Source organism: Thioalkalivibrio sp. ALE10 (assembly GCF_000381385.1).
Lineage (GTDB): Bacteria > Pseudomonadota > Gammaproteobacteria > Ectothiorhodospirales > Ectothiorhodospiraceae > Thioalkalivibrio.
Map to the genome: position 1 here is coordinate 195,343 of NZ_KB906450.1, position 346,328 is coordinate 541,670.

General features: G+C 68.2%; 346 protein-coding genes, 5 tRNA genes, 1 other RNA gene, 3 pseudogenes and 1 riboswitch (2 of these 356 only partly in view). Of the genes and pseudogenes, 199 read left to right on the plus strand and 156 right to left on the minus strand.

Annotated elements, in window-relative coordinates:
• Positions 1 to 589, plus strand: the end of a protein-coding gene (locus F788_RS0100975) for a CocE/NonD family hydrolase (protein WP_019588980.1). It extends 1,421 nt beyond the left edge of the window; only the last 589 of its 2,010 coding nucleotides appear in the window; the start codon falls outside the window, past its left edge; its stop codon occupies positions 587 to 589.
• A gap of 33 nt (positions 590 to 622) precedes the next feature.
• The gene (locus tag F788_RS0100980) at positions 623 to 1,924 is read left to right on the plus strand and encodes an acetyl-CoA carboxylase biotin carboxylase subunit family protein (protein WP_019588981.1); all 1,302 of its coding nucleotides are present in this window, start codon (positions 623 to 625) and stop codon (positions 1,922 to 1,924) included.
• A 372-nt stretch (positions 1,925 to 2,296) separates the two neighbouring features.
• Here F788_RS0100980 and F788_RS0100985 read toward each other — a convergent pair whose 3' ends face one another.
• On the minus strand, positions 2,297 to 3,310 hold the full coding sequence (locus F788_RS0100985) for a class 1 fructose-bisphosphatase (protein ID WP_018868797.1): 1,014 nt from the start codon (positions 3,308 to 3,310) through the stop codon (positions 2,297 to 2,299).
• Positions 3,311 to 3,501: 191 nt separating this feature from the next.
• On the opposite strand from F788_RS0100985, the gene F788_RS0100990 reads away from it, so the two are divergent.
• From F788_RS0100990 to F788_RS0101000, 3 genes are all read left to right on the plus strand, one after another.
• Positions 3,502 to 4,767, plus strand: coding sequence for a 6-phosphofructokinase (locus F788_RS0100990; RefSeq protein WP_019588982.1), 1,266 nt, complete (start codon positions 3,502 to 3,504; stop codon positions 4,765 to 4,767).
• A 93-nt stretch (positions 4,768 to 4,860) separates the two neighbouring features.
• Entirely contained in the window at positions 4,861 to 5,340 is a 480-nt protein-coding gene (locus F788_RS0100995) for a PA2779 family protein (RefSeq protein ID WP_019588983.1), read from the plus strand.
• A 7-nt stretch (positions 5,341 to 5,347) separates the two neighbouring features.
• A complete protein-coding gene (locus tag F788_RS0101000) occupies positions 5,348 to 6,349 on the plus strand; it encodes a PA2778 family cysteine peptidase (RefSeq protein ID WP_019588984.1) in 1,002 nt (333 codons plus the stop codon).
• 25 nt (positions 6,350 to 6,374) lie between these two features.
• On the opposite strand, the gene F788_RS0101005 is transcribed toward F788_RS0101000, so the two are convergent.
• The 4 genes from F788_RS0101005 to glyQ all read right to left on the minus strand — a co-directional run bounded on the left by F788_RS0101005 (position 6,375) and on the right by glyQ (position 11,006).
• On the minus strand, positions 6,375 to 7,019 hold the full coding sequence (locus F788_RS0101005; protein ID WP_019588985.1) for a hypothetical protein: 645 nt from the start codon (positions 7,017 to 7,019) through the stop codon (positions 6,375 to 6,377).
• Positions 7,020 to 7,133: 114 nt separating this feature from the next.
• Positions 7,134 to 7,874 carry a 1-acyl-sn-glycerol-3-phosphate acyltransferase gene (locus F788_RS0101010; protein ID WP_019588986.1) on the minus strand — a complete coding sequence of 247 codons (741 nt, stop codon included), beginning with the start codon at positions 7,872 to 7,874 and terminating at the stop codon, positions 7,134 to 7,136.
• Positions 7,875 to 7,886: 12 nt separating this feature from the next.
• Positions 7,887 to 9,968, minus strand: coding sequence for a glycine--tRNA ligase subunit beta (gene glyS, locus F788_RS0101015; protein ID WP_019588987.1), 2,082 nt, complete (start codon positions 9,966 to 9,968; stop codon positions 7,887 to 7,889).
• A gap of 90 nt (positions 9,969 to 10,058) precedes the next feature.
• Complete coding sequence (gene glyQ, locus F788_RS0101020) at positions 10,059 to 11,006, minus strand: glycine--tRNA ligase subunit alpha (protein ID WP_018936517.1); 948 nt, start codon at positions 11,004 to 11,006, stop codon at positions 10,059 to 10,061.
• A gap of 140 nt (positions 11,007 to 11,146) precedes the next feature.
• Between glyQ and F788_RS0101025 the strand changes: the two genes are divergently transcribed.
• Positions 11,147 to 12,373, plus strand: coding sequence for a cation diffusion facilitator family transporter (locus tag F788_RS0101025; RefSeq protein WP_019588988.1), 1,227 nt, complete (start codon positions 11,147 to 11,149; stop codon positions 12,371 to 12,373).
• Between the two features lie 218 nt (positions 12,374 to 12,591).
• On the plus strand, positions 12,592 to 14,001 hold the full coding sequence (gene glnA / locus F788_RS0101030) for a glutamate--ammonia ligase (RefSeq protein WP_019569409.1): 1,410 nt from the start codon (positions 12,592 to 12,594) through the stop codon (positions 13,999 to 14,001).
• Between the two features lie 146 nt (positions 14,002 to 14,147).
• Here glnA and F788_RS0101035 read toward each other — a convergent pair whose 3' ends face one another.
• From F788_RS0101035 to F788_RS0101085, 11 genes and pseudogenes are all read right to left on the minus strand, one after another.
• Positions 14,148 to 14,351, minus strand: coding sequence for a cold-shock protein (locus tag F788_RS0101035; protein ID WP_018868787.1), 204 nt, complete (start codon positions 14,349 to 14,351; stop codon positions 14,148 to 14,150).
• A gap of 181 nt (positions 14,352 to 14,532) precedes the next feature.
• On the minus strand, positions 14,533 to 15,288 hold the full coding sequence (locus F788_RS0101040) for an SDR family NAD(P)-dependent oxidoreductase (protein WP_019022625.1): 756 nt from the start codon (positions 15,286 to 15,288) through the stop codon (positions 14,533 to 14,535).
• On the minus strand, positions 15,285 to 17,024 hold the full coding sequence (locus F788_RS0101045) for a fused response regulator/phosphatase (RefSeq protein ID WP_019588989.1): 1,740 nt from the start codon (positions 17,022 to 17,024) through the stop codon (positions 15,285 to 15,287). Before F788_RS0101045 ends, F788_RS0101040 begins: the two co-directional genes overlap by 4 nt.
• Before the next feature lie 5 nt (positions 17,025 to 17,029).
• Entirely contained in the window at positions 17,030 to 17,335 is a 306-nt protein-coding gene (locus F788_RS0101050; protein ID WP_018868784.1) for an STAS domain-containing protein, read from the minus strand.
• A gap of 27 nt (positions 17,336 to 17,362) precedes the next feature.
• Positions 17,363 to 18,565, minus strand: coding sequence for a methyl-accepting chemotaxis protein (locus tag F788_RS14255; RefSeq protein WP_019588990.1), 1,203 nt, complete (start codon positions 18,563 to 18,565; stop codon positions 17,363 to 17,365).
• A complete protein-coding gene (locus F788_RS0101060) occupies positions 18,562 to 19,674 on the minus strand; it encodes a chemotaxis response regulator protein-glutamate methylesterase (protein ID WP_019588991.1) in 1,113 nt (370 codons plus the stop codon). The genes F788_RS14255 and F788_RS0101060 overlap by 4 nt, the downstream gene beginning before the upstream one ends.
• Complete coding sequence (cheD, locus tag F788_RS0101065) at positions 19,671 to 20,234, minus strand: chemoreceptor glutamine deamidase CheD (RefSeq protein WP_019588992.1); 564 nt, start codon at positions 20,232 to 20,234, stop codon at positions 19,671 to 19,673. The genes F788_RS0101060 and cheD overlap by 4 nt, the downstream gene beginning before the upstream one ends.
• 68 nt (positions 20,235 to 20,302) lie before the next feature.
• Entirely contained in the window at positions 20,303 to 21,127 is an 825-nt protein-coding gene (locus F788_RS0101070) for a protein-glutamate O-methyltransferase CheR (RefSeq protein WP_019588993.1), read from the minus strand.
• Between the two features lie 214 nt (positions 21,128 to 21,341).
• Positions 21,342 to 22,359 (minus strand): annotated as a pseudogene (locus F788_RS13295) (Hpt domain-containing protein); the annotation flags it as partial.
• Positions 22,360 to 22,361: 2 nt separating this feature from the next.
• Positions 22,362 to 22,724, minus strand: a complete 363-nt coding sequence (locus tag F788_RS0101080) for a response regulator (protein WP_019588994.1) — start codon at positions 22,722 to 22,724, stop codon at positions 22,362 to 22,364.
• Between the two features lie 261 nt (positions 22,725 to 22,985).
• Positions 22,986 to 23,288, minus strand: coding sequence for an STAS domain-containing protein (locus F788_RS0101085; RefSeq protein WP_019588995.1), 303 nt, complete (start codon positions 23,286 to 23,288; stop codon positions 22,986 to 22,988).
• Between the two features lie 129 nt (positions 23,289 to 23,417).
• Between F788_RS0101085 and F788_RS0101090 the strand changes: the two genes are divergently transcribed.
• Positions 23,418 to 25,475 carry a GNAT family N-acetyltransferase gene (locus F788_RS0101090; protein WP_019588996.1) on the plus strand — a complete coding sequence of 686 codons (2,058 nt, stop codon included), beginning with the start codon at positions 23,418 to 23,420 and terminating at the stop codon, positions 25,473 to 25,475.
• Here F788_RS0101090 and F788_RS0101095 read toward each other — a convergent pair.
• Together F788_RS0101095 and F788_RS0101100 are read right to left on the minus strand one after the other, a co-directional pair.
• Positions 25,472 to 26,896, minus strand: coding sequence for a hypothetical protein (locus F788_RS0101095; protein WP_019588997.1), 1,425 nt, complete (start codon positions 26,894 to 26,896; stop codon positions 25,472 to 25,474). The genes F788_RS0101090 and F788_RS0101095 overlap by 4 nt on opposite strands.
• A 16-nt stretch (positions 26,897 to 26,912) precedes the next feature.
• On the minus strand, positions 26,913 to 27,404 hold the full coding sequence (locus F788_RS0101100) for a universal stress protein (protein WP_019588998.1): 492 nt from the start codon (positions 27,402 to 27,404) through the stop codon (positions 26,913 to 26,915).
• A gap of 287 nt (positions 27,405 to 27,691) precedes the next feature.
• On the opposite strand from F788_RS0101100, the gene F788_RS0101105 reads away from it, so the two are divergent.
• Positions 27,692 to 29,200, plus strand: a complete 1,509-nt coding sequence (locus F788_RS0101105; protein WP_019588999.1) for a SulP family inorganic anion transporter — start codon at positions 27,692 to 27,694, stop codon at positions 29,198 to 29,200.
• A gap of 38 nt (positions 29,201 to 29,238) precedes the next feature.
• Here F788_RS0101105 and F788_RS0101110 read toward each other — a convergent pair whose 3' ends face one another.
• Positions 29,239 to 30,243 (minus strand): hydrolase, encoded by a 1,005-nt coding sequence (locus tag F788_RS0101110; RefSeq protein WP_019589000.1) that lies wholly within the window; start codon positions 30,241 to 30,243, stop codon positions 29,239 to 29,241.
• 237 nt (positions 30,244 to 30,480) lie between these two features.
• Between F788_RS0101110 and F788_RS0101115 the strand changes: the two genes are divergently transcribed.
• Both F788_RS0101115 and F788_RS0101120 read left to right on the plus strand, forming a co-directional pair.
• Positions 30,481 to 30,753 carry a CopG family ribbon-helix-helix protein gene (locus tag F788_RS0101115; protein ID WP_018869633.1) on the plus strand — a complete coding sequence of 91 codons (273 nt, stop codon included), beginning with the start codon at positions 30,481 to 30,483 and terminating at the stop codon, positions 30,751 to 30,753.
• A 26-nt stretch (positions 30,754 to 30,779) separates the two neighbouring features.
• Positions 30,780 to 31,034 carry a type II toxin-antitoxin system RelE/ParE family toxin gene (locus F788_RS0101120; protein ID WP_024329990.1) on the plus strand — a complete coding sequence of 85 codons (255 nt, stop codon included), beginning with the start codon at positions 30,780 to 30,782 and terminating at the stop codon, positions 31,032 to 31,034.
• 170 nt (positions 31,035 to 31,204) lie between these two features.
• On the opposite strand, the gene F788_RS0101125 is transcribed toward F788_RS0101120, so the two are convergent.
• The 3 genes from F788_RS0101125 to F788_RS0101135 all read right to left on the minus strand — a co-directional run bounded on the left by F788_RS0101125 (position 31,205) and on the right by F788_RS0101135 (position 35,387).
• Positions 31,205 to 31,621: an HIRAN domain-containing protein gene (locus F788_RS0101125; protein ID WP_018869635.1), complete on the minus strand. Its 417-nt coding sequence runs from the start codon at positions 31,619 to 31,621 to the stop codon at positions 31,205 to 31,207.
• Between the two features lie 98 nt (positions 31,622 to 31,719).
• Positions 31,720 to 32,685, minus strand: coding sequence for a YafY family protein (locus F788_RS0101130; protein ID WP_019589001.1), 966 nt, complete (start codon positions 32,683 to 32,685; stop codon positions 31,720 to 31,722).
• Between the two features lie 20 nt (positions 32,686 to 32,705).
• Positions 32,706 to 35,387, minus strand: a complete 2,682-nt coding sequence (locus tag F788_RS0101135; protein WP_019589002.1) for a bifunctional acetate--CoA ligase family protein/GNAT family N-acetyltransferase — start codon at positions 35,385 to 35,387, stop codon at positions 32,706 to 32,708.
• 60 nt (positions 35,388 to 35,447) lie between these two features.
• On the opposite strand from F788_RS0101135, the gene F788_RS0101140 reads away from it, so the two are divergent.
• Positions 35,448 to 36,371 (plus strand): histone deacetylase family protein, encoded by a 924-nt coding sequence (locus F788_RS0101140; protein WP_019569428.1) that lies wholly within the window; start codon positions 35,448 to 35,450, stop codon positions 36,369 to 36,371.
• 8 nt (positions 36,372 to 36,379) lie between these two features.
• On the opposite strand, the gene F788_RS0101145 is transcribed toward F788_RS0101140, so the two are convergent.
• The 6 genes from F788_RS0101145 to dksA (F788_RS0101170) all read right to left on the minus strand — a co-directional run bounded on the left by F788_RS0101145 (position 36,380) and on the right by dksA (F788_RS0101170) (position 44,506).
• Positions 36,380 to 39,331, minus strand: a complete 2,952-nt coding sequence (locus tag F788_RS0101145; protein ID WP_019589003.1) for a PAS domain S-box protein — start codon at positions 39,329 to 39,331, stop codon at positions 36,380 to 36,382.
• A gap of 76 nt (positions 39,332 to 39,407) precedes the next feature.
• On the minus strand, positions 39,408 to 41,699 hold the full coding sequence (locus tag F788_RS0101150) for a bifunctional diguanylate cyclase/phosphodiesterase (protein ID WP_019589004.1): 2,292 nt from the start codon (positions 41,697 to 41,699) through the stop codon (positions 39,408 to 39,410).
• Entirely contained in the window at positions 41,659 to 42,084 is a 426-nt protein-coding gene (locus tag F788_RS0101155; RefSeq protein WP_019592827.1) for a hypothetical protein, read from the minus strand. Before F788_RS0101155 ends, F788_RS0101150 begins: the two co-directional genes overlap by 41 nt.
• A gap of 70 nt (positions 42,085 to 42,154) precedes the next feature.
• The gene (locus tag F788_RS0101160) at positions 42,155 to 42,793 is read right to left on the minus strand and encodes a DUF1826 domain-containing protein (protein ID WP_019589006.1); all 639 of its coding nucleotides are present in this window, start codon (positions 42,791 to 42,793) and stop codon (positions 42,155 to 42,157) included.
• Positions 42,790 to 44,049, minus strand: coding sequence for a zinc metallochaperone GTPase ZigA (gene zigA / locus F788_RS0101165; RefSeq protein WP_019022646.1), 1,260 nt, complete (start codon positions 44,047 to 44,049; stop codon positions 42,790 to 42,792). Before zigA ends, F788_RS0101160 begins: the two co-directional genes overlap by 4 nt.
• A gap of 28 nt (positions 44,050 to 44,077) precedes the next feature.
• Positions 44,078 to 44,506, minus strand: a complete 429-nt coding sequence (gene dksA, locus F788_RS0101170) for an RNA polymerase-binding protein DksA (protein WP_019589008.1) — start codon at positions 44,504 to 44,506, stop codon at positions 44,078 to 44,080.
• Positions 44,507 to 44,583: 77 nt separating this feature from the next.
• On the opposite strand from dksA (F788_RS0101170), the gene folE2 reads away from it, so the two are divergent.
• Complete coding sequence (gene folE2 / locus F788_RS0101175; protein ID WP_019589009.1) at positions 44,584 to 45,498, plus strand: GTP cyclohydrolase FolE2; 915 nt, start codon at positions 44,584 to 44,586, stop codon at positions 45,496 to 45,498.
• Positions 45,499 to 45,513: 15 nt separating this feature from the next.
• Here the strand turns inward: folE2 and F788_RS0101180 are convergent, their stop codons facing one another.
• From F788_RS0101180 to F788_RS0101240, 13 genes are all read right to left on the minus strand, one after another.
• The gene (locus tag F788_RS0101180; protein ID WP_019589010.1) at positions 45,514 to 46,374 is read right to left on the minus strand and encodes a class I SAM-dependent methyltransferase; all 861 of its coding nucleotides are present in this window, start codon (positions 46,372 to 46,374) and stop codon (positions 45,514 to 45,516) included.
• A gap of 36 nt (positions 46,375 to 46,410) precedes the next feature.
• A complete protein-coding gene (locus F788_RS0101185; RefSeq protein WP_019589011.1) occupies positions 46,411 to 47,187 on the minus strand; it encodes a hypothetical protein in 777 nt (258 codons plus the stop codon).
• A complete protein-coding gene (locus tag F788_RS0101190; protein ID WP_019589012.1) occupies positions 47,180 to 47,785 on the minus strand; it encodes an ABC transporter ATP-binding protein in 606 nt (201 codons plus the stop codon). Before F788_RS0101190 ends, F788_RS0101185 begins: the two co-directional genes overlap by 8 nt.
• Positions 47,786 to 47,794: 9 nt before the next feature.
• Positions 47,795 to 48,727: a metal ABC transporter substrate-binding protein gene (locus F788_RS0101195; protein WP_019589013.1), complete on the minus strand. Its 933-nt coding sequence runs from the start codon at positions 48,725 to 48,727 to the stop codon at positions 47,795 to 47,797.
• Between the two features lie 70 nt (positions 48,728 to 48,797).
• The gene (locus F788_RS0101200) at positions 48,798 to 50,126 is read right to left on the minus strand and encodes a hypothetical protein (RefSeq protein WP_019589014.1); all 1,329 of its coding nucleotides are present in this window, start codon (positions 50,124 to 50,126) and stop codon (positions 48,798 to 48,800) included.
• Positions 50,127 to 50,489: 363 nt separating this feature from the next.
• Positions 50,490 to 51,014 (minus strand): DNA-deoxyinosine glycosylase, encoded by a 525-nt coding sequence (locus F788_RS0101205; protein WP_019589015.1) that lies wholly within the window; start codon positions 51,012 to 51,014, stop codon positions 50,490 to 50,492.
• 25 nt (positions 51,015 to 51,039) lie between these two features.
• Positions 51,040 to 51,516 carry a Fur family transcriptional regulator gene (locus tag F788_RS0101210; protein ID WP_019589016.1) on the minus strand — a complete coding sequence of 159 codons (477 nt, stop codon included), beginning with the start codon at positions 51,514 to 51,516 and terminating at the stop codon, positions 51,040 to 51,042.
• A gap of 53 nt (positions 51,517 to 51,569) precedes the next feature.
• Positions 51,570 to 52,871: a diguanylate cyclase gene (locus F788_RS0101215; RefSeq protein WP_019589017.1), complete on the minus strand. Its 1,302-nt coding sequence runs from the start codon at positions 52,869 to 52,871 to the stop codon at positions 51,570 to 51,572.
• A complete protein-coding gene (locus F788_RS0101220; protein WP_019589018.1) occupies positions 52,868 to 53,335 on the minus strand; it encodes a response regulator in 468 nt (155 codons plus the stop codon). Before F788_RS0101220 ends, F788_RS0101215 begins: the two co-directional genes overlap by 4 nt.
• A gap of 94 nt (positions 53,336 to 53,429) precedes the next feature.
• A complete protein-coding gene (locus F788_RS0101225; protein WP_019589019.1) occupies positions 53,430 to 57,191 on the minus strand; it encodes a PAS domain S-box protein in 3,762 nt (1,253 codons plus the stop codon).
• 92 nt (positions 57,192 to 57,283) lie between these two features.
• The gene (locus F788_RS0101230) at positions 57,284 to 58,297 is read right to left on the minus strand and encodes an alpha-L-glutamate ligase-like protein (RefSeq protein WP_018869656.1); all 1,014 of its coding nucleotides are present in this window, start codon (positions 58,295 to 58,297) and stop codon (positions 57,284 to 57,286) included.
• On the minus strand, positions 58,297 to 59,832 hold the full coding sequence (locus F788_RS0101235; RefSeq protein ID WP_019589020.1) for an inactive transglutaminase family protein: 1,536 nt from the start codon (positions 59,830 to 59,832) through the stop codon (positions 58,297 to 58,299). Before F788_RS0101235 ends, F788_RS0101230 begins: the two co-directional genes overlap by 1 nt.
• Complete coding sequence (locus tag F788_RS0101240; RefSeq protein ID WP_019569445.1) at positions 59,829 to 60,380, minus strand: RimK/LysX family protein; 552 nt, start codon at positions 60,378 to 60,380, stop codon at positions 59,829 to 59,831. Before F788_RS0101240 ends, F788_RS0101235 begins: the two co-directional genes overlap by 4 nt.
• A 92-nt stretch (positions 60,381 to 60,472) precedes the next feature.
• Here F788_RS0101240 and ppsA point away from each other — a divergent pair, with 92 nt between their 5' ends.
• Positions 60,473 to 62,848, plus strand: a complete 2,376-nt coding sequence (gene ppsA, locus F788_RS0101245; RefSeq protein ID WP_019589021.1) for a phosphoenolpyruvate synthase — start codon at positions 60,473 to 60,475, stop codon at positions 62,846 to 62,848.
• A gap of 5 nt (positions 62,849 to 62,853) precedes the next feature.
• Positions 62,854 to 63,699 carry a pyruvate, water dikinase regulatory protein gene (locus F788_RS0101250; RefSeq protein ID WP_019589022.1) on the plus strand — a complete coding sequence of 282 codons (846 nt, stop codon included), beginning with the start codon at positions 62,854 to 62,856 and terminating at the stop codon, positions 63,697 to 63,699.
• A gap of 5 nt (positions 63,700 to 63,704) precedes the next feature.
• Here the strand turns inward: F788_RS0101250 and cysQ are convergent, their stop codons facing one another.
• From cysQ to F788_RS0101265, 3 genes are read right to left on the minus strand one after another with little or no spacing between them, the layout of a single operon-like run.
• Positions 63,705 to 64,556, minus strand: coding sequence for a 3'(2'),5'-bisphosphate nucleotidase CysQ (cysQ, locus tag F788_RS0101255; protein ID WP_019022663.1), 852 nt, complete (start codon positions 64,554 to 64,556; stop codon positions 63,705 to 63,707).
• Positions 64,553 to 65,104: an ADP compounds hydrolase NudE gene (gene nudE, locus F788_RS0101260; protein WP_018869662.1), complete on the minus strand. Its 552-nt coding sequence runs from the start codon at positions 65,102 to 65,104 to the stop codon at positions 64,553 to 64,555. The genes cysQ and nudE overlap by 4 nt, the downstream gene beginning before the upstream one ends.
• Before the next feature lie 55 nt (positions 65,105 to 65,159).
• The gene (locus F788_RS0101265) at positions 65,160 to 65,921 is read right to left on the minus strand and encodes a hypothetical protein (protein ID WP_019589023.1); all 762 of its coding nucleotides are present in this window, start codon (positions 65,919 to 65,921) and stop codon (positions 65,160 to 65,162) included.
• A gap of 31 nt (positions 65,922 to 65,952) precedes the next feature.
• Between F788_RS0101265 and F788_RS0101270 the strand changes: the two genes are divergently transcribed.
• Positions 65,953 to 66,657, plus strand: coding sequence for an HAD family hydrolase (locus F788_RS0101270; RefSeq protein ID WP_019569448.1), 705 nt, complete (start codon positions 65,953 to 65,955; stop codon positions 66,655 to 66,657).
• Here F788_RS0101270 and F788_RS0101275 read toward each other — a convergent pair.
• Both F788_RS0101275 and F788_RS0101280 read right to left on the minus strand, forming a co-directional pair.
• Positions 66,650 to 66,901, minus strand: coding sequence for a hypothetical protein (locus F788_RS0101275; RefSeq protein WP_018869665.1), 252 nt, complete (start codon positions 66,899 to 66,901; stop codon positions 66,650 to 66,652). The two genes, F788_RS0101270 and F788_RS0101275, sit on opposite strands and share 8 nt — an antisense overlap.
• Positions 66,898 to 67,539, minus strand: a complete 642-nt coding sequence (locus F788_RS0101280; protein ID WP_019589024.1) for a 7-cyano-7-deazaguanine synthase — start codon at positions 67,537 to 67,539, stop codon at positions 66,898 to 66,900. The genes F788_RS0101275 and F788_RS0101280 overlap by 4 nt, the downstream gene beginning before the upstream one ends.
• Before the next feature lie 125 nt (positions 67,540 to 67,664).
• On the opposite strand from F788_RS0101280, the gene F788_RS0101285 reads away from it, so the two are divergent.
• Positions 67,665 to 68,159, plus strand: a complete 495-nt coding sequence (locus F788_RS0101285) for a TerB family tellurite resistance protein (RefSeq protein ID WP_018869667.1) — start codon at positions 67,665 to 67,667, stop codon at positions 68,157 to 68,159.
• Positions 68,160 to 68,174: 15 nt separating this feature from the next.
• Entirely contained in the window at positions 68,175 to 68,840 is a 666-nt protein-coding gene (locus F788_RS0101290) for a sulfite exporter TauE/SafE family protein (RefSeq protein WP_019589025.1), read from the plus strand.
• 78 nt (positions 68,841 to 68,918) lie between these two features.
• Here the strand turns inward: F788_RS0101290 and F788_RS0101295 are convergent, their stop codons facing one another.
• The 4 genes from F788_RS0101295 to F788_RS0101310 all read right to left on the minus strand — a co-directional run bounded on the left by F788_RS0101295 (position 68,919) and on the right by F788_RS0101310 (position 71,700).
• Positions 68,919 to 69,371, minus strand: coding sequence for a DUF4426 domain-containing protein (locus tag F788_RS0101295; protein ID WP_026300892.1), 453 nt, complete (start codon positions 69,369 to 69,371; stop codon positions 68,919 to 68,921).
• 113 nt (positions 69,372 to 69,484) lie between these two features.
• The gene (locus tag F788_RS0101300) at positions 69,485 to 70,054 is read right to left on the minus strand and encodes a YggT family protein (RefSeq protein ID WP_018869670.1); all 570 of its coding nucleotides are present in this window, start codon (positions 70,052 to 70,054) and stop codon (positions 69,485 to 69,487) included.
• A 90-nt stretch (positions 70,055 to 70,144) separates the two neighbouring features.
• Positions 70,145 to 70,966 carry a pyrroline-5-carboxylate reductase gene (gene proC, locus F788_RS0101305; RefSeq protein ID WP_019589026.1) on the minus strand — a complete coding sequence of 274 codons (822 nt, stop codon included), beginning with the start codon at positions 70,964 to 70,966 and terminating at the stop codon, positions 70,145 to 70,147.
• Between the two features lie 26 nt (positions 70,967 to 70,992).
• The gene (locus F788_RS0101310) at positions 70,993 to 71,700 is read right to left on the minus strand and encodes a YggS family pyridoxal phosphate-dependent enzyme (protein WP_019589027.1); all 708 of its coding nucleotides are present in this window, start codon (positions 71,698 to 71,700) and stop codon (positions 70,993 to 70,995) included.
• A gap of 109 nt (positions 71,701 to 71,809) precedes the next feature.
• Here F788_RS0101310 and F788_RS0101315 point away from each other — a divergent pair, with 109 nt between their 5' ends.
• The 3 genes and pseudogenes from F788_RS0101315 (at position 71,810) to F788_RS0101325 (ending at position 75,243) form a co-directional block, all read left to right on the plus strand.
• Entirely contained in the window at positions 71,810 to 72,844 is a 1,035-nt protein-coding gene (locus tag F788_RS0101315) for a type IV pilus twitching motility protein PilT (RefSeq protein ID WP_019022672.1), read from the plus strand.
• 57 nt (positions 72,845 to 72,901) lie between these two features.
• Positions 72,902 to 74,078 (plus strand): annotated as a pseudogene (locus tag F788_RS13300) (PilT/PilU family type 4a pilus ATPase).
• A gap of 55 nt (positions 74,079 to 74,133) precedes the next feature.
• Complete coding sequence (locus F788_RS0101325) at positions 74,134 to 75,243, plus strand: PilT/PilU family type 4a pilus ATPase (protein WP_026300893.1); 1,110 nt, start codon at positions 74,134 to 74,136, stop codon at positions 75,241 to 75,243.
• 4 nt (positions 75,244 to 75,247) lie between these two features.
• On the opposite strand, the gene F788_RS0101330 is transcribed toward F788_RS0101325, so the two are convergent.
• The 11 genes from F788_RS0101330 to gshB form a co-directional block, all read right to left on the minus strand.
• Entirely contained in the window at positions 75,248 to 76,144 is an 897-nt protein-coding gene (locus tag F788_RS0101330; RefSeq protein WP_019589029.1) for a dihydroorotate dehydrogenase electron transfer subunit, read from the minus strand.
• Positions 76,141 to 77,433 (minus strand): dihydroorotase, encoded by a 1,293-nt coding sequence (locus tag F788_RS0101335; RefSeq protein WP_019589030.1) that lies wholly within the window; start codon positions 77,431 to 77,433, stop codon positions 76,141 to 76,143. The genes F788_RS0101330 and F788_RS0101335 overlap by 4 nt, the downstream gene beginning before the upstream one ends.
• Positions 77,430 to 78,440: an aspartate carbamoyltransferase catalytic subunit gene (locus F788_RS0101340; RefSeq protein ID WP_018869678.1), complete on the minus strand. Its 1,011-nt coding sequence runs from the start codon at positions 78,438 to 78,440 to the stop codon at positions 77,430 to 77,432. The genes F788_RS0101335 and F788_RS0101340 overlap by 4 nt, the downstream gene beginning before the upstream one ends.
• Positions 78,437 to 78,958 (minus strand): bifunctional pyr operon transcriptional regulator/uracil phosphoribosyltransferase PyrR, encoded by a 522-nt coding sequence (gene pyrR, locus F788_RS0101345; protein ID WP_019022677.1) that lies wholly within the window; start codon positions 78,956 to 78,958, stop codon positions 78,437 to 78,439. The genes F788_RS0101340 and pyrR overlap by 4 nt, the downstream gene beginning before the upstream one ends.
• On the minus strand, positions 78,948 to 79,349 hold the full coding sequence (gene ruvX / locus F788_RS0101350) for a Holliday junction resolvase RuvX (protein WP_019589031.1): 402 nt from the start codon (positions 79,347 to 79,349) through the stop codon (positions 78,948 to 78,950). The genes pyrR and ruvX overlap by 11 nt, the downstream gene beginning before the upstream one ends.
• Positions 79,350 to 79,353: 4 nt before the next feature.
• Positions 79,354 to 79,932 (minus strand): YqgE/AlgH family protein, encoded by a 579-nt coding sequence (locus F788_RS0101355; RefSeq protein WP_019022679.1) that lies wholly within the window; start codon positions 79,930 to 79,932, stop codon positions 79,354 to 79,356.
• 67 nt (positions 79,933 to 79,999) lie between these two features.
• A complete protein-coding gene (locus tag F788_RS0101360) occupies positions 80,000 to 80,953 on the minus strand; it encodes an energy transducer TonB (protein ID WP_019022680.1) in 954 nt (317 codons plus the stop codon).
• Positions 80,928 to 81,476 carry a Gx transporter family protein gene (locus F788_RS0101365; RefSeq protein WP_018869683.1) on the minus strand — a complete coding sequence of 183 codons (549 nt, stop codon included), beginning with the start codon at positions 81,474 to 81,476 and terminating at the stop codon, positions 80,928 to 80,930. The genes F788_RS0101360 and F788_RS0101365 overlap by 26 nt, the downstream gene beginning before the upstream one ends.
• A 2-nt stretch (positions 81,477 to 81,478) precedes the next feature.
• Positions 81,479 to 81,859 (minus strand): NusG domain II-containing protein, encoded by a 381-nt coding sequence (locus F788_RS0101370; protein ID WP_018869684.1) that lies wholly within the window; start codon positions 81,857 to 81,859, stop codon positions 81,479 to 81,481.
• Entirely contained in the window at positions 81,856 to 82,917 is a 1,062-nt protein-coding gene (locus tag F788_RS0101375; protein ID WP_019589033.1) for an FAD:protein FMN transferase, read from the minus strand. The genes F788_RS0101370 and F788_RS0101375 overlap by 4 nt, the downstream gene beginning before the upstream one ends.
• Positions 82,914 to 83,861: a glutathione synthase gene (gshB, locus tag F788_RS0101380; RefSeq protein WP_019589034.1), complete on the minus strand. Its 948-nt coding sequence runs from the start codon at positions 83,859 to 83,861 to the stop codon at positions 82,914 to 82,916. The genes F788_RS0101375 and gshB overlap by 4 nt, the downstream gene beginning before the upstream one ends.
• Before the next feature lie 129 nt (positions 83,862 to 83,990).
• Here gshB and F788_RS0101385 point away from each other — a divergent pair, with 129 nt between their 5' ends.
• The 6 genes and pseudogenes from F788_RS0101385 to F788_RS0101410 all read left to right on the plus strand — a co-directional run bounded on the left by F788_RS0101385 (position 83,991) and on the right by F788_RS0101410 (position 93,791).
• Positions 83,991 to 84,413: a PleD family two-component system response regulator gene (locus tag F788_RS0101385; RefSeq protein ID WP_026279473.1), complete on the plus strand. Its 423-nt coding sequence runs from the start codon at positions 83,991 to 83,993 to the stop codon at positions 84,411 to 84,413.
• Positions 84,414 to 84,461: 48 nt separating this feature from the next.
• Positions 84,462 to 84,827, plus strand: a complete 366-nt coding sequence (locus tag F788_RS0101390) for a PleD family two-component system response regulator (protein WP_018869688.1) — start codon at positions 84,462 to 84,464, stop codon at positions 84,825 to 84,827.
• Complete coding sequence (locus tag F788_RS0101395; protein ID WP_019569463.1) at positions 84,824 to 85,402, plus strand: chemotaxis protein CheW; 579 nt, start codon at positions 84,824 to 84,826, stop codon at positions 85,400 to 85,402. The genes F788_RS0101390 and F788_RS0101395 overlap by 4 nt, the downstream gene beginning before the upstream one ends.
• A 54-nt stretch (positions 85,403 to 85,456) precedes the next feature.
• A pseudogene (locus F788_RS0101400) lies at positions 85,457 to 87,430 on the plus strand (methyl-accepting chemotaxis protein); the annotation flags it as partial.
• Positions 87,431 to 87,490: 60 nt separating this feature from the next.
• Positions 87,491 to 93,229 carry an Hpt domain-containing protein gene (locus F788_RS0101405; protein ID WP_019589036.1) on the plus strand — a complete coding sequence of 1,913 codons (5,739 nt, stop codon included), beginning with the start codon at positions 87,491 to 87,493 and terminating at the stop codon, positions 93,227 to 93,229.
• 28 nt (positions 93,230 to 93,257) lie between these two features.
• On the plus strand, positions 93,258 to 93,791 hold the full coding sequence (locus F788_RS0101410) for a hypothetical protein (protein WP_019022686.1): 534 nt from the start codon (positions 93,258 to 93,260) through the stop codon (positions 93,789 to 93,791).
• 9 nt (positions 93,792 to 93,800) lie between these two features.
• On the opposite strand, the gene F788_RS0101415 is transcribed toward F788_RS0101410, so the two are convergent.
• From F788_RS0101415 to metK, 4 genes are all read right to left on the minus strand, one after another.
• The gene (locus F788_RS0101415) at positions 93,801 to 94,580 is read right to left on the minus strand and encodes a 16S rRNA (uracil(1498)-N(3))-methyltransferase (RefSeq protein WP_019589037.1); all 780 of its coding nucleotides are present in this window, start codon (positions 94,578 to 94,580) and stop codon (positions 93,801 to 93,803) included.
• A 2-nt stretch (positions 94,581 to 94,582) separates the two neighbouring features.
• Positions 94,583 to 95,437: a methylenetetrahydrofolate reductase [NAD(P)H] gene (gene metF, locus F788_RS0101420; RefSeq protein WP_018869694.1), complete on the minus strand. Its 855-nt coding sequence runs from the start codon at positions 95,435 to 95,437 to the stop codon at positions 94,583 to 94,585.
• Positions 95,438 to 95,531: 94 nt separating this feature from the next.
• Positions 95,532 to 96,944, minus strand: coding sequence for an adenosylhomocysteinase (ahcY, locus tag F788_RS0101425; protein ID WP_019589038.1), 1,413 nt, complete (start codon positions 96,942 to 96,944; stop codon positions 95,532 to 95,534).
• Between the two features lie 19 nt (positions 96,945 to 96,963).
• Positions 96,964 to 97,042: riboswitch (S-adenosyl-L-homocysteine riboswitch) on the minus strand.
• A 30-nt stretch (positions 97,043 to 97,072) separates the two neighbouring features.
• Positions 97,073 to 98,242, minus strand: a complete 1,170-nt coding sequence (gene metK, locus F788_RS0101430; protein ID WP_019022690.1) for a methionine adenosyltransferase — start codon at positions 98,240 to 98,242, stop codon at positions 97,073 to 97,075.
• Positions 98,243 to 98,582: 340 nt separating this feature from the next.
• Between metK and tkt the strand changes: the two genes are divergently transcribed.
• From tkt to F788_RS0101460, 6 genes are all read left to right on the plus strand, one after another.
• On the plus strand, positions 98,583 to 100,583 hold the full coding sequence (tkt, locus tag F788_RS0101435) for a transketolase (RefSeq protein ID WP_018869697.1): 2,001 nt from the start codon (positions 98,583 to 98,585) through the stop codon (positions 100,581 to 100,583).
• A gap of 41 nt (positions 100,584 to 100,624) precedes the next feature.
• The gene (gene gap, locus F788_RS0101440) at positions 100,625 to 101,623 is read left to right on the plus strand and encodes a type I glyceraldehyde-3-phosphate dehydrogenase (protein ID WP_019022692.1); all 999 of its coding nucleotides are present in this window, start codon (positions 100,625 to 100,627) and stop codon (positions 101,621 to 101,623) included.
• A gap of 131 nt (positions 101,624 to 101,754) precedes the next feature.
• Positions 101,755 to 102,933: a phosphoglycerate kinase gene (locus F788_RS0101445; RefSeq protein ID WP_019589039.1), complete on the plus strand. Its 1,179-nt coding sequence runs from the start codon at positions 101,755 to 101,757 to the stop codon at positions 102,931 to 102,933.
• A 42-nt stretch (positions 102,934 to 102,975) separates the two neighbouring features.
• Positions 102,976 to 104,406 (plus strand): pyruvate kinase, encoded by a 1,431-nt coding sequence (gene pyk, locus F788_RS0101450; RefSeq protein WP_018869700.1) that lies wholly within the window; start codon positions 102,976 to 102,978, stop codon positions 104,404 to 104,406.
• A 62-nt stretch (positions 104,407 to 104,468) separates the two neighbouring features.
• On the plus strand, positions 104,469 to 105,533 hold the full coding sequence (fba, locus tag F788_RS0101455) for a class II fructose-bisphosphate aldolase (RefSeq protein ID WP_019569472.1): 1,065 nt from the start codon (positions 104,469 to 104,471) through the stop codon (positions 105,531 to 105,533).
• 105 nt (positions 105,534 to 105,638) lie between these two features.
• Positions 105,639 to 106,427 carry a lipid-binding SYLF domain-containing protein gene (locus tag F788_RS0101460; RefSeq protein WP_019589040.1) on the plus strand — a complete coding sequence of 263 codons (789 nt, stop codon included), beginning with the start codon at positions 105,639 to 105,641 and terminating at the stop codon, positions 106,425 to 106,427.
• Here the strand turns inward: F788_RS0101460 and bioD are convergent.
• Together bioD and F788_RS0101470 are read right to left on the minus strand one after the other, a co-directional pair.
• Positions 106,358 to 107,074 (minus strand): dethiobiotin synthase, encoded by a 717-nt coding sequence (gene bioD / locus F788_RS0101465; RefSeq protein ID WP_019589041.1) that lies wholly within the window; start codon positions 107,072 to 107,074, stop codon positions 106,358 to 106,360. The genes F788_RS0101460 and bioD overlap by 70 nt on opposite strands.
• Positions 107,071 to 107,979, minus strand: a complete 909-nt coding sequence (locus tag F788_RS0101470) for a phosphoribosylaminoimidazolesuccinocarboxamide synthase (RefSeq protein ID WP_019589042.1) — start codon at positions 107,977 to 107,979, stop codon at positions 107,071 to 107,073. Before F788_RS0101470 ends, bioD begins: the two co-directional genes overlap by 4 nt.
• Before the next feature lie 96 nt (positions 107,980 to 108,075).
• Between F788_RS0101470 and purE the strand changes: the two genes are divergently transcribed.
• From purE to trpC, 12 genes are all read left to right on the plus strand, one after another.
• Positions 108,076 to 108,591 carry a 5-(carboxyamino)imidazole ribonucleotide mutase gene (gene purE / locus F788_RS0101475; protein WP_019022698.1) on the plus strand — a complete coding sequence of 172 codons (516 nt, stop codon included), beginning with the start codon at positions 108,076 to 108,078 and terminating at the stop codon, positions 108,589 to 108,591.
• 7 nt (positions 108,592 to 108,598) lie between these two features.
• Positions 108,599 to 109,762 (plus strand): 5-(carboxyamino)imidazole ribonucleotide synthase, encoded by a 1,164-nt coding sequence (locus F788_RS0101480; RefSeq protein ID WP_019589043.1) that lies wholly within the window; start codon positions 108,599 to 108,601, stop codon positions 109,760 to 109,762.
• Positions 109,759 to 110,379 (plus strand): class I SAM-dependent methyltransferase, encoded by a 621-nt coding sequence (locus F788_RS0101485; RefSeq protein WP_018869707.1) that lies wholly within the window; start codon positions 109,759 to 109,761, stop codon positions 110,377 to 110,379. The genes F788_RS0101480 and F788_RS0101485 overlap by 4 nt, the downstream gene beginning before the upstream one ends.
• Positions 110,380 to 110,382: 3 nt before the next feature.
• A complete protein-coding gene (locus F788_RS0101490; protein ID WP_019589044.1) occupies positions 110,383 to 111,048 on the plus strand; it encodes an energy-coupling factor ABC transporter permease in 666 nt (221 codons plus the stop codon).
• Between the two features lie 124 nt (positions 111,049 to 111,172).
• Entirely contained in the window at positions 111,173 to 111,496 is a 324-nt protein-coding gene (locus F788_RS0101495; RefSeq protein ID WP_018869709.1) for a c-type cytochrome, read from the plus strand.
• 150 nt (positions 111,497 to 111,646) lie between these two features.
• Positions 111,647 to 112,336 (plus strand): ribulose-phosphate 3-epimerase, encoded by a 690-nt coding sequence (gene rpe / locus F788_RS0101500; RefSeq protein WP_019589045.1) that lies wholly within the window; start codon positions 111,647 to 111,649, stop codon positions 112,334 to 112,336.
• Positions 112,337 to 112,384: 48 nt separating this feature from the next.
• Positions 112,385 to 113,068, plus strand: a complete 684-nt coding sequence (locus F788_RS0101505) for a phosphoglycolate phosphatase (protein WP_026289027.1) — start codon at positions 112,385 to 112,387, stop codon at positions 113,066 to 113,068.
• A gap of 98 nt (positions 113,069 to 113,166) precedes the next feature.
• Positions 113,167 to 114,654: an anthranilate synthase component I gene (trpE, locus tag F788_RS0101510; protein ID WP_018869712.1), complete on the plus strand. Its 1,488-nt coding sequence runs from the start codon at positions 113,167 to 113,169 to the stop codon at positions 114,652 to 114,654.
• A gap of 111 nt (positions 114,655 to 114,765) precedes the next feature.
• Positions 114,766 to 115,359 carry an aminodeoxychorismate/anthranilate synthase component II gene (locus F788_RS0101515; RefSeq protein WP_019589046.1) on the plus strand — a complete coding sequence of 198 codons (594 nt, stop codon included), beginning with the start codon at positions 114,766 to 114,768 and terminating at the stop codon, positions 115,357 to 115,359.
• Positions 115,360 to 115,444: 85 nt separating this feature from the next.
• Entirely contained in the window at positions 115,445 to 116,662 is a 1,218-nt protein-coding gene (locus F788_RS0101520) for a multidrug effflux MFS transporter (RefSeq protein ID WP_019589047.1), read from the plus strand.
• An 83-nt stretch (positions 116,663 to 116,745) separates the two neighbouring features.
• Entirely contained in the window at positions 116,746 to 117,777 is a 1,032-nt protein-coding gene (trpD, locus tag F788_RS0101525) for an anthranilate phosphoribosyltransferase (RefSeq protein WP_019589048.1), read from the plus strand.
• A 3-nt stretch (positions 117,778 to 117,780) separates the two neighbouring features.
• Positions 117,781 to 118,590, plus strand: a complete 810-nt coding sequence (gene trpC / locus F788_RS0101530; RefSeq protein ID WP_019589049.1) for an indole-3-glycerol phosphate synthase TrpC — start codon at positions 117,781 to 117,783, stop codon at positions 118,588 to 118,590.
• A 15-nt stretch (positions 118,591 to 118,605) separates the two neighbouring features.
• Here trpC and crp read toward each other — a convergent pair whose 3' ends face one another.
• The gene (crp, locus tag F788_RS0101535) at positions 118,606 to 119,250 is read right to left on the minus strand and encodes a cAMP-activated global transcriptional regulator CRP (RefSeq protein WP_026279476.1); all 645 of its coding nucleotides are present in this window, start codon (positions 119,248 to 119,250) and stop codon (positions 118,606 to 118,608) included.
• Positions 119,251 to 119,374: 124 nt separating this feature from the next.
• Here crp and F788_RS0101540 point away from each other — a divergent pair, with 124 nt between their 5' ends.
• Positions 119,375 to 119,803 (plus strand): OsmC family protein, encoded by a 429-nt coding sequence (locus F788_RS0101540; protein WP_018869718.1) that lies wholly within the window; start codon positions 119,375 to 119,377, stop codon positions 119,801 to 119,803.
• Between the two features lie 85 nt (positions 119,804 to 119,888).
• Positions 119,889 to 120,698, plus strand: coding sequence for an adenosylmethionine decarboxylase (gene speD / locus F788_RS0101545; RefSeq protein ID WP_018869719.1), 810 nt, complete (start codon positions 119,889 to 119,891; stop codon positions 120,696 to 120,698).
• Positions 120,699 to 120,734: 36 nt separating this feature from the next.
• Here the strand turns inward: speD and coq7 are convergent, their stop codons facing one another.
• Positions 120,735 to 121,376, minus strand: coding sequence for a 2-polyprenyl-3-methyl-6-methoxy-1,4-benzoquinone monooxygenase (coq7, locus tag F788_RS0101550; protein ID WP_018869720.1), 642 nt, complete (start codon positions 121,374 to 121,376; stop codon positions 120,735 to 120,737).
• A gap of 27 nt (positions 121,377 to 121,403) precedes the next feature.
• On the minus strand, positions 121,404 to 122,591 hold the full coding sequence (locus tag F788_RS0101555) for a (Fe-S)-binding protein (RefSeq protein ID WP_019589050.1): 1,188 nt from the start codon (positions 122,589 to 122,591) through the stop codon (positions 121,404 to 121,406).
• Positions 122,592 to 122,694: 103 nt separating this feature from the next.
• Between F788_RS0101555 and F788_RS0101560 the strand changes: the two genes are divergently transcribed.
• The 5 genes from F788_RS0101560 (at position 122,695) to F788_RS0101580 (ending at position 126,011) form a co-directional block, all read left to right on the plus strand.
• Positions 122,695 to 123,432, plus strand: a complete 738-nt coding sequence (locus F788_RS0101560; RefSeq protein WP_019589051.1) for a YdiY family protein — start codon at positions 122,695 to 122,697, stop codon at positions 123,430 to 123,432.
• 48 nt (positions 123,433 to 123,480) lie between these two features.
• Positions 123,481 to 123,786, plus strand: coding sequence for a ferredoxin (locus F788_RS0101565; protein WP_019589052.1), 306 nt, complete (start codon positions 123,481 to 123,483; stop codon positions 123,784 to 123,786).
• 65 nt (positions 123,787 to 123,851) lie between these two features.
• Positions 123,852 to 123,928: transfer RNA gene (locus F788_RS0101570), tRNA-Met, on the plus strand.
• A gap of 315 nt (positions 123,929 to 124,243) precedes the next feature.
• Positions 124,244 to 125,638 (plus strand): type II toxin-antitoxin system HipA family toxin YjjJ, encoded by a 1,395-nt coding sequence (yjjJ, locus tag F788_RS13305; RefSeq protein WP_019589053.1) that lies wholly within the window; start codon positions 124,244 to 124,246, stop codon positions 125,636 to 125,638.
• Positions 125,639 to 125,801: 163 nt separating this feature from the next.
• On the plus strand, positions 125,802 to 126,011 hold the full coding sequence (locus tag F788_RS0101580) for a hypothetical protein (protein WP_024328285.1): 210 nt from the start codon (positions 125,802 to 125,804) through the stop codon (positions 126,009 to 126,011).
• 15 nt (positions 126,012 to 126,026) lie between these two features.
• Here F788_RS0101580 and F788_RS0101585 read toward each other — a convergent pair whose 3' ends face one another.
• Genes F788_RS0101585 through F788_RS0101595 form a run of 3 tightly spaced genes read right to left on the minus strand, consistent with a single transcriptional unit; the run spans position 126,027 to position 128,985 of the window.
• Positions 126,027 to 127,070, minus strand: a complete 1,044-nt coding sequence (locus tag F788_RS0101585) for a M14 family metallopeptidase (protein WP_019022711.1) — start codon at positions 127,068 to 127,070, stop codon at positions 126,027 to 126,029.
• Positions 127,071 to 127,086: 16 nt separating this feature from the next.
• A complete protein-coding gene (locus F788_RS0101590) occupies positions 127,087 to 128,523 on the minus strand; it encodes a hypothetical protein (RefSeq protein WP_019589054.1) in 1,437 nt (478 codons plus the stop codon).
• Between the two features lie 3 nt (positions 128,524 to 128,526).
• Entirely contained in the window at positions 128,527 to 128,985 is a 459-nt protein-coding gene (locus tag F788_RS0101595) for a hypothetical protein (protein ID WP_018869728.1), read from the minus strand.
• Between the two features lie 147 nt (positions 128,986 to 129,132).
• Here F788_RS0101595 and F788_RS0101600 point away from each other — a divergent pair, with 147 nt between their 5' ends.
• Genes F788_RS0101600 through F788_RS0101610 form a run of 3 tightly spaced genes read left to right on the plus strand, consistent with a single transcriptional unit; the run spans position 129,133 to position 131,135 of the window.
• Positions 129,133 to 129,723: an RNA polymerase sigma factor gene (locus F788_RS0101600; protein WP_018869729.1), complete on the plus strand. Its 591-nt coding sequence runs from the start codon at positions 129,133 to 129,135 to the stop codon at positions 129,721 to 129,723.
• The gene (locus F788_RS0101605) at positions 129,716 to 130,639 is read left to right on the plus strand and encodes a hypothetical protein (protein ID WP_019589055.1); all 924 of its coding nucleotides are present in this window, start codon (positions 129,716 to 129,718) and stop codon (positions 130,637 to 130,639) included. Before F788_RS0101600 ends, F788_RS0101605 begins: the two co-directional genes overlap by 8 nt.
• 19 nt (positions 130,640 to 130,658) lie before the next feature.
• A complete protein-coding gene (locus F788_RS0101610; RefSeq protein WP_019022714.1) occupies positions 130,659 to 131,135 on the plus strand; it encodes a DsrE family protein in 477 nt (158 codons plus the stop codon).
• Here the strand turns inward: F788_RS0101610 and murU are convergent.
• Genes murU through F788_RS0101625 form a run of 3 tightly spaced genes read right to left on the minus strand, consistent with a single transcriptional unit; the run spans position 131,120 to position 133,651 of the window.
• Entirely contained in the window at positions 131,120 to 131,818 is a 699-nt protein-coding gene (gene murU / locus F788_RS0101615; RefSeq protein ID WP_019589056.1) for an N-acetylmuramate alpha-1-phosphate uridylyltransferase MurU, read from the minus strand. The two genes, F788_RS0101610 and murU, sit on opposite strands and share 16 nt — an antisense overlap.
• 8 nt (positions 131,819 to 131,826) lie before the next feature.
• Positions 131,827 to 132,858 carry an aminoglycoside phosphotransferase family protein gene (locus F788_RS0101620; protein WP_019589057.1) on the minus strand — a complete coding sequence of 344 codons (1,032 nt, stop codon included), beginning with the start codon at positions 132,856 to 132,858 and terminating at the stop codon, positions 131,827 to 131,829.
• Between the two features lie 7 nt (positions 132,859 to 132,865).
• The gene (locus F788_RS0101625; protein ID WP_019589058.1) at positions 132,866 to 133,651 is read right to left on the minus strand and encodes a metallophosphoesterase; all 786 of its coding nucleotides are present in this window, start codon (positions 133,649 to 133,651) and stop codon (positions 132,866 to 132,868) included.
• 110 nt (positions 133,652 to 133,761) lie between these two features.
• On the opposite strand from F788_RS0101625, the gene dksA (F788_RS0101630) reads away from it, so the two are divergent.
• The gene (gene dksA, locus F788_RS0101630) at positions 133,762 to 134,163 is read left to right on the plus strand and encodes an RNA polymerase-binding protein DksA (protein ID WP_018869735.1); all 402 of its coding nucleotides are present in this window, start codon (positions 133,762 to 133,764) and stop codon (positions 134,161 to 134,163) included.
• Positions 134,164 to 134,181: 18 nt separating this feature from the next.
• Here dksA (F788_RS0101630) and argA read toward each other — a convergent pair whose 3' ends face one another.
• The 3 genes from argA to F788_RS0101645 form a co-directional block, all read right to left on the minus strand.
• Entirely contained in the window at positions 134,182 to 135,540 is a 1,359-nt protein-coding gene (argA, locus tag F788_RS0101635; RefSeq protein WP_081622814.1) for an amino-acid N-acetyltransferase, read from the minus strand.
• A 129-nt stretch (positions 135,541 to 135,669) separates the two neighbouring features.
• Entirely contained in the window at positions 135,670 to 136,203 is a 534-nt protein-coding gene (locus tag F788_RS0101640; protein WP_019589060.1) for a DUF192 domain-containing protein, read from the minus strand.
• 15 nt (positions 136,204 to 136,218) lie between these two features.
• Positions 136,219 to 136,494, minus strand: a complete 276-nt coding sequence (locus F788_RS0101645; RefSeq protein WP_018869738.1) for a heavy-metal-associated domain-containing protein — start codon at positions 136,492 to 136,494, stop codon at positions 136,219 to 136,221.
• An 84-nt stretch (positions 136,495 to 136,578) separates the two neighbouring features.
• Here F788_RS0101645 and ilvD point away from each other — a divergent pair, with 84 nt between their 5' ends.
• Positions 136,579 to 138,435, plus strand: coding sequence for a dihydroxy-acid dehydratase (ilvD, locus tag F788_RS0101650; protein WP_019589061.1), 1,857 nt, complete (start codon positions 136,579 to 136,581; stop codon positions 138,433 to 138,435).
• Between the two features lie 40 nt (positions 138,436 to 138,475).
• Here ilvD and F788_RS0101655 read toward each other — a convergent pair whose 3' ends face one another.
• Complete coding sequence (locus F788_RS0101655) at positions 138,476 to 139,078, minus strand: DUF502 domain-containing protein (RefSeq protein WP_019589062.1); 603 nt, start codon at positions 139,076 to 139,078, stop codon at positions 138,476 to 138,478.
• 57 nt (positions 139,079 to 139,135) lie between these two features.
• Complete coding sequence (locus F788_RS0101660) at positions 139,136 to 140,173, minus strand: lipid A deacylase LpxR family protein (protein WP_019589063.1); 1,038 nt, start codon at positions 140,171 to 140,173, stop codon at positions 139,136 to 139,138.
• Here F788_RS0101660 and F788_RS0101665 point away from each other — a divergent pair.
• Complete coding sequence (locus F788_RS0101665) at positions 140,172 to 141,899, plus strand: potassium/proton antiporter (protein ID WP_019022720.1); 1,728 nt, start codon at positions 140,172 to 140,174, stop codon at positions 141,897 to 141,899. The two genes, F788_RS0101660 and F788_RS0101665, sit on opposite strands and share 2 nt — an antisense overlap.
• Here the strand turns inward: F788_RS0101665 and F788_RS0101670 are convergent, their stop codons facing one another.
• On the minus strand, positions 141,900 to 143,960 hold the full coding sequence (locus tag F788_RS0101670; RefSeq protein WP_019589065.1) for a UvrD-helicase domain-containing protein: 2,061 nt from the start codon (positions 143,958 to 143,960) through the stop codon (positions 141,900 to 141,902). It abuts the gene before it with no gap.
• Between the two features lie 112 nt (positions 143,961 to 144,072).
• Here F788_RS0101670 and F788_RS0101675 point away from each other — a divergent pair, with 112 nt between their 5' ends.
• From F788_RS0101675 to F788_RS0101685, 3 genes are read left to right on the plus strand one after another with little or no spacing between them, the layout of a single operon-like run.
• Positions 144,073 to 144,453: a co-chaperone YbbN gene (locus F788_RS0101675; RefSeq protein WP_019589066.1), complete on the plus strand. Its 381-nt coding sequence runs from the start codon at positions 144,073 to 144,075 to the stop codon at positions 144,451 to 144,453.
• Positions 144,450 to 145,034: a 1,6-anhydro-N-acetylmuramyl-L-alanine amidase AmpD gene (ampD, locus tag F788_RS0101680; protein WP_019589067.1), complete on the plus strand. Its 585-nt coding sequence runs from the start codon at positions 144,450 to 144,452 to the stop codon at positions 145,032 to 145,034. Before F788_RS0101675 ends, ampD begins: the two co-directional genes overlap by 4 nt.
• A 21-nt stretch (positions 145,035 to 145,055) precedes the next feature.
• Positions 145,056 to 145,655: a histidine phosphatase family protein gene (locus tag F788_RS0101685; RefSeq protein WP_019022724.1), complete on the plus strand. Its 600-nt coding sequence runs from the start codon at positions 145,056 to 145,058 to the stop codon at positions 145,653 to 145,655.
• Position 145,656: 1 nt separating this feature from the next.
• Here the strand turns inward: F788_RS0101685 and F788_RS0101690 are convergent, their stop codons facing one another.
• Positions 145,657 to 145,974, minus strand: a complete 318-nt coding sequence (locus F788_RS0101690; protein WP_019022725.1) for a DUF2322 family protein — start codon at positions 145,972 to 145,974, stop codon at positions 145,657 to 145,659.
• Positions 145,975 to 146,107: 133 nt separating this feature from the next.
• Between F788_RS0101690 and F788_RS0101695 the strand changes: the two genes are divergently transcribed.
• Positions 146,108 to 146,887: an inositol monophosphatase family protein gene (locus F788_RS0101695; RefSeq protein WP_019022726.1), complete on the plus strand. Its 780-nt coding sequence runs from the start codon at positions 146,108 to 146,110 to the stop codon at positions 146,885 to 146,887.
• A gap of 13 nt (positions 146,888 to 146,900) precedes the next feature.
• Here F788_RS0101695 and F788_RS0101700 read toward each other — a convergent pair whose 3' ends face one another.
• The 13 genes from F788_RS0101700 to F788_RS0101760 form a co-directional block, all read right to left on the minus strand.
• A complete protein-coding gene (locus tag F788_RS0101700; RefSeq protein WP_019022727.1) occupies positions 146,901 to 147,221 on the minus strand; it encodes a helix-turn-helix domain-containing protein in 321 nt (106 codons plus the stop codon).
• On the minus strand, positions 147,218 to 148,228 hold the full coding sequence (dusB, locus tag F788_RS0101705) for a tRNA dihydrouridine synthase DusB (RefSeq protein WP_019589068.1): 1,011 nt from the start codon (positions 148,226 to 148,228) through the stop codon (positions 147,218 to 147,220). Before dusB ends, F788_RS0101700 begins: the two co-directional genes overlap by 4 nt.
• A 43-nt stretch (positions 148,229 to 148,271) precedes the next feature.
• A complete protein-coding gene (locus F788_RS0101710) occupies positions 148,272 to 149,123 on the minus strand; it encodes a zinc-ribbon and DUF3426 domain-containing protein (RefSeq protein ID WP_019589069.1) in 852 nt (283 codons plus the stop codon).
• 27 nt (positions 149,124 to 149,150) lie between these two features.
• Entirely contained in the window at positions 149,151 to 150,032 is an 882-nt protein-coding gene (prmA, locus tag F788_RS0101715; protein WP_019569503.1) for a 50S ribosomal protein L11 methyltransferase, read from the minus strand.
• 7 nt (positions 150,033 to 150,039) lie between these two features.
• Positions 150,040 to 151,383 (minus strand): acetyl-CoA carboxylase biotin carboxylase subunit, encoded by a 1,344-nt coding sequence (gene accC, locus F788_RS0101720; protein ID WP_019569504.1) that lies wholly within the window; start codon positions 151,381 to 151,383, stop codon positions 150,040 to 150,042.
• 34 nt (positions 151,384 to 151,417) lie between these two features.
• Positions 151,418 to 151,876, minus strand: coding sequence for an acetyl-CoA carboxylase biotin carboxyl carrier protein (accB, locus tag F788_RS0101725; RefSeq protein WP_019022731.1), 459 nt, complete (start codon positions 151,874 to 151,876; stop codon positions 151,418 to 151,420).
• A 6-nt stretch (positions 151,877 to 151,882) separates the two neighbouring features.
• Positions 151,883 to 152,326, minus strand: coding sequence for a type II 3-dehydroquinate dehydratase (aroQ, locus tag F788_RS0101730; RefSeq protein ID WP_018869755.1), 444 nt, complete (start codon positions 152,324 to 152,326; stop codon positions 151,883 to 151,885).
• Positions 152,327 to 152,465: 139 nt separating this feature from the next.
• Positions 152,466 to 153,038 (minus strand): redoxin domain-containing protein, encoded by a 573-nt coding sequence (locus F788_RS0101735; RefSeq protein WP_019022732.1) that lies wholly within the window; start codon positions 153,036 to 153,038, stop codon positions 152,466 to 152,468.
• Positions 153,035 to 155,356 carry a protein-disulfide reductase DsbD gene (gene dsbD / locus F788_RS0101740; RefSeq protein WP_026332672.1) on the minus strand — a complete coding sequence of 774 codons (2,322 nt, stop codon included), beginning with the start codon at positions 155,354 to 155,356 and terminating at the stop codon, positions 153,035 to 153,037. Before dsbD ends, F788_RS0101735 begins: the two co-directional genes overlap by 4 nt.
• Positions 155,344 to 155,676, minus strand: coding sequence for a divalent-cation tolerance protein CutA (gene cutA, locus F788_RS0101745; protein ID WP_019589071.1), 333 nt, complete (start codon positions 155,674 to 155,676; stop codon positions 155,344 to 155,346). The genes dsbD and cutA overlap by 13 nt, the downstream gene beginning before the upstream one ends.
• Before the next feature lie 34 nt (positions 155,677 to 155,710).
• Positions 155,711 to 156,514: an efflux RND transporter periplasmic adaptor subunit gene (locus F788_RS0101750; protein WP_019589072.1), complete on the minus strand. Its 804-nt coding sequence runs from the start codon at positions 156,512 to 156,514 to the stop codon at positions 155,711 to 155,713.
• Positions 156,511 to 157,815, minus strand: a complete 1,305-nt coding sequence (locus tag F788_RS0101755) for a TolC family protein (protein WP_019589073.1) — start codon at positions 157,813 to 157,815, stop codon at positions 156,511 to 156,513. The genes F788_RS0101750 and F788_RS0101755 overlap by 4 nt, the downstream gene beginning before the upstream one ends.
• A gap of 76 nt (positions 157,816 to 157,891) precedes the next feature.
• Positions 157,892 to 158,446 carry a thioredoxin fold domain-containing protein gene (locus tag F788_RS0101760; RefSeq protein ID WP_019589074.1) on the minus strand — a complete coding sequence of 185 codons (555 nt, stop codon included), beginning with the start codon at positions 158,444 to 158,446 and terminating at the stop codon, positions 157,892 to 157,894.
• 151 nt (positions 158,447 to 158,597) lie between these two features.
• Between F788_RS0101760 and F788_RS0101765 the strand changes: the two genes are divergently transcribed.
• From F788_RS0101765 to F788_RS0101785, 5 genes are all read left to right on the plus strand, one after another.
• The gene (locus F788_RS0101765; protein WP_019589075.1) at positions 158,598 to 159,098 is read left to right on the plus strand and encodes an FxsA family protein; all 501 of its coding nucleotides are present in this window, start codon (positions 158,598 to 158,600) and stop codon (positions 159,096 to 159,098) included.
• 154 nt (positions 159,099 to 159,252) lie between these two features.
• Positions 159,253 to 159,543, plus strand: a complete 291-nt coding sequence (gene groES, locus F788_RS0101770) for a co-chaperone GroES (protein WP_019589076.1) — start codon at positions 159,253 to 159,255, stop codon at positions 159,541 to 159,543.
• Between the two features lie 51 nt (positions 159,544 to 159,594).
• The gene (gene groL / locus F788_RS0101775; protein WP_018869764.1) at positions 159,595 to 161,262 is read left to right on the plus strand and encodes a chaperonin GroEL; all 1,668 of its coding nucleotides are present in this window, start codon (positions 159,595 to 159,597) and stop codon (positions 161,260 to 161,262) included.
• Between the two features lie 285 nt (positions 161,263 to 161,547).
• The gene (locus F788_RS0101780; RefSeq protein ID WP_019569511.1) at positions 161,548 to 162,195 is read left to right on the plus strand and encodes an OmpA family protein; all 648 of its coding nucleotides are present in this window, start codon (positions 161,548 to 161,550) and stop codon (positions 162,193 to 162,195) included.
• Positions 162,196 to 162,325: 130 nt separating this feature from the next.
• On the plus strand, positions 162,326 to 164,767 hold the full coding sequence (locus F788_RS0101785) for a transporter substrate-binding domain-containing protein (protein ID WP_019589077.1): 2,442 nt from the start codon (positions 162,326 to 162,328) through the stop codon (positions 164,765 to 164,767).
• Here the strand turns inward: F788_RS0101785 and F788_RS0101790 are convergent.
• The 6 genes from F788_RS0101790 to F788_RS0101815 form a co-directional block, all read right to left on the minus strand.
• Positions 164,724 to 166,937, minus strand: coding sequence for a bifunctional diguanylate cyclase/phosphodiesterase (locus F788_RS0101790; RefSeq protein ID WP_019589078.1), 2,214 nt, complete (start codon positions 166,935 to 166,937; stop codon positions 164,724 to 164,726). The genes F788_RS0101785 and F788_RS0101790 overlap by 44 nt on opposite strands.
• Positions 166,938 to 167,032: 95 nt before the next feature.
• A complete protein-coding gene (locus tag F788_RS0101795; protein WP_019589079.1) occupies positions 167,033 to 171,217 on the minus strand; it encodes a translocation/assembly module TamB domain-containing protein in 4,185 nt (1,394 codons plus the stop codon).
• Positions 171,214 to 172,974 (minus strand): autotransporter assembly complex family protein, encoded by a 1,761-nt coding sequence (locus F788_RS0101800; RefSeq protein WP_369772464.1) that lies wholly within the window; start codon positions 172,972 to 172,974, stop codon positions 171,214 to 171,216. Before F788_RS0101800 ends, F788_RS0101795 begins: the two co-directional genes overlap by 4 nt.
• Before the next feature lie 120 nt (positions 172,975 to 173,094).
• Positions 173,095 to 174,180, minus strand: coding sequence for an ABC transporter ATP-binding protein (locus tag F788_RS0101805; RefSeq protein ID WP_019022744.1), 1,086 nt, complete (start codon positions 174,178 to 174,180; stop codon positions 173,095 to 173,097).
• A complete protein-coding gene (locus tag F788_RS0101810) occupies positions 174,180 to 175,982 on the minus strand; it encodes an iron ABC transporter permease (RefSeq protein WP_019589081.1) in 1,803 nt (600 codons plus the stop codon). The genes F788_RS0101805 and F788_RS0101810 overlap by 1 nt, the downstream gene beginning before the upstream one ends.
• A 154-nt stretch (positions 175,983 to 176,136) precedes the next feature.
• Positions 176,137 to 177,192, minus strand: a complete 1,056-nt coding sequence (locus F788_RS0101815; RefSeq protein ID WP_019589082.1) for a Fe(3+) ABC transporter substrate-binding protein — start codon at positions 177,190 to 177,192, stop codon at positions 176,137 to 176,139.
• 168 nt (positions 177,193 to 177,360) lie between these two features.
• Here F788_RS0101815 and glnE point away from each other — a divergent pair, with 168 nt between their 5' ends.
• Genes glnE through F788_RS0101840 form a run of 5 tightly spaced genes read left to right on the plus strand, consistent with a single transcriptional unit; the run spans position 177,361 to position 183,841 of the window.
• Positions 177,361 to 180,321 (plus strand): bifunctional [glutamate--ammonia ligase]-adenylyl-L-tyrosine phosphorylase/[glutamate--ammonia-ligase] adenylyltransferase, encoded by a 2,961-nt coding sequence (gene glnE, locus F788_RS0101820; RefSeq protein WP_019589083.1) that lies wholly within the window; start codon positions 177,361 to 177,363, stop codon positions 180,319 to 180,321.
• Positions 180,322 to 180,356: 35 nt separating this feature from the next.
• Entirely contained in the window at positions 180,357 to 181,277 is a 921-nt protein-coding gene (locus tag F788_RS0101825; RefSeq protein ID WP_019589084.1) for a branched-chain amino acid transaminase, read from the plus strand.
• A gap of 35 nt (positions 181,278 to 181,312) precedes the next feature.
• A complete protein-coding gene (locus tag F788_RS0101830) occupies positions 181,313 to 181,540 on the plus strand; it encodes a zinc-finger domain-containing protein (protein WP_019589085.1) in 228 nt (75 codons plus the stop codon).
• Between the two features lie 46 nt (positions 181,541 to 181,586).
• Positions 181,587 to 183,017, plus strand: a complete 1,431-nt coding sequence (gene hldE / locus F788_RS0101835; protein WP_019589086.1) for a bifunctional D-glycero-beta-D-manno-heptose-7-phosphate kinase/D-glycero-beta-D-manno-heptose 1-phosphate adenylyltransferase HldE — start codon at positions 181,587 to 181,589, stop codon at positions 183,015 to 183,017.
• 14 nt (positions 183,018 to 183,031) lie between these two features.
• Complete coding sequence (locus F788_RS0101840) at positions 183,032 to 183,841, plus strand: sulfotransferase (RefSeq protein ID WP_019592832.1); 810 nt, start codon at positions 183,032 to 183,034, stop codon at positions 183,839 to 183,841.
• A gap of 24 nt (positions 183,842 to 183,865) precedes the next feature.
• On the opposite strand, the gene F788_RS0101845 is transcribed toward F788_RS0101840, so the two are convergent.
• The 4 genes from F788_RS0101845 to F788_RS0101860 all read right to left on the minus strand — a co-directional run bounded on the left by F788_RS0101845 (position 183,866) and on the right by F788_RS0101860 (position 187,809).
• The gene (locus tag F788_RS0101845) at positions 183,866 to 185,158 is read right to left on the minus strand and encodes a hypothetical protein (protein WP_019589087.1); all 1,293 of its coding nucleotides are present in this window, start codon (positions 185,156 to 185,158) and stop codon (positions 183,866 to 183,868) included.
• Positions 185,133 to 185,813 carry a sulfotransferase family 2 domain-containing protein gene (locus F788_RS0101850; RefSeq protein ID WP_019589088.1) on the minus strand — a complete coding sequence of 227 codons (681 nt, stop codon included), beginning with the start codon at positions 185,811 to 185,813 and terminating at the stop codon, positions 185,133 to 185,135. Before F788_RS0101850 ends, F788_RS0101845 begins: the two co-directional genes overlap by 26 nt.
• A gap of 66 nt (positions 185,814 to 185,879) precedes the next feature.
• Positions 185,880 to 187,010 carry a glycosyltransferase gene (locus F788_RS0101855; protein ID WP_019589089.1) on the minus strand — a complete coding sequence of 377 codons (1,131 nt, stop codon included), beginning with the start codon at positions 187,008 to 187,010 and terminating at the stop codon, positions 185,880 to 185,882.
• Complete coding sequence (locus tag F788_RS0101860) at positions 187,000 to 187,809, minus strand: 3-deoxy-D-manno-octulosonic acid kinase (RefSeq protein ID WP_018869781.1); 810 nt, start codon at positions 187,807 to 187,809, stop codon at positions 187,000 to 187,002. The genes F788_RS0101855 and F788_RS0101860 overlap by 11 nt, the downstream gene beginning before the upstream one ends.
• Positions 187,810 to 187,833: 24 nt before the next feature.
• On the opposite strand from F788_RS0101860, the gene F788_RS0101865 reads away from it, so the two are divergent.
• Positions 187,834 to 188,760: a glycosyltransferase family 2 protein gene (locus tag F788_RS0101865; protein ID WP_019589091.1), complete on the plus strand. Its 927-nt coding sequence runs from the start codon at positions 187,834 to 187,836 to the stop codon at positions 188,758 to 188,760.
• Positions 188,761 to 188,807: 47 nt separating this feature from the next.
• Here the strand turns inward: F788_RS0101865 and F788_RS0101870 are convergent, their stop codons facing one another.
• Entirely contained in the window at positions 188,808 to 189,206 is a 399-nt protein-coding gene (locus F788_RS0101870) for a hypothetical protein (protein ID WP_019589092.1), read from the minus strand.
• 227 nt (positions 189,207 to 189,433) lie between these two features.
• Between F788_RS0101870 and F788_RS13545 the strand changes: the two genes are divergently transcribed.
• Complete coding sequence (locus F788_RS13545) at positions 189,434 to 190,201, plus strand: sulfotransferase family 2 domain-containing protein (RefSeq protein ID WP_081617413.1); 768 nt, start codon at positions 189,434 to 189,436, stop codon at positions 190,199 to 190,201.
• 2 nt (positions 190,202 to 190,203) lie between these two features.
• Positions 190,204 to 191,481, plus strand: coding sequence for an O-antigen ligase (locus F788_RS0101880; RefSeq protein WP_231372008.1), 1,278 nt, complete (start codon positions 190,204 to 190,206; stop codon positions 191,479 to 191,481).
• Positions 191,482 to 191,512: 31 nt separating this feature from the next.
• Here the strand turns inward: F788_RS0101880 and F788_RS0101885 are convergent, their stop codons facing one another.
• Genes F788_RS0101885 through F788_RS0101895 form a run of 3 tightly spaced genes read right to left on the minus strand, consistent with a single transcriptional unit; the run spans position 191,513 to position 194,416 of the window.
• On the minus strand, positions 191,513 to 192,268 hold the full coding sequence (locus F788_RS0101885) for a sulfotransferase family 2 domain-containing protein (protein WP_019589094.1): 756 nt from the start codon (positions 192,266 to 192,268) through the stop codon (positions 191,513 to 191,515).
• Positions 192,269 to 192,285: 17 nt separating this feature from the next.
• A complete protein-coding gene (locus F788_RS0101890) occupies positions 192,286 to 193,395 on the minus strand; it encodes a glycosyltransferase family 9 protein (protein ID WP_019589095.1) in 1,110 nt (369 codons plus the stop codon).
• Entirely contained in the window at positions 193,385 to 194,416 is a 1,032-nt protein-coding gene (locus F788_RS0101895; RefSeq protein ID WP_019589096.1) for a lysophospholipid acyltransferase family protein, read from the minus strand. The genes F788_RS0101890 and F788_RS0101895 overlap by 11 nt, the downstream gene beginning before the upstream one ends.
• Positions 194,417 to 194,555: 139 nt before the next feature.
• Between F788_RS0101895 and F788_RS0101900 the strand changes: the two genes are divergently transcribed.
• From F788_RS0101900 to F788_RS0101910, 3 genes are read left to right on the plus strand one after another with little or no spacing between them, the layout of a single operon-like run.
• Complete coding sequence (locus F788_RS0101900) at positions 194,556 to 195,131, plus strand: SIS domain-containing protein (protein ID WP_019592834.1); 576 nt, start codon at positions 194,556 to 194,558, stop codon at positions 195,129 to 195,131.
• Positions 195,128 to 195,700, plus strand: coding sequence for a D-glycero-beta-D-manno-heptose 1,7-bisphosphate 7-phosphatase (gmhB, locus tag F788_RS0101905; RefSeq protein WP_018869789.1), 573 nt, complete (start codon positions 195,128 to 195,130; stop codon positions 195,698 to 195,700). The genes F788_RS0101900 and gmhB overlap by 4 nt, the downstream gene beginning before the upstream one ends.
• Positions 195,700 to 196,980, plus strand: a complete 1,281-nt coding sequence (locus F788_RS0101910) for a 3-deoxy-D-manno-octulosonic acid transferase (protein ID WP_019589098.1) — start codon at positions 195,700 to 195,702, stop codon at positions 196,978 to 196,980. The genes gmhB and F788_RS0101910 overlap by 1 nt, the downstream gene beginning before the upstream one ends.
• A 246-nt stretch (positions 196,981 to 197,226) precedes the next feature.
• On the opposite strand, the gene msbA is transcribed toward F788_RS0101910, so the two are convergent.
• On the minus strand, positions 197,227 to 199,020 hold the full coding sequence (gene msbA / locus F788_RS0101915; protein ID WP_019589099.1) for a lipid A export permease/ATP-binding protein MsbA: 1,794 nt from the start codon (positions 199,018 to 199,020) through the stop codon (positions 197,227 to 197,229).
• A 104-nt stretch (positions 199,021 to 199,124) separates the two neighbouring features.
• The gene (locus F788_RS0101920; protein WP_019589100.1) at positions 199,125 to 199,622 is read right to left on the minus strand and encodes a SprT-like domain-containing protein; all 498 of its coding nucleotides are present in this window, start codon (positions 199,620 to 199,622) and stop codon (positions 199,125 to 199,127) included.
• A gap of 140 nt (positions 199,623 to 199,762) precedes the next feature.
• Here F788_RS0101920 and F788_RS0101925 point away from each other — a divergent pair, with 140 nt between their 5' ends.
• Positions 199,763 to 200,209: a hypothetical protein gene (locus F788_RS0101925; RefSeq protein ID WP_026332673.1), complete on the plus strand. Its 447-nt coding sequence runs from the start codon at positions 199,763 to 199,765 to the stop codon at positions 200,207 to 200,209.
• Between the two features lie 62 nt (positions 200,210 to 200,271).
• On the opposite strand, the gene rnd is transcribed toward F788_RS0101925, so the two are convergent.
• The 5 genes from rnd to F788_RS0101950 form a co-directional block, all read right to left on the minus strand.
• Positions 200,272 to 201,432 carry a ribonuclease D gene (gene rnd / locus F788_RS0101930; RefSeq protein ID WP_019589102.1) on the minus strand — a complete coding sequence of 387 codons (1,161 nt, stop codon included), beginning with the start codon at positions 201,430 to 201,432 and terminating at the stop codon, positions 200,272 to 200,274.
• Positions 201,425 to 201,730, minus strand: a complete 306-nt coding sequence (locus F788_RS0101935; RefSeq protein WP_018869795.1) for a DUF1244 domain-containing protein — start codon at positions 201,728 to 201,730, stop codon at positions 201,425 to 201,427. Before F788_RS0101935 ends, rnd begins: the two co-directional genes overlap by 8 nt.
• An 81-nt stretch (positions 201,731 to 201,811) precedes the next feature.
• Entirely contained in the window at positions 201,812 to 202,303 is a 492-nt protein-coding gene (gene mreD / locus F788_RS0101940; protein ID WP_019569544.1) for a rod shape-determining protein MreD, read from the minus strand.
• On the minus strand, positions 202,300 to 203,163 hold the full coding sequence (mreC, locus tag F788_RS0101945) for a rod shape-determining protein MreC (protein WP_369772465.1): 864 nt from the start codon (positions 203,161 to 203,163) through the stop codon (positions 202,300 to 202,302). Before mreC ends, mreD begins: the two co-directional genes overlap by 4 nt.
• A gap of 81 nt (positions 203,164 to 203,244) precedes the next feature.
• Complete coding sequence (locus F788_RS0101950) at positions 203,245 to 204,291, minus strand: rod shape-determining protein (protein ID WP_018869798.1); 1,047 nt, start codon at positions 204,289 to 204,291, stop codon at positions 203,245 to 203,247.
• A gap of 153 nt (positions 204,292 to 204,444) precedes the next feature.
• Between F788_RS0101950 and gatC the strand changes: the two genes are divergently transcribed.
• From gatC to hslO, 4 genes are all read left to right on the plus strand, one after another.
• A complete protein-coding gene (gene gatC, locus F788_RS0101955) occupies positions 204,445 to 204,732 on the plus strand; it encodes an Asp-tRNA(Asn)/Glu-tRNA(Gln) amidotransferase subunit GatC (protein ID WP_019569546.1) in 288 nt (95 codons plus the stop codon).
• Between the two features lie 78 nt (positions 204,733 to 204,810).
• On the plus strand, positions 204,811 to 206,265 hold the full coding sequence (gatA, locus tag F788_RS0101960) for an Asp-tRNA(Asn)/Glu-tRNA(Gln) amidotransferase subunit GatA (protein WP_019569547.1): 1,455 nt from the start codon (positions 204,811 to 204,813) through the stop codon (positions 206,263 to 206,265).
• A gap of 11 nt (positions 206,266 to 206,276) precedes the next feature.
• A complete protein-coding gene (gene gatB, locus F788_RS0101965; RefSeq protein WP_019589104.1) occupies positions 206,277 to 207,713 on the plus strand; it encodes an Asp-tRNA(Asn)/Glu-tRNA(Gln) amidotransferase subunit GatB in 1,437 nt (478 codons plus the stop codon).
• Entirely contained in the window at positions 207,710 to 208,636 is a 927-nt protein-coding gene (hslO, locus tag F788_RS0101970; protein WP_019589105.1) for an Hsp33 family molecular chaperone HslO, read from the plus strand. Before gatB ends, hslO begins: the two co-directional genes overlap by 4 nt.
• Before the next feature lie 167 nt (positions 208,637 to 208,803).
• Here the strand turns inward: hslO and F788_RS0101975 are convergent, their stop codons facing one another.
• Positions 208,804 to 209,550, minus strand: coding sequence for a molybdopterin-synthase adenylyltransferase MoeB (locus F788_RS0101975; RefSeq protein WP_018869803.1), 747 nt, complete (start codon positions 209,548 to 209,550; stop codon positions 208,804 to 208,806).
• 157 nt (positions 209,551 to 209,707) lie between these two features.
• Between F788_RS0101975 and F788_RS0101980 the strand changes: the two genes are divergently transcribed.
• A complete protein-coding gene (locus F788_RS0101980; RefSeq protein ID WP_018869804.1) occupies positions 209,708 to 210,154 on the plus strand; it encodes a hypothetical protein in 447 nt (148 codons plus the stop codon).
• Between the two features lie 84 nt (positions 210,155 to 210,238).
• Here the strand turns inward: F788_RS0101980 and prmC are convergent, their stop codons facing one another.
• From prmC to hemA, 3 genes are read right to left on the minus strand one after another with little or no spacing between them, the layout of a single operon-like run.
• Positions 210,239 to 211,105 carry a peptide chain release factor N(5)-glutamine methyltransferase gene (prmC, locus tag F788_RS0101985; RefSeq protein WP_019589106.1) on the minus strand — a complete coding sequence of 289 codons (867 nt, stop codon included), beginning with the start codon at positions 211,103 to 211,105 and terminating at the stop codon, positions 210,239 to 210,241.
• Positions 211,105 to 212,190: a peptide chain release factor 1 gene (gene prfA / locus F788_RS0101990; protein WP_019021481.1), complete on the minus strand. Its 1,086-nt coding sequence runs from the start codon at positions 212,188 to 212,190 to the stop codon at positions 211,105 to 211,107. The genes prmC and prfA overlap by 1 nt, the downstream gene beginning before the upstream one ends.
• Positions 212,187 to 213,548 carry a glutamyl-tRNA reductase gene (gene hemA, locus F788_RS0101995; RefSeq protein WP_019589107.1) on the minus strand — a complete coding sequence of 454 codons (1,362 nt, stop codon included), beginning with the start codon at positions 213,546 to 213,548 and terminating at the stop codon, positions 212,187 to 212,189. The genes prfA and hemA overlap by 4 nt, the downstream gene beginning before the upstream one ends.
• A gap of 157 nt (positions 213,549 to 213,705) precedes the next feature.
• Here hemA and F788_RS0102000 point away from each other — a divergent pair, with 157 nt between their 5' ends.
• The 9 genes from F788_RS0102000 (at position 213,706) to grxD (ending at position 221,106) form a co-directional block, all read left to right on the plus strand.
• The gene (locus tag F788_RS0102000; RefSeq protein WP_019589108.1) at positions 213,706 to 215,439 is read left to right on the plus strand and encodes a tetratricopeptide repeat protein; all 1,734 of its coding nucleotides are present in this window, start codon (positions 213,706 to 213,708) and stop codon (positions 215,437 to 215,439) included.
• Between the two features lie 5 nt (positions 215,440 to 215,444).
• Positions 215,445 to 216,068, plus strand: a complete 624-nt coding sequence (gene lolB / locus F788_RS0102005; RefSeq protein ID WP_196800557.1) for a lipoprotein insertase outer membrane protein LolB — start codon at positions 215,445 to 215,447, stop codon at positions 216,066 to 216,068.
• On the plus strand, positions 216,068 to 216,943 hold the full coding sequence (gene ispE / locus F788_RS13515) for a 4-(cytidine 5'-diphospho)-2-C-methyl-D-erythritol kinase (protein ID WP_026300785.1): 876 nt from the start codon (positions 216,068 to 216,070) through the stop codon (positions 216,941 to 216,943). The genes lolB and ispE overlap by 1 nt, the downstream gene beginning before the upstream one ends.
• A tRNA-Gln gene (locus F788_RS0102015) sits at positions 216,934 to 217,008 on the plus strand. The genes ispE and F788_RS0102015 overlap by 10 nt, the downstream gene beginning before the upstream one ends.
• A 121-nt stretch (positions 217,009 to 217,129) precedes the next feature.
• The gene (locus F788_RS0102020; RefSeq protein ID WP_018869810.1) at positions 217,130 to 218,086 is read left to right on the plus strand and encodes a ribose-phosphate diphosphokinase; all 957 of its coding nucleotides are present in this window, start codon (positions 217,130 to 217,132) and stop codon (positions 218,084 to 218,086) included.
• Positions 218,087 to 218,215: 129 nt separating this feature from the next.
• The gene (locus F788_RS0102025) at positions 218,216 to 218,914 is read left to right on the plus strand and encodes a 50S ribosomal protein L25/general stress protein Ctc (protein WP_019021477.1); all 699 of its coding nucleotides are present in this window, start codon (positions 218,216 to 218,218) and stop codon (positions 218,912 to 218,914) included.
• Positions 218,915 to 218,937: 23 nt separating this feature from the next.
• The gene (gene pth / locus F788_RS0102030) at positions 218,938 to 219,534 is read left to right on the plus strand and encodes an aminoacyl-tRNA hydrolase (RefSeq protein WP_019589109.1); all 597 of its coding nucleotides are present in this window, start codon (positions 218,938 to 218,940) and stop codon (positions 219,532 to 219,534) included.
• 42 nt (positions 219,535 to 219,576) lie between these two features.
• Positions 219,577 to 220,671: a redox-regulated ATPase YchF gene (ychF, locus tag F788_RS0102035; RefSeq protein WP_019021475.1), complete on the plus strand. Its 1,095-nt coding sequence runs from the start codon at positions 219,577 to 219,579 to the stop codon at positions 220,669 to 220,671.
• 96 nt (positions 220,672 to 220,767) lie between these two features.
• Positions 220,768 to 221,106, plus strand: coding sequence for a Grx4 family monothiol glutaredoxin (gene grxD, locus F788_RS0102040; RefSeq protein ID WP_018869814.1), 339 nt, complete (start codon positions 220,768 to 220,770; stop codon positions 221,104 to 221,106).
• 63 nt (positions 221,107 to 221,169) lie between these two features.
• On the opposite strand, the gene rnt is transcribed toward grxD, so the two are convergent.
• Positions 221,170 to 221,856, minus strand: coding sequence for a ribonuclease T (gene rnt, locus F788_RS0102045; protein ID WP_018869815.1), 687 nt, complete (start codon positions 221,854 to 221,856; stop codon positions 221,170 to 221,172).
• 229 nt (positions 221,857 to 222,085) lie between these two features.
• Here rnt and aceE point away from each other — a divergent pair, with 229 nt between their 5' ends.
• The 12 genes from aceE (at position 222,086) to F788_RS0102105 (ending at position 235,711) form a co-directional block, all read left to right on the plus strand.
• Complete coding sequence (gene aceE / locus F788_RS0102050) at positions 222,086 to 224,749, plus strand: pyruvate dehydrogenase (acetyl-transferring), homodimeric type (protein ID WP_019021474.1); 2,664 nt, start codon at positions 222,086 to 222,088, stop codon at positions 224,747 to 224,749.
• 27 nt (positions 224,750 to 224,776) lie between these two features.
• The gene (aceF, locus tag F788_RS0102055; RefSeq protein WP_019021473.1) at positions 224,777 to 226,141 is read left to right on the plus strand and encodes a dihydrolipoyllysine-residue acetyltransferase; all 1,365 of its coding nucleotides are present in this window, start codon (positions 224,777 to 224,779) and stop codon (positions 226,139 to 226,141) included.
• Between the two features lie 16 nt (positions 226,142 to 226,157).
• The gene (gene lpdA, locus F788_RS0102060; RefSeq protein WP_019021472.1) at positions 226,158 to 227,939 is read left to right on the plus strand and encodes a dihydrolipoyl dehydrogenase; all 1,782 of its coding nucleotides are present in this window, start codon (positions 226,158 to 226,160) and stop codon (positions 227,937 to 227,939) included.
• 30 nt (positions 227,940 to 227,969) lie between these two features.
• Entirely contained in the window at positions 227,970 to 228,962 is a 993-nt protein-coding gene (locus F788_RS0102065; protein WP_019589110.1) for an OmpA family protein, read from the plus strand.
• Between the two features lie 86 nt (positions 228,963 to 229,048).
• Positions 229,049 to 230,272, plus strand: a complete 1,224-nt coding sequence (locus tag F788_RS0102070; protein WP_019021470.1) for an argininosuccinate synthase — start codon at positions 229,049 to 229,051, stop codon at positions 230,270 to 230,272.
• Positions 230,273 to 230,315: 43 nt separating this feature from the next.
• Positions 230,316 to 231,083: a VacJ family lipoprotein gene (locus F788_RS0102075; protein ID WP_019021469.1), complete on the plus strand. Its 768-nt coding sequence runs from the start codon at positions 230,316 to 230,318 to the stop codon at positions 231,081 to 231,083.
• Complete coding sequence (locus F788_RS0102080; protein WP_019021468.1) at positions 231,080 to 231,598, plus strand: hypothetical protein; 519 nt, start codon at positions 231,080 to 231,082, stop codon at positions 231,596 to 231,598. Before F788_RS0102075 ends, F788_RS0102080 begins: the two co-directional genes overlap by 4 nt.
• Positions 231,595 to 232,995: a UDP-N-acetylmuramate:L-alanyl-gamma-D-glutamyl-meso-diaminopimelate ligase gene (mpl, locus tag F788_RS0102085; RefSeq protein WP_019021467.1), complete on the plus strand. Its 1,401-nt coding sequence runs from the start codon at positions 231,595 to 231,597 to the stop codon at positions 232,993 to 232,995. Before F788_RS0102080 ends, mpl begins: the two co-directional genes overlap by 4 nt.
• Positions 232,992 to 233,627 carry a flavin prenyltransferase UbiX gene (locus F788_RS0102090; RefSeq protein ID WP_018869824.1) on the plus strand — a complete coding sequence of 212 codons (636 nt, stop codon included), beginning with the start codon at positions 232,992 to 232,994 and terminating at the stop codon, positions 233,625 to 233,627. Before mpl ends, F788_RS0102090 begins: the two co-directional genes overlap by 4 nt.
• Positions 233,624 to 234,226: an LON peptidase substrate-binding domain-containing protein gene (locus tag F788_RS0102095; RefSeq protein WP_019021466.1), complete on the plus strand. Its 603-nt coding sequence runs from the start codon at positions 233,624 to 233,626 to the stop codon at positions 234,224 to 234,226. Before F788_RS0102090 ends, F788_RS0102095 begins: the two co-directional genes overlap by 4 nt.
• A gap of 56 nt (positions 234,227 to 234,282) precedes the next feature.
• Positions 234,283 to 234,675, plus strand: coding sequence for a thioredoxin (gene trxA / locus F788_RS0102100; protein WP_018869826.1), 393 nt, complete (start codon positions 234,283 to 234,285; stop codon positions 234,673 to 234,675).
• A 103-nt stretch (positions 234,676 to 234,778) separates the two neighbouring features.
• The gene (locus F788_RS0102105) at positions 234,779 to 235,711 is read left to right on the plus strand and encodes an AEC family transporter (RefSeq protein ID WP_019589111.1); all 933 of its coding nucleotides are present in this window, start codon (positions 234,779 to 234,781) and stop codon (positions 235,709 to 235,711) included.
• 3 nt (positions 235,712 to 235,714) lie between these two features.
• On the opposite strand, the gene F788_RS0102110 is transcribed toward F788_RS0102105, so the two are convergent.
• The 15 genes from F788_RS0102110 to F788_RS0102180 all read right to left on the minus strand — a co-directional run bounded on the left by F788_RS0102110 (position 235,715) and on the right by F788_RS0102180 (position 247,135).
• The gene (locus tag F788_RS0102110) at positions 235,715 to 235,987 is read right to left on the minus strand and encodes an HPr family phosphocarrier protein (RefSeq protein WP_019021464.1); all 273 of its coding nucleotides are present in this window, start codon (positions 235,985 to 235,987) and stop codon (positions 235,715 to 235,717) included.
• A complete protein-coding gene (locus tag F788_RS0102115; protein WP_018869829.1) occupies positions 235,959 to 236,384 on the minus strand; it encodes a PTS sugar transporter subunit IIA in 426 nt (141 codons plus the stop codon). Before F788_RS0102115 ends, F788_RS0102110 begins: the two co-directional genes overlap by 29 nt.
• A gap of 4 nt (positions 236,385 to 236,388) precedes the next feature.
• Positions 236,389 to 237,276, minus strand: coding sequence for an RNase adapter RapZ (gene rapZ, locus F788_RS0102120; protein WP_019021463.1), 888 nt, complete (start codon positions 237,274 to 237,276; stop codon positions 236,389 to 236,391).
• 5 nt (positions 237,277 to 237,281) lie between these two features.
• Positions 237,282 to 238,322 (minus strand): HPr(Ser) kinase/phosphatase, encoded by a 1,041-nt coding sequence (gene hprK / locus F788_RS0102125; RefSeq protein WP_019570441.1) that lies wholly within the window; start codon positions 238,320 to 238,322, stop codon positions 237,282 to 237,284.
• A gap of 2 nt (positions 238,323 to 238,324) precedes the next feature.
• Entirely contained in the window at positions 238,325 to 238,789 is a 465-nt protein-coding gene (locus F788_RS0102130; RefSeq protein WP_019589112.1) for a PTS sugar transporter subunit IIA, read from the minus strand.
• A 4-nt stretch (positions 238,790 to 238,793) separates the two neighbouring features.
• Complete coding sequence (gene hpf, locus F788_RS0102135) at positions 238,794 to 239,132, minus strand: ribosome hibernation-promoting factor, HPF/YfiA family (protein ID WP_019589113.1); 339 nt, start codon at positions 239,130 to 239,132, stop codon at positions 238,794 to 238,796.
• A 3-nt stretch (positions 239,133 to 239,135) separates the two neighbouring features.
• Positions 239,136 to 240,665, minus strand: a complete 1,530-nt coding sequence (locus F788_RS0102140; RefSeq protein ID WP_019589114.1) for an RNA polymerase factor sigma-54 — start codon at positions 240,663 to 240,665, stop codon at positions 239,136 to 239,138.
• 84 nt (positions 240,666 to 240,749) lie between these two features.
• Positions 240,750 to 241,490, minus strand: a complete 741-nt coding sequence (lptB, locus tag F788_RS0102145; RefSeq protein WP_019589115.1) for an LPS export ABC transporter ATP-binding protein — start codon at positions 241,488 to 241,490, stop codon at positions 240,750 to 240,752.
• Positions 241,487 to 242,029 carry a lipopolysaccharide transport periplasmic protein LptA gene (gene lptA / locus F788_RS0102150; protein WP_018869836.1) on the minus strand — a complete coding sequence of 181 codons (543 nt, stop codon included), beginning with the start codon at positions 242,027 to 242,029 and terminating at the stop codon, positions 241,487 to 241,489. The genes lptB and lptA overlap by 4 nt, the downstream gene beginning before the upstream one ends.
• The gene (gene lptC, locus F788_RS0102155; protein ID WP_019589116.1) at positions 242,026 to 242,604 is read right to left on the minus strand and encodes an LPS export ABC transporter periplasmic protein LptC; all 579 of its coding nucleotides are present in this window, start codon (positions 242,602 to 242,604) and stop codon (positions 242,026 to 242,028) included. Before lptC ends, lptA begins: the two co-directional genes overlap by 4 nt.
• Positions 242,601 to 243,137 carry an HAD family hydrolase gene (locus tag F788_RS0102160; RefSeq protein ID WP_019589117.1) on the minus strand — a complete coding sequence of 179 codons (537 nt, stop codon included), beginning with the start codon at positions 243,135 to 243,137 and terminating at the stop codon, positions 242,601 to 242,603. The genes lptC and F788_RS0102160 overlap by 4 nt, the downstream gene beginning before the upstream one ends.
• On the minus strand, positions 243,137 to 244,114 hold the full coding sequence (locus F788_RS0102165; protein WP_019589118.1) for a KpsF/GutQ family sugar-phosphate isomerase: 978 nt from the start codon (positions 244,112 to 244,114) through the stop codon (positions 243,137 to 243,139). Before F788_RS0102165 ends, F788_RS0102160 begins: the two co-directional genes overlap by 1 nt.
• Entirely contained in the window at positions 244,105 to 245,079 is a 975-nt protein-coding gene (locus F788_RS0102170) for a calcium/sodium antiporter (RefSeq protein ID WP_019589119.1), read from the minus strand. Before F788_RS0102170 ends, F788_RS0102165 begins: the two co-directional genes overlap by 10 nt.
• 18 nt (positions 245,080 to 245,097) lie before the next feature.
• The gene (locus tag F788_RS0102175; protein ID WP_026332675.1) at positions 245,098 to 246,045 is read right to left on the minus strand and encodes an NAD-dependent epimerase/dehydratase family protein; all 948 of its coding nucleotides are present in this window, start codon (positions 246,043 to 246,045) and stop codon (positions 245,098 to 245,100) included.
• Positions 246,046 to 246,049: 4 nt separating this feature from the next.
• On the minus strand, positions 246,050 to 247,135 hold the full coding sequence (locus F788_RS0102180; protein ID WP_026332676.1) for an LLM class flavin-dependent oxidoreductase: 1,086 nt from the start codon (positions 247,133 to 247,135) through the stop codon (positions 246,050 to 246,052).
• Positions 247,136 to 247,234: 99 nt separating this feature from the next.
• Here F788_RS0102180 and F788_RS0102185 point away from each other — a divergent pair, with 99 nt between their 5' ends.
• The 11 genes from F788_RS0102185 to hisC all read left to right on the plus strand — a co-directional run bounded on the left by F788_RS0102185 (position 247,235) and on the right by hisC (position 256,611).
• Complete coding sequence (locus F788_RS0102185; RefSeq protein WP_019021451.1) at positions 247,235 to 247,855, plus strand: hypothetical protein; 621 nt, start codon at positions 247,235 to 247,237, stop codon at positions 247,853 to 247,855.
• 103 nt (positions 247,856 to 247,958) lie between these two features.
• Positions 247,959 to 248,792: an ABC transporter ATP-binding protein gene (locus tag F788_RS0102190; RefSeq protein WP_019589122.1), complete on the plus strand. Its 834-nt coding sequence runs from the start codon at positions 247,959 to 247,961 to the stop codon at positions 248,790 to 248,792.
• Entirely contained in the window at positions 248,785 to 249,567 is a 783-nt protein-coding gene (gene mlaE, locus F788_RS0102195; protein ID WP_018869845.1) for a lipid asymmetry maintenance ABC transporter permease subunit MlaE, read from the plus strand. The genes F788_RS0102190 and mlaE overlap by 8 nt, the downstream gene beginning before the upstream one ends.
• 17 nt (positions 249,568 to 249,584) lie before the next feature.
• Positions 249,585 to 250,043, plus strand: coding sequence for an outer membrane lipid asymmetry maintenance protein MlaD (mlaD, locus tag F788_RS0102200; RefSeq protein ID WP_018869846.1), 459 nt, complete (start codon positions 249,585 to 249,587; stop codon positions 250,041 to 250,043).
• A 35-nt stretch (positions 250,044 to 250,078) separates the two neighbouring features.
• Positions 250,079 to 250,771: a phospholipid-binding protein MlaC gene (locus F788_RS0102205; protein WP_019021449.1), complete on the plus strand. Its 693-nt coding sequence runs from the start codon at positions 250,079 to 250,081 to the stop codon at positions 250,769 to 250,771.
• Positions 250,768 to 251,100 (plus strand): lipid asymmetry maintenance protein MlaB, encoded by a 333-nt coding sequence (locus tag F788_RS0102210; RefSeq protein ID WP_018869848.1) that lies wholly within the window; start codon positions 250,768 to 250,770, stop codon positions 251,098 to 251,100. The genes F788_RS0102205 and F788_RS0102210 overlap by 4 nt, the downstream gene beginning before the upstream one ends.
• A gap of 99 nt (positions 251,101 to 251,199) precedes the next feature.
• Complete coding sequence (gene murA / locus F788_RS0102215) at positions 251,200 to 252,459, plus strand: UDP-N-acetylglucosamine 1-carboxyvinyltransferase (RefSeq protein ID WP_019589123.1); 1,260 nt, start codon at positions 251,200 to 251,202, stop codon at positions 252,457 to 252,459.
• Between the two features lies 1 nt (position 252,460).
• The gene (hisG, locus tag F788_RS0102220) at positions 252,461 to 253,111 is read left to right on the plus strand and encodes an ATP phosphoribosyltransferase (protein WP_019589124.1); all 651 of its coding nucleotides are present in this window, start codon (positions 252,461 to 252,463) and stop codon (positions 253,109 to 253,111) included.
• 11 nt (positions 253,112 to 253,122) lie between these two features.
• On the plus strand, positions 253,123 to 254,190 hold the full coding sequence (locus F788_RS0102225; protein WP_019589125.1) for a 3-deoxy-7-phosphoheptulonate synthase: 1,068 nt from the start codon (positions 253,123 to 253,125) through the stop codon (positions 254,188 to 254,190).
• 22 nt (positions 254,191 to 254,212) lie between these two features.
• Complete coding sequence (hisD, locus tag F788_RS0102230; protein ID WP_019589126.1) at positions 254,213 to 255,517, plus strand: histidinol dehydrogenase; 1,305 nt, start codon at positions 254,213 to 254,215, stop codon at positions 255,515 to 255,517.
• A gap of 32 nt (positions 255,518 to 255,549) precedes the next feature.
• A complete protein-coding gene (gene hisC / locus F788_RS0102235; RefSeq protein ID WP_051080609.1) occupies positions 255,550 to 256,611 on the plus strand; it encodes a histidinol-phosphate transaminase in 1,062 nt (353 codons plus the stop codon).
• Positions 256,612 to 256,652: 41 nt separating this feature from the next.
• Here hisC and F788_RS0102240 read toward each other — a convergent pair whose 3' ends face one another.
• Entirely contained in the window at positions 256,653 to 257,774 is a 1,122-nt protein-coding gene (locus tag F788_RS0102240; RefSeq protein WP_019592836.1) for a trypsin-like peptidase domain-containing protein, read from the minus strand.
• A gap of 426 nt (positions 257,775 to 258,200) precedes the next feature.
• Here F788_RS0102240 and F788_RS0102245 point away from each other — a divergent pair, with 426 nt between their 5' ends.
• The 6 genes from F788_RS0102245 (at position 258,201) to F788_RS0102270 (ending at position 263,093) form a co-directional block, all read left to right on the plus strand.
• Positions 258,201 to 258,947 (plus strand): Nif3-like dinuclear metal center hexameric protein, encoded by a 747-nt coding sequence (locus F788_RS0102245; RefSeq protein WP_019589129.1) that lies wholly within the window; start codon positions 258,201 to 258,203, stop codon positions 258,945 to 258,947.
• 233 nt (positions 258,948 to 259,180) lie between these two features.
• Positions 259,181 to 259,786: a ubiquinol-cytochrome c reductase iron-sulfur subunit gene (gene petA, locus F788_RS0102250; protein WP_026300780.1), complete on the plus strand. Its 606-nt coding sequence runs from the start codon at positions 259,181 to 259,183 to the stop codon at positions 259,784 to 259,786.
• Positions 259,786 to 261,195 (plus strand): cytochrome bc complex cytochrome b subunit, encoded by a 1,410-nt coding sequence (locus tag F788_RS0102255; RefSeq protein WP_019589130.1) that lies wholly within the window; start codon positions 259,786 to 259,788, stop codon positions 261,193 to 261,195. Before petA ends, F788_RS0102255 begins: the two co-directional genes overlap by 1 nt.
• Positions 261,195 to 261,932 carry a cytochrome c1 gene (locus F788_RS0102260; RefSeq protein WP_018869858.1) on the plus strand — a complete coding sequence of 246 codons (738 nt, stop codon included), beginning with the start codon at positions 261,195 to 261,197 and terminating at the stop codon, positions 261,930 to 261,932. Before F788_RS0102255 ends, F788_RS0102260 begins: the two co-directional genes overlap by 1 nt.
• A gap of 100 nt (positions 261,933 to 262,032) precedes the next feature.
• Positions 262,033 to 262,659: a glutathione S-transferase N-terminal domain-containing protein gene (locus F788_RS0102265; protein WP_019021441.1), complete on the plus strand. Its 627-nt coding sequence runs from the start codon at positions 262,033 to 262,035 to the stop codon at positions 262,657 to 262,659.
• Positions 262,656 to 263,093, plus strand: coding sequence for a ClpXP protease specificity-enhancing factor (locus F788_RS0102270; RefSeq protein ID WP_018869860.1), 438 nt, complete (start codon positions 262,656 to 262,658; stop codon positions 263,091 to 263,093). Before F788_RS0102265 ends, F788_RS0102270 begins: the two co-directional genes overlap by 4 nt.
• 9 nt (positions 263,094 to 263,102) lie before the next feature.
• Here the strand turns inward: F788_RS0102270 and F788_RS0102275 are convergent, their stop codons facing one another.
• From F788_RS0102275 to F788_RS0102285, 3 genes are read right to left on the minus strand one after another with little or no spacing between them, the layout of a single operon-like run.
• On the minus strand, positions 263,103 to 264,476 hold the full coding sequence (locus tag F788_RS0102275; protein ID WP_019589131.1) for an FAD-binding oxidoreductase: 1,374 nt from the start codon (positions 264,474 to 264,476) through the stop codon (positions 263,103 to 263,105).
• On the minus strand, positions 264,473 to 264,829 hold the full coding sequence (locus F788_RS0102280; RefSeq protein WP_019570421.1) for a YraN family protein: 357 nt from the start codon (positions 264,827 to 264,829) through the stop codon (positions 264,473 to 264,475). Before F788_RS0102280 ends, F788_RS0102275 begins: the two co-directional genes overlap by 4 nt.
• Positions 264,829 to 266,652 (minus strand): penicillin-binding protein activator, encoded by a 1,824-nt coding sequence (locus F788_RS0102285; protein WP_019589132.1) that lies wholly within the window; start codon positions 266,650 to 266,652, stop codon positions 264,829 to 264,831. The genes F788_RS0102280 and F788_RS0102285 overlap by 1 nt, the downstream gene beginning before the upstream one ends.
• Positions 266,653 to 266,757: 105 nt before the next feature.
• Between F788_RS0102285 and rsmI the strand changes: the two genes are divergently transcribed.
• The 19 genes from rsmI (at position 266,758) to lpxC (ending at position 286,944) form a co-directional block, all read left to right on the plus strand.
• On the plus strand, positions 266,758 to 267,654 hold the full coding sequence (gene rsmI / locus F788_RS0102290) for a 16S rRNA (cytidine(1402)-2'-O)-methyltransferase (protein WP_019570419.1): 897 nt from the start codon (positions 266,758 to 266,760) through the stop codon (positions 267,652 to 267,654).
• 51 nt (positions 267,655 to 267,705) lie between these two features.
• Positions 267,706 to 268,060, plus strand: an RNA gene (gene rnpB / locus F788_RS13520) — RNase P RNA component class A.
• Positions 268,061 to 268,334: 274 nt separating this feature from the next.
• Complete coding sequence (gene mraZ, locus F788_RS0102295) at positions 268,335 to 268,775, plus strand: division/cell wall cluster transcriptional repressor MraZ (RefSeq protein WP_019021436.1); 441 nt, start codon at positions 268,335 to 268,337, stop codon at positions 268,773 to 268,775.
• Positions 268,775 to 269,710 carry a 16S rRNA (cytosine(1402)-N(4))-methyltransferase RsmH gene (gene rsmH, locus F788_RS0102300; protein WP_019589133.1) on the plus strand — a complete coding sequence of 312 codons (936 nt, stop codon included), beginning with the start codon at positions 268,775 to 268,777 and terminating at the stop codon, positions 269,708 to 269,710. The genes mraZ and rsmH overlap by 1 nt, the downstream gene beginning before the upstream one ends.
• The gene (gene ftsL, locus F788_RS0102305) at positions 269,710 to 269,994 is read left to right on the plus strand and encodes a cell division protein FtsL (RefSeq protein ID WP_018869867.1); all 285 of its coding nucleotides are present in this window, start codon (positions 269,710 to 269,712) and stop codon (positions 269,992 to 269,994) included. Before rsmH ends, ftsL begins: the two co-directional genes overlap by 1 nt.
• Positions 269,982 to 271,694: a penicillin-binding protein 2 gene (locus F788_RS0102310; RefSeq protein ID WP_019589134.1), complete on the plus strand. Its 1,713-nt coding sequence runs from the start codon at positions 269,982 to 269,984 to the stop codon at positions 271,692 to 271,694. The genes ftsL and F788_RS0102310 overlap by 13 nt, the downstream gene beginning before the upstream one ends.
• The gene (locus F788_RS0102315) at positions 271,691 to 273,208 is read left to right on the plus strand and encodes a UDP-N-acetylmuramoyl-L-alanyl-D-glutamate--2,6-diaminopimelate ligase (RefSeq protein WP_019589135.1); all 1,518 of its coding nucleotides are present in this window, start codon (positions 271,691 to 271,693) and stop codon (positions 273,206 to 273,208) included. The genes F788_RS0102310 and F788_RS0102315 overlap by 4 nt, the downstream gene beginning before the upstream one ends.
• Positions 273,205 to 274,578, plus strand: coding sequence for a UDP-N-acetylmuramoyl-tripeptide--D-alanyl-D-alanine ligase (murF, locus tag F788_RS0102320; protein ID WP_019589136.1), 1,374 nt, complete (start codon positions 273,205 to 273,207; stop codon positions 274,576 to 274,578). Before F788_RS0102315 ends, murF begins: the two co-directional genes overlap by 4 nt.
• Complete coding sequence (mraY, locus tag F788_RS0102325) at positions 274,559 to 275,641, plus strand: phospho-N-acetylmuramoyl-pentapeptide-transferase (RefSeq protein ID WP_019021431.1); 1,083 nt, start codon at positions 274,559 to 274,561, stop codon at positions 275,639 to 275,641. The genes murF and mraY overlap by 20 nt, the downstream gene beginning before the upstream one ends.
• Complete coding sequence (gene murD / locus F788_RS0102330; protein WP_019589138.1) at positions 275,641 to 276,993, plus strand: UDP-N-acetylmuramoyl-L-alanine--D-glutamate ligase; 1,353 nt, start codon at positions 275,641 to 275,643, stop codon at positions 276,991 to 276,993. The genes mraY and murD overlap by 1 nt, the downstream gene beginning before the upstream one ends.
• Positions 276,990 to 278,198 carry a putative lipid II flippase FtsW gene (gene ftsW, locus F788_RS0102335; RefSeq protein ID WP_026332678.1) on the plus strand — a complete coding sequence of 403 codons (1,209 nt, stop codon included), beginning with the start codon at positions 276,990 to 276,992 and terminating at the stop codon, positions 278,196 to 278,198. Before murD ends, ftsW begins: the two co-directional genes overlap by 4 nt.
• Positions 278,195 to 279,292 carry an undecaprenyldiphospho-muramoylpentapeptide beta-N-acetylglucosaminyltransferase gene (murG, locus tag F788_RS0102340; protein ID WP_019589140.1) on the plus strand — a complete coding sequence of 366 codons (1,098 nt, stop codon included), beginning with the start codon at positions 278,195 to 278,197 and terminating at the stop codon, positions 279,290 to 279,292. Before ftsW ends, murG begins: the two co-directional genes overlap by 4 nt.
• Positions 279,289 to 280,713 carry a UDP-N-acetylmuramate--L-alanine ligase gene (murC, locus tag F788_RS0102345; protein ID WP_019589141.1) on the plus strand — a complete coding sequence of 475 codons (1,425 nt, stop codon included), beginning with the start codon at positions 279,289 to 279,291 and terminating at the stop codon, positions 280,711 to 280,713. Before murG ends, murC begins: the two co-directional genes overlap by 4 nt.
• Positions 280,710 to 281,684 (plus strand): UDP-N-acetylmuramate dehydrogenase, encoded by a 975-nt coding sequence (gene murB, locus F788_RS0102350; protein WP_019589142.1) that lies wholly within the window; start codon positions 280,710 to 280,712, stop codon positions 281,682 to 281,684. Before murC ends, murB begins: the two co-directional genes overlap by 4 nt.
• Complete coding sequence (locus F788_RS0102355; RefSeq protein WP_019589143.1) at positions 281,681 to 282,631, plus strand: D-alanine--D-alanine ligase; 951 nt, start codon at positions 281,681 to 281,683, stop codon at positions 282,629 to 282,631. The genes murB and F788_RS0102355 overlap by 4 nt, the downstream gene beginning before the upstream one ends.
• Positions 282,628 to 283,407, plus strand: coding sequence for a cell division protein FtsQ/DivIB (locus F788_RS0102360; protein WP_019589144.1), 780 nt, complete (start codon positions 282,628 to 282,630; stop codon positions 283,405 to 283,407). The genes F788_RS0102355 and F788_RS0102360 overlap by 4 nt, the downstream gene beginning before the upstream one ends.
• Before the next feature lie 14 nt (positions 283,408 to 283,421).
• Positions 283,422 to 284,657, plus strand: a complete 1,236-nt coding sequence (gene ftsA / locus F788_RS0102365; RefSeq protein WP_019589145.1) for a cell division protein FtsA — start codon at positions 283,422 to 283,424, stop codon at positions 284,655 to 284,657.
• 77 nt (positions 284,658 to 284,734) lie between these two features.
• Positions 284,735 to 285,904: a cell division protein FtsZ gene (ftsZ, locus tag F788_RS0102370; RefSeq protein ID WP_019021424.1), complete on the plus strand. Its 1,170-nt coding sequence runs from the start codon at positions 284,735 to 284,737 to the stop codon at positions 285,902 to 285,904.
• A 119-nt stretch (positions 285,905 to 286,023) separates the two neighbouring features.
• Positions 286,024 to 286,944: a UDP-3-O-acyl-N-acetylglucosamine deacetylase gene (gene lpxC / locus F788_RS0102375; protein ID WP_081617416.1), complete on the plus strand. Its 921-nt coding sequence runs from the start codon at positions 286,024 to 286,026 to the stop codon at positions 286,942 to 286,944.
• Positions 286,945 to 286,950: 6 nt separating this feature from the next.
• Here lpxC and F788_RS0102380 read toward each other — a convergent pair whose 3' ends face one another.
• The gene (locus tag F788_RS0102380; protein ID WP_018869882.1) at positions 286,951 to 287,394 is read right to left on the minus strand and encodes a DciA family protein; all 444 of its coding nucleotides are present in this window, start codon (positions 287,392 to 287,394) and stop codon (positions 286,951 to 286,953) included.
• Positions 287,395 to 287,445: 51 nt separating this feature from the next.
• On the opposite strand from F788_RS0102380, the gene F788_RS0102385 reads away from it, so the two are divergent.
• The 4 genes from F788_RS0102385 to F788_RS0102400 are packed head-to-tail and all read left to right on the plus strand — an operon-like array spanning position 287,446 to position 293,387.
• A complete protein-coding gene (locus tag F788_RS0102385; RefSeq protein WP_019589147.1) occupies positions 287,446 to 288,315 on the plus strand; it encodes a M23 family metallopeptidase in 870 nt (289 codons plus the stop codon).
• Positions 288,316 to 288,373: 58 nt separating this feature from the next.
• On the plus strand, positions 288,374 to 291,178 hold the full coding sequence (secA, locus tag F788_RS0102390; protein WP_019589148.1) for a preprotein translocase subunit SecA: 2,805 nt from the start codon (positions 288,374 to 288,376) through the stop codon (positions 291,176 to 291,178).
• A gap of 24 nt (positions 291,179 to 291,202) precedes the next feature.
• Entirely contained in the window at positions 291,203 to 292,420 is a 1,218-nt protein-coding gene (gene argJ / locus F788_RS0102395) for a bifunctional glutamate N-acetyltransferase/amino-acid acetyltransferase ArgJ (RefSeq protein WP_019589149.1), read from the plus strand.
• Complete coding sequence (locus tag F788_RS0102400) at positions 292,401 to 293,387, plus strand: Nudix family hydrolase (protein ID WP_026332680.1); 987 nt, start codon at positions 292,401 to 292,403, stop codon at positions 293,385 to 293,387. The genes argJ and F788_RS0102400 overlap by 20 nt, the downstream gene beginning before the upstream one ends.
• Before the next feature lie 28 nt (positions 293,388 to 293,415).
• Here F788_RS0102400 and zapD read toward each other — a convergent pair whose 3' ends face one another.
• From zapD to pilB, 5 genes are read right to left on the minus strand one after another with little or no spacing between them, the layout of a single operon-like run.
• Positions 293,416 to 294,186, minus strand: a complete 771-nt coding sequence (zapD, locus tag F788_RS0102405; protein ID WP_019589151.1) for a cell division protein ZapD — start codon at positions 294,184 to 294,186, stop codon at positions 293,416 to 293,418.
• 55 nt (positions 294,187 to 294,241) lie between these two features.
• Positions 294,242 to 294,853, minus strand: a complete 612-nt coding sequence (gene coaE / locus F788_RS0102410) for a dephospho-CoA kinase (protein ID WP_019589152.1) — start codon at positions 294,851 to 294,853, stop codon at positions 294,242 to 294,244.
• 8 nt (positions 294,854 to 294,861) lie between these two features.
• Positions 294,862 to 295,728 carry an A24 family peptidase gene (locus F788_RS0102415; protein ID WP_019589153.1) on the minus strand — a complete coding sequence of 289 codons (867 nt, stop codon included), beginning with the start codon at positions 295,726 to 295,728 and terminating at the stop codon, positions 294,862 to 294,864.
• Between the two features lie 22 nt (positions 295,729 to 295,750).
• The gene (locus F788_RS0102420) at positions 295,751 to 296,962 is read right to left on the minus strand and encodes a type II secretion system F family protein (protein ID WP_019589154.1); all 1,212 of its coding nucleotides are present in this window, start codon (positions 296,960 to 296,962) and stop codon (positions 295,751 to 295,753) included.
• Positions 296,963 to 296,981: 19 nt separating this feature from the next.
• Complete coding sequence (gene pilB / locus F788_RS0102425; protein WP_018869891.1) at positions 296,982 to 298,697, minus strand: type IV-A pilus assembly ATPase PilB; 1,716 nt, start codon at positions 298,695 to 298,697, stop codon at positions 296,982 to 296,984.
• A gap of 260 nt (positions 298,698 to 298,957) precedes the next feature.
• Here pilB and F788_RS0102430 point away from each other — a divergent pair.
• The 32 genes from F788_RS0102430 (at position 298,958) to rplQ (ending at position 313,979) form a co-directional block, all read left to right on the plus strand.
• A tRNA-Tyr gene (locus F788_RS0102430) sits at positions 298,958 to 299,042 on the plus strand.
• A 53-nt stretch (positions 299,043 to 299,095) separates the two neighbouring features.
• Positions 299,096 to 299,169, plus strand: a tRNA-Gly gene (locus F788_RS0102435).
• Between the two features lie 20 nt (positions 299,170 to 299,189).
• A tRNA-Thr gene (locus F788_RS0102440) sits at positions 299,190 to 299,265 on the plus strand.
• A 70-nt stretch (positions 299,266 to 299,335) separates the two neighbouring features.
• The gene (gene tuf, locus F788_RS0102445) at positions 299,336 to 300,526 is read left to right on the plus strand and encodes an elongation factor Tu (RefSeq protein WP_019021415.1); all 1,191 of its coding nucleotides are present in this window, start codon (positions 299,336 to 299,338) and stop codon (positions 300,524 to 300,526) included.
• Between the two features lie 6 nt (positions 300,527 to 300,532).
• Complete coding sequence (gene rpsJ / locus F788_RS0102450; RefSeq protein ID WP_018870684.1) at positions 300,533 to 300,844, plus strand: 30S ribosomal protein S10; 312 nt, start codon at positions 300,533 to 300,535, stop codon at positions 300,842 to 300,844.
• Positions 300,845 to 300,951: 107 nt separating this feature from the next.
• Positions 300,952 to 301,596 carry a 50S ribosomal protein L3 gene (rplC, locus tag F788_RS0102455; RefSeq protein ID WP_026279564.1) on the plus strand — a complete coding sequence of 215 codons (645 nt, stop codon included), beginning with the start codon at positions 300,952 to 300,954 and terminating at the stop codon, positions 301,594 to 301,596.
• Positions 301,597 to 301,601: 5 nt separating this feature from the next.
• Positions 301,602 to 302,207 (plus strand): 50S ribosomal protein L4, encoded by a 606-nt coding sequence (rplD, locus tag F788_RS0102460; RefSeq protein WP_019589155.1) that lies wholly within the window; start codon positions 301,602 to 301,604, stop codon positions 302,205 to 302,207.
• The gene (gene rplW, locus F788_RS0102465; protein ID WP_018870681.1) at positions 302,204 to 302,500 is read left to right on the plus strand and encodes a 50S ribosomal protein L23; all 297 of its coding nucleotides are present in this window, start codon (positions 302,204 to 302,206) and stop codon (positions 302,498 to 302,500) included. The genes rplD and rplW overlap by 4 nt, the downstream gene beginning before the upstream one ends.
• Before the next feature lie 2 nt (positions 302,501 to 302,502).
• Complete coding sequence (rplB, locus tag F788_RS0102470; protein ID WP_019589156.1) at positions 302,503 to 303,324, plus strand: 50S ribosomal protein L2; 822 nt, start codon at positions 302,503 to 302,505, stop codon at positions 303,322 to 303,324.
• A gap of 12 nt (positions 303,325 to 303,336) precedes the next feature.
• A complete protein-coding gene (rpsS, locus tag F788_RS0102475; RefSeq protein WP_018870679.1) occupies positions 303,337 to 303,609 on the plus strand; it encodes a 30S ribosomal protein S19 in 273 nt (90 codons plus the stop codon).
• Between the two features lie 10 nt (positions 303,610 to 303,619).
• Positions 303,620 to 303,961: a 50S ribosomal protein L22 gene (gene rplV / locus F788_RS0102480; protein ID WP_018870678.1), complete on the plus strand. Its 342-nt coding sequence runs from the start codon at positions 303,620 to 303,622 to the stop codon at positions 303,959 to 303,961.
• A gap of 2 nt (positions 303,962 to 303,963) precedes the next feature.
• A complete protein-coding gene (rpsC, locus tag F788_RS0102485) occupies positions 303,964 to 304,644 on the plus strand; it encodes a 30S ribosomal protein S3 (protein WP_018870677.1) in 681 nt (226 codons plus the stop codon).
• A gap of 10 nt (positions 304,645 to 304,654) precedes the next feature.
• Complete coding sequence (gene rplP, locus F788_RS0102490) at positions 304,655 to 305,068, plus strand: 50S ribosomal protein L16 (RefSeq protein ID WP_018870676.1); 414 nt, start codon at positions 304,655 to 304,657, stop codon at positions 305,066 to 305,068.
• Entirely contained in the window at positions 305,068 to 305,262 is a 195-nt protein-coding gene (rpmC, locus tag F788_RS0102495) for a 50S ribosomal protein L29 (protein ID WP_019589157.1), read from the plus strand. The genes rplP and rpmC overlap by 1 nt, the downstream gene beginning before the upstream one ends.
• 5 nt (positions 305,263 to 305,267) lie before the next feature.
• Entirely contained in the window at positions 305,268 to 305,534 is a 267-nt protein-coding gene (rpsQ, locus tag F788_RS0102500) for a 30S ribosomal protein S17 (RefSeq protein ID WP_018870674.1), read from the plus strand.
• A 22-nt stretch (positions 305,535 to 305,556) separates the two neighbouring features.
• On the plus strand, positions 305,557 to 305,925 hold the full coding sequence (gene rplN, locus F788_RS0102505) for a 50S ribosomal protein L14 (protein WP_018870673.1): 369 nt from the start codon (positions 305,557 to 305,559) through the stop codon (positions 305,923 to 305,925).
• 7 nt (positions 305,926 to 305,932) lie between these two features.
• Positions 305,933 to 306,247 carry a 50S ribosomal protein L24 gene (gene rplX / locus F788_RS0102510; protein ID WP_019589158.1) on the plus strand — a complete coding sequence of 105 codons (315 nt, stop codon included), beginning with the start codon at positions 305,933 to 305,935 and terminating at the stop codon, positions 306,245 to 306,247.
• Between the two features lie 18 nt (positions 306,248 to 306,265).
• Positions 306,266 to 306,805: a 50S ribosomal protein L5 gene (rplE, locus tag F788_RS0102515; RefSeq protein WP_018946630.1), complete on the plus strand. Its 540-nt coding sequence runs from the start codon at positions 306,266 to 306,268 to the stop codon at positions 306,803 to 306,805.
• Positions 306,806 to 306,818: 13 nt separating this feature from the next.
• The gene (gene rpsN, locus F788_RS0102520; RefSeq protein ID WP_018870670.1) at positions 306,819 to 307,124 is read left to right on the plus strand and encodes a 30S ribosomal protein S14; all 306 of its coding nucleotides are present in this window, start codon (positions 306,819 to 306,821) and stop codon (positions 307,122 to 307,124) included.
• 12 nt (positions 307,125 to 307,136) lie between these two features.
• Entirely contained in the window at positions 307,137 to 307,529 is a 393-nt protein-coding gene (gene rpsH, locus F788_RS0102525; protein WP_018870669.1) for a 30S ribosomal protein S8, read from the plus strand.
• Between the two features lie 10 nt (positions 307,530 to 307,539).
• Positions 307,540 to 308,070 carry a 50S ribosomal protein L6 gene (gene rplF / locus F788_RS0102530; RefSeq protein WP_018870668.1) on the plus strand — a complete coding sequence of 177 codons (531 nt, stop codon included), beginning with the start codon at positions 307,540 to 307,542 and terminating at the stop codon, positions 308,068 to 308,070.
• Between the two features lie 10 nt (positions 308,071 to 308,080).
• The gene (gene rplR, locus F788_RS0102535; RefSeq protein WP_018870667.1) at positions 308,081 to 308,434 is read left to right on the plus strand and encodes a 50S ribosomal protein L18; all 354 of its coding nucleotides are present in this window, start codon (positions 308,081 to 308,083) and stop codon (positions 308,432 to 308,434) included.
• Between the two features lie 24 nt (positions 308,435 to 308,458).
• Positions 308,459 to 308,965 carry a 30S ribosomal protein S5 gene (gene rpsE, locus F788_RS0102540; RefSeq protein ID WP_018870666.1) on the plus strand — a complete coding sequence of 169 codons (507 nt, stop codon included), beginning with the start codon at positions 308,459 to 308,461 and terminating at the stop codon, positions 308,963 to 308,965.
• 2 nt (positions 308,966 to 308,967) lie between these two features.
• Positions 308,968 to 309,147: a 50S ribosomal protein L30 gene (gene rpmD / locus F788_RS0102545; protein ID WP_018870665.1), complete on the plus strand. Its 180-nt coding sequence runs from the start codon at positions 308,968 to 308,970 to the stop codon at positions 309,145 to 309,147.
• Position 309,148: 1 nt separating this feature from the next.
• Positions 309,149 to 309,580, plus strand: a complete 432-nt coding sequence (rplO, locus tag F788_RS0102550; protein ID WP_018870664.1) for a 50S ribosomal protein L15 — start codon at positions 309,149 to 309,151, stop codon at positions 309,578 to 309,580.
• A gap of 2 nt (positions 309,581 to 309,582) precedes the next feature.
• A complete protein-coding gene (secY, locus tag F788_RS0102555) occupies positions 309,583 to 310,935 on the plus strand; it encodes a preprotein translocase subunit SecY (protein ID WP_026332681.1) in 1,353 nt (450 codons plus the stop codon).
• Between the two features lie 15 nt (positions 310,936 to 310,950).
• Entirely contained in the window at positions 310,951 to 311,064 is a 114-nt protein-coding gene (rpmJ, locus tag F788_RS13555) for a 50S ribosomal protein L36 (protein ID WP_018935185.1), read from the plus strand.
• 65 nt (positions 311,065 to 311,129) lie between these two features.
• On the plus strand, positions 311,130 to 311,486 hold the full coding sequence (gene rpsM, locus F788_RS0102560; protein WP_019589160.1) for a 30S ribosomal protein S13: 357 nt from the start codon (positions 311,130 to 311,132) through the stop codon (positions 311,484 to 311,486).
• Between the two features lie 21 nt (positions 311,487 to 311,507).
• Positions 311,508 to 311,897, plus strand: coding sequence for a 30S ribosomal protein S11 (gene rpsK / locus F788_RS0102565; protein WP_018870661.1), 390 nt, complete (start codon positions 311,508 to 311,510; stop codon positions 311,895 to 311,897).
• A 15-nt stretch (positions 311,898 to 311,912) separates the two neighbouring features.
• Positions 311,913 to 312,533, plus strand: coding sequence for a 30S ribosomal protein S4 (rpsD, locus tag F788_RS0102570; protein ID WP_018870660.1), 621 nt, complete (start codon positions 311,913 to 311,915; stop codon positions 312,531 to 312,533).
• Between the two features lie 30 nt (positions 312,534 to 312,563).
• Positions 312,564 to 313,553: a DNA-directed RNA polymerase subunit alpha gene (gene rpoA, locus F788_RS0102575; protein ID WP_019589161.1), complete on the plus strand. Its 990-nt coding sequence runs from the start codon at positions 312,564 to 312,566 to the stop codon at positions 313,551 to 313,553.
• A gap of 42 nt (positions 313,554 to 313,595) precedes the next feature.
• On the plus strand, positions 313,596 to 313,979 hold the full coding sequence (gene rplQ / locus F788_RS0102580; protein WP_018870658.1) for a 50S ribosomal protein L17: 384 nt from the start codon (positions 313,596 to 313,598) through the stop codon (positions 313,977 to 313,979).
• A 115-nt stretch (positions 313,980 to 314,094) separates the two neighbouring features.
• Here the strand turns inward: rplQ and uvrA are convergent, their stop codons facing one another.
• Entirely contained in the window at positions 314,095 to 316,947 is a 2,853-nt protein-coding gene (gene uvrA / locus F788_RS0102585; protein ID WP_026332682.1) for an excinuclease ABC subunit UvrA, read from the minus strand.
• Positions 316,948 to 317,104: 157 nt separating this feature from the next.
• Here uvrA and F788_RS0102590 point away from each other — a divergent pair, with 157 nt between their 5' ends.
• The 7 genes from F788_RS0102590 (at position 317,105) to lnt (ending at position 324,361) form a co-directional block, all read left to right on the plus strand.
• On the plus strand, positions 317,105 to 318,475 hold the full coding sequence (locus tag F788_RS0102590) for an MFS transporter (protein ID WP_019589163.1): 1,371 nt from the start codon (positions 317,105 to 317,107) through the stop codon (positions 318,473 to 318,475).
• Between the two features lie 114 nt (positions 318,476 to 318,589).
• The gene (ssb, locus tag F788_RS0102595; RefSeq protein WP_018870655.1) at positions 318,590 to 319,087 is read left to right on the plus strand and encodes a single-stranded DNA-binding protein; all 498 of its coding nucleotides are present in this window, start codon (positions 318,590 to 318,592) and stop codon (positions 319,085 to 319,087) included.
• A gap of 31 nt (positions 319,088 to 319,118) precedes the next feature.
• Positions 319,119 to 320,471: a tRNA (N6-isopentenyl adenosine(37)-C2)-methylthiotransferase MiaB gene (gene miaB / locus F788_RS13310; RefSeq protein ID WP_019021407.1), complete on the plus strand. Its 1,353-nt coding sequence runs from the start codon at positions 319,119 to 319,121 to the stop codon at positions 320,469 to 320,471.
• A 7-nt stretch (positions 320,472 to 320,478) separates the two neighbouring features.
• On the plus strand, positions 320,479 to 321,450 hold the full coding sequence (locus F788_RS0102605; protein ID WP_019021406.1) for a PhoH family protein: 972 nt from the start codon (positions 320,479 to 320,481) through the stop codon (positions 321,448 to 321,450).
• A complete protein-coding gene (ybeY, locus tag F788_RS0102610) occupies positions 321,440 to 321,946 on the plus strand; it encodes an rRNA maturation RNase YbeY (RefSeq protein WP_019589164.1) in 507 nt (168 codons plus the stop codon). Before F788_RS0102605 ends, ybeY begins: the two co-directional genes overlap by 11 nt.
• Positions 321,936 to 322,847, plus strand: a complete 912-nt coding sequence (locus tag F788_RS0102615; RefSeq protein WP_019589165.1) for an HlyC/CorC family transporter — start codon at positions 321,936 to 321,938, stop codon at positions 322,845 to 322,847. The genes ybeY and F788_RS0102615 overlap by 11 nt, the downstream gene beginning before the upstream one ends.
• The gene (gene lnt, locus F788_RS0102620; RefSeq protein WP_019589166.1) at positions 322,847 to 324,361 is read left to right on the plus strand and encodes an apolipoprotein N-acyltransferase; all 1,515 of its coding nucleotides are present in this window, start codon (positions 322,847 to 322,849) and stop codon (positions 324,359 to 324,361) included. Before F788_RS0102615 ends, lnt begins: the two co-directional genes overlap by 1 nt.
• Positions 324,362 to 324,423: 62 nt before the next feature.
• On the opposite strand, the gene F788_RS0102625 is transcribed toward lnt, so the two are convergent.
• Positions 324,424 to 324,993, minus strand: a complete 570-nt coding sequence (locus tag F788_RS0102625) for a zinc ribbon-containing protein (RefSeq protein WP_019589167.1) — start codon at positions 324,991 to 324,993, stop codon at positions 324,424 to 324,426.
• Between the two features lie 190 nt (positions 324,994 to 325,183).
• The gene (locus tag F788_RS0102630) at positions 325,184 to 326,026 is read right to left on the minus strand and encodes a DUF2189 domain-containing protein (protein WP_019021403.1); all 843 of its coding nucleotides are present in this window, start codon (positions 326,024 to 326,026) and stop codon (positions 325,184 to 325,186) included.
• Between the two features lie 189 nt (positions 326,027 to 326,215).
• On the opposite strand from F788_RS0102630, the gene leuS reads away from it, so the two are divergent.
• Genes leuS through F788_RS0102670 form a run of 8 tightly spaced genes read left to right on the plus strand, consistent with a single transcriptional unit; the run spans position 326,216 to position 333,863 of the window.
• Positions 326,216 to 328,807 carry a leucine--tRNA ligase gene (leuS, locus tag F788_RS0102635; protein ID WP_019589168.1) on the plus strand — a complete coding sequence of 864 codons (2,592 nt, stop codon included), beginning with the start codon at positions 326,216 to 326,218 and terminating at the stop codon, positions 328,805 to 328,807.
• Positions 328,804 to 329,316, plus strand: a complete 513-nt coding sequence (gene lptE / locus F788_RS0102640; protein WP_019589169.1) for an LPS assembly lipoprotein LptE — start codon at positions 328,804 to 328,806, stop codon at positions 329,314 to 329,316. The genes leuS and lptE overlap by 4 nt, the downstream gene beginning before the upstream one ends.
• Before the next feature lies 1 nt (position 329,317).
• Complete coding sequence (holA, locus tag F788_RS0102645; protein ID WP_019589170.1) at positions 329,318 to 330,352, plus strand: DNA polymerase III subunit delta; 1,035 nt, start codon at positions 329,318 to 329,320, stop codon at positions 330,350 to 330,352.
• Between the two features lie 3 nt (positions 330,353 to 330,355).
• Positions 330,356 to 331,660, plus strand: coding sequence for a glutamate-5-semialdehyde dehydrogenase (locus F788_RS0102650; RefSeq protein ID WP_019589171.1), 1,305 nt, complete (start codon positions 330,356 to 330,358; stop codon positions 331,658 to 331,660).
• A 21-nt stretch (positions 331,661 to 331,681) separates the two neighbouring features.
• Positions 331,682 to 332,329, plus strand: a complete 648-nt coding sequence (gene nadD / locus F788_RS0102655; protein WP_018870643.1) for a nicotinate-nucleotide adenylyltransferase — start codon at positions 331,682 to 331,684, stop codon at positions 332,327 to 332,329.
• Positions 332,330 to 332,340: 11 nt separating this feature from the next.
• Positions 332,341 to 332,745, plus strand: a complete 405-nt coding sequence (gene rsfS, locus F788_RS0102660) for a ribosome silencing factor (RefSeq protein ID WP_026279561.1) — start codon at positions 332,341 to 332,343, stop codon at positions 332,743 to 332,745.
• A gap of 15 nt (positions 332,746 to 332,760) precedes the next feature.
• A complete protein-coding gene (gene rlmH, locus F788_RS0102665; RefSeq protein WP_019589172.1) occupies positions 332,761 to 333,231 on the plus strand; it encodes a 23S rRNA (pseudouridine(1915)-N(3))-methyltransferase RlmH in 471 nt (156 codons plus the stop codon).
• Between the two features lie 17 nt (positions 333,232 to 333,248).
• Positions 333,249 to 333,863 carry a nucleoside triphosphate pyrophosphatase gene (locus F788_RS0102670; RefSeq protein WP_018870640.1) on the plus strand — a complete coding sequence of 205 codons (615 nt, stop codon included), beginning with the start codon at positions 333,249 to 333,251 and terminating at the stop codon, positions 333,861 to 333,863.
• On the opposite strand, the gene F788_RS0102675 is transcribed toward F788_RS0102670, so the two are convergent.
• From F788_RS0102675 to F788_RS0102685, 3 genes are read right to left on the minus strand one after another with little or no spacing between them, the layout of a single operon-like run.
• Positions 333,864 to 335,318, minus strand: coding sequence for a sigma-54 dependent transcriptional regulator (locus F788_RS0102675; RefSeq protein WP_019589173.1), 1,455 nt, complete (start codon positions 335,316 to 335,318; stop codon positions 333,864 to 333,866).
• Complete coding sequence (locus tag F788_RS0102680; protein ID WP_019589174.1) at positions 335,315 to 336,928, minus strand: PAS domain-containing sensor histidine kinase; 1,614 nt, start codon at positions 336,926 to 336,928, stop codon at positions 335,315 to 335,317. The genes F788_RS0102675 and F788_RS0102680 overlap by 4 nt, the downstream gene beginning before the upstream one ends.
• Before the next feature lie 26 nt (positions 336,929 to 336,954).
• The gene (locus F788_RS0102685; protein WP_019569257.1) at positions 336,955 to 337,203 is read right to left on the minus strand and encodes a PP0621 family protein; all 249 of its coding nucleotides are present in this window, start codon (positions 337,201 to 337,203) and stop codon (positions 336,955 to 336,957) included.
• Positions 337,204 to 337,310: 107 nt separating this feature from the next.
• On the opposite strand from F788_RS0102685, the gene F788_RS0102690 reads away from it, so the two are divergent.
• Together F788_RS0102690 and ptsP are read left to right on the plus strand one after the other, a co-directional pair.
• Entirely contained in the window at positions 337,311 to 337,844 is a 534-nt protein-coding gene (locus F788_RS0102690) for an RNA pyrophosphohydrolase (protein ID WP_196799382.1), read from the plus strand.
• 23 nt (positions 337,845 to 337,867) lie between these two features.
• Positions 337,868 to 340,135 (plus strand): phosphoenolpyruvate--protein phosphotransferase, encoded by a 2,268-nt coding sequence (gene ptsP / locus F788_RS0102695; protein WP_019589175.1) that lies wholly within the window; start codon positions 337,868 to 337,870, stop codon positions 340,133 to 340,135.
• Positions 340,136 to 340,153: 18 nt separating this feature from the next.
• Here the strand turns inward: ptsP and F788_RS0102700 are convergent, their stop codons facing one another.
• Both F788_RS0102700 and F788_RS0102705 read right to left on the minus strand, forming a co-directional pair.
• On the minus strand, positions 340,154 to 340,669 hold the full coding sequence (locus F788_RS0102700; protein WP_018870634.1) for a CopD family protein: 516 nt from the start codon (positions 340,667 to 340,669) through the stop codon (positions 340,154 to 340,156).
• Between the two features lie 62 nt (positions 340,670 to 340,731).
• Entirely contained in the window at positions 340,732 to 341,250 is a 519-nt protein-coding gene (locus tag F788_RS0102705) for a peroxiredoxin (RefSeq protein ID WP_018870633.1), read from the minus strand.
• Between the two features lie 98 nt (positions 341,251 to 341,348).
• Here F788_RS0102705 and argC point away from each other — a divergent pair, with 98 nt between their 5' ends.
• The 4 genes from argC (at position 341,349) to erpA (ending at position 344,017) form a co-directional block, all read left to right on the plus strand.
• Entirely contained in the window at positions 341,349 to 342,401 is a 1,053-nt protein-coding gene (gene argC, locus F788_RS0102710; RefSeq protein WP_019589176.1) for an N-acetyl-gamma-glutamyl-phosphate reductase, read from the plus strand.
• Positions 342,402 to 342,473: 72 nt separating this feature from the next.
• Complete coding sequence (locus tag F788_RS0102715) at positions 342,474 to 343,148, plus strand: DUF6776 family protein (RefSeq protein WP_231372011.1); 675 nt, start codon at positions 342,474 to 342,476, stop codon at positions 343,146 to 343,148.
• Positions 343,145 to 343,579, plus strand: a complete 435-nt coding sequence (locus F788_RS0102720; protein ID WP_019021390.1) for a polymer-forming cytoskeletal protein — start codon at positions 343,145 to 343,147, stop codon at positions 343,577 to 343,579. The genes F788_RS0102715 and F788_RS0102720 overlap by 4 nt, the downstream gene beginning before the upstream one ends.
• A 54-nt stretch (positions 343,580 to 343,633) precedes the next feature.
• Complete coding sequence (gene erpA, locus F788_RS0102725) at positions 343,634 to 344,017, plus strand: iron-sulfur cluster insertion protein ErpA (protein ID WP_018870629.1); 384 nt, start codon at positions 343,634 to 343,636, stop codon at positions 344,015 to 344,017.
• 65 nt (positions 344,018 to 344,082) lie between these two features.
• Here erpA and F788_RS0102730 read toward each other — a convergent pair whose 3' ends face one another.
• Positions 344,083 to 345,195 (minus strand): anhydro-N-acetylmuramic acid kinase, encoded by a 1,113-nt coding sequence (locus F788_RS0102730; RefSeq protein WP_081617425.1) that lies wholly within the window; start codon positions 345,193 to 345,195, stop codon positions 344,083 to 344,085.
• 104 nt (positions 345,196 to 345,299) lie between these two features.
• Between F788_RS0102730 and tyrS the strand changes: the two genes are divergently transcribed.
• Positions 345,300 to 346,328: the 5' portion of a tyrosine--tRNA ligase gene (tyrS, locus tag F788_RS0102735; protein ID WP_019021388.1), read on the plus strand. It continues 171 nt past the right edge of the window; the window shows 1,029 of its 1,200 coding nt (coding positions 1-1,029); the start codon lies at positions 345,300 to 345,302; the stop codon falls past the right edge of the window.

A 346,328-nucleotide genomic window follows, 5' to 3' on the forward strand; every position in this document is an offset into this window, starting at 1 on the left:
CCGGTTCCGGCTGAACGAGGTGGCCCAGCGGTTTCGCCGCGGTCATCGGATTCGCCTGTCAATCTCCAGTTCCTACTGGCCGCTGGCGTGGCCGGCACCGGAACCCGCACGTCTGACGCTGCATCTGGAAGGTTGCTGCCTGCATCTGCCGGAACGCCGGGTCGACGCCGACACCCCCGTCCCGCGGGATCTCGGCGAGCCGCGGCATGCCCCCACCCCGGGGCATACTCTGCTGGCTCCGGCCCACCGGGAATGGAAGACCGAGCACAACCTGGCGACCAACGAGGTCGCCCTGAACGTGATCAACAACGACCCCGTGCTGCAACTGCATGACAATGACCTGGCCTTTGGCCGGGAGGTGCACGAACGCTACAGCTACCGCAGCGAGTCCTACGACACCGTGCGCGGCGAGGTGGTGCAGACCCGGCATTTCCGGCGTGATGACTGGTCGGTGCGCACGGTGACCCGCACCGTGCTCACCTCTACCCCCGACACCTTCCGGATCCGCGCCACCCTGGACGCCTACGAGGGTGACGTGCGCGTCTACGCGCAGAGCTGGGACGAGAGCATCCCGCGCGACCTGGTGTAACCCGACAAATACCGGGAAACCGGGGGGGAGAGCATGAGCGAAAAGAAGCACGTCTTTGTCGTTGGCATGGACGCCTTCAACCAGGCCAAGCTGGAGCGCCTGCCCCAGGCGGCCGAGTGCGAGTTCCACTCGGCCCTGGATTTCAGCGACATCCGCAACGTCGAGTCCTTCGACATGGAGGCGCTGATTGAACGTGCGGCCGGCAACATCGAGGCGGCCGGGGTGCCGGTGGATGCCATCGTCAGCTTCTACGATTTCCCCGGCACCGTGATGGTCCCGTTGCTGGCCGAGCGCTTCGGCGTGCCCGGCCCCTCGCTGGAGGCCGTGCTCAAGTGCGAGCACAAGTACTGGAGCCGGCTCGAGCAGCGCAAGGTGATCCCCGACCATATCCCGCGCTTTCGGGCCTTCGACCCGCATGACGAGAATGCGTGGTCGAAACTCGACATGCTGCCGCCGTTCTGGATCAAGCCGATCAAGTCGTTCCGTTCGTTTCTCGCCTTCCAGATCAACGACGAGCGACAGTTCCGGTCGGTCATGCAGATCTGCCGCGAGAAGGGCGGTTTCATCGGCGGGCCCTTCGCCTGGCTCATGCAGCGCTCCGGCGCCCCGCCGGAAATCGCCGAGATGCCCGAGAGTTTCGTGGCTGAATCGCCGATCGGCGGCTGGCAGTGCACCCTCGAGGGGTACAGCTACAACGGGCAGGTGAATGTCTACGGCGTGGTCGACTCGGTGACCGAACAGGACGGCTCGTCGTTCTCGCGCTACGAATACCCGTCCTCGCTGCCGCTGGAGATCCAGCACCGCATGATGGATCTCGCGCGGCTGGCGGTGCAGCAAACCGGCCTGGACAACTCGCCGTTCAACGCCGAGTTCTACTACGACCAGACCGGCGACCAGGTGTGGCTGCTGGAGATCAACCCGCGGATCTCCCAGGCTCATTCGGACATCTTCGAGAAGGTGCACGGCATCTCGCACCATTCCGTGATGGTGGACCTGGCGCTGGGACGCAAGCCGCGGCCGATGGAGCGTAACGGCGAGTTCAACGTGGCCGCCCATTTCATGTTCCGCACCCATGAAGCCGGCCGCGTGCGGCGTATCCCCAGCCCCGAGGCCATCACCCGGCTGAAGACCCGCCAGCCCGGCACCGAGGTCAAGATCCCGGTGAAGCCGGGTCAGCACCTCAAGGACCTGCAGGGCCAGGACATGTACAGCTTCGAGATCGCCAACGTGTTCATCGGCGGCCGCGACCGGGCGGATCTGCTGGACAAGTACGACGAGGCCCTGTCGGTTCTGCAGTTCGACATCGAGAAGGACAGCGAGGCGGTCATCACCTGATCGTCGGGCCGGATCGGCGAGGGGCTCGCCTCCTGCCGGTTGATGCCTCCCCGGGCCGGATCGGCGAGAGGGCTCGCCTCCTACCGGTTGATGCCTCCCCGGGCCGGATCGGCGAGAGGGCTCGCCTCCTACCGGTTGATGCCTCCCCGGGCCGGATCGGCGAGGGGGCTCGTCTCCTGCCGCGGTTGATGCCTGACCCGTAGGAGGCCGGCCCTCCGGCCGATCGGCGTCACGGGCTGCCAGCCGGCGCTGGCTCTCGCGCGGCCCGAACCTCCGTACGGGCCAGCAAAAAAGGCCCGGTCCCCCGAAGGGGCTGGGCCCTGCAATGCCGGGTCGGCAGGCCGCGAAGTCCTCGCGGCCGCCGGGGCGCGGTCAGCCCTCGTTGTGGTAGCGGGTCACGCGCTCCACGTCGTTCTTCGCGCCCAGCACCACCGGCACGCGCTGATGGATGTCCTTCGGCGGGACGTCCATGATGCGCTGGCGCCCGGTGGTGGAGGCACCGCCGGCCTGCTCGACGATGTAGCTCATCGGGTTGGCCTCGTACATCAGGCGCAGCTTGCCTTCCTGGCCCTTGGCGGTGGTCTTGGAGTCCAGCGGATACATGAAGACACCGCCGCGCGACAGGATGCGGTGCACCTCGGCGACCATGGAGGCGACCCAGCGCATGTTGTAGTCCTTGCCCAGCGCGCCTTCCTTGCCGGCCAGGCACTCGTCGACATAGCGCTTGATCGGGGCTTCCCAGAAACGCATGTTCGACATGTTGATGGCGAACTCCTGGGTGTCCTCGGGGATGTGGATCTTTTCCTTGGTCAGCAGGAACTCGCCGAAATCCTTGTCCAGGGTAAACATGTTCACGCCCTGGCCGGTGGTCAGCACCATCATGGTGGACGGGCCGTACAGGCAGTAGCCGGCGGCCACCTGGGTGGTGCCGGGCTGCAGGAAGTCCTCGGTCTTCGGGTTCTCGACACCCTCCGGTGCCTTCAGGATGGAGAAGATGGTGCCGACGGAGACGTTCACGTCGATGTTGGAGGAGCCGTCCAGCGGGTCGAACAGCACCAGGTAGTGGCCGCGCGGGGCGTCCTTGGGCAGCTCGAGGATCTCGTCCAGCTCCTCGGACGCCAGACCGGCGACATGACCGTTGTGCGACAGCGCCTCGATGAACACCTCGTTGGTGATGATGTCCAGCTTTTTCTGGGTCTCGCCCTGTACGTTCTCCGAACCGGCCGAGCCGAGGACGCCGACCAGGTCGCCCTTGTCGACCAGCGCCGAGATCTTCTTGCACGCGGTGGCGATGTCGTTGAGCAGGCCGGTGAACTCGCCGGTGGCGCCCTGGATCCCGCGCTGGGTTTCGATGATGTAGTTGGTCAGTGTCGTGCCGATATGCATATTGCCGATCCTGATGGTTGTGAGTCCGTGCGACATCGGGGCACTCTTGGGGGCAGGCGGTTGCGCACGCTGCTGGCGCGAACCGCGCCGTTCGGCCCGTGTCCTAACCGGCACAGTGTAGCAAAAGCGGGCGCGGGGGCCGATTCCGGGGCCACGGGGCCCGATGAGCAGGGACATCCAGGGAGAGACACATGCCGCAGAACGCACTGTACGCCCAGTCCGGCGGGGTCACCGCCGTCATCAACGCCAGTGCCTGGGGGGTGATCGAGGCCGTGCGCGGCCACCCGGCCCATTTCGGGCGGATCTATGCCGCGCGCGACGGCATTCTCGGGGTGCTGCGCGAGGAGCTGATCGATCTCGACCATGAGGATCCGCTGACCCTGCAGGCGCTGAGGCACACGCCCGGCGGGGCGTTCGGATCCTGCCGCTTCGACCTGGGCGATCCGGACACCCACCCCGAGCAGTACGAGCGGCTGGTCGAGGTCTTCCGTGCCCACGACATCGGCTATTTCTTCTATAACGGCGGCGGCGGCTCCATGGATACCGCCCTCAAGGTCGCGAAGATGGGTGACCGCATGGGCTACCCGATCACCGCGGTGGGCGTGCCCAAGACCATCGACAACGACCTCGCGATCACCGATACCAGTCCCGGGTTCGGCTCCGCTGCCAAGTTCATCGCCACCACCGTGCGCGAGGCCAGCCTGGACGTGGAGTCCATGCACACCAGCTCGACCAAGGTCTTCATTCTCGAGGTGATGGGGCGGCATGCGGGCTGGCTGGCGGCTGCCGCCGCGCTGGCCCAGGAGTTCGACGGCCAGCCGCCGATGCTGATCCTGTTCGCCGAGACGCCGTTCGACGAGGCGGACTTCATGGATCACCTCAACCGCACCATCGAGCGCCACGGGTACTGCGTGGTGGTGGTCTCCGAGGGCCTGAAGAACCCCGACGGGAGCCTGTTCTCGGTGGCCCAGAGCCACGACGTCTATGCCTACACCCAGCTGGGCGGCGCCGCGCCGCGGCTGTCCGAGCTGATCCGCGAAAAGACCGGGCACAAGCTGCACTGGGCGGTGGTCGACTACATCCAGCGGGCCGCGCGGCATATCGCGTCGAAGGTGGACGTGGACCAGGCCTATGCCTGCGGGCGCGCGGCGGTGGAGGGCGTGGTGGCCGGCGAGCACAGCTTCATGCCGATCATCCGGCGCGATTCCACCCAGCCCTATCGCTGGAGCATCGGGCGTACCTCGCTGGAGAGCGTGGCCGACATCGAGCAGGGCATGCCGCGCGAACTGATCACCCCGGACGGTTACGGCATCACCCAGGAGGCGCGCGACTACCTGCGCCCGCTGATCCAGGGCGAGGAGCAGCCACCGTTCGAGCGTGGCCTGCCGGCCTATCCGCGAATCCGCGGGGAGCTGCTGCCGAAACGCTGTCCGCCGTTCGACGTGGATCACGACTGAGCCTGGCGGATCGTTCGCGGGGCTTGGCGCGCCCCGTAACGAGCGTAAGATAGGAAGCACGTTTCCCCATCCGAGCCTTCGAGGAGGCCGTCCATGTCGATTCCGACCATTTCGCGTTTGCGTCGTACTCCGTCCGTATCCGGCATGCTGGCCGGCTGTTGTGCCCTCGGCCTGGCCCTGCTGCCGGCCACCTCCGTGCTGGCCGAAACGGCCGAGCGCGCGCAGGGGGCATCCGCAAGCGGCGATGACACCGGGCAGATGGTGGGTACCCGCGCCCTGATCGATCAGGTGCAGGCGGAGGACACCCGGGCGCAACTGCTGGAACGTCTGGACGATGCTTCCGTACAGGAGCAGCTGATCGCCATGGGCGTGGATCCGGAACAGGCCCGCGAGCGCGTGGCCCGGTTGACCGACGAGGAGCTGGCGGAGCTGGAAGCGCGCATTGACTCCGAACCGGTGGGGGCCGCCGGCGCCCTGGGCGTGGTCGCCATCGTGTTCCTGGTGTTCGTCATCACCGACGCCCTGGGCGTGACCGACATCTTCGCGTTTGTCCATCCGCCGGGCGAGCGGTGATCCTGGCGTGATCCTCCGGGGACTCGCGGCGCTGCTGCTGGCGGCGCTGCTGGCAGGCTGTGCCACCGCGCCGCAGAGCCGGGACCTGGCGGGTGACCCGGGGGCCCTGCCGGATCTGCCGCCGCGCGTCGAGCTGAGCGACATCCCGTTCCACCCGCAGGAGGACTACCAGTGCGGCCCGGCCGCGCTGGCCACGGTGCTCGAGGGGCGCGGTCTGGAGGTGTCGCTGGAAGGGCTGATCGACGAGGTCTACATCCCCGCCCGCGAGGGCACGCTGCAGGCCGAGATGCGTGCGGCGGTGCGTGCGCGCGATCTGGTGGCGTATCGCCTGGAGCCGGATCTGGAAGCGGTCCTGCGCGAGGTCGCGGCCGGTCATCCGGTGGTGGTGTTCCAGAACCTCGGGCTCGCGATGTTCCCGGAATGGCATTTCGCGGTGGTCATCGGCTACGACCTCGACGCCGGCGAAATCATCCTGCGCAGCGGCCCCCACGAGCGTCACGTGAACGAGTTCGCCCGTTTTGAACGGACCTGGGCGCGCGGCGAGCGCTGGGCCTTCATCCCCGTGGCGCCGGATGAGCTGCCGGCCACCGCGGAGCCGCTGAGCTGGCTGCGCGCGGTCAACGAACTGGAGGTCACCGGCGCACTGGCGGCCGCGGCCACGGGTTACCGCACGGCGATCGACCAATGGCCCGATCACCCGGTGGCCTATGTCGGTCTCGCCAACGTGGCCATGGCGCAGGATGACCCCGAGGCGGCCGAGTCTGTGCTGCGCGAGCTGATCGAGCGTGACCCCGGGGTGGACGCGGCCTGGAACAACCTCGCCCATGTCCTGCTGGCGCGGGACTGTACGGAACCCGCCCGCGCGGCGACCGCCTGCGCGGTGGCGCTGAGCGGGGGCGAGGACGCATCCCCGTATGCCCCGACCCTGCGGACGCTGGAGCGGGCGGCTCCGTCCGGCGGGGCATGCGACCCCGTCCCGGACTGCCCGGCCGGTCCGCGCGCCGACTGATGCGGGCACGCGGCTCGGCGCGGCGTCAGTCCTCGAACAGCGCCTCCACCCCCGCGTGGATGTGCTGGTCGGCATCCGGGCCGATGTACGTGGTCTCCGGATCGTGGCGGTCGCAGAACGCCCAGGCGAATTTCAGGTCCTTGATCCCCAGCGAGCCGAACAGCCGCGCCTCGGCCGAATGGTCGGTGGCCTCGGGGATCACCGTGGGCCAGCCGTCCTCGCCCGGGGTCAGCGCGGGACCGAAGAAGATCGCCCCCGGCAGATTCTTGATCCGCAGGGCGCAGGTGCCCTCGGTGACGCCGCCCATCGGCAGGAAGTCGATGGTGCGCGACAGGCGCTGCTTGCGGTTGAACGGGGTATCCACGGTGCCGCCGGCGGCGCGGATCGCGGGTGCCTCGGCCTCGTAGGCCAGCACCTCCAGTCCGGCCTCGCGCCAGGCCTCCAGGTCGCGCGCGCCGCGGTGGCTGGGCAGGAACAGCCAGCGCGGCTCGGTGAGTGCGCGCAGTTCCTGCAGCAGGGCATCCGAAAACGGCGGGGCGTTCACCAGGATCCCGCCCATCTCGCGGTCGTCGATCAGCCAGACCGCCGGCTCGTCATCGCCGACGCGGTGGATGTTGCGTTCGCGCAGTTCGACCAGTGCCGGACCGATCGTTCCGGGGGAAGCGGACATGCGGGCGTCTCCGGGTTCCTCTGGGGTGTAGCCGGGGAGATTGCGGGCTTGCGGCCCCGTGCGCAATTTTGGCCGGACTCCGGCGGGGGATCGCCGGGCCGCCGGATCACAGGATCACTGCTCCCGCGGGGTGGCCTCGTCGCGGGGTTCCAGCTGCGCCATCTCGCTTTCGATCCAGTCCTCGGTCAGCGCCAGCACCTCGGCGGCCGAACGGCCCTGCGTCTCGATCGGCGGCCCCACCGAGACCTCGATGGTCCCGGGATGGCGCAGGATCCCGCGCCGCGGCCAGTACGTACCGGAGTTCAGCGCCACCGGCAGCACCGGGTAGCCGCCGCGCGCGGCCAGCTGCGCGCCGCCCTGACGATAACGGCCCTTTTCCCCGGGATTCACGCGCGTGCCCTCGGGGAACACGATCACCCACAGCCCCTGGTCCAGGCGCTTCTTGCCTTCCCGCAGCAGGCCCTCCAGCGCCTGGCGACCGGCACCGCGGTCGATCGGTACCGGGTTGAGCATGGCCAGGGTCCAGCCGAACAGCGGGATGCGCATCAGCTCGCGCTTGAGCACCCAGGTCTGGCGCGGGAAGATCGACACGAACGCGAGCGTCTCCCACGCCGACTGGTGCTTGGACATCACTACGTGGGGGCGCGAGGTGTCCACGTGTTCCAGGCCGCGTACCCGGTAGCGCACCCCGCAGGTGACCCGCAGCCACCAGATGTTGAAGCGGCCCCACTGGATCAGGATGCGGTAGCGGCGTTCATGGGACAGTGGCCAGATCAGCAACGGCACGATCAGGCCGTAGATCAGCGAAGAGCTGATCAGCCCGACGTGAAACAGCAGTGAGCGCAGATACAGCATGCTTGCCTGCCCTCAGCCGGTGGCCAGCCGCCCGATGTCCGCCACGGTCTCGAAGGCCTGGCGCAGTTCGCGCAGCAGGGCGAGGCGGTTGCGGCGTTCGGCGGCGTCTTCGGCCATCACCATCACCCCGTCGAAGAAGCGGTCCACGCGCTCGCGCAGCCCGGCGAGTTCGCCCAGGGCGCGCACGTAGTCGCCGTCGGCCACTGCCGCGTCCACCGCCGGGCGCACCGCCAGCAGACCCTGGTGCAGCTGGCGTTCCTCGTCGGCCACCAGGGCGTCGGGCTCGAGCGTGCCGGCGGCCTCGTCGCCGGCCTTGCGCAGCAGGTTGTGGATGCGCTTGTTGGCCGCGGCCAGGGCCTCGGCCTCCGGGCGTTCGCGGAACTGTGAGACCGCGCGCACGCGGCGGGCGAAATCCAGTGGCTGGTCGGGGCCGACCGCGCCCACGGCCTCGATGGTCTCGTGGGCATGGCCCTGTTCCAGCAGGTAGCCGCGCAGGCGCTCGACGATGTATTCGCGCACCGGGTCCACCGCCTGGTCGGCCTCGGCCACGCGTTCGCGGATCGGCTCGGCGGCCGCGGTGAGCAGCGGGGTCAGGGTCAGCGGGAGTTCCCGTTCCACCAGGATGCGCACCAGACCCAGCGCGGCCCGGCGCAGGGCGAACGGGTCCTTGGTGCCGCTGGGCTGCTTGCCGATGGCGAAGATCCCGACCAGGGTGTCGAGGCGGTCGGCCAGCGCCAGGGCCTGGGCCAGCGGGCCGTCCGGCAGCTCCGAGCCCGACTGGCGCGGCCAGTAGTGCTGCTCGATCGCGTCGGCGACGGCCTCGTCCTCGCGGTCGTGCAGCGCGTAGTAGCGCCCCATGGTGCCCTGCAGTTCGGTGAACTCGAACACCATCCGGGTCAGCAGATCGCATTTGCACAGCCGCGCGGCGCGCGCCGCCTGCTGCGCATCCAGATCCATCAGGCCGGCGAGGCGCTGCATCAGCGCTTCCAGGCGCTGCGACTTGTCGCGCAGGGTGCCCAGGCGCTTCTCGAACACCACCGCGCCGAGCTCGTCGAGGCGTTCTTCCAGGCGGTGCTTGTGGTCCTGCTCCCAGAAGAATTCGGCATCCGCGAAGCGCGGGCGCAGCACGCGCTCGTTGCCATCGCGTACTGCTTCGGGATCGCGCGACTCGATGTTGCTGACGACGATGAAATGCGGCTGCAGGCGGCCGGCCTCGTCCACCACCGGGAAGTATTTCTGGTTGTCCTGCATGGTGGAGATCAGCGCCTCCTGCGGGACCTCGAGGAAACGCCGGTCGAAGCTGCCGCCCAGGGCCACCGGCCACTCCACCACCGCGGTGACCTCGTCCAGCATGTCCGGGTCGACCAGCGCGCGCCCGCCCAGCTCGCGGGCAGTGACGTGGACCTGCTCCAGGATGCGCTCGCGACGGGCCTCGAACGAAGGCTCCACACGGCCCTCGGCGCGCAGCCTGTCGGCGTAGTCCGCGGGGCTGGCGAGCTCCAGCGGGGCCGGGTGGTGGAAACGGTGGCCGCGCGTGTGGCGGCCGGCATCCTGTTCCAGCACCGTCATCGGCAGGACGTCGGTGCCGTGCAGCACCACCAGCCAGTGCACCGGGCGCACGAATTCCGTGGTGCTCTCGCCCCAGCGCATGCGCTTGGGCGTGGGCAGGTGTTCCAGGGCGCCGTCCAGCATCTCCGGCAGCAGTTCGCCGAGGGCCTGCCCCGGCTGCATGCGGCGGAAGATCAGGTATTCGCCCTTGCCGGTGTCCTCGCGCTCGAGCTGGTCCACCTCCACCCCGCAGGAGGAGGCGAAGCCCTGCGCCGCGCGGGTCGGCTGGCCCTGGTCGTCGAAGGCGGCGGCCACGGCCGGGCCGCGGCGTTCCTGCAGCTGGTCGGGCTGGCGGCCGGGTACCGCGGGGAAGCGCACGGCCAGGCGCCGGGGTGTGGCGAAGGCCTCGGGCTCGCCGGGTTCCAGCCCGGCCTCGCGCAGGCGGGTGGTCAGGCCCTCGGCGAAGGCGTCGCGCAGGCGTGCCAGCGCGGCCGGCGGCAGTTCTTCGGTGCCGAGTTCGATCAGAAGTTCGCGGGCTTCGTCCATGTTCGGTCCAGTCGGGTTCCGGTGGGCCCGCGCGCCCGTTCGGGGCGGCGGCGGGCACGGGTTCGGGGTATGCCCCGGTATCGGGTGGCGTCAGGCGGCGTCGGACTTGCCGGTGTCGCCCGGGGCGCACAGCGGAAAGCCCAGCGCCTCGCGCGATTCATAGTATTTCTGCGCGACGTTCCTGGAGAGCTCGCGCACGCGCAGGATGTAGCGCTGGCGCTCGGTGACCGAGATCGCCCCGCGCGCATCCAGCAGGTTGAAGCTGTGCGAGGCGCGCAGCATCTGCTCGTAGGCCGGCAGCGGCAGGCCCAGCTCGATCATGCGGTCGCTCTCCGCCGCATGGTGGTCGAACGCGGCGAACAGGGCATCGCGGTCGGCGTGCTCGAAGTTGTACTTCGACTGTTCCACCTCGTTCTGGTGGTAGACGTCGCCGTAGGTGACCGCGCGCCCGTCCGGGCCGACGGTCCAGACCAGGTCGTAGACGCTCTCCACGCCCTGCAGGTACATCGCCAGGCGCTCCAGCCCGTAAGTGATCTCGCCGGAGACGGGGTGGCAGTCGATCCCGCCCACCTGCTGGAAGTAGGTGAACTGCGTCACCTCCATGCCGTTCAGCCAGACCTCCCAGCCCAGCCCCCAGGCGCCCAGCGTCGGCGATTCCCAGTTGTCCTCGACGAAACGGACGTCGTGGGTCAGCGTGTCGAAGCCCAGCGCCTCCAGCGAGCCGAGATACAGGTCCTGGATGTCGGCCGGGGAGGGCTTCAGCAGCACCTGGAACTGATAGTAGTGCTGCAGGCGATTGGGATTGTCGCCGTAGCGGCCGTCGGTCGGGCGCCGGCTGGGCTGCACGTAGGCGGCGCGCCAGGGTTCCGGGCCGATCGAGCGCAGGAAGGTCGCCGGATGGAAAGTCCCGGCGCCCATCTCCATGTCGTAGGGCTGCATCACCACGCAGCCGTGGTCGTTCCAGTAATCCTGCAGTCGGCGGATCAGGTCCTGGAAGGTGGGACTCGCGGTCTCGGTTCGGTCGCTTGCGTTCGCCATGGCTGGGGGTCCGGAGCGGATCAGGGGCGGCAGTATATCGGCCCGCGCCCGGGTGCGGCCACCGCCCGGCCCGGCTGCGGTGGCCGGAGGTCGCGGTGAGGTCCATAATGCTTCGAATCGAGGCATCTCCGGGGGGCACGATGGCCGCGGATCACCAGCAGCAGCCGGACAGGGCGCCCGCCGAACCGCCCGACCCGCTCGAGTCGGGGACCGACGACCGGCGCTACCGCGACACGCGCCGGGTGACCCTTACCGGCGCCGCGGTCAACTCCGGGCTGGCCGTGACCCAGCTGCTCAGCGGCTGGCTGCTCAACTCCCAGGCCCTGATCGCCGATGGCGTGCACACCGTCTCCGACCTGGTGACCGACGCCGTGGTCCTGGTCGCGGCGGGGCAGGCTGCCGCTTCCCCGGATCAGGACCATCCCTACGGTCACGGCCGCATCGAGACGCTCGCGACGGTGGTCGTGGGCCTGTTCCTCGCGCTGGCAGGGCTGGCCATCGCCTGGGGCGCCGGCGGACGCCTGCTGGAGCTGGACGATGCCACCGGGCCGGCACCGCTGGCGATCGCCTTCGCCGTGGTGACCCTCGTGGCCAAGGAAGGCCTGTACCAGTACACCCGCCGGGTCGCGCGGCGGCTGGGCTCGCGCATGCTGGAGGCAAACGCCTGGCACCACCGCACCGATGCGATCTCTTCGGTCATCGTGCTGCTGGGGGTGGCCGGTGCGGTCGCCGGCTGGCCGTGGCTGGACGCGCTGGCGGCGCTGCTGGTGGCCCTGTTCATCCTGCATATCGCCGGGCGCCTGATCCGTCGCAGCGTGGCCGAACTGATCGACACCGCGCTGGAACCGGAAAAGGTCGAGCGCATCCACCGCACCATCCTGGACGTGCCCGGAGTTAAGGATGCCCATATGCTGCGCACGCGCCGCTCCGGCGACGACGCCGTGGCCGACGTGCACGTGCAGGTCGCGCCGATGATTTCGGTGTCCGAGGGGCACCGCATCGCCGATGCCGTGCATCGCGCTGTGACCGAGGATGCGGGCGAGGTCAGCGACATCACCGTGCACGTGGATCCGGAGAACGACGAGGAGCAGGTGGCCAGCTCGCGGCTGCCCCTGCGCCCCGAACTGGTGGCCGGCCTGCGCGAGGCCTGGGCCGGCTTCCCCGAGCTGGAGGCCCTGGAGCACCTTTCCCTGCATTATCTCGGCGGGCGGGTGCATGCCACCGTCACTCTGCGGCTGGATCCCGCGCGGACGGGAGCCGCCCTGCAGGAGCGCGCCGATCTGCTGACCCGGCAGCTGCGGGAACACCCCGTTCTGGGGCCGGTACTGGGACAGGTGACCGTGCTCTATCGGCCTTGCACCGAATGAGGGCGCATGCCGCGCGATAGCACTATAATGGTGCATCCTGTGCACTGCGGGTGTGCGGCATTCGGCCGTGGTGGCGCAGAGATGGGCGCAGGGGCGCCCCGAACCGGGGCTTGCAGGCTGGCACGCCACCTGCATGACCAACGGGCAGACGCCGATCGGCCCCAGGCGACCGCACCGGCATCGACCGTCTCAAACTGAAGACCAGAGGAGTCCTCATTATGTCCGCAGCCGAAGTGCTGAAGCAGATCAAGGAACAGGAAGTCCGTTTCGTTGACCTTCGTTTTACCGATTCCAAGGGCAAGGAACAGCATGTCACCCTGCCGGCCCACGACCTCGACGAAGATTCCTTCGAAGAAGGCAAGATGTTCGACGGGTCCTCCATCTCCGGGTGGAAGGGCATCAACGAATCCGACATGATCCTGATGCCGGATCCGGAGTCCGCGGCCATCGACCCGTTCTTCGAGGACATGACCATGAACATCCGCTGCGATGTCGTGGAACCGGCCACCATGCAGGGCTACGACCGCTGCCCGCGCTCGCTGGCGCGTCGTGCCGAGGCCTATCTGCAGAGCACCGGCATTGCCGACACCGCGCTGTTCGGTCCGGAGAACGAGTTCTTCGTGTTCGACGACGTGAAGTGGGGCTCCGACCTCTCCGGTTCCTATTGCCGCGTGGATTCCCAGGAGGCCTCCTGGAACTCCGAGCGCGTGTATGACGACGGCAACATTGGCCATCGTCCGGGCGTGAAGGGTGGCTACTTCCCGGTCCCGCCGGTCGACAGCCTGCACGACATCCGCTCCACCATGTGTGAAGTGATGACCGAGATGGGGCTGACCACCGAGGTGCATCACCACGAGGTGGCGACGGCCGGCCAGTGCGAGATCGGCGTCGGCGCGGCGACCCTGACCAAGAAGTCCGACGAAGTGCAGATGCTCAAGTACGTGGTGCAGAACGTTGCCCACATGCACGGCAAGACCGCCACCTTCATGCCCAAGCCGATCGTCGGCGACAACGGCTCCGGCATGCACGTGCACCAGTCGCTGTCGAAGGATGGCAAGAACCTGTTCTCCGGTGACCTGTACGGCGGACTGTCCGAGACCGCGCTGTACTACATCGGCGGCATCATCAAGCATGCCCGCGCGCTGAACGCCTTCACCAACCCGTCCACCAATAGCTACAAGCGCCTGGTGCCGGGTTTCGAGGCGCCGGTGATGCTGGCCTACTCCGCGCGCAACCGCTCGGCGTCCATCCGCATCCCGTTCGTGATGAGCCCGAAGGCCCGCCGCATCGAGCTGCGCTTCCCGGACTCCACCGCCAACCCGTATCTGGCGTTCGCCGCGATGCTGATGGCCGGCATCGACGGGATCCAGAACAAGATCCACCCGGGCGAGGCGATGGACAAGAACCTCTACGACCTGCCGCCGGAGGAAGAGAAGGGCATCCCGCAGGTCGCCCATTCGCTGGATCAGGCCCTGGAGGCGCTGGACGCCGACCGCGCGTTCCTGACCCAGGGCGGGGTGTTCACCGACGACATGATCGATGCCTACATCGATCTGAAGATGGAAGACGTCACGCGCATGCGCATGACCACCCATCCGATCGAGTTCGACATGTACTACAGCCTGTAAGCCCTGTGGGCTTTCCGGCCGTCATCGGGCCCCGGCGTTCACGCCGGGGCTTTTTTTGTGCGCGGAGAGCGCGCACAAAAAAGGGCCGCCCGAAGGCGGCCCTCTGCTTCCCGAAGCGCGCCCGGAGGCGCGCCGTGCGGGGAGTCTTACAGCGCGGTCACGTCACCCGCGGCCAGACCCTTGGCGGTTTCCTGAATCTCGAAGGAAACCTTCTGGCCTTCGGCCAGGGTCTTGAAGCCCGAACCGTTGATCGCGGAGAAGTGCACGAACACGTCCTTGCCGCCATCATCGGGGGTGATGAAACCGAAACCCTTGCTCTCGTTGAACCACTTAACAACACCGGTATTCACAACTACTTACCTCATCATGTAACTAAAGAAACGTGATTGCGGAACGCTACCAACAGATCAACGGGAGCACTGGTCCAGAAAACTGGGGACTTCCTTGGAGTTGCTGCTAACCGCGAATCACGTTTCCGACTATACGCTCCTGTGTCGGCAAAAGCCAATGGGGTGCGATGAAGTTTTTCTGTCAGCGCCGGCCGGTCAGGCGCGCATACTCTTCGGGATCGTTGAGTGCACGGATGTCCACGAAGCTTCCGGACGGCTGTTCGCGCAGCCGTGGCAGTACGTCGAGGATGTCGCGTGCCGCGGTTTCCGGTTCCGGCATGGTGCGGGTGCCGCGCGCGGCCTTCAGCCGCTGCAGGGCAGTGAAGGTCTCGCTGTCGGCCTCGTCGCAAAGATAGTCCTGCATCGCGGTGTCGATCAGACCCGGTGCGAGCGAGTGCACGGGCACGCCGGGGAATTCGTGCGAGTAGAGCTGCATCAGCATGTTCAGCGCGGCCTTGGACAGGGAATAGCCGCTCCAGCCGGCATTGCCGAACACCGCCGCCCCCGAGGAGATGGCTACGATCTGGCCGACCGGGATCTCGCGCGTCAGCAGACGATCCAGGATCACCTTGTTGGCGAAGGTGTTCACGTCCATTAGCTGGCGCAGTTCGTCCATCGGGGCGTCCGGCATGCGCTGGATGTGTCCCAGCAGGCCGGCATTCAGGATCACGAGGTCCAGCCGGGTGGCGCCCTGCAGCAGCCGGTCCATGGCCTCCGGGATGGCGTCGAAGTCCGCGAGGTCGACCTGTGCGTCGCCGGCGACTCCGTCGTCAGGGCAGCCGCGGCGGCTCATGCCGTAGACCGCCGCGCCGTCGGCGGCGAGGACCCGGGCGAGTCCGAGGCCCAGGCCGCTGGAATTGCCGGTAATCAGTGCCGATTGCGGAGTGGTCGATGTCATGTCTGCTCCTCGCTGATTGGTTCCATCCAGGCGTACTCGGCCTCCACCACGTTGCCGCTCCCGAGGTGCCGCATCTGCCGGCACAACCGGTGCACCAGGGTCAGGCCGCGCCCCCACAGCCTTTCGTCGCTCTCGCCCTCGAGAGCCCGCCGCACCCGTTGGTGGTCGAAGCCCGCGCCACTGTCGCGCACACGGATGCGCACGCAGTGCCAGTCGTCCGTGCGGCGGTAGCGCAGGTTGATGCCGATGCGCCCTTCCAGGCGCTCGAGTCCTTCCTGGCGCAGGCGATAGTACTCGGCAAAGCCTTCCGCGGTGGCCTTCATCTCGGAAGACAGGCCCAGCACGCCGTGTTCGAAGGCATTGTTGCAGAGCTCGGCGACCACCGTCTGCAGGGCCTGAACGTGTTCGCCGGGCTCCGGGAACCAGCGCCGGAGCTGCTGCCGGGCCTCTTCCGCGACGTCCACGCGGGCCAGCTCGGCCCCGGCGGCCTCCATGGACCAGCGTCGGTTGCCGGTGGTGTCCGGGGGTACCGCGAGGCCGGTTTCCAGCACGACCTCGGGGGCGCAGGTGATCGCGACCGCGGTGATGTCGTCGGCCGGTGACGCATCCCCCATGTGCCGTGACAGGGCATCGCCCAGCCGTTCGATCCGTTCCGGTGGGCGCTCCGGATGGCACAGACAGGCATGCAGGCGTGCCTCGCCGAACGGTTCACCGGCGGTGCCTCCCTCTTCCAGAACCCCGTCGGTGACGATCAGCAGGGTCTCGTCGGCGGCGATGGCGTGACGCCGGGGGCCGCTGTCCAGCTCCAGCCGGGAAAGGATCCCCAGCGGCATCGCCTGCGAGGGCAGGCTGCGCAGTTGTCCGTCGCCGCCGCACAGCAGGGCATCCGGCAGGCCGCCGTTCCAGGCGGTCAGGGTCTGCCCGTCGGGCTCAAAGGTGACCAGCACGGCGCCCATGAACATCGACGGTGGCAGAAAGCCGTGGAGCACGTGGTTGAGCTCGAAGACCAGTTCGGTGTCGCCCACACCCTCGCGCGTCAGTGTATGGAAGGTCTCCGAAACCGGATAGGTGCCGATGGCCGCAGCCAGGCCATGCCCGGTGAAGTCCCCCACCAGTACGCGCAGGCCGCCGTCCGGGGTGAAGTCCGACAGCACCACGTCGCCGCTGAAGGTGGCGGCGGCCCACTGGCGTACGTGAAGCCGTTCGTCGCCCACATTGCGTCCGGTGATGGCGCGCGAGAACACGCTTTCCGCGGTCTCTTCCTCCCATGCCTGGCGCGCCCGGGCGCGGTCCAGGGCCTCGTTGCGCTCGCGCAGCCCGTGGTGCAGATCGCGCAGGCGCTCCATGGCGTGGATCTTGGCGCGCAGCACCGAGAGGTTGAGGGGCTTGTTGAGGAAGTCGTCGGCACCGGCGCGGATGCCGCGCAGCAGGGAGTCCTCGTCATCGAGGGCGGTCAGGATGATTACCGGGACGAAACGGTCGCCGCACTCGTGCTTGATCTGCCGGGTGGACTCGAAGCCGTCCAGCCCCGGCATCATCACGTCCATCAGGATCAGGTCCGGCGGGGCGTTGCGTGCCTGCTCCACGGCCTGGTGGCCGTCGGTCGCCTCCTCGGTGTCGTAGCCGGCGCCGGTCAGCATCATCTTCAGCAGGCGCCGGTTGTGCTTGTCGTCGTCGACGATCAGCACACGCCCCTCGCCGGACGCCAGCGGCACGCTTTCGGGGAAGGCGCTCACGGACGTCACTCGATGGTGAACAGGCGACCGAAATTGGCGATGTCGAGCACCTTGCGCACCCCGCCGGACGCCCCGACGATGCGCACGTCGGCGCCATCGCCGCCGGCGTGTTCCCGCAACAGCAGCAGCATGCCCAGCGCGGAGCTGTCCATGTACTCCGTCTGCGACAGGTCGATGACGTAGCGCATGCCGGCGCCGCGGGTCTCGCGGTAGGCGCTGCGGAAGTCCTGGTGCTGGTCAAAATCAAAGCGACCGTGGATGGCGATGCGCAGTTCGCTGCCGTCCGTCGATGTCCGGGTCTGGATGCTCATGCGGTCTCCGTCGGGAGTTTTCGGGGGTCAGAAGAGTTCAACGTCGCCGGTGTCCAGGTTTTCCTGATTCACGGCGCGATGATGACGGGTCTGGCGATCCTCGCGCCAGGCGCGCACGCGCTCGGCCATCGCGCGGGCATCGTCGGTGGAGCGTGCCTCGTGGAGGATCCCCTGCAGTTCGTGCAGATGGGCCAGGGCGTCTTCGGCGGTGCCCAGAGACTGACGCGCGATGTCCTCGAACTGCAGCGAGCGAACCGCGGTGGCGACCGCCTGGTTCATGCGATCGGTCAGCTCCGCTTCTTCCCGCAGCCGGTTTTCCATGTCCTCGGTGGCCTCGCGGGCGTACTCGAACAGCGAGCCGACGCGTTCCTTTTCTTCCATGCTGTCGCTCATGTCGCGCGAGGCCATGGCGTGGACCGTGTCGTGCACCTGGCGGATGCTGCGGCGTGCCTCCTCGATCTGCTTGCGGATGTCCTCGTGGAAGGTGGCCGAGCGCTTCGACAGGTTGCGGACCTCGTCGGCCACCACCGCGAACCCGCGCCCGGCCTCGCCGGCCCGTGCGGCCTCGATGCTCGCGTTCAGCGCCAGCAGGTTGGTCTGGTCGGCGATCTCGCCGGCACTGTCCAGCAGCTTGAACACCCCGTCCATGTGCTGGTTCATGTCCGACATGTGGTGCGCGCTCTCCACGCTCTGCCGGCTGACCTCCACCAGGGTGTCGATGAACATCTGCAGGGTCTCGTCTGACTGGCGGGTCAGGTCGCGCAGGATCTCCGGCTGGGATCTGCCTTCTTCCCCGGCGCTATTCTGGCTCGCCAGATCGGAGCTCATCAGCTCCTGCTGGCGTTCGGCGATCTGGTGCATGTCGCTGAAGCTGTCGCCCAGTTCCTTCACCGCGTTCTCGATCAGCCCCTTCTGCCGGGTGATCTCCTGATCGATCTGGTCCAGTTCGAAGCGCATCGCCTGGTCGATCTCGTCGGACAGTTCCGCGCCGCCGGCCACCCGCTGGGCAGCCTCCTGTTCGTCGTGGCGGGTGGTGTCCGCGTCCGGGGTGTGCCACAGGGCGACCACCAGCGCGGCCCCCAGCAGCAGGGGCACCACCAGCAGGCTGGCCGCCGCGGCTGCTCCGGCCAGCCAGACGCCGCCAATGCCGGCCAGCAGGGTGGCTACCAGGGCGATCGCCAGGCCCCGCTGCAGCGGCGGCTGCATCAGACGTTGTTTCCAGTCATTCATGTCGTGTCTCCTCCGTTGGCACCCGCGTCGGCCTTATTTTGGTGATCCTCCAGAAGTGCCTGGGCGATCTTGCCGAGTGGGAGCACCTGAGCTGCAGCGTCGGCCTTAACTGCCGCGCCGGGCATGCCCCAGACCAGGCTGGTGGCCTCATCCTGCGCGATGGTGTGGGCACCGGCCTCGCGCAGTGCCAGCAGCCCGCGGGCGCCGTCGTCGCCCATGCCCGTCAACAGCGCGGCCACGGTGTTGGAGCCGGAGGACTGTGCGGCGGATTCGAACAGTACGTCGACGCTGGGGCGGTGCCGGTTCACCGCATTCTGGTCATCCAGCCGGCAGACATAGCGGGCCCCGTCCCGGTCGACACGAAGGTGATAGTCGGTCCCGGGAGCGATGAAGACATGTCCCGGCATGATCACATCCCCGTCCTCCGCCTGTTTCACCCGCAGCGCGGTGCTGCGATTCATGCGCTCGGCAAAGGCCTGGCTAAAGCCCGCCGGGATATGCTGGGTGATCACGATCCCGGGTGAGTCCGGGGGCAGTCCCATCAGCACCTCCTTGAGGGCCTCGACGCCGCCGGTCGATGCGCCCAGTGCGATGACGCGGTCAGTGGTGCGAAAGCGCCGGGTGCCCCCGCCGGCGTTCGTCCTTGTGGCCGGTGTCGCGGTTCCGGCCGGCGTGCTGCTGCGCGCCTGTATGCGAATACCCGAGGCCGCGCGGATCTTGTCGATCAAGGTCCCGCTATAGGCTTCGAGAGCATGCGAGACATCGACTCCGGGCTTGGTTACGAAATCCACCGCGCCGATTTCCAGCGCCTGCAACGTTACGTCAGCCCCGGCCTCGGTCAGCGAGGAGACCATGACCACCGGCATGGGGCGCAGGCGCATCAGATTGCGCAGGAACGTGATGCCGTCCATCTTCGGCATCTCCACGTCCAGGGTGAGCACGTCCGGGTCGTGCTGCTTGATCTTCTCGCGGGCGTCGTACGGATCGGCCGCGGTGTCCACCACCTCGATATCCGGCGCCTGATCGAGGATCCGTGCCAGCAGCTTGCGGATCAGGGCCGAGTCGTCGACCACGATCACACGGATGGGGCGGGCCTGCGTTGTGCTCATTCGAACAGCTCCACGTCGCCGGCCAGGTCCTCGCCTTCGAGGCGGCGGCGGTAGTCCTGCTCGCGTTCGAGCAGGGTGTTGTTGTGCAGGGACACGAGCTTTTTCAGCCGCACCCGTCCGGAGGCGGGGAAGAACACCACCTTGCGCGGCCACGGGCCGCCCACGTCCTCGGCCAGAATCTCGAGCCCTTCCTCGCGCGCGTAACGGCGCAGAAACGCGATGTTGCGCGCGCCCACATCACTCATGCCCGCCATTACGCGCCCGCCCCCGAACATCTTGATGCGCAGGTCGTCGCGCTCGGCGCCGAGCTTGAGCAGCTCGTTCACCAGGAACTCCATCGCGTGGGTGCCGTAACGCGTGGCATTGGAAACCGCCGGGCCCCAGCCGCTGTCGCGTTCGCCTTCCGGGAGCATGAAATGGTTCATGCCACCCACCCCGGCCTCCGGCGACCATACGCAGGCCGACACGCAGGAGCCCAGGACCGTGGTGATCAGCTCGGTCGACGACACCGAAACATAGCATTCCCCGGGCAGCAGTTTGGCCGCCGGGGCATCGTTCATGCGATCCTAGTAGCGGTTGATGTGCGCGAAGGCACCATCATGCAGCTCGGGAATGTCGGGATGGCGGGTCACGGCGGGGTCTTCCGGTAAAGCGTTTTGTCCAGCAGCCGGAAAGTATCCGTTACCTTGTACAGCGATTCCGAATGGCCAATGAACAAATAGCCGCCGGGGCGCAGGATGGTCGAGAAGCGTTTGACCAGCTCTTTCTGTGTCGGCTTGTCGAAATAGATCAGGGTATTGCGGCAGAAGATTGCATCCAGAGGCCCTCGGATGGGCCATTCGTCGAACAGGTTGAGTTTCTGGAATCGGGCCATCGAGCGCAGGTCATCGCGGATCCGGACCTTCCCGTCCTGCGCGCCCTTGCCGCGCAGCAGCCAGCGCCGCTGGCGTTCGCGCGCGATACCGGTGATGCGACTGGCATCGTAGATCCCGGCATCGGCATGCGCGACCACGCGCGAGTCCACGTCGGTCGCGAGGATCCGTGCCGCATCTGTCGAGCCGGCGGCATCGGCCAGGGTCATTGCGATGGACCACGGTTCCTCACCGGTGGAACAGCCGGCTGACCAGATCTTCAGCGGTCCGTCCGGATTGGCCCGGCGCATCTCCTCGAGCACCGATCCCTCCAGCATTTCGAAGTGATGGGGCTCGCGGAAGAATGCCGTGAGGTTCGTTGTGAGTGCATTGACGAATTCCTCCAGTTCCGCGTCATCTCCCTGTTCCAGCCGGTCCAGATAGACGTCGAACCGGTTCAGACTCAGAGCACGCAGCCGCCTCGAAAGCCGTCCGTAGACCAGCTCCCGCTTGCTCTCGTTGAGCATGATTCCGGTGCGTTCGCCGATCAGACGGGCGACGCGTCGGAAATCGCGGTCGCTCAGACTCTCGAAACCGGCCATTCAACAACCGTCTCCCTCAGCCATCAGAACTCTTCCCATTCTTCGTTGCGGTCGTTCTTTGCGCCGGCCTGTGTGCGAGAGGTGGTGGCCGGTTTCTTTTCCGGCGCCGGGGTCTTGCGGCGGCCTGCGGAGGCGGATTGGCGTGCCGGCCGCGCACTTTCCTTGTGAGCGGGTTCGCGGGCCTGATGAGCATCCGCCTCGCTGTGGGAGCTGTTGAAGAAAGCCATGAGCTCCTGCAGTTCGTTGGCCTGATTGTCGAGGGACTCGGAGGAGGAGGCGGCCTCTTCGACCAGGGCGGCGTTCTGCTGGGTGACCTCGTCGAGCTGCGAGATGGCTTTGTTGATTTCCTGGAGGATGGAGCTGGATTCGGTCGGCTTCGAGGCCGCGCGTGCGGGCGCCCCGCCCGCGCCGTCCTCACCGCCGGGCGGCGTGGATTCCGGGCCGGAGCCGTCCGGGGCCGGGTCCGCCGGGGGTTGCGCTCCGGTGCTGTCGCCGGCGGTTTCGAGCGGTTCGATCGTCAGGTCGCATTCGTCCTCGACCCATTCGAAGACTTCCTCGACGTCGGCACGGTCCGCGTCGCCGCGCAGCTCCAGGGTCCAGGCGAGGTAGCTGGCCTCCGGGTCGTAGCCTTCGAGCGTCGGGGGCAGGCCCTCCGCGTCGCAGTGCACCGTCAGCTCGCCCAGCTCCTCCAGTACTTCGAACATGCGCAGCGGGTCGTTGCCGGTGCGCAGCAGGTCGGCATGCGGGCGGAAGTGGATGCGCCAGCCACCCGATTTGCCGTCGTCGCCCCCGTCGGCGTTGCCGGAGTCCGCGTCATCGCTGCCCCCTCCGGTCGCCGGTGCCGGGGTGTCATCGCCCAGCGTGGCCTCGATCAGGGCCCGCACCTCGGCCGCCTCGGCCGGGTCGGCTTCACCACCATCGCGAGCCGCCTGCAGCTGGCCGCGCAGTACGTCCACCGCGCGCAGCAACAGATTCACGATCTCCGGAGTGGTCTCCTGCTGACCGTTGCGCATGCGGTCGAGCAGGGTCTCCATGCCGTGGGTGAATTCGGAGATGGCGCTGAACCCGAACGTCCCGGCGCCGCCCTTGATCGAGTGGGCCGCACGGAAGATCGTGTGCAGGGTTTCCTCGTCGCCGGCGTTGAGCGCCAGCAACTCGGTCTCCATGTGTTCCAGCCCCTCGAAGCTTTCTTCGAGGAAGGCCTCGGTGAACTGGGACATGTCCATGGACATGGCTAGCGCAGGACCTTGTTGACGGTGCTCATCAGCTTTTCCGGATCGAACGGCTTGACCAGCCAGCCGGTGGCGCCGGCGGCCTTGCCTTCCTGCTTCTTCTCCGGGCCGGCCTCGGTGGTCAGCACCAGGATGGGCGTGAACTTGTAGTCGGGCAGCTTGCGCAGCTCGCGGGCCAGCTCCAGGCCGTCCTTGCCGGGCATGTTCACGTCGGTGATGACCAGATCGGCCTTCAGCCCCTGTGCCTTGCTCAGGCCGTCGTTGCCATCCCGGCCCTCGGTCACGTCGTGACCGGCCTGCTTGAGCGCGAAGCTCACCATCTGTCGCATCGAGGGCGAGTCGTCCACCACCAGCACCTTGGCCATTGCGTGCCCCTGTTATCTGATTGTCTTGTTGATGCGGGCGACCCCGGGTTCGGCCGTATGATCTGCTAGCAAGCGGTGTGCCAGGGTCGCCGTCACATTCTCCGAAAAACCTGTACAAGGACTGTACAGCAAACTCGGGGTCCGTCACAGAATGTAACGGGCCCCGGAGGAAAAACTTGAGCCGAGCGGTTCCGCTCCGCGGAAAAACGAAAAATCTTGACCATTCCTGTACAGCCGGAAAGGCTTTGTGTCGTGCTGTCGTCAGGATCCCTGCGGGTTCGCGGAGTCCTGCACGTGGCCCTCCAGCCCCAGGCGCTGCAGGCCGCTTTCCAGGGCGGGGCTGACGGGATCGAGTGCCATGGGCTGGCCGCGGTGGTCGGCTTCCCGGCGCAGCATCGCCAGCAGTTGCAGACCGGCGGTGTCGGTGTCCCGGACGCTGCCACCGTCCAGCCGCAGGGGCTGGCCCTGGTCCAGGGTCTGGCGCGCGGTTTCGGTCAGCGCCTCGACGGCGTCAATGCGCAGGCGTTCCGGCAGTTCGGTGGCGGGCTGTTCGTTGGTATTCATGCGGACTCCTGGTTCATGCTGCGAGATGTCGCGTGAGGGGCGTTCCTGTCTGTGTCGTCATCGGGACGCAGGTTTTGAGGTTTGTCACGTTTTCACAAGTTCCGTTTCTTTTTTCCGGGGGCAGTCGCGATGGTCCGTTCCGGTCCGCCGCATCGACGCATCATCGCCTTGCCGGGGCGGCCGGAGGTCTGCGAGTGCGCGGGCGAATGGCTGCGGCAACAGGCCGGTGGCCACGACGTCCTGTGGGTGGGCCGCAGCGCGCCCCCGGATCTACCCTCGGTGCGTCCGGCCCAGGCCGGAGACTGGCTGGGCCGCGAGCGCGACGTGGTGGTATTCGAGGCGCAGTCCGGTCTCCCCGCCGATGCCCTGGTGATCGTCAGCGGCATCCTGCGCGGGGGTGGGGTGCTGGTGCTGCTCACGGATGCCGGTGGCGCCACGCCGTTCGGCGAGCGCTGGCGGCAGGCGCTGGCGGAAGCGGTGGTTGAGCATCCCGACCCTGGACGGCCGGCGAACTGGCCGCGCCCCGCTGGCGCCGTGCCCGGCGAGGGCTGGACCGACGACCAGCAGCGGGTGCTGGAGCGGCTGCGCGACCCGGGCGAACCGGACGCCCCGGGCGGGCGGCGCTGCGACGTGGTGATCGCCCCGCGCGGGCGCGGCAAGTCCACCGTGCTCGGACAGTGGCTGGGTGAACACCTGCGGCTGTCGGACGCTCCGGACGGGGAGATTGCCGTGACCGCGCCGGCCCCGTCCGCAGCCGAGCGGCTGCTGGCGCAGGCTGCGGAAGGCTCGCCCGTCGTGGATCCCGCGACGCTGTATTGCGCACCGGCGGTCCTGCTGGATACCCCGGCACGGCCCGACCTGCTGACCGTGGACGAGGCCGCGGCCATCCCGGTGGAGCGCCTGCTGGAACTGACCCGGCGCGCCCGGCGGGTGGTGCTGGCGACCACCACCGGAGGATTCGAGGGCAGCGGTCAGGGGTTCCGCCTGCGGGTGCTGCCGGCACTGGAACGGGCCGGCCTGCGACCGCGGATCCTGCGCCTGCACGAGCCCGTGCGCTGGGCGGCGGGCGACCCGCTGGAAGACTGGATCAACCGGCTTTTCCTGCTGGAGGCGGCCAGCCACGAGCCTTCGCCCCAGGCCGTGCGTCTGGCGTGGCGCTCGCCGGCCGACCTCGCGGGTGACGCCGCCCGTCTGCAGGCGCTGACCGGCCTGCTGGCCGACGCCCATTACCGCACCCGGCCCTCCGATCTGCAGCGCTGGCTGGGCGATCCGGACCTGCATGTCCTGTTGCTGGAAGGGGCACGTGATGGCGCCCTGTTCGGGGCGGTGCTGGTGCAGGCCGAGCCGGGGCTGGAGCCCGAGCTGGCGGACGCGGTGTGGGCCGGCGAGCGGCGGCCGCCGGGACGCTTCCTGCCGTGCACCCTGGCCGCAGTAGGTTCCTTTTCACTGGCGCAGCAGACCGCCTGGCGGATCCACCGGATCGCGGTGCATCCCGCCTGGCAGGGGCGCGGGCTGGGCACGCGCCTGCTGCGCGCGGTGGCCGAAAGGGCCGCGCGCGACGGGGTGGGGCTCCTGGGCGCGGCGTTCGGGGTGACCCCGGGCATGCTGCACTTCTGGCGGCGCGAGGGCTTCGCGCCGGTGCGCCTGGGCGTGCGCCCGGATCCGGCCAGCGGACAGGTCACGCTGATCGTGATGCGTGCGCTGGCCGAGGCCGGCGAGGCGTGGCCGGCGCTGGCGCTGGCGGCGGTGCAGGGGGCGTTCGCCCGCGACTGGCCGTTATGGCGCGCGCTGGCCGCAGAGCAGCTGGACAGTGCCACCACCCGGGCCATCGAGCAGAGCCTGCCGGCGCCCGGCGAGCACGGTGAAGTCGAGGCGGAGGATCGCGCCTCGATCGAGGCGTTTGCCCATCGCAGCCGCAGCTTCGAGTGGGCCTTGCCGGCACTGCGCCGCGCCCTGATGGCCGACAACCGGCCGGATCGCGCGCCGGATCAGAACCCGGGCCAGGACTCGGGCCGGGCCCTGCTGCATGCCGCGTGCGTGCAGCAGCAGGACTGGGCGGCCCTGCAAGCGCTGGCCGGGGTCTCCGGCCGGCGCGGGGTCATCCGCCGCCTGCGCGAGGCGGCGGCCCGGTGGCTGGCCGAAACCCGGCCCGAGATTCGGCCCGAGATCCGGCCCGGGACCCGCTAGTCCACCCGCACCAGGCGCGAGCTGACCAGCTCGCCGTGGCGCAGCATCGCGTCGTACAGGGCCTCGCTGCGTTCGGCCAGTTCGGCGTCGTCGTCCCAGGCCCCGGGGCGGTCGAATGCGTCGCCGGCGCGGTAGCCGTTGCCCACGGCCTGCACGAAGGCCGCCGCCGCGCGGGTGGTGACGGTCGGGTCGCTGACCGAGCCGTCGCCATGGTCCAGGCGGGCCGGCACGTAGTCGCCGTCGAGCTGGTATTCGAGCGCGCCGAGGAACATGCGGTCCAGCGCCCGGCCCACTTTCTGCTCCAGTTCGGGGTGGCGTTCACCCATCAGGCCGGACGTGCCGTCGCGCTCGCGCAGGATGGAAAACCCGCCGGTGACCTGATGCACGAAACGCCACTGGCCGCCGACATCCACCTCGTCCGACGCGGCCATGGCCCGGCCGTCGACGAATTCCAGGCGCGCCGGCAGGCCCCAGTCACGCAGCGGCCCGTGTCCGTCCAGCACGGCCGTGGTGATGGCCGCGGCGCGATCCGCCAGGGTTTCCGCCCGTTCCCGGTCGGCATCGTCTCCGTACAGCGCGAGCATTTCATACAGGCCCTTGTGCCCGCGCAGCAGGGCACCGAGCTGGTCGACGGACCACTTGGCACCCTCGTCCAGCACGTAGATCCCGGCGTCCGCGTCCCAGGCCTCGTCGGCCCGGTCCGCGACCGCGCGGGCGACCGCGACCAGGTCGTCGCGCGAATGGCCCAGCCAGCCGGCCAGCGCGTCCAGGTCGAGCTGGCCCATGTCATCGGCGCCACCCGGCTTGTCCTGGCGGACCCAGGCATAGGCCGAGGCGTGCAGCGCATCCATGCCGTAGGCGAAGGCCTCGGCATCGCTGGCGCCGGCACCGTGGATTCGGCCGTCTTCGTGGCGCGTGTTGACCAGATGGTTCTCCAGCTGCGAGATCATCGGACTGGGCTGGTGGGTGAGGTCGTCGTACAGCCCGAGGTCCTCGAACCGGCCCGCGCTGTGGTGCATGTGATAGAGATAACTGGCCTCGGCATAGGCGGCCGGGCCGGCCTCGTCTTCCCCACCGACGTGCGCCCGCAGGCGGCCCTGGTCGAGGAACGCCCCCTGGGCGTAGTCCAGCAGGTCCAGCCAGCGTTCGCCGACCGCCTGCATCGGGTCTCCGGCCAGTTCCGGGCGATAGCCTTCATGGCCCATCTCGCTGTCGCGCATCAGCCGGCCCTTGACCGTCAGGGCCCCGAGGGCGGCGAAGGTGTCCTCTGCCCGTGCGCCGTCGACCGAGACCAGGGGCTGGCCGTCGCGGTCCAGGGTCTGGGCGACGGTGGCGGTGCCGGTGCCCGCATGCGCGGCGCCTCCGGCGAGGCTCAGCGCCGCGATCAGGGTGCTGCCGAATCGAGTCTTTGCAGCCATCATGAAACCTCCTGTGACATCAATCGTGCTGTTCGAAGCCGGGCGGCAGGTGCTCGCGCATCGCGTCGCTGAGCGGGACATCGTGCACCACCATCACCGGCAGACTGGCGTGGCGCACCAGCCACTCGGTGGCCGAGCCCGAGAGCATGCTGGCGAGCTGGCTGCGCCCGCGGGTGCCCATCACGATCAGTTCGCCATCCCACTCCTCGGCCAGGCGGGAGATTTCCTCGGGTGCGCTGCCCACGGCCACCGCGCATTCCTCGTCGTCCCGCGCCCATTCCTTCAGCCGCGCATGGGCCTGATCCTCCGCCGACTGGCGCATGTCTTTCGAATGCAGCGGCGAGGAGCCGGCCCCGGCCATCGCCCCGGCCGCGCTGCCGCGGGCGACATCTGCGGGTTTCATCACGTGCAGCAGGCGGCGCGTGGCACCGGGGCAATGGTGCCGGGCGATGGCCAGGGCCGCGGCCGAGGCGGAAGAAAAATCGATGGCGACGATGACGCGTTGCAGCATGCGGAAATCCTGATTTTCGAGCGTGCGTGGCGGGGGCGACCCCGTTGGACTTTGAGGCTGGCACTTCAGAAAACGCTGATGAGGTGTTAGACTCTCGCGCCTTTCTCACGGGCGGTTCCTGTGACCTGCCCCTCGTCCGTGATCCAGCGCCGTAACTGGTGGCCACGGGATGCCTAGCAGTACCCCACTGACCGGTGCCCGTCAATCCCACCCGTCTTATCACTGCAGTCGCGGTCTGCACCGTGCTCAGGGCCGGCGCGTCAAACCTCTGATCCGGGAGATTTGCCGTGCAGCAGACGCTAAAGGCCTTCTGGCAACGCCAGCGTGACATCTGGTTCTTCAACGTTCGTGGCGACCTTATCGCGGGGATCGTGGTCGCCCTCGCCCTCATTCCCGAGGCGATCGCTTTCTCCATCATCGCCGGGGTGGACCCGTCGGTGGGGCTGTACGCCTCGTTCTCCATGGCGGTGGTGATCGCGTTCACCGGTGGCCGCCCGGGCATGATCTCCGCCGCCACCGGGGCCATGGCCCTGCTGATGGTCACCCTGGTGGCGGAACACGGGCTGCAGTACCTGCTGGCCGCGACCCTGCTGACCGGGGTGATCCAGCTGCTGTTCGCCTGGGCGAAGCTGGGGCGTTACATGATGTTCATCCCGCGTACCGTGATGGTCGGGTTCGTGAACGCGCTGGCGATCCTGATCTTCATGTCCCAGGTGCCGTATCTGGTGGACGGTGACACCACCATGTGGGTGCTGGTCTCCGTCGGCCTGCTGATCCTCTACGGCCTGCCGCTGATCCCGGGTTATCCCAGACTGCTGCCGCCTCCGCTGGTGGCCATCGTGGTCCTGACCATCGTGGTCTACTACATGGGCCTGCCCACCATGGAAGTGGGCGATATGGGCGAGCTGCCCGACGGCCTGCCGGTGTTCCTGTTCCCCGACATCCCGTGGAACCTGGAGACCCTGCAGATCATCTTCCCCACCGCGTTCTCGCTGGCCGTGGTCGGTCTGCTGGAATCGCTGATGACCGCGCAGGTGGTGGACGACCTGACCGACACCCCCTCGGGCAAGAACCGCGAGGCCCAGGGCCAGGGCATCGCCAACATCGTGACCGGCTTCTTCGGCGGCATGGCCGGCTGCGCGATGATCGGGCAGTCGGTCATCAACATCAAATCCGGCGGTCTGGGGCGGCTGTCCACCCTGTCGGCGGGCATCTTCCTGCTGATCCTGATCGTGTTTCTCGGCGACCTGGTCTCCATCATCCCCATGGCCGCACTGGTGGCCGTGATGATCATGGTCTCCATCGCCACCTTCGACTGGAGCTCGCTGACCACCCTGCACAAGCTCCCGCGCACCGATGCCACCGTGCTCATTGTGACCGTGGGCGTGACCGTGGTGACCCACGACCTGTCGCTGGGCGTGTTCGCCGGCGTGCTGCTCAGCGCGGTGTTCTTCGCTCGCAAGATGGTCAACGCCGTCCATGTGGAAAGCGAACGACCGGAAGGAAGCAGGACCCGCACGTACAAGGTCCGCGGGCAGCTGTTCTTCGTGGCCGTGGACAAGTTCATCGACAGCTTCGACTACCGCGAACGCATCCATCACGTGGTCATCGACCTCAGCGAGGCCTCGCTGTGGGACAGCTCCGCGGTGGCCGCCATCGACAAGGTGGTGGCCAAGTTCCGCCGCAATGGCATGGAAGTGGAAGTGAAGGCCCCGCCCGGCCAGAGCGGCGAGCTCCACGACAAGCTCGCGCAGCACGACAAGGAAGGTGGCGCCAGCGAACCCGGCGGGCACTGATCCGCGCCGGCGCGTGACGGGGCGCCCCGGGCGTTCGGCTATCGCCCGGCGCCGGTGTTCAGCGCCGCTTCCAGGTGCGTGATGATGTGGTCGGCTATGCGGGTGTCCAGCCAGTAACGGGGGCGCCCGGGCACGTCTCCGGCCACAAAGCCCACATGCCCGCCGTTCGCCTGCAGCTCCAGCCGGATCCCGGGGCCCAGCTCGCGGGTGGCGGGAACGCTGGTGGCCGGGACGAACGGGTCGTCCGCGGCATGCAGGATCAGGGTCGGCTGGCGGATCGCGCCCAGGCGCGGGCGGCAGCTGGCGCGGGTGTAGTAGTCGGCACTGTCGCGAAAGCCGTGCAGCGGGGCGGTGATGCGCTCGTCGAATTCGCGCAGCCGGCGCATGCGGTGCAGTTCCGCCAGTGGCAGCGGGGCATCGTCGCGCGCCGCGAACTTGCGCAGCGTCACCCGGCGCAGACCGCGCATCAGATGCCACTGGTAGACCCGCGCGAACCCGCGCTCCAGTGCATCGGCGCTGGCGGCCAGATCGAACGGCACCGATACCGCCACCGCCGTGGCCAATGGCGTGTCGCCGCGTTCCCCCAGCCACGACAGCAGCATGGAACCGCTCAGGGAAAACCCGCAGACCGCCATCGGCCGGGCGGGATCGCGCCGTTGCAGGGTCTCCACCACGTGGTTGAGGTCGTCCCATGCCGCCGCGTGATAGCTGCGGCGCAGGCGGTTGGGGTGCGAGCCGGCCCCGCGCGAGATCAGCACCGCGCTGCCGATCCCGCGCCGCCCCAGTGCCGCCACCACCCCCAGCGCATAGCCCGAGGTCTCGTCGCCGCCCAGACCGTGGCCCACCAGCACCAGACCGCGTCCCGGCGGCCCCCAGGCCAGCTCGAGGAAATCCCCGTCCGGCAGTTCCAGGCGTTCGCGCTCCAGCCGCACCGGTGGCGGCGCGCGAAACAGTGCCGGAAAGACCGTTTGCGCATGGCGTCCCGGCAGCCACCAGGCCGGCCGGAACGCCTGATCCGTTTTATCCTCGGGCGGGTCGCTCAACCTCTGGTCTCCAGGATCGCCACCGGATGGTTTTGCGGACAGCGAGCAGGCCATGAAGTGCCCCGAGCGCGCTCGAACCGGGCCACGGCGCCAAAGACGTGGGAAACGATCTTGCCTCCGGATGTCCTGGTGTCGATCGTTTTCGAGACTCCCCGCTCATGGATCGCAGGGATGGACTCGGGGCCGGATGCCGCGCTAACTTAGCACAAGGTAATACCCAGTAATACGAGGTCCACCATGGCAACGTCCCTGAAAATCGATGACGCACTGAAAGCCCGCCTCCAGGATCTCGCCGCTCAACGCCGACGGTCGCCCCACTGGATCATGCTCGAAGCCATCCGCCAATACGTTGATCGCGAGGAAGCTCGAGAGAGTTTCAGGCAGGAAGCCCTGGCGTCCTGGTCGGCCTATCGGGAAACCGGCCAGCACCTGACCGGGCAGGAAGCCCGCGACTGGTTGAGAACATGGGGCACTGACGATGAAGGAGCCGTGCCCGAGTGCCACGAGTAATCGTCACCGCAGGCGCCGCAGAAGGTTTGGAGCGATGCCGGCGCGCTCTCGCCACTAAAGCTCCGGATGCGGCCAGGCGCGCGGGTCAGGTGATCGAGCGGCAATTCCTGCTGCTGGAAACGGCCCCCGATATTGGGCGACCGGACCCTGAAATCCCCGAACTGCGTGAGCTGGTGATTGCCTTCGGCGACTCCGGATTCGTGGCCCTCTACCGTCACGAACCGGCCGACGACGCCGTGTACGTCCTCGCCTTCCGGCATCAGAAAGAGGCGGGTTACTGAATGCGGAGCCCGAGCTTCAATCGCTTGTGCCGTGCATCGGTCACGAACAGCGGAATCCGTAACCGCGCCTTACAGGTTCGGGGCCGGAATTTTCAGATCGTCCGGCGTGAGGCGGTCCGGCAGGAGCGCCTGAACGGCGTCGGGTGCGGCCACTGGACGGCGGGGCGCGCTTACTGGCCCGGCGTCCGTCGACGGTAGACCCCCAGCTCCAGGCGCTCCCACGGATCTTCGCTGTCGCGCTTGTCGATGATGCGGGCCACCAGCTCCTCGTCGCGGTCCAGCAGCTCCGCCGCCATGTCGTTCTCCTCGCGCGGCAGATACCCCAGCTGGTGATCCAGCCAGCACACCGCCACTGCGTTCGGATCGACCGGATTCAGCCGTTCGCGCTGCACCGTCAGCCCCTGCCCGCGGCGCAGATGCGGCCACAGCCGCGGCGCCTCGTGATGCCGATACCCCGCCAGCGGGATCCGCTGCAGGAGCTCCTCCGTGGTCGCCGTGTTCTGAATCCGGTCGCGCCGCGCATAATAACCGCGCAGCACCGGAACGGGACGGGCCTGATCGGGAAAACGGGAACCGTTGCGTTGCATGGGAACCTCCGGGTTCGTGTGGCAGTACCCGTATCCCACCACAGGCGGTGGCTCACACAGTGAGCCACCCCGCACGGGGGTGGTGTGGCGAGGGAGGTTCAGGTGTAACGGGTGGCGGCCTCGCGCAGGGTGTCGGCGACGCGCTGGCGCAGGGATTCGGGGGCGATGACTTCCACGCCGGGGCCGTGGCGCAGGATTTCCTGGATCAGTTCGGTGGGGTCGGAGTAGGGGATCTGCAGTTCCCAGGTGTCGCCGCGGTACTGGCCGATCTGGTCGGGGTGCCAGGTTTCGTCGGCGACCCAGCGGGCGTGTTCGGGGGTGAAGCGCAGTACGGCCCATTCGCGTGCGGGGCCGGTGAAGATGCCGAAGGCGGCGCCGATGTGGCGGTCGAGGTCGGCATCGGCTTCTTCGCGCAGGGGGGTGTCCTGCACGGGGGTGGCGGCGCGGATGCGTTCCAGGGCGAAGGTGCGCAGGGCTTGGGCGTTTTCGCACCAGGCGATCAGGTACCAGTTGTCGCGGTAGTAGAGCAGGCGCTGCGGGTGGATGCGGCGCCGGGTGGCGCTGTCGCGGGCGCGGCCGTGGTAGTCGATGTCCAGCGGGTGGCCGGCGAGGGTGGCTTCGGCGGCGACGCGGAAGGTGTCGGCAGCGCTGGTGCGATGGGCCTGGGGCTGGATCTGGATGCGCCGGCGGAGTTCGGTGGAGTCCTGGCCGCCGGTCTCCAGCAGGCGGCGGATGCGGGTCTTCATCGGGCCGATGACGGGGGCGAGCAGGCCCGGCTGCATGTCTTCCAGAAGCTGTTCCATGGTCAGCAGGGCGAGCAGCTCGGATTCGTTGAACCACAGCCCGGGCAGTTCGAAGGCCGGGGCGTCGGGGTCGTAGCGGTAGCCGTTGGCCTGCGCGTCGTACTCGATGGGCGCCTGCATGAAGTCGCGCATGTATTCGATGTCGCGCTTGAGGGTGGCGCGCGACACCCCGAGCTGCTCCACCAGCTGCGCCAGCGAGGGCGGCTGGCGGCTTTCCTTGAGCCGCCGGTGCAGGTGGAAGATGCGTTCGGCGCGGTTCATGGGGCGGATCGGGCGGCGGATCAGTGCAGCCGGCGGCTGACGCGGATGATTTCGTCGTCGGAGGTGAGGATTTCGCGCTGGAAGCCGTGGCGGCGGGCGAGGGCGAGCATGCCGTCGTTGTGGCGCAGGACCTCGCCGAACAGTTCGCGCAGGCCGTTGCGCCGGGCGGAGTCGACGATGGCTTCCATCAGCAGGGAGCCCACGCCGCGGCCCTGCCAGGCGTCGCTGACGACCACGGCGAATTCGGCACTCTCGCCGTCGGGCTCGGTGGTATAGCGGGCCACGCCCACCTGGACTTCCTGGCCGTCGGCGTGATCCACGGCGATGAAGGCCATCTCGCGGTCGTAGTCGATCTGGGTGAAACGCACCAGCATCTCCGGGGTGAGTTCGTCCAGCGAACGCATGAAGCGCAGGTAGCGGGTCTTTTCCGACAGGCTGCGCACGAAGGCCTGTTCGATGGCGGCGTCTTCGGGGCGGATCGGCCGCAGTTCCAGCTCGTGGCCGTCGCGGGTGGTGACGGTGTGCGCCACGTGCCCGGGATACGGGTGGATGGCCATGTGGGCGTAATGGCGGGTGTCGTGCCCGGGGTCCGCCAGTTCGATACGGGCGTCTACGGCCATGACGCCGTGCTCGCCGGCCTGCAGCGGGTTGATGTCCAGCGAGGCCAGCTCGGGCAGTTCGCAGGCCATCTCCGAGACCCGCAGCAGAACCTGTTCGATGGCCTCCCGCGGTACCGGCGGCGCGCCGCGGAACTCGCCCAGGGTGCGCGCGGCGCGGGTCTGGTCCACCAGCCGTTCGGCCAGCGAGCGGTTCAGCGGCGGCAGGGCGATGGCCTGGTCGCCGATGACTTCCACCGCGGTGCCGCCCAGGCCGAAGGCGATCACCGGGCCGAACACCGGGTCGCGCGAGATCCCGAGCAGCAGCTCGCGGGCGTGGCCGACCTCGGACATGCGTTCCACGGTGACGCCTTCGACGTCGGCGTCGGGGAAGTGCTCGCGGATCTGGTCCAGCATCTCCTGGGTCTGCTGGCGCACGGTCTGCACGCTGCGCAGGTTGAGGCGTACGCCGCCGAAGTCGCTCTTGTGGCTGATCCCGGTTGCGCTGATCTTGAGCGCCACCGGGAAGCCCAGGGTCTCGGCGGCCAGCATCGCGTCGGCCGGGTCGCGCGCGAGGATGCTGGGGTTGGTGGGGATGTGGAAGGCGGCCAGCACGGCCTTGGACTCGCGGATGCTGAGAACTTTGCGGCCATCGTTGCGGGCGTTCTGCAGGATCAGGTGGGCGCCCTCGATGTCGGACGGGGTCTCGTCGCACAGCGGGCCGGGGGTCTGCAGCAGCATGCGCTGGTTGCGGCGGTGTTCGATCAGCCAGGCGAAGGTCTCGATCGCCGCTTCGGGCGTGCGGTACTGCGGGATCCCGGCCTCGTCGAAGCGCCGGCGCGCGCTGGCCACCAGCGGGTCGCCCATCCAGCAGGCGAGCACCGGCTTGCGGCTGTTGCGCGCCTGTTCGATCACGGCCTCGGCGCAGGCGTCCGGGTCGGTCATGGCCTGCGGGGTCAGCAGTACCACCGCCATATCTACGCCGGGGTCGGCCAGCGTGATGCGCAGCGCCTCGCCGTAGCGTTCGGCGGTGGCGTCGCCGAGGATGTCGATCGGGTTGCCGTGCGACCAGTGGCCGGGGAGCAGGTCGTTCAGCGCGTCCATGCTCTTGTCCGCCAGGCTGGCCAGTTCCAGGCCGAGGTCGGCGGCACGGTCCACGGCCATCACCCCGGGTCCGCCGCCGTTGGTCAGGATCGCCAGGTTCTCGCCGCGCAGGCGCATGCCCTGCGCCAGGATGTGCGCCGCGGAGAACCACTGCGAGACGCGCTCCACGCGGACCACGCCGGCGCGTTCCAGCGCGGCATCGAAGACTGCGTCGGAGCCCATCATCGCGCCGGTGTGGGTGGCCGCGGCCTGGGCGGTGGCGGCGTGGCGCGCCGACTTGAGCACCACCACGGGTTTCATGCGGGCGGCCGCGCGCAGCCCGGAGAGGAAACGCCGGGTGTGGCGGATGCCCTCGACGTACAGCAGGATGCCCTGGGTCTCGGGGTCGACCGCGAGGTAGTCCAGCAGCTCGCCGAAGTCGACGTCGGCGGCGTCGCCGGTGGAGGCCACCCCGGAAAAGCCAATGCCGGTGGACTGTGCCCAGTCCAGCACCGCGGTGACCAGCGCGCCCGAGCTGGAGACCAGCCCCAGCTTTCCGGGCAGCGCCTGGTTGTGGCTGAAGGTCGCGTTGAGCCCGATCCGCGGGCGCATGATGCCGAGGCAGTTGGGGCCGATCAGGCGCATGCGGTAGCGCTGCGCGATTTCCACGCATTCCTGCTGCAGGCGCTGGCCCTCGCGCCCGGCCTCGCCGAAGCCGGCCGACAGGATCACCGCGCCGCGCAGGCCGGCCTCGCCACAGTTGCGCAGGATGGCGGGCACGGCCCGCGCGGGCGTGGCGATCAGCGCCAGGTCCACGCGGTGCTCGCCGGGGCGCAGTTCGGGCACGCAGGGCAGCCCCTGCACCGTGTCATGCTTGGGATTGACCGGGACCAGCGTGCCTTCGTAGCCGGCGGTCAGCAGGTTGGCCAGGATCGTCTGGCCCACGGCCCCCTCGCGCTCGGTGGCGCCGAACACGGCGACGCCGCGGGGATTGAAGATCTTGTCGAGGATATGGGTGCCCATGCATGCTTCCTGCTGTGGTGGATCCGATGAATTGGTGCTGCCCGGAGGGGCCTTCATAACATGAATCTTGCCTTTTTATCTCCCGATGCCGGGCTGGAACACGACAACGGGCCCGGGCATCCGGAGTGTCCCGAGCGGCTGACCGCGATCCGCGACCAGCTGGTGGCCGGCGGGCTGGACCCGTGGATCCTGCATCGCGAGGCGCTGCCGGCCGGACGCGCCGACCTGCTGCGGGTTCATACCGAGGCCCACGTGGCACAGGTGCTGCGGCATGTGCCGGCGGGCGAGCGGGTCATGCTCGACGGCGACACCGCGCTGTCCCCCGGCAGCCACGAAGCGGCCCTGCTGGCGGCAGGCGCGGGCATGACCGCGGTGGACTGGGTGATGGGCGCGCAGGGCCGGCGCGCGTTCTGCGCCGTGCGTCCGCCCGGGCACCATGCGCGCGCCGACCGCGCCGCGGGGTTCTGCCTGTTCAACAACGTGGTGATCGCCGCGCGGCACGCGCAGGCCCGCCACGGTATCCGGCGCATCGCCATCGTGGACTTCGACGTGCATCACGGCGACGGCACCGAGGCGCTGGTGGCCGGGGATCCGTCCATCCTGTTCGCGTCGTCGTTCGAACATCCCGCCTACCCCGGGTCGGGCGTAACGCCACTGGGCGACAACTGCCTCAACGTGCCCGTGCCCGGCGGCTCGTCCGGCGGACAGTGGCGCGAGGCGGTGGCCGCGGCCTGGTTCGAGCAGTGGGATGCGTTCGCCCCGGAGCTGGTGCTGGTGTCGGCCGGTTTCGACGCCCACCGCGAGGACGAGCTCTCGCGCCTGGCCCTGAGCGAAGACGACTACGCCTGGATCAGCGCGCGCATCGTGGAGCTGGCCGAGCGCCACGCGCAGGGGCGGGTGGTCTCCATGCTGGAAGGCGGCTACGCCCTGCACGCGCTGGGGCGCAGCGCGGTGGCCCACATGCGCGAGCTCGGAGGGCTGTAACCCCGACGCTATTCGTGCGCGGCCACGCGGTTGCGGCCGCGACGCTTGGCCTCGTACAGGGCCTCATCGGCGCGCTTGAAGGTGTCCTTCAGCGGTTCCCCTGGCTGGTGCTCCGATACCCCGATGCTGACGGTGACATGGCCGGGGCCCGGGAAGACTGCCTTCCCGACCCGCGAGCGCAGGGTTTCGGCGACCTTGCGCGCACGGGGCAGTTCGGTGGCCGGCAGCAGGATCATGAATTCCTCGCCGCCCCAGCGGCCCACTACATCGGACTTGCGCAGGCGTTCCTGAAGGACCCGCACCAGGGTCTGCAGCACCTCGTCGCCAACGTCGTGGCCGAAGGTGTCGTTCACGTCCTTGAACCGGTCCAGATCGAGCAGCAGGATCGAGAACGGTTCGCCGTGGCGGTCGGTGCGGTTGGCCTCCTGTTCCAGCAGGCTTTCCAGGTGGCGCCGGTTGGCCACGCTGGTCAGGCGGTCGTGCAGGGCCTGGCGTTCCAGCTCCGCCTCCAGGTGCTTCTGCCGCGAGATGTCGTGGAACACCGCCACGTAGTGTTCCACCGGCCCGTCGTCCCCGGATCGCAGCGCGGTGATGGACATGTACAGGGGGATCCGCGTCCCGTCCTTGCGTCGGTCCCAGACTTCCCCTTCCCAGTGGCCCTGTTCGTCGAGGCGGCCGAACAGGTCGGAATAGAAAGACCGGTCGTGCTCGCCCGATTTCAGCAGTTCCCGCGGGTTGGCGCCGATCGACTCCGCCGCGCTGTAACCGGTGATCTCCTCGAACGCCGGGTTGGCCCGCAGGATTCGCCCGTCGGCGTCGGTGATGAAGATCGCATGGCTGGCGCGGAAGGTCGCCGCCAGCAGTTCCAGTTCTTCCTCCAGCTCGCGGCGTTCGGTGATGTCGACCAGGTAGCCGTGATAGTGATCAACCGCCCCGAATTCATCGCGTTCGATGGTGGTGAAGTCGAGCATCCAGCGCCACCCGCCGTCACGGTGGCGCATGCGGTAGGGGCTGTGCTGGAAGTTGGCGCTGCGATCATCGGTATGCGCCTGCACTTCCCGGTCCAGGCGTTCGCGATCGTCGGGATGCACCAGATCGTTATGCGGCGTGCGTTCGCCGGCCAGTTCCTGCGGGTCGTAGCCCAGGATCTCGCGTACGTTGGGCGAGACATACTGGATGGGCCAGCCCGGGCCATTGTCCCGGGCAAAGATCAGCGTCGGGCCGGCCATGAACAGGTTGCGCTCGCGTTCCAGCGCCAGGCGCTGTTCGCGCCGGGTCAGTTCATGTCCGATCCACTGCGCCATCAGGTTGATCAGGTCGCGCTCGAAGGGCACGAAGGCTTCGCGCGGTCGCCGCGCGACAAAGCTCAGCACCGCGCGCAGTTCGCCGTTCACGTGCACCGGCATGCCGAAGCACGCACTGGCCCCCGGTGTCTCCGAGATGCTGCAGCCATCCACCCGGGACTCCGGGTGGTGGTAGCCGACCGGGCCCGGGTCCTGCAGGGCGTTGTCACAGAACGGGGCCCCGGTGTCGCCGGGACGCCCCGGGGCCTCGGGCCACTCGCCGGCGGCCTCCAGGATGCGCCGGCTGCCGTCGTCCACCCGCACCAGGCGGCCGTGGTCCATGGCGAATTCGCGCAGGCCGAGTTCCAGCAGCGCGCGCAGCTTGCCGGCGTCTTCGGTGTCCGCAGTGCTGGTGATCCGGTGCAGCTCCTGCAGGGCGTTCTGCCGGCGCTGCTCCAGGGCCTCGCGCGTCTTCTCCGGGCGGATGTCGCGGATGATGGTGGAGTAGTACTCGGGCTCGCCGTCGCCATCGAAGTGCGCAATGATCCTCTGCGACACGGGGATCTCGTGTCCGCCGGCATCCAGCAGTGCGGACTCGCCTTCCCAGAAACCGGTGCGGCGGGCGGTCGGGAGCCCTTCCCGCTGCAGTCGGCGCGTGGCCCATTCGGGGTGAAGCCACTCGCCGGCGCGCTCTCCGGAGAAGTAATCGCGATCCTGCTCCGGGGCCGCGCCACCTTCCGCGCCCGGCAGGCCCAGCATCTCCTTGCCGCCGCGGTTCACGTAGTGGATGCTGCCGTCGGCATCGGCCATGGAGACGAAGTCCGGCGTAGCCTCGAGGATCTGGATCAGGCGTTCGCGGCCGCGCTCGGCCTCGCGCTGCTCGGTCACGTCGATCCCCACCCCCTGGAACCAGGCGGCCCGCCCGTCCGCGTCGAAGAACGCCCGGTTGCTCCACATGATCGTGCGCAGCTCGCCGTCGGCCCGCGGCAGGGTGTTCTCGAAATGTCCCACCGGCCGTTCCGGGGTGAAGCTGTCCAGATGCGCGCGGACCAGAGCGACGTCCGCCTCCGGGGTCCAGTCCAGCCAGCGCTGGCCCAGGACCTCCTCCGACGTGCGTCCCTGGAATTCCAGCATCGCGCGGTTGGCATGCAGCAGCGTGGTGTCCGGGAGGTAGCGGGTGACCAGATGCGGGTGGTCGTCCACCAGGCTGCGGTACAGCGCCTCCTGCTGCGCCAGTTCGCGGCGTGCGCGGTGGCGGGTCACGGCGTAGACCAGGCTGCGCTGGAGCAGGTCTTCGCCCAGCCGGTTCTTGCTGAGGAAATCCTCGGCCCCCGCCTCGATGGCGTGCGCCCCGGTGGCCGCATGGTCGTCGCCGGTGAGGACCACCACGGGGACCTCGCGGGTCGTCGACAGCACCCGCTCCAGGGTGTCGTCCGGGTCCGAATCGGGCAGGTTCAGGTCCAGCAGGACCGCGTCGACCGCGGTGGCGTCGCGTGCCAGGTGCTCCCGGGCCTCCTGCAGCCGGCCGCAGTGTGTGGTGTCGAACCGCGTGGTCCCGGTCGGGATTGTCAGCAGATCCCGTACCAGGGCCGCATCACCCATGTTGTCCTCGATCAGCAGAACGCTGAGGCGAGGGGAGTCCTCGGGGCGGGGGATCTCGGACGCTCGGGGCGGCATCGGTTCCTTCCGTGCATGGTTCACGGTCTGCAGGATAACCCCTGCCTGCCGCCGAATACAGCGACGGTGCCCGGGCTCAGGCGGGGGCGGGTACGGCGGACCACTCCGGCGGCGGCATCCAGTGTTCCAGCCAGCCCTCCAGCGCGTCCGGCGGCAGCGGGCGGGCGATGGCGTAGCCCTGGCCGTTCTCGCAGCCCATGCCGATCAGGATGCGCCCCTGTTCGATCGTTTCCACGCCCTCGGCCAGGACCAGGCGGTCGAACGCGCGGGCCAGGCCCACCACCGCCTCGATGATGGCCCGGTCATCGGCGTCCTCCAGCATGTCGCGGACATAGCTGCGGTCCATCTTCAGCGCGTTGGCGGGCACGCGCTTGATGTAGGTCAGCGACGAGTAGCCGGTGCCGAAGTCGTCGATGCTCATGGACACGCCCAGTTCGCGGACCGCACGCATGTTCGCCTCCGCCGCCGCGGCGTTGTCGAACGCGGTGCTTTCCAGCACCTCGATCTCGAGGTCGCCTCGCGAGATCTCCGGATGGCGATCCAGGATGTTTTCCAGGCGTCGTGGCAGGTCGCCGCTCTCCAGCTGCAGGGCGCCGATATTGACGCTGACCGGCAGATGACGGCCGGCCGCGCGCCAGGCCTCCATCTGGCGCATCGCCTCCTCCAGCATGTACTCGCCGAGCTCGATGGAGACCGGGTCGTTTTCAATGGTCGGCAGGAACTCGCCCGGCGTTAGCAGGCCGTGATCCGGATGCCGCCAGCGCACCAGGGCCTCAACGCCCAGGATGGTGCCGGTGCGCATGTTCACCTTGGGCTGGTATTCCACGCTCAGTTCGTTGCGATGCATCGCCTGGCGGAAGGCGCTGATGGTGCGATGCCGGCTGGCCACCCGCTGGTACTGGCCGTGGTCGAAATATTCCCAGGCCCGGTCGCGGCGCAGCTTGGACTCGTACAGTGCATGGTCGGCCTGGCGCAGGACCGTTTCCGGGTCGAGGCCGCTGCGTGGCGGGCGGATCGAGATCCCGGCGCTGACCGAGACGTTCTCGCTGGCGCCGGCGGGTCCCTTGTCGGACACCGGCAGGTGATGCCCGGCCTCGATCACGGTACCCATGACCTCCTCCAGGCGTTCGATCGCCCCGGAGCTGCGCAGCACCAGGATGAACTCGTCGCCGCCGCGGCGTCCGAGCAGGGCATCTTCATCCAGACGTTCGCGCCAGCGACGGCTCAGTTCGGCCAGGATCCGGTCTCCCGCCGTGGTGCCGAGACGCTGGTTCAATGCGCCGAAATCGTCCACGTCGATGGATATCAGGGCGAGTGCCGTATCGTCGTGCTCGGTGGTGACCTGCTCCAGCGCCTGCATGATCCCGGCCCGGTTGGGCAGGCCCGTCAGCGGATCATTGAACGAACGCCATTGCAGTTCGCGGCGGTGTTCCAGCTCGCGGGTCATGTCCTCGTAGAAGGCGACCCGCAGCCTGCGGCCGTGATCCCGGAGTTCGCCGCCGCGGGTGATGCGGACCGGGACGTCGCGCTGCGTGGCGGTGCGCACCCGGCTGTACAGTGGCGGGTTCTCGTGCCCGGCGGGGGCCTCGGGCGGTGCCGTCAGGTGTGCGGCAATCCGCTCGCGCTCGTCGTCCGGGTGCAGATCGGTGATGGGCCGCTGCTTCAGCTCGTCCTCCGCGTGGCCGGTCATCCTGCAGGCGGCGGGGTTGGCGTCGAGTACGCTGCCGTCTTCGGCATCCAGGATCAGCAGCGGGTGAATGAAGCAGTCGAACAGGGTGCGAAAGCGGTTCTCGGCCTCTTCCTGTCCGCGCGAGGCGAGATGCCTGGCGAACTGCGAGACCTGGCGCTCGATATGTACGTAGGTGTTGAGCAGGGATTCTAGGCTTGCCGATGACTGTTCGCGGAAATGCCGCGCAGCCCGTTCGCGCGCCTCGGCCACCCCGACCCCGGCTTCCAGTGCGTTGATGGCGGCGGCCATCTGCTTGTCGCTGCGCAGGATGTGCAGGGTCAGCCAGCGGACCAGGAACTCCAGCAGGGGCTGCAGGCGATATTCGTCGGGGCCCTCCAGGGCGGCGATGCGGTCCAGTTCGTCGATGAACCCCGCGTGGGCCTGGCAGTGGCGGGCGAACCACTCGTCATCCTGAAACGCCCGCGCCCAGATGCCTTCCTCGGTCTCGAAGTGGTAACGCGCGTAGTCGCGCAGTTCCGCCACGATCCCGTCGGCCGTGGCCTCGTCGGTGCCTTCCAGCACCGTGCGGGCCAGGCGGTTGATGAGGTCCACCAGGTAATGATGCTGGCGGTCCACCTCGGGGATGCGGGTCAGGAATTCATCGCCCCAGGGGAAGATCTCGAATTCGTCCGTGTTCATGGTGCTGTTCCAATTCCCGCTGATTCCTCCGGGTAGAGTGTACGCACCGGAGGGCGGGTTTTCCCACCGGCCGCTTGTGGCAGTCCGGGGCACCGCCGACGGGAGCCGCGGTGCGGCGGGCCACGGTCAGGTCACCGAGACAGGATTCCAGCAGCAGCTCACGGATGATCTCGTGTTCGGCGTCGGCACCGGGGCGCCCGCGGCAGTCTTCCGGGCACAGCCGTCCGGATTCCATGAGATCGGCGAGCTCCCGGCCCTGCCATTCGGCGACCACCCGGCGCGAGTCACGGTCGAGGATGCGGACGCGGGGGGACGGGCATTCCAGCCAGGCATCGAGGGTCAGCATGTGGAACTCCTTCTTGACGTAAATGCGAATCGTTCGCATTCAATAGTCGTCGTTCCGGCGGCTGCCGTCAAGTGACGGATGTCTCGTCTTCCCGGGGCCGGCGTTTCCTTCAGGCGTCCAGCCGCAGGACGAGCCGCGGGTCGCCCGCGGCCGGCTGCGGGGAACGGTGCACCGCGGCCTGTCCGGCGCCGCCGGGAAAGCGTTCGCCCTTCATCAGGATCACGTGCCCGCGGGCGATCCGCAGGGGGTCATGGCCGGTGAGCACGCCGTCGTTGTCGCCGCAGCCCAGGCGGCTGCGGTCGACGTGGCGGTCGTCCACGTATTCGGTGCCGGGGCCGGTATAGCTGCACAGCATGCGCAGCTCCAGCTGGTCCACGTGGAAAAGCGGGCAGGGTTGTTCGTCCAGCACCTCCAGTTGGACGCGCAGGATCACGCGCCGGGTGACCACCGCGAAGTTGCGGGCCAGGTGTTCGATGTCGAGGGCCAGGTGATGGATGTTGAACGGCCGCGTTCCCGCCGCCTCCAGCATGCCGGTGCGGATCTGGTCCGGCCGGCCCCGGAGATCGAGTTTCAGTCCGGGGCTCTGCTCCGCCAGGGTCTGTGCCTGAAGCCGCAGCTCTTCCGTTTCCGTACGACGCCAGATCAGGGCGTTGACGTCCTCGCGCCGGATCCCGTGCAGCTCGGCGGCCCGGTCAATGAAACGATGCCGGGACGCTGCGGTCGCACGGGTGCGGGGACGGGTGCTCACGAGATCACCTCGGTTTCTTCTTCGGTCTCTTCCGCGCCGTTCTGCAGCCGCCACTCGGGGAAGGGGTCGCGATACTCGCGCCAGGCGTCGGCTCCCGCGGCCAGCTCGTCGTCGTCCAGCAGGCAGGCGTCCAGGCGCTGGCGGATGGTGTCGGGATCCATGTCGATGCCGATCACCACGATCTCCTGGCGGCGGTCGCCGTAGCGTTCGTCCCAGTGGGGCGCGACGTGGTCCTGCCACCAGTCGGCGTCCACCGGCCGGCGTTCCGGAGGCACCGAGGCCCACCAGAAGCCGGCGGCGTGATGGGTCAGCGCGCCGCCGGCCTGCGACAGCGTGCCCACCCAGTCCGGTCGCGACGCCAGCCAGAACCAGCCCTTGCTGCGGATCACGCCGGGCCACTCCCGGTGCAGGAGGTCGAAGAAACGCCCGGGGTGGAACGGCCGGGTCGCCCGATAGACGAAGCTGTGGATCCCGTACTCCTCGGTTTCGGGAGTGTGGTTGCCCATCAGTTCCTGCGCCCAGCCGGGGGCCTGGGCCGCGCGGTCGAAATCGAAGCGTCCGGTGCCGAGCAGTTCACGCGGCTGCACTCGACCATGGTCGATCTCGATTACGTGTGCATTCCGGTTCAGGGCCCGCACTACGCGATGCGCCTGGCGGCGCTGTTCGTCGGTGGCGCGGTCGATCTTGTTCAGCAGGATGACGTCGGCGAACTCGATCTGGTCGACCAGCAGGTCGACGACGGTGCGTTCGTCGTCCTCGCCCAGCGACTCGCCGCGGTCGCTCAGGTCGTCGGGGGAGGCGTAGTCCTGCAGCAGGGAGGCGGTGTCCACCACCGTGACCATGGTGTCCAGACGCGCCACGTCATCCAGCGAGGCATCGTTCTCGTCGCGGAAGGCGAAGGTGCTGGCCACCGGCATTGGTTCGGAGATGCCCGTGGACTCGATCAGCAGGTAATCGTACTGGCCGGATTCGGCCAGGCGGCGTACCTCCACCAGCAGGTCGTCGCGCAGGGTGCAGCAGATGCATCCGTTGCTCATCTCCACGGTGCGGGCGTCGGTGCGCGACACGCCGTCCTGATCACCGTGGTCAACGTGGTCGCCACGCACCAGCGCGCCGTCGATGTTGATCTCGCTCATGTCGTTGACGATCACGGCGATCTTGAGCCCCTCCTGATTGTGCAGCAGATGGTTGAGGACGGTGGTCTTGCCGGCGCCGAGGAATCCGGAGAGGACGGTAACGGGCAGACGTTCGGTCATGGCGGGCTCCCGGGGATTGTGATGGATGTCACTCATGGAACAGGTGCTCGGTCGCTTCCATGCGCTCCTTGGCCTCCACGCTCAGCGTGGCGGTGGGGCGGGCCAGGAGTCGGGGCAGGCCGATGGGCTCCCCGGTCTGGTCGCAGAAGCCGTAATCGCCGGTCTCGATGCGATAAAGGGCTTCGTCGATCTTTCTCAGCAGCCGGTTTTCGCGTCCCCGAATCCGCAGTTCGAGCTGGCGGTTCTCCTCTTCGCTGGCGCGGTCCAGTTCGTCCGCGGCCTGACTGCTCTGGCGCAGGTCGGTGCGCACCTGCTCGATATCGTCGAGGACCTGTTCACGCATGGCCTGCAGGCGTGCGCGAAAGAACTCGAGCTGCTGAGGGTTCATGTAAGCCTCCTCGGGCATCGCGAGGAGCTCGTCTTCGGTGCGTGGGATGTTATGGATCGTCTCGCTCATGGCGTTACAATATAACGTTACTGACCCACGGTCACAACGGCCCCGGGCCGATGACCCGAACTCTTGCGGGAGAAACGATGGACGCATACAGCGAGCACCGGAGCACCGACCTGCCGGACGTGGCGACGGGGACATCGCGCCGCGCCTCGACCCTCGACTGGGTGGGCATGGAGCGCATCGCACTGCCCCTGCAGGTGGCCGGGCAGCCGGTCGCCGCGCGCGCCGATGCCGGGGTCAGCCTGGACGATCCGGAGGCCCGCGGCATCCACATGTCGCGGCTGTATCTGGCCCTGCGCATGCTGATCCACCGCGAACTGGACTGCGCGCGGCTGGGCCACGTGCTGGATGCATTCCTCGAGTCGCACGAGGGGCTTTCGGGGCGCGCCGCGCTCTCGCTGGAGGGCGAGGCACTGCTGGAACGGCCGGCCATGGTCAGCCCCCTGGCGGGCTGGAAGGCGTATCCGTTTCGCGTGGATACGGAAAAGGACGACCGCGGTACGCAGATCCGCCTCGGGATCGAGATCGGGTATTCCTCGACCTGTCCCTGCTCGGCGGCACTCGCCCGCCAGGCCATCCAGGAACGCTATGATCAGGACTTCGGGACGGCGCCGCCGGATCCGGACCGGCTGCGTGAATGGCTGGGCAGCGAGGCGGGCATCATGGCGACACCGCACAGCCAGCGCAGCCGGGCGTGGGTGGAGGTGGGCCTGCGGCCGGATGCCGAGACCTTTCCGTTCCGCTTTCTGGTCGATCGGGTCGAGCAGGCGCTGGGCACCGCGCTGCAGACCGCGGTCAAGCGCGCCGACGAGCAGGCGTTTGCGGTGGCCAACGGTGCGAACCCGATGTTCTGCGAGGATGCCGCGCGGCGTCTCGACGAGGCCCTGGAGGCCCCGTTCGGGGCGCGCGGTTACCGCATCCACGTGCGCCACGAGGAGAGCCTGCATGCGCACGATGCGGTGGCGCGGGTCGAGCGGCCGCCGCGCGGGGCCTGAGGCCGGGCAGCAGGGCTATTCCTGTTCTCCGGCCTGTTCTCCGGCCTGACCGTAGAAGCGCTGCAGCGGGTCCTCGAAGCTGCGGTGACGGTCGGCCATGGGCTCCGCCGAGATCAGATAGTCGGCACCGTACTTGAGCCCTTCCTTCTGCCGGGCCATGGGCAGGGCACGGGCGCGTAGCTGCTCGATGTAGCCGCGCATGGACTCGGCGGTGTCCGGATCGGTGAACTGATCCAGCTGGCGCAGCGCGAGGTCGAGCTGCCCGTTCACGAAGCGTTCGCGGTAGCGGATCGGGAAGTAGCGCGTCTCCATCACCCGGAAGCCCGCCTGGCCCAGCTGGCGAAGCACCCAGGGGGAGGGATACTCGCGGTACGGCATGCTGCCGCTCAGCAGCAGGCAGGCGTCGCGGACGCGGCCGATCTCGCGCACCAGGCGTCCGGCCTCGGTGTCGGGCTCGCTGGGCACGTAGGGCTCCACGCCGATGATGTACAGCCGCTGGCCGACATGCGGGCGGATGCGGTGCAGGGCCTGCTCCTGCCAGTAGGGGGAGGAGCCCTCGATGGCACCGATGAAGTAGTCCAGCAGCACGGTGTCGAAGCGCTCGCCGTACAGCAGGTGTTCGGAGTGCCAGTTGCCCACCAGCACGCGGTCCTGTGGCCGGCGCCGGTCGCCCGCGGCCTCCTGCACCGTGCGCGCCATGTTCTGCGAGGCGGTGATGGCGGTCCAGCGTTCGGTGCCGAGTTCGGTGATCCACTCGATGGACTTGCGGCCGGTCCCGGCATCGAGAAAGCTGCCCCAGGGCAGCGATCCCTGCATCTGCTCGATGGCCTGAAAGATCGGCGAGCTGGTACCCGAGCCCTGCGGGTTTTCACTCATGGTTGCATTCCTTGGTTGCAGAGGGAGATCGGAGAATCAGTGTGTGCGCCGCAGGGCGGCGCCCGCCCGGGCCAGCAGAGCCAGAAGCAGCAGCACGACCACCAGCACCGGTGCAAAGGGTTGATCCAGTGGCAGGCTGAGGCTCCACGCGGCGAGGAAGCCCGCGATCGCCAGGCCCTGGGTCCACAGGAGCGCCCCGGTCAGGCCGCGGGCCAGAAAGGCCGCCCCCCAGGCCGGCAGCAGCAGGGTGGCCAGTGCCGCGGGCATGCCCAGCACCATGCTCCCGAGGACGATCACGGCGACCAGCCATGCGGTCTCCAGCCAGCGCGCGACCGCCGGCGGTGCCGGCGCGGCGGAAACGTCCGGGGCGAGCTGGGCGTGCAGCCAGACCCGGCGCAGCCAGGGCCACAGGATCCCACTGGCTACCCCGGCGACCACCACCGTGATCAGCTCGTTCGGGCCGGCGAAATACAGCTGCCCCTCGGCCCACGCGGCCGCTGCGATGCTTGCCTGCGAGAAATTGGCCGCCAGCAGGGTGACCGCGGCCAGTCCGCCCAGGAACAGCGCCAGCGGCAGGCGTTCGGCATCGCGGACGCGCTGCAGCAGGGCCATCACCCCGGCCCCCAGGGCCAGCGCGACCGGCAGCACCGGCCAGTGCAGGACCGAGGCCAGCACCCCACCGGCGGCGGCCCACTGGCCCAGCGCCAGCGCCTGCCAGACCGAGCCGCGCAGGAACAGGCCGCTGCCCGCCAGCGCCAGCACCAGCGTGATCAGGAATCCCGCCACGAAAGGCGTCAGCAGCAGATCAGTCATGGGCGTCGAGGTAGTCCTGCAGGGGGTGGCGTTCGACGCCGAGGGCGCCCAGCAGTTCGTCGTCGTGGCTGGTCATGACCAGAGTGGCGCTGGCGGGCAGGGCGGTGATGAGTTCCACCGCGGCCGCGCGGACCTCGGTGTCGAGGTGGTTGGCGGGTTCGTCCAGCAGCACCAGGTGCCGCGTGCCGGAGGTCGCAGCCTCCGCGGGCGCCAGTACGGAGGCCAGCCGCAGGAGCTGCCACTGGCCGCCGCTGAGTTGATCCAGACGCCGGCGCAGCAGCGCCCGGATGCGAGGGTGTTCGGGCACGCGCGTACCCATGGCCCGGAACCAGTCGTGTCCGGAAAGGGGCCATGGGTACGGGCGCGGATGATCCTGGGCCAGCAGGCTGATGCGGGTGCCGGGAGCGGTGGTCAGCCGCCCCCCGTGCACCCGCGCCTGCCCCGTCAGGCACTTGAGCAGCAGCGACTTGCCGGACCCGTTGGGGCCGGTGAGCGCCCAGCGTGCCCCGCCCGGGACCGCAAGACTGAGCGGCCCGAGGACGGGGCGGTCAAAGCCCGGGCGCGCGGCCCGGGCCTCGATGACGGGGGAGTCGGACATCCGCGCAGCCTAGCGGGTGCGGAAGGTGGATGCCCAGGTTTCCATCAGCTCGAGGTAGCCGTCCAGGCCGGCGTCCTGCGGCGGATCCAGCGGTACGGCGTGGCTGTCCCAGCCGAGTTCGCGCTCGAGGAACTCGGCCCCGCGCGGCGGCTGGAACTCGGCGTACAGCACGTGACCGTCCATGCCTTCCAGCTCGCCGACCAGGCTCTGCAGGTGGCGACCGGTGGGCGGGATACCCGGTGCCGGTTCGAGGTAGCCGACGACAGTGGCGGGCAGCCATTCCTCGAGATAGTCGAGGTCCTCGTGATAGACCACGATGTTCTGGTCGGGGGCCAGTTCGCCGGCGAGGTCTTCGGCATGCTCGCGCAGCCGCTGCGCGGTCTCTTCCGCGCGTTCGCGATAGACGTCCGCATTGGCGGAGTCGAGCTCCGCGAGCCGCTCGCCCAGGGCCAGGCCGACTTCCGCCATGCGCAGGGGGTCGGTGTTGAAGTGCGGATTGCCCTCTTCATGGACGTGGCCCATGTTGGGCCCGTCCTGGGTGATGGAACGACGCAGCTCGACCTTGCCGGCGGCATAGAAATGCCCGCGCTGGCCCTCGTTGATGGCCGGGTTGGACGCGCCACGGGTGGCGGCCGGCAGCCAGCCTTCTTCCAGCCCGGCGCCCAGCTCCAGCAGCAGGTCGGCGTTGCGCAGGGCGGCCATGAAGCTGGGCCGGGCATCCAGATAGTGGGCGTCTCGGTCGGGCGCCGCCAGGACACGCACGCGGGTTTCGTCGCCGCCGATTTCACGCGCAAGCGCTCCCAGACTGGAGGTCGTGGCGACCACGTTGAGCTCGTCCGCGGAGGCCTGCGCGGGCAGGAACAGTGCGGTGGCGAGTGCGGCGCCGGTCAGGGCGGAGAGCCCGATGGCCGGACGTTGCTGCGGGGTCTTGCGGTTTTTCATGGGTACTCCTTGAAAAATGCAGGTTTTGCGCGAGGCCCGTGGCGGGGCCTCGCGCTCCTTGAGGGGTCGATCAGAAGCGGTGCGCGCCGTGCGCGCCCAGCGCCACGTTCACCTGGAACATGAATTCCAGGCCGCGATCGCGGTCGCCATGATCGTCGACGAAGTCGTTCTGCGTGAGCTGCGCGCGCAGGAACACCGGCTCCACCGGCCGGAAGGTGACCTGGGCCGAATGGCGGTACGAGGTATCGAAGCCGGGTACCGAGAAGTCGCGGTCGTCGCCCTCGTTGGTGGGCAGCCCGTCATTGGTCAGGCCCAGGGCCTCGGTCCGCAGACCGGCCTCCCAGCGCGGGGCGAAGCCGTACACGCCCTGCACATAGAGGCCGTCCTGCTTCGCCTTGCCGCTGCCTTCGGCGTTACCGGCGATGGTCGTATTGTCCTCGCGCCGCTGGTAGTCGACGTCGATCTCGCGGTAGAAGTATTCGCCCTGTACGCGCCAGTCGCCGTGGCCGTAGGCGCGGCCGGAACTGTACTTGTACACCGCGTCCAGGCCCGCGAACCAGGCGTCGCCGTCCCATTCTTCCAGCCCCGAACCATGTTCGGTGGCCTTCTGCCAGGTGTTGGCATAGCCACCGGAGACGCCGAACTGTGCCGCATGATCCGGTCCCAGATCCGGGCCGAACTTGGCGAAGGCCGTCAGCAGGCGGGGGGCCGAGGTGTCGGACAGGTCGGAATGGATGTCGACCTCGGTCCCGTTGTCGTCGAAGGTGTAGGTGCCGATGTCGCCCTCGTAGCTCGCAAAGGTCCCGTCCCCCTGCAGTAGTTCCACGCCCAGCTGGGTATAGGTCTCGGTCGGCGCGACCCAGGTGGCCTGTACGCCGGTCTCCTGGATGCCGTGGTTGCCGAACAGGTATTCGTTCACCAGCGGACGGTCGACGAAGTCCCAGTCGTGGACGTGGCGGCTGTTGATGTAGCCGATCTCCGACAGGAACTTGCCCGCCTTCAGCTGGAGGCCGGCCGGCAGGGAGCGGGTGGTCAGGTAGGCCTCCTCGATCTCGATATCGTCCTCGTCGAAGCCGATCATCAGGGTGCCGTCCAGCAGGCCGCCCAGGTCGGCCTCGAACCCCAGTTCGTTGTGGCCGAGATTGAAGCCGTCGTCGAAAGAATGGTCGTGGTCGTGATCATGGCCGTGGCCATGGTCGTGCCCGTCGTCGAATCCGGCGGGCTCGTGAACCCCTTCGCTCATTTCGTTGTAGTAGACCCCTTCCAGGATCAGCGAGATGTCCATGCCCCAGTCCGAACCCGGATCGTCCGGGGCCTGGGCGGCGGCCAGGGCCGGCGTGGCGCAGGCCAGAACGGTCAGGCCCGTCAGGGCGTTGCGATGGTGTCGCGCGTTCAGCATGTCTTTTCTCCCCTTGTGAACACAGATTGCCTCCGTCCATCGCTATTAAGACGTTATAGCGTAACGAACGAGCACAAGAACGATATAATGTAACAATAGAGCGGTACAAGGGGCCGTCACCCCGGTGGGGGCAATGCCGGGAGGGAGAACGGAAAAAAGGAGCCGCCCGTTACAGCGGGCGGCCAAGCGTAGCGGAGGTTGGAGAGACAGGGGAGCGAAGAGGCCCCGGTCCCGGCGACACGCCAGAGTCCGACAACAATCGCGCATCTAAGTGAGAATTATATGCATCCGCGTTTGGGTGTCAACGTGGCCGATTCCAATGGCGCGGTTCATCGACCCAGCGGGGCGGCGGGTTGCCGGGGCTCAGGGCGCCGGGGCGCCCAGCCCGGCCTCGCGGAAGGCCTCGGCCCAGCGTTCAAGCTTGGCCTTGAGGCCCAGTCGGGCATTGGCCGGGCTGGTGGAGGGCAGGCGCACCGCGCTGACGCCCAGCGCCCGGGTCTCGCGGATGCGGCGGGCGCTTTCCGCGCCGTTGTGGACGATCAGCCGCAGGCCGGGGGCCTCGCGTGTCAGCCGACCGAGATCGTTGGGCTGCGGGTTGCGGATGGCGCTGTCCAGACTGCCCTCGCGTGCGCAGGCGCCGTAGATGTCCCACAGCCCGACCCCGCAGTCGAGCAGCCGGGCGTAGCGCTCCGGCCAGGGCAGTTCCGGGAACGGCGGTCCGAGGATGCGCGCCATGATCGGCCAGAACTGGTTGCGCGGATGGGCGTAATAGGCGGCCGCCTCCAGCGAGGCGACCCCGGGGAAACTGCCCAGCACCACGGCCCGGGTATCCGCGCGCAGCACGGGCTCGAACGCCCGCAACTCCGGACTGGAAAGCGGCACGGTCATCCCCGGAGCACTTCGGGCCGAAAGGTCAGGTCGACTGACAGTCGCGGCACAGGCCGTGGAGTTCCACGGTGCGGGTCTCGATGGCGAAGCCGGTCTCGGCCGCGGCGGCCTCCAGGGCATGGCTGGCGGTGTCCGGGGTGTGGAACTCGATGATCTGGCCGCAGCCGTCGCAGATCATCAGCGCGGATTCGTGGCGTTCCCCGGGGTGGCTGCAGGCGACGAAGCCGTTAAGGCTCTCGATGCGGTGGATCAGGCCCTGCTCCAGCAGGAAGGCGAGGGTACGGTAGACCGTCGGCGGCTTGATGCTGCGGTCCTCGGACGACAGCGCGTGGATCAGGTCGTAGGCCTTGATCACGCCGTCGGTGCGCAGGATCTGTTCGAGGATGCGGCGGCGCTGCTCGGTCAGGCGCGCGCCGCGCCGGGTGCAGACCCGCTCGGCCTCGTCCAGGGCCTGCTGGATCGCGGCGTCGTCGGTGGTGTGCTGGCGGGTGGCCGTGGTCATGCCGCCAAGCTTAATCCATATGCACGCGCGGGGGCGAACACGGTCCGGAGCGCTTACTGCAGCAGCGACAGCGGAGGGGCCTCGGCGTCGGCGTCTTCCCCGGGATCGCGATGATGATAGACCACGCTGTTGCGGCCCACGTGCTTGGCATCATAGAGCGCGTTGTCCAGCCGCTTGAGCAGGGTATCGGCATCGTCGTCCGGGTGGATGACGGTGACCCCGAGGCTGACGGTCACGCGCCCCGCCCCCTCGAACGCCGTGGCGGCCACTTCGCGGCGCAGCCGCTCCGCCATCCGCCGGGCGCCGTCGGGGCCGGTTTCCGGCAGCAGCACGACGAACTCCTCGCCGCCCCAGCGGGCAAGGAAATCGGTCCGGCGCAGGGCGTCGGTCGTCCGGCGCGACAGCTCGACCAGTACGCGGTCGCCGGCGTCGTGGCCGCAGGTATCGTTGAGACGCTTGAAATGGTCAATGTCGAACAGGATCGCTCCCGCGTCGTTTCCGTAGCGCCGGGTGCGGGCGAGGGCGCGCTCCAGCTCGGCATCGAAACGCTGGCGGTTGAACAGGCCGGTCAGGCGGTCAGTCGTCGCCTCCCGTTCCAGTTCCGCCTCCAGGCGCTTCTGCTCCGAGATGTCGTGGAACACCGCAACGTAGTATTCGAGCTGGCCGGCCTCGTTGTGCACCGCGCTGATGGTCTCCCACTGGGGATACACCGTCCCGTCGCGCCGGCGGTTCCAGATTTCACCTTCCCATTGCCCGCGGGTCTGCAGCTCCTTCCACATGCGGTGGTAGAACTCCAGGTCCTGATGACCGGACTGCAGGATGCGCGGGTTTTCGCCCAGGACCTCCTCCTCGGCGTATCCGGTAATGCGGGTAAAGGCCGGGTTGGTGCGCAGGATCCGGCCGTCGGGGCCGGTGACCAGGATCGCCTGGGCGCTGTCGAAGGCGGCGGCCATCAGGCGCAGTTCGCGCTGGCTGCGGTAGCGCTCCATGGCATAGCGCAGGGCGCGCGACAGCAGGTCGGGCTGCAGCTCGTCCTTGGGCAGGAAGTCCTGAGCCCCCAGACGGATCGCCCCGGTGCCGGTGCCGCGCTCCTGGTGGCCGGTCATGACCACCACCGGCACGCCGGCGCCCGCCTTCAGCAGCAGGCGCAGGGTGTCCAGGCCCTGGGAGTCGGGCAGTCCCAGGTCCAGCAGGGCAACGCTGAAGGGGCGCTCCTTCAGCAGCTGCAGGGCCTGATCCAGGCGGCCGGCGCGTTCCACCGTGTACCCCGGGTCGGCGACTTCCTCCAGCAGGTCCTCGACCAGGTCGGCGTCGGCCGGGTTGTCCTCGACCAGCAGGAGCCGATGCCGGGTCATGGGCACATCCGGGACGGGTCCGACGGGGGCAGGCCCGCGCGCGAAGGCAGGCAGACGCTGTCGATCCAGAATTCGCCCAGACACCGGATCAGCTCGAGGAACTCGTCGAAATCCACCGGCTTGGTCAGGAAGGCATTGGCCCGATGGGTGTACGAATGCACGACGTCATCCGGTGCCGAGGAGGTGGTCAGGACCACGATCGGCAGGGTCTGCAGCTGCGGATCGTTCTTGACCGCGGCCAGCACCTGACGGCCGTCCATGCGGGGCATGTTGAGATCCAGCAGCAGCAGCTCGGCTTGCGGCGCGTCGGCGTACGGACCTTCGCCGCGCAGATAGGCCATGGCCTCCACCCCGTCGCGTACCGGGCGCAGGTCGGCCGAGAATTGATGGTGCTCGAAGGCCTCCTGCAGGAGCTCGACGTCTTCCGGCGAGTCTTCGGCCAGGAGGATGGTGACGGGTTTCATCGGTTACGGTCCGGTGCTGGCAATTCTGAAGTTGACGGTAGTCTATCGATTGCCCTGTGGCCAATGCGATTGTCCCGTCGCTCCGCGCTGGAGTTCACTCGGGGGCAGCCGCAGCCACTGGTTGCCGCGGGAGGGTGAAGCAGAGCGTCGTGCCGTGCCCCTCGCCTTCGGACTCGGCCCGGATCTGCCCGCCGTGGCGCTCGACGATTCGCCGGGCGAGCGCCAGCCCGGCGCCGGTGCCCTCGTACTCGCCGCGACCGTGCAGGCGCTGGAAGACCTGGAAGATGCGTCCGATCTGTTCCGGATCGATGCCGATGCTGTTATCGGTGACGCGGATCTCCCAGTGATCGCCCCGGTCCGTGCAGCCCACGTGGATCTCCGGGGTGGTTTCGGGGGCGCGGTACTTGATGGCGTTGGACAGCAGGTTCTGGAACAGCCGCATCAGCTGTCCGGCGTCCCCCTGCACCGTGGGCAGCGCCTCGCGGGTGATGCGGGCCCCGCTGTCGGCAATGGCGGCCTGCAGGTTGTCGCTGGCGTCGTCCAGCGCGCGGTCCAGCGCCACCGGCGCGAAGGCCTCGCCCATGCGCTGAACACGGGAGTACTCCAGCAGGTCCTGGATCATCTGCCGCATGCGCGCGGCCGCGTCGGTGGCGGTGTCGATGTAGCGCCGGGCCTTGTCGTCCAGTGCCTCGGCATGGCGCCGCTCCAGCAGCCCGAGGTAGCTGTTGATGATGCGCAGCGGCTCCTGCAGGTCGTGCGAGACCGCGTAGGCGAACTGCTCCAGCTCGGCATTGGAGCGTTCCAGCTCCATCTCGATGCGCTTGCGCTCGGTGATGTCGCGGATGATCGTCGAGGTCTGGGCGATCGCACCATCCGCGTCGCGATGGATCAGCACCACCTGCGACGCCGGTCGTTCGCGGCCCTCGCCATCCAGCAGCGCGGTCTCGCCCTGCCACAGGCCGTGTTCCATCGCGGCCGGCAGGGCCTCCTCGCGGACGCGCTCCAGCGCCCAGGGCGGATGCACGCGCTCGATGGTGCCTTCCACGGTGTCCATCTCGCCCGGCAGCCCGGCGCGGTTCCAGCCGGTCTCGGGGTCCCAGTGGTCGGCGAGCTCGGGCTCCGGCAGGCCCATCAGCCGGCGGCCGGCGGCATTGAGGTAGAGCATCGCCCCGTCCGGGCCGTGCATCGAGACCACGTCCGGGGTGCTGTCGAGGATCGAGACCAGACGCCGCAGGCTGTCCTCCAGCTGGCGCTGTTCGGTGATGTCCTGCACCGTGCCCAGCATGCGGATCGGCTGGCCGGTGTCGTCGAACTCGGTGTGGCCGCGCTCGCGCACGGTACGGACCTCGCCGTCCGACCGGACCACGCGGTGCACGATGTCGTAGGGTTCGCCGGCGAACGAGGCCTCCAGCGCCGCCTGTACTGCCGCGCGGTCATGTGGATGGACCGTCTCCATGAAGGTCTCGTGGGTCACCGGGCCGTCTTCCGGCTGGCGGCCGAAGATGCGGTAGATCTCGTCCGACCAGCGGATCTCGTTCACGCGGAAATCCGAGACCCAGCTGCCCATGCGCGCGATCCGCTGCGCCTGGTTGAGCTCCGCCTCGCGCTGACGCAGCGCCTGCTCGGCCGCGACCCGGGTGGTGATGTCCACCAGCACCCCGTTCCAGACCGTGCTGCCGTCGTCCTGGCGTTCCGGGGTGGCCCGGCCGTCCAGCCATACCTCGCCCCGTTGCGGGTGTCGCACACGGAAGTGCTGCTGCCAGGGTTCGAGGGTCTCCCGCGAACGGACCGCGCTGGCGCGGAGCGCCTCCAGGTCCTCCGCGGGAATGCGCGAGAACAGACGTGCGGCATCCCCGGTAGCCTCCGAGGGCAGGAGGCCGGTGAGCTGCTCCAGGCCTTCGCCAAAATACGGGAATCCGGGGGTGCCGTCGGCATCCTCGCGGTATTGATACAGGGCGCCCGGCAGGTGACGGGCGATGGTGCGCAGGCGGGTTTCGCTCTCCACGCGGTCGCTGACGTCCTGGAATGCGCCCACCAGTTCCTTGACCCGACCCTGCCCGTCGCGCAGCGCGACCAGCTGGTCCTCGATGTGCATCCAGTGACCATCACCGTGGCGCTGGCGGTACTGGAGGCGACAGGTGCCACGCGCCCCCGCGGCCAGCCAGGCCCCCACGGCTTCAATGTTGGCGGCATGGTCATCGGGATGGATGTGGTGCTCCAGCCAGCGCGGGTTGCCGGTCACCTCCTCCGGCCGCCAGCCGATCACGGCCTCGGCGTTGTTACTGAGGTAGGTCATGGTGGCGAACCCGGCGGGATCCATGGTGTAGATCACCGCCGGACTGGTCTGCAGCAGGGTCTCCATGCGCTGGCGCGCGGCCTTGCGCTCGCTGATGTCCTGGAAGGACACCACCGCCCCGGTCGGTTCACCTTCTGAACCGTGCAGGGGGGCGGCGTAGACCAGCACCGGGAAGGCATGCCCGTCGGGGCGCCAGAAGACGTCCTCCCAGGCCTCCAGCGGCTTGCCGGTCTGCAGCACGCGGTAGATCGGGCAGTCTTCCAGCGGGTAGGGGCTGCCGTCGGCGTGGCTGTGACGGGAGGTCTCGTGGGATGCCAGACCCAGGGCATCGGCCTCCCGTTCGTATCCCAGCAGGCGGCAGGCCGCCGGGTTGAGGAAGGTGTAACGGCCTTCACGGTCCAGGCCGAACACCCCTTCGGCGAGGCTTTCCAGCAGCTGGTTGCGGAAGGCCTCGGCGGCGCGGATCGCAGAGATGTCGTGGAGGATGGTGGAGTAGCGATGCACCGCCCCCGTGTCGTCGCGATGCGCCACGATGGTCTGGGACACCGGGAGCGATTTGCCGTCCGCCGTGCGCAGTTCCGTCTCGCCCCGCCACACACCATCGCGTGCCGCGGTCGGCAGGGCCTCTTCCTTTACTCGCCGGCGTACGGGCTCGGGATGGAAATCGTCGATGGCGCGTTCGCCCGGCGTCGCCCGTCCGGTCAGGCCCAGGGCGCGGTCGAATGCAGGATTCTGGTACAGGATGCGGCCATCGGGGTCGGCCATGCCGATGAAATCGGGCGCGGCTTCCAGGATCTGCAGCAGCTCCCGTTGTTCGCGTTCGGCCCGATGGTGTTCGGTGACATCGTGGATGATGGAGTGCAGATAGCGCTTGCCGCGCAGCCACACCGGGCCGGAATAGACCTCCACGTCGCGGATCTCACCGCTCGCGACGCGGTGGCGAAAGCGGAAGTACAGCCGCTCCTCCTCAGCGGCCCGTTCCATCTCGGTCCGCACCTCCTCCGCGGAGAGGGTGTTGATCGCCTGGATGGGGCGGTTTTTCAGCTCTTCGATCGACCAGCCGTAGAAGGTTTCCGCGGCGGGATTGGCGTCGACGATGCGGCCGTCGTCCGGGTCGATCAGCAGCTTGACCGCGACATTGTTGGTGAACGTCTGCTGGTAGAAATGTTCGAGTTCGTCGCGCTCGGCCTCGCTGGCCTTGCGTGCGTCGATGTCGGTGGCGGTCAGGGCCAGGCGCGCGGCGCCATCGTCGGCGTCGGGCAGGCGGCTCAGCGCCAGTTCCACCCACAGCGGCGGGCCCTGCCGGGGGAGCAGGCGGCATTCGTCGCGCCACTCGCCGGTGTCGTCGTGAATGAGCGAATGGATCGCGGCTGCCACCCGGTCGGCCTCGGCGAAGGCCAACCACACCGTCAGCGTCTGCCCGACGAGGACGTCCGCTTCCCGGTCCAGCAGCCCGGACAGGCGCCGGTTGGCGGCGCGCAGACACCCGTCGGCGTCCACCACGGCCATGCCGACCGGGGCGTGTTCGAAGAAGGCGGAATGCGTGTTCTCGGGGTCCATGGCGTGTTGCCTGCCAAAGATCGGGCGGTGGTCGGGAGACAGGGCCGCCAATTCTGCCACGCAGCGTCTGCCCGCACGAGGCGGGGGCAGCGTCAGTCGGCGTGGCGTTCGTGCGGTACGGCGCCGAAGCCGGCGGGGCGGCAGCCGAAACGGGCGGCGGCCCAGGCCGCACGCGCCGCCTGGGGTTCTTCGGCGGTCTTGCGAATGTGTTCGTCGACCGCGCGCAGGCGCGGGCGGAGGCCTTCGCCATTGGCGATCTGGATCGCCAGTCCCGGCCGCGCGTTGAGCTCCAGAATCAGCGGGCCGTGGCGGCGGTCGATGACCACGTCGACGCCCAGATAGCCCAGGCCGCTGAGTTCGTAGCAGCCCGCGGCGAGTTCCATGAGTTTGTCCCACCCCGGGATCGCCAGGTCCACCAGGCTGGCCTCGGTGTCCGGGTGGACCCATACGGGCTGGTTGTGCTGCACGCCGCCCAGGGTGTGTCCGCTTGCGAGGTCGATGCCGGTGCCCACCGCCCCCTGGTGGAGGTTGGCCTTGCCGTCCGATTCCTGCGTCGGCAGGCGCAGCATGGCCATTACCGGGTATCCGCGATAGACCACCGTGCGGATGTCCGGAACGCCGGTATGGGTCACCTCGGCGAAGACCTCGGAGAACTCCACGCGTTCCTCGATCAGTGCCACGTCCGGACGCCCGCCGAGGCTGTACATCCCGGACAGGATCCCGGACACATGGTCCTGCAGCTCGCTGATCTCGAGCATGCGCCCGCCGGCCCGGCGGAGCCGCTCACCGCGCCAGCCGGAGATCACCATGATCCCGTCGCCGGCCGCGCCATGGGCCGGTTTGATGACGAAACCGTTCGCATATTCGCGCAGTTGCCGTTCCAGGCCGCGCAGCTGGTGGTGACTGTGAATGACACCGATGAGCTCCGGCACGGCCAGGCCGGCGGCGCTGGCCAGCTGCTTGGTCATCCGCTTGTCGTCCACGCGCGGATAGTGGCGCCGTGCGTTGTATTCGGCGATGTACAGGCCGTTGCGTGCATTCATGCCGAGGATGCCCTGCCGGCGCAGGGTCGACGGGCGCACGAAACGGGGCCACCAGCCGCCCATCAGTCGGGTTTCCTCAGGGCGTCCTGCATCTTCCCGAAGCGGAACAGCTCGGTCACGCGGTAGCCGGTGTAACGCCCGAGCAGCAGGGTCACGGCGAGGATGACCAGCAGGAGTTCGGGGAACACGAACAGCAGGTGCTCGAGCTGGCGACTGGCCATCAGGCCATAGGCCGCGGCCGCCACGATCAGGCTGCCGACCCCCTGGGAGATCGCGTCCGCCGGGCCGTGTTCCTCCCACACCACCGACATGCGCTCGATAGTCATCGCCAGGATCACCATCGGGAACAGCGACAGGGCGAGAGCACGTTCCAGCCCCAGGTGGTGGGCCAGGATGGACAGCCCCAGCATCAGCATGATCACCACGCTGACTACCGCGGCCAGGCGGGGTACCAGCAGGAGCCGCAGGTGTTCCAGGTAGAAACGTACCGCCAGCCCGAGCGAGACGATCAGGGTGAACAGGATGACCCCGGCCAGCAGCTGGGTCTCGCGAAAGGACAGGGCGATCAGCACCGGCATGAACGTGCCGAAGGTCTGGATGCCGATCACGTTGCGCAGCAGCACGATGATCATGGCCCCCAGCGGGACCATCAGCAGCACGCGATAGGTGTTATGCGTGCCCAGCGGCAGTTCCAGCGGCGAGAAATCGAGGATGCGGGTGTCCAGGGTCTCCCCCAGACGCTGAGCGGTGCCCAGCGCGTCCTGCACGCTGCGGGTCACCGCGAAGCGAAGTTCTTCTCCGGTGCCGTTACGGACCTCGAGGATCGGCGCGTCGCCATGGCTCCAGACCACCACGTCCTCGGGGTAGTCGATGTTGCCGTTCAGCGGATGCACCGGAACCCAGCGCTCGGTGTTGTGCACCTCCAGCCAGGTCTCCGGCTCGATATTGCGATGCCCGTCGCGCAGCGGGATGACCGTGACCGCGCGGGCGGGGATGCGGGCGACGGAGAGCAGGTCGATCAGGGTCTGCGTGCGCAGTTCGCGGTCGCCATCATCCATCACGAACAGCGACGCGTTGCCGTTCGCTCCGGTGCCTCCCAGGTCCCGGACCAGCACCGTGGCAAAGCTCTGGATGCCGGAGGAGCGTTCGCGCACGCTCTGGATCAGGGCTTCGGCGGCCGAATCGAAGGGTTCGTCCCATTCGCGGGGTGCCACCGGTCCGGGGTACTCCGCATGGGGGCCGGCGCTGGCGTCGCGATAGAGCGTGGTGCGGTAATAGAGCGTCTGCTCTCCGCGCGGGTCGCGCGAGGTCCACTGCGCGACGCGGTCATCCGTGCCGTGCGAGGTGGTCAGGCCGTAGCCCCGGGATATGAAGTTCTCGTCCAGCCGGGCGAAGTTCGGGAGCCGTTCGGGGATGCGCAGCCGGACTTCGGCCGCCCCGCCGGTTGGCTGGAAGCGGATGCGCGATTCCACCACCCAGGTGTCGGCCGTCGCACCCGGCTGCAGGGGCATGTCGAGCAGGGTGGCCTTGTAGAGAAAGATGCCGAACCCCGCCCCCAGCAGGAGCAGGATCAGCAGGGGCAGATGGAACCGTTTCATTCGACGGCGTCAGTGCTGTCTTCGTCCGTCGGGCAGTCCGGTGGCAGCAGGTGTTCGTTGCCGGAGTCCACCAGGATGTGCCCGGCCATGTGGCTGCGGCCCACCAGCAGCTGGTAGGTGAGTTCCGTGCGGTCCACCAGGGTGGTGTCGGCTTCGATCTTCCGGTCGCCGAGGCACAGTTCGAGGCGCACGACGTGCCGTTCATCGAGTTCGCCGCTATGCTGACGGATGCGGGCACTGCGCTCGATCGGGCGTTCCAGGGTGATGCGTGCGTCCGCGTCCTCCGGATCGACGATCTCGAAACGGATCCACTTCTCGTCATCGCGCTCGAAGGTTTCCTGCTGCAGCGCGTTGAGGGACGAAGACGTGGCGCCGGTATCCAGGCGCGCTTCCAGGGTGATGTCCTCCTGGAGGATGCCGGCGTTCTCGACCGTGCCGAGGATGGTCAGGGAAGAGGGCGTTCCGGCGGTCGCGGGGAGCCACGCCACGGGCGCCAGCAGAGCCACAAAAACCGTGGCCGTTTTGAGTACACTGATGGGCAGATGCATACCGTCCGCAAGGGTGCAGGGAAGAGTTCTCGAGGATACGGCATGTCCGCCTGCGCCGCCCCGACCCGATTCACACAATCAAGGAGCCGGCCATGAGCTGGGTGATCGACCTCGCCGACCTGACCATGAACGATGTTGCCGAGACCGGTGGCAAGAACGCCTCGCTGGGCGAGCTGCTGGGGCAGCTGGGGGCCGCCGGGGTGCGGGTGCCGGGCGGTTTCGCCACCACTGCCTCGGCGTTTCGCACGTTCCTGGCGCGCGACGGGCTGGATGCCCGCATCAAGGAGCGGCTGGCCGGGCTGGACATCAACGACATCGAGGCCCTGCGCGCCGCCGGGCGCGAGGTGCGCGGCTGGATCGAGGCCTCCCCGCTGCCCGCGGAGCTGGAAGACGCGATCCGCGAGCATTACGCGAAGCTGGGCGAGGACGTGCCGGTGGCGGTGCGCTCGTCGGCCACTGCCGAGGATCTGCCCGAGGCTTCGTTCGCCGGGCAGCAGGAGACCTTTCTCAACGTGCGCGGCATCGAGGCCCTGCTGCAGCGGGTGCGCGAGTGCTTTGCCAGCCTGTACAACGACCGTGCCATCGCCTACCGCGGGCACAACGGCTTTGCCCACGACGAGGTGGCGCTGTCCGCCGGGGTACAGCGCATGGTGCGCTCGGACATCGGCGCCTCCGGGGTCATCTTTACCCTCGACACCGAAACCGGCTTCCGTGACGCGGTGTTCATCACCGGCGCCTGGGGCCTGGGCGAGACCGTGGTGCAGGGCTCGGTGAACCCCGACGAATATCAGGTGTACAAGCCGGCGCTGGCCGCCGGCAAGCGCGCGGTGATCGGGCGCACGCTGGGCACCAAGGCGATCCGCATGGTGCTCACCGAGGGCGGCACGCAGACCGAGGATACCCCGGAAGAACTGCGCCGGCGTTTCTGCCTGTCGGACGCCGACGCGGAGCAGCTGGGCCGTTTTGCGGTGGCGATCGAGCAGCACTACGGCCGGCCGATGGACATCGAGTGGGCGCAGGACGGCGAGACCGGCGAGCTCTTCATCGTGCAGGCGCGCCCGGAGACGGTGGAGAGCCGGGTGGAGGTCGGCGGTGGCGAGACCTACCGGCTGGGCGAGCACGACGTCGAGCCGCGGGTGACCGGGCGTGCGATCGGCTCACGCATCGGCAGCGGCGTGGTGCGGGTGCTGGAGTCGCCCGACGAGATGCACCGCATGGAAGAGGGCGACATCCTGGTGGCGGACATGACCGATCCCGACTGGGAGCCGATCATGAAGCGTGCCGCGGCCATCGTGACCAACCGCGGCGGGCGCACCTGCCACGCGGCGATCATCGCGCGCGAGATGGGCGTGCCGGCGGTGGTCGGCTGCGGCGATGCCACCGAAAAGCTGAGCGACGGCTTCGAGGCCACGGTGTCCTGCGCCGAGGGCGACGACGGTTACGTGTACCCGGGCCACATCCCCTTCGAGGTGGAGCAGGCCAGCCCGGAGGAGCTGCCGGAGCTGCCGCTCAAGCTGATGCTCAACGTCGCCAACCCCGGGCGCGCCTACGCCTTCTCGCAGCTGCCGCATGCGGGCATCGGCCTGGCGCGGCTGGAGTTCATCATCAACGGCACCATCGGCGTGCATCCGCTGGCACTGCTGGACTATGCCGAGGATCCGCAGCGCCTCGAGCCGGCGGTGCGCGAACGGATCGCCGAGCGCCTGCACGGCTTCGATGACGGCCCGCGCGAGTTCTTCGTGCGCAAGCTGTCGGAAGGCCTGGCGACCCTGGCGGCGGCCTTCGCGCCGGAGCCGGTGATCGTGCGGCTGTCGGACTTCAAGTCCAATGAATATGCCCACCTGATCGGCGGGGCCGGCTACGAGCCGGAGGAAGAGAACCCGATGCTGGGGTTCCGCGGCGCCTCGCGCTACCGCGCCTCGGTGTTCCGCCCGGCGTTCGCGATGGAATGCGAGGCGCTGCGCCGGGTACGCGACGAGATGGGCCTGGACAACGTGCAGATCATGGTGCCCTTCGTGCGCACCCTGAAGGAGGCCGACGACGTCCTGCAGGTGCTGGAGGAGGAAGGCCTGAAGCGCGGCGAGAACGGCCTGAAGGTCGTGATGATGTGCGAAATCCCGTCCAACGCCCTGCTGGCGGATGCCTTCCTCGAGCGTTTCGACGGGTTCTCCATCGGCTCCAACGACCTGACCCAGCTGACGCTGGGCGTGGACCGCGACTCCGGGCTGGTGGCGGACTCCTTTGACGAGCGCGACGAGGCCGTGAAGCAGCTGCTGGCGCTGGCCATCCAGGCGGCGCGGCGCAAGGACAAGTACGTGGGGATCTGCGGCCAGGCGCCGTCGGACTACCCCGAGCTGGCCGGCTGGCTGATGGAACAGGGTATCGACTCGCTGTCGCTCAACCCGGATGCGCTGATCTCCACCTGGAAGAGCCTGGCGCAGCTGCGTCAGGCGGGCGGCCGGGGGTAACGGGCATGGCGGGCGGCGACCCGGCTGCTTCGGGCGAACCGCGCTGCCCGCAGGTGTACCTGGTATCCGACGGCACCGGGATCACTGCGGAAACCCTGGCGCGCTCGCTGTTCACCCAGTTCCCGGCGCTGGCGCCGGACTGGCACCGTCTTCCGTTCGTGCAGTCACCCGGGCGTCTGTCGTCGGCGTTCGCGCGCATCGAGCAGGGGCCGCAACCGGCGCTGGTGGTGGCGACGCTGGCCGATGGGCAGCTGCGGGCGCAGCTGGAACACTGTCCGGTGCCGGTGATCGACGTGCTCGGGGAACACCTGGGACGCCTGGAGGCGATCCTGGGGGCACAGGCCGAGGCGGTTCCGGGGCGGGCCCACGGGCGCGGCGATGCCGAGCGTTACGATCGCCGGATCGATGCCCTCAACTACACCCTGGCACACGACGACGGCCTGGCCAGTACCGATCTGGCGGTGGCCGACGTGGTGCTGTTGGGGGCCTCGCGCTCGGGCAAGACCCCCACCAGCCTGTATCTGGCGATGCACTACGGCCTGTTCGCGGCCAATTATCCGCTGGTGCCGGAAGACCTGGATCATGGCGGGACGCCGCACATGCCGCAGCCCCTGCGCGGGCTGGAGGGGCGCATGGTCGGGCTGACCATTCATCCGCAGCGTCTGGCACAGATCCGCGAGGCGCGGCGCCCGGGCAGCCGCTACGCCAGCCTGGAGCAGTGCCGGTCCGAGACCCGGGCGATCGCGACCTTTCTGGAGGTCTGGGAAATCCCGCAGCTGGACGTGACCGAACGCTCGATCGAGGAGATCGCCACCCGGGTGCGCGACCTGCTGGACCCGCCGGCGCGCTGAGGGGGTTATGCGGCGTCGGGCAGGCCCAGGCGGGCGAGCCAGTCGGCGGGGTCGCCGTTGCAGACCAGGAATTCCGGGTTCAGCAGGCTGTCGCGGGTATTGTAGCGCAGGTCATTGCCGTCCAGGTCGGTGACGCGGCCTCCGGCTGCGCGCACCACCGCGTGGGCGGCGGCGGTATCCCATTCCGAGGTCGGTCCCAGACGGGGGTAGATGTCGGCGCTGCCCTCGGCCACCAGGCACAGCTTCATGGAACTGCCGAGGCTGACCAGTTCGTGCGGGCCGAGCCGTTCCAGCACCGCGTTCAGGCGTTCGGCGCCGTGCGAGCGGCTGCCGGCCACCCGGACCGTTTCTTCCGGAGAGCGTGGCGTGGACACGTGGATGGACGTGCGCGGCCCGTCGGCGTCACGGCGAAAGGCCTCGCCGTCGATCTGCCCGGCGTACAGGCGCTGCAGCACCGGGCACCAGACCACGCCCAGCACCGGTTCATGGTTGTGGATGAGCGCGATGTTGACGGTGAACTCGCCGCTGCGCTTCACGAATTCGCGGGTGCCGTCCAGCGGATCGATCAGCCAGTAGGTGTCCCAGTCCTGGCGGGTGGCGAACGGGATGTCCTGGCCTTCCTCCGACAGCACCGGCCACTGCGGGGCGATCTCGCGCAGGCCGTCGCTGATCACGCGATGGGCGGCCAGATCGGCCTCGGTCAGCGGCGAGCGGTCGTCCTTCTCGGTGACGGCAAAGCGGGTTTCGTAGATCTCGAGGATCGCGCGGCCGGCGTCCTCGGCCACGGTGCCGACCTCGTTGAGCAGGGCGGACAGGGCCGCGCCTTCGGGCACGGCGGCGGATGCATTGTCGGTCAAGATTGTTTCCTTAAGTGTTCGCGGATCATGTACAGGGCAGCGATGGAGCGGGCCTCGGTGCAGTCTTCGCGCTGCACCAGTTCCTCCAGGGCATCCAGGGGCCAGGGCACCACCTCGATGGCCTCGGGTTCGTCACCCTCGGCGCGCTGCTCGTAGAGGTCCTCGGCCAGGACCAGATGGGTCTGATGGCTCATGTAGCCGGGGGCCACGGTCAGGCTGCCCATCGCCGTCAGGCGACGGCCGGCATAACCGACCTCCTCCATGATCTCGCGGTTGGCCGCGGCGATGATCTCCTCCCCGCGCTCCATGCGCCCCTTGGGCAGGCCGAGTTCGTAGCGGTGGGTGCCGGCGGCGTATTCGCGGATCAGGAGGACATGGCCATCGTCGCGTACCGGGGCGATGATCACGGCCCCGTTGCCGCGGCTGACCAGGCGTTCGAAACAGGCGTGGGCCCCGTTGCTGAATTCCAGGTCCAGCTCCTCCACTTCGAACAGGCGGCTTCGGGCCACCGTGCGGCGTTCGTGGACGGCGGGCTTGTCGCGGCTCATTGCGGGTCCATCGGTCGGGGCGTCCGGGAGCAGACAGGCTGCTCCCGGACGCGGGTCACTCGTCGCGGCTCAGCCGGATCCGGGTCTCCAGCTCGCCCTCGAAGGTGGTGTCCAGGATCATGCCGTGCTCGAAACCCCGGACGTCCACGCCGGGCTGCCGTTCGGGGATCGTGTCTTCCAGCGACAGGTCCAGATCCCCCCAGGACAGCGTGAGCGTCACGCGCATGGGGAAGTAGCCGTCCAGGAAGCGGCGCATGAACGGCCCGTTCTCCAGCACGTATTCGCCGTTGCCCCGGTTCTCGACCACGCGCATCTCGGCTTCGACGCACAGCTCCGAGGCCTCGGTGACGCCAATGACGACGACCCGGTCGTCCTCGGCCCAGGCATCTTCGACCTCGTCGGCGCTGGCCACCCGCAGGCCCCGGATGTTCGGCTCATTGTACACGATGGACATGCGGCTGATCTCGGCCAGGCCGCTATGGCACTGGCGCAGCCGCACCCATCCGTCGTTCAGGCTGTCTTCGTCGAGGGTCAGGTGGTTGTCGTGGTGATGCAGCGGTGTGTCGCGCTCTTCCGGCGGCTCGGCGTAGATCCGCAGTTCCGGGCTGGTGGTCTGGGCGTCCTCGGGATCCACCTGACCGGGGCCCGGGGGGCCGTCCTCCCACAGGCTGTCGTCCTCCAGCGGGTCGTAGTCCGGGTCATCCGGATCCATGGCCATGGCGGGTGCCGTCGCCAGGGCACCGCCCAGGGCCAGGATCAGCCCCGTCGCAATCGCGCCGGGTCCGCGTGCCGTTCGTGTTTCGGTTATTCTGTGCATCGTCAATCCCGTCGTTGCTTCCCCACATCCCATGGACTCGCAGACCCGCGCGAAAAATCCCGAGACGCCCGCCACGCCGGTGGACTGGTCGCGGGTGGATACCGTGCTGTTCGACATGGACGGCACGCTGCTGGACCTGCACTTCGACAACCGGTTCTGGGGGGAGCTGATCCCGCAGGAATACATGCGCTGCCAGCCCGATGACCCGGAATGCGCCCGGCGGCGGCTGGAAGACGAGATGCAGCGGGTGCGCGGGCGCCTGGAGTGGTACTGCGTCGACCACTGGACCCATTTCACCGGTCTCGACGTGCTCGCGCTCAAGCGCGAGCTGGCCCACCACGTGGCGATCAAGCCGCGCGCCGTCGAGGTCCTGGACCGGATCGCGGCCAGCGGGCGCGAGCGCGTGCTGGTGACCAACGCGCATCCCGAGGTGTATGCCTTCAAGCACCGCCTGACCGGGATCGGGGACCATCTCGACCGCATTGTCTCCGCCCATGACCTGTTCTGTGCCAAGGAGGACGCGACCTTCTGGGAGCGCCTGCAGGCGGTGGCACCCCACGACCCTGCGCGCACCCTGTTGGTCGACGACAACCTGCATGCGCTTGCCAGCGCGCACCGGGCGGGCATCGCCCAGCTGCGCGGCATGCGCTACCCGGACGAGAGCGGCACCCCGATGACAAGCGATGACCGGGTGCTGCTGGAGGACCTGTCGGATCTGCTGGACGGGCTCACTTGACCGGCGTGGGCATGTTGCGGATCCGGTCCAGGCGGATGTGCACGGTCTCGTCCTCGCAGGTGCCTTCCAGCCAGTGATGCCCGTGGTCGTCCGCGGTGACCTCGCGCGGGGTCACGCGGCCCATCCAGGCGCGCCCGGCATCGGGCCCGTCATCGGGTCCGGCCCAGTGCAGCTGCAGGGTCTCGCCGGTCAGGATGGCGATTTCCAGGCGTTCGAGGATGTGGCGCGGGGTTTCTTCGGTCATGGTGTCCGTGGTCCGGGTGGCTGGCGGTAGTCGGTCGGGTCGGGGACGCCGGCGGCGGCGAAGGCGGCCTGGCGGGCGTGGCACTGGGGGCAGCGGCCGCAATGGCGTTCCTGACCCAGGAGGCAGCTCCAGGTCAGGCGCCATGGCACTCCGTCCTGTCCGCCCCGGCGGATGATATCGGCCTTGCCGAGCTCCCGCAGCGGGGCGGCCACCGACAGGCCGGGAACCAGCCGGGCGGCCAGCGAGCCGAAGTCCTGCAGGAAGGCCGCGCGGCTGCCCGGGCCGTGCCCGGCGTCCTCGCGGTTGAGCGCGAGCAGGATGCGTCCGGCCCCGTGGTGCTGGGCCAGGTTGACCGCCAGGGCCAGGATCAGCAGATTGCGCTGCGGCAGCGGGACATGCCCGACCCAGTCGGAACGCCGGGTGAACGCCTCGCGCAGGGCCCCGGTTTCCACGGTCTCCAGGCGCACGCCCTCGGCTTCGGCCAGGGCGCGCACGGCAGCCCGCTCACGCGCGGCATTGCGCTGGCCATAGTCGGCCCAGGCGGCGATGACGGGGCGGTTGTCGGCGCACCACCGGCGCAGCAGGGCGGCGCTTTCGATGCCGCCGGAGAGCAGGAGCAGGTCGGGTTCCGGGTTCATGGCTACAAATTATGGGCCGCGCGGGAACGCCGCCAGAGACCGGGCCGCGGCCGGGGTGGTCGCCGCGGAACCCGGGGGCATGGTCATGGCCTCAACGATGGGCCTTCACCGGGAGCAGACAGACGATGATCGAGCAGTTGCGGGCGCGCTGGCAGCAGCTGATGCGCGCCGAACGCAGTGACAGCGAGACCGGCGACGAACAGGAACGGCTGCAGCGCGCGGCAGCGGCGTTGATGATGGAGGTGTGCCGCGCCGACTTCCAGCTCGTGGACGCGGAGCTGGAGACCGTGCGCGCCAACCTGATCGAGATGTTCGGACTGGACGACGAGGCGGCCGATGCGCTGCTGGACATCGCACGGGAAAAGAGCGATGCGCTGGTCTCCCTGCATCCGGTGGTGCGCGAGGTGAACGCTGCCTTCGATGCCGATCAGAAGGCGGCGATCATGAAGGCCCTGTGGCGCTCGGCGCTGGCCAACGACGAGCTGCACAAGCGCCAGGAGGCGGTGATCCGGCGGCTGGCGGACCTGCTGTACGTGCCGCACGCCACGTTCATCCGCACCAAGCTGGCGGTGCTGGAGGAGCGCGGCGAGGCACCGGAAGAACAGGGCGGCCGGGAATGACGGTCGCACGACATCATGGCTGATCCGGGTACGCTGCTGGCGGCCGCCGCGGTGGGCATCCTCGGCGGGGTGCACTGCCTCGGGATGTGCGGCGGGATCGTGGGGGCCATTTCCATGGGGCATGCCGGGCGCCGTGGCCCGGTGTGGCCGCTGCTGCTGGGTTACAACATCGGCCGCATGGCCAGCTATGTCATTGCCGGGGCGCTGGCGGGGTGGCTGGGTGCCACGCTGCTCGGGGGGCTGCCCGCGGGGCAGACCATCCTGCAGGTGGTGGCCGCGATCTTCCTGATACTGCTGGGACTCTACATTGCCGGGTGGTGGCCGGTGCTGGCGCGCCTGGAGCAGGTGGGCGGGGTGCTGTGGCGGCGCATCGAGCCGCTGGGTCGGCGCTTTCTGCCGGTGCGCAATCCGGGCCAGGCGCTGGTGGTTGGCGGATTGTGGGGCTGGCTGCCCTGCGGTCTGGTCTACAGCGTGCTGGCCTGGTCGCTGAGTGCCGGCGGCGCGCTGGAGGGCGCGGCGCTGATGGCGGCCTTCGCGCTGGGGACGCTGCCCAACCTGTTGCTGATGGGGGTGTTCGCGGCGAAGCTGGCGGGTTTCGTGCGCAAGCCCCGGGTGCGCCAGTTCGCGGGCGCGGCGATCGTCCTCTATGGCGCGGGGATGCTGGTGGCGCTGCTGCTGTAGCTGTAGCGGCGGGCGCGGGTCGAAGCCGGGGCGGAGACCGCCCCGGCGGCAGGCGGGATGGCCGGGGTCGAGGCCGCGTCAGTCGACGTAGAACTTCTGCTCGAACTCGATCGGCAGGACCACGTCCGACCCCGCCGGCGTGATCTCCAGATTGAAGGTCATTTCTTCGCCCGCGCGCACCGTCATTTCCGAGAGGTGGTAGATCGCGTCGCCGTCCTCGATCTCGCGAAAGCGCAGGCTGCGCGACTGCTGGTTCATGTTGACCGCGTTGCCGCTGACATCGGCGGAAACGGCCTGCAGACCGTCATCGGTGCGTTCCATGACGGTGACGTTGATCATTGCACGGTTGCTGCTGCGACGGACGTCATAGGCACGCGCAACTTCGGGCGACAGGAAGGTGGTGTTGATGACGTTGTAATAGACCACGTGATCGTCGAACCCGGTCTCGTTCGCGTTCGCCACCGAACTGCCGAGGGCGAGGGCGGCCACGATCGAGACGACGCCACCGAGAACACGCTGCACTCTTGTCATATCGGACTCCTCATTCGCTTGAACCATGCCCCGGGATCCATACCGGAGCCGGGCGGCGGGTTCCGCCCCTGATTCCAGTCTAGTCCGTCTGACGTGATTTGCGCAGCCGGATCTCAGAAGATGCCGCGTACGATGATGGTCAGGATATACAGCCCGACCAGTGCGATCATCGGCGAGAAGTCGATGGCCCCGGTGGACGGGAGCATGCGCCGCAGCGGGCCCAGGATCGGGCGGTTCACGTCGGCCGCCAGCCGCGCGATGGGGTTGTAGCCGCCCCCGCCGCCGGCCTGTACCCAGCTCATCACGACTTCGACGATCAGGGCGATGATGAACACCCAGATCGCGGTGATCAGGAGTTCGCGGACAGCCACCAGCAGCAGGACCACCGGGTCGGCTTGCATGCCCAGTACGGCGACGCGCAGCCACAGTTCCAGGAATTTGAGGACGACCATCAACACGATGGCTGCCGTGTCGACGCGCCCGATGGAGGGGATGATCGGCCGCAGCAGGTTCAGCGGCGGCGTGGTCAGCATCAGGATGGTCTGCGAGATCGGGTTGCGGTAGTCGGCCCGCACCAGCCCGAAGATGACCCGCAGCATCAGCAGGATGATGGCGATGCCGAAGGCAACGCCGATGAGGAAGTTAAGGATCTCCTGGCCGGTGGTCATGGCTCCGGGGTTCATGCTGGCTCCTGGCGGTCTGCGCGGCGCGAATGAAGACGCGTATTTTCCTCCAGGGTTGTCGGGAAGCCAAGGGACATGATCAGTGTTTCCCTAGCCGCGGCCGAGTTCCTCGCTGCGTGCCGCCGCCGCCCGCATGGCACGCCTCATGAGGCCGCGCAGATCTCCCTGCTCGAGCGCGTTGAGGGCCTGTTCGGTGGTGCCCCCGGGCGAGGTGACGCGCCGGCGCAGCTCCGCGGCATCCTCGGGGCTGTTGGCCGCCAGCCGGGTGGCCCCGGCCAGGGTGCCCAGGGTCAGTTCGCGCGCCGTCTCCGCCGGCAGCCCCAGTTCTTCGGCGGCGGCCTGCATGGCCTCGATGATCAGGAAGACATAGGCCGGACCGCTGCCGGAAGTCGCGGTCACGGCGTGCATCAGTTCTTCGTCTTCCACCCACAGGGCGCGGCCGACGGCCTCCATCAGGGCCGTTGCGGCCCGGCGGTCTTCCTCGCCCACGCCGGGCCCGGCGAACAGGCCGGTGACACCGGCGCCCACCAGCGCGGGCGTGTTGGGCATGGCCCGTACGATGCGCGCCTGCGGTCCCAGCCATTCGCCCAGCCGGGCGGTGGTGACCCCGGCGGCCACGGAGACCACCAGCGGGTCGCCGCTGGCCACTGCGTCGCGCAGCGTCGGTGCGACCTCGGGCAGGGTCTGCGGCTTGACCGCCAGCACCAGGATGCCGGTGTCGCCGGCGAGTTCTTCCGCCGCGCCGGCCCCCAGCCCGGGAAAACGCTGCTGCAGGGCGTCGATGCGCTCGGGACGGCTGTCGGCGATGGCCAGGCTGGACGGTTCTCGGCCGCTGTCGACCAGCCCCTGGATCAGGGCCTCGCCCATATTGCCGGCACCGATGAAGGCGACTGCGCGGGAATGCGTGGACATGCGGGCTCCGGGCTCGGGTGGTGGATTCAGGCGGGTGGTGTCGGGCGCGGGCCGAACAGGTCGGTACCGATGCGGACCAGAGTGGCCCCCTCGAGGATGGCGGCCTCCAGGTCGCCCGACATCCCCATGGACAGGGTATCGAGTTCGTGGCCGCGACGGCAGAGGTCGTCGCGCAATTCGCGCAGGCGGGCGAAGGGGATGCGCTGGCGTTCCGGGTCGGTTTCGGCCGACGGCAGGGTCATCAGGCCGCGCAGATGCAGGTGCGGCAGGGCGGCGATCGCGTCCGCCAGCGCCGCGAGTGCGTCCGGCTCCACGCCCGCCTTCTGCGGTTCGCCGGAGACATTGACCTGGATGCAGACCTGCAGTGGACCGAGGTGTTCGGGACGCTGCTCGCTCAGGCGTCGCGCGATCTTCTCGCGTTCTAGGGTGTGGACCCAGGCGGCGCGTTCGGCCACCGCGCGGGTCTTGTTGCTCTGCAGCGGGCCGATGAAGTGCCATTCGATCCCGGCCGGTTCCGGGGGAGCCTCCAGGGCGTCGTGCTTCTCGATGAACTCCTGCACGTAGTTCTCCCCGAAAGCCGTCTGGCCGAGGCGGTGCAGGGCCCGGATTTCCGCGACATCGCGGGTCTTGGAGACCGCCAGCAGGTGGACGGAATCCCGCGGACGGCCGGCATGGTGGCAGGCCTGCGTGATGCGGGCGTGAACTCGTTCGAGGGCGGCTTCTGGCGTGGTCATTGGCCTATGATATAGTCCTGAAGACATGATCAGAAGTGGTGTCTTTATCGGCGCCATCCACGGTCGCCACGGACGGAGCGCGCGGCGGCCCGGAACAACGGGGGATTGAATGGATATCACGCAGCTGCTGGCGTTTTCGGTCAAGAACGGGGCCTCGGACCTGCACATCTCCGCGGGCATGCCGCCGATGGTGCGCATCGATGGCGACATGCGCCGGGTGAATGTCCCGGTGATGGAGCACAAGGAAGTGCAGGGCCTGATCTACGACATCATGAACGACCGTCAGCGCAAGGACTACGAAGAGTTCCTGGAGACGGACTTCTCGTTCGAGGTTTCGGGGCTGGCGCGCTTTCGTGTCAATGCCTTCAACCAGGACCGCGGCGCGGCGGCGGTGTTCCGTACCATCCCCTCCAAGGTCCTGACCCTGGAGGACCTGGCCACCCCTAAGATCTTCGAGGACATCTCCAACTACCCGCGCGGACTGGTGCTGGTCACCGGGCCGACCGGCTCGGGGAAATCGACCACGCTGGCGGCGATGGTCAACCACCGCAACGAGAACGACTACGGGCACATCCTCACCATCGAGGATCCGATCGAATTCGTGCACGAGTCGAAAAAGTCGCTGATGAACCAGCGCGAGGTGCATCGCGATACCCACGGTTTCTCCGAGGCCCTGCGCTCGGCGCTGCGTGAAGACCCGGACACCATCCTGGTCGGCGAGCTGCGTGACCTCGAGACCATCCGTCTGGCACTGACCGCGGCCGAGACCGGGCACCTGGTGTTCGGCACGCTGCACACCAGTTCGGCGCCCAAGACCATCGACCGCATCATCGACGTCTTCCCGGCTGCGGAAAAGGACATGGTGCGCGCGATGCTGTCGGAATCCATGCGTGCGGTGATCTCGCAGACCCTGATGAAGAAGATCGGGGGCGGACGCATCGCGGCCCACGAGATCATGCTGGGGACCCCGGCGATCCGGAACCTGATCCGCGAAAACAAGATCGCGCAGATGTACTCCACCATCCAGACCAGCGCCGGCACCGGCATGCAGACCCTCGACCAGTGCCTGAAGGATCTGCTGGCCCAGGGCCAGGTGAGTCGCGAGGACGCCCGCCGCAAGGCCGTGAACCCCGACGCGCTGTAATCTCGAGCTATCGCCATGGTCGCCCGGCGGGGCGGCCACGCCAATCGGAGGATGCCCATGGATCGTGACAAGGCGATCAAGTACATGCACGACCTGATGAAGGCCCTGGTGGACCGGGGCGGGTCGGACCTGTTCATTACGGTGGGCATGCCGCCGGCGGCCAAGATCGACGGTCGCGTGGTACCGCTGACGGAGCAGAAACTGACCCCGTCGCATACCCAGGCACTGGCGCGCGCGATGATGAACGACAAGCAGTCGGCCGAATTCGAGCGTAATCAGGAATGCAACTTTGCCGTCGGTCTGGCGAGCATCTCGCGCTTCCGCGTGAACGTCTTCACCCAGCGTGGCAGCGCGGGCGGGGATGGTCATGCGCGTGATCAATTCGGAGATCCCGCGCTTCGAGGACATCCGCATGCCGCCGCAGCTGGAAGAGATCACCATGGAGAAGCGCGGCCTGGTGATCTTTGTCGGGGGTACGGGCTCGGGCAAGTCGACCTCGCTGGCGGCGATGATCGGTCATCGCAACCGGTCATCGTCGGATCACATCGTGACCATCGAGGATCCGATCGAATTCGTGCATCAGCACGGCAAGAGCATCGTGACCCAGCGTGAGGTCGGGGTGGATACCCAGGACTACCAGATCGCGCTGAAGAATACGCTGCGTCAGGCGCCGGACGTGATCCTGATCGGCGAGATTCGCGACCGCGAGACCATGGACTACGCGGTGGCCTTCGCCGAGACCGGTCATCTGTGCCTGTCCACGCTGCACGCGAACAGCACCAACCAGGCGCTGGATCGCATCATCAACTTCTTTCCCGAGGACCGGCGCGAACAGCTGCTGATGGATCTTTCGCTGAACCTCAAGGCGGTGGTTTCGCAGCGTCTGGTGCGCCGCGAGGACGACCAGGGGCGTGTGCCGGCGGTGGAGATCCTGATTAACACCCCCCTGATGGCGGATCTGATGCTCAAGGGTGCGGTGCACGACATGAAGGAGCTGATCTCGCGCTCGCGCGAGCAGGGCATGCAGACCTTCGACCAGGCGCTGTTCGACCTCTACGAGAGCGGCGAGATCAGTTACGACGAGGCCCTGCGCAACGCCGACTCGGTGAACGACCTGCGCCTGCGCATCAAGCTCGACAGCGAGCGCGCGCGGCGCGACGGTGCCCCGGCAGTGGCCGATACCGGCGGAGGGATTTCGGTGGAAGACGATCCGGAGGATTTCCGTGTCCGCTGAAGCACAGAACACCGGTTCGGACGGGGCGGCCGCCGGGGAGCCCGCGAAGCGCCAGCTGCAGATCGAGCCCTATCTCAAGCTGATGGCGCAGAAATCGGCCTCGGACCTGTTCTTCCTCACCGGGGCGCCGGCGTCGATCAAGGTGGATGGCGTGCTGCAGCCCATCGCGCGACGGGCCCTGGCGCCGGGGCAGACCGAGGGCATTGCCCGCGAGATGATGAACGACCATCAGGCGCGCATCTTCGACGAGGAGACCGCGGTCAATTTCGGCCTCACCCGCCAGGGGCTGGGCCGCTTCCGCGTGAACGTCTATCGCCAGCGCGGCGAGGTGGCGATGGTCATCCGCTACATCCGCAGCGCCATCCCCACCATCGAGCAGCTGGGCCTGCCGCCGGTGCTGAAGGATTTCATGAACTACCGTGACGGCCTGATCCTGGTCGTGGGTTCCACCGGGACCGGGAAGTCCACGACCCTGGCGGCGATGATCGACCACCGCCTGACCATCGATACCGGGCATATACTTACCGTCGAGGACCCGATCGAGTTCCTGTTCCGGCACAAGCGGGCGATCGTCGGCCAGCGCGAGGTGGGGATCGACACGCCCAGTTACGAGCACGCCCTGCAGGAGGGCATGCGCGAGGCGCCGGACGTGATCATGGTGGGCGAGGTGCGTAACCGCGAGACCATGCGCGCCGCACTCAACTACGCCGACACCGGGCATCTGGTGCTGTCGACCCTGCATGCCACCAACGCCTCGCAGGCGCTGGACCGCATCATCAACCTGTTCCCCGAGGATCACCGTTCGCAGATCTTGTCGGACCTGTCCCTGAACCTGCGGGCGATCATCGGCCAGCGCCTGCTGCAGAAGAAGGATGGCTCGCGGGTGGCGGCGCTGGAGGTCCTTGTGAACACGCCCTACATCTCCGAGCTGATCCACAAGGAAGAGATCGGGGAGATCAAGGAGGTCATGGCGAAGTCAGCCTCGGTCGGCATGCAGACCTTCGACCAGGCGATCGTGAAGCTCTTCAAGTCGGGTGACGTGATGCTCAACGAGGCGCTGAGCAAGGCCGATTCGCGCGCCAACCTCGAGTGGAAGCTCAACTTCGGCGGCGGCGTGGGGGCCGCCGAGGAAGGCGGCGAGGAAGAGCTCAAGCCGCCGGAATAGCCCGTTACGGGGCCGGTTCGGGGAAGACGTCGGCGGAGGCGAAGACCGGCCCGTCGACGCAGACCCGTTTCATCGCCACGCCTTCGCCGGTGCGCACCGGTACGGTGCAGCCGGCACAGCCGCCCACCGCGCAGGCCATGAATTCCTCCAGCGACACCTGGCAGGGCAGGTCGAATTCCGCGGCCAGTTCGGCGCAGGCCTCCAGCATCGGGTGCGGCCCGCAGGCAAAGATCTCCACCTCCCCGCGTTCGGCGGGGGGCAGTCCGCCCAGCCAGGCGCGTGCGAGGTCGGTGACGAAGCCGTCGAACGCCCCGGGGATCTCGGCCTTCGAGGTGAGGCGGCAGGAGATGCCCCAGTCCTCCAGCAGCGGCAGCGTGCCGATGGCGCCCTCCGGCAGCCCCGGCCACAGCATCTGCGATGGCCGCGGGCGAAACGGGAACGGGACCTCGGATCCCAGGATCGCGCGGGTGGTGCCCGCCTCGCCCTGCTGGCGCAGACGGTCGGCGAGGAAGATCATCGGCGGGATGCCGACGCCGCCACCCAGCAGCAGGCGCCGCGGCCGCTCCGGGTGCAGCGTGAACGGCCGGCCGATCGGTCCCAGCACCTGCAGGCTGCGGCCCACGGGCTGTTCCGCCAGCGCGCGGGTGCCGTCGCCCACCGTCTTGTACAGGAATTCCACCCAGCCGGCGTCGGGGTCGACGCGCTGGATCGACAGCGGCCGCCGCATCGGCAGGCGCGGCGAGCACTGGATGTGGGCGAACTGCCCGGGCTGCGCGCGTCGCGCGCATTCCGGGGCCTCGACCCGCAGGATCCACTGGCCACTGCCCGCATCTTCATGCGCCAGGATACGGGCGGACTCTTCGAACAGGGTGCCGCGATGCGGCGGGTGCTGCGGGCTCATGCGTCGTCCTCGCCGGGGCGGGTCCAGGTGGGGCGTCCGGCGACCCAGGTCTCGCGGACCTCGCCGCCGAACGTCCAGTTGAAAAACGGGGTGTTGTGGCCGGCGCTGAGCCACTGATCCCGCTGGAGATCGTGGATCGCGCCCGGGTCGAACAGCACGAAATCGGCCCGCGCGCCGGGCGTCAGGCGGCCATGTTCCAGTCCCAGCACCTCCGCGGGGCCGGTGGTGATCCGCGACAGGGCCTGCTCCAGGGTCAGCAGCCCGTCTTCGACCAGGCGCAGGGTCAGGGGCAGCAGGGTTTCCAGCGCGGCGATGCCGGGAAGGGTGTCGGCGAAGGGCCCCAGCTTGCTGTCGGCCTCGTGCGGCTGGTGGTCGGAACAGATGGCTGCAATGCTGCCGTCGGCCACGGCCGCACGCAGACCGTCGCGATCGCGCTGGCTTCTCAGCGGCGGAATGACGTGGCAGTCGGGATTGAACTCGGCTACGTCGACCTCGGTGAGGAACAGCTGGTGGGCGGCCACGTCGGCGCTGATCGGGAGGCCGTCGCTGCGTGCCTTGGCGATCATCTCCGCGCCCCGCCGCGTGGACAGCCGTGCGACATGCACCCGCGCCCCGGTCTGTTCCACCAGCGCCAGGATCGCACCCAGCGCAGCGGTCTCCGCGGCCTCGGGAATGCCGGACAGCCCAAGGCGGGTGGACACCGGGCCCTCGTGCACACAGCCGGAGCCGGTCAGCGCCGGATCCTGGGCCGACAGCACGGTGGTCAGATCGAAGGTGCTGGCATATTCCAGCGCGCGGCGCAGCACCAGCAGGCTGGCCAGCGGACGCTGCCCGTTGCTGACCCCGGGGGCGCCGGCGCGCACCAGCGCGGCCATCTCCGCCAGCTGCTGGCCTTCCAGCCCGTGGGTCAGGGCGCCCAGGGCGTACACCCGCACGCCACAGGCCTCGCGCGCGCGGCGGGTGATCAGCTCGAGCACCGCCGGCGAGTCCACCGGCGGATGGGTATCCGGCGGCATGACCAGGGTGGTTACACCGCCGCGCGCCGCGGCGCGGGTTTCCGAGGCGATGGTCGCCTTGTGCTCCTCGCCCGGTTCGCGGGTACGGGCGGCCAGATCGACCAGCCCCGGAAACACCCACAGGCCGCTGCCGTCGATGCGCCGGCGTGGCTCGAAGCCCTCCGGGGTGGTGCCGCGCGCGAGGATCTCCTCGCCCTGCACGCACAGGTCGCCCACCGCATCAAAACCGTCGGCGGGGTCGAGGATGCGGACGTTTTCGATGACCACGCTCATGACTGATGGGCTCCCATCACCATGGACATCACGGCCATGCGCACCGAGATCCCGTAGGTCACCTGTTCCAGGATCACCGAGTGGGGGCCGTCGGCGACCGCGGATTCGATCTCGACGCCGCGGTTGGCGGGGCCGGGGTGCATCACCAGGCAGGTGGGCGAGGCCAGTTGCAGGCGCCGGGCGGTGAGCCCGAAGCGCTGGAAATACTCGTGCTCGGAAGGCAGATGGGCGTGCTCCATGCGTTCGCGCTGCAGGCGCAGCATGATGACCACGTCCACATCCTGCAGCCCGCTGTCCAGATCATGGTGCACATGCACGCCCAGCTGCTCGACATCCGCCGGCAGCAGGGAGCGCGGGGCGACCACCCGCACCTCGCCGGTCTGCAGGATGTTGAGGGCGTGGATCTGCGAGCGCGCCACCCGCGAGTGCAGGATGTCGCCGACGATCGCGACCTTCAGTTTGGTGAAATCGCCCTTGTGTCGCCGGATGGTGAACATGTCCAGCAGGGCCTGGGTGGGATGGGCGTGGCGCCCGTCGCCGGCGTTGAGCACGCTGATTCCCGGGGCCGCGTGGCGGGCGATGAAATGCGCGGTCCCGCTCTCTTCGTGGCGCACCACGAACATGTCCACGTTCATCGCCTCGAGATTGCGCAGGGTGTCCAGCAGGCTCTCGCCCTTCACCGCCGACGAGGTGCTGACATTGATGTTGAGCACGTCGGCGGACAGCCGCTTGGCGGCCAGTTCGAAGGTGGTGCGCGTGCGCGTGCTGGCCTCGAAGAACAGGTTCACGATGGTCTTGCCGCGCAGCAGCGGGACCTTCTTGACCGCCTTCTCGTTCATGTTGGCGAACGATTCGGCGGTATCCAGAATCTCGGTCAGCAGCGTGCGGTTCAGCCCCTCGATCGTGAGCATGTGCCGCAACTGCCCCTCGTCGGTCAGCTGCAGGCGGTTGGGGAGCGGGCCGGGCTGGGGCAGGCGACTGGTGTGCGCGGCGGGCAGCTCCGTCATCCGTCAGCGCCCTCCGGGGGCTCCACCGCCACGCGTTCGAGGCTCAGCGGCTCGGGACCGCGCAGCTTGATCTGCTCGGCCAGGCCCAGCTCCATGTGGGCCCCGGCCACCGCGGCGCAGACCGGCAGTTCACGGCCGTCACGCTCGACCAGGACGACCAGCGAGACCGAGGCCGGGCGGCCCCAGTCGAAGAGCTCATTCAGGGCGGCGCGGATGGTGCGGCCGGTGTACAGGACATCGTCCACCAGCAGCACGTGTTCGCCGTCCAGGTCCTCCGGGAGTTCCGAGGGGCGCACCTGCGGATGCATGCCGATGCGCGAGAAATCGTCGCGGTAGAAGCTGATGTCCAGCTTGCCCAGCGGACGCTGGATGCCCAGGCGCTCGCGCAGATGTTCGGCGATCCACACGCCGCCGGAATGGATGCCGACCACGATCGGGGACTCGATCCCGCGGGCTTCGAGGAGCTCGCGGGTCCGCGCGGCCATGTCGTCGAGCAGGGTGGGGACTTCAGGCGTCATGGGCATTCTCCAGAAACCAGCCTTCGAGGATGACGGCCGCGGCATGGGCATCCAGCCCCGGGTCGTTGCGGCCCGACCGGCTGCGGTCGCGGGCCAGGTGCGAGCTCAGCCGCTCGTCCGACCAGTATACCGGCTTGCCGAAGCGCGCTTCGAGCGCCGCGCCGAATTCGAGGATGGCCGGGCCCAGCGGAGTCGCCTGGCCATCCGCCTGGGTGGGCCAGCCGACCACGAACCCCTCCGGGCGCCATTCCGTGACCAGCGCGTCGATGCGTGGCCACGGCGGCGGCGACCCGCCGGCCAGCGTGATCAGGCCCCGCGCCGAACCGGTCAGCGGTTCGCCCACCGCCACGCCGATGCGGCGGCGCCCGTAGTCGAACGCCAGGAAGGCCACGGGTTCAGGCGTGCCCGGAGGCCGAGCTGATCAGGTTGACGTCGATGCCGATGAGTTCGGCCGCGCGCGACCAGCGCTCCGCCGGCGGCGTCTCGAACAGGATCCCCGTATCCGAAGGGGCGGTCAGCCAGGCGTTTTCGCCCAGCTCGCTTTCCAGTTGCCCGGGGCCCCAGCCGGCATGCCCCAGGGTGATCAGTACCCGCTGCGGACCCTCGCCGGCATTGATGGCCTCGAGGATGTCACGCGAGGTGGTCAGGCTGACCTGATCGGTCAGCGGCTGGGTCGCGCGCCACTGCTGCTCCGAGGAATGCAGCACGAACCCGTGCTCCGGCTGTACCGGCCCGCCGCGGAACACCGGCAGCTCCGGCAGATAGTCGGCCGGCTCCAGCTCCACATGCTGCAGCAGGTCGCGCAGCGTGAGTTCCGTTGGCTGGTTGATCACCAGCCCCAGCGCGCCTTCCGCGTCGTGTTCGCACACGTAGGCCACGGCGTGGCTGAACAGCCCGTCGTTGAGGGACGGCATGGCGATCAGGAACTGATCGCGCAGGCTCGATTCCAGAGTGCCTGAGCTTGCGGTATCCATGGGTTCCAGTATCGGCTTGTGCCGGGCTGCGATCAATCACCGTGTCGGGTTTGGGGTACGCCGGTGATCAGCGCACCTGCCGGACTTCGTCGCGGCGGAAGGCCCAGGTACGGGTGATGACCAGTTCGTCGTATTCCTCGCGCATGGCCTCGGTGAACGGGGCGTAGGGGGCGCCCAGTTCCACGATGCGGATGGCGGCTTCGTCGAGCACGGGTTCGCCGGAACTGCGCGCGACCTGGATATCGATCAGTTCACCTTCGGGGTTCAGGCGCACGGACAGGACCAGGCTGCCGGAAAGCCCCTGACGCCGGGCCTCGTCCGGGTAGTTGAGGTTGCCGACGCGTTCGACCTTGTCGATCCAGGCCTGGAGATAGGCCGCCTCCGGTGCGCTGCGCGCCGACAGGCTGTCGAGATAGCGGGTGCGCTGGCCGCGTGCGGCGAAGCTCTGGCGTTCCTCCGCCGGGGCCGCGCGGGCGCTCTCCAGTCCGCGGTTCATCAGGGTGGCGGCATCCGGGCGCGGCTCGGCCTCGGGGGTCTCGATCGGTTCCGGTTCGGCGACCTCGGGCGGGGCCGGTTCCGGCGATTCCTCGGCTTCGGGCCTCTCCGGCTGCGGTTCGGGTTCGGGGGGCGACGGTTGCGCCACCAGCGGACCGGGTTCCGGCAGCGGGGCCTCCACGCCTTCGGGGCCGGGTTCGCCGGTGCCTTCGTCTGCGGCCTCGGGGGCGGTGGCTTCCTGGTCTTCGGGGTCTTCGGCGCTCGCCTCCTGGTCGATTTCGGCGATGCGCTCGACTTCCTCGGGGGGTGGCGCGGCGGCCTCGGGATCCGCAACCCGGGTAACGTCCAGCGGCTCGCGCGGGCTGGGGTCGGGCAGGTCCACGGTGAAGCCGATGCCCAGGATCACGAGCCCGTGGGCCAGCACCGCCAGGAAGACCATCGTGGCGAGATGGTTCGGACGTGCGGCGGCTTGTTCCGACGGGGGCGTCGGCACCGGGCGCTCAGGCTGGTCCTGGGGGGCGGGCATGGCGGATATGGCGCTGGATCCGGGGATCGGAAAGTACGTGGGCGGTCAGTATACCGGTGGCGGCGCCGGCGATCAGCGCGGCCAGCCACAGGGGTGGCAGAAGCAGGGGCAGGCCCGGGTGCGGGATGATCACCAGCCAGGCGAGCAGGAACTGCCCGGTGACATGCGCCATGGCGGCCGCGATGGCCAGCCCCGTGGCGCCGACGTGTCGCGGGGCGAATGGCGCCAGCAGGGCCAGCGCGGCGAGAGCGGCCAGGGCGCCGGTCAGCGAGAGCCAGAAGGCAGGGCTCAGGAGGGTGCCCAGCAGCAGGCTGCTGCCGACCACCCGCAGCAGGGTGACGGCGACCGCGGCGCGCCAGCCGAGCGTGAGCAGTGTGACGAGGGTCACGATATTGGCCAGCCCCGGCTTGATGCCCGGGACGGGACCGGGGATCGCGGCTTCCAGGATCTGGATTCCGATGGCGATGGCGGCGAGGGCAGCGATCTGGCGATCGCGGCGGGAGGCGGGGCGGTCGACGTCCACGGTCAGTAGTGGATGCTGTCCCAGGCGGGTTCGGCGCCCTCCACTCGGAGGGTCAGGCGGTTGGGCAGGCTGATGGCCATGTCGCCGTGGGTGGAGAGCCAGCCGGCCCCCTCGCAGATGTTCTGCGTGCCGGGGGATTCCGCGCAGCGCGCGCGCCCGGTTTCGATCTCCACACGGGTAGTCCCGGCGGGGCCCTGCAGGCGCAGTTCGCGCGGGCCTTCCAGAGGCTCCCGGCGCGCGGGCTCGCCGGCCTGGGTGATGACCAGGCTGCGGGCCCCGGTCCCCGCGTCGGGGTTCCAGGCGAGGATGAAGGCGGTCACGACCAGTCCGGCCCCGGTTGCGGCGATGACCGCGTCCCCCCAGCGCAGGCCCGGAACCCTCACGGTGTGGAGCCGGCCTCCGGCCGTTCGCGGACCTCCGGCTCGGGGTGGGGCTCCCCGATCTCGACGCGCGCGGCCATCGCCGGCGTGGCCTCGATGCGACCGTCCGCGAGCACCACCAGGGCGTGGTCAACCCCCAGCCGGGCGGCGTATTCCGGCCAGTGTTCGGGGCCGGCGATCATGAGGGTGGTGGCCGCCGCATCGGCCAGGCCGCCGTCCCCATGCAGCACGGTCGCGGAGCGCACGCCCTCGGTCGGTCGGCCGGTGCGCGGGTCGATCACGTGGTGGATGCGTTCGCCCTCGTGTTCGTAACCGCGCTCATAGTCCCCGGAGGTGAACAGGCCCTCGCCTCCGCCCAGTTCGATGCCGCCGAGGGTGCCCCCGTCCGGGTGGCGGATACCGATGCGCCAGTCGCGGCCGGCGGGCCGGCCCAGCGTCATCAGGTCGCCGCCGGCGTTGACGATGGCCGCCTCCACGCCCAGGTCGGCCAGCAGGTCACGCGCGCGCTCCACGGCCGCGCCCTTGGCCAGTCCGCCGAAGTCCAGCTGCAGGTCCGGGTGGTGCCCGGTCAGGCGGACCCCGTTGCGTTTGATGTCTCCCATCGACGGCGGGTCCTCCAGCAGCTCGGCCAGCGTGTCGGCATCCGGGGGCGGGCCGGCGGGCTCGTCCCGGTGAAAGCCCCAGGCGGCGATCAGTTGTCCCATGGCGGGATTGAACAGTCCGTCGGTGGCCTCCTCCACCGCGCGGCCCTGCTCGATCAGCGGCAGCACCGACGGCGGGGCGCTGAATTCGCGTTGCAGCGGCAGCAGCTGGTTGGTGCGCCCGAGCGAACCTTCTTCCCAGGCGTGCCAGGAGGCATGCAGGATGTCGAGCTCCGCCTGCAGCTCGCGTTCGATCTCGGCGAGGTCATATTCCCCGGCCGGGGCGACCGCGACCTCGACCAGGGTGCCGAAGGCCCGGAACTGCAGTTGCTCGGTTTCCGGCGTGCGTTCGCAGGCCACCAGCAGCATCGTGGTCAGTGCTGCGAGGACAGGGAATAGCAAGGTGCGGCGCGGATTCATGCGGTTTCCCCCGTCACGCAATCGATGTAGCGGCCGGCGAGGTCTGCGTCGCAGGCCGTGTCCAGCTCGCGCACGCCGGTCGGGGAGGTGACGTTGATTTCGGTCAGGGATTCCCCGATGACGTCCAGTCCGGCGAAATGGATGCCGCGCCGCCGCAGCTCCGGCCCGACGCGCTCGCAGATCTCGCGGTCGCGCGCGGTCAGAGGTACGGCCGCGCCCCGACCCCCGGCCGCCAGATTGGCGCGCGATTCACCGGGTGCCGGGATGCGTGCCAGGGCGTGTCCGAAAGGTTCGCCATGGATCATGATGATGCGCTTGTCGCCGGCCGTGAACTCCGGCAGAAAGCGCTGCGCGATGACCGTGCGCCGATCGAACCGGGTCATGGTCTCGAGGATCACCGAAGTGTTCGGGTCGCCCTCGCGGATGCGAAAGATCGAACTCCCGCCCATGCCGTCCATCGGCTTGACCACGATATCGCCGTGCTGCTCGAGGAATGCGCGGATGCGGGCGCGGTCGCGGGTGATCAGCGTCGGCGGGGTGCAGTCCGGAAACAGCGCCGTGAACGCCTTCTCGTTGATGTCGCGCAGCCCCTGTGGCCGGTTCGATACGCATACTCCCGCATGTTCCGCCAGCTCGAGCGTGTAGGTGGCGTACAGGTATTCGGCATCCGCCGGTGGATCCTTGCGCATCAGGATGACATCGAAGCGATCCAGCGGGCCGGTGGTTTCCGTCCCCAGTTCGTGGAACGCTTCGGCCCGGTCCCGAACCTCGATCGGGCGGCTGCGGCCCATGGCGCGGCCGTCTTCCACCCACAGATCGTTCATTTCGAGATAGTGCACGGCGTGACCCCGGGCCCGGGCGGCGAGCATCATGGCGAAGGTCGTGTCCTTGGCCGGCTTGATCCCCGTGACGGGGTCCATGATGATGGCGATGTTGTGGGGCACGATAACGGGCCTTCTTCGTGATCCGTGTCAGTCGAGTATGCCACGCGGAGCAATATTACCGCTCGATGTTTGTGTATCCCGCGGGACTTCGTTAGATTCGATCCTGCATATAGCCTTAGGGGGGGTAAGGTGTCTGACGCGCCAGCGGAAGCCGACTCGGCCACCGAGTTTCAGGGAGTGAAGGTCATGGTGATCGACGACAGCAAGACGATCCGGCGCACCGCCGAATCCTTGCTGCAGAAGCACGGTGCCGCGGTGGAAACCGCGGTGGACGGCTTCGAGGCCCTCTCGAGGGTGGCCGATTCCCGCCCCGACATCATCTTCATCGACGTCATGATGCCCCGTCTGGACGGGTATCAAACCTGCGCCCTGATCAAGAACAACAAGCAGTTCAGGGAGACCCCCGTCATCATGCTGTCCAGCAAGGACAGCGTGTTCGACAAGGCCAAGGGGCGTGTCGTGGGGTCGGAGGACTATCTCACCAAGCCCTTCACGCGGGACGACCTCCTGGATGCCATGCGCAAGTATGCGCACCAGGGCACCCCGGAATGAATCCATCGCGAGTGAATCGCGTGCACCAACCCAGGAAAGAAGAACGCCATGGCCCGTATCCTGATCATTGACGACTCCCCCACCGAGATCCACGTCCTGCGCACGATGCTCGAGAAGAACGGGTATTCGGTATCCACGGCGGCCAGCGGGGAGGAAGGTGTCGAGACCGCGCGGGCCCAGGTGCCCGACCTGGTCCTGATGGACGTCGTGATGCCCGGTCTGAACGGATTTCAGGCCACGCGCGAGCTCTCCAGGCAGGAAGAGACCGCCAATGTCCCCGTGGTAGTGGTCAGCACCAAGGACCAGGCGACCGACCGCGTCTGGGCCATGCGCCAGGGGGCGCGGGACTACATCACCAAGCCGGTCACCGAGGACACCCTGCTGCAGACGATCGAGAAATATCTGTCGGCATGAAGGTCGATACTTCCACGCCGTTTGCGCTGCTCGCGAGCCTGGATCGCGAGAGCCGGCGAGTAAACCGGGAGTACCAGCGCGATTCTTCATCCGGCTGGCGCGGCGTGCTCCTGGCCGTGGGCGAGTTTCGCTTCCTTGTGGACATGGAAGCGATCTCGGAAGTGACCGATCCCATGTCCCTGACCCATGTCCCGCTGGCCGATCCCATGGTGCTGGGGGTCGGCAATCTGCGTGGCCTGGTGCTCCCGGTGTTCGACCTGGGGCGGCTGCTGCTGGGTGAACCCCTCGCCGGTGACAGCTCGCGCCAGCGCATCGTGGTGGCTCCGCAGGGGCAGGGCATGGCCGGGCTGCTGGTGAGCCGGGTAGAGGGCATGCGCAACTGTGCCCCGCATCAGCGGCGCCTGGAAGTGGACGTGCCCGAGGCGGCACGTCCGTTTGTTACGGGGGGATTCGATCTGGGCCACCGGCTCCACCCCGTGCTGGATCTCAATCGGCTACTGAACGATACCGGGCGGTTCGCGGGGCTCGAGACGGCGGAACCGGCCGAAGGTCAACAGCAGGCGGTCGCCTCCTGACGGGGCGGCATCACTGTCACAGGGAGTCAACGCTTTATGGGATTGAGTCGTCGTATGCGCAACCTCCTGCTCGGAGGGCTGCTGGTAGTCTCTCTGATCGGGACGGGCGTCGCGTTCACCCTGCACGAATACGAGCAGAGCCAGTACCGCGACCGGATCGCGCTGGCGAACGACATGCGTCTGCTGTCCCAGCGGCTGGCCACCGGCTCGCTGGAGGCCGCAGCCGGTTCCGAGCGTGCCTTCGAACAGATCGGCGAACTCCGCGATGCGTTCGACCGCAACCTCGAGGAACTTCGCGACGGTCGCGAAGGCCTGGGGCCGCTGCCGGACGACCTGCAAGCCGACCTGGAACAGGTTCAGGGCGAGTGGAGCGGTTATCGCGACAACGTGAACACGATCCTCCATGGGCGTGATGCCATCGAGGAAGTCACCGAATTCTCCGAAGCCGTGAACGAGTTCTCCCCCGAGCTGGCCCGGCTGTCCGACAGCGTGGTGCGGCGCATGTCGGAGATTGGTGAGGATCCCGACCAGATCTACGTGGCCGCGCGCCAGACCATGCTGATCCAGCGGATCGGCAACAGTCTGAACGAGGTGCTGCAGGGCGGTGCCCGTGCCGCGACCGCGATCGAACGTTTTGAACGGGACGCCACCCTGTTCGGGCGGGTGCTGGACGGGCTGATCGAAGGCTTCGCGCCGCTGGGCATCGAGGCCGTGGATGATGCCGAAACCCAGGCCATGCTCAACGAGATCGGAACCCTGTTCATCGCCTTCAGCGAGGCGGTCGAGGGCGTGCTCGAAACGTCTTCCCGCGTGTTCGAGGTGAACGCCGCGGTGGCGGACGTGGAAGCCGGTTCCGGCGACATGCTGGAGGCGACGGGCGATCTGGAGACCGCCCTGACGGAAAGGGCGGACCAGGCCGGCTTCATTGCCCTGGCCGGTTTCGCCTTCGGTCTCCTGTCACTGGTGTTCCTGCTTGCGCTGGGCCTGTTCCTGTATCGCGACACCCGTCGCGAACTGGCGGAAACCGAGGCGCAGAACGAGCGTAACCAGCAGGCCATCCTGCGTCTGCTCGACGAAATGATGAACCTCGCCGACGGGGACCTCACCGTCAACGCGACGGTGACCGAGGACTTCACCGGCGCGATCGCGGACTCGATGAACTTCGCGATCGAGAACCTGCGTACGCTGGTCGCCACCATCAATAGTGTGGCGGACGATATCAATGACTCGGCCGCGAACAGCCGCGCCCAGGTGCTGGGGCTGGCCGAGAAGGCCGAGCAGCAGACCCGGGAGATCCAGCAGGCGAACGACGCGATCGACGAGATGGCGCAGTCGGTCGACAAGGTGGCCTCGGACGCGGGGCAGTCCGCGGGGGTGGCGCGAAACTCCGTGGAGATCGCCTCGCGCGGGGCCGCCACCGTGCGCCGCTCCATCGAGGGCATGGATTCGATCCGCGAACAGATTCAGGAGACGGCAAAACGGATCAAGCGTCTCGGCGAATCTTCGCAGGAGATCGGCGATATCATCGGCCTGATCAACGACATCGCCGAACAGACCAACGTCCTGGCGCTGAACGCGGCGATCCAGGCCTCGGCGGCCGGCGAGGCCGGGCGCGGGTTCGCCGTTGTGGCCGACGAAGTCCAGCGCCTGGCGGAACGCTCGAGTAGCGCGACACGCCAAATCGAGGGACTGGTCAAGGCGATCCAGGCGGATACCAGCGAGGCCGTCAGCTCGATGGAACAGAGTACCGCCAACGTGGTCTCCGGGGCCGAGATGGCCCAGGCGGCGGGCGAGGCGCTGTCCGAGATCGAGCAGGTTTCCAACGACCTCGCCGGCCTGATCGACGGCATTTCTTCCTCGGCCCATCAGCAGGCCGAAATGGCGAAGAACGTGACGTCCATCATGGCGCAGATCCGCGAGATCACCACCGAAACCACCGAAAGCACGCATACCACGGCGGCCTCCATCGACGACCTGGCCCAGCTGTCGCAGCAACTGCAGTCCTCGGTCGCGGACTTCAAGCTGCCGGCTTCGGACCAGGACGACACGGGTCGTTCAGGAACGCAGGGATAACGGCCGGGCCACGCAATGGTTGCCAGTGCACTGAACTGGGTTCGGGACGAGCTGGACGCGCTGTTCGGCGAGGTCCAGGAAGCCCTGCGCCAATACTCCGACGACCCGACCAGCGTGGATTCGCTGGACCGGGCCTACGAACGAGTGCGCCAGATTCGCGGCACGCTCGTGATGGTGCAGGTCGAAAGCGTCGTGAAGGTGTGCGACGAGATGCTCGCGGTGCTGGAGCATCTGCGCAGCGGCGAGTCCGCATCGGCCGCGACCACCGAGGCACTGTTGCGCGCCGCGTTGCAGCTCCCCGACTATCTCGAACACGGCGATGCCGCCGATCTGCCGTCTCCGATGGTGCTGCTCCCGCTGCTCAACGAACTCCGCAGCGTCCGCGGAGCGAGCATGCTCATGGACGTCGCCGAACTGATGCCCGATTTCGACGACGTCGATGATTCGCGCATGGGCGAGCCGGAAGAGGGACTGTCGCCGGCCGAGCGCCTGCGGACCCTGCAGCAGGCCCGGCGCAGTTTTCAGCGAGACCTGCTGGGACTGGTGAAGGGCGTGGACGCCGCGGCGGCCGCGGAGCGGCTGCACGAGGTCGCGCGCGAGGTCGTGCGGGCGGTCCCGGCCGGTGATTTCCGGCGTCTTTTCTGGGTGGCCGGCGCCCTGCTCGAGGGTCTGGCGCGCGGCGGGGTCGAGCTCAACAACGACATCCGGCGTCTGGTGGGGCGTGTCGATCGCGAACTGGGTCGCTACCTCAATGCACTGTCCAATCAGCTGCGCGAGGGCGGCCAGGCCGACGACCTCGATTACGAAGCCCCCGTCGACATCATCAAGACCCTCCTGTTCCACGTGGCCAGGGCCGAGGCGGATACCGAACAGACGCGCGCGGTGCGCGAGGTCTTTCACCTCGATGACCTGAATGCCCGGGACGAGAGCGCATCCAGCGGTCTGGGGCGCGAAGTCTTCGACAAGCTGCGTGCGGCCCTGGAGGATGATCTCGGAGAGGTCCGCGAACGCCTGGACGTGCTGATTCGTTCCGCGACCCGCGAGGCGGGCGACCTCGAACCGTTGCGCGAACAGGTTCGCCGGATCGGCGCCACCATGCGCATGCTGGGGCTGGAGCAGGGGGAACACCACACCCGGGCCCTGGACGAATGTCTGGAACCCACGCGTCTGGCCCACCACGACGAACGTCTGGAGATGGAGCTGGCGCAGCATCTGCTCGCGCTGGAGTCCATCGTTGAATCCGGCCTGGAAGGCGAACGCGAGACCGCCAGCGGCGAGGCGGCCTACGACCGGAAGCTGGCGGAGGCGCTGTACCGCGAATCGCTGGTGGAGGTTCGTCGGGTCCGGGAAAACCTCATGGGGTTTCTGTCGGGCGATGCCCATGCCAGCAGCCTCGACGAGGCGCGTGACGCCCTGCATCGCACGCGGGGCGCGCTTTCCATGGGGGGCTTCCGCAGCCTGCATTCCCTGATCGATCCCCTGCTGCGTTTCCTCGATGACCGCGAGGGGATGACCGCGGCGGATCTGGCACCCGATGCAGTGGATGCACTGGCGGAGGTGCTCAGCTCGATCGAGGTTGCGCTGGAATCATCCGGGCAGCCCTGGCGCGAACTCGACAGTGTGCATGAACGCGGTCGCAGTGCCCTGCTGCGCCTGGGGGCATCCGAGGACACTGCGCCGGCTCCGGAATCCCCAATGGAGGAACCGGCCGAGCCCGAACGGCCGGAGTCGGCTGACGGGGAGCCGGTTCCGAGCCCGGATCTCGATGTTCCGGAGGCGTCGGACAGCGCGGCGGAGCCGGCCGAACGGGATGCCGTACCGGATCTCGAACTTTCGGAAGAGGACATCGGGCCGGCTTCGTCTTCGGCACCGGATGCCAAAGCCTCGTCCGGTCCCGAGCTGGCTGAAGAGGGGGCGAGCGAGGAACCTGCCGGCGAGCCCGAGCCCGAGCCCGAGCCCGAGCGCGAATTGCCCACCGCGCGGGACGAAGCGCCGGTCAGTGCCTCGCTCGCGGAACGCCCCGGTGGTTTGACCTTCGACGAGGACGTCCTCCAGGAGCAGGTCCTCGGGCCGGACGCGGACGCGGAGATCCTCGATATTTTCCTGGAGGAGGCCGAGGAAGAAATCCAGAGCCTCGACGAGCAGTACCCGATCTGGCGTTCGGCACCGGGCGACATGGATACGCTTTCCATCGTGCGTCGATCCTTCCACACGCTGAAGGGCTCCGGTCGCCTCGCAGGGGCATTGCGGCTGGGCGAGTTCGCCTGGGTGGTGGAGTCCTTCCTCAACCGGCTGCTCGAAGGGACCGACCAGGCGGATGGAGACACGCTCTCCGCCGTGGGCGATGCGGTGTCGGTGCTTCCGGGGCTGGTGGCGGAGGTCCGTGACCAGAAGGGACCGGAAACGCCGATTCTCGACATCGTCCTGCGCCTGGATGCCCTGGCCGCCGGCGAGTCCGCCGAGGCAATCACGGACGCAGAGCCGGCCCCGGCCGCTCCTGCGGCCGGCGCCGAGGACGATCTGGCGGCCCTGGCGCGCAGCATGGATGCCCTGGATGCTCCCGGCGAGCCGGAGCCGGAGCCGGAGCCGGAGCCGGAGCCGGAGCCGGAGCCGGAGCCGGAGCCCGAGCCCGAGCCCGAGCCCGGGCCCGGGCCCGAGCCCGAGCCCGAAGCCGAAGCCGAGCACGACTCGGTGATCGAGCTCGAGTCTCCGCTCCCGGAGGGCGAATCCGCGCCGGAGCCGGGTCTTGCCGAGGAGTGGCCGGACGCGGACCAGGAAGAAGGTTATGTACTCGACGTCCTGCCGGCCGAGGACGAAGCGCCGGCGGAGGAGCCGGTGATCGATCCGCAGCTGTGGGAGGTCTTCTCGGCCGAGGCCCGCAGCCATCTGGACACGGTTCGGTCGTGGCTCGAGGAAGCTGAAGCCGGCCCGCCGCGTCCGCCGAGTTATGGGCTGGAGCGTGCCCTGCATACCCTGCACGGCAGCGCGCGAACCGCGGGCGTCTCGACCGCGCATTCGGTCTGTCGTCCGTTCGAAAACCTGGTACATCTTCACCGCGAGATGGAGGAGCCGCTGGGCCCGCAGGCCATCGAGTTGCTGCGTCGAGTGGCCGACCACCTCGGTGCGGTGGTCGAATCGCCGGTGCCACCTCCGGTGGCCCGGCTGGAGACGCCCCCGGAATGGGTGAACGAGGTCGAGGACCTGTTCGCCGACGCCCAGGATCGCTGGAACCGAACCTCCGGGGGGCTGGAAGCGGAGGCGCTGGCCGAAGTCACGGGCGAGCCCGAGCCAGAGCCAGAGTCAGAACCGGAACCGGAACCGGAACCGGAACCCGAGCCCGAGCCGGAACCCGAACCCGAGCCGGAACCCGAACCCGAGCCGGAACCCGAACCCGAGCCGGAACCCGAACCCGTCGCAGCGGCGTCTCCTCCGTCGGAAGACGAGATCGATCCGGAGTTCGGCGAGGTCTTCATCGAGGAGGCTCATGACATTCTCGAGCAGGCCTTCCACACCCTGGCGGCCTGGCGCGAGGCCGGCGGCCGCCCCGGTCCTGACCAGGAGGCCTTCCAGCGGGAAGTCCATACCCTGAAGGGGAGTGCCCGCATGGCGGGCTTCACCGTGGTGGGTGCCATCGCCCACGCACTGGAGACCGCGCTCGGGGTCGAGACCGAAGCCGGTCAGGATCCGCGCCCGTCATTCTTTGATGCCGCGGAAAAGGCGCTGGTGGAGGTGCAGGGCCTGGTCGAGCGCGGCGTCGGGCCATGGCAGACGGACGAGAACCAAAGCCGGGAGCTGTCGGGGCTGAGGCACTGGAGCGTCGAGGAGGGAGCGGAGGAGCCGGAGGAGGCTGACGAAGCCACCGGCGAACGCGACGCCGACGAGGTGACGGCGGATGACACCGCGGCCCCGGCGAATGAGGCGGAGCCCGCCAGCCGCAAGCTGCAGGACCAGGTGCGGATGGACGCCGAAGTGCTCGACAGCCTGGTCAACAATGCCGGCGAGCTGGCGACCTTCCATCGGCGCTTCGAACAGACGGTGGGCCGGGTCGAGAACCAGGTCGAGGAGCTGGACCGGACCATCACGCGGGTGCGCGAACAGCTGCGCAAGCTCGAGATCGAAACCGAAGCGCAGGTGCTGTTCCGGGTGGAACAGGAAACCGGCGAGGAGCAGGTGGATTTCGATCCGCTGGAGATGGATCGCTACTCCGGGATTCAGCAACTTTCGCGCGCGCTGGCGGAGAGTGTGAGCGACCTCGACAGCCTGAAGCAGGAGGTGGACGACGAGCTCCGGACCGCCGGCGGCGTGCTGGTGCAGGAAAAACGCGTGGGTACCGAGCTGCAGGACCAGTTGATGCGGCAGCGCATGGTCCGGTTCGCGCGCATGGCGCCACGCCTGCGGCGCGTGGTGCGCGCGGCAGCCGACGACATGCAGCGCGAGGTCCGGGTGGATTTCGTGGGCCAGGATTCCGAGCTCGACCGTGCCCTGCTGGAACGGCTGGTGGCGCCGCTGGAACACCTGCTGCGCAATGCCGTCGCGCACGGCATCGAGACGCCTGACGAGCGGGAAGAGCGGGGCAAGCCGCGGGAAGGTCACATTACGGTGACCCTGGAGCAGGCCGGCAGCGAGATTCGCATGGAAGTCGCCGACGATGGCGGCGGAATCGATGCGGAAGTGGTACGGGCGAAGGCCATCGACCGCGGAGTCATCACGCCGGACGCCGAACTGAGCGACAATCAGGCCCTGCAGCTGATCCTGCAGTCCGGATTCTCGACCGCCGCCTCGGTGAACCATGTGGCCGGGCGTGGTGTGGGCATGGATGTAGTCAACGCCGAGGTCAAGCAGCTCGGTGGAACGCTGGACATTGATTCCATCCCGGGTTCCGGGTCGCGCTTCACCCTGCGGCTCCCGTTTACGCTGGCAATCAGCCATTCGTTGCTGGTGCAGGTCGGAGAGGAAACCTTTGCCGTACCGATGGCCTCGGTCGAGGGCGTCGTACGTGCGCGGCGCGAGGAGATCGACGAATCGGGGGCGGCGCCGACCTACAGCTATGTGGGACAGGAATACGCCCTGCATTCCCTGGGCGAGATCCTCGGTATCGAGACCCAGGCCGGGGTCCACCCGCTCCCGGACGAGCCGTTCCCGCTGCTGCTGGTACGTACGGACGAGCAGAAGGTCGCGTTGCGTGTGGATGGCCTGGCGGGCAGCCAGGAGGTGGTGGTCAAGTCGGTCGGTCCGGTGCTGAGCCGGATCCCCGGTGTGGCCGGGGCCACGCTGCAGGGTGACGGCTCGGTGATGCTGATCCTGGATCTGAGCATGCTTATGCGGTTCGCAACCGTGGCGACCGCCGCCGAGGCCGAGGCCGTCGAGCCCGAAAGCGCCGCGACGCGCATCATGGTGGTCGACGACTCGATCACCATTCGCAAGGTGACGGCCCGTCTGCTGACCCGCCGGGGCTTCGAGGTGGTGACCGCGCGCGACGGTCTGGACGCGGTGACCCTGCTGGACGAGCGCCGGCCGCACCTGATCCTGCTGGACGTGGAGATGCCGCGGATGGACGGTTTCGAGTTCGCTGCTCATGTGCGCGAACATCCCGAGTTCCGCGACGTACCGATCATCATGATCACCTCGCGCAGCGGCTCGAAGCACCGCGAGCGGGCCATGCGTCTGGGCGTGAACGGCTATCTCGGGAAGCCTTACCTCGAAAACGACCTGCTCAACGAGATCGAGCATCAGCTGGAAGGGGCGCCGGCATGACCCGGGTCACCGGTCGCGGAGGAGAACGATGAGCGAAAGCGAAGAGCGCGTCGAGGCGGTGATCGTCCAGCTGGAAGCAGGCTCGATCCTGCTGCCGCGCAGTGCGCTCCTGGAGGTCACCACGCGACCCGGTTCCAGCCTTGAGGAAGACGAGGTGTCGGCCGAACTGCCGTGGCTGGCGGCGCCCCTGACCTGGAACGAGCTGCAGATCCCGGTGATCAACGTCAACCACCTGCTGGATCCGGCGCGTGACACCGGTGAGGACCACCGCAGATTCACGCGTCTGCTGGTCCTGCAGGGTGCCGATGAACCGGACAGGCTGCCGTATTACGCCCTGGAGGTGCGGGGGACACCGCACCCGGTGCGCATCACGCCGCAGAACATCTTCGCCCTGGAGGGTGTGGAGACCACGCCGTGGTCATGGCGGGTCAAGGCATCGGGCGTGACTACGCACCTGTTGCGGCTGGATACGATCGAAGCCCGTCTGCGGGAGCTGCCGCAAGGTGGCCCGCGAGAGCGGGCGGCCGGTTCAGGGACGACAGCGGATACGCCTGTGGGCTGAAGGGCCGCGTCAGCCGTCCGCGTCAGCCGGCTCGAGATCGCCGAAGCGCCACTGAACCAGGGTCAGTATCGCCATGGCCGCGGTTTCGGTGCGCAGGGTGCGTGGCCCGGTGCGGACCGGAAGGAATCCCCTGTCCCGCGCGAGGGCGCGCTCCGCATCCGTCAGCCCCCCTTCCGGGCCCACCAGGAGGCTGGCGCTGTCGGGCCCGGAGGCCTCGTTTGACGCAACGGCCCGGGAGAGCGGCACACCGGCCTCGTCGGCCAGCAGGGCCAGGTCGCCACCCCCGGATTCCGGGGCCTCGCCGGGCCGTATCTCGTCGGGCTCGCAGACCGCTTCCAGCACCGGCAACTCGTTGCGGCCGCACTGCTCCGCGGCCGCCGCAATGACCCCCCGCCAGTGACTCTGGCGCCGGTCCAGGCCCTTGTGCCCGCCGGCTGAACGGCTGCGTTCGCACAAGACGGGCCGGATCCGCGACACGCCCAGTTCCACTGCCTTCTGCAGGGCGAGGTCCATGTGATCGCCGCGCGCGATGCCCTGCCACAGGGTCACCGGAAAGCGCGGGGTGGTAGGTTCGGCGGCGCGCTCTGCCAGATGAAAAACGCCCGCCCGGCGACCGGTGGTCTCCAGGCGGGCGTCGAATTCATTGCCGCGACCGTCGAATACCCGGCACGCGGCGCCGTCTTTCAGCCGGAGAACCCGGGTGGCGTAATGCAGCCGATCCTCCGGTGCCGGCAGACGCAGCCCCGCCGCGAGATCGGCATTCTCGATCAGCAGACGGGGGCAGCGCATGGTCAGCGACGGTTGTCGAGGTCCAGGTCCTTCCAGATCTGCTCGGTCGGGCCGGCCTGGTTCATGGAGTAGAAATGGATGCCCGGGGCGCCTTTCTCCAGCAGCTCGTCGGTCAGACGGGTGGCCACCTCGATACCGAATTTGCGGATGGAGTCCTTGTCGTCCCCGTAGGCCTCCATGCGCTTGCGGATGTAGCGCGGGATCTCCGCGCCGCACATCTCGGAGAAGCGCATGATCTGGGTGTAGTTGGTGATCGGCATGATCCCCGGGATGATCGGGATCGTGATGCCCATCGCCTCGACCCGCTCCATGAATGCGACGTAGGCATCCACGTTATAGAAGTACTGGGTGATCGCGGTATTCGCGCCGGCGTCCACCTTGGTCTTGAAGTTTTCCAGGTCCTTCTCGGCGCTGGGGGCCTGCGGATGGAATTCCGGATAGGCTGCCACTTCCAGCTTGAACTGGTCACCGAACTCGGCGCGTACGAATTCGACCAGCTCCGAGGCGTAACGGAAATCACCACCGGAATGCTTGGTGCCGGACGGCAGGTCGCCACGCAGCGCCACGATGCGGTCCACGCCGATGTCGCGGTAGGCGTTCAGCAGGTCGCGCAGTTCGTCCTTCGTGGACGAGATGCAGGAGACGTGCGGGGCGGCCGGGATGCCATCGTTCTGGATGATGTCCTTGACCGTCTCGAGGGTGCGGTCACGGGTCGAACCGCCGGCGCCGAAGGTGACGGAGTAGAACTCCGGCTTGAGGGCGCCCAGACGCTTGCGGGCCTTGGCCAGGCGTTCGGCGCCGGCATCGTCCTTGGGCGGGAAGAATTCAACGCTGAAGACGCGTTCCTGATTGCTCATTGCTTGTCCTCCAGACAAAAAGAAGGCGGACCGCACGAGTATGCGGCCCGCCCGGGCTGTCACACAGTCAGTTGACTAATGTGAGGCTGGCCGATCAGTAGCGGTAGTGTTCCGGCTTGAACGGACCATCCACCGACATGCCCAGGTACTTGGCCTGGTCGTCGGTCAGGCGCGTCAGGTTCGCGCCCAGCTTCTTCAGGTGCAGGTTCGCGACCTTCTCGTCCAGATGCTTCGGCAGGATGTAGACCTGCTTGTCGTACTCCGAGCCCTTGTTCCAGAGCTCGATCTGCGCCAGCGTCTGGTTGGTGAACGAGTTGGACATCACGAAGGACGGGTGGCCCGTGCCGCAGCCCAGGTTCACCAGACGGCCTTCGGCCAGCATCAGGATGCGGTTGCCGTTCGGCATGATGATGTGGTCAACCTGCGGCTTGATGTTGTCCCACTCGTACTTGCGCATCGAGGCGACGTCGATCTCGGAGTCGAAGTGGCCGATGTTGCAGACGATGGCCTGATCCTTCATCCGGGTCATGTGATCTTCGGTGATCACGTCCTTGTTGCCCGTGGCGGTGATGAAGATGTCGGCCTTGTCGGCGGCTTCGTCCATCGTCACGACGCGGAAGCCTTCCATCGCGGCCTGCAGGGCGCAGATCGGGTCGATTTCGGTGACCCACACGGTGGAACCGAGGCCACGCAGCGACTGGGCGGCGCCCTTGCCGACGTCACCGTAGCCGGCGACCACGGAGATCTTGCCCGCGATCATCACGTCGGTGGCGCGCTTGATGGAGTCCACGGTGGACTCGCGGCAGCCGTACAGGTTGTCGAACTTGGACTTGGTGACCGAGTCGTTGACGTTGATGGCGGGGAAGGCCAGCTCGCCGGTCTTCGCCATCTGGTACAGACGGTGCACGCCGGTGGTGGTCTCTTCGGTCACGCCGTGGATCTTGGACAGCATGTCCGAGTACCAGGTGGGCTGCTCGGCCAGGCGTTCCTTGATCTTGGCGAACAGGGCCACTTCTTCTTCGTGCTCGGGGTTTTCCAGCACGGAGGGGTCTTTCTCGGCCTTGGCGCCGATGTGCAGCAGCAGGGTCGCGTCGCCACCGTCGTCCAGGATCATGTTGGCACCGCCGTCGAATTCGAAGATGCGGTGGCAGTAGTCCCAGTACTCTTCCAGGGTCTCACCCTTCACGGCGAAGACCGGCGTGCCGTTGTCGGCGATGGCCGCGGCAGCGTGGTCCTGCGTGGAGTAGATGTTGCAGGAGGCCCAGCGGACCTCGGCACCCAGCGCTTCCAGGGTCTGGATCAGCACGGCGGTCTGGATGGTCATGTGCAGGGAGCCGGCGATCTTGGCGCCCTTCAGCGGCTGGGAGGCCGCGTACTCTTCGCGAGTCTGGATCAGACCGGGCATTTCGGTCTCGGCGATCGCGATTTCCTTGCGGCCGAACTCGGCCTGGTTGATGTCCTTGACGACGTAGTCGCCGGTTTTCTTGGCATCCATCACAGCATTCATGGTGTTACTTCTCCGTTGGTCTGGATGAGCGCCGTGTTACTTCAGGGGAACATCCGGCTGAGCCTGACGGTGGAACCGCTGCAGCGCTCCTCAGCCGGATGGGTGTTTCGCTTACGAAATATGGACTCTTAGAGTCCGGCGGCCTTCTTGAGTTCCTCGGCCTTGTCGGTGCGCTCCCAGGGGAGGTCGACGTCTTCGCGGCCGAAGTGGCCGTAGGCGGCGGTCGCCTTGTACATCGGACGCAGCAGATCCATCATCTGGATCAGGCCCCACGGGCGCAGATCGAAGATGTCACGGACCAGCGTCTCGATGCGACGGTCGTCGATCTTGCCGGTGCCAAAGGTGTCGATGGTGATCGAGGTCGGGTCGGCCACGCCGATGGCGTAGGAGACCTGGATCTCGCACTTGTCGGCCAGGCCGGCGGCGACGACGTTCTTGGCCACATAGCGGCCGGCGTAGGCGGCGGAACGGTCCACCTTGGACGGGTCCTTGCCGGAGAACGCACCGCCACCGTGGCGCGCCATGCCGCCGTAGGTGTCGACGATGATCTTGCGACCGGTCAGGCCGGCGTCGCCCACCGGGCCGCCGATCTCGAACTTGCCGGTCGGGTTGATGTGGATCTGGTCATTGGAGACCTGGTTCAGCCATTCGGCCGGCAGGACCTTCTTGAAGACCTCTTCATAGATGGCTTCCTGCAGGTCCTTCTGGGAAATCTCCGGGCTGTGCTGGGTGGACAGCACGACCGCGTCCAGACCGGCCGGCTTGCCGTCTTCATAGCGCAGGGAGACCTGGCTCTTGGCGTCCGGGCGCAGCCACGGCAGCTTGCCGCTCTTCATCAGCTCGGACTGGATGCGCACCATCTTGTGGGCGTAGAAGATCGGGGCGGGCATCAGGGTATCGGTTTCGCGCGCGGCGTAGCCGAACATCAGGCCCTGGTCACCGGCGCCCTGGGTGGCGCGGTCGGAGACGTCGCGGTCCACGCCCATGGCGATGTCCTGGGACTGCTCGCCCAGCACGTTCAGCACGGCGCAGGTGTTGCCGTCGAAGCCCTTGTGGGAATCGTCGTAGCCGATCTCGCAGACGGTCTCGCGCACCAGGCGCTCGTAATCGATCTGCGCGCCGGTGGTGATCTCGCCCAGCAGCATGACCATGCCGGTCTTGGTGGCGGTTTCACACGCGATGCGGGCGTGCGGGTCCTGCTCGATGATGGCGTCGACGATGGTGTCGGAGACCAGGTCGGCCATCTTGTCGGGGTGACCCGCAGAGACCGATTCCGAGGTGAAGATGTAGTTGGACATTAAGCGTTCCTTTTCTGTCGTTTCGATTTAGTTTTGCGCAAAACGACCGCTAGTGTAACGCGACTCGCCGGGAATTTCTAAGCCCCCCTGTCGGCGGAACCCACGAGCCCCGGCTGCGGGGGTGTCGGCGATCCGCGCCGGCGCGCCCGCTGCGGCGCGTCGGGACGCGACTTGCCCCGCTGGTTGAAAGTGGCCAAAATGCTCCGCCGTCACTGGGGTTGTGCGGCCTTGCCCGCCCGTTGTCCGGTCCGCCCGGCGCGCCTTGATGCTGCAGCGCCGGAGCCGCGAGACCGGTTCCCGCCCCGGCCAGAATCTTTCATCACTTGAGCAGGAGACCCGCATGCCCACCCGTAGAGAGCTTGCCAATGCCATCCGCGCCCTTTCGATGGACGCGGTCCAGAAGGCCAATTCCGGTCACCCGGGGGCCCCGATGGGGATGGCGGACATCGCCGAGGTGCTGTGGAACGACTACATGCAGCACAACCCGGCGAACCCGGACTGGGCCGACCGCGACCGTTTCGTGATGTCCAACGGCCACGGTTCGATGCTGGTGTACTCGCTGCTGCACCTCACCGGCTACGACCTGCCGATGGACGAGATCAAGCAGTTCCGGCAGCTGCATTCGCAGACACCGGGGCACCCCGAGTACGGCTATACCGCAGGCGTCGAGACCACCACCGGCCCGCTGGGTCAAGGCGTGTCCAACGCCGTGGGCATGGCGCTGGCCGAGAAGGTCATGGCCTCCCACTTCAACCGTCCGGGCCACGAGATCGTCGATCACAACACCTATGTGTTCCTCGGTGACGGCTGCCTGATGGAAGGCGTCTCGCACGAGGCCTGCGCGCTGGCCGGCACCCTGGGCCTGGGCAAGCTGGTCGCGTTCTGGGATGACAACGGCATCTCCATCGACGGCGAGGTCGAAGGCTGGTTCACCGACGACACCCCGTCCCGCTTCGAGGCCTATGGCTGGCACGTGGTGCGCGACGTGGACGGCCATGACGCCGATGCGGTCAAGGCCGCGATCGAGCAGGCCCGCAAGGAAACCGGCAAGCCGACCCTGGTCTGCTGCCGCACCGTGATCGGCTTTGGTTCCCCGAACAAGTCCGGCAAGGAAGAGTGCCACGGCGCTGCCCTGGGCGATGACGAAGTCGCGCTGACCCGCAAGGAGCTGGGCTGGAACCACGCCCCGTTCGAGATCCCGAACGACATCTACGCCGGCTGGGATGCGAAGGACAAGGGCGCGAAGGCCGAGGCCGAATGGAAGGAACGCTTCGAGGCGTATCGCAAGGCGCACCCCGAACTGGCCGCCGAATTCGAACGCCGCATGGCCGGCGACCTGCCCTCCGACTGGACCGAGAAGGCCACGGCTTTCATCAAGGAAACCGTCGAGAAGGCCGAGAAGACCGCCACGCGCAAGGCGTCGCAGGCGACCATCGGTGGCTATGCCCCGGCGCTGCCGGAACTGCTGGGCGGCTCCGCCGACCTGGCGGGCTCCAACCTGACCATGTACAGCGGCTCGAAGCCCGTTTCGAAGGAAGACGCCGCCGGCAACTACGTGTACTACGGCGTGCGCGAGTTCGGCATGGCCGCGATCATGAACGGCATTGCGCTGCACGGCGGGTTCATCCCGTACGGCGGCACCTTCCTGATCTTCTCGGACTATGCGCGTAACGGCATCCGCATGTCCGCGCTGATGAAGCAGCGCGTGATGTACGTGCTGACGCACGATTCCATCGGCCTTGGCGAGGACGGCCCGACCCACCAGCCGATCGAACAGACCCCGAGCCTGCGCCTGATCCCCAACCTGAACGTGTGGCGCCCCTGTGACGCGGTCGAGACCGCGGTGGCCTGGAAGGCCGGTGTCGAGCGCACCGACGGGCCGTCCGCGTTCATCCTGTCGCGCCAGGGCATGCCGCACATGGAGCGCGACGGCGAGCAGCTCGCCAACATCGCGCGCGGTGGCTACGTGCTGAAGGACTGCGACGGCACCCCGGATCTGATCTTCATCGCGACCGGTTCCGAGGTCGAGCTGGCGGTGCAGGCGGCCGAGACGCTGGCCGGCGAGGGCAAGAAGGCGCGCGTCGTGTCCATGCCCTGCGTGGAACTGTTCGAACAGCAGGATCCGGCCTACCGCGAATCCGTGCTGCCGTCCGCCGTGCGCAAGCGCGTGGCCGTGGAAGCCGGCGCCACCGCGGGCTGGTACAAGTTCACCGGCATGGACGGCGCGGTGTTCGGCATGGACTGCTTCGGCGAATCCGCCCCGGGCGGTGCGCTGTTCGATTACTTCGGCTTCAAGCCGGAGAATGTCGCGCAGATCGCCCGCGACGTGCTGAACGGCTGAGCCCCGACGATTTTCAATAAGAGCTGAAAGAGGAGACTCCCATGGCTATCAAGGTTGGTATCAACGGTTTCGGCCGCATTGGCCGCATGGCCTTCCGCGCCATCGCCCAGGACTTCCCCAACCTGCAGGTGGTCGGCATCAATGACCTGCTGGATCCGGAATACCTGGCCTACATGCTGCGCTACGATTCGGTCCACGGCCGCTTCGAAGGCGACATCAGCGTCGAGGGCAACGACCTGGTCGTGAACGGCAACCGCATCCGCCTGACCGCGGAGAAGGATCCGGCCGCCCTGAAGTGGGGCGACATCGGCGCCGACGTGGTGATCGAGTCCACCGGCCTGTTCCTGACCGGCGAGACCGCGCAGAAGCATCTGGACGCCGGCGCCAAGAAGGTCGTGATGTCCGCCCCGTCCAAGGACGACACCCCGATGTTCGTCTACGGCGTGAACCACGGCGACTACAGCGGCCAGAACATGGTTTCCGCCGCTTCCTGCACCACCAACGCCCTGGCGCCGGTGGCCAAGGTCCTGCACGACAACTGGGGCATCAAGCGCGGCCTGATGACCACCGTGCACGCCGCCACCGCCACGCAGAAGACCGTCGACGGCCCGTCCATGAAGGACTGGCGCGGCGGCCGCGGCATCCTGGAGAACATCATCCCGTCCTCCACCGGTGCCGCCAAGGCCGTGGGCAAGGTGCTGACCGAGCTGAACGGCAAGCTGACCGGCATGGCCTTCCGTGTGCCCACCTCCGACGTGTCGGTGGTCGACCTGACCGCCGAACTCAATGGCGAGGCCGACTACAAGGCCGTGTGCGAGGCCATGAAGAAGGCCTCCGAGGGCGAGCTGAAGGGCGTTCTGGGCTACACCGAGGACCTGGTGGTCTCCACCGACTTCCGCGGCTACACCGCCCCGTCGGTGTTCGATGCCGGCGCCGGCATCCAGCTGGACTCGACGTTCGTGAAGGTCGTGGCCTGGTACGACAACGAGTACGGCTACACCTGCAACATGCTCCGCATGGTGGAGCACGTCGCCCAATAAGACCTGCGGGGAGTCCGCCGGGGCGCGTGCCGCTCCCGGCGGCGTCCCGCCAGAGTCTTGGGCGCAGCTTCCCCGTAGGGGAGGCTGCACCGAAGGCTTTTTTCGTTCCAACCTTTTTCGCGAGGTATTCCATGTCCGTCACCAAGATGACCGATCTCGATCTGCAGGGTCGCCGCGTGCTCGTGCGCCAGGACCTGAACGTCCCCGTCAAGGACGGCAAGGTCACGTCCGATGCGCGTATCCGCGCGAGTCTCGAGACCGTGCAGAAGGCCCTGGAAGGCGGCGCCGGCGTGATGCTGATGTCGCACCTGGGCCGGCCCACCGAGGGCGAATTCTCCGAGGAGGATTCGCTGGCCCCGGTCGCCGAGCACATGGGGCAGCTGCTCGGCCGCGAAGTGCGTCTGGTGCGGGATTATCTCGACGGGGTGGAGATCCAGCCCGGCGAGGTGGTGATGCTCGAAAACGTCCGTTTCAACAAGGGCGAAAAGAAGGATGACGAGGCGCTGGCGAAGAAGTACGCCGCGCTGTGCGACGTCTACGTGATGGACGCCTTCGGTACTGCTCACCGCGCCCAGGCCTCCACCCACGGGGCCGGCAAGTTCGCGCCGCAGGCCTGCGCCGGTCCGCTGCTGGCCCGCGAACTGGAAGCCCTGAGCAAGGCGCTGGATAACCCGAAGCGCCCGCTGGTCGCGATCGTCGGCGGCTCCAAGGTCTCGACCAAGCTGACCGTGCTGGAATCCCTGTCCAAGGTCGTGGACCAGCTGATCGTGGGGGGCGGCATCGCCAACACCTTCATCGCGGCCCAGGGTCATGACGTCGGCAACTCGCTGTACGAGGCCGACCTGGTCGACGAATCGAAGCGACTGATGGAAGCCGCGCGCGCCAAGGGCGGCGAGATCCCGGTGCCGACCGACGTCACCGTGGGCAAGGAGTTTTCCGACAGCACGCCGGCGGAGACCAAGTCGGTGGACGCGATCGGCGCCGACGACATGATCTTCGACGTGGGTCCGGAGACCGCCTCCACCTACGCGGAAGCCCTGCGCAATGCCGGCACCATCGTCTGGAACGGCCCGGTGGGCGTGTTCGAGTTCGATCAGTTCGCCGCGGGCACGCGGGCCCTGGGCGAGGCGATCGCGGAAAGCGATGCCTTCTCCATTGCCGGCGGTGGCGACACCCTGGCGGCGATCGACAAATACGATCTCTCCGAGCGCATCAGCTACATCTCCACCGGCGGCGGCGCCTTCCTCGAGTTCCTGGAAGGCAAGACGCTGCCGGCCGTGGCGATGCTCGAGGAGCGGGCGAAGGGCTGAACGGCCTTGAACGCCACGTCATCCAACATCGGAGAGCCTCGCGTGAGACGCACCAAGATCGTAGCCACCCTTGGCCCCGCGACCGACAGTGACGAAGCCATGGATGCCATCATCCAGGCCGGCGTCGATGTCGTGCGCGTCAACTTCTCGCACGGGGATCCGGATGACCACCGTGCCCGCGTGCAGCGACTGCGCGCGGCCGCCGAGCGTGCCCATCGCGTGGTCGGCGTCCTGGGCGATCTTCAGGGGCCCAAGATCCGCATCGAGCGCTTCGCCAATGGCAAGGTGCACCTGGAAGAAGGCGCACCGTTCGCGCTGGACGCGGACCTGGGCCGTGACGACGGTGACGACACCCAGGTCGGCCTGACCTACACCGACCTGCCGAAGGACGTACGCCCGGATGACATCCTGCTGCTGGATGACGGCCGCATCGTGCTCAAGGTGACCGCGGTCGCGGCCAGCCGGGTCGAAACCGAGGTCGTGGTCGGCGGCGAGCTGTCCAACAACAAGGGCATCAATCGCCAGGGGGGTGGCCTGTCCGCCCCGGCGATCACCGACAAGGATCGCGAGGACATCCGCCTGGCGGCTGAACTGGAGGTGGACTACCTGGCGGTGTCGTTTCCGCGCTCGGCGCAGGACATCCACCTGGCCCGCGGCCTCCTGAAGGAGGCCGGCTGGGAGGCCGGGATCTGCGCCAAGATCGAGCGTTCCGAGGCCCTGGACGTGATCGACGAGATCATCTCGGCGACCGAGGTGATCATGATCGCGCGCGGGGATCTCGGGGTGGAGATCGGCGACGCCGAACTGCCCGGGGTGCAGAAGACCCTGATCTCGCGGGCGCGCGCCCTCAACCGGCTGGTCATCACCGCGACCCAGATGATGGAGACCATGATCCAGAATCCGATCCCCACGCGGGCGGAGGTCTTCGACGTGGCCAACGCGGTGCTGGATGGCACCGACGCGGTGATGCTGTCCGGCGAGACCGCAACCGGACGCTATCCCGGACGGGTGGTCTCCAGCATGGACCGGATCTGCGAAGCCGCGGAGCGCCAGCGTGCCGCGCGGCAGTCGGACCACCGCATGGACTCCACCTTCGGACGCGTGGACGAGGCGATCGCGATGGCCACCATGTACACGGCCAACCACCTGGACGTGCAGGCGATCGCGGCCCTCACGGAGTCCGGCGCCACTGCCCTGTGGATGTCGCGGATCAGTTCCGGGATCCCGATCTACGCGCTGACCCGGCGCATGGACACCAGCCGTCGCATGAGCCTGTACCGCGGTGTCTACCCGGTGTATGTTGACTCCCTGCCGGAGAGCCACGAGAGCCTGAACCGCGAAGCGGTCAACTTGCTCCAGGCCGAGGGGGTCGTGCAGGATGGCCAGCTGGTCATAATCACCAAGGGCGACCTGCAGGGTGCCCATGGCGGCACCAACGCAATGAAAATCGTCCGGGCCGGCGAAGTCGCCTGACGGCGACCGTCACCCGGACGTCCAGTTCCCAACCTGAAGTGCGAATCCCGTAAGGAGGAACCATGGCACTGATCTCGCTTCGCCAGCTGCTGGACCATGCCGCCGAGCATGGCTATGGCATGCCGGCCTACAACGCCAACAACATGGAACAGATCCATTCGATCATGGAGGCCGCGAAGGAAGTGGACTCCCCCGTGATCATCCAGGCGTCCGCCGGTGCGCGGAAGTACGCCGGTGAGCCCTTCCTGCGCCGCATGATCGAGGCGGCTGCCGAGCAGTATCCGGACATCCCGATCGCGCTGCACCAGGACCACGGCGCCGAGCCGGCGGTGTGCCTGCGTTCCATCCAGTCGGGCTTCACCTCGGTGATGATGGACGGCTCCCTGATGCCCGACATGAAGACCCCGTCGACCTACGACTACAACGTCGACGTGACCGCCAAGGTCTCCGAGATGGCTCACTCCTGCGGTGTGTCGGTGGAAGGCGAGCTGGGCTGCCTGGGCTCCCTGGAAACCGGCCAGGCCGGCGAGGAAGACGGTTCCGGCGCCGAAGGCACGCTGTCCCACGACCAGCTGCTGACCGACCCGGACGAGGCCGCGGACTTCGTCAAGAAGACCAAGTGCGACGCCCTGGCCATCGCCATCGGCACCTCGCACGGCGCCTACAAGTTCACCCGTCCGCCGACCGGTGACATCCTGGCGATCGAGCGCATCAAGGAGATCCATGCCCGGATCCCGGACACCCACCTGGTGATGCACGGCTCCTCCTCGGTGCCCGAGGAATGGCTGAAGATCATCAACCAGTACGGCGGTGACATGGGCGAGACCTACGGCGTGCCGGTCAAGGAGATCCAGGAAGGCATCAAGCACGGCGTGCGCAAGGTCAACATCGACACCGACCTGCGCATGGCGTCCACCGGTGCGGTGCGCAAGTTCCTGGCCGAGAACCCGAAGGAATTCGATCCGCGCAAGTTCCTGAAGGCCTCGACCGCCGGCATGAAGGACGTCTGCAAGCAGCGCTTCGAAGCCTTCGGCTGCGCCGGGATGGCGTCCAAGATCAAGCCGATGTCGCTGGACGACATGGTTGCCCGCTACAACAACGGCGAGCTGGATCCGAAGGTCAACTGATCTCGCGATCCGCGCACGGATGCACGAAAAAGGGGGCTTCGGCCCCCTTTTTTTGTGCCATCATGGCGACCTGTCCCGAACAACGGCCCCTCCCCGGAGGTCCCGATGCGCTATTTCGCAGTCCTGCTCCTCGTCCTTGCCCTGATCCTTTCCCTGGCGGCGCCGGCCAGCGCCAATCCGTTCGCGCGCGAAGTCGATCCGCAGGACATCGTCGACCGCGCGAAGGACACCCTCACCCGCATGGCCGGGCATCCCGACTATCCCGCGCTGCGCGCCGACCTGCGGGAGGCGCATGCGGTGGTGATCTTCCCGCGCGTGGTCCGTGGCGGGTTCTTCATTGGCGGTTCCGGCGGGCTGGGCGTCGCCCTGGCCTGGGACGAAGACGAGGGCGACTACAGTCCGGTGGGTTTCTATTCCCTGGGATCCGTCAGCTTCGGCGTGCAGATCGGCGGGGATGCAGCCGAGGTGGTGATGGTCGCACGGAGGCCCGATGCCCGAGATTCGCTGTTCGCCTCGTCCATGCGACTGGGGGGTGATGCCGAAGTCGCCGCGGGTCCGGTGGGTGCCGGGCGCAGTGCTTCCGTCAATGCGGATTTTATCTCTTACGCGCGGGCGCGCGGGGCGTATCTGGGGATGAGCTTCGAAGGCTCGCGCCTGACGGTCCGCGAAGACTTCAACGAAGCCTACTATGGCGAGGACCTGCGGCCGGTGCACATCCTGGAGGGCCGCAGGGTGGATCACCCCGGGACTCATGCCCTGCGTGACGCCCTGCTCGAGCTCCGCGGAGACGAGGCCGACGAGGTCCCGGCGCGGGGCGGTGAGGATCAGCGGCCGGAGGCCGATCCGGCCGAAGGCGGAATCAGGCCCGATGCGATGGAGGTCGAGACCCTCTGACCGGCCGCCTCCGGGGCTGTCCCCTCGGCCAGTTCGATCACCGGTACCGGGCTGCGCCGTTGCAGGGCGGATGCGTTGTCCAGGCGTGGATCGGTGTCGGGCTGGCGCCGGTTGAGCACGATCCCCGCCAGTGCGAGTCCGCGCCGCTCCAGGGCTTCGAGTGTCAGCAGGCAGGTGTTCAGCGTCCCCAGGCGATCTTCCGCCACCAGCAGTACGGGCAGGCCGAGCGCCGCGGCCAGGTCGGCGTTCAGCGCGTCCTCGGCCAACGGCGAATAGAAGCCGCCGGCGCCTTCCACCAGCAGCGGCCCCTCCGCTTCTTCCCGTTGAGCCTCGCAGGCGTCGACCAGGTCCGCGAGGTACAGCGGGCGGCCGGTGTTGCGCGCCGCCTGGTCCGGGGCGAGGGCATCGGGGAATCGCCAGGGGGTCACCCGAGCGACTGCCGCCGGGGGCAGCCCCGCGGCGGCGGTCAGGGCCACGCCGTCGGCGGGATACAGGCCGTCCGGCCCTGTCTCGCAGCCGGATTCCGCCGGCTTGCACGGGACGGGGTTCAGCCCTGCCGTGCGCCAGGCCCGCAGCAGAGCGCAGCCGACGAAGGTCTTGCCCACGCCGGTGTCGGTGGCGCTGACGAACAGGCCCGCGGGATTCATGACCGGTCGAGTGGCGACCCGGTCAGGCGTTCCAGTGCCTCGCGATAGCGCGCCGCCGTCTGCTCGGCGATCTCCGCGGGCAGGGCCGGGCCCGGGGCCGTCTTGTCCCAGTCCAGGGTCTCCAGGTAGTCACGCACGTACTGCTTGTCGAACGACGCGGGGCTGCGGCCCGGGGCGTATTCGTCCGCCGGCCAGAAGCGCGAGGAGTCGGGTGTCAGGACCTCGTCGATCAGATGCAGGCGGCCTTCGCGGTCGAGCCCGAATTCGAATTTGGTGTCGGCGATGATGATCCCGCGCGCGGCGGCGTGCTCGCGCGCCAGCTTGTAGATCGCGATGCTGGCCTCGCGGACTTCGCGCGCGCGCTCCTCGCCGATGGCCGCGGCGACATGGTCGAAGTCGACGTTCTCGTCGTGATCCCCGACCGCCGCCTTGGTGCTGGGCGTGAACAATGGCTCCGGCAGTGCCCCGGCCAGTTCCAGCCCCGGTGGCAGCGGGAGACCACAGACCGCACCCGTGGCCTGATAGTCCTTCCAGCCGGAGCCGATCAGGTAGCCGCGCACCACCGCTTCCACCGGCAGGGCCTCCAGTCGCCGGACCACCAGGCTGCGCCCCTCGAGCGGCGCGCGCACCGCGGGGTCCGGCACCACCTCGGCCAGCGGTATATCGGTCAGCTGATTGGGGATGTCCAGCTCGCGTTCGATGCGCTGCATCCAGTACACGGTGATCGCGGTCAGCACCCGTCCCTTGTCCGGCACCGGGGTAGGCAGGATCACGTCGAATGCCGACAGCCGGTCGGTGGTCACCATCAGCCAGTGGTCGTCGTCCACCCGGTACAGGTCGCGCACCTTGCCGCGGTGGACGCATTCCAGGTCGGGGATGTCACTTTCAAGAAGGGTATCGTCCATCCGCGTATTGTAGCGGCTGTGGCGACACAGGGAACGCGCCGCCGAAGACTGCCGGCCGGCTTGTCGCCGCACGGCGCTCCCGCTATGGTTGCGCGGATGAATATCACCGACACCGCAACACCGCCGCGCGTGGGCGTGGTCATGGGCAGCACCTCGGACTGGGGAACCATGGAGCGTGCGGCCGAACTGCTGGCGCGCCTGGAGATTCCCCACGAGACCCGCGTGGTGTCCGCGCATCGCACGCCGGATCTGCTGTTCGAGTATGCCGAACAGGCGCGCGAGCGGGGTCTGTCCGCGATCATCGCGGGCGCCGGCGGCGCCGCGCACCTGCCGGGCATGCTGGCCGCCAAGACGCCGGTGCCGGTGCTGGGCGTGCCCGTGGCCTCGCGGCACCTGCAGGGCGAGGACTCGCTGCTGTCCATCGTGCAGATGCCGCGCGGGATCCCGGTGGCCACCTTCGCCATCGGCGAATCGGGTGCCGCCAATGCCGCGCTGTTCGCGGCCGCGATGCTGGCCACCGGCGACCCCGATCTCGCGGCGCGGCTGGACGCCTTCCGCGCCGAACAGCGCGACGCCGTTCTCGGTCAGAGCCTGCCGCCGGATCCGGCGTGAACCGTCCATGATTGCTCCGCCCGCCACCCTCGGCCTGCTGGGCGGCGGCCAGCTGGGCCGCTATTTCGTGCTGGCCGCGCGCCGTTCGGGCTACGCCGTGATGGTGATGGACCCGGACCCGCGCAGCCCGGCCGGAGCGGTCGCGGACTGGCACCGCGTCGCCGCATTCGACGATCATGCGGCGCTGGATCAGCTGGCCGATGCCTGCGCGGCGGTCACCGCCGAGTTCGAGAACATCCCCGCCGCGTCGCTGGAACGCGTGGCGGCGCGCGGCTGTCTGCGCCCCGGGCCACGCGCGCTGACCATCGCCCAGGACCGGCTGGCGGAGAAGCGCTTCCTCGCCGAGGCAGGGATCGCGGTGGCGCCGTGGCGACCGGTGCTGGCCGGTCGTGATCCGCAGCCCCCGGCCACCGGGGCCGGCGAGCCGCGCTTCCCGGCGGTGCTCAAGACCGCTCGTCTGGGCTATGACGGCAAGGGGCAGGCCCGTCTCGAGGATCCGGACCACCTGGCCGCGGCCCATGCCGGGCTGGGCGGGGTGGATTGCGTGCTGGAAGAGCAGGTCGAGCTGGCGCGCGAGGTCTCGGTGATCGTGGCGCGCGCGCCGGACGGGCGCAGCGAGGTGTTCCCGGTGGCCGAGAACCATCATCGCCACGGCATCCTGCACCTGACCCGGGTCCCGGCGCGCCTGCCTGCCCCACTGGAGCAGCAGGCCCGTGACGTCGCGCTGCGGGTTGCCGATCATCTGGATTACTGCGGGGTGCTGGCGGTGGAATTCTTCGTGACCGCCGGCGGCGAGCTGCTGGTCAACGAGATCGCCCCGCGGCCCCACAATTCCGGCCATTACACCCTGGATGCCTGCAGCGTGTCGCAGTTCGAACAGCAGCTGCGTGCGGTCTGTGGCCTGGCGCTGGCCCCGGCCCGAGCGACCGCTCCGGTGGCCATGGTCAACCTGCTGGGCGACCTGTGGCCGGCGGCCACCGCGCCGGACTGGACCGGCGTGCTCGGCGAGGCGCGGGCCCGGCTGCATCTGTACGGCAAGGCCGAGGCCCGTCCGGGGCGCAAGATGGGGCATGTAAACGTGGTCGGCCTGCCGGACGAGGACGACGCCGACGCGGTAGCCGACGTCGCCGAATCCCTGTGGCGGGGCCTCGCCGGAGAACCATCGCAATGAGCCGGAACCATTTTCCCGATGCCGCCGCGCGGCGCGCGCGTCAGGCCGAACTGAAACAGGACCTCGAGATCGAGGAGACCCTGGAAGGCGTGCCGCTGCGCCTGCGGACCACCTGGGGCCTGTTCTCGCCGCGGCGGATCGACGACGGGACCCGGCTGTTGCTGCGGCACGCCGAGATCGGATCCGGTGATCGCTGCCTCGATCTCGGCTGCGGCTACGGCCCGATCGGCCTGGTGATGGCGCACAAGGCCGCGCCCGGGGCCTGCACCCTGGTGGACACCAACTTCATGGCGGTGGAATACGCCCGCGCGAATGCCGAGCGTAACGGGCTGAGCAACGTCGAATGCCTGCTGAGCAACGGCTTCTCGCATATCCGCGACCGTCGCTTCGATGTCGTCGCCTCCAATCTCCCGGCCAAGGTCGGGCGCGAGCTGCTCTATACCTGGCTGCTGGATGCGCACGAGCAGATGAACCCCGGAGGGCGGTTGTATGTCGTGACCATTACCGGGCTGCGACGCTTCATCGAGAAGGGGTTTCGCGAGGTGTTCGGCAACTACGACAAGCTCAAGCAGGGGCGCGACTACACCGTCGCCCTGGCGCGCCGCGAGGAGGACTGACCCGTGGCCGAGGGTGCGGCCGATCTGCCCGTCGCGCTCCAGGTGCTGGTGGCCCTGCTGACCGGGGCGGGGCTGGTCGTGATGCTGCGTCGCATGCCCTGGGAGGCCTTTTTCATCCCCGGTCGCGCGCAGCTGTTCGTCGGCGCATTCATCGCGCTGCTGGTCATCTGGACCCTGCGCGCGCAGACCGTGGACGGCCTGGCCCTCCACCTGATGGGCATGACCGCAGTGACCCTGGTGTTCGGCTGGCAGCTGGCGATCCTGCTGGCGTTTCTGGTGGTGGGCGTGCTCGGACTGTTCGGCGTGCTGCCGATGTCGACCGTGCCCCTGACCGTGCTGCTGGCCGGCATCCTGCCGGTGGCGGTGACCTGGGGGCTGCTGCGCCTGACCGAAACCCGCCTGCCGCCGCACATGTTCATCTATCTCTACGGGGTGGCCTTCCTCGGAGGGGCGCTGTCGGCGGTGGTCGTGGTGCTGGGTACCGCGGCGGTGTACGGCCTGTTCACCGAACTGGCCTGGCACGAGGTCTACCGTGACTACGTGCGCTATCTCCCCCTGCTGATCCTGCCCGAGTCGGTGGTCAACGGCATCGTGGTCACGGCCCTGGTGGTCCTGCGCCCGGGCTGGCTGGCCACCTGGTCGGACGAGCGCTATCTCCACGGACGCTGACCTGCCCCGATCAAATCAGCATTTGTTTAATGAACCGTTCAGGAAGTGCCTGCTAATGTTCCTTCCACGCAGCGGCCGAGACCCTGTGCACAAAACCCGAAGGATCCAGCAGGAGACAACAACAATGAAGAACGCATTCGCGCTGATGACCGGGGCCGGTCTGGCCCTCGCCTTTACCCTCCCGGCGCAGGCGGCCGACATCAAGGCCGGGCAGTCCATGTACCAGGCCGTGTGTGCCAGCTGCCACCAGGCGGACGGGCGTGGTCAGGCGATCTTCCCGGCCCTGAAGGGTCAGGACGCCGCCTACGTGACCGACAAGCTCGAACGCTACCGCGCCGGCGAGCAGGTGGGCGACAACACCGCGCTGATGCGCCCCCACGCGCAGTCGCTGAGTGACGAGGACATCGCCAACGTGGCGGCCTTCATCGAGACCGAGTTCGCCGAATAAGGCGCGGTTTGCCCCGGGGGCGACGCTCGTCGGCCCCGCTGCGCGGTCCCGGATTTTTGCCCGGGGCCGCGCCTTCGGGTAAAGTTTTGCGGTTCAGAAGAACCGGCACGCGCCGGTCTCCTTCCCGATTTAACCTTCGCGAGGCACCGCATGGCACAACCCGACCTGATTGCTCCGTCCATCCTGTCCGCCGATTTCGCCCGGCTGGGCGAGGAAGTCGAGAACGTCCTCAACTCGGGCGCCGATATCGTCCACTTCGACGTGATGGACAACCACTATGTCCCCAACCTGACCATCGGTCCGCTGGTCTGCGAGGCCCTGCGCAAGCACGGCATCCAGGCGCCGATCGACGTGCACCTGATGGTCAAGCCGGTGGACCGCATCATCCCGGATTTCGCCCAGGCCGGTGCCAGCTACATCACCTTCCATCCGGAGGCCTCCGACCACATCGACCGCACCCTGCAGCTGATCAAGAGCGAGGGCTGCAAGGCCGGGCTGGTCTTCAATCCGGCGACCCCGCTGTCGCATCTGGATTACGTGATGGACAAGGTCGACATGATCCTGCTGATGTCGGTAAACCCCGGTTTCGGCGGGCAGAAGTTCATCCCGGCCACGCTGGACAAGCTGCGCGAGGCGCGCCAGCGCATCGACGCCTCCGGCCGTGACATCCGCCTGGAGATCGACGGTGGCGTGAAGGCCGACAACATCCGCGAGATCAAGGCGGCCGGCGCGGACACCTTCGTCGCCGGCTCGGCGATCTTCGGCGCGGGCGAGGATTCCGATCCGAACCGCTACGACAGCATCCTCAAGAAGATGCGCGAGGAGCTGGCCGGCGCCTGAGGCGTCCGCGTCCCGCTCGTCCCTTCCGCCCGTCGCCGCGAGGTGCCCGTGAGTCTGAAACGTCCCGCCATGATCCTGATCGACCTGGACGGCACGCTGATCGACAGCGTGCCCGATCTGGCCTGGAGCGTGGACGCGATGATGCGCGAGCTCGGTCTGCCCGAGCGCGGCGAGGCCGCGGTGCGCAACTGGGTGGGCAACGGCGTCGAACGGCTGGTGCAGCGTGCGCTGGTCAACGATCTCGACGGCGAGCCCGACCCGGAGCTGTACCAGCGGGCCCTGCCGGTGTTCATGCGGATCTACCAGGAGAACACCGCCGGGCGCAGCCCGCTGTATCCCGGCGTGCGCGAGGGCCTGGACCGGTTGAAGGCCGAGGGTTACCGCCTGGGCTGCGTGACCAACAAGGCGGGCTGCTTCACCCGCCCGTTGCTGGCGGAGAAGGGCATCCTCGACGACTTCGAGATCGTGGTCGCCGGCGACGACCTGGAGAAGAAAAAACCGGACCCCGAGCCCCTGTGGCATGCCGCACGCGAGCTGGGCGTGAAGCCGGAGGATTCGCTGATGGTCGGGGATTCGAAGAGCGACGTGAAGGCGGCGCGCGCGGCGGGATTCCAGATCGTCTGCATGACCTACGGCTACAATCACGGGGACGACATCCGCGACCAGAATCCGGACGCGGTGCTGGACCGTCTGGACGAGCTCCCTGCGCGACTGCCGGCACGGGCGGCATGAGGCCGGGCATGGACGCCTGCTTCCCCGCGACCGGACGATGGCGCGACGGCCTCTGAACCGCCGTCCTTCATCCGACCCGTTGCCAGGAAATGTCCGCCATGACCCCCGAACAGTTCGACGAACTCGCCCGCGAGGGGCATAACCGCATCCCGCTGGTGCGCGAGGTGCTCGCCGACCTCGAGACCCCGCTGTCGATCTTCCTCAAGCTGGCCAACCGGCCGTATTCGTATCTGTTCGAATCGGTGCAGGGCGGCGAGCGCTGGGGTCGCTATTCGTTCGTGGGGCTGCCGGCCCGCACCCTGGTGCGGGTGCACGGCCACGAGATTACGGTGGAGACCGACGGCGAGGTGGTCGAACGCGAGACCGTGGCCGACCCGCTGGCCTGGATCGAGGCCTATCAGGCGCGCTTCCGGGTGGCCGATCTGCCGGGCCTGCCGCGCTTCACCGGCGGACTGGTCGGCTACTTCGGGTTCGAGACCGTGCGTCTCATCGAGCCGCGCCTGGACGGCCCGGACAAGCCTGACGAACTGGGCCTGCCGGACATCCTGCTGCTGGTGTCCGAGGAAGTCGTGGTCTACGACAATCTGTCCAGTCGCGCGTATCTGGTGGTGCATGCCGATGCGTCCCGGCCGGACGGGCAGGCGGTGGCGTCCGAGCGCCTGGATGAACTCGAGACCCGTCTGGGCGAACCGCTGGTTCCGCCGGACGATCCGCCGCATCCGCACGCGGTGCCGGAGTATGTCCCCGGGTGGTCGGCCGAGGGCTTCCAGGCCGCGGTGGAGAAGGCGCAGCAGTACATCCTCGACGGCGACGTGATGCAGGTGGTGCTGGCGCAGCGCATGAGCGTGCCGTTTTCCGCGCCGCCGCTGGATCTCTACCGCGCCCTGCGCGAACTGAACCCTTCGCCCTACATGTATTACCTGGACCTGGGCGATCACCACGTGGTCGGCGCGTCGCCGGAGATCCTGGTGCGCCTGGAGGACGAACGCGTGACCGTGCGCCCGATCGCCGGGACCCGGCCGCGCGGGCGCGATCCGGACGAGGACCGCGCGCTGGAGGCCGAACTGCTGGCCGATCCCAAGGAGCGCGCCGAACATCTGATGCTGATCGACCTGGGGCGCAATGATGCCGGCCGGGTCAGCCGCACCGGCTCGGTGCGGGTCACCGACACCATGGTGGTGGAACGCTATTCGCACGTGATGCACATCGTCTCCAACGTGGAAGGCGAGCTGGCGCCGGGGCTGTCGGCGATGGACGTGCTGCGCGCGACCTTCCCCGCCGGCACGGTCAGCGGCGCGCCCAAGATCCGCGCGCTGGAGATCATCGACGAGCTGGAGCCGGTCAAGCGCGGGCCGTACTCCGGTGCGGTGGGGTATCTCTCCTGGTCCGGCAACATGGACACCGCGATCGCCATCCGTACGGCGGTGCTGCACGAAGGCGAGCTGCACATCCAGGCGGGGGCCGGGGTGGTGCACGACTCGGTGCCCGAGAACGAGTGGCAGGAAACCCTGAACAAGGGCCGTGCCGTGGTGCGCGCGGCGGAAACCGCCCTGGGCGGGCTGGGGCCGCGCCGCCACCGCCGCTGATTTCGCCGCCGGCGCGGGTGGACCCCCTTTTGCCCGGGTTTCCGGGCTTCGTTCCTCGCGCCGCGCTACGCTTGTCCGCAACTCGCCGTCCAGGCCATCCGGGAGCCCGACATGATCCTGATGCTCGACAACTATGACTCCTTCACCTACAACCTCGTGCAGTATCTGGGCGAGCTGGGGGCGGAGGTGGCCGTGCATCGCAACGACCGCATCACCCCGGAGGACATCGCCACGCTGGACCCCGCCGGGATCTTCATCTCGCCGGGCCCCTGCACGCCCAACGAGGCCGGGGTATCGCTGGCGGTGATCGAGCGCTTCGCCGGCGAGATCCCGATCCTCGGGGTCTGCCTCGGGCACCAGGCCATCGGTCAGGCCTTCGGCGGATCCGTGGTGCGCGCCCGCGAGATCATGCACGGGAAGACCTCGCCGGTGCACCACACCGGTCAGGGCGTGTTCACCGGGCTGGAGAATCCGCTGGAGGCCACCCGCTATCATTCGCTGGTGGTGGATGCCGGCTCGGTGCCGGACTGCCTGGAAGTCACCGCGTGGACGGAACACGCCGACGGCACGCATGACGAGATCATGGGATTGCGCCACCGTGAACTGGACGTGGAAGGCGTGCAGTTCCACCCGGAATCCATCCTTACCCGTCAGGGCCACGAGCTGCTGGACAACTTCCTGCGTCGCTTGCCGCAGCCGGCGTGACGCCGGGGAAACGCGAGCCCATGTGCGCGTTCGCGCTCCAGACGCCTTTGCGTGACCACCCGGCGCGACGACTGCCGTGTCGTCATTGAGCGACCGCCGTACCCGGCTGCGCTACGCGCTGCTGGTGGCGCCGCTGGTGATGCTGGCGCCATTCTCGCTGGATACCTATCTGCCGTCGTTCCCGGCGATGGCCGAGGCCCTCGCGGTGGACTCGGCGGCGATGCAGGCCACGCTGTCCGCCTACCTGGTGGCGTTTGCCCTGTCCACGCTGGTCACCGGTCCGCTGTCGGACGCCTTCGGGCGGCGCCCGGTGGTGCTGTGGGCGCTGTTCGCCTATCTGCTGATCTCCGCTCTGCTGGTGGTGTCCACCGCCTACTGGCAGGTCGTCACCCTGCGCATCCTGCAGGGGCTGGCGGCGGCCACCGGGGTGGTGGTCGGGCGGGCGCTGGTGCGCGACCGTTTCGACCCGACCGATGCGCGCCGGGTCTTTGCTCTGGTCACCATGGTGTTCTCCATCGGGCCGGCTGCCGCACCCATCATCGGGGGCTGGCTGCAGGCCGCCTTTGGCTGGCGCTCGGTGTTCGCCTTCCTCGCGCTGTACGGCGGCGTGCTGCTGCTGGCGGCGCGGGCGTTCCTGCCGGAGACGCTGCCGCCGGTCGGGCGGGTGCGCAGCCGGCCGCCGGCGATCGTGCAGGGCTATCTGCGCACCCTGCGCAACCCGCGATTCCTGCGGCCGGTGGGGGTGCACGCGGCGATGTTCGGGGCGATGTTCATCTTCATCGCGGCCTCGCCGACGCTGATCTACGAGCATCTGGGCGGGGACGAACGCGATTTCTGGTGGCTGTTCCTGCCGCTGGTGGCCGGGCTGCTGCTGGGGGCGTTCGTGGCCGGGCGCACGGCCGCGCGCCTGACGCCGCAGGCGGCCGTGAGCATCGGGCTGGGCCTGAGCGGAACGGCCCTGGTGTTGATCGGGGTCGGTGCCTGGCTGGACGGACCGGTGGTGTCGATCACCGGGCCGTTCGCGCTGTACAGTTTCGCCCTGGCCACGGCAATGCCGTCGCTGACCCTGCTGGCGCTGGACTGCTACCCCGGGGCACGCGGCATGGCCTCGGCCATGCAGGCCTTCGTGCAGCTGGGCATCAGTGCATTGCTGACGCTGTTCCTGGTCGACCATCTGGATGATGATCCGCGCCACCTGGTGGCGGGGGCCCTGGTGGTGTGGTCGGTCGGGGCGCTGATCTGGTGGCTGGGCGGCGGTCCGCGCGACGTGCCGCGCGCCCCTGCGGCCGGTCGGCCTGCGTAACGGCGCGTGTTTCCCTACACTGATGCCCCGTTGACCCCCGACCGACTCCGGGCCACCGCTGCCCGCCATCCGGGAGAACCAGAGTGACACTGCCACAAGCCATTGCCCGACTGATTGAACGCCAGGATCTGGACGCCGACGAGATGACCGCCGTGATGCGCGCGGTGATGGGCGGCGAGGCCACCGATGCCCAGATCGGCGGCCTGCTGGTCGCCCTGCGAATGAAGGGCGAGACCATCGACGAGATCCGCGCCGCCGCCGGCGTGATGCGGGAACTGGCGACGCGGGTGGACGTCCCGCGCGCCGGCCTGGTGGATACCTGCGGGACCGGGGGCGATGCCTCCGGGACCTTCAACATCTCCACCGCCTCGGCACTGGTGGCCGCGGCCGCCGGGGTGCGGGTGGCCAAGCACGGCAACCGGTCGGTGTCTTCGCGTTCGGGCTCCGCCGATGTGCTGGAAACCCTGGGCGTAAACCTGGAGCTGGGCCCCGACGCGGTGGCCACCTGCATCCGGGAGGTCGGGGTCGGCTTCCTGTTCGCCCCGGCCCATCACGGGGCGATGCGCCATGCGATCGGGCCACGCCGGGAGCTCGGCGTGCGCACGCTGTTCAACGTGCTGGGGCCGCTGACCAATCCGGCCGGTGCGCCCAACCAGGTGCTGGGGGTGTTCTCCGCTGACTGGCTGCGGCCGCTGGCGGAGGCCCTGAAGGGCCTGGGTTCCGAACACGTGATGGTGGTGAATGCCGAGGACGGACTGGACGAGATCAGCATCGGCGCGCCAACCCGGGTGGCGGAGCTGCGCGACGGCGAGATTACGGAATATACCCTGCGGCCGGAGGATGTCGGCCTGACCACCGCCGCCCTGGACACCGTGCGGGTCGCCGACGTGGCGGCCTCGGCGGCGATGCTGCGCGACGTGCTGGCGGGTACGCCGGGACCCGCGCGCGACATCGTCCTGCTCAACGCCGGCGCGGCGATCTTCGTGGGCGGCGGTGCGCCCAGCCTGGAGGCGGGCGTACCCCGTGCCGCCGAGGTGATCGACAACGGCGCTGCCCGCGAACGACTGGAACAGCTGCAGGCCGTCTCCACGCGGCTGGCACAAAAGGAGAGTTGACACATGAGTGACGACACCCCCGATATCCTCGAGCGGATCCTCGAACGCAAGCGCGAGGAGCTGATCGAGCGCTCCGACGTGCAGCCCCTGCGCGAACTGCGTGGCTGGCTGACGTCAGCGGAGGAGCCGCGCGGTTTTCGCGCCGCGCTGCAGGCGGACATCGACGCCGGGCGCGCCGCGGTGATCGCCGAGATCAAGAAGGCCAGTCCCAGCAAGGGGCAGATCAGTCCGAACTTCAACCCGGATGCCTTCGCCCGCTCGTATGCCGAGCACGGGGCCTCCTGCCTGTCGGTGCTGACGGACGTGAGCTTCTTCAAGGGCCGCGACGGTGACCTGCGTGCGGCGCACGTGGCCTGCGACCTGCCGATCCTGCGCAAGGACTTCGTGATCGACCTGTATCAGGTCTACGAGGCGCGGGTGCTGGGGGCCGATGCGGTGCTGCTGATTGCGGCGGTGCTGGATGACACCAACCTGGGCGAACTGATCTTCCTGACCCGCGAGCTGGGCATGGATCCGCTGGTGGAGGTGCACGACGCCGAGGAACTCGAGCGTGCGGTGCGCCTGGGCGCGGACCTGATCGGCATCAACAACCGCGACCTGCGCAGTTTCGAGACGCGTCTGGAGACCACCCTGGAGCTGCTCGACCGGGTGCCGGAAGACGTGCTGCTGGTGACCGAGAGCGGCATCCACACCGTCGAGGACGTGCAGCGGATGCGCGACGCGGGGGTGAATGCGTTCCTCGTGGGCGAGGCCTTCATGCGCGAGGAGGATCCGGGCGCAGCCCTCGGGCGGCTGTTCCGCGGCGAGGGCTGAGCCGGGGCCGGGGGATCAGCGCGTGCCGTAGACCACGATGGTCTTGCCGTGCGCGCTGATCAGGCCGCGTTCTTCCAGTTCCTTGAGCACGCGGCCGGCCATCTCGCGCGAGCAGCCGACGATGCGCGCCAGTTCCTGGCGGGTGATGCGCAGTTGCATGCCGTCGGGGTGGGTCATTGCGTCGGGCTGCTGAGCGAGGTCGAGCAGGGTGTGCGCGATGCGGCCGGTGACGTCGACAAAGGCGAGGTCCATGACCTTGCGCGAGGTCTGCCGCAGGCGGGCGGCGATCTGCCGGGTCAGCAGCATCAGGATCTCGGGGTCGCGCATCGCCAGCTCGCGGAAGCGCGTGTAGGGGATCTCCGCGGTGTCGGTGTCCTCGCGGGTGACGACCGTGGCGCTGCGCGGGTCGTCCTCGAACAGCCCGAGCTCGCCGAAGAATTCGCCGCGGTTGAGATAGGCCAGCACCAGTTCGTGGCCGTTGTTCTCGCCCAGGACAGAGACCGAGCCGCCGAGTACGTAGTACAGCGTGTCCGGTACCGTGCCCGCCTGGATCACGGTGGTGCGGCGCGGATAGTGGCGGCGCTGGCAGTGTTCCAGCAGGCGCTCCATCGCCGGAGAATGGTTGGGCGTGGCCGTTTGGACTGCGGAAGGCTTGCTCATGATTACCGGTTCGATCGGGAGAACACGTTAAAGTGTAGTGCACGAGAGTGTAATGCACCCGGCGGGGGGTTCGGTGACGATTCTGCTTCGACGGGTTCACAAAAACATCGGGCAGGGTGGATAAATGCAGGTACGCGTGAAATGGCTGGACGGTGTGGCTTTCGTCGGCGAGACGGACAGCGGCCACGCGGTGGTGATGGACGGGGCGCCGGACGCCGGCGGGCGCAACCTGGGGGCACGGCCGATGGAGATGCTGCTGCTGGGACTGGGCGGCTGCACCAGTTTCGACGTGGTGGCGATGCTGAAGAAGTCGCGGCAGGATGTGCTGGACTGTCAGGTGGACATCGACGGCACCCGCGCCGACGAGGTGCCGAAGGTCTTCACCGACATCCATGTGCATTTCCGGGTGTACGGGAACGATCTGTCGCAAAAGCACGTCGCACGGGCGGTACAGCTCTCCGCCGAGAAATACTGTTCGGCGTCGATGATGCTGGGGGCGTCGGCCCGCGTGACCCATGATTTCGAGATCGTGGAAGGGCCCGCGCCGCGCTGAGCCGCTGGCGGGTGCAAGCCGTTGACTCGCCGCGTGATGTCTCTACAATTCGCCGCTCCTTACGGCCCGGGCAAGAGGGTAGGCCATGTCGCGTCACAAGAAGCAGATCAAGCTCCACGGCTTCAACAACCTGACCAAGAGCCTGAGCTTCAATATCTATGACATCTGCTATGCGTCGGGCGATCGTCATCGCGACGAGTACATCGCCTACATCGACGAGGCCTACAACGCCCAGCGTCTGACGCAGATCCTGACGGACGTGGCGCACCTGATCGGTGCCAACATCCTCGACATCTCGCGCCAGGACTACGACCCGCAGGGCGCGTCGGTGACCATGCTGATCTCCGAGGAGCCGGTGGCTACCGAGCAGATCGGCTACACCGAGGGCCCGGGCCCGCTGCCGGAGACCGTGGTCGGTCACCTCGACAAGAGCCACATCACCGTGCACACCTATCCGGAGGCGCATCCGGAGGGCGGGATTGCGACCTTCCGCGCGGATATCGACGTGTCCACCTGCGGGCGCATTTCACCGCTGCGTGCGCTGAACTACCTGATCCACAGCTTCGAATCGGACATCGTGATCATGGACTACCGGGTGCGGGGGTTCACCCGGGACGTGCGTGGCAAGAAGCATTTCATCGATCACAAGATCAACTCCATCCAGGACTTCCTGTCGCGCGACACCAAGGACAAGTACCAGATGGTGGACGTGAACGTGTACCAGGAGTACCTGTTCCACACCAAGATGGTGCTGAAGGATTTCGACCTCGACAACTACCTGTTCGGGCTGGGCAAGGACGACTACTCGGCGAAGGAAGCCAAGCGCATCGCCAAACTGCTCAAGCACGAGATGATGGAGATCTTCTACGGCAAGAACATGAGCCGCGGGAGCTGACGCGCCGCGGGGATGCCCGGCCCGGGGAAACCGGGCTCAGATCCGGTAGGCGGTGTGCGTCATGATCTTCGAGGTCAGCGGCATCAGCACGCTGCGCACCGGCCACGGCAGGGTCCGGCCCCCCATCGCCATGGCCTTTGCCCCGTGTTCCACCTCTTCCTGCTTCATCTGCTCGAGGATGCGCGCCGACACAGTGTCGGACGGCGGCAGGCGATCCAGGTGGCGGTCCAGGTGCTGCTCCACCTGGCGCTCGGTCTCGTCGACAAAGCCCAGGCTGTAACGGTCCCCGGCCAGCCCGGCCAGCGCACCCACGCCCAGCGAGCTGACGTACCAGAAGGGCGTCAGCAGGCTGGTGTGCATGCCCATCTCGTGGACCCGCCGTGCGCACCAGTGCAGGTGGTCGCCTTCCTCGCGTGCCGCCTGGTCCAGCTGCGCGCGGATCGCCGGGGTGCGGGCGGTGAGCATCTGCCCCTGATACAGCCCCTGGGCGGCCACCTCGCCGGCATGGTTGACCCGCATCAGCCGCCCGGTTTCCTGACGGTCATGGTCGTCCAGCATCGGACCGGGTTCGTCGCCACCGGGCGACGGGCGGCCGGTGGAGCGGGCATGCCCGGAGACGACCTTGACGAGGGCGTCGGCCTGGGTGATCAGATGATCCAGCGGGGAGAGTCGGCGCATGGCGGGCGCTCGGGTATGGGCCTTGTCTCAGGTTACCGCGAGGCGCCCCGCAAGGAAACGGGCCGGGGAGACAAGCGGCGGGTCTTCAGGCGATTGCGGCTGCAGGGCGCGCAGATGCACCCGGCAACCCACGTTGCCGGAGACGATGCAGTCAGGAGCCTCCGTGCCCAGGGCCTGCAGGGTTTGCTGCCCCAGGGCATCGGCCTGTTCCGGCCAGGCGAGCATCGCGGTGCCACCCGCGCCACAGCAGTTGGGGAGGGACGGGGTCCCGGTGAGGGTCACGCCGGGCAGGCCGCGCAGCAGCGTCGGCAGGATCTCGCCCTCGCGGGTGACGTTGCGCTGGGTGCAGGGGCGGTGCAGGGCGACGCGCACCGGCTCTTCGCGCCAGCCTTCACGGGGCGGGCCGTGTTCCCTCAGGTGTCGGGCGACGAAGCGCGTGAGGCTGGTCGCGCGGGCGCCGGGGAAGCTGTCGGCGGCCTCGCGCAGGGTCGCCTCGCAGCCGCTGTCGAGGACGATCACCGGCGGGCCATCCTCGGCCGCACCGAAGGCTTCGCGATTGTGCCGCTCCAGTTCCGTGGCCGCCGCGGGTCGTCCGGCGTGTCGGTCCAGGGCGCCGCAGCAGGTCCGGGAGGAGGGGATGCCCACCTTCAGACCCAGCGCATGCAGGACGGTCAGGGCCGCTTCCAGGTCGGGCCCGGTGAAGAAGGCGTCCATGCAGCCGGTGAAAAGCAGCACGTCGACCGCGTCGGGCGGGCCGTCGGCGCGCAGCCGGGGAGGCGGGGCGAGGCTGGGGCGCGCATGTTCCAGGGCCCGGCGCGCGGTGGCGTCCAGTCCCGGGAGCCCGGCGCGCGGCAGGCGTGCGGCGGCCCGGGCCCCGAGGCCGGCGAGTCGCCGCAGCCGGGGCGATCCCAGCAGGCGGTCGTGCAGCATGCGCGGCATGGGCAGCGGGGCGCCCTCCGGCTCGTCCGATTCCTGAAGGAGGATTTCGCGGGTGCGATCCATCAGGGCGCCGAAGGGGACTCCGGCCGGGCACACGGCCTCGCAGGAGCGGCAGCCGAGACAGCCTTCCAGATGGCTGCGCAGGCGGGGTGACTGCGGATCGAGCTCGCCGCGGGCCAGGCCCTGCATCAGGGTCAGGCGACCTCGCGGGGAGTCGCCTTCCTGCCGGTGCAGTCCGTAGGTGGGGCAGTGGGGCAGGCACAGACCGCAGTGCACGCACTGATCCACCGCCGAAAGCCCCGTGTACTTCGGGGGTAGGTCGGAGCTCCCCAGCGGCTTTGCTAGGGTCCCGGGCCCGTTTGCTGACCCGGAGGGTCCCATGTTGTCGCGTGTACCGCGTTCCGCCGCCGTACTGTTGTCTTCCGTCATGCTTGTCAGCATACCAGTCTCGCAGGCTCAGGCCTGGGATGCGGAGGGATGGGAAACCACGCTGGAGGCCGGGGCCTCGCTGACGACCGGGAATACCGAGTCGGCCACCGCCAGCGGTCGGATCCGCGCCGAGCATACCGCCGAGTTGTGGCGCAACAGGCTGCGGGGCGACGCGCTGTTCACCGAGGAAGACCGCGAGACCACGGGGCAGCGTTACGTCGCGGGGTACCAGCTTGACCGGCGTCTGGCGGAACACGATTACGTGTTCGGCGCGCTGCGTTACGAACGCGACCGTTTCAGCAGCTATGACTATCAGGCCTCGCAGACCGTGGGTTACGGCCGGCGTCTGGTGGATCGCGAGCGCCTGCGACTGGATGGCGAGATCGGCGCCGGCGCCCGTCAGGCACGCCTGGCCGAATCCGGCGAGTCCGACACCGATGCGGTGGGCCGGCTCGGGGGCAACCTGCGCTGGGACATCAGCGAGAGCGCACGTCTGACCGACGAGCTGCTGATCATCAGCGGTCGCGACAACACCGAGGTCGAGAACATCCTCGCCCTGACCGCCGACATGACCGACCGCATGGCTTTGCGGACCAGCTTCACCGTCAAGCACAACACCGATGTCGAGCCTGGCAAGAAAAACACCGATACCATCAGTGAGGTCAGCCTGGTCTGGCGTTTTCGCTGAACCGGCCGGACACAGTATGATGAAGCGGATTTGATCCGGGAGCATCGCATGGGCTATTACCAGCGGCATATCTTCTTCTGTACCAATTGCCGGGAAGACGGCAACTGCTGCGAGGATCACGGGGCGACCGAGATGCGCTCGTATGCCAAGAACCGGGCCAAGGAGATGGGCATCCACGGCAAAGGGCAGGTACGGGTGAACACCGCCGGCTGCCTGGACCGCTGCAACGAAGGCCCGGTGGCGGTGGTGTATCCCGAAGGCGTCTGGTACACCTACCAGGACGAGCGCGACATCGACGAGATCCTGGACGAACACCTGGCGAACGGACGGATCGTCGAACGCCTGCAGATCTGACACGGCGGATACCGGGCCGGGCCTTGACTTCACCATCCCGGCCCGGGAGAATTCGCAACCCGCGTGGCTACGTAGCTCAGCTGGTTAGAGCACATCACTCATAATGATGGGGTCCCCTGTTCGAATCAGGGCGTAGCCACCAACCAGATTCAAGGGGCTGCTTCGGCAGCCCTTTTTCGTTTGGGCTCCCACCGTGCCCAGTTGTGCCCACGCCGTACTCATCTGGTGCCCGGGCATGTTTGCCTGGCATTTCCTGTAGCTCCGAACTGCTGCCAGGCCATTGCGCGCGGTCGCTCCGGGGCAACCCCTTCGAACTCCCTCTCTCGCCAGGAGCGGCTCCGCGCCCTGGCGCCGTGATTGTTTCAGTCCATGTCCGGGTGGGCTTTTGCAGCCATATTAATCAGAACCTTAATCGGTTAAGATCTTCTCAATAATCCTTTCATTTGGGTGGATTCCGATGAGGAGCAAGCGGGAAGCAGCGCACCAGCGGCTCGGCCCGGTGCTTGCCAGGTTCGCGCCGGCGCGTGCGGGCGATCTTGCCCGCGAACTGGGGTTGTCGGTCCCCACCCTGCACCGCCTGCTGCAGGAGACGGCCGAGCCCGTGCTTGCGGCCGGGCGGGCCCGGCGCACTCGCTACGCCCTGCGCCGAGCGCTGCGAGGTGACCTCGCGCCCCTCCCCATCCGTACGATTGATGAATCCGGCCGGCCGCACGAACTCACGGAACTCTCGCCCGTTCAGCCGCAGGGCTGCCATGCCGACTTCGGTGGCTCGGACTGGCCTGTGGAGGAGAGCGACCATACCCGCGATGGTTGGTGGGACGGGTTGCCATACCCTTTGTATGACATGCGCCCTCAGGGTTATCTCGGGCGCCAGCTGGCTCATCGCTTCCAGAATGCCCTGGGGGTCTCGCCCAGCCCGGATACCTGGAGTGACGACGATATCCTGTGGGTTCTGAGTCGTGTGGGGTCGGACCTCCCGGGTAACCTGATCGTCGGGGACGCCGCGTTCCATGAGTGGCAAAAGGCTCGCCTGGATCCGCCCGCAGTCCTCGGGGCGGACGATATCGAACGGATGTATGTGAAGGCGGCGGAGGAGGCCATCTCGCTGGGCCTCGCGGGCTCCAGCGCCGCGGGTGAGTTCCCGAAATTCACCGCTCTCCGGGAATTGCAGGACAGCCGTAGCCCGCATGTCATCGTGAAATTCTCCGGTGCGGATGATTCCGTGACCGTGCAGCGCTGGTCGGATCTGCTGGTGGCGGAACATCTGGCGCTGGAGGCGATCGCGGCACTCCCCGGCGTGCAGGGCCCGCCCAGCCGAATCCTCCAGCATCAGGGCCGCACGTTCCTGGAAGTCGAACGCTTCGATCGCCATGGCCTGTTCGGCCGCAGCCCGGTGGTGACGCTGGAGACCGTGAACGCGGCCTTGCTCGGCCATGCGCCATCGGCATGGGACACCCTTGCCCCGGGGCTCGCCGACAAGCGTCTGCTGACGCCGGAGGCGGTTGCAGCCATCCGTCACATCACCTGGTTCGGTCGACTGATCGCCAATAGCGACATGCATCCGGGCAACCTCGCCTTTCGCCCGGCTCAGGGACGCCTCGTCCTGTGCCCGGTGTACGACATGCTGCCGATGGCGTACGCGCCGCTCCCGGGTGGCGAGCTTCCCCGAATGACGTTTGATCCCGCCATGCCATTGCCCCGTGACCAGGGCGTCTGGGTCACCGCCTGTCACACCGCTATTGGGTACTGGCAAACCGTGTCGGAAGACACCCGCATCGGTTCCACGTTCCGCAGGATCGCATCCGAAAACGCCACTGAGATTCAAAGACGCCTGGCCCTCGTCGCGCCCTGATTGTCCGTCCGGTTGCCCGTCGGGCTGTACGGAGTGGATGCCGGGACAAGTATTCACGCTCTGGCCGGGTCGTACCTTCGGTCTCCGTTGGCGCGTATTGCCGCGATTCCGGGGGATGGCTACACTTGGCGCGCTGTTTCCACTACCCGCGCAGGCCCGAACCATGAAACGTTACGGTATTCGCATTCGCATGCCCGAGGACGCGACCTTCCGCATGCCGCATCTGCTGGGTCCCGACTGGGAGGCCTGTCGCTGGTACGAGACCGAAGAGGCCCGCGAAAAGGCCTTTGCCGAGACCACCGCCGATCTGTCGAACTACCGCAAGGGTGACCGCCCCGCTCAGATCGTCGAGCGCATCGAGCGCGACGCCTGATTCCCGTCTCCCGCCTCAGCCGACGTTTCCGGTGAGTGTCCCCATGTCCATGGGTTCCATCAGGTAGCAAAGGCAGTCCTGGGTGATGACCCGGCTGTCGAGGGTCAGCATCGACGGCATCGCGTCGCGCCGCAGGCGGATCTCCTCCCCGCGGGTCTCCAGATAGGTTCCGGTGACCTCCGCTCCGTCCTCCGCGGTGACCACCAGCGGGTCGTCCACCTCCGGCTGTCGCCGAACCAGGCAGGAACCGGCCGGCAGCATCTGGAAGTTGAGCCGGTCCAGGTCGGGTTCCAGGCGGACGTCCGCATCCGTTCCGGTGCTCGCCCGCATCCCCGGACGCAGCCGCACCCGCGCCACGGTGTGGTAGATGTCGATCGCGTCGCGCTCCGGCGGGTGGTCGGGGAAGGCGCTGAGGTGCAGCACCGCATCCACCATCTCGAAGGCGTGCTGTACCCCGGCGGCATCGTCCGGGTGCCCGCATTCCAGGGTGACCGAGGGCGCCAGTTCGGCCAGGGCCATGGAGGCGACGCCACGCGGGCGGGTGAAATAGACCACCGTACGTCCGAACAGGGCGGCCAGCTGCATGAACGCCGGGTCGAGGCGGTTGATGCAGGCGTAATGCGGGTTGCGTCCGGTGTTGTTGTGCAGGTCGATGGCCGCGAACAGCCCGCGCTCGCGCAGCCGGGCCACCAGTGCGGCGAAGCTCTCCGCCTCGGGCGATCCCGGCTGTTCGGTGCCCGGCCAGATCCGGTTGAAGTCGGGCTGCTGGTCGAGGTGGCGCTGGTTCAGCGCGGCGGCCTGCGGGTTGCCGATCACCAGCGTCAGCGCGCGCGGCAGCTCGCGATGGGTGTAGTGGCGCAGCAGCTGCTGGATGGCATGCAGGCCGACCGGTTCGTTGCCGTGCAGCAGGAGCACCACGGCCACCGCGGGCTCGCGGCGCCCGCCGAGGTGGATCAGGGCCGGTTCCGGCACGACCTCGCTCAGGGTGCGTGGCGTGGCGTCGAGAAAGCCGTCGGGCAGCTCGAAATATTCGCGGATCGCGGGTCGGTCTTGCGGCATGATTCGGTATCTCGGGTTACAGGCCCCAGGTATGTACCGGGGCGCCGGTGTTCTGCCAGCCGCGATAGGCGCGCACGAGTCCCGCCCAGTCGCGTCCGTGTCGCGCGACCCAGCGGCGCTGCCAGACGCTTCCGGTCTGGCCGCTGTCCACGCGCGCGGCGATGATGCCCAGCAGCGCGTCGCGCTCGCCGGGGTCGATCTCCAGGTTCTCCAGGCCCTCGGCGGCCCGCGGCAGCAGCTGGTGCCGGATCAGGCGCGGGGCCGGGAGCGGGTCCGCGTGGCCCCAGCGCAGTCGCGCGTGCAGGCCTTCGCGGGCGGCATGATAGAAGTTGTCGCGGGCTTCGGCGAACGGGGTGTGGGCGGTGCCGTCCCCGGGAGCATCGCGCAGCCATTCGATCAACCCCAGCGCGAAGGCGGCGTTGGCCAGCATGTCGATCAGCGACGGGCCGGCGGGCAGGCAGCGAAACTCCACGCGCAGGTGATGCCGCCCCCCGGCGTCGGTGCCGACGATCGGCCGGTTCCAGCGCCAGATGGTGCCGTTGTGCAGCGCGAGATGGGCCAGATTCTCCGGCGGATGCTGCAGGTCGACCGGCAGCATCACCGGAAAATGGTCCCGGTTCTCGCGGAAGAGCTCACCCACCGACTGGTGCAGATAACCGCTGCCGAAGGTGACCCGGCGGATCGGCCCCCGGGCCGAGTCGGCGAAGCCGCCGCTTTCCACCGCCTGCTCGAACAGCGGGATGCGGCTCTCTTCCCACAGCTCGTGCCCGAACAGATAGGGCGAGTTGCCGGCCGCCGCGAGTACCGGGGCGCTGGCGACCATGGCCGCGTTCAGGCTGCGATGTGCCTCATCCGGTGCGCAGCCGATATGCACCTGGAACGACGTGGCGAGGGCCTCCAGCATCACGTCGTCGTGGTCGTGCAGCAGGTGTTCGCGGCCGCGGATGTCGACGTGCAGCGGCCGCCGCGCCCGGTTCTCCAGTACCGCCTCGTTCAGCGCGCGAAAGCGCGCCTGGGGTGACATGCGGTGCAGGCCCAGCTCCTCCGGGGGCAGGGTGGCGAGGCTGCCGGCCATCAGCACACCGCCATTGAACCGGGCGGCCGCGCGATCCGCCCGTTTCACGGTGTCCCGCAGTTCCTGCAGGATCGCGGTGAAGCAGCCCGGGCCCGCGGTGAACACGCTGGTGTTCAGTTCCACGTTGAAACGGGCCAGCTCGCGCGACACCAGGGGGCTGTCCATTGCCTCGAGGAAGGCATCGTTCTCCGCCAGCGCCCGGCCCTCGGCATCGCACAGCCAGGCCTCGATCTCGAAGCCCAGGGTGGTCGGGCCCCGCGGAGTATCCCGGTGGCTGTCCAGCCAGGTCAGCAGCAGATCGGTCTCGTGGTCCAGGGCCCGCCGGAATCGTTCACGGTCGTCCGGGGTGAAGTACTCCGAGCCGATCTCCTCGCCCATGGATCAGTCCTCGTCCGTGTCCGCGTCGTCCGGGGCGTCTTCGTAAAGCGACTCGAGGAGGTCGCCCCAGAGCTGCTCGTGGTGTTCGATGAACGCCAGCAGCGCCTTGCGGAAAGCCAGGTAGTCGGCCTCGAAGCGCTCGAAGTCCTCGCCGCCGTTGAGCAGTTTGGCTGCGCGGTCGGTCTGGTTGAGGCTGTCGCGCAGGTTGAGGCTGGCGGCCATCGCCCCTTTTACCCGTTCGCGTTCGTGCGGGATCCAGGCGCGATCGGACAGCAGGGAGCGCAGGTTTTCGCCCAGCTCCAGCAGGCGCTTGCGCAGGCGTGGCACCGCGCCGATGGTGCCGGTCTTGAGGTCGGCCCACACCGCGTCGGTCATCAGTTGCGCCCAGCGCTCGCGCAGGTCCGTTGTGGTGTCCGGGTCAAAGGCGAACGAGGCCTCGAGCTGTTGCGGATCGAAGGGCATTGCGTATCCTTGACCAGAGAAGTGTGTCGCGTGCGCGCGGCAACCCGGTCCGGAACCGGGAATAGCGTCCCCGGGGACCGCGTCCTACAGGGTACAAGAACAAGCAGGGCCGCACAGACGGCCTGCAGGATGTGAGGAGACAGAACAATGGCGACCTGGTTCGCGCAAAGGCGGCTGCGCCAGCAGGTTTGCGACCTGCGGCCGCAGATGTACCGCATGGCCTATGCCTGGTGTCACGACGCCGCGCTGGCCGACGATCTGGTGCAGGAGGCCATGATGAAGGCCCTCACCCGGCTGAAGTCGTTGCAGGACGAGAATGCCCTGAAGTCCTGGGTGTTCCGCATCATGACCAACTGCTACCGCGACTGGGGACGGCGGCAGAAGGACACGGTGGACGTCGACAACATGGAGCTGGCCTGCGAGGACTGCCCGGAGCAGCAGACCGAGCGCAACCGCCGGGTGGCGGACGTGCACCAGGCGATGGCCCGGCTCAGCAGCGATCACCGGCAGGTGGTGTCGCTGGTCGACCTGGAGGGCTTTGCCTATGCCGAGGTCTCCGAAGTGCTGGACGTCCCGATCGGCACCGTGATGAGCCGCCTCAGCCGCGCCCGGGCACAACTGAAAAAGCAGCTGCTGGAACAGCAGCAGGCCCCGCAGGACACAGCGGCGACGGAATCTGCCGCGGAACCCGCTGAAGAGGGGCCGCAACTCAGGGTAGTAAGGAGCCAGAATGGCTGAAGACCGACTCAAGGCGCAGGACCGTCCGAGCGAAGAGATTCTCAACGCCTTCGTCGATGGCGAATTCTCTCCGGAGGACCGGCTGCAGACCCTGCAGGCGATCGCCTCCAGCGAGCACCTGAGCCGTGAGGTCTGTGACATGCACCAGCTCAAGGAGCTGGTGGCGATGGCGTACGAGGACGTGGAACCGCCGGCCCGGGATTACCGGAGCAGGGAGGATGACCACGGCGGTGCCGGCGGCCGCTCCGGTGGTGCGGGATTGCTCCGCTCGCCGATGGGGGGTCCCCGGCGTACCGGCTGGTTCTCATCGGTGGCCGCCGGTGTCGTGGCGCTGGTGCTGGGCTCGGTGGCCGGTTACGAAGTGACCCGGGACGCCGGCTGGTTCGTGGACGGGGCCGGGTCCGGTTCCGCAGCTCATGCGACGGCGTCCGAAGGCCAGGGGGTGCCCGAGCTCGACGACACCGTCAGTGCCCTGTTCACGGAGATGGCGGAAGCCGAATCCGCGGGCGGAGCCGCCGCACCGCAGCCGGTCCATGCAGCCAGCGAGACCGATCAGATCCTTCTGCATGTCAATGACGCCGACCGGGTCGCGATGGAGGAGCTGCTGGACGACATCGAGGCGATGTTCAACGAGGCCGCGCGCGATGGCCGGCAGCTGAACGTCCAGGTCGTGGTCCACAACAAGGCCATCAACATGCTGCGCGCGGACCGGGCCCCGTTCCCGGAGCGGGTCGACAGTCTGAGCCGGGAACACCCCGGACTGCGGTTTACGGCCTGCAACGAGACCCTCGGCCGCCTGGCGCGGGAAGAGGGGCTGCAGGATATCGATATCCTGCCACAGGCCGAGCGCATTGATTCGGGTGTGGCCGAAGCTGCCCGTCGTCAGGCGGAAGGCTGGATCTACATCAAGGTCTGATCCGGGGCGGGAGCGTCGAGTGCCCTCCTCTCGGACGCTTCCGCTGCTCCGCTGGGCCGGCCTGTGCCTGCTGCTGGCGGCCCTGCAGCCGGTCGCGGTCGCGGGGGAGGGTGGCGCGGCACCCGACGCCGGCCCCTCCGTCACCCGGATCGTCTACCACCTGGATTCCGGCGACCGCGAGCATTTCTCCAACGTCCTGCGCTATCTGAAGGAGCACCTGGGCGACCCGGGCCACGGGCCGGCCGACGTCCGCATCGTGCTGCATGGCGAGGGGGTGCGCCTGCTGGAATCGGCCTCCATGGACACCGCCACCGCCATTCGCATCGACACCCTGCGGCTGCAGGGCTTCGAGTTTCTGGTCAGCCGGCGATCCATGGAGGCCCGTGGCCTGGAGCGCGCCGATCTCCACGACGTGATCCGCGACGAGATGGTGACCAGCGGGATCACCGAGCTGTATCGCCTGCAGCGCAAGGGGTTTACCTACATCAAGCCCTGATCCGTGGTCGCGAGATCGCGATCCAGCGCCGCCAGGCGCTGCGGCGTGCCGATGTCCCGCCAGTCGCCGAGGTAGTGTTCGCCGCTCACCCGGCCCTGCGCGATCGCCTCGCGCAGCACCGGCCCCAGCGGGCGGCGGCCCGGCTCCAGCGACGCGAACAGGGCCGGGTGATACCAGCCGATGCCACTGAAGGTCAGGCGTTCCGGGCCGGTGTCGGTGGTGACGCGGCCGTCGGCGCCCAGGGCGAAGTCCCCGTCCGGATGCTGCGGCGGGTTGTCCACCAGCACCAGATGGGCCAGTGGGGCATCGTGTTCTTCGATGGCCCCCGGCAGCCGCGAGGGGGGTACGAGCGGGTGGTCGCACCAGATGTCGCCGTTGATCACCAGGAAGGCTTCGGGGCCCAGCAGGGGCAGGGCCTGGCGGATGCCGCCGGCGGTTTCCAGGGCGCCGGCGGGTTCCGGCGAATAGCGGATCTTCAGCCCGAAGGCCGAGCCGTCGCCCAGCCGCCGGGGGATCTGCTCACCCAGGTGGGCGGTGTTGATGATGACCTCGCCAAACCCCGCGCGGGCCAGGCGTTCCAGGGTCCAGACGATCAGCGGTTTGCCGCCGGCCTCCAGCAGGGGCTTGGGGCGTTCGTCGGTCAGCGGGCGCATGCGTTCGCCGCGCCCGGCGGCGAGGATCATGGCCCGTTTCACGCGCGTGCCTCCGGCGCGGGTTCGGGAGTGGCGGGATCGCCGGGGAGATGCCGGCGAAACCACTGCGCCACGGGCTGCAGGTCCGGGTGTGCCAGTCCGCGTCGCACCAGCGTCTGCAGGCGCGGTTCGTGGCGGCGGTAGTCGGGCTTGCCGTCACGCCGGTGCAGGCGGGTGAAGATGCCGAGGATCTTGATCGCGCGCTGGACCCCGAGCACCCGGTAATGCACGCGAAAGGCCTCATCGGGCCACCCGGTGGCCTGCAGGTAGCGCGCGAGGGCCTCCCGCGCGACTGCGGGTGAAACGTCGCGTCGCGCATCCTCCAGCAGCGATACCACGTCGTAGGCCGGGCTCCCGAGCACCGCGTCCTGGAAGTCCAGCAGCGCGCAGCCCGTGCCTTCCGGCGGGATCATCAGGTTGTCCACATGAAAGTCGCGCAGCACCAGCGTGGGCTCCAGGTACGGCAGGGCGTCCAGGGTCTGCGTCCAGGCCGTTTCCCAGGCGCCGCGGGCGGCCTCCGCCGGCGGATGGCCCTGTTGTTCCGGGACATACCAGTCGATGAACAGGCGGGCCTCGTCCAGCAGGCGCGGGGTGTCGTAGGCGGGCAGTGCGGGTGTGGCCTCCGCAGGCCGCTGTGGCCAGGCCCGGTGCAGGTCGGCCAGCCGGTCGATGGCCCGCTGATACAGGGCCTTCTCGTCTTCGCCCTCGGCCAGTGCCCGGGTGAACGTGCGGTCGCCGAGGTCCTCCAGCACCAGGAAACCCGCGTCCGGGTCCTCGTCATGGATGCGTGGCGGACGCTGGCCGAGGGCCTCCAGCAGACGGGCGATGCGCAGGAACGGGGCCACCGGTTCGCGTTCCGGCGGGGCATCCATGATGACCACCGGCTCACCGTCGCGTCGCGCGCGGAAATAGCGGCGGAAGCTGGCATCCGCGCGCAGCAGTTGCAGCCCTTCGAAGCACCCGGGGCGCTGCGTCAGCCAGGCCTGCAGGGCGGCGGCGCGGCTATCCTCCGGCACCGACGATGCGCTCATGCGGGCCTCACGCGGGCGGTGCGGGCAGCCGCTCGACCCGCGTGTCCAGGCGGCCGTCGGGATAGAGTTCGAGCACGCGGTAACCCGGACGCCCGGTGTCCGGATCATCGTCGAGCTGATATTCCGTGGCCCCGGGGCGGAACTGCACGCAAGTGGCGGGGCAGCCGAGCAGGCGGACGTCGCCATGAAAGGTGTCGACCACCTGGTGCGCGTGTCCGAACACGCAGGCCCGCACCTGCGGGTGGTGGTCGAGCACGGCGAACAGCGCGTCGGCATTGGTCAGGCCCATGCCGTCCATCCACGGGCTGCCCACCGGTACCACCGGATGATGCACGGCGATCAGGGCCGGGCGTTCCGGGTGCGCGGTTAGGGCCCCCTCGAGGCGTTGCAGTTCGGCGTCGGACAGATGGCCGGCCGGCCCTCCGGGCTGCGAGGAGTCCAGGGCGATCAGCTGCCAGCTGCCCAGGCGTTCGCTGCGATGGACCGCATGGCCGGCCGACTCCAGGGTCACCGCCAGTTCGCGTGCGTCGTCGTGATTGCCGGCCAGCGCGCTGGTGGGCCAGGGTCCCGTTTCGTCCAGCAGTGCCTTCAGGCGCCCATAGGTCTCCGGCGACGGGTTCTCGGCGAGGTCGCCGGTCAGCAGCAGGCGGTCGGGCAGGCCTTCCCGCGCTCGCGCGGTTTCCAGGACGTGGCGCAATGCGAGGTCGCTGTCCGGGTAGCCCGCGCGCACCGGGCCCGGTTCGGTCCCCAGGTGACTGTCGGTTACCTGGATCAGGCGCAGCGGTTCGTGCATGTTCGATCCCTGTGGTCTGGCGGTCTGTACTGAGTCCGGCACATGTGTTCTAGTGCAGGTTTACCCGTTGTGGCGGGCCCGTGGCTCGGGTCACGATCCGGAGGTGCAACATGGTGGATCCCGACTATCGTCCCTCCGAGGACGAACCCTACATGAATCCGCGCCAGCTGGACTATTTCCGGCGCAAACTCGAGGCGTGGCGGGCCGAGCTGATCGCCGAGTCGGAAGAGACCCTGGAACATCTGCGCACCGAGAACTGGCAGGAGCCGGACCCTTCCGATCGCGCCACCCACGAGGCTGATGCCGGTGTGGAGCTGCGCACCCGCGACCGCGAGCGCAAGCTGCTGACCAAGATCGACGAGGCGCTGGCGCGCATCGAGCGCGGAGAATACGGCTATTGCGAGGAGACCGGCGAGCCGATCGGGCTCGAGCGCCTCGAGATCCGTCCCATCGCCACCCTCAGCGTGGCCGCGCAGGAGGCCCACGAACGCGACGAGGCCCGCGGTCGCTGAGCCCGGCGTTGCCCCGGGTCAGCCCTCCAGCTCGCGCGTGAAGACCCGCGAGTTGCGCGCCTGATTGTAGCGCTGGCGGCGTTCCGGCGGGAGGTCGTCGACGCTGCCGGGGGTGTAGCCGCGTTCCTGGAACCACTGCGCGGTGCGGGTGGTGAGTACGAACACCCGGCGGACCCCCTGCTCGCGCGCCAGCGCCTCCATCGCGGTCAGCAGTCGGTCGCCCCGGCCGTGGCCGCGGTATTCGGCGTGCAGCGCCAGGCAGGCGATCTCCGCGGCGTCGTCGCCGAACGGGTACAGCGCCGCGGTGCCGATGATCAGCCCGTCGACCTCCAGTACCCGGAAGCGCTCGATCTCCAGCTCCAGGTGCTCGCGGGCGCGGTGCACCAGCACACCCTCGGCCTCCAGTGGCTCCAGCAGCGCATGGATGCCGCCGACATCGTCCAGGGTGGCCGGGCGCAGGCGCTCCAGCGGCTCGCGCGAGACCAGGGTGCCGATGCCCTGGCGGGTGAACAGCTCGGTCAGCAGCCCGCCGTCGTCGCGGCGGTCGACCAGGTGCACGCGCAGGTCGCGTGCATGGCAGGCATCCACCGCGCTGCGCAGGTGACTGGCGAGCTCCTGCGGCAGGTCGTCGCGCTCGGCGAGGATGCGCTCCGCGGCGGGCACGGTCAGCTGATCCAGCACGTCGTCCTGCGGCCCGCGCAGCACGCCGGCCTCGGTCAGGAAGATCAGTTTGTCCGCGTCCAGGGCGATCGCTACGCGGGTCGCGACCTCCTCGCCGGACAGGTTGAAGACCTCGCCGGTGGGTGAATACCCCAGCGGCGAGACCAGCGCGACCTGCTCCTGATCCAGCAGCGCGGTGAGCGCGGCGGTGTCTACCCCGCGCACCTCGCCGGTGTAATGGAAATCGACCCCGTCGCGGACGCCCAGCGGGCGGGCGGTGACGAAGTTGCCGCCGGCCACCCGCAGGCGTGCGTTGCCGGTGCCCGGCTGGCCCAGGCTGCGGGACAGCAGGCCCTCGATCTGCAGCCGCAGGCGGCCGACCGCGTCCAGCACGGCATCCAGCGCCGGGGCATCGGTGATCCGCAGACCCTCGGCGTACTGCGGCTGCAGGCCGCGTTCGGCCAGGCGCGCCTCGATCTGCGGGCGAGCCCCGTACACCAGCACCACGCGCACGCCCAGTGCATGCAGCTTGGCGATGTCCCGCATCAGGGCCGGGAACTCCGCCGCCTGCGCGGCCTCGCCGGCCAGCGCGATGACCATCGTGCGGCCCCGGTGCGCGGCGATGTATGGCACGGCGTCGCGGAACCACGCGAGTTCCCCCGGGGCCGGGGCACGACGTGCGGGATGTGGGCGGGTTGGTTGGTCTGGCGGGTTCACGCGGCTCCCTCGCAATCCAGTTGGCCAATACAGTTGGGTGATGCGGCGGACGGGCACGGGTTCGGTCCCGGTGCCTGCATTGATTCCGGAGGCGGCGCGCGCATGGTCAGCAGGCGCCCGGTCAGGCTGTCAGTGGTCCCGGGCGGCCTCGCGCGCGGCATCCAGGCCGGGGATGCGCTCCCCCGCCTCGATCCCGTGCTGCGCGAACCATTGCGCGTTGACCTCCAGTGCATACTCGATCGGTGCCACGGACCAGTGCAGGCGGGTGGTCTCGGGCGCCATGGTCTCGATGTTGGTGATCTCGCCGTCGCCGTCGATAAACGCGACGTCCAGCGGGATGAGCGTATTGCGCATCCACATCGCCCGGCGATCCGGCGTATCCCAGATGAACAGCATGCCGCGGTCGTCCGCGAGCGCCTCGCGGAACATGAGGCCCTGGCTGCGGCTGGCGTCATCCGCGGCCAGTTCCACCGTCAGTTCCCGCTCGCCGACCTCCAGGGTCGTCTCCGGCAGGCCGCCCTGTTCGGGCGGGGTGGCCGCGGCCGGCGCGGCCAGCGCCACCGCAGCCACCAGAACGACCAGGCCGGCCCGCCACCGTGCCGGATGTCGGTGGCGGACGGCCGGGGCCGGCCGGCTCCGGGCATGCCCCGCGTCATGGTTCATGCCGGATGCCTGCGCTCAGCTGTCACCGCTCATGCGTCCGACCGCGCAGCTGGCGAACGACTTCGCCCGGGCCCCGGCGGAGCGCAGTCCGGAGACCGAGCCGACCTCCGGATAGCCCATGTGGGCCAGTTTCTCGCGGATCGCGTCGGTGGCGGACTCCGGCGCGGTGACCTCCACGGCCCCGTTCTCGACGTCCACCTCGGCGGACTCCACGCCCTCGACCTGCATCAGGCCCTTGCGGATGGAGCTGGCGCAGCCGCCGCACTTGATGTTCTCGACCTCGAATTTCATGAACGCTTCCTCCCCTACTGGGTATTGATGCTCGCATTATGTACGATTTCGCATTTCCACGAACGTTCGCGAGACCTGCCCATCATGCCTGCCTATCGTTCCCGCACAACCACCCACGGCCGCAACATGGCCGGGGCCCGCGCCCTGTGGCGCGCCACCGGCATGAAGGACGGTGACTTCGACAAGCCGATCGTCGCCGTCGCCAACTCCTTCACCCAGTTCGTGCCGGGACACGTGCATCTGAAGGACATGGGCCAGCTGGTCGCGCGCGAGATCGAACAGGCCGGTGGCGTGGCCAGGGAATTCAACACCATCGCGGTGGACGACGGTATCGCGATGGGCCACGGCGGGATGCTCTATTCGCTGCCGTCGCGCGAGATCATCGCCGACTCGGTGGAGTACATGGTCAACGCCCACTGCGCCGACGCGCTGGTGTGCATCTCCAACTGCGACAAGATCACCCCCGGGATGCTGCTCGCCGCGATGCGCCTGAACATCCCGGTGGTGTTCGTCTCCGGCGGGCCGATGGAGGCCGGCAAGGTGCAGGCGCCCGGGCAGGACAACGTGATCCACCTCGATCTGGTGGATGCGATGGTCAAGGCCGCCGACTCCAGCGCCAGCGACGAAGAGGTGGAGGCCGTCGAGCGTTCCGCCTGCCCGACCTGCGGCTCCTGCTCCGGCATGTTCACCGCCAACTCGATGAACTGCCTGACCGAGGCCCTGGGGCTGTCGCTGCCGGGCAACGGTTCGCTGCTGGCCACGCATGCCGCGCGCCAGGCCCTGTTCGAGGAGGCCGGGCGGCGCGTGGTCGACCTGGCGAAACGCTATTACGAGCAGGACGACGCCTCGGCCCTGCCGCGTTCCATCGCGACTTTCGAGGCGTTCGAGAACGCGATGAGCCTGGACATCGCGATGGGCGGTTCCACCAACACCGTGCTGCACCTGCTGGCGGCCGCGCGCGAGGGCGAGGTCGACTTCACCATGGCTGACATCGACCGCCTGTCGCGCCACGTGCCCAACCTGTGCAAGGTGGCCCCGGCGACGCAGCAGTACCACATGGAGGACGTGCACCGCGCCGGCGGCGTGGTCGGCATCCTCGCCGAACTGGACCGCGGCGGGCTGATCCACCGCGACATCCCGACCGTGCATGCCCCGACCCTGGGCGCCGCCCTGGAGCAGTGGGACGTGATGCGCCATGCCGCCGAGTCCGAGCGCCTGTACAGCGCCGCGCCGGGCGGGGTGCCCACCCAGACCGCCTTCAGCCAGGACCGCGCCTGGGACAGCCTCGACCTCGACCGCGCCAACGGCTGCATCCGCGATATCGAACATGCCTACTCGCAGGACGGCGGCCTGGCCGTGCTCTACGGCAACATGGCACCGGACGGCTGCATCGTGAAGACCGCCGGCGTCGACGAGAGCATCCTGACCTTCTCCGGCCCGGCGCGGGTGTTCGAGAGCCAGGACGCCGCGGTGGAGGCCATCCTCGCTGACCGCATCCGGGCGGGCGACGTGGTGATCATCCGCTACGAGGGTCCGAAGGGCGGTCCCGGCATGCAGGAGATGCTCTATCCCACCTCGTATCTGAAGTCGAAGGGGCTGGGCAAGGACTGCGCGCTGATCACCGACGGGCGGTTCTCCGGTGGCACCTCCGGGCTGTCCATCGGCCATGTCTCGCCGGAGGCGGCGCAGGGCGGGGCGATCGGCCTGATTGAAGAGGGTGACACCATCGTGATCGACATCCCCGCGCGCGACATTCGCATCGACGTGGACGACGCCACCCTGGCGGCGCGGCGCGAGGCGATGGAGGCCCGCGGGGCGAAGGCCTGGAAGCCCGAGTCGCGCAATCGGCCGGTGACTCAGGCTCTGCGCGCCTATGCTCTGATGACCACTTCGGCCGCGTTCGGCGCGGTGCGCGACATCTCCCCGCTGGAGGACGGCTGACGCCGGCCGCCGCGCTGCAGCGTCCGGTTTACGTCCCCGTTTACACTCCGGGCTCGTCCTTGCGCGCGGAGACCCCGGCGGTCAGGGCGTAGCGCATGGCATCTTCCAGCGACAGCTCCAGCGGTTCCACCCGGTCGCGCGGCAGCATCAGGGTGTAGCCGCCGATCTGGTAGCTCATCGGCATGTACACCGCGAGGGTCTCCGCCCCGCCCAGTGCGTCCGGCAGGCCTTCGAAGTCCTCGCGCGTGACGAAGCCGATGACGCGCGCTTCCAGCCCCGGCAGCGTGACCAGCACTGCCTGGCCGAACTGCTGGTGGATGTCGCCGGAGACCAGGCGGGTGACGTCGCGTACCGTGCCATGGATGGTCTTGACCACCGGGATCCGCTGCATCAGGCCCTCCAGCCAGTTGAACAGCCAGCGCACCAGGTAGGCCTGCAGCAGCACGCCCACCGCGAACACCAGCCCGACACCGGCGGCGATCCCCATGCCCGGTACGTACAGCAGGTCCGGCAGGACGGCCTGCAGCAGGCCGCCCAGGACCTGTTCCGCGGTGCTGCCCAGCCACCACAGCAGGGCCAGCGTGACCATCGCCGGCAGGATCGCGGCCAGGCCGGTGAGGAAGGTTCGGGAAATCTTGCGCACGCGGGTTCTCCGGAAGGGGCGACGCCTCGATCGTAACAACGCCGGGGCGGGCGGGGTTCAGAACTGCCAGGTGGCGTGCAGCGAGCCGAACTCCGCGGCGCCGGTGGCCTGGCCGCTGAATTCGCGCGAGCGCCAGACATGGGTATAGCCCAGACGCACCCCGTGCCAGTGGAACACCACGCCCGCGGTGAATTCGCCCACCACCGGGTGCTTGTCCACCGACGGGCCGTCGCGGAACAGCGGCCCGTCGAGGAACAGATCGTAGGCCATCAGGCGGGTGTCCACCCCGGCGAACAGGTAGCCGCCGGCGGTGTCGACCGCCTCGAAGGTGTGTGATCCGGACAGTGCCGGGTTGATCCGCGGCGGGCCGAAATCGCGGGGCAGGTTGCGGCCCGTGCGCAGGATCGCGCCGGCATTGGCGAAGGTGAACGGGCTGCCGATGGAGGCGCCCCAGTGTGGAGTCAGGTCCCAGTCCCAGCCCCCTCCCAGATGGCCCGAACGGCCGCGCAGCTGGCGTTCGTAGCCCAGCATCAGCGTGAGCTCGTTGCCGATCTGCGCGTCCCATCCGCGCGGATCGGGGGCGCCCGTCAGGTCATGGACCGTCTCCTGGGTGCGGTCGGCCAGGGACGCCGGGCCCACTGTCCCGAGCGTGACCTGCAGCCGGTCGAGCCGGTCGCCGTGGTCCTCGGCCAGGCTGAAGTTCAGGTACAGCCAGCCGGCGTAGGGGCGGTCGTCCGGGTCCGGCTGCTCGCGTTCGATGTCCTCCGGGGTGTACATGTTCTGCGCCAGGTGCACCGAGGTCTTCAGGCGGCCGCGTTCCTCGCGATCGACGAACAGCGGGAAGAAGTCCGCCACGTCCTGGAGCCAGGGCGGGACCCGTTCGCCGCGCCGCGTCCAGCCGGCGCGCACGCCATTGGTGTAGTAGCGGTCCTCGCCGGCGAACAGGTCGTTCTCGAACTCGAAATGCAGGGCATCCACGCCGCCGCGTTCGGCCGCCGCGGGCGAGCCCGCCAGCGACCCCGACAGCAGGGCGGTGATGGCGATTACTGAGACCGCGGGCCGGAGGCAGGGAATGCTCCGGTATGATGGCGCCATGGATTTCTCCAGTCAGATCATCTTTCTCGTCGCCGTGGTCCTGCTCGGCAGCATCCTGTCCAGCGTGGTCACCTCGCGGCTGGGTGTACCACTGCTGCTGGTGTTCCTCGGCATCGGCATGCTGCTGGGCCCGGAGGGCCCCGGCGGCGTGTCGTTCGAGAATATCACCCTGGCCCATCTGATCGGCTCCGCGGCCCTGGCCATCATCCTGTTCGATGGCGGGATGCGCACGCCGGCGCGCAATTTCCGTATCGGACTGAAGCCGGCGGTGGGGCTGGCCACCGTGGGGGTGCTGATCACCTCCGGCCTGACCGGGCTGTTCGCGGTGTGGTGGCTGGGGCTGTCGTGGCTGGAGGGACTGCTGCTGGGGGCGATCGTCGGTTCCACCGACGCGGCGGCGGTGTTTTCCCTGCTGCGCTCGCGCGGGCTGGAGCTGAAGAGCCGCGTGGGGGCGACCCTGGAGATCGAGTCGGGATCCAACGACCCGATGGCGATCTTCCTCACCATCGTGCTGATCGAGCTGATCCTGATGGATCAGCCCGATTTCGGGGTGGTGGTGCTGGTCGAGTTCGTGCAGCAGATGGGGCTGGGGGCCCTGCTGGGGGTCGGGGGCGGGCTCGCGCTGCTGGCGCTGATCAACCGCGTGCCGATGTCGGCCGGGTTCTACCCGCTGTTCGCGCTGGCCGGGGCGCTGGCGATCTTCGGCCTCACCGGCATGGTGGGCGGTTCGGGCTTCCTCGCGGTGTATCTCGCCGGGCTGCTGCTGGGCAATCGGCCGCTGGAGGCCTCGCAGAACATCAAGCGTTTCCACGACGGCATCGCGGCGCTCGCACAGATCGGCATGTTCCTGATGCTGGGGATGATCGTCACGCCTTCGGAGCTGCCGCCGGTGGCGCTGGATGCGGGCCTGGTGGCGCTGGTGCTGATCCTGCTGGCACGCCCGCTGGCGGTCGCGCTGTGCCTGTACCCGTTCCGCTTCCCGTGGCGCGAGCAGCTGTTCATCGCCTGGGTCGGGCTGCGCGGGGCGGTGCCCATCATCCTCGCGCTGTTCCCGTTGCTGGCCGGGCTGGAGCTGGCGGAATACTTCTTCCACGTGGTGTTCTTCGTGGTGCTGATCTCGCTGATGGTGCAGGGCTGGACCGTGGCCTCCTCGGCGCGCTGGCTGGGCCTGGAGCTGCCGCCGACCACCACCCGGGTCCAGCGCACCGAGCTGGACATCCCCGGACAGCAGGAGATGGAGCTGGTGGGCTACCGGCTGGCGGAGACCACGCCGGTGGTGCGCGAGGCCTGGTCCGGTTTCCGTCTGCCGGGGTCGGCGCGGGTGGTCGCGCATCTGCGGGAAGGCCAGCTGCTGGAGACCCTGGAACTGCTGGACCTGCAGGCCGGCGACCATCTCTACATTATGGTCGCGCCCGCCGATCTGCCGGACCTGGACCGTCTGTTCGTGCCGCAGGAAGAGGTGCCGGAACGCCTGACCGAGCGCAGCGTGTTCGGGGAGTTTGCCCTCAACGGCGATGCCCTGCTGGGGGCGGTGGGCATGACCTACGGCGCGCCGGTGCCGTCCGAACGTCAGGGCGAGACCCTGGAGGCCTTCCTGCGCGCCGAACTGCAGACCGAGCCGGTGGTGGGGGACTTCGTGGATCTCGGGCCCACGCGCCTGGTGGTGCGCGAGATGGAGGGCGCGCGCATCACCCGGGTCGGCCTCAAGCTGCTGAAGAAGGAGTGATCACTTCTCCAGCATGGCCTTGAGCCCGGCGAGATGGGCGCGCGCCGTGAGCTGCTGGGTCTCCGGGTCCGGCGGCTTTGCGTCGGGCCAGTCGAGGTGTTCCTCGGGCAGCTCGTCGAGAAAGCGCGACGGTTCGCAGTCGAGAGTCTCACCGTAGCGCTTGCGGCTGCGCGCGTAGGTGATCAGCAGGGTCTGCTGCGCGCGTGTCAGCCCGACGTAGGCCAGGCGGCGCTCCTCCTCGATGGCGTCGTCCTCCAGGCTCACGCGGTGCGGCAGCAGCTCCTCCTCGAAGCCGACCAGGCACACGTGCGGGAACTCCAGGCCCTTGGCGGTGTGCAGGGTCAGCAGCTGCACCGCCTCGGTATCGTCCTGGGCATCGCGGTTGCGGTCGAGGATGTCCATCAGGCTGATGCGGTTGACGATGTCGGCCAGTTCCATGCCGTCCTTGTCGTCCGCCGTGTCGTCGCCGTATTCGGCCTCCGGCGCGCGCGAGCCGGCCAGGCGTGCGACCCAGTCGATGAATTCACGCACCTGTTCCATGCGCCGGGTGGCGGCGCGCGGGTTGGCGCTGTTGTCCAGTAGCCAGGATTCGTAGTCGATGTCCTCCACCAGCGCGCGCAGCAGGGCATCCGGGGCCTCCTCGGCCGCGCGTGCGCGGAAGCCGTCGACCCAGTCGACGAAGCGTTCCAGACGCGCCCGGGCACGCTCGTCCATGTATTCGGCCAGGCCGGCCCCGCGCGCGGCCTGCAGCAGCGAGACCCCGCGCTGGTTGGCGTACTGGCCGAGTTTTTCCAGAGTGGCCGGGCCGATCTCGCGGCGCGGTACGTTGACCACGCGCAGAAAGGCGGTGTTGTCGTCCGGGTTGGCCAGCAGGCGCAGGTAGGCCACCAGATCCTTGATCTCGGCCTTCTCGAAGAACGATTGCCCGCCGCTCAGGCGGTAGGGGATGCCCTGCTCGCGCAGCAGCTTCTCGAACAGCCGCGACTGGTGGTTGCTGCGGTAGAGGATGGCGAAATCGCCCCAGCCGGCGTTCAGGCGGAAGCGCCGGCGCATCAGCTCGGAGACTACCCGCGCGGCCTCGGCGTCGGAGTCCGCGCAGTCGATCACCTCGACCTTCTCGCCCTCGCCCAGCGCGCTCCACAGGCGCTTCTCGAACACGTGCGGGTTGTTGGCGATCAGCGCGTTGGCGGTGGCCAGGATGCGGTTGGTGGAGCGGTAGTTCTGCTCCAGCTTGACCACTTCCAGACGCGGAAAGTCCTGTTGCAGGCGCGCGAGGTTCTCCGGGCGCGCGCCGCGCCAGGCGTAGATCGACTGGTCGTCGTCGCCGACCACGGTCAGCCCGTCGCTGACCCCGACCAGCAGGCGCACCAGCTGGTACTGCGCGGAGTTGGTGTCCTGGTATTCGTCCACCAGCAGGTGGCGGATGCGGTCCTGCCAGCGGTTGCGCAGGTCGGCGTCCGCGCGCAGGCAGTCCACCGGGCGCTTGATCAGGTCGTCGAAATCCACCGCGTTGTAGGCACGCAGGGCCTGTTCATAGCGCGGGTAGAGATTGGCCGCGAGCACGGCCCCGGGGGCTTCGTCGCCTGCCTGGCTGGCCTCGGCCAGCGCCTCGTCGGGGGTCAGCAGGTCGTTCTTCCAGCGGCTGATGTGGCCGATCAGGTCATCCACCTCGGCCGCGGTGTCGTCGCGGTGGGTGATCTCGCGCAGCAGCTGGCGACAGTCGCCGGGGTCGAGGATGGAGAAGCCCGGGCGCAGGCCGGTGGCCGCCAGTTCGCGGCGCAGGAACTGCAGGCCGAAGGTGTGGAAGGTGGACACGCCCAGCCCGCGGCTCTGTTCCCGCGACAGCCGCCCCTGCACCCGCTCGCGCATCTCGCGCGCGGCCTTGTTGGTGAAGGTGATCGCGACGATCTGGCGCGCGGCCAGGCCGCGCTTTTCCACCAGGTGCGCAATCTTCTCGGTGATCACGCGGGTCTTGCCCGAGCCCGCGCCGGCCAGGACCAGCAGCGGACGGTCGGTGGTGGAGACGGCGGCGTGTTGCTGGGGATTGAGCTGTTCGGACACCGGCGGGTCGCTTCCTCGGGACGCGGGCGCGTAAACTACCCCACGCGTCATTGATCATAAAGCCCCGCCGGTCGGCTGTCGTCGCTCCCGGCGGGCACGTCATGGAGGCAGTGTGCCGCAACCGTCCCGTGTCGACGAATCACCCGCCAGCGGGGGCCTTCCGGCCCTCGATGCCGGGGGCTTCCACCACCGCCTGCAGGAGGTGGACGGGGCGGCCGTGGTGATGTTCACGCGGCCCGGCTGCAGCGCCTGCCACGCGATGGGCGACGCCCTGCGGCGCTGGCGCGCCGAGGGCGATGCGCCCGAGCTGTTTCGCGTGGATGCCGAGATCGACACCGCACTGGTGCGCGAGTTCGAGGTCTTTCACCTGCCGGCACTGTTCGTGTTTCTGGACGGCGAGTACCACGGCCCGCTGCAGGCCCCGCCGCGCGTGCCGCTGCTGCGTGCGGCTCTGGAGGAACGCCTGCGCCAGCCGCCGGAGGAGGCGCCATGAGCGCGGTCGGCGAGGACGGCGGGGCGCGCGACTGGTGGCCGGTCGCCGAGTGCAGCGAGAGCCCGAATCAGGATGCGCGCCCGGCCGGGATGCAGCCGGAACTGATCGTGGTGCACGCGATCAGTCTGCCGCCGGGCGAGTTCGGTGGACCGCACGTCGAGGCCCTGTTCCACAACCGGCTGGACCCGGCCGCGCATCCGTTCTTCGCCGGGATCCGTGACCTGCGGGTGTCGGCGCATGTGTTCATCGATCGCGCGGGCCGGGCGACCCAGTTCGTCCCGTTCAGCCGGCGCGCCTGGCATGCCGGCGTTTCCGCGTGGCGTGGGCGCGAGCGCTGCAACGATTTCTCCATCGGGATCGAACTGGAGGGGGACGACCATACCCCCTTCACCGCGGTGCAGTATGCCGAGCTGGCGGCGCTGATCCGCTGGCTGCGGGAGCATTTCCCGGCGATCGCCGCGGACGCCCTGGCGGGGCACAGCGACATCGCCCCGGGGCGCAAGACCGACCCCGGTCCGTGCTTCGACTGGGATCGGTTGCACGCCCTGCTGGGGGAGCCTCGAGCCATCGCCCCCTGGTGAATCCACCCCTGGAGCAAGTAGATGATCGTCGACCTGATGCGACACGGAGAGCCCGCCGGCGGCCAGCGCTTTCGCGGCCACGGCTGCGACGACCCCCTGAGCGAGACCGGCTGGCGCCAGATGGAGCGCGCCGCGGCCGCCGAGACCGGATGGCAGCGGATCGTGACTTCGCCGCTGGCGCGCTGCCGCGCGTTTGCCGAACACCTGGCGGACGAGCGTGGTGTGGCGCTGGCGACGGCGCATGACCTGCGCGAGATCGGCTTCGGCGCCTGGGAGGGCCGCACCCGCGCCCAGCTGCAGGAGGAACGTCCGGAGGAATACCGCGCCTTCTACGCCGACCCCGAGCACAACCGGCCGGAGGGGGCGGAGATGCTGGATGCGTTTCGTCAGCGGGTGGCGGCGGCCTTTGCCGAGAGCGTGGAAGCGCCCGGCCGGTCCGACGAACACGTGTTGCTGGTGGTCCACGCCGGCGTGATCCGTGCGCTGGTCGGCGGCGTAATGGCCGTACCGGACGGCCACCTGTTCCAGCTCGACTGCGACTACGCCAGCCTCACCCGGATCCATCGCCAGACCGACCGCGGCTGGCGGCTGGCGTTCACCAACCGGGTCGTGGCGGACTGACTCAGCCGGCGTTGCTCTTGCGCTTCGGGACCGCCTTCACCGACAGGTAGTAGTCGTTCTCGAGGATGTCGATCAGACGGTCGATGTTGGGGTGCCTGCCCGGGTTGGCGCGGGCCTCGTCGGCATGGCTGCCGTACATCAGCAGACCGGAATTGGCCGCCTTGGGACCGATGCCGCCGAAATCCAGCGCCAGCTGGTAGTACACCTGCAGGGAGAGCTTCTGCCCCTCCTGGTTCTCGATGGTGGCGGTGGGGTTGTAGTCCTCGCCGAACAGTTCGAGGCGTTCGATATTGCTCACGTCGGGCAGCTTTTTGGACATGCCGGGCTCCTCGGATGAATCGGCGGCATTATCGGGGCTGCCCGGCCCGGCCACAACCGTCCGCAATCATGGCGGGTTCGTCGCGTCGTGCCGCTCCTGCTACGATAGCGGCTTTTCCCCGAGGACCGAGAACATGCAGGCAAGCCCGTTCCTGGAAGCCGCGCAGGCTGCGGCCGACGCCGCCGAGAAGGTGATCCGTCACTACTACGAACACGGCGTGGACGTTGAAACCAAGGCCGACGACACGCCGGTCACGCGTGCCGACGTGGAGAGCGAAGAGGCGATCCGCTCGATCATCCGCGAGCGCTTTCCGGATCACGGTTTCTACGGCGAAGAGACGGGCCAGTCGGACATGGACTCCGACTATGTCTGGCTGATCGACCCGATCGACGGCACCAAGAGCTTCGTGCGCCGCTACCCGTTCTTCTCCACCCAGATCGCGCTGATGTACAAGGGCGAGCTGATTCTGGGCCTGTCGAGCGGGCCGCAGTTCGGCGAGCGCGCCTGGGCCGAGAAGGGACAGGGCGCCTGGCTCAACGGCGAGCGCATCGGCGTGGAGAAGGGCATCACCGCGGTCGATCGCGCGACCCTGTCCACCGGCAACCTCCGCTCGCTGGCGGCGCGCGGCGACTGCTGGAACGCGCTGGGCGGGATCGTCGCCGAGGTCAACCGCGTCCGCGGTTACGGCGACTTCTACCATTACCACCTGCTGGCCCGCGGCAGCATCGACTGCATCGTGGAGTCGGACGTGAACATCCTCGACATTGCGGCCCTGGCCGTGATCGTGCGCGAAGCGGGCGGGACGTTCACCGACCTCGCCGGCGGCGAGCTGGACCTCGACACCAGCACGGTGCTGGCGGCGGGCACCCCCGAGCTGCACGCCACCCTGCGCGAGCGTCTCGCCTGGGGGTGACCCGCCGAGCTGGCTAGTCGAGCAGCCCGTGGCTGCGCAGCTTCTTGCGCAGGGTCGCGCGGTTGAGGCCGAGCACGGCCGCCGCGCGGCTCTGGTTGTGGCCACAGCGTTCCAGCACGCAGGCCAGCAGCGGGCGTTCGACCTCCTCCATCACCAGGGCGTAGAGGTCGTGGCTGGACTGCCCGTCCAGGGTGTCGAAATAGTCTTCCATGGCCTGATGGACGGACTGCGCGAGGACGCTGTCCGATTCCGGCGGCGCGGCCGGACCCTGTCCCGGCCATGTCGTCTGTCCGTTGCCGTCCTTGCGACGCGCGGGATTCCCGTTGCTGCTCATGCGGCCCTGTCCGAATCGTCCGCAGGCGAATCGCCTGATGGAAACATTGCCTCGAGGCGCCGGAGCTGTTCGCCGGCGTCCTCCAGGGCGAACAGTTCGGCCCGCAGTGCGCGGGTCTCTGCCTCGCCTCTCCCCAGCTGCTCAAGATACCAGCCGATGTGCTTGCGGGCGATACGCACGCCCTGATGCGGACCATATTGCCGGTGCAGGGCGGCGACGTGCTCGCGCATCAGGCCCGCGATGGACGCGGGGTCGGGTGCGTCCGGCAGGGCCTCGCCGGCCAGCGCGGCGCGGATCCGTCCCGGCAGCCACGGGCGTCCCTGCGCGCCGCGCCCGATCATGATCCCGGTGGCACCGGTGCGGGCGAGGGCCCGCCGGGCATCCTCGACGTCGCGGATGTCCCCGTTGGCCAGCACCGGCAGGTCCGTGGCGGCCACCACCCGGGCGATCGCCTCGTGATCCGCCGCGCCGCGATAGCCCGCCGCCCGGGTGCGGCCATGCACCGTGAGCATCGCAATCCCGGCATCTGCGGCGATCCCGGCAATGGTTTCCGCGTTCATGCGCTCGGTGTCCAGGCCCAGACGCATCTTCAGGGTGACCGGTACGCCGGCGTTTTCGGTGAGGGCCTGCAGCAGCTCGCGGACCAGCCCGGTGTCGCCCATCAACGCCGAACCGGCGGCGCGGCTGCAGACCTTCTTGGCCGGGCAGCCCAGGTTGAGGTCGATGATATCGGCACCGCGGGCGACGTTTTCACGCGCTGCGTCGGCCAGGGCCCCGGGCTCGTTTCCCAGCAGCTGGACGATGCGCGGTGACGGTTCGGCCGCGTGATCCAGGCGGTGCCGGCTCTTGGCGCTGTCCCACAGGTTTTGCTGCGAGGTGACCATCTCCGAGACCGCCGCGCTGGCCCCCAGGCGGCGCGCGAGCAGGCGGAAAGGCCGGTCGCTGACCCCGGCCATGGGCGCGAGGAAGACCGGCGGGTCGGAGAAATGGTGGCGGCCGAGCTGCATGCCGTCAGTTTAGCAGCCCGCACGCCCGGCGCAGGAATCCGCGTCAGCGCGGCCGGACGTGGACCCCGCTCAGGCGCGGGTGCTCGGTGCGTATGCGCAGGGCGACGGGCCAGGGCCGGTGGGCGGCCATTTGCGGAGGGGGATCACCGTCCGGGGCATAGACCCGCGGATGGATGCGCTCGCGGGCATGGGTGCGGCCCAGAGTGTCCGACAGGGCAATATCCAGCAGCGGCCAGGCCTGAGCGCGGGATTCGCGGTTGTAGAGCTCGAAGATGAGCCAGCGGCCGCTGCCGGCGCCGGCCGGGTGCAGCGAAGGAGTGGAGACACGAACGGACTCGGGCGCGCGATGGGCGCGTTCGGGGCAGTGCAGGCGCTCGCACAGCGAGGTCCGCAGGGTCTCCAGCGCGGGTTCTTGCGTGATGGCGCGTGGCGGGAAGGCCAGCAACTGGAAGAGCAGCCCCAGCAGGAGGAGGCTTGCCAGCGCGGCACCGCCGAAACGGGTCCGGTGTGCGCTTCGGGCGGGTCGTATCTGCGGGCCGTCCGGGCGCCCCGGAGCCCCCCGGGCGGGACGCTCGCGCTCCGGCTCGGGATCGGGGGCTGCGGGGGGGCGCGTGGACGGTTCCGGGTACGGCACGGAGCGCGCGGACTGGGTGTCGGGAGATCCGACGGTCGGGTGCGAAAGGGTGGGCGCTCCTTCGTCCGGCCTGCCGGGGGCGGCGGGGACCGGCTGCAGGCCGGCCCCGTTTGCGGGTTCGCCCGCCGGGGCGATCTCCAGAGCGGGGAACCAGGCGAACGCACGGCCGCAGGCCTCGCAGCGGACCCGTGCGTGGTGCGCGTTGCCGGGCGGGCGGGCCACCACATGGGCAACGCTGCAATGCGGGCAGCGGACCAGCATTACGCGGCAGGCCGTCCGGCCGGTGGGTCAGCGGCGGCGGCCGTCCAGCAGGGCCCAGCCATCGCGGGAATCGCGGACACCGATATCGAATGCATGGGCATAGGCCTCCATGACCTCTTCCGCCTGACGATCCAGCAGTCCGGCCATCAGGATGCGCCCGCCCGGACGGGTGGCCGCGGTGAGCACCGGGGCCAGTTCGATCAGCGGGCGCGTGAGGATGTTGGCCAGCACCAGATCGGAGCCGCCTTCGGGCAGCGGGTGATCGGTGAGTCCGGCCTGCAGACGGTCGCTGCCGATGCCGTTGGCGGCCGCGTTGGATTCGGTGGCCTGGACCGCCTGGGGGTCGTTGTCGATCCCGAGGGCGTGGCGCGCCCCCAGCTTGAGCGCGGCGATCGCGAGGATCCCGGAGCCGCAGCCGTAGTCCAGCACCTCGAGGTCACGCGGCGGGTCCTCGGCCAGGGCGGTCAGGCACATCGCGGTGGTGGGGTGGTTGCCGGTGCCGAAGGCCAGGCCGGGGTCGAGGTGCACGAAGACCCCGTCCTCGACGTCCGGTTGTTCCTCCCAGGACGGCACGATCCACAGCGGCCCGCCGCAGTGGATGGCCTCCAGCCCGTCCAGGCCCGCGCGCACCCAGTCCTGGTCGGTGATGTCGGTGACCTGCAGCTCGGAGGGGGCGGGGTCGCGCTGGAGCATCGAGGCCGAGGCCAGCTCCGCCGCGGTGCGGTCGGAGAACACGGCCTTCAGGCGGATGTCCGACCACAGCGGGTGGGTGCCCGGGGGCGGCTCGAACAGGGGTTCGTCGGCGGCATCGAACAGTTCCACGCTGACCGCGCCCAGTTCGAACAGCAGCTCTTCCAGGGCCTCGGCATCGCCGGGTTCGACCCGGCATTCCAGTTCGGCAAGACTCATGCGGCCCTCAGTGTGCCTTCAGCTTCTTTTCCAGGTAGTGGATGTCGGTGGCACCCCGCTGGAAATTGGCGTCGTTCATCAGGTCGGAATGCAGGCTGATGTTGGTGCGGATGCCGTCGACGATGATCTCGCCGAGGGCGCCGCGCATGCGCGCGATGGCGATGTCGCGCGTGGTGCCGTGGGCAATCAGTTTGCCGACCATGGAATCGTAATGCGGCGGGACCGCATAGCCGTTGTAGATATGCGTGTCCATGCGGATCCCGGGGCCGCCGGGGGCGTGGTACTGCTGGATGGTGCCGGGGCTGGGGACGAAGGTCGCGGGGTCCTCGGCGTTGATGCGGCATTCGATCGCATGGCCGTGGATGGTGACGTCGTCCTGGGTGATGCCCAGCGGTTCGCCGGCGGCGATGCGGATCTGCTCACGCACCAGGTCGATGCCGGTGACCTGCTCGGTCACCGTGTGCTCGACCTGCAGCCGGGTGTTCATCTCGATGAAGAAGAACTGCCCGTCCTCGTACAGGAACTCGAAGGTCCCGGCCCCGCGATAGCCGATCTCCTGGCAGGCGCGGATCAGGCGTTCGCTCATGTCGCGGCGCTGGGTGGCGGTGATCTCCGGGGCCGGGGCCTCCTCGATCACCTTCTGGTGGCGCCGCTGCATGGAGCAGTCGCGCTCGCCCAGGCATACCGCGTTCCCGTGGGTGTCCGCGAGGATCTGGAACTCCACGTGGCGCGGGCGCTCGAGGAATTTCTCCATGTACAGGGTGTCGTCACCGAAGCCCTGACGGGCCTCGTTGCGGGTCAGGGAGATCGCGTTGAGCAGCGCACCCTCGGTATGCACCACGCGCATCCCGCGGCCACCGCCGCCGGCAGCCGCCTTCACGATGACCGGGTAGCCGATCTCGCGGGCCAGCTGCAGGTTGGCGTCGGGGTCCTCGCCCAGCGCGCCGCCGGAGCCCGGCACGCAGGGGACCCCGGCGGAGAGCATGGCCTGCTTGGCCGAGACCTTGTCGCCCATCAGGCGGATGGTCTCGGCGCGCGGGCCGATGAAGGCGAAGCCGCTGGATTCCACGCGTTCGGCGAAGTCGGCGTTCTCCGACAGGAAGCCATAGCCGGGGTGGATGGCGCCGGCATCGGTGACCTCGGCCGCGGCGATCAGCGCCGGGATGTTGAGATAGCTCTCGTTCGAGGGGGCGGGACCGATGCAGACCGATTCGTCGGCCAGGCGCACGTGCTTGAGGTCGCGGTCGGCGTCGGAGTGCACGGCCACGGTGGCGATGCCCATCTCGCGGCAGGTGCGCAGTACCCGCAGGGCGATTTCGCCGCGATTGGCGATCAGGATTTTTTCAAACATGCTCGGACCTGTGTTCGGCGAAGACGGTGAAGGCTCACGCGATGATGAACAGCGGCTGGCCGTATTCCACCGGATTGCCATTCTCCACCAGGATCTGGCGGACGGTGCCGGCCTGGTCCGCTTCCAGCGGGTTGAGCATCTTCATCGCCTCGATGATGCACAGGGTGTCGCCCACCTCCACCTGCTGTCCGACTTCGACGAACGGCGTGGCGCCGGGGCTGGGGGCGCGGTAGAAGGTGCCGACCATGGGCGCGGTCACGCGGTGGCCCTCGAGTTCCTCCGGTTCATCCGCGCCCGCTTCCTCGGCCGCGGCGGCGGGAGCGGGCGGTGCGGGCGGCGGCGCGGCGGCCGGCATCGGTGCGGGCTGTGCCTGGGGGACGCCCCCGGGCGAGCGGGTGATGCGCACCGACTCCTCGCCCTCGTTGATCTCGATTTCGTGGATCCCGCTCTCCTCGAGCAGGTCGATCAGTTTCTTGACCTTGCGGATATCCATGGGTGCCTATGACTCCTTGATGGCTGCAATCGCCGCGTCCAGCGCCAGCCGGTACCCCCGGGGGCCGAAACCGGCCAGGGTAGCGGCGGCGACGTCGGCCAGCAGCGATGTCTGCCGGAACGCCTCGCGGGCATGGACGTTGCTGATATGGATCTCGTAGAACGGGATCGCGACCCCCAGCAGGGCGTCACGCAGGCTGACGCTGGTGTGGGTCAGTCCGCCCGGGTTGATCAGGATACGGCGCACGTCCTCGCCCGGCGCCGCGTGGATGCGGTCGATCAGGGCGCCCTCGTGATTGCTCTGAAAGCAGTTCAGGCGGATCCCCGCCTCGTGCGCCCGGTTCTCCAGATCCGCCTCGATGTCCGCCAGCGTGGCATGGCCATAGCGCTCCGGCTCCCGCTGTCCGAGCAGGTTCAGGTTGGGGCCGTTGAGCAGCAGGATGGTGGCCATGACGGGAATCGGCGGCGATCCGGACGTGAATGGGGGCGAACGCGCCGGAACATGCCGGCGAATCCATGGCCGCGATTCTGCCGCAGGGCGCGCGGGGTGTCCAGCACCTTCGCCGTGCGCCGGAGCGTGCCCGCGCGGGTCAGAGGTATTGCTCCAGCCAGCCGTGCAGGTCGTCTTCGGTAACCTCGCCGCGGTGGGTCTCGCGCACGGTCCCGTCACGATCGATGACCACGGTGTAGGGCAGGGCCCCGATCCGGTTGCCGTATTCGGTCTGGATCTGCATGGCCTCGTCCTGCCCGATCAGGATCGGGAATTCGATGCCGTAGGTGGCGACGAACTGCTCGGTGGCCGACTGTTCGTCCACCGCGACCGCGACGATGTTGAAGTCCTCGTCCCGGTATTCTTCCCAGGTTTCCTGAAAGAGCGGCATTTCCTTCTTGCAGGGCGGGCACCAGGTGGCCCAGAAGTTGAGTACCACCAGGTCGTCGTCCCACTGGTTGAAGGCCTGCTCCTCGCCGTCCAGGTCCGGCAGGGTGAAGTCGACGCGCGACTCGCCGGTCGGGGTGTCCTCCGGCCCCGCGACGTCGGCGGCATCGACATCCGGGTCGCCGCCGGTCGCGGTGTCGCCGGACCGGTCGTTATCCAGGCAGGCGGTCAGGGCCGGGGCGCACAGCCCGATGGCCAGTGCCAGCCACCAGCGGTTCCCGTTCACGGGCGCACCCCCAGGGCATTGTCCAGGTGCTCGAGGAAGGCCTCGGCGTTGAGGTAACCGACGCGGCGAAACTGCGGCAGCGGTTCGCCGTCGCGGTCGTAGAAGACCATCGCCGGCGGGCCGAACAGCTCGAAGTGCTGCATCAGTTCGCGGTGCTCCGAGGTGTTGTCGGTGACGTCGGCCTTCAGCAGATGGACATCCGCGGTGGCGCGGATGACCTGCGGGTCCTGGAAGGTGGTGCGTTCCAGGCGTACGCAGTCCACGCACCAGTCGGCATAGAAGTCCACGAACACCGGTTCGCCGCGTGAGGCGGCCTCCGCCACCTCCCGTTCGAGGTCTTCCAGGCTGTCGATGTAGGTGAACTCCATCTCCGTCGGTCCGCCGTCCGCGGTGGTGACGGCGGGCTGACTGAGGGTGGCCAGCGGGCGGGTCATGTCCTTGCCGCCGGTGGCCGCCCCCAGCATCAGCAGGATGCCGTAGATCAGGATCACCAGGCCGAGCCCCTTCCACAGGGTGTGCCAGCCGGACTTGCCTTCGGGCAGACTCTGCAGCGCCCCCATGTACACCGCGACCACGATGAACAGGGTGGCCCACAGGAACATCGCCACTTCGCCCGGGATGACCCGTTCCAGCAGCCAGATGCCCATGGCCAGCAGGCCCACGCCGAACACCGCCTTGATGGTATCCATCCACGGGCCGGCCTTCGGCAGCAGGCGTCCGGCCGAGGTGCCGATCGCCAGCAGGGGGGCGCCCATGCCCATGCTCAGGGAGAACAGCGCGATCCCGCCCAGCACGGCGTCGCCGGTCTGGCTGATGTAGAGCAGGGCCCCCAGCAGCGGCGCGGTGACGCACGGCCCGACGATCAGGGCCGAGAGGAAGCCCATGACACCGGCGCCGAACAGGGTGCCGCCCTCCTGGCGATTGCTGATGTTCGACAGCTTGCTCTGCACGCCCGCGGGCATCTGCAGGTCGTAGAAGCCGAACATCGACATCGCCAGCGCGACGAAGATGGCGACGAAGGTGCCGATAATCCAGGGGTTCTGGAAGGCGGCCTGCAGGTTGGCCCCGGCCATGCCCGCCAGCACCCCGGCTACGGTGTAAGTGAGCGCCATCGCGAGCACGAACACCAGCGAGATGAAGAACGCCTTGCGGGTGTTCATCTCCTTCTGGCCCAGGATGATGTTGGACAGGATCGGGATCATCGGGAACACGCACGGCGTGAAGGTCAGCAGCAGCCCGAAGCCGAAGAACGCCAGGGCCACCAGCCACACGCGCCCGTCGGCCAGCTGCGCCGCGATGCGGTCCTGTTCCGAGGCCGGCGGGGCGACGGCGTCCTCGTCCTCGGGTGCGGCTTCGCCTTCATCGGGCATGACCGCCGGGTCGGCCTCCGCGGCCAGATCGGAGGCAAAGCTGACCGCGACCTCCTGGGTCAGCGGCGGGTAGCAGATACCCGCGTCCGCACAGCCCTGGTAGTCCACCGCCAGCACGATGTCGGCGACGTCGTCGGCATCGCGCTGCACCGGCACCAGGATCTCCACCTCGTCGCGGAAGATGCGGGTCTCGCCGAAGAACTCGTCTTCGTGCAGTTCGCCGTCCGGCGGGCTGATGTTGCCCAGCTCGATGCCTTCACCTTCGGCGACGCGCACGTCCAGCTGGTCGCGGTAGAGATAGTAGCCGTCGGCGATGTCGAAGCGCAGCACCACGGCGTTCTGGCTGATCGCCTCGGCCGAGGCGGCGAACGCCTCCTCGGGGTCGAGCAGATCCTCGTCCCCGGCAAGCTCGCCGGACATCTGGCCGAGCTCGTCCAGTGCGCCTTCCCCGGCCGCCGTGGTGTCGGCCTCGGCCTCGGCCTCGGCGTCACCCGGCAGGCCCGGCAGGGTGATGGATACGGTCTGGAAATGCGGCGGGTAACAGATGCCGGCATCCGCGCAGCCCTGCGAGCGTGCGGTCAGCTCGATGGTCTCGCTTTCGGCGGCCAGTACCGGCAGCTCGATGCTGACCTCGCCGCGATAGGTCTCGACTCGCCCGAAGAACTCGTCTTCCTTGATCTCGCCGTCCGGGATCGCCGGATCGCCCAGTTCCAGGCCGGGGCTTTCCGGTTCGAACTCGAACTGCTCGCGGTACATGTAGTACTCGTCCGCGATGTCCCAGGTCAGACGGATGGTGGATTCATCCACCGCCTCGGCACTGATCGCGAAGGCGTCGTCCGGGTCGAGCAGGTCGTCGTCCATGCCGAACTGCGCCGCGGCCACTCCGGGCAGCAGCAACAGCACGGTGAACAGGGCGGCAAGCCAGTAACGGAGGTTCATCGGGTGCATTCGTGGATCCAGTTCAGGTAGTCGGGCAGTCCGTCCTCGATCGGCAGGGCGATGATTTCGGGGGTGTCGTACGGATGTTGATCGTGCAGGGTGGCCCGAAGTTCGGGCCAGGCCTCGCGCGAGGTCTTGATCAGCAGGGTGACTTCGCTGTCGACCTCGATGCGGCCCTGCCACTGATAGATCGAGCGGCCGGGTGGGAGCATGTGCACGCAGGCGGCGCGGCCGGCCTCGACCAGGTGGCCGGCCAGGCGTTCGGCGGCGTCGGCATCGTCCAGCGTGGTGATGACCAGCCAGGCCGGTGCGGGGTCGGATTCGCTCATGGTGATGTGCGTCCTCCTGGTTCAGTCCGGATGCTCATTCCAGGCCGAGTTCGATCCGTGCCGCCTGGCCCGCCCGCGGGGCGAGGCCTTCCGGGGGCGTGAACTCGACCCGCAGACGATAGGCGGGGGCGTCCTCTTCGCCGCTGCGCTCCCAGTCCACGTGCTCCACCCGGCCGTCGACGCGGGTGTCGTTCAGGATGACGGTGACCGGGTGCCCGGGTTCCAGGCGTGCGGCGGTATCCGCGTCCACGCGGCCGCGTGCATGCATCGGATCGTCGCGTCCGATCACCGCGAGAACCGGCGGAACCAGCGCGGGGTTCACGTATTCGTTGCGGGTGACGTCCAGGCGCAGCACGCGGCCCTCTCCGGGCGCGGCGATCTCGGTGTCGTGCAAGTCTGCGCGGGCCTGGCGGACCCGGGCGCGGGCCTCCGTCAGGCGCGATTCGGCCGCGGTGTGGTCGATTCGGGCCAGTTCCAGTTCGCGCTCGGCGATCAGGGTCTGGTCGTACAGGTCGCGGGCCTTGCGCAGCTCGCGTTCGGTTTCCGAGGCCTCCAGCTCCAGGCGTTCGACCTCGGCCTGCGCCGCGGAAAGTTCCGCACGGGCCCGGCGATCGTCGATGCGGAACAGGGTGTCATCTTCCATCACCCGGTCGCCGGGCCGGACCCCGATCTCCCGGACCTGACCGGCGACGGGTGCGGTGATCCGGTACTGCTCGCTCCAGGCGAGCTCCGCGTCCACGGTCTGGGCGCCCGCGGCCGGGCTCAGCAACAACAGCGCGAGGCTCGCGCCGATCGCCCGCCGGGTGGTGGGCGGGATTCGGTGAATACGGGTGTTCATGGGGTCCCTCCAAAGGCGGTGGCGTCGGCGGCGAACGGACTCAGGTCCTCGCGGCCGGTCAGCAGGGCAAGGCGTTCGTAGGCCAGGGCCAGCTCGAATTCGGTACGGGCATTGAAATGCGCGGCCGCGCTCTGCTGGACCATGGAGTCGCCGAGGTCGGCCTCGTCTTCCATCTGGTAGAGGTAGCGAGCCCGACTGATGTAGAGGTCGCGGTAGTCCATGCGTGCCAGTGCCTCGTCGCGCTGCACCTCCAGGGTCCGGATTTCGTGAACCAGTTCACGCACCCGGTTGCGGGCCCGGAGCATGGCCTGGTCGCGTTCGGCTTCGGCTTCCCGGCGCTGGGCCACCGCGCGGCCGACGCGGGCATCGCCGCGGCGCCCCTCGAACAGCGGCACCTCCAGCACCAGTGCGGCGGCGAAGGGGTTGCGGTCTCCGCCGAACTCCCGGTTCCAGTAGCCGGTCTCGGCCTCGGCATACAGCCGGGGGCGGCTTTCACTGCGGGCCGCCTGCACGCGGCCGGTGGCGGCCTCGACCCGCTGGCGTTCGGCGGCCAGGGCCGGGCTGCCGGACTCCAGGTCCGCCAGCAGGCTGCGCAGCTCCGGAAGCTCGGGCAGGTCCAGCGGCAGCGGCGGGCCGAGGACGTCGGCCGGCGGGCGTCCGCGGTGATGCAGGGCCTCGGCCAGCTCCGCGCGGCTGCGCTGCTGGCGGTACAGCGAGCGTTGCCGCTGGGTGAAGTGTTCCTGGTATTCCGCTTCCGCCTCGAACAGGTCGATGTCGGAGACCTGGCCCAGCTCGTTACGCTCCTGTATGCGTTCGAGTGTCACGAATGCGGCGGCCATCGCTTCGGTGTCGCGGGCGAAGGCCAGATCGGCGAGGACCACGTCGAAGTAGCGCTCCAGGACCTCAAGGCGGTGCCGGGCGAACGCCAGCCACTCCTCCTGGCGCGCGGCCTCCAGCGCGCTGGCCCCGGCCTCCTCGCGCGCCCGCGAGTGGCCGAAGTCGCTCAGCAGCTTGCGCGCGACCAGAGTCGCACGCGAGTCGTTGTTGCGGTCGTCGGCGATGTTGTCGTTGGGCTCGATCCAGCGGGCTTCCAGCCGCGCGTCCACGCGCAGGTCACGGTCGGCGCGCGTGGCTTCCAGCTCCGCTTCGGCCGCTTCGCGTCGGGCGCGGGCCTGCTGCACGCGGGGGTGCATCGCATTCACCGCCTCGATGGCATGCTGCAGCCGCAGGGGCTGGGGCAGCGGCTCGATGTCCGGCACCACCTCGGCCGACGCGGGACCGCCCGTGCCGACGGCCAGCACGAGGCACGCCGTCAGGAGGGCGCCGGCACGGCGCCCTCGGACAGGGAGACGAGGAGTCATGTCCGCTCCTTTGCGTTCAGCGGCCGCGCTGCTCGCGGCGGAAGCGATTGAAGTTGGTTTCTTCGTGGTGCCCCTCGGCGACAAAACGCCCCAGGGTCAGGAATTCGTCCGCGTCGCGGGTGGCCCCGGTAAAGCGGTGGACCGGTTCGCCGTCCAGGTCGAAGAACTGAAAGACCGGCGTGGCGCGCACACGGAAGTCGCGCGTGGCGAAATCGGCCATCCGCCGGGTCTCGCCGTCGAAGTTGGTGATCTCGACGTCGCCTTCGATGTCCACGCTGAAGATGGCGAAGTGTTCGCGGTAGTAGTCCTGCACCTGCGGCTGATTGAGTACCTGGTTCTTCATCCGATGACAGAACGGACAGGCATCCATCTCGAAGAAGATCAGGATGCCCTTCTTGCCTTCCTCGCGGGCGAGCTCGAGCTCCTCCTGGAAATCGCCGAAGGTCGGCTGGAAGAAGTGTTCTTCCGGATCACGCGGGTCGTCCTGGGCGACGGCCGTTCCGGCCAGCATGAACGCGAGGGTCAGCAGCAGGACCGGAATCACTCGTTGGGACAGCGGGCCGCGTTTCATGTGGCCTCCTTTCTCCGGTGGGCGTCTTCTGTCATTGAGACGCAGGGGAGGGTCGCTAAATTCCGGGGTCACGGCAAGGGAACCCGGCCGAATCGACACCCGTACCCGTGACGTGCTCCAATGATCCCCTCTTTGTCGAATCCTCCTCGCGATGCGTAATCCCCTGTTACCGCTTCTGGTCTTTCTCGGTTTCATCCTGCTCGAGATCTTCGGGTTCGCCTGGGTCGGGGATGCCGTCGGTGCGCTCGCCACGGTGGCGCTGGTCGTGGCGACCGCGGCCGGCGGGATCGTGCTGTTCCGGGTGCAGGGTTTCTACCACTGGCGGCGGCTGCAGCAGAGCCTGGCGCGCGGCGAGGTCCCTGCGCGCGGCCTGCTGGAGGGCTGGCTGCTGATGGCGGCCGCGGTGCTCCTGCTGGTCCCGGGGTTCTTCTCCGATGCGGCCGGCGCGGTGCTGCTGGTGCCACCACTGCGCCGGTTGATTGCCGCGGGCATCCTGCGCCGCGGTCTGGTGCGGGCGCGGAGCGGCCCGTTCCAGGGGCCCGGCCATGATGCCGGCGGCCCGATCGAGGGCGAGTTCCGCCGGCACGATGACGAGGCCGACGGCCGCGACGTGCTCGACCACGATTCCGGCGACGACGATCGGCGTCGCTGAGGGGAACCCCCGGCCCCTCCCGGACGCGTTTCCGTGCTCTTGACTCGTGTTCGTTCGCCCCTATGATTAGCACTCGTTGCGGGTGGCTGCTAACAGGGCATCCATCCGGTTCCCTCAGACCCCTGTTATGAAAAGACAGAAAGGAGTTTCCACCATGAATCTGCGGCCTTTGCACGATCGCGTGATTGTGAAGCGCATGGAAGAAGAACGCACCACGCCCGGCGGCATCGTGATCCCGGATTCGGCGGCCGAAAAGCCGATCCGCGGTGAAGTCGTGGCCGTGGGCAACGGCAAGATCCTGGAGAACGGCGAGAAGCGCGCGCTGGACATCAAGGCCGGCGACAAGGTGCTGTTCGGCAAGTACTCCGGCACCGAGGTCAAGGTCGACGGCGAAGAAGTCCTGGTGATGCGCGAAGACGACGTCATGGCCGTCATCGAGGGCTGAGCCCGCATTCGCGTCACGTAGTTTTATTCAATTTCAGGAGCAGAATCCGACATGAGTGCAAAAGAAGTCCGCTTTGGCAACGATGCCCGTACCCGCATGGCCAAGGGTGTGAACACCCTCGCCAACGCCGTGAAGGTCACCCTCGGTCCGAAGGGCCGCAACGTGGTGCTCGACAAGGCCTTTGGCGCCCCGACCGTGACCAAGGACGGCGTGTCCGTGGCCAAGGAAATCGAGCTGGAAGACAAGTTCGAGAACATGGGCGCCCAGCTGGTCAAGGAAGTCTCCTCGCAGACCTCCGACAGCGCCGGTGACGGCACCACCACCGCGACCGTGCTGGCCCAGTCCATCGTGCACGAAGGCATGAAGGCCGTGACCGCCGGCATGAACCCGATGGACCTCAAGCGTGGCATCGAGAAGGCCGTGACCTCCGCCACCGAAGAGCTGAAGAACCTGTCCAAGCCGTGCACCGAGCACAAGGCCGTGGCCCAGGTCGGCTCCATCTCCGCCAACTCGGATACCGCCGTGGGCGAGATCATCGCCGACGCGATGGACAAGGTCGGCAAGGAAGGCGTGATCACGGTCGAGGAAGGCTCCTCGCTGGAGAACGAACTGGACGTGGTCGAAGGCATGCAGTTCGATCGCGGCTACCTCTCGCCGTACTTCGTCAACAACCAGCAGAGCATGAGCGCCGAACTGGATGACGCCTACATCCTGCTGGTGGACAAGAAGATCTCCAACATCCGCGAACTGCTGCCGGTGCTGGAAGGCGTCGCCCAGAACAGCAAGCCGCTGCTGATCATCGCCGAGGACATCGAAGGCGAGGCCCTGGCCACGCTGGTGGTCAACGCCATGCGCGGCATCGTCAAGGTCGCCGCCGTGAAGGCCCCGGGCTTCGGTGATCGCCGCAAGGCCATGCTGCAGGACATCGCCGTGCTGACCGGCGGCCAGGTGATCTCCGAAGAGGTCGGCCTGTCGCTGGAGAAGGCCACGGTGGAAGATCTGGGCCGCGCCAAGAAGGTGCAGGTGTCCAAGGAAAACACCACCATCATCGACGGCATGGGCAACAACGACGACATTCAGGGTCGTGTCGCCCAGATCCGCAAGCAGATCGAGGAAGCGACCTCCGACTACGACAAGGAAAAGCTGCAGGAACGCGTGGCCAAGCTGGCCGGCGGTGTTGCGGTGATCAAGGTCGGCGCGGCCACCGAGGTCGAGATGAAGGAGAAGAAGGCGCGCGTCGAGGACGCCCTGCACGCCACGCGTGCGGCGGTCGAGGAAGGCGTGGTGCCCGGCGGTGGTACCGCCCTGCTGCGGGCCTGCAATGCCATCCGCGACCTCAAGACCGACAACGAGGAGCAGAACGCCGGTATCAACATCGCCCGCCGCGCGATGGAAGAGCCGCTGCGCCAGATCGTCTACAACACCGGTGACGAGCCGTCCGTGGTCCTCAACCAGGTGCTGGAAGGCGAGGGCAACTACGGCTACAACGCCGCAACCGGCGACTTCGGCGACATGATCGACATGGGCATCCTGGATCCGACCAAGGTGACCCGTTCGGCGCTGCAGAACGCGGCATCGGTCGCGGCCCTGATCATCACCACCGAGGCGATGGTGGCCGATCTGCCGAAGAGCGACGACAACGCCGGCGGTGGCGGCGGTGACGACATGGGCGCCATGGGTGGCATGGGCGGCATGGGAGGCATGGGCGGCATGATGTAATGCCGGCCCGGCCTCACCGGCCAGCCCCCGGGACCCCGCTTCGGCGGGGTCTTTTTGATGGAGTCGACGTCAAAATGTCTCATGTATGGCACAGCGTTGTGACACCGAGACAGAATCCACGTTTGATTGCGTGCAAAACCGTGAATGGTGTGCCACTATCAGGGCGATGTGGAGGGTCCGGGCCGTGAGCCGTCCTTCCGTCCGGATAGGGCCGGGATCGGTGTGCAGGCGTCGCTTCCTGAATTCCCGCAATCCGTCGTCATCGTTTCTCCAAGGAGGCAAAGAATGAATCAGAAGCTTGTCAAGAACCTGCTGGCCGCCTCGGTGGCCTCGCTCATGTTCGGCGCGGCCGGCCAGGCCGTGGCGGGCAGCCACTCCACCCCCGCCGCCAACGTCACCGACTCCTCCGGTGCCGTGGTCATCGACGGTTCCGGCGAGTGCGTGCGGACCTCGAGCTGGGCGCCCGAGTACGTGCGCCATTCGCAGTGCGCCGGCTACATCGAAGAAACCGCCGAAGCGCCCGAGCCGGATCCGGAACCCGCTCCGGCCCCGAGCCCCGAGCCGGAATTCGAAACCACGACCCTGAGCGCCGAAGTGCTGTTCGAATTCGACAGCGCCGAGCTGCGTTCCGAAGGCCGTGCCGAGCTGCGTGACCTGGTGGCCGACCTGACCGCCGACGGTGCCTCCTACACCTCCGTGCTGGTCGAGGGTCACACCTGCACGATCGGTCCGGCGGACTACAACCAGGGCCTGTCCGAGCGTCGCGCGCAGAGCGTGGCGGACTTCCTCGCTTCCGAGGGCATCCGCGAGAGCGACATCGAGTCCATGGGGCATGGCGAAGACCGTCCCACCGCGGACAACTCCACCCGTGAAGGCCGCGAGGCCAACCGTCGCGTGGAAGTGACCTCCGACGTGGAGCGCCGGGTCGACTGATCGACCCCGCTCCGGATCGGAGTGCCGGACCCCCGGCCGCTTTCGCGGTCGGGGGTTTTTTTGTGTACGCTCCCGGAAAATCGCGATGACCGCCGAGCGCGCGTCGTCCGCTGCCGCGACAGGGAGGGTCATGCCAAGCGCATTCCGCCGGGGTCCGAATTCGCGCCGTACCATCTGCTTCCTGTCGGTCGCGGCTTTCTTTGCGCTCGCCTGGCTGCTGGCCGGGCTGCTGCTGTCGGCCGTCCCCGCGCACGCTGCGGACGAGCCGTGGCGGGTGGCCGTGGCCAAGACGGGCTGGCCCCCGTTCGAGTATCTCGACCATCGGGGCGAGTGGTCCGGGCTGACCTCGGATTACCTGCGCCTGATCGCCGAGCGCCAGGGTCGTGAGCTGGAGACCGTGGTGGTCCCGGACTGGGACGCGGTCCTGGAGGCGATGGAGATCGGAGACGCGGACGTCGCGGGGTCCTTTGCGCGGATCGCGGGTCGCGCCGATGCACTGAACTACACCGACAGCTATGTCGACAATCCCGTCGCTCTGGTCACCCGGCGGGACACGGAGGGCCTGCGCCGTCTGGAGGACCTCGCGGGCCGCAGCCTCGCGGTCGAACGCGGTCACGCCCTGGATCGGTTGATCCCCGACGCCCATCCGCAGATCGATCTGCAGCGCTTCGCGGACGCCGAGACCGCGCTGCGGGCCGTGGCGACCGGCGAGGCGGAGGCATGGGCCGGCAGCCTGCTGGTGATGGCCTGGGTCGCCGAACGCCATGGCCTCGCCAACCTGCAGGTGCGCGGGCCACTGCCCTTTGCCACCGGCTCGCTGCGTTTCGTGACGGGCCCGGAGGAGGCGGCGCTGCGGGATACGCTCGACCGGGAACTGGAGGCGATGGACGAGACCACCCACGCCGAGCTGCGGCGTCCGTGGATGGCGGACGCGGTCACGGCCTGGGGCACCGGACGGCTGGTCGAGCTGACCGACGAGGAGCGCGCCTGGCTGGGCGAGCACGGCGCAATCCGCTACGCCGCCACCCCGGACTGGCCGCCGTTCGACGACCTCGGCCCCGAGGGCCAGCATCGGGGGATCAGCGCGGACTTCCTCCGGCACGTGGCGGAACGCACCGGGCTGGTCTTCGAGCATGTACCCGTGGACTCCTGGAGCGAGGCCGTGCGCCTGTTCCGGGACGGCGAGGTCGATCTGCTGACCAGCGTGCAGCAAACCCCGGAACGCGATGAATTCATGGGCTTCACCCGTCCTTATCTGGAGATCCCGCTGGCGCTGGTGACCACGGTGGACGGCCCGTCCGTCGGCTCACTGTCGGATCTGGCGGGTCGGCGGGTCGCGGTGCTGGCCGATTCCGGGATGCTGGCCGATCTGCGGCGTGAGCAGCCGGACGCGGAGATTGTCGAGCGCCCCTCCACCGATGCGGTGCTGCGGGCGGTGGCCGATGGCGACGCCGAGGTCGCCCTGGACCACCTGCTGGTGGTGGCGGGGCCGGTCAGGGCGCGCTACGCGGGCCTGCTGGAGATCGTCTCCACGGTCGAGGGCGCGGACGAGCGCCTGCGCCTCGCGGTGCAGCCCGGCGAGGACCGCCTGCGCGAGATCCTCGACCGGGGCCTGGACAGCGTGACCCCGGCCGAGGCGGCGGCGATCCAGCAGCGCTGGACCACGATCACCATCGAGGAGGACATCGACTGGGGGCGGGCCCTGCGGCTGGCCGCCCTGGTCGCCGGGGTCGCCCTGGTGATCCTCGCCATCGTGCTGTATTTCAATCGCCGCCTGCGCCGGGCCTATGCCGATCTGGAGGCCGCCCAGGCGCAGCTGGTCGAATCGGAGAAGATGGCGGCACTGGGTTCCCTGGTGGCCGGCGTGGCACACGAGATCAACACCCCGCTGGGCGTGGCGATGACCACGGATTCGCAGCTCAAGTCGGATCTGGACACGTTGCAGCGGCGCTACACCGCGGGCGAGATGACCCGTTCCGATCTGGAGCGGCTGCTGGAACGCGCGCGTGAAGGCCACGACATCGTGGCCTGGAACCTTGAACGCGCCGCCGGTCTGGTGCGCGACTTCAAGCAGGTGGCGGTGGACCGCCAGCGCGACGAACGGCGCGAATTCGAACTGCGCGGCTTTGTCGACGAGGTGCTGCACGGGCTGTCGCCGCGTCTGTCACGCGCCGGGATCGAGGTGGCGAACGCAGTCCCGGAAGGCATAGCCCTCGATTCGTGGCCGGGGTCTCTGTCGCAGATCCTGACCAACCTGCTGATCAACGTCGAGGAGCATGCCTGTCCCGATGGCTGTCGGGTATGGCTGCGCGGCCGGGTGCTGGACAATGATTGGGTGGAGATCGAGTGCGCCGACGAGGGACAGGGCATGGACGCCGCGACGCGTTCCCGGGTGTTCGAACCCTTCTTCACGACCCGCCGCTCGCAGGGCGGCAGCGGGCTCGGGCTGCACATCGTCTGGAACCAGGTGACCGGGCGCCTGGGCGGCAGCGTGCGAGTGGAGAGCGAGCCGGGTCAGGGCGCCCGCTTCATCCTGCGTCTCCCCCGGCGGGGCGGGCCTGCCACGAACTGAATTCGTCGGCCGGCAGGGCCGGGGCCCACAGAAAGCCCTGCCCCTCGTCGCAACCCATGCTCAGCAGCAGGTCGCGCTGCGCCGGGGTCTCCACCCCTTCGGCGATCACCCGCATGCCCAGATGATGCCCCAGTTCGATGATCGCACGGGTGATGCTGCGCGCGTCCTCGCTGGTCTCCAGCGGGGTGATGAAGGCGCGGTCGATCTTCAGGCGGTCGGGACGCACGCGCCGCAGATAGGCCAGGGACGAGTAGCCGGTGCCGAAGTCGTCGATCGCCAGCTCCAGGCCCAGCTCGCGCAGGGCGTCCAGGCTGGCCATGCTGGAGTCCACGTCTTCCATCAGCACGGTTTCGGTGATCTCCATCTCCAGCGGCGCGTCCAGCGGCTCGTGGCGGTTCAGCAGCTGGCGCAGGCGCGCCGGAAACTCCTCGTCCGCCAGCTGCATCGCGGACAGGTTGACGCTCAGCCGGCAAGGGCGGTCGTAGCGGTGGGCCAGCGCACGCTGGTATTCCAGCGCGAGTTCCAGCACCCGTTCCCCGATCGGGCGGATCAGACCGGAGGATTCCGCGATCGGGATGAACTCCGCAGGTGACACCAGTTCGCCCTGGCGACGCCAGCGCAGCAGGACCTCCGCACCCACGGTCTCGCCCGTGGCCAGGTCGATCTGGGGCTGGAACCACGGCATCAGTTCGTCCTGCTCCACCGCGCCCCGCAGGTCCTGCAGCAGGTTCAGGCGACGTGCCAGTCCCTCGTCGATGGCACGCGAATAGGCCGCGATCTCGCCCGGGTGGTCGCGCCGCGCCAGGCCCAGGGCCACGTCGGCGTTGCGCAGCAGGGTCTCGGCGTCAGTGCCGTCCTCGGGGTAGCGGGTGAGTCCGGCACTGATCTCCAGGCGCAGTGGGGTGTCGACGATGTCGAAGGGGTCGGCGGTGGCCTGAAACAGGCGTTCCGGCGGGGTGGCCGCCGGCAGCAGCAGGACGAAGGTGTCGCCGCTGATGCGACCGGCGGCATGGGCCTCGGGGAAATGCTCGACCAGCCGCTGCCCCAGGGCCACCAGCAGGCGATCCCCTGCGACGCGCCCCAGGACCGAGTTGAATTCGCGAAAGCGCACGATGTTGACCATCGCGATCTGCAGGTTCAGCGATTCCGCCGGTGTCGTGCTGCGCTGGATCAGCGCATCCAGCTGCTGGGCAAACAGCGCACGGTTGCCAAGCCCTGTCAGGGTGTCGAAAAAGGCCAGCTGGCGGGTGCGCTCGTACAGTGACAGGTTGTCCAGCGCCACCCCCAGATTCATGCCGAAGACCTGCAGCAGCTGGCGCTCGACCGATTCCAGTGGCCGCCCCACATGCAGCCAGATCACCGCCGGTGCCTCGTCTTCGCCCGAGCCGATATGCACGAACAGATCCCCGTTGCCGTCATCGCCCATGCCGCGTTCGAGGCTGCGGCGAATTGCCGACACGGGCATGCCCGACCCCTGGCTGTCCAGCGCCTCGCCCGGAGCGGCGTCGATGCCGGCGACCGCCAGCAGCCGCGGGGGATCGGTTCCCTCGATCACCGCGCCGTGCGGCGCGACATCCAGCGCCCGGGCCAGCTGCTGCAGCATGTTTTCGGCAAAGCGGCGCCGTTCGCGGTCGCGCAGCAGCAGCGGCACGGTGTCGACGATGAAGCGCAGGCCTTCCTCGCTGCGGTGCACGATCATCAGGTCACGATAGGCGCGCAGGGCCGCCAGCGTGGTGGCGTACAGCCGCTCCGCGCTGAGCTCGGTCTTTACCCGGTAGTCGTTGATGTCGTAATCCGCGATGACCTGGTACTCGGGGGCCAGCCCCGGGTAGCCGGTGCGCAGCACGATGCGCACGTCGCGGTTGCCGATCTCCTCGCGGATGCCCCGCACCAGTTCCAGTCCGGCGTGGTCGTCCTCCATGACCACGTCGAGGAACACCAGCGCGATGTCGTCCTGCTGCTGGAGCACGCGCCGCCCTTCGGCGGCTGAGTAGGCGCTGAGGAACTCGAGCGGGCGTCCCTGAAAACGGACGTCGCCCAGGGCGAACCGGGTCGCGCGGTGTACCTCGGGCTCGTCGTCGATGATCAGCACCCGCCAGGCGCGTTCTTCGGTGGCGGCGGCGGGCGGATCCTCTTCGCGAAACAGCGGCGGTTCGGTGGAATCCGGCAAGGGACCCTCCGGTGTGTCGGGGCAACTCCCGCAAGTATCGCACGGGATATCCCGGGGTAACAGGTGCGTGACCCGCAGATCCGGGCCGGAGGGAGTCAGCGCTCGTGGCGGTAGATCAGGTCGATCGTCTGGCCCGCGCTGCCCGAGGAGGTCTCCACGCTCAGCGAGCGGGTGAGCTCGTAGCGCAGCAGCACCCGCGAGGTGTTGTCGAACAGTCCGACCGTGTAGCGCAGCAGCAGTCGTGGCGACAGGTAGAGCCCCAGGGTCAGCGCGCTCTGGTCGAGGCCGGCATCGGTGTCCAGCTCCACCTCGTCCAGGCCCAGCTCGGTGCCGATGCGCTGGGTGATCATCGCCCCCTGTTCCAGGCCCCAGCCGGCGGCTGCGGCGGCCAGCAGGTTGCCGTCGGATTCCGATGCCCCGGACAGCGGCCGCCCGGTCAGCAGGTAGGACAGGGCCTCGGTCTCGTCCATCGGCGGTTCGGAGAAGATCCGGCTGCGCAGGGCATCCGGGGTGCCGCCGATCTCCAGGCCCACGGTCACGTTGTATTCGGGCACCCGGCGTACCGCGCGCAGGTCGAGATCGGGCGCCTCCGGCGGTCCCTGGAACAGCAGGATGCCGCGGTCGATCTGCAGGTCCTGGCCGTAGGAGGTGTATTCGCCCTCGGGGATGCGGATCTCGCCGAACATCTGCGTCGGGCGGCCGGTGACCTGTTCCACGTCCACTTCGCCGGCAAAGCGGGCCGTCAGGCCAAAGCCGTCGAAACGTACGTCATCGCCCAGATGCAGGCGCACGCGGATATCGATGGGGAGCGCCGCCGGACGCTCCTCTTCCTCACCGACGATGACCTGATCGCCCGATACCCGCACAGCGCCCGGCGGCAGGTCGGGCGGGCGCAGGCGCGCCCACGGCAGGCTGATACCGCCACGGATCGCCAGGCCCTCGTCCGGGCGGAAGCGGATGCGCAGGGCCGGTTCGATCAGGGCCTCCGCATCGGCACGGTTGACCGCGAGGAAGTCTTCCCCGTCGACCCGCAGCAGGACCTGCGGGCCGTCCTCGCCGAGATCGGCACGGCCGTCCAGGTCGATCCGGCCCTCGCCGGACTCCAGGGCCCCGCTGATCGTCATCTCGCGCGCGGACAGCACATCGGCGCGCAGCTCCGGGATCGCCACGTCGATGCCCGCCTCGGGGATCGTGACCCCGCCGTCGTGGAAGCGCAGCCCGCCCTCCACCAGCGGGTCCTGCAGCGGCCCGTCCAGCTCCAGCGCCAGCTCGAACGCGCCGCGCAGGTTCTCGATCTCCGGGCTGGTGGCCGCGAGCCAGGCAAGATCCTCCAGCCGCGCCTCCAGGTCGCCCTGAATGCGCGTCACCCCGTCTTCCTCGCGCAGGGCGATATCGGCCCGGGCCATGCCGTTGTCGAGGAAGTCCATGCGCAGCTCGGCATCCACGTCGCGGTCGCGCACCCGGGCCGTCAGCCGGGTGTCCCGCCACGGGACCTCCTGCAGGAGGTCGTCCCCGTCGCGTACCTGCAAAACGCCATCGCTCGGGGTAACCGCGAGATCCGCATCCAGCCGGCCGTCGGCATCCAGACGCCCGTCGGCCTGCGCATCCACGGTGCCCTGCAGCGCCAGCTCCGGGGGCAGCAGGGGTTCCAGCCAGGCAAGGTCGATCGCCGCCAGGCGGGCGGCAAAGCTCGCAGCGCCCGTCGCGTCGCGCCGCCCCTCGGCGCAGATCTCGCCGCCGTCGCGTTGCAGGCACAGCCGTTCCAGGCGCGCCGATTCCGCGCCGCCTTCCAGTGCCACCGGCTCCGCCAGTGACCAGCGTCCGGCGAGCGGCTGATCCAGTTCGAGCTGCTCGATGCGGCCGCTCCAGTGCAGCGCCTCGGTGTCCAGCCCGCCGCCCAGTCCCAGTTCCAGCCGCCCGAATTCGGTTGTTTCGAGGTCCAGGCGGGCGCGATGCTCGCCGGCGGTGCCCTCCGCGGTCAGCCGCAGGCGTTCGATCAGTGGCCGGTCGTCCGCCTCGATTCCCTGCAGGCTCAGGTCGATGGCCGCCGGGGCGGTCTCCGCGAGCCCGGCGTCCGCCTCCAGTTCCAGCCGCTGCAGCGCGAAGTCCTCGAAGCGCAGCCCCGAGCCGCGGCCGCGGGCGGTCACGCGCGGGGCCGCGCGCTCGCCCTGCAGATGCGCGTCCAGTTCCAGTTCGCCGCCCAGTCCCGGCATCAGTGCGTCCAGCCCCGGCGCCTGCAGTGCGATGTTGAGGTCGAGGGTGTCGCCCACGCGCCCCCCGATCCGGGCGTGGTTGTCTCCCAGCCCCAGCGCAAGGTCGTCGATTTGCAGGACCTCGTCCGCCAGCTGCAGTCGGCCCTGGCCGGATACCGGCTGCCCGCGCAGGGTCCCGTCGAGCCGGTCGATGCGGGCATCGACCTGCGGCCCGGTCTCCGGGTCCAGGCGCCCGGAGCTTTCCAGATCCAGTGCCAGACGGCCGGCGAACTCGGGGGCGGCCAGGCCCGGGTCGAGGTCCCGTGCCGCCAGCTGCAGCGCCCAGTCGAGTCCCTCGGCGTAGCCGACTTCACCGCTCAGGGCGAGTCGCGCCCCGGGGTCGCTGTGCAGGTTCAGGGCACGGATACGGGCACGGCCGGCGTCGAGGTCGATGCGGCCGTCGCCGCGTACGCCGATGTCCTGCATGGTGGCATCCAGTGCCGCGATCTCGAGGCTGGCGTCGAAGTCGGCTTCGGCCGGGTTCAGTGCACCGTCCAGCGCCAGCCTCAGTTGTTCGAGGCGGGCGTCGGCCCCGGCCCGAAAGGCGGAGGCGTCGACGTCTTCCAGCTCGAGTTGTAGGTCGAATGGCCAGCGGGTGTCGGGGTCGTCGGCGGCGGCCTGGAGCCCTTCGAGATGACCCTGCAGCGTCAGGCGGGCATCGCCCAGCGTGAAACGTCCCCGCTCGAAGCGGGCCCGGCCTTCGGCCAGCTGCAGGTCGAGTTCGCCGGACAGTGGCTGGTCTTCGAAATGGCCGTCCAGTTCGGTGAGGGTGACCGCGGCCTCCAGCGCGGCCAGCGGGTTCTCCGCCCCCGGTGGCAGGCGTCCCCGGCTGGTCGCGCTCAGGCGCCGGATTCCGGCATCCAGCTCCGGCATGTCGTCCAGTGCCGTTTCCAGCGCCGCGAGGTCGAGCGCGTCGAGGTCCAGACCGAGGTCCCAGGTGAGGTCATCGGCGAACCCCGCGTCGCCCCTGACAGTGAGGTTCCCCGCCGCGGAGCGCAGAGCCAGGGTCTCCAGGCGGGCGGATTCCAGGTCGCCGTGCGCCGCGAGCAGCAGGTCCAGTGCGGGCCAGGGTTTCATGCGCGCGCCGGCGGTCAGATCCAGGTCCCATTCGTCCGGCGTGGCGCTGGCACGCAGCCGGCCGGCATCGATGGCCAGCCGGGTCTCGGGATCCGGCACCAGCTCGAAGGCTTCCCACGCATGCTCCAGCTCCAGCATCGGATCCGCGAGGGCGCGGTGGAGGGTCGCGCGGGTCTCCATCCGCGGGCCGGCCTCGACCACGTGGTCGAGGTGCAGGCTTTGCAGCAGTTCGCCCTCGAGCGTCAGCGAGCCCCGGGCGTCGTCACGCTCCAGCAGTTCGCCGGCTGCATCGGGGAGCCGCAGTAACCACCGGCCTCCGGCCTCCAGCGGATAGTCGCCGCGGGCCCGCAGCCGGGCATGCAGGCTCAGTTCGAGTTCCGGTTCCGGCAGGGCCAGGTCCAGGTGGTGGAGGTGGAAGCGGGTGCCGCGCGCGCTCAGTCGCGCCTGCATGCGTGTCATCGCAAACAGTTCCTCGCCGGCGCGCGTGACCCGGAAGTCGGTCAGATGCACCCGGTCGAGGTGGACGCCCAGCAGCGGGATCCGGATGCGGTCGGGCAGTTCCAGGGGCAGGGGGAGTTCCCCGGGTGCGTCCGCCTCGTCATCCCGTGTCTCGGGCAGATCCACCCGCACCCCGCGCGCACCGAGTTCGCCGAGGCGCAGATCGAGGGCGAGCAGTCCCGCCGGGTCCAGCGCCACCCGTGCCTCGTCGACCGCGATCGAGGGTCCTTCCGGCAGTTCGAGCGAGAGCCCGCGCACGGCGAACCCCCGGAACAGCGTACCCTCCACTTCCGCGATGCTCAGATCTACCGGGGCGTGGCGTTCGGCCTGTTCGGCCAGCCAGCGCGTCCCGGATTCGCTGGACAGCAGGGCGGCGAGGCCGGCGAGCACGCCGAGCAGCAGGAGGACCAGTATGCCGGTCGCGCGGGCGCCGATGCGCAGCCAGCGGCTCAAAGGTCCGGCCCCATGGAAAAGTGGATGCGAAAATCGTCGTCCGAATCCGGTCCGTGGGCGATGTCCAGGCGGATCGGACCGACCGGCGAGCGCCAGCGTACGCCGCCCCCCGCGCCGTAGACCGTGTCGAAGTCGGAGAAGTCGTCGAAGGCGTTGCCGGCGTCCACGAAGACCGCGGCGCTCCAGTCCCCGAACACCGGGATCTCGTATTCGGCGCTGCCTACCAGGCGGTGCCGCCCGCCGATCACGTCGCCGTCCTCGTTCTTCGGCCCCAGCCGCTGGTAGCCATAGCCGCGGATGGAGCCGTCGCCGCCGGCGTAGAAGCGCAGGGAACTGGGCAGCTCGCGTACCGAATCGACCTCGGTATAGCCGACATCGGCGCGCAGCAGTGCGCGTCCCGGTCCCAGACCGCGGATGTAGCGGGCGTTGCCGCGCACCTGGGCGAAGCTGGTGGTGGAGAGGAGTTCCTCCGCGGCCCCCTGGACCGTACCCTCCAGGCGGTAGCCCCGGCGCGGGGTCATCGGGTCGTCGGCCTCGGTCCGGCTGACGCGGTAGGAGGGGATCAGCAGTCGGGAGGTGTCGGTCTGGTCCCCGACGGTGTAGTCCTCGTATTCGTAGCGCACCATCTCGGTGGTCTGCCAGCCGGACTCGCGCTGCAGTACACGGCTGGTGCCCAGCTGGAAGCGGTCGAACTGCTGGGTGCTGGTGTCCTCGGTGCGCCAGGAGGTGAACAGGTTCAGGCGTTCGCGCAGCGGGTCGCGCAGCGGGATCTCGTAGTTGAAGGCCACGCCGGAACGCACGGGCGAGGCCTCCACCTCGCCGGTATAGCGGTGACCGCGGCGGTTGGCGTAGCGGTTTTCCATGCCGAAGCGCGTGCGCGGGCCGATGTCGGTGGAGTAGCCGATGCCGGCCTCGAAGGCCAGGCGGTTGCGCGGTTCCAGTTCGACCATCACCGGTACCCGGCGCTCCTCGGCCTCGTCACGCAGCGGGCGTACGCGCACCGATTCGAAATAGCCGCTGTTGTTGAGATTGCGCTGCAGTTCAATGATCCGCGCCGAGGCATAGGGCTCCCCGGGTTCGAACGGCAGCAGACGCTGCATGAAACGCCCGCGCAGGATGTCCTGCTCGATGCGGATCTCGCCCAGCTGGTAGCGCGGTCCGGTGTCCATGTGCAGCCGGATGGACGCGGTACGCTCTTCGGTGTCCACCTCCAGGCGGCGCATGGTGAGCTCGGCATCGAAATAACCGCGTTCGGCCGCCACCCGGGTGAAGCGCGAGCGCAGGGCTTCGTAGCGGTCATGGCGCAGTACGTCACCGATGGCGATCCGTGTCTGCATCAGGATGGCCTCGAATGCGGGGTCCATGCGGCCCTCGCCGGTCACCTGCAGGTCCAGCCACTCCACCGTGGTCGGCGGGCCGGGGTCGAAGTCCAGGTTCAGGGTCCAGCAGGGGCCGGCATCGCGGTCCAGCGACAGTTCCAGCTCCGGATGGTAGTAACCGATGGCGCGCAGGGCGTCGCGGGCGCGGCTTTCGGCGTCGCGCAGCACCCGGCTTTCGCGGAATTCGGGCAGCTCGCAGCGCTGGCGCGCGATGTTGAGGGTCGCCTCGATGTTGTCGCGCTGTTCGGCAGTGCCGCCCTCCAGCGCCAGGCGTGGACGTTCGTCCCCCGCCGCCGGTGCGGCCAGCAGGAGCTGCAGCGCGAGCAGGGCCGCGAGGCAGGGACGGCACAACCGGGCGGGAACGGGGATGGAAGTCATCGATGGCGGGTCACGCGATCACGGCGGAAGGGCCGAATGGGTGTCGACAGGCCTGACGGGTCTCTCTTCCGAGTCCGGACGCGGGCTGCGGGTTCCGCGCTCGCTCGTTTCCTGCGAGGGTCAGCCGCTCGGGCAGTCGACGCCGCTTTCCCGCGAGAATACCACCAGATGGGAGAAATCCAGGCGCAGGCGGACATGCTCCCCGATCACGAAGTTGTCGTGGGACGGTGCCATGCACTGCACGCTGAGGCCGTCGGGCAGGCGCAGAGTGTAGAGGAAATCCGCGCCGCGGAAGGCCTTGTCCAGCACCTCGGTGCGGACCTCCCCGTTCTCGTTGTCGATGGCGATGTCGTCCGGGCGAACCAGCACGTCCACTGCGGTCCCCGGGGGCAGCGCCTCCGACAGCGGGCCCTGCAGGTGGCCCAGGGCAGTGTCGACCTGATTGCCGGGCTCCACCATGCCGGGGATCAGGGTGCCCTCGCCGATGAAATCCGCGACGAAGCGGTTGGCCGGGCGGTGGTAGAGGTTGTAGGCGCTGTCGAGCTGGGCGATGCGGCCTTCGTGGATCACCGCAATACGGTCGGCGAAGGCGAATGCTTCGTTCTGATCGTGGGTCACCAGGACCGCGGTGGTGTTCTCCGCGCGCAGGATTTCGCGCACCTCGCGCGCCAGTTCGCCGCGCAGCTCGACGTCCATGCTGGAAAACGGCTCGTCCAGCAGCAGCAGGCCCGGCCGCGGCGCCAGCGCGCGGGCCAGCGCCACGCGCTGCTGCTGCCCGCCCGACAGGGCGTGCGGGTAACCCGGTTCATAGCCGATCAGGCCGACCAGCCGCAGCAGCTGCCGGACCCGCTCGTCCTGGGCTTCGCGGCTCCAGTGGCGGATGCCGAAGCGCAGGTTGTCGCCCACCGACAGGTGCGGGAACAGGGCAAAATCCTGGAACACCATGCCCACACCGCGTTTTTCCGGGGGCAGGGTGAACCCCGGGTGACTCATGGCCTGACCGTTCAGGCGGACCTCGCCGCGCATCACCGGCTCGAAGCCGGCGATCGCACGCAGCAGGGTGGTCTTGCCGCAGCCGGAGGGGCCCAGCAGGCAGCCGATCTGGCCCTCCGGGAGCTGCAGCGAGGCGTCGTGGACGACCGGCTGGCCGTCGTAGCCGATGTCGACGTGGTCGAGATCCAGAAGCGGCGTATGGGGTACCTGCATCAGCGTTCCTGTGGGTCGTCGGCGCGCGGGTTCGCGGCCGTGCCCGCGGGCATCGCCAGCGGCCGCGAACGCGGGCGGCGGTCGGGGTCGTCGGTGGTGGCCTGCGCGGTTTCGGCACCCTGGCCGGGGCGCGAGCGCCCGATGGTCATCGACAGGAGGATAACCGGAACCAGCCCCACCAGCACGATGGCGAGGGCGGCGCTGGACGACTCCCGCAGGCGCTCGTCCCCGGCCAGTTCGAAGGCGCGCACCGCCAGGGTGTTGAAGTCGAACGGCCGCAGGATCAGCGTGGCCGGCAGTTCCTTGAGGACATCGACGAACACCAGCAGCAGGGCGGTCAGCAGGGTGCCGCGCATGATCGGCATGTGCACCCGCCACAGGGTCTTGAGCGGATGCAGGCCGAGCGAGCGCGCGGCGTCGTCCATGCTCGGCTGGATCTTGCCCAGTCCGGCCTCGACGGTCTGCAGCGACACCGCGAGGAAGCGCACGGCGTAGGCAAACAGCAGCGCGAACACCGTGCCCGACAGCAGCAGTCCGGTGCTGACGCCGAAGGTGTCGCGCATGAAGCTGTCCAGTGCGTTATCGAAGGTCGCGAACGGGATCATGATGCCGATGGCGATCACCGTGCCCGGTACCGCGTAGCCCATGCCGGCGATGCGCACCGCCACGCGGGTGATCCGTCCTCCCTCCATGCGCTGGGCGTAGGCGAGCACCAGCGCGAGACCGACGGCGATGATCGCGGCGGCGGTCGCCAGCCAGAAGGTATTGAACACCAGACCGTAGAACCGCGGATTCATCCACTGATCGGTGGTCTGTACCGCCCACAGGGCCAGCTGCGCCGTCGGGATCAGGAAGCCGAACAGGATCGGCAGCAGGCAGGCCAGAAACGCCCCGGTCGCCTTCCAGCCGCGCAGGCGATAGCGCGGCAGCGTGGAATAACGCCGGCTGGTGTGATGGAAGCGGGCCTTCGCGCGCGACCAGCGCTCCAGCAAGATCAGTATGAAGACAAAACTCAGCAGCACGGCCGCCAGCTGGGCGGCCGCGGCCGGATCGCCGAGGCCGTACCAGGTGCGGAAGATGCCGGTGGTGAAGGTGCTGACACCGAAATAGGCCACGGTGCCGTAGTCGGCCAGTACCTCCATCAGTGCCAGGGTCAGCCCGGCGATGATCGCCGGACGGGCCAGGGGCAGTGCGACCCGGCGAAAGCCCTCCCAGGGGCCGGCGCCCAGCGTGCGCGAGACCTCCAGCACGCAGACCGACTGTTCCAGGAAGGCCGCCCGGCTGAGCAGGTAGACGTAGGGGTAGAGCACCAGCAGCAGCATGACCATGGCGCCGCCCAACGAGCGGATCTCGGGGAACCAGTACTCACCGTAGCCCAGCCCCGTGAGCTCGCGGATCAGCCCCTGCACCGGCCCGGAAAAGTCGAGCATGCCGGTGTAGGTGTAGGCGATGATGTAGGCGGGCATCGCCAGCGGCAGCATCAGCGCCCACTGGAAGACCGAGCGGCCCGGAAACTCGCACATGCTGATCAGCCAGGCTACCGGCACGCCGATCAGCAGTACGCCGATCCCGACCCCGACCAGCAGCACCAGGGAGTTGGTGACGTAGTCGGCCAGCACCGTCTGGCGCAGGTGTTCCCAGACTTCCCCGGCGGGGATGAACACGTGTCCGAAAATCACCAGCACCGGCAGGGCGAGGACCAGCGCGGTGACCACCGCCACCAGCGACCACGGGCTGAGCGGCAGCCGCGGGCGGCGGAAGGCGGGCATGCGGGCCCCGGTGCTGGTGGTGGCTTGGGTCATGGAGTGCAAATAGTAAAGGTTCTTGTTTCGAATTCCATGGGTGACCCCGCAGACCGCGGGGAGTACGGCCACTGCTGCGCTCCGGGGGCCCACACGCAAGCGCCCCGACCACGGGGTGGCCGGGGCGCTGCGGGGGTCTCCGGGTCAGGCGGGATCAGCGCCAGCCACCCCGGTCGAGGATACGCACCGCCTCGGCGTTGTTCTCGCCCAGCAGGTACAGGTCGATGTCGTCGGAGACGAAATCACCGAAGCCGGCGAGGATGTCGCTGGCGGGAACGTCGTCGCGGATCGGATATTCCTGGTTGGCCTCGGCGTACCACTCCTGGGCGGATTCGGAGGTCAGGTACTCGATCAGCCGCGCCGCGTTCTCCTGATTGGGCGCGTGGGCGGTGACCCCGGCGCCGGAGATGTTCACGTGCGTGCCGCGGTCGTTCTGATTGGGCCAGAAGACCCCGATCTGCTCGGCCACCTCCCGGTCACGGCCTTCACCTTCCAGCATGATGCCCAGGTAATAGGTGTTGGCGATGGCGATATCGCACACCCCGTCGGCCACCGCGCGGATCTGGTCCCGGTCACCCCCCTGCGGGCGCCGGGCCATGTTGGCCACGATGCCGTTGACCCACTGCTGGGCTGCATCCTCGCCCTCGGTGGCGAGCATGGAGGCGACCAGCGACTGGTTGTAGATATTGTCGGAGGAGCGGATGCAGATCCGGCCTTCCCACTGCTCGTCGGTCAGGGCCTCGTAGGTCGACAGTTCGGACGGGTCGACCCGGTCGGTGTGGTACATGATCGGGCGGGCGCGCATGGACAGCCCGAACCACTCGCCATCCGGGTCGCGGTAGCGCTCGGGGACGTTGTTCTCGAGGGTCGTGCTCTCGATGCCCTGGAGAACCCCGGCCGAATGAGCCTGGTGCAGGCGGCCGGCATCCACGGTGATGAAGACGTCGGCGGGCGAATTGCGGCCCTCCTGGCGCAGCCGCTGAAGCAGGGCGTCGGCACCGCCGGTCACCAGGTTGACCTCGATCCCGGTCTCGTCCGTGAAGCGTTCCAGCAACGGCTGGATGAGCTGTTCCTGACGTGCGGAATAGAGGTTCACCTCTCCGGCGTCCGCGGCACCGTTATCGGCGTCGGGGCCACAGCCAGCAAGCGGCAGAGTGATGGCCACCGTGGCGGCGGCACCGATGATCCAGTTCAGGGGGCGGGTACGCATGGCTGTTGGTCCTCGAGACGGTTGGTTCCTGTAGTTGATTCGCCATAAAAGCGAGAACGATTGTTATTTGTATTAGCTTCCGTGGTCAAGTCCCATCATCCGGATTGTTTCTCGCGGCGGCCCGACCCGGACGTGCACATCGATCGGTGTTTCCCTAATCTGAGACCCATGGACAAGCCACTGCCGCAGACCCCCGCCCCGCTGCCCGCCGCGCTGGAGGACGAGATCCGGCGCCTGTGGGAGGAGTTGGAACCCGCGGAAGGCATAGCGCCGGACTCGCCCCCCGCCGAGCACCGGCCGCTGGCCTTCAGCCACTACCTGGCGCAGACGGTGCGGCGCCATCCGGCCTACCTGCTGGAGGCGCTGGATGCCGAGGGCCGCATGCCGGCCTGCACCGACGCGGACTTTCATGCCGCCCTGCAGGCCCGGGTGGACGCCGCGGAGGACGAGGAGGGCCTGCGCCGGGCCCTGCGCGAGACGCGCCACCGCGAGCTGCTGCGGATCGGCTGGCGGGATCTGGCCGGCGCGGCGGATCTGGAAGAGGTGATGCACGACCTCAGCCGCCTGGCGGACGGCCTGATCGGCGCGGCGCTGGGATGGCTGGATGCGCGGTACCGCGCGCGCCACGGCCAGCCACGCAGCGCCGAGGACGGTTCGCCGCAGTCGCTGGTGGTGCTGGGGCTGGGCAAGCTGGGCGGCGGCGAGCTCAATTTCTCCTCGGACATCGACCTGATCTTTGCCTTCGAGGACAACGGCGAGACCGACGGCGCGAAGCCGCTGGACAACCCGACCTATTTCCAGCGACTCGGCCGGGCGCTGATCGCCGCGCTGTCGGAGGTGACGGCGGACGGCTTCTGTTATCGCGTGGACATGCGCCTGCGGCCGTTCGGCGACAGCGGGCCGCTGGTGATGCATTTCGACGCGATGGAGGACTACTACCAGGCCCACGGCCGCGAGTGGGAGCGCTACGCGCTGATCAAGGCGCGGGTGATTGCCGGCGACGGCGAGGCCGGGGCACGCCTGATGCGTCGGCTGCGGCCGTTCATCTATCGCCGCTACCTGGATTACGGCTCGCTGGCCAACCTGCGCCAGCTCAAGCAGATGATCAACGACGAATCCGCGCGCAAGGGCCGGTTCGAGGACGTGAAGCACGGCGAGGGCGGCATCCGCGAGATCGAGTTCATCGGCCAGGCCTTCCAGTTGATCCGCGGCGGGCGCGACCAGGCCCTGCAGCGGGGCGACCTGCTGGGCGTGCTGCGGGTGCTGGGCGAGCGCGAGCTGCTGCCGGGCTACGTGGTGGAGCAGCTGGAACGCGGCTATCGCTTCCTGCGGCGGGTGGAAAACCGCCTGCAGATGCTCAACGACCAGCAGACCCACCGCCTGCCGCGCGAGGGCGATGACCGCGCGCGCCTGGCGCTGGCCATGGGGTTCGAGGACGAGGGCAGTTTCGAGGCCGCCCTGGTACGCGAACAGCACCGGGTCCATGCCCATTTCGATCAGGTCTTCGTCGCCCCGCAGCGTGCCGGCGAAGAAAGCATGGAGGACTCGCCGGAGGCCGATCGCGAGCAGCAGATCCAGCGCCTGTGGATGGGCACCCTGAACGAGGAGGAAGCCCGTGAGGCGCTGGCCGGACTCGGCTTCAACGATCCCGGGTCGGCCTTCGCCGGCATCCATGATCTGCGCGAAAGCCCCGGGGTGCGCGCGATGAGCACCACCGGGCGCCAGCGCCTCGACCGCCTGATGCCGCTGTTGCTGGGGGCCATCGGCGAGCAGGATGCCCCCGACGATGTCCTGCCGCGGGCGCTGCAGCTGATCCGCACCATCGCGCGGCGCTCGGTGTATCTGTCGCTGCTGGTGGAAAACCCGCTGGCACTGTCACAGCTGGTGCGTCTGGTGGGTGCGAGCCCGTGGATCGGCGACCAGCTGACCCGGCACCCGCTGCTGCTGGACGAGTTGCTGGATCCGCGCGCGCTGTATGCCCCGCCCGACCGCGAGGGCCTGCAGGCGGAACTGGAAGACGAGCTGGCGCGCTTCCCGGGGCAGGACCACGAGCAGATGCTGGACCGCCTGCGGCAGTTCAAACAGGTGCAGACCCTGCGCGTGGCGGCCGCCGACATCACCGGCTACCTGCCCCTGATGAAGGTCTCGGACCATCTGACCTGGCTGGCGGAGGTGCTGCTGGAACAGGTGCTGCATCTGGCCTGGGAACACATGGTGGAGCGTTTCGGCGCGCCGCAGTGTGGCGAGGATGCCAGCGCCTGCCGTCCGGCGCGTTTCGCGGTTATCGGTTACGGCAAGCTGGGCGGCTTCGAACTGGGCTACGGTTCGGATCTCGACGTGGTGTTCCTGCACGACAGCGACGACAGCGCCAGCGCGCGCACCGCCGGGCCGAAGGTGATCGACAACAGCGAGTTCTTCGCCCGGGTCGCCCAGCGGGTGGTGCACCTGCTGGGGGCGTTCACCGCCTCGGGGCGGCTGTACGAAGTAGACACGCGGCTGCGCCCCTCGGGTACGGCCGGTTTGCTGGTTTCCGGGCTGGAGGCGTTCCGTCGCTATCAGGACGAGTCGGCCTGGACCTGGGAGCACCAGGCGCTGGTGCGCGCGCGTTTCGTCGCCGGGGATCGTCTGCTGGGCGAGGACTTCGCCGCCCTGCGCCGCGAGGTGCTGACCCGCCCGCGCGATGCCGATGAGCTGCGTCGCGAGGTGGTGGAGATGCGCCGGCGCATGCTGACCGAGCACGCGTCGAAACCGGGTCAGGGCTTCCACCTCAAGCGGGATCGTGGCGGTATCACCGACATCGAATTCATGGTTCAATACTGGGTTCTGGTTGCCGCGCACGAGCATCCGTCGGTCTGCGAGTACCCGGACAAGATCCGCACCCTGGAGGCCCTGGGCGCCAGCGGGGTGATCGACGCCGGATTCAGCAGCGAACTGGCCGATGCCTATCGCGACCTGCGCAACCGCATCCATCGTTTGACTCTGGCCGGGCGCGACGCCCGCGTGGAACAGCCGGATGCGGAGCTGGAAGCGGTGCGCGAGCGGGTGATGCGTGCCTGGGAGAGCGTGTTCGGCGACGCCGGCCCCGATATCGAATCCGGGGGCGAATCCGAGGTCGATTCCGGGGCCTGACCCGACGAAACAACACGAAACAGAGGACACAAGCGATGTCGATGGCCGACCGGGACGGGGTGATCTGGCTGGATGGCGAGATGGTGCCCTGGCGGGATGCGAAGACCCATGTGCTGACCCATACCCTGCATTACGGCATGGGGGTGTTCGAGGGCGTGCGGGCCTATCCCACCGATCACGGACCGGCCATCTTCCGCCTCGAGGAGCACACCCGGCGGCTGTTCAACTCCGCCCGGATCCTGGGCATGACCCTGCCGTTCACCGCCGAGCGCCTGAACCGCGCGCAGCAGGCGGCGATCACCGAGAACAACCTCGAGAGCGCCTATCTGCGGCCGATGGCCTTCTTCGGTTCCGAGGGCATGGGCCTGCGCGCCGACAACCTCGAGGTGCACGTGATGGTGGCGGCCTGGAGTTGGGGCAGCTATCTCGGCGATGACGGCATCGAGAACGGCATCCGCATCCGTACCTCGTCGTTCAGCCGGCACCACGTGAACGTGACCATGTGCAAGGCCAAGGCCAACGGCAACTACATGAACTCGATGATGGCCCTGCAGGAAGCCACCCGCTGTGGCTACGACGAGGCCATGCTGCTGGATACCGAGGGCTACGTCGCCGAGGGCAGTGGCGAGAACATCTTCATCATCCGCGACGGGGTGATCTATACCCCCGACCTGACCTCGGCGCTGGACGGCATCACCCGGCGCACGGTGCTCGAGCTGGCGGCCGAGGAAGGCTTCCGCGTGGTGGAGAAGCGCATCACCCGCGACGAGGTCTACATCGCCGACGAGGCCTTCTTTACCGGAACCGCGGCCGAGGTTACCCCGATTCGCGAGGTGGACGACCGGCCGATCGGCTCCGGCAGCCGCGGTCCCATCACCGAACTGCTGCAGTCGCGTTATTTCGATGTGGTCCATGGCCGGGACACCCGGCACCAGGACTGGCTGACCTACGTCTGAACGGCGCGACCCCGACCCGGAGCGAGAACCCGACCATGGTGAATCCCGAAACCGCCAAACATCAGGATCAGTACGAGACCGCCAACGCGGAGACCTCCGTGCGGGTGACGCGCGCGGACCTGCCGCTGCACTGCCCGATGCCGCAGGCCGCGCTGTGGGCCTCGCATCCGCGGGTGTTCATCCCGATCGACGAGACCGAGGACGGGCGCTACCAGTGTCCCTACTGCGGCACGATCTACATCCTCGAAGACGCCGCCGACTGATTTCGCGCCCCGGGACTGTCGCTCGACGGAACCCGGGCGCGAGCGCATGACCATGACCCTGCCTCCCCTGGACCAGGCCCGCGTGCTGGTCGCCGGCGACCTGATGCTGGATCGCTACTGGCACGGCGCGACCGATCGCATCTCGCCGGAGGCCCCGGTGCCCGTGGTGCACGTGCGCGACATCGAGCAGCGTCCGGGCGGGGCCGGCAACGTCGCCCTGAACCTGGCCGCGCTGGGCGGGTGTCCCGAACTGGTGGGGGTGACCGGTGACGACACCGCCGCGGCCGATCTGTCCGCCTTGCTGGAGGAGGCCGGCGTGCGCTGCCAGTTCCGCCGCCGGTCGGGGGCCGCGACCATCACCAAGCTGCGGGTCATCAGTCGCCATCAGCAGCTGATCCGGCTGGATTTCGAGGACGGTTTCCCCGGGGCGACGGCCGGTGACCTGCTGGCGGATTTCGAACCGTTGCTGCGCGACTGTCAGGTGGTGGTGCTGTCCGACTACGCCAAGGGTGCGCTGCGTGACCCGCAGCCGCTGATCCGCGCGGCGCGGGCCGCCGGCCGTCCGGTCTTGGTGGACCCCAAGGGCACCGATTTCTCCGCCTACCGCGGCGCCAGTCTGGTCACGCCCAATCTCGCGGAACTGGAGGCCGTGGCCGGTCCCTGTCCGGACACGGCGGCGCTGGAGCACGCAGCCACCGATCTGCTCCGCGAGCACGGCATCGAGGCGTTGCTGGTCACCCGCGGCGCGGAAGGCATGACCCTGTTCCGTCCCGACCGGCCGCCGGTGCATCAGCCGGCCAGGGCACGCGAGGTGTTCGACGTGACCGGTGCCGGCGACACGGTGATCGCGACGCTGGCGGCCGCGGTGGCGGCCGGCGAGACGCTGGAGGATGCGATGCATCTGGCCAACCTCGCCGCCGGGATCGTGGTCGGCAAGCTGGGCACCGCGACGGTATCGCCGGACGAACTGCGCGCGGCGCGGCACGAGCCGGAGGGCGCCGATCGCGGCGTCCTGTCCCGCGCCGGGCTGATGGCCGTGCTGGAGCGCGCGCGGGCCGCCGGCGAGCGCATCGTGATGACCAACGGCTGCTTCGACCTGCTGCATGCCGGGCACGTGGCCTATCTGGAGCAGGCCCGGGCACGCGGCGACCGGCTGGTGGTCGCGGTCAACGACGACGCCTCGGTACAGCGCCTGAAAGGTGCCGGACGACCGGTGACCCCGCTGGAGGGCCGCATGGCCGTGCTGGCCGGGCTGGCGGCAGTGGACTGGGTGGTGCCGTTCGCCGAGGACACCCCGGCGGAGCTGATCGGCGAGGTGCTGCCCGACGTGCTGGTGAAGGGTGGCGACTACAGGCCGGAAGACATCGCGGGTTATGATGCCGTCACCGCTGCCGGCGGCCGGGTCGAGGTGCTGGACTTCGTCGACGGCTGCTCCACCAGCGCGGTGATGGAGCGGATCCGGCAGGGCCATTACTGAGGCAACACCGACACATGAAAGTACTCTATCTCGTGGGCATGGGCCGCAGCGGCTCGACCCTGCTGGACATCCTGCTGGACGCGCACAGCCAGGTGCGCGCGCTGGGCGGGGTCCGGCGCCTGGCGCATTACGCGCGCAAGCATCCCTGCCCCTGCGGCGCGCCCAGCTTTTGGGCATGCGAGTTCTGGTCGGCGGTCAACGCCCGGCTGGAGGAGCGCCTGGGCTGCAATCTGGAGACCCTGGACGTGCATGCGCGCGACCCGGCGCGCTTCAACGAGCACAACCGCACGCTGTTCGAGGTGGTCTCCGAGGTCAGCGGGGTGCCGTTCGTGACCGACAATTCCAAGTCGGTGCAGCGCCTGCGCCGGCTGATGGCCGCGCCCGACATCGACGTGGTGCCCATCCACGTGCTGCGCGACCCGCGTGGCCGGGCGCAGTCGCTGCGCAAGCGCAAGCAGCAGAACTACCTCCCTACCTTCTCCTATTCCCACCGTTCGCTGCGGCTGTACCGCCTGCTGCGCAACGAGCCGCACATCGTGGTGAACTACGAGAAGCTGGCCTACGACCCCGAGGACCAGCTGCCGAAGCTGATGGAGCGCCTGGGGCTGGAGTTCGAGCGCCCGCAGCTGGACTCCTGGGCGGAGATGGCGCATCACAACATCGGTTCGGCGGATGTCTTCCGCAAGACCGAGGGCAGCGTGATCTGGCCGGACGATGCCTGGAAGCAGGTGATTCCGCCGTACATGCAGCGCATCCAGAACGTGATCGCCTGGCCCGGGCGCGTGGCCAACGACGCCAAGGAGCGTCGCTGGGGTCTGGACTGACGCACCCGCGTCGTCAGCGCCGGGTCAGCGCGCCTCGCTGACCTGCCGCAGCCACTCCCGGTCGCGCTGCGCGGCGCGCAGAAGACCGCGCGCCCCCGGCCGGGCAAAGGCCAGCGGCAGCGGGTCGAGGATCCACAACGCCTGGCCGTCGCTGCCCAGCATGCGCGGGTCCCGCCCGCGGAACCGGATCCCGTAGTCTCGCAGACCCGCCCAAAGTGTCTCGGCCGCTTCCGGACCGGGCGGAGGGCCGCCGTCCGTCAGCGGGTGCATGTCCGCGATTGCTTCCTGGACCAGCCAGATCATGCCGCGATCCGCGGCGACCACGGCCACCGGCCGTGGCGCCGCCAGCCCCAGCCGCCGGAGGGTGAGCGCATGGCTCCAGACCCGACGCGCGGTCCGGCGGGTGAGGGCCGGGCGCAGCAGGGCGGGCAGGGTCTGCCAGGGTGCATCAATCCGCCGGGCGCAGAGTTCGGGCGTGTCCGATGAGGCGACGGTCTCCGGCAGCTCGCCGGTCGCGTACAGGTGGCGGGCGATCTCGCCGGCCTGCTCGCGCGTGAGGCTGCGCCGGTCGTGGATGATCCCGAGGTCGTCGCTGCGAAAGCGCGGGTAGTGTTTCCAGCCGCGTGCCGCGCGGTGCGCAACGCGGCGGGCATGGCGCACGCGGGCGTGGCGCAGTGCGCGCAGGAAACGCTCCAGTTCGGCCTCGCTCGGGTCCCAGCCGCGCAGTTCGTGGTAGCGCCGGAAGCCCTCGCGGATGCGCGCCTCGGGCACGCGGGTCTTTGAGGCGTACAGCCGCTGGAGGTGGCGCAGGGCGGGCCCGCGGGCCAGCGCCCCGGCGCGGCGCCGGACCCGGTCCCCGTCGATCGCGTACAGCTTTCCGTCGCGGGGGATGAAGTTCAGCCAGTTGAGATCGTTCTGCACGACGCCGGCGCGGTGGTGTTCGGCCAGGGTGGCCAGCAGCCGGGCATGGGCCTCGTGGCCGGGGTCGCCGCCGGGCGGTGGCCAGGGGGTATCCGCCTCGACCAGATCCAGAACCAGCAGCCACGCGCGGTATTGCGGGCAGTAGCCGGCGTGGTGCAGCGCCGGCGCCGGCACGCCGGCCGCCTCCAGCCGGCGTGCCCCGCGGGTGCCACGGCGCCATTCGGCCCACTGCGCGATGCGCCCGAGATAGAACTTGGCGACTACCGCCCGATCGTCGGGTAATCGGGCGCGATAGATCCGCCGCTTGCCCGGGTACTCGTGGAGGCAGTCCTCCAGCGCAAGGGTCCCGAGGCCCGGGATCTCCGGGCGGTCACCGGTTTGCGGAAGTCGGGGCATCGAATTCGTAGCCCAGCAGGTCCAGGTCGCGGCGGTAATGCCGCGCCACCATCTCCGCCAGGGTGTCGTCGTAGTAGCTGCGGTAGTCGTCGCGTTCGCTGGCGCGGCGCAGATGCGGGAGCTCGGGCGTCGGGATCCCGATGCGCTGACAGATCGTGGCGAAATCCTCGTGCAGGTTCTCGTAGCGGCCGATGAAATCCACGATCACGCGTCCCTGCAGATCGACGATGTACTCGTGCTGCAGCTCCGCCGAGGTGTCCAGCATGTAGTCATACGGCCGTTCGGGGTCGAACTTCAGCCGCAGGAAATCGCCGAAGGTTTTGACCCCTTCCAGGACCTCCGGCTTCTCCCGCCGGATGTGGTGCCAGGAGCTGACCTGCAGATCCCAGGGATTGCGCACGATCGCGCACTTGAACAGCTCGCGGTAGACCGGCTCCGGCAGCATTTCCTTGGCCGCGATCGCCTTCGCGTGGCGCGGAAACTTCAGCCCCAGCTTGTGCCGGGGCCGGGTCAGCTGACTGACCTGGCTGGCCGCCCACAGCGGGATGCTGTACCAGCCGCCCCAGCGATACGGCCGCAGCGCCGCCCGGATACTGGTCCCGCCGGTCTTGGCGATGTGCACGAACAGGAAATTCTTGCGATAGGAAATCAGCATGGATCGGGGCTGCTAGGGATCGGTGGCGGTATTGTAACCGCGATGTCTCCGGTCAAGCGTATCCGTTCACGGGGCGTTGAGTGAGCTCGGCTCGATGTCCAGTACCCTCAGGTATTCCCGACTGCTTCGCTCCGCCTCGAATGGCCGCACGGCAGTGCGCAGGTCCTCGGACGGGGCGGGATGATCAATCGCTTCTTCGATCCCCCTGGCCAGGGCCATGACGTCCTCCACCGGCACCAGCGGGCCCAGAAGGCCATCTTGCAGGATGCCCCGGGGACCGCTGGGGCAATCGGTCGCTACCACCGGGGTGCCCAGGGCCATCGCTTCGACGAGGACGTTGGGGGAGCCTTCAAAACGGGAGGGCAGCACGAACACGTCTGCAGCCCCCATGAGCGGGTAGGGGTTTTCCACGAAGCCGGTGAATTGCACCACGTCATCGATTCCAAGTTGCTTCGCTTCGTCTTCCAGTGGTTTGCGATCCGGGCCATCGCCGGCTACCAGGAGGCGGACTTGCCGATTCTTCCGTACCCGGGCGACGGCGTTCAGCAGCAGGTCCATACCCTTTTGCGGCCTCAAACGGCCAACGGCGACCAGCACGGGTACCTCACGAGGGCGAGGGGGCAGCCATGGATGCACGAAGGGCTGACGTGCAAGTGTTTCCAGGTCGGCCGGGATCGAGGGGTTCGCAATGACATGGAATCGTTCGGGGGGCAGGCGGCCGATCTCGGCCAGGTCCTCGGCAACGGGACGGGCTACCGCCACAATCGCGTCCGCGTGCGGGAATATCCACCGTACGGGGAGATGACGGGCCAGCTTCTGCCACCGGGACTTGCCCTGGAGAGAACCGGACAGGTGCATCCCGATGCGCAGCACGATACGTACAGGCACTCCGGCGAGTGCTCGTGCCAGGATCGCCACGCGACCGGCCCGATCCTTGGCGGCAAGAAGCGCTGCCGGGCGTTCACGACGCAGGTATCGGACCACCGCCGGCAGTGCCAGAATGGAGGTCAGCGCATTGATCCGGATGACGTTGACTTCTTCGGGAATGCCCTTCAGGTGTCCCCCGCGCGCCTTGAGCAACAGGAGATCCACTGTCACGCCGGAATCCACGAATCCGCGCAGCAGATGGTTGATCATTTTTTCGACGCCGCCGTCTCCGGTATAGGCGACCAGAACCGCCAGGCGTTTATCCTCCATGGCGGTTCCTTTCCTCGTGGTAACCCTGTAGCAGGTGAGTCCAGCCCTCTCGGGCCCGTTCCCGGGTTTCGGGCCATTTCTCCAGGGATCGCGCCAGTCGTTTCAGGTTGCCCGAAAGGCTCCAGACGGGATTTTGCCGTCCTCTGTCCCAGTCGATGAGCCAGACGTTGTTCCCTCTCTGGATCAGTATGTTGCGTGCATTCAGGTCCGCGTGCCAGACGCCGTGGCGATGAAATGCCGCGATCCTGCGGCCCACGGAGTGCCAGGTGGAGGGCGAGTCCTCCTCGCTCTTGATTACGTCAAAAAGAGTCCTGGTATGGGGTATCAACTCCGTGATCAGGTCCCCCCTCCAGAAGGGTCCTTGAAATTCGACCCGGGCGGCCACCGGTCGCGGGACCGCCAGTCCGAGCTCATGCAACGTACACAACAGTCGCCACTCCCGCAGGGGGCGGCTGCGGGCCAGTCCCGTTCTCAGGTACCGGTCGCTAAGGACATGCGCCATGAGCCCCCCGCGCCAGTAGTGCCGTAGCACCCAGTCATGACCACCCCTGCGCACGAGATGGACCGGCCTGCGACCGTCCCCGAGCATGGAACACTCTCCCGGTCGTTCGGGGGAGACGGGATCGAACAGCGCAAGATCGCAGCGATCCATTCGTGAGGCGTCGTAGATGCAGGCCTGGCCGGCTGGCCGTTCAAGCCGTTCCACGATGGGGGCCGGGGCGGTCGCGAATTCGTTCATCGGGTAGCTGGTGCCCGCCACCAGTAGCGCAGGGAGGCATCTGGCCGGGGCGCGCGCCATTTGCCTTCTGGTAGTATTGTGCTCATGCGAAATTCACCCGCCTTCACGGTGTTCATCCCGGCATACAACCGTGCACATACCCTGCGCCGGGCGCTCGACAGTGTACGCGAGCAGACCTTGCAGGACTACGAGATCCTGGTGGTCGATGACGGGTCCGAGGACGACACTGAAACGGTGGTGAACGAATGGGCGGAAGATTCCGGCATTCCTGTGCGGTACTACCGTCAGCCGAACGGAGGCAAGCATCGCGCGCACAACCGGGCGGTTGGGCTGGCGAATGGCGAACTGCTGATGGTGCTCGACTCGGACGACATTCTGCTTCCGGAATGCCTGGCACGGGTGCATGAGGCCTGGTGCGCGATCCCTCCGGACGAGAGAGAGGGCTTTGTGGGTGTCGAGGGCCTTTGCCGCGACGGAGAGGGACGCCTGCACGGCAGCGCCTATCCCTCTGACGTCGTCGATGGTTATTACCTGGAGATGATCGGTCGGTACGGGGTCACCGGAGAAAAACGAAACGCCCTTCGCGTGGACGTCCTTGGTGATTTTCCGTATCCCGAAATCCTCGGTGAGTACCATGTGCGCCCCAGTTATCTGTGGAAGCAGCTCTCTGCGGCGGGATGGCGGGTCCGGTTCATCAATGAGGTTCTCCAGCAGGTCGAATTTCAGGAAGGAGGGCTCACACGCACGGCTTCGAAGCGGCGCCTGCGAAACGTTCGCGGTCTGTATCTCTACTGGCAATCGGACCTTCTCTACCATCAGACGTATCTGAAACCTTCGGCCCGTCGACGCCATTATGCGGAGTACATCCGGTACGCCCTGCACAGTCAGGTGCGTCTGTCCACGCAGTGGCGCGAGGTCCCCCGTCGCGCTACCTGGATTCGCGCCATGCCGCGTGCCCTGCCAAACTATCTCGGGGATCGCCTGAAGTCCCGACGGGCGGTTTCATCGTGAGTACCGGCCGGCTCCTGATTACGCTCGATCCGCGGGATATCTCCCGATCATTCGTCCGTCGTAGCCCCTGGGACAAGCTTCGCTTTGGTCTGAACGGTTTCGGGCAGCCCCAGATGCTTCGTTCGGGGAACTGGGACCAGCGAACCATCCCTGTGACCCAGCATCCCGGCTATCGTCTTATCCGCGAGCTCGCCGATAACCAGTTTGACCCTGAAGCCAGCCATGAAATCCTCGTTCGCTATTTTCGCGACAAGGGCCGCAGTGTCGACCGAGCGAGGCGGAAGGCCGATGAGGAAGGCGACGCTTATATCCGACAATATCACGCACTTTTTCAAAGTATGAAGGCCAGTGGTTATGTGCCAAACCTTGCCGCAGATGAAATCGGCCTCGCCGTCGATCGCGAAGGTCGTTGGGTTAAGGTGCCCAATGGGAATCATCGTTTCCATACAGCCCTCGTCCTCGGCCTGTCGTTGGTCACCGCGGAAGTCCGTTTTGTCCACCGCAGGTGGATTCTCGCGCGATCGGGGCCGGGCCCGGCGGACATGCGATCAAGGATCGCGTATCAGTTGCAGGAGAACGGGGTGCAACCCTGTTGGAGCTAGGACCAGTTCTTCGCCCCTGGCGCCTTTACGGTCCGCGCTCCGTCATTCGTGATTCCTCAAGGTGGGGTCCCATGTTTCGTTCTCCTGATCAGGCAATCGTCTTTCTCCATATTCCCAAAACCGGCGGGAGTTCCATTGCGAAGGCGGTGGGACGCCGATATCGGGGGTCGCGATATCACGTAAAGGCCGCCGAATCACGACACGCCGCCGCAAGGACCCACGATATAAACGCGCCTGGTTTTGAGGAGCGTATGCAGGGCCTGCGCTCGGATCTTCTACTTTACGCCGCCGAGTCAGGGACCCGCTACCTCACGGGGCATGTGTGGTATACAGGCGGCATCAGAAGTTTGCAGAAAGCCGGATATCAGGTCCTGACCTGTCTTCGTGATCCGGTGGATCGTTTTATCTCGAATTTTCTCTATAACCGCTTCAAGACGACCCCACACATGCGTACATCGCTGGATATCGATTCTTATCTTTCGTCGCCTGAGGCCCGATCCCAGGCGACGACATATGTTCGATACCTCACAGGGGGATGCGCTGATCGCGTGTACGAGACGGAAGCGGCAGTGAAACAGGCAAAGGCCGCCATTCATGAACTTGATGGGGTTGGCTTTCTGGATGAGATCAGGCTGTTTGCGGAGCAGATTGAGGCCCTCGTTGGCGCGCGTATAAAGATCCCGCACGAGCGGCGAAACCCGGCTCCGGATCGGTACGCCCGGGAAATCAAAAATTCGTCCGAGATTCGTGATCGCGTTTCCGAGATGTGTGCATATGATATCGAGCTGTATCGGTATGCCAGAGCGCTTCGCCCTTCCGTTGCGGCGGGTGAGTCTTGAGGGTGGCTGACGTGGAAGCGCGGCGTTATCGGTCGTTTCATGGGGTTGGTATCGTTGTTGGTTTCTTTGGGGTCTACCTTTTTGCGGTCTCGCAGGCGTGGTCTACTACCCTTGTCGATGTGGGACTCTTTCTGGTGGTAGTCGGGAGTCTTTTCCTTCTTCCGCGTATCTGGTCAGATATAAAACGCGAGCCAGTGTTCTGGCTGGCTGTCGGCATAACAGGCTATATTCTTTTGCATTCCCTGGTTTATCTCCAGTTTGCCCCTGCGCTTGATGATTCGATAAACCCCAACTGGAATCATTGGCTTCGGGTAGGGGGTGTGTGGTCTGTCCTCCTGGGGTGGTGGCTCTGGTGCTTCCCCGGTCATCTCAAGCCGTTCCTTGTGACCCTTGTTGTCGGCCTGTTCTTTGGGGTGGGGGTGGATGGTGATGTAGGGGCGCTGCTGGATGGAGAGATCTGGGACAGGTCCGTTTGGGGGTATTCGCCGAATTATCTAGGTATGTTCAGCAGTATGCTGATGCTGGGCTTGCTCTCGTGGGTCCTCTACGAGCGGAAGGGGCGGCTGCGAGGTTGGGAATGGATACTTGGTGCCGGGGTCTTTCTGGGGCTCGTGATGATGTTGTACACGTCCGGTTCAAGGACCGCCTGGCTGGCATTTCCAGCTGGTTTCGGTGTTCTGCTGTTGTATGGGTTGTCGAGCCGTGCCGTCGGTGGAATGAATAAAGCCACAATATTCCTTTCCGGTCTCGCGCTGGTGATTCTGGCGGCGGTAGTTTTTAGTAATATGGAATATTTCGTTGAGCGCTTCAGCAGAGAATGGGAAGCGCTTCAGGCATTTTTGTACCTGGACTGGTCGGCATCAGCCGAGATCGGGGGGTCCTTCGGATCTCGTGTGGCGATGTGGCTGGTTGGCTTGGAGGCAATACTGGATCGGCCCGTATTCGGTTGGGGAGGTGGAAGCGGGTCGATGATTCTGAATCCTGCGGGTCTGGATTACGGGCACTTTCATAACATATATCTGGAGATTCTGACCAGTTTCGGTGTGGTTGGCGGGGCGCTTTTTCTGGCGTTTCACGTGTTGCTCTACATGGGGGTTGTGCGGTCGTACTTTCGGGCGGTGATTTCTCCCGCGCTGTTCGCGGGGCTGTTTGGTGCAACCGTGGTGCTTTTGATAATGCTCATGAACGATATAAGGATCGGGCAGAGTGAGGGGCGGGCTCTGATAACGTCGCTGTACGCGTTGTACTTTTACTCACTTTTCCGTTTGAAAAGCAGATAGCTGTCGGTGTATCCGTGCGGTCCGCCTCCCCTTAGGAAGATGGGAATGAGGTGTCGTCGTATTCCAGCTGGTCAAAGTCAACCCGGTAGATGCGGCGAACGATCTGAACGGCTTCGGTTGTATAGAATTCGTTGAGCTGTGAGGCCGCGCGCGTGGCTTTGTCCTTGTCCGAGGCGTAGGTCGCATGCAGGGCAGAGGGTAAGGGCTGGTTGGTGCGTTCCTGAAGTAGATGTCGGAGATCGTCCGCGAAATGTTCGAAACGGATGACCGTGTCATACAGGGTTGGCGGGAGTGCCATTAGTTTGATTTGCAGGTCCCAGTGGGGGTCTTTGGTTAGGCCGCCTTCATCGAGCCAGCGCAAAAAGGATTCGAATCCCTCGGGTGTGAGGTCAAACTGACCATGGCGGTGTCTGAACCGTTCGTGGCGGAACTTTTCGAGGAATGCGGACAGGACTCGGGTATACGGGTTCCGTTTGACCGTGATGATTGAGTATTTTTCGAGATTTCGGTGGGCGCGCGCCTGGTTTTCGCAACCGAGGATGGGCGTGGTTTTTTTTATGGTCTTGTGATGAGGTGTCCGACCTGTCTCGAGTTCGGTCAGGATTCCGAGCGTGGTGGTGTTGGCATTCTTCTTGACCCGGTTGAAAAGGATCCCGATCTTCGGGAAGACGGCAATGCGTTTCAAGCCAGCCGGGTTGACCCTGCGCCATCCGTATTTCTGGCACATGGGCAGGTATGCGTGGGTGAGGACCTGCAGGTTCTCGATATTCCGCGTTACGAACGACATCCCTGAATGGTGTCGGCTCAGGAAGCGCTTGGCAAGATTTGGCTCGGACGGTTCGCCTGCAGGGCATCCAGGCGCTCGGTTACCTCGGCCACCGTGATGCGCTCCATCACGTCGGGGTCACGCACGCGCCGGCCCCAGCGCAGGTCTTCGGGCGGCTTGCCGAACGCGGCCCGGCAGGCCTCGGGGTACTGGTTGACCACCCATTGCCGGCTGCAATAGGGGCCGGTGCGGTCGGGATTCGAGCCGGCGTACAGGCCGATCACCGGGGTGCCCGTCGCGTTGGCCATGTGGGCGGGGCCGGAGTCGGGCGAGACCAGGGCCTGCGCGCGTTCGAGCACGGCCAACAGCTGCTTGAGGTCGGTCCGGCCGACCAGGTTGGTGACGGGATGGCGGCATTGCGCGGCGATGGCCTCGCCGTATTCGCGCTCGAGCTGCGTGGGGCCGCCGGTCAGCACGATGCCCATGCCGTGGCGTTCGGCGGCGTGGTCGGCGACCGCCGCGTAGCGTTCGGGCGCCCAGTTGCGGAAGTTGCGAAAGCGCGCGCTGGAGCACGGGTTGATGGCGAGCCAGGGTCGGTCGGCGGGCAGGTGCTGTTCGGCCCGGGCCCGGGCCTCCCGCGGCACCGGGATGTCCCAGCGCAGGATGCGTTCGCGCACGCCCAGCGCCTCGGCGAAGCCGAAGAAGCCGTCGAGCACGTGCTCGCGCGGGCGGTGGACGATGCGGTGGCGGGTGAACAGCCACTGGAAGTCGCGCGCGCGCTGGCGGTCGAAGCCCAGGCGCAGGCGCGCGGGAACCTGCAGGCCCAGCAGGCTGGCGCGCAGCGAGACCTGCATCTGCAGCAGCACGTCGAAGCGGCGTCCGCGCAGGGCGCGGCGCAGGTCGCCGTAGGCGCGGCGGCCGCGGTTCTTGTCCACGACCACGAATTCGACCCCGGGCAGTCCTTCCAGCAGCCGGTGTTCCAGCCGCCCGATGATCCAGGTGATGCGGGTCTGCGGCCAGGCGGCCTGAAGGCTGCGTACCACCGGGACGACGTGGGTGCAGTCACCCAGGGCCGACAGCCGCAGCAGGCACAGCTCGTCCGGCGGGGCCTCGATCAGCGGGCGGTCGGCCGAGTACTCAGGAGGCATCGTCCGGGCCCTGTTCGCGGGCGGCCTTCTTGCGCTTTTTCTTCAGGGCCTTCTTTTTCTTGTTCTTCTGCCAGGGCATGCGCCCGATATGCTTGGTCCGCAGGCCCGGGTACGGGTCGGGTGCATCCTCGGGCTGGGTCTTGAACCGTCGATGGGCCCAGAAATACTGCTGCGGCGCGTGCCGGACCGCGTCTTCCAGCACCGCGTTCATGCGGGCGGCGTCGCGGGCGCGATCCTCGCTCGGGTAGTCCTCCAGCGGCGGCCCCACCACGAACTCGTAGCCGTCGCCGGCGTCGTTTACGTAATAGAACATCGGCAGCACCCGCGCCCGGCCCATGTGTGCCAGCCGCGACAGGCCGGTGGTCGTGGAGGCCTGCATGCCGAAAAACGGCGCGAACACCTGCTCGGTGCGCCGCATGTTCTGGTCGCCGGCGTACCAGATGGTCCCGCCCTTTTTCAGCTTGCGCAGGATCCCGCGGATGTCGTCCTTGGAGATCACGCGCTCCAGCTTGCGTTCGCGGCCGTAACGCAGGGCACGTTCCAGCACCGGTTTCTTGTCCATGGGCTTGTAGATCGCGGCCATCGGTACCTGTGCGCCGAACAGCCGACCGGCCATCTCGATGCAGGAGAAATGCCCGGACAGCAGGATCACCGGGTCACCGGCCTCGTGCGCCGCCTTCAGGTGCTCCATCCCGTGGAAGCGGCACGGCACGCGATCCACCGCCGGTCCGCCGAACCAGCCCAGCGCCACCTCGGCAACCCCGCGACCGGTGTAGCCGAAGTTCGCGCGCACCCAGCGTTCGCGTTCTTCCGGGTCGAGGTCCGGGAAACACAGCTCGAGGTTGCGGCGCACCACGTAGCGCCGGTCCCGCGCCAGGTAGTAGAGCAGGTGGCCCAGCCCGGTGCCCAGGCGGATCGCCCAGCGCCAGGGCAGGCGGGCGAGCAGCCACAGCAGGGCGGTGGCCAGGGCCTGTCCCCAGTTGGCCGGATGCCAGGCTTGTTCGCGGCGTTGCGATGTCATCGTTGGTCGAAGTCGGCTGTCGGGTAGATAATGTTGCGCATTGTACATTCGGGACCGCCGGGACGGGGCGTCGCCGGTGGCCGTCTCCGGGGTCGCCCCCGAAAGTGAGGAACGCGTGCAGGAAGGGATCGCAGCAGAGTTGCAGGCCGCCAGCCGGCTGTTCGGACAACTGGCCGAGGATGCGGGATTCCTCGGGGAAGTGGAGGCCGTCGCGCGGCGCTGGCTGGCCAGCCTGGATGCCGGCGGCCAGATCCTGCTTGCGGGCAACGGCGGCAGTGCGGCGGATGCCCAGCACATCGCGGCCGAGATCGTGTGCCGTTACCGCGTGGTGCGACCGGGCGCGGCGGCGGTTGCGCTGACCACCGACACCTCGGTGCTGACGGCCATCGCCAACGACTTCGGTTACGAGCAAGTATTTGCGCGCCAGGTCGAGGCGCTGGGGCGTCCCGGCGACGTACTGGTCGGCTTCACCACCTCGGGCGAGTCGCCCAATGTGCTGCGCGCGCTGGAAGCCGCCGGGCGCCAGGGCCTGACCACGGTCGCGCTGACCGGCGCGCGGGGGCTGCCCGCCGGCCCCGCGGTGGACCACCTGCTGGCGGTGCCGGACGCCGCGACCGCGCGGGTGCAGGAGGTGCACGGGCTCATCGGGCATCTGTTGTGCGCCGTGCTGGAAGATGCCCTGGTTGCCCGCGCGCAGGGCGACGGGGCCCCGTGAGCCGGCCGGCGCTGTTCCTCGACCGTGACGGCGTGATCAACGTGGATCACGCCTATGTGTACCGATCCGAGGATTTCGATTTCATGCCCGGGATCTTCGAGCTGGTGGCCCGGGCCGGTGCCGCCGGCTACCCCGTGGTGGTGGTCACCAACCAGTCCGGAATCGGTCGCGGGTACTACGGCGAGGACGACTTCGAGCGGCTGACGCAGTGGATGCGGGCGCGGTTTGCCGAACGCGGCGGACGTCTGGATGCGGTCTATCACTGCCCGCACCATCCGCGCGATGCGCTGGAGCCCTGGCGGCGCGACTGTCCGGACCGCAAACCCGCTCCGGGCATGCTGCTGCGGGCGCGGGACGCGCTGGACGTGGATCTGGCGCATTCGGTACTCGTCGGGGACCGCCCCTCCGACCTGGAGGCTGCGCGCCGTGCCGGGGTGGGCACGCGGTTGCTGTTCGCCCCGGAGACCCCGGATGCGGAACAGACGGTCGCGCTGCAGGCGGATCCGCAGGCACGCCGGATCCGTTCCCTGCAGGAGGCGGCGGCGCTTCTGGAGACGGAACGCTCCTGATGCGGCGCGCCGGCTACGCGGTCCTGTCGCGCCTGTTGGGGCTGGTCATGGGCGCGGTCCTGTGGCGGCGTGCCGCGCGCAACCACGTACCGGCGGCGCGCCGCCTGGAATGGTTGGGCCGGGGTGCCGCGCCGCCGTCGGGGGCGTGGTGGGTGCATGCCGCCTCGGTGGGCGAGGTGGAGGCCGCCCTGCCGCTGATACGGGGGCTGCGCGAGCGCTTCCCCGAAGTGCCCGTGCTGGTGACCACCACCACGCCCGAGGGCGCGGCGCGGATCACGGCGGCGGGTATCGAGAACGTCCACCACCGTTTCCTGCCGCTGGATCTCCCCGGGGCCGTGCGGCGCTTCGTGGCCGCCGCCCGACCGCGTGCCGGGGTGATCGTGGAGACCGAGCTGTGGCCGCATCTGTTCGCGGCCTGCGAGCGCGCCGGGGTGCCCCTGGTGCTGGCCAGCGGCCGGCTCTCGGATCGTGCGTTCCGGCGTTATCAGGGCCGGCAGCCACTGATCGGCGAGGTGCTGGGCGTGCCGCGGCGGATCCTCGCGCAGGATGCCGCTGCGGCGGAGCGCTTTCGCATCCTCGGCGCGCCGCCGTCGCGGGTCGAGGTGGGCGGCAACCTGAAATTCGATCGCGACCCGCCTGCGGGGGCCGAGGGGGGCGCGGCGCTGCGCGCCGCCCTGTGGTCCGCGGAGGTGCCGGTGTGGGCGGCGGTCAGTACCCGCGAGGGCGAGGACGAGGCCTTGCTGGCGGCCCATGCCGCCTTGCGCAGGCGCCACCCGGACGCGCGGCTGATCTGGGTGCCGCGCCACCCGCAGCGTTTCGATACGGTGGCCCGGGCGGCCACAGACGCAGGCCTGTCGGTGGCGCGACGCTCGCTGCAGGCGGACGCACCCGGCCGCGCGGAGGGCGAGGCCGACGTGCTGCTGGGGGATACCCTCGGCGAGATGGGGCTCTATCTCGCGGCGGCCGACGTGGCCTTCGTCGGTGGCAGTCTGGTGCCACTGGGCGGACAGAACCTGCTGGAGCCGGCGGCCCTGGGGCGACCGGTGCTCACCGGTCCGGATGTGTCGAATTTCGCCGCCGTCGCTCGCGCCCTGGATGCCGTGGATGCCCGCATCGAGGTCGCCGATGGCGACGCGCTGGGCGCGGCTCTGGCCGAACTGTTCGACGACCTGGAACTAGGGCGGCGCATGGCCGTAGCCGGCCAGGATGTGGTGGCCTCCGGGCGCGGCGCCGTGGCGCGGGTCCTGGATGTGCTGGAAGAGACGGTGGCGACTGTCTGATTCCGCGCGGGCGCCGCCTGGCTTTCTGGCACAGAACCTGCCGATCGGTTATGGCCGGATCGAGCGCGTCCACCGGCCATGTTCGCGTGCGAGCACGCTCCCACCTTTCTGTTCGCATCACCCCGCCCGTGGAAGCGTGCTCGCACGCGAACCGACAGGGCCCGGGTCACTCCCCGGAACCGCCGGATAACTCACTCTCCGGGCGCATCCGTTTGAATCGCAGCCTCTCCGGTCACCGCCGGAGGATCACTCTTCGGGGCCGGCCTGTTCCTCCTCGCCGAACTGGCCCTTCTGCAGCGCGGCGTAATGCCCGCCGGCCTCCATCAGCTCGTTGTGCGTACCGGATTCCACCACCCGGCCGTCGTCCAGCACCAGGATGCGGTCGGCGTCCTCCACCGTGGACAGGCGATGCGCGATCACCAGGGTCGTGCGCCCGCGCATCAGCTGTTCCAGGGCGTCCTGGATCTTCTGCTCGGACTCCGAGTCCAGCGCCGAGGTGGCCTCGTCGAGGATCAGGATGGGTGCGTCCTTGAGCAGGGCGCGGGCGATTGCCAGTCGTTGCCGCTGCCCGCCGGAGAGCATCACGCCGTTCTCGCCCACCACGGTGTCGAAGCCGTCGGGCAGGTCGTCGATGAACTCCAGGGCGTTGGCCGCGCGCGCAGCCTCGTGCAGCTCCTCGGCGGAGGGTTCGCGCGCCAGGCCGTAGCCGATGTTGTTGGCCACGGTGTCATTGAACAGCACCACCTGCTGGCTGACCAGCGCCATCTGCCCGCGCAGGTCGCGCAGTGGATATTCCCGCACCGGATGGCCGTCCAGGCGCACCTGCCCATGTTCGGGTTCGTAGAAGCGCGGGACCAGACTTGCCAGGGTGCTCTTGCCGCTGCCGGAACGTCCGACCAGGGCCACGGTCTGCCCGGGCCGGATCTCCAGCGAGATGTCGCGCAGCACCCAGTCTTCGGTCTGGGGATAGCGGAACCAGACACGGTCGACCTCGATATGCCCCTCCGCCCGCTCCAGTCGGCGTTCGCCGTGATCCGGTTCCGGGGTGGTGTCCAGGACCTCGAACACGCTCTCGCCCGCGGCCAGCGCCTTCTGGATCTCCGAGTTGACCTTGACCACCCGCTTGAGCGGCGGAAGCAGCAGGAGCATGGCCGCGATGAACGAAATCATGCCCCCGGGGGTGATGGTGTCCATCACCATGTCCATGGTGGCGAGATAAACGATGATCGCGAGCGCGATGACCGCACCGAACTGTGACAGTGGCTGGCTGGCGGCCTCCACCGTCTTGTAACGCATGAACTGGCGGTGGTGGCGGTCATTGATCTTGCGAAAGCGGTCGGATTCATAGTCCTCGGCGCCAAAGATCTTGACCTCCGAATGCCCGCGGATACTGTCCTCCGCAACCTGGGCATAATCCCCCACCGAACGCTGCATGCGCCGGCTGAACTTGCGAAAACGCTTGTTCGCCCCCTTGATCACCAGGGCTACCGCCGGTGCCAGTCCGAACACGATCAGCATCAGCCAGCCACTGAGCCAGGTCATGTACATCAGCAGGAACAGGATGGTGAAGCTGTCCTTCACCAGGATCAGGATGGCCTTGGAGGCCGCGGCACTGATCTGATTGACGTTATAGGTCAGCTTGGCCAGCAGGGTGCCGGAGGAATGGCGATCAAAGAACCCCGCCGGCAGTCGCAGATACTGATCGAATACCGCCTGACGGATGTCCTTGACCACTTTGCGTCCGACCCAGGCCACGGTGTACTGCGCGGCAAAGGTGGTGAACGCATAGAAGAAAAAGATCCCGACCAGCCCCAGGGGGACCCAGATGCGCGCGTCGGGGTCCTGTTCGATGAACGTGCCATCCACCAGCGGCTGGATGATCCAGGCGAAGGCGGCCTGTCCGGCGGCGGCCAGGATCATCGAGATGATCGCCACGATCCCCATGCGCCAGTAGGGCTTGATGAACTCGAAGATGCGGCGGAACAGGCGCCAGGATTCGCCGGCGCTGGGGTGGGTGGCGTCGAGGGCTTTGCTCTTCATGCGATTGCGAGGTCCTGGTCGGAACGCCGGCTGCGGGATTGGCTGCGAAACCGGGCAGGCATGATAACAGACCTTCCCGTGCGCCTCCGGAGCCCGGCGGTGTGTCATTCGGCCGGGCGCAGCCAGCCCCCGCAATGCCGGCACTGGTAGCGATACCCCTTTTTTTGGATCAGGGCATGTCGTTGCGGACTGAGCGCGTGGTGGGTGCAGTCGCAGATATAAGCATAGGTTCGTTGCCGGCGTGCGGGTGTGAGCGGGGTGGCATGCCGCACCCGCGGTGCCACCCCCAGGTGATGCATGATGGCCTGCCATTCCGCGCCGTGCGGACGGACCCGGCGTCCGCGATAAAGGACATGCACCGCGGCGTGGGCGACTTCGTGTGCAATGGTTTCCGGGAAATGCGTATTCCAGTCGCGTACAAAAGCCTCGGGGTTGAAACGGATGGCTGCATGTCCGCGGTGGACCCGGAACTGACCGGCGGCGCGGCCGCGCAGATCAAAAAGAACCGCCGGGGTGGAAGACGCCGGGTGGCCGGTGGCCTCGATATAAAAGGAACGCGTGCGTCGGCAAATGCGGTCGCGGGTTTCAGGGTCGAGATTCATGCGATGTTTTGGTTTCGCGCCGGGTTTCGTGGCATATTTGTCAAAAGATGGATCGAACACAACATTTTGTGCCTGTGGCCCGCTCCGGTATGTAAGTCCTCCGGAGCGGGCAGATAACGAAACGAACAATGGAGAAAAGCATGACCGTGGATGACAAGAAGGCCTCCGAACTCTCGGCCGAGGAACTTTATGCCCTGGCGCGCGAACGCGAGCGCGAGGAAGAGGAACGCAAGGAAGCCGAGCGCAAGGAAAAGCGCGAAGCGCTGAGGGAAAAACGCCGCGAAATGGTGGCCCGGCACAAGGCGGAGCTGCGTGAGATCGACCGCCAGATTGAAGAACTGGGCGGACGCGTCGGCGGGCGCCGCAAGGCCGCGTCGGGGCGTGGCGGTCGCCGCGGTGGCAGCGGTTCCATCAGCCAGAAACTGTGCGACATCGTGGCCTCTCAGCCCGAAATGAGCGTGAAGGACATCAAGGCCGAGGCCGAGAAGGCCGGGCTGGATACCCGCAACATCAGCCAGACGCTGGCCTACCTCAAGCGTCAGGGTCGTCTGACGTCGCCGCGTCGCGGCGTTTACAAGGCCGCCTGAGAAAGGGGCGCGCGGGAGCGGGTGGTCCGCCCCTCCCGTCCCGCGGGAGAAAGCCGACGGCCTCATCCGGCCGTGGATTTCAGTTCGAGTCCGTTTGCGGGGTCGCGTGACAACGCGGTTTCGCCGTTCAGCCAGCGCTGGATCTCGGCACCCGCCACGTGATGGCGCCAGCCGCTGCCGAGGCGGCTGTCTTGCAGGCGTCCGCGCACCAGTTCCACAACATCCTTGCGCTGGGCGATGGCCGCGGGCGTGATCTCCTGCCGGCGGGCGAGTTCGCGCAGCAGGGCCATGGCCATGTCGGCGAGCACCTCGTCGGCCTCGGACAGCGGCTTCTGCTTCGGCAATGCCGGCCATTCCGACTGCGGACGTTCGCGTCCTGCCCGAATCGCCTCCAGCAGGCCCTTCACCCGATCGTCGTTCATGCCCGAGGGGAAACCGCGCAGTCCGCGCAGTTGCGCGCTCCCTGCGGGTGCCCGGCGGGCGATCTCCAGCAGCAGGTCATCGCTCAGGACCCACTTGCGCGGCCGGTCGCTGCTCTGCGCCGTGCGTTCGCGCCACGCGGCCACGCCCTGGAGTACGGAGAGTTCGCGCGGTTTCAGGCGCTTGTGTCCGGAGACCCGGCGCCAGGCCGCCTCGGGATCCGTGCGGTAGGCCTCGGGGTCGGCGAGGGCGTCCATCTCCGGCTGCAGCCATTCCAGGCGCCCGCTGCTCTCCAGTTCCGCGTGCATCTGCTGGTACAGGGCCGCGAGATAGCGCACATCGTCGGCGGCATATGCCAGCTGCTCCGAATCCAGCGGACGGCGCGACCAGTCGGTGCGGGTCTGGCTCTTGTCCAGTTCGTGGTCCAGCACCGCGCGGACCAGATTGGCATAGCCGACCTGATCGCCGTGACCGAGCATCGCCGCGGCAATCTGGGTGTCGAAGGCCGGTGCGGGTACGTCGCCGGTCTCGCGCAGCAGGATTTCCATGTCCTGCCAGGCGGAGTGAAAGACCTTGGTGACGGAACGGTCGTGCAGCAGCGGGGCCAGCCGTTTTACGTCCAGCGCCAGCGGGTCGATGCTGGCGATGTGCTCCGGGGTGGCCGCCTGGATCAGGCAGAGCTTCGGGTAGTAGGTCTTTTCGCGCAGGAACTCGGTGTCCAGCGCGATCCACGGGGCACCCCGGACGGCCTGCAGGAATGCCTGCAGCGCCTCCGGGGTATCGATCAGGCCGTGATCATGCATGGTCGTCGTCGGGGCGGTTCTGTGCGAATGCCTCCAGCTGCTCGTTGCTGGCCGGTTTCTGATACCGCTCCTTCCACTCGGCGTAGGGCATGCCGTAGACGATCTCGCGGGCGGCCTCGTAGTCAATGGACTCGCCGCGTTCCTCGGCGGCCGCGACATACCATTTGGACAGGCAGTTGCGGCAGAAACCGGCGAGGTTCATCAGATCGATGTTCTGCACGTCCTTGCGCTCGTCCAGATGCTGCAGCAGCCGCCGGAAAACCGCGGCCTCGATCTCGGTTTGCTTGTTCGGGTCCATGGGGCCTCCGAAGGGGTCACGACTGAATGGCCGGGAGAGTATGCCGCAGCCGGCCTTCCGGGTGCGATGGCCACGGGTGGATCAGGTCAGGTGCAGCAGCCAGCGCTTGCGCACGTCGCGCAGCAGCACGAAGATCAGCGGCCATATCAGAGCGCTGCTGAGCACGGGCGCCCAGTACCACGGGGTGCCCGGCGGCAGGCCGGCCAGGCCCTGCGGCCACAGGGCGGTGAGCTTATACAGGGCGATCAGGCCGGTGACCACGATCATCTGCTGCCACAACGGATAGACCCGCAGGCGTGAATGCAGCTGGATGGTGAGGTAGGCCACCAGGGCCATCGCAACGGCGTTCTGGCCCAGCAGCTGGCCCTGCAGGACATCGAGCAGCAGACCGGCGCCGAAAGCCGTGAACACCCCGACCCGCTGGGGGAAGGCCATGGCCCAGTAGATCAGGACCAGCGCTACCCATTCGGGTCGCAGCAGCGCGAGGCCCGCGGGCAGGGGCACGATCGCCAGCGCGAGGGCCGCCAGCAGGCTCAGCGGGATCGGCCAGGGAACGCCCGCGCCGCCACTCATGGCGCCGGCGCGGATTCGGTTTCGCTTTCGGCGGGCAGCGGCGTGGGGATCGCGTTGCGTTCGCGGTCCTGCATCCACAGCAGCAGCACCTCGCGCGAGCGGTCCAGCGCGGCCAGCGGTTCCGCCTCGATGGCGAGAAAGGGCTCGCCCGGCGGGCGTTCCACCGAGGTGACGCGCGCGACCGGGTAATCTGCAGGAAAACGACCGCCCAGCCCCGAGGTCAGCAGCAGGTCACCCTCCTCGATGTCTTCCTGTGGCGGGACGTGGCGCATGTGCAGGCGCTGAGGGTTGCCGGTGCCGACGACGATGCCGCGCAGGCCGGTGCGGGCGCTGAGCACCGGCAGGGCATGTCCGGGGTCGGAGATCAGCAGCGCCGTGGCGCTGGAGCGTTGCGCGGAGAGGATCTGCCCGACCACGCCGTCGGCGTCGATCACCGGCTGGCCGGCATACACCGCATCGCGCTGTCCCTTGTCGAGCACGATCTGCTGGCGGAAGGGATCCAGGTCCACCGCAAGGATCTGCGCGACCTGGACCTCCTCGTCGGCCTGACGGGCGGTGTTGAGCAGGGCGCGCAGGCGGTCGTTCTCCGCCTGCAATGCCTCGAAGCGCAGCTGGCGGGCGCGCAGCTCGCTGTTCTCGCGCCGCAGGATGCGGTTCTCCACCACCAGGTCCTCGCGGCTGGAGAACGATTCCAGCACCCTTGAGCCCGCGCGGATGGGCGCATCCACCGCGACCTGGATCGGGTAGGCCACGGTCGCGAGCACGCTGCGCACCGTCTGCAGTTCGTTCAGACGGTGGTCGAGCACCATCAGCGCGATCCCGGCCAGGACCACGACCAGCAGACGCAGCGTGGGCGAGATGCCCAGTCTGAACAGCGGCTTGCTTATAACCGAACCTCCGGAACGCGGGGCGACTCCCGGGGACGCGCCCGGGACCGGAGTTTACTCCATGGAGAGGAAGTCGACCCGCTTCTCGTCGAGCATTTCCAGAACCCGGCCGCCTCCGCGGGCGACGCAGGTGAGGGGATCATCGGCCACGACCACCGGGATGCCGGTTTCCTCCATCAGCAGACGGTCGATCTGCTGCAGCATCGCCCCGCCGCCGGTCAGCACGATACCGCGTTCGGCGACATCGGAACCCAGCTCGGGCGGGGTTTGTTCCAGTGCCGTGCGCACCGCGGAGACGATCCCGTACAGCGGATCCTGCAGGGCCTCGAGGATCTCGTTGGAGTTCAGGGTGAACGAGCGCGGCACGCCTTCGGACAGGTTGCGGCCCTTGACCTCGATCTCCAGCAGCTCCTTGCCCGGATAAGCCGAACCCACCGCATGCTTGATGCGTTCGGCCGTGGCCTCGCCGATCAGTACGCCGTAGTTGCGGCGCACGTAGGCCATGATGGCCTCGTCGAAGGTGTCGCCGCCGATGCGCACCGACTCGGAGTAGACGATGCCGTTCATCGACAGCACGGCCACCTCGGAGGTGCCGCCGCCGATGTCCAGCACCATGGAGCCGACCGCCTCGTCCAGCGGGATGCCGGCGCCGATCGCCGCGGCCACCGGTTCCTGCAGCAGGTAGACCTTGCGCGCCCCGGCGCCGAAGGCGGATTCGCGGATCGCGCGGCGCTCCACCTGAGTGGCGCCGCAGGGCACGCAGACCAGCACCCGCGGGCTGGGGCGGAAGATCCGCCGTTCGTGCACCTTCTTGATGAAGTACTGCAGCATCTTCTCGGTGGTGGTGAAGTCGGCGATCACGCCGTCCTTCATCGGCCGGATGGTCACCACGTGTTCCGGTGTGCGCCCGAGCATCTTCTTGGCCTCGATGCCGACGGCCTCGATGGAGCGTGGTCCCCCGGGGCCCCGGTCCTGACGAATGGCCACGACGGAGGGTTCGTTGAGCACGATGCCCTGGCCGCGCATGTAGATCAGCGTATTGGCCGTGCCGAGGTCGATGGAGATGTCGTTGGAGAACAGCCCCAGGAGGCGTTTGAGCATGGGGAACGAACCTGCTTGCATGGTCGGCGGGAAAGCCACGGACTCTAGCAACCGCCCCGGGTTTGGGCAAGGTCGGGGTTGTGGTAAGTTTGCGCTCCGTCTCAGCGTATCCCTGAGTGTTCCGTTATCGCCCGCAGCGAGGGTCCGCAAGCCATGTCCGTAGACACCGAACACGTCCAGCGCATCGCCGAGCTTTCGCGTCTGGCGATGGATGACGACCAGGCCCGCGAGTTTGCCGGCGGGCTGAGTGACATCTTCGACTTCGTCGAGCAGCTCGACGGCGCCGACATCGAGGGGGTGGAGCCGATGGCCCATCCGATGGACGCGGCCCAGCGCCTGCGCCCGGACGCGGTCACCGAGCCCGACCGGCGCGACGCCTACCAGGCCATTGCCCCGGCGGTGGAAGGGGGGCTCTACCTGGTGCCGCGCGTCATTGAATGACGCGTCATCCGCCGAATCGCCTGCGGCGCGCCCTGTGCGCCGCTTTCAGCCACGCTTGAAGGAAAGAGTCCCGAGTCCATGACCCAGGAAACCCTCTCCGACTGGGTACGCAAGCTGCGCGCCCGAGAGATCAGCTCGCGCGAGCTCACCCGCCTGTACCTGGACCGCATCGAGCGTCTGGATGCGGATCTCAACAGCTTCGTCACCGTAACCGCCGAGTCCGCGCTGGAGCAGGCGGACGCCGCCGATGCGCGTCTGGCGCAGGGCGAGGAGGCCCCGCTGCTGGGCGTGCCGGTAGCGCAGAAGGACATCTTCTGCACCCGCGGCGTGCGCACCGCCTGTGGCTCGCGCATGCTGGACCCGTTCGTCTCGCCCTACGACGCCACGGTGGTCGAGCGCATGCACGCCGCCGGCGCGGTGATGCTGGGCAAGACCAACATGGACGAGTTCGCCATGGGTTCGTCCAACGAAACCAGTTTCTACGGTCCGGTGCACAACCCCTGGGACACCGCGCGGGTCCCGGGCGGCTCCTCGGGCGGTTCCGCGGCCGCGGTGGGCGCGCGTCTGGTGCCCGGCGCGACCGGTACCGACACCGGCGGTTCCATCCGCCAGCCGGCCGCGTTCTGCGGCATCACCGGGCTCAAGCCGACCTACGGCCGGGTCTCGCGCTACGGCATGATTGCCTTCGCCTCCAGCCTGGATCAGGGCGGGCCGATGGCGGCCTCGGCCGAGGACTGCGGGCACATGCTCAATGCCATGGCCGGGTTCGACGAGCGCGACTCGACCAGCCTCGAACGCCCGGCCGAGGACTTCACCGCAGCGCTGGACGCCGACCTCACCGGGCTGCGCATCGGTCTGCCGCAGGAGTTCTTCGGCGAAGGCCTGGATGACGGCATCCGCGCCGTACTGGACGAGGCGATCCGGGTGCTGCGCGAACGTGGCGCCGAGATCCGCGAGGTCAGCCTGCCCAACAGCCACCTGTCGGTGCCGGCCTACTACGTGGTGGCCCCGGCCGAGGCCTCGTCCAACCTGTCGCGCTTCGACGGCGTGCGCTACGGCTATCGCTGCGAGGATCCGCAGGACCTGCTGGACCTGTACACGCGTTCGCGCGGCGAGGGCTTCGGCGCGGAGGTGAAGCGGCGCATCATGGTGGGTACCCATGTGCTGTCCGCCGGCTACTACGACGCCTACTATCTCAAGGCGCAGAAGGTCCGCCGGGTGATCGCCGACGACTTCCGCCGGGTGTTCGCCGACGTCGATCTGCTGCTGGGCCCGACCACGCCGGAACTGCCGTTCGAGCTGGGAGCCAAGAGCGCCGACCCGGTCAAGATGTACCTCTCGGATATCTACACCATCGCCGCCAATCTGGCGGGGCTGCCGGCGATGTCGCTGCCGGCGGGCGAGGTGCAGGGGCTACCGGTCGGGCTGCAGCTGATCGGCAACTATTTCGACGAGGCGCGCATGATCGGCGTCGCACACCAGTTTCAGCAGGAGACCGACTGGCACGCCCGCGTGCCGTCGGCCTTTGCCTGAGGGGTCGCAGCATGGAATGGGAAACCGTCATCGGGCTGGAGATTCACGCCCAGCTCAATACCGTCTCCAAGATCTTTTCCGGGGCGCCCACCGCCTACGGCGCCGAGCCCAACCGTCAGGCCTGCCCGGTGGACCTGGGCATGCCCGGCGTGCTGCCGGTGCTCAACCGCGGGGTGGTCGAGCGCGCGGTGATGCTGGGCCTGGCGATCGACGCCGAGGTGGCCGGCCGCTCGGTCTTCGCGCGCAAGAACTACTTCTACCCGGACCTGCCCAAGGGCTACCAGATCTCGCAGTTCGAGCTGCCGATCGTAGCCAGCGGGCATCTGGACATCGAGCTGGAGGACGGCACCACCAAGCGCGTCGGCGTGACCCGTGCGCACCTCGAGGAAGACGCCGGCAAGAGCCTGCACGAAGGCTTCGAGGCGATGACCGGCATCGATCTCAACCGCGCCGGCACCCCGCTGGTGGAGATCGTCTCCGAGCCGGACCTGCGTTCGGCGAAGGAGGCGGTCGCCTACATGAAGAAGCTGCACTCGCTGGTGCGCTACCTCGACATCTGTGACGGCAACATGCAGGAGGGCAGTTTCCGCTGCGACGCCAACGTCTCCGTTCGCCCGAAGGGGCAGGCGGAGTTCGGTACCCGCGCGGAGCTGAAGAACCTCAACTCCTTCCGCTTCGTCGAGCGTGCGATCAACTTCGAGATCGAACGCCAGATCGACGTGATCGAGGGTGGCGGCCGCGTGGTGCAGGAGACCCGGCTGTACGATCCGGACCGCGACGAGACGCGTTCGATGCGGACCAAGGAAGAGGCCAACGACTACCGCTACTTCCCCGATCCGGACCTGCTGCCGGTGGAGGTCGATCAGGGCTTCATCGAGGAGATCCGCGGTCGCCTGCCGGAGCTGCCCGACGCCAAGCGCGAGCGTTTCGTGCGCGAGTACGAACTGCCGGAATACGATGCCGGCGTGCTCACCGCGAACCGTGAGATGGGGGATTTCTACGAAGCGGTGGTGCGGGGCTGCAATGCGCCCAAGCTGGCCGCCAACTGGGTGATGGGCGAGTTCTCCGCCGCGCTCAACCGCTCCGAGGTGGAGCTCGCCGAGGCCCCGGTGGATGCCGGGGCGCTGGCCGGGCTGCTGGCGCGCATCCAGGACGAGACCATCTCCGGCAAGATCGCCAAGGAGGTGTTCGAGGCGATGTGGAACGGCGAGGGCGATGCCGACAGCGTGATCGAGGCCAAGGGGCTCAAGCAGATCACCGACACCGGCGCGATCGACGCCATCATCGACGAGGTGATCGCGAACAACCCGAAGCAGCTCGAGCAGTACAAGGGCGGCAAGGACAAGCTGTTCGGGTTCTTCGTCGGCCAGGTGATGAAGGCCACCCAGGGCAAGGCCAACCCCGCCCAGGTGAACGAGCGGCTGAAGGAACGCCTGGATCAGGCATGAGTGATGCGGGCATGGGCGCGGCATCCGCGCGCGAAGCCGATACCCTGCACCGCTTCATGCTGGAAAACACCGGGGTGCGCGGCGAATGGGTGCACCTCGACCGGGCATGGCAGGCGGTGCTGGAGCGCCACCCCTACCCGCCGGTGGTGCGCGACCTGCTGGGGCAGGCCTGCGCCGCGGTCACCCTGGTCGCCGCCACGCTCAAGTTCAAGGGCTCGCTGATCCTGCAGGTCACGGGGTCCGGGCCGCTGCACATGCTGGTGGCACAGGCCGACGGGCAGGGCCATCTGCGCGGCGTGGCCCGTTATCACGAGACCCCGCCGGAGGACGGCTCGCTGGATGCGATCCTGGGCGAGGACGCGCGGGTGATGATGACCCTGGACCCCGGGGACGGCGGCGAGCGCTATCAGGGCGTGGTGGAGCTGCGCGGGCAGACCCTGGCCGACGCCCTGGACGGGTATTTCGAGCAGTCCGAGCAGCTCCCCACGCGGGTGTGGCTGGCCGCCGATGGCCAGCGCGCCGCGGGCATGCTGCTGCAGGGGCTGCCGGATGACAGCGGGCAGCCGCTGTCGCGCGACAGCGAGGACTGGAACCGCGCGACCACCCTGGCCGAAACCACCACGGCGGCCGAACTGCTGCAGCTGGACGCCGGCTCGCTGCTGGGGCGGCTGTTCGCCGAGGAGCGCGTGCGCCTGTTCGACGGCTCCACGGTGGAATTCCACTGCCACTGTTCGCGCGAGCGCGTGGCCACCACCCTGCAGAACCTCGGGGTGGACGAGATCCGTTCGATCCTGGCCGAGCAGGGCCGCATCGAGGTCACCTGCGAGTTCTGCAACGCGCAGTACGTCTTCGATGCGGTGGATGCCGAGGCCCTGTGCCGTGCGGACAGCGCGCAGCCGCCGGGGCCCGACACCTCGCAATAGGGCCGCATCGGCCGGTCGGTCGACGCCCTGCGAACAGGGGGGCGCCCCGTGCCCCGCAGGAGGCCAGCCCCCTGGCCGATCGGGTAAACCCCCTGTGGGAGGCCGGCCCTCCGGCCGATCGGGCGTCCGGGCTGTCTCCGGCGCCGAATCGGCCAGGGGCTGGCCTCCTACGGGGGATCCCCGCAGACCGGGCAGGCCGGGTCGCGCTGCAGGCCGATCTCGCGGAACTGCATGTGCAGGCCGTCGATCAGCAGCAGGCGGCCCGCCAGGGTCGGCAGGCCGGCCAGCAGCTTGAGGGCCTCGGTCGCCTGCAGGCTCCCGACCACCCCCGGCAGGCTCGCCAGCACCCCGCTGGTCGCGCAGGTGTCCTCGTCCGCCCCTTCGTCGCCGTACAGGCAGTGGTAGCAGGCCGCCTGCGGGTCGCGGAAATCGAAGGTGGTGAGCTGGCCCTCGAAGCGGATCACCGCGCCGGAGACCAGCGGCGTGCCGGCGGCCACCGCCGCGCGGTTGATCGCGCCACGCGCGGCGAAATGGTCGGTGCCGTCCAGCACCACGTCGGCCCCGGCGAACAGCGCGCGCATCGCGTCCGCGTCCAGCCGTTCGGCGCGGGTCTCCACCCGGCAGGCGCTGTTCAGCGCCGCGAGGCGCTGCGCGCCGGAGGCAACCTTGTCCGCGCCCACGTCGGCCTCGCCGTGCAGGATCTGGCGCTGCAGGTTGCTGGCCTCGACGTGATCCGGGTCCACCAGGGTCAGCCGGCCGACCCCGGCCGCGGCCAGATAGGCCGCTACCGGCGAACCCAGCCCGCCCACGCCCATCACCACCGCATGCGCCCGGCGCAGGCTTTCCTGGCCCTCGACCCCGATGCCGGGCAGCATGATCTGGCGTGCGTAGCGCAGGAGCTCGTCGTCATTCATGGGTGGATTGTAACTCCGTCACATGGCCGCGCGGGCAGCGTGCCGGAACTGCGGGGGACTTCACGCAACGCGGCAGGCGGTTCAAGGGGGGTTCAGTCGGGAGGGCTAGTCTGGTTCCCGGCAATCCGGCCAGAAGAGAAAGGGAAGGAGGCGTCCCATGAACCCTGAACAAAAATCCATCCTGCAGCGTCTGACCGCCGTGGTCGTGCCCGCCGCACTGCTCGCCTTTGTGGTCGTGGCACCGGCCCAGGCCGCGACACCGGTCAAGGGGGCATCCGGCGGGGCCACGCTGCAGTTCTCGGTCGAGGGCCTGCAGGAGGTCCGCCATGATCGGCGCTCGGGCAAACGCGGTTACAAGCACAAGCGCGGGCATCCCGGGAGTCGTGGCCACAAGCACAAGCGCGGGCATCCGGGTGCGCGCGGCCACAAGCATTCCCGGCGCGGTCATTCGCGCGGGCGTGGACCCGGCCACCGCGGCGCGGAACGGCACTACCATCATCACTACTACGGTCGTTCGCACCGTTCGGGGCCGCGGGAGCATCGTGACCGGCGTTCCTCCGGCAGCATCCACCTCAAGCTGCCACTGCCGCTGCCGCGTCCGTGATGTGGCGTCGGGCCGCTCGCCGGTCCGGAGCATGGCACGCAGGGCCCCCGGTGCATGCGCCGGGGGCCTCGGCATGTCTGTCAGTCAGCGCCGGGCCCGCAGGCGTGCCCCGGTCACGCGGGGATGACCGGCGGTGTCCGGCCAGGTCGTGATGTCCGTCCACGGCCCGATCTCCAGTCGTGCCCGTACCGCCAGCTCCTGGTCGAATCCGTGTTCCAGCAGCAGCCAGCCGTCGTCCGTCAGGTGATCGGGTGCGGTGGCGATCAGTTGATGCAGGTCCGCCAGTCCCGCTTCCGCGGCGACCAGCGCACCGCGGGGTTCGAAGCGCAGGTCGCCGCGTTGCAGATGCGGGTCGTCGGGGGCGATGTACGGCGGATTGGAGACGATCAGGTCGAAACGCGCGGCCGGCGCCAGCGGTTGCAGCCAGGCCCCGGCGAAGAAGCGGACGTCCAGATCCAGTTCGCGGGCGTTGGCGCGGGCGTGGGTTAGGGCGTCGAGGCTGGTGTCGCTGGCGAAGCCGTCGATCGCCGGCCGTTCGGCCTTGAGCGCAAGGATGATGGCCCCGGAGCCGGTGCCCGCGTCCAGCACCCGGGGGTGTTCTCCCGGCGCCGCATCGATGACCCCCAGCGCGGCCTCGACCAGCACCTCGGTCTCGGGGCGCGGGATCAGGCAGGCCGGGGAGACCCCCAGATCCAGGGTCCAGAAGCCGCGCCGGCCGAGGATGTGGGCGATCGGTTCGCCCTGCAGGCGGCGCCGGCACAACGCCTCGGCCGCGGCTGCCTGCGTGGGGCCGGGGGCATCGCCGCCGCGCGCGATGAGTTGCGCGGTGCTCAGGCCGGTGGCCATGCCGAGCAGCAGGCGTGCCTCCAGGCCGGCGGCCTCCACGCCGGCCTCCTGCAGCCGGTTGCGCAGGCTGGCCAGCAGGGCGTCCAGCGTGGCCGGGTGGTCCATCAGGCGTCGGCGAGGGAGGCGAGCTGTTCCGCCTGGTGCTCGTGGATCAGCGGGTCGATCACCGGGTCGAGGTCGCCGGCCATCACCTGCTCCAGCTTGTACAGCGTCAGATTAATGCGGTGGTCGGTGACCCGCCCCTGGGGGAAGTTGTAGGTGCGGATCCGTTCCGAGCGGTCGCCGCTGCCCACCAGACCCTTGCGCTCGGCGCTCTGGGCCTCGGCCTGCGCGGCGCGTTCGTCCTCGTACAGCCGCGCGGCGAGGAAGTTCATCGCGCGGGCGCGGTTCTTGTGCTGGGAGCGCTCTTCCTGGCATTCGACCACGATGCCGGTGGGCAGGTGGGTCAGGCGCACGGCGGAATCCGTCTTGTTCACGTGCTGGCCGCCGGCACCGGAGGAGCGGAAAGTGTCCACGCGCAGGTCGGCCGGGTTGATCTCCGGCATCTCGACCTCCTCCAGTTCCGGGAGGATCGCGACCGTGGCCGCCGAGGTGTGGATGCGGCCCTGGGATTCGGTCTCGGGTACGCGCTGCACGCGGTGGGCGCCGGATTCGAACTTCAGCCGCGAATAGGCCCCCTGGCCGGCGAGGCGGGCGATCACCTCGCGGTAGCCGCCGTGTTCGCCCTCGCTGGCCGACAGGATCTCCAGCTGCCAGTGGCGCTGTTCCGCGTAGCGGCTGTACATGCGCAGCAGATCGCCGGCGAACAGTGCGGCCTCGTCACCGCCGGTGCCGGCGCGGATCTCGAGGAACACGTTGGCGTCGTCGTGCGGATCCTTCGGGATCAGGTGGCGGTAGAGTTCGGCCTCCAGTTCCTCGTTGCGTGCACTGAGGGTCTCGATCTCGCCCTCGGCCATCGTGCGCAGTTCGGGGTCGTCGTCCTCGAGCATCGCGCGCGCTTCCTCCAGCGCGGCGCGGTTTTCGTTCCATGCCTTCCACGCCTCGGCCACCGGTTCCAGCTGGCTGTATTCCTGCGACAGCCGGCGCAGCTGCTCGGGGTCCTCGGCGGCATCGGGCGTGGCGAGCAGGCCGGCGATCTCGGCGTGGCGTTCGGCCAGGCCCTCCAGTTTGGCGCGAAAGGAATCCTTCACGCGTCGTCCCTGGTGTCGTCGGGTTCCGCGCCGTGGTCATGCCCCGGGGCATGACCGTGCTCAGGCCCTTGATCACGCCCGCGGTCATGTCCGGGGTCGTCCTCGCGTTCGGGCAGCTGGAACAGCTGATGCGCGGCCTCCAGCAGGCGGGCGTCGCCCTCGTGGGCCGCAGTGTTGAGACTCTTGCAGGGGTGGTGCATCAGCTTGTTGGTGAGGGTGTGCGCCAGCCAGGGCAGGACCTCGTCGGGCGAGCGCCCGGCGCGGATCATCGCCAGGGCGCGCTCCACGGTCTCGTCCTTCACCGTCTCCGCGCGTTCGCGCAGCTGACGGATGCTGTCGATGGAGTCGCGCGCGCGCAGCCAGCGCATGAACTCGCCGGCGCGCTGGTTGATGATCTCCTCGGCCTGTTCCGCGGCGGCCTGACGCGAGGCCATGTTGTCGTCGATCACTTCCTGGAGGTCGTCCACCGTGTACAGGTAGATGTCCTCCAGCTGGCCGACTTCGGGTTCGATGTCCCTCGGGACCGCGATGTCGACCATGAACATCGGCTTGCGGCGGCGCTTGCGCAGCGCACGCTCCACTGCCCCCTTGCCGAGGATCGGTACCGGCGCGGCGGTGGAGGAGATCACGATGTCGGCCTCCGGCAGGCGTTCGCCCAGATGGTCCAGGCCGATGGGCTCGCCGTCGAAGCGTTCGGCCACGCTGCGCGCGCGTTCCTCGGTCCGGTTGGCCACGATCACCCGGCCGATACCGAGGCCCCGCAGGTGCTGCAGGGCCAGTTCGATGGTCTCGCCGGCGCCCACCACCATCGCGGTCAGTGGCTTGAGGTCGCCGAAGATCTGCCGCCCCAGGGACACCGCGGCGAAGGCCACCGAGACCGCGCTCTGGCCGATCGCGGTCTCGGTGCGCACGTCCTTGGCGGTGGCGAAGGCGTGCTGGAACAGCCGCTCCAGCGACAGTCCGAGGGTGCCGGCGTCATGGGCGTACTGGTAGGCGGTCTTCATCTGGCCGAGGATCTGCGGTTCGCCCAGCACCATCGAATCCAGACCACTGGCGACCCGCAGGGTATGGCGTACCGCCGAGCCGTCGTGGTGCAGGTAGAGATAGGGCCGCAGTTCGGCGCGGTCGATCCCGTGGTAGCCGCCCAGCCAGTCCACCACTCGGTGTTCGCTGTCTTCCCCGCTCTCGCGGAAATAGACCTCGGTGCGGTTGCAGGTGGAGAGGATCGCACTCTCCGGCAGCCGCACGCCGGAGCGCAGCGAATGCAGCGCATCGTCCAGTTCGTGCTGGCTGACCGACAGCCGCTCGCGGATCTCGACCGGCGCCGTCTTGTGATTGATTCCGAGTGCGAAGAGCATAACCTGCGTATTGTGCCGCAAAACGTCCCCTGCGGGTCAGTAGTGTACGCGGTGAAAGGGTTCGGTACAGTGCGCAGGAATCCGGATGCCGGGCCCGAAGGAACCTGGCGCGGCCCGGTGCCGTCTCACTGAAAGCTGACATGCATGGAAAGCCTTTATGACCCGAACCCTGCTGGCCGCGGCCGTTGTCCTCCTTGTCAGCGGCTGTGCGCACCATTCGCTCGGTGCCGGCGAGCCGCTGGAAACCGACGCCCCGGAGATCGTGACCCTGCCCGAGAGCGGATTGCAGGAGGATCCGGAGGCGGCGCTGATGTTCAGCGTGCTTGCCGGCGAGATCGCCGTGCGTTCCGGGCAGACCGCCGATGCGGCGGCCTTCTACGGTGCGGCGGCGGCGCTGAGCCACGACCCGGAGATCGCCGAGCGGGCCACCCGCATTGCCCTGTTCGCGCGGGATCGTGAGCAGGCCCTGCGTTCCGGGGAGCGCTGGCTGGCCCTGTCGCCCGAACACATGGAGGCGGTACAGATCGTTGCGCTGCTGCGCATCGACGCCGGGCAGGTCGAGGCCGCCGCGCAGCTGCTGGATGAATTGATGCAGCGGCGCGCGCGGGAAGGTGCCAGTCCCTATTCATCGCTGGCCTCGCTGATGGTGCAGGCCGACAACCGGGACCACGCGCTGGAGACCCTGGACCACCTCGCCACGCGGCGGGCAGGGGATCGCGACACCTGGCGAGTGTATGCCGAACTTGCGCTGCGGTTCGACGCGACCGGGGCGGCGACCGGGGCGGCCCTGCAGGCCACCGAGCGGGGTCTCGAGCAGCATCCCGACGCCATCAGCCTGTACCTGTTGCGGGCACAGGCCCTGGAGCGAGACGAACGCGGGGACGAGGCCCTGGCCCTGATGCGCGAGGCCGTCGCCGCCCACCCGGACAGTCGCGACGCCCGCATCGGTTACGCCCATGCGCTGACCGACCATGCCGACGACGACCGGGGCCCGGAGGAGATCGCGCGGCTGGCAGAGCTGGCCCCCGACGACCACGAGGCCCGCCTGACGCTGGCCCTGCTGAGCCTCGAGAGCGGCTGGAACGAGGCCGCGCGCGAGCAGCTGGAGGCCCTGGATGCCCGCGGCATGCGCGAGAACGAGGTGGCCTATTATCTGGGCCGTCTGCACGAACTGGAGGGGGATGCGGACCGGGCCAGGACATTCTTCGAGCGGGTCGGCGAGGGCGAGTTTCGCGCGGATGCGCGGCTGCGCCTGGCGGCCCTGACTCTGCGCGAAAACGGTGCCGGGGCGGCGCGCGCTGCGTTCGACGAACTGCAGACGCACGACGACGCCGACGTGGCGCGCGAGGCCTGGGTCGTGGAGGTCAACACCCTGCGCGAGGAAGAGGCCTACGAACGTGCGCTGGAACGCGCCAATGCGGCCCTGGATGCCTTCCCGGAGGAGAGCGACCTGCTGTATCTGCGCGGGCTGATCCACGAGCGCCTGGACCGGGTGGACGCGGCGCTGCAGTACTTCCGCACGATCCTTGACAACGAACCGGACGATGCCACGGCGATGAACGCGCTCGGGTACACCCTGGCCGACCGGACCGACCGCTACGAGGAGGCCTACGAGCTGATCACGCAGGCCCTCGAGCAGCGTCCCGATGACGCAGCCGTGGTCGACAGCTACGGCTGGGTGCTCTACAGGCTCGGGCGGCTGGACGAGGCCGAGGAACAGTTGCGGCGGGCCTGGAGCATGATGGAGGACGGCGAGATCGCCAGTAATCTGGCCGTCGTGTTGTGGGAGCAGGGCGAGCGCGACGAGGCGCGCGATCTGCTCGAGAAGGCGCTGGAGCGCGAACCCGGACACGAGCGGCTGCAGCGGGTCCGGCGCGAGCTGCTCGAATGAGTCGAATGAGGGGGTCGGGTGTGCGCGCGGCACTCGCGCTGATGACCGTAATGCTGCTCGCCGGGTGTGCCGCCCTGCCCGAGGTGGACCGGGGCGACGCCGCGCAAAGGGCCTTCGAGGAGCGCAGCGAGAGGCTCGCCGCCATCGAAACCTGGCGCCTGGTGGCCCGCCTGGGGCTGGATACCGAGCGTGAATACTGGTCCGCACAGCTCAACTGGCGGGTGCAGGGGGGTACGCATATCCTCGATCTGTCCGGTCCGATGGGACGGGGTGGCGGTCGATTGACCCTCGCCGAGGGGCAGCCGGCGCGGCTGGTGACGCGCGACGGCCAGCATCACAGCGCGCGCGATCCGGATGTCCTGGCGCAGCGTCTCACCGGCGATGCGATTCCGGTGTCGGGGATGGTCTACTGGGTACGCGGGCTCCCGGACCCGGCGCATGCCTACGAGCGCGAAGTGGATGCCGAAGGGCGTCCGATCCGCATCCGTCAGGCCGGCTGGGAAATCGAATACGGCGAGTACGAGGAATTCGACGGCGAGTCCCTGCCGGTGCGCATGGAGCTGCAGCGCGATGCGCTCACGCTGCGCGCCGTGATCCGCCAGTGGCAGATGGGAGACGGATCCGCCTGATGGACAAGCTCTTTGCGCAGATCTTCCCCGCGCCCGCGAAGATCAACCGCTTCCTGCACATCACCGGTCGGCGCACGGACGGCTACCACGAGCTGCAGACCGTGTTCCAGTTCATCGATCTGGAGGATCGGCTGCGCTTCGAGCCGCGCCCCGGCGGGGAGGTGGCGATGGCCTCCGCGGATGCGGTGGACGGGTCGGAAAACCTCTGCGTGCGCGCCGCCCGCATGGCCTTTGCGGCCGCCGGCCGGCACGAGGGGGTGACGATCCACCTCGACAAGCGCCTTCCGGTCGGTGGCGGGGTGGGCGGAGGCAGCTCCGACGCCGCCACCACCCTGGTTGCGCTGAATCATCTGTTCGAGCTTGGCCTGGACGAATCAACGCTGGCCGACCTCGGCCTGCGTCTCGGCGCGGACGTGCCGGTCTTCGTGCGCGGCCTTGCCGCATGGGCCGAAGGCGTGGGCGAAACCCTGGTCCCGGTGCGGCCCGACTGCCCCTGGGCGCTGCTGATCGACCCCGGTGTCCCGGTCGCCACCGGAACCATGTTCGGATCAGGAGAATTGACACGCGACTGTCCCACCGAGAGAATTTCGCACGCGGTCGACGGCGCGGCATTTGGAAACGTCTTCGAACCGGTGGTCCGGACGCGCTATCCGGACATCGCCCGGGCGCTGGACTGGCTGGGCTCGCAGACCGACCGGGCCCGCCTGAGCGGAACCGGCGGTTGCGTGTTCGGACTGTTTCGCGACCGCGCCGAGGCCGAGAGGGCACGCGAGGAGCAGCCGCTGCCCTGGAGCAGCCGGGTCACCCGGCTGCGCAACGAGTCGCCCCTGCGGGCGTGGTTGCCCGAGTCGGGCCGCCATTCTACTGGGCCGTAGCCAAGCGGTAAGGCAACGGGTTTTGATCCCGTCATGCGCAGGTTCGAATCCTGCCGGCCCAGCCATACAATCGCCCCGCGCCGAAGGCGAGGGGCCATATTCCCGAACCCCGGCCCCGGCCGGGGTTCCTTACTGGAGACCGCGCCATCCGGGCGCGGTTCCGCACCACCCAGACCGGGACAAGTCGTGGTCGACAAGAGTCGCATGATGATCTTCGCGGGGAACGCCAACCCGCGACTGGCACAGGGCGTTGCCGAGCACCTCGGCCTGCCGATGGGGAAGGTGACCGTCGGCCGGTTCAGTGACGGCGAGGTCCAGGTCGAGATCCTGGAAAACGTGCGCGGACGCGACGTCTTCCTGATTCAGCCCACCGGGCAGCCCACCAACGAGAACCTCATGGAGCTCGTGATCATGGTGGATGCCCTGCGCCGCGCTTCGGCCGGCCGCATTACCACGGTGATCCCGTATTTCGGCTATGCCCGGCAGGACCGCCGGGTGCGCTCGGCGCGGGTGCCGATCTCGGCCAAGGTCGTGGCCAACATGATCGAGGCGGTGGGCGCCGATCGCGTGCTGACGATCGACGTTCATGCCGATCAGGTCCAGGGTTTTTTCAACGTTCCGGTGGACAACATCTATGCCTCGCCGGTGCTGCTGGGCGATGTCTGGCGGCACGTCTCCGGCGACCTGACGGTGGTCTCGCCGGACGTCGGCGGGGTGGTGCGCGCCCGCGCCATCGCCAAGCGGCTGGACGATGCCGACCTGGCCATCATCGACAAGCGCCGTCCGCGCGCCAACGAATCCGAAGTGATGCACATCATCGGGGACGTGCGCGGCAAGTCCTGCATCATCATCGACGACCTGGTGGATACGGCCGGCACGCTGTGTCAGGCAGCGAAGGCGCTGAAGCAGCATGGCGCCTCCTCGGTCAGCGCCTATGCCACGCACCCCGTGCTTTCCGGCGCGGCGATTGATAACATAAACGGTTCGGCGCTGGACGAGCTGGTGGTGACCGACACCCTGGCCCTCCAGCCCAACGCGCAGGCCTGTCCGAAGATCCGGCAGCTTTCGGTCGCGGAGATGCTCGCGGAGACCATCCGCCGCATCAACCGCGAGGAGTCCGTGAGCTCGCTGTTCGTGGACTGAGCCCGGGCCGGCGGAACCCGGCCTGCGTCGCCGGCGGTCGCCGGCTGCCCCGAATCCGGGAGGAAGGGCCTCCCGCTTTACGCCTCACCTGGTCGCGGGTGGGGCGCGTTCATTCTGGAGAACGTCATCATGAGCATGAGTTTTACCCTTGAAGCCGAAAAGCGTGACGAACAGGGTTCGAGTGCGAGCCGCCGCCTGCGTCGCGCCGGCAAGCTGCCCGCCATCCTGTATGGCGGCGAAGATCCTGCCGTGCCGATCACGCTGGATCACAACGCGATGGTTCACAACCTGAAGGAAGACGCGTTCTATTCGCACATCCTGACGGTCAAGCTGGGCGGCCAGTCGCAGAAGGCCATCCTGCGGGACGTGCAGCGCCATCCGTTCAAGCCCACCATCTACCACGTGGACCTGCTGCGCGTGAGCGCCAACCAGCCGATCCGCGTGAACGTGCCCATCCACTTCCTCAACGAGGAGACCTGCAAGGGCGTGAAGCCCGGCGGCGGCATGATCAACCGTCAGGTCAACGAGATCGAGGTCGAGTGCCTGCCGGACGATCTGCCGGAGTCGATCGACATCGACATGACCGACGTCGACGTGGGCGAGACGCTGCACCTGTCCGAGCTGAAGGGCAATCTGCCGCAGGGTGTCGAGATGGTCGCGCTGATGCAGGGCGACGAATACGACTACGCGGTCGTGACCGTGCAGCTGCCGCGTTCCGCCAAGGGTGGCGGTGGTGGTGGCGCGGCTGCCGCCGAGGGCGCCGAAGGCGAGGAAGGTGGTGACGAGGCCGCGGGCGAGGAAGCCGGCGGCGAGGAAGACAACGGCTGAACGCCGCGGTCACGACCTCCCGCATGACCAGCCGACCTGCGCCGATTCGCCTGGTGGTCGGGCTGGGCAACCCGGGCCCGCGTTACGCCGAAACCCGGCATAACGCGGGCTTCTGGTTTGTGGATGCCCTGGCCCGTGATCATGGTGCCCGTTTCCGTCCGGAGAACCGCTTCGATGGCGAGGCCGCCCGGCTGACCCTCCCCGAAGGTGATGCCTGGTTGCTCAAGCCAATGTCCTTCATGAACAAGAGCGGCCTGCCGGTGCGCAAATGCGCCGATTTCTATCGCATCGCTCCGGAGGAGATCCTGGTCGTCCACGACGAGCTGGATCTCGAGCCCGGCGTGGTCCGCCTGAAGCATGGCGGAGGGCATGGCGGGCACAACGGTCTGCGCGACCTGCACCGGCACCTGGGCGGCCCCGCCTACTGCCGTCTGCGCGTCGGTATCGGTCATCCCGGCGAACGCGACCGGGTGGTCCCGTTCGTGCTGGATCGTCCCGATCGCGATGCGGCTCGGGCGATCGGCGAGGCACTGGACCACGCGGCGCGCGAGATCCCGGCCCTGCTGGCCGGGCGCTGGGAAGAGGCCGTGCGCCATCTGCACGGTCGCGGTTCCGGCTGAGTCCGCACCGAGCCCGCACCGAGTTACATCCGAGGAAATCCCATGAGTCTGAAATGCGGCATCGTCGGCCTGCCCAACGTCGGCAAGTCGACCCTGTTCAACGCCCTGACGCGCGCGGAGATCGCCGCGGAGAACTACCCCTTCTGCACCATCGACCCCAACGTTGGCGTGGTGGAGGTGCCGGATCCGCGGCTGGAGAAACTGGCAGCGCTGGTGTCGCCGGAGCGGGTCCTCCCGACGACCGTGGAGTTCGTCGACATTGCGGGGCTGGTGTCCGGGGCGGCTCAGGGCGAGGGGCTGGGCAATCAGTTCCTCGCGCATATTCGCGAGACCGATGCCATCGCACAGGTGGTGCGCTGCTTCGAGGACGATGACATCGTTCACGTATCCGGGCGCGTGGATCCGCTGGCGGACATCGAGACCATCAGCACCGAGTTGATGCTGGCGGACCTGGAGACCGTCAACAAGGCCCTCACGCGCCTGACTCGGGCCGCCAAGTCCCAGGACAAGGAAGCCATCGCCCGGCTGCAGGCCGCGGAGAAGGTCGCCGAGGGGCTGGGCGAGGGCATCCCGGTGCGTGCCCAGGCGCTGGAGCCGGAGGAGCTCGAGCTGCTGCGCGATCTGCACCTGCTGACCATCAAACCGCTGATGTATATCGCCAACGTGAATGAAGCGGGGCTGGCCGAGGACAACGAGCAGGTGCGCGCGGTGCGCGAGAAGGCCGCCGAGGAGGGGGCGCAGGTGGTCAGCGTGTGCGCTGCCATCGAGGCCGAGATCGCGGTGCTGGAACCTGACGAGCGCGCCGAGTTCCTGGCCGATCTGGGTCTCGAGGAACCCGGTCTCGACCGCGTGATCCGCACCGCCTACGAGCTGCTGGACCTGCAGACCTTCTTCACTGCCGGGGAGAAGGAGGTGCGCGCCTGGACCGTGCGTCGGGGGTCCACCGCGCCGCAGGCCGCGGGCGTGATCCACACCGATTTCGAGAAGGGTTTCATCCGCGCCGAGGTGGTCGGTTACACCGACTATGTGGAGCACGGCGGCGAGCAGGGTGCCAAGGATGTCGGCAAGTGGCGGCTCGAAGGCAAGGAATACGTCATGCGCGAAGGGGACGTTGTACATTTTCGCTTCAATGTCTGAGTATAATACTCGGACTTTGTCGCGGGGGCGGCCCTGCTGCGCCCGGCACGTTTCCTTATCGCAATCACCCATCAGGCCCGTATCAGGAGTACAGCAATGGATGTAATGGACCGTATCCGCCAGCAGGTGGAAGAGAACCCGGTCGTGATCTTCATGAAGGGGAGCCCGCAGTTCCCGATGTGCGGCTTCTCGAGCCGCGCGGTGGAGGCGCTGAAGCGCTGCGAGCGCGAGTTCGGCTACGTCAACGTGATCGCCGATCAGGAGGTCATGCAGAATCTGCCGCGCTTCGCCGACTGGCCGACCTTCCCGCAGGTCTACATCGACGGCGAGCTCGTCGGCGGCTGCGACATCACCCTGGAGATGTTCGAAAGCGGCGAGCTGAAGAAGATGGTCGACGAGGCCCACGACAAGCACGCCCAGCGCAACGCCGGCTGAAGCGCCCGGCCCGCGGCGTGCCCGGCCCGTCATCGCGATCGCGGTGGCGGGCCTTTTTTGTGGTCAGCTGCCGGGCGGCAGCTCCTCGGGGTCGGGCAGCTGCAGCGCGGCCTGCGGCACGCCGATGTGGTCCTGCCAGTGGTTGGCGACCGCGCAGAACAGGTCGGCGGTCTTTTCGGCATCGAAGGCCGCGCTGTGAGCGGAATCGTTGTCCCACTCCAGCCCGGCGGCGCGCGCCGCGCGCGCGAGTACGGTCTGGCCGTAGGCCAGTGCGGCCAGCGAAACGGTGTCCAGGCTGCTGAACGGGTGGAAGGGGTTGCGCTTGATCCCGCAGCGGTCCGCCGCCTTGTGTACGAAGCCCAGGTCGAAATGGGCATTGTGTCCCACCAGGATCGCGCGCTTGCACAGGTTCAGCTTGACCTCGCGGCGCACCTCGCTGAACAGTCGGCCCATCGCCTGATCTTCCGGCCACGCCGCGCGCAGCGGATGGTAGGGGTCGATCCCGTTGACCTCCAGCGACTTCGGATCCATCTCCGAGCCTTCGAACGGACGCACGTGCAGACTGACGGTATGGGCGCGCTCCAGGCGATCCTGCTCGTTGCGGCGCAGGAAGACCGCGGCCACCTGCAGCAGGGCGTGGCGTTCGCAGTCGAACCCCCCGGTTTCCACATCGACGACCACGGGCAGGAAGCCGCGGAAGCGGTGGGCCATGGGGCGGTGCGACGGATCGAGCTGGGCGGGTGCGGCCATGCGGTTACCTTGGTTCGAATCGATTTCGGGAAGATCTTTGCGTATCCCGCCCGTTTTGCGGGAGATCGGCGCCATAGAACGCTTTCGCTTGACCTGTTGGCAACACAGTCGGGATACTTGCGCCTTTCTGTCCGCCCGGGCCGCGGCATGGTAGCAGAACCGCCCTGCGCCCGGTGGCACGGCCCCGCGCCCGCGAACCGTTTCCCAACCCGTTTTCAGGGGTAGACGCATGGACCTGAACGCCATCCCGAACGACATCGATCCGCAGGAAACCCAGGAGTGGATCGACGCCCTTGCCTCCGTGATGGAGGCCGACGGGCCCGAACGGGCGCACGCCCTGCTGGAGGCCCTGGTGGACAAGGCCCGGCGCAGCGGTGCCTATCTCCCGTACTCGGCCAACACCGCCTACGTGAACACCATCCCGCCGCACCTCGAGCCGGTATACCCCGGCGACGGCGCGCTGGAACACCGCATCCGCTCCTACATCCGCTGGAACGCGATGGCGATGGTGGTCAAGGCCAACCGGGTGTCGCCGGAACTGGGTGGTCACATCGCGTCCTTCGCCTCCGGGGCCACGCTCTACGACGTCGGCTTCAACCATTTCTGGCGCGCCCCGTCGCACGAGCACGGCGGTGATCTGGTGTTCGCTCAGGGGCACTCCTCGCCGGGGATCTACGCCCGTGCCTTCCTCGAAGGTCGCCTGACCGAGGAGCAGCTGGATCATTTCCGCCGCGAGGTGGACGGCAAGGGGCTGTCCTCCTACCCGCATCCCTGGCTGATGCCGGACTTCTGGCAGTTCCCGACGGTGTCCATGGGGCTCGGCCCGATCATGAGCATCTACCAGGCACGATTCATGCGCTACCTGCAGGATCGCGGGCTGGCGCAGACGGAGAACCGCCGTGTCTGGAGTTTCGTTGGCGACGGCGAGGTCGACGAGGCCGAGACCATGGGGGCGATCACCCTGGCCTCGCGCGAGAAGCTCGACAACCTGACCTGGGTGGTGAACTGCAATCTGCAGCGCCTGGACGGTCCGGTGCGCGGCAACGGCAAGATTGTGCAGGAGCTGGAGGCGATCTTCCGTGGCGCCGGCTGGAACGTCATCAAGGTCCTGTGGGGGCGCTACTGGGAGCCGCTGCTGGCCAAGGACACCGACGGCCTGCTGCAGAAACGCATGATGGAGGCGGTCGACGGCGACTACCAGAACTACAAGGCCAACGACGGGGCCTACGTGCGCGAGCACTTCTTCGGCAAGTATCCGGAGCTCAAGGCGATGGTCGCCAACATGTCCGACGAGGAGATCTGGCGCCTGAATCGCGGCGGTCACGACCCGGTCAAGGTCTACGCGGCCTACAAGGCGGCCATGGAGCATACCGGGCAGCCGACCGTGATCCTGGCGCACACCGTCAAGGGCTACGGCATGGGGTCGGCGGGCGAGGCCCAGAACCGCACCCACAGCCAGAAGAAGATGGACACGGAGGACATGAAGCACTTCCGTGACCGCTTCAACATCCCGCTGTCGGACGAGCAGGTGGAACGGGCCGAGTATCTCAAGCCGGATCCCGACTCCGAAGAGATGCAGTACATGCACGAGCGGCGCAAGGCGCTCGGCGGTTACCTGCCGCAGCGCCGGCACATGACCACGCCGCTGGAGGTCCCCGGACTGGACGCCTTTTCCGGGCTGCTGGAGGACTCCGGCGATCGCGAAATGTCCACCACCATGGCCTTCGTGCGCATGCTGCAGATCCTCGCGCGCGACAAGAAGATCGGGCGGCACGTGGTCCCGATCGTCCCGGACGAGGCGCGTACCTTCGGCATGGAAGGCCTGTTCCGCCAGCTGGGTATCTATTCCTCGGTCGGTCAGCTCTATGAGCCGCAGGACAAGGACCAGGTGATGTATTACAAGGAGGACAAGGGCGGCCAGATCCTGGAGGAAGGGATCAACGAGGCCGGCTCGATCTCCTCCTGGATCGCCGCCGCGACGTCCTACTCCACCCACGGCGTCGCGACCATCCCGTTCTACATCTTCTATTCGATGTTCGGGTTCCAGCGCATCGGCGATCTGATCTGGGCCGCCGGCGACCAGCGGGCGCGCGGTTTCCTGATCGGCGGCACCGCCGGCCGCACCACCCTGGCCGGCGAAGGGCTGCAGCACAACGACGGCCACAGCCACATGATGGCGGCCAACGTGCCCAACTGCATCGCCTACGATCCGACGTTCGCCTACGAGCTGGCGGTGATCGTGCAGGACGGCATGCGGCGCATGTTCCGCGAGCAGGAGAGCGTCTTCTACTACATCACGGCGATGAACGAGAACTACCATCAGCCGGCGATGCCGGAGGGCGCCGAAGAGGGCATCCGCCGTGGCCTGTATCGTTTTCAGGCCGGCGGACGCAAGAAAAAGAAGGTCCGCCTGCTGGGTTCCGGTACCATCCTGCGCGAGGCGATCGAGGCCGCGGCGCTGCTGGAGCAGGACTTCGGTGTGTCGGCCGAGGTCTGGAGCGCGACCAGTTTCACCGAGCTGGCGCGTGACGGTCGCGACTGCGAGCGCCACGCCCGGCTGCATCCGGACGCGAAGCCGCGTCGCAGCTGGGCCGAGCAGTGCCTGGGCGGTTCCGAGGCGCCGGTGGTCGCGGCCACCGACTACGTGTCGAACTTCGCCGATCAGATCCGTGCTTATGTGCCCGCCGACTATCGCGTGCTGGGCACCGACGGTTTCGGCCGTTCGGACCTGCGCTCCGCGCTGCGGCGCCACTTCGAAGTCGACCGCTACCACATCGCGGTGACCGCGCTGAAGGCCCTGGCCGATGCCGGGACCGTCGAGGCGAAGACCGTCCGCGAGGCGATCGACAAATACGAGATCGACACCGATCGTCCCAACCCCCTGCAGGCCTGAGGCCGGCGTCCCGAGGCAGGAGCAGACATGAGCGACACGATTACGGTTGAAGTCCCCGATATCGGTGACTTCAAGGACGTCGAGATCATCGAGGTACTGGTCAAGCCGGGTGACACCGTGGCGCCCGAGGACCCGCTGATCACCCTGGAGTCGGACAAGGCCTCCATCGAGATCCCGGCACCGCAGGGCGGTACCGTGCAGGGCATGAAGGTCAAGGCCGGGGACCGCGTCTCGCAGGGGGATGCGATCCTCGAACTGGCCCCCGCGGACGAGGCTGCCGCCAGTGGTGCCGCGGAAGCTCCGGCGGAGGCCGCCGCCGAGCCGGCCGCCTCCGCCGGAGGCGAAGAATCGGCACCCGCGGCAGCGGCCAGCGCGCCGGATACCGGGTCCGCGCCGGCCAGGGCATCGGCCGGCGACTCGGGTGGTACCGGCGGGCAGGGCGGCCAGGGTGGCCCGCGGCCATCGCCCACCGCCCATATCGAGAACGAGTCTGCGTTCCGTCGCGCCCATGCCTCGCCCGTGGTGCGCAAGTTCGCGCGCGAGCTGGGTGTGGACCTGTCCAAGGTCGAGGGGAGCGGTCGCAAGGGGCGCATCCTGCGCGAGGACGTGCAGGCCTTCGTCAAGCGCGCGCTCAGCCAGCCCGCCGGTTCCGGACTGGGGGTCGAACCCATGCCGGAGATCGACTTCTCCGAGTTCGGTCCGATCGAGACCCAGCCGCTGTCGAAGATCAACCGGCTCACCGGCCAGAACCTGCATCGCAACTGGGTTACCGTTCCGCACGTGACGCAGTTCGACGAGGCCGACATCACCGAGCTGGAGGACTTCCGCAAGTCGCTGAAGGCCGAATACGAGAAGCAGGGGATCAAGATCACTTTCCTGCCGTTCCTGATGAAGGCGGTGGTCTCCGCGCTCAAGGAATACCCGCGCTTCAATGCCTCGCTGGACGCGACCGGCGAGAACCTGGTGATCAAGCAGTACTACCACCTGGGCGTGGCCGTGGATACGCCGGATGGTCTGGTGGTTCCGGTCGTGCGTGACGTGGACCGCAAGAGTCTGGTGGATATCGCCTCCGAACTGATGGACCTGTCGAAGCGGGCGCGCGAGAAGAAACTCAAGCCCGCCGACATGCAGGGCGGCTGCCTGACCATCTCCAGCCTCGGCGGCATTGGCGGTACCCAGTTCACGCCCATCGTCAATGCCCCGGAGGTCGCCATCCTCGGGGTGTCGAAGGCTTCGATGCAGCCGGTCTGGAACGGCGAGGAATTCGAGCCGCGTCTGGTGCTGCCGATGGCCCTGTCCTACGACCACCGGGTGATCGACGGGGCCCTGGGCGCCCGCTTCACCACCACGCTGAGCGCGCTGCTGTCCGACATGCGGCGCATGCTGCTGTAATCACCGGAGCTTTGTCATGAGTCAGACCACCACCGTCGAAGTCCCGGATATCGGCGATTTCAAGGATGTCGAGATCATCGAGGTCCTGGTCCAGCCGGGCAGCACCATCGCCCCGGAAGACCCGCTGATCACGCTCGAATCGGACAAGGCGACCATCGATGTCCCGGCACCGCAGGCGGGTACGGTCAAATCCGTGCACGTAAAGACCGGCCAGCGGGTGTCTCAGGGGGATCCGATCCTGGAACTGGAGGCCGGTGCGGAGGCCGGGAACAGCGAGGCTTCGTCCGCCCGGGCGGAGGATACCGAGGCGGCGTCCGCGGAACCCGCCGGCGCGGCCGGGGCGTCCTCCACCCCGGCGCCGCAGGCCGCGGCCGACCCGAACACCGACAGCCAGTGCCAGGTGCTGGTGCTGGGCTCCGGCCCCGGCGGCTACACCGCCGCGTTCCGCGCCGCGGACCTGGGCCTGGATGTGGTGATGGTCGAGCGCTATCCGCAGATCGGCGGGGTCTGCCTGAACGTCGGCTGCATCCCGTCCAAGGCGCTGCTGCACGCCGGCGAGGTGCTGCACGAGGCCGAGCGCTTCGCCGCGCTGGGCATCAAGTTCGGCGAACCGGAGATCGACCTCGACGGCCTGCGCGGCTACAAGGACAAGACGGTCAAGAAGCTGACCGGTGGCCTGAAGCAGCTGGCCAAGCAGCGCAAGGTGCGCGTGGTGCAGGGCGTCGGCGAATTCACCGGGGCCCACAGCATCGCGGTCGAGGGGGATGATGGCCGCGAGGTGATCGGTTTCGAGCACGCGATCATCTCCGTCGGCTCGCAGGCGGTGAAACTGCCCGGCTTCCCCTGGGACGACGACCGGGTGATGGACTCCACCGATGCGCTGGATCTGGCCGACATCCCCGAGCGCATGCTGGTGGTCGGCGGCGGCATCATCGGCCTGGAGATGGCCTGCGTGTACGAGTCGCTGGGCACGAAGGTCACGGTGGTGGAACTGTCCGATACCCTGATGCCGGGGGCGGACCGCGACATCGTGCGCCCGTTCGAGAAGCGCGCGAAGAAGCGCTTCGAGAACATCTTCCTCAAGAGCAAAGTGACCGGGGCCGAGGCCACCGAGCAGGGCATCGTCTGCCGTTTCGAGGGCGAGGCCAAGGGTCTGCCGGAAGAGGGCACCTTCGACCGCGTGCTGGTCGCCGTGGGGCGCAGCCCGAACGGTGCGAAGATCAACGCCGAGGCCGCCGGGGTGCAGGTCAGCGAGCGCGGCTTCATCGAGGTCGACAGCCAGCAGCGCACCAATGTCGAGCACATCTTCGCCATCGGCGACGTGGTCGGCCAGCCGATGCTGGCGCACAAGGCGACCCACGAGGGCAAGGTCGCGGCCGAGGTGATCGCCGGGCACAAGGTGCATTTCGACGCGCGCGCGATCCCGTCGGTGGCCTATACCCACCCGGAGGTCGCGTGGATGGGGGTGACCGAGGAGCAGGCGCAGGCCGACGGCATCGAATATACCAAGGGTGTGTTCCCCTGGGCCGCCTCCGGCCGGGCCATCGCGCTGGGCGCCGAGGACGGCATGACCAAGCTGCTGTTCGATGCCGAGGGCCGGGTGATCGGCGCGGGTCTGGTGGGGCCCTCCGCCGGTGATCTGATCGGCGAGGCGATGCTGGCGCTGGAGATGGGCGCGGAGATGGAAGATATCGGCCTGACCGTGCATCCGCATCCGACGCTCAGCGAGACGGTGGCCTTTGCCGCCGAGGCCGCGCACGGCTCGATCACCGATATCCTGCCGCCGAAGAAGGGTTAGAGGCGGGTGCGCCGCGAGTCACGTCCGGGGTTGCCGCGGGTCGCCGGGGGGCTGGCGGCCTGGCTGACCGGCGCCGCGCTGGTCCTGCTGGCCGCTCCGGCGCCGGGCGGCACGCTGTATCAGGAGACGCTCGAGCGCTCGGACTGGACCCGCGTCGAGATCGACGACCTGTGCCGCCTGGAACAGCGGGTGCGCCACGGCGGTTCGCTGCAGTTCGAGACCCGTCCCGGTCTGGCGGTCCGCGCGTTCTGGGATCCGCCCTATCCCATGTCCGGGCGCTCGCAGGCGCCGCTGGAAACCGGGGCACCGGAATGGCTGCCCGGCGACGGCCCGGCGCCATTGTCGCTGATGCTGCGGGCGGGCCCGGACGACCGCTTCCGTGTGTCGGACGAACGCGTGCAGGCCCTCAAGGCCCGTTTGCTCGCCGGCCATGATGTGCGCATCGGGTTCCCCGACGGCGAGGACATCGTGCATTTCCGTGGCATCCGTTTCGGCCGCCGGGTCGAGGGATTCCGCATCTGTCAGGCGGAGCAGGGGATGGCCGAAGGGGCCCCGGAGGCCGGTGACGGAACGGCACGCGAGCGCTGGGTGGTCTATTTTGATTCCGGGCGCACGGCTCTGGACGGTGAGGCCCGGGCGACGCTGGACCGGGTGGTGGCGGCCCTGGACGGGGTCGAAGGACCGCGTTTGCGGGTGATCGGCTTGACCGATGCCGAAGGCCCGGACAGAGTGAACCGGCGAATCAGCCAGCAGAGGGCCGAAACCGTGCGTGACGCGCTTGGCGAGTCCGGCCTGGGCGAAGCCGACATCGAAATCGAGGCCGGGGGCGTCGCTCCCGGGGTCGAGGACGAGTCACGCGATGCCCGTCGCGCCGAGATCTGGTGGGTGGGCGAGCGCGACAGCAGCGGCTCCGGGGCTCCGGGTGAGGATCCGGCACCGGAGGCTGCCGGTGACGCCGACCCCGCACGGGATGACCCGGCCGCTCCGCAGCCGGTGGAACCCGGGGACGGTACGGCCTGGTAGCCGTACCCGCCGCCATGGCTTGATAGGCCCGGCCGACTGGCCGGCGTAAACATTGATTCAGTGTCTTTCCCAAGGATTGCATGCCCATGAGTTCGAACATCAAGCGCGTCGTCCTCGCCTATTCCGGCGGTCTGGATACCTCGGTCATCCTCAAGTGGCTGGAGGAGCAGTACGGCTGCGAGGTCATCACATTCACTGCCGACCTGGGCCAGGGCGAGGAGGTCGAACCGGCCCGCGCCAAGGCCGAGGCCCTGGGGGTGAAGCAGATCTACATCGAGGACCTGCGCGAGATCTTCGTGCGCGACTATGTCTTCCCGATGTTCCGCGCCAACACGGTCTACGAGGGCGAGTACCTGCTGGGGACCTCCATCGCCCGACCGCTGATCGCGCGGCGGCTGGTGGAGATCGCCGAGGAGACCGGCGCCGACGCGATCGCCCATGGCGCGACCGGCAAGGGCAACGATCAGGTGCGCTTCGAGCTCGGGGCCTACGCGCTCAAGCCGGGGATCGAGGTGATCGCTCCGTGGCGCGAATGGGACCTCAATTCGCGCGAGCGCCTGATGGCGTACGCCGAACAGCACGGCATTCCGGTGGACTATGCCCAGGCCGGCAAGAAGTCCCCGTACTCGATGGACGCCAACCTGCTGCACATCTCCTACGAGGGCGGTCCGCTGGAGGATCCGTGGACCGACTCCGAGGAGGACATGTGGCGCTGGTCGGTGTCGCCCGAGGCCGCGCCGAACGAGCCCGAGGTCCTCACCATCGGTTTCGAGAACGGTGATCCGGTCTCCATCAACGGCAAGCAACTCTCGCCGGCCGCGCTGCTGTCGAAGCTGAACGAGCGCGGCGGGGCCCATGGCATCGGTCGGCTGGATATCGTCGAGAACCGTTATGTCGGCATGAAGTCGCGCGGCTGCTACGAGACCCCGGGCGGTACCATCCTGCTGCGTGCGCGCCGCGCGCTGGAGTCGATCACCCTGGATCGCGAGGCCGCCCACCTGAAGGACGAGCTGATGCCGCGCTACGCCAGCATCATCTACAACGGCTACTGGTGGAGCCCCGAACGGCGCATGCTGCAGGCGGCGATCGACGAGTCCCAGGGCGTGGTCAACGGCGAGGTGCGCCTGCGCCTGTACAAGGGCAACGTGATGGTGGCCGGTCGCCAGTCGCCGGACAGCCTGTTCGACGAGTCCATCGCGACCTTCGAGGACGACGCCGGCGCGTACGACCAGAAGGACGCCGAAGGCTTTATCCGGCTCAACGCGCTGCGCCTGCGGATCGCGGCCAGCCGCAACCGCAGCGGGACCTGAGGTCATGGGCTTCCCGGGGCGTCCGCGAGGGTCGGCGCGGGGCATGCTGCGGTGGCTGGTCGTGCCCGGGCTGGCGCTCGGTCTGCTGCTCGGCCTGGCCGGCTGCGCCAGCGTACCGTCCGAGGACCGCCATCCGGATGATCCCTGGGAGTCCTACAACCGCGCGATGTTCGCCTTCAACCAGGAGGTGGACCAGGCGATCCTCAGGCCCACGGCCGTGCAGTACCGCCGCCTGCCCGACCCGGTGCAGACGGGCGTCGGTAATTTCTTCTCCAACCTCAACGACGTGACGGTCCTGTTCAACAACCTGTTGCAGGGCAAGCTGCACGCCGCGGCCTCGGATACCAGCCGGCTGATGTTCAACACCACGTTCGGTCTGGCCGGCCTGATCGACGTCGCCTCGCCGATGGGACTGGACAAGAACAACGAGGATTTCGGCCAGACCCTCGGTGCCTGGGGCGTGCCGTCCGGGCCCTATCTGCAGCTGCCGCTGCTGGGGCCCAGCACCGCGCGGGATGCGCCCGCCCGCCTGGTCGACAGTCAGACCGATCCGCGCAACGTCCGCAGCGTCCGGCGCGATCGCACGCCGCTGTGGGTCGGCCTGGTGGTGGTGGACGTGGTCGACATGCGTGCGGGGCTGATCGACACCGAGGCCATGATCGACCAGCTTTCCGATGACCCCTACATCGCCATGCGCAGGGCGTATCTGCAGCGGCGCGATTTCCTCACCGGTGGCGCCCAGGCCGACGAGCAGGCCGAGGAGATGCTGGACGAGCTTGAGGCTCTGGAAGCCATGGAGGCCGGGGAGTGAACGGCCTGCTGGTCATGCTGGACATCCTGCGCGCCCGCCGCGGACCGCAGGACCTGCCGGCGGATCCCGCGCTCGCGGTGTTCTGGATCGGGGTCGCGGTGGCCGTGGGGCTGGCCATCGGCGTGCCGATGTATGGCGCGACTGCGGCCCTGGTCATGAATCTGGTGGATGTGGCGGTGCTGTTCGGCTTCGTGGCCCTGGCACTGCGGTTTCAGGGCTTTGTCGGGCGCCAGGTGCAGACCTTTACCGCGATGGTGGGTACCGGGGCGATCCTCGGGCTGCTGATGGCGTTGCTGACGCTGGTCGCTCCGATTGATCCGGAGGCCGGGGAGGCCCCGCCGCTGGCGGTACTGGGCATGTTGCTCCTGCTGGGCTGGTTGCTGTTCGTGTATGGCCATATCCTGCACCAGGCCCTCGAACTGTCGAACCGCATGGCGGGGGTCGTGATCGCGCTGGGGTTCGTCCTGATCTCGTCGGTGATCACCCAGGGCGTGGCCGGGGCGGTGACGGCATGAACCGCTCCGCCGATCTGCACATCCTCGGGATCGGCGGGACCTTTATGGGCGGGCTGGCGCAGCTGGCGCGCGCCCGCGGCTATCGCGTGAGCGGGGCCGACGCGCAGACGCTTTATCCCCCCATGAGCGAGCAGCTGGCGGCCGCGGGCATCCCTTACCACGCGGGTTACGAGGCCGAAGCCCTGCCCGAGGACGTCCCGGTGGTGGTGGGCAACGTGATGACCCGTGGCACGCCCGCGGTGGAAGCGATGCTGGACCGCGGGCAGGCGTACACCTCCGGTCCCCAGTGGCTGGCGGAGCACGTGCTGCACGACCGCTGGGTGCTGGCGGTCGCGGGGACCCACGGCAAGACCACCACCAGCTCGCTGCTGGCCTGGATCCTGGAATACGCCGGCATGGCGCCGGGGTTCCTGATCGGCGGGGTCCCCGGCAACTTCGGCGTGAGCGCGCGTCTCGGCGATTCGCCGTTCTTCGTGATCGAGGCGGACGAATACGACAGTGCGTTCTTCGACAAGCGCGCCAAGTTCGTCCATTACCGACCACGGACCCTGGTGCTGAACAACCTCGAGTACGATCACGCCGACATCTACCCGGATCTGCAGGCGATCGAGCGTCAGTTTCATCATCTGGTGCGCACCGTGCCGGGCCAGGGCAAGATCCTGATGCCCGCCGGGGACGCCGCGCTGGAACGCGTGCTGGAGTCCGGCTGCTGGACACCGGTGGAGCGGCTCGCGACCGGCGAGGATGGCCCCGCAGACTCGCCGGTCGCGCTGAGCGCTCGCTCGCTGTCTGCCGACGGGCGCTGCTTCGAGGTCCTGGAAAACGAACAGCCGTGTGGTCGCGTTGAATGGTCGATGTGCGGTCGGCACAACCAGGCCAATGCCCTGGCGGCGCTGGCCGCGGCCCGCCACGCCGGCGTGCCGCTGACCACCGGGCTCGCGGCGCTGCCGGAGTTTCGCGGGGTCCGTCGACGCCAGGAACTGCGCGCGGAGATCGCCGGGGTCCGGGTCCTGGATGACTTCGCCCATCACCCCACCGCCATCCGCATGACCCTCGAGGGTCTGCGCGGCGGACTGGACGAGGGCGGGCGCCTGCTGGTGGCGCTGGAGCCCCGGTCCAACACCATGCGCATGGGGGTGCACGCGGGTGCGCTGGGCGATGCCCTGGATCGCGCCGACGGCGTGCACCTGTACCGGCCACCCGACCTGGACTGGGCCATCGGTCCGCTGCGCACCCGCCTGGAAGAACGCCTGACGGTGGCGGCGTCGGTGGATGAGCTGCTGCAGGGGCTGCTGGACGGCCTGCGACCCGGCGACACCCTGGTGATCATGAGCAACGGCGGTTTTGGCGGGCTGCATCAGCGCCTGATCGACCGCCTGCGGGAGGAGCGGTCATGAGTCGGCGCATCGCCCTGGCCCTGACCGGCGCGTCGGGGGCTCCCTATGGCCTGCGCCTGCTGGAGTGTCTGGTGCAGGCCGGGGTCGAAGTGCATCTGATGGTGTCGAAGCCGGGGCAGGTGGTGCTCGGGATGGAGACCGACCTCGGCGTGCCCGGGCGGCCGGCGGAGATCGCCCGGTTCTTCAGTGAACGCTACGCTGCCGCGCCGGGTCAGATCCAGTGTTACGGCCCGGATCAGTGGACCGCCCCGGTGGCCAGCGGCTCGGCGGCCCCCGAGTCCATGGTCGTGTGCCCCTGTACCACGGCCACGGTCTCGGCGGTGGCGACCGGGGCCTCGCGCGGGTTGATCGAACGCGCCGCCGACGTGGTCCTGAAGGAGCGCCGCCGCCTGATCCTGGTGGTGCGCGAGACCCCGTTCTCCGAGATCCATCTGGAGAACATGCTGCGCCTGACCCGCATGGGCGCCGTGGTGATGCCGGCCAATCCGGCGTTCTACCATCGCCCCGAAGGTCTGCAGGACCTGATCGATTTCATGGTGGCGCGGGTCCTGGATCACCTGCAGATCGAACACGCACTGGGTCCCCGCTGGGGGGCCGGGCATGGCCAAGCCGGAGAGGACGGCCCCGAATGAAGACGCTTCCGCTGTTTCCGCTGAACACCGTACTGTTCCCGGGTGGTCTGCTGCCGTTGCGGATCTTCGAAACGCGCTATCTCGACATGGTGCGTGGCTGCCTGCGCGACGACAGCGGCTTCGTGGTGGTGGCGATCGAGCCGCCCGCCGAGGGCGAAGAGCCGCCGGACGAATCGGATCCGACGGTGGGGTTCCATGCAGTGGGCACCGAGGCGCGCATCATCGACTGGGACCAGCGCTCCGACGGTCTGCTGGGGATCCTCGCCAAGGGGGCGCAGCGCCAGCAGATCCACAACCCGCGGCGCGGAGATGACGGACTGTGGCTGGGCGAGGTGGAGCCGCTGGACGAATGGCCGGCGGTCAGCCTGCCGGTGGACTATGCATCGCTGGCCGATCTGCTGGAGCGTCTGCTGGATCAGCTGGGCACGCCCTGGTCGCACCTCGAACGGCACCTGGATGATTCGGCCTGGGTGGCCGGGCGGCTTGCCGAGCTGCTGCCGGTGGATCTCGGGATCAAACAGTCGCTGCTCGAATCCGATGATCCGATCGATCGTCTCGAGCGTCTGCGGGCGGCCATGCTCGCGCAGTCGTCTCCCTGACAGCATCCGGGCGGCCTGTTAAGGTAAAGGGCCGTAATTTCAAGCCGGAGCCGATCATGGCCGTTCAGGAACTCACGCAGGACAACTTCGAATCCACCATCACCGGGAATGACATCGTCATCCTGGATTTCTGGGCGCCGTGGTGCGGCCCGTGCCAGCAGTTCGCGCCGACCTTCGAGGAAGCCTCGAACAAGCACGACGACGTCGTCTTCGCCAAGGTCAACACCGACGAGGAGCAGGGCATCGCCGGGGCCTTCCAGATCCGGTCCATCCCGACCCTGATGATCTTCCGCGAGCAGGTCATCGTGTTCTCGCAGCCCGGCGTGCTGTCCGCGGCGCAGCTGGACGAGGTGCTGGGCAAGGTGCGCGAGCTGGACATGGAGGCCGTGCGCGCCGACATCGAAAAGCAGCAGCAGGAACAGGAGCAGCAGGCCGGCGGCAACGCCTGAGTCCGGCACCTGCCGCAATAACCTGACCTCCCGCGGCCCGTTCCCGGGCCGCTCCGTCCGCCACTCGAACCGACCCTGACAAGCCGACGAGGTCCCTCCCCCCGTGTTCAGCGTGATGACCCAGATGGGGGCCCTGATCGTTGCCGGGGTCGGCTGGCGGATCCTGCAGCCCGGCGGTCTGGATGCCGAAACCGCCCGCCGGGTCCTCACCACGCTCGTCTATTACCTGCTGCTGCCCGCGCTGGTGCTGCAGGTCCTGTGGACCGCACCGCTGGGTCTGGACTCGGTCCGCATCGCCCTGGTCGCCGGGGCGACGGTCCTGATCACCCTGGCCGTTACTGCCGGTGCGTGCCGAGCATGCACTGCCGACCGCGCCGCGGTGGGCGCGATGCTGCTGGCCGCTGCCTGGCCCAACGCGACCTATCTGGGCCTGCCGATCCTCGACAGTCTGTTCGGCGAGGCGGGGCGCGCGGTGGCCATCCAGTACGACCTGTTCGCCTGCCTGCCGCTGGTGCTGACCCTGGGCGTGGTTCTCGCGCGTCGCTACGGCGATGGTCGCATGCCGGCGGTGCATCCGTTGCGCGGCCTGTTGTCGGTGCCGTCGATCTGGGCCGCCCTCGCCGGTGTCACCCTGAACCTGGGCGGGGTGCCGCAGACGGTCTGGCTGGAGGAGTGGCTGGGACTGCTGGCGGATTCGGTGTCGCCGCTGATGCTGTTCGCGCTGGGCCTGGCACTGGTGTTCCACCGCTTTCACGGACACGACGCGCGACCGCTGGCGGTCGTCGTGGGGATCCAGCTGCTGCTGGCGCCGGCGGTGGCGCTGGGACTGGTGTGGCTGCTGGGGATGGAGGGGATCCCCGCGACCGGAACGGTGCTGGAGGCGGCCATGCCGGCGATGGTGCTGGGACTGGTGTTCTGTGACCGCTTCGGGCTGGATACGGGGCTGTACGCGGCCGCGGTGACCCTGACCACGGCCCTTTCGCTGGTTACCCTGCCGCTGTGGTTCGCCCTGGCCGGCGGTCTTCTGGGGGTATGAGCCTCAGGATTCCTCGCCGAAGCGGTCGGCGACCAGTTCGGTCAGGGCATCCAGCGCCGCCTCGGCATCCTCCGCGCCGTCGGTCCGGATGGTGATCTCCGAGCCCTGGGCGGCGGCCAGCATCATCACCCCCATGATGCTCTTGCCGTTCACTTCCTGATCGTTGCGGGCGACGGTGACATCGGCGGTGTATTGACTGGCGAGGCTGACGAACTTCGCGGCGGCCCGGGCATGCATGCCCAGCCGGTTAACGATGGGAACTGCGCGCTGCGGCATCGCTGGATTCCTGGTCGCAGAGAAGGATTCCGTCATGGCCCCCGGACAGCGCCTTGTTGACCAGTTCGCTCAGGGGCAGATGGCGGTAGTTGAGTACGCGGACGAGCATCGGCAGGTTGACGCCCGCGATCACGCGCGCGTTGTGTCCGCGCGCCACGCGGCTGGCCACGTTGGCCGGCGTGGAGCCGAACATGTCGGTCAGGACCAGCACACCGGCACCGCTGTCGAGGGTCTCCATGCGGGCGCGGGCCTGCGCCTGGATATCGTCCGGATCGTCGCTTTGCGACATCGCCATGGACTCGCAGTCCTCGGGCAGGTCTCCCAGCATGCTCTGCGCGGTCTGCAGGAGTGTATCGCCCAGGTTTTGATGCGTGATCAGGATCAGACCGACGCCCATGGAACTACTCCGTTTCAGGGGAGAGAGAATCGAGCTCGCGATGACGGGTGCTAACAGTAACATGTTCCCGTTCGCGCCACGCAGCTGCCAGCCGTTCCACAAGGTAGACCGAGCGGTGGCGCCCGCCGGTACAGCCGATGGAGACCGTGGCATAGCTGCGATGGTCCGCCACCAGCCGCGGGATCCAGGTGTCGAGGAAGCCGTGGATGGAGTCGAACATCGCCCCGACCTCGCCATGGCTGTCGAGGAAATGCGCTACCGCCGGATCCAGCCCGGTCAGTGGCGCCAGTTCGCGCTCGTAGTAGGGGTTGGGCAGACAGCGCACGTCGAACACGAAATCGGAATCCAGCGGCGAGCCGTGCTTGAAGCCGAAGGACTGGAACAGCAGCGACAGGCCGGCGGTCTCGCGGCTGCCGACCCGGGCCCGGAGCGTGCGCGCGAGGTCGTGCATCGACAGCCGGCTGGTGTCCACGGTCAGGTCGGCCTCCACCGCCACGTGCCCCAGCCAGGTCCGTTCCATGCCGATCGCTTCCACCAGCGGGATGCCGTCGCGTGCCAGCGGATGGCGTCTGCGGGTCAGGTGGTAGCGACGCAGCAGGACCTCGTCGGAGGCATTGAGGAACAGCACCTCGACCTCCAGGCCCGATCCACGCAGCTCGCCCAGCAGCTGGCCGAATCCGCTGAGGGCGTCGAGGCCCGAACGGACGTCCACGCCCACGGCCAGATGGCGGTCACCGCCGGTGTCGTAATGACCGCTGCGGACCTTCTCCACCAGTTCCGGCAGCATCGGCAGCGGCAGGTTGTCGACACAGAAGTAGCCGGCGTCCTCCAGGGTATGCAGGGCGACGGTCTTGCCGGAACCCGACAGACCACTGACCAGCAGCAGACGCATGTGGGTCAGCCCTCGGGATCGGGGTTGGGAACCGTGGTGCTGGGCCCGCCGATGTGGAAGATGGATTCCTCCTGCTGATCCTCGCCCATCTGGCGCCGCTGGCGGGCGCGCAGATCGTCCCCGGCGATGTAGCCCTGCATGTGCAGCAGGTGATTGCGGACCGCGGCCTCGATCATGACCGCGATGTTGCGCCCCGGCGCCACCGGCAGGCTGATCAGCGGGATGCGCAGGCCGAGGATCTCGCTCTCGCCGCGGCGCCCGTTCAGGCGGTCGTCCGGCACCGGCGAGGGCTCGTTGTGATCGCGCAGATCGATGATCAGGCGCAGATACTTGCCGCCCTTGATCGCCGAGTCGCCGTACATCGCGCGGATGTTGAGCACGCCCAGGCCGCGCACCTCGAGCAGGTCCTGGAGCAGGGCGGGGCAGTGTCCGCGCACGATATCCGGGGCAATGCGCGCGAACTCGGGGGCATCATCGGCGATCAGCCGGTGGCCACGCGAGATCAGCTCGAGTGCGACCTCGCTCTTGCCGACGCTGGAAGCCCCCGAGATCAGCACGCCGATCCCGAGGATCTCCATGAACACCCCGTGGCGCACCTCGAAATGGGCGAGGCGCTGCTGCAGGAAATAGCGCAGCAGCGCGATGACTTCGTGCGATGAGGTGCGCGTGCACAGGATCACCGGCAGCGGGTCGTCACCTGTGTGCGGCATGCGCGGGAACGGGCAGGTGTCCTCGGCGAAGATCACCATGGTGGTGCCCGTGCGGGCCATTTCCAGCACCAGGTGGTCACGCTGCTCGTCGGACAGGCCGGCGATGTAGCGGGCCTCGTAGTCGCCGATGACCTGGATGCGGTTGGGGCGGATCAGGTTCAGGTGGCCGGCCAGCGGCAGGTCGCCATCGCCGAATCCCAGGAGTTCGCGGTCGCCCGCGGCTTCCTCTCCGTGGACGTAGCGCAGATCCAGACGGCTCCCCATCGCCCGCGTGAGCGCGGCGATGGTGATGTTGCTCGCGGTGCCGTCGGCTGCCGCTTCCGCCCGGTCGGCCATGGTCAGGTGTCTCCCAGCGCCCGGCTGAGGGCCTGCTGGACCCCCGCGCTGTCCGCGGCGCGCCGGATGCCGGCGAGGGTGTCCGGCTGCGACAGCCCGCGCGCGAGCTGGGCCAGCAGGTCCAGGTGTTCGCTGGTGGCCTCTTCCGGCACCAGCAGGGCGATCAGGATGTCCACCGGTTCGTGGTCCATGGCTTCGAAATCCACGCCCTGATCCAGACGCAGGACCGCGATGCGGGGCGTATCCAGCTCGGCGAGACGGCCGTGCGGGATCGCCACGCCATGGCCGAGCCCGGTGGAGCCCAGTTTTTCGCGGGCCGACATGGCTTCGAACGCGGCACTGGCCGCCAGTCCGTCCGCGGCCCCGTCCACCAGCAGATCGGCGAGGGTTTCCAGCGCTCGTTTCTTGCTGGAGCAGTCGGTTTCCAGTCCGATGCGCTCCGGGGTGATGAGCTCGGCCGGATTCATCGGCTTACTGGGGCTGTTCGCGGTTGCGCTGGGCGCCCTCGGCGCGATGATGATCCTTGACCTTCTCCTTGTGCTTGATCAGCTGGCGGTCGACCTTGTCGATCAGGCCGTCGATGGCGGCGTACATGTCATCGTGGCTGGCCTCGGCGTGGATGTGGTTGCCGCTGACCTGCAGATTCGCTTCCGCCTTGTTGTGCAGCTTCTGCGTCTTCTCGTGGTTCAGCACCACGTGCACGTCGATCACCTTGTCGAAGTGGCGTTCCAGCTTCTGGAATTTCTCGTTGACGTAGTCGCGCAGGGCGTCGGTGATGTCGACGTGGTGTCCGGTGAGATTGATCTGCATGGGTCAGGCTCCTTTCGGTTTGCTTCCGGTCGGCATGGCGGCCATCTGGCGGCGTTCGCTGGAGGATGGCAGGTTCATGCCCTCCCGGTATTTGGCCACGGTACGCCGGGCCACGTTGATGCCCCGATCCGCGAGGATCTGGGCGAGGCGGGAATCGCTGAGCGGTTTGCCCGGCGTTTCCTCTTCGATGAGTTCGCGGATCATGGCACGAATCGCGGTCGCGGAGCATTCCCCGCCGTCGCTGGTGCCCACGTGACTGGAGAAGAAATACTTGAATTCGAACACCCCGCGGGGGGTGTGCATGTATTTCTGCGTGGTCACCCGCGAGATCGTGGACTCGTGCATCTCCAGGGCTTCGGCGATGTCGCGCAGGATCAGCGGCTGCATCGCCACCTCGCCGTGTTCCAGGAACCCCTGCTGGCGTTCGACGATCGCGCGCGCCACGCGCAGCAGGGTGTCGTTGCGGCTGTGCAGGCTCTTGATGAACCATCGCGCCTCCTGCAGCTGATCGCGCATGAAGGCGCTGTCGCGGGCATCGGAGACCTGGCGGACCATGCCGGCGTAGAGGTCGTTGATGCGAATGCGCGGGGCGATCTCGGGATTCAGGTCGACCTGCCAGCCCCGGTCGGTATGACGCACGTAGACATCCGGGACCACGTATTCCGGCGGTGTCTCGCTGATCTGGGCGCCGGGGCGCGGGTTCAGCGTGCGGATCAGGTCCAGCGCCGCGGCCAGTTCGTCGCCATCGCGTACGCCGCTCTGGCGCTGCAGGGCCTTGTAGTCACGCCGGGCAAGGGCGTCCATGCCGTGTTCCAGGACCGCGCGCGCCGCCTCGCGCGAGGGCGCGTCCGGCGCCAGCTCACCCAGCTGGACCTCCAGGCACTCGCGCAGATCCAGCGAACCGACCCCCAGCGGGTCGCAGTGCTGCAACCAGTGGCGTACGGCCTCGACCTCGTCGGTGTCGACGGGGGGTTCTTCACTCCGGCTGATGGTCTCGGCCAGGGTCTCGACGTCGCCCTCGAGGTAGCCGTCGCCGTTGATGGTGTCGATCAGGGCGGCGCCGATGCGCTGGTCGCGCGGGGTCAGGTGCGACAGATGCAGCTGCCACAGCAGGTGATCCTGCAGCCCGCCGCCGTCGTCGTCCGAGGTGTTCTCCAGCGGGTCGCGGTCGTCCGGACCGCGCGGGCTGGCGCTGGCGTCGTAGATGTCTTCCCAGCGGCTGTCGGTCACCAGCTCGTCGGGGATGACGTCCTCCGAGCCGCCGGCATCCACCGTTTCGCCGGTGCCGGCGGCGTCGCTGCCGCTCTCGCCGTCGTCGGTGTTCGCGTCGCTGGCAGTGTCCGCGGTGTCCCCCGCGTCGGCACCGAGTTCGTCATCCTCGGCCTGTTCCAGCATGGGATTGCTTTCCAGCGCCTGCTGGATCTCGGCCTGGAGCTCCAGCGTCGACAGCTGCAGCAGCCGGATGGCCTGCTGCAGCTGCGGCGTCATGGTCAGCGTCTGACCGAGCTGCAGATTCAGCCCGGGCTTCAGCATGAGTTGGGAAAGGCGTTGGTCACCATAAGTGAATAGTAATCCCTTGCTGCGGGCTTGTGCACCGTCCGGGTGCGGCGGTCGGTGTCACAGGCGGAAGTTTTCGCCGAGGTAGACCTCGCGCACGCGGGCGTCGGCCAGCAGTTCGTCCGGCGTGCCCGCGCTCAGCAGGCGCCCCTCGCTGAGGATGTACGCGCGATGGCAGATACCCAGGGTCTCGCGTACGTTGTGATCCGAGATTAGTACGCCGATGCCGCGTTCGGCCAGGTGGCGGATGACTGCCTGGATCTCGCCGACCGAGATCGGATCGACCCCGGCAAACGGTTCGTCCAGACAGATGAACTGCGGATCGCCGGCCAGCGCGCGGGCGATCTCGGCGCGCCGCCGCTCGCCTCCGGACAGCGCGATCCCGGGGCTGTGGCGCACGGTCTCCAGCTGGAATTCCTCGATCAGGGCGTCGCCGATGCGGCGGCGCTCGTGGCGGTCGAGTTCCGGGCGCAGTTCCAGCACTGCCTGCAGGTTGTCCTCGACCGACAGGCGGCGAAAGATCGAGGCCTCCTGGGGCAGATAGCCCAGCCCGGCGCGGGCGCGTTCGTGGATGGGCGCCCGGGTGATGTCGCGCCCGCCCAGGGTGATGCGCCCGGTATTGGGCCGGATCAGTCCGACCAGGCTGTAGAAGCAGGTGGTCTTGCCGGCTCCGTTGGGTCCCAGCAGGCCGACCACTTCGCCGGGCACCAGGTCGACATCCATCGCGTCCAGCACGGTACGCTGGCCATAGCGCTTGCTCAGCTCGCGGGCGACGAGATGGCCGTCGGCCCCGGGGCTCATGGATCGTCCTCGCGTGGCTGCAGGCGGATGTGCACGCGCTCGTCGTCGGTGTCGCCGCGTTCGGCGCGGATCACGTCGCGTTCGAGATCGTAGGTGATGCGCTGCCCGCGGGCATCCTCGGCGGCGGTGATGACGCGCGCCCGTTCGGTCAGGATCACGCGTTCCTCGTCGAGGAAATAGTCGATGCGCAGCCCCTCGGCGATGCGCGTCTCGCCGGTCTCGGGATCGGGCGACTCCAGGCGTGCGGGCTCGCCGTGGGCCTCGATCTCGTAGGGACGGCGCTCGCGCATGTGCACGATGACGCGGTCCGCTTCCAGGGTGGCATCGCCGCGCACCACGATCACGTCGCCCGTGTAGGTTCCGGTGCCCGCGCGCTCGTCCATCTCGGCGTGGTCCGCGGTGATCTCCACCGGCAGGGCATCCTCGCGGCCGGTCGCCGGCGGGGCCGCCAGGAACAGTGCGAGTACCCCCGTCACGGCAAGCAGCAGGGCCGGTCGACGGATGCCCGCGCGGCGATGTTCGGTTGTGGCCGGGTTCATTCCGGGCGGTCCTCCTGCGGCAGGTCGCTGTACAGCGTGTAGACCTCGGCGAGCAGCTCAATGGTATCCGCTTGCGGGTCGGCGCGCAGGCCGGTGCCCCGCTGGAACAGTCCCGGCTGTTCCAGGGTGCTCGGGGCCGACGAGGTTGTCAGCCGGGTGTCCAGCGCCACGCGCACGTCGCGCGACTCGATCACCGTGCGTACGCGCGCGTCGCGTTCGGGGCGCACGCCGCGGGTGTGGCCGAAGGTATGCAGGAGTTCGCGATCGGGCTGATGTGCCGCGCGCGGGGCGCGCCAGGTCCAGTTCAGGCCCCGTTGGTCCAGCAGATCCAGCTCCGGGTCATCGATGAACTGGACCGCATCCCGGTCGTATTCGCGCAGCCGCGACCCCTGCAGGCGGTGGGTGGGCCGCCCGTCCTCGCCGGTGACATGCGCGGTAAACCCCTCGATCTGCAGCGTGGGTTCCGCGTCGGCCGCGGGTTCGGCGGGCGGCTCGGCCGCTGCCGGCCCGGCGAGCAGGCATCCGGCGGCCAGCAGCCGGGCGGCGAGCGGGGCGCGGCGCGGATCCGGGGTCATGCGTGCAGGTAGCTTTCGAGCACGGCCTCAAGGCGGCCGCGTGCAGCCAGCAGGTCCTCGCAGACTTCGCGGACCGCGCCGCGCCCGCCACCGGCCGTGGTGACCCATTGCGCGTGCTGGCGCACGAACGGATGGGCGTCGCCGACCGCGATGCCCAGGCCAACCCGGCGCATCGCCGGCAGATCGACCACGTCGTCGCCGACGAACGCGGCCTCGTCGGCGCGGTGCCCGGTCTGCTGCAGCAGCTGTGCCAGTGCCTCCCCCTTGTCCCGCCGGCCCTGGATGCAGTGGCGGATGCCCAGATCCTGCAGGCGATGTTCGACGACCGCCGACTGCCGCCCGGTCAGGATCGCGACCTCCAGGCCTTCGTCCATGGCCATGCGCAGGCCGTGGCCGTCGCGGCTGTGGAAGGCCTTGTACTGTTCGCCACCGTCGCCGAGAAACAGCGCGCCGTCGGTCAGCACGCCGTCGACGTCCAGGATCAGCAGTCGGGTGCCGCGCTGCAGGCCGGCGAGATCGATGTCGTCATGCATCAGGCCACCCCCGCGCGCAGCAGGTCGTGCATGTTGATCACCCCCTGCAGCCGGCCGTCCGCATCGGCGACCGGGAGGGCGTTGATGCGGCGGCTTTCCATCACCTCCAGGGCCTCCGCGGCCAGCCAGTCGGCGCGGGCGGTGTGCCCGCCCCGGGTCATCACCTCGCCAATGGTCAGCGTCTCCAGGCTCTCGCCCCGGTCCAGGGTGCGGCGCAGGTCGCCGTCGGTGAAGACCCCCAGGATTCGCGCGTCGGCGTCGCTGACGATCACCAGTCCCAGTCCCTTGCGGGTGATCTCGAACAGCGCATCCTTCAGCGGCGCGTCTGGTGCGATGCGCGGGATCGCCTCGCCGGTATGCATGATGTCGCCGACGTGGATCAGCAGGCGCCGCCCGAGGCGCCCGCCGGGGTGCGAACGCGCGAAATCGTCGGCGGTGAAGCCGCGCGCATCCAGCACCGCCACCGCCAGGGCATCGCTCATCGCCAGGGCCGCGGTGGTGCTGGAGGTCGGCGCCAGCCCCAGCGGGCAGGCCTCGTGTTCCACGCTGACATCCAGGTGTACGCTGGCATCGGTGCCCAGGCGCGAGCCGGGGTTGCCGGTCATCGCGATCAGCGGGACGTCCAGGCGTCGGATCAGCGGCAGGATGGTGAGGATCTCGTCGGTCTCGCCGGAGTTCGACAGGGCGATCACTACGTCGTCGCGGGTGATCATGCCGAGATCGCCGTGGCTGGCCTCGCCCGGATGCACGAAGAACGCCGGCGTGCCGGTGGAGGCGAGGGTGGCCGCCAGCTTGCTGCCGATGTGGCCGGACTTGCCCATGCCGGTAACCACCACCCGCCCGCGACAGGCGAGGATGTGCCGGCAGGCCGCGAGGAAGGCGTCGTCGATGCGCGCGGTGAGGCCGCGCACCGCGTCGGCCTCATTTTCGAGGACCGCGAGGGCGAGCTTGCGGGTGGTTTCGGGGTTCAGATCCATGCCGGTGCCGTGATTGCGAGACTCACAAGGTAGCCGCTGAAGGCCAGCAGGAGAAGGGCCCCGTGCCAGCGGGTGATGCGGCCGGCGCCGAAGCGGGCGGCCAGCAGCACCGCCACCGTCAGGCCCAGCATCACCGGATAGTCACGGGTCAGCACTGCGGGTTCCACCGCCAGTGGCGCGATCAGGGCGGGTACCGCCAGCACCGCCAGCAGGTTGAACAGATTGGAGCCGACGACGTTGCCGAGGGCCATGCCGGTTTCGCGCCGCAGCGCGCTGGCCACGGTGGTGGCCAGCTCCGGCAGACTGGTGCCGATCGCGACCAGGGTCAGGCCGATCAGCAGTTCGCCGGCTCCCAGGGCGGTGGCGATCTCGACTGCCCCCCAGACCAGCGCCTGGCTGCTCGCCAGCAGCACCACCAGACCGCCGGCGAGCCACCCCAGGGCGGTCGGGAGACCGCCGGGCGTGGCCGCCGGCGGGGGCGGGGCCAGCCCGGGGTCGGACTCCGGGGGCGCACCGGGGTGGCGGGCCGCGCGGATCATCCAGACCACGACCGCGATCAGGCCGGCCAGCATGATCACCCCTTCCGCCCGCGCCAGCCGGCCGTCCAGCAGCAGCAACAGCACGCCGAGCGTGGCCAGCAGCAACAGTGGCAGTTCGCGTCGTACCAGCCCGTGACCGGCGACGATCGGGGTGATCAGGGCGGCCAGCCCGAGTACCAGTCCCAGGTTGGCGATGTTCGAGCCGATCGCGTTGCCCACCGCCAGCCCCGGCGCTCCCTGCAGGCTGGCCAGCAGCGAGACGATGATCTCCGGGGCCGAAGTGCCGAAGGCGACTACGGTAAGGCCGATCAGCACCGGCGAGACCCCGAGCCCGCGCGCCAGGCCGGCGGCGCCGAACACGAAGCGATCGGCACTGGCGGCGAGCAGCACGAGACCACCGACGACGGCGAGCAGCGGCAGCAGCATGCGTGGTCCGGTCGCCCCCTATCGATTGCCGACCCGCAGGCGCTCGAGGCACTCCGGGGTCGTGACCCGGGGTTGCCAGTCGAGTTCCCGGCGTGCGCGCGTGCAGTCCAGGACCAGCGGGCCGTCGAGCCCGCGCACCCAGCCCGGGTCGCCGGCGCGCGCGCTCAGGCGCCAGGCCAGCGGGTGCAGTCTGCGGATGAGGCCGGCGGGCACCGGCAGGGTCAGGCGCCGACCGTGACGGGCCATGGCGCGCAGCGACCACACCGGTTCGGTGCCCAGGTTGAAGCAGCCCGGGGCACGGCGGGCGACTGCGGCGGCGATCGCTCGCGCGGCGTCCTCCTCCCACAGGATCTGCACCGGTGCGTCGATCCCGGCGGGGTGAAGGCGGCTGCGGGCGATCCGTTGCAGCAACGGGTGGGCATGTGGCCCGACCACCGCGGGCGGCCGCAGCACGGTGGTCACCAGCTCCGGATGCTCGCGGTCCGTGGCCTCCAGGGCCTGTTCGGTGGCGACCTTGTCCTCGGCGTAGGGGAAGCGCGGGCGCGGCGGCTGGTCCTCGCTCAGGGGGACGGGCGAGTCCGGCCACGGGCCGTAGACCGCGGCGCTGGAGAGGAACACCACATGGCGCACACCGGCCTGCGCGGCGGCCGCGAAGACCGACCGCGACAGGTCTACGTTCTGCCGGCGCACCCAGTCGCGGTCGTGGCGCCGGCGTCCGCCGTGCCCGCCCATCAGCTGGAAGGCCAGGTGCACCAGGGTATCGGTCCCGGCGAGGTCTTCGGGCGTCAGTTGCGCCAGATCCTTCTGGCGCAGGTCGTAGCGGTCCGCCGGCAGGGTCGCGGCCCCGGGGAAGTCCGCCGGTTCGCGATCCAGGGCAATGATCCGCTCCACCTCCGGGGTGTGCAGCAGTTCGGGCAGCAGGACCCGGCCGATGCGACCCGCCGCACCGGTGACGGCCACGCGCATGCGGTTATCGGGTCGGGGCGGGGCCATCGAGGCATTCCGGCATGACCTCTTCGGCGAAGCAGCGCATGGACTCCTCCGCCAGTTCGCGCCGCACGGCCCCGGCGCCGAAGGCCAGCAGCAGGTGGTCCACGCCCGACTCGCGCAGGGCCTCGATGCGCTCGCGGCATTCCTCGGGGGTGCCGACCAGCGTCATGCCCAGCATGTCGAGGATCTTCAGATTGATCCCGGCCTTGACCAGGTGGCGGAAGCGGCCCAGCGAGCGGTAGTAGTCGTAGCCCTCGATCAGACGTTCCAGCACCGGCAGGGTCTGCCGGAACATGTTGCGGTAGAACCATTCGAACGCGGGCTTGGCCTCGCGTCGGGCACGCTTGCCGTCCGGCAGGCACAGCACGCCGAGGGTCATGCCGACCCGGGGCGGGTGCGGGGTGTCGCCGGCGGCATGGGCCCAGCCCTCGCGATACAGGCGGATGTCCTCGCGGATCATCTGCCACGGCTTGAACGGGCCGGCCAGCGCACCGATGCCCTGCTGCGCCGCCCAGGTGAACGACTCGGGACTGACCGCGGCGGTCCACAGCGGCGGGTGCGGGTCCTGCAGCGTTGCCGGCATCACCGGGACGTCGTCGAGGTGGTGGAAGGGCCCGTGCTGGGTGATGCGGCCGGTGGCGAAGGCCTGGCGCAGGGCGTCCAGTCCGGCATCCACACGGGCGCGGCCTTCGCTCATCTCGGCGCCGAATGTGGCATATTCCGGCGGCGAGAAGCCGCGGCCGATGCCCAGCTCCAGGCGTCCCCCGGAGAGCTGGTCGAGCATGCCGACGCGCTGCGCGACCCGCAGCGGGTGGTGATAGGGCAGAGGCACGACCCCCAGGCCCAGGCGCAGGTTCCGGGTGCGCTGGCTGGCCGCGGCGAGCACGAGATCCGGCGCGGTGGAATGCGAGAACTCCGGCATCAGGTGGTGTTCCACCAGCCACGCGGTGTTGAATCCGAGGGTGTCGGCGAGATCCCACAGCGCCAGGGTGTCCTCGATCGCGCGGTGTTCGTCGATACCGAGGAATTCGGGGACCGAGATCTCGTGGAAGAGGTCGAAGTGCATCGGGAAACTGTGCCGCGCCACCGGGGTGCTGGCAAGTCGCAACGGGGGAGATACATGACGGCAGGAGATCCATCGGACGCGGCAACCGAAGGGAGGCGCGTGCAGCTTCAGCCGGCCGCGGTCGCCCGGCCGGGTACGCCGGCCTGGGACGGGTATTTCCCGGCCAGTCTGCCGCTGGACTGGCAGCTGGCCTATCTCGGCCATTTTCGTTCGCGGGTGTTCGTGCCCGGGGTGCTGGGGGCCGACGGGGCGCTCTCCGCTCCGTTCGGGGACTGGGACGACGCCGTGCCGCTCAACCTGCGCGTGACCGTCAGCTGGCCCGCGGACGTGCCCGCGGAGGCGGGGACCGCCGCTCTGGCCCGCCTCGCCGCGACCCTCGGCGAGCGTCTCGAGGGGGTCGCGTTCGAGCCGGGGGCGGCCGTCGAGGCGGCGGTTGCCGGGCTGCGGGGCGCGGGCCTGGAACGCCTGCAGGCGACAGGTCCGGGCGAATCCGTGGGGTTGCCCGGGGTGGACGAGGCGATCTGGTACCCGCAGCTCCATGCCGGCGAGGGGCCGGGGCTCTGGCGTCTGCGTCCTGCGGGCGAGCCGGATCCCGCCGGCTGGCGCGTGCTGGTGGAGGCACTGGCCGGATGCAGCCCCGCCGGGACGGTGCCGGTGTTCCTCGAGGCCTCGCCGGGCGTGCTCGACGATGTGCGCACCATCGCGAAACTGTTGACGTGATTCACGCTGGTTTGACGCACCGTGCGGCCGGGGCCAGACTCCGGCGTCCATGCCTGCGCCGCGCCGCGAGGGTCGTCGCGCCCGCATCCCGGGAGACTCGAATGTGAGCCAGTCCGCATCCGCCGAAACGCCGCACATCGTGGTGGAGGACCTGCATTTCCGCCGTGGCCGGAAGCCCGTGTTTGACGGGCTTTCGCTGGAGGTGCCGCGCGGGCGCGTGACCACCGTGATGGGCCCCAGCGGCAGTGGCAAGACTACGCTGCTGCGGCTGATCGGCGGCCAGCTGCGCCCGGATGCGGGACGCATCCTGGTCGACGGCGAGGAGATCGGGCGGCTGTCGACACGCCGCCTGTACGCGGTGCGCAAGCGCATGGGGCTGCTGTTCCAGACCGGGGCCCTGCTGACCGACCTGTCGGTGTTCGAAAATGTGGCCTTCCCGCTGCGCGAGCACACCGATCTGCCCGAGGATATCCTGCGTACCCTGGTGCTGATGAAGCTGGAGGCGGTCGGCCTGCGCGCGGCACGCGACATGGACCCGGCGGAGCTGTCCGGCGGCATGGCCCGGCGCGTGGCGCTGGCGCGGGCGCTGGCGCTGGATCCGGAACTGATCATGTACGACGAGCCGTTCACCGGTCTCGATCCCATCACCATGGGTCAGATCGTGACCCTGATCCGGCGCACCAACCACAGCCTCGGGCTCACCAGCGTGCTGGTGTCGCACGACGTGAACGAGGCCATGAGTATCTCCGATCACGTGGTGCTGATCGCCGAGGGACGCGCGGTGGACGCCGGCCCGCCGGATGCGCTGCAGGCGCGGGCATCCGACTGGTCCGCCCAGTTCCTGGAAGGTCGGCCGGACGGGCCGGTGCCGTTCCATTATCCCGGGGCCTCGTATCAGGACGACCTGCTGGACGCGGGAGGGCGCAACCATGATTGACGCGATCGCGTCGGTCGGGCGCTTCAGCCTGAATGCCCTGGCGGTGCTGGGGCGGGCCTCGATGTTCCTGCTGCGGACCTTCGCCGCGCTGGATGCGGTGGTGCGGCGCTTCGGCCTGACCGTGTGGCAGGTCTATTCGGTGGGCGTGCGCTCGCTGCTGATCGTGGTCGTCTCGGGGCTGTTCGTGGGCATGGTGCTGGGCTATCAGGGCTATATCACCCTGGTGGACTTCGGCGCTGCCGAGGCCCTGGGCGGGGTGGTCGCGCTGTCACTGGTGCGCGAGCTGGGGCCGGTGGTGACCGCGCTGCTGTTCGCCGGACGCGCCGGCTCCGCGCTGACCGCGGAACTGGGCCTGATGAAGACCACCGAGCAGCTCTCGGCGATGGAGATGATGGCGGTGAATCCCTACCGCAGGGTGTTCGCGCCGCGCTTCGTTGCCGGCTTCCTTTCCATGCCGCTGCTCGCCGCGATGTTCAGCGCGGTAGGCGTGATGGGCGGTTACATCGTCGGGGTCGGGCTGCTGGGCGTCGACAGCGGGGCCTACTTCTCGCAGATGCAGGCGGTCACCGACTGGAACGAGGATGTCCTCTCCGGGGTCATCAAGAGCATCGTGTTCGGCTTCGTGGTCACCTGGATCGCGGTGTTCCAGGGCGTGGACGCCTCGCCGACCTCGGAGGGCATCTCGCGCGCGACCACGCAGACGGTCGTGGTCTCCTCGCTGGCCGTGCTGGGGCTCGATTTCATCCTGACCGGCCTGATGTTCGGCGGGGACTGAGAAGTGGAGAAGCAATCATGAAGATGCGTTTCGTCGAGCTGGCCGTCGGGGTGTTCGTGCTCCTGGGCGTGGCGGCGCTGTTCTATCTGGCGGTGCAGGTCAGCAACATCACCGAATACCGCGACGGCGACACCTACGAGGTAACCGCCTACTTCTCCAACGTGGGCGGGCTGAAGGTGCGCGCGCCGGTCAACATCTCCGGGGTGCGGGTCGGCCGCGTGGCCGACATCCGCTACGACCCCGAGGCCTTCGAGGCGAAGGTGACCCTGGCGATTCGTTCGGAACACGACTACCTGCCGGCGGATACCCAGGCGAGCATTCATACTGCGGGCCTGCTGGGCGAGCAGTACGTCGCGCTGGAGCCGGGTGGCGACTACGATACCCTGCAGGACGGTGACCGGATCCTGTTCACCCAGTCGGCCGTGGTCCTCGAGAACCTGATCGGTCGGTTCATGACCAACATGGGGGATGACTGAGTCATCCCGGCCACCCAACCCCGAGGGAGTGTGCCATGCGTTTGTTGCCGAATTTCGTTCGTTCCCCGCGTACCGCGCCGGCATGGCTGGCCGCGGCGGCCCTGCTGCTGGCGACGCTGGCCCCGGCCGCTCAGGCCGAAAGCCCGGTGCAGATGATGGAGCGCTCGGTGAACGAGGTGTACGAGGTCCTGCGCGAGAACGAGGAGCGCGCGCAGGAAGAGCCCGAGTTCGTGATCGAGGTGCTGCGCGAGCGGGTGCTGCCGCATGTCGACGTGGACGGCATGGCACGGCTGGTACTGGCGCGCCACTGGCGCGATGCGTCCGACGAGCAGCGCAGCCGCTTCACCGAGGCCTTCACCACGACCCTGCTGCAGGTCTACGGGGTGCAGCTGGCGGATCACCTGGACAAGGAAGTGCGCATCATCGAACGGCGCTCGCGCGAGGACGACCGCATGGCGGTGGTGGCCAGCGAGATCGTGATGGGGTCCGGGCAGTCCAACCTGCAGGTCAATTACCGCCTGCGTCCGGTCAATGGCGAATGGAAGGTGTTCGACGTGGAGGCCGAGGGGCTGTCGTTCGTGGGCAATTTCCGCAGCCGCTTCGGTGACGAGATCTCCCGTGACGGGCTCGAGGAGCTGATCGTGCGCCTGGAGGATGGCGACGAGGAGCTGATCGAGGAGGCGGTGGACGACGTGGCCGAGGAGACCGGCGCTGCGGAGGACCGGTGAGCGACGCCCGGATTACCGCCGATGACGCGGGCCTGGTGCTGCGCGGTCATCTGACCTTCGTGACCGTGCCGGGGCTGGAACGCCAGGTGCGGCCGCTGTGGCAGGGCCTGCCCGAACATGCCCGGGTGGCGCTGGACGACACCGGGCGCATCGACAGTGCCGGTCTGGCGTTTCTGGTGACCCTGTGGCGCCAGGCCCGGCACCGGGGGCATTTCCTGGTGTTCGAGCCGGTGCCCGCACGGCTGGCGCCCCTGCTGGAACTGTACGACCTGCGGGGCGTGATCAGTGAATCCGCGGCGAAGGCGGCGGATCCGCCCGGCTGCCACTGACCGGCCCGGGGCGGGGCGCCGCGCGCCGGCGACGCAGTTTCGTTATCATTGCGGGTTTTGCCGGTCCGCTCCTGGCCCGGCGTGCGAACCGGGCAATACATGGACAAGCTCATCATCACCGGCGGCGAGCCCCTGGACGGTCAGGTCTGGGTCTCCGGCGCCAAGAACGCGGTACTCCCCATCCTGTCGGCGACGCTGCTGGCCGACAGCCCCATGGTGATCGGCAACGTACCGCACCTGCAGGACGTGACCACCACCATGGAACTGCTGGGGCGCATGGGCGTGAGCCTCACGGTGAACGAGCGCATGCGCATCGAGGTGGATCCCGCCACCCTGACCCAGTGCGTTGCGCCCTACGATCTGGTCAAGACCATGCGCGCGTCCATCCTGGTGCTGGGGCCGCTGCTGGCGCGCTTCGGCGAGGCCGAGGTGTCCCTGCCCGGGGGCTGCGCGATCGGTTCGCGGCCGGTGAATCTGCATCTGCGCGGGCTGGAGGCGCTGGGCGCCGAGATCGACGTCGATGGTGGCTACATCCATGCGCGGGCCGGGCGGCTGCAGGGCGCGCGGGTGGTGTTCGACCAGGTCACCGTCACCGGCACCGAGAACCTGCTGATGGCGGCGACCCTGGCCGAGGGCGAGACCCTGATCGAAAACGCCGCCCGCGAGCCGGAGGTGGTGGACCTGGCCGACTGCCTGACCGCGATGGGGGCCAGGATCCGCGGCGCCGGGACCGACACCATCCGGGTCGATGGCGTGGAGCGCCTGCATGGCTGCGATTACGACGTGATGCCCGATCGCATCGAGACCGGGACCTTCCTGGTCGGGGCCGCGATGACCCGGGGGCATGTGTGCACCCGCAACACCCGGCCGGAGCTGCTCGATGCGGTGCTGGCCAAGCTGGACGAAGCGGGCGCCCGGGTGGAGACCGGTCCGGACTGGATCGATCTGGACATGCGGGGGCGTCGCCCGCGGGCGGTGAATCTGCGGACCGCGCCGTTTCCCGCGTTTCCGACCGACATGCAGGCGCAGATGATGGCGATGAACACGGTCGCCGAGGGAACCGGTTCGGTGGTGGAGACGGTGTTCGAGAACCGCTTCATGCATGCGCTGGAACTGCAGCGCATGGGCGCCCGGATCACCATCGAGGGGAACACCGCGATCGTCGAGGGTGTGGAACAGCTGGTGGGTGCGCCGGTGATGGCCACCGACCTGCGCGCCTCGGCCAGCCTGATCCTTGCCGGTCTGGTCGCCGAGGGCGAGACCGCCGTGGAACGTATCTACCATATCGATCGCGGTTATGAATGCATCGAGGAAAAACTGAGCCAGATCGGCGCAACGATTCGCCGGGAGCCTGCCTGACATGATGGACGCCAACACCCTGACCATTGCCCTGTCCAAGGGCCGCATCCTCGAGGACACCCTGCCGCTGCTGGCACAGGCGGGGATCGAGCCGCTGGAGGATCCGGACAGGACACGCAAGCTGATCCTCGACACCACTCGCGAGGACGTGAAGATCGTGGTGGTGCGGACCACCGACGTGCCGACCTACGTACAGCACGGTGCCGCCGCGGTGGGAGTGGCGGGAAAGGACGTGCTGATGGAGCACGGGGCCGCCGGGCTGTACGAGCCGCTCGACCTGGGCATCGCGCGCTGCCGCATGATGCTGGCCGGCCACCCGGGGCAGCAGCCGGACCCGGGCACGCGCCTGCGGATCGCGACCAAGTTCGTGAACATCGCGCGTAATTATTTCGCCAGCCAGGGACGCCAGGTGGAGATCGTCAAGCTCTACGGCTCGATGGAGCTGGCGCCGCTGGTGGGTCTGGCCGACTACATCGTGGATCTGGTGGATACCGGCAATACGCTGCGCGCCAACGGCCTGGAGCCGCTGGAGGAGATTGCCCCCATCAGTTCCCGGTTGATCGTGAATCAGGCAGCCATGAAGATGAGACATGGACTGATTCAAAATCTCATTGAGAACCTGCGCGAGGCCGTGACGCCCGCGACGACGTAACCGAGACTGCCATGACCGCCGATACCGACGACCTCAGGATCCGTGACATCCAGGAGGTGTCCGCCCCGGACACCGTGCGCGACGAACTGCCGATCACCGATGCGGCATCCGACACGGTGTACGAGGCCCGCCAGGCCTGCCATCGGATCCTGCATGGTGAGGACGACCGCCTGCAGGTGATCGTGGGCCCCTGCTCGATCCACGACGTGGATGCCGCGCTGGACTATGCCGACCGCCTCAAGCCCCTGCGCGACGAACTCTCCGATGCGCTGAACATCGTGATGCGGGTGTATTTCGAGAAACCGCGTACCACGGTGGGATGGAAGGGCCTGATCAACGATCCGGATCTGGACGGCAGCTTCCACATCAACAAGGGGCTGCGCGTGGCACGCGGGCTGCTGCGCGATCTGGCGGTCAAGGGCATGCCCGCGGCCACCGAGTACCTCGACCTGATCAGCCCGCAGTACATTGCCGACCTGGTCGCCTGGGGCGCGATCGGCGCCCGCACCACCGAGAGCCAGGTGCATCGCGAGCTGGCCTCCGGGCTGTCGTGTCCGGTGGGCTTCAAGAACTCCACCGACGGCAGTCTGCGGGTGGCGATCGACGCGATCCGTTCGGCGTCGCGGCCGCACCACTTCCTGTCGGTCACCAAGGCCGGGCGTTCGGCGATCTTCTCCACCGCCGGTAACGACGATTGCCACATCATCCTGCGCGGTGGCAAACAGCCCAATTACGATGCCGAAAGCATCGACCAGGCGTGCCGGGAGCTGCAGATGGCCGAGCTGCCCGAACAGGTGATGGTGGACTGCAGCCACGCCAACTCGCGCAAGGACCCGGCGCAGCAGATGGAGGTCGCGCGGGTGCTGGGCGAGCAGATCGCCGGGGGGGATCGCCGGATCATCGGGGTGATGCTGGAAAGCCATCTCCTCGGCGGGCGCCAGGATATCCTCCCGGGGCAGCCGCTGAACTACGGCCAGAGCATCACCGACGCCTGCATGGGCTGGGATGACTCCGAGGCCACCTTGCGCGGGCTGGCGGAAGCCGTGCGCGCGCGCCGCAAGCACAACACCCCGGCCTGACGCCCGGGCACGAGGACACGCCATGCCTTCGATCAAGCGACTCGACACGCGGGACACCGGATTCTCAACCGAGCTGGAGCGCCTGCTCGCCTGGGAGTCCGGCGAGGAGGCCGGGGTGCGCGACGCGGTGCGCGAGATCCTCGATGCGGTGAAGGCCGAGGGGGACGCCGCGGTGCTGCGCTATACCGAGCGCTTCGACCGCCTGGAGCGCGACTCGGTCGCCGGGCTGGAAGTCCCGCAGCAACGCCTGCAGGCGGCGCTGGAGGCGATACCCGCGGCGCAGCGCGAGGCGCTGGAGACCGCCGCCGAACGCATCGGCGAATACGCCCGACACCAGTCGATGCAGGACTGGCAGTTCACCGACGCCGACGGCACGGTGCTGGGGCAGCGGGTGACGCCGCTGGACTCGGTGGGGCTGTATGTGCCGGGCGGCAAGGCCGCCTACCCGTCCTCGGTGCTGATGAATGCGGTGCCGGCGCGGGTCGCGGGGGTCGAGCAGCTGATCATGGTGGTGCCGGCGCCGGACGGGGAGCTGAATGATCTGGTCCTGGCAGCTGCTGCGGTCGCCGGGGTGGACCGGGTGTTCACCGTGGGCGGTGCCCAGGCCGTCGGGGCGCTCGCGTTCGGAACCGCCACCATCCCCGCGGTGGACAAGATCGTCGGCCCCGGCAACATCTTCGTCGCCGCGGCGAAGCGGGAGGTCTTCGGCACCGTGGGGATCGACATGATCGCCGGTCCGTCGGAGATCCTGGTGGTCTGCGATGGCGAGACGGACCCCGAGTGGATCGCGGCCGACCTGTTCTCGCAGGCCGAGCACGACGAGCAGGCGCAGGCGATCCTGGTGTCCTGGGACCATGCCTTCCTCGATCGGGTGAACGAGGCGATGGACCGCCTGCTGGCGGACATGCCGCGGGCCGAGATCATTCGCACGAGCCTGCAGGACCGCGGCGCGCTGATCGCCGCGCGCGACCTGGATGATGCGGTTGCGGTGGCCAACCGGGTCGCCCCCGAACACCTCGAGCTGTCGCTGGCCGACCCGCAGGCGGCGCTGGACGCCGGCCTGCGGCACGCCGGCGCGGTGTTCATGGGCCGGCACACCTCCGAGGCCCTGGGCGACTACTGCGCCGGGCCCAACCACGTGCTGCCGACCTCGCGCACCGCCCGTTTCTCGTCCCCGCTGGGGGTCTACGACTTCCAGAAACGCTCCAGCATCATCCAGTGCTCGCCCGAAGGCGCGGCGCGGCTGGGGCGCACCGCTGCGGAGCTGGCCCATGGCGAGGGGCTGACCGCGCACGCACGCTCCGCGGAACTGCGGCGGGAATCGTGAGCGCGGGCCGCCACGACCGGCCGGAAGACCTGATGCGCCCGGAGGTCCTGGCGCAGCCGGCCTACGCGGTGGCGGACGCCACCGGGCTGCTCAAGCTGGACGCGATGGAGAACCCCTGGCCCTGGCCGGGCGAGCTGGAGGCCGCCTGGCTGGAAGCCCTGCGCGAGCCCGAGCTCAATCGCTACCCGGATGCCGCGGCCCGGGGGCTCGCGGCACGCCTGCGCGCGGCCGAGGCGGTGCCCGAGGGCGCCGGCCTGATGTTCGGCAACGGCTCCGACGAGCTGATCCAGATTCTGATCCAGGCAGTGGCCGGCAGCGGGCGGCCGGTGATCGCGCCCGAGCCCGGATTCGTGATGTACGGCGTGCTGGCGCGCGCGCTGGGTGTACCCTTCCGGGGCGTGTCCCTGCGGCCCGACTTTGCCCTGGACCTGGATGCCCTGCTGGCGGCGATCCGCGAGGAGCAGCCGGCGATCGTGTTCCTGGCCCACCCCAACAATCCGACCGGCCGTCTGGAAGACCCCGCGACGGTGCAGACGGTGATCGAAGCCAATCCCGGCATCACGGTGGTGGACGAGGCCTACGCGCCGTTCGCGGGTCACAGCTTCATGCCACAGGCCGGGAGTACCGCGGGCCTGCTGGTGATGCGGACGGTATCCAAGCTCGGCCTGGCGGGTACCCGGCTGGGTTATCTGGCGGCGGAGCCTGCCTGGATCGATGCGCTGGACCGGCTGCGTCTGCCCTACAATATCAACACCCTGACGCAGCGTAGCGTCCGCTTTGCCCTCGATCACCGCGATGTGCTGGATGGTCAGGCGCGGGCGATCGTGGCCGAGCGCGAGCGTCTGCTGCAGGCCCTGGAGGCGCTGGGCGGGGTCACTTCGGTGGTGCCCTCGCAGGCGAATTTCGTGCTGTTCCGCGTGCACGAAGGGCAGGGGCCGGCGGTGTTCGCCGGGCTGCGCGAGCGCGGGGTGCTGATCAAGGACGTGGGTCGCGCGCATTCGCTGCTGGCCGATCACCTGCGGGTGACCGTGGGCCGCCCGGAGGACAACGACCGTTTTCTCGAGGCGCTGGAGGCCACGCTGGCGCCGAGCTGAGGCCCCGAGGCCGCGGCACGCGGGAGAGGGTGGCGCCGGCGTCAGACGGGGCGCTGGGCGACTTCTGCTGCCAGATCGTGGCGGTCGCCGGCGCGCTCGATGCGGATGTCCAGTGATTCGCCCGGCGCCGTGCGGGCGATGATGTCGAGGGCATCGCGCGGGGATTCCACCCGGTCACCGTTGAGGTGAGTGATCACGTCCCCGGGCTCGATGCCGGCCTGTGCGGCGGGTCCTTCGCGCAGCACACCGGCGACCAGCACCCCCAGGGCATCGTCGATACCGAACGAGCGGGCGAGGTCCGGGCTCAGGGACTGGACTTCGATCCCCAGCCAGCCGCGCGTTACATAGCCCTGTTCGATGATCTGGGTCATCACGTCACGGGCCAGATCCGCCGGGATCGCAAAGCCGATCCCGTGGGAGCCGCCGGAGCGGGAAAAGATAGCGGTGTTGATCCCCACCAGCTCGCCGTGCGCATTGATCAGCGCCCCGCCCGAATTGCCGGGATTGATGGCGGCGTCGGTCTGGATGAAATCCTCGAAGGTGTTGATGCCCAGACGGTTGCGACCGGTGGCCGACACGATGCCCTGGGTCACGGTCTGGCCCACCCCGAACGGATTGCCGATGGCGAGGACCACATCGCCCACCCGCAGATCGCTGGACCGGCCGAGGGGGGCGACCGGCGGCTCCTCGGTCTCCACCCGCAGCACCGCCAGGTCGGTGTCCGGATCGATCCCGATGATCTCCGCGGGCAGCGCCCGATCATCGGGCAGGACCACCGCGATCGCCTCGGCTTCTTCGATCACGTGATGGTTGGTCAGTATGTGCCCCTGCCCGGTCATGATCACGCCCGAGCCCAGGCTGGATTCCTCGCGTTCGCCGGGCGGCGGGACCCGGCGGCCGAAGAATTCCTCCAGCAGCATGCCCGGGTCCGGCTCCACGGTGCGCGAGGCCATGATGTTCACCACGGCCGGGGCCGAGCGTTCCACGGCCGGCGCATAGGAAGCGGGCGCGGCTGTGGCATCCTCGGCCGGCGTTGCCACCCGGTCCACGGTCGTGCCGTCCTCGCCGGTACCGAGCCAGTCCGGGAAGAACACCGCGATCGCCACCGCGATCAGGACGCCGGTCGCCGCAGCTTGCAGGAAGAAGCGAGAAAAATTCACCATATGGGGCAGCTTAAGGAAACACTGGTCCATGTGCACGTGCGCGTTGGTGCCCCGGGTTTTCCGAGACAAGGCGCGTCGTGCAGCGGGTAGTCGTGCAGCGGGTAGTGGTTCTTACCCGCAAGCGGCGCAACGCAGGATCGGGGAACCCGGGGCGCCAACCCCGAAGGGGCTCGGCCGCCCGTTGTTGATCAAAACGGGCGCGCGCACGGCGTTGCGGCTTCCTTGTGCAGAATGACTGCACGGCGGTCGCCGCGCCTTGTTCGCACGCAAAAGCGTCTCGAGCGCGAACGTGCACATGGACCAGTGTTTCCTTAAGGAAACGCGCGTCCATGTGCACGCCCGCCCGCGCGGATCATGTGATCCTGACACCCCCAGTCCCAACCCCTTGCCCGGGTCGTCGGCCCGGCCGGAACCGGAGTCCCTCCCATGCATCGTGACGAGCTGCTTGCGGGCCTCGACGCCCAACTCGAGCCTGCCCGGTTTACCGATTACTGTCCCAATGGCCTGCAGGTCGAGGGCCGCGCCGAGGTGCGCCACGTGGTCAGTGCCGTGACCGCCTCCGCTGCCACCATCGAGGCCGCCGCGGAGCGCGGCGCCGATGTCCTGCTGGTGCATCACGGCTATTTCTGGAAAGGCGAGCCGCAGGTCATCACCGGCATGAAGCAGCGGCGGATCCGTCGCCTGCTGGAGAGCGGAATGAACCTCGTCGCCTACCATCTGCCCCTGGATGCCCATCCGGAGATGGGCAACAACGCCTCCCTGGCACGCGACCTGGGGCTGATAGCCGACGGTACGCTGCGTGACGACGGCGTGGGCCTGGTCGGCGCGCCGGACGAGCCGCTCTCGGCCCCGGGGCTTGCCAGCCGCATCGCCACCGCCCTCGGACGCGAGCCCCTGCTGGTTACCGCCGGCGAACACCCCGTGCGCCGGGTGGCCTGGTGCAGCGGGGGCGCCCAGTCGTTGCTGCCCCGCGCCGCCGAGCTGGGCGCCGATGCCTACATCAGCGGCGAGATCTCCGAACAGACCACGCACGAGGCGCGCGAGCTGGGCGTGCACTACCTGGCCGCCGGCCACCACGCGACGGAGCGGGGCGGACCGCGGGCGCTGGGCGAATGGTGCGCGCGGACGTTCGACCTGACCCACGAATTCCTCGATCTCGACAACCCGGCCTGATACCCTGCGCCGCGGGCCGCAGCCGTCTGCTGCCGGCGGACGCCCCGGATCCTGCGACGCCGCGACGATCCGCGTCGTACTTGACCTTATTAGCGTGTTCGGGAATTCTATTACGATTTTCCTGCCCGCCCGTCGGGTCCGAACAAGAGAGCCACAAGGCTCCTTCGAGCAGGCTGCGCCCGGCGGGTGCATCCTCGCATCACGCTTTCAACACGTTGTTTGGAGAGACAAACATGGCAAACCAAGGCGTAAATCGAGGCCGTCGCCGGTTCCTCGTCGCCGCGACTTCGGTCGTGGGCGGGGCCGGTGTGGCTGCAGTCGCCGCACCGATGCTGGCGTCCCTGCAGCCGAGTGCGCGCGCCCAGGCGGCCGGGGCTCCGGTCGAGGTCGCCCTCGGCGAGATCGAACCGGGCCAGCGCATCTCCGTCGAGTGGCGCGGCCAGCCCATCTGGGTGGTCCGGCGCACGGACGAGATGATCGAAGGGCTGTCCAAGATCACGGACCGTCTGCGCGACCCGAACTCCGAAGTCGAGGAGCAGCAGCCTCCTTACGCCCAGAACGAACACCGTTCGATCGATCCCGAATTCCTCGTCGTGATCGGCATCTGCACCCATCTGGGATGCTCGCCGACCTATCGTCCGGAAATCGGTGATCCCGAGATGGGGGCCGCCTGGCAGGGCGGCTGGCTGTGCGGTTGCCACGGTTCCCGCTTCGACCTGGCCGGACGCGTCTACTCCAACATGCCGGCGGCCACCAATCTCGTGATCCCGCCGTACAAGTATCTCACGGACGACGTGATCCTGGTTGGCGAAGACGACGAAGAAGGAGGGACCGTCTGATGGCCAGTAATCCGGACGAAAAGATCCAGGGCGGCTTCCTGGGCTGGGTGGATGCACGCTTCCCCCTGTCCCAGATGTGGAACGACCACCTGGCCAAGTATTACGCGCCGAAGAACTTCAACTTCTGGTATTTCTTCGGCTCGCTGGCCCTGCTGGTGCTGGTCATCCAGATCGTCACCGGCATCTTCCTGACCATGTTCTACAAGCCGGACGCGGAGCTCGCCTTCTCGTCCGTCGAGTACATCATGCGTGACGTGGAATGGGGCTGGCTCATCCGCTACATGCATTCCACCGGCGCCTCGATGTTCTTCGTCGTGGTCTATCTGCACATGTTCCGGGCGCTCCTGTACGGCTCCTACAAGAAGCCGCGCGAGCTGATCTGGATCTTCGGCATGCTGATCTACGTCGTGCTGATGGCCGAGGCCTTCGCCGGCTATCTGCTGCCGTGGGGCCAGATGTCCTACTGGGGCGCGCAGGTGATCGTGAACCTGTTCCAGACCATCCCGTACATCGGGCCGGAGCTGGTGACCTGGATTCGCGGTGACTTCCTGCTCTCGGATGCCACGCTGAACCGGTTCTTCGCCCTGCACGTGGTGGCCCTGCCGCTGGTGCTGATCCTGTTGGTGGCCGCGCACATCATCGCGCTGCACGAGGTGGGTTCGAACAACCCCGACGGCGTCGAGATCAAGGCCCACAAGGACGAGAACGGCATTCCGAAGGACGGCATCCGGTTCCACCCGTACTACACGGTGAAGGACATCGTGGGCGTGGGCGTGTTCCTGATCGTCTTCTTTGCCATCGTGTTCTTCGCCCCCGAGGGTGGCGGCTACTTCCTGAAGCCGGACAACTTCATCCCGTCCGATCCGCTGGTGACCCCTGACCTGATCCCGCCGGTCTGGTACTTCACCTCGATGTACTCGGTGCTGCGCTCCGTGCCGGATCCGTTCCTGGGCGTGGTGGCCATGGGGGCCGCGGTGGTGATCCTGTTCGTCATCCCCTGGCTGGACCGCAACCCCGTCAAGTCGATGCGCTATCGCTCGTTCGCGGCCAAGTTCAACCTGGCGGTGTTCGTGGTTGCGTTCGTGATCCTCGGCTGGCTGGGCCTGCAGCAGGCCACCACCGCGGTCAGCGACATGAGCCTGCGCTTCGCTCAGGTCTACTTCCTGTTCTTCTTCCTGCTGTGGTTCCTGTCGCGGGAGCGTTCGGCCGGCTTCAGCATCCTGGCGTTCCTGGTGCTGGTCGCGATCTACACGTTCTACGACGTGGTCCGCTTCGATCCGGACGAGGCCTCCCTGATCATGTGGGGCTGGCTCATCCCGACCGTTTATCTGTTCGTGACCATGGTGGCCCCCGTGTTCGCACGTGGTCTGGGCCGTGACCGTGCCGTTCCGCAAAGGGTGACTTCGTGATGAAAAAGCTGATTGCTGCAACCTTCGTGGGCCTCGCGGCCCTGTTCATGGGGCCGGCGGGTACCGCCGGCGCCAGCGAACTGATGTCGGCCAACGTGGACATCTCCAACCAGAACGCGCTGCAGCGGGGTGCCCGCCTGTTCGCGGACAACTGCATGGGATGCCACTCGACCAAGTACGAGCGTTACAACCGGGTCGGCAAGGGCATCGGCCTGACCGAAGAGCACATGGAAGAGCACTTCATCTTCGTCACCGACGAAGAGGGTGAGCCGGTAGGTGTCGGTTCGCTGATGGAGATCGCCATGGAAGACGACTATGCCGAAGAGGCCTTCGGCGTTGTCCCGCCGGATCTGACCCTGACCGCCCGCATCCACGGCGAGGACTGGCTGTATACCTTCCTCAAGTCGTTCTACCGTGACGAGTCCCGTCCGCTGGGCGCCAACAACACCATCTTCAGTAATGTCGGCATGCCGCATGTCCTGTGGCACAAGCAGGGCTGGCAGGAGCTGGTCGAGGACGAGGATGGCAACGAACGCCTGGAACTGGTCGAGAGCGGCAGCATGAGTCCGACCGAATACGATCGAGCGGTGCGCGACATCGTTACCTATCTGTCGTACATCGGCGAACCCGTGCAGCTGGAGCGCCAGCGGATCGGGGTCTTCGTGATGATCTTCCTCGCCTTCTTTACCGTGCTGGCGTACTTCTTGAAAAAGGAATACTGGAAGGACGTACACTAGGCGGGACGAGCCGTAGTCGGCGTGCCCCGGAAGACCGGGGTGCGCCGGCATCCTGTACCGTCGACCCGGCGGAACCCCATGCCGGGCTAGGGAGAATGCCATGGCGCTGGTCGCCAACCGCCGTTCCGTTATGACGCTGTTTTCTGCACACGACTGCGTGCGCTGTCACCGGGTGCGCATCATCCTCGCCGAGAAGGACATCGCGGTGGACGTGGTCAATCTCGGGCCCGACGACATGCCCGAAGATCTCTCCGACCTGAACCCGTACAACGAGGTCCCCACCCTGGTGGACCGGGATCTGGCCCTGTACGGGACCCATGTCATCACCGAGTATCTCGACGAGCGCTTCCCGCATCCGCCACTGATGCCGGTGGATCCGGTCTCGCGCGCGGCCGCGCGTCTGGCGCTCTATCGCGTCGAGCGCGACTGGTACGAGGGACTGGACAACCTCGCGAAGGCTTCGGGTTCCGGTATCAGCAAGGCCCGCAAGGTGCTCAAGGAGAGCTTTATCGCGTCCGGCGAGATCTTTGAACTCAAGCCGTACTTCCTGAGTGACGAGTTCAGTATCGTGGATGCGGCCATCGCCCCGGTCATCTGGCGGTTGCCGGCCGTGGGCATCGAACTGGAAAGCCTGCCGCAGGCGATCCAGGACTATGCCGAACGGGTGTGCCGGCGCGAATCCTTCTCCATCAGCCTGACCGAAGCCGAACGGGAGCTGCGGCTTTGACTTCTTCCCGCCCCTATCTGCTGCGTGCCCTGTGGGACTGGATCACCGACAACGGCATGACACCGCACCTGCTGGTGGATGCCACGGTGGACGGCACGGTCGTGCCGGACGCCTTCGTCGAGCAGGGCAAGATCACCCTGAATGTGGGCCCCACGGCCGTGCAGGGTCTGGAGCTGGGGGACGAGTACGTGTCGTTCTCGGCACGGTTCGCCGGCAGTCCGATGGATGTCTTCGTGCCGCAGACCGCGGTGATGGCGATCTACGCGCGCGAGAACGGCCAGGGGATGATGTTCGGCAGCGAGCCCGGGCCGGATCCGGACCCCGGTCCCGGAGACGGGCCGCCGGATGACGGCGACGACGCGGGTGATGGCGGCGAGGGCGGCGACGAGGCGCCCCGGCGCAAGGGCGGCCCGTCCCTGACCGTGGTCAAGTAAGGCCGCGCGTCACGGCGCGGGCGGCGCCTTCCCCGGATTGAGGATCCCGTCCGGATCGAACACCGCCCGCACCCCTTCCATCAGCGTCAGTGCGGCCGGATCCAGTTCGCGATCCACGAACGGTCGCTTGACCAGTCCTACGCCATGTTCCCCCGACAGGCTGCCGTCGAGCGACAGGACGAGGCGGAACACTTCATCCAGACACACTTCGGCCCGTTGCATCTCTTCCGGGTCGTCCGGATTGACCAGCAGGTTCACGTGGATGTTGCCGTTGCCGGCGTGGCCGAAGTTGACGATGCGGATGGCATGCCGCTCGGCCAGTTCCTCGAGGCCGCCGATCAGGGCGGGGATCCGCGATACCGGCACCACGACATCTTCGTTGATCTTCTTCGGGGCAATGGTCCGCAGCGCCGGTGACAGGGCCTTGCGTACCTGCCAGAGACGCTCCATCGCCTCCGGTGTGTCCGCGACATCCACGCTCAGGGCCCCTTCGGCGGCCGCCCCGCGGATCCCGTCGGTCCGGGTCTCGATGATCTCGGCGGGACCGTCGGACTCGATCATCAGGATGGCCCCGGCGTCTTCCGGCAGTTCCACCCCGCCATACCCGCGGATCATCCCGATCGCCGAGCGATCCATGAACTCCAGCGCCGAAGGCGACTCCGCGCGCGCCATCAGTCTTGCGACTGCCCGGGCCGCCGCATCGATACTCGGGTAGACCGCCTGCAGCAGGCGGGTGCACTCCGGACGGGGTGTCAGCTTGAGGGTCGCCTGGGTGATGATCCCCAGAGTTCCCTCCGAGCCGATCAGCAGGCGGGTGAGGTCGTAGCCGACCACACCCTTGGTGGTGCGTACGCCGGTGCGAAAGTATTCCCCGGTGCCCGCGACGGCCTCCAGACCAAGCGTATTGTCGCGCGGCGTTCCGTACTTCACCGCGTGCGGCCCGGCCGAGTTGTAGGCGAGATTCCCTCCCAGGGTGCAATACGCGGCGCTGGTCGGGTCGGGCGGCCAGAAGAAACCGTGTTCGCCTGCCGCGGCCTGAATCTCGGCGTTGGTGACCCCGGGTTCGGCAACCAGCCAGCGATTCGCGGGATCCACATCCACGATGCGGTTCATGCGCTCCAGGGACAGCACCAGCCCGCCGCGGTCGGGAACCGCTGCACCGGTCGTCCCCGTGCCCCGGCCGCGCGCCACCAGCGGCGCCCCGAGGCGCCGGCACAGGCGGACGAGTTCGACGACGGTCTGACTGTCGCGGGCGAACGCCACGGCTTCGGGCGGGGCGTGCAGCCGCGAATTGTCGGCGCCATAGGCCCAGCAGTCCGCCGGGTCCAGCAGGCGGTCCTCCGGCGGCAGCAGGCGTTCGATCTCGCGCGCCAGATCGCTCATGAGTCGTCCGCCCGGATCGCGTCCACGATCCATTCCACGCCGCCATCACCGTCCAGCGCCACAACGTCGAAGCGAGCCGGGCCGTTCCAGTCTTCCTCCAGCATCCAGGTTTCCGCCATGCGCACCAGTTTGCGGCGTTTGCGCCGGTCGACGCTCTCGAGCCCGCCTCCGTAGTCCTGATTACTACGCATGCGGACCTCGACGAAGACCACGGTGTCCCCTTCGCGCAGAATCAGATCCAGCTCGCCCCAGGGACGCCGGACATTGCTGGCGACCAGCCGCAGCCCGCGATCCTGGAGATAGCGCGCGGCGCGTTGTTCGGCCTGCTGGCCGGATTCTCCCGGACGAAACATCAGTCCGAGGGAGTTCCGGCATCCAGCCGCCGGGGTTCACCACGGACGAACCGCGCCCAGGCCGGCGTCCGCTGCCAGTCACCGGTCAACGGGTTGAGTTGCCACTCGCCGGCGGTACCGACGAGCGTCGTATGCGGGGCCGCGTAGCTTGTATCGGCGCGCACGGCCAGGCGCCGGGCGTCCATGCCGAGGGCATAGAAGCGCGGCAGTCCGGATTGTTCCCGCAGCGGCTCGGCTCCGGTGTTCCCCAGCGCGGCGATTTCAGTGAACAGGCCGGGCGCATCCGGGAAGGCGATCCCGTTGAGATCGCGGTCGCGCGAGGCGTCGGGGCGGCCCGGATAGACGTGTGGCGTGGACATCATCGGCAGGCGCGACGCCTGGTGGAAATGCAGATGCGGCGCGATGCGGCGTACGTCGGCAGCGCTCCCCGCGACGAAGATGTAACCGACATCGGCGCGAATCTGCGGGTCGCCTTCAAGACCGAGTCCGAGGCGCCGGGACACCGACGCAATGCGCTCGCGACTGCGATCAATCCCGACGTGGGCGGCGATGCGGTCGTTGAGGTCCCCGGCGCGAGTGTCCACCCGCGCCACCTCCCGCGGTGGTTCCCCGTGTTCCTCGGCGGCCAGTGACCATGCGGACGCCAGGCGATCACCGAAGGCCCCCTCGGCGATGATGCCGAGGCCGGCGCCCCAGCCGGTGCGAGCCGCGCGGTCGGCAACGGCACGGGCGTCGGCCTCGGGATCCAGCGCCAGTGCGGTCACAGCGCGCGGCAGCGGGTTGGCAGTGCGGTTGAGGAGCACGCCGGGGCGATGCTCCTCGAGGTCGGCCACCGCGGCGACGGCATCGCGCTGCAGCGGGCCGATAATGTGATCGGCACCTTCGAGGACTGCATCCCGGTAAAGGGCAACGGCCTGGCGTGGATCGCCCCGGGTATCGCGCACCCGCAGCTGCCCCTGGCCGTCGGCATAATGCGCCCGGGTGATGCCGTCGAGAACCGCCTCTCCAAGGCCGGCCAGATTGCCCGACATTGGCAGCAGGACCACCGTATCTCCGGCCGGGTCCGCGCTGGCGGGCGACGCCGCGAGCAGCTCCGGGAGATGGCTGTTCGCGGGATGCCGGGGGAAGGCTTGCTGCCAGCGTTGGGCAAACGTTTCCGCTGCGGCGGCATCGTCTGCCCGGCCAAGTCCCCGGAACAGTTGGTGCCAGCCATCGGCCCCGACGATGTCCTCGCGCCCGAGTCGTTCCCGCTGGGTCGGGCGCAGGGCGGCCATGAGGCCCCAGATCCGCTCATGGTTGGCGGTCTGCAGATCGGGTTCCAGGGTCAGCAGCGAATCCAGCCGAAATCGCACATTCAGGGCCTGATACCATTGCTGTTCCCATTCCAGCAGCCGGGCATGCAGCTCCATCCCGCGCCGATGGAATTCCGGGGTGCGTGTCGGATCGTCCGGATCGTCGGCCCCCAGGCGCTCGGCCGCGAGGTCGGCCTCCCCGCGGTGCCAGGCCAGCCAGCCGCCGCGCACGCGGTCGGCAAGCGGGCGTGGCTCCGCGTCGGGCAGGCGGTTCCAGGCCGCCTCCGCGCGTTCCAGCAACGGTTCCGGGACCGGGTCCAGTGCCAGCACCGCGTCGACCGCGGCCCGCAATTCCTCCGCCTCGGCCTGCTCGTCCGGCAACGCCTCGATCCGCTCGAGCCGATGCTCGGCCAGCGGCTCCGGGGCCAGCTCGATCTCGGCCGGGATTTCGGGGTCCGGGTCCGGTGTCGGCGCGGGATCCGGTTGCGGCGCAGCGCAGGCGGCCATCAGGCCGGCCGCCAGCAGTACCATGAGCGGGCGCGTCAGGCCCGGGCCCGGCACGGAGCGGTGTAGCGGGCGGAGGGGGAGCGGGAGTCGGTTCACGGCAGACATCGGATTGGCGATAAGGAGTCAGTATTGGAAGCGCGCGAAACAGTGTCAACGCAGGGCGGAACCCTGTGGGTGGTGGCCACCCCGATCGGCAACCGGGCCGATCTGGGGCAGCGCGCCCGGGATGTATTGTCGCATGTCTCGCGCATCGCGGCGGAGGATACGCGTCACAGCCGCGCGCTGCTGGCGCCGCTGGGCATCGACACGCCGCTGGTCAGTCTGCACGAACACAACGAAGAACAGCGCGTCGCGGGGCTGCTCGCACAGCTGGCCGCGGGCGAAGATGTGGCGCTGATCTCGGATGCGGGCACCCCGCTGGTGTCGGACCCCGGGTTTCGCCTGGTCCGCGGGGCCCGCGAAGCCGGCCATGCCCTGCGCGCGGTGCCCGGCCCGAGCGCCCCCCTGGCCGCGCTGGCGGTCTCGGGGATGCCGAGCGACCGGTTCTGTTTTGACGGCTTCCTGCCGCACGCCGCCGGTGCGCGCGAAAGACGCCTGGCCGAACTGCTGGCGCGTCCGCAGACCGGCATCGTGTTCGAGTCCGCGCATCGCATCCTTGCGGCGGCCCGGGAGCTGGCCGCGCAGGCGCCGGACCGCTCCGTGTTCCTTGGGCGCGAGCTGACCAAGCAATACGAGGAACATTATTACGGTCCGGCCGGCCGCCTGCCCGAATGGCTGGAGGCGGATGCCTGGCGCACGCGCGGGGAATTCGTGCTGGTGCTGGCCCCGGCGCCGGCCGTCGACGCAGACGGCGACGCGCTGTCGGGCGAACATGAACGGCTGCTGGCCGGCCTGGTCGCCGAGCTTCCGGTCAAGCGGGCCGCGCGCCTGCTGGCGGATGCCACCGGGCTGCCGCGCAACCGGCTCTACGCCCGCGCGCTGGAGCTGCAGCAGGCGGACCGCGAAGAGGGCGATGATCCCGCCTGACTGCCCCGGATATCCTTGCATCCGGAGCAGGGCGCGGGTAAAAGGGGAACGGGAGTCGGCCGGGCGGTCGCTGCGCCCGCGTGGCGTGGAGGAAAGTCCGGGCTCCGCAGGGCAGGACGCCAGGTAACACCTGGGCGGCGCGAGCCGACGGAAAGTGCAGCAGAAAACATACCGCCGATGGCCCGGCTCGTTCGGGCACAGGCAAGGGTGAAATGGTGCGGTAAGAGCGCACCGCACGGCTGGTAACAGTCCGTGGCAAGGTAAACCCCGTCCGGAGCAAGGCCAAATAGGGGTGCATGGTGTGGCCCGCATCGCACCCGGGTAGGCTGCTTGAGGCGTCCGGTGACGGACGTCCCAGATGAATGATCGTTCTCGACAGAACCCGGCTTACAGGCCGGCTCCCACTTTTCCCCACCATTGTCCCCGCGTGTCTCGCGCGCCCCGGCCGGGTGTTCGCGAAATCATCAAGTAATTTCTCAAGAGTGATCGCCAGGCTCCTGGTTTCCAACGGTCCGTTCCGGTTCTCTCCCGTCGCATTGACCGCGTCTCGTAAGTCTCTGTGATGCAAGGCTTATTTTTCTCGTGCAAGCCCGTTTTTCCTTGACCCTCAACAGGGGTGTACCTATAGTGGATTCAAGTGGGGAAAAGTGGGAGAAGGTGGGATTCCACCGCCAGCGGCCATGTTTCGAGGCGTCAGTCAGCTCAATCTGGATGCGAAAGGACGCCTGGCCATGCCGGCGCGTTATCGCGATGAGCTCGTGGCGTCCTGCGACGGCCAGCTGGTGGTTACGGTTCACCCGGATCGCTGTCTTCTGGTGTATCCGCGCCCGGAATGGGAGCGGGTCGAGCAGAACCTGATGTCGCGCCCCAACCTGAAGCCGGCCGTGGTCCGCCTGCAGCGCCTGCTGGTCGGGCATGCCTCCGACTGCGAGCTTGACGGCAACGGGCGCCTGTTGCTGCCGCAGCCGCTGCGCAAGTTTGCCGGCATGGACAAGCAGGTCGCCCTGCTGGGTCAGGGCAAGAAGTTCGAGATCTGGGATCAGGCGACCTGGGATCAGCGCTGCGAGGAGATGTTCGAGGATGGCATCGATACCGAAGAACTCGAGTCGATCTCGCTGTGATGCAGGAACCGCAACAGGCCCATGTCCCGGTCCTGCTGGACGCCGTGCTCGAGGGGCTGGCGGTGCGCGCTGACGGTTTCTACGTGGACGGTACCTTCGGAAGGGGCGGGCACAGCCGCGCCTTGCTTGACCGTCTGGGGCCGGACGGTCGCCTGCTGGCGATGGACCGGGATCCCGAGGCGGCCGAGGCCGCCTCTTCGTTTCTGGGGGATCCGCGTTTCGCGTTCGAGTCCGCGCCGTTCTCGTCCATGGCCGAGGTGCTGCGGCAGCGCTACCCGGATCGCCGGCCGGATGGCGTGTTCCTCGATCTCGGGGTGTCATCGCCGCAGCTGGACGATGCCGCGCGCGGTTTCAGTTTCCAGCATGACGGCCCGCTGGACATGCGCATGGACCCGTCGTCCGGCGAAAGCGCGGCCGACTGGCTGGCGCGTGCCGAGGAAAAGGAGATCGCGGACGTGATCTATCAGTACGGCGAGGAGCGTTTCTCGCGGCGCATCGCCCGCGCGATCGTGCGCGCCCGTGCCGAAGGTCCGATTACCCGCACGGCGCGCCTGGCGGAACTGGTGCGTGCCGCGGTGCCGCGCCGCGAGCCCGGCAAGCACCCCGCGACGCGCACCTTCCAGGCCCTGCGCATTCACGTGAACGCCGAGCTGCGCGAGCTGGAGACGTGGCTGGAAACCATTCCCGAGGTCCTGCCGTTCGGGGCGCGCCTGGTGGTGATTGCCTTCCACTCGCTGGAGGACCGCATGGTCAAGCGGGCCTTCCGCGGGGACCGTGACGATGCGCCGCGCATCCCGCGCGGGCTGCCGGTCATGCCGGAGGCGGCGCCGCGTCCGTTGCGCCCGCTGGGCAAGCCGGTGCGGGCGGATGCCGGGGAACAGCAACGCAATCCGCGGGCACGCTCGGCCGTGCTGCGCGTGGCGGAGCGCAACTGATGGTCTGGCGCGGGCTCGCGATCGTCGCGCTGTCGGTGGGCGCGTTTGCGTCGGCGATTGGCGTTGTGGTGGCGCGCCACGAGGCGCGTCAGGCGTTCGTTGAGCAGCAGGCGGTGCTGGCCGAGCGCGACCGGCTCAACCTGGAATGGACCCGGCTGCAGATCGAGCAGTCCACCTGGGCGACGCCCGGGCGTATCGAGCGTCATGCACGCGAGGAGCTGGGCATGTTGCGCCCCGATGCGGATCGCCTCGTGGTGATCGGGAGGGACGCATGGGCGCGCTGAAACGCGAAATCTCGATGGGCCGTCTGCGGGCGCTGGTGGTCCTGCTGGTCCTGATGCTGATCGCGCTGGTGTTGCGCGCCGCCGATCTGCAGATGTTCAAGAGCGAGTTCCTGTCCGCCCAGGGCGAGGCGCGCCAGGTGCGCACGCTGACCGAGACCGCCCACCGCGGTGCGATTACCGATCGCCACGGCGAACCGCTGGCGATCTCGGCACCGGTGCAGACCGCGTGGGCGCATCCGGGGGCGCTGCTGGAGGCGCGCGAACGCTGGGGCGAGCTGGCCGCGGCCCTGGACATGGACCGCGAGACCCTGGCGGAGCGCATCGAAAATCGCGCTGACCGCGAGTTCGTCTATCTGCGTCGGCACATGCTGCCGGCCCCGGCCGAAGCGGTGGCCTCCCTGCGCGTCCCCGGGGTGTCCCTGACGCGCGAGTTTCGCCGTTACTATCCGCATGGTGAGGCGGTCGCGCATGTGCTGGGTTACACCGACATCGACGACCAGGGCCAGGAAGGGGTCGAGCTCGCGTTCGACTACTGGCTCTCCGGGCAGCCGGGCGCCAAGCGGGTACTGCGCGACCGGCATGGTCGTACCATCCGCGACGTCGCCAGCATCCGTCCGGCGCGCGAAGGCAACCCCCTGCGGCTGACGCTGGACGCACGGCTGCAGTTCCTGGCCTACCGCGAACTCAAGGCCGCGGTGCAGCGCCACGACGCGCGCGGCGGATCGGCCGTGCTGCTGGATGCGCGCAGCGGCGACATCCTCGCAATGGTCAATCAGCCCGGTTTCAACCCCAACAATCGCAGTTCGATCCGCTCCGATCGCGCTCGCAACCGGGCGGTCGTGGACGCGTTCGAACCCGGCTCGGTCATAAAGCCGTTTACCGTCGCGGCGGCCCTGGATGCCGATGCGGTCGACCCTCACGTGACCCTGGACACCGCGCCCGGCACGATGCAGGTGGGGCATCTGACGGTCCGTGATCTGCGCGACTACGGCACCATCGACCTCACCACGCTGATCGCGCGGTCCTCCAACGTGGGCGCAACGCGTCTTGCACTGGACACCGATCCGGCCGATTTCTGGCAGACGCTGCACCGCGCCGGGTTCGGGCAGGCAACCGGCCTGCATTTCCCGGGAGAGGCGCGTGGCACCCTGCGCGACTTCACCGCCTGGCGCGAGGTCGAGCAGGCCACGCTCGGCTACGGTTACGGGCTCGCGGTCACGCCGCTGCAGCTGGCTGCCGGTTATACGGCCTTCGCCAATGACGGACGTCGCCTGCCGGTACGCCTGGTCGAGACCGCCGATGATGCCCGCGAGCCGCAACGGGTGATGAGCGCGGACACCGCCGGACGGCTGCGCGCGATGATGGAACATACCGTGGGCAGCGAGGGCACCGCGCGCCAGGCCGTGATCGACGGATATCGGGTCGCCGGCAAGACCGGCACCGCGCGCAAGGCGGTGCGCGGCGGTTATGCCGAGGACCGTTACTACTCCAGTTTCGTCGGTCTGGTCCCGGCATCCGAGCCACGGTTCGTCATGGCGGTGGTGGTGGACGAACCCGCCGACGTGCATTACGGCGGGGCGGTCGCGGCGCCGGTGTTCCGCGAGGTCACCGCCTCGGCCCTGCGCATGTACAACGTGCGCCCGGACGCGATGCCCGAGATCCCGATGCAGCTCGCCACCGGCGAGGAGGCGCAGCCATGACCGCCGCGGCGACCGATCCACGGGTGGCCGGGGTGGATCTGCACGCGCAGTTCCCCGAGGCCCTGGATGGCCACGGCCCGCTGGTCGTGACCGACCTGGTGCAGGACAGCCGCGCGGTGACCCCGGGCGCCGGGTTCGTGGCCCTCCGGGGAACCCGCGAGCACGGTCTGGCCCACGCCGAGGATGCCGCGGCGCGCGGCGCCGGCGTGATCCTGTGGGACGAGGCCGATGCGGGGCCTCCCGCCGGCTCGCCCGGGGTGCCCGGCGTTCATGTCCCGGGGCTGCGTGCCCTGCTGCCGGCCATGGCGCAACGGGTATTCGGTGCCTGGCCGGAGGCCGCGCCGATCGTCGCGGTGACCGGCACCGATGGCAAGACCTCGGTGACGCATCTGATTGCAGCGGCACTCGAACGTCTGGGTACCCCGGCCGGACTGGTCGGCACCCTGGGCGTCGGCCGTCCGGGGCAGCTGCGCCCGGCCGGGCACACGACCCCGGGCGTGCTCGAGCTCCACCGGCATCTGGCCGGGTTGGCGCGCGAAGGCTGCGAAGCCGCGGCACTGGAGGCCTCTTCGCACGGGCTCGTCCAGGGGCGTCTGGACGGGGTCCCGGTGCGCGTCGCGGTGCTGACCCGCCTGGGCACGGATCATCTGGATTTCCATGGCAGCCAGGCCGCGTATGCCGAGGCCAAGGCGATGCTGTTCGACCGCCCGGGACTGAGCACGCGGGTGATCAACGCCGATGACGAGCTCGGTCACGAGCTCCTGCGCCGTCCGGTGCCCGAGAGCATCACCGACATCACCTGGGGTCTGGAGTCTTCCGCAGCGATGGCGCGCGCCGAGGCCATCGAGGCCGGCCCGGAGGGACTGCACTTCGTGCTCGTTGCCGACGGGCGGCGCGTGCCGGTGCGGTCGCGGCTGTACGGACGGTTTCAGGTCGAGAACCTGCTGGCCACTCTGGCCGCCCTGCATGCCCTCGGACATGCCTGGGAGGCCGCCGCGGACGCGGTGGCGGAGCTGCCCGGGGTCCCCGGGCGCATGGAGCGTCACGATCTGCCGGGCGGCGCCCAGCTGGTGGTCGATTACGCCCACACCGCGCAGGCCCTGGAGGCCGCATTGAGTGCGTTGCGTCCGCACGTGCGCGGCCGCCTGTTCGTGGTTTTCGGCTGCGGCGGCGAACGCGACCGGGGCAAGCGTCCGGCGATGGGGCGCGTGGCCATGCGTGCAGCGGACCGGGTGATCGTGACCGATGACAATCCGCGCCACGAGGATGCGGCGGCCATCCGTCACGCGGTGCTCCAGGGCTGTGACGATCCCGCGCGCTGCCGCGAGATGGGCGATCGCGAAGCCGCGGTGCGTACCGCGGTCGCCGACGCCGGGCCGGGCGACATCGTGCTGCTGGCGGGCAAGGGGCACGAAACCACCCAGCAGATCGGTGACCGGTTTCATCCATTCAGTGATCGCGAGCTGGCCGCCCGGCTGGCGCGCGAGGGGATTTCCGGGGAGGGGGAGCGATGATCCGGATGACGGCCGGAGAACTGGCGACCGCCGTGGGCGGGCGCCTGCAGGGGGACGCCGGGGCGGCATTCACCGGCGTGTTCAGCGACACGCGTACCCCGCGCGAAGGCGGGCTGTTCGTCGCCCTGCGCGGTCCGAACTTTGATGCCCATGACCATCTGCACGCCGACTTGCCGGCACCGGTGCTGCTGGTTCGCCGCGCACGCGAAGACCTGCCGCAGACCCAGGTGGTGGTGCCCGATACCGGCGAGGCCCTGGGGCGACTGGCCGCGACCTGGCGCAGGCGGTGCCACGCGCGGGTGATCGCGCTGACCGGCTCCAACGGCAAGACCACCACCCGCGAGATGCTGCGCGCGATCCTCGCGCGCATGGGGCGGGTGCATGCCAGCGAAGGCAACCTGAACAACGAGATCGGGACACCGCTGACCCTGCTGGCGATGCCGGAGGATACCGACTTCGCGGTGATCGAACTGGGCGCCAACCACGCCGGCGAGATCGGCCGCATGGCCGCGTGGACCCAGCCGCACGTCGCCATGATCACCAATGCCGGTCATGCCCACCTCGAAGGTTTCGGCAGCCTGGAAGGCGTGGCGCACGCCAAGGCCGAGATCTACTCGGGTCTGCCGGCCCAGGGCGGAACCGCGGTGGTGAATCTGGACGACCCGTTCGCCGACTACTGGCTTTCGCTCAACGAGCACCATCATCTGCAGCGCTTCTCCCTCGAGGGGGGCGGCGAGGTCGAGGGCGTGTGGGTCGCCCCGGATCGCCTGCGCCTCACGATCCTCGGTGCCAGCCGCGAGATCCGCCTTGCCGGTCCCGGCCGCCATGTCGCGGCGAATGCCGTGGCGGCCGCTGCCGCCGCCAATGCCGCGGGCGCCGCGATCGACACCATTGCGCAGGGACTGGGCGACTGGCGCCCGGTCGCCGGTCGCCTGCAGGCACTGCAGCACGCCGGCGGTGCCCGCATCTGGGACGACAGCTACAACGCCAACCCCGATTCCCTGCGGGCCGGCCTGGAGGTGCTGGCGGCGGTGCCCGGTCGGCGCATCCTGGTGCTGGGGGAAATGGGCGAGCTGGGCGGCGACGCCGCGGCCCTGCACGCGGCCACCGGGCAGGAGGCCCGCGCAATGGGGATCGATTTCTGCCTGGCGCTCGGCGAGCTGGGCCGCGAAACCGCCGAGGCCTTCGGCGAGCAGGGCGAGTGGTTCCCCGATCATGCCGCACTGGTCGCGCGGCTGCAGGGGTTGCTGGACGAGCGAACCACCGTGCTGGTCAAGGGTTCGCGCAGCCAGCACATGGAATCCATCGTGGAGGCGCTGGACGCGCAGCCCGTGAATCCGGAGGCGGCGGATGCTGTTCGCACTGACTGAATATCTCGCCCAGTTCCATTCCGGGTTCACGGTCTTCCAGTACCTGACCCTGCGCGCCATCCTCGGGGTGGTGACGGCGCTGGCGATCGCGCTGCTGATCGGTCCCTCGGTGATTCGCCGTCTGACCCTGGGCAAGGTGGGCCAGAACATCCGCGAGGACGGCCCCGAATCGCACCTGAGCAAGGCCGGCACGCCCACCATGGGCGGTGCGCTGATCCTGGTGGCCGTGGCGGTGGCCACCCTGCTGTGGAGCGACCTGACGAATCGTTTCGTCTGGATCGTGCTGCTGACCACGCTGGCCTTCGGCGCCGTCGGTGGCTGGGATGACTATCTCAAGCTGCGTTACGGCAACAGCCAGGGGCTGTCGGCGAAATCCAAGCTGCTGTGGCAGACCCTGTTCGCCCTGGTGGCCGCCGGGGTGATCATGCTCACTGCCCAGGATCCGGTGGAAACCACCTTTTATCTGCCCGTGTTCAAGGACATCGAGTTCAGTCTGGGCTGGCTGTTCATCCCGCTGGTGTGGCTGGTGGTGGTGGGCTCGTCCAATGCGGTCAACCTGACCGACGGGCTCGACGGCCTGGCCATCATGCCGGCGGTTCTGGTCGCCGGCGCGCTGGGCATCTTCGCCTATGCCGCGGGCCATGCGGTGTTCGCCGACTATCTCGGCATTCCCGCGGTGCCCGGGGTCGGCGAGGTGGGGATCTTCGCCGCCTCGCTGGTGGGGGCGGGGCTCGGGTTCCTGTGGTTCAACACCTATCCCGCGCAGGTGTTCATGGGCGATGTCGGGGCCCTCGCCCTGGGCGCGGCGCTGGGAATGATGGCCATCCTTACGCGCCAGGAGATCGTGCTGCTGATCATGGGCGGCGTGTTCGTGCTGGAGACCGTCTCGGTCATGCTGCAGGTCGCCTCGTTCAAGCTGACCGGACGGCGAATGTTCCGCATGGCGCCGCTGCATCACCACTTCGAACTCAAGGGCTGGCCGGAGCCGCGCGTGATCGTGCGTTTCTGGATCCTGACCGTGGTGTTCGTTCTCATCGGTCTGGCGACCCTGAAGGTGCGCTGATGGAACGGGTGCGAAGCGACAACCTGATCGTCGGGCTGGGCGCCACCGGGCAGTCGGTGGCGCGCTACCTGCTCGCGCGCGGGATGTCGTTCGCGGTCACCGATACCCGTCGCGAGCCGCCGGCCTGTGACGATCCCGAACTGGCGCGGATCCTGAACGAGCGTTGGGTCGGCCCGCTGGACGGCCTGGATGCGAGCGGGGTGCGTCGCCTGATCGTCTCGCCCGGGGTGGCCCTGGAACACCCGGTGATCGCCGCCGCCAGTGAGGCCGGTGCCGAAGTCACCGGCGACATCGACCTGTTTGCCCGCGAGGCCGGAGCCCCGGTGATCGCGATCACCGGTTCCAACGGCAAGAGCACCGTGACCGCGCTGGCCGGCGAACTGCTGGATGCGGCCGGCTACGCGGTGGCGGTGGGGGGCAACTACGGGACCCCGGCGCTGGACCTGCTGGAACGCGACCCGGAGGTGTTCGTGCTGGAGCTGTCCAGCTTCCAGCTGGAACGGTGTCACGATCTGGCGCCCGCTGCTGCCGTAGTGCTCAACCTGTCGCCGGATCACCTCGATCGCTATCCCGACATGGCCGCCTATCTGCGCGCCAAGCAGCGGGTGTTCCGCGGCGCGCGGCGCGGACTGCTCAATCGTGACGACCCGATGGTGGCGGAACTGACCACACCGCCGGGCATGGCACGCGAGACCTTCGGTCTGGGCGTGCCGGCGGCGGACGCCGACTGGGGCGTTTGTGTCGGCGGCCACGGGGAGGGACCGCACCTGTGTCGTGGCGGCCAGGCCCTGCTGGAGACCGCGCGCCTGCGCATGCGTGGCCAGCACAACTGGGCCAACGCCCTGGCCGCACTGGGCCTGGTCTGGCCGTGGCTGGACTCGGCCGGGCGCCGGGCGCGGGCCCTGGCGGCGCTGGCCGATTTCCCGGGGCTGCCGCATCGCTCGCAGTGGATCGCCTCGGTCGACGGCGTGGACTGGATCAACGATTCCAAGGGCACCAACCTCGGTGCCACCCTGGCCGCATTGCGCGGCACGCCCGGGCCGCTGGTTCTGATCGCCGGTGGCCAGGCCAAGGGGCAGGATTTCGCCCCGCTGGCCGATCAGCTGGCCGGCAAGGTGCGCGGCGCAGTGCTGCTGGGAGAGGACGCACCGTTGATCGCGCGTGCCCTCGCCCCGGTGGTGCCGGTGCAGCGGGTCGACGACATGGATGCGGCGGTGGCGCATGCCGCGGAATGGGCGCAGCCGGGTGACACCGTGTTGCTGTCGCCCGCCTGCGCCAGCCTGGACATGTATCCGGACTATCGCGCCCGGGGTGACGCCTTCGCCCGGGCCGTGCGGGAGCTGGCCGCATGAGCGCCCCGGTCAGCCAGCCGACTTCGCCAATGGTCCGGCGCCTGCAGCAGGAGGTGGACCTGCCGCTGCTGGCGTTGACCGCGGCGCTGGTGGCGCTGGGGCTGGTGATGGTCGCTTCGGCCTCCATGGAGATGGGTGCGCGTGATTTCGGCAATGCCTGGCACTTTCTGCAGCGCCAGGTGCTGTTTGCCGCCCTGGGTACGATGGCCGCGGTGGCGGCATGGAACGTGCCGCTGGCGCGCTGGGAACGCGCCGGCCCGTGGCTGCTGGCGCTGTTCCTGCTGATCCTGGTGGTGGTCCTGCTGCCCGGCGTCGGACGCACGGTCAACGGGGCAACCCGCTGGATTCCGCTGGGAGCGTTCAACCTGCAGGTGGCCGAGCTGGCCAAGTTGCTGGTGGTGATGTACCTGGCGGGCTACATCGTGCGCCATTACTCCACCCTGCGCCTGCAGCTGGCCGGGTTCGTGCGTCCGCTGGTGGTGCTGGGGGCCGGTACCGTCCTGCTGTTGCTGCAGCCGGATTTCGGCGGGGCCGCGATCATGCTGGCGATCGGCATGGGCATGCTGTTCCTCGCCGGCGCCCGCCTGTCGCAGTTCCTCGCGCTGGGGGGCACGATCGCGGCGGGCATGGCGGTCGCCGCGGTTGCGGCGCCTTACCGCATGGCTCGCCTGACGGCCTTCCTGGACCCGTGGCAGGACCCGTTCGCGAGCGGTTTTCAGCTGACCCAGTCGCTGATCGCGATCGGCTCCGGCGGGGTGACCGGGTCGGGGCTGGGCGGCAGCGTGCAGAAGCTGTTCTACCTGCCGGAGGCACACAACGATTTCCTGTTCGCGGTGTTCGCCGAGGAGTTCGGTTTCTTCGGTGTGCTGGTGCTGATCGCACTGTTCGCAGGGCTGGTCTGGCGCTGCCTGCGCATCGGCCTGGAGGCCCAGCGCAGCGGTCATGCCTTCGGTGCCCATCTGAGCTTCGGCGTGGCGATCTGGCTGGGCCTGCAGGCGGCCCTGAACATGGGCGTGAACATGGGGCTGCTGCCGACCAAGGGGATGACGCTGCCGTTTTTGTCCTACGGCGGCAGTTCGCTGATCGTCAGTCTGATCGCGGTGGGTCTGGTACTGCGGGTGGCCCGCGAGGCGCGGACCCCGGCACCGGCCCCGGTGCCTCGCCGGCGTTCGCGCGCCGCCCGGCAGAGCGGAGGTGCGGCATGACGGCCCCGCGCGTGCTGATCATGGCCGGCGGTACCGGCGGCCATGTCTTCCCCGGGCTGGCGGTGGCCGAGGCCCTGCGCGAGCGCGGGGTCGAGGTGGTCTGGCTGGGGACCCATGCGGGCGTGGAGGCGCGCCTGGTGCCGCAGGCCGGGATTGACCTGCATACCCTCCCGATCGCCGGTATTCGCGGCAAGGGGCTGTTCGGCCTGGCCTTCGCACCCTGGCGCCTGGGGCTGTCGCTGTGGGCGGCCCTGGTGCTGCTCCGGCGCATCCGCCCGCAGGCGGTGATCGGTTTCGGCGGGTTTGCCGCCGGACCCGGCGGGCTGATGGCCGCGGCCCTGGGACGCCCCCTGGTGATTCACGAACAGAATGCGGTGGCCGGCCTGACCAACCGCTGGCTGGCGAAGGTCGCCGACCGCGTGTTCGCCGGTTTCGACGGTGCGTTCCCGCCCGAGGTGCGCGCCACGCGGGTTGGCAATCCCGTGCGCTCCGCGATCGCGGCCCTGCCCGCCCCGGGCGAGCGCTACGCCGCACGCAGCGGGCCGCTCAATGTGCTGGTCCTGGGGGGCAGCCTGGGCGCGCGTTCGCTGAATCACGCGGTGCCCGCCGCGCACGGCCTGCTGCCGTCGGAGCAGCGCCCGCAGGTCCTGCACCAGGCCGGCTCGCGTACCCTGGAAGAAGCCCGCGCGGCGTATGCCGAAGCCGGGGTGGAAGCCACGGTCACCGAGTTCATCGCGGACATGGAGGCGGCCTGGGCCGAGGCGGATCTGGTGATCTGTCGCGCCGGGGCGCTGACCGTGGCCGAGGTGGCGGCCGCGGGTGTGGCCGCGGTTTTCGTGCCCTATCCGCATGCGGTGGACGATCACCAGTATGCGAATGCTCAGGCCCTGGTGGACGCCGGGGCGGCCTGGCGTTTCCGCGATGCCGAGCTGGAGCCGCAGGCGCTGGCGGAGCTGCTGGGCTCGCTGGACCGCGAGACCCTGCGCGACCGTGCCGAACGCGCGCGGGCGCTGGCCTGCCCCGACAGTGCCGCGCGCCTCGCCGATGTCTGTGTGGAACTGGCGGGGCCGGGCCCCGCGGGGGAGGGATCATGAGCCACGCGCGCCTGCCGGAACATGCGATGCGCCGCATCCGCCGGATCCACTGCGTGGGGATCGGCGGCTCCGGGATGAGCGGCATCGCGGAGGTGCTGCATCAGCTGGGTTATCGGGTCTCGGGTTCGGACCTGGGGCGGTCGCCGATGATCGACCGCCTGGTGGAGATGGGCGTGCGCGTGGTCGGCGAGCACCGGCCGGAGAACGTGGCTGAGGCCGATGTGCTGGTGGTGTCTTCGGCCATCGATCCGTCCAATCCCGAGGTCGCCGCGGCGCGCGAGCGCGGTATCCCGATCGTGCGGCGTGCCGAGATGCTGGCGGAACTGATGCGTTTCCGCTTCGGGATTGCGGTCGCCGGGACCCATGGCAAGACCACCACGACCAGTCTGGTGGCCAGCGTGCTGGCGGAGGCGGGGATGGATCCGACCTTCGTGATCGGCGGCCGACTCAATTCCACCGCCAGCCACTCGAGCCTGGGGGCGGGTGACTATCTGGTGGCCGAGGCCGACGAGAGCGATGCCTCGTTCCTGCATCTGCAGCCGCTGCTCGCGATCGTGACCAACATCGATGCCGATCACCTGGGGACCTATGGCAATGATTTTCGCCAGCTGCACGAGACCTTTCTCGAGTTCCTGCACCATCTGCCCTTCTACGGGCTGGCGATCCTGTGCGCCGATGACCCGCAGGTGCGCGAGCTGATGCCGGAGCTGGAACGCCCGCGGCTGACCTACGCGATCGATGCCGACGCCGATGTGCGCGCCCTGGACGTGCGCCAGGAGGGCGTGCAGACCCGTTTCCGCCTGCAGCTGCCGGAGGCCGGCGAGCCGTTCCCGGTCACCCTCAATCTCCCGGGGCGCCACAACGTGCTCAATGCCCTGGCCGCGGCGGCCGTGGCCTGGGAGCTGGAGGCCCCGCGCGAGGCGATCGCCACGGCGCTCGAACGCTTCCAGGGCATCGGGCGGCGGTTCCAGGTCCACGAGTGGGCGGGGCCGGCCGGGTCGGTGACGCTGGTCGACGATTACGGCCATCACCCGCGCGAGATCGCCGCGACCCAGGCCGCGGCGCGGGATGCCTGGCCCGGTCGCCGGCGGATCACCGTGTTTCAGCCGCATCGCTACACCCGCACCCGCGACCTGTTCGAGGACTTCGTGGAGGCGCTGTCGGAGACCGACGTGCTGATCCTGCTGGAGGTGTATGCCGCAGGCGAGGCGCCGATCGCCAGCGCCGACGGGCGCAGCCTGGCGCGGGCCATCCGTCTGCGTGGCCAGGTCGAGCCGATTTTCGTGGAACAGGCCGCGGACGTGGCCGGCGTGCTGGAGGGCCTGCTGCAGGCGGACGACGTGATCATCGCCCAGGGGGCGGGCGACATCGGTCGCCTGGCGGCCCTGCTGCCGCAAGAGCTAACCGGAGGTGGCGCATGACACCGCTGGACCCTGCCGCAGCCGCGGCGCGTCATCTGCACGAGCTGCAGCCACGCGGCGAACTGCAGGCGCGGGCACCGCTGGCACCGCTGACCTCATGGCGTGCCGGCGGGCACGCCGACTGGCTGTTCCGCCCCGCGGACCGCGAGGATCTCGCGAACCTGCTGGCGCAGGTCGCCCGCCTCGCGCCCGACCTGCCGATCACCTTCCTCGGGCTCGGCAGCAACGTCCTGGTGCGCGACGGCGGCGTTGCCGGGCTGGTGGTGCATCTGCAGGGCGTTCTGGCCGAGCGCGAACGCCTGGACGGCGACCGGGTGTTCCTGGGTGGCGGGCTGGCCTGTGCCCAGGCGGCGCGCTTCTGTGCCCGCGAGGGCCTGGTGGGGGCGGAGTTCCTCGCCGGCATCCCCGGCACCGTGGGCGGCGCCCTGCAGATGAACGCCGGGGCCTGGGGCGGCGAGACCTGGCCCCTGGTGGAATCGGTGGAGGTGATCGACCGTGCAGGCCGGCTGGAAACCCGCCGCCCGGATGCGTTCCGGGTCGGTTACCGCCGGGTCCAGGGGCTCGATCCGCGCGAGCGTCTGTGGTTCACCGGGGCGACTCTGCGTCTGAGCCCGGGCGACCCGGAGGCCGGTACCCGGCGCATCCGCGAACTGCTGCGCGAACGCTCGGCGAAACAGCCGCTGGGTCAGCCCTCCTGCGGATCGGTATTCCGCAATCCGGAAGGCGATCACGCCGCACGCCTGATCGAGGCCGCCGGGCTCAAGGGCCTGCGCGCCGGCGCGGCCGAGGTGTCGCCGGTGCATGCCAATTTCATCACTCACGACGGTACGGCGCGGGCGGAAGACATCGAGCGCCTGATCGACACGGTGCGCAACACGGTGGAGCAGCGGTTCGGCGTCCGCCTGGAGCCGGAGGTACGCATCCTGGGCCGGTTCATCGACCCGGGCGACGACAGCGAGGGAACGGCATGAATCGTAACGACGCAGAACCCCGCGACTATGGCCGGGTGGCGGTATTGATGGGCGGCTGGTCCGGAGAGCGCGAGGTCTCGCTGGCCAGCGGCAACGCCGTGCTGGCGGCTCTGCGACGTCAGGGCGTGGATGCGCATCCGGTCGATCTCACGCGGGCGCACCTGGGGCATCTGCACCTCCCCCTGGAGGGTTTCGACCGCGTGTTCATCGCGCTGCACGGAGAGTGTGGCGAGGACGGGGCCCTGCAGGGCTGCCTGGACCTGGCCGGCATGCCCTACACCGGCACCGGCGTGCTGGGTTCCGCCCTGGGGATGGACAAGCTGGCGTGCAAGCGGCTGTGGACCGGGAGCAATCTGCCCAGTGCACCCTACCGGCTGCTGAATCCGGGGTTCGATCCCGATGCGGTGGCCGAGGCGCTGGGGCTGCCCCTGATCGTGAAGCCGGCACGCGGGGGCTCGAGCCTGGGCATTACCCGGGTGGATCGGGCGGCCGATCTCCCGGCCGCGTGGGAGGCGGCGCGCAGCCAGCCCGGGCAGATCTTCGCCGAACAGTGGATCGAGGGCCACGAATACACCGTGGCCATCCTCGACAACCAGCCGCTTCCGGTGGTCGAGATCCGTGCCGACGGCGGGTTCTACGACTACCACGCGAAATACGAGTCGGACCGCACCGGGTATGTCTGCCCGCCGCCGCTGGATGAAAGCTCGTTACTCGAATTGCAGTCACTGGCGCTGGGTGCGTTTGCCGCGCTGGAGGCCTGTGGCTGGGGGCGGGTCGACATCCTGCAGGACGAGCACGGCGACAACCATCTGATCGAGATCAACACCGTGCCCGGCATGACGGATCACAGCCTGGTGCCCAAGGCGGCGGCCGAGGCCGGGATCGATTTCGACACCCTGTGCCTGCGCATCCTGGACTCCAGTTTCCAGTGCGGAGGGCTGCGATGAATCGCCGGCGCACCCCGCCGGCAGCGCGCTTCGCGCGGCTGCGCAGCGTGTCCGGCCCGGCCCTGCGTCTGCTGGCCGGAATGGCGCTGGCCGCGGCGATCGTGCTGGTCCTGCTGGCGACGACCCGGTTCGAGCCGGACGCGCTGGTGCCGGTGGAGAGCATCGAGATCGCCGGCGAGCCGCGCTACGCGGACGTGGAGCGGGTGCGTGAACTCGCGCGTCGCCACGCGCCGGGGTTCATTACCGCCGATCTGGCGGCGCTGGAACGTTCGCTGGTCGCCGAGCCCTGGATCGATGGCGTGCAGCTGCGCCGGCAATGGCCGGGGACGCTGGTGGTCGAGGTGCGCGAACCGGTGCCGGTGGCGCGCTGGGGCGAGGACCAGCTGGTCGATCGGCATGGCCGGGTGTTCGGGCCGGTGGATCAGGCCGAGTGGGACTACCTGCCCGCGCTGGAGGGGCAGGACGGGCGCCAGGTGGTGCTGATGCGCCGTTACCTCGAGGTGTCGGCACGTCTGGCGGATGCCGGCCTGGAAGTGGCCGGCGTGGCCGAGGGTCGTCGCCATGACTGGACCATCCGTCTGGAGTCCGGGGGGCGGATCCTGATGGGGCGGGACGCCGAGGCGGCTCGCCTGAATGCTCTGGTACGGGCAGCCGACGTCGTGCGCGAGCGCCGCGACGCGCCGGTGGAACGCTGGGACCTGCGCTATCCGCACGGCATGGCGGTGGCCTGGGCCGATGAAGACGGGGACGCCGCCGGCGATCCCGGGACACAGTGAAAGGACGCGGGGAGATGATGGCAAAGAAGGCGGAATCGGGTCTGATCGTCGGGCTGGATGTCGGGACCTCGAAGATCGAGGCCATCGTCGGCGAGCTGAAGGACGATGGCGAGATCGAGATCATCGGCATCGGCTCGTCGCCCTCGCGCGGACTGAAGAAGGGCGTGGTGGTCAACATCGAGTCCACCGTGCAGTCGATCCAGCGCGCGGTGGAGGAGGCCGAGCTGATGGCCGGCTGCGAAATCCACTCGGTGTACACCGGTATCGCCGGGAGTCACGTGAAGAGCTACAACTCGACCGGCGTGGTGGCCATCAAGGACGGCGAGGTGGGGCCGGGCGACGTCGAGCGGGTCATCGACGCCGCGCGGGCCATCGCGATCCCCGCCGACCAGCGCATCCTCCACGTGCTCCCGCAGGAATACATCATCGACGAGCAGGAGGGCATCCGCGAACCGGTGGGGATGTCCGGCGTGCGCCTGGAGGCCAAGGTCCATCTGGTCACCGGCGCGGTGTCGGCGGCGCAGAACATCGTGAAATGCGTGGAACGCTGCGGCCTGCGGGTGGACGACATCATCCTCGAGCAGCTGGCGTCGTCGTATTCGGTGCTGACCGAGGACGAGAAGGATCTGGGGGTCTGCCTGGTCGATGTCGGGGGCGGCACCACCGACATCGCGGTGTTCTCCCACGGCGCCATCGCGCACACCGCGGTGCTGCCGATTGCCGGCGACCAGGTCACCAACGACATCGCGGTCGCGCTGCGTACGCCGACGCAGTACGCCGAGGAACTGAAGATGAAATACGCCTGCGCGCTGCGCTCGCTGGCCGACCCCGGGGAGTCCATCGAAGTCCCGGGGGTGGGTGACCGCGAGGCGCGCCGCTTGTCGCGGCAGACCCTCGCCTCGGTGGTGGAGCCGCGTTACGAGGAGCTGCTGCAGCTGGTTCAGGCCGAGCTGCGCCGTTCCGGAACCGAAGAAATGATCGCTGCCGGGGTGGTTCTGACCGGCGGATCGTCGCGGATGGAAGGTGGGGTGGATCTCGCCGAGGAGGTCTTCCACATGCCCGTTCGCCTGGGTGTTCCGCAGCACGTGACCGGGCTGCTGGACGTGGTGCGCAATCCGGTGCATGCCACCGGGGTGGGCCTGCTGCTGTATGCCCGCGAGTCACGGGCCCTGCAGGAGTCACGCCCGGTGGAATCCGGGTTCCAGGGGATCTGGGCGCGCATGAAGCGCTGGTTTACCGGCCAGTTCTAGGCCGGACCGAAGGGCCGGACCGCTCTCCGGCTACCGAGAAGGAAGGACATGTACACACGAAACAAGAGGACGCAATCATGACGTTCGAACTGATGGATACCTTTAGCCAGAGCGCCACGATCAAGGTCGTGGGCGTGGGTGGCGGCGGCGGCAACGCCGTACAGCACATGGTTCATTCGCAGCTGGATGGCGTGGATTTCATCTGCGCCAATACCGATGCCCAGGCGCTCAAGAGCCTGGATTCCAAGACCCTGCTGCAGCTGGGCGGGGACATCACCAAGGGCCTGGGCGCCGGGGCCGATCCGTCGGTGGGCCGCGAGGCCGCACTGGAGGATCGCGAGCGGGTGCAGGACCTGCTGCACGGCGCGGACATGGTGTTCATCACCGCCGGCATGGGCGGCGGCACCGGCACCGGCGCGGCCCCGGTGGTGGCACAGATCGCCAAGGAGATGGGCATTCTGACGGTCGCCGTGGTGACCAAGCCGTTCCCGTTCGAGGGCAAGAAGCGCATGCAGGTCGCCATGTCCGGGATCAAGGCGCTGACCGAGCAGGTGGACTCCCTGATCACCATCCCCAACGAGAAGCTGCTCACGGTGATGGGCAAGAACACCACCCTGCTGGACGCCTTCAAGGCCGCCAACGACGTGCTGTTCGGCGCGGTGCAGGGCATCGCCGAGCTGATCACCCGTCCGGGCCTGATCAACGTCGACTTTGCCGACGTACGCAACGTGATGCGCGAGATGGGCATGGCAATGATGGGGACCGGCACCGGTTCCGGCGAAGACCGTGCGCGTCAGGCCGCCGAGGCCGCGATTGCCAGCCCGCTGCTGGAGGACATCGACATTTCCGGGGCCCGCGGCATCCTGGTCAACGTGACCGGCGGCATGGATGTCGGTATCGGCGAATTCGAGGAAGTCGGCGAAGCGGTGAAGGCGCTGGCCTCCGAGGACGCCACCGTGGTGGTGGGTACCGTCATCGATCCCGAGATGAGCGACGAGATGCGGGTCACGCTGGTGGCCACCGGCCTGGGCGCGCAGACCGAGCAGCCCGAACGCCCGCAGGTGCGCGTGGTGGATGCCCAGCCGCAGCAGGCGGCGGCCGGTTCCGACGTGGACTTCGACCGCCCCACGCACCAGCGTCAGCGCCGCGGCCAGGACGAGGTCGCGACCGATTACGGCAGCGGTAACCAGCAGTCGAATATCGATGTGCTCGACATCCCGGCTTTCCTGCGCAAGCAGGCTGACTGAGGGACTTGACATGCAGGAGGAGCGGAATCCTGCAATAATGGAGTATTCGTTGTGTGCATGAACGGAGCCCGGGAGGGCCCGGGCTCCCCTCCATGCGCTCTCGCAGAAGAGGCAGTGCGTTGATCAGGCAAAGAACGCTCAAGAACAGCATCCGGGCGACCGGAGTGGGGCTCCATACGGGCGAGAAGGTGGTCCTTACGCTGCGTCCGGCCCCCCCCAATACCGGAATCGTGTTTCACCGCGATGACCTCGACCCGCCGGTGGAAATCCCGGCACGGGCCGAGAACGTCGGGGACACGCGGCTGTCCACGACCCTGGTCAACGGCGATGCGCGGGTTTCCACCGTGGAACATCTGCTGTCGGCGGTGGCCGGTCTGGGCATCGACAATCTCTTCGTCGACGTGAGCGCTGCGGAGGTCCCGATCATGGACGGCAGCGCGGGACCGTTCGTGTTCCTGCTGCAGTCCGCGGGTCTCAAGGAGCAGGATGCTCCCAAGGAATTCATCCGGGTGAAGCGCAGCGTGGAGGTTCGCGACGGCGACAAATGGGTGCGCTTCGATCCCTATGAAGGGTTCAAGGTCGGCTTCTGCATCGACTTTGAACACCCCATGTTCACCGACGGGAGCCAGCGCGCCGAGCTGGATTTCTCGTCCACCTCGTTCGTGAAGGAAGTCTCGCGCGCCCGAACCTTCGGGTTCATGCGCGACATCGAGGCCCTGCGTGCGAATCAGCTGGCACTGGGCGGCAGCCTGGACAATGCCGTGGTGCTGGACGACTTCAAGATCCTCAACGAGACCGGGCTGCGCTACGACAACGAGCTGGTAAAACACAAGATCCTCGACGTGGTCGGCGATCTCTACCTGCTGGGCCACAGCCTGATCGGGGCTTTCACCGGGCACAAGTCCGGCCATGCCCTGAACAATCAGCTCATCCGTCAGCTGGCCGCGGACCGGACGGCCTGGGAAAAGGTTACCTTCGAGGATCCCTCCGAGCCGCTGCCGATCTCGTTCGGGCAGCTGGAGCCGGGCGCCACCGGTTGAGGGACGTCAGCCGGTGTCGTTCCCCGTATCGCGGGGACGGGCGCGGGCCAGCCGCCGCAGTGCTCCCGCCAGCCGGGGATCGTCGACCTCGCCGGCCGTCTGTTCCAGGGTCTGGCGGGCGCTGTCCGGGATCGGCGGACGGCTGCGCACCGGATCCGGTTCGGTGGAGCGGGCCGCACCACCCAGGGCGACCCGCACGCGCTCCACTTCGGGGTAGCCGGCCGCCTGCAGGGTCTTGAGGATCTCGCGCTGCTGGAAGCGCATCTCGGTGCACAGGGCACGGTCGCGGCAGACCGCCACCAGGGTGGTGTCGTGGCGCACCAGCTGGAGGCGCCCGCTGGCGACGTGCGTTCCGACCAGCCCGGCCAGCGCCCGTTCCAGTGCCCGGTCCGGGGTGACGTGGCTCTGCCACGCGGCGCGGATGTATCGGCCGATGCGGGGCGGCGTCATGGCTGACATGGCGCCTCCCGCTCGGGGCTTGGAGGAATCAACGGAGGTTGCATGGACCTGATGCTACTACGAGCCGGCGGTGTCTGTACCCGGATCCCGCTGTGGCTGGTGGTTCCGGCGCTGCTGGGGGTGCTGGCCGCGGTCGTGACCGCCGGCTATCAGCTGGGCCAGCAGCAGCGTGACGTGGTCGAAATCCCCGTGCTTCCGACCGTGGGCTCGCCCGATCTCGAACTCGCGGAACGCGAACTCGCGCGCGAGGGGGTGGAGTCGCTGGCGTCCCGTGTGGTCGAGCTGGAAAACCGCCAGGCGCGTCTGGACCTGCGCATGTCCGGTCTGGGCGACGCCCTGGATCTGGACCCGGAGGCGCTGGAACCGGAGGCCGGCGGTCGCGGCGGACCGGCGCCGCCGGACTCCGCGGCCGCGGTGGACCGTCGCATCGCCGCGCTGGATCACCTGCTGGGGCGGCGCGACACGACGGTCGCGCGCCTGGACGAGGCGGTGCGCGGCGATGCCCGGGACGAGCGCATGCGCCCCGGCGTGCGGCCGGTGGAATCCGAGGCCTGGGTCAGTTCGGCCTTTGGATACCGCGACGATCCGTTCACCGGCGAGCGGCGTTTCCATTCCGGCATCGACTACGCCGGACGCGAGGGCTCCGAGATCCGGGCGGCCGCGGACGGGATCGTGGTGCGGGCGGACACCAACGGCGGGTTCGGGCGCAGCGTCGACATCGTTCATGCCGACGGGTTGCTGACCCGTTACGCGCATAATTCGGAGTTGCTGGTCGATCCCGGGGAACGGGTGGAAGCGGGCCAGCCCATCGCCCGCATGGGCAGTACCGGACGGGCGACGGATACCCATCTCCATTTCGAAGTCCACGGTCCCGGCGGACCGGAGAATCCGGCCGACTACGTCCATCGCTGAGCGTGACCTCCGCGGATCGTTTATCCTAGGTCGGTTTCAGCCAATCTTCCGGATCCCCATGAAGCAGCTCGTACGCAAGTTCTTCGGCAGTCGCAACGACCGCATCATCAAGCGCTACGCGAAAAAGGCCGAGCGCATCAATGCCCTGGCCCCGGCCATCGACGATCTGCCGCAGGAAGAGCTGCGGCACAAGACGGATGAATTCCGCCGGCGGCTGCAGTCGGGCGAGGACGTGGATGCGCTGCTGCCGGAAGCCTTCGCGGTCTGCCGCGCGATGAGCGACCGCGTACTGGGCCTGCGCCACTTCGATGTCCAGCTGATGGGCGGGATGGTCCTGCACGACGGACGGATCGCGGAAATGCGCACCGGCGAGGGCAAGACCCTGGTCGCGACCCTGACGGCCTATCTCAATGCGCTGCCGGGCGATGGCGTGCACGTGGTGACCGTGAACGACTATCTCGCCCGCCGCGATGCGGCCTGGATGGGACGGCTCTACCAGGCCCTGGGGCTGACGGTCGGCGTCATCAACTCCTCCGGCGGGCAGTCGGGCGGTGCCTCCTCGTTCGTGTTCGACCCCGACCATGTGGCGGGTGAGGAAGGCATGGACGGCCTGCGGCCGGTCACCCGTACCGAGGCCTACGCGGCCGACATCACCTATGGCACGAACAACGAGTTCGGTTTCGACTATCTGCGCGACAACATGGCCTTTTCGGCCGATCAGCGCGTGCAGCGGGGCCTGAACTACGCGCTGGTCGACGAGGTGGACTCGATCCTGATCGACGAGGCGCGCACGCCCCTGATCATTTCCGGCCCGTCCGGCTCGGACTCCGAGCTGTACGAGCGCATGAATGCGATCCCGCCGCAGCTGACGCGTCAGGAAGACGAAGAGAGCGAGGGCGACTACTTCGTTGACGAGAAGGCCAAACAGGTCTTCCTCAGCGAGGAGGGCCACGAGAAGGCCGAGGCCCTGCTGCGCGAGGCCGGCCTGCTGGAGGAGGACCAGTCGCTGTACGACGCCGGCGCGATCGCGGTCCTGCACCATCTGAACGCAGCGCTGCGCGCGCATGCCCTGTTCCAGCGGGATGTCGACTATCTGGTGCGCGACAACCAGGTCCAGATCATCGACGAATTCACCGGCCGCATCATGACCGGTCGGCGCTGGTCCGAGGGGCTGCATCAGGCGATCGAGGCCAAGGAGGGCGTGCCGATCCAGCGCGAGAACCAGACGCTCGCCTCGATCACCTTCCAGAACTATTTCCGCCAGTACGACAAGCTGGCGGGCATGACCGGCACCGCGGATACCGAAGCCTACGAGTTCCAGACCATCTACGGCCTGGAGGTTGTGGTGGTTCCCGGTAACAAGCCGCTGATCCGCGAGGACATGCAGGATCTGGTGTACCTGACCCAGGACGAGAAGTACGACGCGATCGCGAAGGAGATCCAGTGGTGCGTCGAACGCGGCCAGCCGGTGCTGGTCGGCACGGCCTCGGTCGACAGCTCCGAGCGGCTGGCGAAGTCCCTCAAGGAGAAGGGCATCGAATTCGAGGTGCTCAACGCCAAGCAGCACGAGCGCGAGGCGCACATCATCGCCCAGGCGGGACGTCCGGGGGCCGTGACTCTGGCCACCAACATGGCCGGGCGCGGTACCGACATCGTCCTCGGCGGCAGTCTCGACGCGGAACTGGCCGGTGTCGATCCGAACGACGAGCAGCAGCGCGAACGCATCCGCGAAGACTGGCAGAAACGCCACGACGACGTCATCGCCGCCGGCGGCCTGCACATCATCGGCTCGGAGCGGCACGAATCGCGGCGCATCGACAACCAGCTGCGCGGGCGTTCGGGGCGCCAGGGCGATCCGGGCTCCAGCCGGTTCTTCCTGTCCCTGGAAGACAACCTGATGCGGGTGTTCGCATCCGAACGGGTGAAGTCCCTGATGGGACGCCTGGGCATGAAGGAAGGCGAGGCGATCGAGAACGCCTGGGTCTCGCGCGCCATCGAGAACGCCCAGCGCAAGGTCGAGGCGCACAACTTCGATATCCGCAAGCAGCTGCTGGAATACGACGACGTCGCCAACGACCAGCGCCAGGTCATCTACGAGCAGCGCGCGGAGCTGCTGACCACCGAGGACATCAGCGACACCATTGATGCCCTGGTGGCCGACGTGATGAATGCACAGATCAGCGAATACATCCCGCCCGGCAGCATCGAGGATATCTGGGATCCGGAAGGGCTGGAGCAGGCGCTGCGCAACGAATTCGGCCTGGAACTGCCGGTCAAGCAGTGGCTGGATGACGAGGACGACCTGCACGAGGAGCCGCTGCGCGAGCGCATCATCGAGCGGGCGCGCGAGACCCTCAACGGCAAGCGCGAACAGCTGGGTGATGCCACCATGAATCGCCTGCAGCGCGACGTGATGCTGCAGGTGCTGGATTCGCAGTGGAAGGAACACCTGGCGGCGATGGACTATCTGCGCCAGGGGATCGGCCTGCGCGGGTATGCCAACCGCAACCCCAAGCAGGAATACAAGAAAGAAGCGTTCGCGATGTTCCAGTCGCTGCTGGAGCGCATCAAGCACGACGTGATCAAGATGCTGCTGCGCATCCAGCTGCGCTCGGCCGAGGAAGCCGAACAGCTGCAGCCGGAGCGCCAGGCACCGGACACCGGGGCCATGAACTTCCGCCACGAGAATCCCGACAGTCCGCTGGCCGCGGACGAGGACGACGGGGGCGCCGCGGACGAGGGCGCACGCAAGGTCGCCGGTGGTGACGAGACGTACCGGCGGGAGGAGCCCAAGCTCGGACGCAACGAGCCCTGCTGGTGCGGTTCCGGCAAGAAATACAAGCACTGCCACGGCCGTCTCTGACGGCCGGTCCGGGGAGACGCGCTGATGGCCGTGGGACTGCAGGAACCGTCGGCGCCGCCGGCCGTGCCGGGCATCCGTCTGGCAGCCGGGGCGGCCGGCATCCGGTATGCCGGTCGTGATGACCTGGTGCTGATGGACGGTGGCGAACACGCAGTGGTCGCCGCGTTGTACACAACCAGTGCCTTTCGCGCCGCGCCGGTGGAGGTCGCTCGTCGCCATCAGGCGGAGGGGCGTCCCCGCTGGCTTCTGATCAACGCCGGGAACGCCAACGCGGGTACCGGTGAGCCCGGGCTGCGTGCGGCCAAGGCCAGCTGCACGGCCCTGGCCCGGTTGGTCGACAGCGAGGCCTCGGCGGTGCTGCCGTTTTCCACCGGGGTGATCGGCGAGCCTTTTCCGCTGGAGCGGCTGGAGGCGGCCCTGCCTGCGCTCCATGCCGGACTGGCCGAGGATGGCGAGAGCTGGCTGCGGGCGGCGCGGGCGATCATGACCACCGACACGGTGACCAAGGTCGCAAGCCGCGACGTCCGGCTGTCCCAAGGGCGCGTGCGGCTGACAGGCATGGCGAAGGGATCGGGGATGATCCATCCCGACATGGCGACGATGCTGGGGTTTGTCGGCACCGATCTGGCCACCGATGCGGACGAGCTGGACGCGCTGCTGCGCGAGGCGAACCGTGACAGTTTCAACGCCATTACCGTGGATGGCGATACCTCGACCAATGACGCGCTGGTCTGCATGGCCAGCGGGGCCAGCGGTGTCCGCCTCGCCGGCGATGCCGACCGCACCGCGTTCGCGCAGGCGCTGGGGTCACTGTGTCTGGAACTGGCGACCGCGATCGTGCGCGACGGGGAAGGGGCGACCAAGTTCGTGACCGTGGAGGTGACGGGCGCATGCGAGCGGGCGGAAGCCGAGCGCGTTGCCGAGACGGTCGCGTTGTCCCCTCTGGTGAAGACCGCGCTGTACGCCAGCGACCCGAACTGGGGGCGCATCCTCGCAGCCGTGGGACGGGCCGGCGTCAGCGATCTCCGGATCGAGGGGGTCACGGTGGACATCAACGGTCTGGCGATCGTGCGCGCTGGCGGCCGCGCGCCCGAATACCGCGAGGAAGACGGCCAGGCCGCCTTCGCGGCCGACGAGATCACCATCGCCATCGACCTCGGACGGGGCGATGCGCGGGCGCGCAAGTACACCTGCGATTTCTCCCACGAGTACGTGCGCATCAATGCCGAATACCGCTCCTGAGGCGGCACCGCTTGATGTGGCGCTGGGCGTGATCGAGGACGGGGCCGGCCGGGTCCTGGTTGGTCAGCGCGGGGCCGGGCAGCATCAGCCGGGCCGCCTCGAATTCCCCGGCGGCAAGCTGGAGGCGGACGAGTCCCCGGTCGCGGGCCTGGTACGCGAGATCCGGGAGGAGACCGGCCTGGGGGTCGAGCAGGCCATCCCCTGCCTGCGGCTGGAGCACGACTACGGCGACCGCCGCGTCAGGTTGCACGTGTTCCGGGTGCCGGACTGGAGCGGCGAGGTCCGGGAGTGCGAAGGACGTGCCCTGTGCTGGCGCGTAGCGGCCGCGCTGGATCCGGCGGATTTCCCGGCCGCCAACGGCCCGATACTGCGCCTGTTGCAGCTCCCCGATTTCCTTCTGGTGACGCCCGACCCGGCCGGGTCCGACGGCATCGCCGCCGTGGTGGACCGTGTGGCGGCCCGCCTCCGGCACGGGGACGTGGGGCTGTTGCAGATCCGTGCGCCGGGGCTGGCACGGGACGACTATCTCCGCTTTGCCCGGGATCTGGTGGCGGTGTCGCAGTCGCTGGGTACCGAAGTGCTGCTGAACGCGCCGCTGGACTGGCTGGACGAGCTGCCGCCGGCCGGGGTGCATCTGCCGGAGCGGCGCTGGCGGGCGCTGTCCCGGCGCCCCGCGGTAGCCGGCCGTATCAGCGTGTCGGCGCACGATGTCACGGGTCTCCAGGAGGCGGGGAGGCTGGCGCCCGATCTGGCCGTGGTCGGTCCGGTCCGGCCGACCCGGACGCACCCGGGGGCGACGCCGCTGGGCTGGGACGGTCTGGCACGTCTGACCGCGGCGAGTCCGGTGCCGGTCTACGCCCTGGGGGGGCTGGACGCGGGCAGCCTCGCGCCGGCCCGCGCCGCCGGTGCCTGCGGGATTGCGGCCATTCGTGGTCTGCTCGGAGAGCCGCCGGGCGGCGGGGAGTGACGCCACGGGCGGTGCCGCCCGGTCCTAACTACAGGGCGCAGCAGCAAAGGCCGAACGTCACATCCTCGCGCACCGGATTCGGGCGCGAGCGGAAATCGCCGGGATCCATGAAGCGCACGGTAAAGCGCTGACGCCCGCCCGAGATCTCGGGGTAGATGCCCAGCTGCGGGTCCACACTGACCCGGATCATCTGCCAGGCGTGCTGGCTGTCCAGGGGCTGTTCCAGAAAACCTTCTTCGGCGGTGACGCTGCGGTCGTTGCCGGATCCCCGAATATAGCGCAGCACGTGCTGTGTGGCCTCGGTCACGCTCTCCAGCGGCCGGAACCACTCCAGCAGCAGCTCGGTGCGTGCCTCCACGGGCTGTGACAGCCAGTGGTGGTAGATCGGGAGGTCAAAGTCGAAGGCGCCCCCGGGCAGGGCCATCCGCTGGCGCACACTGTTGAAGAATTCGTTTTCGCGGACCGCCCCGTCCAGCGCCCCGGCCTGCTCTTCCAGTGCGGAATGCAGGCGTCGCTGGTCGTCCATCGTGCTTCGGAAGCGGCTGGCGTCGATCCCGGGCTGGTCGGCCAGCCGCTGCAGATTGGCGGTCTGGCGTTCGATCTCGCCCATCAACTCGCGCTTGATGTCGACGCGCGTGACCAGCGCATAGATGTCGACCAGGGAGACCAGGGCCTCGTGATGGTCGTAAGGTTGCCCTGCCTGCAGGGCGTCACCGAAACGTTGCGTAAGCGCCTCCAGCCGGAGCAGGAGGCGGATCCGTTCGTGAAGGGGCTGTTCGAAGATCAGCGGACGGGTCACGGCGGCGCCATTGGATTGAAGATCCTGCAGTATCGAACATTGGGGGGCATGGTTTCTACCCGTCGGAAGTGAGGGAGCGCAATTCGCGGTCGATGGTCAGCACCTGTTCACGAAGCCGGGCATCGTCCACGAAGTCCCGGTTGTCGATCCAGGCATCGGCCCGGCGGCGGCGTTCCTCGGCCCCGAGCTGACGTTCCATGATGGCGGCGACCTCCTCCCGGGTCCGGTCGTCGCGCCGGGTGACTCGTTCGATTTGCTCCTCGGGCGTGCATTCGACGGTGATCACCCGCACAAAATCGTCCTCCCAGCCGGCCTCGAACAGCAGCGGGACCACGATCAGGGCATACGGGGCGTCCGTGTCGTATTGCTGGAGTCGGGAATGGATCTCCCGATGGACCCGCGGGTGAACGATGGCTTCCAGCGCTTCGCGCTCGGCCGGGTCGGCAAACACGCGCGCGGCCAGCGCACGTCGATCGAGGTGGCCGCGCGGATCGAGCACCCCGGGGCCGAAGTATTCAACGATGGCCCCGTGCAGGGGGTGGCCGGGTTCCTGCAGTTCGCGGGTGACGCGGTCGGCATCCAGAACCGGTACCCCCAGTTCCGCGAACAATGCCGCCACCCGGGTTTTCCCGGATCCGATTCCGCCGGTCAGGCCCGCCCGTTCCATACCTCCGATTATAGGCCGTGCGGGAAATAGATGCGCAGCAAGGCGTCGCCCGTGATCAGCGTCAGCCAGCCGGCGGCGGCGAGGTACGGGCCGAAAGGAATGGGGATGTTGCGGTCGCGCCCGCGCAGGGCGATCAGCGCGATCCCGACCGCTGCGCCCACCAGTGACGCGAGCAGCAGGATGACGGGCAGGGCCTGCCAGCCCAGCCACGCCCCGAGGGCAGCCAGCAGCTTGAAATCGCCATAACCCATCCCTTCCTTCCCGGTGAGCAGGCGGAAGCCGTGGAAGATCAGCCACAGGAGCAGGTAACCCGCCATGGCCCCGAACACCGCGGACTGCAGATCGGTGAACAGCCCGAAGCTGTTGACCAGCAGACCGAGCCACAGCAGCGGGAGCGTCAGCTGGTCCGGCAGCAGGGTGGTGCGGGCGTCGATTCCCCCGGCCGCGACCAGGACGGCCGTCAGGATCAGGGCCATGCCGGCTTCGATGCCCGTGCCGAAATACCAGACGGTGACTGCGAACAGGACCCCGGTGAGCAGTTCCACTGCCGGATACTGCCAGCTGATGCGCACACCACAGCCGGGACAGCGGCCACGCAGGACCACAAAGCTGAGCAGCGGGATGTTCTCGATCGCGCGGATGGCGCGCTGGCAGTTCGGACAGCGCGAGCGGGGACGGATCAGGTCGAAACGTTCCGCAGTGGCATCCGCTGCGGGTTCCTCGCCATCCAGCACATAGCGGGCCTCGGTCTGCCATTCCCGTTCGAGCATGACCGGCAGCCGCGCGATGACGACGTTGATGAAACTGCCGATCATGAGCCCGAGTACGGCGGCGACCGCGATCGCGATCGCCGGGTTGGCCAGCAGGTCACTCATTGCCGTCGGCCGCGGGTGGTCGTCACAGGACCTGCCCCATGTGGAAGATCGGCAGATACATGGCGATGACCAGGCCGCCGACCAGCACGCCCAGCACGACCATGATCAGCGGCTCGAGCAGGCTGGACAGGCTGTCCACCGCGTTGTCGACCTCTTCTTCGTAGAAGTCGGCGACCTTGCCCAGCATGGTGTCCAGCGAGCCGGATTCCTCGCCGATCGCGACCATCTGCACCACCATGTTGGGAAACACGGCGGTATTGCGCATCGACCATTGCAGCTGGCCCCCGGCCGCGGTCTCATCGCGCATGCGCTCGGTGGCTTCGCGATAAACGGCGTTACCCGTCGCGCCGGACACCGAATTGAGCGCGTCCACCAAAGGCACGCCGGCGGCGAACATGGTGGACAGCGTGCGGGCGAAGCGGGCCACTGCGGCCTTGCGCAGGATGGGCCCGAATGCCGGGGCACGCAGGATCGCGATGTCGAGGAAGCGATCGAATTTCGGGAGACGCTGGCGTGCCTGGACGAAGAGGAAACCGGCCAGAACGGCCCCGCCAAGCAGGGCCCACCACCAGGCCTGCACGAATTCCGACAGGTTGATGACCATGCGAGTGAACACCGGCAGGTCCGCACCGAAGCCCTGGAACAGGGATTCGAACTGCGGCACCACGTAGATCAGCAGGATGGCCGTTACCACGATGGCCACCACGATGACCGCCGCCGGATAGAACAGGGCCTTGCGGATCTTGGCCTTGAGGGCCTCCGTTTTCTCCTTGTAGGTCGCGATCTTGTCGAGCAGCGTCTCCAGGGTTCCGGACTGCTCGCCCGACTCGACCAGATTCACCACGAGGTCGTCGAAGTGCTTCGGGTGCTTCGACAGGGCGGTGGCGAAGGTGTCGCCGCCCTCGACGTCGGTTTTGATCTGCATGATCAGATCGCGCATCGAGGCCTTTTCGTTGCCCCGTCCCACGATTTCGAACGCCTGCACCAGCGGCACGCCCGACTGCAGCATGGTGGTCATCTGCCGCAGGAAATATGCGATGTCGGCGGGGATGATCTTCTTCTGCCCGCCTCCCAGAAGGGGTTTCGGCTTCTTCTTGATTTTCAGAACGTTGACGCCGTTCTTGCGCAGTTCGGCGCGCGCGGAGGTCTCGTTCTCCGCGGGCACTTCGCCCTTGACGCGGTCGCCGTTCTTGTTGAGGCCTTCCCAAGTATAGATCGTGCCGGAATCGGCCATTCCCTGTCCCCCTTAGCCGCTAGTCGATGGTCACGCGGTTGACTTCTTCCAGGCTGGTCAGCCCTTCGATGACCTTGTGCAGGCCCGCCCGCCGCAGGTCCTTGATGCCTTCCTTTTCGGCCTGGCGGGCGAGTTCGGTGCTGTTGCCATTCTCAAGGATGATTCGTTCGAGTTCCTCCGAGATCGGCAGAACCTGGTAGATCCCGACCCGGCCCTTGTAGCCGTTAGTGCACTGATCGCAGCCCACCGGCCGGTACACCGTGAAGCCCTGTTCGAGCTCCTCGTCGGTGAAGCCCTCGTCGCGCAGCGTTTCCTCCGGCAGATCCTCGGGTGCCTTGCAGTTGGGGCACAGACGGCGCGCCAGTCGCTGCGCGATGATCAGCAGGATGGACGAGGCGATGTTGTATGGCGGGACCCCCATGTTGGCCAGGCGCGTGAGGGTCTGCGGCGCATCGTTGGTGTGCAGGGTGGAGAGTACCAGATGCCCGGTCTGGGCGGCCTTGATGGCGATCTCGGCGGTTTCCAGGTCGCGGATCTCGCCGACCATGATTACGTCGGGGTCCTGGCGCAGGAAGGCGCGCAGCGCGCTGGCGAATGTCAGTCCGACCTTGGGGTTGATGTTGACCTGGTTCACCCCGGGCATGTTGATCTCGGACGGGTCTTCCGCAGTGGAGATGTTGCGGTCGGACGTGTTGAGGATGCCCAGACCGGTGTAGAGGGAGACGGTCTTGCCGGAGCCGGTCGGTCCGGTCACCAGGATCATTCCGTACGGGCGGCCGAGGGCCTCCAGGTACTGCGCCTTCTGCTCCTCCTCGTAACCGAGCTGATCGATGCCCATCGATGCCGAGCTCGGGTCGAGGATTCGCAGAACGATCTTTTCGCCGAACAGCGTGGGCAGCGAACTGACCCGGAAATCGATCGCGCGGGTGCGCGAGAGCTTCAGCTTGATGCGTCCGTCCTGCGGAATGCGGCGCTCGGCGATGTCCATGCGCGACATGACCTTGACGCGCGCGAGGATGCGCGGGGCCAGCGAGGTCGGTGGATGAGCCACCTCGTGCAGCACCCCGTCGATGCGGAAGCGCACGCGGAAATCTTTCTCGAAAGGCTCCAGGTGGATATCCGATGCCTTGCGGTTGATGGCGTCCATCAGGAGCTTGTTGACGAAGCGAACGACCGGGGCGTCGTCGACTGCGTCGCCTTCCTCGGATGCGTTGTCGGCGTCGGAATCCGCCTCGACGTTCAGGCTGTCGAGTTCGTCGTCGCCCAGGTCCTCCATCAGCTGCGACGCAGCATTGAGCGCGTCGTCGATCGCCCGGTCCAGCTTCTTCGGTTCCACCAGCACCGCCTCGACGGGCATTCCGGTGGCGAACTTGAATTCGTCGGTGGCCACCAGGTTGGTGGGATCGGACACGGCGATGAACAGCCGGTTGCCGCGCTGCATCAGAGGCAGGGCATGATGCTTCTGGATCAGCTTCTCGTTCAGGTGGTCGCGCGGGATGACTTCCTCGTCAAAGGCCGCCATGTCCAGCACCGGAAGGCCAAACTCCTCGGCCGCCGCCTCCACCAGTCGCGGTTCCGGCACGTCGCCCTTGTCGGCCAGCAGCGCCATGAGGGGAGTCTGTTGGGTCCGCGCCTGTTCGACCAGCTGCTGGGCGATGTCCTGTGCAATCAGCCCGTTGTCGACGAGGCGTTTCGCCAGCCCCGGCAGGCGGGGCGTCGTGTTGCTGTTGGCCATGGATGTTCGCAGACGTTATTGGGGATGATCCACACTCTACGTGGCGCGGTCCGGAATGAAAACGCATGTTCGGGCCGGCGATGCGGCCGACCCGTACATTCGCCCGATATTAGAGCGGTTATTCGGCGGATTACAAGGATGTGTGCAAGGTTTTTCGCCGGCAACGCTTTCGATGCGGGCCGATCGACGCTTTTGCGAACGGCTTCTCGCGCGGGGTTGACTTGCCCCGATCTGTCTCTCAGAATGCACGGCTTGGTTCAGGAGGGATACCCAAGCGGCCAACGGGGGCAGACTGTAAATCTGCTGGCACAGCCTTCGGAGGTTCGAATCCTCCTCCCTCCACCACCCAGTTTCATGCCAGCGACCCGAGCGGGCGATGGCGAGAAAGCCAGGGTTCTGCGGGTGTAGTTCAATGGTAGAACCTCAGCCTTCCAAGCTGATGATGTGGGTTCGATTCCCATCACCCGCTCCAGATTCTGGCTTGCAGGTCAGGCTCATGTAGCTCAGCAGGTAGAGCACTTCCTTGGTAAGGAAGAGGTCACCGGTTCGAGTCCGGTCATGAGCTCCATTTTTTCAGGCACGTAGCAGCGTCAGTGCTGCCGTCGTAACGACAGCGTCACGATCCGGGGAAGCGAGATATGTCCAAGGAAAAGTTCGAACGCAAGAAGCCGCACGTGAATGTGGGGACGATTGGTCATGTGGACCACGGGAAGACGACGCTGACGGCGGCGTTGACGGTGGTTCAGGCGAAGAAGTACGGCAGCGATGCGCGTGCCTTTGACCAGATTGACAACGCGCCGGAAGAGAAGCAGCGCGGGATCACGATTGCGACGGCGCACGTGGAGTACGAGTCGGACACGCGCCACTATGCGCACGTGGACTGCCCGGGTCACGCGGACTACGTGAAGAACATGATCACCGGTGCGGCGCAGATGGACGGCGCCATTCTGGTGGTTTCGGCGGCGGACGGTCCGATGCCGCAGACGCGGGAGCACATCCTGCTGTCGCGTCAGGTGGGTGTGCCGCACATCGTGGTGTTCCTGAACAAGGCGGACATGGTGGACGATCCGGAGCTTCTGGAGCTGGTGGAGATGGAAGTCCGCGATCTGCTGTCGAGCTATGATTTCCCGGGTGACGACACCCCGGTGGTCACCGGTTCGGCGCTGAAGGCGCTGGAAGGTGACGAAAGCGAGATGGGTGCCCAGGCGATCCACAAGCTGGTGGACGAGATGGACCGCTTCATCCCCGAGCCGGAGCGCGCGGTGGACGGTGCGTTCCTGATGCCGGTGGAAGACGTGTTCTCGATTTCCGGTCGTGGCACCGTGGTCACCGGTCGCGTTGAGCGCGGCGTGGTGAAGGTCGGCGAGGAAGTGGAGATCGTGGGTCTGCACGACACGCAGAAGACCACGGTGACCGGCGTGGAGATGTTCCGCAAGCTGCTGGACCAGGGCGAGGCCGGCGACAACGTGGGCGTGCTGTTGCGCGGCACCAAGCGTGACGACGTGCAGCGCGGTCAGGTGCTGTGCAAGCCGGGTTCGATCACGCCGCACACCCAGTTCGAGGCGGAAGTCTACATCCTGAACAAGGAAGAGGGTGGTCGTCACACGCCGTTCTTCAACGGGTATCGGCCGCAGTTCTATTTCCGCACGACGGACGTGACGGGATCGGTCGAGCTGCCGGAAGGCACCGAGATGGTGATGCCGGGCGACAACGTGAAGATGACGGTGTCGCTGATCAGCCCGATCGCCATGGAAGACGGTCTGCGTTTCGCGATTCGCGAAGGCGGCCGCACCGTGGGCGCCGGCGTCGTCTCCAAGATTATCGAGTAAAGATCCATGGCTAATCAGCGTATTCGAATTCGGCTCAAGGCCTTTGACCACCGTCTCATTGACCGGTCAGCGGCCGAAATCGTGGAAACAGCGAAGCGGACCGGGGCGCGGGTCAAGGGCCCCATTCCGCTGCCGACCAAGCGGGAGTCGTACACGGTGCTGACCTCCCCGCATGTCAACAAGGACGCGCGGGATCAGTACGAGCTGCGTACCCACAAGCGCCTGATGGACATTATGGATCCCACGGACAAGACGGTGGACGCGTTGATGAAGCTGGACCTGGCCGCTGGGGTCAATGTTCAGATTCGACTTAACTAAGCGGAAACTTTCTGTCATAATATTGGGCTTTCCGTGGCCCGGCGTTCGGCGCCGGGCCACGACTTTGGGGCGCAGGGCCGCGCCAGCGATTACGAAGGGGTTGGAAAATGGCTCTTGGACTCATTGGTCGCAAGCTTGGAATGACGCGCGTGTTCACCGAAGAGGGCGCGTCGGTGCCGGTCACGGTGCTCGAGGTGGACAATAATCGCGTGGTCCAGGTGAAGCGTGCCGACAGCGATGGCTACGACGCGGTGCAGGTCACGGCCGGCTCGCGCAAGCCGCAGCGGGTGAACCGCGCGGCGAGCGGGCACTTCGCCAGGGCCGAAGTCGAACCCGGGCGGGGGCTCTGGGAGTTCCGCCTCGATGGTGAAGACGCCGAGGGCCTGAGCCCGGGCGACGCGATGACCGTCGATCGGTTCGAAGAGGGCCAGATGGTCGACGTGACCGCGCAGAGCAAGGGCAAGGGTTTCCAGGGGACGGTGAAGCGGCACAACTTCCGTACCCAGGACGCTACCCATGGTAACTCGCTGGCCCATCGGGCGCCGGGATCGATCGGGCAGAACCAGAGCCCGGGTCGCGTGTTCAAGGGCAAGAAGATGGCGGGCCAGATGGGCGCCGAGCGAAAGACCATTCAGAATCTCAGTGTGGTCCGGGTCGATGCGGATCGCGGACTGCTGCTGGTCAAGGGTGCCGTTCCCGGACCGTCCAGCGCGGACGTGATGATCCGGCCGGCAGTCAAGGCGAAGGGTTGATAACGATGCAGATGACAACAGCCGATACCGGGGCCAGTGTGGAGCTTTCGTCCGCCTGCTTCGAACGCGAGTTCAATGACTCGCTGGTTCACCAGGCCGTGGTGGCGCAATTGGCGGCCGCCCGCCGCGGTACCCGTGCGCAGAAAACTCGTTCGCAGGTTTCCGGCGGTGGCATCAAGCCGTTCCGCCAGAAGGGGACAGGCCGTGCCCGTGCGGGTACGATCCGCAGTCCGCTGTGGATTGGTGGCGGCAAGGTGTTTGCGGCCCGCACGCGGGATTTCTCGCAGAAGCTGAATCGGAAGATGTATCGCGCTGCGCTGGCGTCGATCCTTTCCGAGCTGGTGCGGCAGGAGCGGCTGAAGGTCGTTTCCAGCTTCAGCGTGGATAGCGGCAAGACCCGTGATGGCGTCGCCGAGCTGCGTCAGCTCGGGATGGAGTCCGGTCTCGTCGTGCTCGATGCCGAGGATGAGCGGACCGACCGGGCATTGAGGAACGTGCCGCGCGTGGATGTGGCGACCCTGGGCGAGATCGGTCCGGCCAATCTCGTCGGAGCCGAAACCGTGGTGATGACCGAAGCGACCGTGCGCCGGATCGAGGAGTGGTTGGCATGAATGGCCGTCTGATGCAGGTAATCCAGGGCCCGGTGGTGTCGGAAAAAGCGACGATGGCCGGGGAGGTCGGGCAATACGTGTTCAAGGTGCTGCCCGATGCAAGCAAGGCCGAGGTGAAGGCTGCCGTCGAGCAGCTCTTCGAGGTGCGCGTGGAAGGCGTGCGCACGCTGCGGCAGCAGGGCAAGACCAAGCGCTTCGGTCGCCAGTTCGGGCGGCGGAATCACTGGAAGAAGGCCTATGTGTCGCTGGCCCCGGGCGAAAGCATTGACATGGGTGAAGGGGAGCAGCTCTGATCATGGCTATTATCAAGACCAACCCCACGTCGGCCGGCCGGCGGCACGCGGTGCAGATTCGCGGAGACGGTCTGCATCGAGGTGAGCCGTATTCGGGCCTGGTCGAGAAGAAGCAGCGGACCGGCGGGCGCAACAACACCGGCCGCATCACCTCGCGGCATATCGGCGGCGGGCACAAGCAGCGCTACCGTACGGTCGACTTCAAGCGGACGAAGGACAATATCCCGGCTCGCGTTGAGCGGCTGGAATACGATCCGGCCCGCAGTGCTCACCTGGCGCTTCTGCTGTATCGCGATGGCGAACGTCGGTATATCATTGCGCCGCGCGGGCTGAAGGTCGGGGATACCGTTTCGAGCGGCTCGCAGGCACCGATCCGGCCCGGCAACGCCATGGCGCTGCGGTCCATTCCGGTGGGCACCACAGTGCACGGCATTGAGCTGAAGCCTGGCAAGGGCGCGCAGCTGGTGCGCTCGGCCGGTGGCAGCGCGCAGGTGGTGGCCCGAGAAGGGCAGCTGGCAACGGTCCGGCTCGCGTCCGGAGAGATGCGCCGCATTCAGTCCGAGTGCCGGGCCGTGGTCGGCGAAGTCGGACACTCCGAGCATTCCCTGCGCAAATTTGGCAAGGCCGGCGCACGTCGCTGGCAGGGCAAGCGCCCGACGGTCCGCGGTACGGCGATGAACCCGGTCGACCATCCGCATGGGGGCGGTGAAGGCCGCAACTTCGGTCGCCATCCGGTAACCCCGTGGGGGCGCCCGACCAAGGGCTTCAAGACCCGTAACAACAAACGTACCGACCGCATGATTGTGCGTCGGCGCAAGAAGTAACGGAGCACGAGCATGCCGCGTTCACTGAAGAAAGGCCCGTTCGTTGACCATCACCTGCGCCAGAAGGTGGAAGTGGCGGCGGAAAAGAACGACCGTCGTCCGATCAAGACCTGGTCCCGGCGTTCGATGATCATTCCGCAGATGGTGGGTCTCACCATCGCGGTGCATAACGGGCGGCAGCATGTCCCGGTGCTCATCAACGAGAACATGGTTGGCCACAAGTTGGGCGAATTCGCCGCGACCCGGACCTTCAAGGGTCACATCGCCAACAAGAAATCGCGCTGAGGACGGTTTGATGGAAACGATCGCAAAACTCCGGTTCGCGCGGATGTCGCCGCAAAAGGCGCGGCTGATTGCTGACCAGGTTCGCGGCATGCCGGTGGAAAAGGCGCTGAACGAACTCACGTTCAGCCGCAAGAAACCGGCGGCCATCGTCAAGAAGGTGCTGGAATCGGCCATCGCGAACGCCGAAAACAACGACGGCGCCGACATTGACGAACTGCGCGTGTCGCGGATCCAGGTCGACGAAGGGCCGGTGCTGAAGCGCATGCAGGCCCGCGCGAAGGGCCGCGGCAACCGTATTCTTAAGCGCACGAGCCACGTGATCGTGGGTGTCAGCGAGAAGGGGGCGAAGTAAGCATGGGTAACAAGGTACATCCGACCGGCATTCGCCTCGGCATCTCGCGCCCGTGGTCCGCCACCTGGTATGCGGACGGCGAGGATTTCGGTGATACGCTGAACAACGACATCCAGCTGCGGGAGTTCCTCCTGAAGCGGCTGAGCCATGCGTCCGTGAGCCGTGTCATCATCGAGCGCCCCGCGAAAGCGGCGCACATCACGATTCAGACGGCACGTCCGGGTATCGTGATTGGCAAGAAGGGCGAGGACATCGAGAAGCTGCGCCGCGAAGTGGCGCGCGAGACGGGTCTGGACCAGGGTTCGGTCAAGATCAACATCGAGGAGGTCCGCAAGCCCGAAATCGAGGCCCAGCTGGTGGCCGAAGGTATCGCCCAGCAGCTGGAGCGCCGCATCATGTTCCGTCGGGCGATGAAGCGGGCGGTGGGCAACGCGGTGCGCCTGGGGGCGGAAGGCATCAAGGTGCATGTTTCCGGTCGCCTGAATGGCGCCGAAATCGCCCGGTCCGAGTGGTATCGGGAGGGTCGTGTGCCGCTGCATACGCTCCGGGCGGATATCGACTACGGATTCGCCGAGGCGCGAACGACTTACGGAATCATCGGCGTGAAGGTCTGGATCTTCAAGGGTGAGGTCTTCAGCCTGGAGCCCACCGAAGGCCGCCGCGCCGCGGCCAACGCGAGCTAGGACATAAGCTATGTTGCAGCCAAAAAGAACCAAGTTCAGGAAGCAGTTCAAGGGGCGCAACCGCGGTATGGCGTCCGTGGGCGCCAAGGTGAGCTTCGGCGAGTACGGGCTCCAGGCGGTCGAGCGCGGTCGGGTGAACGCCCGGCAGATCGAAGCCGCGCGGCGGGCGATGGTCCGTCACATCAAGCGCGGCGGCAAGATCTGGATTCGGGTGTTCCCCGACGTTCCGGTAACCAGCAAGCCCCTGGAAGTCCGCATGGGCAAGGGCAAGGGCGGTGTTGAGTACTGGGTATGCAAGGTCCAGCCGGGCCGCATGCTTTACGAGATGGAAGGGGTCAACGAGGATGTCGCGCGCGAGGCGTTTCGACTCGCCGCTGCGAAGCTCCCCGTTAAGACCGTGTTTACGCGTCGGCAGGTGATGTGATGAAAACGTCCGAACTCAGGAACAAGTCCGATCAGGAACTCGGAAGTGAACTCGAGGCCCTGTACAAGGAACAGTTCGGTCTGCGCATGCAGCAGGCCGTCGGGCAGCTTTCGCGTCCCGACCGCATGAGAACCGTGCGGCGCGATATCGCCCGGATCAAGACGCTGATGAACGAACGCAGAACGGCGGGTTAACGAAGATGAACCAGGAAACGACGAAAACCCAGCGCTCCGTTGTGGGTCGCGTGGTCAGCGACAAGATGGACAAGACCCGCACGGTCGTGGTTGAACGGCGCGTTCGGCACCCGCTGTATGGCAAGTTCATTCGCCGGTCGACGAAGCTCCGCGTCCATGACGAAGAGAACGTGTCGAAGGAAGGCGATCGCGTACGGGTTCGGGAGTGCCGGCCCATGTCGAAACAGAAGCGCTTTGCCCTGATCGAAGTGGTCGGGCGCGACGCGCTGTGAACCGGATCCCGGGAGAACATCCATGATTCAGATGCAGACCGTCCTTGAAGCCGCCGACAATTCCGGCGCGCGCCGCATGCAGTGCATCAAGGTCCTGGGCGGATCCCATCGGCGTTATGCGCGGATCGGGGACGTCATCAAGGTGTCCGTCAAGGACGCCATTCCCCGGGGCAAGGTCAAGAAGGGCGACGTGTACAATGCCGTGGTCGTGCGTACCGCATCCGGTGTTCGTCGTTCCGATGGTTCGGTGATCCGGTTCGACCGTAATGCGGCGGTGCTGCTGAACAGCCAGTACCAGCCGGTCGGGACCCGTATCTTTGGCCCGGTGACCCGTGAACTGCGTGGAGAGAATTACATGAAGATCATTTCTCTCGCGCCGGAAGTGCTTTGAGGACGTCATGAAAAAGATTCGCAAGGGTGACGATGTCGTCGTGGTCGCCGGTAAGGACAAGGGCCGGCGCGGCACGGTGATCAAGGTGCAGGACGACAAGGTCCTGGTGCAGAACATCAACATGGCGAAGAAACATCAGAAACCGAATCCCCAGCAGGGCGTCAGCGGCGGCATCATTGAGAAGGAGATGCCCATGCATATTTCGAACGTCATGCTGTACAACCCGGCGACCGCCAAGGGCGACCGGGTCGGGATTCGCACGCTGGAAGATGGCCGAAAGGTTCGGGTTTATCGCTCGAACGACGAGGTCGTGGACGCTTAACTGCAGGAATATCGGTTTATGGAACGCTTGAAAGAAGATTACGAGTCCAGGATCAAGCCGGCCCTGCAGGAGCAGTTCGGTTACGGCAACGTCATGGAGATCCCGCAGGTCACCAAGGTCACCCTGAACATGGGTCTTGGAGACGCGGTTGCTGACAAGAAGATCATCGAGCACGCGATGGGTGACATGACCGCCATCGCGGGGCAGAAGCCGGTCGTGACCCGGGCGCGCAAATCCATTGCCGGATTCAAGATCCGCGACGGGTATCCGATCGGCTGCAAGGTGACGTTGCGGCGCCGCCAGATGTACGAGTTTCTGGATCGTCTGATCAACATCGCGCTGCCTCGTGTGCGCGATTTCCGCGGCTTCAGCCCGAAGGCGTTTGACGGCCGCGGTAATTACACCCTCGGGGTGAAGGAACAGATCATCTTTCCGGAGATCGATTACGACCGCGTCGATCGCCTCCGGGGGATGGACATTACGATTACGACCAGCGCCAAGACGGACGCGGAAGCCCGGGCTCTCCTGGAGGCCTTCAACTTCCCCTTCCGGCAGTAAAGAGGTAAGAGGAATGGCCAAGGTATCGATGGTCCAGCGTGAGCGTAAGCGTGAACGCCTGGCGAAGAAGCACGCCGAGAAACGGCAGGAACTCAAGGCGATTCTCGTCGACGAGAACCGGTCTGGCGAGGAACGTCTGGAGGCGATGAACAAGCTGCAGAAGCTGCCGCGTGACTCCAGTCCCGTGCGGCAGAAGAATCGCTGTGCCGTGACCGGTCGGCCGAAGGGTTACTATCGCCGGTTTGGCCTGGGCCGAAACAAGCTTCGCGAGTACGCCATGAAGGGCGAGATTCCGGGGCTGCGCAAGGCGAGCTGGTAAGGAGAAACCGCCATGATGACCGATCCGATCGCCGACATGCTCACCCGGCTGCGCAATGCACAGCGCGCCGACAAGGAGCAGGTGTCGATCCCGTATAGCAAGAACAAGGAAGCGATTCTGCGTGTGTTCGCGGACGAGGGCTTCATCGCCGATTACCGCTCGGAAGGCGAAGGTGCTCGCAAGGTGTTGATCGCCACCCTGAAATATTTCCAGGGCCAGCCGGTGATCGAAACCGTACAGCGCATCTCGCGGCCGGGGCTGCGGATTTACCGCGGCAAAAACGAGCTGCCCCGCATCAATGCCGGTCTGGGTGTGGCCGTGATCTCCACGCCGCGCGGCGTGATGAGCGATCGCGCCGCACGCGAGATCGGTCAGGGCGGCGAAGTGCTCTGCAAGATCTACTGAGGACGATTCGATGTCTCGCATTGCAAATCTGCCGCTGGAGCTGCCCAACGGGGTGTCCCTCGATCAGCAGGGCGACCGCATCACGGTCAAGGGGCCCAAGGGGGAGATTTCCCTCTCCGTCCCCGAGACCGTGCTGGTCTCCGTCGAGGACAATACCGTGACCGTTCAGCCCAGCGAGAAGGCGAAGACCTACGCGATGGCCGGAACTATTCGGTCGCTGCTCGGCAATCATGTCCATGGCGTCAGCCAGGGCTTCGAAATCGTGCTGGAGCTGGTCGGGGTTGGATACCGGGCACAGGTTCAGGGCAAGAACCTGAATCTGACCCTCGGATTTTCACATCCGATCGACTTCTCGATTCCGGAGGGGGTGACCGTCGAGGCGCGTTCGCCCACCGAAATCGCGGTGCAGGGGCATGATCGTCAGAGCGTCGGCCAGGTGGCCGCCGATATCCGCGCGCTGCGTCCCCCGGAGCCCTACAAGGGCAAGGGCGTGAAGTACAAGGACGAGCGTATCCAGCGCAAAGAAGCCAAGAAGAAGTAGGTAGGCACCAGTGGACAAGAAACAGGCCAGAATCAAGCGGGCACGTCGGGCGCGGTACAAGATTCGCGAGCAGGGCGTTCACCGTCTCTGTATCCATCGCACGCCGCGGCACATGTATGCACAGCTCATCGCCCCCAATGGCGACAATGTGGTGGCCGCGGCCTCCACGGTCGAGAAGGACCTGCGTGATGCGGGTACCTACACCGGGAATGCGGATGCTGCCGCGCGCGTGGGTCAGAAGATTGCCGAGCGTGCGCGCCAGGCGGGTATCCAGGAAGTCGCATTCGACCGTTCCGGCTTCCGCTTCCATGGTCGGGTGAAAGCCCTGGCCGATGCTGCCCGCGAGGGCGGGCTCCAGTTCTAGCAGACGGACCCAGCGGAGATAACAATGGCACGTAATGATGTAAGTGAAGCCACCGATGGGCTCCAGGAAAAGCTGATCGGCGTCAACCGAGTCGCCAAGGTCGTCAAGGGCGGCCGGCAGTTCCGGTTCGCCGCGCTGACCGTGGTGGGCGATGGCGAAGGCCGTGTCGGCTTCGGTTATGGCAAGGCGCGCGAGGTCCCGCAGGCGATTCAGAAGGCGATGCAACAGGCGCGCCTCGAGATGCGGGATGTGGCGTTGCAGGAGGGCACCCTGCACTACGCCGTGAACGGACGCCACGGGGCGGCGAAGGTCTACATGCAGCCGGCATCCGAGGGTACCGGTATCATCGCCGGTGGCGCGATGCGCGCGGTCCTGGAGGTCGCGGGCGTCAAAAACGTGCTGGCGAAATGTGTCGGATCCCGCAACCCCATCAACGTGGTGCAGGCGACAATCAACGGACTGGCCATGGTGAACTCGCCCGAACTGATCGCGGCGAAACGCGGCAAGTCGGTCGAAGACGTGAAGAGCTGATCATGAGCAAACTCAAAGTCAAACTCGTGCGCAGTCCGGCGAATCGGATCCGCAGCCACAAGGCGACGGTTCGGGGGCTCGGCCTGCGCAGGATGCACAGTACCTCGGTGATCGAGGCGACGCCCGAGAATCTGGGGATGGTGCGCAAGGTGCGCTATCTCCTGGACGTAGAGGAAGTCTGAAATGCGACTGAATGAGATTGCGAGTCCGCAGGGTGCCCGTAAGGCCGGGAAACGGGTCGGGCGCGGTATCGGCTCCGGCCTGGGAAAGACCGGCGGACGTGGACATAAAGGGCAGAAGTCTCGCTCCGGCGGGTTCACCAAGACCGGCTTTGAGGGTGGCCAGATGCCCCTGCAGCGTCGGCTGCCCAAGGTCGGCTTCCGCTCGCGTCGCCAGGCCGAAACGGCCGAAGTGCGCCTGAACGAACTGAACCGCGTTGGCGGCGAGGTCAGTCTGGAGACGCTGAAGCAGGCGGGTGTGATCCCGGCTGAGGCGCGTGCGGCGAAGATCTTTGCCTCGGGCGAGGTGTCCGGCGCGGTCACCGTCCGTGGTGTCCGGGTCTCCAGGGGTGCGCGCGCGGCGATCGAGGCCGCGGGCGGCAGCGTCGAGGTCTGATAATGGCGCGCGGACCGGCAGCCCGAGCGGGTGGTGGAGGCGGACTGACCGGCTTCACCGAGTTGCGCAAACGCCTGCTGTTCGTGCTGGGCGCGCTGGTGGTTTATCGGATCGGGACGTTCATTCCGGTGCCGGGCATCAATCCGGTTGCGGTTCAGCAGTTCTTTGAACAGCAAAGCGGCACCATCCTGGACATGTTCAACATGTTCTCCGGTGGTGCGCTGGAGCGACTGTCGGTCTTCGCGCTTGGCGTGATGCCGTATATCTCGGCGGCCATCATCATGCAGCTTCTGGCCGCGGTGGTGCCGTCTCTGCAGCAGCTGAAAAAGGAAGGGGAAGCCGGCCGCCGAAAGATCACCCAGTACACCCGGTATGGCACCGTGGTGCTGGCTCTGTTTCAGAGTATCGGGATCGGTATCGCGCTGAACGGGCAGACCATACAGGGCATGCCCATGGCGCTGAACCCGGGTCCGATCTTCATCTTTACGGTGGTTGTGTCGCTCGTTACGGGAACGCTGTTCCTCATGTGGCTGGGTGAACAGATCACGGAACGGGGCATTGGCAACGGTATTTCGATCATCATCTTCGCCGGGATCGTGGCGGGGCTGCCGGGCGCGATTGGCGGAACCCTGGAACTGGCGCGGACGGGCGAACTGGCTGCTGCCTTCGTGGTGATCCTGCTGATCCTGGCCCTGGCGGTGACCGCGTTCGTGGTCTTCGTGGAGCGCGGCCAGCGGCGAATCACGATCAACTATGCCAAACGTCAGGTGGGTCGCAAGATGGTGGGTGGACAGTCGTCCCACCTTCCGTTGAAGCTGAACATGGCGGGGGGGATCCCGCCGATCTTCGCGTCGAGTATCATCCTCTTCCCGTCGACGCTGGGTCAGTGGTTCGGACAGGCCGAAGGGATGGACTGGCTGCGGGAGATCTCGACCACGCTGGCGCCCGGGCAGCCGTTGTACGTGGGCTTTTATGCTGCAGCGATCATATTTTTCTGTTTCTTCTATACCGCGCTGGTATTCAATTCGCGGGATACGGCGGAGAACCTGAAAAAACAAGGTGCGTTCATCCCCGGGATCCGTCCCGGTGTGCAGACGGAGCGCTACATTGACGGGGTGATGACCCGGCTGACAGCGGTGGGCGCGGTGTACATCACCGCAGTGTGTCTGCTGCCCGAGTTCCTCATCCTGTACTGGAACGTGCCGTTCTACTTCGGCGGTACGTCGCTGCTGATCATCGTGATCGTGGTCATGGACTTCATGGCGCAGCTGCAGTCGCACCTGGTATCGCATCAGTATGAAGGGCTGATGAAGAAGGCGAATCTCAAGGGTTTCGGCGGGACCGGGATCCGCTAGCACAGGAGAAGGAAAATGAAGGTACGCGCATCCGTTAAGCCGATTTGCCGCAACTGCAAGGTGGTGCGTCGCAACGGGACCGTCCGTGTCATCTGTACGGAAGCCCGTCACAAGCAGCGCCAGGGCTGAGCTTGGCCGCTGACCGAAACGCTGATACTATAGTCGGCTTTGCCGAATCTTTATGGAGAAGTTGGATGGCTCGCGTCGCTGGAATCAATATTCCTGATCAGAAGCATACGGTGATCGCACTGACGTCGATCTATGGCATTGGTCCCACGCGTGCCCGGCATATCTGCGAATCCGCCGGGGTGCGTCCTGACATGAAGGTGAGGGATCTCACCGATGCCGAGGTGGATGCGCTGCGGGCCGAGGTCGACAAGTTCCCGGTTGAAGGGGACCTGCGGCGCGAGATCAGCATGAACATCAAGCGGCTGATGGATCTCGGTTGCTACCGGGGCGTGCGCCATCGTCGCGGCCTTCCTCTGCGCGGGCAGCAGACGCAGACCAACGCGCGCACCCGCAAGGGCCCGCGGCGTCCGATTCGCAAGTAACACGACTGGGAATACAGGTTAATGGCACAAGCGCAGACCCGGACCAAGAAAAAGGTCCGCAAGAACATCGCCGAGGGCGTCGCGCATGTCTATGCGACGTTCAACAACACGATCATCACCATCACCGATCGCCAGGGCAATGCGATCAGCTGGGCGACGTCCGGGGGGTCCGGCTTTCGCGGTTCACGCAAGTCGACGCCCTTTGCCGCGCAGGTGGCGGCCGAGCGCGCCGGCAATGCGGCGGCGGAGCACGGGGTGAAGAACCTGGACGTCGAGGTCCGCGGCCCGGGGCCGGGGCGCGAGTCGGCGGTGCGTGCGCTGAATAACGCGGGTTTCAAGATCACGAACATCAGTGACGTGACACCGATCCCGCACAATGGTTGCCGGCCGCCCAAGAAGCGGCGCGTCTGAGGCTGGAGTCGAATTATGGGTCGTTATATTGGACCGAAGTGCAAACTGAGTCGTCGCGAGGGTGCCGATCTCGGTCTGAAAAGCCGGGCGCGCGCACTCGAGACGAAGTGCAAGCTGGATCAGCCGCCGGGGCAGCATGGCGAACGCCGCACGCGGCTTTCGGATTATGCGGTCCAGCTGCGGGAGAAGCAGAAGCTGCGCCGGACGTACGGTGTGCAGGAAAAGCAGTTTCGTAACTACTACCACAAGGCTGCGCAACGAAAGGGTTCGACCGGCGAGAATCTCCTGAAGCTCCTCGAAGGCCGTCTGGATAACGTGGTCTATCGCATGGGCTTCGGCTCGACGCGCTCCGAAGCGCGCCAGCTGGTGGCGCATCGCGCGATTCTGGTCAATGGCCGGGTTGTAAACGTGGCGGCCTATCAGGTTCAGCCGGCGGATGTCGTCAGTGTTCGCGAGAAGGCCCGCAAACAGGTTCGGATCCAGGATTCGATGACCCTGGCCGAGCAAAGCGGTCTGCCCGAGTGGGTGGAGGTCGACAGCAGCAAGTTCGAGGGCACCTTCAAGGCGGTGCCGGATCGTGCGGATCTGCCGGCCGACATCAACGAGTCGCTCGTCGTCGAGCTTTATTCGAAGTAACCGCCAGCGGGCATTTCGCCGGGAGCATCAATGCAAGCCAACGAACTGGTCAACAAGCAGCAGATCGAGGTCGAGTCCGAGGCGCGGAATCAGTCGCGCGTGGCGCTCGAGCCGCTGGAGCGGGGATTCGGGCACACGCTCGGCAATGCGCTGCGGCGGGTGCTGCTGTCTTCGATCCCGGGTGCGGCGATCGTCGAAGCCCGCATCGAGGGCGTGCTGCACGAGTACACGACCATTGAGGGTGTGCAGGAAGACGTCGTGGACATCCTGCTTAACCTGAAGGGTGTGGCGCTGCGCATGCATGCGCGGGATGAGTCGACGCTCACGCTGAAGAAAAAAGGGCCGTGTACCGTGACCGCCGCGGACATCCAGATGGACCATGACGTGGAAGTGGTCAATCCGGAGCACGTAATCGCCACCATCAACAAGGACGTTGAGCTGGACATGACGCTGACGGCGCGGACGGGGGAAGGCTACGAGCCGGTCACCGCGCGCCAGAGTGGCGGGGAGACGGACGAGACCGGGATTGGTCGTCTGCAGCTGGACGCGACGTTCAGTCCGATTCGGCGTGTGGCGTATCGGGTGGAAAGCGCCCGCCTGGCCCAGCGTACGGACATGGATCGGCTGGTGCTGGAGCTGGAAACGAACGGGGCCATCGCTCCGGACGATGCCGTTCGGCAGGCAGCGACGATCCTTCAGGGGCAACTTGCGCTGTTCGTCGATCTGCAGGAAGAGGCCGCCGAAACCGCGACCGGTGGTGCCAGCGCGGTGGATCCGGTGCTGCTGCGCCCGGTGGACGAGCTGGAGCTGACAGTGCGCTCGGCGAACTGCCTGAAGGCCGAGAACCTGTACTACATCGGTGATCTGGTCCAGCGTACGGAAGTGGAACTGCTGCGTGCCCCGAATCTCGGCAAGAAGTCGCTGACCGAGATCAAGGATACGCTGGCGACCCACGGGCTGTCCCTGGGCATGCGGCTGGAAAACTGGCCGCCGCCGGGTCTGCGGGACGAGAACGAGTAATCAGTGGGCGTCACACGCCAATAGCATTCAGAGGATAGTCCAATGCGTCATCGTCATTCCGGCCGGCAGCTCGGCCGCAACAGTTCGCACCGCAAGGCCACCATGCAGGCGCTGACGAATGCGCTGTTTCGGCACGAACTGATCAAGACCACGCTGCCCAAGGCGAAGGAGCTTCGCCGGGTAGCCGAGCCGTTGATCACCCTGTCGAAGAATGACAGCGTGCATGCGCGGCGCGAGGCCTTCTCCCGCCTGCGGGACAAGGAAACCGTGGGCAAGCTGTTTACCCAGCTTGGTCCGCGTTACCAGGAGCGTCCGGGTGGTTATCTGCGCATCCTCAAGTGCGGCTTCCGCGCAGGAGACAATGCTCCGATGGCTTACGTGGAGCTGGTGGACCGCCCGATGCCGGACGAGGAGGAGGCGGCCTGACACCACGTCGGCTGTCGCGGTGAGAAGGCCGCCCTTCGGGGCGGCCTTTTTCGTTTGAGCATGGTGCTCGGGGGTGGGGTGTCAGCGCGGGCGGTACGAGTTTGAGCCGTCCGCGTCAGGCAGGGGCATCCTCGGTAGCGGGCCACGGGGCGAGCATCGGGCCGAGGAAGTGGCCGGTATGGCTGGCGGGGGTGGCCGCGACGGTTTCGGGTGTTCCGGCGACGATCAGCTGGCCGCCCCCGCTGCCGCCCTCGGGTCCGATGTCCACCAGCCAGTCGGCCGTCTTGATGACGTCAAGGTTGTGTTCGATGACCACGATGGTGTTGCCGTGGTCGCGCAGGCGATGGAGGACGCGAAGCAGCTGGGCGATATCCTCGAAGTGGAGCCCGGTAGTTGGTTCGTCGAGGATGTAGAGGGTCTTGCCGGTGTCGCGTTTGGACAGTTCACGGGCGAGCTTGATGCGCTGTGCTTCGCCGCCGGAGAGGGTGGTTGCGTTCTGCCCGAGCTGGATGTAGGAAAGCCCGACCTCCATCAGCATCTCGAGCTTGCGATGGATGACCGGTACCGGCTGGAAGAGTTCCAGGGCTTCTTCGACGGTCATCTCCAGGACTTCATGGATGTTCTTCCCCTTGTAACGAACCTCGAGGGTCTCGCGGTTGTAGCGCTGGCCGCGGCAGACGTCGCAGGGCACGTAGACGTCCGGGAGGAAATGCATCTCGACCTTGATGACGCCATCACCCTGGCAGGCCTCGCAGCGGCCCCCGCGCACGTTGAAGGAAAACCGGCCTGGCTTGTAACCGCGTGAACGGGCCTCGGCAGTGGCGGCGAACAGCTCCCGGATTGGGGTGAACAGTCCGGTGTAGGTCGCGGGGTTGGATCGTGGCGTGCGGCCGATCGGGCTCTGGTCGATGTCGACTACCTTGTCGATTCGTTCAAGCCCTTCGATGCGTTCGTGGTCGGCGACCGGGTGCCGCGCGTTGTGCAGGGTGTTGGCGGCGGCGGGATACAGGGTGGCGTTGACCAGTGTCGACTTTCCGGAGCCGGAAACCCCGGTCACGCAGGTGAACAGCCCCAGCGGGAATTCAAAGTCGCCGCCGCGGAGATTGTTGCCGCGCGCGCCGCAAACCCGAAGCACATGGTCCGGATCGGCGGCGTGGCGCTGTTCGGGGATCGCGATACTGCGCCGCCCGGAGAGGTAGGCGCCGGTCAGGGAATCCTCGCTGGCGGCGATCTCGGCCGGTGTGCCCGCGGCCACGACTTCGCCGCCATGGCGGCCGGCCCCGGGGCCGATGTCGAGGACATGATCGGCTTCGCGGATGGCGTCCTCGTCGTGTTCCACCACGATGACCGTGTTGCCGAGGTCGCGCAGGCTGGCCAGGGTGTTGAGCAGGCGCGCGTTGTCCCGCTGGTGCAGGCCGATGGAGGGTTCGTCGAGGATGTACATCACGCCCACCAGTGCCGAACCGATCTGTGACGCCAGGCGGATGCGCTGGGCCTCGCCACCGGAGAGGGTTTCGGCGGAACGGTCCAGCGTCAGGTAGTCCAGGCCGACATCGACCAGGAAACCGAGCCGGGCGGCGATCTCGCGAACGATTTTTTCCGCGATGCGTGCGAACCGCCCTGGCAGCTCGAGGTCGTCGAAGAAGGCCTGGGCGCCGGCGACGCTCATGTGCGTGATCTCCGGCAGGGTGTGGTCCTTGACGAACACGTTGCGCGCGGCGGCATTGAGACGGGTGCCATGGCACGAGGGGCAGGGCTGCTCGTTGAGATAGCGCCCCAGTTCCTCGCGCACGGCCGCCGAATCGGTCTCGCGGTAACGGCGTTCGAGGTTGGGGATGATGCCTTCGAAGACCCGATGGTCGGTACGCAGGCGGCCATTCGCGGCCGGGGTGCTCAGGGGGATCTCCTCGGTGCCGGAGCCGTGCAGGATTACGGCCCGGACCTCCGCCGGCAGATCCTTCCACGGCGTCTCCACATCGAAGCCGTAATGGCGTGCCAGGCTGTTCAGGAGGCTGAAGTACCAGGCGTTGCGGCGATCCCAGCCCCGTACCGCGCCACCGGCCAGGCTGACCTCGGGCTGGGCGACCACGCGCTCGGGGTCGAAATACTGGTGCACGCCCAGGCCGTCACAGGTGGGGCAGGCACCGGCGGGATTGTTGAAGGAGAACAGGCGCGGTTCCAGTTCGCGCAGCGCATAGCCGCACACCGGGCAGGCGAAGCGGGCCGAGAAGGTCATCGGTTCGCGTTCCGGCTCGTCCATCCAGGCGACCAGTGCCAGGCCGTCGGCCAGCTCGGTCGCGGTCTCGAAGGATTCGGCCAGGCGCTGCCGCAGGTCCTCGCGGACCTTGAAGCGGTCGATGACGATCTCGATGTTGTGCTTGCGTTTGGGGTCCAGCTCGGGCAGGGCGTCCAGTTCGTGGATCTCGCCGTTGATGCGCGCACGCAGATACCCGTGGGCACGCATGGATTCCAGCAGCTTGTGGTGTTCGCCCTTGCGGTCGCGCACCACCGGCGCCAGCAGCATCAGCTTCTCGCCTTCGGGCATCTCCAGTACCTGGTCGACCATCTGCGAGATGGTCTGTGCGGCCAGGGTCTCGCCGTGATCCGGACAGCGCGGCTCGCCGGCGCGGGCGAACAGCAGGCGCAGGTAGTCATAGATCTCGGTGATGGTGCCGACGGTCGAGCGGGGGTTGTGCGAGGTGCTTTTCTGCTCGATGGAGATGGCCGGGGACAGACCGTCGATCTGGTCGACATCCGGTTTTTCCATCATCGACAGGAACTGTCGCGCGTAGGTCGACAGGCTCTCGACGTAGCGTCGCTGGCCTTCCGCGAACAGGGTGTCGAAGGCCAGCGACGACTTGCCCGACCCCGAGACCCCGGTGATCACGATCAGCCGCTCGCGCGGCAGTTCGATATGCAGGTCCTTGAGGTTGTGGGTGCGGGCGCCGCGGATCTGGATGTTCTGCATCATGGGACGACGGATACTCCGGAGTCGTTGGGAAGGGCAGCCGGCGGCTGCCAGCCGGCCATGGTAACACCCGGTCACGGCCCGCCGGAGGCCCGGGGCTCTGGTAGACTCCCGTCCGCGTTCGTTCACCGGCGTGCCATGCAGGAGTCCTGACCACATGAATGCCCGCGAGTTGCGAGCCACCTCCGGACTGGCGGCCATCTACGGCGTGCGCATGGCCGGTCTGTTCCTGATCCTGCCGGTGTTCATGCTGCACGCCGACGACATCCCGGGTGCCACGCCGCTGCTCGCCGGGCTGGCGCTGGGGATCTACGGTCTGACCCAGGCGGCCCTGCAGATTCCGTTCGGTCTGCTCTCCGATCGCCTCGGCCGCAAGCCGCTCATCGCGGCCGGCCTGGGCCTGTTCGTGCTCGGCAGCCTGGTGGCGGGACTGGCGGAGGATATCCACGGGATCATCCTTGGCCGGGCCCTGCAGGGAGCGGGTGCGGTGGCCGCAGTGGTGCTGGCGCTGACCGCCGACCTGATCGCCGAGGAACGCCGGACCCGGGCGCTGGCGGTGATCGGCCTGACCATCGGGCTCACGTTCACCGTCTCGATGGCACTGGGGCCGCTGCTCGATCGCGGCGTCGGTCTTTCCGGCATTTTCCTGGTTGCGGCGGGGCTGGGGGTGCTGGCACTGCTGATCCTCCTGTTGTGGGTCCCGTCGCCGGGTCGAATGCGCCAGCATCCGGACATGGTCCCGCAATGGGGCATGCTGCCGCGGGTGCTGGCGGACCCGGAGCTCGCGCGGCTCAATGCCGGGATCTTCATCCTGCATCTGGTGCTGGCGGCCAATTTTCTGGTGCTGCCGACGTACCTGGTGGCGGGGGCCGGCCTGCCGGCGGCCGAACACTGGGCCTTCTACCTGCCGGTGTTGCTGGCCGGCTTTGCGTTGATGCTGCCGGGGGTCATCCTCGGCGAGCGGCGCAGGCGCATGCACGGCGTGCTGCTGCTGGCGATTGCCCTGCTGGTGCTCGTGCAGACCGGCCTGGCCCTGGCTTTCCATCTTGACGGCGGCGTTTGGTGGCTGGCGCTGTTGATGGTCGGCTTTTTCGCGGCCTTCAACCTGCTGGAGGCGGGGTTGCCCGCGATGGTGTCGCGCGCGGCCCCGCTGGCCCACAAGGGCACCGCGATGGGCGGGTTCGCGACCGCCCAGTTCCTCGGGATCTTTGCCGGTGGCGCGCTGGGCGGGGTGCTGCTGGGTCTGGGCGGGCCCGTGACGGTCCTGCTGGCCAGTGTGCCGGCGCTGGTGATCTGGCTCTTGCTGGCTCGCGGGGGCAGCCCGGAGCATTACGTGACCCGGACGCTCGCGGTGCCGACGGTCTGGGAGGGGCAGCCGGGGAGGCTGCTGAGTGAACTGCGCGGCTGTCCCGGCGTGGCCGAGGTCGCGCTGTCGCCGGATGCAGGCTCGGTTTATGTGCGTCTGCATCCCGATGTGCAGGCGGACGGATCGCTGCGGGAACGCCTGGAGCGCGGTCCGGCCGGGTGAAGCCCGCGCTCGCGCCGCGCGGCGACCCGCGTCACGCGGGCGGGTTCTGTTGCGCCCGTCAGCGCCTGCTACACTATCGACTCGATTAACCCGTGCCCGACACAAGGAGTTCCCATGGCCCGCGGAGTCAACAAGGCGATCATTCTCGGCAACCTCGGTGCCGACCCCGAAAAGCGCGAAACGCCCGGCGGGGCGACCGTCACCAACTTCCGCGTGGCCACCACGGAGCAGTGGACCGACAAGCAGAGCGGGGAGCGGCGCGAAAACACCGAATGGCACCGGGTCGTGATGTTCGGCCGTCTGGCCGACATCGCCGCGCAGTATCTGTCCAAGGGCTCCCAGGTGTACATCGAGGGCCGGATCCAGACCCGCAAGTGGCAGGGGCAGGACGGTCAGGATCGCTATACCACCGAGATCGTCGCCAGTGACATGCAGCTGGTCGGTGGACGCGGCGGAGGCGGTGGCGCCGGCGGTGCCGCTGCTGCCGGTGGTGGCTACGGCGGCGGTTACGACCCGGGCCCCGGTGGCGGTGGCGACGGCTTCGGGGGCGGTTCGTCCTCCCCGTCGTCCGGTCCGGGCGGCTCCTTCGATGACGATGACGTCCCGTTCTAAAAGGCACATCAGCTGAGGTGGCCGACACGCAATGACCCGCAAGATCTACATCCAGACCCACGGCTGTCAGATGAACGAGTACGACTCCGACCGCATGCTGGACGCCCTGAAGGCGGACGGCGGCGCGGAGCGTACCGAGGATCCCGAACAGGCCGATGTCCTGCTGCTGAACACCTGTTCGATCCGCGAGAAGGCCCAGGAGAAGGTCTTCTCGCTGCTGGGCCGCTGGCGCGCGATCAAGGAGCGCCGGCCGGGGATGGTGATCGGGGTCGGCGGCTGTGTGGCGAGTCAGGAGGGCGAGGCCCTGCGTCAGCGCGCGCCGTACGTGGATCTGGTGTTCGGGCCGCAGACCCTGCACCGCCTGCCGGAGATGATCCGCGAGGCGCAGCGGGCGCGGGCCCCGGTGGTGGACATCTCGTTCCCCGAGATCGAGAAGTTCGACCGCCTGCCCGAACCGCAGGCCGAGGGCCCCACGGCCTTCGTCTCGGTGATGGAGGGCTGTTCCAAGTACTGTTCGTTCTGCGTGGTGCCCTATACCCGCGGTGACGAGATCTCGCGCCCCTTCGACGACGTGATCGCCGAGGTGGTGGCGCTGGCCGAGCAGGGGGTGAAGGAGATCAACCTGCTGGGGCAGAACGTCAATGCCTATCGCGGTCCGATGGAGGACGGCGACACGGCCGATCTTGCGCTGCTGATCCACTACGTGGCGGCGGTGGACGGGATCGAGCGCATCCGCTTCACCACCTCGCATCCGGTGGAGTTCTCCGACTCCCTGATCCAGGCCTTCGCCGACGAACCCAAGCTGGTCAGCCACCTGCATCTGCCGGTGCAGAGCGGTTCCGACCGGATCCTGGCGCAGATGAAGCGCGGGCACACCATCCTCGAGTACAAGGCGAAGATCCGTCGCCTGCGCGAGGCGCGCCCGGAGCTGGACCTGTCGTCGGACTTCATCGTCGGTTTCCCCGGCGAGACCGACGCCGATCACCGGGCGACCATGGACCTGATCGAGGAACTGCACTTCGATTTTTCCTTCAGCTTTATCTACAGCGCGCGTCCGGGTACGCCGGCGGCCTCGCTGCCCGACGACGTCCCCATGGCGGTGAAGAAGGCACGGCTGGCGGAGCTGCAGGCCGTCATCGAGCGGCATGGCCGCGAGCGCAACCAGTCCATGGTGGGGGGTATCGAGCCGGTACTGGTGGAGGGGCCGGCGAAGCGCAATCCGGACGAGCTGGCCGGGCGCACCGCCAACAACCGCATCGTGAATTTCCCCGCCGACCCGTCCCTGATCGGGCAGATGGTGCCGGTGGAGATCACCGAGGCCCTTGCCCACTCCCTGCGCGGGCGCCGGGTGGTCGAACCCGTTGCCGCCGCCGCGACCGCCTGAACCCGGCATGGCAAACCGACTGGATTTCACCCTGGAACCGGGCGACCAGGAGACCCTGGCACGCCTGTCCGGTCCGCTGGATGCCCACCTGCGTCTGATCGAGAACCGCCTGGGCGTCGCCGTCCACAACCGGGGGCCGCGCTTCAACCTCACCGGGCCCAGCGCCGCGGTGGATGCGGCCGGTGCGCTGATCCACGATCTGCATCGCATGGCGCAGGAGGAGCCGGTCTCCCTGGAGCAGGTCCACACCGCCCTGCAGGAAGCCAATGTCGAGGCCCTGGCCGACAGCTCATCCGACACGCCCGATCCGGTGCTGCGGCTGAAACGTGCCGCGATCCGCGGGCGCGGTCCGCGCCAGTCGCGGTATATCGCCGGGATCGGTCGCAACGACCTGACCTTCGGCATCGGCCCGGCAGGCACCGGCAAGACGTTCCTCGCGGTGGCCGCGGCGGTGGCCGCGCTGGAGCAGGACCGCGTCCAGCGCCTGGTACTGGTGCGCCCGGCGGTGGAGGCCGGCGAGCGCCTGGGATTCCTGCCCGGGGACCTGGCGCAGAAGATCGACCCCTACCTGCGGCCGATGTATGACGCCCTGTACGAGCTGATGGGATTCGACCAGACCGCGCGCCTGATGGAGCGCCAGGTAATCGAGGTCGCGCCGCTGGCCTACATGCGCGGGCGCACCCTGAACGAGGCCTTCATCATCCTCGACGAGGCGCAGAACACCACCGTCGAACAGATGAAGATGTTCCTCACCCGCATCGGCTTCGGCTCGACCGCGGTGGTCAACGGCGACGTGACCCAGGTGGACCTGCCGCGCGGGCAGCATTCCGGCCTGCGGCATGCGATCCGCATCCTCGAGGGCGTGGAGGGCGTCGGCATCCACCACTTCCGCGGCGAGGACGTGGTCCGCCATCCGCTGGTGCAGCGCATCGTGCAGGCCTACGATGCGCACGAAGAGGAGCGTGGCGATGACGCTTGAGGTCGCGGTGCAGTATGCCGTCCCGCGGGCCGGCGTGCCCGCGGCGCGGCGTCTGCATGCCGCCGCCCGCGCGGCCTGGCGCGGCGAGGCCGCGACCGGCGTGACCCTGCGGATCGTGGATGCCGACGAGGGGCGCGAGTTGAACCGGGCCTTTCGTAGTCGCGACCGGGCCACCAATGTGCTGTCGTTCCCGGTGCCGGAGGACATGCCGCTCCCGCCGGAGGCCGGCCCGGGCGGTCTCGGCGATATCGTGCTGTGCGATCCGGTGCTGCAGCGCGAAGCGCGCGAGCAGGGCAAGCCGGTGGCCGACCATTACACCCACATGGTGGTGCACGGGATGCTGCATCTGCAGGGGTTCGATCATCAGGACGCTGACGAGGCGGCCGAGATGGAGGCCCTGGAAACCGCGATCCTGGCCGGCCTCGGACTTGCGGACCCGTACCGCGTGCCGGAGACCCGGCGCGCGGGCGGCGCACGGAGTGTTCATGGCGCCTGAGCCCGGGGCCGCCACTGGCGGGTTGTCGCTTTGGCGGCGCCTGCTGGAGCCGCTGCTGCGCCGTCTGCGGCGCGAACCGCGCAGCCGGCGGGAGCTGGTCGAGACCCTGCGCGGGGCGCAGGAACGCGAGCTGCTGGATCCCGAGGCGCTGACCATGCTGGAGGGCGTGCTCAATGTCGCCGACATGCAGGTGCGCGACATCATGATCCCGCGTGCGCAGATGGAAGTAGTGCGGCGCGATGCCCCGCTGTCGGAATTCCTGCCCGACGTGGTGGCGTCGGCCCATTCGCGCCTGCCGGTGGTTGGCGACCATCGCGACGAGGTGGTCGGGATCCTGCTGGCCAAGGACCTGCTGCGTTTCTTCGGGGATCCCGATGACGCCGGGTTCGACATGCAGGAGATCCTGCGCCCGGCGGTGTTCGTGCCCGAGAGCAAGCGCCTGAACGTACTGCTGAAGGAATTCCGCCTGAGCCGCAATCACATGGCCATCGTGGTCGATGAGTACGGCGGGGTGGCCGGGCTGGTGACCATCGAGGACGTGCTGGAGCAGATCGTCGGCGAGATCGAGGACGAGCACGATGTCGAGGACTATCTGACCCAGATCATGCAGCACCCCGGCGGGCGCTACACCATCAAGGCGCTGACCCCGCTGGACGAATTCAACGCCTATTTCCAGACGGCCTACGACGAGGATGCCTTCGACACCGTGGGCGGGCTGCTGCTGTCGCATTTTGCCCATGTGCCGCACCGCGGCGAGACCCTGACCCTGGATGGCATGCAGTTTCGCGTGCTGCGTGCGGACAATCGCCGGCTGCACCTGGTGGAGATGCGTCTGGCCGAGCCCGCCGCAGGGCCGGCGGCGTCGTCCGGCCCCGGCGAATCCGGCACGGAGGTCCCGTGATGCGCGGCCTGCCACTGCCCGACCTGACCGGCCGCCGGGTCGGTGGCCTGTTGGCCTTGCTGGCCGGCGCGTTCGCGGTGCTGGCGTTCGCGCCGGTGGGGCTGTTCACCGCCGCGCCGCTGGCGCTGGCGGTGTGGTTCGGGCTGCTGGTGCGGGTGCAGGGGCGGCCACGGCGTGCCGCGTGGTTCGGCTGGCTGTTCGGCCTGGGATTCTTCGGCGCCGGCACGTCCTGGATCTTCAACAGTCTGCTGGTGTTCGGCCAGGCCCCGCTGGTGGTCGCCAGCGTGATCACGGTGGCCTTCGTGCTGGTGATGGCGCTGTACCCGGCATTGTTGAGTGCGCTGGCCGCGCGCTTTCTGCCGCTGCACCGAATGGAGGGCCTGCTGGCCCTGGCCGGCGGGCTGGTGCTGCTGGAACTGGCACGTTCCTGGCTGTTCTCCGGATTCCCCTGGCTGCTGTTCGGCCATGCCACGCTGGAGACGCCGCTGGCGTCCTGGCTGCCGCTGGGTGGCGAGCTGGCGGCCAGCCTGATGGTGGCACTGATCGCCGCCGGACTGGTGCTGGCGGCCGGGCGGCGTTCGCGCGGCATCGGCGTGGGTCTGGTGGCGGGCGTGGTGGTGGTCTCCGCGGCCCTGCTGCCGTTGCAGTGGACCGAGCCCGACGGCGAGCCGGTCAGCGCGACGCTGGTGCAGGGCAACATCGAGCAGGAGCGCAAATGGGCCCCGGACGGCATCCGGCACTCGCTGGAGGTGTACCGCGAGCTGACCGCGCAGGCCGAGCCGGCGGATCTGGTGGTGTGGCCGGAAACCGCGATCCCCGCGCTGACTGGCGAGGTGGCCGGGGCGCTGGAACAGGTGGCCGCGGAGCTGCCGGGCGAGGACGCGCAGCTGGTGACCGGGCTGTTCGACGGTCACCGCGACGGGGATATCCATAACGCGATCCTGACCTATCCCGGCGGCGAGGCCTATCACAAGCGTCAGCTGGTGCCGTTCGGCGAGTACATCCCGCTGCGCGAGCAGCTGGCCTGGCTCGACCGGCTGCTGATGATCCCGATGTCCGATCTGGCCCGGGGGGAGGATGACGGTCGGATCACGCTGGCGGGGCGCACCGCCGGGGCGAGCATCTGCTACGAATCGGCCTATGCCCGGCACATCCGTTCCGCGCTGCCGGAGGCCGGCTTCCTTGTCAACGTGTCCAACGATGCGTGGTTCGGCGACAGCCTGGCGCCGGCCCAGCACCTGCAGATCGCGCGGGTGCGGGCGGTGGAGACCGGACGTCCGATGCTGCGCGCGACCAATACCGGGGTATCCGCACTGATCGATGCGGACGGCCGCCTGATCGATGCCACGCCGCTGTTCGAGCCGACGACGCTGCATGGCGAGATCCAGCCCCGCAGCGGCATCACCCCGGCCGCGGCGATGGGCGAGGGGCCGGCGGTGCTGGCCGCACTGGTGCTGGTGGTGCTGGGCGCGGCGGTCGGTCGGCGGCGGGCCGGCGCCGAAGACCAGGACTGACCGCCGCCCCGGGTTTGCTCGACCCGGGTTCCTCCACCCGACTACCCCCCGCTCCACGGAGGTCAGCCGGCGTCCGCCTCCGGCGGCGGTCCCCGACGAAACGCCGTGTGGTGACACTGCGCGCAGGGCGGGATGCGCCCGACCTTCTCCATGTGCAGCGGGTGTCCGCAGTGCTTGCAGACCAGTTCCCCGGGGCCCGTAATCTCGCCGGTGTGCCATTCGCCCATCACCTGTGCGCGGGCCGTCAGCTCGGTGATCTCCACCCGGGTGCGATCGGCGATGCGCTCGAGGGCGTTCTTGATGCTGGCCTCGATCAGGCCGATATCGATGCGCAGCCAGCTGCGCCAGTCCTCGCTGCGTGCGTCGATGTAGGCACCCAGGTCCTGCAGGTCGCGCTGCAGGTACTCCATCACCTCGTGGGCCTCTTCGCGCGTCAGGTCGGTGGCATTATGTACCCGGTCGCGTGCGCCCTCGAGCGCCTGGCTGATGGCCTTGCCGGTGCGTTCCTCCAGTTTCTCGAGGTCTTCGGTGACCTCGTGCAGCATGCGGTGGTAGGCATCGCTCAGGCGCGATTCGCGTTCATGCTGGTCCTCTTCCTGCCCGCCCTCGGGATTCCTGTTCTTGTCGCTCATCGGCATCACTCCGGATTGATCGGTGCTCGGAGGTACGTTAGCACGAGCATGCCCCGAAACGGGCGCGCGGCCGGGTCTTCCTGTCGCCCGTAGACAGAACGGGGCGCATCCCCCGGCCGGGCGTGCGCCCCGTGGAGTGATACCCCGTTACCCGCCGACGCGTCCGTGAGTGCCGGTAACGGGGCCTGCGTCAGGTCGTCGGTGCCGCCTCCTCCGGGGGTTCGACCAGGTCGCGGTAGGCGTGCCACATGGCGTAGCCCAGCCAGGGGAACACGACGATCAGGGCCAGCAGAGCGGTGGCCACCGAGACTGCGAACAGAACGGTGATCAGCGCGGCCCAGATCAGTGTGGCGGCCGGGCTGGTGCGCAGGGCCTTCAGGCTGGTGCCCATCGCCGTCATGAGTCCGGTCCGGCGGTCCAGCAGGGTCGGGATCGTGACCACCGAGAGCGCCAGAACCACGACCGCGAGAGCCGCACCGGCGACGACCAGACCGGCCAGCGAGATCAGTCCGCTGGTGCTGCCCAGCAGGACCGGAAGGGCCTCGTGCAGCGGGCCCAGGAGTCCGGCGTGGCCGACGTTGAGGACCCCCATCCACAGCCACACGAAGGCGGTCCAGGCCAGGAAGATCGAGGCCAGCAGGGCGGCGAAGGCCCAGATGGCACCGCCGGTCGCCTCCAGCGCGCCGAAGCCCGAGCGCAGGCCGACGGTCTCGCCGCGTTCGATGCTCCGGGCCAGGCCGTTGAGGCCGGTGGCGAGGACAGGTCCGACCAGAAGGAAGCCCGTGAGGGCGGCAACCCCGGCCCACGGCCAGGACCAGAGCACACCCATGATGACGGCTCCGATCGCGGTCACCATCAGGCCGTGCAGCAGCCCGGCCGGGGCATGCCGCAGATCGTGCCAGCCGGCGCCCAGCCAGCGCAGCGGGCGGCCGGCCTCGATCCGGCGTACGCCGGGCGTGGCCTCCTCGTACCCGTGACGGGGCCGGATTTCGGAAAGGTCGTCCGGATAACGGCGCTGGATCAGGGAGATCATGCTGCACCTCCTTCGCATCGGTCGATGCGTCAAGGGTATGTATCCTGAAGTCTAGATGGCCGTGCGCGGCGTTGCGGTTGCGCGCGACGGAACCATTCGGCAGATCCGGGACTGTCTGGAAGGGGGGCGGGGTGACTGGTATTCTGCGCGGTTCTTCGTTCGCGGCGGCAAACAGCACAGGTGAGGCCCATGCAGGAGCATTATTCCCCGGAACAGGTGGAGACCGAGGTCCAGCGTCGCTGGGACGAGACCGGCTGTTTCCGGGCGCGGGAAGATGCCGCGGGAGAACCCTTCTACTGCCTGTCGATGTTCCCGTACCCGTCGGGCAAGCTGCACATGGGGCATGTGCGCAACTACACCATCGGCGACGTGATCGCGCGGTTCCAGCGCATGCAGGGCAGGAGCGTGCTGCAGCCGATGGGCTGGGACGCCTTCGGCCTGCCGGCGGAGAACGCGGCGATGCAGAACAATGTGCCGCCGGCGACATGGACGCGCCAGAACATCGAGCAGATGCGCACCCAGCTCCAGCGCCTGGGCTTTGCCTATGACTGGTCGCGCGAGTTCGCGACCTGCGATGCCGATTATTACCGTTGGGAGCAGTGGCTGTTCGTGCGCCTGCTGAAGAAGGGCCTGGTCTATCGCAAGAAGGCGACCGTGAACTGGGACCCGGTGGATCAGACCGTGCTTGCCAACGAGCAGGTGATCGAGGGGCGCGGCTGGCGCTCCGGCGCGCCGGTGGAGCGTCGCGAGATGCCGCAGTGGTTCCTGCGCATCACCGACTACGCCGACGAGCTGCTGGAGGCGCTGGACGACCTCGACGGCTGGCCGGACCAGGTGCGCACCATGCAGCGGAACTGGATCGGGCGTTCCGAGGGCGTGGAGCTGGAGTTCGCGGTGGAAGGCGGCGAGCCGCTGAACGTGTTCACCACGCGCCCGGACACCCTGTTCGGCGTCAGCTACATGGCGCTCGCGCCGGAGCATCCCACGGTGCAGGCGCTGGCGCAGAACGATCCGGAACTGGCTGGGTTCGTGGACGAGTGCGGCCAGGGCGGGGTGGCCGAGGCGGACCTGGCCACGATGGAGAAGAAGGGCCGCGCGCTGGGCTTCACCGCCCGCCACCCGCTGACCGGCGAAGACATACCGGTGTGGGTCGCCAACTTCGTGCTGATGGAATACGGCACCGGCGCGGTGATGGCGGTGCCGGCACACGACGAGCGCGACCACGAGTTCGCCACAAAATACGGCCTGCCGATCCGCCAGGTGATCGCCCCGGCCGACGGCGCAGAGTACGACGTGCAGGCCGCGGCCTTCACCGAGCCCGGCGTGCTGGTGAACTCGGGCGATTTCACCGGGCAGGACTCGGAGGCCGCGAAGGCCGCGATCGCCGATCATCTGGAGCAGGCCGGACTGGGCCGGCGCCGGCGCAACTACCGTCTGCGCGACTGGGGCATCTCGCGCCAGCGCTACTGGGGCTGCCCGATCCCGGTGATCCACTGCGACGACTGCGGGGCGGTGCCGGTGCCGGAAGAGGATCTGCCCGTGCGCCTGCCGGAGGACGTGATCCCGGACGGGGCCGGCTCGCCGCTGGCGCGCATGCCGGAGTTCTACGAGGCGACCTGCCCGCAATGCGGCAAGCCGGCACGGCGCGAGACCGATACCTTCGATACCTTCTTCGAGTCCAGCTGGTACTTCGCCCGCTACGCCTGCGTCGACAACGACACGGCGATGCTCGACGAACGCGCCGACCACTGGCTGCCGGTGGATCAGTACGTCGGCGGGATCGAGCACGCGGTGCTGCATCTGCTGTATGCGCGCTTCTTCCACAAGCTGCTGCGCGACGAGGGGCTGGTGGGTTCCGACGAGCCGTTCACCCGGCTGCTGACCCAGGGCATGGTGGTGGCGCCCACCTTCTACCGCGAGCGCGGCGATGGCGGGAAGGACTGGATCAACCCCGCCGACGTGGAACTGGAGCGCGCCGAGGATGGTTCGGTGAAGGCCGCACGCCATCGCGAAGACGGGCAGCCGGTGGCGATCGGCGGCATGGAGAAGATGTCCAAGTCGAAGAACAACGGCGTGGACCCGCAGGCGCTGATCGAGCGCTTCGGGGCCGACACCGCGCGGCTGTTCACCATGTTCGCCGCCCCGCCGGACCTGTCGCTGGAATGGTCGGACTCGGGCGTGGAGGGCGCGCAGCGCTTCATCCGCCGTCTGTGGCGCACGGTGCGCGAACATGTCGGAGGCCCGGCGGCGTCGCCGCTGGATCCCGAAAACCTGTCCGAACCGGCGGCCGAGCTGCGGCGCAAGTTGCACGACACCATCGCCAAGGTCACCGACGATATCGGTCGGCGCCAGACCTTCAATACCGCGGTGGCGGCGAACATGGAGCTGCTGAACGAACTCGGACGCCTGCCGGAGGATGCCGAGGGCGCCATCGCGGTCCGCCAGGAGGTGCTCGAAGGCATCGTACGCATGCTGGCTCCGATCATTCCGCACGTGACCCAGGTGCTGTGGGAGGCGCTGGGCCATGACGGGCTGGTGGCCGATACCCGCTGGCCGCAGGTCGACGAGGCCGCCCGTCAGGCCGCCCGCGAGACCCTGGCGGTGCAGGTCAACGGCAAGCGCCGCGCGGAGATCGCGGTACCGGCCGGCGCGGACCGCGAGAGCGTGGAGCGTATCGCGCGGGAGGACGAAAACGTCCAGCGCCATCTCGAGGGGCAGGGCATCGTGAAGGTGATCGTGGTCCCCGGACGCCTGGTGAATTTCGTGGTCAAGCCGCAATGACCCGGTTCCTGCCGCGTCTGCTGGCGGTGCTCGTGCTGACGGCCTCGCTGGCCGCCTGCGGGTTCCAGCTGCGCGGCACCGGGGGCTGGCCGGCGGAACTGGACCCGGTGGAGATCCGCGGCCTGCAGCCGCGCGACTCGCTGTACCAGGAACTGGCCCGGGGCCTGCGTGCCTCCGGGATCGAGATCGTGGACGAGCGCCCGGAAGAGCGGGGCGCGACCCTGGAGATCCGCTCGGTGGACGATTCGCGGCGCGCGCTTTCGGTGTCCGATCAGGCGCGGGTCAGCGAGTACGAACTGACCCGCAGCCTGCGCGTGCGCCTGCGCCCGGCCGATGGTGAAGCGATGGATCTCGAACCGCTGCGTGCGTCCCGCACTTACGTCTATGACGAGACCGCCGTGCTCAGCCGCTCGGAGCGCGAGGAGGACCTGCGGGCCACCATGAACCGCGATCTGGTCGCCCTGCTGCAGCGTCGGGTGCGGGCGCTGACCCGCGGGGACGGTGACTGAGATGGCTGCCGTGGATCCGGCCCGCCTCGGCCCGCTGCTGCAGAAGGGCGTGGCCCCGCTGTACATGCTGCTGGGCGAGGAACCGCTGCAGACCATCGAGGCCGCCGATGCGATCCGGGCCGCCGCCCGTGAGCAGGGTTTCGACGAGCGCACGGTGCTGGATTTCTCCGCCCAGTCCGACTGGTCCGCGCTGGATGCGGCGCTGCGTGACCGCTCGCTGTTCGCCAGCCGCACGCTGGTGGACCTGCGTCTGGCGACCGGAAAGCCCGGGCGCGAGGGCGGGGAGAAGCTGAAGGCCTGTGCGGCGGCGCCGCAATCCGACACCGTGCTGCTGTTGCAGCTGCCGCGCCCGGACCGCGACATGCGCCGGGCCGCCTGGTTCAAGGCCATGGAGTCGGCCGCGGTGGTGGTGCATGCACGGCCGGTACCCCCGGATCGCCTGGGCGGCTGGATCCGCGAACGCCTGGCCCGCCACGGGCTGCGGAGTACCGACGAGGCCCTGCAGCTGCTGGCGGCCCGGGTGGAGGGCAACCTGCTGGCGGCGCGCCAGGAGATCGAAAAGCTGGCACTGGCCGGGGTGCGGGAGATCGATCTCGAGACCCTGTCCGAGTCCACCGCGGATGCCGCGCGCTTCGACCTGTTCGGCCTGTCGGCGGCCGCCCTGCGCGGCGATACCGGCCGCGCCCTGCGCATGCTGGAGGGGCTGCTGGACGAAGGTCAGCCGGAGCCGCTGATCCTGTGGGCGCTGGCGCGCGATGCCCGGCTGCTGGTACAGGCCCTGGAACGCCGGGCCGCCGGGGCGAACGACCGCGACGCCTTCCAGGGCAGCTTCGGCGAGCAGCAAAAGGCCCTGCGCCTGGCGGCGGGACGCCTGGACGTGGCGCGGGCGCGTGACATCCTGTGCCTGGCCGCCCGCGTGGACCGGGTGATCAAGGGGCAGGAATCCGGCAGCCCGCGGCGGCTGTTGCTAGACTTGGTGGCCCGGATCGCCGGGCAACCGCTCACCCTTTCCGTGCCCGAACTCGAGACCGTCTGAACCATGAATGCCGTGACCGACGAAGACAACGCCATCGACGCCGACCTGTTCGAGCGCATGCAGGCCCTGGGCCGCGCCGCCCGCGCGGCCTCGCGCCACATGGCCGAGGCCGAACCGGGTGCCAAGAACGCGGCGCTGCAGGCCATCGCCGAGGGGATCGCCGAGCGTCGCGCGGAGCTGGCCGAGGCCAACGAGCGCGACCTGGAGGCGGGTCGTGCCCGCGGGCTGGACGCGGCGATGCTGGACCGTCTGGCGCTGACCGATGCGCGCATCGACACCATGATCGAGGGCTGCCGGCAGGTCGCGGGTCTGCCGGATCCGGTGGGTACCATCTCCGACATGGCCTATCAGCCCAGCGGGATCCAGGTGGGCCAGATGCGGGTGCCGCTGGGGGTGATTGGTATCATCTACGAGTCGCGGCCCAACGTGACCATCGACGCGGCGGCGCTGTGCCTGAAGTCGGGCAATGCGGCCATCCTGCGCGGTGGCTCCGAGGCGGCGCATTCCAATCGCGCGCTGGCCGGCATCATCCAGTCCGGGCTGGCGGCGGCGGGGCTGCCGCGCGAGGCGGTACAGATCGTCGACACCACCGACCGTGCCGCGGTGGGCGCGCTGCTGCGCATGCCCGAGTACGTGGACGTGATCGTGCCACGCGGCGGCAAGGGGCTGATCGAGCGCATCAGCCAGGAGTCGCGGATTCCGGTGATCAAGCATCTCGACGGGGTGTGCCACGTGTACGTGGACGCCGCGGCGGATCCGGACAAGGCGCAGGCAGTGGCGGTGAACGCGAAGACCCAGCGCTACGGGACCTGCAACACCATGGAGACCCTGCTGGTGCACGCCGACCGTGCCGAGGGATTCCTGCCGGCGGTGGCGGCCGAGCTGGACGGTCTGGGGGTCAGTCTGCGCGGCTGCGCCCGTACCCGCGCGGTGCTGGCCGACGGCGGGCCGGAGGTCGCCGAGGCTGGCGAGGAGGACTGGGCGGCCGAATACCTGGGGCCGATCCTGGCGATCCGCGTGGTCGATGATCTGGACGCGGCGATCCAGCACATCAACACCTGGGGATCGCACCACACCGACAGCATCGTGACCGAAAACTGGGGGCATGCGCGGCGCTTCCTGCGCGCGGTGGATTCCAGTTCGGTGATGGTCAATGCCTCCACCCGCTTCGCCGACGGCTTCGAGTACGGGCTGGGCGCGGAGATCGGGATCTCCACCGACAAGCTGCACGCGCGCGGGCCGGTGGGGCTGCACGGCCTGACCACCCTGAAATACATCGTGTTTGGCGACGGCCATGTGCGTGACTGAGCGCGGCGGGAAGGTGGCGGCTTGATCGGGATCCTCGGCGGGACCTTCGACCCGATCCATTTCGGTCATCTGCGCCCGGCGCTGGAGGTGCAACAGCACCTGGGGCTGGAACGGGTGCACTTCGTGCCCTGCCACGTGCCGCCTCATCGCGCCAGCCCCGGGACTTCGGGCGAGGACCGCCTGGCCATGGTGGAGCGCGCGGTGGCCGGTGTGGAGGGGTTCGTCGCCGACCGGCGCGAGCTGGACCGCACCGGGCCGTCCTACACCGTGGACACCCTGCTGACCTTCCGCCGGGAGCTGGGTGACGATGTGCCGCTGGTGCTGATCATGGGCATGGATGCCTTCGCCGGCCTGTCGTCCTGGCACCGCTGGGAGACCCTGTTCGAGCTGGCGCACGTGGCGGTGTCGCATCGCCCCGGAAGCCCCGCCTCGCAGGACCTGGGCGACGGCCCGGGAGGCGCGGTCACTGACGATCCCGCCGTGTTGCGGGCGAGTCCGGCCGGCCGGGTGTACTTCCAGCCGGTGACCCAGCTGGATATCTCCGCTACCGCCATCCGGGCCCAGCTGCGCGAGGGGACCAGCCCCCGCTTCCTGCTGCCCGGGGCGGTCGAACGCTACATACAGGAGCGCGGGCTTTACCGGTCCGCCGCAGGAAACGCATCGATATGACATCCGAGACCATGAACAGCGAACAGTTGCTGGAGCTGACCATCGAGGCGCTCGAGGACATGAAGGCCCGCAACATCCGCAGCATCGACGTGCGCGGCAAGACCACCCTGGCCGATTTCATCGTGATCGCCTCGGGGACCTCCGGGCGCCACGTGCAGTCCACCGCCGAGAACGTGGCGACCGAGGCCAAGCACCGTGGCATCCAGCCGCTGGGCGTGGAGGGCCAGGAGGGCCAGGAATGGGTCCTGGTCGATCTCAACGACGTGATCGTCCACGTGATGCTCCCCGAGACCCGCGATTTCTACAACCTGGAAAAGCTGTGGCTGGCCGAGGAAGAGGCCGCGGAGGGGGACGGGGCCGATGGCGGCATGGAGGATGATCCCGGCCTGCAGCGGGTCCGCCGGCTGCGCGGCTGAAGCGGAGCGCCGGCGATGCGTCTGCATCTGATCGCCATCGGCCGCCGCATGCCCGACTGGGTCGCCTCCGGCTTTGCCGAATACCGGGACCGGCTGCCCCGCGAATGGGGTTTCCAGCTGCACGCACTGGCGACCCCGGCGGGTTCGAAATCCATGGACGCCACGACCCGCCTGCGGCGCGAGGGCGAGGCCCTGCTCAAGGCGGTGCCCGAGGGTGCCCGGATCATCACCCTGGATGAACGCGGCCGTAAGGTGGACACCCGCGGACTGGCGCAGCGTCTGGCAGGCTGGCAGGACGACGGGCGCGACGTCGCGCTGCTGATCGGCGGCGCCGACGGCCTGGATACCACCGTGCGCGAGCGGGCCGAGTGGGCCTGGTCGCTGTCGCCGCTGACCTTCCCGCACATGCTGGTGCGGGTGCTGGTGGCGGAGCAGCTCTACCGCGCCTGGTCGTTGCTCAACAATCATCCCTATCACCGCGCCTGAGTCGCGCGGCGTCCGCCATGTCCTTTGCCGCTCCCGGAAACCGCCCCGACGCCCTGCCCCTGCTGCTGGCCTCGGCGTCTCCCCGCCGGCGTGAACTGCTGACGCAGATCGGCGTGGTGCACGAGGTGGCGGCCATGGACGTGGACGAGACCGCCGCGCCCGACGAGGAGCCCGGGGCACTGGTCGAGCGCCTCGCGGCGGTCAAGGCGGAAGCCGCGCGTGGCCACGCCCGCCGGGGGCAGTGGGTGCTGGCGGCCGATACGGTCGTGACGATCGACGGGGAGGCGCTGGGCAAGCCCGCGGACGAGGCTTCGGCCGCCGCCATGCTGCAGCGGCTGTCCGGCCGCGAACACCGGGTGATCACCGGCATGGCACTGCTGCGCGATGACGGCCCGGTGCGCACCGGGCGCGGCGAGACGCGGGTATGGATGCGCCCGCTGGACACCCGCGACATCGCGGCCTACTGGGCCAGTGGCGAGCCGCGCGACAAGGCGGGGGGGTATGCCCTGCAGGGGCGGGGCGCGGCCTTTGTCGAACGCATCGACGGTTCCTGCAGCAACGTGATCGGCCTGCCCCTGTTCGAGCTGGAGCAGTGGCTGAATGACCTGGAGGACCCGCCCGCCCGAGCCTGACTATTCGATTCCGAGTTTCTTCAGCCGGTAGCGCAGCTGGCGGAAACTGAGCCCCAGCAGCCGCGCGGCCGCGGTGCGGTTGCCGCCGGTCTGGTGCAGGGCGGTCTCGATCGCCTGGCGCTCCTGGTCGGCGAGGTGATCGTCCAGGCCCACATCCTCGTAGCGGATCGACGGCGGGGTGCGGCGCTCCTGCACCCCGGGAGGCGGGGTGCCCGGGTTGTTTGCGCCGGGGCCGGCGCGGCGGTCCTCGCCGTTGTCCCCCGGGGTCGGGGCGGTGGCCGGGAGATCGATGTTGTCGGCGTGAATCGCCGCGCCCTCCGCGAGGGTGGCGGCGCGCTCCAGGATGTTCTCCAGCTCCCGCACGTTGCCCGGGAAGGGGTGGCGCTCCAGCAGCTCCTGCGCGTCCGGCGCGAGTTCGCGGGCCTCCAGGCCCCATTGTTCGGCGATTCGCTGCAGCATCACGGTGGCCAGGCCGGGGATGTCGCCGTTGCGTTCGCGCAGCGGCGGGACCCGCAGTTCGATCACGTTGAGACGGTAATAGAGGTCCTGGCGGAAACGGCCTTCGCGCACGGCGCGCTCGAGGTCGTGATGGGTCGCCGACAGGATACGCACGTCCACCGGGATCTCCCGCGAGCCGCCGACCGGCTTGATCGCGCGCTCCTGGATCGCGCGCAGCAGCTTGACCTGCATCGCCAGCGGCAGGTCGGCGACCTCGTCCAGGAACAGGGTGCCGCCCTCGGCCGCCTGGAACAGCCCGGGGTGGTCCTGGGTGGCGCCGGTGAAGGCGCCCTTGCGGTGGCCGAAGAACTCGCTCTCCATCAGTTCCGCCGGGATCGCGCCGCAGTTCACCGGCACGAAGGGGCGGTCGGCGCGCGGCCCCAGCCGATGGATCTCGCGCGCCACCAGTTCCTTGCCGGAACCGGATTCTCCGGCGATGAACACCGGCGCCTGGGAGCGCGCCAGCTTGCGTATGGTGGCGCGCAGTTTCTGCATGGGTTCGGAGTCGCCCAGCAGCGGGCTGTCGGGGTCTTCGGTCGTGCTGCAGCGGGTCGGCGTCGAGCCGCACGCCGCCTCCGTGGCCGGCGCGGATTCCATGCGCAGGGCGCTGTCGATCAGTTCGCGCAGCTGCTTGAGGTCGACCGGCTTGCTGACGAAGTCGAACGCGCCCAGCTTGAGGGCCTGCACCGCCGTATCGACACTGCCGTGCGCGGTGATGACCGCCACCGGCAGCTCCGGGCGGGTGGTCTGGATGTGACGCACCAGGTCCAGCCCGTCCCCGTCCGGCAGGCGCATGTCGGTCAGGCAGAGGTCGAAGTCCCGCTGCGCCAGCAGCTGCCGTGCCGGGTCCAGCGCGCCGGCCGTTTCGGCCTCCAGGCCCATGCGCGCGAGGGTGATCTCCAGCAGTTCGCAGATGTCGGGTTCATCGTCGACAACCAGCACGTGCTTGATGCTCATGACGCCGATCCCTGGTGTTGTTCGTCGGGGGCAAACAGGATGCGGAAGCAGCCCCCGGAGGGTGCATGCGCGTATTCCAGCGAGGCCCCGTTGTTTTCGCACAGCATGCGCGAGATGTACAGGCCCAGGCCGGAGCCGCCGGAATGGCCGGAGACGAAGGGCTCGAACAGCTCCTTCTCGGTTTCCGGATCGATGCCGGGGCCGGCGTCCAGAACGTCGAGGCTGACCACGCGGGCCACCTGGCCGGAACCGCCACGCAGGATGATGGGCGGGCTGTCGGGCCGGTCGTGCCCGCCGTGCACCCGGGCATTGCCGCACAGGTTCCACAGCACCTGGTTGAGCTGCGACGGGTCGAACAGCACCACGGAGTCCGCCGGTTCCACGTTCACGTGCAGTGATTCCCGCGGTATCTGCAGCGCACTGCAGAATTCCTCGGCGAAGCGTTCGAGCTCGTCGCGCAGGTTGAGCCGCTGGCGTTCGCCCGATTCGCGACGCGAGAGGCTGAGGACGTTGGCGATCAGACTGTTCACGCGGTCGCTCTGCTTGTCGATGATCGCCAGCAGGCGCTGGTCGGGTGCCGAAAGGTCGGGCGATTCGCGCAGCAGCTGGGCGCTGTGGGAGATCGCGCCCAGCGGGTTGCGGATCTCGTGCGCGATACTGGCGGTCAGGCGGCCGAGGGCCTGCAGCTTGCTTGCCTGGGCCTGGCGGCGCAGTTCGGCGGCGTCTTCCAGGATCAGCAGAGTACCCTGATCGCCCTGGTTGCCCAGCGGGGCCAGGCGGACTTGCAGGGCCGGCTGTTCCTGGTCGCCGGGCAGGTGGCGGGTGCGGCTGGCCGGCCCGGTTTCTTCCTGCCATTCGCGCACGGCCCGGGCCAGGCGCGGCGAGATCGACGACAGGTGTCGACCCGGGCGGGGCGGGAGGAGCTGGCGCGCCGCCTCGTTGATGGAGCGGATGTAGCCCCGGGGATCGATTGCCACCACGCCGGCGCTCATGCGCGCGATGATCTGGGCGTTGAGTTCCGCCAGGCTGGCGAGATCGACCTCCTGCTGTTCGACCTGGGCGCGGCTTTCGTCGGCCCGCCGGCTGAAATGATGGGCCAGCAGGGTGCCGGCCAGCAGCGCGGCCCCCAGCAACCCGGCCTGGGTCAGGCTGTCGAGATCGCCCAGCGTGATCAGGATGGCGAGGCCTTCTGCCCCCAGCAGGCCGGCGGTCACGGCAGCGGCCAGCGGGAGCCCCAGGCGACCCGCCGACAGCAGGGCGGTGGCCATCACCGCGGGGATCAGCAGCAGGCCGATGCCGGTGTGGACGCCCCCGGCAACCACCATCAGGGCGAGCAGGCCCGCGGCATCCCCGGTGCCGCCCAGCAGGATCATGCGGCGGAACTGTACGACGCGCTCGGGTTCGCGGTTGCAGTGTTCGGCAAACGTCGCCATGAATACCGAGAACACCAGGTAGCCGCCGGCCAGTGCCGGATAGACTTCGGGGACCGCGGGGGCCACGCCCACCGGCAGGCCCGGGAACAGGCCCATCAGGAGCAGGACCAGTGCGACGAACACCCGGTACAGGGCGTACAGACGACTGGAGCGCTGGGTGTCGCTGTCGATGACCATCGATCAGGGGTTCCCCGTGACGGTGGTCAGCCGCGGCCGGAAGGTCCGGCGTCGGCATGTTGCCGCGAGCAGTAGCAGAGGTCGCCGTCGCAAACCGCCTGGTCCTCTGGCACGTGTACCCCGCAGTGGGCACAGCGGACCATGGCGCCACTTTCGCGCAGGCTTTCCGGAGGTTCGTCGCGGCGCACGCGGCGGCGCTCGCCGCTGGAGCGCACGAGGGTGCGTACGGCGAGAAAGATGGCAACGATGGCAATGATCAGCAGGAGCAGCCTCATGCCGCGAGTCTAAAACAATGTGCACCCGCATGCCTTCCGCGGGTCTTTGCCGCATTGCAGGGGGTGTGGAACAATGCGGGTAAACGAGAAGCGTCTGGTTGCGGCAAGTGATTGATTGCGATGGATTTCGTCCCAATGTAGGCATCATCCTGTGCAACCGGGAGCGGCAGTTGTTCTGGGGCAAGCGCGCGGGTCAGGACGCCTGGCAGTTTCCGCAGGGCGGCATCCGCACCGACGAGACGCCGGAAGAGGCCCTGTTCCGTGAACTGCGCGAGGAGACCGGGCTGCTGCCGGAGCATGTGGAACTGCTGGGCAGCACCCGACGGTGGCTGCGCTACAGGCTGCCGGAACGCATGATCCGGCGGCATCGCAACCCGGTGTGCGTGGGGCAGAAACAGCGCTGGTTCCTGCTGCGCATGACGGGCGAGGAGAGCAATGTAATGCTGGATGCGATGGATACGCCGGAGTTCGATTCATGGTGCTGGATTGACTACTGGCGGCCGGCGCGCGAAGTGGTGCACTTCAAGCGCAATGTCTACCGCCGGGCGCTGTGCGAACTGGTGCCACTGATGTTCCCCGAGCTGCAGCGCGACGGCGATGCGGCACCGCCATCCTGCAATCCGCCCGCGGTGCCGCGTTGAACGCCCCCGTGAACCCGCCCTCCATGCTGCAGGTCCTGCGCCGCGTGGTGCAGGAGGTCAATGGTGCGGCCGATTTCTTCGAGGCCCTGCACATCATCGTGACCCGGGTGAAGGCGGCGCCGGATATCGATGTCTGCTCGATCTACCTGAAGTCGCCGAGCTCCGGGCGCCTGGTGCTGATGGCCTCGGAGGGCCTGCATGCCGAATCGGTGGGGCAGGTGGAGATGGACCCGTCGGAGGGTCTGGTCGGGCTGGTCGCGTCACGCGCGGAGCCGGTCAACCTCGACAGCGCCCAGGACCATCCGCGGTTTCGCTATTTCCCGGAGACCGGCGAAGAGCGCTTTCTCGCCTTCCTGGGCGTGCCGATCATCCACCAGCGCAGCATGCTGGGGGTGCTGGTGGTGCAGCAGCGCGAGGCCCGCCGGTTCGACGACGAGCACGTGTCCTTCCTCATCACCCTGGCCGCGCAGCTGGCCGGGGCGCTCGCCTATGCCGAATTCAACGACGAGATCTCCAGCGAGACCCCGCTGATCGGTCACCAGAACGTGGAGGCCACGGGGATCCCGGGGTCGCCGGGCGTGGCCATCGGGCATGCCGTGGTGGCCTATCGGCTGGCGGATCTGGATTCCATCCCCGATCGCGAGGGGGCCGGCCCGGAGGCCGAGCTGGAACGCTTCCGCCAGGCGGTCAGCGATACCCGCGAGGAGATCCAGGACCTCAAGCAGCGCATGGGCGAGGCCCTGGGGCCGGACGAGCAGGTGCTGTTCGACGCCTACCTGATGCTGCTGGGCTCGGATTCCCTGGTGCACAAGACGGAGGGCCGGATCTCCGCCGGGCAGTGGGCCCCGGCGGCGCTGCGCGACACCGTGCGCGAGAGCGTGCGGGTGTTCGAGGACATGGAGGACCCCTACCTGCGCGAACGCGCGGCGGATGTGCGTGACCTCGGACGCCGCGTGCTGTCGCATCTGCTGCCGGCGGATCGCAGCCAGGACGAGTTCCCCGACGGCGGGATCCTGGTGGGGGATGACCTGACCGCATCGCATCTGGCCGAGGTGCCGATCGAGCGTCTGGGCGCGATCGTGTCCGCCCAGGGCACCGGCTCCTCGCACATCGCCATCCTGGCGCGGGCGCTGAACGTGCCCGCGGTGATGGGGGTGTCGGATCTGCCGGTGGGGCGGCTGGAGGATCGCGAGATCCTGGTGGACGGCTATCGCGGCCGGCTGTTCGTGAACCCGAATGCCGAGCTGCGCGCGGAGTTCGAACGTCTGGTGCGCGAGGAACGCGAGCTGGCCGAGGACCTGCGCGCGCTGGCCAGGGATCCCGCGGCGACCCGCGACGGCCACCCGGTGCCGGTGCTGGCCAACTCCGGCTTGCTGGCGGACATCAAGCCTTCACTGGAATCGGGTGCCGAGGGCGTCGGGCTGTACCGCACCGAGGTCCCGTTCATGATCCGCGACCGTTTCCCCGGCGAGGAGGAGCAGGTCCGGCTGTACGAGCAGATCGTCGCCTCCTTCGACCCGATGCCGGTGACCCTGCGGACCCTGGACATCGGCGGGGACAAGGCGCTGCCGTACTTCCCGGTGCAGGAAGACAACCCCTTCCTCGGCTGGCGCGGCATCCGTATCTCGCTGGACCACCCGGAGATCTTCCTGACCCAGCTGCGGGCGATGCTGCGGGCGAGCCGCGAGCACGACAACCTGCAGATCCTGTTTCCGATGATCTCGGCGCTGGACGAGCTCAAGGGGGCGATGGCCCTGCTCAACCGGGCACGCGAGGAACTGCTGGACGAGGGCTACCGCATCCCGATGCCGAAGGTCGGGGTGATGGTGGAGGTCCCCGCCGCGGTGTACCTGGCGGAGACCCTCGCGCGGCGGGTGGACTTCCTGTCGGTGGGCACCAATGACCTGGTGCAGTACCTGCTGGCGGTGGACCGCAACAACGCCCGCGTCGCCAACCTCTACGACACCCTGCATCCGGCCTGCATCCGTGCGCTGGAAGCGGTCGCCGAGGGGGCGCACCGGGCCGGCAAGCCGGTCTCGGTGTGCGGCGAGATGGCGGCGGATCCGGCGGCGGTGATCCTGCTGGTGGGGATGGGGATCGACAGCCTGAGCGTGAGCGTCTCGGCGATCCCGCGGGTGAAGTGGGTGATCAGTTCGTTCTCCACCGATCGTGCCGAGGCCCTGCTGGCGCAGTGCCGGTTGCTGGAAAACCCGGAACAGATCCGCTCCCTGCTCAACAATGCGCTGGTGCAGGCCGGGCTGGGCGGGCTGGTGCGCGCCGGCAAGACCTGACCCGCCGACGCGGCTGCGTCAGTTCCGCGCGCGGCGCCAGGCGGCCACCGCGGCCGAGATCACGAACAGCAGCAGGATGGCGCCGATGCCGATCAGGGCATCGGTGATCGAGCGGTTGACGGCCAGGATCACGATGCCCACCAGTGCCGGGACCGGCAGTTCATTGAACCAGCGATACCAGGTGTGGCCGCGGGTGTTGCGGTCCGCGGCGAAATCCGCCACCAGCTTGCCGCACCACAGGTGATAGGCGATCAGCAGGGCGATCAGGGTGAGCTTGAAGTGCATCCAGGGCTGTTCCAGGTGCACCGGCACCAGAGCCAGCATGATGCCGCCGAAGATCACCGTGATGATCCCCCCCGGTGTCATGATCCCGTAGAACAGCTTGCGTTCCATGACCTTGAAGCGCTCGTTGCCGGGCGCGTCCTCGGTCATTGCGTGGTACACGAAAAGCCGCGGCAGATAGAACAGCCCCGCGAACCAGGTGACCATGAAGATCAGATGAAGGCTGAGGAACCAGGAGTAGGCGTCGTGCATGGTGGCGTCCTTGTTGCGCCCGCAGCGGCGTTACGGGCCGGGTGTCCGACGCGGGCGCCGGCTCAGGAGAGCCAGCGCTCCAGGTGGTCGCGGATCTGGTCGAAATCGGGTTCGCCGAGCTTCTGGTAAACGATCCGTCCGCGGGGCGACACCAGGAACGTGGTCGGTGTCAGGCGAACCCCGCCCCAGGTGCTCGCCAGGTCGCCGGCCTCGTCGTGGATGACGGTGTAGGCGATCTCGCGATCCTCGCTCATCGAGCGTACCCGGCTTTCGCGGTCGTGCGCCATGGCGATGGCCACGATATCGAATCCGCGGTCACGGAAATCGGCGTGCAGTTCATTGAGGGTGGGGATTTCGCGGATGCATTCCGGGCAGTCGGTGGCCCAGAAGGAGATCAGGACCGGGCGGCCGTCATAGTCGTCGAGTGACACCGCCTCGCCTTCCAAGTTGGTGGCGGCGAAGCCGGGGGCTTCGCGCACGCCATCGCCGGTGGTGATCCATGCCGCGCCGACCGCGATCAGCACAAGGATGATGAAGACGCCGCCGATCGCGGCCTTGCGGTCCAGTTTGAGCTTGCTCATGTTTCCGGTTCCCGTGACTCGTCAAGGAGGCGTTGTTACTGACCTCGAAATGCGTACCGCGTTCCGCCGCGGGGCGCGAGCCGGTATCATGCCGCAGCATGACTTCCGTAACCAACAACAAGCCCACCCGTGTCGGGGTGGTCGGGGCCACCGGCTACGCCGGCGTCGAACTGTTGCGCATCCTCGCCGGACATCCGGCGGTGGAGCTTCACGCGGTGACCTCGCGCAGCGAGGACGGCACCCTGGTCGCCGATCTGTTCCCCAGTCTGCGCGGGGTGCTGGATGCGGTCTTCCGGGCCCCGGAGCCGGAGCTGCTGGCGGAGTGCGATGTGGTGTTCTTCGCCACGCCGCACGGCGTGGCCCATGCGATGGCCGGCGATCTGCTCGCGCGCGGCGTGCGCGTGATCGACCTGTCGGCGGACTTCCGCATCCGCGATCCCGAGCTGTGGAGCCGGTGGTACGGCCAGCCGCACGGGGCGCCGGAATACCTGGGCGAGGCGGTGTACGGCCTGCCCGAACTGCACCGCGGACGCATCTCCGAGGCGCGTCTGATCGCCGTGCCGGGCTGCTACCCCACCGCGGTGACGCTGGCCCTTCTGCCCTTGCTCGAGAACAACCGGGTGGATGTGTCCGACATCATCGCGGATGCCAAGAGCGGGGTCAGCGGAGCGGGCCGGCAGGCGCGTATCGGCGGGCTGTTCGCCGAGGTGCAGGAGAACTTCCGCGCCTACGCCAGCGGTGGACACCGGCACTGGCCGGAGATCCATCAGACGCTGGCGGAAGTGGCCGGCACGGATGTGGGACTGATCTTCCAGCCGCATCTGGTGCCGATGACGCGCGGGATCCTGGCCACTCTCTATCTGCGTCCGCTGGATGACGGCGACTGGGAGGCGCTGTTCCGGGAACGCTACGCCGGCGAGCCTTTCGTGGATGTCATGCCGTCGGGGTCGCATCCGGAAACCGCGTCGGTGCGGGGGACCAACCAGTGTCGTCTGGCCCTGGCCACGCCGCCGCACAGTGGCCGCCGCATGGTGATTTCGGCCATCGACAACCTGGTCAAGGGTGCGGCAGGGCAGGCCGTGCAGAACATGAATCTGATGCTGAGACGCCCGGAAACGGAGGGGCTGGAACTGGTTCCGGCCTTCCCCTGATCCATGCGATGGCGACGGCGTCCGCGGGTTCCCGCCCCGCGACGGTTGCGGGGGCATCCCCTGCGCCGCGCGGTGGCGCCCGTTCTCGTGCTGATGATGGTGGGTGCGGCGGGCGTATGGTGGTGGTTGAACGCCGGAGTTCCGCAGTCGACGGAGGTGACCCGTGAGCGGGACGCGCGTCTGCTCGAACTGCAAACGGCCTTGCAGGAACTTGCGCAGGAGCGTGACGCGGCCGTGCGCGAGCGGCTGCGCAGCGAGCGGCACCGTGAGGTGGCCGAGGCGGAACTCGCGGCCTGCCGGCGCGATGCCGAAGCCCGCGAAGCCGAACTGCTGGTGCTGCGCGAAGAGCTGGCGTTCTACCAGCGGCTGGCGGACGATGCCGGAGGCGACCGCATCGGGCTGCGCAATATCGCGGTGCACGAGACCGGCATCGAGGGTGAATACGAACTGATTTTCCAGGTGCACCGCGCCGGTCTGCGCGGAGAGGTCCCGGTGAGCTGGGACCTGGAGCTGGAAGGCGAACGCGACGGGGAGCGCGTGAGTCAGGGGACCGACGACCTGGGGCCGGACCTGCAGTCCGGGCGCAGCTTTGATCTGCGATTCCTGCGCACGGTCCGGGTGCGCCTGGTGCTGCCGGAGGGTTTCGGCCCGCAACGGCTGTCCATTAGAGTGGACCCCGAAGAGGACGGGCCGGACCGGATCGAAGAGACAAGAGGATGGGCCGCGGCCCGGAGGGCGAGTGAATGATGGGACGCAAGCGCAGGCAACGGGCCCGCCGGGTCGACACCCTGATCGGCGAGAACACCGCGATCCACGGCGACCTGGAATTCAGCGGCGGGCTGCATCTTGAAGGCCGGATCGTCGGAGACGTGCGGGCTTCGACCGACGGCTCCGCGGTGCTGGTGGTCGACGAGAAGGGGCAGATCGAAGGGCAGGTCGCGGTGCCGCATCTGGTATTGAACGGCAGCGTGCGCGGCGATGTCCATGCCGGAGAGCACGTGGAGCTGGGCGAGAAGGCGCGGCTGGAGGGAAATCTCTATTACAGCGTGCTGCAGATGGCGGAGGGCGCCTCGGTGGACGGACAGCTGCGGCGTCGGGATGCGGACGCCGCGCTGGAAGGCGAGGCACCATTGACCGCCCTGACCGATGACACGCTTACGACGCGTAACGATTCTTGACTCCGGCGGTCAGACTTCATAGCTTGGCAACGAAATGATCACAGGAGACACCGCATGTCCGAAACGATGACGTCCAACGCGCAGGCCGAGACGGATGACATGGACATCCCCAGCCCGCTGGTGTTTACCGATGCCGCCGCAAGCAAGGTGAAGGGGCTGATCGAGGAGGAGAACAACGACAACCTCAAGCTCCGCGTCTTCGTCAGCGGTGGCGGCTGCTCCGGTTTCCAGTACGGCTTCACCTTTGACGAGACCGTCGGCGATGGCGACACCGTGGTCGAGAACGGCGGGGTGACCCTGCTGATCGATCCGATGAGCTTCCAGTACCTGGCCGGCGCCGAGATTGACTACACCGAAGGCCTCGAAGGCGCCCAGTTCGTGATCCGCAACCCGAACGCGACCACCACCTGCGGCTGCGGTTCCAGCTTCTCGGTCTGACCCGGCGGCCAGATCCGCGCACTACAGGCCCGGTCCGGCAACGGACCGGGCCTTTTTCATGCCATTTATCCCCCGGGGATCACGCACCCGAGGATGCGGGGGCCGCGGGCCCCGGTGACCGCCGGCAGGTTTCCGCTCTGATGATGCAGGGTCCGGAACGCCAGCCATGCAAAAGCGGCGCCTTCGACCTGTTCCGCCGGAATGCCGCAGGCATCGGTGAGTTCGATCCGGGTCTGCGGCAGGGCGGCCGCGAGCCGTTCCAGCAGAAAGCCGTTACGCGCGCCCCCTCCGCAGATCAGTACGTCTTCCGGTGCGTTGCCCGGTCGCACGAGTTCCCGGGCGATCGCGTGTGCCGTCAGCTCGGCCAGGGTTGCCTGCACGTCCGCCGGCTTCGCGGTGGACAGCGTTTGCCCGCCTCGAGCCACGAGCCACGCGGGCGAAAAATGTTCGGGCCCGGTGCTCTTGGGCGGCGGACGCTGGAAGTAGGGGTCCGCCAGCAGGGCCTGCAGCAGTTCCGGGTGCACCTGCCCGGTGCGCGCCCATGCCCCGTCCGCGTCATATTGGCAGCCCCGGTGGTGCCGCACCCAGTGATCCAGCAGGGTGTTGCCGGGGCCGCAGTCGTGGCCGCTGACCTCGCCGTCAGGTGGTAGCCGGGTCACGTTGCTGATGCCACCGATGTTCACCACCGCCCGGTCATGACCCGGCTGCGCGAAGCGGGCCGCGTGGAACCCGCAGGCCAGCGGTGCGCCTTCTCCGCCGGCGGCGATGTCCCGCTGACGGAACATCGCCACCGTATCCACGCCGGTTCGCTCGGCGATCCGGAACGGGTCACCGATCTGCCACGAAAACGCCGGTTCTGCATCGGGGGCGTGATGGAGCGTCTGGCCATGGCTGCCGATCCCACGGACATCGCCCGGGGTCAGGCCCTCCGCCCGGAGCAGCTCCGTGGCCGCGCGCGCGAACTGCTCGCCGACCCGCGCATCCAGGGTGCCCGCGGTCACCGCGCTCAGCTCCGACTGCTCCACTGCCTCGGCCAGATCCATCGCGAGACTGGCCGGATACGCGCGGTGGTGATGTGCGATTACCCGCGCGTCGCGGCCATCCCCGATGGCAGTGAGGACCGCGTCGATCCCGTCGCGGCTGGTGCCCGACATCAATCCGATGTAGTACGCCAATATCGTCTCTCCTGGGTCCTTCGCGCCGATGCGGCCGCCGGGGTATCCTTGCGGCTTTTCCGTGCCCGCGCTCGGGCGGGGCAACAATCGTGACACGAGAGGCATCGATGGATATCGAAGAACAGCTCGCCGTCTTCCGCCGCGGCGCCGACGAGATTCTCCGCGAAGACGAGCTGCGCGAAAAGCTGCGCCTCGGCCGGCCCCTGCGGATCAAGGCCGGGTTCGATCCCACCGCGCCGGACCTGCATCTGGGCCACACGGTCCTCATCAACAAGCTGCGTCAGCTCCAGGACCTCGGGCACCACGTGCTCTTCCTGATCGGGGACTTTACCGGCCGTATCGGCGACCCGTCCGGCAAGAATGCCACGCGCCCCCCGCTGTCGGGCGAGGACATCGAGCGCAACGCCGCCACCTACCGCGAGCAGGTGTTCCGGATCCTCGATCCCGAGCGCACCGAAATCGTCTTCAATTCCACCTGGATGGAACCGCTGGGCGCCGCGGGCATGGTCCAGCTGGCCTCGCGCCAGACCGTCGCCCGGATGCTGGAGCGCGATGACTTTCACAAGCGATATCAGGACCACCAGCCGATCGCGATCCATGAATTCCTCTATCCCCTGATCCAGGGATATGACTCGGTCGCCCTGGAAGCCGACGTCGAGCTGGGCGGCACCGACCAGAAGTTCAACCTCCTGGTGGGGCGCGAGTTGCAGAAGCAGGAGGGAGGCGACCCCCAGGTCATCCTGACCATGCCCATCCTCGAAGGCCTGGATGGCGTGCAGAAGATGAGCAAGTCGCTGGACAACTACGTGGCCGTACAGGACACCCCCGAAGACATGTTCGGCAAGCTCATGTCCATCTCCGACGAACTCATGTGGCGGTACTACGAATTGTTGAGTCTGCGGTCCATGGACGAAGTGCGAGGCGAGCGCGAACGGGCCGCGACCGGCGAACGCAACCCGCGCGACATCAAGTTCGACCTCGCGATCGAGCTGGTGGATCGATTCCATGGGAAAGGTGCCGGCGCAAGCGAACGCGACCGTTTCATTCAGCGCTTCCAGCACCAGGCCCTGCCCGAAGACATCCCCGAGCTGCGACTCGACATTCCTGCCGAGGGCCTGCCCCTGGCCAATCTCCTC

Coding starts and splice junctions, on each gene's coding strand:
- metK (WP_019022690.1), bottom strand. CDS start 98,242: ATGTCCAACTACATCTTCACCTCGGAATCGGTCTCTGCGGGTCACCCC.
- erpA (WP_018870629.1), top strand. CDS start 343,634: ATGTCCGAAACGATGACGTCCAACGCGCAGGCCGAGACGGATGACATG.
- F788_RS13545 (WP_081617413.1), top strand. CDS start 189,434: ATGTTTCGTTCTCCTGATCAGGCAATCGTCTTTCTCCATATTCCCAAA.
- murC (WP_019589141.1), top strand. CDS start 279,289: ATGAGCCACGCGCGCCTGCCGGAACATGCGATGCGCCGCATCCGCCGG.
- rplF (WP_018870668.1), top strand. CDS start 307,540: ATGTCTCGCATTGCAAATCTGCCGCTGGAGCTGCCCAACGGGGTGTCC.
- rpsQ (WP_018870674.1), top strand. CDS start 305,268: ATGAACCAGGAAACGACGAAAACCCAGCGCTCCGTTGTGGGTCGCGTG.
- F788_RS0101850 (WP_019589088.1), bottom strand. CDS start 185,813: ATGCTGATTTCCTATCGCAAGAATTTCCTGTTCGTGCACATCGCCAAG.
- dusB (WP_019589068.1), bottom strand. CDS start 148,228: ATGCAGCTCGGCCGCCACCATTTCTCCGACCCGCCGGTCTTCCTCGCG.
- tkt (WP_018869697.1), top strand. CDS start 98,583: ATGCCCACCCGTAGAGAGCTTGCCAATGCCATCCGCGCCCTTTCGATG.
- F788_RS0101895 (WP_019589096.1), bottom strand. CDS start 194,416: ATGACATCGCAACGCCGCGAACAAGCCTGGCATCCGGCCAACTGGGGA.
- rpmD (WP_018870665.1), top strand. CDS start 308,968: ATGAGCAAACTCAAAGTCAAACTCGTGCGCAGTCCGGCGAATCGGATC.
- F788_RS0100990 (WP_019588982.1), top strand. CDS start 3,502: ATGCCGCAGAACGCACTGTACGCCCAGTCCGGCGGGGTCACCGCCGTC.
- accB (WP_019022731.1), bottom strand. CDS start 151,876: ATGGATATCCGCAAGGTCAAGAAACTGATCGACCTGCTCGAGGAGAGC.
- rplD (WP_019589155.1), top strand. CDS start 301,602: ATGCAGATGACAACAGCCGATACCGGGGCCAGTGTGGAGCTTTCGTCC.
- F788_RS0102130 (WP_019589112.1), bottom strand. CDS start 238,789: ATGAATCCGGCCGAGCTCATCACCCCGGAGCGCATCGGACTGGAAACC.
- F788_RS0102380 (WP_018869882.1), bottom strand. CDS start 287,394: ATGACGCCGCCCCGCATCGGCCGATACATCCGCGCCGCGTGGCAGAGC.
- cutA (WP_019589071.1), bottom strand. CDS start 155,676: ATGAGCGAATCCGACCCCGCACCGGCCTGGCTGGTCATCACCACGCTG.
- F788_RS0102140 (WP_019589114.1), bottom strand. CDS start 240,665: ATGCTGAAGCCCGGGCTGAATCTGCAGCTCGGTCAGACGCTGACCATG.
- F788_RS0101845 (WP_019589087.1), bottom strand. CDS start 185,158: ATGCCCCGACTTCCGCAAACCGGTGACCGCCCGGAGATCCCGGGCCTC.
- argC (WP_019589176.1), top strand. CDS start 341,349: ATGACTTCCGTAACCAACAACAAGCCCACCCGTGTCGGGGTGGTCGGG.
- F788_RS0101865 (WP_019589091.1), top strand. CDS start 187,834: ATGCGAAATTCACCCGCCTTCACGGTGTTCATCCCGGCATACAACCGT.
- gatB (WP_019589104.1), top strand. CDS start 206,277: ATGGAATGGGAAACCGTCATCGGGCTGGAGATTCACGCCCAGCTCAAT.
- F788_RS0100985 (WP_018868797.1), bottom strand. CDS start 3,310: ATGCATATCGGCACGACACTGACCAACTACATCATCGAAACCCAGCGC.
- F788_RS0102705 (WP_018870633.1), bottom strand. CDS start 341,250: ATGAGCAAGCTCAAACTGGACCGCAAGGCCGCGATCGGCGGCGTCTTC.
- F788_RS0101810 (WP_019589081.1), bottom strand. CDS start 175,982: ATGACCCAAGCCACCACCAGCACCGGGGCCCGCATGCCCGCCTTCCGC.
- F788_RS0102605 (WP_019021406.1), top strand. CDS start 320,479: ATGGCAAACCGACTGGATTTCACCCTGGAACCGGGCGACCAGGAGACC.
- mraY (WP_019021431.1), top strand. CDS start 274,559: ATGCTGTTCGCACTGACTGAATATCTCGCCCAGTTCCATTCCGGGTTC.
- F788_RS0101665 (WP_019022720.1), top strand. CDS start 140,172: ATGGATTTCTCCAGTCAGATCATCTTTCTCGTCGCCGTGGTCCTGCTC.
- F788_RS0101710 (WP_019589069.1), bottom strand. CDS start 149,123: ATGCTGGTCCGCTGCCCGCATTGCAGCGTTGCCCATGTGGTGGCCCGC.
- F788_RS0101585 (WP_019022711.1), bottom strand. CDS start 127,070: ATGCCGCAAGACCGACCCGCGATCCGCGAATATTTCGAGCTGCCCGAC.
- F788_RS0102175 (WP_026332675.1), bottom strand. CDS start 246,045: ATGCGCGTGGCCGTCACCGGTGCGGCGGGTCGCATCGGCCGGGTCCTG.
- F788_RS0101235 (WP_019589020.1), bottom strand. CDS start 59,832: ATGAAACGGTTCCATCTGCCCCTGCTGATCCTGCTCCTGCTGGGGGCG.
- F788_RS0101700 (WP_019022727.1), bottom strand. CDS start 147,221: ATGAGCAGCAACGGGAATCCCGCGCGTCGCAAGGACGGCAACGGACAG.
- F788_RS0101815 (WP_019589082.1), bottom strand. CDS start 177,192: ATGCGTACCCGCCCCCTGAACTGGATCATCGGTGCCGCCGCCACGGTG.
- F788_RS0101640 (WP_019589060.1), bottom strand. CDS start 136,203: ATGAACCATGACGCGGGGCATGCCCGGAGCCGGCCGGCCCCGGCCGTC.
- F788_RS0102095 (WP_019021466.1), top strand. CDS start 233,624: ATGAAGACGCTTCCGCTGTTTCCGCTGAACACCGTACTGTTCCCGGGT.
- F788_RS0101280 (WP_019589024.1), bottom strand. CDS start 67,539: ATGAACCCGGAACCCGACCTGCTCCTGCTCTCCGGCGGCATCGAAAGC.
- groL (WP_018869764.1), top strand. CDS start 159,595: ATGAGTGCAAAAGAAGTCCGCTTTGGCAACGATGCCCGTACCCGCATG.
- F788_RS0101645 (WP_018869738.1), bottom strand. CDS start 136,494: ATGAAATTCGAGGTCGAGAACATCAAGTGCGGCGGCTGCGCCAGCTCC.
- F788_RS0101355 (WP_019022679.1), bottom strand. CDS start 79,932: ATGGATACCGCAAGCTCAGGCACTCTGGAATCGAGCCTGCGCGATCAG.
- F788_RS0101220 (WP_019589018.1), bottom strand. CDS start 53,335: ATGAAACCCGTCACCATCCTCCTGGCCGAAGACTCGCCGGAAGACGTC.
- rsmH (WP_019589133.1), top strand. CDS start 268,775: ATGCAGGAACCGCAACAGGCCCATGTCCCGGTCCTGCTGGACGCCGTG.
- F788_RS0101470 (WP_019589042.1), bottom strand. CDS start 107,979: ATGGACGATACCCTTCTTGAAAGTGACATCCCCGACCTGGAATGCGTC.
- aceE (WP_019021474.1), top strand. CDS start 222,086: ATGGACCTGAACGCCATCCCGAACGACATCGATCCGCAGGAAACCCAG.
- F788_RS0101300 (WP_018869670.1), bottom strand. CDS start 70,054: ATGAACCCCGGAGCCATGACCACCGGCCAGGAGATCCTTAACTTCCTC.
- F788_RS0101925 (WP_026332673.1), top strand. CDS start 199,763: ATGACCGTGGATGACAAGAAGGCCTCCGAACTCTCGGCCGAGGAACTT.
- F788_RS0101125 (WP_018869635.1), bottom strand. CDS start 31,621: ATGCAACGCAACGGTTCCCGTTTTCCCGATCAGGCCCGTCCCGTTCCG.
- F788_RS0101660 (WP_019589063.1), bottom strand. CDS start 140,173: ATGGCGCCATCATACCGGAGCATTCCCTGCCTCCGGCCCGCGGTCTCA.
- rpmC (WP_019589157.1), top strand. CDS start 305,068: ATGAAAACGTCCGAACTCAGGAACAAGTCCGATCAGGAACTCGGAAGT.
- glyS (WP_019588987.1), bottom strand. CDS start 9,968: ATGGACGAAGCCCGCGAACTTCTGATCGAACTCGGCACCGAAGAACTG.
- F788_RS0102415 (WP_019589153.1), bottom strand. CDS start 295,728: ATGAGTGACCTGCTGGCCAACCCGGCGATCGCGATCGCGGTCGCCGCC.
- murU (WP_019589056.1), bottom strand. CDS start 131,818: ATGATCCTCGCCGCCGGGCGCGGCGAACGCATGCGCCCGCTGACCGAC.
- F788_RS0101240 (WP_019569445.1), bottom strand. CDS start 60,380: ATGCATCTGCCCATCAGTGTACTCAAAACGGCCACGGTTTTTGTGGCT.
- F788_RS0101060 (WP_019588991.1), bottom strand. CDS start 19,674: ATGAGCACAACGCAGGCCCGCCCCATCCGTGTGATCGTGGTCGACGAC.
- lptC (WP_019589116.1), bottom strand. CDS start 242,604: ATGACCCCGGATCCGCGCCGCGCCCCGCTCGCCGCCCGGCTGCTGGCC.
- F788_RS0102420 (WP_019589154.1), bottom strand. CDS start 296,962: ATGGCCGATTCCGGCACGATCTATACTTGGGAAGGCCTCAACAAGAAC.
- F788_RS0101185 (WP_019589011.1), bottom strand. CDS start 47,187: ATGACTGATCTGCTGCTGACGCCTTTCGTGGCGGGATTCCTGATCACG.
- F788_RS0101180 (WP_019589010.1), bottom strand. CDS start 46,374: ATGAGTGAAAACCCGCAGGGCTCGGGTACCAGCTCGCCGATCTTTCAG.
- F788_RS0101800 (WP_369772464.1), bottom strand. CDS start 172,974: ATGACTTCCATCCCCGTTCCCGCCCGGTTGTGCCGTCCCTGCCTCGCG.
- F788_RS0101295 (WP_026300892.1), bottom strand. CDS start 69,371: ATGACAAGAGTGCAGCGTGTTCTCGGTGGCGTCGTCTCGATCGTGGCC.
- F788_RS0101290 (WP_019589025.1), top strand. CDS start 68,175: ATGGCTGATCCGGGTACGCTGCTGGCGGCCGCCGCGGTGGGCATCCTC.
- F788_RS0102075 (WP_019021469.1), top strand. CDS start 230,316: ATGCTGCGGTGGCTGGTCGTGCCCGGGCTGGCGCTCGGTCTGCTGCTC.
- F788_RS0101920 (WP_019589100.1), bottom strand. CDS start 199,622: ATGAATCTCGACCCTGAAACCCGCGACCGCATTTGCCGACGCACGCGT.
- metF (WP_018869694.1), bottom strand. CDS start 95,437: ATGAGCAATCAGGAACGCGTCTTCAGCGTTGAATTCTTCCCGCCCAAG.
- fba (WP_019569472.1), top strand. CDS start 104,469: ATGGCACTGATCTCGCTTCGCCAGCTGCTGGACCATGCCGCCGAGCAT.
- F788_RS0102265 (WP_019021441.1), top strand. CDS start 262,033: ATGGCGCTGGTCGCCAACCGCCGTTCCGTTATGACGCTGTTTTCTGCA.
- F788_RS0101975 (WP_018869803.1), bottom strand. CDS start 209,550: ATGAATGACGACGAGCTCCTGCGCTACGCACGCCAGATCATGCTGCCC.
- prmC (WP_019589106.1), bottom strand. CDS start 211,105: ATGGACCACCCGGCCACGCTGGACGCCCTGCTGGCCAGCCTGCGCAAC.
- cheD (WP_019588992.1), bottom strand. CDS start 20,234: ATGAACGATGCCCCGGCGGCCAAACTGCTGCCCGGGGAATGCTATGTT.
- F788_RS0101145 (WP_019589003.1), bottom strand. CDS start 39,331: ATGCCGCCCCGAGCGTCCGAGATCCCCCGCCCCGAGGACTCCCCTCGC.
- F788_RS0102675 (WP_019589173.1), bottom strand. CDS start 335,318: ATGAGCATCAAGCACGTGCTGGTTGTCGACGATGAACCCGACATCTGC.
- F788_RS0101750 (WP_019589072.1), bottom strand. CDS start 156,514: ATGAACACCCGTATTCACCGAATCCCGCCCACCACCCGGCGGGCGATC.
- zigA (WP_019022646.1), bottom strand. CDS start 44,049: ATGACCGAACGTCTGCCCGTTACCGTCCTCTCCGGATTCCTCGGCGCC.
- F788_RS0102160 (WP_019589117.1), bottom strand. CDS start 243,137: ATGCATGACGACATCGATCTCGCCGGCCTGCAGCGCGGCACCCGACTG.
- F788_RS0102025 (WP_019021477.1), top strand. CDS start 218,216: ATGAGCATGAGTTTTACCCTTGAAGCCGAAAAGCGTGACGAACAGGGT.
- F788_RS0101950 (WP_018869798.1), bottom strand. CDS start 204,291: ATGCTCAAACGCCTCCTGGGGCTGTTCTCCAACGACATCTCCATCGAC.
- rpsE (WP_018870666.1), top strand. CDS start 308,459: ATGGCACGTAATGATGTAAGTGAAGCCACCGATGGGCTCCAGGAAAAG.
- F788_RS0101685 (WP_019022724.1), top strand. CDS start 145,056: ATGATCGTCGACCTGATGCGACACGGAGAGCCCGCCGGCGGCCAGCGC.
- rplE (WP_018946630.1), top strand. CDS start 306,266: ATGGAACGCTTGAAAGAAGATTACGAGTCCAGGATCAAGCCGGCCCTG.
- F788_RS0101010 (WP_019588986.1), bottom strand. CDS start 7,874: ATGCTGTATCTGCGCTCACTGCTGTTTCACGTCGGGCTGATCAGCTCT.
- rplV (WP_018870678.1), top strand. CDS start 303,620: ATGGAAACGATCGCAAAACTCCGGTTCGCGCGGATGTCGCCGCAAAAG.
- rpsN (WP_018870670.1), top strand. CDS start 306,819: ATGGCCAAGGTATCGATGGTCCAGCGTGAGCGTAAGCGTGAACGCCTG.
- mlaD (WP_018869846.1), top strand. CDS start 249,585: ATGAAGATGCGTTTCGTCGAGCTGGCCGTCGGGGTGTTCGTGCTCCTG.
- argJ (WP_019589149.1), top strand. CDS start 291,203: ATGGCCGTGGGACTGCAGGAACCGTCGGCGCCGCCGGCCGTGCCGGGC.
- prmA (WP_019569503.1), bottom strand. CDS start 150,032: ATGAGTCTTGCCGAACTGGAATGCCGGGTCGAACCCGGCGATGCCGAG.
- proC (WP_019589026.1), bottom strand. CDS start 70,966: ATGTCCACGCATTCCCGCGCAGTCGCCTTCATCGGTGCCGGCAATATG.
- murF (WP_019589136.1), top strand. CDS start 273,205: ATGATCCGGATGACGGCCGGAGAACTGGCGACCGCCGTGGGCGGGCGC.
- rplN (WP_018870673.1), top strand. CDS start 305,557: ATGATTCAGATGCAGACCGTCCTTGAAGCCGCCGACAATTCCGGCGCG.
- secA (WP_019589148.1), top strand. CDS start 288,374: ATGAAGCAGCTCGTACGCAAGTTCTTCGGCAGTCGCAACGACCGCATC.
- glnE (WP_019589083.1), top strand. CDS start 177,361: ATGGACAAGCCACTGCCGCAGACCCCCGCCCCGCTGCCCGCCGCGCTG.
- F788_RS0102700 (WP_018870634.1), bottom strand. CDS start 340,669: ATGCACGACGCCTACTCCTGGTTCCTCAGCCTTCATCTGATCTTCATG.
- F788_RS0100995 (WP_019588983.1), top strand. CDS start 4,861: ATGTCGATTCCGACCATTTCGCGTTTGCGTCGTACTCCGTCCGTATCC.
- murD (WP_019589138.1), top strand. CDS start 275,641: ATGGAACGGGTGCGAAGCGACAACCTGATCGTCGGGCTGGGCGCCACC.
- ahcY (WP_019589038.1), bottom strand. CDS start 96,944: ATGAATGCTGTGATGGATGCCAAGAAAACCGGCGACTACGTCGTCAAG.
- F788_RS0101025 (WP_019588988.1), top strand. CDS start 11,147: ATGGCCGCGGATCACCAGCAGCAGCCGGACAGGGCGCCCGCCGAACCG.
- ptsP (WP_019589175.1), top strand. CDS start 337,868: ATGCTGCAGGTCCTGCGCCGCGTGGTGCAGGAGGTCAATGGTGCGGCC.
- rsfS (WP_026279561.1), top strand. CDS start 332,341: ATGAACAGCGAACAGTTGCTGGAGCTGACCATCGAGGCGCTCGAGGAC.
- F788_RS0101375 (WP_019589033.1), bottom strand. CDS start 82,917: ATGAATCCGCGCCGCACCTTGCTATTCCCTGTCCTCGCAGCACTGACC.
- lptE (WP_019589169.1), top strand. CDS start 328,804: ATGACCCGGTTCCTGCCGCGTCTGCTGGCGGTGCTCGTGCTGACGGCC.
- glnA (WP_019569409.1), top strand. CDS start 12,592: ATGTCCGCAGCCGAAGTGCTGAAGCAGATCAAGGAACAGGAAGTCCGT.
- F788_RS0102170 (WP_019589119.1), bottom strand. CDS start 245,079: ATGCTGCTGCCGCTGCTCGCCGTCGTCGGTGGTCTCGTGCTGCTCGCC.
- F788_RS0101855 (WP_019589089.1), bottom strand. CDS start 187,010: ATGGAGGATAAACGCCTGGCGGTTCTGGTCGCCTATACCGGAGACGGC.
- F788_RS0102360 (WP_019589144.1), top strand. CDS start 282,628: ATGAATCGCCGGCGCACCCCGCCGGCAGCGCGCTTCGCGCGGCTGCGC.
- F788_RS0101270 (WP_019569448.1), top strand. CDS start 65,953: ATGGACTCGCAGACCCGCGCGAAAAATCCCGAGACGCCCGCCACGCCG.
- folE2 (WP_019589009.1), top strand. CDS start 44,584: ATGGACGCATACAGCGAGCACCGGAGCACCGACCTGCCGGACGTGGCG.
- F788_RS0101085 (WP_019588995.1), bottom strand. CDS start 23,288: ATGAATACCAACGAACAGCCCGCCACCGAACTGCCGGAACGCCTGCGC.
- F788_RS0102110 (WP_019021464.1), bottom strand. CDS start 235,987: ATGCCGCAGCGCGCAGTTCCCATCGTTAACCGGCTGGGCATGCATGCC.
- ychF (WP_019021475.1), top strand. CDS start 219,577: ATGAGTCTGAAATGCGGCATCGTCGGCCTGCCCAACGTCGGCAAGTCG.
- F788_RS0101890 (WP_019589095.1), bottom strand. CDS start 193,395: ATGCCTCCTGAGTACTCGGCCGACCGCCCGCTGATCGAGGCCCCGCCG.
- F788_RS0101935 (WP_018869795.1), bottom strand. CDS start 201,730: ATGGACCCGAACAAGCAAACCGAGATCGAGGCCGCGGTTTTCCGGCGG.
- F788_RS0102315 (WP_019589135.1), top strand. CDS start 271,691: ATGACCGCCGCGGCGACCGATCCACGGGTGGCCGGGGTGGATCTGCAC.
- F788_RS0102285 (WP_019589132.1), bottom strand. CDS start 266,652: ATGGTACTGCTGGCGGCCGGCCTGATGGCCGCCTGCGCTGCGCCGCAA.
- F788_RS0101080 (WP_019588994.1), bottom strand. CDS start 22,724: ATGGCCAAGGTGCTGGTGGTGGACGACTCGCCCTCGATGCGACAGATG.
- dksA (WP_019589008.1), bottom strand. CDS start 44,506: ATGAGCGAGACGATCCATAACATCCCACGCACCGAAGACGAGCTCCTC.
- lpdA (WP_019021472.1), top strand. CDS start 226,158: ATGAGTCAGACCACCACCGTCGAAGTCCCGGATATCGGCGATTTCAAG.
- F788_RS0101805 (WP_019022744.1), bottom strand. CDS start 174,180: ATGCAGGTACCCCATACGCCGCTTCTGGATCTCGACCACGTCGACATC.
- F788_RS0101590 (WP_019589054.1), bottom strand. CDS start 128,523: ATGGGCGAGGAGATCGGCTCGGAGTACTTCACCCCGGACGACCGTGAA.
- F788_RS0101150 (WP_019589004.1), bottom strand. CDS start 41,699: ATGAACACGGACGAATTCGAGATCTTCCCCTGGGGCGATGAATTCCTG.
- F788_RS0102165 (WP_019589118.1), bottom strand. CDS start 244,114: ATGGATCTGAACCCCGAAACCACCCGCAAGCTCGCCCTCGCGGTCCTC.
- trpC (WP_019589049.1), top strand. CDS start 117,781: ATGAGTGACGACACCCCCGATATCCTCGAGCGGATCCTCGAACGCAAG.
- rpsS (WP_018870679.1), top strand. CDS start 303,337: ATGCCGCGTTCACTGAAGAAAGGCCCGTTCGTTGACCATCACCTGCGC.
- F788_RS0101485 (WP_018869707.1), top strand. CDS start 109,759: ATGAGCCGGAACCATTTTCCCGATGCCGCCGCGCGGCGCGCGCGTCAG.
- F788_RS0101445 (WP_019589039.1), top strand. CDS start 101,755: ATGTCCGTCACCAAGATGACCGATCTCGATCTGCAGGGTCGCCGCGTG.
- F788_RS0102070 (WP_019021470.1), top strand. CDS start 229,049: ATGAGTTCGAACATCAAGCGCGTCGTCCTCGCCTATTCCGGCGGTCTG.
- rnd (WP_019589102.1), bottom strand. CDS start 201,432: ATGCATGATCACGGCCTGATCGATACCCCGGAGGCGCTGCAGGCATTC.
- F788_RS0101315 (WP_019022672.1), top strand. CDS start 71,810: ATGGATATCACGCAGCTGCTGGCGTTTTCGGTCAAGAACGGGGCCTCG.
- F788_RS0101515 (WP_019589046.1), top strand. CDS start 114,766: ATGATCCTGATGCTCGACAACTATGACTCCTTCACCTACAACCTCGTG.
- ilvD (WP_019589061.1), top strand. CDS start 136,579: ATGCCTGCCTATCGTTCCCGCACAACCACCCACGGCCGCAACATGGCC.
- F788_RS0101050 (WP_018868784.1), bottom strand. CDS start 17,335: ATGAGCATCCAGACCCGGACATCGACGGACGGCAGCGAACTGCGCATC.
- petA (WP_026300780.1), top strand. CDS start 259,181: ATGGCAAACCAAGGCGTAAATCGAGGCCGTCGCCGGTTCCTCGTCGCC.
- F788_RS0102090 (WP_018869824.1), top strand. CDS start 232,992: ATGAGTCGGCGCATCGCCCTGGCCCTGACCGGCGCGTCGGGGGCTCCC.
- F788_RS0101580 (WP_024328285.1), top strand. CDS start 125,802: ATGAAACGTTACGGTATTCGCATTCGCATGCCCGAGGACGCGACCTTC.
- coq7 (WP_018869720.1), bottom strand. CDS start 121,376: ATGCGCCGACTCTCCCCGCTGGATCATCTGATCACCCAGGCCGACGCC.
- rplW (WP_018870681.1), top strand. CDS start 302,204: ATGAATGGCCGTCTGATGCAGGTAATCCAGGGCCCGGTGGTGTCGGAA.
- mreD (WP_019569544.1), bottom strand. CDS start 202,303: ATGAGTGGCGGCGCGGGCGTTCCCTGGCCGATCCCGCTGAGCCTGCTG.
- ssb (WP_018870655.1), top strand. CDS start 318,590: ATGGCCCGCGGAGTCAACAAGGCGATCATTCTCGGCAACCTCGGTGCC.
- F788_RS0101340 (WP_018869678.1), bottom strand. CDS start 78,440: ATGACGGAGCTGCCCGCCGCGCACACCAGTCGCCTGCCCCAGCCCGGC.
- F788_RS0101980 (WP_018869804.1), top strand. CDS start 209,708: ATGAACCCTGAACAAAAATCCATCCTGCAGCGTCTGACCGCCGTGGTC.
- secY (WP_026332681.1), top strand. CDS start 309,583: ATGGCGCGCGGACCGGCAGCCCGAGCGGGTGGTGGAGGCGGACTGACC.
- lptA (WP_018869836.1), bottom strand. CDS start 242,029: ATGAACCCGGCCACAACCGAACATCGCCGCGCGGGCATCCGTCGACCG.
- F788_RS0101695 (WP_019022726.1), top strand. CDS start 146,108: ATGCAGGCAAGCCCGTTCCTGGAAGCCGCGCAGGCTGCGGCCGACGCC.
- F788_RS0102355 (WP_019589143.1), top strand. CDS start 281,681: ATGAATCGTAACGACGCAGAACCCCGCGACTATGGCCGGGTGGCGGTA.
- rpsM (WP_019589160.1), top strand. CDS start 311,130: ATGGCTCGCGTCGCTGGAATCAATATTCCTGATCAGAAGCATACGGTG.
- speD (WP_018869719.1), top strand. CDS start 119,889: ATGTCGCGTCACAAGAAGCAGATCAAGCTCCACGGCTTCAACAACCTG.
- ftsW (WP_026332678.1), top strand. CDS start 276,990: ATGAGCGCCCCGGTCAGCCAGCCGACTTCGCCAATGGTCCGGCGCCTG.
- murA (WP_019589123.1), top strand. CDS start 251,200: ATGGACAAGCTCATCATCACCGGCGGCGAGCCCCTGGACGGTCAGGTC.
- hprK (WP_019570441.1), bottom strand. CDS start 238,322: ATGGCCGACCGGGCGGAAGCGGCAGCCGACGGCACCGCGAGCAACATC.
- F788_RS0101830 (WP_019589085.1), top strand. CDS start 181,313: ATGGTGAATCCCGAAACCGCCAAACATCAGGATCAGTACGAGACCGCC.
- mlaE (WP_018869845.1), top strand. CDS start 248,785: ATGATTGACGCGATCGCGTCGGTCGGGCGCTTCAGCCTGAATGCCCTG.
- F788_RS0102280 (WP_019570421.1), bottom strand. CDS start 264,829: ATGTTTCGTCCGGGAGAATCCGGCCAGCAGGCCGAACAACGCGCCGCG.
- rpsK (WP_018870661.1), top strand. CDS start 311,508: ATGGCACAAGCGCAGACCCGGACCAAGAAAAAGGTCCGCAAGAACATC.
- F788_RS0101100 (WP_019588998.1), bottom strand. CDS start 27,404: ATGCTGCAACGCGTCATCGTCGCCATCGATTTTTCTTCCGCCTCGGCC.
- leuS (WP_019589168.1), top strand. CDS start 326,216: ATGCAGGAGCATTATTCCCCGGAACAGGTGGAGACCGAGGTCCAGCGT.
- miaB (WP_019021407.1), top strand. CDS start 319,119: ATGACCCGCAAGATCTACATCCAGACCCACGGCTGTCAGATGAACGAG.
- rplO (WP_018870664.1), top strand. CDS start 309,149: ATGCGACTGAATGAGATTGCGAGTCCGCAGGGTGCCCGTAAGGCCGGG.
- hemA (WP_019589107.1), bottom strand. CDS start 213,548: ATGCTCTTCGCACTCGGAATCAATCACAAGACGGCGCCGGTCGAGATC.
- lolB (WP_196800557.1), top strand. CDS start 215,445: ATGAGGGGGTCGGGTGTGCGCGCGGCACTCGCGCTGATGACCGTAATG.
- pyrR (WP_019022677.1), bottom strand. CDS start 78,958: ATGACGCCTGAAGTCCCCACCCTGCTCGACGACATGGCCGCGCGGACC.
- F788_RS0101595 (WP_018869728.1), bottom strand. CDS start 128,985: ATGCCCTTCGATCCGCAACAGCTCGAGGCCTCGTTCGCCTTTGACCCG.
- F788_RS0102275 (WP_019589131.1), bottom strand. CDS start 264,476: ATGAGCGATCTGGCGCGCGAGATCGAACGCCTGCTGCCGCCGGAGGAC.
- rplC (WP_026279564.1), top strand. CDS start 300,952: ATGGCTCTTGGACTCATTGGTCGCAAGCTTGGAATGACGCGCGTGTTC.
- uvrA (WP_026332682.1), bottom strand. CDS start 316,947: ATGCAGAACATCCAGATCCGCGGCGCCCGCACCCACAACCTCAAGGAC.
- F788_RS0101265 (WP_019589023.1), bottom strand. CDS start 65,921: ATGCACAGAATAACCGAAACACGAACGGCACGCGGACCCGGCGCGATT.
- purE (WP_019022698.1), top strand. CDS start 108,076: ATGAATATCACCGACACCGCAACACCGCCGCGCGTGGGCGTGGTCATG.
- F788_RS0101870 (WP_019589092.1), bottom strand. CDS start 189,206: ATGGAAACGATGATTCCCATTGGGCACCTTAACCCAACGACCTTCGCG.
- groES (WP_019589076.1), top strand. CDS start 159,253: ATGAATCTGCGGCCTTTGCACGATCGCGTGATTGTGAAGCGCATGGAA.
- F788_RS0101210 (WP_019589016.1), bottom strand. CDS start 51,516: ATGACCACGGCCACCCGCCAGCACACCACCGACGACGCCGCGATCCAG.
- F788_RS0101910 (WP_019589098.1), top strand. CDS start 195,700: ATGCGGCGCGCCGGCTACGCGGTCCTGTCGCGCCTGTTGGGGCTGGTC.
- F788_RS0101095 (WP_019588997.1), bottom strand. CDS start 26,896: ATGATGGCTGCAAAGACTCGATTCGGCAGCACCCTGATCGCGGCGCTG.
- F788_RS0101395 (WP_019569463.1), top strand. CDS start 84,824: ATGAAGGTCGATACTTCCACGCCGTTTGCGCTGCTCGCGAGCCTGGAT.
- F788_RS0101765 (WP_019589075.1), top strand. CDS start 158,598: ATGCGTAATCCCCTGTTACCGCTTCTGGTCTTTCTCGGTTTCATCCTG.
- ampD (WP_019589067.1), top strand. CDS start 144,450: ATGAGCGCGGTCGGCGAGGACGGCGGGGCGCGCGACTGGTGGCCGGTC.
- F788_RS0102680 (WP_019589174.1), bottom strand. CDS start 336,928: ATGGTCATCGACAGCGACACCCAGCGCTCCAGTCGTCTGTACGCCCTG.
- F788_RS0101540 (WP_018869718.1), top strand. CDS start 119,375: ATGCAGGTACGCGTGAAATGGCTGGACGGTGTGGCTTTCGTCGGCGAG.
- F788_RS0102385 (WP_019589147.1), top strand. CDS start 287,446: ATGGACCTGATGCTACTACGAGCCGGCGGTGTCTGTACCCGGATCCCG.
- rnt (WP_018869815.1), bottom strand. CDS start 221,856: ATGGCCGCACCCGCCCAGCTCGATCCGTCGCACCGCCCCATGGCCCAC.
- F788_RS0102310 (WP_019589134.1), top strand. CDS start 269,982: ATGGGCGCGCTGAAACGCGAAATCTCGATGGGCCGTCTGCGGGCGCTG.
- F788_RS0101135 (WP_019589002.1), bottom strand. CDS start 35,387: ATGGGCACCCATATCCTCGACAAGATCTTCAATCCCCGCGGCGTCGCC.
- hisD (WP_019589126.1), top strand. CDS start 254,213: ATGCCTTCGATCAAGCGACTCGACACGCGGGACACCGGATTCTCAACC.
- mpl (WP_019021467.1), top strand. CDS start 231,595: ATGAACCGCTCCGCCGATCTGCACATCCTCGGGATCGGCGGGACCTTT.
- F788_RS0101560 (WP_019589051.1), top strand. CDS start 122,695: ATGTTGTCGCGTGTACCGCGTTCCGCCGCCGTACTGTTGTCTTCCGTC.
- pth (WP_019589109.1), top strand. CDS start 218,938: ATGACCAGCCGACCTGCGCCGATTCGCCTGGTGGTCGGGCTGGGCAAC.
- F788_RS0101310 (WP_019589027.1), bottom strand. CDS start 71,700: ATGACCACGCCAGAAGCCGCCCTCGAACGAGTTCACGCCCGCATCACG.
- F788_RS0101200 (WP_019589014.1), bottom strand. CDS start 50,126: ATGCTGAACGCGCGACACCATCGCAACGCCCTGACGGGCCTGACCGTT.
- F788_RS0102115 (WP_018869829.1), bottom strand. CDS start 236,384: ATGGGCGTCGGTCTGATCCTGATCACGCATCAAAACCTGGGCGATACA.
- grxD (WP_018869814.1), top strand. CDS start 220,768: ATGGATGTAATGGACCGTATCCGCCAGCAGGTGGAAGAGAACCCGGTC.
- gatC (WP_019569546.1), top strand. CDS start 204,445: ATGTCCGTAGACACCGAACACGTCCAGCGCATCGCCGAGCTTTCGCGT.
- F788_RS0101225 (WP_019589019.1), bottom strand. CDS start 57,191: ATGGACCCCGAGAACACGCATTCCGCCTTCTTCGAACACGCCCCGGTC.
- F788_RS0101565 (WP_019589052.1), top strand. CDS start 123,481: ATGGGCTATTACCAGCGGCATATCTTCTTCTGTACCAATTGCCGGGAA.
- rplX (WP_019589158.1), top strand. CDS start 305,933: ATGAAAAAGATTCGCAAGGGTGACGATGTCGTCGTGGTCGCCGGTAAG.
- rpmJ (WP_018935185.1), top strand. CDS start 310,951: ATGAAGGTACGCGCATCCGTTAAGCCGATTTGCCGCAACTGCAAGGTG.
- F788_RS0101885 (WP_019589094.1), bottom strand. CDS start 192,268: ATGTCGTTCGTAACGCGGAATATCGAGAACCTGCAGGTCCTCACCCAC.
- hslO (WP_019589105.1), top strand. CDS start 207,710: ATGAGTGATGCGGGCATGGGCGCGGCATCCGCGCGCGAAGCCGATACC.
- rpsD (WP_018870660.1), top strand. CDS start 311,913: ATGGGTCGTTATATTGGACCGAAGTGCAAACTGAGTCGTCGCGAGGGT.
- F788_RS0102255 (WP_019589130.1), top strand. CDS start 259,786: ATGGCCAGTAATCCGGACGAAAAGATCCAGGGCGGCTTCCTGGGCTGG.
- rlmH (WP_019589172.1), top strand. CDS start 332,761: ATGCGTCTGCATCTGATCGCCATCGGCCGCCGCATGCCCGACTGGGTC.
- yjjJ (WP_019589053.1), top strand. CDS start 124,244: ATGAGGAGCAAGCGGGAAGCAGCGCACCAGCGGCTCGGCCCGGTGCTT.
- F788_RS0101825 (WP_019589084.1), top strand. CDS start 180,357: ATGTCGATGGCCGACCGGGACGGGGTGATCTGGCTGGATGGCGAGATG.
- msbA (WP_019589099.1), bottom strand. CDS start 199,020: ATGAAGAGCAAAGCCCTCGACGCCACCCACCCCAGCGCCGGCGAATCC.
- ppsA (WP_019589021.1), top strand. CDS start 60,473: ATGAGCTGGGTGATCGACCTCGCCGACCTGACCATGAACGATGTTGCC.
- F788_RS0102225 (WP_019589125.1), top strand. CDS start 253,123: ATGACCGCCGATACCGACGACCTCAGGATCCGTGACATCCAGGAGGTG.
- hisC (WP_051080609.1), top strand. CDS start 255,550: ATGCGCCCGGAGGTCCTGGCGCAGCCGGCCTACGCGGTGGCGGACGCC.
- hisG (WP_019589124.1), top strand. CDS start 252,461: ATGATGGACGCCAACACCCTGACCATTGCCCTGTCCAAGGGCCGCATC.
- F788_RS0101230 (WP_018869656.1), bottom strand. CDS start 58,297: ATGGGCGGCTGGTGGCCCCGTTTCGTGCGCCCGTCGACCCTGCGCCGG.
- trxA (WP_018869826.1), top strand. CDS start 234,283: ATGGCCGTTCAGGAACTCACGCAGGACAACTTCGAATCCACCATCACC.
- F788_RS0101605 (WP_019589055.1), top strand. CDS start 129,716: ATGGCTGAAGACCGACTCAAGGCGCAGGACCGTCCGAGCGAAGAGATT.
- F788_RS0101195 (WP_019589013.1), bottom strand. CDS start 48,727: ATGAAAAACCGCAAGACCCCGCAGCAACGTCCGGCCATCGGGCTCTCC.
- F788_RS0102245 (WP_019589129.1), top strand. CDS start 258,201: ATGCATCGTGACGAGCTGCTTGCGGGCCTCGACGCCCAACTCGAGCCT.
- F788_RS0101130 (WP_019589001.1), bottom strand. CDS start 32,685: ATGAACCGCGCCGAACGCATCTTCCACCTGCACCGGCGGCTCAAGGAA.
- F788_RS0102650 (WP_019589171.1), top strand. CDS start 330,356: ATGAATGCCGTGACCGACGAAGACAACGCCATCGACGCCGACCTGTTC.
- F788_RS0102590 (WP_019589163.1), top strand. CDS start 317,105: ATGAATGCCCGCGAGTTGCGAGCCACCTCCGGACTGGCGGCCATCTAC.
- F788_RS0100980 (WP_019588981.1), top strand. CDS start 623: ATGAGCGAAAAGAAGCACGTCTTTGTCGTTGGCATGGACGCCTTCAAC.
- F788_RS0102000 (WP_019589108.1), top strand. CDS start 213,706: ATGACCCGAACCCTGCTGGCCGCGGCCGTTGTCCTCCTTGTCAGCGGC.
- F788_RS0102670 (WP_018870640.1), top strand. CDS start 333,249: ATGTCCTTTGCCGCTCCCGGAAACCGCCCCGACGCCCTGCCCCTGCTG.
- F788_RS0102205 (WP_019021449.1), top strand. CDS start 250,079: ATGCGTTTGTTGCCGAATTTCGTTCGTTCCCCGCGTACCGCGCCGGCA.
- F788_RS0101620 (WP_019589057.1), bottom strand. CDS start 132,858: ATGAGCGCATCGTCGGTGCCGGAGGATAGCCGCGCCGCCGCCCTGCAG.
- F788_RS0101360 (WP_019022680.1), bottom strand. CDS start 80,953: ATGCCCGCCCCCCAGGACCAGCCTGAGCGCCCGGTGCCGACGCCCCCG.
- F788_RS0101140 (WP_019569428.1), top strand. CDS start 35,448: ATGAATCTTGCCTTTTTATCTCCCGATGCCGGGCTGGAACACGACAAC.
- bioD (WP_019589041.1), bottom strand. CDS start 107,074: ATGAATCCCGCGGGCCTGTTCGTCAGCGCCACCGACACCGGCGTGGGC.
- F788_RS0101405 (WP_019589036.1), top strand. CDS start 87,491: ATGGTTGCCAGTGCACTGAACTGGGTTCGGGACGAGCTGGACGCGCTG.
- dksA (WP_018869735.1), top strand. CDS start 133,762: ATGGTGGATCCCGACTATCGTCCCTCCGAGGACGAACCCTACATGAAT.
- nudE (WP_018869662.1), bottom strand. CDS start 65,104: ATGAGCCGCGACAAGCCCGCCGTCCACGAACGCCGCACGGTGGCCCGA.
- F788_RS0101190 (WP_019589012.1), bottom strand. CDS start 47,785: ATGTCCGACTCCCCCGTCATCGAGGCCCGGGCCGCGCGCCCGGGCTTT.
- lnt (WP_019589166.1), top strand. CDS start 322,847: ATGCGCGGCCTGCCACTGCCCGACCTGACCGGCCGCCGGGTCGGTGGC.
- aroQ (WP_018869755.1), bottom strand. CDS start 152,326: ATGGCCACCATCCTGCTGCTCAACGGCCCCAACCTGAACCTGCTCGGA.
- ftsL (WP_018869867.1), top strand. CDS start 269,710: ATGGTCTGGCGCGGGCTCGCGATCGTCGCGCTGTCGGTGGGCGCGTTT.
- crp (WP_026279476.1), bottom strand. CDS start 119,250: ATGAGCAAGCCTTCCGCAGTCCAAACGGCCACGCCCAACCATTCTCCG.
- F788_RS0101860 (WP_018869781.1), bottom strand. CDS start 187,809: ATGGCGCGCGCCCCGGCCAGATGCCTCCCTGCGCTACTGGTGGCGGGC.
- pilB (WP_018869891.1), bottom strand. CDS start 298,697: ATGGCCAACAGCAACACGACGCCCCGCCTGCCGGGGCTGGCGAAACGC.
- murB (WP_019589142.1), top strand. CDS start 280,710: ATGACACCGCTGGACCCTGCCGCAGCCGCGGCGCGTCATCTGCACGAG.
- F788_RS0101070 (WP_019588993.1), bottom strand. CDS start 21,127: ATGGCCGGTTTCGAGAGTCTGAGCGACCGCGATTTCCGACGCGTCGCC.
- rplQ (WP_018870658.1), top strand. CDS start 313,596: ATGCGTCATCGTCATTCCGGCCGGCAGCTCGGCCGCAACAGTTCGCAC.
- F788_RS0101600 (WP_018869729.1), top strand. CDS start 129,133: ATGGCGACCTGGTTCGCGCAAAGGCGGCTGCGCCAGCAGGTTTGCGAC.
- accC (WP_019569504.1), bottom strand. CDS start 151,383: ATGTTTGAAAAAATCCTGATCGCCAATCGCGGCGAAATCGCCCTGCGG.
- F788_RS0101785 (WP_019589077.1), top strand. CDS start 162,326: ATGCCAAGCGCATTCCGCCGGGGTCCGAATTCGCGCCGTACCATCTGC.
- F788_RS0101330 (WP_019589029.1), bottom strand. CDS start 76,144: ATGAGCCCGCAGCACCCGCCGCATCGCGGCACCCTGTTCGAAGAGTCC.
- lptB (WP_019589115.1), bottom strand. CDS start 241,490: ATGAGCCCCGGGGCCGACGGCCATCTCGTCGCCCGCGAGCTGAGCAAG.
- F788_RS0101205 (WP_019589015.1), bottom strand. CDS start 51,014: ATGACCGTGCCGCTTTCCAGTCCGGAGTTGCGGGCGTTCGAGCCCGTG.
- F788_RS0102720 (WP_019021390.1), top strand. CDS start 343,145: ATGATGGGACGCAAGCGCAGGCAACGGGCCCGCCGGGTCGACACCCTG.
- F788_RS0101335 (WP_019589030.1), bottom strand. CDS start 77,433: ATGAGCGTGGTCATCGAAAACGTCCGCATCCTCGACCCCGCCGACGGT.
- ftsZ (WP_019021424.1), top strand. CDS start 284,735: ATGACGTTCGAACTGATGGATACCTTTAGCCAGAGCGCCACGATCAAG.
- aceF (WP_019021473.1), top strand. CDS start 224,777: ATGAGCGACACGATTACGGTTGAAGTCCCCGATATCGGTGACTTCAAG.
- F788_RS0101275 (WP_018869665.1), bottom strand. CDS start 66,901: ATGACCGAAGAAACCCCGCGCCACATCCTCGAACGCCTGGAAATCGCC.
- F788_RS0101090 (WP_019588996.1), top strand. CDS start 23,418: ATGGTCCGTTCCGGTCCGCCGCATCGACGCATCATCGCCTTGCCGGGG.
- dsbD (WP_026332672.1), bottom strand. CDS start 155,356: ATGCACCCGATGAACCTCCGTTACTGGCTTGCCGCCCTGTTCACCGTG.
- hldE (WP_019589086.1), top strand. CDS start 181,587: ATGACCATGACCCTGCCTCCCCTGGACCAGGCCCGCGTGCTGGTCGCC.
- F788_RS14255 (WP_019588990.1), bottom strand. CDS start 18,565: ATGAATGACTGGAAACAACGTCTGATGCAGCCGCCGCTGCAGCGGGGC.
- rapZ (WP_019021463.1), bottom strand. CDS start 237,276: ATGCGTCTGCTGCTGGTCAGTGGTCTGTCGGGTTCCGGCAAGACCGTC.
- rpsC (WP_018870677.1), top strand. CDS start 303,964: ATGGGTAACAAGGTACATCCGACCGGCATTCGCCTCGGCATCTCGCGC.
- F788_RS0101005 (WP_019588985.1), bottom strand. CDS start 7,019: ATGTCCGCTTCCCCCGGAACGATCGGTCCGGCACTGGTCGAACTGCGC.
- hpf (WP_019589113.1), bottom strand. CDS start 239,132: ATGCAGATCAATCTCACCGGACACCACGTCGACATCACCGACGCCCTG.
- gap (WP_019022692.1), top strand. CDS start 100,625: ATGGCTATCAAGGTTGGTATCAACGGTTTCGGCCGCATTGGCCGCATG.
- tuf (WP_019021415.1), top strand. CDS start 299,336: ATGTCCAAGGAAAAGTTCGAACGCAAGAAGCCGCACGTGAATGTGGGG.
- F788_RS0101840 (WP_019592832.1), top strand. CDS start 183,032: ATGAAAGTACTCTATCTCGTGGGCATGGGCCGCAGCGGCTCGACCCTG.
- F788_RS0101690 (WP_019022725.1), bottom strand. CDS start 145,974: ATGTCCAAAAAGCTGCCCGACGTGAGCAATATCGAACGCCTCGAACTG.
- F788_RS0101390 (WP_018869688.1), top strand. CDS start 84,462: ATGGCCCGTATCCTGATCATTGACGACTCCCCCACCGAGATCCACGTC.
- F788_RS0102625 (WP_019589167.1), bottom strand. CDS start 324,993: ATGAGCGACAAGAACAGGAATCCCGAGGGCGGGCAGGAAGAGGACCAG.
- rplB (WP_019589156.1), top strand. CDS start 302,503: ATGGCTATTATCAAGACCAACCCCACGTCGGCCGGCCGGCGGCACGCG.
- F788_RS0102615 (WP_019589165.1), top strand. CDS start 321,936: ATGGCGCCTGAGCCCGGGGCCGCCACTGGCGGGTTGTCGCTTTGGCGG.
- F788_RS0101040 (WP_019022625.1), bottom strand. CDS start 15,288: ATGACATCGACCACTCCGCAATCGGCACTGATTACCGGCAATTCCAGC.
- F788_RS0102685 (WP_019569257.1), bottom strand. CDS start 337,203: ATGAGGCTGCTCCTGCTGATCATTGCCATCGTTGCCATCTTTCTCGCC.
- F788_RS0101760 (WP_019589074.1), bottom strand. CDS start 158,446: ATGAAACGCGGCCCGCTGTCCCAACGAGTGATTCCGGTCCTGCTGCTG.
- mraZ (WP_019021436.1), top strand. CDS start 268,335: ATGTTTCGAGGCGTCAGTCAGCTCAATCTGGATGCGAAAGGACGCCTG.
- F788_RS0101780 (WP_019569511.1), top strand. CDS start 161,548: ATGAATCAGAAGCTTGTCAAGAACCTGCTGGCCGCCTCGGTGGCCTCG.
- rpoA (WP_019589161.1), top strand. CDS start 312,564: ATGCAAGCCAACGAACTGGTCAACAAGCAGCAGATCGAGGTCGAGTCC.
- trpE (WP_018869712.1), top strand. CDS start 113,167: ATGACCCCCGAACAGTTCGACGAACTCGCCCGCGAGGGGCATAACCGC.
- F788_RS0101460 (WP_019589040.1), top strand. CDS start 105,639: ATGCGCTATTTCGCAGTCCTGCTCCTCGTCCTTGCCCTGATCCTTTCC.
- ftsA (WP_019589145.1), top strand. CDS start 283,422: ATGATGGCAAAGAAGGCGGAATCGGGTCTGATCGTCGGGCTGGATGTC.
- ispE (WP_026300785.1), top strand. CDS start 216,068: ATGGACAAGCTCTTTGCGCAGATCTTCCCCGCGCCCGCGAAGATCAAC.
- ybeY (WP_019589164.1), top strand. CDS start 321,440: ATGACGCTTGAGGTCGCGGTGCAGTATGCCGTCCCGCGGGCCGGCGTG.
- rplP (WP_018870676.1), top strand. CDS start 304,655: ATGTTGCAGCCAAAAAGAACCAAGTTCAGGAAGCAGTTCAAGGGGCGC.
- F788_RS0101415 (WP_019589037.1), bottom strand. CDS start 94,580: ATGCGCTGCCCCCGTCTGCTGATCGAGAATGCCGATCTCGCGGCGGGG.
- murG (WP_019589140.1), top strand. CDS start 278,195: ATGACGGCCCCGCGCGTGCTGATCATGGCCGGCGGTACCGGCGGCCAT.
- glyQ (WP_018936517.1), bottom strand. CDS start 11,006: ATGGCGAACGCAAGCGACCGAACCGAGACCGCGAGTCCCACCTTCCAG.
- F788_RS0102240 (WP_019592836.1), bottom strand. CDS start 257,774: ATGGTGAATTTTTCTCGCTTCTTCCTGCAAGCTGCGGCGACCGGCGTC.
- gatA (WP_019569547.1), top strand. CDS start 204,811: ATGACCCAGGAAACCCTCTCCGACTGGGTACGCAAGCTGCGCGCCCGA.
- F788_RS0101155 (WP_019592827.1), bottom strand. CDS start 42,084: ATGCGAACGATTCGCATTTACGTCAAGAAGGAGTTCCACATGCTGACC.
- F788_RS0101215 (WP_019589017.1), bottom strand. CDS start 52,871: ATGACCCGGCATCGGCTCCTGCTGGTCGAGGACAACCCGGCCGACGCC.
- rpsJ (WP_018870684.1), top strand. CDS start 300,533: ATGGCTAATCAGCGTATTCGAATTCGGCTCAAGGCCTTTGACCACCGT.
- rpsH (WP_018870669.1), top strand. CDS start 307,137: ATGATGACCGATCCGATCGCCGACATGCTCACCCGGCTGCGCAATGCA.
- coaE (WP_019589152.1), bottom strand. CDS start 294,853: ATGGAACGGGCGGGCCTGACCGGCGGAATCGGATCCGGGAAAACCCGG.
- F788_RS0101625 (WP_019589058.1), bottom strand. CDS start 133,651: ATGCACGAACCGCTGCGCCTGATCCAGGTAACCGACAGTCACCTGGGG.
- F788_RS0102400 (WP_026332680.1), top strand. CDS start 292,401: ATGCCGAATACCGCTCCTGAGGCGGCACCGCTTGATGTGGCGCTGGGC.
- F788_RS0102180 (WP_026332676.1), bottom strand. CDS start 247,135: ATGCACTTCGACCTCTTCCACGAGATCTCGGTCCCCGAATTCCTCGGT.
- F788_RS0102630 (WP_019021403.1), bottom strand. CDS start 326,026: ATGATCTCCCTGATCCAGCGCCGTTATCCGGACGACCTTTCCGAAATC.
- holA (WP_019589170.1), top strand. CDS start 329,318: ATGGCTGCCGTGGATCCGGCCCGCCTCGGCCCGCTGCTGCAGAAGGGC.
- F788_RS0101480 (WP_019589043.1), top strand. CDS start 108,599: ATGATTGCTCCGCCCGCCACCCTCGGCCTGCTGGGCGGCGGCCAGCTG.
- F788_RS0101250 (WP_019589022.1), top strand. CDS start 62,854: ATGGCGGGCGGCGACCCGGCTGCTTCGGGCGAACCGCGCTGCCCGCAG.
- F788_RS0101115 (WP_018869633.1), top strand. CDS start 30,481: ATGGCAACGTCCCTGAAAATCGATGACGCACTGAAAGCCCGCCTCCAG.
- F788_RS0102260 (WP_018869858.1), top strand. CDS start 261,195: ATGAAAAAGCTGATTGCTGCAACCTTCGTGGGCCTCGCGGCCCTGTTC.
- rpe (WP_019589045.1), top strand. CDS start 111,647: ATGGCACAACCCGACCTGATTGCTCCGTCCATCCTGTCCGCCGATTTC.
- F788_RS0101495 (WP_018869709.1), top strand. CDS start 111,173: ATGAAGAACGCATTCGCGCTGATGACCGGGGCCGGTCTGGCCCTCGCC.
- F788_RS0101410 (WP_019022686.1), top strand. CDS start 93,258: ATGAGCGAAAGCGAAGAGCGCGTCGAGGCGGTGATCGTCCAGCTGGAA.
- F788_RS0101285 (WP_018869667.1), top strand. CDS start 67,665: ATGATCGAGCAGTTGCGGGCGCGCTGGCAGCAGCTGATGCGCGCCGAA.